Origin of the sequence: Pseudocitrobacter corydidari (assembly GCF_021172065.1) — a bacterium.
In the GTDB taxonomy this organism is placed as follows: Bacteria; Pseudomonadota; Gammaproteobacteria; order Enterobacterales; family Enterobacteriaceae; genus Pseudocitrobacter; species Pseudocitrobacter corydidari.
In genome coordinates this window covers 346,029-807,401 of the sequence record NZ_CP087880.1, presented here as the reverse complement: position 1 = coordinate 807,401, position 461,373 = coordinate 346,029, and the positions used below count along the sequence as shown (strand labels likewise).

416 protein-coding genes, 6 tRNA genes, 9 pseudogenes, 3 riboswitches and 1 other annotated feature (2 of these 435 running past the window's edge) are annotated in these 461,373 nt (G+C 54.1%); of the genes and pseudogenes, 180 read left to right on the top strand and 251 right to left on the bottom strand.

Features of this window, described 5'->3' with window-relative positions:
- A protein-coding gene (locus tag G163CM_RS03700; RefSeq protein WP_231826960.1) for a FliC/FljB family flagellin crosses the window boundary here: on the bottom strand, positions 1-73 show its start. 1,640 nt of this gene lie to the left of the window's left edge; only the first 73 of its 1,713 coding nucleotides appear in the window; the start codon lies at positions 71-73; its stop codon lies off the left edge, out of view.
- Positions 74-320: 247 nt separating this feature from the next.
- Between G163CM_RS03700 and fliD the strand changes: the two genes are divergently transcribed.
- The 4 genes from fliD to amyA all read left to right on the top strand — a co-directional run bounded on the left by fliD (position 321) and on the right by amyA (position 4,103).
- Positions 321-1,730 carry a flagellar filament capping protein FliD gene (fliD, locus tag G163CM_RS03695; protein WP_231826959.1) on the top strand — a complete coding sequence of 470 codons (1,410 nt, stop codon included), beginning with the start codon at positions 321-323 and terminating at the stop codon, positions 1,728-1,730.
- 15 nt (positions 1,731-1,745) lie between these two features.
- Entirely contained in the window at positions 1,746-2,156 is a 411-nt protein-coding gene (gene fliS / locus G163CM_RS03690) for a flagellar export chaperone FliS (RefSeq protein ID WP_015963956.1), read from the top strand.
- A complete protein-coding gene (fliT, locus tag G163CM_RS03685) occupies positions 2,156-2,530 on the top strand; it encodes a flagella biosynthesis regulatory protein FliT (protein ID WP_231826958.1) in 375 nt (124 codons plus the stop codon). The genes fliS and fliT overlap by 1 nt, the downstream gene beginning before the upstream one ends.
- A gap of 85 nt (positions 2,531-2,615) precedes the next feature.
- Positions 2,616-4,103, top strand: a complete 1,488-nt coding sequence (amyA, locus tag G163CM_RS03680) for an alpha-amylase (RefSeq protein ID WP_015963954.1) — start codon at positions 2,616-2,618, stop codon at positions 4,101-4,103.
- Between the two features lie 106 nt (positions 4,104-4,209).
- Here amyA and yedD read toward each other — a convergent pair.
- Positions 4,210-4,620 (bottom strand): annotated as a pseudogene (yedD, locus tag G163CM_RS03675) (lipoprotein YedD); the annotation flags it as partial.
- 181 nt (positions 4,621-4,801) lie between these two features.
- On the opposite strand from yedD, the gene yedE reads away from it, so the two are divergent.
- The 4 genes from yedE to glpQ all read left to right on the top strand — a co-directional run bounded on the left by yedE (position 4,802) and on the right by glpQ (position 8,504).
- On the top strand, positions 4,802-6,016 hold the full coding sequence (gene yedE / locus G163CM_RS03670) for a selenium metabolism membrane protein YedE/FdhT (RefSeq protein WP_231826957.1): 1,215 nt from the start codon (positions 4,802-4,804) through the stop codon (positions 6,014-6,016).
- Positions 6,013-6,246, top strand: coding sequence for a sulfurtransferase-like selenium metabolism protein YedF (gene yedF / locus G163CM_RS03665; protein ID WP_108475236.1), 234 nt, complete (start codon positions 6,013-6,015; stop codon positions 6,244-6,246). Before yedE ends, yedF begins: the two co-directional genes overlap by 4 nt.
- Before the next feature lie 287 nt (positions 6,247-6,533).
- Positions 6,534-7,202: an SOS response-associated peptidase gene (locus tag G163CM_RS03660; RefSeq protein ID WP_231826956.1), complete on the top strand. Its 669-nt coding sequence runs from the start codon at positions 6,534-6,536 to the stop codon at positions 7,200-7,202.
- A gap of 258 nt (positions 7,203-7,460) precedes the next feature.
- Positions 7,461-8,504: a glycerophosphodiester phosphodiesterase gene (gene glpQ / locus G163CM_RS03655; RefSeq protein WP_231826955.1), complete on the top strand. Its 1,044-nt coding sequence runs from the start codon at positions 7,461-7,463 to the stop codon at positions 8,502-8,504.
- A 21-nt stretch (positions 8,505-8,525) separates the two neighbouring features.
- On the opposite strand, the gene G163CM_RS03650 is transcribed toward glpQ, so the two are convergent.
- From G163CM_RS03650 to G163CM_RS03640, 3 genes and pseudogenes are all read right to left on the bottom strand, one after another.
- The gene (locus tag G163CM_RS03650) at positions 8,526-8,927 is read right to left on the bottom strand and encodes a HumD family translesion DNA polymerase (RefSeq protein ID WP_231826954.1); all 402 of its coding nucleotides are present in this window, start codon (positions 8,925-8,927) and stop codon (positions 8,526-8,528) included.
- A 1-nt stretch (position 8,928) separates the two neighbouring features.
- Positions 8,929-9,168 (bottom strand): DNA polymerase V, encoded by a 240-nt coding sequence (locus tag G163CM_RS03645; RefSeq protein WP_231826953.1) that lies wholly within the window; start codon positions 9,166-9,168, stop codon positions 8,929-8,931.
- 146 nt (positions 9,169-9,314) lie between these two features.
- Positions 9,315-9,898, bottom strand: a pseudogene (locus tag G163CM_RS03640) (recombinase family protein).
- Positions 9,899-10,309: 411 nt separating this feature from the next.
- Between G163CM_RS03640 and G163CM_RS03635 the strand changes: the two are divergent.
- From G163CM_RS03635 to G163CM_RS03585, 11 genes and pseudogenes are all read left to right on the top strand, one after another.
- Positions 10,310-10,792: pseudogene (locus G163CM_RS03635) on the top strand (phage tail fiber protein); the annotation flags it as partial.
- A 73-nt stretch (positions 10,793-10,865) separates the two neighbouring features.
- Positions 10,866-11,285 (top strand): annotated as a pseudogene (locus tag G163CM_RS03630) (recombinase RecT); the annotation flags it as partial.
- Positions 11,282-11,899: a lambda exonuclease family protein gene (locus tag G163CM_RS03625; RefSeq protein ID WP_231826952.1), complete on the top strand. Its 618-nt coding sequence runs from the start codon at positions 11,282-11,284 to the stop codon at positions 11,897-11,899. The pseudogene G163CM_RS03630 and the gene G163CM_RS03625, both read left to right, overlap by 4 nt.
- A complete protein-coding gene (locus G163CM_RS03620) occupies positions 11,896-12,324 on the top strand; it encodes a regulator (protein ID WP_231826951.1) in 429 nt (142 codons plus the stop codon). The genes G163CM_RS03625 and G163CM_RS03620 overlap by 4 nt, the downstream gene beginning before the upstream one ends.
- Positions 12,321-12,479: a DUF1317 family protein gene (locus G163CM_RS03615; protein ID WP_087905219.1), complete on the top strand. Its 159-nt coding sequence runs from the start codon at positions 12,321-12,323 to the stop codon at positions 12,477-12,479. The genes G163CM_RS03620 and G163CM_RS03615 overlap by 4 nt, the downstream gene beginning before the upstream one ends.
- Positions 12,476-13,024, top strand: a pseudogene (locus G163CM_RS03610) (phage N-6-adenine-methyltransferase). The gene G163CM_RS03615 and the pseudogene G163CM_RS03610 overlap by 4 nt, the downstream one beginning before the upstream one ends.
- Complete coding sequence (locus G163CM_RS03605) at positions 13,021-13,245, top strand: hypothetical protein (RefSeq protein WP_231826950.1); 225 nt, start codon at positions 13,021-13,023, stop codon at positions 13,243-13,245. Before G163CM_RS03610 ends, G163CM_RS03605 begins: the two are co-directional and overlap by 4 nt.
- Before the next feature lies 1 nt (position 13,246).
- The gene (locus tag G163CM_RS03600; protein WP_231826949.1) at positions 13,247-13,462 is read left to right on the top strand and encodes a TraR/DksA family transcriptional regulator; all 216 of its coding nucleotides are present in this window, start codon (positions 13,247-13,249) and stop codon (positions 13,460-13,462) included.
- 43 nt (positions 13,463-13,505) lie between these two features.
- A complete protein-coding gene (locus tag G163CM_RS03595) occupies positions 13,506-14,039 on the top strand; it encodes a hypothetical protein (RefSeq protein WP_231826948.1) in 534 nt (177 codons plus the stop codon).
- A 68-nt stretch (positions 14,040-14,107) separates the two neighbouring features.
- The gene (locus tag G163CM_RS03590; protein WP_174561605.1) at positions 14,108-14,353 is read left to right on the top strand and encodes an excisionase family protein; all 246 of its coding nucleotides are present in this window, start codon (positions 14,108-14,110) and stop codon (positions 14,351-14,353) included.
- Between the two features lie 45 nt (positions 14,354-14,398).
- Positions 14,399-15,702 (top strand): annotated as a pseudogene (locus tag G163CM_RS03585) (tyrosine-type recombinase/integrase).
- 17 nt (positions 15,703-15,719) lie between these two features.
- On the opposite strand, the gene fliE reads toward G163CM_RS03585, so the two are convergent.
- Positions 15,720-16,031, bottom strand: a complete 312-nt coding sequence (gene fliE / locus G163CM_RS03580) for a flagellar hook-basal body complex protein FliE (RefSeq protein ID WP_015963950.1) — start codon at positions 16,029-16,031, stop codon at positions 15,720-15,722.
- Between the two features lie 213 nt (positions 16,032-16,244).
- Here fliE and fliF point away from each other — a divergent pair, with 213 nt between their 5' ends.
- From fliF to rcsA, 14 genes are all read left to right on the top strand, one after another.
- Positions 16,245-17,906, top strand: coding sequence for a flagellar basal-body MS-ring/collar protein FliF (gene fliF, locus G163CM_RS03575; protein WP_231826947.1), 1,662 nt, complete (start codon positions 16,245-16,247; stop codon positions 17,904-17,906).
- On the top strand, positions 17,899-18,894 hold the full coding sequence (gene fliG, locus G163CM_RS03570) for a flagellar motor switch protein FliG (protein WP_231826946.1): 996 nt from the start codon (positions 17,899-17,901) through the stop codon (positions 18,892-18,894). The genes fliF and fliG overlap by 8 nt, the downstream gene beginning before the upstream one ends.
- Positions 18,887-19,582 carry a flagellar assembly protein FliH gene (gene fliH / locus G163CM_RS03565; protein WP_231826945.1) on the top strand — a complete coding sequence of 232 codons (696 nt, stop codon included), beginning with the start codon at positions 18,887-18,889 and terminating at the stop codon, positions 19,580-19,582. Before fliG ends, fliH begins: the two co-directional genes overlap by 8 nt.
- Positions 19,582-20,952: a flagellar protein export ATPase FliI gene (gene fliI, locus G163CM_RS03560; protein ID WP_231826944.1), complete on the top strand. Its 1,371-nt coding sequence runs from the start codon at positions 19,582-19,584 to the stop codon at positions 20,950-20,952. Before fliH ends, fliI begins: the two co-directional genes overlap by 1 nt.
- 21 nt (positions 20,953-20,973) lie before the next feature.
- Complete coding sequence (gene fliJ, locus G163CM_RS03555; RefSeq protein ID WP_015963945.1) at positions 20,974-21,420, top strand: flagellar export protein FliJ; 447 nt, start codon at positions 20,974-20,976, stop codon at positions 21,418-21,420.
- Positions 21,413-22,552, top strand: a complete 1,140-nt coding sequence (locus G163CM_RS03550) for a flagellar hook-length control protein FliK (protein WP_231826943.1) — start codon at positions 21,413-21,415, stop codon at positions 22,550-22,552. The genes fliJ and G163CM_RS03550 overlap by 8 nt, the downstream gene beginning before the upstream one ends.
- A gap of 106 nt (positions 22,553-22,658) precedes the next feature.
- Positions 22,659-23,126 carry a flagellar basal body-associated protein FliL gene (gene fliL / locus G163CM_RS03545; protein ID WP_015963943.1) on the top strand — a complete coding sequence of 156 codons (468 nt, stop codon included), beginning with the start codon at positions 22,659-22,661 and terminating at the stop codon, positions 23,124-23,126.
- Positions 23,127-23,130: 4 nt separating this feature from the next.
- Positions 23,131-24,135, top strand: a complete 1,005-nt coding sequence (gene fliM / locus G163CM_RS03540) for a flagellar motor switch protein FliM (RefSeq protein WP_015963942.1) — start codon at positions 23,131-23,133, stop codon at positions 24,133-24,135.
- Positions 24,132-24,545, top strand: a complete 414-nt coding sequence (gene fliN / locus G163CM_RS03535) for a flagellar motor switch protein FliN (protein WP_015963941.1) — start codon at positions 24,132-24,134, stop codon at positions 24,543-24,545. Before fliM ends, fliN begins: the two co-directional genes overlap by 4 nt.
- Before the next feature lie 2 nt (positions 24,546-24,547).
- Positions 24,548-24,931, top strand: a complete 384-nt coding sequence (fliO, locus tag G163CM_RS03530) for a flagellar biosynthetic protein FliO (protein WP_420851347.1) — start codon at positions 24,548-24,550, stop codon at positions 24,929-24,931.
- Positions 24,931-25,668 carry a flagellar type III secretion system pore protein FliP gene (gene fliP, locus G163CM_RS03525; RefSeq protein ID WP_231826942.1) on the top strand — a complete coding sequence of 246 codons (738 nt, stop codon included), beginning with the start codon at positions 24,931-24,933 and terminating at the stop codon, positions 25,666-25,668. Before fliO ends, fliP begins: the two co-directional genes overlap by 1 nt.
- 12 nt (positions 25,669-25,680) lie before the next feature.
- Entirely contained in the window at positions 25,681-25,950 is a 270-nt protein-coding gene (fliQ, locus tag G163CM_RS03520) for a flagellar biosynthesis protein FliQ (protein ID WP_015963938.1), read from the top strand.
- Between the two features lie 5 nt (positions 25,951-25,955).
- The gene (fliR, locus tag G163CM_RS03515; protein ID WP_015963937.1) at positions 25,956-26,750 is read left to right on the top strand and encodes a flagellar biosynthetic protein FliR; all 795 of its coding nucleotides are present in this window, start codon (positions 25,956-25,958) and stop codon (positions 26,748-26,750) included.
- Between the two features lie 278 nt (positions 26,751-27,028).
- A complete protein-coding gene (gene rcsA, locus G163CM_RS03510) occupies positions 27,029-27,652 on the top strand; it encodes a transcriptional regulator RcsA (protein ID WP_231826941.1) in 624 nt (207 codons plus the stop codon).
- Between the two features lie 46 nt (positions 27,653-27,698).
- Here rcsA and dsrB read toward each other — a convergent pair whose 3' ends face one another.
- Entirely contained in the window at positions 27,699-27,887 is a 189-nt protein-coding gene (dsrB, locus tag G163CM_RS03505) for a protein DsrB (protein ID WP_231826940.1), read from the bottom strand.
- 813 nt (positions 27,888-28,700) lie between these two features.
- On the opposite strand from dsrB, the gene G163CM_RS03500 reads away from it, so the two are divergent.
- Positions 28,701-28,910 carry a YodD family protein gene (locus G163CM_RS03500; protein ID WP_015963934.1) on the top strand — a complete coding sequence of 70 codons (210 nt, stop codon included), beginning with the start codon at positions 28,701-28,703 and terminating at the stop codon, positions 28,908-28,910.
- A gap of 294 nt (positions 28,911-29,204) precedes the next feature.
- Entirely contained in the window at positions 29,205-30,017 is an 813-nt protein-coding gene (locus tag G163CM_RS03495; RefSeq protein WP_231826939.1) for a mannosyl-3-phosphoglycerate phosphatase-related protein, read from the top strand.
- Here G163CM_RS03495 and dgcQ read toward each other — a convergent pair.
- From dgcQ to G163CM_RS03480, 3 genes are all read right to left on the bottom strand, one after another.
- The gene (gene dgcQ, locus G163CM_RS03490) at positions 30,014-31,702 is read right to left on the bottom strand and encodes a cellulose biosynthesis regulator diguanylate cyclase DgcQ (protein WP_231826938.1); all 1,689 of its coding nucleotides are present in this window, start codon (positions 31,700-31,702) and stop codon (positions 30,014-30,016) included. The two genes, G163CM_RS03495 and dgcQ, sit on opposite strands and share 4 nt — an antisense overlap.
- A gap of 132 nt (positions 31,703-31,834) precedes the next feature.
- Positions 31,835-32,014 carry a YodC family protein gene (locus tag G163CM_RS03485; protein WP_015963932.1) on the bottom strand — a complete coding sequence of 60 codons (180 nt, stop codon included), beginning with the start codon at positions 32,012-32,014 and terminating at the stop codon, positions 31,835-31,837.
- A 77-nt stretch (positions 32,015-32,091) separates the two neighbouring features.
- A complete protein-coding gene (locus tag G163CM_RS03480; protein WP_231826937.1) occupies positions 32,092-33,003 on the bottom strand; it encodes a DUF808 family protein in 912 nt (303 codons plus the stop codon).
- 177 nt (positions 33,004-33,180) lie between these two features.
- Between G163CM_RS03480 and yedA the strand changes: the two genes are divergently transcribed.
- A complete protein-coding gene (gene yedA, locus G163CM_RS03475; protein ID WP_015963930.1) occupies positions 33,181-34,092 on the top strand; it encodes a drug/metabolite exporter YedA in 912 nt (303 codons plus the stop codon).
- Here the strand turns inward: yedA and G163CM_RS03470 are convergent.
- Genes G163CM_RS03470 through drpB form a run of 4 tightly spaced genes read right to left on the bottom strand, consistent with a single transcriptional unit; the run spans position 34,067 to position 37,037 of the window.
- Positions 34,067-34,561: a very short patch repair endonuclease gene (locus G163CM_RS03470; RefSeq protein WP_231826936.1), complete on the bottom strand. Its 495-nt coding sequence runs from the start codon at positions 34,559-34,561 to the stop codon at positions 34,067-34,069. The genes yedA and G163CM_RS03470 overlap by 26 nt on opposite strands.
- On the bottom strand, positions 34,542-35,957 hold the full coding sequence (locus G163CM_RS03465; RefSeq protein ID WP_231826935.1) for a DNA cytosine methyltransferase: 1,416 nt from the start codon (positions 35,955-35,957) through the stop codon (positions 34,542-34,544). Before G163CM_RS03465 ends, G163CM_RS03470 begins: the two co-directional genes overlap by 20 nt.
- A gap of 57 nt (positions 35,958-36,014) precedes the next feature.
- Positions 36,015-36,710: a phosphohydrolase gene (locus G163CM_RS03460; protein ID WP_231826934.1), complete on the bottom strand. Its 696-nt coding sequence runs from the start codon at positions 36,708-36,710 to the stop codon at positions 36,015-36,017.
- 57 nt (positions 36,711-36,767) lie between these two features.
- Complete coding sequence (gene drpB / locus G163CM_RS03455; protein ID WP_015963926.1) at positions 36,768-37,037, bottom strand: cell division protein DrpB; 270 nt, start codon at positions 37,035-37,037, stop codon at positions 36,768-36,770.
- Positions 37,038-37,733: 696 nt separating this feature from the next.
- Here drpB and ompC point away from each other — a divergent pair.
- Positions 37,734-38,909, top strand: a complete 1,176-nt coding sequence (gene ompC / locus G163CM_RS03450; RefSeq protein ID WP_231826933.1) for a porin OmpC — start codon at positions 37,734-37,736, stop codon at positions 38,907-38,909.
- A 60-nt stretch (positions 38,910-38,969) separates the two neighbouring features.
- On the opposite strand, the gene G163CM_RS03445 is transcribed toward ompC, so the two are convergent.
- Complete coding sequence (locus G163CM_RS03445; protein ID WP_231826932.1) at positions 38,970-39,866, bottom strand: N-acetylmuramic acid 6-phosphate etherase; 897 nt, start codon at positions 39,864-39,866, stop codon at positions 38,970-38,972.
- 165 nt (positions 39,867-40,031) lie between these two features.
- Here G163CM_RS03445 and G163CM_RS03440 point away from each other — a divergent pair, with 165 nt between their 5' ends.
- Positions 40,032-41,651, top strand: coding sequence for a sensor histidine kinase (locus G163CM_RS03440; RefSeq protein ID WP_231826931.1), 1,620 nt, complete (start codon positions 40,032-40,034; stop codon positions 41,649-41,651).
- On the top strand, positions 41,648-42,367 hold the full coding sequence (dcuR, locus tag G163CM_RS03435) for a two-component system response regulator DcuR (RefSeq protein WP_015963922.1): 720 nt from the start codon (positions 41,648-41,650) through the stop codon (positions 42,365-42,367). Before G163CM_RS03440 ends, dcuR begins: the two co-directional genes overlap by 4 nt.
- Here dcuR and G163CM_RS03430 read toward each other — a convergent pair.
- A complete protein-coding gene (locus G163CM_RS03430) occupies positions 42,348-43,313 on the bottom strand; it encodes an FAD:protein FMN transferase (protein WP_231826930.1) in 966 nt (321 codons plus the stop codon). The genes dcuR and G163CM_RS03430 overlap by 20 nt on opposite strands.
- A 60-nt stretch (positions 43,314-43,373) precedes the next feature.
- Entirely contained in the window at positions 43,374-46,154 is a 2,781-nt protein-coding gene (locus tag G163CM_RS03425) for a flavocytochrome c (RefSeq protein ID WP_231828325.1), read from the bottom strand.
- Positions 46,155-46,785: 631 nt separating this feature from the next.
- Here G163CM_RS03425 and G163CM_RS03420 point away from each other — a divergent pair.
- Positions 46,786-48,294 (top strand): anion permease, encoded by a 1,509-nt coding sequence (locus G163CM_RS03420; RefSeq protein WP_015963919.1) that lies wholly within the window; start codon positions 46,786-46,788, stop codon positions 48,292-48,294.
- A gap of 54 nt (positions 48,295-48,348) precedes the next feature.
- The gene (gene fumA / locus G163CM_RS03415; RefSeq protein ID WP_231826929.1) at positions 48,349-49,998 is read left to right on the top strand and encodes a class I fumarate hydratase FumA; all 1,650 of its coding nucleotides are present in this window, start codon (positions 48,349-48,351) and stop codon (positions 49,996-49,998) included.
- An 82-nt stretch (positions 49,999-50,080) separates the two neighbouring features.
- On the opposite strand, the gene G163CM_RS03410 is transcribed toward fumA, so the two are convergent.
- Entirely contained in the window at positions 50,081-50,803 is a 723-nt protein-coding gene (locus G163CM_RS03410) for a YnfC family lipoprotein (RefSeq protein WP_231826928.1), read from the bottom strand.
- Positions 50,804-51,029: 226 nt separating this feature from the next.
- Positions 51,030-51,413 carry a VOC family protein gene (locus G163CM_RS03405; RefSeq protein WP_231826927.1) on the bottom strand — a complete coding sequence of 128 codons (384 nt, stop codon included), beginning with the start codon at positions 51,411-51,413 and terminating at the stop codon, positions 51,030-51,032.
- Positions 51,414-51,588: 175 nt separating this feature from the next.
- Between G163CM_RS03405 and G163CM_RS03400 the strand changes: the two genes are divergently transcribed.
- The 4 genes from G163CM_RS03400 to G163CM_RS03385 all read left to right on the top strand — a co-directional run bounded on the left by G163CM_RS03400 (position 51,589) and on the right by G163CM_RS03385 (position 54,707).
- Entirely contained in the window at positions 51,589-52,710 is a 1,122-nt protein-coding gene (locus tag G163CM_RS03400) for an alkene reductase (protein ID WP_231826926.1), read from the top strand.
- Positions 52,711-52,728: 18 nt separating this feature from the next.
- Positions 52,729-53,043 carry an ArsR/SmtB family transcription factor gene (locus G163CM_RS03395; RefSeq protein WP_231826925.1) on the top strand — a complete coding sequence of 105 codons (315 nt, stop codon included), beginning with the start codon at positions 52,729-52,731 and terminating at the stop codon, positions 53,041-53,043.
- A gap of 110 nt (positions 53,044-53,153) precedes the next feature.
- The gene (locus G163CM_RS03390) at positions 53,154-54,062 is read left to right on the top strand and encodes a LysR family transcriptional regulator (protein ID WP_231826924.1); all 909 of its coding nucleotides are present in this window, start codon (positions 53,154-53,156) and stop codon (positions 54,060-54,062) included.
- Between the two features lie 126 nt (positions 54,063-54,188).
- Positions 54,189-54,707: an SRPBCC family protein gene (locus tag G163CM_RS03385; RefSeq protein ID WP_231826923.1), complete on the top strand. Its 519-nt coding sequence runs from the start codon at positions 54,189-54,191 to the stop codon at positions 54,705-54,707.
- A gap of 39 nt (positions 54,708-54,746) precedes the next feature.
- On the opposite strand, the gene G163CM_RS03380 is transcribed toward G163CM_RS03385, so the two are convergent.
- Both G163CM_RS03380 and G163CM_RS03375 read right to left on the bottom strand, forming a co-directional pair.
- Positions 54,747-56,330, bottom strand: coding sequence for an MFS transporter (locus tag G163CM_RS03380; RefSeq protein WP_231826922.1), 1,584 nt, complete (start codon positions 56,328-56,330; stop codon positions 54,747-54,749).
- Between the two features lie 110 nt (positions 56,331-56,440).
- Complete coding sequence (locus G163CM_RS03375; protein WP_231826921.1) at positions 56,441-56,740, bottom strand: hypothetical protein; 300 nt, start codon at positions 56,738-56,740, stop codon at positions 56,441-56,443.
- 530 nt (positions 56,741-57,270) lie between these two features.
- On the opposite strand from G163CM_RS03375, the gene G163CM_RS03370 reads away from it, so the two are divergent.
- Complete coding sequence (locus G163CM_RS03370; RefSeq protein WP_420851346.1) at positions 57,271-58,542, top strand: amino acid permease; 1,272 nt, start codon at positions 57,271-57,273, stop codon at positions 58,540-58,542.
- A 59-nt stretch (positions 58,543-58,601) separates the two neighbouring features.
- Entirely contained in the window at positions 58,602-59,927 is a 1,326-nt protein-coding gene (gene brnQ, locus G163CM_RS03365; RefSeq protein ID WP_231826919.1) for a branched-chain amino acid transport system II carrier protein, read from the top strand.
- 168 nt (positions 59,928-60,095) lie between these two features.
- Here the strand turns inward: brnQ and G163CM_RS03360 are convergent.
- A tRNA-Ser gene (locus G163CM_RS03360) sits at positions 60,096-60,185 on the bottom strand.
- Between the two features lie 90 nt (positions 60,186-60,275).
- Between G163CM_RS03360 and mtfA the strand changes: the two genes are divergently transcribed.
- Together mtfA and G163CM_RS03350 are read left to right on the top strand one after the other, a co-directional pair.
- The gene (gene mtfA, locus G163CM_RS03355) at positions 60,276-61,073 is read left to right on the top strand and encodes a DgsA anti-repressor MtfA (protein ID WP_231826918.1); all 798 of its coding nucleotides are present in this window, start codon (positions 60,276-60,278) and stop codon (positions 61,071-61,073) included.
- A 100-nt stretch (positions 61,074-61,173) separates the two neighbouring features.
- Positions 61,174-61,249: transfer RNA gene (locus G163CM_RS03350), tRNA-Asn, on the top strand.
- A gap of 38 nt (positions 61,250-61,287) precedes the next feature.
- Here the strand turns inward: G163CM_RS03350 and cbl are convergent.
- Both cbl and nac read right to left on the bottom strand, forming a co-directional pair.
- Positions 61,288-62,238, bottom strand: a complete 951-nt coding sequence (gene cbl / locus G163CM_RS03345; protein WP_015963907.1) for an HTH-type transcriptional regulator Cbl — start codon at positions 62,236-62,238, stop codon at positions 61,288-61,290.
- A gap of 101 nt (positions 62,239-62,339) precedes the next feature.
- Positions 62,340-63,257, bottom strand: a complete 918-nt coding sequence (gene nac, locus G163CM_RS03340; protein ID WP_015963906.1) for a nitrogen assimilation transcriptional regulator NAC — start codon at positions 63,255-63,257, stop codon at positions 62,340-62,342.
- A 309-nt stretch (positions 63,258-63,566) separates the two neighbouring features.
- On the opposite strand from nac, the gene G163CM_RS03335 reads away from it, so the two are divergent.
- A tRNA-Asn gene (locus G163CM_RS03335) sits at positions 63,567-63,642 on the top strand.
- A gap of 61 nt (positions 63,643-63,703) precedes the next feature.
- Here G163CM_RS03335 and G163CM_RS03330 read toward each other — a convergent pair.
- Positions 63,704-64,774: a glycosyltransferase family 9 protein gene (locus G163CM_RS03330; RefSeq protein ID WP_231826917.1), complete on the bottom strand. Its 1,071-nt coding sequence runs from the start codon at positions 64,772-64,774 to the stop codon at positions 63,704-63,706.
- A gap of 291 nt (positions 64,775-65,065) precedes the next feature.
- On the opposite strand from G163CM_RS03330, the gene shiA reads away from it, so the two are divergent.
- The 3 genes from shiA (at position 65,066) to G163CM_RS03315 (ending at position 68,508) form a co-directional block, all read left to right on the top strand.
- Positions 65,066-66,379, top strand: coding sequence for a shikimate transporter (gene shiA / locus G163CM_RS03325; protein ID WP_231826916.1), 1,314 nt, complete (start codon positions 65,066-65,068; stop codon positions 66,377-66,379).
- A gap of 114 nt (positions 66,380-66,493) precedes the next feature.
- Positions 66,494-67,942 carry an AMP nucleosidase gene (locus G163CM_RS03320; RefSeq protein WP_015963903.1) on the top strand — a complete coding sequence of 483 codons (1,449 nt, stop codon included), beginning with the start codon at positions 66,494-66,496 and terminating at the stop codon, positions 67,940-67,942.
- A gap of 263 nt (positions 67,943-68,205) precedes the next feature.
- Entirely contained in the window at positions 68,206-68,508 is a 303-nt protein-coding gene (locus tag G163CM_RS03315; RefSeq protein ID WP_231826915.1) for a helix-turn-helix domain-containing protein, read from the top strand.
- A gap of 46 nt (positions 68,509-68,554) precedes the next feature.
- On the opposite strand, the gene G163CM_RS03310 is transcribed toward G163CM_RS03315, so the two are convergent.
- The 3 genes from G163CM_RS03310 to G163CM_RS23530 form a co-directional block, all read right to left on the bottom strand.
- Positions 68,555-68,630 (bottom strand) — tRNA-Asn (locus G163CM_RS03310).
- Positions 68,631-68,769: 139 nt separating this feature from the next.
- Entirely contained in the window at positions 68,770-70,194 is a 1,425-nt protein-coding gene (locus tag G163CM_RS03305; protein WP_231826914.1) for an EmmdR/YeeO family multidrug/toxin efflux MATE transporter, read from the bottom strand.
- A 94-nt stretch (positions 70,195-70,288) separates the two neighbouring features.
- Positions 70,289-70,381, bottom strand: coding sequence for a DUF5951 family protein (locus tag G163CM_RS23530; protein WP_420851345.1), 93 nt, complete (start codon positions 70,379-70,381; stop codon positions 70,289-70,291).
- Between the two features lie 6 nt (positions 70,382-70,387).
- Between G163CM_RS23530 and G163CM_RS03300 the strand changes: the two genes are divergently transcribed.
- Together G163CM_RS03300 and G163CM_RS03290 are read left to right on the top strand one after the other, a co-directional pair.
- Positions 70,388-70,463 (top strand) — tRNA-Asn (locus G163CM_RS03300).
- 405 nt (positions 70,464-70,868) lie between these two features.
- Positions 70,869-71,762 (top strand): LysR family transcriptional regulator, encoded by an 894-nt coding sequence (locus tag G163CM_RS03290; RefSeq protein ID WP_231826913.1) that lies wholly within the window; start codon positions 70,869-70,871, stop codon positions 71,760-71,762.
- Here G163CM_RS03290 and G163CM_RS03285 read toward each other — a convergent pair.
- The 7 genes from G163CM_RS03285 to dctP form a co-directional block, all read right to left on the bottom strand.
- Positions 71,728-72,621: a DUF6282 family protein gene (locus tag G163CM_RS03285; protein WP_231826912.1), complete on the bottom strand. Its 894-nt coding sequence runs from the start codon at positions 72,619-72,621 to the stop codon at positions 71,728-71,730. The genes G163CM_RS03290 and G163CM_RS03285 overlap by 35 nt on opposite strands.
- Complete coding sequence (locus tag G163CM_RS03280) at positions 72,618-73,286, bottom strand: RraA family protein (RefSeq protein ID WP_231826911.1); 669 nt, start codon at positions 73,284-73,286, stop codon at positions 72,618-72,620. The genes G163CM_RS03285 and G163CM_RS03280 overlap by 4 nt, the downstream gene beginning before the upstream one ends.
- Positions 73,287-73,293: 7 nt before the next feature.
- Positions 73,294-75,456 (bottom strand): isocitrate/isopropylmalate dehydrogenase family protein, encoded by a 2,163-nt coding sequence (locus G163CM_RS03275; protein ID WP_231826910.1) that lies wholly within the window; start codon positions 75,454-75,456, stop codon positions 73,294-73,296.
- Positions 75,453-76,169 (bottom strand): hypothetical protein, encoded by a 717-nt coding sequence (locus tag G163CM_RS03270; RefSeq protein WP_231826909.1) that lies wholly within the window; start codon positions 76,167-76,169, stop codon positions 75,453-75,455. Before G163CM_RS03270 ends, G163CM_RS03275 begins: the two co-directional genes overlap by 4 nt.
- Positions 76,166-77,107 (bottom strand): beta/alpha barrel domain-containing protein, encoded by a 942-nt coding sequence (locus tag G163CM_RS03265; protein WP_231826908.1) that lies wholly within the window; start codon positions 77,105-77,107, stop codon positions 76,166-76,168. The genes G163CM_RS03270 and G163CM_RS03265 overlap by 4 nt, the downstream gene beginning before the upstream one ends.
- On the bottom strand, positions 77,100-78,323 hold the full coding sequence (locus G163CM_RS03260) for a multidrug effflux MFS transporter (RefSeq protein ID WP_231826907.1): 1,224 nt from the start codon (positions 78,321-78,323) through the stop codon (positions 77,100-77,102). Before G163CM_RS03260 ends, G163CM_RS03265 begins: the two co-directional genes overlap by 8 nt.
- 667 nt (positions 78,324-78,990) lie before the next feature.
- Positions 78,991-80,034 carry a TRAP transporter substrate-binding protein DctP gene (gene dctP / locus G163CM_RS03255; RefSeq protein ID WP_231826906.1) on the bottom strand — a complete coding sequence of 348 codons (1,044 nt, stop codon included), beginning with the start codon at positions 80,032-80,034 and terminating at the stop codon, positions 78,991-78,993.
- Positions 80,035-80,611: 577 nt separating this feature from the next.
- Between dctP and G163CM_RS03250 the strand changes: the two genes are divergently transcribed.
- From G163CM_RS03250 to G163CM_RS03220, 7 genes and pseudogenes are all read left to right on the top strand, one after another.
- Positions 80,612-84,874 carry an RHS element core protein gene (locus G163CM_RS03250; protein WP_231826905.1) on the top strand — a complete coding sequence of 1,421 codons (4,263 nt, stop codon included), beginning with the start codon at positions 80,612-80,614 and terminating at the stop codon, positions 84,872-84,874.
- 270 nt (positions 84,875-85,144) lie between these two features.
- Positions 85,145-87,055 (top strand): annotated as a pseudogene (locus G163CM_RS03245) (DUF4329 domain-containing protein); the annotation flags it as partial.
- Complete coding sequence (locus G163CM_RS03240) at positions 87,055-87,387, top strand: NTF2 fold immunity protein (protein WP_231826904.1); 333 nt, start codon at positions 87,055-87,057, stop codon at positions 87,385-87,387. The pseudogene G163CM_RS03245 and the gene G163CM_RS03240, both read left to right, overlap by 1 nt.
- Positions 87,388-87,479: 92 nt before the next feature.
- Positions 87,480-88,764: pseudogene (locus G163CM_RS03235) on the top strand (RHS repeat-associated core domain-containing protein); the annotation flags it as partial.
- Positions 88,765-88,889: 125 nt separating this feature from the next.
- Positions 88,890-89,165: a DUF6258 family protein gene (locus G163CM_RS03230; RefSeq protein WP_231826903.1), complete on the top strand. Its 276-nt coding sequence runs from the start codon at positions 88,890-88,892 to the stop codon at positions 89,163-89,165.
- A 206-nt stretch (positions 89,166-89,371) separates the two neighbouring features.
- A pseudogene (locus G163CM_RS03225) lies at positions 89,372-90,145 on the top strand (RHS repeat-associated core domain-containing protein); the annotation flags it as partial.
- A 68-nt stretch (positions 90,146-90,213) separates the two neighbouring features.
- Entirely contained in the window at positions 90,214-90,573 is a 360-nt protein-coding gene (locus tag G163CM_RS03220; RefSeq protein WP_231826902.1) for a YbbD-related protein, read from the top strand.
- 427 nt (positions 90,574-91,000) lie between these two features.
- Here G163CM_RS03220 and ldtA read toward each other — a convergent pair whose 3' ends face one another.
- The 21 genes from ldtA to G163CM_RS03115 all read right to left on the bottom strand — a co-directional run bounded on the left by ldtA (position 91,001) and on the right by G163CM_RS03115 (position 108,558).
- A complete protein-coding gene (gene ldtA / locus G163CM_RS03215; RefSeq protein WP_231826901.1) occupies positions 91,001-91,930 on the bottom strand; it encodes a L,D-transpeptidase in 930 nt (309 codons plus the stop codon).
- Between the two features lie 141 nt (positions 91,931-92,071).
- Positions 92,072-93,127, bottom strand: a complete 1,056-nt coding sequence (cobT, locus tag G163CM_RS03210; protein WP_231826900.1) for a nicotinate-nucleotide--dimethylbenzimidazole phosphoribosyltransferase — start codon at positions 93,125-93,127, stop codon at positions 92,072-92,074.
- A gap of 30 nt (positions 93,128-93,157) precedes the next feature.
- Entirely contained in the window at positions 93,158-93,898 is a 741-nt protein-coding gene (cobS, locus tag G163CM_RS03205; protein ID WP_231828323.1) for an adenosylcobinamide-GDP ribazoletransferase, read from the bottom strand.
- Positions 93,895-94,440: a bifunctional adenosylcobinamide kinase/adenosylcobinamide-phosphate guanylyltransferase gene (gene cobU, locus G163CM_RS03200; RefSeq protein ID WP_231828322.1), complete on the bottom strand. Its 546-nt coding sequence runs from the start codon at positions 94,438-94,440 to the stop codon at positions 93,895-93,897. Before cobU ends, cobS begins: the two co-directional genes overlap by 4 nt.
- The gene (locus tag G163CM_RS03195) at positions 94,434-95,960 is read right to left on the bottom strand and encodes a cobyric acid synthase (RefSeq protein ID WP_231826899.1); all 1,527 of its coding nucleotides are present in this window, start codon (positions 95,958-95,960) and stop codon (positions 94,434-94,436) included. Before G163CM_RS03195 ends, cobU begins: the two co-directional genes overlap by 7 nt.
- The gene (locus G163CM_RS03190; protein ID WP_231826898.1) at positions 95,957-96,772 is read right to left on the bottom strand and encodes an energy-coupling factor ABC transporter ATP-binding protein; all 816 of its coding nucleotides are present in this window, start codon (positions 96,770-96,772) and stop codon (positions 95,957-95,959) included. The genes G163CM_RS03195 and G163CM_RS03190 overlap by 4 nt, the downstream gene beginning before the upstream one ends.
- A gap of 8 nt (positions 96,773-96,780) precedes the next feature.
- Positions 96,781-97,458, bottom strand: coding sequence for an energy-coupling factor ABC transporter transmembrane protein (locus G163CM_RS03185; protein WP_231828321.1), 678 nt, complete (start codon positions 97,456-97,458; stop codon positions 96,781-96,783).
- Positions 97,445-97,726, bottom strand: a complete 282-nt coding sequence (locus tag G163CM_RS03180; RefSeq protein WP_015963893.1) for an energy-coupling factor ABC transporter substrate-binding protein — start codon at positions 97,724-97,726, stop codon at positions 97,445-97,447. The genes G163CM_RS03185 and G163CM_RS03180 overlap by 14 nt, the downstream gene beginning before the upstream one ends.
- Positions 97,727-98,464: a cobalt ECF transporter S component CbiM gene (gene cbiM, locus G163CM_RS03175; RefSeq protein WP_189622863.1), complete on the bottom strand. Its 738-nt coding sequence runs from the start codon at positions 98,462-98,464 to the stop codon at positions 97,727-97,729. It abuts the gene before it with no gap.
- Positions 98,461-99,174 (bottom strand): cobalt-factor II C(20)-methyltransferase, encoded by a 714-nt coding sequence (locus G163CM_RS03170; RefSeq protein ID WP_231826897.1) that lies wholly within the window; start codon positions 99,172-99,174, stop codon positions 98,461-98,463. Before G163CM_RS03170 ends, cbiM begins: the two co-directional genes overlap by 4 nt.
- Entirely contained in the window at positions 99,171-99,965 is a 795-nt protein-coding gene (cbiK, locus tag G163CM_RS03165) for a sirohydrochlorin cobaltochelatase (RefSeq protein WP_231826896.1), read from the bottom strand. The genes G163CM_RS03170 and cbiK overlap by 4 nt, the downstream gene beginning before the upstream one ends.
- Complete coding sequence (locus G163CM_RS03160; RefSeq protein WP_231826895.1) at positions 99,962-100,762, bottom strand: cobalt-precorrin-6A reductase; 801 nt, start codon at positions 100,760-100,762, stop codon at positions 99,962-99,964. The genes cbiK and G163CM_RS03160 overlap by 4 nt, the downstream gene beginning before the upstream one ends.
- Positions 100,759-101,484: a precorrin-3B C(17)-methyltransferase gene (locus G163CM_RS03155; RefSeq protein WP_231826894.1), complete on the bottom strand. Its 726-nt coding sequence runs from the start codon at positions 101,482-101,484 to the stop codon at positions 100,759-100,761. Before G163CM_RS03155 ends, G163CM_RS03160 begins: the two co-directional genes overlap by 4 nt.
- Positions 101,484-102,539 carry a cobalt-precorrin 5A hydrolase gene (cbiG, locus tag G163CM_RS03150; protein ID WP_231826893.1) on the bottom strand — a complete coding sequence of 352 codons (1,056 nt, stop codon included), beginning with the start codon at positions 102,537-102,539 and terminating at the stop codon, positions 101,484-101,486. Before cbiG ends, G163CM_RS03155 begins: the two co-directional genes overlap by 1 nt.
- On the bottom strand, positions 102,520-103,293 hold the full coding sequence (locus G163CM_RS03145) for a cobalt-precorrin-4 methyltransferase (protein ID WP_231826892.1): 774 nt from the start codon (positions 103,291-103,293) through the stop codon (positions 102,520-102,522). The genes cbiG and G163CM_RS03145 overlap by 20 nt, the downstream gene beginning before the upstream one ends.
- Positions 103,286-103,855 carry a decarboxylating cobalt-precorrin-6B (C(15))-methyltransferase gene (locus G163CM_RS03140; protein WP_231826891.1) on the bottom strand — a complete coding sequence of 190 codons (570 nt, stop codon included), beginning with the start codon at positions 103,853-103,855 and terminating at the stop codon, positions 103,286-103,288. Before G163CM_RS03140 ends, G163CM_RS03145 begins: the two co-directional genes overlap by 8 nt.
- Complete coding sequence (locus G163CM_RS03135) at positions 103,845-104,450, bottom strand: cobalt-precorrin-7 (C(5))-methyltransferase (protein ID WP_231826890.1); 606 nt, start codon at positions 104,448-104,450, stop codon at positions 103,845-103,847. Before G163CM_RS03135 ends, G163CM_RS03140 begins: the two co-directional genes overlap by 11 nt.
- Complete coding sequence (gene cbiD / locus G163CM_RS03130) at positions 104,444-105,583, bottom strand: cobalt-precorrin-5B (C(1))-methyltransferase CbiD (protein WP_231826889.1); 1,140 nt, start codon at positions 105,581-105,583, stop codon at positions 104,444-104,446. Before cbiD ends, G163CM_RS03135 begins: the two co-directional genes overlap by 7 nt.
- A complete protein-coding gene (locus G163CM_RS03125) occupies positions 105,580-106,212 on the bottom strand; it encodes a cobalt-precorrin-8 methylmutase (RefSeq protein WP_231826888.1) in 633 nt (210 codons plus the stop codon). The genes cbiD and G163CM_RS03125 overlap by 4 nt, the downstream gene beginning before the upstream one ends.
- A 10-nt stretch (positions 106,213-106,222) precedes the next feature.
- The gene (gene cbiB, locus G163CM_RS03120) at positions 106,223-107,182 is read right to left on the bottom strand and encodes an adenosylcobinamide-phosphate synthase CbiB (protein WP_231826887.1); all 960 of its coding nucleotides are present in this window, start codon (positions 107,180-107,182) and stop codon (positions 106,223-106,225) included.
- Entirely contained in the window at positions 107,179-108,558 is a 1,380-nt protein-coding gene (locus G163CM_RS03115) for a cobyrinic acid a,c-diamide synthase CobB (protein WP_231826886.1), read from the bottom strand. The genes cbiB and G163CM_RS03115 overlap by 4 nt, the downstream gene beginning before the upstream one ends.
- Positions 108,559-108,656: 98 nt before the next feature.
- Positions 108,657-108,832: riboswitch (cobalamin riboswitch) on the bottom strand.
- Between the two features lie 115 nt (positions 108,833-108,947).
- Here G163CM_RS03115 and G163CM_RS03110 point away from each other — a divergent pair.
- A complete protein-coding gene (locus G163CM_RS03110; RefSeq protein WP_231826885.1) occupies positions 108,948-109,808 on the top strand; it encodes a GHMP family kinase ATP-binding protein in 861 nt (286 codons plus the stop codon).
- Positions 109,809-109,842: 34 nt separating this feature from the next.
- Here G163CM_RS03110 and G163CM_RS03105 read toward each other — a convergent pair whose 3' ends face one another.
- The 4 genes from G163CM_RS03105 to dacD all read right to left on the bottom strand — a co-directional run bounded on the left by G163CM_RS03105 (position 109,843) and on the right by dacD (position 113,251).
- Positions 109,843-110,178, bottom strand: a complete 336-nt coding sequence (locus G163CM_RS03105; protein ID WP_015963878.1) for a DUF496 family protein — start codon at positions 110,176-110,178, stop codon at positions 109,843-109,845.
- 166 nt (positions 110,179-110,344) lie between these two features.
- Positions 110,345-111,403 carry an FUSC family protein gene (locus G163CM_RS03100; RefSeq protein WP_231826884.1) on the bottom strand — a complete coding sequence of 353 codons (1,059 nt, stop codon included), beginning with the start codon at positions 111,401-111,403 and terminating at the stop codon, positions 110,345-110,347.
- Between the two features lie 90 nt (positions 111,404-111,493).
- Positions 111,494-111,967, bottom strand: a complete 474-nt coding sequence (sbmC, locus tag G163CM_RS03095) for a DNA gyrase inhibitor SbmC (protein ID WP_231826883.1) — start codon at positions 111,965-111,967, stop codon at positions 111,494-111,496.
- 117 nt (positions 111,968-112,084) lie between these two features.
- Complete coding sequence (gene dacD, locus G163CM_RS03090; protein ID WP_149462340.1) at positions 112,085-113,251, bottom strand: serine-type D-Ala-D-Ala carboxypeptidase DacD; 1,167 nt, start codon at positions 113,249-113,251, stop codon at positions 112,085-112,087.
- A 190-nt stretch (positions 113,252-113,441) separates the two neighbouring features.
- Between dacD and sbcB the strand changes: the two genes are divergently transcribed.
- The 7 genes from sbcB to G163CM_RS03055 all read left to right on the top strand — a co-directional run bounded on the left by sbcB (position 113,442) and on the right by G163CM_RS03055 (position 120,622).
- Entirely contained in the window at positions 113,442-114,866 is a 1,425-nt protein-coding gene (gene sbcB, locus G163CM_RS03085; RefSeq protein ID WP_231826882.1) for an exodeoxyribonuclease I, read from the top strand.
- Between the two features lie 163 nt (positions 114,867-115,029).
- Positions 115,030-115,635: a CDP-alcohol phosphatidyltransferase family protein gene (locus G163CM_RS03080; protein ID WP_231826881.1), complete on the top strand. Its 606-nt coding sequence runs from the start codon at positions 115,030-115,032 to the stop codon at positions 115,633-115,635.
- Positions 115,635-116,549, top strand: a complete 915-nt coding sequence (locus G163CM_RS03075; protein WP_231826880.1) for a phosphatidate cytidylyltransferase — start codon at positions 115,635-115,637, stop codon at positions 116,547-116,549. The genes G163CM_RS03080 and G163CM_RS03075 overlap by 1 nt, the downstream gene beginning before the upstream one ends.
- A gap of 3 nt (positions 116,550-116,552) precedes the next feature.
- Complete coding sequence (locus G163CM_RS03070; protein WP_231826879.1) at positions 116,553-117,194, top strand: lysophospholipid acyltransferase family protein; 642 nt, start codon at positions 116,553-116,555, stop codon at positions 117,192-117,194.
- Positions 117,187-118,947 (top strand): bifunctional alpha/beta hydrolase/class I SAM-dependent methyltransferase, encoded by a 1,761-nt coding sequence (locus G163CM_RS03065; RefSeq protein ID WP_231828320.1) that lies wholly within the window; start codon positions 117,187-117,189, stop codon positions 118,945-118,947. Before G163CM_RS03070 ends, G163CM_RS03065 begins: the two co-directional genes overlap by 8 nt.
- Entirely contained in the window at positions 118,944-120,230 is a 1,287-nt protein-coding gene (locus G163CM_RS03060) for a phosphatase PAP2/dual specificity phosphatase family protein (RefSeq protein ID WP_231826878.1), read from the top strand. The genes G163CM_RS03065 and G163CM_RS03060 overlap by 4 nt, the downstream gene beginning before the upstream one ends.
- Positions 120,206-120,622: a hypothetical protein gene (locus G163CM_RS03055; RefSeq protein ID WP_231826877.1), complete on the top strand. Its 417-nt coding sequence runs from the start codon at positions 120,206-120,208 to the stop codon at positions 120,620-120,622. The genes G163CM_RS03060 and G163CM_RS03055 overlap by 25 nt, the downstream gene beginning before the upstream one ends.
- 29 nt (positions 120,623-120,651) lie before the next feature.
- On the opposite strand, the gene tsuB is transcribed toward G163CM_RS03055, so the two are convergent.
- From tsuB to G163CM_RS03030, 6 genes are all read right to left on the bottom strand, one after another.
- Entirely contained in the window at positions 120,652-120,879 is a 228-nt protein-coding gene (gene tsuB / locus G163CM_RS03050; protein WP_015963873.1) for a thiosulfate utilization sulfurtransferase TsuB/YeeD, read from the bottom strand.
- Positions 120,880-120,893: 14 nt separating this feature from the next.
- Positions 120,894-121,949 (bottom strand): thiosulfate utilization transporter TsuA/YeeE, encoded by a 1,056-nt coding sequence (tsuA, locus tag G163CM_RS03045; protein WP_149462347.1) that lies wholly within the window; start codon positions 121,947-121,949, stop codon positions 120,894-120,896.
- 188 nt (positions 121,950-122,137) lie between these two features.
- Complete coding sequence (gene plaP, locus G163CM_RS03040; protein WP_015963871.1) at positions 122,138-123,496, bottom strand: putrescine/proton symporter PlaP; 1,359 nt, start codon at positions 123,494-123,496, stop codon at positions 122,138-122,140.
- Positions 123,486-123,548: a membrane protein YoeI gene (gene yoeI, locus G163CM_RS23525; RefSeq protein ID WP_108475379.1), complete on the bottom strand. Its 63-nt coding sequence runs from the start codon at positions 123,546-123,548 to the stop codon at positions 123,486-123,488. The genes plaP and yoeI overlap by 11 nt, the downstream gene beginning before the upstream one ends.
- Before the next feature lie 230 nt (positions 123,549-123,778).
- Positions 123,779-124,696 (bottom strand): LysR substrate-binding domain-containing protein, encoded by a 918-nt coding sequence (locus tag G163CM_RS03035; RefSeq protein ID WP_231826876.1) that lies wholly within the window; start codon positions 124,694-124,696, stop codon positions 123,779-123,781.
- A gap of 37 nt (positions 124,697-124,733) precedes the next feature.
- Positions 124,734-125,558 carry an SDR family oxidoreductase gene (locus G163CM_RS03030; RefSeq protein WP_231826875.1) on the bottom strand — a complete coding sequence of 275 codons (825 nt, stop codon included), beginning with the start codon at positions 125,556-125,558 and terminating at the stop codon, positions 124,734-124,736.
- Positions 125,559-125,736: 178 nt separating this feature from the next.
- Here G163CM_RS03030 and hisL point away from each other — a divergent pair, with 178 nt between their 5' ends.
- The 9 genes from hisL to hisIE all read left to right on the top strand — a co-directional run bounded on the left by hisL (position 125,737) and on the right by hisIE (position 132,923).
- Positions 125,737-125,784, top strand: coding sequence for a his operon leader peptide (hisL, locus tag G163CM_RS23520; RefSeq protein ID WP_420851436.1), 48 nt, complete (start codon positions 125,737-125,739; stop codon positions 125,782-125,784).
- Positions 125,760-125,880: a sequence feature (His leader region), on the top strand. (Overlaps the previous gene by 25 nt.)
- Positions 125,881-125,913: 33 nt before the next feature.
- The gene (gene hisG, locus G163CM_RS03025) at positions 125,914-126,813 is read left to right on the top strand and encodes an ATP phosphoribosyltransferase (protein ID WP_015963868.1); all 900 of its coding nucleotides are present in this window, start codon (positions 125,914-125,916) and stop codon (positions 126,811-126,813) included.
- Positions 126,814-126,818: 5 nt separating this feature from the next.
- Positions 126,819-128,123 carry a histidinol dehydrogenase gene (hisD, locus tag G163CM_RS03020; protein ID WP_231826874.1) on the top strand — a complete coding sequence of 435 codons (1,305 nt, stop codon included), beginning with the start codon at positions 126,819-126,821 and terminating at the stop codon, positions 128,121-128,123.
- Positions 128,120-129,181 carry a histidinol-phosphate transaminase gene (hisC, locus tag G163CM_RS03015; RefSeq protein WP_231826873.1) on the top strand — a complete coding sequence of 354 codons (1,062 nt, stop codon included), beginning with the start codon at positions 128,120-128,122 and terminating at the stop codon, positions 129,179-129,181. Before hisD ends, hisC begins: the two co-directional genes overlap by 4 nt.
- Positions 129,178-130,245 carry a bifunctional histidinol-phosphatase/imidazoleglycerol-phosphate dehydratase HisB gene (gene hisB / locus G163CM_RS03010; RefSeq protein WP_231826872.1) on the top strand — a complete coding sequence of 356 codons (1,068 nt, stop codon included), beginning with the start codon at positions 129,178-129,180 and terminating at the stop codon, positions 130,243-130,245. Before hisC ends, hisB begins: the two co-directional genes overlap by 4 nt.
- Positions 130,245-130,835 carry an imidazole glycerol phosphate synthase subunit HisH gene (hisH, locus tag G163CM_RS03005; protein ID WP_231826871.1) on the top strand — a complete coding sequence of 197 codons (591 nt, stop codon included), beginning with the start codon at positions 130,245-130,247 and terminating at the stop codon, positions 130,833-130,835. The genes hisB and hisH overlap by 1 nt, the downstream gene beginning before the upstream one ends.
- A complete protein-coding gene (gene hisA / locus G163CM_RS03000) occupies positions 130,835-131,572 on the top strand; it encodes a 1-(5-phosphoribosyl)-5-[(5-phosphoribosylamino)methylideneamino]imidazole-4-carboxamide isomerase (protein WP_231826870.1) in 738 nt (245 codons plus the stop codon). Before hisH ends, hisA begins: the two co-directional genes overlap by 1 nt.
- Complete coding sequence (gene hisF, locus G163CM_RS02995) at positions 131,554-132,330, top strand: imidazole glycerol phosphate synthase subunit HisF (RefSeq protein WP_231826869.1); 777 nt, start codon at positions 131,554-131,556, stop codon at positions 132,328-132,330. The genes hisA and hisF overlap by 19 nt, the downstream gene beginning before the upstream one ends.
- Positions 132,324-132,923 carry a bifunctional phosphoribosyl-AMP cyclohydrolase/phosphoribosyl-ATP diphosphatase HisIE gene (gene hisIE / locus G163CM_RS02990; RefSeq protein WP_231826868.1) on the top strand — a complete coding sequence of 200 codons (600 nt, stop codon included), beginning with the start codon at positions 132,324-132,326 and terminating at the stop codon, positions 132,921-132,923. Before hisF ends, hisIE begins: the two co-directional genes overlap by 7 nt.
- A gap of 60 nt (positions 132,924-132,983) precedes the next feature.
- Here the strand turns inward: hisIE and wzzB are convergent, their stop codons facing one another.
- From wzzB to G163CM_RS02840, 30 genes are all read right to left on the bottom strand, one after another.
- The gene (gene wzzB / locus G163CM_RS02985) at positions 132,984-133,958 is read right to left on the bottom strand and encodes an LPS O-antigen chain length determinant protein WzzB (RefSeq protein ID WP_420851435.1); all 975 of its coding nucleotides are present in this window, start codon (positions 133,956-133,958) and stop codon (positions 132,984-132,986) included.
- 169 nt (positions 133,959-134,127) lie between these two features.
- Positions 134,128-135,294, bottom strand: a complete 1,167-nt coding sequence (ugd, locus tag G163CM_RS02980) for a UDP-glucose 6-dehydrogenase (RefSeq protein ID WP_231826866.1) — start codon at positions 135,292-135,294, stop codon at positions 134,128-134,130.
- Positions 135,295-135,525: 231 nt separating this feature from the next.
- A complete protein-coding gene (gndA, locus tag G163CM_RS02975; protein WP_001572820.1) occupies positions 135,526-136,932 on the bottom strand; it encodes an NADP-dependent phosphogluconate dehydrogenase in 1,407 nt (468 codons plus the stop codon).
- A gap of 90 nt (positions 136,933-137,022) precedes the next feature.
- On the bottom strand, positions 137,023-137,967 hold the full coding sequence (locus G163CM_RS02970) for a glycosyltransferase family 2 protein (protein ID WP_231826865.1): 945 nt from the start codon (positions 137,965-137,967) through the stop codon (positions 137,023-137,025).
- 3 nt (positions 137,968-137,970) lie between these two features.
- Positions 137,971-138,717: a lipid II flippase family protein gene (locus G163CM_RS02965; RefSeq protein WP_231826864.1), complete on the bottom strand. Its 747-nt coding sequence runs from the start codon at positions 138,715-138,717 to the stop codon at positions 137,971-137,973.
- Positions 138,714-140,012, bottom strand: a complete 1,299-nt coding sequence (locus G163CM_RS02960) for a hypothetical protein (protein ID WP_231826863.1) — start codon at positions 140,010-140,012, stop codon at positions 138,714-138,716. The genes G163CM_RS02965 and G163CM_RS02960 overlap by 4 nt, the downstream gene beginning before the upstream one ends.
- A gap of 7 nt (positions 140,013-140,019) precedes the next feature.
- Positions 140,020-140,802 (bottom strand): glycosyltransferase family 2 protein, encoded by a 783-nt coding sequence (locus tag G163CM_RS02955; protein WP_231826862.1) that lies wholly within the window; start codon positions 140,800-140,802, stop codon positions 140,020-140,022.
- A complete protein-coding gene (locus G163CM_RS02950; protein ID WP_231826861.1) occupies positions 140,786-141,871 on the bottom strand; it encodes a CDP-glycerol glycerophosphotransferase family protein in 1,086 nt (361 codons plus the stop codon). Before G163CM_RS02950 ends, G163CM_RS02955 begins: the two co-directional genes overlap by 17 nt.
- A gap of 75 nt (positions 141,872-141,946) precedes the next feature.
- Complete coding sequence (locus G163CM_RS02945; RefSeq protein WP_231826860.1) at positions 141,947-142,342, bottom strand: FAD synthase family protein; 396 nt, start codon at positions 142,340-142,342, stop codon at positions 141,947-141,949.
- 329 nt (positions 142,343-142,671) lie between these two features.
- Positions 142,672-143,565 carry a GalU regulator GalF gene (gene galF / locus G163CM_RS02940; RefSeq protein ID WP_231826859.1) on the bottom strand — a complete coding sequence of 298 codons (894 nt, stop codon included), beginning with the start codon at positions 143,563-143,565 and terminating at the stop codon, positions 142,672-142,674.
- Positions 143,566-143,711: 146 nt separating this feature from the next.
- Positions 143,712-145,103, bottom strand: a complete 1,392-nt coding sequence (gene wcaM, locus G163CM_RS02935; protein WP_231826858.1) for a colanic acid biosynthesis protein WcaM — start codon at positions 145,101-145,103, stop codon at positions 143,712-143,714.
- 6 nt (positions 145,104-145,109) lie between these two features.
- Positions 145,110-146,336 (bottom strand): colanic acid biosynthesis glycosyltransferase WcaL, encoded by a 1,227-nt coding sequence (gene wcaL / locus G163CM_RS02930; protein ID WP_231826857.1) that lies wholly within the window; start codon positions 146,334-146,336, stop codon positions 145,110-145,112.
- The gene (gene wcaK, locus G163CM_RS02925; RefSeq protein ID WP_231826856.1) at positions 146,333-147,613 is read right to left on the bottom strand and encodes a colanic acid biosynthesis pyruvyl transferase WcaK; all 1,281 of its coding nucleotides are present in this window, start codon (positions 147,611-147,613) and stop codon (positions 146,333-146,335) included. The genes wcaL and wcaK overlap by 4 nt, the downstream gene beginning before the upstream one ends.
- Before the next feature lie 15 nt (positions 147,614-147,628).
- Positions 147,629-149,107 (bottom strand): colanic acid undecaprenyl disphosphate flippase WzxC, encoded by a 1,479-nt coding sequence (wzxC, locus tag G163CM_RS02920; protein ID WP_231826855.1) that lies wholly within the window; start codon positions 149,105-149,107, stop codon positions 147,629-147,631.
- Between the two features lie 9 nt (positions 149,108-149,116).
- On the bottom strand, positions 149,117-150,511 hold the full coding sequence (gene wcaJ / locus G163CM_RS02915) for an undecaprenyl-phosphate glucose phosphotransferase (RefSeq protein WP_040090299.1): 1,395 nt from the start codon (positions 150,509-150,511) through the stop codon (positions 149,117-149,119).
- A 209-nt stretch (positions 150,512-150,720) separates the two neighbouring features.
- Complete coding sequence (gene cpsG, locus G163CM_RS02910; protein WP_231826854.1) at positions 150,721-152,091, bottom strand: colanic acid biosynthesis phosphomannomutase CpsG; 1,371 nt, start codon at positions 152,089-152,091, stop codon at positions 150,721-150,723.
- A gap of 107 nt (positions 152,092-152,198) precedes the next feature.
- A complete protein-coding gene (gene cpsB, locus G163CM_RS02905) occupies positions 152,199-153,635 on the bottom strand; it encodes a mannose-1-phosphate guanyltransferase (RefSeq protein ID WP_231826853.1) in 1,437 nt (478 codons plus the stop codon).
- A gap of 3 nt (positions 153,636-153,638) precedes the next feature.
- Positions 153,639-154,862 (bottom strand): colanic acid biosynthesis fucosyltransferase WcaI, encoded by a 1,224-nt coding sequence (gene wcaI, locus G163CM_RS02900; RefSeq protein WP_231826852.1) that lies wholly within the window; start codon positions 154,860-154,862, stop codon positions 153,639-153,641.
- The gene (locus G163CM_RS02895; RefSeq protein WP_231826850.1) at positions 154,859-155,338 is read right to left on the bottom strand and encodes a GDP-mannose mannosyl hydrolase; all 480 of its coding nucleotides are present in this window, start codon (positions 155,336-155,338) and stop codon (positions 154,859-154,861) included. Before G163CM_RS02895 ends, wcaI begins: the two co-directional genes overlap by 4 nt.
- Positions 155,339-155,341: 3 nt before the next feature.
- The gene (fcl, locus tag G163CM_RS02890) at positions 155,342-156,307 is read right to left on the bottom strand and encodes a GDP-L-fucose synthase (protein ID WP_231826848.1); all 966 of its coding nucleotides are present in this window, start codon (positions 156,305-156,307) and stop codon (positions 155,342-155,344) included.
- A gap of 2 nt (positions 156,308-156,309) precedes the next feature.
- Positions 156,310-157,431 (bottom strand): GDP-mannose 4,6-dehydratase, encoded by a 1,122-nt coding sequence (gene gmd / locus G163CM_RS02885; protein ID WP_015963835.1) that lies wholly within the window; start codon positions 157,429-157,431, stop codon positions 156,310-156,312.
- Between the two features lie 27 nt (positions 157,432-157,458).
- Positions 157,459-158,007: a colanic acid biosynthesis acetyltransferase WcaF gene (gene wcaF, locus G163CM_RS02880; protein ID WP_231826847.1), complete on the bottom strand. Its 549-nt coding sequence runs from the start codon at positions 158,005-158,007 to the stop codon at positions 157,459-157,461.
- A gap of 15 nt (positions 158,008-158,022) precedes the next feature.
- Positions 158,023-158,769 (bottom strand): colanic acid biosynthesis glycosyltransferase WcaE, encoded by a 747-nt coding sequence (gene wcaE, locus G163CM_RS02875; RefSeq protein ID WP_231826846.1) that lies wholly within the window; start codon positions 158,767-158,769, stop codon positions 158,023-158,025.
- Between the two features lie 13 nt (positions 158,770-158,782).
- On the bottom strand, positions 158,783-160,006 hold the full coding sequence (wcaD, locus tag G163CM_RS02870; protein ID WP_015963832.1) for a colanic acid polymerase WcaD: 1,224 nt from the start codon (positions 160,004-160,006) through the stop codon (positions 158,783-158,785).
- The gene (wcaC, locus tag G163CM_RS02865) at positions 159,981-161,198 is read right to left on the bottom strand and encodes a colanic acid biosynthesis glycosyltransferase WcaC (protein ID WP_231826845.1); all 1,218 of its coding nucleotides are present in this window, start codon (positions 161,196-161,198) and stop codon (positions 159,981-159,983) included. Before wcaC ends, wcaD begins: the two co-directional genes overlap by 26 nt.
- Entirely contained in the window at positions 161,195-161,683 is a 489-nt protein-coding gene (gene wcaB / locus G163CM_RS02860; protein WP_015963830.1) for a colanic acid biosynthesis acetyltransferase WcaB, read from the bottom strand. Before wcaB ends, wcaC begins: the two co-directional genes overlap by 4 nt.
- A gap of 2 nt (positions 161,684-161,685) precedes the next feature.
- Positions 161,686-162,528: a colanic acid biosynthesis glycosyltransferase WcaA gene (wcaA, locus tag G163CM_RS02855; RefSeq protein WP_231826844.1), complete on the bottom strand. Its 843-nt coding sequence runs from the start codon at positions 162,526-162,528 to the stop codon at positions 161,686-161,688.
- A 123-nt stretch (positions 162,529-162,651) separates the two neighbouring features.
- Positions 162,652-164,814: a tyrosine-protein kinase Wzc gene (gene wzc, locus G163CM_RS02850; protein ID WP_231826843.1), complete on the bottom strand. Its 2,163-nt coding sequence runs from the start codon at positions 164,812-164,814 to the stop codon at positions 162,652-162,654.
- 2 nt (positions 164,815-164,816) lie between these two features.
- Positions 164,817-165,260 (bottom strand): low molecular weight protein-tyrosine-phosphatase Wzb, encoded by a 444-nt coding sequence (gene wzb / locus G163CM_RS02845; protein ID WP_231826835.1) that lies wholly within the window; start codon positions 165,258-165,260, stop codon positions 164,817-164,819.
- Between the two features lie 6 nt (positions 165,261-165,266).
- Positions 165,267-166,400: a polysaccharide export protein gene (locus G163CM_RS02840; protein ID WP_015963826.1), complete on the bottom strand. Its 1,134-nt coding sequence runs from the start codon at positions 166,398-166,400 to the stop codon at positions 165,267-165,269.
- Between the two features lie 673 nt (positions 166,401-167,073).
- Between G163CM_RS02840 and G163CM_RS02835 the strand changes: the two genes are divergently transcribed.
- From G163CM_RS02835 to cbpM, 3 genes are all read left to right on the top strand, one after another.
- Positions 167,074-168,660 (top strand): TerC family protein, encoded by a 1,587-nt coding sequence (locus G163CM_RS02835; RefSeq protein WP_231826833.1) that lies wholly within the window; start codon positions 167,074-167,076, stop codon positions 168,658-168,660.
- A gap of 162 nt (positions 168,661-168,822) precedes the next feature.
- Positions 168,823-169,740, top strand: coding sequence for a curved DNA-binding protein (gene cbpA / locus G163CM_RS02830; RefSeq protein ID WP_015963824.1), 918 nt, complete (start codon positions 168,823-168,825; stop codon positions 169,738-169,740).
- The gene (gene cbpM / locus G163CM_RS02825) at positions 169,740-170,033 is read left to right on the top strand and encodes a chaperone modulator CbpM (RefSeq protein ID WP_015963823.1); all 294 of its coding nucleotides are present in this window, start codon (positions 169,740-169,742) and stop codon (positions 170,031-170,033) included. Before cbpA ends, cbpM begins: the two co-directional genes overlap by 1 nt.
- Positions 170,034-170,114: 81 nt before the next feature.
- On the opposite strand, the gene G163CM_RS02820 is transcribed toward cbpM, so the two are convergent.
- The 4 genes from G163CM_RS02820 to udk form a co-directional block, all read right to left on the bottom strand.
- A complete protein-coding gene (locus tag G163CM_RS02820) occupies positions 170,115-171,257 on the bottom strand; it encodes an IS481 family transposase (protein ID WP_420851344.1) in 1,143 nt (380 codons plus the stop codon).
- A gap of 188 nt (positions 171,258-171,445) precedes the next feature.
- Positions 171,446-173,293 (bottom strand): outer membrane assembly protein AsmA, encoded by a 1,848-nt coding sequence (gene asmA / locus G163CM_RS02815; protein WP_231826832.1) that lies wholly within the window; start codon positions 173,291-173,293, stop codon positions 171,446-171,448.
- Positions 173,294-173,319: 26 nt separating this feature from the next.
- A complete protein-coding gene (gene dcd / locus G163CM_RS02810; protein WP_015963821.1) occupies positions 173,320-173,901 on the bottom strand; it encodes a dCTP deaminase in 582 nt (193 codons plus the stop codon).
- A gap of 79 nt (positions 173,902-173,980) precedes the next feature.
- Positions 173,981-174,622, bottom strand: coding sequence for a uridine kinase (udk, locus tag G163CM_RS02805; protein WP_015963820.1), 642 nt, complete (start codon positions 174,620-174,622; stop codon positions 173,981-173,983).
- A 326-nt stretch (positions 174,623-174,948) separates the two neighbouring features.
- On the opposite strand from udk, the gene G163CM_RS02800 reads away from it, so the two are divergent.
- Positions 174,949-177,534, top strand: coding sequence for a diguanylate cyclase (locus G163CM_RS02800; RefSeq protein ID WP_255689932.1), 2,586 nt, complete (start codon positions 174,949-174,951; stop codon positions 177,532-177,534).
- 3 nt (positions 177,535-177,537) lie between these two features.
- Here the strand turns inward: G163CM_RS02800 and alkA are convergent, their stop codons facing one another.
- Positions 177,538-178,377 (bottom strand): DNA-3-methyladenine glycosylase 2, encoded by an 840-nt coding sequence (gene alkA, locus G163CM_RS02795; protein WP_231826830.1) that lies wholly within the window; start codon positions 178,375-178,377, stop codon positions 177,538-177,540.
- Positions 178,378-178,510: 133 nt separating this feature from the next.
- Between alkA and yegD the strand changes: the two genes are divergently transcribed.
- Positions 178,511-179,863, top strand: a complete 1,353-nt coding sequence (yegD, locus tag G163CM_RS02790) for a molecular chaperone (RefSeq protein WP_231826829.1) — start codon at positions 178,511-178,513, stop codon at positions 179,861-179,863.
- A gap of 353 nt (positions 179,864-180,216) precedes the next feature.
- Here yegD and ibsA read toward each other — a convergent pair whose 3' ends face one another.
- The gene (gene ibsA, locus G163CM_RS02785) at positions 180,217-180,276 is read right to left on the bottom strand and encodes a type I toxin-antitoxin system Ibs family toxin (protein WP_074430376.1); all 60 of its coding nucleotides are present in this window, start codon (positions 180,274-180,276) and stop codon (positions 180,217-180,219) included.
- Positions 180,277-180,552: 276 nt separating this feature from the next.
- Here ibsA and G163CM_RS02780 point away from each other — a divergent pair, with 276 nt between their 5' ends.
- The 8 genes from G163CM_RS02780 (at position 180,553) to yegS (ending at position 194,301) form a co-directional block, all read left to right on the top strand.
- Positions 180,553-181,806: an MdtA/MuxA family multidrug efflux RND transporter periplasmic adaptor subunit gene (locus G163CM_RS02780; protein WP_041686211.1), complete on the top strand. Its 1,254-nt coding sequence runs from the start codon at positions 180,553-180,555 to the stop codon at positions 181,804-181,806.
- Positions 181,806-184,928, top strand: a complete 3,123-nt coding sequence (locus G163CM_RS02775; RefSeq protein ID WP_231826828.1) for an MdtB/MuxB family multidrug efflux RND transporter permease subunit — start codon at positions 181,806-181,808, stop codon at positions 184,926-184,928. Before G163CM_RS02780 ends, G163CM_RS02775 begins: the two co-directional genes overlap by 1 nt.
- Positions 184,929-188,006, top strand: a complete 3,078-nt coding sequence (gene mdtC / locus G163CM_RS02770) for a multidrug efflux RND transporter permease subunit MdtC (protein WP_231826827.1) — start codon at positions 184,929-184,931, stop codon at positions 188,004-188,006.
- Position 188,007: 1 nt separating this feature from the next.
- A complete protein-coding gene (gene mdtD, locus G163CM_RS02765) occupies positions 188,008-189,423 on the top strand; it encodes an MFS transporter (protein WP_231826826.1) in 1,416 nt (471 codons plus the stop codon).
- Positions 189,420-190,847, top strand: a complete 1,428-nt coding sequence (baeS, locus tag G163CM_RS02760; RefSeq protein ID WP_231826824.1) for an envelope stress sensor histidine kinase BaeS — start codon at positions 189,420-189,422, stop codon at positions 190,845-190,847. Before mdtD ends, baeS begins: the two co-directional genes overlap by 4 nt.
- The gene (gene baeR / locus G163CM_RS02755) at positions 190,844-191,566 is read left to right on the top strand and encodes an envelope stress response regulator BaeR (RefSeq protein WP_015963811.1); all 723 of its coding nucleotides are present in this window, start codon (positions 190,844-190,846) and stop codon (positions 191,564-191,566) included. Before baeS ends, baeR begins: the two co-directional genes overlap by 4 nt.
- Positions 191,567-191,774: 208 nt before the next feature.
- Positions 191,775-193,136: a prephenate-dependent tRNA uridine(34) hydroxylase TrhP gene (gene trhP, locus G163CM_RS02750; RefSeq protein WP_015963810.1), complete on the top strand. Its 1,362-nt coding sequence runs from the start codon at positions 191,775-191,777 to the stop codon at positions 193,134-193,136.
- Positions 193,137-193,401: 265 nt separating this feature from the next.
- Entirely contained in the window at positions 193,402-194,301 is a 900-nt protein-coding gene (yegS, locus tag G163CM_RS02745; protein ID WP_015963809.1) for a lipid kinase YegS, read from the top strand.
- 217 nt (positions 194,302-194,518) lie between these two features.
- Here yegS and G163CM_RS02740 read toward each other — a convergent pair whose 3' ends face one another.
- From G163CM_RS02740 to fbaB, 7 genes are all read right to left on the bottom strand, one after another.
- Entirely contained in the window at positions 194,519-195,292 is a 774-nt protein-coding gene (locus tag G163CM_RS02740) for an ABC transporter ATP-binding protein (RefSeq protein ID WP_231826823.1), read from the bottom strand.
- 10 nt (positions 195,293-195,302) lie between these two features.
- Positions 195,303-196,166, bottom strand: a complete 864-nt coding sequence (locus G163CM_RS02735; RefSeq protein ID WP_231828319.1) for an ABC transporter ATP-binding protein — start codon at positions 196,164-196,166, stop codon at positions 195,303-195,305.
- Entirely contained in the window at positions 196,138-197,043 is a 906-nt protein-coding gene (locus G163CM_RS02730; RefSeq protein WP_231826821.1) for an ABC transporter permease, read from the bottom strand. The genes G163CM_RS02735 and G163CM_RS02730 overlap by 29 nt, the downstream gene beginning before the upstream one ends.
- Entirely contained in the window at positions 197,040-198,077 is a 1,038-nt protein-coding gene (locus tag G163CM_RS02725) for an ABC transporter permease (RefSeq protein WP_189622822.1), read from the bottom strand. The genes G163CM_RS02730 and G163CM_RS02725 overlap by 4 nt, the downstream gene beginning before the upstream one ends.
- A complete protein-coding gene (locus G163CM_RS02720; RefSeq protein ID WP_231826819.1) occupies positions 198,074-199,696 on the bottom strand; it encodes an ABC transporter substrate-binding protein in 1,623 nt (540 codons plus the stop codon). Before G163CM_RS02720 ends, G163CM_RS02725 begins: the two co-directional genes overlap by 4 nt.
- Before the next feature lie 39 nt (positions 199,697-199,735).
- On the bottom strand, positions 199,736-200,890 hold the full coding sequence (locus tag G163CM_RS02715; RefSeq protein WP_231826817.1) for a mandelate racemase family protein: 1,155 nt from the start codon (positions 200,888-200,890) through the stop codon (positions 199,736-199,738).
- 283 nt (positions 200,891-201,173) lie between these two features.
- The gene (gene fbaB, locus G163CM_RS02710) at positions 201,174-202,226 is read right to left on the bottom strand and encodes a class I fructose-bisphosphate aldolase (protein ID WP_231826815.1); all 1,053 of its coding nucleotides are present in this window, start codon (positions 202,224-202,226) and stop codon (positions 201,174-201,176) included.
- A gap of 247 nt (positions 202,227-202,473) precedes the next feature.
- Between fbaB and G163CM_RS02705 the strand changes: the two genes are divergently transcribed.
- From G163CM_RS02705 to G163CM_RS02695, 3 genes are read left to right on the top strand one after another with little or no spacing between them, the layout of a single operon-like run.
- Positions 202,474-203,757: a nucleoside permease gene (locus tag G163CM_RS02705; protein ID WP_231826813.1), complete on the top strand. Its 1,284-nt coding sequence runs from the start codon at positions 202,474-202,476 to the stop codon at positions 203,755-203,757.
- Positions 203,754-204,758 carry an ADP-ribosylglycohydrolase family protein gene (locus G163CM_RS02700; protein ID WP_231826811.1) on the top strand — a complete coding sequence of 335 codons (1,005 nt, stop codon included), beginning with the start codon at positions 203,754-203,756 and terminating at the stop codon, positions 204,756-204,758. Before G163CM_RS02705 ends, G163CM_RS02700 begins: the two co-directional genes overlap by 4 nt.
- The gene (locus G163CM_RS02695; RefSeq protein ID WP_231826808.1) at positions 204,755-205,711 is read left to right on the top strand and encodes a PfkB family carbohydrate kinase; all 957 of its coding nucleotides are present in this window, start codon (positions 204,755-204,757) and stop codon (positions 205,709-205,711) included. Before G163CM_RS02700 ends, G163CM_RS02695 begins: the two co-directional genes overlap by 4 nt.
- Here G163CM_RS02695 and G163CM_RS02690 read toward each other — a convergent pair.
- Positions 205,685-206,431: a GntR family transcriptional regulator gene (locus tag G163CM_RS02690; protein ID WP_015963798.1), complete on the bottom strand. Its 747-nt coding sequence runs from the start codon at positions 206,429-206,431 to the stop codon at positions 205,685-205,687. The genes G163CM_RS02695 and G163CM_RS02690 overlap by 27 nt on opposite strands.
- Before the next feature lie 79 nt (positions 206,432-206,510).
- Positions 206,511-207,428: a LysR family transcriptional regulator gene (locus G163CM_RS02685; RefSeq protein ID WP_231826804.1), complete on the bottom strand. Its 918-nt coding sequence runs from the start codon at positions 207,426-207,428 to the stop codon at positions 206,511-206,513.
- Between the two features lie 138 nt (positions 207,429-207,566).
- On the opposite strand from G163CM_RS02685, the gene G163CM_RS02680 reads away from it, so the two are divergent.
- The 3 genes from G163CM_RS02680 to G163CM_RS02670 all read left to right on the top strand — a co-directional run bounded on the left by G163CM_RS02680 (position 207,567) and on the right by G163CM_RS02670 (position 211,066).
- On the top strand, positions 207,567-209,348 hold the full coding sequence (locus G163CM_RS02680) for an adenine deaminase (protein ID WP_231826801.1): 1,782 nt from the start codon (positions 207,567-207,569) through the stop codon (positions 209,346-209,348).
- Positions 209,349-210,692: an NCS2 family permease gene (locus G163CM_RS02675; RefSeq protein WP_231826800.1), complete on the top strand. Its 1,344-nt coding sequence runs from the start codon at positions 209,349-209,351 to the stop codon at positions 210,690-210,692.
- Between the two features lie 221 nt (positions 210,693-210,913).
- Entirely contained in the window at positions 210,914-211,066 is a 153-nt protein-coding gene (locus G163CM_RS02670; RefSeq protein WP_015963794.1) for a Hok/Gef family protein, read from the top strand.
- Between the two features lie 107 nt (positions 211,067-211,173).
- Here the strand turns inward: G163CM_RS02670 and thiD are convergent, their stop codons facing one another.
- A complete protein-coding gene (thiD, locus tag G163CM_RS02665; protein WP_231826799.1) occupies positions 211,174-211,974 on the bottom strand; it encodes a bifunctional hydroxymethylpyrimidine kinase/phosphomethylpyrimidine kinase in 801 nt (266 codons plus the stop codon).
- On the bottom strand, positions 211,971-212,756 hold the full coding sequence (gene thiM / locus G163CM_RS02660) for a hydroxyethylthiazole kinase (protein ID WP_231826798.1): 786 nt from the start codon (positions 212,754-212,756) through the stop codon (positions 211,971-211,973). Before thiM ends, thiD begins: the two co-directional genes overlap by 4 nt.
- Positions 212,757-212,790: 34 nt before the next feature.
- Positions 212,791-212,888: riboswitch (TPP riboswitch) on the bottom strand.
- Between the two features lie 96 nt (positions 212,889-212,984).
- Positions 212,985-213,052, top strand: a riboswitch (Fluoride riboswitch).
- A gap of 77 nt (positions 213,053-213,129) precedes the next feature.
- Here thiM and G163CM_RS02655 point away from each other — a divergent pair.
- Both G163CM_RS02655 and crcB read left to right on the top strand, forming a co-directional pair.
- Entirely contained in the window at positions 213,130-213,552 is a 423-nt protein-coding gene (locus G163CM_RS02655) for a universal stress protein (RefSeq protein WP_231826796.1), read from the top strand.
- 15 nt (positions 213,553-213,567) lie between these two features.
- A complete protein-coding gene (gene crcB / locus G163CM_RS02650; protein WP_149462419.1) occupies positions 213,568-213,942 on the top strand; it encodes a fluoride efflux transporter CrcB in 375 nt (124 codons plus the stop codon).
- On the opposite strand, the gene G163CM_RS02645 is transcribed toward crcB, so the two are convergent.
- Genes G163CM_RS02645 through G163CM_RS02625 form a run of 5 tightly spaced genes read right to left on the bottom strand, consistent with a single transcriptional unit; the run spans position 213,939 to position 219,193 of the window.
- A complete protein-coding gene (locus G163CM_RS02645; RefSeq protein WP_231826791.1) occupies positions 213,939-214,781 on the bottom strand; it encodes a DUF7916 family protein in 843 nt (280 codons plus the stop codon). The genes crcB and G163CM_RS02645 overlap by 4 nt on opposite strands.
- 9 nt (positions 214,782-214,790) lie before the next feature.
- On the bottom strand, positions 214,791-215,828 hold the full coding sequence (locus G163CM_RS02640) for an oxidoreductase (RefSeq protein WP_231828318.1): 1,038 nt from the start codon (positions 215,826-215,828) through the stop codon (positions 214,791-214,793).
- Between the two features lie 10 nt (positions 215,829-215,838).
- The gene (locus tag G163CM_RS02635) at positions 215,839-217,539 is read right to left on the bottom strand and encodes a PTS transporter subunit EIIC (protein WP_231826789.1); all 1,701 of its coding nucleotides are present in this window, start codon (positions 217,537-217,539) and stop codon (positions 215,839-215,841) included.
- On the bottom strand, positions 217,536-217,856 hold the full coding sequence (locus G163CM_RS02630) for a PTS sugar transporter subunit IIB (protein WP_231826787.1): 321 nt from the start codon (positions 217,854-217,856) through the stop codon (positions 217,536-217,538). Before G163CM_RS02630 ends, G163CM_RS02635 begins: the two co-directional genes overlap by 4 nt.
- 20 nt (positions 217,857-217,876) lie before the next feature.
- On the bottom strand, positions 217,877-219,193 hold the full coding sequence (locus G163CM_RS02625; RefSeq protein ID WP_231826785.1) for a PTS sugar transporter subunit IIC: 1,317 nt from the start codon (positions 219,191-219,193) through the stop codon (positions 217,877-217,879).
- Positions 219,194-219,424: 231 nt separating this feature from the next.
- On the opposite strand from G163CM_RS02625, the gene G163CM_RS02620 reads away from it, so the two are divergent.
- Entirely contained in the window at positions 219,425-220,153 is a 729-nt protein-coding gene (locus G163CM_RS02620; RefSeq protein ID WP_255689873.1) for a GntR family transcriptional regulator, read from the top strand.
- On the opposite strand, the gene G163CM_RS02615 is transcribed toward G163CM_RS02620, so the two are convergent.
- Entirely contained in the window at positions 220,150-221,058 is a 909-nt protein-coding gene (locus G163CM_RS02615; protein ID WP_231826782.1) for a LysR family transcriptional regulator, read from the bottom strand. The genes G163CM_RS02620 and G163CM_RS02615 overlap by 4 nt on opposite strands.
- A 104-nt stretch (positions 221,059-221,162) precedes the next feature.
- Here G163CM_RS02615 and G163CM_RS02610 point away from each other — a divergent pair, with 104 nt between their 5' ends.
- Complete coding sequence (locus tag G163CM_RS02610) at positions 221,163-222,170, top strand: zinc-binding alcohol dehydrogenase family protein (RefSeq protein WP_231826781.1); 1,008 nt, start codon at positions 221,163-221,165, stop codon at positions 222,168-222,170.
- 130 nt (positions 222,171-222,300) lie between these two features.
- Entirely contained in the window at positions 222,301-222,615 is a 315-nt protein-coding gene (locus tag G163CM_RS02605; RefSeq protein WP_015963781.1) for an RcnB family protein, read from the top strand.
- 42 nt (positions 222,616-222,657) lie between these two features.
- On the opposite strand, the gene apbC is transcribed toward G163CM_RS02605, so the two are convergent.
- The 5 genes from apbC to yehD form a co-directional block, all read right to left on the bottom strand.
- Positions 222,658-223,767 carry an iron-sulfur cluster carrier protein ApbC gene (gene apbC / locus G163CM_RS02600; RefSeq protein WP_113857260.1) on the bottom strand — a complete coding sequence of 370 codons (1,110 nt, stop codon included), beginning with the start codon at positions 223,765-223,767 and terminating at the stop codon, positions 222,658-222,660.
- A gap of 109 nt (positions 223,768-223,876) precedes the next feature.
- On the bottom strand, positions 223,877-224,896 hold the full coding sequence (locus G163CM_RS02595) for a fimbrial protein (protein ID WP_231826779.1): 1,020 nt from the start codon (positions 224,894-224,896) through the stop codon (positions 223,877-223,879).
- Between the two features lie 15 nt (positions 224,897-224,911).
- A complete protein-coding gene (locus G163CM_RS02590) occupies positions 224,912-227,392 on the bottom strand; it encodes a fimbrial biogenesis outer membrane usher protein (protein ID WP_231826777.1) in 2,481 nt (826 codons plus the stop codon).
- Positions 227,393-227,404: 12 nt separating this feature from the next.
- On the bottom strand, positions 227,405-228,088 hold the full coding sequence (locus tag G163CM_RS02585; RefSeq protein WP_231826776.1) for a fimbria/pilus periplasmic chaperone: 684 nt from the start codon (positions 228,086-228,088) through the stop codon (positions 227,405-227,407).
- A gap of 55 nt (positions 228,089-228,143) precedes the next feature.
- Positions 228,144-228,677 carry a fimbrial protein YehD gene (gene yehD / locus G163CM_RS02580; RefSeq protein ID WP_231826775.1) on the bottom strand — a complete coding sequence of 178 codons (534 nt, stop codon included), beginning with the start codon at positions 228,675-228,677 and terminating at the stop codon, positions 228,144-228,146.
- 531 nt (positions 228,678-229,208) lie between these two features.
- Here yehD and metG point away from each other — a divergent pair.
- The 3 genes from metG (at position 229,209) to G163CM_RS02565 (ending at position 232,407) form a co-directional block, all read left to right on the top strand.
- Positions 229,209-231,242, top strand: a complete 2,034-nt coding sequence (metG, locus tag G163CM_RS02575) for a methionine--tRNA ligase (RefSeq protein WP_231826774.1) — start codon at positions 229,209-229,211, stop codon at positions 231,240-231,242.
- A gap of 126 nt (positions 231,243-231,368) precedes the next feature.
- Complete coding sequence (locus G163CM_RS02570) at positions 231,369-231,848, top strand: DUF1307 domain-containing protein (protein WP_231826772.1); 480 nt, start codon at positions 231,369-231,371, stop codon at positions 231,846-231,848.
- 49 nt (positions 231,849-231,897) lie between these two features.
- Positions 231,898-232,407, top strand: a complete 510-nt coding sequence (locus G163CM_RS02565; RefSeq protein ID WP_231826771.1) for a YehR family lipoprotein — start codon at positions 231,898-231,900, stop codon at positions 232,405-232,407.
- Positions 232,408-232,495: 88 nt separating this feature from the next.
- On the opposite strand, the gene G163CM_RS02560 is transcribed toward G163CM_RS02565, so the two are convergent.
- The 3 genes from G163CM_RS02560 to G163CM_RS02550 are packed head-to-tail and all read right to left on the bottom strand — an operon-like array spanning position 232,496 to position 235,413.
- Entirely contained in the window at positions 232,496-232,966 is a 471-nt protein-coding gene (locus tag G163CM_RS02560) for a YehS family protein (protein ID WP_231826770.1), read from the bottom strand.
- A gap of 45 nt (positions 232,967-233,011) precedes the next feature.
- Positions 233,012-233,731, bottom strand: coding sequence for a two-component system response regulator BtsR (gene btsR / locus G163CM_RS02555; RefSeq protein ID WP_108473698.1), 720 nt, complete (start codon positions 233,729-233,731; stop codon positions 233,012-233,014).
- Entirely contained in the window at positions 233,728-235,413 is a 1,686-nt protein-coding gene (locus G163CM_RS02550) for a sensor histidine kinase (protein WP_015963775.1), read from the bottom strand. Before G163CM_RS02550 ends, btsR begins: the two co-directional genes overlap by 4 nt.
- 210 nt (positions 235,414-235,623) lie before the next feature.
- On the opposite strand from G163CM_RS02550, the gene G163CM_RS02545 reads away from it, so the two are divergent.
- Together G163CM_RS02545 and G163CM_RS02540 are read left to right on the top strand one after the other, a co-directional pair.
- A complete protein-coding gene (locus tag G163CM_RS02545; protein WP_015963774.1) occupies positions 235,624-236,355 on the top strand; it encodes a MerR family transcriptional regulator in 732 nt (243 codons plus the stop codon).
- 59 nt (positions 236,356-236,414) lie between these two features.
- Positions 236,415-236,528 (top strand): protein YohO, encoded by a 114-nt coding sequence (locus G163CM_RS02540; RefSeq protein WP_015963773.1) that lies wholly within the window; start codon positions 236,415-236,417, stop codon positions 236,526-236,528.
- On the opposite strand, the gene G163CM_RS02535 is transcribed toward G163CM_RS02540, so the two are convergent.
- Genes G163CM_RS02535 through G163CM_RS02525 form a run of 3 tightly spaced genes read right to left on the bottom strand, consistent with a single transcriptional unit; the run spans position 236,503 to position 239,324 of the window.
- Positions 236,503-237,240 carry an ABC transporter permease gene (locus G163CM_RS02535; RefSeq protein WP_231826769.1) on the bottom strand — a complete coding sequence of 246 codons (738 nt, stop codon included), beginning with the start codon at positions 237,238-237,240 and terminating at the stop codon, positions 236,503-236,505. The two genes, G163CM_RS02540 and G163CM_RS02535, sit on opposite strands and share 26 nt — an antisense overlap.
- Positions 237,224-238,171, bottom strand: a complete 948-nt coding sequence (locus tag G163CM_RS02530) for an ABC transporter ATP-binding protein (RefSeq protein WP_231826768.1) — start codon at positions 238,169-238,171, stop codon at positions 237,224-237,226. The genes G163CM_RS02535 and G163CM_RS02530 overlap by 17 nt, the downstream gene beginning before the upstream one ends.
- Entirely contained in the window at positions 238,164-239,324 is a 1,161-nt protein-coding gene (locus G163CM_RS02525) for an ABC transporter permease (protein WP_231826767.1), read from the bottom strand. Before G163CM_RS02525 ends, G163CM_RS02530 begins: the two co-directional genes overlap by 8 nt.
- A gap of 535 nt (positions 239,325-239,859) precedes the next feature.
- Between G163CM_RS02525 and G163CM_RS02520 the strand changes: the two genes are divergently transcribed.
- The 6 genes from G163CM_RS02520 (at position 239,860) to G163CM_RS02495 (ending at position 246,976) form a co-directional block, all read left to right on the top strand.
- Complete coding sequence (locus G163CM_RS02520) at positions 239,860-240,690, top strand: winged helix-turn-helix domain-containing protein (protein WP_231826766.1); 831 nt, start codon at positions 239,860-239,862, stop codon at positions 240,688-240,690.
- A gap of 385 nt (positions 240,691-241,075) precedes the next feature.
- Positions 241,076-241,612: a fimbrial protein gene (locus tag G163CM_RS02515; RefSeq protein WP_231826765.1), complete on the top strand. Its 537-nt coding sequence runs from the start codon at positions 241,076-241,078 to the stop codon at positions 241,610-241,612.
- Between the two features lie 54 nt (positions 241,613-241,666).
- The gene (locus G163CM_RS02510) at positions 241,667-242,422 is read left to right on the top strand and encodes a fimbria/pilus periplasmic chaperone (RefSeq protein ID WP_476748454.1); all 756 of its coding nucleotides are present in this window, start codon (positions 241,667-241,669) and stop codon (positions 242,420-242,422) included.
- Entirely contained in the window at positions 242,406-244,961 is a 2,556-nt protein-coding gene (locus G163CM_RS02505; RefSeq protein ID WP_231826764.1) for a fimbrial outer membrane usher protein, read from the top strand. Before G163CM_RS02510 ends, G163CM_RS02505 begins: the two co-directional genes overlap by 17 nt.
- Before the next feature lie 4 nt (positions 244,962-244,965).
- Positions 244,966-246,291 (top strand): fimbrial usher protein StbD, encoded by a 1,326-nt coding sequence (gene stbD, locus G163CM_RS02500; protein ID WP_231826762.1) that lies wholly within the window; start codon positions 244,966-244,968, stop codon positions 246,289-246,291.
- Positions 246,257-246,976, top strand: coding sequence for a fimbrial assembly chaperone (locus G163CM_RS02495; RefSeq protein WP_231826761.1), 720 nt, complete (start codon positions 246,257-246,259; stop codon positions 246,974-246,976). The genes stbD and G163CM_RS02495 overlap by 35 nt, the downstream gene beginning before the upstream one ends.
- Before the next feature lie 34 nt (positions 246,977-247,010).
- Here G163CM_RS02495 and osmF read toward each other — a convergent pair whose 3' ends face one another.
- From osmF to G163CM_RS02465, 6 genes are all read right to left on the bottom strand, one after another.
- Positions 247,011-247,928 carry a glycine betaine ABC transporter substrate-binding protein OsmF gene (gene osmF / locus G163CM_RS02490; protein WP_231826759.1) on the bottom strand — a complete coding sequence of 306 codons (918 nt, stop codon included), beginning with the start codon at positions 247,926-247,928 and terminating at the stop codon, positions 247,011-247,013.
- A gap of 93 nt (positions 247,929-248,021) precedes the next feature.
- On the bottom strand, positions 248,022-249,431 hold the full coding sequence (locus G163CM_RS02485) for a hypothetical protein (protein WP_231826757.1): 1,410 nt from the start codon (positions 249,429-249,431) through the stop codon (positions 248,022-248,024).
- A gap of 24 nt (positions 249,432-249,455) precedes the next feature.
- Positions 249,456-250,889 carry a DKNYY domain-containing protein gene (locus G163CM_RS02480; protein WP_231826755.1) on the bottom strand — a complete coding sequence of 478 codons (1,434 nt, stop codon included), beginning with the start codon at positions 250,887-250,889 and terminating at the stop codon, positions 249,456-249,458.
- A gap of 22 nt (positions 250,890-250,911) precedes the next feature.
- Positions 250,912-252,147: an MFS transporter gene (locus G163CM_RS02475; protein ID WP_231826754.1), complete on the bottom strand. Its 1,236-nt coding sequence runs from the start codon at positions 252,145-252,147 to the stop codon at positions 250,912-250,914.
- A 54-nt stretch (positions 252,148-252,201) separates the two neighbouring features.
- Positions 252,202-253,761: an MFS transporter gene (locus G163CM_RS02470; protein ID WP_231826753.1), complete on the bottom strand. Its 1,560-nt coding sequence runs from the start codon at positions 253,759-253,761 to the stop codon at positions 252,202-252,204.
- Between the two features lie 66 nt (positions 253,762-253,827).
- Positions 253,828-255,165: a glycoside hydrolase family 28 protein gene (locus G163CM_RS02465; RefSeq protein ID WP_231826751.1), complete on the bottom strand. Its 1,338-nt coding sequence runs from the start codon at positions 255,163-255,165 to the stop codon at positions 253,828-253,830.
- 462 nt (positions 255,166-255,627) lie between these two features.
- Here G163CM_RS02465 and G163CM_RS02460 point away from each other — a divergent pair, with 462 nt between their 5' ends.
- A complete protein-coding gene (locus G163CM_RS02460) occupies positions 255,628-256,746 on the top strand; it encodes an IS481 family transposase (protein WP_420851343.1) in 1,119 nt (372 codons plus the stop codon).
- A gap of 90 nt (positions 256,747-256,836) precedes the next feature.
- On the opposite strand, the gene bglX is transcribed toward G163CM_RS02460, so the two are convergent.
- Positions 256,837-259,134 (bottom strand): beta-glucosidase BglX, encoded by a 2,298-nt coding sequence (bglX, locus tag G163CM_RS02455; RefSeq protein WP_231826750.1) that lies wholly within the window; start codon positions 259,132-259,134, stop codon positions 256,837-256,839.
- Positions 259,135-259,330: 196 nt separating this feature from the next.
- Here bglX and dld point away from each other — a divergent pair, with 196 nt between their 5' ends.
- Positions 259,331-261,094 carry a D-lactate dehydrogenase gene (dld, locus tag G163CM_RS02450; RefSeq protein WP_231828316.1) on the top strand — a complete coding sequence of 588 codons (1,764 nt, stop codon included), beginning with the start codon at positions 259,331-259,333 and terminating at the stop codon, positions 261,092-261,094.
- Positions 261,095-261,192: 98 nt separating this feature from the next.
- Complete coding sequence (locus tag G163CM_RS02445) at positions 261,193-261,741, top strand: GNAT family N-acetyltransferase (RefSeq protein WP_231826749.1); 549 nt, start codon at positions 261,193-261,195, stop codon at positions 261,739-261,741.
- A 121-nt stretch (positions 261,742-261,862) separates the two neighbouring features.
- Here the strand turns inward: G163CM_RS02445 and pbpG are convergent, their stop codons facing one another.
- Together pbpG and G163CM_RS02435 are read right to left on the bottom strand one after the other, a co-directional pair.
- On the bottom strand, positions 261,863-262,807 hold the full coding sequence (gene pbpG, locus G163CM_RS02440; RefSeq protein ID WP_231826748.1) for a D-alanyl-D-alanine endopeptidase: 945 nt from the start codon (positions 262,805-262,807) through the stop codon (positions 261,863-261,865).
- A 179-nt stretch (positions 262,808-262,986) separates the two neighbouring features.
- Positions 262,987-263,574, bottom strand: coding sequence for a Yip1 family protein (locus G163CM_RS02435; RefSeq protein WP_015963755.1), 588 nt, complete (start codon positions 263,572-263,574; stop codon positions 262,987-262,989).
- A 151-nt stretch (positions 263,575-263,725) separates the two neighbouring features.
- On the opposite strand from G163CM_RS02435, the gene G163CM_RS02430 reads away from it, so the two are divergent.
- The gene (locus G163CM_RS02430) at positions 263,726-264,289 is read left to right on the top strand and encodes a DedA family protein (protein ID WP_015963754.1); all 564 of its coding nucleotides are present in this window, start codon (positions 263,726-263,728) and stop codon (positions 264,287-264,289) included.
- Here G163CM_RS02430 and mdtQ read toward each other — a convergent pair.
- Positions 264,284-265,723 carry a multidrug resistance outer membrane protein MdtQ gene (mdtQ, locus tag G163CM_RS02425; protein ID WP_231826747.1) on the bottom strand — a complete coding sequence of 480 codons (1,440 nt, stop codon included), beginning with the start codon at positions 265,721-265,723 and terminating at the stop codon, positions 264,284-264,286. The two genes, G163CM_RS02430 and mdtQ, sit on opposite strands and share 6 nt — an antisense overlap.
- 259 nt (positions 265,724-265,982) lie before the next feature.
- On the opposite strand from mdtQ, the gene G163CM_RS02420 reads away from it, so the two are divergent.
- Complete coding sequence (locus tag G163CM_RS02420) at positions 265,983-266,714, top strand: class I SAM-dependent methyltransferase (RefSeq protein WP_231826746.1); 732 nt, start codon at positions 265,983-265,985, stop codon at positions 266,712-266,714.
- Here the strand turns inward: G163CM_RS02420 and dusC are convergent.
- The 6 genes from dusC to mhbT all read right to left on the bottom strand — a co-directional run bounded on the left by dusC (position 266,711) and on the right by mhbT (position 272,693).
- The gene (dusC, locus tag G163CM_RS02415; protein ID WP_108473674.1) at positions 266,711-267,646 is read right to left on the bottom strand and encodes a tRNA dihydrouridine(16) synthase DusC; all 936 of its coding nucleotides are present in this window, start codon (positions 267,644-267,646) and stop codon (positions 266,711-266,713) included. The genes G163CM_RS02420 and dusC overlap by 4 nt on opposite strands.
- A 62-nt stretch (positions 267,647-267,708) precedes the next feature.
- Entirely contained in the window at positions 267,709-268,902 is a 1,194-nt protein-coding gene (locus G163CM_RS02410) for a 3-hydroxybenzoate 6-monooxygenase (RefSeq protein ID WP_231826745.1), read from the bottom strand.
- A gap of 14 nt (positions 268,903-268,916) precedes the next feature.
- Positions 268,917-269,561, bottom strand: a complete 645-nt coding sequence (gene maiA / locus G163CM_RS02405) for a maleylacetoacetate isomerase (RefSeq protein WP_231826743.1) — start codon at positions 269,559-269,561, stop codon at positions 268,917-268,919.
- 8 nt (positions 269,562-269,569) lie between these two features.
- On the bottom strand, positions 269,570-270,271 hold the full coding sequence (locus G163CM_RS02400; RefSeq protein ID WP_015963748.1) for a fumarylacetoacetate hydrolase family protein: 702 nt from the start codon (positions 270,269-270,271) through the stop codon (positions 269,570-269,572).
- 14 nt (positions 270,272-270,285) lie between these two features.
- Positions 270,286-271,323, bottom strand: a complete 1,038-nt coding sequence (gene gtdA / locus G163CM_RS02395) for a gentisate 1,2-dioxygenase (RefSeq protein ID WP_231826742.1) — start codon at positions 271,321-271,323, stop codon at positions 270,286-270,288.
- A gap of 11 nt (positions 271,324-271,334) precedes the next feature.
- On the bottom strand, positions 271,335-272,693 hold the full coding sequence (gene mhbT / locus G163CM_RS02390) for a 3-hydroxybenzoate transporter MhbT (protein ID WP_015963746.1): 1,359 nt from the start codon (positions 272,691-272,693) through the stop codon (positions 271,335-271,337).
- Positions 272,694-272,818: 125 nt separating this feature from the next.
- Between mhbT and G163CM_RS02385 the strand changes: the two genes are divergently transcribed.
- The 8 genes from G163CM_RS02385 to G163CM_RS02350 all read left to right on the top strand — a co-directional run bounded on the left by G163CM_RS02385 (position 272,819) and on the right by G163CM_RS02350 (position 280,112).
- Positions 272,819-273,742: a LysR substrate-binding domain-containing protein gene (locus G163CM_RS02385; RefSeq protein ID WP_015963745.1), complete on the top strand. Its 924-nt coding sequence runs from the start codon at positions 272,819-272,821 to the stop codon at positions 273,740-273,742.
- 105 nt (positions 273,743-273,847) lie between these two features.
- Positions 273,848-274,246: a CidA/LrgA family protein gene (locus G163CM_RS02380; protein ID WP_149462463.1), complete on the top strand. Its 399-nt coding sequence runs from the start codon at positions 273,848-273,850 to the stop codon at positions 274,244-274,246.
- Positions 274,243-274,938 (top strand): CidB/LrgB family autolysis modulator, encoded by a 696-nt coding sequence (locus G163CM_RS02375; RefSeq protein WP_015963743.1) that lies wholly within the window; start codon positions 274,243-274,245, stop codon positions 274,936-274,938. Before G163CM_RS02380 ends, G163CM_RS02375 begins: the two co-directional genes overlap by 4 nt.
- 126 nt (positions 274,939-275,064) lie before the next feature.
- Positions 275,065-275,949 (top strand): cytidine deaminase, encoded by an 885-nt coding sequence (gene cdd / locus G163CM_RS02370; protein ID WP_231826741.1) that lies wholly within the window; start codon positions 275,065-275,067, stop codon positions 275,947-275,949.
- A gap of 122 nt (positions 275,950-276,071) precedes the next feature.
- Complete coding sequence (gene sanA / locus G163CM_RS02365; protein ID WP_015963741.1) at positions 276,072-276,782, top strand: outer membrane permeability protein SanA; 711 nt, start codon at positions 276,072-276,074, stop codon at positions 276,780-276,782.
- A 345-nt stretch (positions 276,783-277,127) separates the two neighbouring features.
- Positions 277,128-278,369 (top strand): NAD(P)-dependent oxidoreductase, encoded by a 1,242-nt coding sequence (locus tag G163CM_RS02360; RefSeq protein WP_231826740.1) that lies wholly within the window; start codon positions 277,128-277,130, stop codon positions 278,367-278,369.
- Entirely contained in the window at positions 278,363-279,598 is a 1,236-nt protein-coding gene (gene preA / locus G163CM_RS02355) for an NAD-dependent dihydropyrimidine dehydrogenase subunit PreA (RefSeq protein WP_231826739.1), read from the top strand. The genes G163CM_RS02360 and preA overlap by 7 nt, the downstream gene beginning before the upstream one ends.
- Positions 279,599-279,644: 46 nt before the next feature.
- Complete coding sequence (locus G163CM_RS02350) at positions 279,645-280,112, top strand: DUF1097 domain-containing protein (protein WP_231826738.1); 468 nt, start codon at positions 279,645-279,647, stop codon at positions 280,110-280,112.
- Between the two features lie 100 nt (positions 280,113-280,212).
- Here G163CM_RS02350 and mglC read toward each other — a convergent pair whose 3' ends face one another.
- From mglC to G163CM_RS02315, 7 genes are all read right to left on the bottom strand, one after another.
- A complete protein-coding gene (gene mglC / locus G163CM_RS02345; protein WP_015963738.1) occupies positions 280,213-281,223 on the bottom strand; it encodes a galactose/methyl galactoside ABC transporter permease MglC in 1,011 nt (336 codons plus the stop codon).
- A gap of 15 nt (positions 281,224-281,238) precedes the next feature.
- Positions 281,239-282,759 (bottom strand): galactose/methyl galactoside ABC transporter ATP-binding protein MglA, encoded by a 1,521-nt coding sequence (gene mglA / locus G163CM_RS02340; protein WP_231826737.1) that lies wholly within the window; start codon positions 282,757-282,759, stop codon positions 281,239-281,241.
- Between the two features lie 101 nt (positions 282,760-282,860).
- The gene (gene mglB / locus G163CM_RS02335) at positions 282,861-283,859 is read right to left on the bottom strand and encodes a galactose/glucose ABC transporter substrate-binding protein MglB (RefSeq protein ID WP_231826736.1); all 999 of its coding nucleotides are present in this window, start codon (positions 283,857-283,859) and stop codon (positions 282,861-282,863) included.
- A 293-nt stretch (positions 283,860-284,152) separates the two neighbouring features.
- A complete protein-coding gene (galS, locus tag G163CM_RS02330) occupies positions 284,153-285,175 on the bottom strand; it encodes an HTH-type transcriptional regulator GalS (RefSeq protein ID WP_231828315.1) in 1,023 nt (340 codons plus the stop codon).
- Positions 285,176-285,330: 155 nt separating this feature from the next.
- On the bottom strand, positions 285,331-286,488 hold the full coding sequence (yeiB, locus tag G163CM_RS02325) for a DUF418 domain-containing protein YeiB (protein ID WP_231826734.1): 1,158 nt from the start codon (positions 286,486-286,488) through the stop codon (positions 285,331-285,333).
- Between the two features lie 14 nt (positions 286,489-286,502).
- Complete coding sequence (gene folE / locus G163CM_RS02320) at positions 286,503-287,171, bottom strand: GTP cyclohydrolase I FolE (protein ID WP_041686408.1); 669 nt, start codon at positions 287,169-287,171, stop codon at positions 286,503-286,505.
- Positions 287,172-287,273: 102 nt separating this feature from the next.
- Entirely contained in the window at positions 287,274-288,422 is a 1,149-nt protein-coding gene (locus tag G163CM_RS02315; protein ID WP_015963732.1) for a YbfB/YjiJ family MFS transporter, read from the bottom strand.
- A gap of 137 nt (positions 288,423-288,559) precedes the next feature.
- Between G163CM_RS02315 and fghA the strand changes: the two genes are divergently transcribed.
- Complete coding sequence (gene fghA, locus G163CM_RS02310; protein ID WP_231826732.1) at positions 288,560-289,396, top strand: S-formylglutathione hydrolase; 837 nt, start codon at positions 288,560-288,562, stop codon at positions 289,394-289,396.
- A gap of 431 nt (positions 289,397-289,827) precedes the next feature.
- Here fghA and cirA read toward each other — a convergent pair whose 3' ends face one another.
- The 3 genes from cirA to yieE form a co-directional block, all read right to left on the bottom strand.
- Positions 289,828-291,798 carry a catecholate siderophore receptor CirA gene (gene cirA / locus G163CM_RS02305; RefSeq protein ID WP_231826731.1) on the bottom strand — a complete coding sequence of 657 codons (1,971 nt, stop codon included), beginning with the start codon at positions 291,796-291,798 and terminating at the stop codon, positions 289,828-289,830.
- A 338-nt stretch (positions 291,799-292,136) separates the two neighbouring features.
- Positions 292,137-293,606 carry an amino acid permease gene (locus G163CM_RS02300; protein ID WP_231826730.1) on the bottom strand — a complete coding sequence of 490 codons (1,470 nt, stop codon included), beginning with the start codon at positions 293,604-293,606 and terminating at the stop codon, positions 292,137-292,139.
- Positions 293,607-293,770: 164 nt separating this feature from the next.
- Positions 293,771-294,640, bottom strand: a complete 870-nt coding sequence (gene yieE / locus G163CM_RS02295; protein ID WP_231826728.1) for a DNA-binding transcriptional regulator YeiE — start codon at positions 294,638-294,640, stop codon at positions 293,771-293,773.
- 118 nt (positions 294,641-294,758) lie between these two features.
- On the opposite strand from yieE, the gene G163CM_RS02290 reads away from it, so the two are divergent.
- Positions 294,759-295,808, top strand: coding sequence for a YeiH family protein (locus G163CM_RS02290; RefSeq protein WP_015963727.1), 1,050 nt, complete (start codon positions 294,759-294,761; stop codon positions 295,806-295,808).
- A gap of 80 nt (positions 295,809-295,888) precedes the next feature.
- Positions 295,889-296,746, top strand: coding sequence for a deoxyribonuclease IV (gene nfo / locus G163CM_RS02285; RefSeq protein ID WP_231826727.1), 858 nt, complete (start codon positions 295,889-295,891; stop codon positions 296,744-296,746).
- Positions 296,747-296,794: 48 nt separating this feature from the next.
- On the opposite strand, the gene fruA is transcribed toward nfo, so the two are convergent.
- From fruA to fruB, 3 genes are read right to left on the bottom strand one after another with little or no spacing between them, the layout of a single operon-like run.
- On the bottom strand, positions 296,795-298,480 hold the full coding sequence (gene fruA, locus G163CM_RS02280; protein ID WP_231826726.1) for a PTS fructose transporter subunit IIBC: 1,686 nt from the start codon (positions 298,478-298,480) through the stop codon (positions 296,795-296,797).
- Positions 298,481-298,496: 16 nt separating this feature from the next.
- A complete protein-coding gene (fruK, locus tag G163CM_RS02275; protein WP_015963724.1) occupies positions 298,497-299,435 on the bottom strand; it encodes a 1-phosphofructokinase in 939 nt (312 codons plus the stop codon).
- The gene (gene fruB, locus G163CM_RS02270; RefSeq protein WP_231826724.1) at positions 299,436-300,566 is read right to left on the bottom strand and encodes a fused PTS fructose transporter subunit IIA/HPr protein; all 1,131 of its coding nucleotides are present in this window, start codon (positions 300,564-300,566) and stop codon (positions 299,436-299,438) included.
- 370 nt (positions 300,567-300,936) lie between these two features.
- Between fruB and setB the strand changes: the two genes are divergently transcribed.
- Positions 300,937-302,118, top strand: coding sequence for a sugar efflux transporter SetB (gene setB, locus G163CM_RS02265; protein ID WP_231826723.1), 1,182 nt, complete (start codon positions 300,937-300,939; stop codon positions 302,116-302,118).
- Here setB and G163CM_RS02260 read toward each other — a convergent pair.
- Positions 302,115-302,369, bottom strand: coding sequence for a YkgJ family cysteine cluster protein (locus G163CM_RS02260; RefSeq protein WP_231828314.1), 255 nt, complete (start codon positions 302,367-302,369; stop codon positions 302,115-302,117). The genes setB and G163CM_RS02260 overlap by 4 nt on opposite strands.
- Before the next feature lie 150 nt (positions 302,370-302,519).
- Here G163CM_RS02260 and yeiP point away from each other — a divergent pair, with 150 nt between their 5' ends.
- Positions 302,520-303,092: an elongation factor P-like protein YeiP gene (gene yeiP, locus G163CM_RS02255; RefSeq protein ID WP_015963720.1), complete on the top strand. Its 573-nt coding sequence runs from the start codon at positions 302,520-302,522 to the stop codon at positions 303,090-303,092.
- Positions 303,093-303,267: 175 nt separating this feature from the next.
- Here yeiP and uxuA read toward each other — a convergent pair whose 3' ends face one another.
- Positions 303,268-304,458, bottom strand: coding sequence for a mannonate dehydratase (uxuA, locus tag G163CM_RS02250; protein ID WP_231826721.1), 1,191 nt, complete (start codon positions 304,456-304,458; stop codon positions 303,268-303,270).
- Between the two features lie 205 nt (positions 304,459-304,663).
- Between uxuA and G163CM_RS02245 the strand changes: the two genes are divergently transcribed.
- From G163CM_RS02245 to yejF, 9 genes are all read left to right on the top strand, one after another.
- Positions 304,664-306,133, top strand: coding sequence for a mannitol dehydrogenase family protein (locus G163CM_RS02245; RefSeq protein ID WP_231826719.1), 1,470 nt, complete (start codon positions 304,664-304,666; stop codon positions 306,131-306,133).
- Between the two features lie 122 nt (positions 306,134-306,255).
- Entirely contained in the window at positions 306,256-307,233 is a 978-nt protein-coding gene (locus G163CM_RS02240) for a CobW family GTP-binding protein (RefSeq protein WP_231826718.1), read from the top strand.
- A 44-nt stretch (positions 307,234-307,277) separates the two neighbouring features.
- Positions 307,278-307,994 carry a phosphatase PAP2 family protein gene (locus G163CM_RS02235; protein ID WP_231826717.1) on the top strand — a complete coding sequence of 239 codons (717 nt, stop codon included), beginning with the start codon at positions 307,278-307,280 and terminating at the stop codon, positions 307,992-307,994.
- A gap of 413 nt (positions 307,995-308,407) precedes the next feature.
- Positions 308,408-308,980 carry a bifunctional murein DD-endopeptidase/murein LD-carboxypeptidase gene (gene mepS / locus G163CM_RS02230; protein WP_231826716.1) on the top strand — a complete coding sequence of 191 codons (573 nt, stop codon included), beginning with the start codon at positions 308,408-308,410 and terminating at the stop codon, positions 308,978-308,980.
- A gap of 121 nt (positions 308,981-309,101) precedes the next feature.
- A complete protein-coding gene (locus G163CM_RS02225) occupies positions 309,102-310,667 on the top strand; it encodes a cyclic di-GMP phosphodiesterase (protein ID WP_231826714.1) in 1,566 nt (521 codons plus the stop codon).
- A 70-nt stretch (positions 310,668-310,737) separates the two neighbouring features.
- Positions 310,738-312,531, top strand: a complete 1,794-nt coding sequence (locus G163CM_RS02220; protein ID WP_420851434.1) for an extracellular solute-binding protein — start codon at positions 310,738-310,740, stop codon at positions 312,529-312,531.
- A gap of 9 nt (positions 312,532-312,540) precedes the next feature.
- Entirely contained in the window at positions 312,541-313,638 is a 1,098-nt protein-coding gene (locus G163CM_RS02215) for a microcin C ABC transporter permease YejB (RefSeq protein ID WP_231826713.1), read from the top strand.
- Positions 313,635-314,660 carry a microcin C ABC transporter permease gene (locus G163CM_RS02210; RefSeq protein WP_015963711.1) on the top strand — a complete coding sequence of 342 codons (1,026 nt, stop codon included), beginning with the start codon at positions 313,635-313,637 and terminating at the stop codon, positions 314,658-314,660. The genes G163CM_RS02215 and G163CM_RS02210 overlap by 4 nt, the downstream gene beginning before the upstream one ends.
- 1 nt (position 314,661) lies before the next feature.
- Positions 314,662-316,251 carry a microcin C ABC transporter ATP-binding protein YejF gene (gene yejF, locus G163CM_RS02205; RefSeq protein WP_231826712.1) on the top strand — a complete coding sequence of 530 codons (1,590 nt, stop codon included), beginning with the start codon at positions 314,662-314,664 and terminating at the stop codon, positions 316,249-316,251.
- A gap of 3 nt (positions 316,252-316,254) precedes the next feature.
- On the opposite strand, the gene G163CM_RS02200 is transcribed toward yejF, so the two are convergent.
- From G163CM_RS02200 to rsuA, 3 genes are all read right to left on the bottom strand, one after another.
- Entirely contained in the window at positions 316,255-316,599 is a 345-nt protein-coding gene (locus G163CM_RS02200) for a YejG family protein (RefSeq protein ID WP_015963709.1), read from the bottom strand.
- Positions 316,600-316,940: 341 nt separating this feature from the next.
- Positions 316,941-318,134 carry a Bcr/CflA family multidrug efflux MFS transporter gene (locus G163CM_RS02195; protein ID WP_015963708.1) on the bottom strand — a complete coding sequence of 398 codons (1,194 nt, stop codon included), beginning with the start codon at positions 318,132-318,134 and terminating at the stop codon, positions 316,941-316,943.
- Between the two features lie 14 nt (positions 318,135-318,148).
- On the bottom strand, positions 318,149-318,856 hold the full coding sequence (rsuA, locus tag G163CM_RS02190; RefSeq protein WP_231826711.1) for a 16S rRNA pseudouridine(516) synthase RsuA: 708 nt from the start codon (positions 318,854-318,856) through the stop codon (positions 318,149-318,151).
- A 273-nt stretch (positions 318,857-319,129) separates the two neighbouring features.
- On the opposite strand from rsuA, the gene radD reads away from it, so the two are divergent.
- Together radD and rplY are read left to right on the top strand one after the other, a co-directional pair.
- The gene (gene radD / locus G163CM_RS02185; protein WP_231826710.1) at positions 319,130-320,890 is read left to right on the top strand and encodes a DNA repair helicase RadD; all 1,761 of its coding nucleotides are present in this window, start codon (positions 319,130-319,132) and stop codon (positions 320,888-320,890) included.
- A 123-nt stretch (positions 320,891-321,013) separates the two neighbouring features.
- A complete protein-coding gene (gene rplY, locus G163CM_RS02180) occupies positions 321,014-321,298 on the top strand; it encodes a 50S ribosomal protein L25 (protein ID WP_231826709.1) in 285 nt (94 codons plus the stop codon).
- A gap of 56 nt (positions 321,299-321,354) precedes the next feature.
- Here rplY and yejK read toward each other — a convergent pair whose 3' ends face one another.
- A complete protein-coding gene (gene yejK / locus G163CM_RS02175) occupies positions 321,355-322,359 on the bottom strand; it encodes a nucleoid-associated protein YejK (RefSeq protein ID WP_015963704.1) in 1,005 nt (334 codons plus the stop codon).
- A 186-nt stretch (positions 322,360-322,545) separates the two neighbouring features.
- Here yejK and G163CM_RS02170 point away from each other — a divergent pair, with 186 nt between their 5' ends.
- The 4 genes from G163CM_RS02170 (at position 322,546) to benC (ending at position 327,721) form a co-directional block, all read left to right on the top strand.
- The gene (locus tag G163CM_RS02170) at positions 322,546-322,773 is read left to right on the top strand and encodes a YejL family protein (protein WP_015963703.1); all 228 of its coding nucleotides are present in this window, start codon (positions 322,546-322,548) and stop codon (positions 322,771-322,773) included.
- A 19-nt stretch (positions 322,774-322,792) separates the two neighbouring features.
- Entirely contained in the window at positions 322,793-324,553 is a 1,761-nt protein-coding gene (gene yejM, locus G163CM_RS02165) for an LPS biosynthesis-modulating metalloenzyme YejM (protein WP_231826708.1), read from the top strand.
- Positions 324,554-324,629: 76 nt separating this feature from the next.
- Positions 324,630-324,706: transfer RNA gene (locus tag G163CM_RS02160), tRNA-Pro, on the top strand.
- A 264-nt stretch (positions 324,707-324,970) separates the two neighbouring features.
- Positions 324,971-327,721 carry a benzoate 1,2-dioxygenase electron transfer component BenC gene (benC, locus tag G163CM_RS23480; RefSeq protein WP_338050272.1) on the top strand — a complete coding sequence of 917 codons (2,751 nt, stop codon included), beginning with the start codon at positions 324,971-324,973 and terminating at the stop codon, positions 327,719-327,721.
- Here the strand turns inward: benC and G163CM_RS02145 are convergent.
- Both G163CM_RS02145 and G163CM_RS02140 read right to left on the bottom strand, forming a co-directional pair.
- Positions 327,718-328,668 (bottom strand): helix-turn-helix domain-containing protein, encoded by a 951-nt coding sequence (locus tag G163CM_RS02145; protein ID WP_231826707.1) that lies wholly within the window; start codon positions 328,666-328,668, stop codon positions 327,718-327,720. The genes benC and G163CM_RS02145 overlap by 4 nt on opposite strands.
- A gap of 83 nt (positions 328,669-328,751) precedes the next feature.
- Complete coding sequence (locus tag G163CM_RS02140) at positions 328,752-329,351, bottom strand: NUDIX domain-containing protein (protein WP_231826705.1); 600 nt, start codon at positions 329,349-329,351, stop codon at positions 328,752-328,754.
- A gap of 83 nt (positions 329,352-329,434) precedes the next feature.
- On the opposite strand from G163CM_RS02140, the gene G163CM_RS02135 reads away from it, so the two are divergent.
- Both G163CM_RS02135 and eco read left to right on the top strand, forming a co-directional pair.
- Positions 329,435-330,184, top strand: coding sequence for a DeoR/GlpR family DNA-binding transcription regulator (locus G163CM_RS02135; protein ID WP_231826703.1), 750 nt, complete (start codon positions 329,435-329,437; stop codon positions 330,182-330,184).
- Between the two features lie 141 nt (positions 330,185-330,325).
- The gene (gene eco, locus G163CM_RS02130) at positions 330,326-330,811 is read left to right on the top strand and encodes a serine protease inhibitor ecotin (protein WP_015963697.1); all 486 of its coding nucleotides are present in this window, start codon (positions 330,326-330,328) and stop codon (positions 330,809-330,811) included.
- A gap of 156 nt (positions 330,812-330,967) precedes the next feature.
- Here the strand turns inward: eco and mqo are convergent, their stop codons facing one another.
- Complete coding sequence (gene mqo, locus G163CM_RS02125) at positions 330,968-332,620, bottom strand: malate dehydrogenase (quinone) (RefSeq protein ID WP_231826702.1); 1,653 nt, start codon at positions 332,618-332,620, stop codon at positions 330,968-330,970.
- 274 nt (positions 332,621-332,894) lie between these two features.
- On the opposite strand from mqo, the gene G163CM_RS02120 reads away from it, so the two are divergent.
- Positions 332,895-334,133, top strand: coding sequence for a SulP family inorganic anion transporter (locus tag G163CM_RS02120; protein WP_231826701.1), 1,239 nt, complete (start codon positions 332,895-332,897; stop codon positions 334,131-334,133).
- Here G163CM_RS02120 and mgtE read toward each other — a convergent pair.
- From mgtE to G163CM_RS02090, 6 genes are all read right to left on the bottom strand, one after another.
- Positions 334,096-335,532 carry a magnesium transporter gene (gene mgtE / locus G163CM_RS02115; protein ID WP_015963694.1) on the bottom strand — a complete coding sequence of 479 codons (1,437 nt, stop codon included), beginning with the start codon at positions 335,530-335,532 and terminating at the stop codon, positions 334,096-334,098. The two genes, G163CM_RS02120 and mgtE, sit on opposite strands and share 38 nt — an antisense overlap.
- A 139-nt stretch (positions 335,533-335,671) precedes the next feature.
- On the bottom strand, positions 335,672-337,315 hold the full coding sequence (locus G163CM_RS02110; protein ID WP_231826700.1) for a multidrug ABC transporter permease/ATP-binding protein: 1,644 nt from the start codon (positions 337,313-337,315) through the stop codon (positions 335,672-335,674).
- 76 nt (positions 337,316-337,391) lie between these two features.
- Positions 337,392-338,042 (bottom strand): DNA oxidative demethylase AlkB, encoded by a 651-nt coding sequence (gene alkB / locus G163CM_RS02105; protein ID WP_231826699.1) that lies wholly within the window; start codon positions 338,040-338,042, stop codon positions 337,392-337,394.
- Positions 338,042-339,106 (bottom strand): bifunctional DNA-binding transcriptional regulator/O6-methylguanine-DNA methyltransferase Ada, encoded by a 1,065-nt coding sequence (gene ada / locus G163CM_RS02100; protein ID WP_231826698.1) that lies wholly within the window; start codon positions 339,104-339,106, stop codon positions 338,042-338,044. The genes alkB and ada overlap by 1 nt, the downstream gene beginning before the upstream one ends.
- Before the next feature lie 72 nt (positions 339,107-339,178).
- Entirely contained in the window at positions 339,179-340,231 is a 1,053-nt protein-coding gene (apbE, locus tag G163CM_RS02095) for an FAD:protein FMN transferase ApbE (protein WP_231826697.1), read from the bottom strand.
- Positions 340,232-340,334: 103 nt separating this feature from the next.
- A complete protein-coding gene (locus tag G163CM_RS02090) occupies positions 340,335-341,465 on the bottom strand; it encodes a porin OmpC (protein WP_231826696.1) in 1,131 nt (376 codons plus the stop codon).
- Positions 341,466-342,274: 809 nt separating this feature from the next.
- Here G163CM_RS02090 and rcsD point away from each other — a divergent pair.
- Positions 342,275-344,950: a phosphotransferase RcsD gene (rcsD, locus tag G163CM_RS02085; RefSeq protein WP_015963688.1), complete on the top strand. Its 2,676-nt coding sequence runs from the start codon at positions 342,275-342,277 to the stop codon at positions 344,948-344,950.
- A 16-nt stretch (positions 344,951-344,966) separates the two neighbouring features.
- Positions 344,967-345,617 (top strand): response regulator transcription factor RcsB, encoded by a 651-nt coding sequence (rcsB, locus tag G163CM_RS02080; RefSeq protein ID WP_015963687.1) that lies wholly within the window; start codon positions 344,967-344,969, stop codon positions 345,615-345,617.
- A gap of 45 nt (positions 345,618-345,662) precedes the next feature.
- Here the strand turns inward: rcsB and rcsC are convergent, their stop codons facing one another.
- Both rcsC and gyrA read right to left on the bottom strand, forming a co-directional pair.
- Positions 345,663-348,512, bottom strand: a complete 2,850-nt coding sequence (rcsC, locus tag G163CM_RS02075) for a two-component system sensor histidine kinase RcsC (RefSeq protein WP_231826694.1) — start codon at positions 348,510-348,512, stop codon at positions 345,663-345,665.
- Positions 348,513-348,633: 121 nt separating this feature from the next.
- Positions 348,634-351,270, bottom strand: coding sequence for a DNA topoisomerase (ATP-hydrolyzing) subunit A (gene gyrA, locus G163CM_RS02070; protein WP_231826692.1), 2,637 nt, complete (start codon positions 351,268-351,270; stop codon positions 348,634-348,636).
- A 158-nt stretch (positions 351,271-351,428) separates the two neighbouring features.
- Between gyrA and ubiG the strand changes: the two genes are divergently transcribed.
- Entirely contained in the window at positions 351,429-352,151 is a 723-nt protein-coding gene (gene ubiG, locus G163CM_RS02065) for a bifunctional 2-polyprenyl-6-hydroxyphenol methylase/3-demethylubiquinol 3-O-methyltransferase UbiG (protein WP_015963684.1), read from the top strand.
- A gap of 29 nt (positions 352,152-352,180) precedes the next feature.
- Here ubiG and yfaL read toward each other — a convergent pair whose 3' ends face one another.
- On the bottom strand, positions 352,181-355,975 hold the full coding sequence (gene yfaL / locus G163CM_RS02060) for an AIDA-I family autotransporter adhesin YfaL/EhaC (protein ID WP_231826691.1): 3,795 nt from the start codon (positions 355,973-355,975) through the stop codon (positions 352,181-352,183).
- A gap of 689 nt (positions 355,976-356,664) precedes the next feature.
- On the opposite strand from yfaL, the gene nrdA reads away from it, so the two are divergent.
- From nrdA to yfaE, 3 genes are all read left to right on the top strand, one after another.
- A complete protein-coding gene (gene nrdA / locus G163CM_RS02055; protein WP_231826690.1) occupies positions 356,665-358,950 on the top strand; it encodes a class 1a ribonucleoside-diphosphate reductase subunit alpha in 2,286 nt (761 codons plus the stop codon).
- A gap of 114 nt (positions 358,951-359,064) precedes the next feature.
- A complete protein-coding gene (gene nrdB / locus G163CM_RS02050; RefSeq protein WP_231826689.1) occupies positions 359,065-360,195 on the top strand; it encodes a class Ia ribonucleoside-diphosphate reductase subunit beta in 1,131 nt (376 codons plus the stop codon).
- A complete protein-coding gene (yfaE, locus tag G163CM_RS02045) occupies positions 360,195-360,449 on the top strand; it encodes a class I ribonucleotide reductase maintenance protein YfaE (RefSeq protein WP_015963680.1) in 255 nt (84 codons plus the stop codon). Before nrdB ends, yfaE begins: the two co-directional genes overlap by 1 nt.
- Positions 360,450-360,476: 27 nt before the next feature.
- On the opposite strand, the gene inaA is transcribed toward yfaE, so the two are convergent.
- Positions 360,477-361,127 carry a lipopolysaccharide kinase InaA gene (gene inaA / locus G163CM_RS02040; RefSeq protein WP_015963679.1) on the bottom strand — a complete coding sequence of 217 codons (651 nt, stop codon included), beginning with the start codon at positions 361,125-361,127 and terminating at the stop codon, positions 360,477-360,479.
- A gap of 76 nt (positions 361,128-361,203) precedes the next feature.
- The gene (locus G163CM_RS02035) at positions 361,204-362,394 is read right to left on the bottom strand and encodes an MFS transporter (protein WP_231826688.1); all 1,191 of its coding nucleotides are present in this window, start codon (positions 362,392-362,394) and stop codon (positions 361,204-361,206) included.
- 169 nt (positions 362,395-362,563) lie between these two features.
- Between G163CM_RS02035 and G163CM_RS02030 the strand changes: the two genes are divergently transcribed.
- The 4 genes from G163CM_RS02030 to glpC all read left to right on the top strand — a co-directional run bounded on the left by G163CM_RS02030 (position 362,564) and on the right by glpC (position 367,621).
- On the top strand, positions 362,564-363,442 hold the full coding sequence (locus tag G163CM_RS02030) for a LysR family transcriptional regulator (protein WP_231826687.1): 879 nt from the start codon (positions 362,564-362,566) through the stop codon (positions 363,440-363,442).
- Between the two features lie 117 nt (positions 363,443-363,559).
- On the top strand, positions 363,560-365,182 hold the full coding sequence (glpA, locus tag G163CM_RS02025; protein WP_231826686.1) for an anaerobic glycerol-3-phosphate dehydrogenase subunit A: 1,623 nt from the start codon (positions 363,560-363,562) through the stop codon (positions 365,180-365,182).
- Positions 365,172-366,431 carry a glycerol-3-phosphate dehydrogenase subunit GlpB gene (gene glpB, locus G163CM_RS02020; protein ID WP_231826684.1) on the top strand — a complete coding sequence of 420 codons (1,260 nt, stop codon included), beginning with the start codon at positions 365,172-365,174 and terminating at the stop codon, positions 366,429-366,431. Before glpA ends, glpB begins: the two co-directional genes overlap by 11 nt.
- Positions 366,428-367,621: an anaerobic glycerol-3-phosphate dehydrogenase subunit GlpC gene (gene glpC / locus G163CM_RS02015; protein ID WP_231826683.1), complete on the top strand. Its 1,194-nt coding sequence runs from the start codon at positions 366,428-366,430 to the stop codon at positions 367,619-367,621. The genes glpB and glpC overlap by 4 nt, the downstream gene beginning before the upstream one ends.
- Here the strand turns inward: glpC and G163CM_RS02010 are convergent.
- The 11 genes from G163CM_RS02010 to G163CM_RS01960 all read right to left on the bottom strand — a co-directional run bounded on the left by G163CM_RS02010 (position 367,590) and on the right by G163CM_RS01960 (position 377,777).
- On the bottom strand, positions 367,590-367,823 hold the full coding sequence (locus G163CM_RS02010) for a hypothetical protein (protein ID WP_231826682.1): 234 nt from the start codon (positions 367,821-367,823) through the stop codon (positions 367,590-367,592). The genes glpC and G163CM_RS02010 overlap by 32 nt on opposite strands.
- Before the next feature lie 4 nt (positions 367,824-367,827).
- A complete protein-coding gene (locus G163CM_RS02005) occupies positions 367,828-369,024 on the bottom strand; it encodes a nicotinamide mononucleotide deamidase-related protein YfaY (protein WP_231826681.1) in 1,197 nt (398 codons plus the stop codon).
- A 94-nt stretch (positions 369,025-369,118) separates the two neighbouring features.
- A complete protein-coding gene (locus G163CM_RS02000) occupies positions 369,119-369,661 on the bottom strand; it encodes a YfaZ family outer membrane protein (protein ID WP_231826680.1) in 543 nt (180 codons plus the stop codon).
- Between the two features lie 209 nt (positions 369,662-369,870).
- Positions 369,871-371,244: an o-succinylbenzoate--CoA ligase gene (gene menE / locus G163CM_RS01995; protein WP_231826678.1), complete on the bottom strand. Its 1,374-nt coding sequence runs from the start codon at positions 371,242-371,244 to the stop codon at positions 369,871-369,873.
- Positions 371,241-372,206 carry an o-succinylbenzoate synthase gene (gene menC / locus G163CM_RS01990; RefSeq protein ID WP_231826677.1) on the bottom strand — a complete coding sequence of 322 codons (966 nt, stop codon included), beginning with the start codon at positions 372,204-372,206 and terminating at the stop codon, positions 371,241-371,243. The genes menE and menC overlap by 4 nt, the downstream gene beginning before the upstream one ends.
- Positions 372,206-373,063 (bottom strand): 1,4-dihydroxy-2-naphthoyl-CoA synthase, encoded by an 858-nt coding sequence (gene menB / locus G163CM_RS01985; RefSeq protein ID WP_108473603.1) that lies wholly within the window; start codon positions 373,061-373,063, stop codon positions 372,206-372,208. The genes menC and menB overlap by 1 nt, the downstream gene beginning before the upstream one ends.
- 14 nt (positions 373,064-373,077) lie before the next feature.
- Positions 373,078-373,839 carry a 2-succinyl-6-hydroxy-2,4-cyclohexadiene-1-carboxylate synthase gene (gene menH / locus G163CM_RS01980; protein WP_231826676.1) on the bottom strand — a complete coding sequence of 254 codons (762 nt, stop codon included), beginning with the start codon at positions 373,837-373,839 and terminating at the stop codon, positions 373,078-373,080.
- On the bottom strand, positions 373,836-375,506 hold the full coding sequence (gene menD, locus G163CM_RS01975) for a 2-succinyl-5-enolpyruvyl-6-hydroxy-3-cyclohexene-1-carboxylic-acid synthase (protein ID WP_231826675.1): 1,671 nt from the start codon (positions 375,504-375,506) through the stop codon (positions 373,836-373,838). Before menD ends, menH begins: the two co-directional genes overlap by 4 nt.
- Positions 375,507-375,584: 78 nt before the next feature.
- The gene (menF, locus tag G163CM_RS01970) at positions 375,585-376,877 is read right to left on the bottom strand and encodes an isochorismate synthase MenF (RefSeq protein WP_231826673.1); all 1,293 of its coding nucleotides are present in this window, start codon (positions 376,875-376,877) and stop codon (positions 375,585-375,587) included.
- Between the two features lie 86 nt (positions 376,878-376,963).
- The gene (gene elaB, locus G163CM_RS01965; RefSeq protein ID WP_015963665.1) at positions 376,964-377,260 is read right to left on the bottom strand and encodes a stress response protein ElaB; all 297 of its coding nucleotides are present in this window, start codon (positions 377,258-377,260) and stop codon (positions 376,964-376,966) included.
- Positions 377,261-377,315: 55 nt separating this feature from the next.
- Positions 377,316-377,777: a GNAT family N-acetyltransferase gene (locus G163CM_RS01960; RefSeq protein ID WP_015963664.1), complete on the bottom strand. Its 462-nt coding sequence runs from the start codon at positions 377,775-377,777 to the stop codon at positions 377,316-377,318.
- A gap of 51 nt (positions 377,778-377,828) precedes the next feature.
- On the opposite strand from G163CM_RS01960, the gene rbn reads away from it, so the two are divergent.
- Positions 377,829-378,746: a ribonuclease BN gene (rbn, locus tag G163CM_RS01955; RefSeq protein ID WP_231826672.1), complete on the top strand. Its 918-nt coding sequence runs from the start codon at positions 377,829-377,831 to the stop codon at positions 378,744-378,746.
- Between the two features lie 30 nt (positions 378,747-378,776).
- Here rbn and G163CM_RS01950 read toward each other — a convergent pair whose 3' ends face one another.
- Entirely contained in the window at positions 378,777-380,330 is a 1,554-nt protein-coding gene (locus G163CM_RS01950; protein ID WP_420851342.1) for a vWA domain-containing protein, read from the bottom strand.
- A 249-nt stretch (positions 380,331-380,579) separates the two neighbouring features.
- Complete coding sequence (locus G163CM_RS01945; protein WP_231826670.1) at positions 380,580-381,185, bottom strand: hypothetical protein; 606 nt, start codon at positions 381,183-381,185, stop codon at positions 380,580-380,582.
- Positions 381,186-381,333: 148 nt separating this feature from the next.
- Between G163CM_RS01945 and G163CM_RS01940 the strand changes: the two genes are divergently transcribed.
- Together G163CM_RS01940 and G163CM_RS01935 are read left to right on the top strand one after the other, a co-directional pair.
- The gene (locus G163CM_RS01940; protein ID WP_420851341.1) at positions 381,334-382,266 is read left to right on the top strand and encodes a M28 family peptidase; all 933 of its coding nucleotides are present in this window, start codon (positions 381,334-381,336) and stop codon (positions 382,264-382,266) included.
- A 142-nt stretch (positions 382,267-382,408) separates the two neighbouring features.
- Positions 382,409-382,831 (top strand): hypothetical protein, encoded by a 423-nt coding sequence (locus G163CM_RS01935; RefSeq protein WP_231826666.1) that lies wholly within the window; start codon positions 382,409-382,411, stop codon positions 382,829-382,831.
- Positions 382,832-382,933: 102 nt separating this feature from the next.
- On the opposite strand, the gene nuoN is transcribed toward G163CM_RS01935, so the two are convergent.
- The 14 genes from nuoN to lrhA form a co-directional block, all read right to left on the bottom strand.
- Positions 382,934-384,391 carry an NADH-quinone oxidoreductase subunit NuoN gene (nuoN, locus tag G163CM_RS01930; protein ID WP_231826665.1) on the bottom strand — a complete coding sequence of 486 codons (1,458 nt, stop codon included), beginning with the start codon at positions 384,389-384,391 and terminating at the stop codon, positions 382,934-382,936.
- Between the two features lie 6 nt (positions 384,392-384,397).
- Positions 384,398-385,927, bottom strand: coding sequence for an NADH-quinone oxidoreductase subunit M (gene nuoM / locus G163CM_RS01925; RefSeq protein WP_015963661.1), 1,530 nt, complete (start codon positions 385,925-385,927; stop codon positions 384,398-384,400).
- A 174-nt stretch (positions 385,928-386,101) separates the two neighbouring features.
- On the bottom strand, positions 386,102-387,943 hold the full coding sequence (gene nuoL, locus G163CM_RS01920; RefSeq protein ID WP_231826664.1) for an NADH-quinone oxidoreductase subunit L: 1,842 nt from the start codon (positions 387,941-387,943) through the stop codon (positions 386,102-386,104).
- On the bottom strand, positions 387,940-388,242 hold the full coding sequence (gene nuoK, locus G163CM_RS01915) for an NADH-quinone oxidoreductase subunit NuoK (RefSeq protein ID WP_003861496.1): 303 nt from the start codon (positions 388,240-388,242) through the stop codon (positions 387,940-387,942). Before nuoK ends, nuoL begins: the two co-directional genes overlap by 4 nt.
- Positions 388,239-388,793: an NADH-quinone oxidoreductase subunit J gene (gene nuoJ / locus G163CM_RS01910; RefSeq protein WP_015963659.1), complete on the bottom strand. Its 555-nt coding sequence runs from the start codon at positions 388,791-388,793 to the stop codon at positions 388,239-388,241. Before nuoJ ends, nuoK begins: the two co-directional genes overlap by 4 nt.
- Positions 388,794-388,804: 11 nt before the next feature.
- A complete protein-coding gene (gene nuoI / locus G163CM_RS01905; RefSeq protein ID WP_000172742.1) occupies positions 388,805-389,347 on the bottom strand; it encodes an NADH-quinone oxidoreductase subunit NuoI in 543 nt (180 codons plus the stop codon).
- A gap of 14 nt (positions 389,348-389,361) precedes the next feature.
- Positions 389,362-390,339 carry an NADH-quinone oxidoreductase subunit NuoH gene (nuoH, locus tag G163CM_RS01900; RefSeq protein WP_015963658.1) on the bottom strand — a complete coding sequence of 326 codons (978 nt, stop codon included), beginning with the start codon at positions 390,337-390,339 and terminating at the stop codon, positions 389,362-389,364.
- Positions 390,336-393,062 (bottom strand): NADH-quinone oxidoreductase subunit NuoG, encoded by a 2,727-nt coding sequence (gene nuoG, locus G163CM_RS01895; protein ID WP_231826663.1) that lies wholly within the window; start codon positions 393,060-393,062, stop codon positions 390,336-390,338. The genes nuoH and nuoG overlap by 4 nt, the downstream gene beginning before the upstream one ends.
- 56 nt (positions 393,063-393,118) lie before the next feature.
- On the bottom strand, positions 393,119-394,456 hold the full coding sequence (gene nuoF, locus G163CM_RS01890; protein WP_015963656.1) for an NADH-quinone oxidoreductase subunit NuoF: 1,338 nt from the start codon (positions 394,454-394,456) through the stop codon (positions 393,119-393,121).
- Positions 394,453-394,953 carry an NADH-quinone oxidoreductase subunit NuoE gene (gene nuoE, locus G163CM_RS01885; protein WP_015963655.1) on the bottom strand — a complete coding sequence of 167 codons (501 nt, stop codon included), beginning with the start codon at positions 394,951-394,953 and terminating at the stop codon, positions 394,453-394,455. The genes nuoF and nuoE overlap by 4 nt, the downstream gene beginning before the upstream one ends.
- A 2-nt stretch (positions 394,954-394,955) precedes the next feature.
- Entirely contained in the window at positions 394,956-396,761 is a 1,806-nt protein-coding gene (nuoC, locus tag G163CM_RS01880) for an NADH-quinone oxidoreductase subunit C/D (protein ID WP_231826661.1), read from the bottom strand.
- Positions 396,762-396,847: 86 nt separating this feature from the next.
- Positions 396,848-397,522, bottom strand: a complete 675-nt coding sequence (gene nuoB / locus G163CM_RS01875; protein ID WP_015963653.1) for an NADH-quinone oxidoreductase subunit NuoB — start codon at positions 397,520-397,522, stop codon at positions 396,848-396,850.
- 15 nt (positions 397,523-397,537) lie between these two features.
- Positions 397,538-397,984 carry an NADH-quinone oxidoreductase subunit NuoA gene (gene nuoA / locus G163CM_RS01870; RefSeq protein ID WP_041686206.1) on the bottom strand — a complete coding sequence of 149 codons (447 nt, stop codon included), beginning with the start codon at positions 397,982-397,984 and terminating at the stop codon, positions 397,538-397,540.
- Positions 397,985-398,613: 629 nt separating this feature from the next.
- Positions 398,614-399,555 (bottom strand): transcriptional regulator LrhA, encoded by a 942-nt coding sequence (gene lrhA / locus G163CM_RS01865; protein WP_015963651.1) that lies wholly within the window; start codon positions 399,553-399,555, stop codon positions 398,614-398,616.
- 932 nt (positions 399,556-400,487) lie between these two features.
- On the opposite strand from lrhA, the gene alaA reads away from it, so the two are divergent.
- Both alaA and yfbR read left to right on the top strand, forming a co-directional pair.
- Positions 400,488-401,705 carry an alanine transaminase AlaA gene (alaA, locus tag G163CM_RS01860; RefSeq protein ID WP_015963650.1) on the top strand — a complete coding sequence of 406 codons (1,218 nt, stop codon included), beginning with the start codon at positions 400,488-400,490 and terminating at the stop codon, positions 401,703-401,705.
- 77 nt (positions 401,706-401,782) lie between these two features.
- Entirely contained in the window at positions 401,783-402,382 is a 600-nt protein-coding gene (yfbR, locus tag G163CM_RS01855) for a 5'-deoxynucleotidase (protein ID WP_015963649.1), read from the top strand.
- 220 nt (positions 402,383-402,602) lie between these two features.
- Here the strand turns inward: yfbR and G163CM_RS01850 are convergent, their stop codons facing one another.
- The 4 genes from G163CM_RS01850 to yfbV all read right to left on the bottom strand — a co-directional run bounded on the left by G163CM_RS01850 (position 402,603) and on the right by yfbV (position 406,223).
- Entirely contained in the window at positions 402,603-404,435 is a 1,833-nt protein-coding gene (locus tag G163CM_RS01850; protein WP_231826659.1) for an SLC13 family permease, read from the bottom strand.
- Positions 404,436-404,520: 85 nt separating this feature from the next.
- Positions 404,521-405,180: a sugar phosphatase gene (locus G163CM_RS01845; protein ID WP_231826658.1), complete on the bottom strand. Its 660-nt coding sequence runs from the start codon at positions 405,178-405,180 to the stop codon at positions 404,521-404,523.
- 11 nt (positions 405,181-405,191) lie between these two features.
- Complete coding sequence (locus tag G163CM_RS01840; protein WP_149462008.1) at positions 405,192-405,686, bottom strand: YfbU family protein; 495 nt, start codon at positions 405,684-405,686, stop codon at positions 405,192-405,194.
- Positions 405,687-405,767: 81 nt separating this feature from the next.
- Positions 405,768-406,223 carry a terminus macrodomain insulation protein YfbV gene (gene yfbV / locus G163CM_RS01835; protein ID WP_108473586.1) on the bottom strand — a complete coding sequence of 152 codons (456 nt, stop codon included), beginning with the start codon at positions 406,221-406,223 and terminating at the stop codon, positions 405,768-405,770.
- Between the two features lie 337 nt (positions 406,224-406,560).
- Here yfbV and ackA point away from each other — a divergent pair, with 337 nt between their 5' ends.
- Both ackA and pta read left to right on the top strand, forming a co-directional pair.
- Entirely contained in the window at positions 406,561-407,763 is a 1,203-nt protein-coding gene (gene ackA, locus G163CM_RS01830; RefSeq protein WP_015963644.1) for an acetate kinase, read from the top strand.
- Positions 407,764-407,841: 78 nt separating this feature from the next.
- A complete protein-coding gene (pta, locus tag G163CM_RS01825) occupies positions 407,842-409,983 on the top strand; it encodes a phosphate acetyltransferase (protein WP_231826657.1) in 2,142 nt (713 codons plus the stop codon).
- A 49-nt stretch (positions 409,984-410,032) separates the two neighbouring features.
- Here the strand turns inward: pta and G163CM_RS01820 are convergent, their stop codons facing one another.
- The 4 genes from G163CM_RS01820 to yfcF all read right to left on the bottom strand — a co-directional run bounded on the left by G163CM_RS01820 (position 410,033) and on the right by yfcF (position 412,913).
- Positions 410,033-410,758, bottom strand: coding sequence for a hypothetical protein (locus tag G163CM_RS01820; RefSeq protein ID WP_231826655.1), 726 nt, complete (start codon positions 410,756-410,758; stop codon positions 410,033-410,035).
- Between the two features lie 301 nt (positions 410,759-411,059).
- Entirely contained in the window at positions 411,060-411,605 is a 546-nt protein-coding gene (gene yfcD / locus G163CM_RS01815; RefSeq protein ID WP_231826653.1) for an NUDIX hydrolase YfcD, read from the bottom strand.
- A gap of 55 nt (positions 411,606-411,660) precedes the next feature.
- A complete protein-coding gene (gene yfcE / locus G163CM_RS01810; RefSeq protein ID WP_231826652.1) occupies positions 411,661-412,212 on the bottom strand; it encodes a phosphodiesterase in 552 nt (183 codons plus the stop codon).
- A gap of 56 nt (positions 412,213-412,268) precedes the next feature.
- Positions 412,269-412,913: a glutathione transferase gene (gene yfcF, locus G163CM_RS01805; RefSeq protein WP_015963640.1), complete on the bottom strand. Its 645-nt coding sequence runs from the start codon at positions 412,911-412,913 to the stop codon at positions 412,269-412,271.
- A 150-nt stretch (positions 412,914-413,063) separates the two neighbouring features.
- Between yfcF and yfcG the strand changes: the two genes are divergently transcribed.
- The 6 genes from yfcG (at position 413,064) to G163CM_RS01775 (ending at position 416,617) form a co-directional block, all read left to right on the top strand.
- Positions 413,064-413,693: a GSH-dependent disulfide bond oxidoreductase gene (yfcG, locus tag G163CM_RS01800; RefSeq protein ID WP_231826651.1), complete on the top strand. Its 630-nt coding sequence runs from the start codon at positions 413,064-413,066 to the stop codon at positions 413,691-413,693.
- Positions 413,694-413,751: 58 nt separating this feature from the next.
- Positions 413,752-414,114, top strand: a complete 363-nt coding sequence (folX, locus tag G163CM_RS01795) for a dihydroneopterin triphosphate 2'-epimerase (RefSeq protein WP_015963638.1) — start codon at positions 413,752-413,754, stop codon at positions 414,112-414,114.
- A gap of 21 nt (positions 414,115-414,135) precedes the next feature.
- Positions 414,136-415,029: a TIGR01777 family oxidoreductase gene (locus tag G163CM_RS01790; protein WP_231826649.1), complete on the top strand. Its 894-nt coding sequence runs from the start codon at positions 414,136-414,138 to the stop codon at positions 415,027-415,029.
- 201 nt (positions 415,030-415,230) lie between these two features.
- On the top strand, positions 415,231-415,488 hold the full coding sequence (locus tag G163CM_RS01785; protein ID WP_231826648.1) for a hypothetical protein: 258 nt from the start codon (positions 415,231-415,233) through the stop codon (positions 415,486-415,488).
- Positions 415,489-415,491: 3 nt separating this feature from the next.
- Positions 415,492-416,055 carry a helix-turn-helix transcriptional regulator gene (locus G163CM_RS01780; protein ID WP_231826646.1) on the top strand — a complete coding sequence of 188 codons (564 nt, stop codon included), beginning with the start codon at positions 415,492-415,494 and terminating at the stop codon, positions 416,053-416,055.
- 55 nt (positions 416,056-416,110) lie between these two features.
- A complete protein-coding gene (locus G163CM_RS01775; protein ID WP_231826644.1) occupies positions 416,111-416,617 on the top strand; it encodes a GNAT family N-acetyltransferase in 507 nt (168 codons plus the stop codon).
- Between the two features lie 26 nt (positions 416,618-416,643).
- Here the strand turns inward: G163CM_RS01775 and hisP are convergent, their stop codons facing one another.
- The 7 genes from hisP to G163CM_RS01740 all read right to left on the bottom strand — a co-directional run bounded on the left by hisP (position 416,644) and on the right by G163CM_RS01740 (position 422,599).
- Positions 416,644-417,417, bottom strand: coding sequence for a histidine ABC transporter ATP-binding protein HisP (gene hisP / locus G163CM_RS01770; protein WP_015963634.1), 774 nt, complete (start codon positions 417,415-417,417; stop codon positions 416,644-416,646).
- A 7-nt stretch (positions 417,418-417,424) separates the two neighbouring features.
- Positions 417,425-418,141, bottom strand: coding sequence for an ABC transporter permease (locus G163CM_RS01765; protein WP_015963633.1), 717 nt, complete (start codon positions 418,139-418,141; stop codon positions 417,425-417,427).
- Positions 418,138-418,824 carry a histidine ABC transporter permease HisQ gene (locus G163CM_RS01760; protein ID WP_015963632.1) on the bottom strand — a complete coding sequence of 229 codons (687 nt, stop codon included), beginning with the start codon at positions 418,822-418,824 and terminating at the stop codon, positions 418,138-418,140. Before G163CM_RS01760 ends, G163CM_RS01765 begins: the two co-directional genes overlap by 4 nt.
- 68 nt (positions 418,825-418,892) lie before the next feature.
- A complete protein-coding gene (hisJ, locus tag G163CM_RS01755) occupies positions 418,893-419,675 on the bottom strand; it encodes a histidine ABC transporter substrate-binding protein HisJ (protein WP_015963631.1) in 783 nt (260 codons plus the stop codon).
- Positions 419,676-419,907: 232 nt separating this feature from the next.
- Entirely contained in the window at positions 419,908-420,690 is a 783-nt protein-coding gene (argT, locus tag G163CM_RS01750) for a lysine/arginine/ornithine ABC transporter substrate-binding protein ArgT (protein WP_015963630.1), read from the bottom strand.
- Positions 420,691-420,984: 294 nt separating this feature from the next.
- Positions 420,985-421,554, bottom strand: coding sequence for a UbiX family flavin prenyltransferase (locus G163CM_RS01745; RefSeq protein ID WP_231826643.1), 570 nt, complete (start codon positions 421,552-421,554; stop codon positions 420,985-420,987).
- Between the two features lie 58 nt (positions 421,555-421,612).
- Positions 421,613-422,599 (bottom strand): LacI family DNA-binding transcriptional regulator, encoded by a 987-nt coding sequence (locus tag G163CM_RS01740; RefSeq protein WP_231826641.1) that lies wholly within the window; start codon positions 422,597-422,599, stop codon positions 421,613-421,615.
- Positions 422,600-422,929: 330 nt separating this feature from the next.
- On the opposite strand from G163CM_RS01740, the gene G163CM_RS01735 reads away from it, so the two are divergent.
- Positions 422,930-424,336 (top strand): MFS transporter, encoded by a 1,407-nt coding sequence (locus G163CM_RS01735; protein WP_231826640.1) that lies wholly within the window; start codon positions 422,930-422,932, stop codon positions 424,334-424,336.
- Between the two features lie 10 nt (positions 424,337-424,346).
- Complete coding sequence (locus G163CM_RS01730; protein ID WP_231826639.1) at positions 424,347-426,308, top strand: glycoside hydrolase family 127 protein; 1,962 nt, start codon at positions 424,347-424,349, stop codon at positions 426,306-426,308.
- Positions 426,309-426,340: 32 nt separating this feature from the next.
- Here the strand turns inward: G163CM_RS01730 and hybG are convergent, their stop codons facing one another.
- From hybG to pdxB, 17 genes are all read right to left on the bottom strand, one after another.
- On the bottom strand, positions 426,341-426,589 hold the full coding sequence (gene hybG, locus G163CM_RS01725; RefSeq protein ID WP_231826638.1) for a hydrogenase maturation factor HybG: 249 nt from the start codon (positions 426,587-426,589) through the stop codon (positions 426,341-426,343).
- 12 nt (positions 426,590-426,601) lie between these two features.
- Positions 426,602-426,943 (bottom strand): hydrogenase maturation nickel metallochaperone HypA, encoded by a 342-nt coding sequence (hypA, locus tag G163CM_RS01720; protein ID WP_231826637.1) that lies wholly within the window; start codon positions 426,941-426,943, stop codon positions 426,602-426,604.
- A complete protein-coding gene (gene hybE, locus G163CM_RS01715) occupies positions 426,936-427,427 on the bottom strand; it encodes a hydrogenase-2 assembly chaperone (RefSeq protein ID WP_231826635.1) in 492 nt (163 codons plus the stop codon). The genes hypA and hybE overlap by 8 nt, the downstream gene beginning before the upstream one ends.
- Positions 427,420-427,914, bottom strand: a complete 495-nt coding sequence (locus G163CM_RS01710; RefSeq protein ID WP_231826634.1) for a HyaD/HybD family hydrogenase maturation endopeptidase — start codon at positions 427,912-427,914, stop codon at positions 427,420-427,422. Before G163CM_RS01710 ends, hybE begins: the two co-directional genes overlap by 8 nt.
- Positions 427,914-429,617 (bottom strand): hydrogenase 2 large subunit, encoded by a 1,704-nt coding sequence (gene hybC, locus G163CM_RS01705; protein ID WP_231826633.1) that lies wholly within the window; start codon positions 429,615-429,617, stop codon positions 427,914-427,916. The genes G163CM_RS01710 and hybC overlap by 1 nt, the downstream gene beginning before the upstream one ends.
- Complete coding sequence (gene hybB, locus G163CM_RS01700; RefSeq protein WP_015963623.1) at positions 429,614-430,792, bottom strand: Ni/Fe-hydrogenase cytochrome b subunit; 1,179 nt, start codon at positions 430,790-430,792, stop codon at positions 429,614-429,616. The genes hybC and hybB overlap by 4 nt, the downstream gene beginning before the upstream one ends.
- Positions 430,782-431,765 carry a hydrogenase 2 operon protein HybA gene (gene hybA / locus G163CM_RS01695; protein WP_015963622.1) on the bottom strand — a complete coding sequence of 328 codons (984 nt, stop codon included), beginning with the start codon at positions 431,763-431,765 and terminating at the stop codon, positions 430,782-430,784. Before hybA ends, hybB begins: the two co-directional genes overlap by 11 nt.
- A 2-nt stretch (positions 431,766-431,767) precedes the next feature.
- Entirely contained in the window at positions 431,768-432,886 is a 1,119-nt protein-coding gene (hybO, locus tag G163CM_RS01690; RefSeq protein WP_015963621.1) for a hydrogenase 2 small subunit, read from the bottom strand.
- Between the two features lie 388 nt (positions 432,887-433,274).
- A complete protein-coding gene (purF, locus tag G163CM_RS01685) occupies positions 433,275-434,792 on the bottom strand; it encodes an amidophosphoribosyltransferase (protein WP_108473563.1) in 1,518 nt (505 codons plus the stop codon).
- Between the two features lie 33 nt (positions 434,793-434,825).
- Positions 434,826-435,314 carry a colicin V production protein gene (cvpA, locus tag G163CM_RS01680; RefSeq protein ID WP_015963619.1) on the bottom strand — a complete coding sequence of 163 codons (489 nt, stop codon included), beginning with the start codon at positions 435,312-435,314 and terminating at the stop codon, positions 434,826-434,828.
- 154 nt (positions 435,315-435,468) lie between these two features.
- Complete coding sequence (gene dedD, locus G163CM_RS01675) at positions 435,469-436,170, bottom strand: cell division protein DedD (protein ID WP_231826632.1); 702 nt, start codon at positions 436,168-436,170, stop codon at positions 435,469-435,471.
- Positions 436,160-437,428 carry a bifunctional tetrahydrofolate synthase/dihydrofolate synthase gene (folC, locus tag G163CM_RS01670; protein WP_231826631.1) on the bottom strand — a complete coding sequence of 423 codons (1,269 nt, stop codon included), beginning with the start codon at positions 437,426-437,428 and terminating at the stop codon, positions 436,160-436,162. The genes dedD and folC overlap by 11 nt, the downstream gene beginning before the upstream one ends.
- Before the next feature lie 72 nt (positions 437,429-437,500).
- Positions 437,501-438,415: an acetyl-CoA carboxylase, carboxyltransferase subunit beta gene (accD, locus tag G163CM_RS01665; protein WP_231828311.1), complete on the bottom strand. Its 915-nt coding sequence runs from the start codon at positions 438,413-438,415 to the stop codon at positions 437,501-437,503.
- Positions 438,416-438,568: 153 nt separating this feature from the next.
- Positions 438,569-439,228: a DedA family protein gene (locus G163CM_RS01660; RefSeq protein WP_231826630.1), complete on the bottom strand. Its 660-nt coding sequence runs from the start codon at positions 439,226-439,228 to the stop codon at positions 438,569-438,571.
- Between the two features lie 28 nt (positions 439,229-439,256).
- On the bottom strand, positions 439,257-440,069 hold the full coding sequence (gene truA, locus G163CM_RS01655) for a tRNA pseudouridine(38-40) synthase TruA (RefSeq protein WP_015963614.1): 813 nt from the start codon (positions 440,067-440,069) through the stop codon (positions 439,257-439,259).
- Positions 440,069-441,082 carry an aspartate-semialdehyde dehydrogenase gene (locus tag G163CM_RS01650; RefSeq protein ID WP_231826629.1) on the bottom strand — a complete coding sequence of 338 codons (1,014 nt, stop codon included), beginning with the start codon at positions 441,080-441,082 and terminating at the stop codon, positions 440,069-440,071. Before G163CM_RS01650 ends, truA begins: the two co-directional genes overlap by 1 nt.
- 62 nt (positions 441,083-441,144) lie before the next feature.
- Positions 441,145-442,281 (bottom strand): 4-phosphoerythronate dehydrogenase PdxB, encoded by a 1,137-nt coding sequence (pdxB, locus tag G163CM_RS01645; protein ID WP_231826627.1) that lies wholly within the window; start codon positions 442,279-442,281, stop codon positions 441,145-441,147.
- A 111-nt stretch (positions 442,282-442,392) separates the two neighbouring features.
- Between pdxB and flk the strand changes: the two genes are divergently transcribed.
- Complete coding sequence (gene flk, locus G163CM_RS01640; protein WP_231826626.1) at positions 442,393-443,397, top strand: flagella biosynthesis regulator Flk; 1,005 nt, start codon at positions 442,393-442,395, stop codon at positions 443,395-443,397.
- A 102-nt stretch (positions 443,398-443,499) separates the two neighbouring features.
- Here flk and G163CM_RS01635 read toward each other — a convergent pair whose 3' ends face one another.
- Positions 443,500-444,834 (bottom strand): PTS sugar transporter subunit IIC, encoded by a 1,335-nt coding sequence (locus G163CM_RS01635; RefSeq protein ID WP_231826625.1) that lies wholly within the window; start codon positions 444,832-444,834, stop codon positions 443,500-443,502.
- Between the two features lie 235 nt (positions 444,835-445,069).
- Between G163CM_RS01635 and G163CM_RS01630 the strand changes: the two genes are divergently transcribed.
- Positions 445,070-445,792, top strand: coding sequence for a GntR family transcriptional regulator (locus tag G163CM_RS01630; RefSeq protein WP_231826624.1), 723 nt, complete (start codon positions 445,070-445,072; stop codon positions 445,790-445,792).
- A 17-nt stretch (positions 445,793-445,809) separates the two neighbouring features.
- Here G163CM_RS01630 and G163CM_RS01625 read toward each other — a convergent pair whose 3' ends face one another.
- Both G163CM_RS01625 and fabB read right to left on the bottom strand, forming a co-directional pair.
- Positions 445,810-446,988 (bottom strand): MFS transporter, encoded by a 1,179-nt coding sequence (locus G163CM_RS01625; protein ID WP_231826623.1) that lies wholly within the window; start codon positions 446,986-446,988, stop codon positions 445,810-445,812.
- Positions 446,989-447,189: 201 nt separating this feature from the next.
- Positions 447,190-448,407, bottom strand: coding sequence for a beta-ketoacyl-ACP synthase I (gene fabB / locus G163CM_RS01620; protein WP_015963606.1), 1,218 nt, complete (start codon positions 448,405-448,407; stop codon positions 447,190-447,192).
- Positions 448,408-448,567: 160 nt separating this feature from the next.
- On the opposite strand from fabB, the gene mnmC reads away from it, so the two are divergent.
- Positions 448,568-450,568, top strand: coding sequence for a bifunctional tRNA (5-methylaminomethyl-2-thiouridine)(34)-methyltransferase MnmC2/FAD-dependent 5-carboxymethylaminomethyl-2-thiouridine(34) oxidoreductase MnmC1 (gene mnmC, locus G163CM_RS01615; protein ID WP_231826622.1), 2,001 nt, complete (start codon positions 448,568-448,570; stop codon positions 450,566-450,568).
- Between the two features lie 89 nt (positions 450,569-450,657).
- On the opposite strand, the gene G163CM_RS01610 is transcribed toward mnmC, so the two are convergent.
- From G163CM_RS01610 to prmB, 6 genes are read right to left on the bottom strand one after another with little or no spacing between them, the layout of a single operon-like run.
- Complete coding sequence (locus tag G163CM_RS01610; RefSeq protein WP_015963604.1) at positions 450,658-450,933, bottom strand: YfcL family protein; 276 nt, start codon at positions 450,931-450,933, stop codon at positions 450,658-450,660.
- Positions 450,934-450,959: 26 nt separating this feature from the next.
- Positions 450,960-451,508 carry an elongation factor P hydroxylase gene (locus G163CM_RS01605; protein ID WP_015963603.1) on the bottom strand — a complete coding sequence of 183 codons (549 nt, stop codon included), beginning with the start codon at positions 451,506-451,508 and terminating at the stop codon, positions 450,960-450,962.
- 3 nt (positions 451,509-451,511) lie between these two features.
- A complete protein-coding gene (locus G163CM_RS01600) occupies positions 451,512-452,321 on the bottom strand; it encodes a sulfite exporter TauE/SafE family protein (protein WP_231826621.1) in 810 nt (269 codons plus the stop codon).
- Positions 452,321-453,145 carry a penicillin-insensitive murein endopeptidase gene (gene mepA / locus G163CM_RS01595; protein ID WP_015963601.1) on the bottom strand — a complete coding sequence of 275 codons (825 nt, stop codon included), beginning with the start codon at positions 453,143-453,145 and terminating at the stop codon, positions 452,321-452,323. Before mepA ends, G163CM_RS01600 begins: the two co-directional genes overlap by 1 nt.
- Before the next feature lie 2 nt (positions 453,146-453,147).
- Positions 453,148-454,233, bottom strand: coding sequence for a chorismate synthase (gene aroC, locus G163CM_RS01590; protein ID WP_231826620.1), 1,086 nt, complete (start codon positions 454,231-454,233; stop codon positions 453,148-453,150).
- A 39-nt stretch (positions 454,234-454,272) separates the two neighbouring features.
- A complete protein-coding gene (prmB, locus tag G163CM_RS01585; RefSeq protein ID WP_041686401.1) occupies positions 454,273-455,205 on the bottom strand; it encodes a 50S ribosomal protein L3 N(5)-glutamine methyltransferase in 933 nt (310 codons plus the stop codon).
- A gap of 164 nt (positions 455,206-455,369) precedes the next feature.
- Between prmB and smrB the strand changes: the two genes are divergently transcribed.
- Positions 455,370-455,921: an endonuclease SmrB gene (gene smrB, locus G163CM_RS01580; RefSeq protein WP_231826619.1), complete on the top strand. Its 552-nt coding sequence runs from the start codon at positions 455,370-455,372 to the stop codon at positions 455,919-455,921.
- 94 nt (positions 455,922-456,015) lie between these two features.
- On the opposite strand, the gene sixA is transcribed toward smrB, so the two are convergent.
- The 4 genes from sixA to G163CM_RS01560 all read right to left on the bottom strand — a co-directional run bounded on the left by sixA (position 456,016) and on the right by G163CM_RS01560 (position 460,618).
- Positions 456,016-456,501 carry a phosphohistidine phosphatase SixA gene (sixA, locus tag G163CM_RS01575; RefSeq protein ID WP_015963597.1) on the bottom strand — a complete coding sequence of 162 codons (486 nt, stop codon included), beginning with the start codon at positions 456,499-456,501 and terminating at the stop codon, positions 456,016-456,018.
- 209 nt (positions 456,502-456,710) lie between these two features.
- Positions 456,711-458,861: a fatty acid oxidation complex subunit alpha FadJ gene (gene fadJ / locus G163CM_RS01570; protein ID WP_231826618.1), complete on the bottom strand. Its 2,151-nt coding sequence runs from the start codon at positions 458,859-458,861 to the stop codon at positions 456,711-456,713.
- Positions 458,861-460,171, bottom strand: a complete 1,311-nt coding sequence (fadI, locus tag G163CM_RS01565; protein WP_231826617.1) for an acetyl-CoA C-acyltransferase FadI — start codon at positions 460,169-460,171, stop codon at positions 458,861-458,863. The genes fadJ and fadI overlap by 1 nt, the downstream gene beginning before the upstream one ends.
- 162 nt (positions 460,172-460,333) lie before the next feature.
- Positions 460,334-460,618 (bottom strand): YfcZ/YiiS family protein, encoded by a 285-nt coding sequence (locus G163CM_RS01560; RefSeq protein ID WP_015963594.1) that lies wholly within the window; start codon positions 460,616-460,618, stop codon positions 460,334-460,336.
- 372 nt (positions 460,619-460,990) lie between these two features.
- Between G163CM_RS01560 and fadL the strand changes: the two genes are divergently transcribed.
- On the top strand, positions 460,991-461,373 hold the start of the coding sequence (gene fadL, locus G163CM_RS01555; RefSeq protein WP_015963593.1) for a long-chain fatty acid transporter FadL. The gene runs 937 nt beyond the window's last position; the window shows 383 of its 1,320 coding nt (coding positions 1-383); the start codon lies at positions 460,991-460,993; its stop codon lies off the right edge, out of view.

Sequence of the window (461,373 nt, the reverse complement as noted above, 5' to 3'; positions counted from 1 at the left end):
GAGCAGACTGGTTTTTGTTGATGTTGTTCTGAGTGATCAGCGAGAGGCTGTTGGTGTTAATGACTTGTGCCATGATTTCTTTTCCTGTTTTCAAGTCTACGGTTTAGGTATTGGGCTTCCACCCTTCGGCTTCGTCGCCGTCAAACCTGTTATCGTCTGGTCACTCACAACCTTTAGAATTATTTTCTAGCCGTCGAAATACTCTCCTCACACCGCCCTATTCTCGCCATTAAATAAGCAAAATTAATCGTAAACTTTGTGCCAATCCCGCCGATAACCCCGGTATTCGTTCTACGTGTCACACGATTAAGGAATTCATAATGGCAAGTATTTCAACGCTGGGCGTCGGGTCGGGTTTGGATCTGAGCGGCATTCTGGACAGTCTTGAAGCGGCGCAAAAATCGACGCTGACGCCAATTTCAACGCAGCAGAGTTCATATACCGCGAAGCTAAGCGCCTACGGCACATTAAAAAGTGCGCTGGAAACCTTCCAGACCGCCAACACTGCGCTGAATAAAGCCGACCTGTTTACCGCCACCTCAACCACCAGCAGCAGCACCGCGTTCAGCGCCACCACCACCGGAAGCGCGATTGCCGGGAAATACACCATCAGCATCACACAGTTGGCGCAGGCGCAAACGCTGACCACCAAAAACAGCCAGACCGACACCAAAACCGCCATTGCCAGCAGCGACAGCGTGCTGACTATCCAGCAGGGCGGCGGAAAAGATCCGGTAACCATTGATATCAGCGCGGCCAACTCCTCGCTGACCGGTATCCGCGATGCCATCAACAATGCCAAAGCAGGCGTCAGCGCCAGTATTATCAACGTCGGCAACGGTCAGTATCGTCTGTCGGTCACCTCGAACGATACGGGCAGCGACAATGCGATGACCCTGAGCGTGAGCGGTGATAGCGCCCTGCAAAGCTTTATGGGCTATGACCCCGCCGCGTCCAGCAACGGCATGGAAGAGAGCGTCACCGCACAGAACGCCAAACTGACGGTCAACAACGTTGCGATTGAAAACAGCAGCAACACTATCAGCGATGCGCTGGAAGATATCACCCTCAACCTGAATGATGTCACCACCGGCAACCAGACGCTGACCATCACCAAAGACACCTCGAAAGCGGAAAGCGCGATTAAAGCGTGGGTGGATGCCTATAACGCGTTGCAGGACACCTTCAGCAGCCTGACCAAATATACCGCCGTGGATGCAGGCGCCGACAGTCAGGATACCAGCAACGGCGCGCTACTGGGCGACTCCACGCTGCGCACGATTCAAACGCAGCTGAAAACCCTGCTGGGTAATACCCACAGTAGTTCCGATTACAAAACGTTGTCGCAGATTGGCATCACCACCGACGCCAGCACCGGCAAGCTCGAACTGTCGACCGACAAACTGCAGGCGGCGCTGAAAAAAGATGCCTCCGGCGTGGGCGATATGTTTATCGGCGACGGCAAAAATACCGGCGTCACCACGACCATCGGCAACAACCTGACCAGTTGGCTCTCTACCACCGGGATTATCCAGGCGGCGAAAGATGGCGTCAGTAAAACCCTGAATAATCTGACGGATCAGTACAACGCCGCCAGCGATCGTATCGACACGATGATGGCGCGCTACAAAGCGCAGTTCACCCAACTGGACGTGCTGATGAACTCCCTGAACTCGACCAGCAGCTATCTGACGCAGCAGTTCGATACGTCCAGCAGCAACTCTAAATAATTAGCAGGAGACGACATGTACGGCGCAAAAGGCACGCAGGCCTACGCACAAATCGGAGTAGAGAGCGCAGTCATGAGCGCCAGTCAGTCGCAGCTGGTGACCATGCTGTTTGACGGGGCGCTCAGCGCGCTGGTTCGCGCTCGCCTGTTTATGCAGGACAATCAGCTGGAAGGAAAAGGTCTCTCGCTGTCGAAGGCCATCAACATTATCGAAAACGGCCTGAAAGTGGGGCTCGATGAGAACAGCCGTGATGAACTCACCCTGAATCTCGTGTCGCTGTACAGCTACATGGTACGACGCCTGTTGCAGGCTAATCTGCACAACGATGTTGCCGCCGTTGAGGAAGTGGAAGGCTTGCTGCGCAATATTGCAGACGCCTGGAAGGAGTCGTTACTTACGCCTAACTTGATTCAGGACGCCGTCTAATGAACCACGCACCGCACTTGTATATTGCCTGGCAGCAGTTGGTTGAGAAAAGCAAAATAATGCTCCGCCTTGCCACAGAGGGTTTGTGGGATGAATTGATCGCCAGCGAGATGGAGTACGTGCGTGCGGTGCATCAGGTCGCGGAGCTCACCCAGCAGAATCCGCCATCGAGCGCCATTCAGGACCAGCTTCGCCCGCTATTGCGCGCCGTGCTGGATAACGAGTCTGAAGTGAAACGCCGCTTACAGCTGCGGATGGATGAGCTGGCCACGCTCGTTGGGCAGTCTTCCATGCAAAAATCGGTACTGACAACGTATGGTAACCAGGGGGGACATGTTCTGGTGCCACAAAGCAGTAACGACACCAGCCATTAACCTTCGCGGCGTGAAATTGCGCAAATCTCGCGCCGCGCGCATTTCCCACTTATAGTACTTGTGTCGCCTTTCACGGAGAACAGGTATGCGCAACCCCACCCTCTTGCAGTGCTTTCATTGGTATTACCCCACGGGCGGCGAGTTATGGCCCGAAGTTGAGGCGCTTGCGCCGAATCTGAATGAAATCGGTATCAATATGATCTGGCTGCCGCCCGCCTATAAAGGCGCGTCAGGCGGCTATTCTGTGGGCTATGACAGCTACGATCTGTTCGATTTAGGCGAGTTTGATCAAAAAGGCAGCGTTGCCACTAAATATGGTGACAAGGGCCAGCTACTGGCAGCTATCGATGCCCTTAAAAAGCACGATATCGCCGTACTGCTGGACGTGGTGGTCAACCACAAAATGGGGGCGGATGAGAAAGAGCGCATTCGCGTGCAGCGGGTTAATCAGGACGATCGCACGCAGATCGATGAAGAGATTGTGGAGTGTGAAGCCTGGACGCGCTACACCTTCCCTGTTCGCGCAGGGCAATATTCAAAATTTATCTGGGATTATAAATGCTTCAGCGGGATCGATCATATTGAGGACCCGAATGAAGACGGTATTTTCAAAATCGTCAACGACTATACCGGCGAAGGCTGGAACGATCAGGTTGATGATGAGATGGGTAACTTTGACTACCTGATGGGCGAAAATATCGATTTTCGTAATCACGCAGTCACTGAAGAGATCAAATACTGGGCGCGCTGGGTGATGGATCAAACCCACTGCGACGGTTTCCGTCTCGACGCGGTAAAACATATTCCGGCCTGGTTCTATAAAGAGTGGATTGAGCACGTCCAGGAAGTGGCGCCCAAACCGCTCTTTATTGTGGCCGAGTACTGGTCGCATGAAGTGGACAAACTGCAACAGTATATCGATCAGGTCGACGGCCAGACGATGCTGTTCGATGCGCCATTGCAGATGCATTTTCATGAAGCCTCACGCATGGGCGCGGATTACGACATGAGCCAGATTTTCACCGGCACGCTGGTGGAAGCCGATCCGTTCCACGCGGTAACGCTGGTCGCCAACCACGATACCCAACCGCTTCAGGCACTGGAAGCGCCGGTTGAAGCCTGGTTTAAACCGCTGGCCTATGCGCTGATCCTGCTGCGGGAGAACGGCGTGCCTTCGGTCTTTTATCCCGATCTTTTCGGCGCGCACTACGAAGATACCGGCGGCGATGGCGAAACCTACACCATCGATATGCCGGTCATTGAACAACTGCATGAGCTAATCGACGCGCGCCAGCGTTTCGCCCACGGCGTACAAACCCTGTGGTTCGATCATCCCAACTGCATCGCCTTCAGCCGCAGCGGCACTGACGACGCGCCGGGGTGCGTGGTGGTCCTGTCTAACGGCGACGATGGCGAAAAAACCATTACGCTTGGCGAAAATTACGGCAACAAACGCTGGAAGGATTTCCTCAATAACCGGGAAGAAATTGTTGAGACCGACGAGGCGGGCAGCGCAACCTTCACCTGTAAGGGTGGAAGCGTGAGCGTATGGGTACTGGAGGATGTGCTGTAAAACAGACCCGGCGGGACGACCGCCGGGAGAATGCTTATTTGATGGGAACGATATCCGCCGGCACGCTGCTGGATTGTGTTTCCGGCTGCGTGGCTGGCAATTCTGTCGGTAACGCGCTCGCCAGCGGTTTTTTCTCCAGCGCAGCGATACACTCGATGGTTGGGCGATCGACGCGTTGTAACGTCATGCCATCATATTCCAGCGTACCGTTTTCACGATCGACGGAATAGACATCGCGTTTTTCGGTTACGTTATACAGATCATCCCCACGCAGCATCAGTTTGCCCGGCACGGCAATCGTACGCTGCCACTGACGACAATCCAGCGTATCGCCATCGCGGGTGACGATTAAACTGCCGATGGCTTCCGGGCTCACCAGCGAACGCTGCGGCCCTTTAGTTTGCCAGTAACCGACCAGCCCTTCTGGCGCGGGCGCTTTCACCACATCTTTATAGTTCTCGACCTGCACGCAGCCTGCCAGCGTCATCAGCGCGGCAACCATTGCTAATTTTTTCATGATTCATCCTGCACACGGAGAAAAAAATATTGTGACATTATAGCCTTAAGCCCGCCACCCTTTCACGCCCCTTGTCTGAAATTGATCTGTACGAGGTTTTACGCAAAAAGCATTAGCAAGATGAATATTGCAGCGTAGAATTCCCGCTCTTTCGATCCTTCTGAGTTCAGAGGCTAACACCATGACCTGGCAACACTTCAAACAGGCGTACCTGATCAAATTCTGGGCCCCTGCCCCGGCAGTTATCGCGGCCGGTATTCTCTCCACCTATTATTTTGGCATTACCGGCACCTTCTGGGCGGTGACTGGCGAATTCACCCGCTGGGGTGGGCAACTGCTGCAACTGGCAGGCGTTCACGCTGAAGAGTGGGGATACTACAAACTGATTCACCTCGACGGCACCCCGCTGACCCGCATCGATGGCATGATGATTATCGGCATGTTCGGCGGCTGCTTTGCCGCTGCGCTGTGGGCCAATAACGTCAAACTGCGCATGCCGCGCAGCCGCGTGCGTATCCTGCAGGCCATCATCGGCGGTGCGATTGCCGGTTTCGGCGCGCGACTGGCGATGGGCTGTAACCTGGCGGCATTCTTCACCGGGATCCCTCAGTTCTCGCTGCACGCCTGGTTCTTCGCCGTGGCAACCGCGATCGGTTCCTGGTTCGGCGCGCGCTTCACCCTGCTGCCGCTGTTCCGCATTCCGGTAAAAATGCAGAAAGTCTCTGCCGCATCGCCGTTAACCCAAAAACCGGACCAGGCGCGTCGCCGCTTCCGTCTGGGCATGCTGGTGTTTATCGGCATCGTTGGCTGGGGGCTGTTTACCGCCATCGATAAACCTAAACTCGGCCTGGCGATGCTCTTCGGCGTCGGCTTTGGTCTGCTGATTGAACGCGCGCAAATCTGCTTTACCTCGGCCTTCCGCGATATGTGGATCACAGGGCGCACCCATATGGCAAAAGCGATCATCTTTGGTATGGCGGCCAGCGCCATCGGTATTTTCGGTTATGTTCAGTTAGGCGCAGAAGCCAAAATCATGTGGGCGGGCCCGAATGCGGTGATCGGCGGCCTGCTTTTCGGCTTTGGTATTGTGCTCGCAGGCGGTTGCGAAACCGGCTGGATGTATCGCGCGGTGGAAGGCCAGGTGCATTTCTGGTGGGTGGGCATTGGCAACGTCATTGGTTCAACCATTCTGGCCTACTACTGGGATGATATCTCCCCGGCACTGGCAACCAACTGGGATAAAGTTAACCTGCTTAACACCTTCGGCCCGACGGGCGGCCTGCTGGTGACTTACCTTCTGTTGTTTGCCGCGCTGATGCTAATCATCGGCTGGGAAAAACACTTCTTTAAACGCAAAAATCAGTCTGCCGTTGTCACGGCGAAGGAGACAGCATGAAAGATATCGTGCCTGATTACCGCCTGGATATGGTCGGCGAGCCATGCCCGTACCCGGCAGTCGCCACGCTTGAAGCGATGCCGCAGCTGAAAAAAGGCGAAATTCTGGAAGTGGTCAGCGACTGCCCGCAGTCGATCAACAACATCCCGCTGGACGCCCGCAACTACGGCTACACCGTGCTGGATATCCAGCAGGATGGGCCAACGATTCGCTATTTGATTCAGAAGTAATTCAGACGGCGTTGCCTTATCTGGCCTGCGAATACACGTAGGCCCGGTAAGCGCAGCGCCACCGGGCAGATTCGTTACACCTGCATCCCCATCACATGAGCATGTATTTTTCATAAACGACAAAGATCGTCCAAGAGCGCATTACATAACAGTTGGTTGGCGTCGTTCAAAACCATCCCTACCCAAGTTCCCCCAAGAATCCCCCTCCATTTATGCCCCATCCATGCCCCATTCTCTTTCAGCACTCATCCTCTTCTATACTTTCAGTTCGACTACTGGAGGTATCCATGTGCGGACGTTTCTCTCAATCAATGACCCGTGAAGATTACCTGGCGTTAATCGCCGAAGAAGCCGAACGTGACATCCCGTTCGACCCGGAACCGATTGGCCGGTACAACGTGGCGCCAGGTACTAAAGTTTTGCTGCTGAGCGAACGAGACGAACAACTACACCTCGATCCAGTTTACTGGGGCTATGCTCCAGGATGGTGGGATAATCCGCCTCTGATAAACGCACGCGTCGAAACAGCGGCCACCAGTCGGATGTTCAAACCGCTCTGGCAACATGGCCGGGCGATAGTCTTCGCTGATGGCTGGTTCGAATGGAGGAAGGAAGACGACAGGAAGCAGCCGTACTTCATTCATAGGGCCGACGGTAAGCCGATATTCATGGCTGCGATAGGCAGTACACCGTTCGAGCGAGGAGATGAGGCAGAAGGTTTTCTGATAGTCACGGCGGCAGCAGACAAAGGTCTGGTCGATATCCACGATCGCAGGCCGCTGGTGCTGTCCCCGGAGGCAGCGCGCGAATGGATGAGGCAGGATGTAGGTGGAAAAGAAGCAGAGGAGATTGTTGCTGACGGTTCGGTGCCAGCAGATGCATTTATCTGGCACGCAGTGTCACGCGCTGTTGGCAATGTGAAGAATCAGGGCCCGAAGTTAATCGAGCCCGTCTGATTAAATTAATTAACAACCGAATTTATCACATTGTTATATTTAATACTATATGACAATGATAGTCATAACGAAGCTCACATAAATTATGCTTGAGCAATACACATCCAACGAAAGTGTCACAAACCTTAGCTGTTACGCTTCCCTTCATCAAACCGTACCACCTTCACAATAAATTACCAACCTGAATAAGATGCTGCTTGATTATTACATGATTTTTATTCAGTATATTGAATTACGATTGGTAACTGAGAATAATTAATGAAATTTATAGTTTTGGCGCTTCTTTTATCTATAAGTTTATCAACTTATGCAACTAGCCAGTTTGTTGTAGCTCATCGCGGTGCTAGCGGCTATCTCCCAGAGCATACATTGGAGGCAAAGGCTCTTGCTTTTGGGCAAGGCGCAGATTATCTAGAACAAGATTTAGTAATGACAAAAGATGATCAACTCTTGGTTCTTCATGGTCTTGTCTTAGATAACGTGACTGATGTAGCCACCCGCTTCCCTGAAAGAGTAAGAAAGGATGGTCATTTCTATGCTATAGATTTCACACTGGCTGAAATCAAATCTTTAAAAGTGACAAACTGGTTTCGTTATGTTGATGGAAAACCTACACCGGGATTCAAAGATAGATTCCCAATTTTTAAATCAGAATTCCATATGCATACTTTCGAAGAGGAAATTGAATTCATTCAGGGTTTAAACTTTTCAACTGGCAAGAACATTGGAATTTTCCCTGAAATTAAGGCTCCTTGGTTCCATCTTAAAGAAGGGAAAGATATTACAACTAAAGTACTCTCCGTCCTTAAAAAATACGGATATACATCGAAAAATGACAATGTATATTTGCAATGCTTTGACTTCAATGAAATAAAAAGAATAAAAACGACATTAGGCCCAAGCCTTGGTGTGAATGTTAAACTTGTTCAACTCATTGCATACACGAACTGGAATGAGACACAAGAGAAGGTTAACGGGAAATGGGTAAATTATAATTACGACTGGATGTTTGAGCCAGCAGGTATAAAAACCATTTCGCAATATGCAGATGCAATTTCTCCAGATTATCGTATGTTGTTGAATAACAGTAAAGGCAAACCAGTAACATCCACAGGACTAGCTTCTATCGCACATGCTAATCAATTACAGGTTATACCTTATTCAATTTTATCTGATCGCCTTCCTGTATACGTGCAAACAGTAGACCAACTGTATCAGTTGTTATATGAAAATGAAAAGGTCGATGGGCTATTCACAGATTTCCCGGACAAAGCAGTGAACTTCTTAAAGGGGAGTAAATAACACTTCTTTTATAAAGCCCATTCAAGTGGGCTTTATAAATGAAATAGCAGGGTTATCGTCGAATTCTCCGGTGCGCGCATCGTTTATGATATACGTCACCACGCCAAAAACATCGAGTGCACTTCCGTCGTCGAGTCCGCGCGCCTTCTCCTTCCGGCCTGTCTCCATGTTCTCCAGATGTAAGTCTGGGAACATGCGGTAATACCTCATAACGAACTGCCCATCAATGGAACAGAGAACGATCGAACCGTCACATGGATTTACTGCTGAGTCCACGACAAGCAGTGCACCTTGCTTAATGCCGGCCCGCAAAATAGCCACATCAGACCTGACATAGTAGGTTGCAGATGGATGGCTGATCAGCTCAGCATCTAGTGAGATTCCGCGCTCTACATAGACCTTGGCCGGGGATGCAAATGCCATATCAAAGGCCTCCGTTCGGGTTGTACATGAACCACGTCTTGTTCTCGCCGTGATCGGGAGTGATGACTTTGAAGCAGGTCGTATACCTTGCTATCCAAAGGTTCGCCTCTTCCATGCTTAGGTCCCAGTTGACCTTTAGTAGTTCCTGAACAAAATCAGCGGTTTTGACAATCCTGCGTCCTGAACTTTCATTCACAATAGAGGCCCTGAAGGCGATCACGATATCTGAACGACGCGGCATGTAGTCACCATACAAATACTGTTTTTATATACAGTAATTGTATCTCCGGTTAGCTGCAAGACCTGAGAAGCGCGGATTATAGCCAAACTCTCAGCACACGGTGTGTAAGTTTATAATGAGCATACGGATATGACTTTTGGAAATTTTCACTCGCCTTGCTCAACCGCACAAAACTTAATCGGTTTACAGGCAGGAAATTTTTTGTAAAGGGTACAAACCGCAACGTCATAGATAATCGCAACCTGCTTGCGGTCGACACCATTCTCAATCAAACGTCCGGCTTGTGCCCATTGTTCAGGGGTTAATTTTGGACGCCGCCCGCCGATACGCCCTTCGCTCTCGCAGCAGCCAAACCTGCCCGGGTACGCTCGACAATTAATTCACGTTCCATTTCAGCCAGCGCAGACATTATGTGGAAGATAAACCGCCCCATCGGGCTAGAAGTATCAATGCTGTCTGTTAGGCTCTTAAAGTGAATCCCGCGCTGGCGTAGTTCGTCTACCAGCAATACCAGGTTCCGCATGCTCCGCCCCAAGCGGTCAAGTTTTCACACCACCAAGGTATCACCCTCGTTGAGGGTTCGGAGTAGCTTTTTCAGTGCAGGTCGGTTAGCGACCGTTCCGCTCATTTTTTCTTCAAATATCTGCTCACATCCTGCTCGTTCTAAAGCATTTCTTTGAAGGTCTGTGTTTTGGTCATTTGTTGACACCCTCACATAGCCAATTTGCATATTTTTTCGCCACCTTTTTTCTTCCAAAAATATTGCGACGGTATCGATCATCATTCAGAACGGCAACCTATAAAATGTCGGTTTAGGAAGTAGCGCTACGAAAGATATTGGGGATTCTGGAGATAATGTCGTGATGGCCAACAACCTCCATGCCGCTTTTATGAAAGCCACACCGATGCTAGTCAGTAATCAAGTATCCGATTTCGGTAGTAATTTTAATTTGTTACCTATTGGTGACTCTGCTATTGGATTAAATGCTTCAAATGGTATGGCATTACGGGCCAGCACTGGGCTATTTTGTCTCAATATGGATGGGAGCATAAGTTTCTTATAGACTGGTTTTATTCAGGTTCTGCCGTGCATTTAGGCACTCGTTTTTATAATGCATCTGGTGAAGTTACAGGTTGGACTATTTTTTATAATAACAGAAATACAACTAAAGCCTCCGATGGAACGCTGAAAGCGGCGTCTCCGATAATACAAATATTTGCTGATGGCTCATATGAATTAAATGATGAATCAGAAGGTTGTATCGTTACACGCCTGGGAACTGGAGAATATCTGATTGAGGGATGCACTGGCCTTAATGCTGACGCCGCGTGGGGAGGCATAGACGGCGGCTTTGATATTCCTACAGACCGCAACAAGCAGCCACTAGTTTGGCTCGATTATGAAGTTAATGCCGATGGTTCAATTTTGGTAAAAACATATCACCGAACGCACCCGGCAGCGCCAACGTTCGCCCGTAACGAAATAACTGGTCTCACCGATGGTGAACCTATCGATATTCCGAAAGACCAGTTCGTTAGCGTGCGAGTTGAAATGCCTGAGAGCAGCATCTGGAGTCAGAAACAGAAAGCTATACCTGAGGAATGCGAAGTGATTTCTGATTAAAAATGGAGTCTTCAGGCATATCAAGGCGGACATCGATCCAGCTATTTGGCGGAACGTCGATGGGCTCGATTTACGCAAAGACCGTAAACACCCGACCATCTTCACCGAGTACATGGGCGAGTGTAAACGCAATACTCAACCCTGGCAGTCCCACCCTACCCGCATGCTTCGCCACAAGACGCTTATCCAGTGCGCGCGCCTGGCCTTTGGTTTCGCTGGCATCTTCGACCAGGACGAAGCCGAGCGAGCCGTTGAAGGAACAACGGCAGAAGTTCATGCGGGCCATGAATCAGATAGCCGTCGCCCGGATCTGATCGCAAAAGGTGAGTCTGCCGCGCGCCAGGGAACTATTAAGTATCAGGAGTTCTGGGTGGCGTTAAACGCCGAAGAGAAACAGGTGATCGGCGCAGTTGAGAAGCGCCGCATGTATGACATGAGTCTTGCTATCGACAACGCAGAAACTGTCAATGCCGCAGAGACGGAGGCTGAATGATGGAACAGCGTACGCCTGAATGGTTTGCCGCGCGCTGCGGCAAAGTCACAGCCAGCCGCCTGGCTGATGTCATGGCCCGAACCAAGTCGGGCTACTCCGCCAGCCGCCAGAACTACATGGCCGAGCTGATTTGCCAACGGCTGACCGGGAAGCTGGAGGAAGGGTTCTCGAATGCAGCGATGATGCGCGGCACTGAACTGGAGCCAGTGGCGCGCGAAATGTACGCACTAAATGAGTTCGATGCGGATATCACTGAAGTAGGACTCATCGATCACCCAGCCATACCCGGATTCGCAGCCAGTCCGGATGGACTTGTTAACGACGACGGGCTTATCGAAATCAAATGCCCCAACACCTGGCCCCATCTTGAAACCTTGAAAACTGGCGAGCCAAAGCGCCAGTACATGCTGCAAATGCATGCACAGATGATGTGTACCGGGCGGAAATGGTGTGATTTCGTTAGTTTCGATGATCGCCTGCCGCCTGATCTGGCCTATTTGAAGAAGCGCATTCATTTCGATGAAGCACTGGCGAGCGAAATCGAATCTGAAGTTAAGACCTTCCTTGCGGATCTGGAATCGGAAATTCAGAAAATCGCAGAGCGTGCAGCATGAAACGCACTCCCTTCTACCGCAGGCCCGGGCGCACCGGGCAATTCTCCGGCCTCCGTGAACGCGTTATCTGGATGATTCAGACGCGCGGACACCCTGTAACCGGTTCTGAGATAGCCGCCTCTTTTGGCGTAACGCTCATCGAGTTTAACCGCTCGGCAAAGAACCTTACACGTGGAACCGGCAAAGTTGCCCGTCTTGAGGCTTCTCCTACCTGGGTTACTGAATCAGGAATTGTCGATAGGCAATTCAACTTAGTAACCCCGGCCAAAGTAGTTGTCCCACAAGGAAAGACGCGTCTTTGCACTCGCGGCGCCGTTCTCCATGCATCTAAAAAGGTTCATCAGGAATGCCTGGATAAAGCCGCACGCCGCAGCAGGTTGATAAAGGCCAATCTCTACATTGACGAATTCGAGGCTGTTTTATGAAACATGCTCACGATGACATTGTTGTTTACGCTGTGCGACTGCCATTCATCGTCGGCAAGAACGGATGGCTGATGCCGTGGGGAGAAATTGTCTGTAACCCAATCAAGGCACAGCGCCTGGCTGAGGAGTATTCCAATCGTCAGGAGGTAGCATGACTGATTACACCGGCAGCAACACGCCAGCGGATCAACGTGACCTCTGGCGCACTCCGCCATCCCTCTTCGCTTCGCTTGATGCTGAGTTCTGCTTCCAATGGATGCCGCCGCAGCGCCGCATAATGCACTTTGCAGGAAGTTCATCACCGCCGAGCAGAACACGCTTGAAACGCCATGGGTTGATTACCTGACTGTGCCGGGTTACGTCTGGCTGAATCCACCATATAGCGATATCACACCATTCGTTAAAAAGGCCGCAGCCGAAAGCGCCAATCAGATCGGCACGGTCATGCTGGTTCCAGCAGACACATCGGTAGGCTGGTTCAAGGAGTCAATCCAGACCCCAGTCAGGTTCGCTTCATCACCGCCAGACGGCTGGCATTTATTAACCCGGCACCGGTAAGCCAGTCAGCGGAAACAACAAAGGGTCGATGCTCATCATCTGGAAGCCGTACCCGCGTACACACTGCCTGTTCACAACGGTTGAGCGTGACCACTTAATGGCCTTCGGCAACAAACTACTGGCTCGACGGGAGGCCGCATGATGCCAAAAACTCAGGAACAGCGTAACGCCCTTATCTTTTCCGCCCGGCGCTGTAACGAAGAACTCAAAGCCGCAATGAATCAGAAGCCAAAGCCGAAATTCGACGCGGTAAGTCGCCCACTGCTCAAGAAGCATTTCGAGAAGCTTAAAGCCCTGGGCATTCCATTCACTCTCTTCACATGGACTATCGGTGTGATGAACAAGCAATTCAAGGAGTACTGATATGGCGGACATTATTGATTCAGCAGCAGAAATCGAAGAGTTACAACGTAACTTCGCACTCAGTAAGCATCGCCGTACCGGTAATCTCGTGTCTGCTGAGTTCTGCGAAGCATGCGGAGAGGATATCCCTGCTCCGCGGCGCACAGCCGTTCCCGGCTGCCAGACGTGCGCGGAATGCCAGGAAAGAAAAGAACATGCGCTTAAACATATTCGATGATCAAGTTATGATGAGTACAGTTTTGGTGATTTAAGGATATGAAATGACCGCCATTCCTGTGCAAACAACGCTGGATTTAACGGATGTTCTATCAAAATTTGTTGTTCCATTACTTGTAGCTGCGCTAGCAGCATATTTCTCTACCAAGTTTGCTTTGAATAAGTTTTACAAAGAGAAGTGGTGGGAAAAACGATTGGAAGCGTTCACAGAAATTATCAATATTGCGTATCGGATTAAGATGAGCAATGACTACTTCCTCCGTTGCGAATATGCGCAAATGGAACCTGGTGAGTCTCGGTTCAAACCACATCCGAAAGAGATTGAAGAGAAGTTACGAACTGAGTATTGGCTTGATCTTCAAGAACTTGAAAGGATAGCTCAGTTAGCTGACTTCACATTAACAAGCAAAGTTAAAAGCTTGCTCGATGTTTATGTTAATGCGAGAAAGAAAGTGATGGATGATTGGTATGAGGATGCTTTAGAAAGTTATGAAGCGTCAGAAAAGGATCTCACTCTCTCGGAAAAGTTGCTCAGTAATTTAGTCGCAGAAGCCAAGCGCGAATTAAAAATTAACTAAGCACTCAATCAAAATATCTTAATATTAAACCCGCCACCGAGCGGGTTTCTTTTTGCCTGGAGAAAACTATGAGCGACATTATCCAACTGACGCCAAATAAATGGGTAACCGAAAAGAAACTCACCGAGATTACGGGCCTCAGATCCGGGACCATAGAGCGTGCACGAAAGAGCTCATGGTTCCTTGGCCGTGAATATTTGCATGTTTCACCTGAAGGTGAGCCCAACCCTAACAGCCAGTGCATGTATAACACAGAGGCCATAAATCACTGGATCGAACAGCAAGCGTCTAAACAGCCAGGTGCTCAATCCTGATGAACGGGTTATGCTTACCAGGCTCTTGGACGTTAGGAGGGAACAATGGCTAAGTCAGCATACCCAACAGGCGTTGAGAATCATGGCGGAACACTACGCATATGGTTCATTTATAAAGGCATCCGGGTCAGGGAAAGCCTTGGCGTGCCAGATGTACCAAAAAACAGAAGATGGCTGGCGAATTAAGCGCGGCGGTTTGTTTCGCCATCAAGACTGGCAATTTCAACTATGCAACCCAGTTTCCTGATTCCCCTAACCTCCGGCGCTTTGGTGCCGAAAGTAAAGAGATATCAGTGGCTGATCTGGCGGGGAAATGGCTGGATTTGAAACGGCTGGAGATCAGCACCAATGCGATGGGACGTTACACTTCCATCATCAGAAACATGGTGCCGAGAATTGGCGGTGACAGATTGGCCTCTGCTGTTACACAAGAAGACCTGTTGTTTATCAGGAAGGATTTGCTAACTGGTTATCATGTACTGAAGCGCGGGCAGACAAAACCGGTAAAAGGTCGTTCTGTTCCAACAGTGAACAATTACATGAAAACGACGGCAGGCATGTTTCAGTTCGCTGCGGATAGCGGGTACATCAAGGCCAATCCGTTTGCAGGTATTTCTCTGTTGAAGAAGTCACGAAGCGAACCGGATCCACTCACCCGTGATGAGTTTGTCAGATTGATAAATGCGTGCCGGCATCAGCAACTGAAAAACATGTGGTCACTGGCAGTGTATACCGGTGTTCGTCACGGCGAGCTTGTGTCACTGGCATGGGAAGATATCGACCTGAAAGCGGGAACGATTATGATCCGCCGTAACCACACTCTGACGAAGGAGTTTACCCTTCCCAAGACAGAGGCCGGAACGGACCGCATCATCAACCTGATTCAGCCAGCGATTGACGTATTGCGGAATCAGGCCGAGATGACGCGACTGGGTAAGCAATATCAGGTGGAAGTCATGCTGCGAGAGTTTGGGCGTTCAGAAATGCATCCATGCACTTTCGTCTTCAATCCACAGATAGCGACTCGTAATAGCCGTGCCGGGCATCATTACGCTGTGGGGTCGATTAATCAGTCATGGGAAGCTGCAATGCGACGCGCCGGGATTCGCTATCGCAAAGCATACCAGTCACGCCACACATATGCATGCTGGTCGTTAGCTGCCGGTGCCAACCCGAACTTCATAGCGAAGCAAATGGGCCACACCGACGCGCAGATGGTTTATCGTGTTTACGGATCCTGGATGGCGGAAAACAATCAGGACCAGGTACTCATTCTGAACCAGAAATTAAGTGAGTTTGCCCCATCCATGCCCCACGCAGTGGGATCGGATGTGATAAAACAATTATAATCATAAGGTTAGATAACCTACACCTGCATACCCATCACTTCCTGATACGCACTCACCATTTTATTCCTCACCTGAATGCCCATCTGTAACGACACGGATGATTTTTGCAGATCGGTCATAACATCATTCAGCGCCACGCCGGGTACGCCAAGGGTAAAGTTCTCCGCCTGGGTGCGTGCGGCGTTTTGCGTATCGCTGATGCGATCCAGCGCGGCGCTCAGTTGCCCGGCGAAGCTCACGGTTGACTGCGTATCCACCTGCTGATTCCGCGCCACATTGGCCGTCATTTGTAACTGTGACAGCACGCCCTCAATACCCTGAATTGCCATAACCCACCCCTGAAAATGTTAATGGAGCAGAGATTAGCATCTTGTCAATAAGATAAAGGCGTTAATTAGCGGCAAAAAAACGGGTTATTTGGACCATAGAAAATCTCAAGGCAGCAAATAATGGCAGCGCTGTCATTTTGTGTTCGTCGCCCGGGAGTCTGCTTTGTTTTTGTACACATTTAACGCCATCTTTCAGGATTTAAGAGGTGCGCAATGAGCGCGAACGCCACGACTACGCCGCAAACTAAAACGCTGGAGTGGGTCAGTCGCCTGCGCGCAAACCCGAAAATTCCCTTGATGGTGGCCAGCGCCGCCGCGGTGGCTATCGTTGTTGCGCTGGTGCTGTGGGCGAAAAGCCCGGACTACCGCAAGCTGTTTAGCAACCTGTCCGATCAGGACGGCGGCGCTATTGTCAGTCAGTTAACGCAGATGAACGTCCCCTACCGCTTCGCGGATAACGGCGGCGCAATCGAAGTTCCTGCGGATAAAGTGCATGAACTTCGCCTGCGTCTGGCGCAGGCCGGTTTGCCAAAAGGTGGCGCGGTCGGTTTTGAATTGCTCGATCAAGAGAAGTTCGGCATCAGCCAGTTCAGCGAACAGGTGAACTATCAGCGCGCGCTGGAGGGCGAGCTGTCACGCACCATCGAAACCCTGGGGCCGGTGAAGAGTGCCCGCGTCCATTTAGCGATGCCCAAACCGTCGCTGTTCGTGCGTGAACAAAAATCCCCTTCCGCCTCGGTGACCGTCAATCTTGAACCGGGTCGCGCGCTCGACGAAGGACAAATTTCCGCGGTGGTGCATCTGGTATCCAGTTCCGTCGCCGGGCTGCCGCCAGGCAACGTTACGCTGGTCGATCAAAGCGGGCATCTGCTCACGCAATCCAATACCAATGCCCGTGACCTGAACGACGCGCAGCTGAAGTACGCCGCCGACGTTGAAAGCCGCGTGCAGCGGCGCATCGAAGCCATTCTGGGGCCCATCGTGGGCAACAGTAACGTGCACGCACAGGTCACCGCGCAGATCGATTTTGATAATAAAGAGCAAACCGAAGAGCAGTATCGCCCGAACGGCGACGCCAGCCAGGCCGTGCTGCGTTCACGTCAGGTGAACGAGAGCGAGCAAATCGGCAGCCCGTATCCGGGCGGCGTGCCAGGCGCGCTGTCAAACTCCCCTGCGCCCGCGCCGTCAGCTCCGATTACAACACCGCCCGCCAATAACACTAGCCGCACCACCACCACTCAGAGCAGCGGCGGGCCGCGAAACACGCAGCGTAACGAAACCAGTAACTACGAAGTGGATCGCACCATTCGCCATACCAAACGCAACGTGGGCGACATCCAGCGCCTTTCCGTGGCGGTGGTGGTGAACTATCGCGCGCTGGCGGATGGCAAAACCCAGGCGCTCAGCGCCGAGCAAATGAAGCAAATCGACGATCTCACCCGCGAAGCAATGGGCTTTTCCAGCCAGCGTGGCGATACCCTCAACGTGGTCAACTCGCCGTTCACCCAGTCGGAAGAAACCGGCGGAGAACTGCCATTCTGGCAACAGCAGTCGTTTATCGATCAGTTGATGTCGCTGGGCCGCTGGTTACTGGTGCTATTGGTAGCCTGGCTGCTGTGGCGCAAAGCCGTGCGTCCACAGTTAATGCGCCGTCAGCAGGAGACGCAGGTCGCCGCCGAGCAGGCGCGCGTTATCCAGGAAACGCAGGACGCGGTGGAAGTGCATCTCAGCAAAGATGAGCAACTCCAGCAGCGTCGCGCCAACCAGCGAATGGGGGCGGAAGTGATGAGCCAGCGTATTCGCGATATGTCTGATAACGATCCGCGCGTTGTCGCGCTGGTCATCCGCCAGTGGATGAATAACGATCATGAGTAAATTAAGCGGTGTAGATAAAAGCGTCATTCTGCTGATGACCATTGGCGAAGATCGCGCCGCCGAGGTGTTTAAGCACCTGTCGGCCCGTGAAGTACAACAGTTGAGTACCGCGATGGCCAATGTGAAGCAGATCTCCAATAAACAGCTTACCGAAGTGCTGGCGGAGTTTGAGCAGGAAGCCGAGCAGTACGCCGCACTGAGCGTCAACGCCAACGAATATCTGCGCTCGGTGCTGGTGAAAGCGCTGGGCGAAGAGCGTGCCGCCAGCCTGCTGGAGGATATTCTCGAGACCCGCGAAACCGCCAGCGGCATCGAGACGCTCAACTTTATGGAGCCGCAGAGCGCCGCCGATATCATTCGCGACGAGCATCCGCAAATCATCGCCACCATCCTGGTCCACCTCAAGCGCGCGCAGGCCGCCGATATTCTGGCGCTGTTCGACGAGCGTCTGCGTCACGATGTGATGCTGCGTATCGCCACCTTCGGCGGGGTGCAGCCTGCGGCACTGGCGGAGCTGACCGAAGTGCTTAACGGTCTGCTTGATGGTCAGAACCTTAAGCGCAGCAAAATGGGCGGCGTAAGAACGGCGGCTGAAATTATTAACCTGATGAAAACCCAACAGGAAGAAGCGGTTATCACCGCCGTGCGCGAATTCGACGGCGAGCTGGCGCAAAAAATTATCGACGAGATGTTCCTGTTCGAAAATCTGGTCGAGGTGGACGATCGCAGCATTCAGCGCCTGTTGCAGGAAGTGGACTCCGAATCGCTACTTATCGCGCTCAAAGGTTCCGAACCGCCGTTGCGAGAGAAGTTCCTGCGCAATATGTCTCAGCGTGCCGCCGATATTCTGCGCGACGACCTCGCCAATCGTGGCCCGGTGCGGCTGTCGCAGGTGGAAAACGAGCAGAAAGCGATTCTGCTGATTGTGCGTCGTCTGGCGGAAACCGGCGAGATGGTGATTGGCAGCGGAGACGACACCTATGTCTGATACCACGCCGTGGAAAGTCTGGCAGCCGGACGATCTCGCCCCGCCCTCAGAGGAGGCGATATTCATCCCTGAGCAGGAACCCGACGCGGAAACGGTGACGCTTTCCGAAGAAGCGTTGCGACAGCAGCAACTGGCACAAATTCAGATCCAGGCCCATGAACAGGGCTATCAGGCGGGGTTGCAGGAAGGCCGCGCCGCCGGGCAGCAGCAGGGGTATCAGGACGGACTGGCGCAAGGGCTTGAACAAGGCCAGATGCAGGCGCAACAAGAGCAAGCCCCGCTCCATGCCCGCATGCAGCAACTGGTCAGCGAGTTCCAGCATACGCTGGATGCGATGGATAGCGTTATCGCCTCACGTTTAATGCAGATGGCGCTGGAAGCCGCCCGACAAATTATCGGCGAGACCACGTCCATCGACAGTTCTGCATTGATTAAACAGATTCAGGCGTTACTGCAACAGGAACCGTTGTTTAGCGGCAAGCCGCAGCTGCGCGTAAACCCTGGCGATCTTCCTCGCGTAGAAGCGGTTCTGGGTGCCACCTTAAGCCTGCACGGCTGGCGACTGCGCGGCGATCCGACGTTACATCCTGGTGGCTGTAAAGTCAGCGCCGATGAGGGTGACCTTGATGCGAGCGTCGCCACCCGCTGGCAGGAACTCTGCCGTCTTGCCGCGCCGGGAGCCTGCTGATGACCGCGCGTCTCACTCGCTGGCTGACAACGCTGGATAACGTCGAAGCGCGCATCGCCCAGCTTCCCGCCGTACGTCGCTATGGACGCCTGACCCGTGCAACCGGGCTGGTGCTGGAAGCCACCGGTCTGCAACTGCCGCTCGGTGCGACCTGCATTATCGAGCGCCAGCTTGGCGCAGAAACGCAGGAAGTGGAAAGCGAAGTGGTGGGCTTCAATGGTCATCGCCTGTTTCTGATGCCGCTGGAAGAAGTGGAAGGTATTTTGCCCGGCGCGCGCGTCTATGCGCGTAATGCCTCCGGCGACGGGTTACAAAGCGGCAAACAATTACCGCTCGGCCCGGCGCTGCTGGGGCGCGTGCTTGACGGCAGCGGCAAACCGCTCGATGGTCTGCCCGCGCCGGAGACCACCGAAACCGGCGCGCTCATTACACCACCGTTTAACCCGCTCCAGCGCACGCCGATTGAACATGTGCTGGATACCGGCGTGCGGCCCATCAACGCCCTGCTCACCGTCGGTCGCGGGCAGCGTATGGGGCTGTTTGCCGGATCCGGCGTCGGTAAAAGCGTGCTGCTGGGGATGATGGCGCGCTACACCCAGGCGGATGTGATTGTGGTTGGCCTGATTGGCGAGCGCGGACGCGAAGTGAAAGATTTTATCGAGAACATTCTCGGTAGCGAAGGCCGGGCCCGTTCGGTGGTGATCGCCGCACCGGCGGATGTGTCGCCGCTGCTGCGTATGCAGGGTGCGGCCTATGCCACCCGCGTGGCGGAAGATTTCCGCGATCGCGGCCTGCACGTACTGCTGATTATGGACTCCCTCACCCGCTACGCGATGGCGCAGCGTGAAATCGCCCTGGCGATTGGCGAGCCGCCCGCCACCAAAGGGTACCCGCCTTCCGTTTTTGCCAAACTGCCCGCACTGGTTGAACGTGCCGGGAACGGCATCAGCGGCGGCGGTTCAGTGACCGCATTTTATACGGTGCTGACCGAAGGCGACGATCAACAGGATCCCATCGCCGATTCGGCGCGCGCCATTCTCGACGGGCATATTGTGTTGTCGCGCAGGCTGGCGGAGGCCGGGCACTATCCGGCCATCGATATTGAAGCGTCCATCAGCCGCGCCATGACCGCGCTTATCAGCGAGCCGCACTACGCCCGCGTACGTCATTTCAAACAGCTGCTCTCCAGCTTCCAGCGTAACCGCGATCTGGTAAGCGTGGGCGCTTACGCCAAAGGCAGCGACCCGATGCTGGATCGCGCCATCGCCCTGTGGCCGCAGCTGGAAGCATTTTTGCAGCAGGGCATTCTGGAAAAAGCCGACTGGGAGAGTTCTCTTCAGGGGCTTGAGCGAATTTTCCCGTCAACCTGATGAAGCAGGAGGTACCGCAAGATGGCGCAACAAGGTGCATTAGCCACGCTCAAAGAGCTGGCGGAAAACGAGGTGGATACCGCCGCGCTCAGGCTCGGCGAGATGCGTCGTGGTTTTCAGAAAGTAGAAGAGCAATTGCAGATGCTGATGGATTACCAGCTCGAATATCAAAACAACCTCAACAGCGACATGAGTCAGGGGATTGCCAGCCTGCGCTGGCAAAACTATCAGCAGTTTATTCAGACGCTGGAAAGTGCGATTGAACAACATCGCCAGCAGTTGCTGCAATGGAATAACAAAGTTGAGCAAGCGCTGACCTTCTGGCGCGAGAAAAAACAGCGTCTTCAGGCGTGGGAGACGTTGCAGGAGCGCCAGGCCAGCGCCACGCTGCTGGCGGAGAACCGCCTCGACCAGAAAAAGATGGATGAATTTGCCCAGCGCGCCACGTTGAGGAATCGCAATGATTAACCTGCTCACGCTTTTAGCCCCGGACGTCGATAGCGGTACGCCGGGTATTTCCACGCAGGCGGGCGGCGAGGCGGATTTTCTCAGCCTGCTCAGCGATGCGCTGGGGAGTGAAAATAGCAAACCACTGAAAAGCCTGACCGCCGCCCTTTCTCAGGAAGAGGATGATAAAACGCCGGCAAAAACCTCCGTTACCGAATGGCTGTTACAGCAGGAGACTGCACAGACCACGGTCGAACTGCCGGATGGGGCGACAACGGATACGCAGACGCTGCTCAGCCAATTGGCCTCGCATCTGAAAAGCGATGTTCAGAACGCCAAGCCGCAGGAGGATAGCGATGACGACGAAACCGTTAGCGACGCATCGCTTACCGGGATGAGCGCGCTGATGGCCATGCTGCCAGCGGTGCAACCTGCACAACCGACAACGGTCACCGCAGGCACTGACACGCCCACCCTGAACGGTGTATCAGAACGCGGCGGTGATAAATCTTTTGCTCAGCACGCCGCCAGCAAAGATATCGCGCAGCCGCTTGCCAACAGTGAACTGCCCGCCGTCGCCCAAAGCACGCCGCAGCTGACACCAATTGCCCTGAAAGCAGAAGCCGACAGCACGCCAACCGCAGCGGCCCCAACGGCAACGTTCTCCGGGCTGGTCAGTGTCGCCGCACAAACTACGCCGCCAGCCCCTGCCCCTATCGTGCAGGCGGCATTAGGTTCGCCGGACTGGCAGCAGAGCGTAAGCCAGCACATCACCCTGTTCACACGTCAGGGGCAGCAGACAGCGGAACTGCGTCTGCACCCGGAAGATCTCGGCCAGGTGCATATCTCGCTTAAGCTCGATGATAACCAGGCGCAGATTCAAATGGTATCGCCACACAGCCACGTGCGCGCCGCGCTGGAAGCCGCGTTGCCGGTGCTTCGCGCGCAACTGGCCGATAACGGCATTCAGCTTGGACAAAGCAATATCAGCAGCGAGAGTTTTGCCGGGCAGCAGCAGCAACAACACGCTTCCGGCCAGCAGTCGGCCTGGCGCGGCGCGGCATCCGGGGATGACGAAGATGAGGCGTTGATCGCCCCTGCTGCGCTGCAATCCGCCGCACGCGGCGATGGCAGAGTCGACATTTTTGCCTAAACGCCAGAGGTAGCGTGATTATTCCCGTCTTTTCCACGCTTTGACCCGCGCGGGAGTCGGGATAATCACACGATAAGCAGTATATGCAACAGGAAGCCCGCATCAGATGACCGACACCGCTATCACCAAAAACCGCAAACGCGCCATTTGGCTGCCGCTGCTGATCCTCGTGACGCTCGCCGCCATAGCAACCGCCGGTTACAGCTACTGGCGGATGCAGCAGCACAGCACCACGGAAAGCAAAACCGAGACGCCGCCTCCCGCCGCGCCGGTCTTTTTCGCGCTGGATACCTTTACGGTGAATCTTGGCGATGCGGATCGCGTGCTTTATCTCGGCATTACGTTGCGCCTGAAAGATGAAGCGACGCGCGCACGGCTGAATGAGTATCTGCCGGAAGTGCGCAGTCGTCTGCTACTGCTGCTTTCTCGCCAGGACGCCACGCAGCTGGCGACCGATGCCGGGAAGCAAAAACTGGCCGCCGCCATTAAAGAGACGCTAAGCACGCCACTGATTGCCGGTCAGCCAAAGCAGGACGTGACCGACGTTCTCTACACCGCTTTTATTCTGCGATAACCTCATGGGCGATAGCATTCTTTCACAGGCCGAAATCGACGCCCTGCTCAACGGCGACAGCGATAACCGCGATGAGCCGCAGGCAGGCGTGACGGGCGAAAACGACATTCGTCCTTACGATCCCAACACCCAGCGTCGCGTGGTGCGCGAGCGTTTGCAGGCGCTGGAAATCATCAACGAACGCTTTGCGCGTCAGTTCCGCATGGGGCTGTTTAACCTGCTGCGCCGCAGCCCGGACATTACCGTCGGGGCGATTAAAATCCAGCCGTATCATGAGTTTGCGCGCAATCTTCCCGTGCCAACCAACCTGAACCTGATCCACCTGAAACCGCTACGCGGCACCGGGCTGTTCGTGTTCTCACCGAGCCTGGTGTTTATCGCCGTGGATAACCTGTTCGGCGGCGACGGTCGTTTCCCAACCAAGGTTGAAGGCCGCGAGTTTACCCATACGGAACAGCGCGTCATTAACCGCATGCTGAAGCTGGCGCTCGAAGGCTACCGCGACGCGTGGAAAGCGATTAACCCACTGGAAGTCGAGTACGTGCGCTCCGAGATGCAGGTTAAATTCACCAATATCACCACCTCGCCCAACGACATTGTGGTCAACACGCCCTTCCACGTTGAAATCGGCAACCTGACCGGCGAATTCAATATCTGCCTGCCGTTTAGCATGATCGAACCACTGCGTGAACTGCTGGTAAACCCGCCGCTGGAAAACTCGCGCAGTGAAGACCAAAACTGGCGCGAAAATCTGGTGCGTCAGGTGCAACACTCCGAGCTAGAGCTGGTGGCTAACTTTGCTGATATCTCACTGCGATTGTCGCAGATCCTGAAGCTAAAACCCGGCGATGTGCTGCCTATTGATAAGCCCGACCGCATTATCGCGCACGTCGATGGTGTGCCGGTGCTGACCAGCCAGTACGGTACGGTGAAAGGACAATATGCTTTGCGCGTCGAACACCTGATTAACCCGATTTTGAATTCGTTGAATGAGGAACAGCCCAAATGAGTGATATGAATAACCCGTCCGACGAGAACAGCGGCGCAATGGACGATCTGTGGGCTGAAGCGTTGAATGAACAACAATCCACCAGCGGTAAAAGCGCGGCGGATGCCGTATTCCAGCAACTGGGCGGCGGCGACGTCAGCGGTACCTTGCAGGATATCGATCTGATTATGGATATCCCGGTCAAGCTGACCGTTGAACTGGGCCGCACCCGCATGACCATCAAAGAATTGCTGCGCCTGACGCAGGGTTCCGTGGTGGCGTTGGATGGCCTGGCAGGCGAACCGCTGGATATCCTGATTAACGGCTATCTGATTGCCCAGGGCGAAGTGGTGGTGGTCGCGGACAAATATGGCGTGCGCATCACCGACATTATTACGCCGTCCGAGCGCATGCGTCGCCTGAGCCGCTAATCATGAAAAGCCCGACCCATGCCACCGTCACGCACGCGTCTGTGCCCGATGCCTCACCACTGATTCAGGTGAGCGGCGCGCTGCTCGGTATTATTTTGCTGATCCTCGCAGGGGCATGGATTGCCAAACGTTTTGGCCTCGGCGGCACACACGTGCGAGGTATGCAGGGGCTGAAAGTCAGCGCCAGCGCCTCGATCGGCCCACGCGAGCGCGTGGTGGTGGTGAACGTCGAAGATGCCCGGCTGGTGCTGGGCGTCACTGCACAGCAGGTCACCCTGCTGCACACGCTGCCGCCCGCGTCACCGGATACTCACCCTATGCAGCCTGCTGCCGCCGATTTTTCATCGCTGATGAAAAACGTACTCAAGCGTTCCGGGAGATCCTGATGCGCCCTATTTTCGCTGTCCTCATCCCTGCGCTGTTGTTGCTCTCACCCGCTGCCTTTGCGCAGCTGCCGGGGCTGGTCAGCCAGCCATTACCGGGCGGCGGTCAAAGCTGGTCGCTGCCGGTTCAGACGCTGGTGTTTATCACCTCGCTGACGTTTATTCCGGCCATTTTGCTGATGATGACCAGTTTTACGCGCATCATTATCGTCTTCGGTCTGCTGCGCAACGCGCTGGGAACGCCCTCTGCACCACCGAATCAGGTGCTGTTGGGGCTGGCGCTGTTTCTGACCTTTTTTATCATGTCGCCGGTCATCGATAAGATTTACACCGACGCCTATCAGCCTTTTAGTGAAGACAAAATTTCGTTGCAGGAAGCGATGGATAAAGGTTCGCAGCCGCTGCGCGAGTTTATGCTGCGTCAGACGCGCGAGGCCGATTTGGCGCTGTTTGCGCGTCTGGCGAACAGTGCGCCCATTGAAGGCCCGGAAGCGGTGCCGCTGCGCATTCTGCTGCCTGCTTACGTGACCAGCGAGCTGAAAACCGCCTTCCAGATTGGCTTCACCATTTTTATTCCCTTCCTGATTATCGACCTGGTGATCGCCAGCGTGTTAATGGCGCTGGGGATGATGATGGTACCGCCCGCCACGATCGCCCTGCCGTTTAAGCTGATGCTGTTCGTGCTTGTCGACGGCTGGCAACTGCTGGTCGGTTCGCTGGCGCAAAGTTTTTACAGTTAACAGGAGCCCGCCATGACACCTGAATCCGTGATGATGATGGGTACCGAAGCGATGAAAGTGGCGCTGGCGCTGGCTGCGCCGCTGCTGCTGGTGGCGCTGATTACGGGGCTGGTTATCAGTATTTTGCAGGCGGCGACGCAGATTAACGAAATGACGCTCTCATTCATTCCTAAAATCATCGCCGTGTTTATCGCTATCGTGATCGCCGGGCCGTGGATGCTTAACCTGCTGCTTGATTACGTACGCACCCTGTTCAATAACATTCCGTATATCATCGGCTAATCCTGATGCTCAATATCACCAGCGACCAGTGGATCCACTGGATAAGTCTCTATTTCTGGCCGCTGCTGCGCGTGCTGGCGCTGATTACTACAGCCCCGATATTAAGCGAACGCACCGTACCTAAGCGCGTCAAACTGGGGCTCGGGCTGGTGATAACCGTGGTTATCGCCCCCGCCATTCCGGTACCGGATGTTCCGCTTTTTTCGCCTGACGCCCTTTGGTTGGCGCTTCAGCAAATCCTGATTGGCATTGCGCTGGGGTTTACCATGCAATTTGCCTTTGCCGCCGTGCGTACCGCCGGGGAGATTATCGGCCTGCAAATGGGGTTATCGTTTGCGACCTTTGTCGATCCCGGCAGCAACCTGAATATGCCCGTACTGGCGCGAATTATGGACATGCTCGCCATGCTGCTGTTTTTGGTTTTTAACGGCCATTTATGGCTAATTTCGCTACTGGTCGATACTTTTCACACCTTGCCCATTGGCGGTGAACCTCTTAACAGCAACGCCTTTCTGGCCCTCTCTCGGGCCGGCGGGCTCATCTTCCTCAATGGCCTTATGCTGGCACTCCCGGTCATTACGCTGCTGCTCACCGTTAACCTTGCATTAGGTATGCTTAACCGCATGGCACCGCAATTGTCCGTGTTTGTGATCGGTTTTCCAGTCACATTAACTGTAGGGATATTATTAATGGCGGCGTTAATGCCACTTATTGCCCCTTTTTGCGAACATTTATTTAGCGAAATATTCGATCTTTTAGCTGATATTATCAGCGAGTTACCCCAGCTCAATTCTCCATAAATCCGCTCCCGTTATTGTAAGGAAATTCCTAAAAGGGAATTTATAAAACATCAACCAGGATATATCTGGCGCGGATTATTTGTTTTTACACTACTCACATAACATAACATTTACTTTACTTTGAGAAGATTCCTGGCAAATTATACGTAACTTTACGGGATAGTTTAGGCCGCCTGATCGTCTTCGCTTGGTTCTTAGTTTTAATAATTTGCTCAGGCAGTTATGAAGTGTTCAGGCAAGAGGGTTAATTATCGTTACGCATTGAGTGAGGGTATGCCATGTCAACGATTATTATGGATCTATGCAGTTACACCCGGCTAGGATTGATAGGGTACTTGACGAGTCGAGGGGTTAAGAAGCGCGATATTGATAACGTCAGCGACGTCGACGGACTTGCGGCATTGTGTAGCACCCGCCGTCCGTCTGTGGTGTTCATTAATGAAGACTGTTTTATCCACGATGCACAGAGCAGTCAGCACATTAAACAAATCATTAATCAACACCCCAGAACGCTGTTTATCGTTTTTATGGCGATTGCAAATATCCATTTTGATGAATATTTACTGGTTAGGAGTAATCTGTTAATTAGCTCCAAATCGATCAAGCCAGAAACCCTTGACGATATTTTAGGGAATTATCTGAAAAAAGAAAATGACAATGTAAAACAGTTCAACATGTCGACATTATCGTTAAGTCGGACGGAATCGAGCATGTTAAGGATGTGGATGTCGGGACAGGGAACGATTCAGATATCGGATCAAATGAATATTAAGGCCAAGACGGTATCGTCACATAAGGGTAATATCAAGAGGAAAATTAAAACGCATAATAAGCAAGTGATCTATCACGTTGTGCGTCTTGCTGAAAATGTCACCTCCGGCATTTACGTGAATATGCGTTAATGGCGACTTGCTGGCGGATAACACCGCCAGTCAATTTTATCCCAATTCAGTCTACTTTTTCGACGAAAATACCGTCCGGGTGGCCATATTCATTGAAAAACCAAATACCGAGCGGATAATCTTCCAGCGAGACCAAATACATTGTTCCTTCACTGAACTGTTCAATCGCCAGTACCACACCCGACCGACGCGGGCCGCCATCCGTTTTGACCGTGACACGATCGTTCACCTGCATACGCAATCTCCTCAACGTTTCTGCCCAGTGTAGAACAAAACTCCCCCGCTGACAGTAATGCTGGTCAGTTAAGCGCAAAGTTCCGTTCACTTTATGTTTTGCGCTACATGTAACATCAGCATCAGTGAACGGGCAAAGGGGGTCAACCGCGACCCCCTTCGCAATCCCCGCGGCCCCGCAGGGAAATCGGTGCTTCGCACTACGCTCTCCTCCGAACTCCAGCCTGCGGCACGGCGAAACTCGACGTCCTGTCTCGGTTCGCCTCAGTCCGCCATCCATGGCGGACTGACCTTGTCTTCCATTCTCCGGCTCGCCGATTTCCAGCGGGGACTCGTCGGTTTCAGATACCCTGGTTTTTGCTGTTAACTTAAAGACCGCACCGCTGTTGGTGGCGTCAAAATCGCCGAAGCGTTCCCTGGAGGCCGGGGCAGCCCACATGGATGTGGGCTGAGGGCGCGGCTTTACAGGGATGTTACCTCGCGCCCGACCCGAAAGCCGTAAGGGATAAGCTGAGGGAACCGCGTAGCGGCGATTTTTCCGCCAAAGCCCGGGGGTGCAGGGGGCGGTGGCGATTGGCCGCCCCCTGCGTGCTCCCTGCGCCTGCACGATTTATATGGCATGGAGCCAGGAAGGAGCGCAACGGGAAGATGCTCTGAAAAGTGAATCAGCCCTTAACTGACCAGCCTTACCCCCGCTGACAGCGCCTTACTGCATAACTGCTGTTTTCTTCACCAATCACTCACATGCTCATAAAATGAGCATATTGATAAATGCCGGGTATACTTATTATTGCACGGGCTGTAAGAGGTGGTGATGATGAATAATGCCAAAGCGACCCACGGCGTCAACGTTGATGCGCTGCTGGCAGCAATCAATGAAATCAGCGAAAGCGAAATCCATCGTGCCGCTGACGATCCCTATCATGTGAGCGTTGATGGCCGCGAATACCATACCTGGCGGGAACTGGCTGAAGCGTTTGAGCTGGATATACACGACTTTAGCGTGAACGAAGTGAATCGCTGAAGATGGGGATAAAAAAATCCCGACGCTTGAGGTGTCGGGATCAAACTTGCATCTGCAAGAAGTCATCGAAAAATTCGTTACACCAGGAAATCTGATGTGGGTGAAACATTATCTGCGTTTATATCCAATGACAAGATTTATTCACCAGACCGAACAATCCATTCACAGACAATGCATCGGTGTAATTCGCCCTGTCCAGCATTCGACGCGGGTTGCCGTAAGTTTTATCTCAATTATACCGTTTTATTATTTTGGGATTTTTCTTAATAACCCTTGTGTACATAAGGAGATCTTATGTTTGATCGGCAACAACCGCTGGTTATCTTCACCGATCTGGATGGCACGCTGCTGGATAACCACACCTATGACTGGCAGCCAGCCGCGTCATGGCTGATGCGTCTTAAACAGCGGGATGTACCGGTTGTCCTGTGTAGCAGTAAAACTGCCGCAGAAATGATGCTTATTCAGAAAGAGATTGGTCTGGAAGGCCGCGCGTTTATTGCTGAAAACGGGGCGGTTATCCAGCTTGATGCAAAATGGCAGGATGACGAGTCCTGGCCGCGCATCATTTGCGGGGCGACACATAGCGATATTGTTGGTGTCCTGCACCATCTTCGCGAACGGGATGGCTATAAGTTTACCGCGATTTCCGATGTCGACGCACAGGTGCTCAGCGAGTGGTCTGGTCTGAATGACAAACATGCGGCGCTGGCACGCCTTCAGGAGGCTTCTGAGACGCTTATCTGGCGCGATACAGATGAACGCATGGCCGCATTTTCCTCGACGCTACATCAGCTTGGGCTACGTTTTATTCAGGGGGCGCGGTTTTGGCACGTGCTGGATGAACAAAGCGGTAAGGCACAGGCGGTCAGTTTTCTGCGCCGCAGGATGTTACAGCGGGAAGGCCACAGTCGTCTTTCTCTTGGCCTGGGCGATGGCCCTAACGATGCGGACCTGCTGGATAGCACCGATTACGCCGTGGTGGTGAAAAGCCTGAGCCGGGAAGGCATTCATTTAAAAAATGACGACCCGCAGCGGGTCTATCATACACAACTGCGAGGCCCGAGTGGCTGGGACGAGGGGCTCAGCCACTTCCTGGGTGATTAATCTTCGGCACGCACCTGATTACGTCCGGCCTCTTTCGCCAGATAGAGGCGACGATCGGCCACGGATTGCAGATAGGCAAAATCATAACGTTCCTGCTCATCGTCGCTGGCAGAAACCCCAATGGACGCGCTTACACGGATGGTGTGCCCTTTCGACACCAGTATCTCACGGCGGTTGATACACTCGCGGATCCGCTCAGCTATCTCGCGGGCCTGAGCGAGCGTGGCGTTTGGCAGAACAACGCAGAACTCCTCTCCACCCACACGCCCGGCAATATCCCCTTCGCGTATTTTATTAGCAATTAAACGGGCGATATGTGTCAGCACGCGGTCGCCTGCCTGATGGCCATAGCGATCGTTAATTGATTTAAAATGATCGAGATCGAGTTGCAGAACCGCCAGCGGTTTTCCTGCCTGCCGACACTGTGCCGATGCCGTTGCCGCACGTTCGAACAATGCGCCACGGTTGTATAAACGCGTCAGTGCATCGTACCAGGCGCGCCATTGCAGGGACTCCTGCAATGTGGACATGTTACTCACCATTTGGCGAATAACCATCCACGAGAGAATCAGCATACCGGTGAACAGCACCCACAGCAGCGTAAGCGCGATGCTGATACGCCCGAAATCGCCTTTTAGCCCCTCTTCCAGGCTATGAATTCGCAGCAGAACGCCGTCAAAATTACGCAGCTTTTCCCAACTGATATAGCGCGTCATTTCGCGAAGACTACCGCGATTATTATCTTCATAGGCGCGCGCAAGCTGGGCCTGCACTTCCTGCGTGAGTGGCGTAACGCGGGGGTCGGACGAGGCGATGAGGTTCATCCGGCTATCATAAAGCTGGTACTCCCCTTCAGTTTCGCCCTCAACGGCGCGCAGTAAAAAATCGCCCATTTCTCTGACCGAAAGCTGTGCTGCCAGCACGCCAAACCAATAGTGCTGATAATTCAGCGGCACCGATGCCGTAACCATCTGCGCTTCATGCTGTTTATCGCTGGAGAATGAAGTGTACCAGCGTACACCGCGCCCCGGGTTCAAACGTTCAGACTGCTGCTGGAACCATGGGCTGGTCACCTGCTCATAAAACTGTTCGGTGATGTTGCGGGTTACCGGCTCGCTGCTCAGGAAAAATCCGGCACGCGATACATACAGCATACGCGGTGAAAAGCGCGAGAGATGGTTTTTGGTTATGGTTGACAGTCGCAACAGGTAGCCCAATTCGAGCGTAGCGGTGAATTCGTTAGTCACCAGCGGATTATCACGAGATAAGAGCTCAGACTGCTCGACAAAGGCATCTGACACACCATTAAGCGGCAGAGTACGGCGGTTTTCCAGCGCGATATGCCAGTCTGCCTCATGGCGTTTACGGGAGAATTCCGCTTCCGCATTACGCAGGACTTCAAACGCCAGCGGCGCCTGCAGCGCGGCTTGCATACCATGACGAAAAAAAAGCAGGCGATCGACGTTGAATTGCAGCTGCCCGTCCATCTCACGGGCGACGTTTTCCAGATTATTGCGCTGGCTGGAGATATAAGCCTCCTCCAGTACCACCGTTTCACGCCACGTCAGAATCGTTGAAAACAGCAGAACAACGCAAAAGCAGAGGTTTACCACTCTACCGGGTCGGGAGTGCTGGCTAAGCTTTCTCAACCAACCGGGGGATTTTTCTGGGGCTACGGGATGCACAAAGGCTCCCGGCAAAACTCCTGATGAAGAGACAACGTACTCACTCCTGAACGGAAAAACAGCTTTGAATTCATGATGTACAACAATCGAGGCACTGAGTCAAAAACGCCCGACCCATGCCGGGCGTTTTAGCTAGGCTTTCTCCTGCGCGCGATCGCCGCCGGGCATAAGCTCATCTTCACGGAAGGCTTCACGCTTGACGCCAAAACCGTCATACCAGCGGCATTCAACCATCCCACTGGCATAACCCGTCACGACCATGCGCTGACCACCATTTTTAGACCGAACTTCATCACTGACCAAAAAGACCATAGTTGCCTCCGGTATCAGGGTGAAACAGTTTCACATTAGTCGATCGCCAGCGGGTTTGCGTAATCAGTGCGCACTTTTTAGCCTTCACGCTGACGAAGGCGATTGATGCCATTCACGACCACCACCACGACAGCGCCGATAATAAAACCGAGCACCAGATTCGCAATCGTCGGTAACAGCATCGCGACAACGGCGCCCTGCTGCGCGGCGAAGCCTTCAATCGCGTGATGCAGCGGCGCAACACCGTGGACCACAATCCCGCCGCCGACCAAAAACATCGCCAGCGTACCCACCACTGACAGTATTTTCATCAACCATGGTGCAACAAAAAGTAAACCTTTCCCGACGCCTTGTGCCAGCGCGCTCTTTTTCTCCGCCAGCCAGTAGCCCATATCGTCCAGTTTAACGATGATGCCCACCAGCCCGTAAACGCCGACGGTGACCAACACGGCGATCCCTGACAGAATCAAAACCTGGTTCAGTAGCGGGGCTTCCGCCACGATACCAAGGGTAATGGCGACGATTTCTGCGGAGAGAATAAAGTCGGTACGGACAGCGCCTTTCACTTTATCGCGTTCGTAAACCATCGGGTCCTGATTGGCGATGGCATCTAATCGCTGCTGGCGCGCCGCATCATCCTCTTTGTGCTTACGCGCATGCAGCGTATGCACCACTTTCTCAACCCCTTCAAAGCACAGGAACGCCCCACCTATCATTAACAACGGGGTCACCGCCCAGGGGATAAACGCGCTGATCAACAGGGCCAACGGCACGAGGATCACTTTATTCAGCAGCGAACCCTTCGCTACGCTCCAGACCACCGGAAGTTCACGATTCGCGCGCACGCCGGAAACCTGCTGCGCATTGAGCGACAAATCATCGCCCAGCACGCCCGCCGTTTTTTTCGCCGCCAGCTTGCCCATCATCGAGATGTCATCCAGCAGCGTGGCAATATCATCCAGTAAGGTTAATAAACTACTTCCCGCCACAATCCGTTCCTTTCATTATTTTGTTTATTAATCACACAGTATGGAGCAAATGTACGGGTTACACACACCATACATTTTGCATACACAAATTCAACATTGCACTACGAATAAAAGCACTCGCAGAGAATCATTTTGCCGCTTACTATATCCCGCCTTTGTGTTTTCCCGTGAGAAATTATGCGTATTAGACAGCTGTTACCGCTTATCGGTGCATTATTTGCGCTCTACATAATCTGGGGTTCGACCTACTTCGCCATCAGCATCGGCGTTGCCAGTTGGCCACCGTTGATGATGGCTGGCGTGCGTTTCCTATCGGCGGGTATTTTGCTGCTCAGCTATCTGCTGTTAACCGGTCATCGCCTGCCCGCCTGGCGTCCGCTGCTAAACGCCGCGTTAATTGGCGTGCTGCTGCTTTCTGTGGGTAACGGCCTGGTGACCGTCGCCGAACACCAGAACGTGCCTTCCGGTATTGCTGCCGTAATGGTTGCGACGGTGCCGCTGTTTACACTCTGCTTCAGCCGCTTTTTTGGTATCGCGACGCGTAAACTCGAATGGTTGGGTATCGCCATCGGTCTTGCCGGGATTATTCTTCTCAACAGCGGCGGCAACCTCAGCGGTAACCCGTGGGGCGCGGTATTGATTTTGATTGGTTCGATGAGCTGGGCTTTCGGTTCTGTCTACGGTTCACGCATCGAATTGCCCGTCGGCATGATGGCAGGCGCGGTTGAAATGCTGGCGGCGGGTATCGTGCTGATGAGCGCTTCTCTGCTGACGGGTGAGCGTCTGACCACAATGCCGGATACCTCTGGTTTTCTGGCGGTAGCGTATCTGGCGGTGTTCGGCTCCATCATCGCCATCAATGCGTATATGTTTTTAATCCGCAACGTGTCGCCTGCGGTCGCAACCAGCTACGCCTACGTTAACCCTGTGGTGGCTGTACTGCTGGGTACCGGGTTTAACGGCGAGCGTTTATCGGGCGTCGAATGGCTGGCGCTGGTGATTATTATCGCCGCCGTGGTGCTGGTGACATTAGGAAAGTATCTGGTCGGCGCGAAAAGCAGCGTTACATCGTGTCAGGGAGAGAAGTAGTTGCCAGTTGCGACATCCCCTGAGTGCCGATCTGCGCGCTGCCCTCGCCGGCGCAGATCCACTCTTCCAGCCTTTCCTTCAGGTCGTTATCAACCAGTTTTTCTCGCCCGCGCAGGGCGCACTCCCAGATAATCAATACTCGCCAGCCTAACTGATGCAGCCGGGCAACATCGCGTCTGTCGCGCGCCACATTGCTGGCGATTTTTGCCAGCCAGAATTCCGTTCGTGTGGCGGGGACCTTAAACAGGTAGCAGTCGTGGTGATGCCAGAAACAGCCATGGGTGAAAATGACGCAGCGGTATTCGTCCAGCGCAAAATCGGGTCGCCCCGGCAGGGTTTTCTCCTGCGCCGTCCAGGCGAAGCCGCACTCGGCGAGCAACGCGGCGACGCGTTTTTCAATCGCCGTGTCGCGCGTGCCGATCGCCCGCATGTTTTTACTGCGGGTGGCTTTATCGTGAACGTCCGCCATTTTTCTCTCGCATCGCGACGGCCTGTAGAATGCGTGAACGCAGCAGACGCGCCACGGCGGCAAAAACCGGCACCACCACCGAGTTACCAAACTGGCGGTACGCCTGAGTATCAGAAACCGGAATACGGAACTGATGCCCCTGAGGTTGTTCAAAGCCCATCAGGCGCGCGCATTCCCGTGGCGTTAAGCGGCGCGGGCGACGCTGCTGGTTTTGCGGATCGTCGAAATTCTTCTCGCCCAGCGCTTTATCCCAACCACGATCGATAAGGATCTCCGCGCCGTCTTTGTAATAGCGCGCTGAAAGCGTACGCGCCACGCTGCCGGGACGCGTTGGGTCAACCATGCCGTAGCCAAAACCGTTACCTTTTGCCTGATGCTTACGCGCGTAGCGGTAGAGATATTTCCACAGTACCGGGGTCAGGATGAATTTTTCATCTACCTGCGGGTCGAGCAGTTCGCCAAATTCAGGACGCCGCGCCGGGTAGTAATCCGGAATATCGCGTAGGGTAAATCCTTTGTGCAGACCAAGATCGCGTCGGAAGCCCACCAGCACTATGCGCTCGCGGTGCTGCGGTAAAAAGTGCTGCCCGTCGATAATTTTCGGGTCATCCGCGCCCATATCCGCCGCATCCGAGACTTCGTATCCCAGTTCATCCAGGGTTTGCATAATGATGCGGAAGGTTTTGCCGCCGTCGTGACTTTTCAGGTTCTTGACGTTCTCCAGCACAAAGATAGGCGGGCGACGCGCGTCAATGATGCGCACCACGTCAAAAAACAGCGTGCCCTGCGTATCGCAGGCAAAACCGTGCGCACGGCCTAATGCATTTTTCTTGGAAACGCCTGCCAGCGAGAACGGCTGACACGGGAAGCCTGCGAGTAACACATCGTGCTGGGGAATGTGCTGACGGATATGCGCCTGGGCTTCGCTGTCGCTCACATCAGTGTGGTGGCTTAAGGTGATATCACGGATGTCGGCATTGAACTGATGCTCGTTTGGGTCACAGAACCAGTTAGCTTTATAAGTACGCACCGCATGTTTGTTCCATTCGCTGGTAAACACGCACTTCCCGCCGATGGCTTCAAACCCGTGGCGAATGCCGCCGATACCGGCAAACAGATCGACAAAACGGAATGCGTAATCAGGATGATGTGCGGGAGGTTTGGGCAATAAAGCCGTAAGCTGTGCAACTTCATTTTCACTCAACCGCGTATTGGCACGCGCCAGCGTCACCACCCGCTTAACGATCGCCGGGCTCCAGTGCTGCTCGCCGACCGCATTCAACTGCGCTACGACGGTTTTGAGATCGTAAATTTCCAGCACATGTTCGAGCAGTGCCTGGGCATCGGTTTCAACCGCCCGATGCGGGGCCGCACTCAGTGACTCACTCTGTTGCATAGATTCAACCAGACCAGACAAATAAGCGTGAGATTACCATACTTTGCCGCAGGAGATTCATTCCGACGGCGCAAATCGGCGCACCACCACTTCATCGAGTCCCTGCGGATCGCCACGCAGTTCGGCACTCAGTTTCGCCATAAACTGCACCAGATAGTCGGCGTTATGCTGTGCAAGCATGCGCCCTCTGGCCGTTTGCATGGTTTGCGGCAACCGTAACAGCTTGGTTTGAAAGTGATCCAGCGCCCAACGTTTATCGTCTAATGGGCGAGAATCAGCAAAAGGATCGTCCGCATCAAACAGCGGCGTGTTCATGGCGCCCGACACGGCAAACACGCGCGCAAGGCCGATCGCCCCCAACGCTTCAAGGCGGTCGGCATCCTGCACAATTTTCGCTTCCAGCGTCAGCGGCGTTATCTGCGCGCTGAAACTGTGGGCCTCGATGGCGTGCGCTAAAGCAGCAAAGTGCTCATTTGGGAAGTCGGGGAAATCCTCACGCAGAATAGCCAGTGTGCGTTCGGCGGATAACCGCGATGCGCGAGAACGATCGGGATGATTTTTGGGCGGGCTGATAATGTCGTGAAAATAGCAGGCCGTAAGCAGTACCAGTAAGTTGACCGGCTCGTCGGCGGCGATGTGCCTGGCGCTGTGCCAGACACGGCGGAAATGGGAAATATCGTGGGCGGCATCGCCACCGGGGTAATGTTGTGCGAACCAGCGTTCGAAACGCTGCTGCCATGCATCGATTGTCATGCTTTGCGGCCTTAATCCGTTTCCAGGCCGCGAGAATAACAAAATTTGCCTAGCGCATCATTCCTGAGTCTGACGAGGACGGGTATACCAGGCGATGCCGCCGAGGATCAACCCAACAATGCCGAGCACGATAAACCCCGCAAGCGCACCAAGCAGTTTGCCGGAGGTCGAGGCAATTTCACCATCCAGCGTCGCACCAGGGATGGTTTCAACCTCGCTAATGACCCAAAAGTAACGCACCATCGCCCAGACAAAATAGCCGCAGAACGCATAAAAAACCCATAACGCCAGCTTACCGCCAGGGCCACGCGTCATTGTTTCTTCCATATAACACTCTCATTTAGCGAGGAAAATCGTTGTTGCTGCAATTCCACTTAAGGAATAAGTGTGATTGCGGTCACATTATAACGACTCTTTGCGCGCTGAGTAGTACTGGTCGGTCCTGCCTGGGCGCAAAATGCCGATCGTTTGATCTTCGGCAATTTTGTGAAGTGGCGCCCGATCCTTTAGTCAGCGCAGAACACAGGGGTGGGTTCCTCACCATGAAAAATAATTTTCTTGAATGTGTCAGATATATGGATTTGCTTTCTTGATATTTTGCGCTCCGTTTTCAGACTTTCTTTTTTATTTCGTTCGTGCAACTATAATTACGTTATTAGCCTTTTGTTGTTTTACACTGCACTCGTTAATTTTTTCATCTATAGCAGGCCCGATAAGTTTTTTATCGGGCTTTTTTTTTGTTCCCTGCGCTTAAAAAACTCTCTCATAGAATACATAATCTTTATAAATACCCCATGAGTACGCCGTCTCTCAAATCAATAAAATCAATAGATTAAATAACCACATCAAATGCAAGTGAAATAAAATATACATCAATTAAATAATGGAAATATTTTGCAATGTTTAATATAAAATAGTTACATTTTTGGCGTAAAATAAAATGAACTCTATAGATAATATCGCCGCTGCAATGCTGACATTTTAAAAGCATTCATAAACATTATTATTTAAAGGAAATAAATAATGAAAAGAAAAGTATTGGCAATTATTGTTCCGGCATTATTGGTGGCTGGTGCAGCAAATGCGGCTGAAATCTATAATAAAGACGGAAACAAACTGGATCTCTATGGGAAAGTCGATGCACGTCATACTTTCTCTGACAATCCGGGTGACGATGGTGATGAAACCATCGTTGAACTGGGCTTCAAAGGTGAAACTCAGATCACTAACGAATTAACCGGCTTCGGTAACGCGCTGATGAAAGTTAAAGCCAGCGATACCGAAGGCAGCGACAACATGTACGCAAAACTGGCTTTTGCCGGTCTGCGTTATGCAGATGCAGGTTCATTCGACTATGGTCGTAACTACGGCGTAGTGTATGACGTAGAAGCGTGGACCGATATGCTGCCTGTATTCGGTGGCGACTCTTATACCTGGACTGATAACTTCATGACAGGCCGTGCAAACGGCGTTGCGACCTATCGTAATACCGACTTCTTCGGTTTGGTTGAAGGTTGGAACTTTGCGCTGCAATATCAGGGCAATAACGAAGGCGGCAACGCTAACGAAGATCAGGAAGGCACCAAAAACGGTCACGAAGATTATCGTTTCCAGAACGGCGACGGTTTCGGTATGTCCACCACCTATGATTTCGGTGACGTTCTGGAAGGTCTGAGCGTAGGTGCGGCATTCTCTTCTTCCGACCGTACCAATGAGCAAGTATATGCTGGTGGCATTAATAACCGTTACAGCAAAAACGCTGGTGGTGCTGAAGCTGAAGCCTGGACCGTAGGCGTCAAATATGATGCTAACGACGTTTACCTTGCGATGATGTATGCGGAAACCCGCAACATGACGCCATATGGCGATTACGGTATCGCCAACAAAACCCAGAACTTTGAAGCGGTTGCACAGTACCAGTTCGATTTCGGTCTGCGTCCGTCTTTAGCGTGGGTTTACTCTAAAGGTGAAGACCTGGGTGGTTATAACGGCCATAACGGCCAGCATCACGTCATTGAATACACTGACAAAGCGTTGGTGAACTACATTTCTGTTGCTGCTACCTACTACTTCAACAAAAACATGTCTGCTTATGTTGATTACAAAATCAACCTGCTGGACAACGACGTGAAATTCTATCAGGACAACAACATCTCTACCGATGACGTTGTGGGTATCGGCCTGACCTATCAGTTCTAAGCCCTATTTACAACAAAGCCCGCATTGCGGGCTTTTTTCGTTTAATTCACCCAACAAACCTTACGGTGCTTCCTGCAACGCCACCCGCACAAAACCATTGTTCTGCGCCAGCAGGGCATTCGCATCCTGTGCTTCCATTCCTGTAAGCACCATCAGTATTGCGGTTTTACAATGATGATCGCAGCGTTCCAGCGCGGCCTTCGCCACGGCGCGTGAACAACTTCCCGCTTCCATCACAATCGCAATCTGACGCTCGCACCACTGGGTGGTATCCCCTTGCAGATCCACGCGCAAATTGCTGTAGACCCGACCGCTGCGAATCGCAAGCCCGGTGGTCAGCATATTCAGAACCAGCTTCTGCGCGGCGTTGGCTTTCGGATTACCATAGCCTGCGACTACTTCCGCGCCTGTCTGTGGGGCAATAACGAGCGACGCCAACTGTGCGGCTTCGCTTTGTGGATTACGCGTCAGTACCGCAACCGGCGCGCCCAGCGACCAGGCGTGACGTATAGCGCCCCACACCCACGGCGTTTTGCCGCCAACGGTCAAAGCAAGCAGCATATCTTTGTCATTAAAGCCAATCGCCTGGAGATCCAGCACGCCACGATCATAATCGTACGCGGCTTCGCTTTTTTCATTGAGCATCGCCTGCGGCCCACCGGCGATAAGCCCAACAACCGGGCCGTGGCCCTGCGGGGTAAACTCACTGGCGGCCAGCATCCCGGCACGCCCAGACGCGCCTGCGCCGACTATCACTAAACGCCCACCGCGGCTGAGCGCCGCCGCAGCTTGATCCACTAAACGGGTAATTTCATCCAGACAAGGCGTGATGGCATCGGCAATACGTTTATCTTCCTGATTGATAACGTTAAGCATGTCCTCGGTGGACAATCTGTCGATATCGGCGGTAACAGTACTGCGTCGTTCCATGACTGCATCGGTAAGCTTAATGCTCATAAACTGCCTCCTTATTATGAGTTGCCTCTCAATATAAAGTGTTTCATATGGATAGCCTGCGAGTGCCGTCACAAAGAGACGTTTGTTTTGGTAAGGGTTACACTGCTTTAAGAAATCAGGCTTATCAGCGATAATGCGTGTTTATGATTGATGACAGGGATCCCGATGCACGATTTACAGCAGCCTCAACGCGCGCCAAAACGTCCGATGAAGCTCAGTACGCTGGTCACCCTGATGGTCTGCGGTGTCATCGGTGCCGTCCTGCTGGTTATCTACACCTTTTATCTTGCGCAAATCGCCAAAGCCACGCGCACGGGGTTGCAGGACACAGCCTTCGCTATCGCGCGTACCCTCGCCGATTCGCCAGAAATCAAACGCGGCCTCACCTCGCCTTCTTACAGCGATATTATTCAGCCGATTTCAACCGCCGTGGAACAACGTAATCATCTGCTTTATGCGGTGGTGACCGATATGCATGGCATTCGCTATTCGCATCCTGATCCCCGCCGCGTCGGCCAGCGTTTTATCGGAGAAGATTTGCAGCCCGCCCTGCTCGGCCAGGAAAATGTTTCGGTGAACCATGGCGTACTGGAAGAGGCGCTACGTGTTTTTACGCCGATTTATGAAGCCCAGCGCCGACAAATTGGCGTGGTGATTGTCGGCATCTCGATGAACGATGTTCAGGCACAAATCAGCGCCAGCCGCTGGAACGCCATCTGGTTCGTGCTCTTTAGCGCCATTATTGGCAGCTTCGGCACCTGGGTGCTGGTTCGGATACTGAAAAATATTCTTTTCGGGCTTGAGCCCTACGAAATTTCTACGCTGTTTGAACAGCGTCAGGCGATGCTGCAATCACTTAAAGAAGGCGTGATCGCCGTTGATAGCCTCGGGAACGTTACGCTGATTAACCATACCGCGCGGCAAATTCTGCTCTCCGCCAACAATCGCCAGCCTGGAGAGCCGCCGCACGCGCCGTTGCAGGGAAATCTGCAACAGGTTCTGTCTACCGGAGTCGCGATCCCCGATCAGGAAGTGGGCTGCAATGGGCGTCTGTTACTCACCAACACCGTGCCGGTCCGCAGCCAGAACCGCGTGATTGGCGCGATTTGCACCTTCCGCGATAAAACCGAAGTCAGCCAGCTGATGCAGCGCATGGATGGTATGGTTAACTATGTTGACGCCCTGCGCGCCCAGTCTCACGAGTTTATGAATAAACTGCATGTGATCCTCGGGCTTTTGCACATCAAGCGCTATGACAAGCTGGAAGAGTACATCCTGCAAACCGCGCAAAATTATCAGACCGATATCGGCGAAATTCAGCATAAAATTAAATCACCAATTGTGGCCGGTTTTCTGCTTGGCAAAATCAATCGCGCGAAAGAGGCCGGGTTTACGCTGACCCTTGCCGAAGAGTCTCGCGTGCCGGACAACGCCAACGAACAGCAGGTAGCGGTACTGGTCACCGTGCTGGGCAACCTGATTGAAAATGCGCTGGACGCCATGTCCGGCCAGCCGGAAGGCGAGATAAGCCTGCTGCTGCACTATCAAAATGGCTGGCTCTCCAGTGAAGTCAGTGATGATGGGCCCGGCATCGCCCCGGATAAAATAGATGCTATTTTTACCAAAGGTTTTTCGACGAAAGGCGAGAATCGCGGCGTCGGGCTATTTCTGGCCCGGCAACAAACTGAAAACCTCGGCGGCAGCATCGCCGTGGAATCAGAGCCGGGCGTCTTTACGCAATTTTTTGTACAAATCCCCTGGGACAGCGAGAGGAATGCCGAGTGATTAATGTGTTAATTGTTGATGATGATGCCATGGTGGCCGACCTGAACCGTCTCTATATCGAACGGGTGGAAGGATTTAGCTGCTGTGGTATTGCCTCAACCCTCAGCCAGGCTCGCGAATTTATTGAAGAGAGTGTGCAGCCCATCGACCTGGTGCTGCTGGATGTTTATATGCAACAGGATAATGGGCTGGATCTGCTGCCGATCATTCGCGCATCGGGCCGGGCCATCGACGTTATCATGATCTCTTCCGCTTCAGATGCGGAAACTATTCAAACGTCAATGCATTATGGTGTGGTGGATTACCTGATCAAACCGTTCCAGTTCCCGCGCTTTGAAGAGGCGTTAACCGGCTGGCGTGAGAAAAAACAGTTGATGGGTAACCATAAGTATTACGAACAGGCCGATGTCGATCGCCTGCTGCACGGCGGCGCGCCGGAACTGGCTGACAGCAAACGCCTGCCGAAGGGCTTAACGCCGCAGACGCTGCGCACTATTTGCCAGTGGATTGACGCACATCCGGAAACCGAATTCTCCACCGACGACCTGGCGAACGCGGTGAATATCTCGCGCGTATCATGCCGTAAATATCTGATTTGGCTGGCGCAGATTAATATTCTGTTTACCAGCATTCACTACGGCGCAACTGGACGCCCGGTGTATCGCTATCACCTGCTGCCGGAGCAGTACGGCCTGCTTAAGCAGTACGCACAGTAAGCCGGTAATCGTCATCAAGCAGCGTAAACCGGTAATGACTGGCCGATGAGAGAATGATCTCCCGCTGTTTGGTGACAAATATCGCTTCAATATCCGGGCGGCCACGCAGCGCTTCGACGCCCTTCTCAACGCCCATCCCGTAAATCAGCGTGGTCCAGAGATCACAGTCGAGGGATTCGCTGGCGATAATGGTGACGCTGTCGAGCTCGTTATCCAGCGGGTACCCGGTGCGCGGGTCAAGGATATGGTGATAGCGGCGTCCGTCCAGCTCGAAAAAGCGCTCGTAGACGCCAGAGGTCACCACCGACTTGTTAACCACCTCAATGGCCCCGAGCAACGCGTTATCCTGGGCAAAGGGCTTCTTCAGGCCGATAGACCAACCGCCCTCCGGCGAGCCCAGCGTTTGTACATTGCCACCAAGATTAATCAAGCCCAGCGTCACGCCCTGCTGGCGCAAATAGTCGCGCACGCGGTCGGCGATGTAACCTTTTGCAATCGCCCCCAGATCGATTTCCATTCCCGCACGCGTCAAAAACACGCTGCTTTGGGCATCATCCAGCACCACATTATGCGGGTCGGTCAGCGTTAGTAACCGCGCGATATCATCGGCGGGGGGCACGCTGTCGCCCTTAAAGCCGATTTTCCAGCGTTTCACCAGCGGGCCGATGGCCAGATTAAACGCACCGCCGGGTACAAGGCTTGCGGCTTTGGCACATTTGATAAGCGCATAAACCGAACGGCTGACGCTGACGGGGTTTAATCCTGCGGCGTGATTGATGTCCATCACCTGCGATTGCGCGCGGTTAACGGTGAGGAGATCTTCGTATTGTTTAATGAGGTGAAAAACGCGGGAGGCGAGCGGTTCGTTGTGTTCGAAGAGTTTGAGCAGAATGGGCGAGCCCATCAGGACCGCGGAATAACTGTATACGCGAGCATCGTCTGACATTCCAGCCTCCTTTCACAAAAGAGAACCCGGTAGCCAAAGCTACCGGGATTTCATGGGCTGCTAGCTGCGTTTTGCGCGCATCGCGGCCTGATGACCGGCGAGTGTACCAAAGATAATGATATCGGCGACAGCATTACCGCCGATACGGTTGCCACCGTGGATACCGCCAACCACTTCGCCTGCGGCATACGCCCCGGCGATCACCTTGTGCGCTTTATCCAGCACGCAGGTATCGGTGTTGATGGTCACGCCACCCATGGTGTGGTGCACACCCGGCGCAATCTGAATCGCGTGGAACGGGCCTTCGTTGATTGGCGCACGCAGTGCGGTCGTACGACCGAAGTCATCATCGTGCTGTTTTTCAACGAAACCGTTATAGCGTTCCAGGGTTGCCAGGAAAGCGTCTTCATTAAGCCCCAGTTTTTTCGCCAGGTCGCGCGGTGAGCTGGCGCTGGTGACAAAGCCACGGCCAATATATTCATCAGCGGCTTTGTTTTTCGCCCGAACATGCTCATCAAACACGATGTAAGCATATTTTTCCGGCAGCGCGATGATTTGCGCGGACACTTTGTCGCGGGTTTCCATTTCATTAAAGAAGCGGTTGCCCTGCTGATTAACCAGAATCGCCCCGCCGCCGCGGATAGACTCGGAAATCAGGTACGATGTTTTCTGCTCAACGGTCGGGTGAATCTGAATTTCGCCCATATCCACCGTGCCTGCGCCGATATTTTCCAGAAGCGAGATACCGCCGCCGGTTGCACCTTTATGGTTGGTGGTGACGAAGCCCGCCAGATCCGGACGGTATTTCACCACCATCGCGCTGTTGGCGCTGAAGCCACCGGTCGCCACGATAATGCTTTTGGTTGCGACGGTGAGCGTCTCTTTCTCTTCGGTCAGCAGACGAACTGCGGAAACTTCGCCGCCATCCATCACGATATCCACGACGGAAGTATCAAGCATCACATCGATATTGCGTTTGTTGACGTTACGCACCAGGCCGCTGATCAGATAGCCGCCAACCGCCGATCCGTCACGCGGACGGTGGGTACGGTCGATGCTCATCCCACCGGTGGTGGTGATGTCGTTCAGCATAATGCCGCGTGTCGCCAGCCATTCGATGGCTTCTGGTGCGTTTTCGACAAAGCGACGCAGCAGTTCCGGGTTGTTTTTGTTTTTCCCGCCTTTCAGGGTTTCCTGGTAGAACAGCTCTTTGCTGTCCTGAATCCCTTTCACACGCTGGAAGCGAGTTTCCGCCGCGTTCATCCCGGCAGACGCTTTGATGGTGTTCCCGCCGATGGTTGGCATTTTTTCGACAATCAGCACGCTTGCGCCTTCGTCATGCGCCTGAATCGCCGCGGCCAGCCCCGCGCCGCCGCTACCGACAACCACGACGTCGTAATTTTTCGCTTCCTCGACGTCGCCGCCCTCTTCGGCCACCAGCGCTTTGCTCGATTTCAGCATCGCTTTAGAGACCGCTTTTTTCACGGCTTCACTCTGGCTGGTTGCGCCAGAGATAGCATCAACGTGCGGGGTGTTAGCATCGAGAATACGGGTACGAATCTCTTCAAAACTGGTGGTGAATTCCACGCTCTGATCCGGCGCGCTCGCCAGTTCGATATCCGCGATGCGATCCGTGTCCAGGCTGACATTGATAACCAGCTCATTCGTATCGTCCATCACGGTTTCCACAAAGGTACCCGCTTTGAATTTGGACTCGCCCATGCTCATATCGCGGATCATCGCTTCCACCAGGAAGAAACGCCACAGAGGTTCTGGAATACACAAGGCTTCACGCTGAGTGCTGTCGATGAACAGTTCCGGCGCTTCGCCACGTGCGATGCGATCGGTCCAGTCCGGATACGCGATGCAGGCACGGCCTACTGCGACCAGGTCATAACCGTTATCCAGCGCGGTATCCACATCCGCTTCGTTCACGACGCCGCCCACGCCCATGACCGGAACCTGCGCCAGTGTTTCAGAACGCATGGCGACATATTTTTGAATCAGCGGCGTCGGATCGTTGGTCTCAACGATAGAAGGACGCAGCGTCGCGCCTACTGAGAAGTGCAGGTAATCCACTCCGCGCTCCGCCAGTTTTTCCAGCAGATACATGGTGTCGTCAAAGCGGATACCGGGGACTTCCATCTCTTCCGGTGAGAAGCGATAACCGATAATGAACGCGTCATCAGCATACTGGCGCACCATTTTATGGGTGATATCCAGCACCGCCAGCGGGAATTTCGCACGATTGTCGCGGCTACCGCCCCACTCATCGTCACGCTGGTTGGAGTTCGGCGAATAGAATTGTTGAATCAGATAGGTGTTGGCGCCGTGAATTTCCACGCCGTCAAAACCGGCCTGGATGGCACGACGTACCGCATCGCCGAATTTACCGACCATGCCATACACTTCTTCCGTGGTCAGGGCGACCGGAGTTGCAGCGCCGTCACGCGGTGCGGCTACGGCGCTTGGGCCAACCGGCGTACGGCCGCCGATCAGCTTCGGATCGACCATTCGGCCGCCATGGTAGATCTGCAGCAGCGCTTTGGAACCTTTAGATTTGATCGCTTCGGCAATTTTCGCCAGGCCGGCGATTTTGTCGTCGTTGTCGATACCCAGCGCGCCAGGGAAGGCGAGGCCGAGATCGTCAACAAAACAGCACTCGACGATGATGGTGCCGATGCTGCCGGAACGGGCGCGATAGTACTCAATCAGCTCGCTGCTGACAGAACCGTCGTAATACCCCGAACAGGTGGTCATCGGGGCCATGAACAAACGGTTTTTAATTTCAGTCCCGTTCGGTAAGGTGAATGACTCAAGTATGCGATGGTTTGTGTTCATCATATAAAACTCCAAACTTTAAAAATTGAAATCTGCGAATTCTGGATCGGTGTGTATTTGAGTCATTTTTTCTTGCCGATATTGATGCTACTAATATAATGGTATTTTTAGTTACGAAAGTAATTACGTTAGTTAAAAAACTAATTAAGTACCTCTATAACACCAATACCCCCATAGTGTTATTAATTAAAAAATAATTTGTTCACAATTATTTAAATTATTATTACTTTTATGCTACCTCTTAAGGTGCAAAAATCCTCGTTCTCCGCCCAGAAGAATCAAAATAGATCAATAACTTAGACAAACAAGCGCTTATGTTCTATATTTAAGATACGCGCGTTATCGCGAGTCATTATCGAGCAATACCCTTATAGTCCAACAGGGTTATTCAAAAATAATAAAAAACGCGTTAGCGTCCTGTTTTTTTGATCGAGATCAATTGCCTTATTCTTTAAAAGAGCATTAAATAAATATAAAGAATTCCTGATTTATCGCTGACAAAATAGCGCTAAATTTCCATGTCAGTAATACAAGAAGCCGCCTTTAATAATTAAATAAAGTAAAGAAACTAAAGAAAGCAAAAAGTCATTTCTGGCATAACCGAATTACTAACAACTTAAGACGCAAAACTATGAAAGAGAAAACCGCCGTAACGCCCCCCGTGGCGAGCAAGCCAAAAGACGGAAAGAAAAACCGTCTGATGATGATGGCACTGCCGATTATCGTCGCCGTGCTGCTGCTGTTTGTGCCGGTTCCTGAAGGGCTGCCGCCGTATGCCTGGCACTACTTCGCTATCTTTGTCGGCGTAATTGTCGGCCTGATTTTCGAACCCCTGCCGGGTGCGGTCATCGGTCTGACGGGCGTCGTCGCCATCGCATTATGCAGCCAGTGGGTGCTTTTCAGCCCGGAACAGCTGGCCGATCCGAAATTCAAACTGGCAGGCGCGTCCTTCAAATGGGCGGTGAGCGGCTTCGGTAACTCAACCGTTTGGCTGATTTTCGGTGCCTTTATGTTTGCCGCCGGTTATGACAAAACTCGCTTCGGTCGCCGCCTGGCGCTGATTCTGGTGAAATACCTGGGTCGTCGCAGCCTGACGCTCGGTTATGCTATTACCTTTGCAGACCTGCTGCTGGCACCGTTCACCCCGTCCAACACCGCGCGTAGCGGCGGGACAATCTACCCGATTATCGCCAACCTGCCGCCGCTGTACGGTTCTAAACCGAACGACCCGAGCGCGCGTAAAATTGGTTCTTACCTGATGTGGGTGGCAATTACCGCCGCGTGTATCACCAGTTCTATGTTCCTTTCCGCACTGGCACCTAACCTGCTGGCGCTGGCGCTGGTGAAAAGTATTCTCGGTATCACCATCTCCTGGGGCACCTGGTTCATCGCCTTCCTGCCGCTGGGCATCCTGCTGATTCTGACCATGCCGCTGCTGGCTTACTGGTTCTATCCGCCGGAAGTGAAAGTGAACGACGAAGTGCCGCTGTGGGCGAGCCGTGAACTGGAAAAACTGGGCAAACTGTCACGTAACGAAATTCTGCTGCTGGTCTTCGTATGCTGCGCACTGCTGATGTGGATCTTCGCTGCGGCGTGGATTGAACCGGCAATGGCGGCCCTGTTAATCGTCGGCCTGATGCTGTGGACCGGCGTGCTGGAGTGGAACGATATCACCGGTAACAAAGCCGCATGGAACACCTTTGTATGGTTCGCAACGTTAGTGGCGCTGGCCGACGGCCTCTCCTCTACTGGCTTTATCAGCTGGTTGGGTAAAGAAGGCGGCCTGCTGATGAGCGGCATCTCTCCGGGTGTGGCAACCGTTGTTCTGCTGCTGGCGTTCTACCTGCTGCACTACCTGTTTGCCAGCACCACCGCGCACACCACGGCGCTGCTGCCAGCGATGCTGACCATCGCCGCGACTATCCCAGGCATGAACATGGAAGTGTTCGTCCTGCTGATGGTGACATCACTGGGTATCATGGGGATCATCACCCCGTACGGTACTGGCCCAAGCCCGATTTACTACGGGAGCGGCTACCTGCCGACCAAAGACTACTGGCGGTTGGGCACCATCTTCGGTGCCATCTTCCTGGCGGCACTGCTGCTGATTGGTTACCCGTGGATGTCCATGATGTTCTGATTCTCAACCGCCGGAGGGTAACGTCCGGCGGTTTTATTTTATGGAGCAATAGCTATGTCGAATAAACCTTTTGTTTACCAGAACCCCTTCCCGCTTGGCAAAGATGACACCGAATACTACCTGCTGAGCCGCGAGCATGTTTCCGTCGCCGAATTTGAAGGCCAGGAAATTCTCAAAGTTGAACCAGAAGCGCTGACTCTGCTGGCACAGCAGGCTTTCCATGACGCCTCTTTCATGCTGCGCCCTTCCCACCAGAAACAGGTTGCCGCCATCCTGAACGACCCGCAAGCCAGCGAAAACGACAAATATGTCGCGCTGCAATTCCTGCGCAACTCAGAAATTGCCGCCAAAGGCGTGCTGCCAACCTGCCAGGATACCGGTACTGCCATCATCATGGGTAAAAAAGGCCAGCGCGTATGGACCGGCGGCGGCGATGAAGCCGCTCTGGCGCGTGGTGTTTACAACACCTACACCGAAGACAACCTGCGCTACTCGCAGAACGCCCCGCTGGATATGTACAACGAGGTGAACACCAAAACCAACCTACCTGCGCAGATTGATCTCTACAGCGTTGATGGCGACGAGTATAAGTTCCTGTGCGTCGCTAAAGGCGGCGGTTCAGCCAACAAAACCTATCTCTACCAGGAAACCAAAGCGCTGATCACTCCGGCGAAACTGAAAAACTATCTGGTTGAGAAAATGCGTACGCTGGGTACGGCGGCCTGCCCTCCTTACCACATCGCATTCGTGATTGGCGGTACATCCGCTGAGAGCACGCTGAAAACTGTTAAGCTGGCGTCAACCCGCTACTATGACAGCCTGCCAACCGAAGGCAACGAACACGGTCAGGCGTTCCGTGACGTTAAGCTGGAGCAAGAACTGTTACAGGAAGCGCAGAACCTGGGCCTCGGCGCACAGTTCGGCGGAAAATATTTCGCTCACGATATCCGCGTGATCCGCCTGCCGCGTCACGGCGCATCCTGCCCGGTCGGCATGGGCGTTTCCTGCTCGGCGGACCGTAATATCAAAGCGAAGATCAACCGCGACGGTATCTGGATCGAGAAGATGGAGCACAATCCGGGGCAGTACATCCCGGAAGCACTGCGTCAGCAGGGTGAAGGCAGTGCCATTGCTATCAATCTGAACCAGCCGATGAGTGAAATTCTGGCACAGCTTTCAGCGCATCCGGTCTCTACCCGCCTGTCGCTGAACGGGACGATTATCGTTGCCCGTGATATCGCGCACGCCAAACTGAAAGAGCTGATTGATAACGGTGAAGAGCTGCCGCAGTATGTGAAAGATCACCCGATCTACTACGCTGGCCCGGCTAAAACACCGGAAGGTTATGCTTCTGGATCTCTCGGCCCAACCACCGCAGGTCGTATGGACAGCTATGTGGATCTGTTGCAGTCGCACGGCGCAAGCATGGTGATGCTGGCAAAAGGCAACCGCAGCCAGCAGGTTACCGATGCCTGTAAACAGCACGGTGGTTTCTACCTTGGCAGCATCGGCGGCCCGGCGGCTATTCTGGCACAGGACAGCATTAAGAGTCTGGAATGCGTGGCGTATCCGGAACTGGGTATGGAAGCTATCTGGAAAATCGAAGTGGAAAACTTCCCGGCCTTTATCCTGGTGGATGATAAAGGGAATGACTTCTTCCAGCAGATCCAGAACAAACAGTGCTCAGGGTGTTCACAGCGTTAATCGCGTAAAAAAGCCTGATGCGCTACGCTTATCAGGCTTACATGACGAAGCCAGGCATCCGCCTGGCTTTTTTGTGTTTGTCTCAATAAAACGTCGCTTGCGTATACACTTTCAACCTGAGCGGCTTTTTGCCCGGCTTATCTTCCCAGGTAATGGTCAAATCACACTCTCTCGGCGTACCGCGTTCATCGTACTGACACACGCTGTTGGTGGCATAGTTTTCTGAATAGCGTGAGGAGTTGATCAGCGTGTAATCCAGCGGTTTATGCTCCGGGTCACTGTACATCACTATGTTCGAGGCCGTTACCCCGCGCGAGGAGTAGAACTTCGTCATATTGACGTTGCCGCGTTCATCATACAGATATTCAGAAACTTTATTGCCCATAAAACGTGTCGACATCAGTAGACCATTTTTTGCGGTATGGTATTCTTCCAGACCGCCACTTTCTGTTTTTGACACAATATTACATTTTTCATCTAATGACATAGTAATAATTGACCAGTCTTTAATTCCTTTGAGCGTTCGCCCATCGCGCCTGAGAATCAATTCTGATCGCTTTCGTTTATCATTAAATTGCAGAGTATTAAGACACCCACTTTGACTTAGCGTCGCTTCCAGTTCATATATCGTCTGCCCTTTTTCATTCTCAATAGAGACGCTTAATTCTTTGACTGGGCCACTGATGGGTGTAAATCCATATAACAATGAAAGATTATACAAAACAGGCACATAAGAATTACTCGCCAATACAGAGGTTGATAACACGAAAAAACCGAGTAATGGTATTTTCTTATTAAATAACATAAGACACTCCGTCATTGGCTATTATTGTTTTATCATAGTAAGCCACAATCAGCACGGGCGCTCAATATCTCAAAGAATTATTTTGATATGGAATTATCCTATCAACAGATAAATAAAGAGCGATCAATGCGTAGCCATCACACAAGATACGTAATAATTCACAGAATATTCCCTGATGGTGTGAGAAATGACATCAGGGAATCATTCTTAAATGACGAAATAACGTTTACTCAACGATCTCAATTAAATTGCCATCAGGATCTTTAATGACCGCTTCATAGTAACCATCCCCCGTGGTACGCGGGGCGGAGACTAAAATTCCCTGAGTTTGTGCTCTCTGTGCCAGGGCATCGACTTTCGTCTTCGCGCCGACGGCAATCGCCAGATGCACCCAACCGCTGGTGTTGTTATCCGGCTCACGCGCACTTAATCCTGGCTTGGTCATGAGCTCAATCGCCACATCCTCGCCAATCTTAACAAAGTAAGATTCAAAGCCGGGATTGGTTTTGCTGCAGTACTTTTCGTTGATTGATCCCTCAAAGAAATCAACCCAGAAGCGAGCCTGAGTCTCAAGCTGTCGCGTCCATAGTGCAATGTGGGCAACTTTCATCTTTCACCTCTTTCTCAGATTTTAATCCGTAACCAGTTGTCTGAACGGCTTATTTTTCATCACTATGCCAGTTATCAGCACAGAAAGCGTCACCTTAAAACTACATTTTGCATTTACACATTTAAATTTATAAATATAATACCCCACACCTTTTGTAGCAGAAGAATGCTTTATCATGAAAAACGACACTCTCTTTAGCCCACTCTCCCTGGGCGGCCTGACCTTACGCAACCGTGTGATCCTGCCGCCGCTGACTCGCTGTCGCAGCGAACAACCGGGGAATGTGCCAGGCCCGCTGATGGTTGAATATTATCGCCAACGCGCCAGCGCCGGGCTGCTGATCACCGAAGGCACACAGATTGAACCCCGTGGCCAGGGCTACGCCTGGACGCCGGGCATTCACAGCGATGCGCAGGTTGCAGGCTGGAAAAAAGTGACAGAGGCCGTCCACCAGCAAGGCGGCGTGATTTTCTGCCAGCTGTGGCACGTTGGGCGCGTATCGCATACCTCGCTTCAGCCGAATCAACAGCCGCCAGTCGCACCGTCGCCCATTGCCGCCACGAACGTGCGTGTTTTTATCGAAACCGCGCCCGGCGGAGGCATGCTGACCGCCCCGAGCCAGCCGCGTGAGCTGAGTACGGCAGAGGTCAAAGAACTGGTCGAGCTCTACCGCCAGGCCGCTATTAACGCTAAACGCGCCGGCTTCGACGGCGTGGAACTGCATGCGGCGAACGGGTATTTGATCAATCAGTTTATTTCTGAGCACACCAACCAGCGCACGGATGAATACGGCGGCAGCCTGACCAACCGTCTGCGCTTTTTAAAGGAAGTCACCGATGCGGTGAGCGATGTGTTTGGCAGCCAGCGCGTCGGCGTGCGTTTCTCACCGCTGTTCACCACCACCGACGAAGACAGGGTCTATCTCGGTCTGGTCGAATCGGACCCGCATGAAACCTGGACCACCGCTGCCCGCCTGCTGAACGATGCCGGTGTGGGTTATCTCTCCATTGCCGAAGCGGACTGGAACAACAGCCCGGACCTGCCGGAAGATTTCCGCGCCGCGCTGCGTGTCGCATTCCGCAATCCGATCATGTACGCGGGCCGCTACACGGCAGAAAAAGCGCAGCGCATGCTGGATAACCACTGGGGCGATATGTTTGGTTTTGGGCGACCGTTTATCGCCAACCCGGACCTTCCGGCGCGTCTGAAAAACGGCTTCCCGCTGAATGCCGTTGATGAATCATCCATGTATGGCGGCGGAAGTAACGGGTATACTGATTACCCGGTTTATTCATAAACAGAGTAATGAGGTCGCATGACACCTGAAAACGCCATGAAGTTACTGTCGAATCCCACGCGCGTTGCCATTCTGAAATGGCTGAAAAATCCGCACGAGTCATTCGCCGGGTACAGCCAACTTTATGACTATGATGTCTATGGTGTCTGCGCCAGTCTGATTCAGGACAAAGCCGGGCTCTCGCAGCCCGCCACCTCCTTGTGCCTGAAGGCGATGCAGGAAGCGGGCTTGCTGGAGGCCAGCAAGGTCGGGAAATGGACCTACTATCGGCGCGTTGAATCGGGCATTGATACTATGGCCCACAATGTTTCTGAGTTTCTGGAACACCTCTGATCCCTCGGGCGACACCTCGTCGCCCAATTTGCTTCGCCGCTGCATAGACACCACCCCGCCCAGACGCTAGCATTCCATAACTATTCTTATCGCATCGTGACGCTTACATTATGAATAATGATATCAGATCGCTGGATCTCAACCTGTTGAAGGCGCTCGACGCGTTGATTGACGAAGGCAGCGTCACCCGAGCCGCCCAGCGGCTTTCGCTGACGCAGCCCGCCGTCAGCGGTATGCTGACACGCTTGCGCGACTATTTTGGCGATCCGCTGTTTGTTCGCGCGCAGCGGGGCATGGTGCCGACGGCACGGGCCCGCGAGCTTGCCGCGCCGGTTAAGCAGATCCTGACCGACATCTCGATTCTGCTGAAGCCCGCCCATTTCGACCCATTGAGCGCCGAAATGACCTGCTCGATTATGGCCACCGATTACGCGTTAAAAGCGGTGATAGTGCCGCTGATGAGTGCGCTAAAAAAACGCGCGCCGGGGATCCGCGTCGCCGTGCGTCCGGTTGATGATGAACGTCTGTTTTCCCTGCTGGAGCGTGGCGACGTTGATCTGGCGCTGGTTACGCCCGCCACCACACCCGGCGATCTTCACGGACGCGCGCTTTATGAGGAGGAGTACGTCTGCATGATGCGCGCCGATCATCCCGTCGCCGCCTCGGGCACACTCAGTCTCGACCAGTTTTGCGCGCAGGACCACATTCTCGTCTCCTCAGAAGGCGGTTTCTGGGGCGTAACTGACGAGGCGCTGGCAACGCTTGGCCGCACCCGGCATGTCGGCATGTCTGTAAATAGCTTCCTGGTCTTGCCCGAGATTTTACGGATGACGGATATGATTGCCGTCGTCCCCCGCCGTCTTGCCCTGCAGCATGAACATTTGACCATTATGCCGCCACCGCTGGATGTGCCCGGCTTCACCAAAAGTATGGCGTGGCACGAACGGAACCATCGTGACCCTGCGCATCAGTGGATCCGCGCGCTTTGCGTCGAGGTAAGCCAGAACGCCTCCGCCTGATATAAGTTATCTTATGAATTATATCGTGATTGCTAATTTGTCTTATAAGTGAATCTGCCGATAATAGTTTCATACCGCTGAGACGCACGACTTTAGCGCCATTGACATGATTTGAGGAGATACACTATGAACGCAATTAACTGGCCAGAAGATTTTGTTCCGGGATTCACCGATAACTTCGTCTCAAACGAAATGATTATTGCCGGGCTTAGCGTGAGCGACGTTTGGCCGTTCCTGAACCAGCCTTTCCTGTGGCCGGACTACTACAAAAATTCCGCTGACGTTCGTTTCTACGATAATAAAGGTCCTGAACTGGAAAAAGGCGTCCGTTTTTACTTCAGCACTTTCGGTTTCCCGGTGGAATCTCAGGTCGTCGAGTATGTCCCGCCAGCTGAAGGACAACCCGCGCGCGTCGCCTGGCACGGTTGGTCTGGTGAAGAGAATGCCGCCGATCGTCTCGATGTACACCACGCGTGGCTCTTGGAAGACATGCCGGGTAACCGCGTGCGCATCTTGACCCAGGAAACACAGAACGGCCAGCCAGCAAAAGAGCTCGCCGCCACGCGCCCTAACCCGATGCTTAACGGGCACCAGGAGTGGCTGGACGGATTGGTTGCTGCGGCGATGAGTGCGAAGAAGGCGTGATGAATTCGCGTCAGGGGCCCCGCCCCTGACGCGGGTTATTTATGGCCTTGGCGTGGTAATAAAGTGCCGCACTTTTGGCGGTTCATCGCCCGTGTGATATTGCAGCAGTTCTGCCTGGATATCCGCATCAGCCTTTGACACTCTCCGGTGCTGGCGCAAATGTTCAGCCCAGGACTCCACCATAAACCACTCCAGCAAAATGCGCGGGTTGGCAGAATCTTCGGTGATCCCCCAGTTATAGGCCCCATCCCGCCGCCGCTCGTAAGCCAGGTTATAAATGGCTTTCAGGAAAGGCGCGCGATGCTGCGGATCAACGTCGTACTCAATCTGAATCAACACGGGCCCGCGATCGTGTTCAACCACCTCCGCCGTCAGCGGCTCTGGCCAATGGTTGGACGGCAGCAGATCCGATTCCCCTTTTGGCAGGCGCAGGCGATAACTGACAACACCAATAACAATGATGCCAATAGCGCCAATGAACAGGGTTTCCTGCACGCCAGCCGATTGCGCCAGCGCCCCCCAGGCGAGACTGCCCGCCGTCATCGCTCCATTAAAGACGGTCAGATAGACCGCCAGAGAGCGGCCACGAACCCAGTTCGGTAAAATCGACTGCGCTACGCCGTTGAATGTGGTCAGCGCAATAATCCAGCCGCAGCCCAGCACCACCAGCGCCACCACCGCCAACCATTGCGGCGGCGCAATCGACAGCAGCGCCATCACGGAAGCGGTAATGATCGACGCCAGTAAAAGCAGACCATCCGCACTGCATTTTTGCCGCAATGTGGGTAACAGAAACGCGCCAGCAATCGCCCCTACGCCGACTGCGCCCAGCAAAATCCCGTAGAAGCCCGCATCACCGCCCAGCACGCGGCGCGCGACCAGCGGAAGCAACGCCCAAACGGAGCTGCAAAACGCGAAGAACAGAAACGTGCGCAACAGCACCACGTGTAGCTCACGGCTGGCCATGGTGTAGCGCAGCCCGGCACGAAAAGCACCGAAGAATTTTTCCGCCAGCTCATCGCTATCGGTTTTCGCCCTCTTCCACCACAGCAGAGCCGTAATCACAAACAGATAACTGATAACATCCACGCCGTAGGTAACTGACGTACCAAAGGTGGCCAGCACAATCCCGCCCAGCGCCGGGCCAATCGCGCGAGCAATGTTAATGCCCAGCGAGTTCAGCGCGACGGCATCGCGCAGATCCTGCTTCTTCACCAGCTCAGGCACAATCGCCTGCCAGGTTGGCCCCATTAACGCCGCGCCGATCCCACCTACAAAGGTAAGCGCCACCAGCGACAGAATGGTTTGCAGACCCGTAGCGGAAAGCAGCAACAGGCAAATACTGACGCTTGCCATCAATATCTGAATACCGATTAAGAATTTACGGCGATCAAGAATATCAGAGAGCACCCCGGCGGGGATGGCGAGCAGGAACACCGGCAACGTCGCCGCCGCCTGAACCATCGCAACGGCTAACGGTGAGGAAGAGAGATCGGTCACTAACCATGAGCTGGCAATATCGCGCGCGAAAGAGCCTATATTACCAATAATTGTTGCTACCCAAAGAACTGCGAATACAGTCTGGCGTAATGGGCCAAAGCCGCTGGAGGCGGTGGTCGTCATTATTCATCCTCAACAAAAAGTCGTGGATTAAATTTAGCCTAAGGGAATGTGTATTACACGTAATAGTATTGAAAGCACCCCGAATATTTATCCGGGGCGTACAGGGGCATTTAACGGAAATCGAGAACATCAGGCTTTGAAGAGGGGTAACGATCGCTATGCTGCGGAGCAAAGCCCTTTAGCTGATCGCGATAAAAGCGCAAACGCTGTTGGAAGTGCTCAGACATCTCTAACGGCATATTACCCACGACAGCGCGTGCGCACAGGCCTCGTTGTTCATACTCCATTTTCGCAACGGTAAAGGCAATGAAATCTACGTTAGTTTTCATAGACTTTGGACAAAACTCAAACATATAAGCTCCTTTATTGTTTGTTTTCCCCACCCGACATACAGTCGGTTTTTTAAGCATAGCCTGTTTTCTGACCGTTGAGTTAAATATACCTAAAACGCATGGGGTTACTTACCCATATTTTAATTTATGCAGATATCTATACGTTGCTTTGATGCCAGTGAAATATCCGATTATTAGGCTTTATCGCCCAGCACTTCATCTATTCATATTGTTCATCGTCATCACCTTCCCTCATCGAGAAAGGCCCGAAAGTACAGTTAAAAGTAGTCGCTGTGTAATCACTTGCCAATCCTTAAGTTAACCTAATGAAACAATTATGCTACGCGCAGTTTAAATCACACTTAAAAATTAATTTTCTTGATTTTATTCTTTAAAGAACAGATTGATTGTGGTAATAAAATAATACACGGGATTATACTTAATAACTTCATCTTACAGATTTAAGTATCATCTCATGCTCACACATTGTTCACTTCGTGACCTGTGTGCAGAGTTGTACCGGGTAACAAAAGGAACTGTTATTTTATATGCAAATGGAAGAAAACATGGCATTTATATTTTGACAGTTACGAGCATTAATAATAAAAATGGTTACCAACACAATAAGCAATATTGCATCACCAACATCGACATGGAAATTTAAAGATACAATCTGGTCCATGGGAGTCTATGGCGCAACCGTCGGAGCCGGCGTTTTATTCCTGCCGGTTGAAATAGGCATGCGCGGGCCGCTGGTCTATTTATTGCTGATTATCCTTAGCCTGCCGCTCTCGATGATCCCGCATATGCTGATTTGTCGCGTATTCATGCGCGAAGAAGGCCCGAAGGATAAATCACTTCCGCTCTTCAATAGCTTCTTTGACCACAAAGGTAAAAAGGCGATAAAGGTCTTCTACTGTTTTTCTAACTTCCCGGTCACCCTGGTTTATGGTATTTCGCTGGTTAACGCCATCAATAGCTACGTGATAACCCATTTGCATTTACCGGGAATTAACCGTGCGGTACTGTCGTTTATCGTTGTGGCGATTTTGTTTCTGCTTTTGAGCCGGGGCCGCGATAAAGTCGTCGGCATGATGTCGGTACTCGTTTTACCCTTCGCCGTCACCGTCACGCTCATCGCGGCTTTTCAAATCCCGCAGTGGAACCTTGCCAACGTGATGCCGGCTATTCACGGCGTCGGACAGCAGCCCGTAGGTAATTCCCTTAAAAATATCTGGCTTACCATTCCCCTTATCACCTTTGCCTTCTGCTCCGTGCCGTTGATGTCGCCACTGGCGTCGTTTTATCGTGAAGCGGGGCACGGCGGTGAACAAAAATCCGTACGGGTTATCAAAGTCGCTTATCTCAGCATCTATGCCAGCATTCTCTTCTTTGTTACCAGTTGCCTGTTAAGTATTCCGCACGATGTCTTTGCTCTGGCTAAATCACAGAATTTGAACGTACTTTCCGTCCTGCAAAAAGATAACAGCAATATCGTTCTTTTTTACATTGCCCCATTTATTGCCATCATCGGTATGACCAAGTCGTTTTTAGGCATTTGTTTATCAGTGGCTGAAACCTTTGCCCGCATGGTCAGCGATGCGCTTGGTGAAAAAGAGGACACGCCACATAAAAAAGGCAAACTCATTGCGTGGCTTATCATGTTCGGCATCTCTTATGTCATCGTGTATATTAACCCCGATGTCATCGAACTGATTGAGAAATTCTGTGGGCCACTTCAGGCTATCTTCCTGTTTCTGATCCCCGTTTATTTAATCTACAGCCGAAGCGCACTCAAAAGCTTGCGCGGTATTCGCCCGATGGTGGTATTGACTGGCGGTATTCTAACCGTATCCGCGCTTTTCTATTGCCTGTTCTGAAAGGAAACTGACGCCGTCTGCACGCGCAATAATTGTGCATATCGGCGTCTATAATAACGATGAAAACATTATCAACACGCGACATTATCTCTCTCGGCTGTATGGCTTTTGCGCTATTTATGGGCGCGGGTAACATTATTTTTCCGCCTATTATTGGCTTGCATTCAGGCGAAAACATTCTCTATTCCGGTAGCGGTTTTCTGATTTCCGCCGTGGGTTTACCCGTGGTCACTATCATTGCGCTGGCGCGCGTGGGTGGAAAAATGAATCAGCTAAGCGAACATCTTGGGCCCGTCACGGGTCTGATTCTGGCGCTGGTTTGCTATCTTTGCCTCGGGCCGCTGTTTGTGGTTCCGCGCACAACCACCGTGTCGTTTGAAGTGGGCATTTCGCCGTTGATCGGCAACGATGGTCACCAGTTGGCTATTTATAGCCTTATCTACTTTGCGCTGGTTTACCTGTTTTCACTCTACCCCGGCAAACTCCTTGACCTGATTGGCGGCGTTCTGGCGCCCATCAAAATTGTCGCGCTGATTATTCTTGGCGCCTCGGCCTTTTTTGTCGTCTGGCACTACCACCTGGGTTCTGTCTCCGAGGCGTATCACTCGCATCCTTTTTCCAACGGCTTCGTCAGCGGCTATCTCACCATGGATACGCTGAGCGCGCTGGTCTTTGGCGGCGTTATCGTCAATGCCATCCATTCACGCGGCGTCAGCGAAAGCACCCTCATCACACGCTACACCATTATCGCCGGGTTAATTGCCGGAAGCGGATTGATTCTTGTCTATATCGCACTGTTCCGCCTGGGGCTGGTGAGCTATGAGTTTGTGCCTGATGCCACTAACGGTGCCGAGGTGCTGCATGCCTTCGTACAGCATACCTTCGGCGAAACCGGTAGCTTGTTCCTGGCGCTGCTTATTTTCATCGCCTGCCTGGTGACGGCTATCGGCCTCACCAGCGCGTGTGCCAGCTGGTTTAGCCACCTTCTCCCGCTGTCATATAAAACGATGGTGTTAGTGATTGCCGTGCTGTCGTTCGCTATTTCAAACCTGGGGCTCACGCGTTTAATAACCGTCTCTGTACCGCTACTGACAGCGGTCTATCCGCCCTGTATCGCTATTGTGCTGCTGAGTTTCACCACGTCATTCTGGAAAAACCCCGCGCGCGTTTTTGCACCGGTGGTGGCGGTTGCCTGCATATTTGGGCTGATTGATGGCGTTATCGCCAGCCCGCTCAACGAGATGCTGAATCAATTGCCTTCACAGTTGTTGAAGCCGCTGCCGCTGTTTAGTCAAAGCCTTGAATGGTTACTGCCCTGTGCGGCGGTGTTTGTTATTGCATCGATAATTGACGGTAAAAAACGACAGGAAGCGTACGAGGATTAATCCGGTTTTATGCTAATAAAGGGTGTGCGCAAGGCGTGCATCCTTTTTTTTGCGGATACTGACGTAAAGCGAAGGTGCAATTGACTGAAGATGTTAGCTGGGGATTTTCTCAGATTGCCTCAATGCGAGTTGAGTCACTGAAAATTAATGCGGTAAGTGCTTGAATAGTGGCGGAGAGAGGGGGATTTGAACCCCCGGTAGAGTTGCCCCTACTCCGGTTTTCGAGACCGGTCCATTCAGCCGCTCTGGCATCTCTCCGTTTTGATGGTTGCCATGATGCCAGGTTATTTGGCATTTTAACAGACCCAGTCTCTTCAATTGCGTTCAAGTGACGAGTTTGCGAGCAAAATGATGATTAAATGGCCCTGGAAGGCAGATGAGTCTGCTGAAAAAACCGACATCCCGTGGGAACAAGCGTTCTCTGTCCCACTTTTAGCCAATCTCAGCGCAGATGAACAAACCAAACTCCGCGTGCTTGCCGATCGTTTTTTGCAGCAAAAGCGGCTGGTTCCTCTTCAGGGATTAGTGATGGAGCCCATCACTCAGGCTCGTATTGCGTTGCTGTTTTGTCTGCCGGTAATGGAGCTGGGCCTCGAATGGCTCGATGGCTTCCATGAGGTACTCATCTACCCCGCCCCCTTCGTTGTGGATGATGAATGGGAAGATGATATTGGCCTGGTGCATAATCAACGCGTGGTGCAGTCCGGTCAAAGCTGGCAGCAAGGGCCCATCATTCTCAACTGGCTCGACATTCAGGACTCCTTCGACGCATCCGGCTTCAATCTGGTCATCCATGAAGTCGCGCATAAACTCGATACCCGTAATGGCGATCGCGCCAGCGGCATTCCGTTGATTCCGCTGCGAGAAGTTGCAGGCTGGGAGCACGATCTCCATGCGGCGATGGATAATATTCAGGATGAGATTGATTTAGTAGGTGAAAGCGCCGCCAGCATTGATGCTTACGCGGCAACCGATCCGGCAGAGTGTTTCGCCGTGCTGTCCGAGTATTTTTTCAGCGCCCCCGAACTTTTCGCTCCGCGCTTCCCGGCGCTGTGGCAGCGTTTTTGCCAGTTTTACCGTCAGGACCCGCTCGCACGTATGCGAGATAACGACACGCAGGAAGATATTTCACCTGTAGTTCACTAAAACAACAGCTTGCGCTAAATTCATGCAATTGAATCAGACAGTTAAATTTAGTATTGACACAATATTACGGGGCCAGTAGTATTCGCCCCGTTCACACGATTCCTCTGTAGTTCAGTCGGTAGAACGGCGGACTGTTAATCCGTATGTCACTGGTTCGAGTCCAGTCAGAGGAGCCAAATTTAAAAAAGCCCGCTTATAGCGGGCTTTTTGCTTTCTAGATTTGGTAATCCAGCGCCAGCTCATCTGGCTCCATCGCCTGCCGCTTAATTTCCTCCAGCGACAACCCGGCATTACACAATTCGATAAAGCGCCAGACATAGTTACGCTGCAACTGCCCGCGCTTAAGACCCAGCCACACCGTATTGGCATCAAACAGATGATGCGTATCCAGTCGTACCAGTTTCCCGGACTCCTGAACATCACCGGACTGTTCTGCCACCAGCCCAATGCCCAGCCCCAGTTCAACGTAAGTTTTGATAACGTCTGAATCCTGTGCGCTGAGTACGATATCCGGCAACAGCCCTTTGCGGTTGAAGGCTTCATCAATACGCGAGCGTCCGGTTATGCCCTGGCGATAAGTAATCAGCGGCCAGCGCGCGATAGCTTCCAGCGTCAGCGGCGTGATTTGCGTCAGAGGGTGATCCTGCGGTACCAGCACATTGTGATGCCAGCGGAACCAGGGAAAAGCCACCAGCGTGCTGTCATTGCTCAATCGCTCGCTGGCGATGCCAATATCCGCGCCACCATTGTGCAGCAGCGTCTCGATTTCCTGTGGTGTTCCTTGTACCAGCTCCAGACGCACATCCGGGAATATTTCACGAAAGGCTTTAATCACCGGCGGAAGGCTATAGCGCGCCTGGGTATGTGTGGTTGCGACCGTCAGAACGCCCGAGCCATCGTTGGTGAAAAGATCGGCAAGACGTCGAACGTTACTTGCCTCATTCAGAATACGTTCCGCTATCACCAACAACGCTTTACCCGGTTCGGTCATCCCCAGCAGTCGCTTTCCGCGGCGGATGAAGATCTCAATCCCCAGCTCCTCCTCCAGCTCACGGATATGACGGCTTACACCCGATTGCGACGTGTATAGCATATTGGCAACTTCAGTCAGGTTGTAATCCTGCCTTGCTGCTTCACGAATTATTTTTAGTTGCTGGAAGTTCACCTTCCCCTCCGGGTCAAACAGACATTGCACTATTGTTAAAGTCTGTCGCCTTCGCTAACAAATAATAAAAACCAGCAACTTATTCCTTAAAAGAATATACGTTAGCTCACCAGCTGCAATTCGCGGTTATCCAGCGCCGGTCGACTGACCAGCGAGATCAAAATTTCTTTCACCGCCTGCGCCTGTGGAGAGAGCTGTCCACGCGCTGACATATTCAGCGACAACGGCAGGCTCATTGATGGCGTGGTGATTCGGGCCATCCAGCCATTTGCTGCCTGCGATAGCGTTCGCGCAGCAGACTCAGGCAGAACGGTAACACCCATCCCGCTGGCAATCGCCGCCGTCAGCGTAGAAATAGATTCTATCTCACCAATGATTTTGGCCGTCAGACGTCGCAGTGAGAATGCCTCATCCACTCGGGCGCGAACGGCACTGTAGTCACGTGGCAGGAACAGATTCATTTCAGCTACTGCCGTTAAATCGATACTCTGCCCCGGACAATCACGCGTGCCGACCAGGTAGAGATCTTCTTTCAGCAACGGCTGGCTGTTAACGCCTGCCACAGGAGAACGGTCGTAAAGTACCGCCATATCAAGCTGACCGCTCAGCAGTTTGTCATTCAACGCCGCGCCGCTGTTCTCATGAAGATAAATCAGAACTTCCGGCAATTCGTTACGCACGGCTTGCAACAGCGGCATGGTGATAGATGATGCGGCAGTTCCCGGCGCCAGGCCAATGGAGACCGGGCCGCTTAACGTTTGCCCGACATTATTCACCGCCAGCTGCGCTTGCTCGCACTGGCGCAGTATCGTACGCGCATGGGTATAAAGCACTTTACCCGCTTCCGTTGGCGTAACGCCGCGCTTGGTGCGGATCAGTAATTGCTGATCGAGCTCCCCCTCAAGAGTGGCAACCTGCTGGCTCAGTGCGGGCTGTGCGATATGTAACACTTCAGCGGCCTGGGTCAGGCTACCGATATCGACGATTTTCACAAAGTACTTCAGTCGTCTTAAGTTCATTTTGCCTCCTGTACTGCCAACAATGGCGTTTAGATATCGAAGGAGTTGCAAGATGCTTGCCAGCTTTTTAAGAAAAGGCGTCACGGGCGCGTAACAAGGCTTTCCAATCGATAAGCGCATTTTCGCAGGCAGTCAGAAGATGTTGATCTGCCCCATTAGGGGTAAATTCGCACCAGCCCGGTGCAAAGCAGCTAAAAAATAGCCACTCACCCGCAAATTGCTGAAATTGTCAGCAAACGAACACAAAGTGGAGAGACACCCTTTGACAAGCCAGAAGCACCCCGTTAATATGCGCCCCGTTCACACGATTCCTCTGTAGTTCAGTCGGTAGAACGGCGGACTGTTAATCCGTATGTCACTGGTTCGAGTCCAGTCAGAGGAGCCAAATTTAGAAAAGCCCGCTTATCGCGGGCTTTTTGCTTTTCTGCCGTGAGTTACGTGTTAGCTTACTGCCGCTGTTGTCCGTTGATCCTCATTAAAATACGCCGTAACGTCGCTTCAAACTCATTCATATTGATGTGGTCGATATCTTTCCCCACCACAATGTTCTCTGCAATATCCTGCATCGTCGGCCAGCGTGTTTTATAATCCGCGTAAATAGCAATCGCCGGCGTATTATAAGCGCTAGCCATATGCAGTATTGATGTGTCCGGTGTGATAGCAAGGGCCGCATCGTTAATCAGGGCCGCCGAGCGCATTAATGAAGGTGACAATGAGAGTCTAAAAACATGGCTACATGATTCTGTTAATTTCACGGCACTCTCTATACCTTTCGGGCCGTGCACAACCACGATCGGCATATCACATTCACGCTGAATTATCGCAATAAGATTCTGCGCAACAGAGTATGAAAACGTTCTCGCCGCGATGCTACCTTCTAAATTGATGGCGATATAGGGCCCCAGCGCACATGTTTCTCGACGCACCTCGGTGATGGCCTCAGCACTTAGCGGGAATTCATACTTCGCAGCAACAGCAGGAAAACCCGCCTCTCTCATTAACATCGCCCAGGTCATAGGGACAGGCGCACGAAGGTGCTGATCCATTCGGGAAGCTATCTTGCACAGTGGGGAGTAGCATTTCATGGATAATCCCACCACCTGAAAATTCATTCCCGCTCTCAGCGTATGGATAAAAACCATCGTTTTGAGATTCTTTTTACGCATTGCCTCGATGCAGAGATCGGGGGTGCCATATTGCTCTTTTATTGTGTTCGCTATCTTTTTTATTTCAGCAATAGTAGCGTGGTCCTGCATCGTCATCGTCACGACAGTTAACGTTGTATTATTAAGCGTCAAAGCCTCAAATACGGGTTTATTAAGCGTGGATGACACAATTAACAGGTGTGTTATTGGCTGTTGTTCCAGCGCACGAATAAGAGGATAAATCGCCATAGCATCCCCGACCTGATCGGGAATATGAATAACGACAAATTTTATATCATTAGTATGAATATTTTTGGCGTTATAATCATAGAAATTGAATATGATATTTCTGAACATCGTTATCAATGACATTGAATCGCGACAACTCCCTGTCGAATTAAATATTTTGTTTCGCCGCAGTCTATCAGATTTATCGCCATCGACTTCATCGTTCTACTAATCGTTTTGTGACCGATTTTGAAAATTGAACAATTTTATCATGCAACTAAGTGTAATCTTATCGTTACAGAAAAATTCAGCACATAAAACCATTCCCATGTCGCGTCTGTCGCGGTAGTCTCATAAACACCAGTTATGAACTGGCGCAATGTGTACAATTTTATTTACGAATATAAGAAAAAAAACGGTACAGACAGGATAACTATGGATTCCACCCTCACCTCCACGCGTCTTCAGGAGAAAACACCTTCACTTAGCCGCGCCCGACGTGCCGCACTCGGCAGCTTTGCCGGAGCCGTCGTCGACTGGTACGATTTTCTGCTTTATGGCATTACAGCCGCGCTGGTCTTCAACCGAGAATTCTTTCCACAGGTAAGCCCGGCGATGGGCACGCTGGCCGCTTTCGCGACTTTCGGCGTGGGGTTCCTGTTTCGCCCGCTCGGCGGAGTGATCTTCGGTCACTTCGGCGATCGTCTTGGCCGTAAACGTATGCTGATGCTGACCGTCTGGATGATGGGCGGCGCGACGGCGTTGATCGGCCTGCTCCCCTCCTTTGCTTCGGCGGGATGGTGGGCGCCCGCGTTGCTGGTCACGCTGCGCGCTATTCAGGGGTTTGCCGTCGGCGGCGAATGGGGCGGCGCCGCACTGCTCTCGGTAGAGAGCGCGCCAGAGAATAAAAAAGCGTTCTACAGCAGCGGCGTGCAGGTGGGTTATGGCGTGGGCCTGCTGCTTTCCACCGGGCTGGTTTCGCTTATCAGCATGCTCACCACTGACGAACAGTTCCTGAGCTGGGGCTGGCGTATTCCCTTCCTGTTTAGTGTTGTACTGGTACTTGGCGCGTTATGGGTTCGTAACGGAATGGAAGAGTCCGAGGAGTTCGAACAGCAGCAGCAAACGCCGCCGGTCAAACAACGTCTGCCGGTAATGGAGGCGCTGGCGCGTCATCCTGGCGCTTTCCTGAAGATTATCGGTTTACGCCTGTGCGAGCTGCTGACCATGTACATCGTCACCGCCTTCGCCCTCAACTACTCGACGCAGAATCTCGGGCTTCCCCGTGAACTTTTCCTCAACATTGGCCTGCTGGTCGGTGGGGTGAGCTGTCTGACTATCCCCTTCTTTGCCTGGCTCGCCGATCGCTTTGGTCGACGCCGCGTCTACATTATTGGCGCATTAACCGGCACGATTAGCGCCTTCCCGTTCTTTATGGCGCTGGAAGCGCAATCGCTTTTCTGGATAGTGTTCTTCGCCATCATGCTGGCTAACGTCGCGCATGACATGGTGGTATGCGTTCAGCAGCCAATGTTCACCGGGATGTTTGGCGCGGGCTATCGTTACAGCGGTGCCGGTGTCGGTTATCAGGTCGCAAGCGTCGTAGGGGGCGGGTTCACGCCGTTTATTGCCGCAGCGCTGGTCACCTTCTCGGGCGGCGACTGGCACAGCGTGGCCATTTATCTGCTGGCTGGCTGCCTGATATCCGCCGCCACTGCCCTGCTGATGAAGGATAAGCCGCTGGCCTGAGCATCTTGCTTAAAGGTTAATCAGTTGTGACAAAGGCGTCTTCTGACGCTTTTGTTTCATCTGAGGCTGACATACTATCGAAAAACGCCGCAGACCTGACACAAGGAGCGAAGGATGAATACTACGAGCGCAAGCCTGACGCCTGAACAAGCCCTGGAAAAACTTCAGGCACTGTATGACCAGTCGGTCACAGCCCTGCGTAATGCCATTTCCGTGTACATTGACAATCATTCGCTGCCTGATGCCAAAGCACGCGCCGACGGGCTTTTTGTCTATCCCCAGCTTTCGGTTTCATGGAGTGGAAATGCCCACAAGGCGCAGAAAACGCGCGCCTTTGGCCGCTTCACCCACTCCGGGTGTTACACCACGACCATCACGCATCCCACACTGTTCCGCCCTTACCTGCTGGAACAGCTCACGTTGCTGCATGAAGATTATGATGCACACATTGAAGTGGGCCTGTCGCAGCATGAGATCCCTTATCCGTACGTAATCGACGGCTTAATGCTCGACCGCTCCATGAGTGCCGACCTGACGCGCTTTTTCCCTACGACTGAGCTGGCTCAGATTGGTGATGAAACGGCGGACGGCATTTTCCATCCCACCGAGTTTTATCCGCTTTCGCACTTTGACGCGCGCCGTGTGGACTTCTCGCTCGCCCGCCTGCGTCACTACACCGGCACGCCGGTAGAACATTTCCAGCCTTTTGTGTTATTCACCAACTACACCCGTTATGTGGATGAATTTGTGCGTTGGGGCTGTAGCCAGATTCTCGATCCGGAAAGCCCGTACATCGCGCTCTCCTGCGCCGGGGGGATTTGGATCACGGCGGAAACGGAAGCGCCGGAACAGGCGATTTCCGATTTGGCCTGGAAAAAACATCAGATGCCAGCGTGGCACCTCATCACTAAAGATGGCCAGGGGATAACGCTGATTAACATCGGCGTAGGCCCGTCGAACGCCAAAAACATTTGTGACCACCTGGCGGTGTTGCGCCCGGATGTCTGGCTGATGATCGGCCACTGCGGCGGTCTGCGCGAAAGCCAGACCATTGGTGATTACGTGCTGGCTCACGCCTATCTGCGCGACGACCACGTCTTGGATGCGGTGCTGCCGCCTGATATTCCCATCCCGAGCATTGCCGAGGTGCAACGCGCGCTTTATGACGCCACCAAGCAGGTCAGCGGTATGCCAGGCGAAGAGGTTAAACAACGCCTGCGCACCGGCACCGTGGTGACGACGGACGATCGTAACTGGGAACTGCGCTATTCCGCTTCCGCGCTGCGATTTAACCTCAGCCGCGCCGTAGCGATTGATATGGAAAGCGCCACCATCGCCGCCCAGGGTTATCGCTTCCGCGTACCTTACGGCACCCTGTTGTGCGTCTCTGACAAACCGCTGCATGGTGAAATTAAACTGCCGGGCCAGGCAAACCGTTTCTATGAAGGGGCGATTTCCGAGCACCTGCAGATTGGCATTCGCGCAATTGATCTGCTGCGTGCCGAAGGTGACAAGCTGCATTCGCGTAAGCTACGCACCTTTAACGAGCCGCCATTCCGGTGATTAGACGATAAACGGGCCGCCACGGCCCGTTTTTTTTGGAATCTCACTCGCATCGCCTGCACCCTCTTTCTGCAAAACATCGAACGGCCGGAACCGCTATTCCACATCTCACTTTTGAGTGTTCCCTTTCCTGTCACATCAGTGCAGAATGTCAATATAGCGTTACACCTATATAGTTTTTGACCTATACAATCTATGTTGAGATACTGCCGAACGAGAATATAAGCACCATCTGACAAAGCTTAACAATGAGGAAAATCAACATGGGCAGAACGCTGGAACAACTGCTAAAGGATGAAAAAACCGAGGTAGTTCAACAGGCGGAAGCAATGGCAGAGGAGATGTTGCTGAATATCCACCTCGCGGAATTGCGAGAAAAGGTGAAAAAGACGCAGGTGGAGATCGCTGAAACCCTGGGTGTAAAGCAGCCGACAATCGCGGGAATGGAAAAACCAGGGCGAGATCTAAAACTTTCCACGCTCAAGCGCTATGTAGAAGCCGCTGGCGGGAAATTACGCCTGGATGTTGAGCTCCCCGATGGCTCCCATTATGAGTTTGCCCTGTAAACACAGAAAAGCAAAAAGCCCGCTAAAAAGCGGGCTTTTCTAAATTTGGCTCCTCTGACTGGACTCGAACCAGTGACATACGGATTAACAGTCCGCCGTTCTACCGACTGAACTACAGAGGAATCGTGTGAACGGGGCGAATATTAACGGGGTGCCCCGGGGTTGTCAAAGCCTGTTTTCACAAAAAAATACCGTTTGCTGTTTTATTCCACACTTCGGTTAAAAATCATCGGTTTCTGACGATTTTCACAGCAATGGCGCTTACTCCATCTTCACGCGCGGGTATTTCCACAGCCAGCGACCACTGACCAGACGCCAGTAGAACAGTGCGCCACGGACCGCCCAGTCGAGGAACATCCCTAACCACACACCGACGACGCCCATACCGAGCACAATACCTAACGTATAACCCGCCACCACGCGACAGCCCCACATCCCCAGCATTGATACCCACATCGCAAAGCGTACGTCACGTGCGCCTTTAAAGCCTGAAGGCAGAACCCAGGAAGCGGCCCAGATCGGCATAAATGCCGCGTTCAGCCACAGCAGCACTTTCACCACCTCTTTTACATCCTGCTCCTGGGTATAGAACGACGCGAACAGACCCGCAAACGGCGCGGTACCCCAGGCAATTGTCGTCAGTACGATGGTCGACATCCAGAAGACATGGCGCAGCTGGCGTTCCGCCTGACCAATCTGCCCGGTACCCAATCGTTTACCCGTGATGATGGTCGAGGCCGAACCCAGCGCGTTACCTGGCAGGTTAATCAGCGCCGCAACCGAAAAGGCAATAAAGTTACCCGCGATAACGTTGGTCCCCATCCCGGCAACAAACATTTGGGTAAGTAATTTCCCGCCATTGAACAGTACTGACTCAATGCTTGCCGGAATACCGATTCCCATCACTTCCCAGATAATGGCGAAATTCAGCGGCTTCAGATAGCTTTTCAGCGGAATGCGCAGCGCAGGGTTAAAGCCTATCATCAGCACCCAGATAATCGCTGCCGCGCCGATATAGCGCGAAATGGTTAACCCCAGCCCTGCCCCTGCAAAACCCATCCCCTGCCAGGAGAACGCCCCATAAATCAGGATGCTACTGATGATAATATTGAGGATATTCATTCCACCGTTAATCATCAGGGGGATTTTTGTGTTCCCTGCGCCACGCAGCGCGCCACTACCGATCAACGCAATCGCCGCCGCCGGATAACTCAGCACCGTCAGTTCAAGGTAGGTTAAGGCCAACCCTTTCACTTCGGGTGTCGCTTCACCTGCGACAATATTAATAATTTCACTGCCGAAATAGTGGATGACCGCTGCCAGCACAATGGCAAACAAGGTCATAATCACCAGCGACTGTCGTGCAGCCGCCCTCGCCCGTTGTCGGTCACGTTTACCGAGGCTAAAGGCCACCACCACCGTTGTCCCGAGATCGATAGCGGCGAAAAAGGCCATGATCACCATGTTGAAACTGTCGGCGAGCCCGACGCCCGCCATTGCTTCTTTTCCCAGCCAGCTCACCAGGAAGGTGCTCAATACCCCCATCAGCAGGACGCAGGTATTCTCCAGAAAAATAGGTACAGCAAGGGGGGTGATTTCACGCCAGAAGAGGACTCGATAGCTTTTGCGTTTTTTGTACCAGGGCGTGCGTGCGACGGCCTGGCGGAGCGCGGTGGTGACGTTCAAAGTGGACCTTAGTGAGAAAGTTGAAACTCCATTTCAAATGATGAGGGAGAAACCCGAATCCTGCAAAACATTTTTCCTTAATATTTGTCGGTAATTACAACAAATTGTTGACGGAATCGGCAATCAGCGTGAACAGCCAGAATTGGTGTTTGACAAAATTTTTTTCGCCGCTAATATGTGCCTCCACAACGATTCCTCTGTAGTTCAGTCGGTAGAACGGCGGACTGTTAATCCGTATGTCACTGGTTCGAGTCCAGTCAGAGGAGCCAAATTCGAGAAGCCCGCTTTTTAGCGGGCTTTTTGCTTTTCTATGAGTCTAAAGATTGTTAAAAAAACAAGAAGTTATCTTTACCCGATTGTCTCGCAAGAGGTTGCTGGTTTTTTTGACATCCATAGTTTTGAGGGGGCTTAATCGAGGGCCTCACGGTTCGGTGAGCAAACGGAGCCCCCACGCTATGGCATTAACTGATACCTCGATTCGTAAGGTCAAACCCTCCGACAAACCTTTCAAAATGACAGACAGTTCCGGACTGTACCTGTTTATTAAACCCAACGGCTCAAAACTCTTAAACATGGTGGTGGGAGAGAGGTTCAGACTTGCTTACGATATCTAAACTCGCCCGATGAAAGGAATAGTGCAAGAATAGATATGTTAAGTATGTCAGGAGGACACGATGCTGGAAAATATGAAAGCATTCAGGATGGTGGTTGAATGTCAGGGATTCCGGGCCGCCGCGATTGCCATGAAACTCTCACCAGCAATGGTAAGCCGCAGAATTGAGAAGCTGGAATTTGAGGTCAATACGCAGCTTATCAAGCGTAATTCGCGTCGCATTTCCCTCACGGCCGCCGGTGAACAGTTTTATCAGCGCTGTCTGCTGATTATTGATGAGTATGAATCCTGCCTCAGGGACGTGAAAAGTCTCAGTAATGTGGTTAGCGGCAACCTCAAAGTTGGGATCCCCCATTCCATCAGTCATCTGCATATAATCCCGAGTCTGAAAGCATTCCTTGAACGCTACCCTGACCTTAAGCTGGATATTGTCACCGGAAACCACTATATGGAACTGTTCAGCCACGGTTTTGATCTGGCATTACAGTGTGGCCCATTGCCCGACAGCAATCTTTACTACTCGCTTATTGGTTACTGGCGAAAACATACCTGCCTCTCGCGCAGCTATGCGCTGCAGCACGGCATGCCGTCACATCCTGACGAGCTGCACAAGCATACCTGTCTGCTGCACTTTGATAATCACCGGCGCTCCTGGAAATTTATGATTGATAACGAATGTACAGAAATTCGGCCTCATTACATCTCCAGAGTCAGCAACAGCCTTGACCTCTGTAACATGGTCCATCAAGGGCTTGGGATTTGTTACCTCCCTGATTTCATCATCAAAGCCGGTATTGAATCAGGCGAAATTATTACCGTGTTGGATGATTTTATGCCTCCGCCGTTACCGATGTATGTGGTACATATTAATCCGCGTCCGTCCACCAAAGAGCAGGCCTTCATTGATTTTATTCGCACCCTCAATCTGGCGACGGCTCCGGATCCAGCATCCTGAGCGGGTTTAACCGGGTCACTGCATCAATCCGCTCTGCACTGAGTCCGGAGGCCTGGAACCAGCGTCGGCTGTCTTCCAGCCATTCACCGATATCCGGCTGAGCGGGTTGGCCCAGATCAGAGCTGTAAACCACATTATTCACCTGCGTCAGAACATCATACATGTCCTGCGGGGTCTGGTAGCCCAGGTACAGCGTCAGCGCGCACTGCTCGACATAGAGCCAGTCGTATTCTCCCAGCGCGCGGAGTTCTGCCGCTGAAAACCCCGTGATCGGGTTTGCCGGTTGGTTCAACATCAACCGGACGCCGTCAACACGTTCCACGGCTTCAATCAGACGCAGCGTTTGATCTTTCGAGGTATGCCCGGAAGAAAGCACAATGTCATGATGTCGTGCGAAATGGATCAGCGCCTCAACGTCAGAGCGTAATTTACCGTCTTCATCGGTTACGGATAGCGGTTGTCCGGCAAAATAGCGGGCATATTCATTACTGAAGGTTCTTGAAAGTGCGCTCTTGTGTGTGGTTGAAACCACCGTGGGCAAATGCACCAGCAACCGGGGTGCGCCCTCAAACTGATACTGGCTCAGCGCCTGCCGTACTGTATTAAGGTTCACTCCTCCCCCAGCCGCATTAAGCACCACCGAGCCAAACACAGGCAGAGACATCTCCTGCATGGCTGCCGCCAGCGCACTCACGCTCCCCAGGTGGTTCTTCAACACAACTCCACCCTGATACCGGGCATACTGCTGCCCGGCTTCAAATGCCGAGTAGCGCCGATGGTAGCTATCCGGACGCGCGTGATAATGCACGTCCAGAAACTGCAGCCGGGATGCCCAGTACGCGAAAAATTGACGGGTCATATGTTATTCTCCCAGGGAACATCATAGCCCAGTTGCTGACGGGCAACGTCCAGCGGTGTGCCAGCATCAATGGTACTGAGGATCTGCCGCTCAGTATTTTCGACATTTTCCGCACGCCGGATCACCTCTTCCAGATGTTCGCCGGGGATCACCAGCACGCCATTGTCGTCGCCAAATACCCAGTCGCCAGGGCAAACGGTCACGCCGTGGATATCAAGCGCGCACTGCACCTCTTTTACCCGCGCCCGGTTTTTTCCGGAAACCATATAGATATTGCAGGCGAACAGGGGGTAATCCATCTGGCGAATATCGGCAATATCACGGGCTGAACCATAGATGACAGACCCGGCGATCTGCTTTTGCACCGCTTTAGTGGTCAGAATATTCCCCCAGCTCGTGCAGTCCAGACGTCCACCGTTGTCCACCACAATAACGGCTCCGGCCGGAACCTGATCAATATAGTTACCGGCATTCATGAAGCAATTTTTTTCCGGCGTACAGGCTTCATATTGAACGGTAAAAGCCGGCCCCGCGATTTTCTTTCCGCTGATCTGCGGCTTAATACCCAACAGCCCACCCGCAATGTACAAACTGTCCAGCGCATCAGAGACAGCAGCCGTGTCCAGGACCAACAAGCGCTCTTTGATCGTTTTTTGGGTTGTCATGATTGTCTCATCCATTTTGCATTGTCAGGGGTTTCAGTACGCACCAGGCCGCGTACTCAGGCAGGGTTTGCGCCAGAAGGGCTTTATTCAGGGGAAAGGTCATCTGATGTTTCTTGCCATCCTGATGGCGAACCGACATCGTCATTTGCCCCATCCATGTTTCACTCTCCAGCACGTCGACCAGAGAGGGGTTAACCGCGACGTCGATGCAAAGCACTGGCTCACCTCCCGCCTTTTTTCTGGCCACTGGCAAATAAGATGACAGCTCCACATCGGCCGTCTGCCAGCGGACGTTGCAGGTGTCCTGCAATATCTCACTCGCCTTTTTGTTACGTTTACTCACCAGATACGGACGCAATGCCCGATCCAGACTTTGCCACACCGGAAGTGGTAACGGGCTGTGCTCCGGCGTATCTATTTGCACAATGACATAGGGACTTTTCCATAAAAAATGCACATCCCACGCCGTCGAAGAGACTAAGGCGCTCACAATTGAACCTACTTCGCTTTCGCTTATACCAATAAGCGTCCAGGAGGATGTAGTCTTTGCCGGTTCGCTATGCTCGCGGCCTGATAACAAGTCATCAAGCATGGGTAACGCTTGAGAAGGAGGGCCAGGCAGAACAACTACCAGGCTACTGCCTATGCTGGTGTAAAAACCGGGGGCAGTACCGGACGGGTTATCCAGAACGCTAGCGCCGTCTGGAAATCTGGCCTGTTGACGGTTAGACGGATCATTTTTCACCCCAAACGCCCTGAGCTGCGCCTGAATAGTGGCCCAGACATCCTCATCATAAATCAAAGGCCTGCCGAGAGACTGTGCCACCGCCTCGCGGGTTTTATCGTCGGAGGTGGGGCCAAGTCCGCCGCAAATGACAATGAGATCGTCCTGCCCTATACGCGAGGTGATCAGGGCGCTGATCTGGGCAATATTGTCCGCGCAGGACGCCTGAAATCTCACCTGATGCTGCGCCGCCTCAAGCCGCTGGCTGATGTGCAACTGATTGCTGTTCGGGTATTGCCCGGACAACAGTTCATCACCGATGGTGATCACGCTGGCCGTTTTCCCGAGCGTCGGGTGAAGCAGCTCCCGGATGATGGCCTGCGCCATTTCCTGTGTGGATGCCGTCCCTCCCAAATCGTAGGTAGCCACTTTCCCGTCCCGGACCACCCGGTCAACCGCGTGTTGAAGTTTTTCGGCTTGTAACTCAAAGCCCAGATACTCCAGCATCAGTGCAATGGTGTAAAACATAGCACACGGATTGGCTTTCCCCTGTCCTGCCATCCCTGGCGCGCTGCCATGTACCGGCTCAAAGTAGGCAGCATGGCTGCCAATATTGGCGCTTGGTGCAAGACCTAAACCGCCCATCACCCCTGCGGCTAAGTCGGACAAAATATCCCCAAACATATTTTCTGCGACAATCACGCCAAACTCATGGGGCTTACGCACCAGCCAGAGGGCAATGGCATCGACATTATGGATATCTGCCGCGATCTCAGGAAAACGCGCAGCCACCTCATGGAATATGCTTCCCGCAAAGTGACCACTCTCGCGCATCACATTGGGTTTATCGGCAAATGTGACTCGGGTAAAGTCGTGCTTGCGGGCATACTCAAAGGCCGTCTGAAACAGGCGCTCCAGCCCATACCGGGTTTGCAGACGAACCGTCCAGGCAGCCTCTTCCGGGCCATACTTATCCAGATTAGGGTGCTTCAGCCAGCCGGAAACCGCTGGTCTAACCCCTTTAAAATCCATCCCGGCGTACAAACCTTCGGTATTTTCCCGAATCACGCAGCAGCGAAAAGGACGTTGATCTCCTGCGACATATTTCACCGGGCGGATATTGGCAAACAGCCCCAGTTTCTGGCGGAGTTGGATCACCGGCGAAACATACTCGATACCTTTCTGCTGGAGAGGCTGAGGTAAAGCCTGCTGCGCCTGCGCTTTCCCTTTACTGGTTATTGCGCCAAGCAGCACCGCATCTGCCCCGGCGATTTTTTCCCAGGTTTGGTCCGGTACGGGGTTTCCCTCCCGCATCCAGCATGCCCAGCCTATCTCGCCAAAGGTGAGCGTAATAGGAAGATCCATAGCACTGATAACAGGTAGCGAAGCCTCGCAAACCTCCTGACCAATTCCATCGCCCGGTAAAACCAGAACATTTTTTTTCATAGTGTGTCGACCCATTCGTTAAGTAAGGCATTCATTGCTGCGGGATTGTCATTCCATGGGCGCATACCCGCTTCCGGGATGCGCCTGTAGAGGTGTGTGGGTTGGGTGCTATGGGTTTGGTTTTCCCAGGACGCCAACTGTGATTTATCTCCCACGATGGCAAGGTATTTCCCGTTATAGCGAGCAATGGCGGCACGAGCGTCCATGTTCAGTAGCAAGGCAAATCCGGTCAACATCCGCTGAATGGCAGATGCTTTCGCCGCGTCAGGCAACGTGAAACGCACCTCCGGGGCGGCTTGCCCTTCAGGGACAACGAATTGATGCAGAACATCCACCGCATGCTCAACCTCGCCTTCCTCCAGCAGCGAGACAAGCTCGCCCAGACGCCTGTTGAGTTGTTCATCCGCAAAACCCGGCGCACTGACAGACATCACACCACTGAGGCCATGCAGGTGTGGAGCCAACAACTGGACTAACGTGCCTGCCATGGCGAACCCCACCAGCAGATAGGAAGACTGGAACCGGGCATTCAGTGCCTGACTGAGTGCCTCAACCGCCCTCTCCGGCGAGCCATCCTGAATCAGGGTCAACGTATCAATAACGGTGACGTGATACCCCTTTGCCACCAGCAACGTAACCAGTGGTGCGCAAAACTGACCTTCATCCCAGACGGGCATCACCGGGGCAAGAATAACGGCCTCTCTCTTTTTCATGCTGCCGTCCCTGTAATAAGGTGATCAATGGCCGTAAAGGTGTTACTTAGATCTTCGGAAAGTTTCTCCTCAATCATTTTGCGGTAGTCCACGCTCAGGTTTTTCACCGCGAGGATCATGTCCACCACACTGCGGTGCGAAGCATTAAAACAGGCCTGAGACTGAAGCTGTTGAACCTGCCTGAAGATCACTTCAGTCTGATAAATGTCAGCGCCGCTATTAAAATTGCAAAGAGCAAGCCAAGTCTCCATGGCGAGATTGCCCGCGCCTTTTCCCATTCCAGTTAATGAGCTGTCGATAAACGTTGCCCCGGCTTTGACAGCCTCAATCGCATTTGCCATCGCCAGCCCCAAGTTGTCATGCGCGTGAAAACCCACGTCCACACGCGTGGTGCATTTAAGGACGTTGACCAATCGCGATGTCTGTTCCGGGCGTAAGCTGCCATTTGAATCGGCGATACAGATAATATCAGCCCCGGCTTTTTCGCATTGTGCAGCCACATCAATAAGCGTATTGACATTAATTTGGCTGGCACGGGTGAAATTCATACTCACACGTAACCCACTCATTTTGGCAAATTCGCATAATGCCAATGCCGGTTGTGGATTATCTGTTTTAATACAGATCCTGAGCAGACTCACGCCGTGCATTTTCATACGAATCACATCATCGTGATTAATATTATGCGGATGAGCAATCACCACTAAATTAGCATTCGGTACGGCATGATGAATCTGCTGAATATATTCATCGGGTGACATCCCCGTAATACCAATATTTGGAATCGGCTTAAAAGACCCGTTCCGATAACCTATTTCAATCCACTCAACGCCGCTTTCCACCAACGCATGAACATGTTTAATCGCGTAGTCTGTCGGAAAGTGGAAACCATTCTGATAACCACCATCCCGTAATGTGACATCGATATTATTAATCATTAATCTTACTCTCCTTGTTAGAGACAAATTGCATAAATGAAGATTGACCCAACACATAAAAGAGAAAACCGAATACACACACACATGCGATGATCAGGGCGGTCATTCCTGATGCATGGGCGGACAGTTTGCCAATTAAAAAAGTGGCGATGGCGGCACTTCCGAGTTGCAGTGCTCCCATCACACCAGATGCCGTCCCGGAGGCATGAGGATGGGCGGCAATGGCTGATGCCGTCCCCAACGGCAGCAAAAAGCCGTTGCCAAAGGTCAGAATGGAAATAGCGATAATCGTCGTCGGCAGGGGAAATGGACTCACATACATCTGCAAGGCAAAAATAATCCCCCCCAGCACAAAAATGCGGTATCCCAGACGAATCGTCTCTTCAGTACCCTCGCACCGTGAACGCCTTTTGGCAGTCAAATTCCCGGCAACATAACTGGCGGAGAGCAGAATATAGGTATAACCTACATAGGCTGAGGAAAGCCCCAGTTTCGCAAGCATAAACGGCGACTCGACGATATAGGAAAAATAAGCCGCATAGGCAAAACAGGGAATGGCGGCATAAAAGAGAAAGGTTGGGTTTCGCAAGACATCAACAGTATTTTTTGTTGCTGTCAGTACACTTAGTTTTTGTCTTTTTTCTACCGGCAATGTCTCACGGAGTGCCGTAAAGCAGAGAACCAACGTGACCAGGATAAAGAGGGTTAAAAAGATAAAACATGCCCGCCAGCCGAAATGCTGAGTCAAAATTCCACCGATCATCGGCGCAATCGCAGGTGACATCCCCACAAACGGAAATATGACAAGGTAGAGCTGCGCAGACGATTTTTTATCCATCATATCGTTAATGATCGCCCGACTGATGGTAATACCAGCACATGAGCCGATCCCCTGCAATAATCTTAAACCCAGCAATTCATTAATGTGCGTCGTGTAAATCACACCAACAGTGGAAACCAGCCATATCAGTAGCCCTCCGATTAATGTTTTTTTCCTCCCAAGGCTATCACTCAATGGGCCATAGATAAGTTGCGAAAATGCCACACCAAATAAAAATAACGCAATTGCGTCCTGTATCTGCGCTTCAGTCACTTTATAAAACAATCGCATTTCACCAAGCGCGGGTAAAAATATGTCGGTGGAAATCAACCCGCCAACAGAGAGACATGTAACTAACGCCATGAGGGGTATCGTAATTTTTTTATTCATCATCATTTCAACAATAATTCTTGAGTAACCAGAATCTAGCGAAAAGCAATCGAAATGAATATGAAAAAAAATCAAACAGACTGTTGCGTATAAGTAAACAAACGATCTTAAGCCGTATCTTTACTAAATTAATATATAAATACGTATGATATTTGATGAGTTTGAATATTTATTTGCTCTTGTTGTCGCCGATTTAAAAAAGAAACAAGAACGCACAGTATGGGGACAAACAGGTCGTTTTGGTTGAAAACAACAACGTGGGTACAACACCCTATTATCTAACTTAATTAATGAAGCCAAAACTAAAGAGGTACATTGGTAACCATTGAAAATGGTTCTTTGGAGGTGATATTGTGATATTTCCCTACAGTCTCAGATGAATATTTAATTACAATCAAAGCGTTCCCAGGTCATATAGAAACACTTTGCTTTTTATTCATCCACCTATTTATCACACACACTTAAAGTAGCTTTACACTTTAATTTTATTACATTATAGCAAAAAGAAAGGTCATTACTTGATATTATATTTTTTAATTGACATGTGCTTTTTTTTAAAAATTAATTTAAACTCAAATAAATAGATAGATATATAGAGATAAGCATCCAGTCAGAGGAGCCAAATTCGAGAAGCCCGCTTTTTAGCGGGCTTTTTGCTTTTCAACGCCACCATTTAGTCAAAAGAGTGCTTAATCTCAACCAGTTTTTCCAGCGTCTCTTTCAGATCTACCACGCCTTTCGCCTCCTGCTCCTTAACCCAGGCTGATTGAACCTGTTGGTATTGGGTCTTATCTTCCCAGGCAAGCACTTCCTGTGGCTTAAGAATACGTACGCTTGCGCCGCTGTGCTTCAGATCGGCAATTTGTTTATCGAAACTGCGGTCCATCACGCTACCCAGCTGCGCATAGGCGTCATTAGCGGCACGCTGGATTGCCGCGCGATCCTCTTCCGATAACGAAGCCCACCTGGCTTGATTAATAACCAGCAGATAGACATGCCCAAGCCAGAGATCTTTAGACACCAACACGTGAGGAGCGTAGCGTTGTGCATTAAGGTCGTAACCGCTATCGACATTAAGCATCAACCCATCAATGCTGCCGCCTTGCAATGCCTTATACGTCGCGTCACCCCATGGCATGGTCACCGCCCTGGCGCCGGTATTTTGTAAGAATGCCTGATGCCAGAAGCTCGCTGAACGCCAGGTTTGGCCTCGCATATCAGTAAGGTTATTTATGGGCTTGCTGCTGAAGAACGCGAGCGGATAACCGGTCGCAATAAAAACGGGGCTAACATTAGCCCGGCTGAGTTCGTCGGAAAAAGCGGGGATGCGCGAAAATACTTCGCGGAAAAACGCAACCTGCTGCGCGCCTGAAGGGCCGACAGGGAAACTTTTAAACAGTTGATGTTGGGGCAATGCTGTTGAAGCGTATTCAGGAACCACGACGGCTAGATCGGCTTTTTTACCCTCACCAACCATGGCTAAAGCATCGTATCCGCTGCTGAGTTCACTGCCCCAATGCGCCTCAATGTTAATGCGACCGTGAGACTCTTTTTCTATCGCAGCAAAGAAGACATCGTTTATAAAGCGAGTGCGCATGTTACCCAAAGGTTCATGGTCGCTGTAAATCAGCGTTTGTGCAGCACTAAGCGGGGTGGAAAATAAAAAAGCCGTAAAAAGAATGGTGGATAACTTCCACCGGTATTGGGCGAATGACATTTGATACACAGCTCCCTGTAGTTTTTTTTGTACGGTATCTCACGTGCGAAAAATCAGCTCGGTTCTAAAAGTGCGACGCTTGCATCAATCATTAATCTTTCACGGGTATAATCAGGTCATCCGCATTTAAGAAATAGATGTCAGAGGACCCCAAACTCCTTTAAATATTTATGATGAATTTTCATTATAAATTTAGAATGATAAGTATGCACTATCCATAACAGTGTCGGTACGTAGTTACGATGCGGGCACGCAAAGGGAAATTGCATCAGTTTTTTTGCAGAAAAGCATCAAAACTCAGTGCAGGATACTCCCCCCAAAGCACAGAATAAAGAGAATCAAAAACATTCACACAGTGAATTTCTAAAGAAAATACAACTTTAAAAAATATAATTTAAGTAATTTTAAACTCACTTTTTAATAAAAATCACAGCAAATACATCACAAACACTGATCAGTTTCAAATATAAAATAAATCATTTGGAGTATTTCATTTTATAGCATAACGGTAATTTTTCATTCAGTCTGATGGCACCAACATCGACAGATTAAACGCATTAAAATTAAGGATGATATCATGAGCGGAAAACCCGCGGCGCGTCAGGGCGATATGACCCGGTACGGCGGCCTGATTGTTCAGGGGTCGGCAGGCGTACGTATAGGCGCACCCACCGGCGTGGCCTGCTCGGTATGCCCCGGCGGAGTCACATCCGGTAACCCGGTGAATCCGCTGCTGGGCGCAAAAGTACAGCCCGGCGAAACCGATTTCGCGCTGCCCGGCCCGTTGCCTTTCATCCTCTCCCGTACCTACAGCAGCTACCAGACAAAAACACCCTCTCCCGTCGGTATCTTCGGCCCTGGCTGGAAAATGCCGGCGGATACCCGCTTACAGATACGCGATAACGAACTGATACTCAATGATAACGGCGGCAGAAGCATTCATTTTGAGCACCTGTTTCCCGGAGAAGACGGCTACAGCCGCAGTGAATCATTCTGGCTGGTACGCGGCGGTGTGCTGAAACTGGATAAAAACCACCGGCTTGCCCCGCTCTGGCAGGCACTACCGGAATATATTCGAACCAGTCCGCATATTTATCTGGCGACCAACAGCCCACTGGGGCCGTGGTGGATTCTCGGCTGGAGTGAGCGGGTGCCGGGCGTGGATGAGGTGCTGCCTGCCCCGTTGCCGCCGTACCGGGTGCTGACCGGTCTGGTGGACCGTTTCGGGCGCACGCAGACTTTCCACCGTGAGGCGGCAGGTCAGTTTGCCGGGGAAATCACCGGTGTGACTGATGGCGCAGGCCGTCAGTTCCGGCTGGTGCTGACCACCCAGGCACTGCGGGCAGAAGAGGCCCGGCAGCAGGCAATTGTTGCCGGAGCAAAACAGCCGGATATTCCGGATTCGCTGCCAGGCTACACGGAATATGGCCGGGATAACGGTATTCGCCTTTCAGCGGTGTGGCTGATACATGACCCGGAATATCCGGAGAATTTACCCGCCGCGCCGCTGGTGCGATACGACTGGACGCAACGCGGTGAACTGGCTGCCGTCTGTGACCGCAGCGGCACGCAGATTCGCAGCTTTACTTACGATGATAAATACCGGGGCCGGATGGTGGCGCACCGTTACGTGGGCAGACCGGAGATGCGCTACCGCTACGATGACATCGGGCGCGTGACGGAACAACGTAATCCGGCAGGCTTAAGCTACACCTATCAGTATGAGAAAAACCGTATCACCATCACCGACAGCCTGAACCGGCGTGAGGTACTGCATACGCAGGACGAAGCCGGGCTGAAGCGGGTGGTGAAAAAAGAGCAGGCTGACGGCAGCATTATCCAGAATCGGTTTGACGCTGTGGGTCGCCTTCAGTCACAGACGGATGCGGCAGGCCGGATAACAGAATACCACTCCAGTGTGGTGACGGGGCTCGTCACGTGCATCACCACACCGGACGGCAGGGAGTCGACATTCTGTTACGACGACCAGAACCAGTTAACCTCAGCCACCGGGCCCGACGGACTGGAAATACGCCGGAAATATGATGAGTACGGGCGGATGATGCAGGAAACCGCCCGCAACGGCGATGTCACCCGCTACAGCTATGATAATCCACACAGTGAATTACCGACCGCAACAGCGGACGCAACGGGCAGCGTCCGGCAGATGACCTGGAGCCGCTACGGGCAGTTGCTGGCGTTCACCGACTGCTCGGGCTACCAGACCCGCTATGAATATGACCGCTTCGGCCAGATGACGGCGGTTCACCGTGAGGAAGGTATCAGCCTTTACCGCAGCCACGATAACCGTGGCCGGTTAATCTCGGTGAAAGACGCACAGGGCCATGAAACCCGTTACGAATACAACACCGCAGGCGACCTGACAGCGGTCATTTCTCCGGACGGCAACCGGAGCGAGACACAGTACGATGCGTGGGGAAAGGCGGTCAGCACCACCCGGGGCGGGCTGACGCGCAGCATGGAGTACGACATTGCCGGACGCGTCACCACGCTGACCAACGAGAACGGCAGTCACAGCGACTTCAGTTACGATGCGCTGGACCGCCTGGTACGGCAGAGCGGCTTTGACGGGCGGACACAACGTTACCGTTATGACCTGACCGGAAAACTCACGCAGAGCGAGGATGAGGAACTCATCACCCTCTGGCACTACGACGAATCGGACCGTATCACGCACCGTACAGTGAACGGCGAAGCGGCAGAACAGTGGCAGTATGACAGCCACGGCTGGCTGACAGACATCAGCCATCTCAGCGAAGGCCACCGGGTTGCCGTCCACTATGGCTATGATGATAAAGGCCGCCTCACCGGCGAGCGCCAGACGGTGCATAACCCTGAGACGGGGGAACTGCTCTGGCAGCATGAGACGGGGCACGCGTACAACGAACAGGGGCTGGCAAATCGCGTCACGCCGGACAGCCTGCCGCCGGTGGAGTGGCTGACGTATGGCAGCGGTTATCTGGCGGGTATGAAGCTGGGCGGGACGCCGCTGCTGGAGTTCACGCGCGACAGGCTGCACCGCGAGACGGTGCGCAGCTTCGGCGATAACGCATACGAACTGAGCAGCACATACAACCCGGCTGGTCAGTTACAGAGCCAGCGCCTGAACAGCCTGGTGTATGACCGTGACTACAGCAGGAATGACAACGGCGACCTGGTGCGCATCAGCGGCCCGCGACAGACGCGGGAGTACGGCTACAGCGTCACGGGCAGACTGGCGAGCGTGCACACCCTCGCACCAGACCTGGATATCCGCATCCCGTATGCGACGGACCCGGCGGGCAACCGGCTGCCCGACCCGGAGCTGCACCCGGACAGCACCCTCACGGCGTGGCCGGATAACCGCATCGCGGAAGATGCGCACTATGTCTATCGCTACGATGAGTACGGCAGGCTGACCGAGAAGACGGGCCGCATCCCGGAAGGGGTTATCCGGATGTACGACGAGCGGACACACCATTACCACTACGACAGCCAGCACCGCCTGGTGTTTTATACGCGGATACAGCATGGCGAGCCACTGGTCGAGAGCCGCTACCTCTATGACCCGCTGGGCCGCCGGACGGGGAAACGGGTGTGGCGTCGCGAGCGTGACCTGACGGGGTGGATGTCGCTGTCGCGTAAACCGGAGGTGACGTGGTACGGGTGGGACGGCGACCGCCTGACGACGATACAGACCGACACCACACGTATCCAGACTGTCTACCAGCCGGGAAGCTTCACGCCACTCATCCGTATCGAAACAGAGAATGGTGAGCTGCAGAAAACGCGGCGCCGCAGCCTGGCGGAGAAGTTACAGCAGGAAGGAAGCGAGGACGGCCACGGTGTGGTGTTCCCGGCTGAACTGGTGCGGCTGCTGGACAGGCTGGAGGAGGAAATCCGGGCAGACCGCGTGAGCAGTGAAAGCCATGCGTGGCTGGCACAGTGCGGGCTGACGGCGGAGCGGCTGGCGGCACAGATAGAGCCGGTTTATTTGCCTGAGCGAAAAATTCATCTTTATCACTGCGACCACCGTGGACTGCCGCTGGCGCTCATCAGCGAAGACGGCAATACGGTGTGGAGCGCGGAATATGACGAGTGGGGAAATCAGCTTAACGAGGAGAACCCGCATCATCTGTTCCAGCCATACCGCCTGCCGGGACAGCAGCACGATGAGGAGTCAGGGCTGTACTATAACCGAAACCGGTACTATGACCCGTTACAGGGACGATATATTACCCAGGATCCGATAGGACTGAAAGGAGGATGGAATCTGTATCAGTATCCATTAAATCCAGTTAGTTCTATCGATCCTTTAGGGCTATTTGATCATGCATTTATTAATTCCCCTGGTATTCAATCACAATTATCGAAGGCTATGTTGGATAACCCATGGTATAGATCGAATTCAACATCTATCCCCGATGCACAGGGAATAAAAATTACTGGCAAGATAGACAGTGTTATACCATCTATTTCAAATGCTGAATATATGGGGTTGGATTCGATAGTCAGACAAGAGGGATTGCAAGATTATATAGCTGATATGAAATTTAATGTGTCTGGACGCTTGGATGTAGCACTCACTTGTAAAGCATCTGATAATAGTGGGCCATTAAATGAGTGGAAAACAGGTGTAACGATACCAGTGGGAAAAATGCCAGTAAAAATTCCTCTTAAGGAACCATCAATATCGATACCTGGTATGACTGTGGTTATTTGGGCTGACAGGGTTTTGAATACTGGGCAGTTTGTAGCTCAGTGGAGAAAAGAGTTATTAAGCTATGGGCATAATCTAATGGATTCTCCAGATGTGATTTGTGCTAATAGCCCGCACTAAAGAGGTGCTGTGTATATGAAATATTTGATTTTATTATTAAGTGCCATTTCTTTGTTTTTATCAATTGAATCTTTTTATTTTTCATTTTTTATAGTAAGAAGTTTTTATTTGGTGCAAGCTGGTAGTGAGTTGCATTTTATCACGAAAACAGTAATTAGATTTTGTATGGGGTGCGCATTTTTTTATATTTCGTATCGTTTATTCAGAAAATACAAAAAAGCATGATTGTTTATTTGTTAGATGTAGGCTGCATGGAGGATGCCAATGTTAGAGGGGCTGGCGAACCGTCAGGAGCCGGACAGCCTGCCACCGGTGGAGTGGCTGACGTATGGCAGCGGTTATCTTGCGGGAATGAAGCTGGGCGGGACGCCGCTGCTGGAGTACACGCGCGACAGGCTGCACCGCGAGACGGTGCGCAGCTTCGGCAATAATGCATACGAACTGAGCAGCACATACAACCCGGCTGGTCAGTTACAGAGCCAGCGCCTGAACAGCCTGGTGTATGACCGTGACTACAGCAGGAATGACAACGGCGACCTGGTGCGCATCAGCGGCCCGCGACAGACGCGGGAGTACGGCTACAGCGTCACGGGCAGACTGGCGAGCGTACGCACGACCACCTCAGACCTGGACATCTGCATCCCGTATGCCACCGACCCGGCGGGCAACCGGCTGCCGGACCCGGAGCTGCACCCGGACAGCACGCTCACGGTGTGGCCGGATAACCGCATCGCGGAAGATGCGCACTATGTCTATCGCTACGATGAGTACGGCAGGCTGACCGAGAAGACGGGCCGCATCCCGGAAGGGGTTATCCGGATGTACGACGAGCGGACACACCATTACCACTACGACAGCCAGCACCGCCTGGTGTTTTATACGCGGATACAGCATGGCGAGCCACTGGTCGAGAGCCGCTACCTCTATGACCCGCTAGGCCGCCGGACGGGGAAACGGGTGTGGCGTCGCGAGCGTGACCTGACGGGGTGGATGTCGCTGCCGCGTAAACCGGAGGTGACATGGTACGGGTGGGACGGAGACAGGCTGACGACGGTACAGACCGACACCACACGTATCCAGACGGTCTATCAGCCGGGGAGCTTCACGCCACTCATCCGTATCGAAACAGAGAATGGTGAGCTGCAGAAAACGCGGCGCCGCAGCCTGGCGGAGAAGTTACAGCAGGAAGGAAGCGAGGACGGCCACGGTGTGGTGTTCCCGGCTGAACTGGTGCGGCTGCTGGACAGGCTGGAGGAGGAAATCCGGACAGACCGCGTGAGTCACGAAAGCCGCCAGTGGCTGGCACAGTGCGGGCTGACGGCGGAGCGGCTGGCGGCACAGATAGAGCCGGTTTATTTGCCTGAGCGAAAAATTCATCTTTATCACTGCGACCACCGTGGACTGCCGCTGGCGCTCATCAGCGAAGACGGTAATACGGTGTGGCGCGGGGAGTATGATGAATGGGGCAACCAGCTGAATGAGGAGAACCCGCATCATCTGTTCCAGCCATACCGCCTGCCGGGACAGCAGCACGATGAGGAGTCAGGGCTGTACTATAACCGGAACCGTTACTATGACCCGTTGTTGGGAAGGTATATCAGTCAGGATCCCATTGGGCTGACTGGTGGATGGAATCTGTATGCGTATCCACTGAATCCTGTTATAAAAATAGATCCATTGGGATTATCGGCATGGGATGATGCAAAATCGGGGGCGTGTCATGAAGGAGTTTGCCGACTGTTTTCTGTTGTTGTTGGACCGGATAAATTCGATAGTTTAGATGAAGCCGCATTCGAAGCATTGAAAAAAATAAATGGGCATTCAATATGTCAAGGTGTCGAGCATGCAGGGTTAGTGTGTAAGGATAAAAATAATAAATATTTTTATACACCACCTAATAAAGGAGATGTAAGTGAATCCTATCCTTTCAAAAGTCCATGCCCTAAGGAAACAGAAGCAGTTTCTATATATCATACACACGGTTCAGATAGTAATGGTCACTATAAGGATGAAGAATTTTCTCCGGATGACAAAGAATTATCTAGAAGAAAAGGTATCCCTAATTACCTTGGCACGCCTAAAGGGATATTCCAAAAAGTAGATCCAAATGGTAATCAATCTATCAACAAGCCAGGCTTGCCAAGTCAGTGTCTTATACATGCGAATGGGGAGATATATTGATGGAAATCATTCTTGAATTAAAACCAATAATATTTTTATTGTTATCTTTATTCTCTCATGGAGAATCGGTGGAATGCTTTTCTAAAAGCACAGATGTTAGTAAAGATTATCTTGTTGCGAATAAAGAATTAGTGCAAAAACTAGCTGAGGTATATGTGGAAGAACGTTATGGTAAAAATAATGCTCAACGAGAAAAACCCTATCATATTAGTGATGAAGGTAAGTTTTGGCAGGTTAATGGAAATATTAAGCCTAATACAACGGGAGGCGTTTTTGTAATCAAAATAGATAAATTAGACGGGCGAGTTATATCATTTACCCATGGAAAATAATGCAACTAATTCGCAACTTTTCGGGCAAGTAATTCTGAATGAATTGACTGTCTTTTTTATAATGATCCATTAAATAAAAATTGTCCATGTTGAATTATGACAGCCAGCACCGCATGGTATTTTACACGCGGATACAGCACGGCGTGCCGCAGGTGGAGAGCCGCTACCTCTACGAGCCGCTGGGCCGCCGGACGGGGAAACGGATGTGGCGTCGCATGCGTGACCTGACGGGGTGGATGTCACTGTCGCGCAAACCGGAGGTGACATGGTACGGCTGGGACGGTGACCGGCTGACGACGATACAGACGGACCAGACCCGCATCCAGACGGTATACCAGCCGGGGAGCTTCACGCCGCTCATCCGTATCGAAACAGAGAATGGTGAGCTGCAGAAAGCGCAGCGCCGCAGCCTGGCGGAGAAGTTACAGCAGGAAGGAAGCGAGGACGGATATGGTGTGGTATTCCCGACTGAGCTGGTGCGGTTGCTGGACAGGCTGGAGGATAAAATCCGGGCAGACCGCGTGAGTAACGAAAGCCGCCAGTGGCTGGCACAGTGCGGACTGACGGTGGAGCAACTGGCAATACGGCGTGGAGCGCGGAATATGACGAGTGGGGAAACCAGCTTAACGAGGAGAACCCGCATCACCTGTTCCAGCCATACCGCCTGCCGGGACAGCAGCACGATGAGGAGTCGGGGCTGTACTATAACCGGAACCGGTACTATGACCCGTTGTTGGGAAGGTATATTACCAGGATCCGATTGGGTTGAATGGAGGATTAAATCCATACACGTATTCCCTGAATCCTATTGAATATATTGATCCTCTTGGGCTAGAACAATTACTTTTGCCCTCTCCAGGACAAAAAGCAGCAGGACAGTCATGTGTGATTGATCCCTTAACTAAACAGCCAATAGGAAGCTTTGCTGTTGATTCCAGAGGAAATGTGATGGCGGTACCTGTTGGTGGGAAAGTTATTGGATATCCGCCTAATAAGATTAATCCCACTAGTATACATACAACTTATGCCAACGGTTCAGATATGTATCGTTCAGATCCTTTAGGACATCCTCCTGCTAATACAAAACCTCCCGCGCATGCTCATTTGCCAGGAACTGGACCTCATAATACTGGCCAAGGGGGCTCCCTTGATATTAACGGAGAAATTGATCCTGCAAATAGTAAGGCCGCCCATTTTTACAACGTAAAAATGATGGGTATATTTTCATTTGTTAGTTCTATAGCTCATATGTATACATTTGGAAGCTGTAAAAATGGAACTACTGGTCAGTGCTTTTGCGCTATGACTAAAGAAATGGAATACAATGTAAGTCAGGAAGATGCCGATTCCATGTGTGGCTATATTGATCCAATTTAAGGTGAGGTAAATATGAACCGTGAAGTATACTTGGGTGATCGAGGAATATTGGCGGTTGAGATAAACAGTTGGACATCAGAGGTAAGAGTTAAGAGTTAAGAGTTAAAATAGATGTTATTTCAGTCTTGCTCTCAGAGGGTGATGCCAGCGGAGATTGGGATGAATCTGAAAACATTGAAGAGGGATATCTTGTTTTTTCTGACATTCAATATTTTGAATTATCCCCAATGGGTATGATGCCGGGAGATTATATAATAGAATATGATTTTAAAGAAGAGGACGGCATAAATATTTTTACTATCCTTTCAATAGGCAGGCCATATTGTGATAAACTAAGTACAATGATAATAAGGAGCAAAAACAGCTGGATTGAAGATAAGTTTAAGAAAAGACTTATCTGATATCAGTAGTAAATTGTGCAAGTGTTTTGTCCGCCGACAGATGCGTATGATCTGCGCAGAAAAAATCGATCAGTTCAAACTTCGGTTGAATGCAACTTAGAATATAACAAAAGGTGATGCGTGGGGAAAGGCGGTCAGTACCACCCAGGGCGGGCTGACGCGCAGCATGGAGCACGACAATGCCGGACGCGTCACCACGCAGACCAACGAGAACGCAACTGGCAACACAGGTAGAACCGGAGTACACACCGGCACGCTCACTGCATCTTTATCACTGTGACCACCGGGGGCTGCCGCTGGCGCTCATCAGCGAAGACGGCAATACGGCGTGGAGCGTGGAATATGACGAGTGGGGAAACCAGCTTAACGAGGAGAACCCGCATCACCTGTTCCAGCCATACCGCCTGCCGGGACAGCAGCACGATGAGGAGTCGGGGCTGTGCTATAACCGGAACCGGTACAACAATACGCCACAGGGCAGGCATATCACCCAAGATCCTGTGGGGTTGCAGGGAGGGTGGAATCTATATAAATATCCTTTAAATCCAGTGACAGGCATTGATCCGCTGGGATTGTATGACCAAATGGCAAGTGCATTGGGCCAATTCGTTAATCCTGATGGAATGAAATCCGCAGTAACAGATGCAATGTCTATTGAGTCTTGGTATATGAATGCAGGGGCTTATAGCATACTGAGTAAAAGTCATTATGATATGAAAAGATTAAACTTAGTTGGCAGCGATCAATTTTTTCATTGTAGTGCATTTTGCCGTGTATCTAAGTCTAGAGTTGCATCTGAATCATATGCAACTTTTCTTGGTGGACTAAAAGAAAAAAGGGATGCGTTCTTAAATAGTTTTGGCTTATATGGGAAAGGCAGTTTATCACCTTATGATATGGCAGTTTATAACGCCGCCGACCTTAAAGTTAGTATGTATGGCATCACATGTCCGCCAGAACAAACTTGTCCTGACAGATGAAAACAATTTATAGATCCAACACATAAAAATACGATCAATAAGTTAACTAAAGAAGGGTGTATTGAGTAGTGAAAAGATTATTAATGAGATATTTTACATGTGGGATTGCTGTTTTGATTTTTTGGAACATTATTGCATATTACATAAGAGATTCAATTGAGGTTAATGAGATGAAATTTAAAGATTATCCTTCTATACCTGATAATTCTGGAGTAAAAACATGGTTACCAAGTTTTTTTCCAAAAAAATCAAACAATATTTATTTTCATTCCAACCTAGATTTCAATAAATTCGGTGTAAAATTTTTTCTTGATAATGATAATAGTCATCACTTTAATAGTGATGTTGGTCAACTTTGCATCTACAGATGGCGAAGAATATATAAAAAAAGAAGATGGATTGGTGGACAAAGTTTGGTGCAAGACTGAAATAAACATGGATGGAGATGAGATATTATATCTTATAGGAAATTATAAAGACAGCAATATATATTATTTAACAAATGTTACTCGATGCCGCAATCATGAATATACCTGCAAATTAGAGTCAATAGAAGTAAAAAGAAGATTATGTAATTAATATATTCCCTATGTGTATAGAATTTGCCGCTGGTGCCGGTCAACGCGAAGAGGAAAGCAGAGTGGTCATCAAAATATGATGCGTCGGGGTTGGATGCGACACAAATTAACTATGACTATTACCTGATTAATACCGTAATGGGGTTCAATTTGCCTCTTGGTCATGGTGCGGTTGTTACTGTTCATCCTAAAACAGGGAAAACTCAGTACTATGAAAGTTCGAAAAGCCCGCTTTTGAGTCGCAGTCCATTTTAGCGGGCTTTTTGCGTTCTACAAATCAGAAACGCTCACTCCCCGCACTGATATTCACCGGCATGCCCGAACGACGCTGCATTTCACTTTGCGCCCGGTTAGCATCTACCCCTTCCCCGCGCACAAAAGCCTGCATGGCTGGCGTGACCGGGAGCGGGACTTTTTTATCCGATTCATATTCAGTACGGTTGCGCGATAACGGCTCGTGAACTTCCAGCCAGCGGCTACCGTCTGGCTCGGTGGTATATTTCACCGGGCGGTCGATAATTTGTACTCGCGCACCCACCGGCACCGTATCAAACAAATATTTGATATCGTCGTTACGCAGGCGAATACAGCCCTGGCTGACGCGCAGGCCAATACCAAAATTCGCATTGGTGCCGTGGATGGCATACAGCCTGCCAATATATATAGCGTACAGCCCCATCGGGTTTTCTGGCCCGGCAGGCACCATCGCGGGCAGGGTTTTGCCCTCTTTGGCATATTCACGGCGCGTATTGGCTGTCGGCACCCAGGTCGGCCCCTCCTGCTTACGCTCCACTTTCGTTACCCAGTTGCGCGGCGTTTCGCGTCCTGCCTGGCCGATACCAATCGGCAAAACTTCAACGCTGCTCCCGTCCGGGGGGTAGTAGTAAAGTCGCATCTCCGCGACGTTAATCACGATACCTTCGCGTGGCGTATCAGGCAGGATGAGCTGCTGCGGGATGGTCAGCGTCGTGCCGCGTGCGGGAAGATAAACATCCACGCCAGGGTTGGCCTCCAGCATATTGCTCAGCCCCTGTCCGTAGCGGGCAGCAAAGGCTTCTAGCGGGAAGTTACTGTCGAGAGGAACGATGATTTTTAACGGGCTGCCGACCAGACGGCTTCCTTCCGGGGGCAGCGGGTAGGTCACCGCCAGAACGCTCTGGCTGGCAAGCAGCAACATAGCGGAGCATAACAGTTTGACACGACACATAATTTCCCTTCCTCAGCCGTGAAAGATAATTGTTAATTATAGCTTTTTTATCCAACTTCCGCTGATAAAGGCAGTGTTTAACGAGGGGAATTCTATTTAGGCTAAGCGAAACCGCTCCAGAGCGGAGCGGTGAGGGGAAAATTACTTCTCTGGCAGAACAATATTGCTTTCGGCTAACGTCCCCATGTTGTTATAGATGGCGCAGGCGGATTCCACGATATGCATTGCCATTGCCGCCCCGCTACCTTCACCCAGACGCATCTGCATGTTGAGATATGGCTCAAGCTGCAATGCTTCCAGCGCGATACGGGCGCCCTTCTCCGCCGACAGATGTGAGGGGATCAGATAAGGTTTGACCGCTGGGGCGATTCGACATGCAGCCAGCGCTGAGGCGTAAGAGAGGAAACCGTCCAGTACCACCGGCAGGCCACAGGATGCCGCACCCAGCATCACGCCCGTCATACCGACTAAATCAAAACCGCCCACTTTTGCCAGCACATCAACGCCATCGGCAGCATTGGGCTGGTTAACGGCGATCGCGCGTCGCACCACCTCCACTTTATTCGCCAACTGGGCCTGTGGCAGGTTCGCGCCAATACCTACAGATTCCTGCGGATCGGCGCCCGTTAACACACTGACAATCGCCGCGGCGGGCGTAGTATTCGCCATGCCCAACTCGCCAACGCCGAACAGCGTCACGCCCTGCTGGGCCAGATTTTGTGTATAGCGGATGGTTTCCAGCAGCAACTCCTGCGCCTGTTGGTGGCGCATTGCCGGGCCACGTGCAATGTTGCCGCTGCCGCGCGCCACTTTCATGTTAACCACATCAGGGATAGGATCGGCGTCAATCCCGACGTCAATCACATGCACTTTCGCACCCGCCTGCGCCGCCAGCACGCAAACGCCGGTGTTGTGGCGAGTCATGTTGGCGGTCTGAATGGCGGTGACCACCTGCGGCGAAATCGCCACACCTTCATGCCAGACACCATGATCGGCGCACATCACCAGAATCGCTTTTTGCGCCACCTGCGGCTTTCCTTTTAGCCCCGGCATGCCCGCCAGCTGTATCGCCAGCGCCTCGAGACGCCCCAGGCTTCCCGGCGGCTTAAGTAATCCGTCGATATGGTGTTGCGCCTGCGCCATCGCGGCGCTATCTAACGCCGGAATGGCGGCGAGCTGCGTAGAGAGAGTTTGCATCTTTTTCCCCGATGATCCGTTAAGGCTGGCTTAAATCAACGCCAGCAGAAAGACAAGTTCGCCCAGTTCAATGCTTGCGCCCATGGTGTCACCCGTTTGGCCGCCCAGCGTTCGTTTGAGCAACTGGCCAAGAATAAACACGGCGATAAACGTCACCAGCAGCGCGCGTAGCCCATGCGCGCCCAGCAGCGTCACCACCAGCACCGCAGTGAGCACGAGGGTTATCACCGCCTGGCGGAAAGTGACTTTGCCAATAAACAGATTGCCCAGCCCCTCTTCACGCGCATAGCGATGGCGGTACATCAGCAGCACCACGCAGCCGCGACCGGCGATACAGGCGCAGGCCAGCGCCGCCAGCATCGGCGTATCCCGCAGCGCCACTTCGTTCACCGCCAGCACTTTGCCAAGCAGAACAAAAATAAGCGCTAATCCGCCGTGCGTGCCCAGGCGACTGTCGCGCATGATCTCCAGCATTTTCTCGCGCCGACGCGCAGAGAAGACGCCGTCACAGGTATCAGCCAGGCCATCAAGATGGAAACCGCCGGTCAACAGCGCCAGCGCCAGCACCGCGAAAAATGCCGCCAGCGGCAAGCCGCACCAGGGCTGTAACAGCATAAAGACCAGCCCGCTTAATACGCCAAGCAGCAAACCGACAAGGGGAAACGTGACGATGCCACGGACATATTGATCGATATCCAGACCCTGCGACCAGCGCTGAGGCACCGGCAAACGGCTCATAAAAGACAGCGTGGCAAAGAAAATCCTGCTCAGTTTATTTTGACTCCAATTCCTGACACCACCAGCCAGACGTCATCCGCCGCCTGCGCCAGTTTTTGATTCACTCGCCCGGCAATGTCGCGAAAATGGCGCGCCAGACGATTCTCCGGCACGATCCCCATTCCCACTTCATTGGTTACCAGCACCACCAATGACGGGCAGCGCTGGCAGGCTATAATAAGCTTCTCAATTTCCAGGTCCACCGCCCTTTCCAGCGCCGCGAAATCCCAGTTATCAACGTCGCCTTCCCCGCCGTTGGCAAACAGCACGTTGGTTACAAGCGTCGTCACGCACTCGAGTAAAATGGCTTCATCGGGATCGTTGGTCGGGGCGATCACCGCGTCTAAATCCTGCCAGCGTTCGGCGGTGCGCCAGTGCGCCGGACGGCTATCGCGGTGATGCTGAATGCGCGCGTCCATTTCCGCATCGGTAATGTGCGAGGTGGCGATGTAAAGCACGCGCGGGTAATCGCGCAGCAGGGATTCCGCGTGACGGCTTTTACCGCTGCGCGCGCCACCGGTGACCAGTATCATGATTGCGGCTCCTGATAGTCGTGCATAATCTGATAAACCTTCTCGATATCAATATGTTCACGCATCGCGTTGGCGAGGATATCAAACTGCTGCGCTTTGTAATCGGCATAGCTCACCGTAACGTCCAGCGCGGAAAGCCCTTTGCGCTGACGCAAAGCGTTAACGATGCCGCGCGTGAAGGCATCGCTGTCGAATAGACCGTGCAGATAGGTGCCGAATACCAGCCCATCGTCGCTGACTGCGCCGTCGGCAAGCGTAGAGCCGTCCGGGCGATGCAGCTCCAGCGCCGCACGGCAGTGCGCGTGGCGAGTGGTGGTCCCCATATGAATTTCATACCCGGAGATATCCATCCCGGAGACTCTCGCCAGCCAGCCGGGAAGCGCGGTTTGCAGGCGCGCGCGCGTTTGCTCGGTGGTTTTCTCCGGCGCAAACAGCGTGTCGGTCGCCAGCAGCCCCAGACCCGGTAGTACGCCGAGCCCGGATTCAATCTCGTCGGTAATAGTTTCGCCAAGCATCTGATAGCCGCCGCAAATGCCCATCACCGGCGTGCCTTCGCGATGCCGTGCCAGCAGCACCTGCGCAAGGCCGCTTTGCCGCAGCCAGTTAAGATCGCCAAGTGTATTTTTACTGCCGGGCAGAATGATGAGGTCGGCATCGGCCAGTTCCTCCGGCGTGCGCACATAACGCACCCGCACATCCGGCTGCGCCGCCAGCGCATTGAGATCGGTGAAGTTGGATAAGTGCGGAAGTTGCGCCACCGCGATGGTGACCGGGCGATCGCCAATATGGCGATAAAGCCCCCGTTGCATAGCGACGCTGTCTTCCTCTTCAAGGTCGACGTCCAGCCACGGCATCACGCCGAGCACCGGGACGCCGGTGAGGTCTTCAATCTGTTTAACGCCAGGCATCAGCAGCGATACATCGCCGCGAAACTTATTGATGATCACCCCTTTTACCCGCGCGCGCTCATGCTCAAGCAGCAGCGCCAGCGTGCCGTAAATAGAGGCAAAAACGCCGCCCCGGTCGATGTCAGCCACCAGAATCACCGGGCACTGCGCCAGTTCGGCCATGCCCATGTTGACGATATCGCGATCGCGCAGATTAATTTCTGCCGGGCTACCCGCGCCTTCCAGCACCAGCGCGTCGTACTCCTGCCCAAGGCTGGTATAGACCTCAAGAATTTGCTGACGCAGGCGCGGCTTATAGTCGTGATAGCTGACGGCGTCCATATCGGTCATGACTTTGCCCATCAACACCACCTGCGCCTTGCGGTCGCTGGTCGGTTTGAGCAGCACCGGGTTCATGCGCACGTCCGGGGTAATACCGGCGGCTTCCGCCTGAAAAATCTGCGCCCGCCCCATCTCTTTGCCGTCCGGCGTGATACCGGAATTAAGGGCCATATTCTGCGATTTAAACGGTGCGGTCTTCAGCCCGTCCTGATGAAAAATACGGCACAGCCCCGCCACCAGCACACTTTTGCCGACGTCGGACGCGGTACCCTGAATCATAATTGCCTGCGTCATGATGTGTGTCCCTGACTGTTGTTGCGCATACGGCTGAAAAATTCATCTTCGGTTTTACACAGCGGCAGGCCGAGTTGGGCATGCAGCTTTACCAGCCAGGGCTGCGTCAACCCGGCTTTCGCCATTACATCCGCGCGGGAAAATACGTCGCCCGGCGCGCCCTCGGCCAGCACTTCACCCCGGTGCATGACATACACCGCGTCGCTCACTTCATAAATCAGGTCAATATCGTGGCTGGAGATCACCACGTGATTTCCCTGGCCAACAATGCGCCTGATGACCTCAATCATCTGCGTGCGCCCGGACGGATCAAGCCCAGCAGTCGGTTCATCAAGCAACAGATAGCGCGCCTTCAGCACCAGCGCGCCGGCAATCGCCACGCGCTTTTTCTGCCCATGGCTGAGACACTGAATCGGTTGATGACGGAAGTGCTGTGCATCCACCAGCGTTAGCGCGTCCTCGACGCGACGGGCGATTTCCGCCTCATTCACGCCCAGGTTGCGCAGCGCGAAAGCGATATCGCTGTCGATATCGGTGTAGAAAATTTGCTGGTCCGGGTCCTGAAAGACGGTCGTAACCTGCTGGCGAAGCGCCAACAGCCCGCGTTTGCTGTATTCCAGCGGTTTACCCTGCCACAGTACTGCGCCCTGCTGCGGGCGTAATATCCCGCTTAAATTCATAAACAGCGTCGATTTTCCACAGCCGTTGGCCCCTACCAGCCCGGTAACGGCCTGCGCAGAGAAATCAAGATTCAGGCCGGTCAACACGGGAGAATCCTGATAGCGAAAACAGAGATTGTTGGTCGCGAGCATCCGGGCCCCTAAAGGTGAAAATCACCCTGATAAAGTTTGATATCCAGCGTCGTCGCCATCTGTTGATAACGCATAAGCACCCTTGTGAACAGCAAACCTACAAGCATCGCCAGCGAACGATAGCCTTTCGGCAGACTACGATACCCAAAACGCAGCGTCTGTGCGCGATGAATGGCCAGTGCTTCATCTAACAGGATAAAAATGAAGCGCCAGGTCAGCAGAATTTGTTCGGTGATTAAGCGCGGCACCCGCGCGCGCTGTAGCAAAACGATAAGCTGATCGAACGGCAGATTAAGCACCAGCCAGAACGTCGCTGACAACGCGCACAGGCTGCGCCAGAATGTGTCGTTGGCGGTGATAATCCCTGAAGGCGTGATGCCCAGCCAGTAATGGCCAATGGAAATGCCCCACCACAGGCTTTGCGGGTCGCGACCGATACTGAGCAGAATCGTCAGTACGCCCACCAGCAAAAAACCCAGCGGCAGCGCCATCCAGCGGCACCAGCGCCACAGGGAAATGCGCGCCACAAAGCAGGTCAGCGCGGCGGTAAACAGCAGCGTCATCACGCGCCCGAGAACGGGCAGCGTAAATGCCAGCACCATCAGCAACAGCCAGAGCAGAAATTTCCACTCCGGCGCGATATGTCGCCAGCGGCTCTGATAGCTGATGCGGTCAAGCCCGGTCATCACGACGCTGGCGTCCTTTGGTGTAGCCAAGAATATAGAAAATCACCGCCGCGCCAATGGAGCCTTGCAGCGTGAACAGTAAACTTTCAATCTCGCCGCTGGCCGGTTCATACAGCGGCTGGAACCACGGCTGATAGTCAGGCGCGACCACCTGAATCTGGTTTTCCGCTTCACCGTCTGACCCGCCGTATTCGCCGCCGTGATTAATGAAAAACGGCAGGATCACCAGCGCAATTACCATCGCCAATAGAATCAACGTCTTTTTCATTTAATGCCCCTGTACGGAAATCAACTGTCGTTTGGTGAGCTGATCGTAAATCAGCACCGTTAATAATCCTTCAGCAATCGCAATCGGGATCTGCGTCAGGCAGAAGATCCCCATAAATTTGACGATGGAGCCTGTCGCGCCTGTTTCTGGGTCCGGGAAGGCAACGCCCAGCTGTACTGAGGTGACGAAATAGGTCACCAGATCCGCCAGCATGGCGCACAAAAACACGCAGACATCGCGACGCAGTCCGGCGCGGCAGGCCATTTTCCACACCAGATACCCAACCACCGGGCCAATGACCGCCATCGACATGCCGTTGGCGCCCAACGTGGTTAACCCGCCGTGGGCCAGCAACAGCGCCTGGAACAGCAAAACGATTGCGCCCAAAATCGCCACCACGCCGGGGCCAAACAGAATCACCGCCAGACCAACCCCGGTGGGATGCGAACAGCTTCCGGTGACCGACGGAATTTTCAGTGCGGAGAGCACGAAGATAAACGCCCCGCACAGCGCCAGCAGCACCTTCTGATGATTATCTTCCGCCACGATGCGGCGCAGGCGCACTAAGCCGTACCACAGGCACGGCAGAAACAGCAGCCACCAGGCCAGCGCCCACATCGGCGGTAAAAAACCTTCCATAATGTGCATAGCGAATGCCTGCTCGGGCACCACCATCAGCAGCAGCGCGGCGGCGAGGCCGCTCAGGGAAAGCTGTTTGAGCTGTTTTTCCAGCATCATTGTGCGGTCCTCCACTGTTTATTGACCAGAATGGTTGAGAAGTACGGCAACGGCTGGTCATCGCTGACGTCAGCCAGGTTGTGCCAGCACTGCTCGCCGGGAAGCGTAGCTTCTGCCATCATCAACGCGCACTCCAGCAGCCCCGCCTGCGCCAGCAGCGCCTTAATGCGGGCGAAGCGGCCATACACTTTCATCAGTACCAGGCTGTCGTGCTGCGCCAGCGCCTGAGCAATCTCCGTTTCCGGCGCGGTACAGGCAATCACCGCCATCGACTGTTGCTCCATCGCCAGCGGCGTTTTACTGCGGGCGGCGATGGCAGCAAACGAGGTCACGCCCGGCACAATCTCCAGCCACTCTGGATTGCCAATACGTGCCAGCAGAAAGACCCAGGTGCTGAACAGCATCGCGTCGCCCAGCGTGATAAATCCGACCTGTTTACCGGCCTGCACTTCCTGCACCAGCGCGGCGGCAACGTCGTTCCAGACTGCTTCTTTTTCCGCACTGTCGGCGCTCATTGGGAAGTGACAGCAGCGAATTTCCGTCTGCTCGCCGAGATACTCCCGCACAATGGAGAGCGCTAAACTATCGCCGCCTTTGCGTCCGGCGGGTGCATAGAGAATATCGAGCGAGCCCAGCGTGCGGGCGGCGCGTACGGTAATCAGGTCAGATGCCCCCGGCCCGGTGCTCAACGCATATAATTTCCCCGTCATGCGGCTTCTCCCAGGGTTTCGTTAAGTGCCTGATGCAGATGTTTCACGAACATCGCCCGTACCTGCGGATTTTCGCCCAGCCCGCGCAGCCAGGGTGTCGCGGGGATCCCGGCGGCGTTAAATAAAGTTTTCCAGGAATCTTCTTCATCAGAAGCCATGTCGTTAATCGCATGATCGCCCGCGACCAGCATCAGCGGCATCAGGTGAACCGCACTCACGCCTTCGCGTTGCAGGCTGGCAATCAGACCGTCCACTTCCGGGTAACTCTCAACCGCGCCGACACGTGCAGGAAATTGCTGCGCGGTCATCATATGGTCGAGACAGGCATAGGCGGCAAAGGCATGGTGGCTGGCACCGTGGCCCATAAAGACCACTTTCTCTTTCGCGGTGAGCGCGGGCATTTGCAGGCGCAGCGCTGACATCAGGTCAACATAGTCATCATGGGTGCTCAATAAAGGCGCGCCCAGCGTCAGGCGGGAAAAGAGCGGGCGTAAAGACTGCACTTCGTTAGCAATCTTTTCGTATTCATCGCCATTGATAATATGCAGCGATTGAATCGCCACATCCTGATATCCCTGCTCCGCCAGTTTTTGCAACGCCTGTAACGGGGTATCAATCTCGATACCGTCGCGTTGTTTCAGCTTGCGGATAATCATCCCGGAAGTGAAGGCGCGAAACAGGTCGCGCTCCGGGCAACTGGCGGCAAGCTCACGCTCGCAGGCCACGATATTTTTCTCGCAGGTTTCGGGGTAGCTGGTGCCGAAGCTGACGACCAGAAGGGCTTTTTTCATCGATTCTCTCCTTCCGCCGTCGCCAGCCAGCGTGCCAAACGCTGCTGTACATCGGCGCGGTTTTCCAGTAGTTCCTCCCCCGACACCAGCGGTGCCGGGCGCGTAATCACAATGCAGGGAATGCCCGCATCCAGACAGGGCTGCACTTTTTCCTGATAACCACCCTCAGCGCCTGAGGATTTGGTAATCACCACATCGGCGTGGCACTGGCGGTAAAACGCGGCGTTAAACTCCGCACTGAACGGGCCGCAGAGAGCGAAAATCTCGCCCACACCGAAACCCAGTTCGACACACTGGTTTATCACTTCAGGCACCGGCAATACGCGGGCCAGCAGCGTTTTCTCCGGCAGGCCTGCGCGCCACAGCGCTAAATCTTTACTGCCGGTGGTGAGCAATACGCGCTCACCAAAACGCTTCGCCACGTCGCACGCCTGGCGGATATCTGGCACAAAATGGAGCAACGGATGGGTGAGATCGCGTAGCTGTTCCGGGCGCTGATAGCGGCTCAGCACTACGCCCGCCGCTTCGCAGGCGCGCAGTACGTTACGGCTCACCACTTCGGCGTAAGGATGCGACGCGTCGATCACCCAGCGCGTATTGTTTTCCTTTAACCACGTCACCATCTGCGCCAGCTCCAGCCGCCCGCAGCGCACCTGGCCGCGAATATCGCCCGCCAGCTGCTGCCCGGTTGGCGTGGCGACTGAAAGGGTGTAATGCACATTTGCAGCATCCAGTAGCTGGCAAATCATCCGCGCATCGCTGGTGCCGCCGATAACCAGCACATCACCAAAATTCACAGCACGTACCCTCGCGGCGTGATCATCAGGCCATCCTGTACATAGGTGGTTTTATTGCCAACAATCACCAGGCTTGTCATATCCACCGGCGTGAAATCCATTTCGCCGAGCGTGGTCACCCATTTTTCCTCTTTTTTACGCCCGGCTGATTTCACTACCCCTACCGGCGTGTCGGCACTTTTACTGTCCGCCAGTAGCTCAAACGCACGCGCCAGATGCCCTTCGCGGCCCCGGCTGCGCGGGTTATAGAAGCAGATAACAAAGTCTGCCTCTCCGGCGGCGATGATGCGTTTTTCAATGACCGGCCACGGTGTCAGCAGGTCGCTCAGGCTGATGTGGCAGAAGTCATGCATCAGCGGCGCGCCAAGCAATGATGCCGCGGCAATACTGGCGGTCATGCCGGGAATCAGACGCACCTCCACATCAAGCTTCTGTTTGCTGACCAGCTCCAGCACCAGCCCCGCCATGCCGTAAATACCGGCATCGCCGCTGCTGATCAGCGCCACATTGTGCCCCGCTTGCGCCAGGTCAATGGCGGTCTGGCAACGCTCAATCTCTTTGCACATCCCGGTTTTGATCACCTGCTTTTCACCGGTAAAGGCTTTCACCAGGTGGGTGTAGGTTTTGTAGCCGACGATGATTTCTGCGGCCTGTAATGCTTCCACCGCTTCCATGGTCATCATTGCCTGCGATCCAGGGCCAATTCCAATAACGGTTAACATCAGTGTGCTACTCCCAAAGTGATGGTGACGCCCTGTTCACGCAGGGTCTCTCCTGAGATATTTCCCTCGCTCAGCAACCAGGCCGACGGGCCAGAGACGCTGCCGACGCCCACCGTCTGGCGGACAAAATCAGAGGAGGTAAATCGGTGTTCATGTTCGCGCAGCGCCTCAGCGCTGAAGGTGTAAAACGGCACGCGGTATGCGGTAGCCAGCGCGTTGATCGCCGGTTCCTCTTTTTTCAGCGCAATGCTGCCAATCGCTTTTAGCGCCAGCGGGTCAAAATCATGTGCCGCCATGTGGCGAGCAAATAACGTTGCCAGCAGCGCCGAATCGGTATCGCGACGACAGCCAATGCCCGCCACAATGCGCTGCGGCACCAGCTTCCAGTGCGCTATGTCGATTGCAGGAAGCTCGCGCGCCAGCGAAATGCAGACCACCCCGTCCAGCGGCGGTAATGACTGCAACGACGCCACGGGGATAAACCCACGCACATCGCAACGGCTGAGCGCTTCGTGGAAATCCGGGTCACACCACAATCCCACGCGTTTTCCGCTAACCAGTAGCTGATTCACGCTTTTCACCGCTGCGCGGAAATTCTCCATACGCGCATTTAGCGCAACGGCCAGCGTATCGAGAGCGGCAAGCCCGTTCACATCGGTCGCGGTGGTAATGACCGGGTCAGCCCCCAGCAACCCCGCCAGCTTAATCGTCAGGGCGTTCGCCCCACCCATGTGGCCGGACAGCAGGCTGATCGCGTGTTGGCCGCGCTCATCAATGACGATCACTGCCGGATCGCTGAATTTGTCTGCGATCGCCGGGGCCAGCACGCGCACCGCAATGCCGGTCGCGCCGATAAAAATCAGTGCCGAATCACGCGCAAACGCCGTACGCGCCGCGTGGGCAAAACCGCCGTCAAAGGGCAAAAAACCCGGTTCCAGCAATTCGTCGCGGGTAAAACAGGTCATCGGCAACAGGGCCGACAGCCGTTTCGCCAGTTCAACACCGCCGGGCGTCAGGCAAAACAGCGCGATGGATTCAGGCTTTGCGGTATTCATGACTGAATTCCGCGTCATAGAGTTTTGAGTAGTGATACTCCTCGCCGAGGAACGCGCCCACGAGGATGAGCGCCGTTTTGCGAATATCCGCTTCGCGCACTTTTTCTGCGATATCCGCCAGCGTACCGCGCACGGTCTGGCTTTCCGGCCAGGTCGCTTTGTAAATCACCGCGACCGGCGTGCTGGCAGGATAGCCGCCTTCTATCAGGCGCTCGGCGACGCGATGAATACGCTGAACGGAGAGATAAATCGCCATCGAGGTCTGATGCTGAGCGAAAGATTCGAGCTGTTCGCGCGCGGGTACCGGGGTACGGCCTTCCAGGCGCGTGATGATCAAACTCTGCGAGACTTCCGGCACCGTATACTCGACGCCGAGTTCCGCCGCCGCGCCAAGAAATGCGCTGACGCCGGGAACAACCTGCCAGGCGATACCGCGACGGGTGAGTTCTTCGCCTTGTTCGCGCACCGAACCGTACAGCGAGACATCGCCCGTTTGCAGGCGCACCACGGTTTTGCCCGCTTTTATGCCCGCTTCCATCACATCGAGAATTTGCGTGAGATGCAGTTCCGCGCTGTCGTAGTACTCAGCCTCCAGCGGGCAGTACTCCAGCAGCTCGGTGTTAATTAACGACCCGGCGTAAATCACCACCTGCGCCTGCTGCAACAGACGGTAGCCTTTGAGGGTGATCAATTCCCGATCACCAGGACCTGCGCCGACGAACCAGACGCAACGGGAGTCAAATGTTTCAGACATGCGCTTCTTCCTTCTGACAGGCGATGACATAAACGGGGTTGTTGGCTTTGAAATAGTGGCCGCTGCCGAGCGGGCTCAGGGCCGAAACCTGAATCTGTTGGCAATCCAGCGGAGCAATGCCGCGATGTTGCAGATGTGCCAGCGCGCGAGTGAGGTTTTCCTGCAAAATAAAGGTCATCACCAGACGCCCCGCGGGATGCAGCTGTTCAAGCGCCCAGTCAATCAGCGACGCCAGATTCCCGCCGCTGCCGCCGATAAAAACAGCGTCGGCTTTTTCCTCCACCACCACAGGCGCATTGGCCTGAATGCGGACAATATTTTCGCAAGCAAAATGGCGGCAGTTTTGCGCCATCAGCGCCAGCGCCGCCGGGTTGCGCTCGATGGCGGTCACCTTTAACGCCGGAAAGTGCAACGCGGCTTCAATGGAGACGCTACCGGTACCCGCCCCCACATCAATAAAATGGCGGGCATGATGTAAATCCAGCTTCGACAAGGCCAGCGCACGCACGGCCTCTTTGGTCATTGGCACCTTCTCGCCGCGCAGAAACAGTTCATCTTTCATCGAGGATCACCACCGTGTTCATGCCGTAGTCGGCATTGACCTCACTGACGCGCAGCCAGTGGATCTGTTCATTTTCCATCGCCAGATTTTCCCCAATCACCATCCAGCGGTGCCCTTTTCCTCTTGCCGTAAGCTGTTGCGCGATGTCGCGCGGGCCACAGCGGCTATCGGTCACCATCGCCACTTTGCTGTGGCGAGCCAGTTCATCAAATGACACATCGCGCCCGTGGCTGCTGGTGAGCCACATCTCGTTCATATCTACTCCTGCGCGGGCGCACAGATACTGCACCGCGCTGATCCCCGGCACGACACTCACGTTTTCGCGGCCAAAGTGAGCCACCATCCGCGTGCCGATGCCGTAAAAAAGCGGGTCGCCGGAAGCCAGCACCACAATGTTTTTATGCCGATGCGCGGTTATCCACGCCAGCAATTGCGGGATATCCGCATCCAGCTGGCGCTGCTCGCCGGTAAACGCAGGAAACTGCGCCAGATGGCGTTTCGCCCCAACCAGCACCTGCGCCTGCTTGATGGCTTCGCTTGCCAGCGGCGTGATGAGCGTTAACCCGGCAGGCCCCATCCCCACGACCGTTAACATTGCAGCGCCTCCACGATCGCTTCGACCGGGCGATTGCTCCCCAGCACCTGGTTGTCAAAGGCGAACATAATGGCGTCGCACACGGGCGGCGTTTTGGTAAAGCGCAGTTTTTGCTGCACGCGCAGGCAAATACGTTCGGCGAGATGGTTGTAGATGCGCTGATAACCAAAAGCGTCGATGTGCTCCATCGCCGCCTCGGTGGTATCGCAATCGCTCACCTGCGTCAGCAGTTCCAGCGGTGCGCCAAGCAGCGCCAGATGCGCCACCAGCGTTTCCATCCGCGCATCGGCAATATGGCTGTGGGTATGGAAAATCCCGGCGGCAATTTTGATCAGTTTGCCCGGATGACCAATCAGCACGATGTGTTGGAAACCAAGGCGCACGGCCTCATCCAGCATATAGCCGACAAAGTTGCTCATGGTGACCACCACGTCGCTATCAATGCCGAGTTGCTCGCGGACAAAACGTTCACCATGATTGCCCGGCACCAGCACCACGCGGGTGAGGCCCGCGGCACGCTTGATTTCCAGCTCCAGCGACAGGGAGCGTTTCCAGCTCTCCTCTGACATGGGCGTGACGATACCGGTCGTGCCGAGAATTGAAATACCGCCCAGAATACCGAGCCGGGCGTTGTAGGTTTTCTGCGCCCGCGCTTCGCCTTCCGGGGCAAAAATCTCGACATCTGCGCCGCGCGCTGGGCCAATCGCCTCGCGAACGGCAGCTTCGATGGTCTGACGCGGCGTGCGGTTAATCGCCGCGCTGCCGGGCGGCAGTCCCACGCCTTTGCGGGTCACGGTGCCCACGCCTTCCCCGCCGCGTAAGACAATTTCGCCGCTGTCGTTGAGCGTCACGCGAGCAAAAATCAGCATGCCGTGCGTGGCATCAACATCATCGCCGCCGTCTTTACGGATTGCCGCCACCGCCTGTTGTCCTTCAATTTGCGGCAATTCAACGTTCAGGTTGAGCGTCACGCCAGAGGGCGTCACGATCGAGACCTGATGAATCACGTGCTGGCGCAGCACCATCAGCGCCGCCACTTTCGCGGCGGCGGTGGCGCAGGAACCGGTGGTGTAGCCTTTGCGCAGCGGTTTACCGTTGTGCCAGACCGGGGCGTCAAACGCGGCGTCGCTCATTTTGCATCCCGCAGGTGATAGAGAATGGCGTTCACAATCGCCGCCGCCACGTTACTGCCGCCCTTGCGCCCCAGCGCGGCAATGGCGGGCAGCGCACTATGAGTCAGCGCATCTTTGGATTCCGCAGCACCGACAAAACCAACCGGCACGCCAACCACACCGCTGACCGGCACGTTCAGCTCCAGCAGGCGGAAGAGCGCGGTCGGCGCGTTGCCGAAGACAAAGACTTTCTCACCCTCTTCGCGCACGGCGATATCCACGGCGGCCATCGAGCGCGTCATGCCCTGCGCTTTGGCTTCGCGCACCACGCGCGGGTCGCTGATGTAACAGCAACATTCACCGCCAAAGCTTGCCAGCAGCGGTTTGTTAATCCCCGATAGCGCCATGGTGGTGTCGGTGTAGAGCGTGCAGGGGCGACTCAGGGCCGCCGTCAGACGCGCCAGCGCATCCGGGGAAAACCACAGAATATCCAGCCACTCAAAATCAGCGGTGGTGTGAATCACCCGCTTGACGATGGCCTCGTGTAGCGGACTGGCAAACTGATAGTCAGGCCGCGTTTCGCGAATAATCTCGCCGATAATGTCAAAGCTTTTAGCCTCAATGGCCTGCGGCTGGCGAATGTAATCCATGTGCTACTCCTCAGGCCGCGCCCATCACCAGCCACCGGGCTGCCATAAACAGCACCAGCGCCAGCGTGGAAGCAACCCACATCAGTCGAATCGTTCGGGAAATATCGTCGACGGCAATGTCGCGTTGCTCGTCACCGATCCACGGCTTCTCAACGCGCTCACCAAAATAGTCATTTGGGCCGCCCAGACGGATACCCAGCGCCCCGGCGACGGTCGCTTCAGACCATGCGCAGTTGGGGCTGCTGTGGTTATGGCGATCGCGCCAGCCAATGCGTAACGCGGCAGCGGCGTTGTCGCGGCAAAGCAGAGCGGCGGCGCTGAGCAGCAGCCAGCTCAGGCGCGCGGGAATGAAGTTGGCGACGTCGTCCAGCCGGGCGCTCACCATGCCAATCGCGCGGTATTTTTCATGTTTGTAGCCGACCATGGAGTCCAGCGTATTCACCGCTTTATAAGCCATCGCCAGCGGCGCACCGCCGAGCAGCAGGAAGAAGAGCGGCGCGATGATCCCGTCAACGCTGTTTTCGGCGACGGTTTCAACCACCGCACGGTTGATTTGCGTAGGTTGAAGCTGCGAGGTATCCCGCCCCACAATCCACGACAGTTTTATCCGGCTTTGTGCTAAATCACCCGCGCGTAGCGGCTGCTCAACGTCGCGGGCCGCATTCGCCAGGCAGCGCCCGGCCAGTACCGTGAAAATCATCCACACTTCCACCGCCCAGCCCAGCCACGGATGTAACGCGTTGGCCAGCGCCAGCACGCCCCAGGCGACAGCCCAGCTCAGGCCAACCACCACCAGCCACATCACGCCGCCGCCAATCCGCAACGCGCGGTCACTGTGGCAATAGCGGCGCACCGTTTTTTGTACGCGGGTGATAAGGGAGCCTATCCAGCGCACCGGGTGAGGCCAGCTTTGCGGGTCACCAATGAGCAGGTCGAGTATCCAGGCGATACACCAGGCAAGCAGGGTCATTGGGCGCTCCTTGCCGCATTCAACCAATGTGCGAGCATCATCGGGCGCTGGGCGAAATGAATGTGCAGATAGCTGGCGAAGGTGTTCCCCAACTGCCAGCCACCTGACCAGGTTTGCAGGACGTTTCCGTCGCGTACTTTGCGGCAATCCAGCACTGCCGGCGTTTCCGGTGTGAAATCGGAGTAGTGAAATTCGTGTCCGCGAAGCCATTCCCCCGTCGCAGCCAGCAGCGTGTTTTCCCGTGCCTGCGCCTCGCAGTAACCAAAGCGCGTCAAGCGTTTTCCCATTTTGCTGTGACCGGGAATGATATTCGCCATGAGATGAATATCGCCCTGCGCATCTTCCAGCGAGCTGCCCAGATACATCAGGCCGCCGCATTCGGCGTAGATAGCCACTCCGCGCGCATGCGCCTGGCGCAACTGTGTGAGCATCGCCTGATTTGCCGCCAGCGCCTTAGCGTGGAGCTCCGGATACCCGCCGCCGAGCCAGATCATCTGGCATTCCGGCAGTGCGTTATCGTGGAGCGGGCTGAAGCGAACGATTTCAACGCCAGCCCGTTCAAGCAGCGCAATGTTGTCCGGGTAGTAAAAATTGAAGGCTTCATCGTCGGCCAGCGCGAGCGTCAGACGCTCACCTTCGCCCACCGAAGGTATTGGCGGCCATTCGCCCTGCGGCAAGGTTTTCATCTTGCTCAACGTCAGCAGTTTTTCGATATCGAGCGTGCGCCCCAGCGTGTCGGCAAAATCTTGCCACGGTTGCTGTTCAACAACCGATTCACGCGCCGTTATCAGGCCGAGATGCCGTTCAGGCAACGCAACGCCCGCCACGGTGGGGACATAACCAATGACCGGTATTGCGCAGTAGCGCTCAATAGCGGATTTGAGAAGCTGGAAATGGCTTGCGCTGTTGACGCGATTGACAACCACGCCTGCGATATTTAAAGAGGGATCGAAGTGCTGAAAACCCAGCACGGTTGCGGCAATCGAGGTTGAGACCGCTTTGCCGTCCACCAGCAAAATGATAGGGCAAGCAAGCTGTTTTGCCATCGCAGCGGTGCTGCATTGATTGGGGTCGATACCAAGGCCATCGTACAGCCCCATCACGCCTTCAATCACTGCGATATCGGCATGCTGCATCTGTTCACGGAACAAGGCATTCAGCACAGGCGCGGGGATCATGAAACTGTCGAGATTGCGCGACGACACGCCGGAAATCGCCCTATGCCAGCCGGTGTCGAGGTAATCGGGCCCGACTTTCCACGGCTGCACCCGCCATCCGCGCTGTTTCAGCACATTCAACAAGCCAAGCGTCACCGTGGTTTTGCCACAGCCGCTACCGGTGCCTGCCAGAATAAATGCGTGATGCTTTGCCGCCATGCCCTGATCCTGATCAGGGTGGTAGGGGTACGTCGAGATGCGCGTGTTCCCGGTCTGTTGACCGCACGCTTCTGAGCAACCCACTTCCCACCGAAGTTGTTGAGATGTACCGACAGGCAGGTCTTCTGGCTTAGCGTCGTCCTCGCCCGTCCTTCCCAATCTCACGATCAGTGGTATTTACGGGGTCGTCAGCATTACAGCAGCGGGGGCTGCGAGGGATTTACACCCTCTTCCCTGACACATAACGTGTCTGACCTGTCGGCTTAATTACGGAGTCAGTGTAGCGCTCATACTCCGTTGCAATTTTGCGCTAAAACAATCTATTGCGCCGCAGCGGTTTATTCAATTTATAATACCGGCCTGGAAAATAGGGCTAATAAGGTGGCAGCGTGGCCGTTGCACAATGCCCCGCATCCTGCGGGGAACTGATTCAGGGCTGGATCCAGGGAAGTGAGAAATTGATCTCCTGCCCGGTTGGGCTTTACAGCACCGTGGAAGTTAAAGCCGGTAAACCAGCTGGTGATGAACGTCCGCTGACGCGCGCCATGGTCAATCAGTTGCTGGCGCTGTGGGAATTTCCGGCAGAGTGGAGCCAGCAGTTGCGTATCAATCTGCACTCCCCTATTCCTGTTGCTAAAGGCATGGCGAGCAGCACCGCCGATATCGCCGCCACCGCCGTCGCCACCGCGCGCTATTTTGATAAAACACTCACTGAACAGGCGCTGGCACAGCTTTGCGTTAACCTTGAACCCACCGATAGCACGCCTTTTCGCCAGTTGACGCTGTTCGATCATAACCAGGGCCATGCGCAAACTGCTGGCTCTCAGCAGCCACAGCTCGATATTCTGGTACTGGAAAGCCCACAAACACTACAAACCGCAGACTATCACCGCCTCGACAGACAGGCGGCACTGCTTACCGGCGCACCACAGCTGGAGCAAGCCTGGCAAAAAGCTCGTCTGGCGTGTGAAACAGGCAGTGCCCGTCTGCTGGGGGAAGCCGCGACGCTTAGCGCTATCGCCAGCCAGTTAATTTTACCCAAACCGGGTTTTCAGCGCGTGCTGGACATGGTGGAACATTTTTCCCTGTATGGCGTGAGCATCGCACACAGCGGTAGCGTGATGGGATTAATGCTCGACAGGACAAAACACGATGTTGATGCCGTGATGGCAGAGCTGGAAAGGAACGAGGGTAATGTGTTGTGGCCGCAAAAATATTTGCTGCCCATGGTGGAAGGCGGCGTCAGATAGCATTCAGGCGGCACGGAGGCCGCCTGAGGAAAGATTACTCAGCTTTCGGCTCAGCAACCTTCTGTTCGCCCATCGCTTTCAGCTTTTTAGAGATGTCGCGACGTTCTTTAGAAATTTCGGCATTTTTGATGATGTAATCATCAACGCGATCTTCGTAATCGCTCTTCATGCTGGCAATGATGCCCTGAATCGCTTCAACGCTCATGCCCGGTTTGATGTAGTCGCTAAGGTTGTCCAGCAGCAGTACGCGCTTCTGGTTGTCACGGATCTTTTTCTCAACGTCCTGAATTTCACGCTGCAGTTTGTTTTTACGACGGAACAGACGAACAAACTCCAGTACATCCTGAAATGAAGGCTTAGTTGTTTCCATTTTTACACCCCTGATATTTGAGACTCGGATTCGTAAATACAACGACTATAAGACTATATATACGTATAGGCGTTGCCAATGACAATGGTTTTTACCTGTCCCTCATCATAACCCTAAACGCTGCTGAATCGAAACAACCCAAGTTCAAAGGTGTTGCATTCGTCGCTTATTTACGCAGCGCGCGGCAGATAAGCAGGGATAATAGCTCAAGCTGACGCGCCAGCTCCATGCTTAGCCAAACGTAGCCATGAATGGGCGTTTCCACCAAATGAGTGCTTTTGTGCTCCGTCAGCAACTGGCGGAGCTCATCGACGATCTCGTTGAGTTTTTCCGTATTTGCTTTAACCGGCTGCGGGTTACCCTCGTACAGCGCGTGGGCGATGGTTAACAGCGTTTGCTGCGTCATCTGCTGCGTTTCGCGCAAGGTATGGGCATTAAGCATCAGGAAGTGGCTTTCGCGAGAGGCCCAGTGTGCGTTGATTTGCAGCTCAAGCATACAGACGAGGTTGCGGCTCACGGTCTGAATGCCTTCAAATACCGATTTCTGGATATGCGTTTCTTTGCTGGCAGGCGTAATCAGCCCACGGATTTTCACCACATCGTTCAGCACCGTTTGCAGATGTTTTTCCAGATGCGGCCGCTCCACCAGGTTGGGTGAAAACCCGGCCTGATAGAGACGATTAAACTGGGTGACAAAGGTCGCCATCTGGATGCGCCAGTGGATAAACGCCCGCTGCGGCCAGACGCCGGTGAAAAGCATCGCCAGCAACGAACCGAAAATAACGTCGCCGCTTCGCCACAGCGCAGTGTGCAGGTCACCCGGCGGCGCGCCGACCACCACGCCCAGCGTAATACCAATCAACAGTGCCTGATAGGGCCGCTTCCCGAGCGTCAGCCAGCCGCACAGAAACATCGCCCCGGCGCACCACATCAGCATCAGCGGTAAGGAAATGAGTTCAAGTTTAAGCGCAATCAGGCCCAGCGCCGAGCCGAGGATGGTGCCGCCAATACGCTGGAAGGCGCGCGGCACCACGTTTCCCCAGAATGAGATGGGCCCCATGATAACTACGAGAGTAATCAGCGGCCACGACCCTTCCGGAATGTCAAAAATACGTACAATCAGAAAGGCCAGCACAAATGCCAGGGCGATACGAATGCCGTGTACCACACGATAATTGCGGTATAGCCGAATTTCAAAAGGACTGAGTGACTTATCAGGACGCAAACCGGTTCTCCGGCAGAACGAAAGAGCGCAATTGTACCTGCTTTTGCCCGGCTCGCATCATGGGGCGAAAAAAATCTTTCACCTTCATTTTCAGGCCGCGTTTCGCGCCACCGCAACGTACATCTGAATATCCCAGTAGCCGTCCTGATTGCCGTCGTTCAGATAGAGTTCAAAACAGGGTTTGCCGTCAATGTGATACGCGCTGTCTTTCAGCAATGCGTCAAAGAATTGCAGCCACGGCGTGGAAAAATCATGCTCAAGCACCCGGGCGCTGGCAACTGCATACTCTCCGCCATCAATGTGAGTGAGGATGACACCCTCGCTATTGGGCGGCAATGTGAAGTCGTCGGCCACGGTCACTACCGTATTACAGCGCAGTTTTTCAGGCGGCACTTCATCGGGGTTATCAAAATAGACCGCTATCCACTCTTTCGCCGGAATCGCCTGGCCGTCTACCCACATCATCAGTTGCTCAAAACCTTGCTTAACGGTGTCTTCCCACGGGCCAACCATATGGAAACCGGCAACGGTACGGGCGTGAACATGTTCGATACTGTAGTGCATAGATCCCCCTGAGACGGAATTTACTGTATATAGATACAGTAAAATATAGCAGTGCCTTACCTGATAGTATGTGCACTGCTTCACATTGTCGCCAGGGGAATGACGGTGATGTCAGGGTTACGCTTTGTGGTGGAAATAGTCGCTCAGGCGCGAGAACATCCCGCCCTTATTGACGCTTTCCAGCGTGACCAGCGGCCAGTGGGCGACGATCTTATCGCGGTCGTAAAGCTGGATTTCCCCCACGCGCTGATGCGCGGCGATGGGCGCTTCCAGCTCTTTACCGTCCAGCACGTATTTCGCCTTAATATTGGGAATTTCCTTCTTCGGCAGCGCCAGCCAGAAATCCTGATCGGTGCCAAGATCAATGGTCTCTTTATCGCCGTACCAGATGCGCTCGGTACCGACTTTCTTGCCGTTTTGCAGCACCTGCACGGTGTCGAAATTCTGTTGCCCCCAGTGCAGCAACGTGCGCGCCTGCTCTTCACGCCCTTTTGGGCTGTCTGCGCCCATCACCACCGCAATCAGGCGGCGTTTGCCGTCTACCGCCGAGGCGATCAGGTTAAAGCCCGCGCCGGAGGTATGCCCGGTTTTCAGGCCATCAACGTTCATGGTTTTATCCCATAGCAGGCCGTTACGATTCTGCTGCGTGATACCGTTCCACGTCAGGCTTTTCTCGCTGTACATGTGATAAAAATCAGGCTCACCGTGAATGATTGCACGTGACAATACGGCGAGATCGTAAGCAGAACTGTGCTGCCCCGGCGCATCCAGGCCATGAACCGTTTCAAAATGGGTATCACGCAGCTTCAGCGTTTCCACATAGTGATTCATCATGGCGACGAACTGCGGCTGGCCTCCGGCAATGTAATCAGCCAGCGCGACGCAGGCGTCGTTCCCGGAATCGACAATCAGGCCACGACTCAGATCGTGCACGCTGACGCGATCGCCCTCTTTCAGGAACATCAGCGACGAGCCATCAAATACCGGATTGCCTTTCGCCCACGCATCGCGGCCCACGGTGACGATGTCATCCGGCGTAATGCGGTGGCTGTCGATAGCGCGATCAACCACATAACCAGTCATCAGCTTGGTCAGGCTCGCCGGATTGCGCTGCTGGTGCTCATTGCCAGCGGTCAGAATTTGCCCGGTGGTATAATCCATTAATACCCAGGAACCGGCTTTAATCGCCGGTGGCGTGACGGGAGGAACGGCGCTGTCAGTAGCAAAGGCGCAAGAAATACTCGAAGCGAGCAAAGATACAGCAATAAACAAACGGGCTTTCAACAGCAAATCCTCAGCAATTTCAAAATCGTCGTTCTTTTTACGGAATCTCCCGCTTTCATACAGCCATTAATTGCAAGAAAATATGACATAACCTGAATCGCCCCCGAAAAACCGCCCTTCTGATGGCCCTGTAAATCGTTTACCATGGTGTTAATTCGCCCGCTCGCTTATCAGGGATTACGTTAAGACCATGCAAGAACCTGCCAATACCCCCGGATTTCTTTTCCACGATTACGAAACCTTCGGCACCAGCCCGTCGCTTGATCGCCCGGCTCAGTTTGCCGCCATTCGTACCGATAACGATTTCAATATCGTCGGGGAACCCGAGGTCTTTTACTGTAAACCCGCAGACGACTATCTGCCGCAGCCGGAAGCGGTGCTCATTACGGGCATAACCCCGCAGGAAGCGCGCGCAAAGGGCGATAACGAAGCCGCATTCGCTCGCCGCATTCACGATCTCTTCACCGTGCCAAATACCTGCGTAGTGGGCTATAACAATGTGCGTTTCGATGATGAAGTCACGCGCAATATCTTTTACCGCAACTTCTACGATCCTTATGCCTGGAGCTGGCAAAACCATAACTCGCGCTGGGATCTGCTGGACGTGATGCGCGCCTGCTACGCCCTGCGCCCGGAAGGGATCAACTGGCCTGAGAACGAAGACGGCCTGCCGAGCTTCCGCCTGGAGCATCTGACCAAAGCCAACGGTATTGAACACAGTAACGCCCACGACGCGATGGCAGACGTTTATGCCACCATTGCCATGGCGAAACTGGTGAAAACGCAGCAGCCGAAGCTGTTTGACTATTTATATGCCTATCGCAGTAAACAAAAGCTCACCACACTGATTGATGTGCCGCAAATGAAACCGCTGGTGCATGTGTCGGGAATGTTCGGCGCCTGGCGCGGCAATACAAGCTGGATTGCTCCGCTGGCGTGGCATCCGGATAACCGTAATGCGGTGATCATGGTGGATCTGGCTGGCGATATCTCTTCGCTACTGGAGCTGGACGCCGATACTCTACGTGAACGCCTCTACACGCCGAAAGCCGAGCTGGGTGATATCTCGCCAGTTCCGGTGAAACTGGTGCATCTGAATAAATGCCCGGTGCTGGCCGTCGCGAATACCCTGCGCCCGGAAGATGCTGAACGCCTGGGCATTAACCGCCAGCACTGTCTGGATAATCTTAAAGTTCTGCGCGAAAACCCACAAGTGCGCGAAAAAGTGGTGGCAATCTTCGCCGAAGCCGAGCCGTTCGTGCCCTCGCCGAATGTCGATGCGCAGCTCTATAACGGCTTCTTTAGCGATGCTGATCGGGCCGCGATGAAAATCGTGCTGGAAACCGAGCCGCGCAACCTTCCCGCGCTGGACCTTACCTTTGCCGATGCGCGAATTGAGAAACTGCTGTTTAACTACCGGGCGCGTAATTTCCCCGGTTCGCTGGATGAACAGGAGCAGATGCGCTGGTTAGAGCATCGCCGCGATGTCTTTACGCCGGAATTTTTGCAGGCCTATATGCAGCAACTGGAAGCGCTATATGCGCAGTATGAAGGGAACAGTGAGAAACTGGCGCTGCTGAAAGCGCTTTATCAGTACGCGCAGGAAATTGTTTAACGCTCATCGCCCCGCTTTTGGAGCGGTTTGTGTATTACCTCCTGAGCCCGCACTCTTGTCGGGCTCTTTTCTGATTTTGCCTCTTCCAGAATAAAATGCCTTCAGTAATTGTGATGAGTTGACTCATCATACCCAGGTCGAGAATTATTCAGGGAATAGAATAATGACCCTTTATCAGATGAAACCTGCATTTCAGCGTCTTTTGCGTCCGCTGATGTTTTGGCTGCATAAACATCACATTACGCCCAATCACATCACACTCTCTGCAATGGCGCTCTCGTTTATCGCAGGCGTGATACTGGCCGTCTTTCCTGAACCTGGTTTATTTGTTCTGCTGCCAGTCGTACTGTTCATCCGCATGGCACTTAATGCACTGGATGGCATGCTCGCCCGGGAGTGCAATCAGAAAACATCCCTCGGGGCTATTCTGAATGAAATGGGAGATGTGCTCTCCGATATAGCGCTCTATTTGCCCTTCATGCTTTTGCCCGATAGTAACGCCATTCTGGTTTTAATCATGCTGCTTTGCGCGGTGATGACGGAATTTTGTGGGATATTGGCCCAAACCCTCAATGGAGTACGCAGTTATGCCGGGCCGTTGGGTAAAAGCGACAGAGCACTGCTATTCGGTGCATGGGGAATCGCAATGGCCTACTGGCCACCCATAGTGCAGTGGAATAATGCGTTATGGGGCGTGGCGACACTATTGCTGATTTGGACGGTGGCGAACCGCTGTCGCAGTGCCATGCGTCAGGGAGAAATAAAGTAATGCTGCTGGAGAAATCGCTGGCTGCCATTTTTGTTCTTTTACTGGCCGCTACTCTCGTGAATGGGTTACTGGTTTTGTTACGCCCCGGCAAAAACTGGCGAGAACTGACGCTGCGTATACGCACCTGGTGGCTCATCATTATCCTGTTCTCGCTGGCCCTGCTCAGCCCCCACTGGCTGGCGCTCACTTTCTTCGCGTTGGTCAGTTTTGTCGCGCTTAAAGAATTTCTGACACTGGCGCCATTGCGTCAATCTGACCGCATGCCATTGCTATGGATGTTCATTGCTATTCCCATCAACTACTGGCTGATCGGGATCGGCTGGTATGGGATGTTTACGATTTTTATCCCTGTGTATGTTTTTCTATTCTTACCTACGCGTATGGTGATTGCGGGTGACACCCATAGCTTCTTGCGTACTGCATCTCAACTCCATTGGGGTCTGATGACGACGGTTTTTGCCTTCAGTCACGTCGCTTTTTTACTTATTTTACCGTCGGAGTCTCAATCCACTGGCGCATTGCTGGTGCTTTTCCTGGTCGGTCTGACTGAGCTTAACGATATCGCACAGTATCTGTGGGGAAAATCGCTGGGGCATATCAAAGTGACGCCTAAAGTAAGCCCCAACAAAACGCTGGCCGGTCTGTTGGGTGGAGTCGCGACCACGGCAGTTGTCGCGACAATATTGGGCCCCATACTGACGCCACTGTCCTCCCCTATGGCGCTGGCGGCAGGTACCATCATCGGCATAACTGGATTCTGCGGCGATGTCGTGATGTCAGCCATCAAACGTGATATCGGTGTGAAAGACAGCGGTACGCTATTACCCGGCCATGGAGGCATCCTCGATAGGCTGGATTCACTGCTCTTCACCGCACCGGTCTTCTTCCATTTCATTCGTTATTTTTATTACTAACCTATGCCGAAACGTATTCTTCGCTTGATGTTCTCGCTTTGCATTGTCTGGCCCGTAATGTGGCTATGGTTAGGCCTGCGAATCAGACACCGTGAAAAATTGCCCAAACGTGGCCCGGCGATTGTCGTGGCGAATCACAATAGCCACATGGATGTGTTTGCACTGCTCTCCCTCTTTCCACTATGTCAGCAGGCCAACGTGCACCCCGTAGCGGCCGCTGATTACTTCCTGCGTAACAAGCAAATGGCCTGGTTTTCGCTAAACATCCTCAACATTATTCCCGTTTCACGTAGAGGAGGTGATTCCAACCCGCTGGCATTATGTGAGCAAGCATTACACGAAGGAAAAACGGTCATTCTGTTTCCTGAAGGAACACGCGGCGAACCGGGCATTCTTTCGCCGCTGAAATCAGGCGTCTGGTACTTGAGCCAGGCTGTACCGGAAGTACCAATCATCCCCATCTGGCTTCATGGAACTGAGCAGTCGATGGCCAAAGGCAGCATTATCCCTCTGCCGCTGTTTATCGATGTCACTATCGGTGATGCGCTGCATTTTAACGCGGATAAAAAGGTGTCTATGAGCATGCTGAAGGAACATCTACTCGCGCTTGAGCAACAAACAACAGGGAATCATTCTCATGATTAATACACGGACAGCTGAAGAACGACAATTTCTTACCAGCGATCATGTTGAGTTGTTTTATCGCTACTGGCCCGCAACAGCCGGGGAGACGGTGCGGAAAGTGATCGTGTTATTCCATCGTGGTCACGAACATTCAGGTCGCTTGCAGCATATTGTCGATGAGCTTGCCATGCCGGACACTGCTTTTTATGCCTGGGATGCCAGGGGCCATGGTCACTCTCCCGGCCTCCGAGGCTTCAGCCCTTCACTGGCTCGCTCGGTGATGGATGTCGACGAGTTTGTCCGCTTCACAGCGCGTGATAGCCAGGTACCTTTGGAGGATATCGTTGTGGTGGCGCAAAGCGTTGGCGCAGTGCTGGCGGCAACCTGGGCGCATGATTATGCGCCCACCATCCGCGGACTGGTTCTGGCATCTCCGGCTTTTAAGGTCAAACTTTACGTGCCCTTCGCCCGTTCCGGACTGGCGTTGATGCATCGGTTACGCGGCCTCTTTTTTGTGAACTCTTACGTTAAGGGTAAGTATCTGACTCACGACCCCGATCGGGTGGCAAGTTTCAATCAGGACCCACTGATTACTCGTCCCATTGCCGTCAATATCCTGCTTGATCTCTATAAAACGGCAGAGCGCGTAGTGAGCGATGCCAGCGCAATTATCCTGCCGGTTCAGATGCTGGTCTCGGGGGAGGATTACGTCGTGCACCGCCAGCCGCAGCTTGATTTCTACCATAAGCTACGTAATCAAAATAAAGAACTGCACATTCTGTCTGGTTTTTATCACGATACGCTCGGCGAAAAAGATCGCCAGTTGGCATTCGATAAAATGCGTGGATTCATTGACACGCTTTATAGCAACCCATCGCAACCTTTTGACTACAGCGCTGAAGATAGGCGAAGCCCTGGTGCCGATAACTGGCGCATGTTAAGTGGGGGGCCAGAGCCCTATTCATTGGATGACTTTGCCTACCGTGGCTTACGTTATGGCATGAAAATACTGGGAACCCAATCCAGAGGCGTACGTCTTGGTTTTGAAACCGGGTTTGATTCCGGCAGCACGCTTGATTATGTCTATCGTAATCAACCACAAGGAAGCAGCATGCTGGGGAGGATGATTGATAAGAATTACCTCAACAGCGTGGGCTGGAAAGGTATTCGTCAGCGCAAAATTCATCTTCAGAGGCTTATAACGCAAGCGGTCGAACATCTGACTGCACAAAACAAGCCAGTGCGTGTGGTCGATATTGCTGCCGGTCATGGGCGCTATGTGCTTGATGCGCTGGAAGACAACCCTGCGGCAACTGAAATACTTTTGCGCGACTTCAGCGAATTAAACGTTTCGAAAGGTCAGGAGATGATCGCTGGTCGCGGCATGGCTGACCGTGCGCGTTTTGAAAAGGGCGACGCGTTTAATCGCCAGGAATTGGCAGCGCTCACCCCACGCCCGACCCTTGGTATTGTCTCTGGATTGTACGAACTTTTCCCTGAAAACGAGAGAGTACGTCACTCGCTTGCGGGAATGGCTGAGGCCATTGAGCCTGGCGGTATTTTGATCTATACCGGCCAGCCCTGGCATCCGCAGCTAAAAACTATTGCCTGGTCGCTCACCAGTCATAAAGATGGCAAAGCGTGGATTATGCGCGTGCGTACACAGGGCGAGATGGACGCCCTCGTCCGCGAGGCTGGTTTCGATAAATGTACACAGCTTATTGATGAATGGGGTATTTTTACAGTTTCACTGGCTGTGCGCCGCGCATCATGACCACCCGACTTACCCTCTTCAGGCAAGGAATGGGCTGGCTAATAGTGCTGGCCCCCTTTTTTTTCTTAACCTATGGACAGGTGAATCAGTTTACTGCCGGGCGAAGCGACGTTGGGAGTGTTGTCTTTCGCTGGGAACAGAATATCCCTTTCTTACCGCTGACCATCCTGCCTTACTGGAGTCTGGATCTCCTGTACGGTCTATCATTGTTTGTTTGCACGTCACGCCATGAACAACGACGGCTGGTTTGCCAGTTGCTGCTGGCTTCGCTGATAGCCTGCGCAGGTTTCCTGCTGTTTCCTTTGCAGTTTACCTTTACCCGACCAGAGATAACCGGCCTTGCAGGTTGGTTATTTGCTCAGCTTGAACACTTCGACCTGCCTTATAACCAATCACCTTCTTTGCACATTATTCTGTGTTGGTTGCTATGGCGTCATTTCTCGCGACATTTACCTGATCGATGGCAACCGCTGAATACCAGCTGGTTTTTGCTGATTGCAGTTTCGGTTCTGACAACCTGGCAACATCACGTTATTGATGTCCTCACGGGATTCGCCACGGGGTTGTTCATAGACTGGCTTATTCCCGAGAAGGGTAACTGGCATGGGAAATTAGCAACCGGGAAAGGAATGCAACTAAGCTTGCGCTATTTTAGCGCCATGTTCGCCACACTTTCCGCGACGCTCATCACGCCCTGGTTTTGGTGGCCTACACTCGCCTTGCTTATCGTAACCTTAGCTTACGGTGTAGCTGGCGTGAACGCGCTACAGAAAAATGAACAAGGACGGATTGCACCTGCGGCATGGTGGTTATTACTGCCCTGGCGCACGGGTATGTGGATATCAATGCGGCTGTACACGCGCACGTTACCCCCGATCAGCCCGGTTAGTGAAGGGGTGTCTATTTCCGTCTATCCGCGTGTATTACCCACTCAACATGCCGTGCTCGATCTTACCAGTGAATTCCCTCGCTTCCATGCAACTCACGGCAAGGCTTATTATTGCGTACCGATGCTGGATTTAGTTAATCCGGAAATCACCCAGTTGCGCCGCGCAGTAACCGAACTGGAACGACTGCGAACGGAACATGACAGCGTGCTGGTCCATTGCGCTCTGGGTTTATCACGTAGCGCGCTGGTCACGGCAGCCTGGCTGATTTACCGAAATTCACAACTCACACCTTCGGATGCCGTGGCAATGATTCAACAGGCCAGGCCGGAGGTTGTTTTTACACCTGAACACCGAGAACTCCTGCAAAGATGGAAAACAGAGATAATCAACTAAACAGCGAGGCGTTGTTGCAACGTCAGCTAGTACAATACACGCTTGAGAGTTCGCGTTTTTTCATGTTTTTTTCAATTCCGCCCGTGCTGTGGATACTGCTGTCGAGACCATGCTTTTACCCTCGCGTACTCATCGGGTTAATGGCATTTTTTTGCGGGCTGATCTGGTATGGATGTTGGCGACTTTGGCTGGATAGCCGGTATTTTCGCGCGATTGACGAAAAGAATAACCCTATAGCAGGAGACGCGCTTTTCTTTATCTGGCGGCGCAAAAAGCTTAAAACGCTGACTTTTGCACAACGTCAGTCAGGGGCCTTAAAACAATATAAATTGACGATGTTACTTACCGGTATTCTGTGGCTTATCTGGGTAGTTGTATTGGTCGCAAGGTAATACGCCCCGCACTTGCGGGGCGCACGCTATCAGGCTTTCTGTACCGTGATGCTCCAGGCAGCGTCGCCCGCCTGCTGGAAATCAGTCACGGTGTGCCCCTCTTCCGCCGCCCACTGAGGAATCGCTTCCGTCGCCTGGGTGCAGTCGAATTCAATCACCAACTGGTCGCCGCTGGCCATTTCGGCCATTGCTGCTTTTGCTTCGATCAGTGGGAACGGGCACACCTGGGTGACCACATCGAGTTTTTTTACCGTCATCTTTTTTACTCCTGTTATGCCGTAGCGGTTTTCAGCTTCGCTTTACGCTGCGGACGCACATACAACATCCACGACGCGGTCCACACGCCGAGGATCATAAATACCAGGCCAATCCAGCCCTGCCAGGTCATCATCGCGGTCATCACCAGTCCGTTACCGATCGAGCAACCGCCTGCAATGCTGGCGCCGAAGCCCATCAGCACGCCACCGGAGGCACTGCGCAATGTGGTGCTGGCATCGGCGGCACGCACGCGGAACTCGCGGCTGCCTTTGGCTGCGATAAAGGAGCCGAGGAAAATACCCAGCACCAGGAAGACGCCCCAGTTAACGTATTTACTTTCGCCAGAAACGAGGAATTGCAGAATGTTGGCGGTCGGCGAGGTGATGCCTAAACCAAACATACGCCCGGTGGCTTCGCTCAGCGGCCATGCCAGCAGCGCGATTAGGCCAATCAACACGGCGGTAACGAAGGGATGCCAGCGTTTTTCAAACAACAGATGCGCCAGCCCCGTACGGCGCGGCGGCAGTGAAGCTACTTTCAGCTTCGGTTTGCGCAGTTCTTTACTAACCAGCCAGAGAGTAGCAATCAGCAGCACGGCAATCAGCGGCCAGACGGAGATATTCAGGGTTTCCGCAATGCCGTTGTGCGCAGTGGTGTGCTGCCCCAGAAACGCGTTCAGCCCGGCTGCGTGCGGCGAGCGCATTACCGCGCTCATCACCATATAGGTAACCAGCGCAATCCAGCTGCCAATCAGCCCTTCCCCGGCGCGATACCAGGTCCCGGTCGCACAGCCGCCCGCATAGACGATACCAATACCAAAGACAAAACCGCCCACCACGGTGCCGAGCCACGGGAACGCGCCCGCATCATACTGCACCAGCCCGGTTTGAATCAGCGCGAAGACGCCAAGGCTTTGTACCGAAATAGCGATCAGTAAGGCATAAAACATGCGATTGTTTTTCGCGATATACATATCGCGGAAACCGCCGGTCAGGCAGAAGCGACCACGCTGCATCACAAACCCCAGCAACGCGCCACAAATTATTCCGCTCACGATCATCTGCAACATAAAAATTAATCAACCTGGAAAATATCAGTGCGTAAATTATTCCAGCCACACCTGCCAGGAACCAATAACCAAAACCTCTATGATATTCCGTTTGGTTATTTATCGATTATTTTTAGAAACCACGTGAAATTAAGGCATAAAAAAACCGGAGGCATTTGGCCTCCGGTTTTTTAGCGAATCTTAAAAGATTACGCGACGTCTTCGTACTGCGGAACCGGGTTGCGGAAGCTTTTGGTCACGCATGCCAGGTAGATCAGGCCGATAGCCGCCCAAATCAGACCCAGAACCATTGAGCTCTCTTCCAGGTTAACCCACAGCGCACCAACGGTCAGCGCACCACAGATTGGCAGGAACAGATACTGGAAGTGGTCTTTCAGCGTTTTGTTACGCTTCTCGCGGATCCAGAACTGTGAAATCACGGACAGGTTCACGAAGGTGAACGCCACCAGCGCACCAAAGTTAATCAGCGCCGTTGCCATGACCAGGTCAAAGTTGATTGCCAGCAGCGCAATCGCGCCCACCAGGATGATGTTCATCGCCGGAGTACGCCATTTCGGGTGTACATAACCGAAGAAGCTTTTCGGGAACACGCCGTCACGACCCATAACGTACATCAGACGCGCAACACCTGCGTGCGCCGCCATACCGGATGCCAGTACGGTAATGGTGGAGAAGATCAGCGCGCCAACCTGGAACGCTTTACCTGCTACGTACAGCATGATTTCAGGCTGTGACGCATCCGGATCTTTAAAGCGAGAGATATCCGGGAAGTAAAGCTGCAGGAAATAGGTGGAGAAGATGAAGATCAGGCCACCGATCAACGCAGTCAGGAAAATTGCACGCGGAATCACACGCTCAGCATCTTTCGTCTCTTCAGACAGGTTGCTGATGCCGTCAAAGCCGGTAAACGAGAAGCACAGGATCGTTGCCCCGGTAATCATCGGGATTACGTGCGCATCGCCAGACCAGAACGGACGCGTGCTGGTCAGCGTACCCGCGCCTTCACCATGGAACAGACCATAAATGATCATGCTCAGGATAACGGCAATCAGCACCACCTGGAACACCACGATAACGGTGTTGAAGTTGGCGACAGATTTAATGCTGCGCAGGTTGAAGGCAGTCATGAAGGCCACCAGCGCAATCACGAATACCCACGACGGGATAGACGGCACCAGGGCTTCAAAATAGATTTTAGCCAGCAGGATGTTGATCATCGGCGCGAACAGATAGTCGAGCAGCGACGACCAGCCCACCATAAAGCCTACGGTCGGGCTGATGGATTTCTGGGCGTAAGTATAGGCAGAACCCGCAGACGGGTAGCGACGTACCAGCTTGCCATAGCTCAGCGCGGTGAACAGAATCGCCACCAGTGCAAAGCCGTAGGCAGTCGGCACATGACCGTCTGTCAGACCAGATACGATACCGAACGTATCAAACAGCGTCATTGGCTGCATATAGGCAAGGCCCATCATGACAACCGGAATCAGCGTAAGGGTTTTACGTAATTCCACGCGAGAGGTGTTTGGAGTAGCGTTATGCGACATGGTTATTCTCCTTACGGGTGAAAACCGTCGCAAAAACAAAAAATTGCCCCATTTTTTTGATTTCCTCAGCGACAACAACTGTCGTTTTTTAAGTAAGTATCTATCCGGTACGAAGCCCGGCCTCTTTTATTGAATGATTTGTTTGATGCAAAAAAATAACCGACGCGTATTAAAACGTCGGTTAGTCTCATATTTTGCAAGCGGCACATTCTGCATCAAATTGACATAAAAATACAAGAGAATGTGAAGCCGATCGGCTAACTTCGCTATCTAACCGATTGATTATTCAGCAGCGGTCGAATTATAGACCGCAGCTATAGCACTATTTGCTAAAACAGCATCCCGCCACCATGCACTGGCGAGCCCGGAAGTCTGTTCATTCCAGCCAATCCAGACCGGTTCAAAGGGGATATGGGCGACCACGGATTTTTCAACCAGCGCTCCACTTTCGAGGAAGCGTTGAGCGAGATACCGGGGCACATAACCACACCCTAACCCACTGATTTGTAATTCAAGTTTCGTTTTGAAATCGAAGACCGTAATCGCTTGTTGATCATCAAGAAGTTGCTGAAATGTGGCGCATTCTGGCGAGGTGTTATCCCCGACAACAATCGCGCGAAAACGCTTGATCGTTCGACGTGATAAAGGCTCTGGCATTTGCGCCAGAGGATGATGCGCCGCTACCACAAAAATCTGCTCCAGTTGGCCAAGCGGCAGGAAACCAAAGCCACTTAGCGGAGGCGGTTCACGTAATGCGCCGACAATAATATCTGCGTTGCCCTGAATTAATGCCTGCCATGAACCACCCAGCACGCCATTAATAAATTTCAGCCGGGTAACGCTGTGATGTTGATAAAAGGTTTCAATTAATGGCGCCAGCAGTGAAAAAGGAAATGTATCATCCACGCCAATCACCAGTTCATTTTCCCACCCTTCATGCAATTTCACCGCCTGCTGCTCCAGCTCGCGCACCGTGTGCAGCACTTCCCTGCCCTTTTCCAGCAGCATCTGCCCGGTACGGGTGAATGTCGCCCGGTGGCCGCTACGGTCGAGAAGTTGAATATTGAGGTCACTTTCCAGCTTATGAACGGTGTAACTGAGGGCTGACGGGGTTTTGTAGAGCTTTGCCGACGCCGCGGCAAAGCTCCCTTCTTTATCTAATGCATCAAGAATAATCAGCACATCGAGCAAAGGCTTCATGGTCGTCCCCTTGCATCAGGCTGAACGCCGAGGCGGGTTATTCCATCGGCATTAACAGCGGATCAGGATGCTGGTATTCGAAACCCAGCTCATGGCAAATACGGTTGCCATCAATAAGTTTGCCCGTGCCGCTGCCCGCATGCTGCGAAAACACCGGCGTCTCCAGACCCAGCTCGCGCGCCATTTGCGGATAAAAAATTTCGCGGGCCGGATGAAGGGGCGCACATATATTATAGATATGTCCGCCTTTCGGAGCCTGCAATAACAGCGTAATCGCAGAAATCACATCCTCCAGATGCACCAGATTCACGCCATGCTGGCCGTCCGGCGCGGATTTCCCGGCAAAGAATCGGCCCGGATGACGCCCCGGCCCCACCAGCCCCGCCAGACGCAGAATATCAACGGACGTCCCCGGCAGGTGATGCAGCCAATCTTCCAGCTCTTTCAGGACCTTGCCGCTCGACGTTACGGGCTCGCGCGGCGAACTCTCTTTAATCGTCCCCTGCGTATTTCCATACACCGACGTGGAACTGGTAAAAATAATGCGCGGGATATGATGGGCGAGCGCGGTATCCACAATCTCCTGCACCGCCTGACGATAAAAATCTTCACCCTCGCCGCTGCGGCGCGCCGGTAAGGTAATCACCAGCGCGTCTACATTCATCAGCGCGTCTAAATCTTCCGCGTCACAAACCAGTTGTGGCTCAAGGCGTAACGGGTAGCTGTCAATCCCGCACATCCGCGCCGCTTCCACCCCATCCTGCGTCGTTTTGCTGCCGGTAACCTGCCACCCACGCGCCGTCAACGCCAGCGCCAGCGGCATGCCCAACCAACCTAATCCGACAATCGCGACCTTTTTCATGCCTGCTCTCCTGGTTTCTGGCTATCCTTCTTCTATAAGGCTACGCCAGCCTGAGGTAACTGACAATTTATAGTGTGAATATGAAATGATTTAAAGATTGAAAAAACCCCTTGCCTTCAACGGTGAAAGTGGGCTAGGTTAAAAGACATCAAGTGAATACTCATTCAACGAGAGATTAATTATGTGCGTTCAATTTAAACACCACCATCACCATCATCCTGACTAGTCTTTCAGGCGATGTGTGCTGGGAGACGTCTAGATCTTCCAGTGGTGCATGAACGCAAGAGAGCCCCCGGAAGATTTCTTCCGGGGGCTTTTTTTTGAACTAAATTCAGCAGGGTAAGAGGAAATCAGAATGTTAGATAACAGCCGTTTACGCATAGCTATGCAGAAATCAGGTCGCCTGAGCGATGATTCACGCGAATTACTCGCCCGTTGCGGCATTAAAATCAATCTCCACACCCAGCGCCTGATCGCGATGGCGGAGAACATGCCTATCGATATTCTGCGCGTGCGTGACGACGATATTCCGGGGCTGATTATGGATGGCGTGGTTGACCTCGGCATCATCGGCGAAAACGTGCTGGAAGAAGAGCTGCTGAGCCGCCGCGCGCAGGGTGAAGACCCTCGCTACTACACCCTGCGTCGTCTTGATTTCGGCGGCTGCCGCCTGTCGCTGGCCACCGCCGTGGATGAAGCCTGGGACGGCCCGGCAGGTCTGGACGGCAAACGCATCGCCACCTCTTACCCGCACCTGCTCAAACGTTACCTCGATCAGAAAGGTATCGCGTTTAAATCCTGCCTGCTGAACGGTTCCGTTGAAGTGGCCCCGCGTGCTGGCCTCGCCGATGCGATTTGTGACCTGGTCTCCACCGGCGCAACGCTTGAAGCCAACGGCCTGCGTGAAGTGGAAGTGATTTACCGCTCCAAAGCCTGCCTCATCCAGCGCGACGGCGAGATGAGCGAAGCCAAACAACAGCTGATTGACCGCCTGCTGACCCGTATTCAGGGCGTGATTCAGGCGCGTGAATCGAAATACATCATGATGCACGCCCCAACCGAACGTCTGGATGAAGTGATCGCCCTGCTGCCGGGTGCCGAACGCCCAACCATTCTGCCACTGGCAGGCGACCAACAGCGCGTGGCGATGCACATGGTAAGCAGCGAAACCCTGTTCTGGGAAACAATGGAAAAACTGAAAGCGCTGGGTGCCAGCTCGATTCTGGTGCTGCCGATTGAGAAGATGATGGAGTAACGACCATGAGCTTTAACACCCTGATCGACTGGAATGGTTGTAATAAGGAAGAGCAGCAGGCGCTGCTGATGCGCCCGGCGATTTCGGCTTCCGACAGCATTACGCGCACCGTCGCGGAGATCCTGGATAACGTTAAGCAAAACGGCGACCGCGCCCTGCGCGAATACAGCGCGAAGTTTGATAAAACCGACGTGACTGCGCTGAAAGTCACCGAAGATGAGATTGCCGAGGCCAGCCGCCGCCTGAGCGATGAACTGAAAGCCGCGATGAAGGTCGCGGTGAAAAATATCGATACCTTCCACACTGCGCAAATTCTGCCAGGTGTGGATATCGAAACCCAGCCGGGCGTGCGCTGCCAGCAGGTTACGCGCCCTATCGCCTCGGTGGGCCTCTATATTCCGGGCGGTTCTGCGCCGCTCTTCTCTACCGTATTAATGCTGGCGACACCAGCGCGCATTGCCGGTTGCCAGAAAGTGGTGCTCTGCTCGCCACCACCGATTGCCGATGAAATTCTGTATGCCGCACAACTGTGCGGTGTGAAAGAGGTGTTTAAAGTCGGCGGCGCACAGGCTATCGCCGCGCTGGCACTCGGTACCGAGTCAATTCCGAAGGTGGATAAAATTTTTGGGCCGGGCAACGCTTTTGTGACTGAAGCCAAACGCCAGGTTAGCCAGCGTCTGGACGGTGCCGCTATCGACATGCCAGCGGGCCCGTCTGAAGTGCTGGTGATTGCCGACAGCGGCGCGACGCCAGACTTTATCGCCGCCGATCTCCTTTCACAGGCGGAACACGGCCCGGATTCGCAGGTGATCCTGCTGACGCCGGACGCCGACATCGCGCGTGGCGTGGCGGAAGCCGTGGAACGTCAGCTTACGGAGCTTTCCCGTGCCGACACCGCGCGTCAGGCGCTTTCTGCCAGCCGTTTGATTATCGCTCGCGACATCGCTCAGTGCGTGGAGATTTCCAACGCCTACGGCCCGGAGCACCTGATCATTCAGACCCGCAACGCCCGTGACCTGGTGGACAATATCACCAGCGCAGGCTCCGTTTTCCTCGGCGACTGGTCGCCGGAATCGGCAGGCGATTACGCCTCCGGCACGAACCACGTGCTGCCGACGTACGGTTACACCGCAACCTGCTCCAGCCTGGGGCTGGCGGATTTCCAGAAACGCATGACCGTGCAGGAGCTCTCCCGCGACGGTTTTGCGTCTCTCGCCGCCACCATTGAAACGCTGGCCGCAGCCGAACTGCTGACCGCCCACAAAAATGCCGTCACCCTGCGCGTAAATGCCCTGAAGGAGCAAGCATGAGCATTGAAGAGTTAGCCCGCGAGAATGTGCGTAATCTGACGCCTTATCAGTCTGCTCGCCGCCTGGGCGGCAAAGGCGATGTCTGGCTTAATGCCAACGAGTTCCCGACGCCGGTCGAATTTCAGCTTACCGCGCAAACGCTGAACCGCTACCCGGAATGTCAGCCAAAAGCGGTGATTGAAAACTACGCCGCCTATGCCGGCGTAAAGCCGGAGCAGGTGCTGGTCAGCCGTGGCGCAGATGAAGGCATCGAACTGCTGGTGCGCGCGTTTTGTGAACCGGGCAAAGATGCAATTCTTTACTGCCCGCCGACTTACGGCATGTACAGCGTGAGCGCGGAAACCATCGGCGTAGAGTGCCGCACCGTACCGACGCTGGAAAACTGGCAGCTCGATCTCCCCGCCATCGCTGACAAGCTCGACGACGTGAAAGTGGTTTACGTTTGCAGCCCGAATAACCCGACCGGGCAGCTGATTAACCCGCAGGATTTCCGCACGCTGCTGGAGATGACGCGCGGTAAAGCGCTGGTGGTTGCCGACGAAGCTTACATTGAGTTTTGCCCGCAGGCGACGCTGGCAGGCTGGCTGAACGAATACCCGAATCTGGTGATTCTGCGCACGCTCTCCAAAGCCTTTGCGCTCGCCGGTCTTCGTTGTGGTTTTACCCTGGCGAATGAAGAGGTTATCGCCCTTCTGTTGAAAGTGATTGCCCCTTATCCGCTTTCTACACCGGTTGCGGATATTGCCGCGCAGGCGCTGGCGCCGCAGGGCATCACCGCGATGCGCGAGCGTGTGGCGCAAATTCTGGCAGAGCGTCAGTATCTGGTGGCGAACCTTGACGGCATACCGTGCGTGGAACAGGTCTTCGACTCTGAAACCAATTACATTCTTGTGCGAATTAAAGCGTCCAGCGCGGTGTTTAAATCTTTGTGGGATCAGGGCATTATCTTACGAGACCAAAATAAACAACCTTCTTTAAGCGGCTGTTTGCGTATCACCATCGGCACCCGCGAAGAGAGCCAGCGCGTTATTGACGCTTTGAATGCGGAGAATGTATGACCCAGAAGTTTCTCTTTATTGACCGCGACGGCACCCTGATTGCAGAGCCGCCGAGCGATTTCCAGGTTGACCGTTTCGAGAAACTGGAATTTGAGCCTGACGTTATTCCGACGCTGCTGACCCTGCAAAAAGCGGGTTACAAGCTGGTGATGGTCACCAATCAGGATGGGTTGGGCACGGATAGCTATCCGCAGGCTGACTTCGATGGCCCGCATAATCTGATGATGCAGGTTTTCAGCTCACAGGGCGTTCACTTCGAAGACGTGCTGATTTGCCCACACTTCCCGGCGGATAACTGCGACTGCCGCAAACCGAAAACAAAGCTGGTCACCGCCTGGCTGGCCGACGGCGTGATGGATAAAGCCAACAGCTATGTGATTGGCGATCGTGCCACCGATATCCAGTTGGCAGAAAACATGGATATCATCGGCCTGCGCTATAACCGCGAAACGCTGAACTGGGCGACGATTGGTGAGCAGCTCACCCGCCGCGACCGTTACGCGCACGTCGAGCGTAAAACCAAAGAAACGCAGATCGACGTCAAAGTATGGCTGGACCGTGAAGGCGGCAGCAAAATCAATACCGGCGTCGGATTCTTCGACCACATGCTGGACCAAATCGCCACCCATGGCGGCTTCCGCATGGAGATTGCCGTGCAGGGCGACCTGTATATCGACGATCACCACACGGTGGAAGATACCGGCCTGGCGCTGGGCGAAGCGTTAAAAATGGCGCTGGGCGACAAACGTGGCATCAACCGTTTCGGCTTTGTGCTGCCAATGGATGAATGCCTGGCACGCTGCGCGCTGGATATCTCCGGGCGTCCGCACCTCGAATATAAAGCCGAGTACACCTACCAGCGCGTCGGCGACCTGAGTACTGAGATGATCGAGCACTTCTTCCGCTCGCTCTCCTACACCATGGGCGTGACGCTGCACCTGAAAACCAAAGGTAAGAACGATCACCACCGCGTGGAGAGCCTGTTCAAAGTCTTTGGTCGCACCCTGCGCCAGGCGATCCGTGTAGAAGGCGATACCCTTCCCTCCTCAAAAGGAGTGCTGTGATGAACGTCGTTATCCTCGATACCGGCTGCGCCAACCTGAATTCGGTAAAGTCTGCCATCAGCCGCCACGGTTATGATCCGGTGGTGAGCCGTGACCCGGACGTGGTGCTGCGCGCCGATAAACTGTTTCTGCCGGGTGTCGGCACCGCGCAGGCGGCAATGGACCAGATTCGCGAACGTGAACTGGTCGAGCTAATTAAAGCCTGCACCCAACCGGTGCTGGGTATTTGCCTCGGGATGCAAATCCTCGGCAGCCGCAGCGCAGAAAGCAACGGCGTCGACCTGCTGGGCATTATCGACCAGGACGTGCCGAAAATGACCGATTTCGGTCTGCCGTTGCCGCACATGGGCTGGAACCGCGTCTACCCGAAAGCGGGCGACCGTCTGTTCCGGGGTATCGAAGATGGCGCGTACTTCTATTTCGTCCACAGCTACGCCATGCCGGTGAACCCCTACACCATCGCGCAATGTAACTACGGCGAACCGTTTACCGCGGCGGTGCAGAAAGATAACTTTTACGGCGTGCAGTTTCACCCGGAACGTTCGGGTGCGGCCGGGGCGCAACTGCTGAAAAACTTCCTGGAGATGTAATGATCATTCCAGCTTTAGATTTAATTAATGGCACGGTAGTACGTTTGCATCAGGGCGATTACGCCCAACAGCGCGACTACGGTAACGACCCGCTGCCACGTTTACAGGATTACGCCGCTCAGGGCGCGCAAGTGCTACACCTGGTCGATTTAACCGGCGCGAAAGACCCGGCGCTGCGCCAGATCCCGTTGCTGAAGCAACTGGTTGCGGGCGTGAACGTGCCGGTACAGGTTGGCGGCGGCGTGCGCACCGAAGACGATGTAGCCGCGTTGCTGGATGCTGGCGTTGAACGCGTGGTCGTCGGATCGACGGCGGTAAAATCCCCGGACATCGTTAAAGGCTGGTTTACCCGCTTTGGCGCGGAGCACCTGGTGCTGGCGCTTGACGTACGCATCGACGAACAAGGCGCGAAGCAAGTCGCGGTTAGCGGCTGGCAGGAGAATTCCGGCGTCACGCTGGAAGAACTGGTTGAAACCTATCTGCCGGTTGGCCTGCAACACGTACTGTGCACCGATATTTCGCGCGATGGCACGCTGGCAGGCTCTAACGTCTCGCTGTATGAAGAAGTTTGCGCCCGCTACCCGCAGGTGGCATTTCAGTCTTCCGGCGGTATAGGCTCGCTGGCGGACATCGCCGCTCTGCGCGGCACCGGCGTGCGCGGCGTGATTGTGGGCCGTGCACTGCTGGAAGATAAATTCACCGTAACGGAGGCCATCCAATGCTGGCAAAACGGATAATCCCCTGCCTGGACGTGCGTGATGGTCAGGTCGTCAAGGGCGTGCAGTTCCGTAATCACGAAATCATCGGCGACATTGTGCCGCTGGCGAAACGCTATGCCGACGAAGGCGCAGATGAATTAGTGTTTTACGATATCACCGCCTCCAGCGATGGCCGTGTCGTCGATAAAAGCTGGGTTTCCCGCGTCGCGGAAGTCATTGATATCCCCTTCTGCGTCGCCGGTGGCATTAAATCCATCGACGACGCCGCGAAGATCCTCTCATTTGGCGCGGATAAAATTTCCATCAACTCCCCGGCGCTTGCTGACCCGGAGCTGATTACCCGCCTGGCGGATCGTTTTGGCGTGCAGTGCATCGTAGTCGGGATCGACACCTGGTTTGACGCCGACAGCGGCAAATATCACGTCAATCAATACACAGGCGATGAAAGCCGCACCCGTGTCACCCAGTGGGAAACTCTCGACTGGGTGCAGGAAGTGCAAAAACGCGGCGCGGGTGAAATCGTCCTTAACATGATGAACCAGGACGGCGTGCGCAACGGCTACGACCTGGAACAACTGAAAAAAGTGCGTGAAGTCTGCCACATTCCGCTGATTGCCTCAGGCGGCGCGGGCACTATGGAACACTTCCTCGAAGCCTTCCGCGATGCGGATGTCGATGGCGCGCTGGCCGCCTCGGTATTCCACAAGCAAATTATTAATATTGGTGAATTAAAAGCGTACCTGGCCGCACAGGGCGTGGAGATACGGGTATGTTAACTGAACAACTGGACTGGGAAAAAACCGACGGACTGATGCCCGCCATCGTACAACACGCGGTTTCCGGCGAAGTATTAATGCTGGGCTACATGAATAAAGAGGCGCTGGCGCAGACAGAGTCGTCCGGCAAAGTGACGTTTTACTCCCGCACCAAAGAACGTTTGTGGACCAAAGGTGAAACCTCCGGCCATTTCCTGAATGTGGTGAGCATCACGCCCGACTGCGACAACGACACGCTGCTGGTGCTGGTCAACCCGATTGGCCCAACCTGCCACAAAGGCACCTCCAGCTGCTTCGGCGACGCCAGCCACCAGTGGTTGTTCCTGTATCAACTGGAACAACTGCTGGCCGAGCGCAAAACCGCTGACCCGGAAAGCTCCTACACCGCACGCCTGTACGCCAGCGGCACCAAACGCATCGCGCAGAAAGTGGGTGAAGAAGGTGTAGAAACCGCACTGGCGGCGACGGTGAAAGACCGCTTTGAGCTGACCAATGAAGCGTCGGATTTGATGTATCACCTGCTGGTGTTGTTGCAGGATCAGGATCTTGATTTGACGACCGTGATTGAGAACCTGCGCAAACGCCACCAGTAAGTTTTCATCAGGCATAAAAAAACCGGGCGAGCCCGGTTTTTTTGTTATCTGCCGTAAGCGTTACGCTTTGGCTTTGTAGTTACGCAGTGCGTTGCGGCCCAGCACAACACCGGCACCAATCATCCCGCCCAGCAGCACCGCCAGGACCAGCGTCAGGCCACGTTTCGGGCTGTCGCGACGGATTGGCAGCGTCGGCTTCATCACGTAACGGTAGACGTGAATGGTTTTCGGATCGACTTTCAGCTTTTCGATATCGAGCAGATTTTTCTTCAGCGCATAATAACCTGCGCCAAACGTCAGCGGACGGCTGGCTTCGTTGGCTACCATTGCGCCCAGCGCTTCAGTCCCCAACAGGAACATGGTTTCCTGTGTAACATCCTGCGTCTGCTGAAGCTGCGGTTTGGTGACGTTACTTTTCTGCGCATACTTCAGAGATTCGGTGATCTGCTTAATACGCAGGTCTTTTTGTTCCTGAGCAACGGTCTCCTGGTTTTCCAGATCGTCCTTAATGTTCATCACACGCAGTTTAATGGTGTCGTTAAGGTCAAGCTCCAGTTCGTCGGCGATTTGTTCGTCGATTTTTTGGATGTATTCGGCTACACCGCGTTGGGCGGACTGAGCGGTGTCACTTACGTAAGTCACGGTAAGTGGCAGTTGCTGTCCTTTAACAGACGGCTCAATAGTCAGCTTCTCAGGCTCTTCCTGATTATCCAGTGCTTCTGTCAAAGCAATAAATGCGGAGTTGAAACGGTTAATCACCTGGTTTTGAACGTCGGATAAGGTAATTGATGAATCCAACGTATTTATCGCGTTATGGTAGGTCGCTATCTGCGCGGCATCAGGACGCGTGATAGTCGCGGTTGAGGTCCATTTCTCTTTCGCTAGAAAAACATAGGCCAAAGCAATGGCTATAGCGACGATGACGCACACGATGATGGTCAACTTGCCTCGCCAGAGCTGCATTAACAAATCGATAAGGTCGACCTGCTCCGGCTCACGCTCATACCCGTTGCGCCCATTATTGTTATCTTGAATCATATAAACCTTAGTGACATCCGAACAGAAATACCCACGAAGGCATCAGTTTACCTGGACCATTCTGAATTTCTATAGGATTTTCACCAAAAACAGAGAAACCTGAAAAGAATAAGAAAAAAGGCTGAACGCCCGTCGCGTAAGGCATTCAGCTTGTCAATAATTTGAGTTAATCGTTGCCAAAAAGATCGCGCGTGTAGATTTTCTCTGCTACGTCCGTTAACTCTTCGGCCATACGGTTAGAAACGATAACATCCGCTTCCTGTTTAAACGCTTCCAGATCATGAACCACGCGTGAGCTGAAGAATTCATCCTCTTTCATCACCGGTTCATACACAATCACCGTTATCCCCTTCGCTTTCAGACGTTTCATGATGCCCTGTACGGAGGAGGCACGGAAGTTATCGGAGCCGCTTTTCATAATCAGGCGGTAGATACCGACAACTTTCGGTTTACGCGCCAGAATCGCGTCTGCGATAAAGTCTTTACGCGTGCGGTTAGCGTCAACAATCGCAGAGATGATGTTGTTAGGCACCGACTGGTAGTTCGCCAGCAGTTGCTTGGTATCCTTCGGCAGGCAGTAGCCACCGTAACCAAATGAAGGGTTGTTGTAATGATTGCCGATGCGAGGGTCCAGGCAGACACCTTCAATGATTTGGCGGGTGTTGAGGCCAAGGCTTTCAGCATAGCTATCTAATTCATTGAAGTAAGCTACGCGCATTGCCAGGTAGGTATTGGCAAAGAGTTTAATTGCTTCAGCTTCCGTCGAATCGGTAAACAACGTGGGGATGTCTTGCTTAATCGCCCCCTGCTGGAGCATCCGGGCAAAACGTTCTGCGCGCTCTGAACGCTCACCAATCACGATCCGTGAAGGGTGCAGGTTATCGTAAAGCGCCTTACCTTCGCGCAGAAATTCTGGCGAGAAAATAATATTATCGGTGGCATATTTTTTCTTCACCGAATCCGTAAAACCTACCGGCACCGTTGATTTAATAATCATGACGGCCTGCGGATTAATCTCAATAACATCCTGAATTACCGACTCAACGCTGGACGTATTGAAATAGTTAGTTTTAGGGTCGTAATCCGTTGGCGTCGCGATAATAACGTAATCAGCATTCTGATAGGCAAGGTATTTATCAGTGGTTGCGGTAAAACGCAGCTCCCCTGAGCGCAGATACTGCTGGATCTCCTTGTCAACAATGGGCGAGACACGCTCATTGAGCATATCCACACGTGAAGGAATGATGTCCAGCGCTACGACGTCGTGGTGTTGCGCGATCAGCAGGCCGTTCGAGAGGCCGACATAGCCTGTACCAGAGATGGTGACTTTCATTGTACTCTCTCAGAATAAACTTAATTATTTATAATGTGATATCACATCAATACGTTTAAAATTTTTTAACTCGTAAGCGCATTCACTGCAATAGAATTACAAACAATTCGGACTTTCTTCAGAGAGCATAAATCATCGATATTAAGTTAATATTAAGACGAGACTATAAAGCAATAAGAATTTGGCGCAAAAAAAACCCGGCATCGCCGGGCTTTCATTATTTATTTAGGATTAGTCCAACCATTCGGTATGGAATACACCTTCTTTATCAGTACGTTTATACGTGTGCGCACCGAAATAGTCACGCTGAGCCTGAATCAGGTTAGCCGGCAGTACCGCAGAACGGTAGCTGTCATAGTAGGCAACCGCAGCACCGAAGGTCGGCACCGGAATACCGTTCTGCACAGCGTAGGCAACCACGTCACGCAGCGCCTGCTGATACTCATCAGCGATATTTTTGAAGTACGGCGCCAACAGCAGGTTAGCAATACCGGCATTTTCAGCGTAGGCATCGGTGATCTTCTGCAGGAACTGCGCACGAATGATGCAACCAGCACGGAAGATCTTCGCGATTTCACCGTAGTTTAGATCCCAGTTGTATTCGTCAGACGCGGCACGCAGCTGAGAGAAACCCTGCGCGTAAGAAACGATTTTACCGAGATACAGCGCACGGCGTACTTTCTCAACGAACGCCGCTTTGTCGCCAGCCAGTTCCGCTTTAGGGCCGGAAAGCACTTTAGAGGCTGCAACACGCTGATCTTTCAGAGAGGAGATATAGCGCGCGAATACGGACTCGGTGATCAGGGACAGCGGCTCACCGAGATCCAGGGAGCTCTGGCTGGTCCACTTACCGGTACCTTTGTTAGCTGCTTCATCCAGAATCACATCAACCAGATAGTTACCGTCTTCATCTTTTTTGGTGAAGATATCTTTGGTGATATCGATCAGATAGCTGCTCAGTTCGCCTTCATTCCACTCGGTGAAGGTTTTTGCCAGCTCATCATTAGACAGGTTCAGGCCACCTTTCAGCAGAGAATACGCTTCTGCGATCAGCTGCATATCACCGTATTCGATACCGTTGTGCACCATTTTCACGTAGTGACCCGCGCCATCTGCTCCAATATAGGTCACACACGGTTCGCCATCTTCAGCAACCGCAGCAATTTTAGTCAGGATTGGGGCCACCAGCTCATAGGCTTCTTTCTGACCACCAGGCATGATGGATGGGCCTTTCAGTGCGCCCTCTTCACCACCGGAAACACCGGTACCGATGAAGTTGAAACCTTCAGCAGACAGCTCACGGTTACGGCGAATGGTGTCCTGGAAGAAGGTGTTACCACCATCAATGATGATGTCGCCTTTATCGAGATACGGTTTCAGGGAGTCAATCGCGGCATCGGTGCCCGCGCCTGCTTTCACCATCAACAGGATACGACGAGGGGTTTCAAGAGATTCGACGAATTCCTGTACCGTGTAATAAGGAACCAGTTTTTTGCCTGGATTTTCGGCAACAACTTCTTCAGTTTTTTCACGGGAGCGGTTAAAGATGGAGACGGTATAACCACGGCTTTCGATGTTGAGCGCCAGGTTGCGCCCCATCACTGCCATACCGACTACGCCGATCTGTTGCTTGGACATTATGTACTCCTGTATGAGGTTTCACTACAATTTATACCTTAGCACGTTATATTCGAAAGGTATTAACTAATAAAATGGAGATGACAAGCTTTAATTTTTCCTTCCTAATTTAATAAGGTACAATTTTCGGAGGAGTTTAAAAGGTAAAAACTTTAATACTAAAAAATGAATTTTATAGGAGGAGAGCATATAGCCATATGAAAACATAGGTTCTTTTTTATGCTTATAAAAATTAACCTGGTCCCCAAACTCAAGGCAATTATAAAGCAAGTGAATAATATTCTTAGCTAAGAAATGTTTTAACCAAGGAATAGTATCAACATATTTCCTTAGTTCTTCAATGATAAATCTTTCATTTGTGGGCCTGGTATTTCTGGAATTAGCCTCAGTGTTAAGATTATATTCATGTATGCATTCCCGAGAGAATACCGGTCTAAACTTCATCGCTAATAATGAGCAGAAATAAACATCCTCTGTATGAGTAACCCCATTCGGAAAAGTCAACTCACTGATTAATAGTGATTTCCTTTCAATACAGAAAGTTGAGGCATGGCATGGAAAAGATCCAGGATGATATGCGGCTATATAGAAAAAATTATCCACAACACCATATTCGAATTTTTTACCCAAAATCCTTGATACATCTATTGCTGGTGTTTTATGCCCGTCGCGAACCCTATAATAGTTAGAGCAGTAATAACCATTATCAGGAAATTTTTCAATTAAAAAAGAGAAATGCTCTAACGCATTTGGCAAATAAATGTCATCCCCGTCGAGAAAAAGTAAATAGTCGCCAACAGCATTATTAATTCCAGTATTTCTTGCACACGAAACGCCACAGTTTTTTTGTTTTATTAGTTTTATACGCGTATCATTTATGTTTTCAACAACACAAACGCTTTTATCTGTAGAACCATCATCAACCACTATTATTTCAAAATCTTGATATGTCTGATCCAAGATGGACCATATTGCACTTGCAATATATTTCTCTTTATTATAAAGAGGGATTATAACTGAAAATTTCATTGTCATTGTTTAAACAGTTGCCTTATAGAGTAATAAAAATATAGCCGGCGCAATAACTGAGAATACAAAAATTCGAGCATAAAATATTGACATAAAAGCAGAAATAAAATTATAACGCCTCTCAATGGCTACCGAAAGCGCAGGATCAATTTTAAAAGTTAATAATAAAGTTGCAAAGGCATTTATAACACCAGACATTTGCGTAATCATTATTTTATGACTAGGCGATATTAGAGCAAAATAAAAAGTCATGAAGATCCCTATAGCATGAATAGAATAAACAAAGCATGCAATAAAGAAATATTTATAATCAACTTTAAAGTTATCTATATCTGAAATATCAACTTTTATTCCTTCCACTTTACTATTGGAAATAGACCTGAAAAACGAATGAAAGATCCCTCTACCATTGACATAGTTTATAATGAATCTTATATAAAAGTTGCAAATTGGTTTACGTAAGAAATATACTCCACCACCTAAGATAGCCGCAAAGTAGAAAGATAAGAGCACACATACTATGAAGATAGAAGGTGTATAACCACTATCGACCATAAGACCAATCAGAGGCATCAGCAATACAGAGAAGAAACGTGTTAAAGTAAAAGTAGTATTCTGCAAAGAATAGGCTATTGCATTTTTATCAATAAAATATCCAGCCACTCGACTATATTGTGATATGAACTCAATGAGCAGCATCATGCCATATAAAAAGGGAATGACATATAAGTACCAATTATTTAAGATCAAATTCATCTCTTTAACCTTTTTAATGCAAATAAGCTTAAAGCCAAGGTCATCCAGGGAGCCGTAACAGTAGTGGTACTGAAAAACAATATCTGAAAAATTGACAAAGCTAATAGCGAACTAAAAAAACAATGTGTTTTAGTTGCTGTATTAATTTTCGAAAGCAAATAAATAGTAAAACTCATTACTATAACAAAACCCAGAATACCTGCATCAAGTGAAATTTGAGCTCCATATGCATTAGGCTTAAGGAACTCAACATCCTGGCTCGTCAAGAAGGAAATAGCATTAGTATTAAAACCCACTTTCTCCATAATTTGAAATATCTCATCCCCGCCATTGCCTAAACCGACCCCTAAAGGCTCGATAAATGCTCCAGCATATCCCGCTATAACAGATATTATTCTGATACTTCCAAAATATTGTAAATCATCTAAACTAAAATCCTTCCTAACTTCAAGGAATGAGTTCATGATCCCGGATAAACGTTCAGGTAGGAAATTATATCCCCCAAACAAAATAAAAACATAAACTGCAAATAATAACATTGGCGCAATAATAAAAAATGATAACAACCGATTGACATTTGCACTCAGAAAATAAAAAAACAAATAAAAAAACAAAAGTATTAAATAAGTAGCATAAAGCGATGCGCTTTTATTTAAAAAAATACATACAACAAGCATGAAAACTAGAAATATATTCTTTTTATTGTAATGAGTATTTATATCATGAAATAACTTAGGGGAAATAATCATCGTTATCAGCAGTACTGATAATAAAAATATGTACTTTGCAGCATGCGCTGGTTCAGAATATAGAACACCTACACCTCGCCCACCGCCATAAAAACCCAGACGCCCTCGTTTAATTATTTTTTCAAATATAGGATTAATAATACCATTAATAGCATCAGGAGAAATAGCCTGAATAATTGAAACAATAAAAAAAACAGTCAATATTATAACTAAATGTTTTTTTTGTAAAAATCCAAAATATTTATAAAAGTAACAAAAAACAGCCGGACCAATCAAATAGAAAAATATTGTAATCCCGTTTGAAGCTTTTGTTAAAACCCCTATAACAAATGAAGGCGCCAGAAAAAACAGGAATATTACTATACTAAAGGATGTGCTTGATAACTTTAAATTTAAAAGTATTTGAACAGTACCGTATGCTATAATGAACACACCAATTACAGGCTGCACTTCGGCACTAATAAATGGCAAAAAATTAAAAGAACAAAATATAGAAAAGAAAAAAACTATAAAAAAAGTTCTATGGATGAATTTATCATCACGCATTATCAATTTATTTACCTCTATAATTTATGTAATGTTTTTTCAATCCATAGCACGCATAACAGGATAAATAAAATAGAGACTTGAGCACTCCAATACCTTCAACCCTGCGATAAACATTATATTGCCGTACTAACTCCCTCCATTTATTAGACGAGAGTGATTCTGAAGACACTCGATAAAAAGCAATAATACTTTCACAGAGCACTACTCTGGCATGCTCAGACTTAAGTATTTTTAACCAAAGAGCATAATCTTCTTTATCAACCATAGGAAAAAAATGTTTCCCCAAGGCATATGAATCATACATTACGGTCAAGCAACCAATATCACATCCCCTAAGCAATTTGCTGTAACTTATTAGTGATTGTGGCCGAAATTCGCCAATGAGGTTGTTTACATGACCAGAAAATATAGCATAAGACCCATAACAAAAATTAGCATTATGTTCTTTCATCAATGCTATTTGCAACTGAATTTTATTAGCAGACCAATAGTCATCACAATCTAGAAATGCTATATATCGACCAGTACAATATTGAACTCCCAAATTTCTTGCTTTTGCAGCTCCACTACAAAGCATCTCTGTTTGAAATACTTTGACCCTTTCATCTTGCTCTGCATATTTTTGCGCTATTTGTAAACTTGCGTCATTTGAATGATCATCAATAATTATTAACTCCCAATTATCATAACTTTGTTTTTTAACTGATGATATAGAATCATGAATATAGGCCTCACCATTATATATAGGCATAATAATTGAAACTAATGAATTATTTAAATTTTGCATAAATGGATTCCATACACCCCTTACTACTTCCAACATACGTGGTATAATCTAACGCGAAAAATTTATCATTGTTTTTTAATTGTAATAGAGCGGCTAGTAAATCATCAACATCACGAATACCTAATTTTCTTATCATCATATTCATATGTTCATCAAACCCCCGGTTATTCATGTATCTATCTATATCAGGAGTATAGAAAATTACACTTTTAGAAACGGGTGCAAACTCAAAACAAGCACTGGAATAATCCGTAATTAAACAATCAAACTCAGAATAAAAATCCACCATGTCACAAACATCTGAATTAATAAATTTGACATTAGTGCTTTCTAACTTTTTGACGTCAATTCGTTTCAATTCATATGGATGCAACTTAATAATTAAATTAATTTCATTATCTGTTGAAAACTTATTTTCAAAAGCAGTTTTCATTTTTAACAATATATCTTTAATATCATCCGAACCATCTCGCCAAGTTGGGAGATATAGGATTTTTAGAAGATTATCTTTATTCTTTTTGATTTTTGATTCCGCAACTTCCTGTGAGGGCACACCAAAAAACAAAACTTTATTATCATTATATCTGAAGCTATTAGCTAATCGCCTTCCCATTAGTGAGTCAGATGTAACCAAATATGTGTAGCTAAAATAAATCCTTAACCTATAAAGCAGCTTATAAACTTTATTGAAACCAATAAAACTAAATTTATTTAAATCATAAGGGCTATTTAGGAGAATATTTTTGAGTGGGAAACCATGCCACAATTGGACTCTTGGTACCAGAAAACATGCTAAGGGTAATCTTCCTAAACCATGGGTCAAAAAAACAGCTCGTGTTTTTGCAAAATTAAAAACAAGCTTAATTTGCTGTTTCAATGTAATCTGACTTATATCGATAAACTCGCAACACTCACCTTTTTCCTTGTAATAATCATATAAATATTTGATATTCCCTTTGAGCCCAAGAGGAGAGTAGAAAAGATACTTATTTTTAGTTATAAATGGTCTAAGAATGAAGACAATTGGTAGAGAAAATAGTGAAATAGCAAATCTTAAAATATGATTCATATTTAACCTTCAAGAAAAAACCCAAGCTAAAAGACTGCCATTTTTTCAATCTAAAATCATGTTAATTATCAATATTTATTTTAACTGTTTTACCACTTCAATAATCTCAGTAGTTGATATTGAAGGTGTTCTTGGTAAATAAATAACTTCGCAGACGTCCTTCACCCAATCAAAACGTCCTTTCCAGTCATCCCCCATAATAAGTACATCAGCACGAAACTCTAAAATGTAATTTTTTTTAAGCTCAAGAGACTCTTCCAAAAACACTTCATCAACAAATTTTAAGGCGCTTATAATTCGACATCTTTCTTGTTGACTGTAGACGGGAAACCTCCCCTTTTTAGCATAATTCAAATTATCGGAACTCACACCTACAATCAAATGATTGCCATATTCAGCAGCTCTTTCCAGAATATTAACATGACCAACATGAAAGACGTCAAATGTACCGAAAGTAATAATTCTCTTCATAGTTATCTCACTAAAGGTATGCTACCGCCCCTGGCTCAACAGCTACCAGTGCACTGCACAAAATTCATTATGTCGCAGGCCAGCCTACCGCAAACCTTCACATTTGCGATGAATCTCACCCACCAATTCAGCTCACTATTTTGGGCGCAATCCCTGTGTAAGACAAGGAGAAATCCGGCAATTTTTGTCAAAAAACGCCGCGCAATCACCAATTTTAGTTATTGTTTTTAAAAGCAAAAACGGCAGCTGTTGTGAAATGAGATGTTCCTCAACCACAATCATCTGCCGTTCTGTTACATCACCAACTTTCCGTGTTGTGGCGTAGTGTCTTATTCTGACAGCAGTTTCTCAATCCCTTTACGGAACTTGGCCCCTTCTTTCAGGTTGCGCAGCCCGTACTGGACAAACGCCTGCATGTAACCCATTTTCTTTCCGCAGTCGTAGCTGTCGCCGCTCATCAGCATCGCGTCAACGGACTGTTTCTTCGCCAGCTCGGCAATAGCATCCGTCAGCTGAATACGTCCCCAGGCACCTGGGGCAGTTTTTTCCAGCTCGGCCCAGATGTCAGCGGAAAGCACATAGCGCCCTACTGCCATCAGGTCGGAATCCAGCGTTTGCGGTTGGTCCGGTTTTTCGATGAACTCAACGATACGGCTCACCTTACCTTCTACGGTCAGCGGCTCTTTGGTCTGAATAACCGAGTATTCAGAAAGATCGCCCGGCATACGTTTCGCCAGCACCTGGCTGCGGCCCGTTTCGTTGAAACGTGCCACCATCGCAGCAAGGTTATAACGCAGTGGGTCGGCGGATGCGCCATCGAGAATGATATCGGGCAGAACTACCACAAACGGGTTATCGCCAACGATCGGACGCGCGCAAAGAATTGAGTGGCCCAGGCCCAGCGGCTGTGCCTGACGCACGTTCATGATGGTAACGCCCGGTGGGCAAATGGACTGAACTTCCGCCAGCAGCTGACGCTTAACGCGTTGCTCCAGCAGGGCTTCCAGTTCGTAGGAGGTGTCGAAGTGGTTTTCCACGGCATTTTTGGAGGCGTGGGTGACCAGGACGATTTCTTTGATCCCTGCAGCAACAATTTCGTCGACGATGTATTGGATCATCGGCTTGTCAACGATCGGTAGCATCTCTTTAGGAATGGCCTTGGTGGCAGGGAGCATATGCATGCCCAGCCCGGCTACCGGAATGACTGCTTTCAAATTAACCATTATCGTGTCCACCTATATACGGTTGATGAATTATAGCTATTAAACATGTTTGATCCACTATGTTTTCTCATAGTATCGGGTAAATACCGCTAAATCTCTGGATACAATCCGAGAATGCGTCTGAAGAGGTGGGTTCGGCTAAAAATTCAGCGTCCAGGCAGGGTGAAATTCAGCGCATCAACATTGACAACGTGCTGATCAATACGGTCAATATCCACCGATCGCTGGCCGTTTTCATTGACCGCATGAATATTTGACATTGAGAGCAGCGTCTCCTGTTTGGCCATAAACTTCCCGCGAACATCCTTGCGTAAGTCGAAGTGGAGCTGTAGCGCCGGCCCGCGCGAAGTGGGTTGTATCACCTTGATATTACGCATAAAGATGTGCTGTGGTTTGTTGTGAATCTCCAGCGATGCGTGGTTCAAATCGAGGTTGGTCAGCGCAACAAACGAGGGCGCATTCCCCGAGGAGATCTGTATCCCCCGCAGCTTTAGCGTTAATTGGCGGTTATCCATCCGCACATTATTTACCCTGAAGTTCTGCGGTATCGACAGATATTTCCCTTTGATTACACCATAGCCAATTAGCATACCCGCGCTATTAACCATATCCACACCATCGATAACGAAATTATCACATCCATATATTGCTACCGTTGCGTTATCAATTCCGGCTTTCTTACTGAATTCCGGGGTGATATTTCGTGCCTTAATATTACGGATAATAAAGTGTTTACCGTTTTCGACGTGAACCAGTTGTCGGCAGTGGCTGCCGGTGATGTTGGCGACGACAAAGTTTTTTACCGCCTGGTGCTCCGGATAGTCGTTATCGTAGGTGCTGCCTGCGAGCCCAATACCGATGCCCCAGTTGGTCTTGCCATTGGTGCAATCGATATGGTCAATCACATGATCGGAGATGAGAATATTCTTGTCGTTAATCGCGACGTTCCATTCAATGGCATCGCCCTGAAGATGGCTAAATTTGCTGTGGGTGATTTTTACGCCATCGAGTTGATTATGGAATCCCTGACGTAAAATACCGTAGTTGGCCTGGCTGACATTAATCCGCGATATGGTGAGATTGCGCATCGTCCTTTTTTCTTTGCCCCCGATGTAAATTTGCGCCACCGGGCCAAAGCCGCTCATCGCCAGCCCTTCGATGGTGCAGTCAGAACCTCGCACGTCGAGGGTAATATTATTGAGGCTCCCCTCCCCCACCACTTTACAGCCATCCTGCAGCGCAAAACGCCCACGACCATTGCCTTTCAGGGTGCCGTTAACCTGCAGCGTTTTACCCGGCGGCATGATGATGCCGGTGTTGATATTGTCACAAATCACGCCTTTGGGGACGTCGATAATGTCGGCGTCGTCAAACGCCTGACGAAATGCCCTGATCCAGTCATTGCCGACCAGATAGTTGCGGATATCGACTGCATCATTACGCCCCAGCGCGCGTGCAGTGGGGCTGTGGAGCAGAGGTACTGCGGCAAGCGCAGCGCCTGCCGACAGGAAGCGACGTCGGGAGAGTTTTTTATCCATGCAACCTCAATAGCAAAGGGTTTGCAACAGGCTCGCCAGTTGGCGGTTAATCACCTGCTGATTGAAATCGGTTTCGACTTTTTCGCGGGCGCGTTGGAGCACCGGGCCTAGCGTCTGTTCATCAAGATGGCGCAGTTCGCTGAGTTTCCCTGCCAGTGCCGGGGCGTCGTTCTCCGCCACCAGCCAGCCGGAGGCGTTGGCGTCTATCAGTTCCGGAATACCGCTGTGCTCGGTCGAGAGCACCGGGATGCCCACCGCCATCGCTTCCATCAGCGCCACAGGAATGCCTTCCATATCGCCATCCGCGCCGGTAATTGACGGCAGCAGGAACACATCCGCGTCGTCGAGCATCGCTTTTACCTCATGGCTGGGCTTGAAACCCGGCATCTCCACGTAGCCTTCCAGTTGATACTGTTCGATCAGCGTGCGCAGGCGACGTTCCCACGGGCCAATGCCGAGGATGCGGTAATGAAACGCCACGCCGCGCTCTTTCAACTGGCGGCAGGCTTCAATCGCCACGTGCAGACCTTTTTTCTCCGTCAGGCGGGCCACAGAGATAATTTGCAGCGTCTCGCCCGGCGCTTTGGTTGGACGCAAGGCGAAGCGCTCCATGTTGACGCCCATTCGCGAGACGGCGATTTTGGCGCTCGGGCAGCCCATGCCCTGTAGCCGTTTTGCCCACAAATCACTGATGGGTAACATTAAATCGCCCCGTCGAAACAGTTGCTGATATTCCGGCGTGTAGTGGCTCAGCACATCGCGGCTGGAGATATCAATACCGTGAAAAACGGTAGCGATTTTGCCGCGGATCACGCCCAGTTCGCGCAGTTTCGCCGCCGTGACACCCGCGGGGCCGAAGTGGGCGATAAACACATCGGCGCTAAAGGGTTGGGCGTTATTGCCGCAAATGGCCGAAAGGATCAGGTTGCGCGCTTCGTGGCCGTAGCGCTTAATATTGAGCGCCTGCCACGTTGCCGGGCGATGTAACCCGCGCAACGTGCTGACTGCGCGATGACGAAACTTCGCACCCGTGCTCACCGGTTCATCCTGTAACCAGCGGGTTTTCGCCGCCAGGTCATATTGGGTGTACGCCGCATGGGTATTGGTCATATCCCCCTTTTGCAGGGCGATTATTTCTACCTCATGGCCCATTTCGATAAAGGCCACAATCTGGTTGAGCACAAACGTTTCAGACGACAACGGGAATTTCAGTAAGAAGAAACCAACCTTCATTTCCCCTCCCCGATTCGCGTTAAGACCGATTCCACCATCGACAGCCCCGCCGCGCGCTCCCGCGCCACCGCTTCGTTCAGGCGCGGCACCAGGGTGGAAAGTTGGCCTAATGTGTCTGCGGCCATCGCTTCCAGGTCGCCGTTCAACAGATGGCGAATATCCACCGCCATCTCCGGCATACCCAGCTGCTGCATAATGCCCGCTGATTTGTGCTCGTAGTTAATGGCGATGGCAGGCGTACCAAAGTTCATGGAGATAATCGCCGAGTGCAAACGCGTACCGACCGTCAGGTCACAGGCGCCCAGCAGTTTGCCCATTTCCAGATCGTTAAGCTCATCCATGACCACGTGATAGCGCGACGGGTCCTGAATATGTTTACGCAGGTTAAGGGCCACCATGCGATCGTCTTTGTTGTAGCTGTCGATACCCGTACAGGTAGAGAGCGCCATCACCTGCCAGCCGCTGGCGATAATACGGTTGACTACGCCCGCAAATGCTTTTTCGTAGGCTTCCTGTGTGGTGCCGAGCCGCTTATCGAACGGCGCCAGTTCACGCAGCGTTATCGCGACGGTTTTCTGCTGCTGCGCCACGTTCAGCCAGTGTTGAACGGCGTAGCTCGCGTCAAAGGTATCATCGTGGTGATCCACCAGCCAGGCGGTATCAACGCCCTTCTCCACTTTGGACGTGTCGATGTCGCTACGCTTCATCAGGTCGAGGCTCACCGATTCGCGCAAGAACAAGGCGTCGCAATGACCGAACACATAGTTCGCCATTTGATTGAACGCCGGTGCCTGGAATGGCCCCACGCTGTGCCCGACCATATAAATCGGTTTTTTCGCCATAAAGGTACACAGCGCGTGCTCAAACTGCGTCACGCCATACAGGTCAACGAAGAACGATCCGCCGACCTGGATAATCGCATCGTAGCCTGACAGCAGGCGCACAAAATCGGTAAAGCCCTGGGCAATGGAGATATTACGCAGCTTGCCGCTGTCGGTGACGCGCGAGAGCAGCACCTGGTGCTGATAGCGTCGGCGCAGCACTTTCTTCACTCGCCCGACCATGCCCGGCGCATTGTTGTGCGCTTTCATCTGCAAATAGAGCGGGTCGCCCATCACCGGGCGATTTAACAACCAGGAAGAACTCACCGGATAACGGCTCATCACATCCACTTCAGCCTCAGGCGACAGCGTGTTGATGGCATCTAAAAGCCCGCGCAGAATGGCGCTGTCGCCACGGTTGCCGCAGGTGTGGTTGCCAAGAATCAATAATTTCATAATGACCTCAAAAAATTAGCCTGCGCGAAGCAGTGTTTTCATCTTCTCGTTACGGCACAGCTGGCGCTTCATCTCCACCACCAGCGGGTGGCGGGAGAGCACAATCATCCCCCCAAAGGCCAGTACGCCTGCGGCAATCTGCACCGCCAGCAGCAGCGCCAGCGATAGCTGACCGTTCAGCGCCCAGCCCAGGCCGTAACTCACCGCGAGCGTGGGCAAGGAGAGATAAAACGGCAGCCACAGGCTGAGAATGTATTCACGGTAGCTGGAGCCCAGAATGGGTTTGATCAGCACGAAATAGCTCAGAATGGTGTTGATAATTTGCACCAGCAGGAAGCCCAGCGTGACGCCAATCGCGCCGCCCAACTGGCCGCCGACAATAATCGCCGGGATAAACAGGCAGGTTTTAAAGACGTTGAATTTAAAGCTGATATCGACGCGCGCTTTCGCCATCAGCAACGAACCAATCGGATTCCCCACCGAACGCAGTAGCCCCACCACGCACAGCAGTTGCAGCACCGGAATGATGCTCGCCCACTTCTCACCGAAAACCAGCGGCACAAAGTTGTTGCTCACCACCATTAGCCCAAGCAGCGCCGGGAAGTTGATAATGCCAACCACGGAAAGCAGCTTGTAGAAGTTGACGCGCAGTTTGGCCGTGTCGTCCTGGATTTTGGCGAACGCCGGGAACAGCACGCGGGTAATAATCGGGTTCAGCTTCATCGGCGGTACCACCGCCACGTTATAGGCCAGGTTGTAGCCGCCCGCGACGCTCGCCCCCAGAATACGCGCCAGCACCAGCGTTGAGAGGTTAGTATTCACGTAGTTGATGACACTATCCGCCGTCAGCCATGCGCCGAAACGCAGGTTAGACGACACGCTCGCCAGCGAGAAATGCAGCCCAGGGCGATAAATTTTGCGGCCAAAGTAGCCAAACAGCAGCGTACGCACCGCGCTGTTGACCAGATAACCGAGGATCGCAGTCATCGCCAGCGGCCAGAAATGCGCCGACACCACGGTGAAGGTGAAACCCGCCAGCACCGAACTGGTTTCAATCAGGCCAATCTTGTTGAACTCCAGCTCTTTTTGCATCAGCGCGCGGAACTGCTGCCCATGGGGGGTAACAATAAACGCCAGCGATAAGGTCTGAATCAGCGGCTGTAAATCCGGGTTATGCAACACGCTGGCAATCGCCCCGCTCAGGGCAAACACCGTCACGCACACCACCACACCCAGCCCGACGTTTAGCCAGTACAGGGTGGTCAGTTCGAGATGGCTTATCTCTTTGCGCTGAATAATCGAGTTTGCAATACCGAAATCAGACAGCGTATCGGCCAGCGCGATAATCACCAGTGAAACGGTCAGCAGACCGAACTGGTGGTTATCGATGATGCGCGCCAGCACCGTCATCTGCACCAGCCCCAGGCCGATGATGATAACGGTCGCCATGGCCGACCACTTCGCGCCGCTGATGGTTTTTTCTCTCAGGCTCATACCTGTTCCTCAATACGCCGTTTTACTGACGAAGCCTTTAAACACCGTCAGGAAAACAATTTTGATATCGAACCACAGGCTCCATTCGCGAATGTATTCCAGGTCGAACTCGACGCGTTTTTCCATCTTTTCCAGCGTGTCCGTTTCGCCGCGCCAGCCGTTGATCTGTGCCCAGCCGGTAATGCCAGGCTTCACTTTGTGGCGCAACATGTAGCCTTCAATCAACTGGCGATACTGTTCGTTATGCGCCACCGCATGAGGGCGCGGGCCGACGATCGACATGCCACCGGTGAGCACATTGATAAACTGCGGCAGTTCATCGAGCGAGGTACGACGCAGGAAGTTTCCAACCGGCGTCACGCGCGGGTCGTTCTGTGTCGCCTGAGTGACCACCGCGTCGTTTTCCATCACCTTCATGGAGCGAAATTTCCACACTTTGATAGGCTTGCCGTCCATGCCGTAGCGAGTCTGGCGGAAAATGACCGGCCCGGCGGAGGTGAGTTTCACCGCCAGGGCAATGCAGCATAGCGCAGGCGAAATCAGCAGCAGGATCATGCTGGCCAGCACAATATCTTCCAGCCGTTTGATGATGCGGTTCACGCCGGAGAGCGGCGTGTCGTACAGCGGCACCACCGGTACGCCGTTGACCTCTTCAATGCGCGAATGAAGAATGTTAAAGGTGAACACATCGGGGATGATCAGCACCGAGCAGGTGGTATCCGCCAGCTCGCGCATCAGTTTTTTGATCAGGCTTTCTTCCTGCATCGACATGGCGATATAGACGTTGTGAATTTTGCCCGCGCGCGCGTCGTCCAGCAGTTGCTGAATATTGCCCGCCCAGTCGGCGCTGACGCCGCCGGGTTTAGCGTCATGATAGGTGCCCACCACTTCATAACCGAGCCACGGTTGGTTGCGGAAGCTCTCCAGCAGCGCCTGCCCCTGCGGGAGATCGCCCGCCACCGCGACGTAGCGTTTGTTATAGCCGTGATTGCGCAACACGCCCGCGCCATAGCGAATAAACGCCCGGCTGGCCAACATGCCGCAGGTTGTCAGTAAATACCAGCTCAGCCAGACGCTGATATTGGTGCTGAAATCATCATCGAATGCCAGCAGCCCTGCGCTGAACACCAGGCTCAGGGTCCAGTTCTGTAACAGCAAGAGCAGTTCGGTGGTAATGCGCACGCCGCGCCATGAACGGTAGAAATCAGTGATCCCGCCGATCATCTGGAACACCACCAGCGTCACCAGCGCCATCAGCAGATGGAGATATAAAAACGGCAGCGCCGCGGCTTTGCACACTACCCACAGCCCGCCGAGCATAATGGTGATATCTGAAAAACGCTGCACCATTGAAATTAACGATGCATTCGTTTTGGCTCGCTCGCGCTTTTTTAGAGTCGTCATCGTTGTTCCTTTTTAACCTTTCCCCCGCACTCCCTCAGGGAGAGCGTTGACAAACGATTGTGCCTGCATCCCGTCGGGTGGCGCTTCGCTTACCCGACCTACAATCAGCAATAATTTCAACCTATTGCACATGCCTGTAGGTCTGATAAGCGAAGCGCCATCTGACATTTCCCCAGCGCGCACGTTGGGAGAAGGCCGGAGTGAGGGGTCTACTGCTTAAGCAGCGCCAGAATATCCTGCGTTCGCGCCTGCATCAGCGGGGTGTCGCCGCGCGATTCCACGTTCAGACGCACCACCGGTTCGGTGTTCGAGGAACGCAGATTGAAGCGCCAGTCGGCAAACGCAAGGCTAATGCCGTCGGTGCGGTCGATTTCCAGCGCCTCATTAGCAAAATGCTGCTCCACGCGGGCAATTGCCGTGGCAGGCTCTGCCAGTTTACTGTTGATCTCGCCGCTCGCCGGGAAAGCCGCCATGCGGTCACGCACCAGTTCACCCAGCGTTTTTCCTTTCAGGCACAGCAGTTCGCTTACCAGCAGCCACGGGATCATCCCGCTATCGCAGTAAGCAAAATCACGGAAGTAGTGATGGGCGCTCATTTCGCCGCCGTAGATGGCGTCGTCTTTACGCATGCGTTCTTTGATAAAGGCGTGCCCGGTTTTCGACATCACCGGCGTGCCGCCCGCCGCCGTCACCACATCTACCGTGTTCCAGGACAGACGCGGGTCATGAATGATTTTCGCCCCCGGATTTTTCTCAAGAAACGCTTCCGCCAGCAGGCCAACAATGTAATAGCCTTCGATAAACTGCCCGGTCTCATCAAACAGGAAGCAGCGGTCGAAATCGCCGTCAAAGGCGATGCCCATATCCGCGCCGTGTTCGATCACCGCATTGCGGGTGTCATCGCGGCACTCGGGTAACAGCGGGTTAGGAATACCGTTGGGGAAATTACCGTCAGGGGTGTTGTGCACTTTAATCAGCGTCACCGGCACGTTCAGTGCTTTAAACCGGGCTTCCAGCGCATCTATCACCGGGCCCGCCGCGCCGTTGCCGGAGTTCACCACCAGCTTGAGCGGCGTCAGATTTTTGACGTTGATGTATTGCAACAGGTGATCGATGTACGCATCGCGCAGATCAATTTTCTGATAGCTGCCGCGCTGACTTTCATCCACCGGCGGGAAGTCGTTGGCTTCCGCCAGGCGCTGCACATCGCGCAGCCCGGTATCACCGCTGATTGGGCGCGCGCCTTCGCGCACCAGTTTCATGCCGTTGTAATCCATCGGATTATGACTGGCGGTGACTTCAATGCCGCCGTCGATGCCAAGATGGAACGTGGCAAAGTAGATCTCTTCGGTGCCGGAAAGGCCAATATCAAGCACATCGACGCCCGCATCGCGCAGGCCGCGCGCCAGCGCCAGCTTCAGCGCTTCGCTGGTCAGACGCACATCGCCGCCCAGCACAATGGTTTTTGGTTTCAGAAACTCGCCATAGGCGCGGCCAATACGCCACGCAATATCTTCATTCAGCTCTTCGCCTAATTTGCCGCGAATGTCATAGGCTTTAAAACAGGTTAACGTTTTCATGTTTTTACCTTTCTTCAGGCAACAGTTGGCCCTGACCGGTGAGGGTCATTATTTTCAGTGTCGTGAATTGCCGGATGGTACTGCGCTTATCCGGCTAACAAAACGCGCTATACGCGCCCGTAGCGGTCCGCGAAGCGCACCACATCATCCTCTTCCAGATACGAACCGGAACGGACCTCAATTAAATCGAGCGGGATCTTGCCGGGATTTTCGAGGCTATGCGTCGCGCCGAGCGGGATATAGATAGATTCATTTTCACCCAGCAGCTTGACGTCATCGTTGATGGTGACTTTGGCGGTGCCCGCCACCACAATCCAGTGTTCTGCCCGGTGGTGATGCATTTGCAGCGAAAGCCCCTCGCCCGGTTTCACGGTGATCCGCTTCACCTGATAGCGATCGCCGGAATCAATAGAGTCATATTTCCCCCACGGGCGATACACTTCGCGGTGAATATGATGCTCATGGCGACCATCGGCTTTAATCTGCTCGACGACTTTTTTGACGTCCTGCACCGCGCTGCGATCGGCGATCAGAACCGCGTCTTTGGTTTGAACCACCACCAAATCCTTTACACCAACGGTCGTCACCAGGCCGGATTCGGCGTACACATAGCTGTTTTCGGTTTTGTGGCTGATCACGTCACCGTGATGCACGTTGCCTTCCGGCGTGTGGTTGCTGATTTCCCACAGCGAGGACCAGGAACCTACGTCGCTCCAGCCCGCGTCCATCGGCACCACCACCGCATCGGCGGTTTGTTCCATCACCGCATAGTCGACAGACTCTTCCGGGCAGGCAACAAACGCCGCTTCATCAACACGGATAAAATCGAGATCCGGATCGGTGACGTTCATCGCTTTTTCGCAGGCCTCAAGAATATCCGGGCGATATTTTTTCAGCTCTTCAAGGAAGCGCCCGGCGCGGAACAGGAACATGCCGCTGTTCCAGTAGTATTCGCCGCTGGAGACATACGCCTGGGCGGTATCAAGATTCGGTTTTTCGACAAACTGGGCGACATCAAAGGCCACCGCGTCTTTTTCGCCAGGGCTGACATCACCCCGGCGAATGTAGCCGTAGCCGGTTTCCGGCATATCGGGCACGATACCAAACGTGACCAGCTTTCCGCTTTCTGCGTACGGCGTCGCATTGCGCACCGCTTCACGGAACGCCTCTTCATTCTGAATCACGTGGTCGGCTGCCAGCACCAGCATCAGCGGGTCGCAGCCGGTATCACGACGTACCGCCGCCAACGCCGCCAGAGCAATCGCCGGGGCGGTATTGCGTCCGACAGGTTCGAGAATGATATTTTCGGTCAGCTTATTCATCTGGCGCAGCTGTTCGGCCACGATAAAGCGGTGCTGCTCATTGCAGATAACCACCGGGCTTTCACACTCCACGCCGTGCAGGCGGTTAATCGTCGCCTGCAACATGGTCAGTTCGCCTTTCAGGCACAGGAACTGTTTGGGATAAAGCACTCGGGACAGCGGCCACAAACGGCTGCCGGAGCCACCGGCCATCACTACCGGAAAAAGTGTTGATTGACTCATCGTTTAACCCCGAATATCAGCAATAAATTGGCTCAGCACGTTCTCTTTTTCGAGCGTGCGTTCCGCGTAGGCCAGCGCCTGCGCGTTGCGTTTCGGCATCAGTAATGCCTGTTCAATACCTTCCATTAACGCCGGAACCGATTCCGGCTCGACGCAAACGGCGATCCCCGGTTCATTGAGGCACAACTGCCCCAGCTCGGTTTCGGCTTCTGCGGTAATCACCGCATTACCGCCCACCGCCAGAATATTGGTCAATTTGGACGGCAGTACCGCATCCGCCGCGCCGCGTTTTTGAATCACCAGATGGCAGTCGGCCATCGAGAGCAGCGCAGGCAGTGCGTCGTAAGATTGCAGCGGGAAGAAGCGGACGTTATCCAGCCCACGTTCCTGCGCCTGTTTTTCCAGCCGCGCTTTTCCACCGCCCTGGCCGACAATCACAAACAGCCACGGTTTGTCACGCAGCAGGGCAGCGGCTTCAATCACACTTTCCAGCCCCTGCTTCTCTCCGATATTGCCGGAGTAAAGAATCAGTTTTCGGTCGGCTGGCAGGCCAAGCTGCTCGCGTAACACCGCGACGTGGGTGCTGTTGACTTCGCGGAAGCGTTCCACTTCCGACCAGTTCGGGAAGAAAATCACCTTCTCTTCCGGCACGCCCTTCTCGCAGGCTTTGTTCATCATTGAGCGCGAGATAGTCGAGACGTTATCCACGTTATGCAGGCCGCTGCGCTCAAAGGCGCTGGCGAGCTTCGCCACTTTGCCCGGTTTACCCTTACCTGCCATACCCAGGCCAAGCATCGCATCGACTTCGTAATCCTGAATATGCAGTAAGGTGCGCGCGCCAGAGAGTTTTGCCAGCAGACGCATACCCGGCGTGCAAAAGAGCGTGGGCACCACGCCGATGATGCGATCCGGCTTCCAGCGACGCTGGGCCAGCAGCGGGAAAAAGCTGCTGACGGCAAAACTGCCTAAATGGATTAAACGCTTCAGCGTGGAGGGCTGTTTGGGCACATACAGCGGGCAGCGCCAGACGGTGGCCGCGCCCTCTTCCCGGCGATAGCGCCAGGCGGAGTAGTGCTCGCCCACCTGCCACTGCGGGTAGTACGGCGGCGCGGTGATCACCCGGACTTCATGCCCCTGGCTTGCCATCCACTCGACCATTTCGCCGGTGTATTTGCCGATACCGGTCAGTTCCGGCGAATAATTGATGCCATAGACCAATATCCTCATAACCCTGGTACCTCGGCCCGCTTCTCCTCGAGGAAGTAGGCGCGGCTGTTGGCATGCACATTGTCCGCAGCCAGCAGCGCCGACGGCATCAGCCAGCGGTAATCGTTGTGTTGCTCATCCGGAAGCGTCAGGTCGCTTGCTTCAACGCGCAGGCGGAAGCCCAGCACAATGTAGTGGGTCGAGAAATCCGCTTCGGAGAAGTTGTCGTCATAAAAGTGCTGCCAGACGCCGTAGAACTGGCCTGCCGATATCGGCAGGCTCAGGCCCAGCTCCGCCTGCGTTAAGCGGGCGAAGGCATCGGCGAGCGTTTCATCTTTCTGCACGCGACCGCCAGGAACAAACCAGAACCCCTGCGCCGGGCGGTTGGTGCGTTTGCCAAGCAGATATTCACCCTGTGCGTTCTCCACAATCAGATCGATTGAGATAAGCGGCGTCGAACGCACTACGGTGGCAAAATCCTGCGTGCTCAGAAACATCGGTTACCCCCGAAAACGCTGCTGGTTTTGCAGAAACCACTGGTAAGTACTGGCAAGCCCTGCTTCCAGGGTGATTTCGTGATACCAGCCCAGTTGATGCAGGCGGGAGACGTCGAGCAGTTTGCGCGGCGTGCCGTCCGGTTTCGACGCATCGAAAACCACGCGCCCCTTGAAGCCCACCACTTTCGCCAGCGTCTGCGCCAGTTCGCGAATGGTGCAGTCGATACCGGTGCCAACGTTGATATGCGACAGCATCGGCTGGGTGTTCTCCTGCCAGACGTCGCGGTCCAGCTCCATCACGTGGATGCTGGCAGCCGCCATGTCGTCCACGTGGAGGAACTCGCGCATCGGCGTGCCGCTGCCCCACACCACCACATCAGATGCATTCTGCTGGGCGGCTTCATGGAAGCGGCGCAGCAGCGCGGGAATGACGTGCGAATTGCTCGGATGGAAGTTATCGTTCGGCCCGTACAGGTTGGTTGGCATCACCGAGCGATAGTCGCGACCGTACTGGCGGTTATAGGATTCGCACAGCTTGATCCCGGCAATTTTGGCAATGGCGTACGGCTCGTTGGTCTCTTCAAGCGTGCCCTGTAACAGCTCGCTTTCGCTCATTGGCTGTTTCGCCAGCTTCGGGTAGATGCAGGAGGAGCCAAGGAACAGCAGCTTATTCACGTTATGCACATGTGCGGCGTGAATAATGTTGCTTTCAATCATCATGTTTTCGTAGATGAAATCGGCGGGATAGGTATTGTTTGCCACAATACCGCCCACTTTTGCCGCCGCCAGATAGACCTGGTCGATCTGTTCGGTGGCAAAGAATTCATTCACTGCCTGGCTGTCGAGCAGGTTGAGCTCATCGCGAGTACGCAGAATCAGATCCACGTTTTCTCGCTGCTCAAGCTGGCGGACAATGGCCGAACCGACCATTCCCCGGTGGCCCGCCACAAAAATACGTTGTCTGGTCATTCTCAGGACTCCAGCGCGATCGCAACATCGTAGCCGTGGGATTTCAGCAGAGAGTGTTTCTTCGCCGCTTCGAGGTCTTTGGCAACCATTTCTGAAACCATTTCCTGCAAGGTGGTTTCCGGTTTCCAGCCCAGTACTTCATGCGCTTTGGTCGGGTCGCCCAGCAGGGTTTCCACTTCCGCAGGACGGAAATAGCGCGGGTCAACGGCAATGATGATATCGCCCGGTTTAACGCCTGGCGCATCATGGCCGGTGACAGAAACCACAATGCCCTTCTCTTCCACGCCGGTGCCTTCAAAGCGCAGTTTGATACCCAGTTGCGCTGCGGCCATTTCGACGAACTGACGCACGGAGTACTGCACGCCGGTGGCGATCACGAAATCTTCCGGTTTGTCCTGTTGCAGCATCATCCACTGCATTTTCACGTAATCCTTTGCATGGCCCCAGTCACGCAGGGAATCCATGTTGCCGAGGTACAGGCAGGACTCCAGGCCCTGAGCGATATTGGCAATCGCGCGGGTGATTTTGCGGGTTACGAAGGTTTCGCCACGGCGCGGGGATTCATGGTTGAACAGAATGCCGTTACAGGCATACATGCCGTAGGATTCACGGTAGTTGACGGTGATCCAGTAGGCATAGAGTTTGGCGACGGCATACGGAGAGCGCGGATAGAACGGCGTGGTCTCTTTCTGCGGAATTTCCTGCACCAGACCGTACAGTTCAGAAGTAGAGGCCTGATAGAAACGGGTTTTCTTTTCAAGGCCGAGGAAGCGAATGGCTTCCAGCAGGCGCAGAGTGCCCATGGCATCCACGTCGGCGGTGTATTCCGGGGATTCAAACGAAACGGCCACGTGGCTCATCGCGCCAAGGTTATAAACTTCGTCCGGCTGCACTTCCTGCAGGATACGGGTCAGGTTGGAGCTGTCGGTCAGGTCGCCGTAATGCAGGTGGAATTTCGGGTTGCTGGTGTGCGGATCCTGGTAGATATGGTCAACGCGTTCCGTGTTAAAAGAGGAAGCGCGGCGCTTAATGCCATGCACTTCGTAGCCTTTTTCCAGCAGAAGCTCTGCCAGGTAAGAACCATCCTGACCGGTTACGCCGGTGATGAGAGCGACTTTTGACATGTTTTTATCCTCTGTACTTATCAGAAATTAATCAGTTTCAACGCGTTCGCGTATCACCACTGCGGGGTTGCCACGGCAAATCACGTTTGCCGGAAGCGATTTAAAAACGCTGCTTCGCGCACCAACGATGGTGCCGTCGCCAATTTCAATGCCGGGGGCGACAAACACATCCGTCGCCAGCCAGCATTTCTCGCCAATCACAATCGGTGCGGCGGTAATATCAAAATGTTGACTCTGGAAGTCATGGCTTCCGGTACACAAATAACACTTTTGTGACACCACCGAATTTGCGCCGATGGTAATATCGCCCAGCGTATATAACACGGCGTCATCGCCTACCCAGGCATAATCACCGAGGGTTAGTTTCCACGGATAGGTAATTTTTACCGAGGGTCGGATGACTACGTTTTTTCCTATTTTTGCGCCAAACAGGCGTAACAAAAATGCGCGCCAGCGATAGAGTATTTGCGGCGACCAGGCAAACAACGTAGATTGCACCGCCCACCATAATTGCACTTTAATACCCCCCGCCCCACGAAAATTCTTCGGCACGGAGAATCCCGATAAATCTTGCATACTTTTTCCTTATATTCAGGATTTGTTATATAAGGCTTTCGTTTTTCCGGTAGTGCGCAGACGTAATAAATAAGACAATTCCGTCAGAAGTTTTGGCATACGTAATATTTCACGCTGAACATTTTTTGCATCCTGACACAACTGTAAATTATTAGTGGTTGACACGCCGCCCATCGAAAATTCAGACACCAGCCCTTTAATGCGTTTAAAGGCATAGCCTGCTTTATACATTTTGGCGGCCAGCGCATAATCAGATGAAACGCGATATTGCATATCATATGGATTTTGTTTCAACCCCACGGTGGGGAAGAAGATAGCCTGATGACTGGCGGGCAGGCTGTGGTAAATATACCAGCCACTTTTCGCCCGACGGGTTAACTGCGTGCCATCACCAAAATCGAGCATCGCATCACCCAGATACATCGCATCATCTTTTTTATTACGCAGCTGGCGCACAAATTGTGAGACATCCTGATGAAACACATCGCCGGAGTTCAGGAACAGCGCAAACTTGCCTTTCGCCATCGTGATGCCTTTATTCATCGCATCGTACAGGCCGTTATCCGGCTCGCTGACATAACGTAAGTTGTACTGTCTGTTACGTTTTTCCAGAAACTCCGCCGTGCCGTCAGCCGACCCGCCGTCGACCACAATCCACTCAAACTGGATGCTCGGATCGTTTGCCAGATGCGCCAGTGAGCGCCAGGTTTTGACGATGCCGTCATGGTTACGAAACGCGACGGTAATGACACTCAGCAGCATTGTTTTTTCCACCTTATCCGCTGTCTGCCATATTGAGTGCTTTACGCAAAATAAATGGACAGACAATTAAAAATGCATATTCCGGGCTAAATATTGAACCGGTAAAAAACAGCGATATTGGCGTAAAAAGAAACAACTGCACTCGGAAATTGCGATTATTCCCAAAAGCGTTAATTGTCATCTTTCCGACATTAATCATGTACCATGCCGTCAATATCACTGCGAACCACGAAAAATAAATAATGAGCAGATACAAACCATTGTCTATTGTTTTTCCGACATCCGCACCGTTAAAGATTCCGAATGATGCCACATATTCGTAAAGAGAACCGAAACGCACAATGCCATCAATATTGGTCAGCGAGTAACCGACCATCACCAGCGGGCCAATAATACGGTAATAGGATGACGAACCTTCCGTCCCCAAATCACCCAGGCGCTCAGATATATATGGAAAGGCAAACACTAAACCCACTAAAAATACGGCCAGTGAGATAATCGCCAACGGCAGTTTTTTCTTAATGGCATCTTTGTTCAGATACTGGAAAGCCCACTCCAGCAAATAAAACAGGATAAACGTCATTACCCCGGAAAATGATCCTGAAAGAATTATCCCTGCCAGAATCATAGCATCTGCCTTAGGGGTTTTGATACCGAACTGTTTGATACAGAGCCAAATTGAGATTAACGCCAGAGCGAAGAATGCCGGTTCGAAATAAAGTGCGGTGGTACGCTTACCGCCGAACTTGATAAAATTCAGAACATAGCTGTTACTGTATATAAGATATTTCGAAATCGTCTCCATCAGGCTACTGCCACCGGAGACAATAATTTGCAGCATCTCGACGGCCGCCAGCATGACGATGACGCCTATCACCATATAAAAACCACGCAAAATTTTGCGGTGGTTATGCGGCGAAATCACCTTGAAGCGAATACTCCACACCATGCCGACAATAATCACGATGTAGACAAACAGCATCGTCGAGGTAACGTACTTGCTGGCATCGTAAGACTGGCCGAACAGATAGTTAAACAGCGTCAGCCCTGCCCCCGCGCCGAGCGCAATCATCAACTTTTTCAGGTTAATCAGGTCAACGTAGAGTAAAAGCAGCAGCGGCAAAAAAGTAACGATGGTTATCGGGAAACTCTCGCCGAGCTGGGCAATTTTAACGTTAACCAGCAGGTAGATTAGCGGTAGCAGCAGATAGCTACAGATTCTGATAGAACGAGACATACTCCTCCAGCATCTGTTGACCACTGTAGGCCTGGCGGCTACGGGCGCTGAACTGCGCAAGCGTGGTGCCGAAAATCGCCTGTGCAATCTCCGCTTTCGGTAACTGCGCGAGACGCAGCACGTCGCTGTCATCAACCGTGTGCCCACCCGATTTATTCAACACTTCCTGCGCGGCATCGCTGTGCGTCGCAATGACCGGCACGCCAATCGACAACGCCTCGCACAGAATAAGCGGGTAGTTATCGACGCGTGAGCTGAACAGCAGCGCATCCATGCCGTTGAGTTTGCTCATCAACTGACGTTTATCGGTCAGGAAACCGTGATTCACCACGTTATCCGCGCTGAAGGGTGAGAATTTACCGAAGGTATGTACTTCCACGTTATCACCGAGGGCAATCAGCGCCTGCACCAGTTGCTGATTAGTTTTCCCGTCGTAACGCAGATCATGCGCCACCACGGCAATTTTCGGACGCTGCGCGTTTGCCGCTTTGGGCTGAAGATCGGCCAGAATGGTTTCTGTCGCCACATCAATGCCGTTATTAATCACCAGACAGCGACCCGCGCCGTACAGGCTATTAAACGCGTCGGCCACGTGATGGCTCGGGGAAATAAAGTTGCAGCCCAGCGCCAGCATCTGGCGAAACAGCGCGCGTTTTTCATCGACCTGCTGATGGGCGCGATCCACCTTCACCGGCGGGTAGTTACTGAGGGTCGGGCACTGCGCGCAGTTGCTCTTCCAGCCTTCACAGCCGTCGAGAAACGCGCAGCGACCGGTGACGCTCCAGTGATCGTGCAGCGTCCAGACGAACGTCACGTCGGGTTTATGCGCTTTCACCCGCTGGCAGAATTTCACCACCTCTGCCAGATTGAGCCAGTAGCTGTGCAGCACATGAAAATGCAACACCACCGGGCCGGTCGTGCGCGTCACCGTGCGATACAGCCCGTTCAGATTACCGAACAGATCGCGGTTAAACAGACGAAATAGCGCCAGATTGGCTATCGAGGTGGCTCGCGCCGTATGTTTAATCACATTCGGGTAGCGGTCATGGCTTTCGCTTTTTTTGCCGCCTTTGCCATAACCGTAGATAAACTGCGAGTTCATACCCTGGGCCAGCGCGCGCTGATGAAGATCCAGCGCCACGCCTGCCGCGCCGCCTTCCGCCAGGCGAACGTTAAATTGCATAATATTCATTTCAGTACCTTCACCCGCGCTTTCTCACCCACCACCAGCGCATGGTCGGGGATGTTATCCAGCACGACGCTGCCTGCGCCGATGGTGACCTGATTACCGATGGTGATATCGCCGATAATCACCACGTTGGCGCCGAGTTCAACGCCGTTGCCAATCACCGGACACGCCAGGCTGTTTGGCCCACGGTTACCAATGGTGACGCCGTGGCGAATGGTAAAATCATCGCCCGCCACCACGTTCTTATTGATGACCACGGCATAACCGTGGTGAATGGTGAAGCGTCGGCCAATCGTCGCGGCGGCCTGAATTTCGTAGCCAAACAGACACTCGGTCACGAAGCGGTAGAGCAGCAGCATCGGCGCAGCCCACAGATTGTTGAGCACATTTTTCTTGCGCCACACGGAGCAAAAATGGGCGATGCGATACGCCATTACCATGCAGCACGGGCGCAGGCTCCAGCTGTTCGCACGTAAATCTTCCAGCATGATTATTTCCCCCGCAGCCCGTCAGCGAGGCGTTTGCCGTTGCGCACCGAAAACAGAGTCAACAACGTGCGCCAGTTCATGCGTTTATTGCGGATCTGATACAGGGTGAAGAGCTGGTATTTCTTGCTCGCCCGGTCAAATTTATCTTTGTGCTTGCGGTAAAAATGGAAGTAGCCGGAAAACTTTTTCGGCGAATTGGTGATTTGCATCTCGCCGTGGTTGATGTGCAGGATCTGCGTCGCTTCTTCGATTTTCCACGGCTCGCCGTAGGCCACCACCATGCGCAGGAAGATGTCGTAATCCTGCGCCGCTTTCAGTTGCGTATCGAACAGGCACTCTTTGAAACGCCACGCCGAGCTGAACACCTGGTTGCCGACAATGTTGCGTTTATAGAACAACTTGCGGGAAAACGGCGATTTCGGATACAGCGGCAGGCTCGCCGGCTGCGAGTAGACTTCGCCCTGGCAAAGATAGTCGTTGGCATACAGAAACGCGTGAGTCACCAGTTGGTGTTTTTGTTCGAGAAACAGCGACAAACGGTTTGGCGTCCATTCATCGTCATCATCAATACCGGTAATAAACTGGCCTTTCGACTGCATAATGGCCTGGTTACGCACCGCGCACGCGCCGGAATTCACGTCGTTATGGATGTAGCACACACGGGGGTCGTTCAGGTCGGTGACAAACTGCTGAAGCTGTTCGTACGATTCGGAGCAATCATCGACGATGATCATCTCCCAGTTCGGGTAATCCTGGCGCAGCACCGATTTGATGGCGCGGATTGCCAACTGCTGGCGATTCCAGGTCGGCATATAGATAGAGATCAATGGATTTTCTGTGGTCATGAGGATCCCCCGGAGAAGCAAAGTCATGGCTGACATGCCGGATGGCGACGCATTCGCGTCTTATCCGGCCTACGGGTCGAATCGTAGGCCGGGTAAGCGCAGCGCCACCCGGCACGCTGCACGTTATTTAGAATCAGATTTATATTCGTATTCGTAGTAGCCGTAATCCTGATAGCCCGTCGCGCGACGGAAGATGGAGTTCAGGATCACCCCTTTCACTTCGATGCCGTTTTGCTCGAAGCGGCTGAGGCTGGTTTCCACTTCTTTCAGGGTGTTCACCGCGTAGCGCGCCACCATCAGGGTGGTACCGGCATGACGACCCACAATCGCCGCATCGGTGACGGCCAGGATTGGCGGCGTATCGATAAGGATCAGGTCATAATGGGCGCTGGCCCAGCTCATCAGTTCGCTGAATCGCTCGCTCATCAGCAGCTCCGACGGATTCGGCGGTACCTGACCGCGCGGTACCAGGTCAAAGTTGTTAATCGAGGTGCGTTTCGCGCAGGACGCAATATCCGCTTTCCCCACCAGCACGTCCGACAGACCGTTATCGTTGCTGGTCCCCAGCAGTTCGTGGGTATAGCCTTTACGCATATCACAGTCGATCATCAGCACGCGCTTGCCGGTCTGGCTTATCACCGCCGCGAGGTTGGCGCAGACAAAGGTTTTACCGATTGACGGGCTAACACCGGTCATCATCAGCACCTTGTTGCCCGCCTGCATCATGGCGAAGTGCAGGCTGGTACGCAGGCTGCGCACCGCCTCAATCGCCAGATCGGTCGGGTTACCGACTGCCAGCAGCTGGCTCTGTTTATAGCGCTTCACGCCTTTCACCGTTTTCACGCTGTCACGCGCTTTCTGCCACTCGGACAGCGGAATGCTGGCGTAAACATTAATGCCGTGCTCTTCCAGCACCTGCGGGCTTTCGATACCACGGTTAAACAGCGAGCGCAGCAGTACGCCAACGATAGAGAGCATCAGGCCAAGGATCAGACTGCCAAGAATAATCAGCGCTTTCTTCGGCTTCACCACGCCCGGCTGAGCGATCGCCGGGTCGACGATGCGCACATCGCCCACGGTGCTGGCCTCGGTGATTTTCAGCTCCTGCTGTTTATTCAGCAGTTGCATGTACACCTGCTGGCCGGATTCCACATCACGCGTTAAACGCACAATTTCCTGCTGCGTTTTCGGCATCGCGGTCACCCGTTTTGACAGGCGCGCTTTCTCTTCTTCCAGCGCCCGACGTTTTTCCAGCAGCGTGCGGTAAGCCGGGTGAATACGCGTGTAGAGTTTGGAGATTTCCGCTTCTTTGAAGGTCAGTTCATTAAGCTGCGCGTCAATGTTAACCATTGAATCGAGCACGGATTTCGCTTCCAGCGGCAGGTCAACGGAGTCTTTCTGCTGGCGATAGGCGTTGAGGTTGTTTTCCGCAACGTCGAGATTGTGGCGCACCACCGGCAGCTGTTTGTCGAGGAAGGCGAGGCTTTTCGCCGCCTCTTCAGATTTTCGCGCCACGTTCTGTTCAAGATAGTTACGCGCAATGCTGTCGAGGATCTTGCGGATCTGCTCTTTATCTTCCCCGGTAATACTCAGGGTCAGCACGCCGGAATCTTTACCATCTTCCGTGACGCTCAGGCTGTTTTGCAGCGAGTTAATCATGCCGAGGGTGGAGAATCGCGTCAGGGTAAACGATGCGCCTTCATGGGCGGCGATCGCCGTCACCAGGAGCGACACGCCGCCTTTCTCCAGCGGTTTGCCTACTTCGCCCTGAGCACTGAAACCGTCGTCATTGCTCAGCTGATAGCGCGTCGGGCTCAGCACTTCCAGCGTAAAGGTGCTTTCCGCCATCGACTGCGGGCGATTAAAGGTGGTGACTTTGACCGTTTCGTTTTTGCGCCCCATCAGGCGATCCCACCCTGCGCCAATCAGCGGGAAGGTGTTTTTCTCAACCGAAATATCGAGGTCAAGGTCGTCAACGGTTTTGCCCAGCACCAGACGCGAGGTGATCATTCTGATCTCCGCATCAGATGCCGGCGGCTTATTGCTCAGAGCGCTGCTGATATCCTGCACCAGCGCGCTGCCCTGATTTTGTTCAATGCGCACCAGCGCATCAGCACTGTAAATCGGCGTTGCAAAAAGGGTATAGATGATGCCCACCAGCGTAAACACACCGGTAATACCGAGCACCCACCATTTCGCTTCGATGACCGTGCCCACCAGACGACCAATATCAATTTCATCACTGCCCGTGGCCTGCGGGGCTATCTGTTTTACTTTTTCTGTCATTGTTATCCCTGCTGAGCTTTCAGTGCCTGCGCCCACTGTTGAGCAGACCGGTCGAGTAACTGATACACCGCTTCAAAGGCTTCGCGGCTTTTGCGATAGGGATCGGGAATGTCGCGTTCATCATCCCAGTGCCCAAACAGCATCACCTTGCCGCGCATTTCCGGCGCGATGTCATGCAGTTTCGAGATGTGGCGGCGTTCCATTGCCAGAATCAGGTCATACTCCCGGCACATCGCGCCGGAAATTTGGCGGGCGCAATGCCCATCCAGAGAGAGTTTATGGTCTGCTGCCACGCTCACCGCGCTGGCATCTGCCCCCTTCCCCACCAGCGCGCCCAAACCTGCGGACGCAATGGTGAGTGAAGGCAAATGGCTTTTCAGCAGACGCTCCCCCGTTGGGGAACGGCAAATGTTCCCCACACATACCACCAAAATTTTATTAAACATGGCCGCTTACCAGGTGTGAATGTCTTTTGCCGTGTCCGTCATGTAGCGAACGCCACTGATGGTCGGCAACAGTTGGTTGATGAGACGGTTCCAGCGCGTTACCGGCGCGGTCGTCACGTACACGACGTCATACGGTTGCAGCACGAAGTTGGTCGCCATCACCAGCGAGGTCGCATCGGACATATCGAGCTGATAAACATTCGCCATCTTGCCGTTGTTGCCCTCTTTGGTCGGACGGATCACGAAGATGCCGCTGGCGTTCGAGGAGGTGAGATCCAACCCTTCCGCCTGGCCCAGCGCTTCGGTCAGCGTCATGCCGCTGAAGTCCATTTTGAGGGTGCTCTGTTTCTTCACTTCACCCATCACGAACACTTTCAGGTCGTCGTTACGCGGTACGAACAGAATGTCGCCCGGATAGAGCAGTCGGTTCTGCTTCAGGTCGCCGTTTTGCATCAGCGCCTGAATCGAGATGCGCTCTTCGCGCCCGTTATGCGTCAGCACCACGTTGCGCCAGTCGGCCATATCGGTCAGGCCGCCTGCGGCGTTGATGGCATCCAGAACGGTCAGCGGCACGTTAGTAATCGCCTGCTGGCCCGACTTGTTGACCTGTCCTGACACATACGCTTTTTGCGAGCGGAAGGCGGCGACGTTCACATCGACCTGCGGGTCGGTGATGTAAGCGGCCAGACGCTGGCTGACAACTTGACGGATTTCAGAGAGGGTTTTGCCTTTCACATCGACTTTGCCGATGTAAGGATAAAAAATGGTGCCATCAGGCTGTACCCAGTTCCCGGTGTCGCTGGAGCTGCGGTATTGACCTGCCGGGGTGGTGAGTTCCGGGTGATCCCAGACGGTGACGTTCAGTACGTCGCCCGGCCCCACGCGATACTGGTAATTGCTTAACTCCTGATCCAACGATGTGTTCGGTTGCGCGACATTCGGTCGCGGGCGCAATTGTTCAATCAGTCGCGGGGTCAGCGGATAAACATTCACCATCTTGTCGATATCAAAATCAGCATCTTGCTGCTTAATGACATCTTTTCCGTAGGTAGACATATTGCTGCCAGGAAAGACGGTGCAACCACTCATAAAGGTTACCGACACCAATAATGGCATCAATTTTAGTTTGGATTTCATCATTGATTATTTATCACTTTGGCAGAGAAATTATCCTGTGCGAATTAAATAAACCCGAACATCTCAATTACCTGAGCATTCAGAATGCATTTAATCGTGCGTGAATATAAATGGCATATATCCTAAAAAAGATCGTATTCATCCGCAGGCTATTGACAGAATAATCGAGGCTGATTATCTCGCCTTCAGGCACGCTACCGCCCTTGGCTTTAAGCTACCAAATCACCTAAAATTCAGAATGTTAGAAATAAGTCTACATTTTCGGCAATGAATAAAGATTATTCCTGGCATAAAACTTTTCGGCTAATAAATATCTAGCGGATACGTTCCCATGCCCTTTATCATTCAATGCCGGAAGAATTGTTACAGCAATGCAAACAGCAGGCAAGGTAACGACGGCTTAAAAATAGTTTTTAAGAATAATATTAAGCGCCACAAAAACGATTTTTTAGGATTTTATTTATATTGACATAAAGCAATTACCCGCACTGCCGTAACACTATTTTCAACAGATATTGGTCATTGCTATAATAAACTGGAGTAACAATAAGGTTTTATTACTTCCGGTTACGCAATTTTAGTCGGACAAATCTCAGGGAAACATTGCAATTTGCCCCGGCTTTATCCATGATCGAAGTGTGACAAATGTCATATGACTTAAGGTATTAAACAACGTATGGAATGGATTGCCGATCCCTCAATCTGGGCGGGTCTTATCACGCTTGTCGTCATCGAGCTCGTTCTCGGGATTGATAACCTGGTGTTTATCGCCATCCTGGCAGAAAAACTGCCTCCGGCGCAGCGCGACCGCGCACGCGTCACCGGCCTGATTCTGGCAATGCTGATGCGTCTGGTGCTGCTGGCCTCGATTTCCTGGCTGGTTACCCTCACCAAACCGCTTTTTGTGTTCCGCGATTTAAGCTTCAGCGCGCGTGACCTCATTATGCTGTTCGGCGGCCTCTTCCTTCTCTTTAAGGCCACCGTCGAACTTAACGAACGGCTGGAAGGTAAAGACAGCGATAATCCCACCCAGCGGCGCGGCGCGCGTTTCTGGGGCGTCGTCGCACAAATTGTGGTGCTGGACGCGGTCTTCTCGCTCGACTCGGTCATTACGGCGGTCGGGATGGTGGACCATCTGGCGGTCATGATGGCAGCAGTGATTATTGCCATCAGCCTGATGCTGCTCGCCAGTAAAGCCCTCACCCGCTTCGTGAACAGCCACCCGACTATCGTTATTCTCTGTCTCAGCTTCCTGCTGATGATTGGTTTCAGCCTGGTCGCAGAAGGTTTTGGCTTCGCCATTCCGAAAGGTTATCTGTACGCGGCGATCGGCTTCTCGGTAATGATTGAAGCCCTGAACCAGCTGGCCATCTTCAACCGCCGTCGCTTCCTGACGGCGAACCTGACGATGCGTCAGCGTACGACCGAAACGGTGATGCGTCTGCTGAGCGGACGAAAAGAGGACGCCGAGCTGGATGCCGATAGCGCATCGATGATTGCCGACCATCGTGACGATCCTATCTTCGAACCGCAGGAAAGGATGATGATTGAGCGCGTGCTCAACCTCAACCAGCGTACCGTCAGCAGTATCATGACCTCGCGCCACGATATCGAGCATATCGACCTCAGCGCCCCGGAAAGCGAAATCCGCGCGCTGCTGGAGAAAAACCAGCACACGCGTCTGGTTATCACCGGCGGCGATGATGAAGAAGAGCTGTTAGGCGTGGTACACGTAATTGACCTGCTGCAACAGTCGCTACGCAATGAGCCGCTGGATCTGCGTGCGCTCATCCGCCAGCCGCTGGTGTTCCCGGAAACGCTACCCCTGCTCTCCGCACTGGAACAGTTCCGTAGCGCGCGCACCCACTTCGCGTTTGTGGTCGATGAATTTGGTTCGGTGGAAGGCATTGTGACGCTCAGTGACGTCATGGAAACCATCGCCGGTAATCTGCCAAACGAAGTGGAAGAGATTGACGCCCGCCACGATATCCAGCGCAACCCGGATGGAACCTGGACGGCGAACGGCCATATGCCGCTGGAAGATTTGGTGCAGTACATTCCGCTGCCGCTGGATGACAAACGTGAGTATCACACCATTGCCGGGCTGCTAATGGAACATTTGCAACGCGTACCGAAAGCGGGTGAAGAGGTGCAGATTGGCCCCTTCACGCTGAAAACGTTGCAGGTCGAAAGCCACCGCGTGCAAAAGGTTCAGATAATCCCACCGTCGCAGGAAGAGGATGAACTGAACTACGAGGTGTGATTTCTATAAGGGCTGATTATTAATCAGCCCTTTACTCTTCTTGTCTTCTATCAATTTTCCCGCACATTTCTTCTGCCCCACCGCACACATTTGCCCTACGCTTATAGACGAGCCCTTTTTCAGGTGGGCCATGACCACCGCATTCATTAATGAGATAACATTATGGAATTAAAGGATTATTATGCGATTCTGGGGGTTAAACCAACGGACGATCTGAAGACTATCAAGACCGCCTACCGCCGCCTGGCGCGCAAATATCACCCCGATGTCAGTAAAGAAAACGATGCCGAAGCCCGCTTTAAAGATCTCGCCGAAGCCTGGGAAGTGTTGAAAGACGAGCAGAAGCGCGCCGAATATGACGAGCTCTGGGCGCATCGCAACGATCCGCAGTTTGGCCGCCAGCAGCAGGGCCACGAGCAGAGCTACAATCAGCAGGATTTTGACGATATCTTCTCTTCGATGTTTGGTCAGCAGGCGCATCACGCCCGCCGCCAGCGCGCCTCGCGCGGCCAGGACCTGGAAATTGAAGTCGCTGTGTTCCTCGAAGAGACGCTGGCCGAGCAGCAGCGTACTATCAGCTATAAGGTGCCGGTGTATAACGTCTTCGGCATGGTTGAGCAGGAACTGCCGAAAACGCTGAATGTGAAAATCCCTGCGGGGGTCAGCGACGGGCAACGTATTCGCCTTAAAGGCCAGGGCACGCCGGGCGAAAACGGCGGGCCAAACGGCGACCTGTGGATGATTATTCACATCGCGCCGCATCCGCTGTTTGATATCGTCGGCCACAATCTGGAGATCGTACTCCCGCTAGCGCCATGGGAAGCTGCGCTGGGTACCAAAGTGGAAGTGCCTACGCTTAAAGAGAGTATTCTGCTGACCATTCCAGCGGGCAGTCAGGCTGGACAACGGCTGCGTATTAAGGGCAAAGGCCTGGTCAGTAAAACCGTCACCGGCGATCTGTTTGCGGTGATTAAAATCGTGATGCCGCCGAAACCGGATGAGAAAACGAGCGCGCTGTGGCAACAACTGGCCGAGAGTCAGGCCAGCTTCGACCCGCGTAAAACCTGGGGGAAAGCATAATGACTACCGTTACCGTAACCTTAACCGTCACTGAGTTTTGTCTGCGCACGGGCGTGTCGTCCGAGGAGCTGGATGAAATTGTCGGTCTGGGAATGATTGAACCGCGCGTCTCGCAAACGCAGGAGTGGCTGTTTGATGACCATGCGGCGGTAGTTGTGCATCGCGCCGTGCGCCTGCGTCATGAGCTGGAAATCGACTGGCCGGGGATCGCCGTGGCGTTGACGCTGCTGGATGAGAATGCGCGACTGGCGCGGGAGAATGCACTGCTGAGGCAAAGGCTGGAGCGGTGGTAGGCGAGGCCCCTCACCCTAACCCTCTCCCTGTACGGTCCGGGGACATGGTAGACAGGTGTTCGGGGACATGGTGAACACTTTTTAACATCCTTTACCCATGGAGATCGACCTTTTCTTCAGGTCGATCTCCCCCACTTTTGTACTGTACCACCACACTTCATAGCAGCCATCCTCCTGCGTCTCCTTCAGCCCGACCCGCTCTCCCCTGAACGCATTGCCTGCCTTCAGACTGATACCTTTTATGCTCAGCTTCCCGCTGATATCGACCTTCCTCACCATCACCCCTTCATCATATTCCGGTGGCGTAATGCTGTCGCTGTACTGCCTTGCAGACGGCTGATACCGCGAGGCCGGAACGGCCATACCCAGTGCTTCATGGGGCCGTTCAAGGTTATACACCGTACGCCAGTGGTCGAAAGCTCGCTGCAGCTCTCCGCTGTCTGTGAACCACTTACCCTGCAGTACTTCCGCCTTCAGGCTGCGGTGAAAACGTTCCAGCTTGCCCTGTGTCTGCGGATGATATGGCCGGGAATGCCCCACCCGGATACCCTGGCGCATCAGCCACAACTCAAGTGCCGTCCAGGTGCCGGTGGTGTCGCCCCACGGTGAGCCGTTGTCCATCGTCATCCGGTCTGGCAGCCCGTAGCGTTCAAACACGCTGACCAGCTGCTGCTGCACGGTCTCACGGCGTTCATCGGTGCAGGGTGCCAGACACAGGGAGAAACGAGAGTGGTCGTCCAGCAGGGTGAGCGGATGGCAGCGGCCCCCGCCGAAGGGGAAGTGGCCCTTAAAATCCATCTGCCAGAGTCGGTTCGGCGCGTCATGTTCGAAGCGCCCTGTGGCCGTAATGCCCGGAGCCGTGCCCGGTAGCAGACCGTGACGGGCCATCAGGTTATGGACGGTGCTGGAGGCGGGCATACGGTGCCCCTGGTCTTCGAGCCAGCGCTTTATCTTGCGGGCGCCCCAGCGCTCATGACGGGCATGGGCGATGCGCAGCAGGTCAGTGATATCATCCGGAGAACGGTTGGGAGAGTGATGAGGTACGCGGGGACGGTCCAGAAGACCGGATGCGCCTTCCTCAGCCCAGCGACGAAGCCACTTGTAACCGGTGGCGGGAGAAATGCCGTAGTGACGGCAGAGGGAACGGATGTTCGCCCCGTCTTGTGAGGCGAACAGAACAAACTCGGAACGTAATGACATGGTATCTCTCGCATCCCAGGGCATAAGCGACTCCATAAACGGGTTCTTATGCCTTAGTTGTAAGTGTCTACCATGTCCCCGAACAAGTGTTAACCATGTCCCCGGACCGTACACTCCCACAGGGAGAGGGGACAGAGTGTGCTAATCTACATGTTCTGCGCGGGTTTTCTCCCTCTCCCTGTGGGAGAGGGCGTGGTGAGGGGTAGTATGTCTTAATGACTCTCTAAAAACTGCTTCACATCCTTCCCTGACTGGCGGTCTTTATTCTTCTCCGCCCAGTCGCTCAAGCGGCGGCGTGCTTCGCTTTGCAGATGTTTGCGCAACGCCTGGTCAACCTGAAGGCTGTAATTAAGTGCCTGCCATTTGCCGTAGACGCGCAGTGGGATAGCCGTTTCTTTCAGGATTTGCACCAGCGAGCTTTGCCCCTGCCAGCCGTCAACCACGCGGACGTTAAACTGCATGTCGCCCTCTTCTTTGACCAGATCCAGCGCACCCTTGCCATCAACCGCCAGCAGCGGCGATTCGCCCTGCATATCGCTCAGGGTCAGTTTGCCATGGTCAAGGCTGAATGCGGTCGTCAGGTTATCAAGACGTGTGGCGCTGTCGTAGCTTTCCTGTGCTTTGACATCCGTACTGTGCTCGACCGCCTGCTGCACCAACTGCTGGAAGTTCAGACCTTCCGCCCGCACGTCTTTCAGAGAGATATCCGCCTTCCCTTCCCAGTTGCGACGGAAGCTCTCCGCGTCAATCGCCGTACCGGCAAACTCGCCGTCCAGCGTTAAGCGCCCGGTCAGTTCGATAGGATAGTTAAAGGCTTTCAGCAGGCTGCCAATCTGGACGTTTTCAAGCTGCGGGTGGAATTCCGCCGCCGGCGTTAATTCCCGGGCATCTAGCTGGCCAGGCAGAGAGAGTTTTCCGCCATCCAGCGTGCCCTCAAGCTGGGTAATATCCAGCAGACCACGCTTGTTGGTCGCCTGATGCACCACATTGGTGAAGTTCATTCCACGCCAGGTCACCTGTTTTGCTACCAGCGAAATAGCGCCATCAAAGCTTTTCAGGCCGCTGTACTGCGGAACGCTGTCGCTGTCGGCAATGACCGGGCGAGCCTGTTTTGGCGCGCTCTGGGCCTGCTGACCACCGTTGGCGTCGGTTAATGTTGCGCTACGCGTTAACAGATTATCGAGATTGAGCTTGTCAGACTGCAAATCGAGCGTCCATACAGGATGGTCGCTCAATACCACGCTGCCAGAGCCGCGCAGTGAGCTGTCGTTCGCCGTGAAGTTGATGTCGCTGAAGCTCAGCGTTTTCTGCTCTTCCTGCCAGCGCGCATTCACGCTACCGGCACCGCTAATGCCCTGCGAAGGCAGGTCAGCGCCCTGGAGCTGCCAGGTAATTTGCGAAAGCTGCGCGTCCAGACGGTGCGGATAATCTCCGGCCTGGATACGCGCGGTCAGCGCCAGCGCTAAATCGCGCTGATCGCGATTGATGCGGCCAGAAAAATCGAGCGTGGCCAGATGATGTTCGTCCTGCTCCATCTCCAGACGAATATCACGTACCGTAACCTGTTCATCATCGGCATGCTGGAACACCAGCACGCTATCGGCCACTTTGAGGCGAGAGATATCAAATGACCAGCCGCGATCTTCCGGTACCAGCGGTAAGGTGTTTTCTTTCGGGACTACGGGCGCATGTTCAACCGGCGCGGCTTCACTTTGCGGCGTTAACTGAATTACCCCGCCCTTAAGCATCACCTGCTTGACCTGCAACTGATGCGAAAGCAGCGGCAGCAGCGCCACGTCCAGACGCATGTTATCGGCGCGAACCAGCGGCTCCGTTGCGCCCGGCGCGGTGAGACGCATTCTGCCGGACAAAATGCTGAGCTGCGGCCAGACGTGCCAACGCAGCGGGCCATCCAGTTGAAGCTGATAGCCGCTGCGTGCTTCGACCTGCCGCACCATATAACTGCGGAAGTCGTTCGGGTTGACCAACAGAACTAACGCCGAGAGGCCGGCGATGAGCACCACCAGCAGAATCATCAGCGTCGTTAAAATACGTCTCATGGCATCCTCACCAGACCAGCTTCAACTCAGTCTTTATCGATACGACTGGCGACCGCGCCCTGCTGGTCACGGTACTTCGCGTCTTCACGACGGTTGTAGGGGCGTGCAGCCGGGCCGGAGAGCGGCTCGAAGCTCAGCGCGCCAATCAGCATCCCCGGACGCAGCGCCAGCGGCAATTTACCGGAGTTATAGAATTCAAGAACGATACAACCGGACCAGCCCGGATCGATACGGTGCGCGGTCACGTGAACCATCAGGCCAAGACGCGCAAGGGAGGAACGCCCGTCAAGCCAGCCGACTAAATCCGCAGGCAGCGTGACAGATTCCAGCGTCACCGCCAGCGCCAGTTCGCCCGGATGCAGATAAAATGCATCGCCTTCTGCGAGAACGATCTCTTCGCTCATTACGCGATCGAGCGCCGCGCTCACTTCCGCTTTCGGGCCGCTTAAATCAATATAGGCGGCGGTATGACCGCTGAAGGTACGAAATTTATTACCCAGGCGCACATCAACCGTCGCGCCATTAATACGCTCAACGGGAGGACGCGGGTTAATCGCCAGTCGGCCTTCATCCAGCCAGGCTTCAATATCTCGGTCACACAGACGCATGCCATTCTCCTTTGGTACAACCAGCCCCCATTGTGTGATGCGCGGGGGCGATTACTGCACGTTACACAATTCGCGTGAGTTATTCAAAAAACTGACTAATTTTCGCTTTAAGAATATCAATTGCAATGCGGTTTTTCCCGCCACGCGGCACGATGATATCGGCATACTGTTTGGAGGGATCGATAAACTGCAGGAACATCGGGCGAACGGTTTTCTGATACTGCGCCATCACCGAGTCCATTGAACGGCCACGCTCGTTAACGTCGCGCTTAATGCGGCGCATCAGGCAGATATCCAGCGGCGTATCGACGAAAATCGAGAAGCTCATCTCTTCACGCAGACGCGCTTCCGTCAGCAGCAAAATACCTTCAAGAATAATGACTTTTTTTGGTTCGACGTGAACCGTCTCGGCGGTGCGGGTATGTTCTACATAGCTGTAGACCGGTAATTCGATGGGTTCGCCGCGTTTGAGCATTTGCAGATGCTGCAATAAAAGGCTGTGATCCATCGCGTTCGGATGGTCATAGTTGGTCTTAACACGCTCTTCCATCGACAAATGACTTTGGTCTTTGTAGTAGCTGTCTTCGGGAATAACGCCAATGTGTTCATCACCGACCTGCTCACGTAATTCGCGATACAGCGTGCTGGCGATAAGACTTTTACCCGAAGCCGATGCGCCGGCGATGCCTATGATGACGCACTGATGAGACTTATCAGTCATAAATTTTTGCGACCTGATTAACCTGGATGATAAGGAAGGACGACGCCAGAGCGTCAAACGCGGCAATTATAGGGATTTCACGCCCGCGATACCAGTCGAATGCGCGTGATTACGCGGGGGGAAAGCGAAAAGTCCCATTACGACTATTGCCCTGGGAGGCGAAAGCGTGCGCTTTCCAGCCCCATCGGGTTGCGCAAGCCCGGTCTCGGTGCTATCAATTTATGTGCTACCACCATATTAATTATTAATGCTTTGTACTAGCATGACGTCATCTTCTATCAGATTAATCTGAAACCCGCCTGACGGCGCTCTTCGCGAAAATGGTAATGAATAAAGTATCCCGGCCAGTATTCGTTGTTCCTACTCACCCTGTGCTCCGTCTGGCCAGTCTGGGGTTGGTGACGTTCATTTTTACCCTTTTTTCGCTTGAGCTGACGCAACTTGGCGCCCTGCTTGCGCCGCTGTGGTTCCCGACGTCGGTCATGATGGTGGCGTTTTATCGCCACAGCCGCAGAATGTGGCCCGCCATTGCTATTGCCTGTACGCTGGGCAATGTGGCGGCATCGCTGGTGCTCTTCCCGCTGCACGAGCTAAACCTGATTTACTCCGGTATTAACATCGCCGAAGCCGCCGTGGGCGGCCTGCTGCTGCGTAAGCTGTTACCGTGTTATAACCCGCTGCAAAATCTGCATGACTGGATCCGCCTCGCCATCGGCAGCGCGCTGATCCCGCCGCTGGTCGGCGGATTGTTGGTCTATCTGCTGGTGCCGAGCGATAACCCGCTGCAATCATTTATTGTCTGGACGCTTTCTGAAGCCATTGGCGCGCTGGCGCTGGTGCCGCTGGGGCTGCTGTTTAAGCCGCATTATCTGCTGCGTCATCGCAACCCGCGCCTGCTGCTGGAAACGCTGCTGACGCTGGCCGTGACCCTCGCGCTTAGCGCGCTGTCGATGATTTATATGCCATGGCCTTATACCTGCATCATCGTATTACTGATGTGGAGCGCCGTGCGCTTACCGCGTATGGAAGCGTTTATGGTTTTTCTGTGCACGGTGATGCTGGTGTCGCTGATTATGTCGGACTCCACGCTCTCGCAGCACGTTTCCGTCGTCTATACCGTTACCAATGCGTCGTGGATGCCGTTTGTGATGATTCTGCTTCCGGCAAACGTCATGACCATGGTGATGTACGCCTTTCGTGCCGAAAGCAAGCATATCGTTGAAAGCGAAGAACGTTTCCGCAATGCGATGGAATACTCGGCAATCGGTATGGCGCTGGTGAGTACGGAAGGACAGTGGCTGCAGGTAAACAAAGCCCTCTGCCAGTTCCTGGGCTACAGCCCGGATGAGTTCCGCGAACTCACCTTTCAGGAACTGACCTTACCGGAAGATTTAGATTCCGATCTGCATCAGCGCGACAGTCTGGTACGTGGTGACATCAACACCTACACCATGGAGAAGCGCTATTACACGCGTCAGGGCGAAGTGGTTTGGGCACTGCTGGCCGTATCATTAGTGCGTAACCCGGACAGCACGCCGCTGTACTTTATTGCGCAGATTGAAGATATCGACGAACTGAAAAAAACCGAGCAGGTCAATCAACGTCTGATGGAACGGATTACGCTTGCCAATGAAGCGGGCGGCGTGGGAATTTGGGAGTGGGATCTTAAGCCCAACAAAATCAGCTGGGATAAACGCATGTTTGAGCTTTATGGCGTGCCTTCACATATCCAGCCCACCTGGCAGATTTGGGAAGCGTGTCTGGTCGAGGAAGATCGCGAAAAAGCGACCCGCAAGGTGCTGAACTCGCTGAAATCCACGACGCCATTGATGCTGGAATTTCGCGTAAAATTTAAGGGTAAAATTCGTCATATTCGCTCGCTTGCTAACCGCGTGCTGAATAAGCAGGGCGAAGTGGAACGCCTGCTCGGCATTAATATTGATATGACTGAAGTGAAAGAGTTGAACGACGCGCTGTTTCAGGAAAAAGAGCGTTTACACATCACGCTTGATTCCATCGGCGAAGCGGTCGTCTGTACTGATATCAATATGAATATCAATTTTATGAACCCCGTCGCGGAGAAGATGAGCGGCTGGACACAGCAGGAAGCGCTGAATAAACCGCTACTTTCTGTCCTGCATATCAGCGTGGGCGATCACGGCCCGCTGATCGGCAACTTTCGTACGGGCGATCTCTCGCGTAGCGATATTGACGACGATTTGGTCCTGCATAGCCGCCACGGCGGCAGCTTCGATATTCAGTACAGCATTACCCCGCTGAGTACCCTGAACGGCGAAAATATCGGTTCGGTACTGGTGATTCAGGATGTCACCGAATCGCGCGAGATGCTGCGTCAGCTCAGCTACAGCGCTTCGCACGATGTCCTTACCCATCTGGCGAACCGGGCAAGTTTTGAAAGCCATCTTAAGCGCCATCTGCTCAACATTGATAACGCGCAGGAACGTCATGCGCTGGTCTTTATCGATCTCGACCGCTTTAAGTCCGTCAACGATAATGCCGGTCATGCTGCCGGTGATGCCCTGCTGCGAGAGATTTCAGCGCTGATGCTCAGCCTGGTACGTAAAGGCGATATTCTTGCCCGACTGGGCGGCGATGAGTTCGGCCTGCTGCTGCCGGAGTGTAAAGAAGAGGACGCGCACGATATTGCGCAGCGGATTGTCGACGGCGTAAATACCTACCCCTTTACCTGGGAAGGCCGCACGCACCATGTCGGCGCCAGCGCGGGGATCACCTTCATCGACCGGCATAACACCAATCTAACTGACCTGCTTTCGCAGGCCGACATCGCGTGCTATGCCTCGAAAAACAATGGCCGTGGTCGCGTGACAATATACGGCGCGCACCCGGATGCCATGCCGCGCGTCCACAACCGCTTCTCACAAAAAGAGTAACCCTTACGGGGCCCAGCCTTCCGTATACCAGATATGTAGCAGCGCATAAGAGCGCCAGGGGTGCCAGCGCTCGGCATAGCGGCGGATCTGCGTGGGCGTCATACCGGGGAAACGCTGCTTAATCAGATAATCATCCGGCAGAAACACATCGCTGGCCTGCCAGCCGCGCAGGGCGAAATAGTTCGCCGTCCAGCGACCAATCCCGGGGAAACTTTGCAGTGTTTTCATTCCCTGTTCGATATCGTCGGGCGCGGTGATCGGCAGTTCCCCGGATAAGGCAGCGCTTGCCAGATAGATAAGCGATTCCGCCCGCCTGAGCGGCATGCCCAGCGCCTTGAGCTGCTGCGGATCGGCATTGATCAGTTGTTCTGGTCGCGGGAAAAGGTAAAAGCCGGGGAAATCAGGCAACGGCTCGCCAAATGCGATAGCCACTTTGCCGGTTAATTTTGCCGCCATCGACACGCTGACCAGTTGCCCGAGTATTGCCCTGACGCCCTGCTCGAACGCATCCATGGATCCCGGTAAGCGCAACCCCGGTCGCGCACTTGCCAGCGTGCCCAGCGTGTCATTAATGGCCTGCGGCGCACAGTTGAGATCCAGCAGTCGCGAAATCCGCGCCAGGCAACTGTCGGCCACGGGTAATAACCCTTCCGAAAGCGTGACCCGCAGCACCTGTCGCGATTCATCCGACGCCATGGTGATGACGCCACGATGCCCGTGGTATTCAAAACTGCGCGTGTAGCGACCCGCCTCAAAACGCTCAATACCCGCCACCGCACGCGCCTGTAAAAATCCCCACATCCACGGCCAGTCGTAGGGTGCCTGCCACGATAATTCGAACATAATTTCTCCCTGGTTTGCGCCTACAGCATAGCGGCAAACCGGCTTTTGTTCCTTGCTTTCATATTCCGACTTGTCGTCAGGAAAAAATGCAAGTAAAGTCGCCCCCCTTCTTCACCGGCATGGGGATTTAAAGGTGTTTATTGGTTTTGACTACGGTACGGCAAACTGTTCAGTGGCGGTGATGCAGGAGGGAAAACCTCGTCTGTTGACCATGGAAAACGGCAGCACGCTGCTTCCTTCGATGCTCTGTGCCCCCACCCGCGAAGCGGTCAGCGAATGGCTCTACCGCCATCATCAGGTTCCGGCTACCGGCGATGAAACCCAGGCGCTGCTGCGCCGGGCAGTCAACTACAATCGCGATGAAGATATCGACGTACTGAGCAACAGCGTGCAGTTTGGCCTCGCCTCATTGCGCCAGTACATCGACGATCCGGAAGAGGTCTACTTTGTCAAATCGCCAAAATCATTCCTCGGCGCAAGCGGGCTGAAGCCGCAGCAGGTGGCGGTATTCGAAGACCTCGTGTGCGCAATGATGCTGCATATTCGCCAGCAGGCGCAGGGTCAGTTGCCGGAAAGCATTGATCAGGCGGTCATTGGTCGACCGATTAACTTCCAGGGGCTGGGCGGCGATGACGCTAACGCACAGGCGCAGGGCATTCTGGAACGTGCGGCGAAACGCGCTGGTTTTCGCGATGTGGTATTCCAGTATGAACCCGTGGCCGCCGGGCTTGATTTCGAAGCTACGCTGGATAAAGAACAGCGCGTGCTGGTTGTCGATATCGGCGGTGGTACCACTGACTGCTCCGTATTGCTGATGGGGCCGCAGTGGCGTGAAAAGCTCGACCGCGAACAGAGTCTGCTCGGCCACAGCGGTTGCCGCGTCGGCGGGAACGATCTCGACATTGCGCTGGCCTTCAAAAGCCTGATGCCGCTACTCGGGATGGGCGGTGAAACCGAAAAAGGCATCGCACTGCCGATTTTGCCCTGGTGGAATGCGGTAGCGATTAACGACGTTCCGGCACAAACCGATTTCTACAGCAGTGCCAATGGCCGCATGCTGCGCGACCTGGCGCGCGACGCCCGCGATGCCGAAAAAGTCGCCCTGCTCTATAAGGTGTGGCAACAGCGCCTGAGCTATCGCCTTGTGCGCAGCGCGGAAGAGAGCAAAATTGCACTCTCCGATCGCCCGGAAGTGGCAACGACCTTGCCGTTTATCAGCGATGAACTCGCTACCGCCATCACCCAGCAAGGGCTGGAAATGGCCCTGGACCAACCGCTGGCGCGCATTATGGAGCAGGTGCATCTGGCACTGAACGAAAGCGCAGAGAAGCCCGATATCATCTATCTGACCGGCGGCAGCGCCCGTTCCCCGCTGATCAAAAAGGCGCTGGCGGAGCAACTGCCGGGTATCCCGATTGCCGGTGGCGATGATTTTGGCTCGGTCACCGCCGGTCTGGCCCGCTGGTCGCAGGTGGTGTTTGGTTAAGGCTTACCAGGCCATTGACTTCTTCGGGATGCAACCCTAAATTAAGGAGTGAGGGTAAGGGAGAGGTTTCCCCCTCCCCCTGGTGTCTTAGTATGCTGGGTAGCTAATCACTAAGAGAATGACCAGTCTCATCATAACCCTTTCCTTATTTAAGGCCCCTTCTTCGGGAGGGGCTTTCCCTTTTCAGCCCCCTGCTGAACACCTTTTCTGCAATGCCTCTGCACCATTTGTGACCGTATGCGGCAACTGCTATCTGCGCCGCAAAGTAAGCCGCGCACGATTGACTTCCCGTGGATGCAACCCTAAATTAAGGAGTGAGGGTTAGGGAGAGGTTTCCCCCTCCCCCTGGTGTCTTAGTAAGCCTGGAAGCTAATCACTAAGAGAATCACCAGTATGATGACCAGTTTCATCATAACCCTTTCCTTTTTAAGGCCCCTTCTTCGGGAGGGGCTTTCCCTTTTCAGCCCCCTGCTGAACACCTTTTCTGCAATGCAGCGATTCTGGATGCACTCTAACGCAGCCCACCTCTGCTGTGCTGCCTGCGTGTCAATTCCCCGAGCGGCCTCGCAAAGCGTTCATGATTCGGACGATTCGTCCCCGTGTTTCATATTTCCTCCATTTTTTCCGACCATCCGGTAACTAAACTAGTATCATTCCGCGAAATGGTTCAGGACGAGAAACTCATTAAAATGAAAGGCAGTAACAAATCCCGCTGGCTGGTTGTGCTGGCATTGCTGATTGTGGCCGGAGCAGTGACAGGCTACTGGCTGATGAATCGCACACCAGAATCCGCAGGCCCGGCAGCCGCCGCTCAGGGAGAGCGCCCGGCGAGTGGCGGACGTCATGGTGGCCGCTTCGGCGCAACGCTTGCGCCAGTTCAGGCCGCAACCGCCACCCAGGAAGCCGTACCGCGTTATTTAAGCGGATTAGGCACCATTACCGCCGCCAACACCGTAACGGTGCGCAGCCGCGTGGACGGTCAGTTGATGGCGCTGCACTTTCAGGAAGGTCAACAGGTAAAAGCAGGCGATCTGCTGGCGGAAATCGATCCGAGCCAGTTTAAAGTGGCTCTCGCTCAGGCGCAGGGGCAACTGGCGAAAGACAAAGCAACGCTGGCGAACGCCCGTCGCGATCTCGCCCGCTATCAACAACTGGTGAAAACCAATCTGGTTTCGCGCCAGGAACTGGATACCCAACAGTCGCTGGTCAGCGAAACGCAGGGTACCATCAAGGCTGATGAAGCCGCCGTTGCCAGCGCGCAGCTCCAGCTCGACTGGAGCCGTATCACCGCGCCGGTCGATGGTCGCGTGGGTCTGAAGCAGGTGGATATCGGCAACCAGATTTCCAGCGGCGATACCACCGGCATTGTGGTGCTGACCCAAACCCATCCTATCGACCTGGTGTTCACCCTGCCGGAGAATGACATTGCCACTGTGGTAAATGCGCAGAAATCCGGTAAGCCACTGACCGTTGAAGCGTGGGATCGCACCAACAAACAGAAACTGAGCGACGGCGTGCTGCTGAGCCTCGATAACCAGATTGACGCCACCACTGGCACCATCAAGCTGAAAGCGCGTTTCAACAACCAGGATGACGCCCTCTTCCCGAATCAGTTCGTGAATGCCCGGATGCTGGTGGATACCCAACAGGATGCAGTGGTGATCCCGGCTGCGGCCCTGCAAATGGGCAATGATGGACACTTCGTTTGGGTACTGAACAGCGAAAATAAAGTCAGCAAGCACACCGTGGTTCCAGGTATTCAGGACAGCCAGAAAGTGGTGATCAGCGCCGGGCTCTCCGCAGGCGATCGCGTGGTGACGGACGGTATTGACCGTCTGACTGAAGGCGCGAAAGTTGAAGTGGTGGAAGCGCACAGCGCTGCCAACGATGCAAAAGCCGCTGAACCCGCGACTGCCGCGGGTCATAAAGGAGCGCGCTCCTGATGCAAGTTTTACCGCCGAGCAACACAGGCGGCCCATCCCGCCTGTTTATCATGCGCCCGGTCGCCACCACTCTGTTGATGGTGGCGATCCTGATTGCCGGGATCATCGGCTATCGCTTCCTGCCTGTCTCCGCCTTGCCGGAAGTAGATTACCCCACCATTCAGGTGGTCACGCTCTACCCTGGTGCCAGCCCGGACGTGATGACCTCCGCCGTCACCGCCCCGCTGGAGCGCCAGTTTGGCCAGATGTCCGGCCTGAAACAGATGTCCTCCCAGAGTTCAGGCGGGGCGTCAGTGGTTACCCTTCAGTTCCAGTTAACGTTACCGCTGGATGTTGCCGAGCAGGAGGTGCAGGCCGCCATCAATGCCGCCACGAACCTGCTGCCGGATGACCTGCCTAACCCGCCGGTCTACAGCAAAGTGAACCCGGCGGATCCGCCGATTATGACGCTCGCCGTCACCTCTTCCGCCATGCCAATGACCCAGGTGGAAGACATGGTGGAAACGCGCGTGGCGCAGAAAATTTCCCAGGTTTCCGGCGTCGGGCTGGTGACGCTGGCGGGTGGGCAGCGCCCTGCCGTGCGCGTGAAGCTGAATGCACAGGCCATTGCGGCATTGGGGTTAACCAGTGAAACCGTACGCACCGCAATCACCAGCGCGAACGTCAACTCGGCCAAAGGGAGCCTCGATGGCCCGACCCGCGCGGTAACGTTATCCGCGAACGACCAGATGCAGTCAGCGGAAGAGTATCGCAAGCTGATTATCGCTTATCAGAACGGCTCCCCAGTGCGTTTGGGCGATGTCGCTACCATTGAGCAGGGTGCGGAAAACACCTGGCTTGGCGCGTGGGCTAACAATCAACACGCGATTGTGATGAACGTCCAGCGTCAGCCGGGTGCGAACATTATTGCCACCGCCGACAGCATTCGTCAGATGCTGCCGCAGCTCACCGAAAGCCTGCCGAAATCAGTAAAAGTTGAGGTGTTGTCCGATCGCACCACCAATATCCGCGCATCGGTCACCGATACTCAGTTTGAACTGATGCTCGCCATCGCACTGGTGGTGATGATCATCTACCTGTTCCTGCGTAATATTCCGGCGACCATCATTCCCGGCGTGGCGGTACCGCTGTCGTTGATTGGCACCTTTGCGGTGATGGTGTTCCTTGATTTTTCCATCAATAACCTGACGCTGATGGCGCTCACCATCGCCACCGGTTTCGTGGTCGATGACGCCATTGTGGTCATCGAAAACATCTCGCGCTATATCGAGAAAGGCGAAAAACCGCTGACGGCGGCCCTGAAAGGCGCGGGTGAAATCGGCTTCACCATTATCTCCCTCACCTTCTCGCTGATTGCGGTGCTGATCCCACTGCTGTTTATGGGCGATATTGTCGGTCGTCTGTTCCGCGAATTTGCGGTGACGCTGGCGGTGGCGATACTGATTTCCGCCGTGGTTTCACTGACCCTAACGCCGATGATGTGCGCGCGCATGCTTAGCCATGAATCACTGCGCAAACAGAACCGTTTTTCCCGCGCCAGCGAACGTTTCTTTGACCGCGTCATTGCGGGTTACGGCCATATGCTGGCCCGCGTCCTGAAGCATCCGTGGCTGACGCTTAGCGTGGCGCTGGGCACCCTCGCCTTGTCGATTATTCTGTGGGTGGTTATTCCGAAAGGCTTCTTCCCGATTCAGGACAACGGCATTATTCAGGGCACGTTACAGGCTCCGCAGTCGGCGTCTTTTGCCAGCATGGCGCAGCGCCAGCAGCAGGTTTCTGAAATCATTCTGAAGGACCCGGCGGTTGAAAGCCTGACGTCATACGTCGGTGTGGACGGCACTAACCCGGCGCTGAATAGCGCGCGTTTGCAAATCAACCTGAAGCCGCTGGATGAGCGCGACGACCGCGTGCAGAAAGTGATTAAGCGCCTGCAACAGAACGTCGATCGTGTGCCGGGTATTTCGCTTTACCTGCAACCGACACAAGATCTCACTATCGATACCACCGTGAGCCGCACGCAATACCAGTTCACGCTTCAGGCGAATTCGCTCGATGCGCTGAGCCTGTGGGTACCGCAGTTGGTTACGCAACTACAAACCCTGCCGCAGCTTTCGGACGTCAGCAGTGACTGGCAGGATCAGGGGCTGGTGGCTTACGTTAACGTCGATCGCGATAGCGCCAGCCGTTTGGGGATTTCCATGGCGGACGTGGACAACGCGCTGTATAACGCCTTCGGCCAACGCCTTATTTCCACTATTTATACCCAGGCCAACCAGTACCGCGTAGTGCTGGAGCATGACACACAAGCCACGCCTGGGCTCGCGGCGCTGGATAACGTGCGTCTGACCAGCAGCGACGGCGGTGTGGTGCCTTTAACAGCCATCGCCAAAGTCGAGCAGCGTTTTGCCCCGCTCTCCATCAACCATCTGGACCAGTTCCCGGTGACCACCATTTCGTTCAACGTGGCGGGCGACTATTCATTGGGCGATGCGGTCGATGCGATTATGAACGCTGAGAAGACGCTCAGTTTCCCGACAGATATTCGTACCGAATTCCAGGGCAGTTCACTGGCCTTCCAGTCGGCGCTCAGCAGCACCGTCTGGCTGGTCGTCGCCGCGGTCGTGGCGATGTACATCGTGCTCGGCGTACTGTATGAAAGCTTTATTCACCCGATTACCATCCTCTCTACCCTGCCGACCGCAGGCGTAGGGGCGTTACTGGCGCTGATGATTGCCGGCAGCGAACTGGATGTGATCGCCATTATCGGCATCATTTTGCTCATCGGGATCGTGAAGAAAAACGCCATCATGATGATCGACTTCGCGCTGGCGGCAGAGCGTGAACAGGGCATGCCGCCGCATGAAGCGATTTATCAGGCGTGTCTGCTGCGTTTCCGTCCGATTCTGATGACCACGCTCGCCGCACTGCTCGGCGCGCTGCCGCTGATGCTGAGTACCGGCGTCGGCGCGGAACTGCGTCGCCCGTTAGGGATTGGCATGGTGGGCGGCCTGCTGGTCAGCCAGGTGCTGACGCTGTTCACCACGCCGGTCATTTATCTGCTGTTTGACCGCCTGGCGCTGCATCTGAAAAAACGCTTCCCGCGACATGAGGAGGAGGCGTAAATGAAGTTTTTTGCTCTCTTCATTTACCGCCCGGTGGCGACGATTTTAATCTCTATCGCCATCACCCTCTGCGGCGTACTGGGCTTCCGGCTGCTGCCGGTGGCCCCGCTGCCGCAGGTTGATTTCCCGGTCATTATGGTCAGCGCCTCGCTGCCTGGCGCATCACCGGAAACCATGGCGTCGTCGGTCGCCACGCCGCTGGAGCGTTCGCTCGGGCGCATTGCTGGGGTCAGCGAAATGACCTCCAGCAGCTCGCTCGGCAGTACGCGCATCATTTTGCAGTTTAATTTTGACCGCGATATCAATGGCGCCGCGCGCGATGTGCAGGCCGCGATCAATGCCGCGCAAAGCCTGTTGCCAAGCGGCATGCCCAGCCGTCCGACCTATCGCAAAGCCAACCCGTCCGATGCGCCGATCATGATCCTGACGCTGACCTCGGATACTTACTCCCAGGGTGAGCTGTATGATTTCGCCTCGACGCAGCTGGCGCAAAGCATCGCGCAGATTGACGGCGTGGGTGATGTCGACGTCGGCGGCAGTTCACTGCCCGCCGTACGCGTGGGGCTGAACCCGCAGGCGCTGTTTAATCAGGGCGTGTCGCTGGACGATGTGCGTACCGCCATCAGCAATGCCAACGTGCGTAAGCCGCAGGGGGCGCTGGAAGATAACGCCCATCGCTGGCAGATTCAGACCAACGACGAACTGAAGACGGCAGCGGAATACCAGCCGTTAATCATCCATTACAACAACGGTGCGGCGGTGCGCCTGGGCGATGTCGCGACGGTGACAGACTCGGTGCAGGACGTGCGTAACGCCGGGATGACCAACGCCAAACCGGCGATTTTGTTGATGATCCGCAAACTGCCGGAAGCCAACATTATCGAAACGGTGGACGCCATCCGCGCCGAACTACCGGAGCTTCAGCAGACCATTCCGGCAGCGATTGATTTGCAAATCGCGCAGGATCGCTCGCCAACGATTCGCGCCTCTCTCGAGGAGGTCGAGCAGACGCTGGTGATTTCCGTCGCGCTGGTGATCCTGGTGGTATTCCTGTTCCTGCGATCCGGTCGCGCGACGCTGATCCCCGCCGTCGCCGTTCCTGTCTCGCTGATCGGCACCTTCGCCGCGATGTATTTGTGCGGCTTCAGCCTGAATAACCTGTCGTTGATGGCGCTCACTATCGCCACCGGATTCGTGGTAGATGATGCCATTGTGGTGCTGGAAAACATCTCGCGCCATATCGAAACCGGAATGAAACCGATGCAGGCCGCCCTTCAGGGGAGCCGGGAAGTCGGGTTTACGGTGCTGTCGATGAGCGTGTCGCTGGTGGCAGTATTCCTGCCGCTGTTGCTGATGGACGGGCTGCCGGGCCGCTTGCTGCGTGAATTTGCGGTAACGCTGTCGGTGGCGATTGGTATTTCGCTGGCCGTGTCGCTGACCTTAACGCCGATGATGTGTGGCTGGATGCTCAAGCGCCAGCCCGCCCATACCCCCACCCGCAAAAAAGGTCTCGGGCGTTTACTGGTTGGCCTGCAACAGGGCTACGGCAAGTCCCTGCATTGGGTGCTGAAACACTCGCGGATGGTTGGTCTGGTTTTCCTCGCCACCGTTGCGCTGAACGTCTGGCTCTATATTGCCATTCCGAAAACCTTCTTCCCGGAGCAGGATACCGGCGTGCTGATGGGCGGCATTCAGGCTGACCAGAGCATCTCTTTCCAGGCGATGCGCGGAAAATTGCAGGACTTCATGAAGATCATCCGTGAAGATCCGGCGGTAGATAACGTGACCGGCTTTACCGGCGGCTCGCGGGTGAACAGCGGGATGATGTTTATCACCCTGAAATCACGCGGTGAACGGCATGATTCAGCCCAGCAGGTGATCGACCGCCTGCGTAAGAAGCTGGCGAAAGAGCCAGGCGCTAACCTGTTTCTGATGGCGGTGCAGGATATCCGCGTCGGCGGGCGTCAGTCCAACGCCAGCTATCAGTACACGCTACTCTCTGACGACCTGAGCGCCCTGCGCGAGTGGGAACCGAAAATTCGTAAAGCGCTGGCCGCCTTACCGGAACTGGCGGACGTGAACTCGGATCAGGAAGATAACGGTGCCGAGATGGATCTGATTTATGACCGGGAAACCATGTCGCGCCTCGGTATCAGCGTTCAGACGGCCAACAGTCTGTTGAACAACGCCTTTGGTCAGCGGCAGATTTCGACCATCTATCAACCGCTTAACCAGTATAAGGTGGTGATGGAAGTGGATCCGGTCTACACCCAGGACGTTAGCGCGCTGGACAAAATGTTCGTCATTAACAACGAAGGCAAAGCGATTCCGCTTTCCTACTTCGCCAAATGGCAGCCGGCTAACGCACCGCTGTCGGTGAACCATCAGGGATTATCGGCGGCGTCGACGGTGTCATTTAACCTGCCAACCGGGAAATCGTTGTCGGAAGCGAGCGAAGCGATTGACCGCGCGATGACTCAGCTTGGCGTGCCGTCTACGGTACGCGGCTCGTTCGCCGGTACCGCACAAGTGTTCCAGGAGACGATGAACTCGCAGATAATTTTGATTATCGCCGCCATCGCCACCGTCTACATCGTGCTGGGTATGCTGTACGAGAGCTATGTTCATCCACTGACTATTCTCTCCACGTTACCGTCGGCGGGCGTCGGGGCTCTGCTGGCGCTGGAGCTGTTCAATGCCCCATTCAGCCTAATCGCGCTTATTGGGATCATGCTATTAATTGGCATCGTGAAGAAAAACGCCATTATGATGGTCGATTTTGCGCTGGAGGCGCAGCGAAACGGCAATCTGTCGCCTGAAGAAGCGATTTTCCAGGCCTGTCTGCTGCGTTTTCGCCCGATTATGATGACTACCCTGGCGGCGCTGTTTGGCGCCTTACCGCTGGTGATTTCCAGCGGTGACGGCTCGGAACTGCGTCAGCCGCTGGGGATCACCATTGTTGGTGGCCTGGTGGTCAGCCAGTTGCTGACGCTGTACACCACCCCGGTGGTTTATCTGTTCTTCGATCGTCTGCGCCTGCGTTTTTCGCGTAAATCCCGACAATCGGTAACCGAGTAAAATGACAGAACTCCCGGCCAGCGTGCGCTGGCAACTGTGGATAGTGGCGTTCGGCTTCTTTATGCAGTCGCTGGACACCACTATCGTCAACACCGCCCTCCCCTCTATGGCGGCAAGTCTTGGAGAGAGCCCGCTGCATATGCATATGGTGGTGGTCTCTTACGTGCTGACCGTCGCGGTGATGCTTCCCGCCTCCGGCTGGCTGGCGGACAGAGTGGGCGTGCGCAATATCTTCTTCACCGCCATTGTGCTGTTCACCGCCGGGTCGCTGTTTTGCTCGCTGGCGGGCACGCTCAATGAGCTGGTGATGGCGCGCGTATTACAGGGCGTAGGCGGCGCGATGATGGTGCCCGTAGGAAGGCTGACGGTGATGAAAATCGTCCCTCGCTCGCAGTATATGGCGGCGATGACTTTCGTCACTCTGCCCGGCCAGGTTGGACCGCTGCTGGGCCCGGCGCTCGGCGGCGTGCTGGTGGAATACGCCTCCTGGCACTGGATCTTCCTGATAAACATTCCGGTCGGCATTATCGGCGGCATCGCCACCCTGATGCTGATGCCCAACTACACGCTACAAACCCGCCGCTTTGACCTGAGCGGATTTATCGTGCTGGCGCTGGGCATGGCGGTGCTGACGCTGGCACTCGATGGGCAGAAAGGCCTTGGCATCTCAAGTCTGACGCTGGGGATTCTGGTCGCCGTCGGCGTCGCCTCGATTCTGTTTTATCTCTGGCACGCCAAAGGCAACGACAACGCGCTGTTTAGCCTGAAGCTTTTTCGCACGCCGACGTTTTCGCTCGGCCTGGCGGGCAGTTTCGCCGGGCGTATTGGTAGCGGCATGCTGCCCTTTATGACGCCGGTCTTTTTGCAGATTGGTCTTGGATTTTCGCCATTTCACGCCGGGCTGATGATGATCCCGATGGTGCTCGGCAGCATGGGGATGAAACGTATTGTGGTGCAGGTGGTTAACCGTTTTGGCTATCGCCATGTGCTGGTCACCACCACCATTGGCCTCGCGCTGGTCAGCCTGTTGTTTATGGCGACAGCGCTGGCGGGCTGGTATTACGCGCTGCCGCTGGTGCTGTTTATTCAGGGGATGGTCAACTCCAGCCGCTTCTCGTCGATGAACACGCTGACGCTGAAAGATTTACCCGATGAACACGCCAGCAGCGGCAATAGCCTGCTGTCGATGATCATGCAGCTCTCGATGAGTATTGGCGTTACCGTAGCGGGCTTACTGCTGGGGATGTTCGGCCAGCAGCACGTTGCCGCCGACAGCACCGCCACGCACCAGGTCTTTATGTACACCTATCTGTGCATGGCGCTGATTATCGCCCTGCCCGCCCTGATTTTTGCCCGCGTACCTGACGACGTCACCAAAAACGTGGTTATCGCCCGACGAAAAAGGAGTGAACAGTGAAACTATGGCGTCCGGGGATCACCGGAAAACTTTTCCTCGCCATCTTCGCCACCTGCATCGTGCTGTTAATCACGATGCACTGGGCGGTTCGCGTCAGTTTTGAACGCGGGTTTATTGATTACATTAAGCACGGCAACGAGCAGCGCCTTGAACTGCTGAGTGACGCGCTGGCGGAGCAGTACGCGCAGCACGGTAACTGGCGTTTTCTGCGTAATAACGATCGCTTTATCTTCCAGATTTTGCGCTCGTTCGAGCATGATAATAATGACGAGCATCGCCCACCGGGCCCGCCAGGGCCACCGGGGCCATCCATGCCACCGCACGGCTGGCGCACGCAGTTTTGGGTGGTCGATCAGCGCGAGCGCGTTCTGGTAGGCCCACGCGAGCCGGTTCCGCCGGACGGCACCCGCCGCGCGATTGTTGTCAATGGGCTGGAAGTCGGTGCGGTTATCGCCTCGCCAGTGGAGCGCCTGACGCGTAATACGGATATTAATTTCGACGAGCAGCAGCGCCGCACCAGTTGGCTGATTGTCGCGCTCTCGACGCTACTCGCCGCCCTGGCGACCTTCCCGCTGGCGCGTGGTTTACTGGCTCCGGTGAAACGGCTGGTGGAAGGCACGCATAAACTGGCGGCGGGCGATTTCTCGACGCGCGTTGACGCGCGCGGCAGCGATGAACTCGGCAGGCTGGCGCAGGACTTCAACCAGCTCGCCAGCACGCTCGACCGCAATCAGCAGATGCGCCGCGATTTTATGGCCGATATCTCTCATGAATTGCGAACCCCGCTGGCAGTGCTGCGCGGCGAGCTGGAAGCGATTCAGGATGGCGTGCGTAAGTTCACCCCGGAATCGGTCGCATCGTTGCAGGCGGAAGTCGCCACGCTGACCAAACTGGTGAACGATCTGCATCAGCTTTCGATGTCCGACGAAGGCGCGCTGGCTTATCAAAAAGCGCCGGTTGACCTCGTTTCCCTGCTGGAAATTGCCGCTGGCGCTTTCCGCGAACGTTTGGCCAGCCGCGGCTTAACGCTGCATCTTTCATTACCCGATAGCGCAATGGTCTTCGGCGATCGCGACCGCCTGATGCAGCTTTTTAATAACGTGCTGGAAAACAGCCTGCGTTACACCGACTGCGGCGGTGACGTGCATATCCGCGCCAGAAAAACGCTGCAAAACGTCGCAGTTGAGTTCGCCGACAGCGGGCCGGGCGTGAGCGATGAACAGCTTGCCATGCTGTGCGAGCGTTTTTACCGAACTGAAGGATCGCGCAACCGCGCCAGCGGCGGCTCCGGCCTGGGGCTGGCGATTTGCGTAAACATTGTTACCGCCCACGGCGGAAAGCTTGATGCCGCCCATTCGCCTTTTGGCGGGGTAAGCATTAAAGTAGAGTTACCGCTGGATCGCGACACATCGAGAGAGTTATGACTGAGTTACCGATAGACGAAAACACCCCGCGCATTTTGATTGTCGAGGACGAACCCAAGCTCGGGCAATTGCTGATTGATTATCTGCTGGCGGCCAACTACGCGCCAACGCTTATCAGCCACGGTGATCAGGTTCTGCCTTTTGTGCACGACACGCCGCCGGATCTGATCCTGCTGGATCTCATGCTACCGGGTACCGATGGCCTGACGCTGTGCCGCGAAATTCGTCGCTTCTCAGAAGTGCCTATCGTGATGGTCACCGCCAAAATCGAAGAGATTGATCGTCTGCTGGGGCTGGAAATCGGTGCGGATGATTACATCTGCAAACCTTACAGCCCGCGTGAAGTGGTGGCGCGCGTGAAAACCATCCTGCGCCGCTGCAAGCCGCGTCGCGATGTGCAGGCGCTGGACGCGCAAAGCCCGCTGATTGTCGATGAAAACCGTTTTCAGGCCTCATGGCGCGATCGCCTGCTGGACTTAACCCCCGCAGAATTCCGCCTGCTGAAAACCCTGTCGCAGGAGCCGGGAAAAGTCTTCTCGCGCGAACAGCTGCTGAACCACCTTTACGACGACTATCGCGTGGTCACCGACCGCACCATCGACAGCCATATCAAAAACCTGCGCCGCAAGCTGGAAGCGCTCGACGCTGAACAGTCTTTTATCCGCGCGGTGTATGGCGTGGGATATCGCTGGGAAGCGGATGCGTGCCGGATGGCATGATCCTCGCATAGTGCCTGATGGCGCTGTGCTTATCAGCTCTGGCGCCACTCACCTGTAGGCCGGATAAGGCATCGCCGCCATCCGGCAACAGGGGTAAGGTTTACTCCTTCTCCCCGCAGCGCTACAATGCCCGCCCTAAAAGTATGGGAACCCTCCCTGCCGCGCACACCGTGACGCGGATCTGACCTGTCATCAGAACGAGAAAATCATGTTTAAACCGGAACTCCTTTCCCCGGCGGGAACGCTGAAAAATATGCGTTACGCTTTCGCTTATGGCGCGGATGCTGTTTATGCGGGCCAACCGCGTTACTCCCTGCGCGTTCGCAACAACGAATTCAATCACGAAAATTTGCAGCTCGGCATTAACGAAGCCCATGCGCTCGGTAAAAAATTCTATGTGGTGGTGAATATCGCACCGCATAACGCCAAGCTGAAAACCTTTATTCGTGATCTGAAGCCGGTGGTGGATATGGGGCCGGATGCGCTGATTATGTCCGATCCGGGTCTTATCATGCTGGTGCGTGAGAATTTCCCGGATATGCAGATTCACCTCTCCGTGCAGGCGAACGCCGTGAACTGGGCGACGGTGAAATTCTGGCAGCAGATGGGGCTTTCCCGCGTCATTCTTTCCCGCGAACTGTCGCTGGAAGAGATCGAAGAAATTCGCACCCAGGTGCCGGAAATGGAGATTGAGATCTTCGTTCACGGTGCACTGTGCATGGCCTACTCTGGTCGTTGCCTGCTTTCCGGCTATATCAACAAGCGCGACCCGAACCAGGGCACCTGCACCAACGCCTGCCGTTGGGAATATAACGTGCAGGAAGGCAAGGAAGATGTGGTCGGCAACATCGTTCACAAATACGAGCCAATTCCGGTGCAGAACGTTGAGCCGACGCTGGGTATCGGCGAGCCAACCGATAAAGTGTTTATGATTGAAGAAGCGCAGCGTCCGGGCGAGTACATGACCGCCTTCGAAGACGAGCACGGCACTTACATCATGAATTCGAAAGATCTGCGCGCCATCGCCCACGTTGAGCGTCTGACGCAAATGGGCGTGCATTCGCTGAAAATCGAAGGCCGTACCAAATCTTATTACTACTGCGCACGTACCGCGCAGGTCTACCGTAAAGCCATCGACGATGCCGCTGCGGGTAAACCGTTCGACACCAGCCTGCTGGAAACCCTGGAAGGGCTGGCGCATCGCGGGTACACCGAAGGCTTCCTGCGTCGTCATACGCATGATGATTACCAGAATTACGAATACGGTTTCTCCGTTTCTGAACGCCAGCAGTTTGTTGGTGAATTTACCGGCCAGCGCAAAGGCGCACTGGCGGAAGTGGCGGTGAAAAATAAATTCGCCGTTGGTGATAGCCTGGAACTGATGACCCCGCAGGGTAACGTCAATTTTACGCTGGAGCAGATGGTCGATGCCAAAGGTGCCGATAAACCGGTCGCACCGGGCGATGGCCACATTGTCTGGCTGCCGGTGCCGGAAGATATCGCTCTGGAGTACGCGCTGCTGATGCGCAACTTCAACGGCGAATCGACGCGTAACCCGCACAGCAAGTAGTTCATAGTGGGTAATTTCGCAAGCGAGAAGAATCTTAGAATTGGATCACATACCTAATTGTTTATTCCGGGTATTATCGCTTCGCTGAAAAACATAACCCATAAATGCTAGCTGTACCAGGAACCACCTCCTTGGCCTGCGTAATCTCCCTTACGCAGGCTAATTTTTTATCTGCCCCCTGCCTTTTCTGAAAATCAGTTCGTTCTTATCCCGCTATACTTTTTCTGCCATATACTTTTATTACGTTGATTAACGAGGAAAAAGGATGACCAACTTTCCCGCCAGCTTATTGATCCTCAATGGCAAGAGCACGGATAATCCGCAGTTGCGTCAGGCGGTTGATACCCTGCGCAAAGAAGGCGCTGAACTTCATGTTCGCGTCACCTGGGAGAAAGGCGATGCGCCGCGCTATATCCAGGAAGCGCTGCAGCTTGGCGTCGCGACGGTGATTTCCGGCGGCGGCGACGGCACCATTAATGAAATCGCTACCGCGCTGATTGAGTTGAAAGACGCCAATGCCCCGGCGTTGGGGATTCTGCCCCTCGGCACCGCTAATGATTTCGCCACCAGCGTCGGTATTCCCATGGATCTGGAGAAAGCCCTGCGTCTGGCAATTTCCGGGCGCGATGTGCCGATTGATACTGCACGCGTGAACGATAAAACCTGCTTTATTAATATGGCGACGGGGGGGTTTGGTACGCGTATTACGACCGAAACCCCAGAAAAACTGAAAGCGGCACTGGGCGGGGTATCGTATTTGATTCACGGGTTAATGCGCATGGATACCCTTAAACCCGACCGCTGTGAAATTCGTGGTGAAAATTTCCACTGGCAGGGTGATGCGCTGGTGATTGGTATTGGCAACGGGCGTCAGGCAGGCGGCGGACAGCCACTCTGCCCTGACGCGCTGATTAATGACGGGCTGCTGGATTTACTGGTGATTACCGGGGAAGAGTTGCTGCCTGCCATTTTCACCACCATTACACAGCAGGAAGATAACCCGCACCTGGTGCGCGGGCGCTCTGGCTGGATAGAAATCACCTCGCCGCATTCGATGACCTTTAACCTTGACGGTGAGCCGCTTAGCGGGCAGACGTTTCGCATCGATATTTTATCGGATGCGCTCCGCGCGCGCCTGCCGCCAGATTGTCAGCTATTGCGCTAGCCTGCAAGAATGCCGGATGGCGGCTTCGCCTTATCCGGCCTACAACAACTCCCCCGTAGGCCGGGCAAGCGTAGCGCCCCCGGCACAAACCGCACGAATGCCGGATGGCGGCTTCGCCTTATCCGGCCTACAACAACTCCCCCGTAGGCCGGGCAAGCGCAGCGCCCCCGGCACAAACCGCACCAGCGCCGTATGGCGGCTTCGCCCCCGGCATGGCTCAATACGCCGCCACTTCCCGCGCCATCTCGCGGGTGTACTGTTGGCTGGCATTCACCAACATCCGGGTATAATCCGTTTGCGCTTTCCCGGCAACCAAATCGTCAACGGTGAGCGTTTCAAGAATTTTGCCGTACTGCATCACCGCGACTTTCTGACATAAATGGGCAATGACGCCGAGGTCATGCGTTACCATCAAATAGGTCAGCCCCGACTCCTGTTGCAGCTCCGCCAGCAGGTTCAAAATTTCCGCCTGCACCGACACATCCAGCGCCGACGTTGGTTCATCCAGCAGCAACACCTGCGGCTCCAGAATCAACGCGCGGGCAATCGCCACGCGCTGACGCTGCCCGCCAGAGAGCTGGTGCGGGTAGCGATCGCGAAAGGCGCGGTTTAACCCCACGCGATCCAGCAGCGTGTTGATTCGCCTGTCGCGATCGGCGATGCCGTGGATTTGCAGCGGCTCCTCCAGAATATCGCCAATGGTATGGCGCGGATGCAGCGAACCGTACGGATCCTGAAACACCATTTGCACCTGGCGGCAACGCGTGCGGCTGATGCTGTGATCCAGCGGCTGACCGTTAATCGCCAGCGCCCCCTGCCAGTGGGTAAACAGCCCGGCGAGACACTTCAGCACCGTGGTCTTGCCCGAACCCGACTCCCCCACCAGCCCGTAAATCTCGCCCGGCCTGACGTGGAAATTGACGTCATACAGCACCTGGTTACGCTTCTCACCTTCACCAAACACCAGATTCAGGTTATTCACTTCAATCATGACATGCTCCTTATTCCGTCAGCCAGCTGGCCTGGCGCTGCAACACCGGCAGTACCGGGCGGCGCTGATGCATGTCCGGCAGCGAATTGATCAGCCCCAGCGTGTAGGGATGCTGCGCCTTATCGAGATCTTTCGCGGCAATCGATTCCACCACCCGTCCGGCATACATCACCAGCACACGGTCGCAAAAACTGCGCACCAGATTGATGTCGTGGCTGATAAAAATCAGCCCTAACCCGCGTGATTTCACCAGATCGTCGAGCAAGCCCAGCACCTGCAAACGCACGGAGACATCCAGTGCCGAGGTTGGTTCGTCGGCAATCACCAGTTCGGGATCGGTTATCAGCATCATAGCGATCATCACACGCTGCCCTTGCCCGCCAGAAATTTCATGGGGATAGAGCGCGTAAACACGCTCCGGCTGGCGAATACGCACTACCTCCAGCATCTCCATCGCTTTGGCTTTCGCCTCGGCTTTACGCCCAGGATGGTGCGTCAGCCACGCTTCCGCAATCTGGTCGCCGACGCACACCACCGGGTTGAGCGAATATTTCGGGTCCTGCATGATCATCGAAATTCGCTTACCGCGAATGCCGCGCATCTGCGCTTCCGTGGCATGCTGCAAATCGATATCACCAAACTGCATCCGCGCGGAGGTGATGCGGGATTTTTTCGGATGCAGGTGCAACAGCGCGCGCCCGACGGTCGATTTACCGGAACCCGATTCGCCGACAATCGCCAGCTTTTCACGTCCCAGTTGGAAGGAGACACCGCGCACCGCGTGGGTCACCGCCTGGCCGTTCACAAACTCGACGTGCAGGTCGCGCACATCAAGCAACGGCGTATTACATGCTGCGAGGATCGAGGATGTCACGTAAGCCATCTCCTAAGAAATTGAATGCCAGACTGTTAATCAGAATCGCCAGCCCCGGAATGGTGACTACCCACCAGCACTCCATCATGTAGGTGCGACCGCTGGAGATCATCGCCCCCCATTCTGGTTCCGGCGGCTGCGCGCCAAGGCCGAGGAAGCCAAGCCCGGCGGCGGTCAGGATGATCCCCGCCATATTCATGGTGATCCGGATGATCACCGACGGCAGGCACAGCGGCACAATGTGTCGCCACAGCACCCGTACCGGCGATGCGCCCTGCAAACGGACTGCCGAAATAAAATCGGCCTGACGTAGCGAGAGCGTTTCGGCACGCGCCAGGCGCGCAATCGGCGGCCAGGCGGTTAAAGTAATCGCGATAACCACATGCTCCAGCCCAGGCCCTAAAGCAGCAACGAACGCCAGCGCCAGCACCAGGCTTGGGAAGGAGATAAAAATGTCGGTGACGCGCATCAGCACCATATCGACCTTGCCGCCAAAATAGCCCGCCGTAACGCCGAGCAGCAGCCCCAGCGGGCCAACAGTCACCGACACCAGCAGTACGATGTAAAGCGTGATGCGCGAGCCGTACACCAGGCGACTGAAGATATCGCGGCCAAACTCATCGGTGCCAAACCAGTGCTGCGCACTGGGTGCGGTGAGCGCGTTGTTGAGGTCCTGCACCAGCGGGTTGTACGGCGCGATAAGCGGCGCGAAAATCGCCACCACCAGCAGCAGGAAAATAATCCCGCCGCCGATAGCGGTAAGCGGATTCCGCGCCATCTTGCCGATAAAACCGCCCGTACGCTGTAACGCGCGTTTGATACGCGCAGCACCTTCGCCGCCGCCCGTGCCGACGGGCGTATCCAGAGAAACGGTCATGATTTTGTCCTCGGATCAAAGAGTTGATAAAGCATGTCGGAAAGCAGGTTGAGCATCACGAAGATAACCCCGACCACCAGCACGCAGCCCATCACCGCGTTCATATCGCCCAGCAGCAGGCTGCCGGTAAGATAGGAACCAAAACCCGGCCATGAGAAAACGGTTTCAATCAGCACTGCGCCTTCCAGCAGAGAACCGTAGGCCAGCGCCACCACCGTCAGCAGCTGTACCAGAATGTTGCGAAACGCGTGATTCCAGATGACCTGCCGCTCGGTCAGCCCTTTCACACGGGCGGTGATGATGAACTCCTGCGACAACTGCGCCAGCATAAAGCTGCGGGTCATGCGGCTTATGTAGGCCAGCGAATGGAAACCGAGCAGCGCGGCGGGCAGGATCAGGTGGTTTATCGCGTTCCAGAACACCGTGCCGTTCCCTGCCAGTAACGCATCGACGGTCATTAACCCGGTGCGACGCGGTACGAGGCCGTCCAGACCTAAATCCACACGCCCCGCGCCGCCCACCCAGCCGAGCCACGCGTAAAACACCAGCAGCCCCATCATGCCCACCCAGAAGATGGGCGTGGAGTAGCCTGCCAGGCTGATAATTCTCACCACATAGTCGGAAACGCTGTTACGACGCGCCGCCGCCAGTACGCCCAGCGGGATGCCAAGCCCGGCGCCGACAATAATCGCCATCGTCGCCAGCTCCATGGTGGCCGGGAAGACGCGGATAATATCGTCGAGCACCGGCTTCCCGGTGAGCAATGCGTTGCCTAAATCACCGTGCAGCAGGTTGCTGAAATAGATGCCAAACTGCGCTGCCAGCGATTTATCAAAGCCCAGTTGCTGATAAACCTGTTGATAGGTACTTTGGTCCGCATCCGGTCCAACGATCGCCAGCACCGGGTCGATGGGCATCACGCGCCCGATAAAAAAGGTGAGCAACAGCAGGCCGAACAGCGTAATCGCGACCTGCATCAACCGCTTAGAGAATCGCCGGGCGCGCGAGCCTGGCGCAAGTATGACCATACTCATCCTTTATCTCCTTCGCTGACTTTATAGACTTCCCGCAGAAACGTGGTGGCCGAGGGATGCGACTGGAAGTCTTTAACTTCATTACGAACCACCACCGAATCGACCATCTGCGACAGCGGTTGCAGCGCCGGAATGAGCAGATCGTAACGGGTCTGGATCGCCTGATAGTCAGCCAGCTGTTTTTGCGGATCGCGTTCAAGCAGCGCGGCGTCGATCATCTCGTTAAGCTGCTTATCGTAAAAGCCGGTGCGCCAGCCCTGGAAATTGGTCAATCGCGCTTCATCGCTGTTATCCGGGTTGTACACCAGCGCACGCAGGCTGGAGTGCGGGTGCGGCTCCATCCCACTGCCGCCGCGCCCCACCAGCAGGTCAAATTTGCGTTCGCGCATCGCGCCGTAAATCTGGTTACCGGTGCCGGTAATGATTTTGGCGTTAATGCCTGCCTGCATCAGCGTTGACTGAACGGCAATCGCAATATTGAGGAATGGCTGATCGGCCAGCACGCGCAGCGTGGTGTCAAACCCTTCAGGATATCCCGCTTCCGCCAGCAGTTTTTTTGCCCGTGGGATATCAAGCTGATAGCCAGGGTCCGGCAGCGTTGAGGGCATTCCGGCTTTGATGGGGCGCTGGTGCAGCACACCGTAGCCCGGCATCAACGCTTTGTTGATACCCTGATAATCAATCAGATAGCGCACCGCTTCGCGCACTTTCGGGTTGGCGAAATGGGCCTCTTTCATGCTCATCGCCACGTAATACACCGTGCCTTTCTGCACAGCTTCCACCGTCAGATTGGGGTCTTTACGCAGGGCGTTGATATCGGACACCGCCATATTATTCGCGACGTCCAGATCGCCCTTTTCAATCATCAGACGCAGGGTTTGCGACTCCTGAAAATGGCGCAGCACCACCCGGCTCATTTTGGCCTCTTCACGCCAGTAGTGCGGGTTGCGCTTCATACGCAGCACATCTTTCGCCTGCCAGGTTTCCAGCATAAAGGGCCCCGAACCGGCTTCATTGGTCGTCAGCCAGCGATTGCCCCAATCGTTATTGGCTTCATGCTGCTGTACGGTTTTGCTATCGAGCACGCCCAGGTTGCCAAGCGCGCCGAGGGAGTAGATAACCAGCTGCGGATCGTTCGCTTTTGGCAGCGTGATTTGCACCGTGTAGGGATCGGGCGCGCTGACCTGGTTATCGATATTTTTCTTACTGAAGCCATAGGATTTCCACACCGACGCCTGCGCGAGGTTCAGGTGCAAAATTCGGCGCATCGACCACACCACATCGTCAGCCGTAAGCGGATTGCCGGAGTGGAAGGTGACGTTATCGCGCAGATGGAAAGTCAGCACTTTGCCGTCCGGGCTGATATCCCAGGATTTCGCCAGCGCCGGTTTCACGTTGGTCAGCTGATTAGCATCCAGCTCCACCAGCGAGTCGTAAAGGTTAACGACAATACCCACCACCTCGTTCCCGGTCATCGCCGCCGGGTCGAGGGTCAGCAGGTTGTTCATATTCATACCAATGATGAGCTGATCGGGGGGCGTTTTCGCCAGCGCCGCCCCGCTCCCCATCATCAGCGACAGCGCGAGTAAACACGCGCCCGCGAGGGAAGGTTTTTTCATCTGTGTATACCGTTTGTAGGGTTGAAGTATTTTTATCTGTCAGTCGTGGCTGACGGTATTGGCTTCGATATACGCAAAATTAATGTCTTCCCCGAGACCCGGCCCCTGCGGCAGATGCACAAAGCCATCGGCGTCCATCGGGTCAACAATGGTGTTCAGGTAAGCGGCTGGCTCATCGTAATCCAGGAACGGATGCAGCAGGCCACGCTCGTACCAGCGACAGTTGCGAATCGCCCCGACCACCGCCAGGCTCGCCGCGCCGTTACCATGCACTTCGCAATCCATGCCGAAGGATTCCGCCAGCGCCGCGACTTTCATGGTTGGCGTGATGCCGCCGACGCCGTTAGCCCCCGCGCGCAAAATGTCACAGGCCCCGGCTTTCACCCAGTCGGCGCGGCTGTGGTGCTTCCCGCCAAAGCTTTCCGGGCCAATCACCGGAATAGAGAGATTTTCCGCAAGCCAGGCATAAGACGACATGCTGTCCTCTTCCATTGGCTCTTCAAACCAGGCGAAGTTGAGTTTTTCCAGCTCTTTACCGATCCACAGCGCTTCGGTGCGGCTGTACCAGTGATATCCGTCGATCATCAGGTCGATGTCCGGGCCAACCGCTTCACGCACGGCGGCGCAGGCTTTGATATCCATTTTCGGGTTCGGCGCAAAAGAGACCGGCGGCATCCAGGTGTGCAGTTTGATGGCCTTATACCCGCGCGCCACCAGCGTTTCGGCAAACGCAGCGTACTCTTCCGGCGTCGAGAGCCCGCCTTTCAGATCGTCGCCGCACATGGTGCTGCCGTAGGCCGGTACTTTATCGCGAAAGCCGCCCAGCAGTTTATACACCGGCATATTGAGTTTGCGGCCCATTAAATCCCACAGCGCCTGCTCGACAAACGACAGCGCGCGCTCGGTCAGTTGATGTGCGCTTCCGCGCTGCCAGTGCACTAAATCCTGCCAGATACGCTCGCGGTTAAACGGGTCCTGCCCGACCAGCACTTTGCGGAAAAAGGTATTCACCACAAACGGGCGCACCACTTCCGGCGGCGCAAAGGAGTAGCCTTTTGTGCCGTCGTCAGCAGTAATGGTTAGCATCGCCATTTTTGCCAGGCTTTCGGCACCGGGGTGCGAGTGGCCTGCGCTGTCGGAAACTCGACGTGTAGGGTATTGAAATACAGTGACGTTTACGGATTCAATTTTCATTATGTGTCCTTAGTACTACAAATAAGTGGGCATTGCGGATGCCACAACCCTGTGACTTACACTTCCCGGCAAGCCGGTTTTAAGTAATTGAAAAAGCGTTTCACTGGATAATCTAAGCACAAAATATGAGACCTGCCTCGGACAAATCCCGCTAACGATTGACTGTTTTTTGGGCATAAGCACGAGGGGACGTGACTGTTTTCACAAAAGAAGGGAGAAATGTGAGGGGGATCGTTACGAGAAAAGGTAAACCCGGCGAGGCAAAAACTCGCCGGGAAAGGCATTATGCGATGGTGACTTTACCGTCCAGATACACATCCTGAACCGCGTTGATCAACTGCACGCCATCGGCCATTGATTTTTTGAAGGCTTTACGCCCCAGAATCAAGCCCATACCACCCGCGCGTTTATTGATAACCGCCGTACGCACCGCGTCGGAAAGGTCGGTTTCACCGCCCGCCGCACCGCCGGAGTTAATCAACCCGGCGCGGCCCATATAGCAGTTCGCCAACTGGTAGCGCACCAGGTCAATCGGATTCTCGCTGGTGAGTTTGCTGTAGACGCGATCGTCCGTATAACCAAAGTTCACCGCTTTATAGCCGCCGTTATTCTCGGCCATTTTCTGCTTCACAATATCCGCGCCGATGGTCGCCGCCAGATGGTTCGCCTGCCCGGTCAGGTCAGCGGATACGTGGTAATCCACACCATCTTTCTTGAACGCCGGGTTACGCAGGTAGGCCCACAGAACGGTAACCATGCCCAACTCATGCGCGCGTTCAAAGGCCGCGGAGATCTCTTCAATCTGGCGACGAGACTCTTCGGAGCCGAAATAGATGGTGGCGCCCACGGCAACGGCACCCAGGTTGAATGCCTGCTCGACGCTTGCATACAGCGTCTGGTCGAAGGTGTTCGGGTAGCTCAGGGTTTCGTTGTGATTGAGCTTAACGAGGAACGGAATGCGGTGCGCGTAACGACGCGAGACGGAGGCCAGCACGCCATAGGTTGACGCCACGCAGTTACAGCCTGCTTCAATCGCCAGCTCAACGATGTTTTTCGGATCAAAATAGAGCGGGTTAGCGGCAAACGACGCACCGGCCGAGTGCTCCACGCCCTGGTCAACGGGCAGAATCGATAAGTAGCCGGTTCCGGCCAGACGTCCGGTATTATAAAGCGTCTGCATGTTTCGCAGCACGGCTGGCGGACGGTTGTTGTCCATCATCACTCGGTCAACGTAATCGTGGCCCGGCAGGTAGAGTTGATCGGCTGGAATAGTCATACAACGATGCTGTAAAAGGCTGTCGGCGTCTTTGCCAAGCAATTGCGTAATATCAGTCATAGCGATGCTCCCGTAATGCCAACGTCGTGTCGGCGTGAATTTCCTGCCCGGAATTTTTGGGCAGCAATAAGTCTGGTCGTGGAAACGGGAATTTTCCATTCCACGGGCATTTTTAAGCGCAATCTGCTGGCACGATTCATGGACGGTAAAGTGTTACAGAGGTCAAAGTTTCGCCCCAAAGGTATTTAAAAGGTATTACATGATGGTATTGTCTCTACGTACCTTACCTGTCATGAAGGATTTAAAGATGAAAACTACAGTAAAGCTGTCGTTCATGATGTTTATTGAGTGGTTTATCTGGGGCGCGTGGTTTGTTCCCCTGTGGCTATGGCTGAATAAGAGCGGATTTACAGCAGGCGAAATTGGCTGGTCTTATGCCTGTACGGCGATTGCGGCGATCCTCTCGCCGATTCTGGTCGGCTCGCTGACGGACCGTTTCTTCTCGGCACAGAAGGTTCTCGCGGTGCTGATGTTCGTTGGCGCGGTATTGATGTATTTTGCCGCACAGCAAACCACGTTTGCCGGGTTTTTCCCGCTGCTGCTCGCCTACTCACTCACCTATATGCCGACCATTGCCCTGACCAACAGCATCGCTTTTGCCAACGTGCCGGACGTCGAGCGCGACTTCCCGCGCATTCGCGTCATGGGCACCATTGGCTGGATAGCCTCCGGGCTGGTCTGCGGCTTCCTGCCGCAAATGATGGGCTATAACGATATTTCACCGACCAACGTTCCTCTGTTGATCACGGCGGGTAGTTCGCTGCTGCTGGGAATTTTCGCCTTCATGCTGCCGGACACCCCACCGAAAAGTACGGGAAAACTGGACCTCAAAGTGATGCTGGGTCTGGATGCGCTGATCCTGCTGCGCGATAAAAACTTCCTCGTCTTTTTCTTCTGCTCGTTCCTGTTCGCGATGCCGCTGGCGTTCTACTACATCTTCGCCAACGGGTATCTCACCGAAGTAGGCATGCAAAATGCCACCGGCTGGATGACGCTGGGTCAGTTCTCCGAAATCTTCTTTATGCTGGCACTGCCGTTCTTCACCAAACGCTTTGGCATTAAAAAGGTATTATTGCTTGGTCTTATTACCGCAGCAATCCGCTATGGATTCTTCGTTTACGGTGGCGCAGAGCAATACTTCACTTATGCCCTGCTGTTCCTCGGCATTTTGCTGCATGGGGTAAGTTACGATTTCTACTACGTGACGGCCTATATCTATGTGGATAAAAAAGCGCCGGTACATATGCGCACTGCGGCACAAGGGCTTATCACTCTCTGCTGCCAGGGTTTTGGTAGCCTGCTCGGCTACCGCATTGGCGGCGTGATGATGGAAAAAATGTTTGCTTATAAAGAGCCGGTGAATGGGTTGACCTTCAACTGGGCAGGCATGTGGGGCTTTGGCGCCATCATGATCGCCGTTATCGCCGTGCTGTTTATGATTTTCTTTCGCGAGTCGGACAAAGAGATCACCGCCATTAAGGTGCAAAACGACCCACGCGACACTGTACTGACACAAGGGGAAGTGAAATGAAAACAGAACGTATTCTTGGCGCGCTGTACGGCCAGGCATTGGGCGATGCGATGGGAATGCCTTCAGAGCTTTGGCCTCGCTCACGCGTGAAGGCGCATTTTGGCTGGATTGACCGTTTCCTGCCGGGGCCTGCCGAGAACAATGCGGCCTGCTACTTTAACCGCGCGGAATTCACTGACGATACCTCAATGGCGCTGTGCCTGGCCGATGCCCTTCTTGAGCGTCAGGGGAAGATCGACCCGGATCTTATTGGCCGTAATATTCTGGCCTGGGCGGAGGGCTTCGACGCGTTCAACAAAAACGTGCTGGGCCCAACCTCCAAAATTGCGCTTAACGCGATTCGTGAGGGCAAGCCCGTTAGCGAACTGGAAAACAACGGCGTCACCAACGGCGCGGCAATGCGCGTTTCGCCGCTCGGCTGCCTGCTGCCACCGGGTAATCTCGATGATTTCATTGATGACGTGGCGCTCGCCTCCAGCCCGACGCATAAGTCCGATCTTGCGGTCGCCGGTGCGGTAGTGGTGGCCTGGGCCATCTCCCGCGCCATCGACGGCGAACGCTGGCAAACCATCGTCGATTCGCTGCCTGCCGTCGCCCGCCACGCGCAAGAAAAACGCGTGACCACCTTCAGCGCATCACTCGCCGCGCGCCTGGAGCTGGCCTTAAATATTGTCCGCAATGCAAGCGGTACGGAATCCGCCAGCGAGCAGCTTTATCAGGTGGTCGGTGCGGGAACCAGTACCATCGAGTCCGTTCCGTGCGCCATCGCAATGGTCGAACTGGCGCAGGGCTGCCCCAACCGTTGTGCCATTTTATGCGCGAATCTTGGGGGTGACACGGATACGATCGGCGCAATGGCGACCGCAATTTGCGGGGCGTTAGGCGGTATATCGGCGATTGATCCGGCATTGAAGCAGCAGCTCGATGAGGTCAATCAACTCGATTTCTCCCGCTATGCAACCGCGCTGGCGCAGTATCGCGAGCAACGGGAGGCGTTATGAATGTCGCGTCGCGTTTAACCACCTTAGGTAATCGACGTCCGATAACCGTCGTCGGCGCGGCGGTGATTGACGTGATTGCCGACGCTTATGCCCTTCCCTGGCGCGGTTGCGATATCGAGCTGCAACAGCAAAGCGTCAATATTGGCGGTTGCGCACTAAATATTGCTGTAGCGCTGAAACGCCTGGGAATGCAGGCCGATAATGCGTTGCCTGTCGGCCAGGGCGTGTGGGCCGAGATCATCCGCAATAGTCTGACTCGTGAGGGGCTTATCAGTTGCATTGACGGTGTACAGGGCGATAACGGCTGGTGTCTGGCGCTGGTTGAGCCAGACGGCGAGCGTACGTTTATGTCGTTCAGCGGCGTCGAGAATCAGTGGAATGCAGACTGGCTGGGGCAGTTATCCGTCGCACCGCAAAGCCTGGTGTCGCTTTCAGGTTATCAACTTGCGTCGCCGTGCGGCGAGTTGCTTGTAAACTGGCTTGAAAGCCTGCAAGACGTCACGCCATTTATCGATTTTGGCCCGCGCATTGCCGATATTCCTGATGCATTGATGACGCGCATTTTGGCCTGCAAGCCTGTTATTTCGCTTAATCGCCAGGAAGCCGAAATCGCCGCCGCACGCTTTAACTTACCGACGGAAACGCGGCAATTCGGTAGTGCATGGCTTGCGACGTTTGGCACACCGCTTATCGTGCGACATGATAAAGAGGGAGCATGGTATTTCAGCCAGCAGGAGCAGGGGCTGGCAGCACCGTTTCCTGTGACGGTCGTTGACACCATCGGTGCGGGTGACAGCCACGCAGGCGGCACGCTGGCCGGACTGGCGTCCGGCTGGACGCTCGGCGAATCCGTGCTGCTAGGAAACGCGGTAGCGTCCTGGGTGGTCGGTCACCGGGGCGGCGACTGTAGCCCAACGCGCGAAGAACTACTCCTCGCACACAAAGACATATAAATCACTGCGGCAGTGGCTGATGCTGTACTCAATCGGCCGCTGCTGCTGGTCAAGCGCAACTTGTTTGATAACCAGCACCGGGATTTTTTCATCCATCCTGATATGCGACTGAAATTCGGCATCCGGCATCCGGGCGCTGACTCTTGAGCGCGTGCGCTGCGGAAAGATATGCTGGCTGCGGAAATAGTCATACAGGGAAACGCCAATCTCATCCACATCATGAATCAACTGGGCGGGAACCCAGGACTCTTCAATAGATACGGCCTCTTCATCCACATACCGAATACGTTTGAGCAGAAAAACGTCGCTTTCCGGCGCAACGGCCAGCTGTGAAGCCACCTCTTCCGGGCAAGGAACAATACGCTTATTCACCCACAGGGTATCCGGCTTTTTCCCCCGCAGCACAACCTGTTGCGAAAATCCCCGCGCTTCCTTCAGGGAATATTCGAAAATATTATTAATTTGCGTGCCGTAACCGCGGGCACGCGTGACCACGCCCTCATCTTCCAGCGTCTGCATCGCTTTGCGCACCGTGATACGCGACACGCCCGTTAACTGGCTCAGGTCACGTTCGCCCGGCAGGATATTGCCATGCTCGAGTATTCCGCTGCGTACGGCATTTTTCACCGTTTCAGCGAACTTCAGATAGAGCGGCGTGTTATCCGCCGCCGCGATACGCTCAGTAATTTGCGCAATTAGACGTGTATGTGATTGTTCCATTTATCTTTCCCTGCAATGGGCCCCGAGCCAGTATAGGTGGCACCACGTCGGAAAACTACACCTGATGCGCAAAGGAGATTCATTCGTGGCGTACCGCCCGCTGTAGCAGTGTGAAGGCCTGTTCTACCTGCGGTGGCAGCGGTGCTGCGTTACGCATCAACGCCACGGTACGCGTGAGTTCCGGCTGCTGAAGCTGCACCACTTTTAGCTGCGGGTCGCAGAGGTGCGCGGTATAAAGCTGCGGCAAAATCGCCGCCGCCAGCCGAGAGCGCACCAGACCGTACAGGGTTTCAATGTAATCGACGTGATAGCGAATATGCAGTTTGAGGCGCTGACTCTCGTCCAGCGCCCCCACCAGCCGCTGAATATTGCCTTTGGAAAAGACGGCCACATCGCGGCCAGCAAGCTGCTGCCACGGGAGATGTGCCGATTGAGCAAGGGGATCGTCGGCATGCAGGACAGCGACAAACGGGTCCTCCAGCACCGGAAAAACCTGTAAGGCCGGAGAGACAGAACTGTCCAGCGCGCCAATGCCGAAATCCAGCTGCCCGTTCACTATCTGTGTCACTAACGCATCGTTAGTGAGATCGTGAAACTCCACCTTCAGCCGGGGAAATGCCTGCGCCAGCCGTTCAGCCACGGTCGGGAACAGCAGCGAACTGACCGAGGGCACCAGGCCAATACGCAGGGTGCCGTCGCCCCCGGATTCAACAATTTGCCGCATATCGCTGAACGCCTGCTGGGCGACGTTCAGCACCCGTTCGGCATGAGGAAGAATGGCAACGCCCAGCTCCGTCAGCGTCACGGCGGCGGCGGTACGGTTGACCAACTTACCGCCCAGCACCGTTTCAATCTGCCGTAGCGCGCTGCTCAGTGCGGGCTGGCTTATCGCGAGCTTACTGGCGGTGTCAGTGAAGTGGCGCAACCGGGCCAGGGTAACAAAATACTGAAGCTGCTTTAAAGAGAGTGCGGGAAGCCGTTGCCAGGGTTCAGTCATGATGGGTTTCGCATTGTTCGTTTGTCGCAGAATAACCTTTTCTTATCAGGTGATAAATTTTTTCAACGGGGCAAACGTTTGCCATCACCTTTCACACTTCGTAAAGTAGCCCCCATATTGAATGACCGGACGATATCTATGCTGAATACTGACTCCCTGCGCCGCCGGGCGATAGACGCCGCAAAAGGCGACGCGCCTTTCGACCTCCTGCTTACCGATGCCCGCATTGTGGATATGGTCACCGGCGAAATTCGTGAAGCGGATGTGGGTATCGTCGGTGACATGATTGCCAGCGTGCATCCACGCGGCAGCCGCAGCGACGCCGCCGAGACGCACTCGCTGGCAGGCGCTTACCTCTCACCGGGTTTTATCGACACCCACGTACACCTGGAAAGTTCACATCTTCTCCCGGCCCGTTACGCGGAAATCGTGCTGGCGCAGGGCACAACGGCAGTATTCTGGGACCCCCACGAGCTGGCGAACGTGCTGGGCGTGGAGGGCGTGCGTTTTGCCATCGACGCCAGCCGCAACTTACCGCTGCACGTGATGATCGCCGCACCGTCCAGCGTGCCCTCCACGCCAGGGCTGGAGATGTCCGGGGCCGATTTCGCCGGCGCGGAGATGGAAACCATGCTCAACTGGCCGGAAGTGAGTGGCGTGGCGGAAGTGATGGATATGCACGGCGTGCTCAACGGCAGCACGCGGATGCAGGAGATCCTTAACTGCGGCTTACAAAGCGGTAAGCTGATTGAAGGCCACGCACGTGGGCTGAGCGGGGCCGGGTTACAGGCCTACCTCGCGGCGGGCGTGACGTCAGATCATGAACTCACCTCCGCCGAAGATGCGCTGGAAAAACTGCGCGCCGGGCTAACGCTGGAAATTCGGGGTTCGCATCCTTATCTGCTGCCGGATATCGTGGCGGCGCTAAAGACGCTCCCGCATCTCTCCTCGCAGATTACCCTCTGCACCGATGATGTGCCCCCGGATATGCTGCTGGAAAAAGGCGGTATCGTGGCGCTGCTGAATCTGTTGATTGAGCACGGTTTACCCGCCGTCGATGCGCTTCGTTTCGCGACATTCAACGGTGCTTTGCGCCTTAAGCGTGATGATTTAGGGCTGATTGCCGCCGGTCGCCGTGCGGATTTGGTGGTGCTGGATTCCCTGCAAACGATTCGACCACACCGTGTCTACGTCGGCGGAAAACTGATTGCCCGCGATGGCGCAATGATTGAACCGCTGGCGGTGAGTCACGCCGCATTGCCAAATACCATGCATCTTTCGCCGCTCGGCCCGGACGATTTCGCCCTGCGCATCGCCGACGTTGAGCATGGCGACGCGCGGCTGAAACATATTCGCGGCGCGCGTTTTACCGAATGGGGCGAAGTCGATGTGCAAATCCGCGAAGGCCGCATAGTGCTCCCTACCGGGTTCAGTCTGATTTGGGTACAACATCGCCATGGTCGCCATGAGGCCAAACCACAAATCGCCCTGCTGGAAGGCTGGGGTGAACTTCAGGGGGCGATCGCCACCAGCTACTCGCACGATTCGCATAACCTGGTGGTACTGGGGCGCTGCCCGCACGAGATGGCCCTGGCCGCCAATACCCTGATTGCCAGCGGCGGCGGGATGGCGCTGGCGCAGCATGGCGAGTTAGTCGCCCACGTGGCGATGCCGATTGCTGGTATGCTCTCTGACCTTCCAGCCCCGGAACTGGCGGTTGCATTCCGCAATCTGCGCGAGCGTAGCGGTGACATTGCCGACTGGCAGCCACCGTATCGGGTATTTAAGGCCATTGAAGGCACCTGCCTTGCCTGTAACGCCGGGCCACATCTGACGGATTTGGGGCTCACCGATGGCGCAACGCGTCAGATTGTCGACCCGGTTATTCACTATTCGCATCAGCAAAGGAGCGCCCACTAAATGGCCGACCACTCAATCAATACGCCTGCCTCTGAGAGCTGGCTGGAACGTTGTTTTGCCCTACGCGCTCGCGGAAGCTCCGCACGCACCGAATGCCTGGCGGGTATCACGGGGTTTCTCGCCGCCGCTTATCTGCTGGTGGTGATCCCCGGTCTGCTGGCCGCGGGCGGGATGGATAAAGGCGCGGCGACCACCGGCACCATTTTGGTATTTGTGGTCGGCACGCTGTTGATGGCGTTTTATGCCAATCTGCCGTTTATTGTGGGGCCGGGGATTGGCGGCTCGGTATTAGTCGGCGTGTCGTTGGCCGGAAACGCCGGAATTGGCTGGCCGATTGGACTGGGGATTGCCTGCTGGTCCGGCGTACTGTTCTTCCTGCTCACCCGTTTTGGCCTGCGTGAAGTGGTCACCCGCTCGGTGCCGCAATCCATCAAACTGGGGTTGACGGCGTCTATCGGTATTTTTGTTGCCCTGCTCGGTTTTCGTAATGCCGGGTTGGTGCTGGCAAGCGCCAAAAATAACGCTTTGATGCTGGGCGATTTCCTATCGCCGGGCGCGCTGGTGGCCCTGTGCGGGCTGTTTCTGGCGATTGCCCTGCAGGCACGTCGCATTCCTGGCGCTATCCTGTGGGCGATTCTGTGTGCGACGCTGGTGGGTATTCCGGCGGGCGTCACGCACCTGCCATCAAGCTTTATCGCCCTGCCCCACTCATTAACACCGGTGTTTGCACAGGTGGATATCCTTGGCGCACTGAACATCGCTTTCCTGCCCTATCTGTTTGTTTTTTTTGCCTCAGAGTTTTTCTCAACCATGGGCACCACGCTTGCCGTCGGCGGTGAAGCGGGCCTGCTGGATGAAGAAGGCAATATGCCGCACATCAACCGCCCGTTTATGGTCGACTCCATTGCCGCCGCGCTGGGCCCGTGGGTCGGCATTCCGGCCGCGACGGCGCTGATTGAGTCCTCCGCCTCGGCGGAAGCAGGCGGTAAAACCGGCATGACTGCGCTGGCCGCCGCCATCATGTTCCTGCTGATGCTGCTGTTTACGCCCGTTGCGCTGATGATCCCCAAAGAAGCCACCGCCCCGGCGTTGATCCTGATTGGCCTGAATATGTTTAGCGGCCTGCGTAAGGTGGATTTGGCGAATTTCACCGACGGTTTACCGGTGCTGATGATGGTGATGATTACGCTTATCGCCAACAGCTTCGGGACGGGTATCGCGGGCGGGTTGCTGTTTTATGTGATGATTAAAACCATTGCCGGGAAGTGGCGGGAAATCCCGCTCGGCTTATGGATTCTGGCAGTGCCGCTGGTGTATTACTTTGCCACGCTGGTACGCCATTAATTAGGAATTCATCAAGAGCGTTTTGGTGGTGTAGTGCAGTAGACTATCTGCGGGTGCTTGAGGCTATCTGTCTCAGGCATTTGCAGGATGGCAGATAGAGAAAAGCCCCAGATAACATTCAACGTCTTGCAGGACGTTTAACATTCATCTGAGGCCATATCTAATGCTAGACACATTAAGATTAGCCTCTTACTGGCCCACGGGTCAAGGAGTAGACGGCTATGAAGCAGTACAAGGCGATGCTTGTCGCCCTGATAATTCTGTGTGTCACCACGATTCTGGTGGTGCTGGTCACGAGAAAGGATCTCTGCGAGGTCCGTATTCGAACTGATCAAACGGAGGTTGCTGTTTTCACGGCTTACGAATCCGAGTAAGAGCACCGGCGGGGAGTTATCCCCGCCACTCTTTATGGGCTAGCTCTCTTCTTCATAGCACCCTTTTATCTCCCTAAGCCCGCCTTGGCGGGCTTTTCATTGCGCCATCACCACCAGGCGTGAAAATGGTGCACCGGGCCAATCCCGCTGCCGACTTCCAGAGTATCGGCCTGCGCCAGCGCGGCAGAGAGCCAGGTTTTCGCTTCCAGCACCGTGTCGCCCCAGCTGCTATGGCGCGGGCGCAGTGCCGCCAGCGCCGCCGACAGCGTACAACCCGTGCCGTGGGTATTTTTGGTGTTGACGCGCGGCGCGGTAAATCGCTGCTCGCCATCGCGGGTAAACAGCCAGTCGGGGCTTTCCGCGTCATCCAGATGGCCGCCTTTCATGAGGACCGCGCCGCAGCCCATCGCCAACAGCGCGCGCCCCTGTTCCAGCATTTCACGCTCATTACGCGCATGCGGCGCATCCAGCAATGCCGCCGCTTCCGGCAGATTCGGCGTAATTAACGAGACCTGCGGCAGCAGGCGTTGACGCAGGGTTTCTACCGCTGCGGGCGAGAGCAGCGCATCACCGCTTTTGGCCAGCATGACCGTATCCAGCACCACATTTTCCACCCGATGGCGCTGCAAACGTTCGGCCACGGCTTCAACGATATCGGTTTCCGCCAGCATCCCGATTTTGGTGGTATCGATGCGCACATCGTTAAACACGGAATCCAGCTGCGCGGCGACAAAATCCGGTTCAATACGATAGACCGACTGCACGCCATGGGTGTTTTGCGCCACCAGCGCGGTGATCACCGAACAGCCGTATGCGCCCAGTGCTGAGAAGGTTTTCAGATCCGCCTGAATGCCCGCGCCACCGCTTGGATCGGTACCGGCAATGGTTAATGCGTTAATCCGTTTCATGCCAGAGCCTCCCCATCAAGTACATACAGTGCATCTAGAAATGCCGGGACAAAACTGCCCGGTCCGTTATCGACCGCCGCACGACCACCGGCCAGTTTCATAAAGGCACAGGCAGAAGCGACGTTATCCAGCCTGTCGCCCGGCAGCGCACAGCTTGCCGCAACCACCGCCGACAATGCACAGCCGGTGCCCACCACGCGGGTCATCAACGGGTCGCCGCCCGTTACCGCGACAACGCGTTGTCCATCGGTGATGTAATCCACTTCGCCCGTCACCGCCACAACGGTATTGATTTGACGCGCCAGAGCCTGTGCCGCCGGAAGTGCTGCAGCGGCGGTATCAGTGGTGTCCACGCCGCGCCCGCCCGCGCTCATTCCCGCCAGCGCCATAATTTCAGAGGCATTCCCCCGAATGGCGGCGGGTTTTAAGGTCAACAGGTCGTGGCAAAACTCGGTGCGCAGCGTTAATGCGCCCACGGCGACAGGGTCGAGAGTCCAGGGCTTACCTGCGGCGTTCGCACTTAGCGCGGCGGCTTTCATCGCCTGCGCGCGCGGCTGCGTGAGCGTGCCGACGTTTATCAATAACGCATCGGCAATGCCAGAGAACTGCGCGGCTTCCTGCGCATCAATCACCATCGCGGGGGATGCGCCGAGCGCCAGCAGTACGTTGGCGGTGAAGGTCTGCACGACGTCGTTAGTCATGCAGTGAACAAGGGGGGCGTGATGACGAAAAAGATGTAACGAATGCGCGATTTGCGCGCGGCTAAGCGGCTCTGCTTGCATGGTTTGCTCCTGCCAGAACGTCCAGAAGCAATGACCTGACGGTCTCTGACTTCCCTACGCTGGCATTATCCAGATCAGGTGGTACGGGTTTTTCTCAGCCTTCACGAAGGAAGGGCACCCCGAGTCATTGATACAACGAATTCGTGTATCGCAGCAGGTTACGGCAAGTACCGGGCGGAAGCAAGCCGCACAAATCATTTGCATTCCCCCTATCATCGGTCCAAAATTATTCACAAAGGTGATGGCGTTCCACCTTTCCCAACCGCCCCGCTGGGGCTGATGACGCCTGGTATACCCTCTTAACATGGAGGTATGTCAGGCTGTCTGTCATTTGAAGACCCGCTCATACCTCGCAACCTGACGAGGTTTTTTTATGCCTGTTTACAACCATGCGCTGGTGCTGATTAACAACAGCCTTGATGGCATTCCCCTGCTTGAGCACGCCGCAAAAATGGCGCAGGAGAACGCGATGACGATAACCATCGCGCATATCAGCACCGATTATCGTGCCCTCAATGATGTCTCTGACAGCCTGATGGATGATGTGGTTTCGCAGGAAGTCATTCAGGCCAAAGCCCTGTTGAGCGAGCTGGCAGAATCCGTTTCCCTACCGGTACAAACGCTGGAGCTGGTCACCACCCGTCGCTTTGAAGATGTCGAATCCTGCATTCGCGACCGACGTATCGACCTGGTCATTGCCGGGCATCACAATCGCCTGCTGGGCGTGCTCGCCTCCCACTCCCTTGAGTACATCAACCATCTGACGGTGGATGTGCTGATCAAACATTTAGCATAAGGATTTACGCGCGTGATGTATCGTTCATTACTGGCCGTTATTATTGGCGGCTCTACCGGGTGTGTGATTCGTTGGTGGCTGTCGATGAAACTGAACAGCCTTTTCCCCAGCCTGCCACCGGGAACGCTGGTAGTTAATCTGGTCGGTGGTTTTATTATTGGCGCGGCGCTGGCGTTCTTTTTGCGCCAGCCGCAACTGGACCCGGCATGGAAGTTACTGATTACCACTGGACTTTGCGGCGGGATGACGACCTTTTCCACTTTTTCGGCGGAGATCGTCACCCTTCTGCAAAACGGCAACTATCTGTGGGCGATGATTTCGGTGATGACTCACGTGGTGGGATCGCTCCTGATGACCGCCGCCGGGTTCTTTTTAATGACGCTGGTTTAGCGCGCCAGTGACGCCGCCATTCTCACCCAGGTGTGGCGGCGACCGCGAACGGCCATCGAAAACGCATATAGCGCCTGCGGGTCAGCCATCCCGGCAACGCCCGCATCGCCGAAGTTATACATATCGGCGCCGCAGCGTTTACTGGCCAGCGCAATTTGCCGCACCGTGTCTTCGTCAGCGCCCTCCTGGCTGCTGCTGAGCGTGGTGATACCCACGCCACCGACGGCCTGAACCGCCGCCAGCGCACAGGCCACCTTCTCTTCTGAGGCGCCGCGACAGCTGGCTGGCGCGGGAATCATCACGCCATCGGCACCTTCCAGAACATAGCGGGCGTACTCCTGCGGTTCGGCAAGGCCAGACGCATAAAACTTCGCCACCAGGATCATTTTATCGGTCATCGCGCGAATCTGGCGCAGTGCGTCAATGACGCGCTCAGTGGTGACGCCCGGTTTGTCATACGCCGTCAGGCAGTAAAAATCTGCCTCCTGCAGCAGCGCAAGATTATTCAGGTTACAGGCGCGAGGATCGTCCAGCGACGGATCTGCCAGCACTTCCATGCTGACGCCAATCAGTCGCCCCGTCAGCGCCTTAAAGTGGGCAAGGTTTTCACATCCCTGAATCGCCTGAGTGCGGCAATTCATTCCTTTTACCAGCAGCAGATCGCAGCCAAACGCGCAAAGCAGCTCGCCATTGGTCACTTCGCCGTACAGCGGGCTCGCCCCTGCCGCGACTTCCGCCATAATCACGCGTCCTTCAGAAGCGACAATGGCCTGCACCAGCTCGCTTGCAGCAGCCGGTTTGGCAAAATCATGGGTGCGGCAATTTAAAATCCGTTGCATATATTCTCCTTAAGATAACGCGATCAGTGACGGCGATGGCTGCTGGAACGCGCGTTCCAGAATCTCCAGATTAGTCAGCGCTTCCAGCTCGCTGACGTAGTTTGCGCATCCAGTGGTTAATGTTTCATACAGCGCGTCATAGACCCGACCATAGTCACCTTTAACCGCCGGAATAAACGCTTGCTGGCTGTTGCCCTGCTCGTCGATATAGTCAAGTACGCCAGGATGTTCATCTGCGGCGAATAAGGGATTATCCGGCATAATGTTGGCTTTCAGGCTGGTTTCCTGCTGGTCTATTTCATCGCGAATAAAAGTTCCACGCGTACCGTGGACCAGGAATTTAGGATACGGTTTTTTCACCAGATGGCTGGTTTTAATAATGGCTTTCATATCGCCATAAATAAGCTGCGCTTCGAACGTGTCATCCGGGTTATCCGGCTGGCGCAAATGGCGCAGATGATAATAAACCTGCTGCGGGCGGCCAAATAATGCAAGCATTTGATCCAGGGTATGTACGCCAAGGCCATAAAACGCGCCGTCAAAATGCCCTCCCGGCTGGCGGTCGGCCTGCGGGCGGAAATAGTCGAAGTGGCTCTCCACCTCCACAATTTTGCCAAGCTTGCCGCTTTCAATCACCTGCTTCATGGTCAGGAAACAGCTATCAAAACGACGATTCTGGAAAGGCGTTACCAGTAGCCCTTTTTCACGCGCCAGGGCGAAGAGTATCTTCGCTTCATCAAGCGTGGTGGTAAACGGCTTTTCGACCAGCACATTTTTACCATGCTCAAGACAGAGTTTGGCATAGTAAAAATGGCTATCCGGGTGCGTACACACCGTCACCAGGGAAATGGTTGGGTCGTTTAAAATATCTTCAACCTGTGAGGTAAACTGAATACCGGCATATTCAGACTGCTGTTCGCGCGCGGGTACCCGGACGCGGTCAAATATTCTGCTGACGTTAAACTTGTCCTTGCGTACCAGCACATAGGGCAGATGATAACGGGTTGCGCTTTTTCCAAAGCCAATAAAGGCGCTATTAATCACAATTAACCTCCTGTTAATGCTGTGTTCTGTTATTCAAAATGACAACAGCGTCTTCGATGGCGGATTTACCATCCAGCTTGCTGAAGTACTCTGCATTTATCGCCACCACCGGGCAGGCGTTGTCGATGTTCTTCATAATGGATTCCTGCATATACACCACCTGCGGGCCGAGCAGAATGAGATCGGCATTCTGATACTCCTCTTCTATGCGGCCAATATTGATGGCGTACACGTTGAGCGCATAGCCACACTCTTCGGCATATTTGCGCATTTTGTTCGCCATGATTGAGGTGGACATCCCTTCATTGCAGGTCAGAATAATGGTTTTATTGCTCAGTACGCTTAATTCGCGGGCATCCTCTGCGGGTGTGGCTTGTTCAGTGGATAATGAATCGACCAGCGTTTTAACTTTGGCTTCAACAATCGTTTTTTCATAGGCCATCAGAAACGGCAGATAAATCACCACGCCCAGCGCCAGTAAAGCGACCTGTAAAATAACGTTGCGGAAATCGCCGCCGGAACCTAACCAGCCGGAGAGCAACGGCGGTACCGACCACGGCACGAAGGCCACTATTTTAGAGACCATGCCCAACTGCGTGGCGAAATACGCGATCACAAAGTTAATTTGCGGATAGATGATAAAAGGGATCATGATCAGCGGGTTATACAACACCGGAAAACCAAAAATAACCGGCTCATTAATGTTGAATAATCCCGGCGCCAGTACCGTGCGCCCCAGCTTTTGATGGCTTGAGACTTTACTGCGCAGAAATATCGCCAGCAGCAGCGCAAGCGTGGTGCCCGTGCCGCCCATATGGCCGTAGAGATCGCGAAACGGCAGCACAATAATGTGCGGCGGAATATCACCACGCGCAAACGCGGCCATATTTTCCTGCATCGCGACCAACAGAGGCGGCTCCAGAATCGGGTTAATAATGCCCGACGGGTGAATACCGAGCGAGAACAGGAAATTGGTGAGCGTCGTCAGCACCAGAAAACCCGGCAAATTGGTGGTGAGATGCACCAGCGGCGCCTGAATCAATGCCTGAATAATCTCGTGCACCTCTTTTCCCGTTCCAGCTTTAACACCCGCTGCCAGCAGCGCAAAGGCCAGCACCACCAGTATTATCGAAAACATCGACTGGAAGGACTGCGTCACCATCGGCGGCACTTCATCCCCCATACGGATTTGCAGCCAGCGGGTTTTAGCCACCCACAGAAAAAGGTCGGTGGCGACGATAGCGGTTAAAATCGCCATAAAGACGCCGCCCGCGTTGGTCAGCCCCAGCGATATCACGCCGCTGACGGCAACCGCCGTTGTGCCGTTAACCGGCGTTAACAGCACCTGTTGCGGCATCAGCACCAGAAATGCCGCCAGGGAAACCATGGCCGGAATCATCGGCGCGGCGAATTTACGCTTGCTGGCAATACTCCAGGCGATAAGCACCACCAGCATCAGCGCCAGAATACTCATCGTTCCGTTCAGAATACGGTCGCCGATACTTCTGGCCGCCAGAAGCGCCTCGCTGGAAAACCACTTTCCTATCATGCTATTAGGGTCAAGGAAAACGTAATTGACCATAATGAACAGACCCGCCAGCACCAAAAACGGCACGGTGATAATAAAGCTGTCGCGCAGGCTTCGCAGGTGAACCTCGGACGCCATCTTTTGCGACACGTCCGTGATGCGCGTTAAGAGAGTCGTATTGCTCATGACGCCGCCTGTTTGTCAGTGAGCGATAGCGCGTGATCCAGCACCGCTTTGGCGTTAATTCGCCCGAAATCCACCGGGTTAATCGCCCCAACAGGAATTTCGTTATTGACGCGCTGGCGAATGGAGTCAAGCAGATAACTAATTTGCGGACCCACCATAATCACATCCGCCGTGCGATAATGCCCTTCGAGCGCCGATTCAGGGATAGCCCAGGCTTTTGCATCAATATTGTCTGTTTGTGCCACTTCGTTCATCTTGTTGCACAAATAGCCCGTCGACATACCTTCATTACAGATAAGCAGAATACTTTTCATCATTCATCCTTGTTTTCAGTTTATTAATGCGCCGGGTTATCCTGTGCATTCAGGACTTTTTCATAAAGCATCAGGAATGGCATGTAGAGTAATACCCCCAGCATCAGAAGAATAAATTGCAAAATCACGTTACGGTAATCGCCACCGCTTGCCAGATAACCCGAAATTAAAGGTGGAACAGACCACGGTACGAAAACGACAATTTTTGATACCCAGCCCCATGCCGTCGCGTAATAGGCGATGACATATAAAACAGACGGAATAAAGGTAAAGGGAATCATCAGAATGGGGTTGAAAATAATCGGGAAGCCGAAAATAACCGGTTCATTAATATTGAACAGCGTGGTTGGCATCACCGTCCGCGAAAATGAACGCAGCTCTTTACGTTTGCTGCGAATAAACACGGCGATAATCAGACACAACGTGATCCCCGTTCCCCCCATACGGCCATACAGATCGCTGAAGGGGCGCACAATAATATTCGGTATTTCTCGCCCTGCCGCCCACGCGTCCATGTTTTGCTGCATCGCGACTAACATCGGCGCTTCCAGAATCGCACCGGTGATCCCGCCGGGGTTGATGCCAAGAGAGAAAACAAAGTTGTTGATGATATCGATAAGAATATACGCCGGCAGGCTGGTTGCCAGGCCCAGCAGCGGTTTCTGAATCACCATGTTAATCAGCTCATGGAGTTCCACACCGGCAACAACCACCATCAGGTAAGAGACAAACGCAAACAGCAGCACGGTGATCATCACCGCAAACAGTGTGTTAAAGGATTGAATGACCGCAGGCGGTACGTTGCCTTCTATTCGAATTTGCAGACGCTTATTCTTACTGATGCGGATGAATAATTCCGTTGCCAGCCCGCCGCAGACCAGCGCCACGAAGGTTCCGCTGGTGCCCAGCAGTGCGTAAGGGGCCGCGCTTTTAATCATTACGTCTGCCGTTGCGCCCTCGGGTGTAAAGGCGTTCAGCACCGGCATCAGTACGAACAAACAACTGACTGCAACCAGCGCCGCCATCAGCGGGTTAGCAAACTGCCGGTTGCGCGCCAGGTTGTAGCTGAAGACCAGTCCAATCAGCATGCCGAGGATATTCATGGTTCCATTAACCACTTTATTACCGACCGTTTGCCAGGAGGATAACGTGGTATCAGCAACGATTCCCGACAAAATCCCGCCGGGATTAATCACCACGTTATTAATCAGAATCATCATCCCGGACAGCACTAAAAAAGGTATTAACATTATGAATGCATCGCGCATGGTGCGCAGATGTATTTGAGAACCCATCCACTGAGCTAATGAAAGTGTTTTCTTCAATAAGATATCTTTCATGGCATGTTCCTGTGTAAATGATTTAATAAATCACAACAATGAATACGCGGGTTTAATTATCTATATGAATATTTTGTTTATTCATTACAACTGACAGGAGCAAGAATGTCGCCGGGTTTGGGTCAAGTCAATGTCTTTATTTTAAAAGTAGACTACTTTTAAAATAAATGAGATCTGGATAAAAATTTAGCATCTGAGATATACTGCCGCTGACATAAAAGGAGAGATGCGTTGCGCCGATATATTGAAATCTCAAATATAATCAGAGAAAGGATTAAGAATAAATTATATTTGCCGGGTGAAAAGATCCCCTACGGGCATCAGCTTTGTGAGGAGTTTAGCTGTAGTAAAATCACGCTAAGCAACGCGCTGGATATTCTGGTCAATGAAGGTTTTATTACGCGTCAGCGCGGGCTGGGAACGGTGGTGAAAACCGCCACGCCGCAGCCATTGCCGCTGGCGGGGGAAAGAAATCCCCCTATCCTCGGCGTCAGCACCATTAACGCCGCACAGGGGCATAACGTCAGCAGTCTTCTGCTGGCGTTTGAAACAGCCAACCCGCCAGCCGATATCGCTGCTCACCTGGCGATAAGCGTCGATCAATTCGCCTGGCATTTTCGTCGTGTGCGCTACATTGACGAACTTCCGCTTTCGATTGAAGAGACCTGGATCCCCCTGCGCATTCTGCCGGACTTTACCCGTCAGGACGCGCTGGGTTCGGTGTATCAATATGTGGAAAAAACGCTGAAGAAGATCCCGGCCAGCAGTCACACACAGTTTTCATCGCTGCCGAGCGATGCAGACGCACAAACCTGGCTGAAACTCACACCGAATGAACCGGTGAGCGTGACGCGCTCTGTCACCTATCTTAATGATGGTCAGCCGTTTGAATTCTGCGTGAGCCATTATCACTATCAACGCTTTAACTATAATTCCGTTGTTCAGCGTCAGGGGAATTAGCCTCTGCGCTGCACCAGCGCTTCACAACGTTCTTTCACTGCTTCATACAATAACCGCACCGCAGGCGAGAGCTGCTTGCGATGCGGGCAAATCATATTCAGCGGCACACCGTCGCCTTCGTAGTCCGGCAGCAGCAATTTCAATCGCCCCTGAAAGACATCTTCACTGACGTCGAGCCACGACTTATTGGCAATGCCTTCCCCGGCAATGGCCAGTCGGCGAATCACTTCTGCATCATCGCTGATAATTGTGCCGTTTACCTGCACCTCGTGGGTTTCCCCCCTGGCGGTAAGCGTCCAGCGATCGAACAATCGACCTCGCAGGACATAGGTCAGCGCATCACACTTTTCTAAATCGGCAGGCGTTGCCGGTTCGCCATTTTTGGCGATCCAGTCCGGCGAAGCGACCAGCACGCGGCGATTATCCGGTGCGATGGGCAGCGCGACGTATGACGCATCCTCATTGCTGCCGTAGCGAAAGGCGACATCAACCGGATCTTTAAACACATCGGTCACCTGGTCCGAGAACAGAATGCGCAACTTAAGCGCCGGGTGGCGCTGGCGGAACTGGCGAAAAATACCGAGCAGCAGATTTCGTCCCAAATCAGAAGGCACCGCAATTTGCAGCGTACCGCGAATCTCATCGTCGGGCGTTTGAATCTGCTGAAGGCCCGCCTGCATTGTTTCCAGCATCTGCGTGGCGTAAGGCAGCCAGGTTTCGCCCTCTGGCGTCAAGCGCAGGCTGCGGGTTGAGCGGGCGAACAGGCGAATATTAAGCGCCGTCTCAAGACGCTTAATGGCGGAACTCACCTGAGCAGGCGGCAGACCGGCCTCGCGCGCGGCTTCGCTGAAACTGCTTAATGCCGCCGCACGCACGAACAGGGTTAAATCTTCCAGCCTGAGCATTTTCACTCCTCAACGATAAGTCCTGTCGCCGCGAATGGATTTTTCCGGCAAATATCACCGGATAATATCATTCTTAGAGTTTACCCAACATCACAGAGGTGGTTATGAAAGCGATTGCGATTACTCAGGCGGCTGGCGCGCACGGCAACATTGAAGCATTAGAAGAAATCACCCTGCCCGTTCCCGTGGCGGCAGGCCACGATTTACTGGTGGAAGTGAAAGCCATCTCCGTTAACCCGGTCGATACCAAAGTGCGCGCCGGTTTTAGCGGGGATACGCCGCGCGTGCTGGGCTGGGACGCCGTAGGCGTGGTGAAATCCGTTGGTGAAGCCGTGACCCTGTTTAAAGCTGGCGACGAAGTCTGGTATGCGGGGGCGTTAACGCGTCCAGGCAGCAACAGCGAGTTCCAGCTGGTCGATGAGCGCATTGTCGCCCTCAAACCGCGCTCGCTGGATAACGTTTCTGCTGCCGCCCTGCCGTTGACCTCCATCACCGCATGGGAACTGTTGTTCGATCGTTTAGGCATTCAGGAAAACGGCAATGAAGGCGACGTGCTGTTGATTGTCGGTGCGGCGGGTGGAGTCGGTTCCATCCTGACTCAGCTGGCGCGTAAGCTCACTAAAATGACGGTGATCGGCACCGCCTCGCGCCCGGAAACGCAGAAATGGGTCGCGGATGCCGGGGCGCATCACGTTATCGATCACAGCAAACCGATTGCCGAAGAACTTATCCGCATCGGTATTCCGGCGGTGACGCACGTCGCCAGCCTGACGCACACGGATAAGCACTATTTGCAGCTGATTGAAGCCCTCGCCCCACAAGGCAAACTGGCGCTGATTGACGATCCTGAAACCCTGGATGCGCGTCCGTTAAAAACCAAAAGCATCTCACTGCACTGGGAATTTATGTATACCCGCTCGATGTTTGAAACGCCGGATATGATTGCTCAGCATCAGTTACTGACCCGCGTGGCCGCGCTGATTGATAACGGAACGATCAAAACTACGCTGGGCGAAAAGTTAGGGGCTATTAACGCCGAGAATATTCGCCAGGCGCATCGCCAGCTTGAGACCGGAAAAACCATGGGCAAACTGGTGCTGGAAGGCTTCTGAGGCGGCATTGTTACATTTTTTACTAAAAAACCTATTCTGTGATACAAAAGAGCGTCGTTCTGCCTGTTAATTTTAAGAGAAAAAGGCAGACTCTACACCCTTGAGCATTCTGGTTATCGTTGGAGAAAGAATGGGTAAATACAAATTATGGCTTCTGGCTGGCCTGATGGCCGCCGGATCCGCCTTCGCCGCACCAGGTACGGGCATTCAGAAGTATGAACTGAAAGAGTTTGTCGCGGATTTCACCCACTTTAACATCGGGGACGCCGTTCCTGAGATGTACCGTACTGACCAGTACAACATCAAGCAGTGGCAGCAGCGCAATCTGCCTGCGCCAGACGCGGGAACGCACTGGACCTACATGGGCGGCAACTACGTGCTGATTTCCGACACGGACGGGAAAATCAGTAAAGTTTACGACGGCGAAATCTTCTATCACCGTTAATGAAAGGGGCGCATAACCCGCCTGGGTTATGCGCCTGAACGCTTATACCGCGCGGAAGGCGATTTCGCCGGGGATCACTTCACCCTGCCAGTAGAGCTGGGCAGCGGTTAAATCCGCCAGTCGACGATAAATTTGCGTAAATTCACTGTCCGGGCGATTCACCACGGTTGGGGTGCCTTTATCCAGATCTTCACGCAGGCTGATGTGCAGCGGCATCTGACCCAGCAACTGGGTATGGTATTTCTCCGCCAGTTTCTCTGCGCCACCGGTACCGAAGATAGGTTCGTGGTGACCACACTGGCTGCAAATATGCATGCTCATGTTTTCCACGATCCCCAGCACCGGCACTTCCACTTTCTCGAACATCACGATGCCTTTTTTGGCGTCAATCAGCGCAATGTCTTGTGGCGTAGTGACCACGACCGCGCCGGTAACCGGAATGTTTTGCGCCAGCGTCAGCTGAATGTCACCGGTGCCCGGCGGCATATCCAGCACCAGATAATCGAGATCCGGCCATAAGGTTTCCTGCAACATCTGCATCAGCGCCTTGCTGGCCATTGGGCCGCGCCACACCATCGCGTTATCGTCGGTGACCAGATAACCAATGGAATTCGTTGCCAGACCGTGAGCCATAATCGGCGCCATATGGGTGCCGTCTGGGGAAGTCGGACGCTGATTTTCCGCGCCCAGCATGGTCGGAATTGACGGGCCGTAGATGTCAGCATCCAGAATACCGACTTTTGCCCCTTCCGCAGCCAGCGCCAGCGCCAGGTTGACGGCTGTAGACGATTTCCCTACCCCGCCCTTACCAGAACTCACGGCAATGATGTTTTTCACGCCATTCACGCCCGGCTGATTTTTAACGCGCTTCAGCGTGGCGATGTTATGGGTCAGTTTCCAGTCAATGGCATTCGCACCGGTGATGCGCAGCAGGTCAGCACTGCATTGCTCTTTCAGCTCTTCAAACGCGCTGTTCCAGACAAACGGCATTTGCAGCTCAATGTGCACGGTGCCATCCAGCAGCGCCACATGGTGCAGCGCCTTCAGCGTGGTGAGATTATGCTTCAATGTTGGGTGCTGAAAATTAGCCAGCGTCCCGGCAACCATCGCGCGCAGGCGCTCGGGGGATGTGGCCTGGGATTGAGAACTCATCCCGACTCCTTTGTTCTTGTGAGTAAACCTTCGTAAGCCTAGTTTACCTGAAAGGTGGTCATTCCCCCACTACAAGCGCATTTCGCGATAAAAAAGCGTGCGTCGGGTATTACTCATAGTTAACGAAGATCAGGGCCGTCGCCTTAAGCGCGCCCGGTTTCACCGCTTTGCGCTCATAAACGTAGTAGCTGGCTTCGACCGGAATCGTCATTCCCTGCGCGGAAAGCGATGTACCTTTCGCCACAGACCACAAGTTATCGGCGCTCTCTTTTACCCCTTTCGCACTCGACATCTGGATCTGATTTTTGCCGCCGCCCGCCACCACAAAGCCGACGCCGTTGTCCGTACTGCCCTGCAATATGCTTCGACTACCATCCAACAGGTCGGCGCTGTAGAGATACACCGACATGGCCTGCGTCGCCTGACGATTTACTCCTACCATATTGCTGCAATATAGCGAGATATCGCCCTTGCTGCTTTTATCCACCATGCCCGAATCAGGCAGTTCAGATAGCGATACATCCGGCAGCGTGAGCGTTAAATCGCCTGCCCGACAGGTTGTTTTTTTCGGGCGATAGATAACCGTCAGGTTTTCAACATAGGAATCACCCTGCAAACTGTTAGTGATGTAGTTTACACAGCCGGACAAACTCAGGGTTTTACAGATCCCTAATATAAAGTCTATCCAGCCATTTGAATTTCCACCGGTATTGGCCACCAACACACCGGGAACTGAAATGGATTCTCCGCCGCTTCCCGCACCTCCCGTCGTCGCGGGGGTTAGCGTAACGGTATAAAGCAGGCTCTTCTCCGTGATAGTTGTGGTGCCAACCGCCTCAGACGTTTTATCCAGAACAATATTTAGCTTTAACGATTGTCCATTACTGAACGGGCCAATAACGCTCTCTTTCACCAGCGGAATATAGCTAATTTTATCATTCGCTGAATCACACTTGATGCCTGCAAAACGCACCGTCACGGTAGAAACATGTTTCTGCGTGATCGGGAAAACCTCATCGACCACCACTTCTGTGGTGTGGTTGTTGGTCGCTCCCGATGATTTACAGGTGGCCCAGCTCGTCTCGCTCAATAAACACAATGACATTACCGCAAATAACATTAACTTCATGGCGCGCTCCCTGCTTTAGTGACAAATATAGGTTTGGTTTTCATCCAGCGGCGGTGCAATCTTCAGCGTACAGGTGCGCCCTTGTTGTGGGTCGAGCACTACAGAGACTCCATAAGGAACCTCATTGCTGCGAATAAATAAGCGGCTCCCCTGGCCCACCAGCCCAATGTTGTGCCCGTGGCTGTCCACCACGTCATAACCGAAGGTTAACGGGGAACCATCTGCCAGCCGCGCTTTAATAAACCACGGCTTGCGCGAGTCGGTTTCAAAACGCAGCAGTGTGACCGCACCTCGCACCGGCGCCACGCGCTGGCGATTACCCAGCAGCTCGGTTTGCGTTTCACTGTCAGAGACATCCAGCATTAAATGGTTCTCACGCCAGGGCGATAAACCGTCATACACCACCGTGCCGTTTCGGTTAGTGGTACGATATTTCTGACCATTGACGTAAGCGCCCTCAAGCCCTGGCGCATCCAGAATGGCGATAGTTTCTGATAACCTGTTAGCCAGATTAACGCCGCCCGACCACACCACGATGCCGCCGGAAAGCGTACCGCTGGTTTGCCGATACTGCGCAGACTGGCTATAGCTTCCGCTGACGGTCGCCACCGGGGTATTCCAGGTCAGATTCACCCCGGCAGTCGTTTCATCTGACTGACGTTGATGACTCAGGTTCGCGCTATAACTCAGCTGATCGCGGCCGCCCACCATTCCCGAGATTCCCGTGTTATTCGCAGCATAACCATGATTATCAAAGGTCGTCGATTGGGAAACCGACAGCTGACGGCGTGGCGTACTCACGCCATCTCCCCAGTCGAAGGGAATCGAAATAAACAGGTTAAAGCGTTTATCCGCCGTATGATCCTCAGACCAGGTTCTGCTGGCCGAAAAGGTGTACGAGATCCGTTGCCAGCTATTGCTGTAGCTGAGCTGATAATCCTGGCTGCTGCCGTTACGCCCCCAGTAATCACGCCACAGCAGGTTCAGTGACAGGGTTCCCGCATTTTGTGGCAGCATCTGGTTAATGTTGGCGGAGAAATTATTTTTCCGACCAAAGTCACTCTGGTAGTAATCAGCGATGTCATAGACGTCATGGCGATCGCGCGAATAAGTGTCCTTGTTATTGGCCCATACGTGATCGTTAAAGGTCCTGAAGTTATAGGAAGAGTAGCGGTATGCTGCCAGACCAAAACGCGTCGCCGTTTGATTGATATATTTGTTGTACGCTATCTGATAGCTCTGCCCATTAAACTCGCCGTTATCCTGCAAACTGCGCGACTGAATCATATCCAGAGAAATTGCCCCCAGCCGCGTATTCCAGCCGGTCCCTAATGTGAACGCCTGATATTTTTGCGCCAGCATCGTGCCGCCATACAGGGTTAACACGTTGTTCAGACCATACTGATAGTTGAGCTGGATAAAATCGCTTTGCCGACTCGCGCCCTCTATTTGGCTGCGACCGGCGACAAAATCATATTTTGTCACGCCTGGCTGCAACATATTCGGCACTGCCGCGTACGGCACCAGATAATGGCTCACGGAACCATCGGCTTCTTTTACCGTCACGTCGAGATCTGCGCCGCCCCCCGCCGTTTGCAAATCAGCAATCGCAAACGGGCCCGGCGGAACTTCTTTCTGGTAAACCACGAAACCATTCTGCTCGACCGTCACCAGCGCGTTACTCTGCGCGATACCCTGTACCAGCGGCGTGAAATTTTGTTTGGCGCTCGGCAACATTTGCATATCGCGGTAGAGCCGCACGCCGCGAAAACGCACCGTGTCGAACATGTCTGACGCGGTATACATCTCCCCGGCGCGCAAAACACCGAGCACAGAAGGCAGACTGCGTTCCAGATAGAGCGTGTTACTTTTCCACTCCCCACGAGAGTCATTTACCTGGCTGTAGCTGGCATCTGAATGTAATTGCCAGCCCAGGACATTCATGCCGCTATTAAAGCGCGCGTACAGATTTTTACTGTGACCGCCATTTTTATAATCGCTATAGTACTGGCTGACATACCAGGAACTGTAAAGCGCATTAATTCCGCGATCCCAGCTATCGGGTGAAACATAACCTTGTTCATGGGCATCAAGAAATGCCTGCGGAACGGTTAAATCCAGACGAAATGTACCGATATCAAATTTATATTCACCGCCCTGCACCGCCTGCTTTATCGTGATGCACTGTGCCGAAGGATCTTCTTTCTGGCCGGTGTATTTAATCCCCAATTGCTCAAGCTGGCTTAAGGTTAAACAGGTGTCATCGGTATTTTCTTTCACCGCGAGGGGATATTTCCCCTGCCACTGTTTATTGATATACACATCCAGTTCATAATCACCCGGCATCGGTTTATCGCTGTTTACCTGGAAATTCGTGGTTTTCACACCCTGCATACCACCCATCATAAAATGAGTGTCAAACGTTTCTTCGGCCTGAAGTCTGGCGGTGAATAACGAAGAGACGATGGCCAGGGCAAGCGGGGCCATCTTTAACATAACCGGCTCCTTTTATTTTATTGTTATTTTCTCGGTAAGATAATTACCGTAATCATCAATCATCGTCAGCGTGAGTGCGTTGCCGCTTTTTACCAGGGCTGGAAGCGCCTGCTGAGATCGCGGCGCCAGCATCAGGCTCTCTTTATTTATTTTCTGATTATTCTCTGCCACTTCCGTAATCGTTATCCAGTTGGCATTATTATTTTTAATTAAAATGCCCTGGGTCGTTCTCGATAACTGCAACTGCTGAAAACTGGCTTTATTCACCGGTGCAATACCTACGGGTCGCCAGAACATTTTGATTCTGTTTTGTGTGGCGAATTTAATGACGTTTTTCCCGGCGCTCTGCTCATCGTTTGGTGGAATATCCAGCACATTGAGGAAAAAAAGGCTCTCGACATCAGCCGGTAAATTCCCCTTCATTTTTTTGATTTTTAACTGTTGCCCTGATTTTGCCGCCACGCGCGACACCGGCGGTGTCAGTAAGAAAGGCACATCGATATGCTCAGGAGACTGCGCGGTGTCGCCATCGTCGATCCACGCCTGTACCAGCGATGTGCGGTCGCCCTGATTCATTATCTGTACCACGACTTCTTTTTTGTCTGCCGGATAAATCACGCGCGTGCCATAAATCACTACACCCGCCTGCACGGCACCGCTCATCACACATAACATCAGGATAAGTAATTTTTTCATAAAGGCTCATTTTTAGCTGGGGAATGTGCGGCGGCCTAAGCCGCCGCACATTGCATTAATCAGAGAATACCTGCATTGTGATGCTGGAATTTACCTCGCCGCTTTTTACATCACCGCTGGTACGGGCATAAAATGCAGAGAAATCCAGGGTATAAATGCCGCTACTGTCTTTCACTAAGGTCATCGATTTTTGTGGACTGATCGCCTGCGTCTCATTATTCATATGTACTTTGAAACCGACGCCGTTATCACCACTGGTATTTTTAGTGACATCGCTGCCGCTACCGTTAAAGCCATCGACGCTGAAAGAAATTCGCGGTGCGACATTCTGGTCGCATTTGAATTTAATTTGCCCGACGGCCGAACTGGAATATGCCTTCAACTCTTCCCCGGCATTCAACCCGGAAAAAGCCTCAACGCTGACGTCTGGCATGGTAATGGTAGCCTGGTTTTTCCCATCTTCAATTTTACAGGTCGATCCCAGTACTTTACCGTTGATCTGCAATACGCCTTCGTCGTCAGCGGCAAATACGGCAGAACTCATCAGTGCGGAAGTGAATACAGCTATCGTCAGAATGGAATGTTTCATCATTGCGTCCTTATTTAAAATTGTGTTTTTAGTGTTAAGAAGAGATTAACTCTTGAAACAAAATTCTCACATCAAAAAGGTTGCTGCAATGTAATATTTTTGTTTTATTGATTTAAAACAATTTACATATATCAATATAATTTCAACAAATAAATTAAACCAAAAAGTATTTGTAGCGTAAATTAGTAAAGTTTAAAAAACAGACATTCAGATCACTCATAAAAATATATTTTCAATTTTTATTCATATAAATGATCTTTATTTTTTAGACGCACAGAATTTTTAGAGAAAGATCGCGACAAATTAAAAAAACTTTTCGCGATGCCAGAAAAAATCAGGCTAAAAGGAGAAGAAATCAGCGCCCTGCACCGTGCTTCACGCAACGCGCTCACGCAGAAGCGCCGTTTTTTTAGGCAATTTTGTGCGATGCATTGATTTAGCAGGGCCTGAGGCGTGCTTTGGGCTTACCAAAGGAACGCCTTTCAGGTAACATCAAAAGCCCTTTTCACTACATAAGAAGTAATGTTCATTATGACTCAAGTCGCGAAGAAAATTCTGGTAACGTGCGCTCTGCCGTACGCCAACGGCTCAATCCACCTCGGCCACATGCTGGAGCATATCCAGGCTGATGTCTGGGTCCGTTACCAGCGAATGCGCGGCCACCAGGTAAACTTCATCTGCGCGGACGATGCACACGGCACGCCGATCATGCTGAAAGCTCAGCAGCTCGGGATCACCCCGGAGCAGATGATTGCCGAAATGAGTCAGGAACATCAGACCGATTTTGCTGGCTTCAACATTAGCTACGACAACTACCACTCGACGCACAGCGACGAAAACCGCGAGCTGTCGGAGCTTATCTATGGTCGCCTGAAAGAGAACGGTTTTATCAAAAACCGCACCATCTCCCAGCTTTACGATCCGGAAAAAGGCATGTTCCTGCCTGACCGTTTTGTGAAAGGCACCTGCCCGAAATGTAAATCACCGGATCAGTACGGCGATAACTGCGAAGTGTGCGGCGCGACCTACAGCCCAACCGAGCTTATCGAGCCGAAATCGGTCGTTTCCGGTGCGACGCCGGTGATGCGTGAATCCGAACACTTCTTCTTCGACCTGCCTTCCTTCAGCGAGATGCTGCAGGCGTGGACCCGCAGCGGCGCGTTGCAGGAGCAGGTAGCGAACAAAATGCAGGAGTGGTTTGAATCCGGCCTGCAACAGTGGGATATCTCCCGCGATGCGCCGTACTTCGGCTTCGAAATTCCGAATGCGCCGGGCAAATATTTCTACGTCTGGCTGGATGCGCCAATCGGCTACATGGGTTCTTTCAAAAACCTGTGTGATAAACGCGGTGACACCGAAAGCTTTGATGACTACTGGAAGAAAGATTCCGACGCCGAGCTGTATCACTTCATCGGTAAAGATATCGTCTACTTCCACAGCCTGTTCTGGCCTGCCATGCTGGAAGGCAGTAACTTCCGTAAGCCAACTAACCTGTTCGTGCACGGTTATGTAACGGTGAACGGCGCGAAGATGTCCAAATCTCGCGGCACCTTCATTAAAGCCAGCACCTGGCTGAACCACTTCGATGCTGACAGCCTGCGCTACTACTACACCGCCAAGCTCTCTTCACGCATCGATGATATTGACCTCAATCTGGAAGACTTCATCCAGCGCGTGAACGCCGATATCGTCAACAAAGTGGTTAACCTGGCATCGCGCAATGCCGGTTTTATCAACAAGCGTTTCGATGGCGTGCTGTCTGCTGAACTGGCTGACCCTGAGCTGTATAAAACCTTCACCGACGCGGCTGCCGCGATTGGCGAAGCGTGGGATAGCCGCGAGTTTGGTAAAGCCATCCGCGAAATCATGGCGCTGGCCGACGTGGCTAACCGCTACGTTGACGAGCAAGCACCGTGGGTGGTTGCGAAACAGGAAGGCCGCGATGCCGACCTGCAGGCTATCTGCACCATGGGTCTGAACATGTTCCGCGTACTGATGACCTGGCTGAAACCGGTGCTGCCATCGCTGACCGAGCGCGCCGAAGCGTTCCTCAATACCACGCTTGAGTGGGATGCTATCGCCCAGCCGCTGCTGTCGCACAAAGTAAACACCTTCAAAGCGCTCTACAACCGCATCGAAACCAAACAGGTTGAAGCGCTGGTTGAAGCGTCGAAAGAGGAAGTGAAAGCCGCTGCGGCACCGGTCACCGGGCCACTGGCGGACGATCCGATTCAGGAAACCATCACCTTTGACGATTTCGCCAAAGTGGATATGCGCGTGGCGCTGATTGAAAACGCGGAGTTCGTAGACGGCTCCGATAAACTGCTGCGTCTGACGCTGGATCTCGGCGGCGAGAAACGCAATGTCTTCTCCGGCATCCGTTCCGCGTACCCGGAACCTGAGGCGCTGATTGGCCGCCTGACGGTGATGGTCGCCAACCTGGCCCCACGAAAAATGCGCTTCGGCATCTCTGAAGGAATGGTGATGGCCGCAGGCCCTGGCGGGAAAGATATTTTCCTGTTAAGCCCGGATAGCGGCGCAAAACCAGGTCAGCAGGTGAAATAACCTTCCGCATAAAGCGCTGCTCCGGCAGCGCTTTTTTTATGTATTCTGAAAAGTCCCCGGCTTCCATTATTCCTGCATTTTCTCTGATAGCATTCGCGCATATCCAGCAATGTCAGAGATCGCGACATGAACACCCGCAGAACACACATTATCTTCGCCAGTATCGCCATTCTCTTCATGTTCCTGGTTGCCAGCTTCGTTATTTTCCACGATCGCACTCAAAGCAGAAGCTTTAAACGTGTTGACCGTAGCGCAGAGAGGGTACAAACCTATTATTTTGAGGATGACATTGTGCTGCGCCAGGTGGTAGTCAGTCGGCAATCCTACAGCGTGCTTCGAGTGTCGAATAAGGAACAAGCCGAGAGATACTTTCTTCCCTTAAATACGCTGTTCAATGCGATAAAGGGCGTGGACGACAAAATGGAATTTTACGATACTTATCTGATTCATACCCGCACGCTGGATTTAACGGTCATGGGCGGTAAAGAGTTGCGTGAACTTCAGCAAGCGGAAGGCGTGACAATTTCCGGGGATAGTGACACCAAAATAACCATGAGCGAATCGGAAGAACAGCTTTTAGCCAGCGGCTATCAGGAAATTAAATAGCCATCGGCGAGCGAACGATAATACATCGCTGAGTATACAAGGAACTCTTATGCGCAAACTCCGCCCCACCCTCACACTGATTACCCTCTGCCTGGCTGGCAGCCTGTTTGGCTGCGACAACAAAGATACCCCGAAAGAGCCGCAGACCTATGTCCAGAGCATTGCCGCCAGCAATACGCCAGAGGAAAAAGCCACGTTCTTTAACGCCGTAAATGGCGTTGAGGTGAAAGTGACCTATTACTACAAAGGGGATGTCGTCCTGCGCCAGGACGTCGATAACAAAATGACCTACGCAAGCGCAGGCGTAAACAACAAAGAAGAAGCGCAGCGGCGATTTGAGCAGATCAGTAATGCGTATAAGAATACGACGGGTGTGACAGAGACCATTAATTACCAGGATGATTATGTTACAGAGAACATCACCGTTGATTACACCAAAGCCAATATCAGCGAGCTGTGTAAACTCCCTGGCACATCATTGACCGATTGCAATGCGCAGTATCTTTCTATGCTGTTGTCCGAGAAGATGGTGCTAAAACAGGGATTTAAGAAGCAGTAGTAGGCAGGTAAAGGTATCCACTCTTTTATCGATTATTCGACTCAAAAAATGAGTCGAATAATCGCTGTAATCACCTCAGCAAGCGTAATCAGCTTTTCGCCGCGTGCTCACGTACCGCCAGGCCGCGCAGGAAATAACGCAGGAACTGGTCGCCGCATTCGCGGAAGTTTTTGTGGTCTGGCGCGCGCATCATGGCGGTGATTTCCGGCATCGAGACGCGGAATTTCTGTTCGGTCAGAATGGCGAGGATGTCATCCGTTTTCAGGGAAAAGGCGATGCGCAGCTTTTTGAGCATGATGTTGTTGTTTACGCGACGTTCAACCGCCAGCGCGGGCGCAGATTCATCGCGGCCGCGTTTTTCGTAAATCAGCCCGTTCAGGAAGCAGGACAGCATAATATCCGGGCAGCGTACAAACCCCTCTTCATCTTCTTTGCGCAACCAGGGTGCCAGCTGCTCGGCGGTGACCACGGTGTCGCTCAGCGCAAAAATACGCAGCAGATCTTGATTGTTCATTTTCAGGATGTAGCGCACGCTACGTAAAATATCGTTACTGACCATAGTGCCTTCGGTAATGAAAAATGCGGTCGGCTAGTTTAACACGATTTACAGGCCCAACGCCTCTTTCAGGCTTTTTAAGTAACGTCGGCTGACCGGCACGGTTTGCCCGTTGCGCAGCAGCAGTTCGGCCTGGCCATTGTCTTCCAGGCGGATCTCCTGCAGATGCGCCATGTTGACGAGGTACTGTCGATGGCAACGCAGCAGCGGCGTGCGCTGTTCAAGCGTTCTTAACGTCAGCTCGGTGAACCCTTCTTTCCCTTCGTGATTGGTGACGTAAACGCCGCTCATGCGGCTGCTGACAAACGCCACATCATCCATTTGCAACAGCCAGATGCGGCTATGCCCGGAACAGGGAATGAATTTCAGCGCTTCCTGATTCTCAGTGAGCGCGGAGATATCCTGCGCATTACGTTCCTGACGCAAACGCGTGAGGGTTTTCTCCAGCCGTTTCTCTTCAATTGGCTTAAGGAGATAATCAAACGCATGCTCTTCAAAAGCTTTAACCGCGTACTCGTCGAACGCGGTCAGGAAAACGATGTATGGACGGTGTTCCGGGTCGAGCATACCGACCATCTCCAGCCCGCTGATACGCGGCATCTGGATATCAAGGAACAGCACGTCGGGATGAAGCTTATGCACCGCGCCAATCGCTTCCACTGCGTTACCGCACTCGCCGACAATCTCGACATCCGGCTGCGCCTGCAACAGTACCCGCAAATTCTCCCGCGCCAACGGTTCATCATCGACAATCAGCACTTTAATCATGCGTTCTCCTCCAGAGGCAGCCTTAGGGTGATACGGGTGAAAATATCGGGTTCGCAGGCAACGTTGATCCCGCAGTCATCACCAAAACGCGTGCGCAGGCGCTTATCCACGAGGCTCATACCCAGCCCACTGGCCTGTGCGTCCGGTTGATACAGCCCGGCGTTGTCTTCAATCGCCAGCAAGAGGTGTTGCCCGTCACGGCTGGCGTTGATACAAATTTCGCCCACGCTCAACAGCTGCGATGTGCCGTGCTTAATGGCATTCTCAACAATGGGTTGCAGCGTGAAGGCCGGAAGCCGGACATGCGCCAGCTCTTCGGGCACATGCAGTTGAACCTGTAAATTTTCCTGAAAACGCGCCTTCTCAATTTGCAGATACGCATTCACATGCTCAATTTCATCGGCCAGCGTCACAATCTCCGACGGGCGTTTCAGATTCTTGCGGAAAAATGTCGAAAGATACTGCACAAGCTGGCTTGCCTGTTCGCTGTCGCGGCGAATCACCGCTTTCAGGGTGTTAAGTGCGTTAAACAGGAAGTGCGGGTTCACCTGCGCATGCAGCAGTTTGATTTCCGACTGGGTGAGCAGCGCTTTTTGCCGCTCATACTGCCCCGCCAGAATTTGCGCCGACAGCAGTTGGGCGATCCCCTCACCCAGGGTGCGGTTGATCGAGCTAAACAGGCGATTTTTGGCTTCATACAATTTAATGGTGCCAATAATGCGCTGGTTCTCACCGCGCAGGGGAATAACCAGCGTTGAGCCGAGCTTACACTGCGGATGAATCGAGCAGCGATACGGCACTTCGTTACCGTCCGCATACACCACCTCGCCGGTTTCAATCGCCTTTTGGGTATAACTGGAAGAGATAGGCTTGCCGGGGAGATGGTGATCTTCCCCGATCCCGGTAAAAGCCAACAGGCGTTCACGATCGGTAATCGCCACCGCGCCAATATCCAGTTCCTTGATCAGCACCTGCGCCACCTTCATGCTGTTCTCTTCGTTAAACCCCTGACGCAAAATCCCTTCCGTCGATGCCGCCACTTTCAGCGCTGTGGCGGAAAATGCCGAGGTGTATTTTTCAAACATCGCACGCTTGTCGAGCAGAATACGCATAAACAGCGCGGCCCCGACGGTGTTGGTCACCATCATCGGCGCGGCAATGCTTTGCACCAGGTGAAAGGCATCCTGGAACGGACGCGCAATCAACAGAATGATCAGCATCTGCACCAGTTCGGCGAAGAAGGTAATCGCCCCGGCGGTCCACGGGCTGAAAACTTTGTCCGGGCGGCCTCGTTTCACCAGCATACTGTGAACCAATCCGCCCAGCAGGCCTTCGACGATGGTGGAGATCATACAGCTCAGCGCGGTCATGCCGCCCATTGAGTAGCGATGCAAGCCGCCGGTTAGCCCCACTAAGCCCCCGACCACCGGCCCGCCAAGCAGGCCCCCCATCACGGCGCCAATGGCGCGCGTGTTGGCGATAGAGTCTTCGATGTGCAGGCCAAAATAGGTGCCGAGGATGCAGAAAATCGAGAAGGTCACGTAGCACAGCAGTTTATGCGGCAGGCGCACGGTCACCTGCATGAGCGGGATGAACAGGCGCGTTTTGCTCATCAGCCACGCTATGACCAGAAACACACACATCTGCTGAAGCAGCAGCAACACCAGATCAAATTCGTACATACCCGAAAACCACAAGACCTATGAAGCTGCGTAACATACACCGAGTGAACATAACTTTCTTTGAAGCTATGCAAAAAAAGCTGAAATAGCGGCCAGAATCACATTTTTAATCTCTCCGTCGGTTAAGTAATGCCTAAAAAACCATCACCACAGGGCAAGGCGGAAAACCCGACCTACAGTTAAAAGGATATATTCATCCAGGGAGTTATCATGGCGTGGTATACAATTGGCGAGGTGGCGCAGCTGTGTGATATCAACCCGGTGACGCTCCGCGCGTGGCAGCGTCGCTATGATCTGCTTAAGCCCCAGCGTACCGACGGCGGGCACCGTTTATTCACCGATTCCGATATCGAACGCATCCGCGAAATTAAACGCTGGGTGGATACGGGCGTTCAGGTCAGCAAAGTTAAAAAGCTGTTGATTGAAGGCAGTAAGGAGCAACAACAGGACTGGCGGGAGCGCCAGGAGGAAGTGCTGCGCTACCTGCAAAGCGGACGCATCGATCGGTTACGCCAGTGGCTGAAAGAGAGCACGCGTCACTATCCCGCGCGCACGCTGGTAAATCAACTCATCACCCCATTGCGCCAGCGTCTGGCCGGTTCGCAGTCAACGTTCTGCGCCATGCTGGGCATTCTGGATGGGGTACTGATCAATACTATTGCGCTTATCCTCGCTGCATCACGAAAAAAACCGGGCCATGATGCGCTGGTGGTCGGCTGGAACGTTAACGATATCACGCCATTATGGCTGGAGGGCTGGGTCGCCTGCGAACAGGGCTGGCGGGTTGATGTGCTGGCACATTCGCTGCCGCAACTGCAACCGGGCCTCTTTCCGGAACAGACATTACTGGTGTGGTGCGGCGCCGTTTCCGCTCCGCAGCAGGCCTTACAGATTCAACGCTGGCAGGAGCAGGGCTACGCGATTCGTTTGTGTACAAATTAATGGTTCATTAACAAGCATGCTTCGCAGTATAATCCTTTAATTAACATAAGGAGCACACTATGAAGCCAGCTAAACTTGCCGTCGTGGCGCTATTTCTGTTCATGGCCGTCAGCGGAATTGGCGGCGTGATGCTCGCCGGCTACTCATTTATTGTTCGCGGCGGTATCGGCTAAGCCTGCGGCTCAGACGTTCAAACGCGCGGTCAACGATGACCGCCGCCAGCGCCACCAGTACCGCGCCCTGCAACACATAGGCGGTATTAAAACCGCTTAGCCCAATGATAATCGGCGTACCCAACGTGTTTGCGCCGACGGTCGAGGCGATTGTTGCCGTGCCGATGTTAATAATGACCGACGTGCGAATACCCGCCAGCATCACCGGCGCGGCCAACGGGAGTTCAACTTTCAGCAGCCGCTGAACATTGCTCATCCCCATCCCTTGCGCAACGCTGCTTACCCCGGCGGGAACGGATGCCAGCCCGGCAAGCGTTCCCTGAAGAATCGGTAAAACCCCGTAGAGAATTAATGCAATAATCGCTGGCTGCTGGCCAAAACCCATCACCGGAACGGCAATCGCCAGTACGGCAACGGGCGGGAATGTTTGGCCCATTGCGGCGATGGTCTCGACCAGAGGGCGAAACTCTTTCCCCGCGTCACGCGTCACCACAATACCTGCGCCAGTGCCCAACACAATCGCCACCAGGCTTGAGACGCCCACCAGCCAGAAATGCGCCAACGTCAACGAGACGAAGCTTTCCTGCTGATAGAGGGGGCGTGACTGTTCCGGGAACAGCGCATGAAAAAAGGGCTCGCTGTGCGGCAAGCCGATTAAGAGCGCAAGGAAAAACAGCACAAGCCAGAGCAAAGGGTCACGCAGAAATCTCACCGTCGCCCTCCTCGCGCAGCAGATCGGCGAAGTGCAGCGCCCCGCAAATCTCACCGTTTTCATTCACCACAGGCAGTGCCAGACGCCGCTGCGCCACAAACTGTGATAACGCTTCTCGCAGCGACATGGATATCCGCAGAGGTTCACCCGGCACCCTTTCATCGCGACGCTGATAATCCCCAACCTGACGCAGCGAAAGCAGACGTACACCCAGCTCGCTTTGGCCAAAGAAGGTTCGCACAAACGCATTGGCTGGCTGCGTGAGCATCTCCAGCGGCGTACCCTGCTGTACGACTTCGCCGTTATCCATCAAAATCAGATGGTCCGCCAGGCGCAGGGCTTCATCGATATCGTGCGTCACCAGAACAATCGTGCGCCCCAGTAACTGATGGATGCGACGCATCTCCTGCTGGAGAGCGCCACGCGTCACCGGGTCCAGCGCGCCGAAGGGTTCATCCATCAGCAACACTTCTGGATCTGCCGCCAGCGCGCGCGCCACACCGACGCGTTGCTGCTGCCCACCGGAAAGCTGATGCGGATAGCGATCGCGTAGCTCGGGTTCAAGCCCCAGCAACGCCATTAGTTCATCAATACGCGCCTGGGTACGCGCTTTCGGCCACTTCAACAGCTGCGGTACGGTGGCGATATTCTGCGCCACCGTCCAGTGAGGAAACAGGCCGATAGACTGGATGGCATAGCCCATTCGCCGCCGTAGCGCCAGCAGCGGTTGTTGGCGAATATCTTCACCGGCGAAACGGATGGTGCCGCTATCGTGGGCTTCCAGGCGATTAATCATCTTCAGGGTGGTCGATTTCCCGGAGCCGGAGGTACCAATCAGCACCGTGAAGGCACCCTCTTTGAAATGCAGAGTGAGATCTTTTACCGCTGCCCGGTCGCCAAAATATTTACTGACCTGCTGAAACTCAATCACCCTGCTCTCCTTTTACTAACGCGATGCACAAACCAAACAGCGCATCGGTGATAACCGCTAACGCCACCACCGGGATCACGCCCAGTAATACGAGATCCAGCGCACTACTGAGCAGCCCCTGAAAGACCAGCGCGCCGAAGCCGCCCGCGCCAATCAACGCCGCCACAACGGCCATGCCGACCGTTTGCACCGCCACCACCCGCAGGCTGCGCAATAAAACCGGCAAGGCCAGCGGAAGCTGCACCTGCCAGAAACGCTGCCCGCGTCCCATGCCCATTGCCCGCGCGCTTTCCAGCACATCCTCTGGCACCTGCTGCATCCCCGCCACTACGCCGCGAACCAGTGGTAACAGCGCGTAGAGCACCAGCGCAATGAGTGCTGGCGTCAGGCCCGTTCCCGCCACGCCAAGACGTGCAAGCCACGGAAACTGTTGCGCGAGGCCAGCCAGGGGCGCAATCAGCAGGCCGAATAGGGCCACGGAGGGAATGGTTTGAATGACATTAAGGATGGCAAAGACCCTGGTCTGACGCGCCGGGCGGCGCCAGCACCACAGACCTAAAGGAATGCCGATCAGAAGACCGGGCAGCAGCGTGCCGAACAACAGCACCAGGTGCTGCGCAAGCGCATCATTAAAGACATCCTGGCGATTGGCGTACTCTTTTAACAAAGAGAGATGGTCGAGCTGCCCCATCCACAGTAGCAACAGCGGCAGTAGCCAAATCTGGATTTGCAGGATCCAGCGCCAGAGCGTGCTGAGTCGTAACCGGCGTAATGCATCGCTACAAATAAGTAAAGCCAGCAATATCCAAAGCCAGAGTCCGCTTCCGGGAGAGGTTCGCGCGAGGGTACTTCCCGTTGACGCAAGCGTGTTTGCTACCTCTCCCACGGCCCACACCAGCAGAGTGAATAGCGCTTGCCCCAGCACGAAGCTTGAGAGAATAGCAACACGGCCAGGAATAAAACTCAGGACCAGCAGCAGCAGCGGGAACGCCAACAGCCACAGAGGACGAAACCCGCCGGTCTGCCACAATGCAAGTGATTCCCCTGAAACAAGGCGGTTCGGTGCGTAGCTCACGAAAGGTAACCACACAGCTACTGATATCAGCAGGACAAGCAGAAACTGTACGCGATTGTGGCAAGCAGGTATCGTCATCGAAGCGGTCATGTCCTTTTATGGGTGGCAAGCGGCACCTTTTCTGGTTCTGGCAAGCGCCGCTTTCTGTAATGCTTAAATTCTCCCTTTATCGTCAAGCGAGCCTCCCGGTCCTCTACTATGATGAATTTTCAGTTTAAACGCTTTCTCAGATTTAACCTGGCAAATTTGAATATTTTCTCGTCGCCGTAGTAGTTAAAATATGCCAAATCCACTCAAATCCATGATTTATTAATTTACAAAACTTAAAAATTAAACTCTTATTGTTGATGGAAAAATCTTATTTAATCCGTAAAGCAGATTAACCTTTTCTTTTTTACCGCATAAAAATGTTAATTTTTTCATACAAACAGTAAATGACGCCATCAAATGGCGTATATGTGATATTTTTGTCTATCTATGAACTTACCAGAACTTAAGATATCAACCGAGCACTTTACAATCTAAAATATACAGCCAGACTTTCCACTGTTTTACCACCAAAAGGAGATGATTCTTCTTTGTATTAAGAAAAAACCTTTAACGAGTTCTGACTATGAGATTTTTATTTAACAAACAGGTCATCTTTGACGCAGATTCTGGAACCTTATTCCTGGCTGACACTCCCGACGATGCGGTACAAATATCCAACCCAACTAAGCGATTATTATTACTACTCACATGCCATCAAGGGGAAGTAATTAACCGCGAGATAATATTTAAAAAAGTCTGGGATGACTTTGGTATGGTTTCCAGTAATAACAACCTCAACCATTGCATCAGCAAACTGCGCCGAATTCTCCGTAACCTCGGGCTGGAAGATGAGGTCATCACTACCGTACCCAAGATGGGTTTTATGTTCCATCAGCAGGTCACGGTTGAACTGCTTCCCGAGCCTGAGACGAATGCCCCCATTGAAATTTTTAATGATATTTCAATGAGTAAAAACAATGATTCTCCCGCAGCACCGTCTGACGCGGTAAAGGCGCACCTCTCTTCGGGGAAAATTCAAACCCTATCCATCATTACACTTTTCTGCGCAATACTTGCGCTTTGCGTGACGCTCGCGTTCTGGTATCAGCATCGCCCGGAAGATCGTCGGGAAATTTATATCGGCGAAGCAGGAAACTGTAATGTCCTGGTCTCCGTCCCTTTACCGAACAACACCGATACCGAGAGTTTAAAAAAGGGCATTCTGAATTACGCACAATCGTTAAATCCGCAATGTCGCAGCGACCAGTACGTCCTGGTTATCAAAAGTAATACTTTCAGAGTATACAGTAACGATCTTTCTCGCCTGTACATGATGCTTTGTGGCTCACTTCGTGAAAATAAAGCGGAAGTGTGCTGGAGCCTTAGCGAAGCCACCTCCACTACCCGCCGTTAATTTACTCTGAGGGCAGTAACTCACTGCCCTTTCTTGTTCCACATCAAATTCCTACTTTAAATTCGACATAAAAAAAACGATCTCGCACCAATCCAGTGGTAATCACCTGAGATTTTACCTAAGTCACTTTTACTTGCCGGTAACATTACTCCTGAGAATTTCAGCGTATAACACCATGACTAAGTGCATTTACGCATGATTAACAGAATATTAATCTTAATATTCACCTGTTAATAGTTAATGATTACATAACGTAGGAAATATCTTAACCTTTTCGTACATGTTACTGCTGGCTTGCAACACCTCGTTTACCCGCGTTTAAAGCTGCCCGCAGAAGCCATGGAACAAGCAATCAGGTTTATTCAGGATTAACAGGAAACGCATCATGTTGAAAAAATGTTACTTAGCTATGCTGTCAGGTTCTCTGCTGGTATCCGCTAACGCAATGGCTATTTCAGATAACACCATCACCTTCCAGGGCGAAGTCACAGACGAAACCTGTTCTGTGGCCATTAACGGCAACCAGGCAACACCTGTTGTACTGCTGCCTACGGTAAGCAGCACCGATCTGGCCGCCAGTGGTGATACCGCCGGCCCAGTGACCTTTGATATCGGCCTTACCGGCTGCACCGGCGACACCACCAACGCCACCAAGATCTCCACCGTGTTCGTCGGCAACCAGGTGACCACTAACGGTAACCTGGGTAATACCGGCACCGCGTCCAACGTTGAAGTACAAATTCTGGATACCAAAGGTACCGAAATTAACCTGACAAACGGATTCACCGGTACCGGCGACCTGACGCTAGCGGCGGGCGATAAAGAGGTATCTGCAACCTATACCGCGCAGTACTACGCAAATGGCAAAGCGACCGCGGGTACCGTTGAAGCCACTATGCAGTACGCCGTTTCTTACCAGTAATTCTCTTCAGGGCACAGCCCGTGCTGTGCCCTTTTTTGACGGAAGGAATCCATGATTTCAATGCGCGTCTTTCATCGCAGTTTGCTGTGTTTGGTGGCCTTAGGCCTGAGCGGTCTTGTTACGGCGCACGCCAGCGTCACCATGTTGGGCAGCCGTATTATTTACAACGCGAAGTCTTCCTCCGTGGATGTTCAGCTCAAAAATAATGACACCTACCCCTACGTCGTACAGACATGGTTTGACGAAGGCAATGTCGATGCCAATCCACAGAATAGCCATGCGGTGCCGTTTTTATCGACGCCCCCGGTTTTCCGCATTCAGGCTAAGGCCGGGCAAATTGTGCGCATTGTTTACAGCGGTGCGAAACCGTTGCCGAAGGACAGAGAATCCGTCTTCTGGTTCAACTTTTTACAGGTTCCTCCGACTAACGTTGCGGGCGATCAAAAGCAAAACAAGATGCTGATCATGCTGCGTACCCGGGTGAAGCTGTTTTATCGCCCGGAAGGCCTCACCGCGCCGGGAGATATCACCAAAAGCCTGCAAGTTTCAGCCGTGCGGGATGGCCGCAAAGGCTTAGGTATTCAGGTTAAAAATACGTCGGCATGGTTTGCTTCGCTCTCCAATATGACCGTCGAAACAGGCGGCAGCAAAATCCCGGTGAACGTGGATATGGTCGCCCCTTTTTCCAGCGAAACATTTTGGCTTAACGGTAAAAGCGCGCCTCAGCAGGGCCGGGGCAAAGTCACCCTTACTGCGATTAATGACCAGGGCGCAAGGATAAGCGAGCACTACGATGTTACGTACCCCTGATTTCCCTTTAAAGCGGCTCACATCGCTGATTGCCTTAATCGTTGCTGGCGCCGCGCAGGCGGATGATTACTATTTTGATCCTGCGTTGTTCCAGGGGTCGGCGTATGGGCAAAATATTGGGCAGTTTAATCAGCAGCATATTTCTCCGGGAAATTACCTGGCGGATGTTTATGTGAACAACACGCTGGTGAAAACGGGTGTCAAAGTGACATTTGCTGACAAGGGGGCCGACAGCGCGCCGGAACCTTGCCTCACAGCGGCATTGATGAAAAGCGCGCAGCTCAAAACCGTGTCGGAAGAGGACGAAGCAGAGACCTGCAAGCCGTTTAGCGTCTGGGTGCCAGACGGTAGCTGGCAGTTCGAGTCGTCCACTTTACGGTTGCAGCTTGCCATTCCCATGACCGAACTGGTGCACAATCCGCGCGGCTATATCTCGCCAGAAGAGTGGGATAGCGGGGCTTCGGCGATTTTCCTGCGCCACAACACCAGCTATACCGTTAATGAAAATACCGACAGCCACTATCGCTATCAATATTTATGGAGCGGGATTAACGCCGGTACCAACCTTGGCCTGTGGCAAGTACGCCACCAGGGCAATTTGCGCTATGTCGATAATAACCAGACCGGCAGCGCTTATCGCTATAACAGCGTGCGAACCTGGGTTCAACGCCCGATTGAACAGCTTGAAAGCATCATGACTGTCGGCGATAGCTATACCGACAGCAGCCTGTTTGGCAGCCTGTCATTTAACGGGATTAAGCTCGCCACCGATGAAAGAATGTGGCCGCAGGGCAAACGCGGCTATGCGCCGGAAGTGCGCGGTATCGCTGGCAGCAGCGCGCGGGTCATCGTCAGTCAGTTAGGCAAAACTATCTATGAAACAAACGTTCCCCCTGGGCCGTTTGTCATTAACGACCTTTATAACACGCGTAACCAGGGCGATTTGCAGGTAGAAGTGGTGGAAGCCAACGGCAAAACGTCGACCTTCACGGTGCCCTACTCTGCCGTGCCCGACTCGGTTCGCCCCGGAAACTGGCACTATTCCCTCTCGATGGGGCGCGTACGTCAGTATTACAGCGTCAATAACAACTTCTTTGAAGGCACGCTGCAACACGGTATCAACAACAACTTTACGCTAAACGCCGGGGCGCGTATTGCCAAAGAGTATCAGGCCTGGCTGGCCGGTGGCGTGTGGGCGACCGACCTTGGCGCATTTGGCATGAATGCCACGTGGTCAAACGCGCAGGTTGAAAACGGCGATCGCCAACAGGGCTGGCGCAGCGAGTTAAGCTACAGCAAAACGTTTTCATCCGGCACGAATCTGGTGCTGGCGGCGTACCGCTATTCCACCAGCGGCTTCCGCGATCTCCAGGATGTGCTGGGCGTTCGTCGGGAAAACAAAAGTGGTGAAGATTACTATTCTGATACGTTGCATCAGCGCAACCGACTGTCGGCGACGGTAAGCCAGCCCTTATGGGGTTTTGGTACGCTCAATATGAGCGCCAGCACAGCGGATTACTACAATAACCAGTCGCGCATTACGCAGTTGCAGCTTGGCTACAGCAATCAGTGGCAGCAGATCAGCTACGGCTTTAACGTTGCCCGTCAGCGCACGTCGTGGGATTACGGACGTTTCTATAGCAGCGTGAACGATCCCGACGATGACACCAGCCGGCAAAAATACACCGAAACCACCGTCTCGATGAATATTTCCATCCCGCTCGACTGGGGACAAAGCCGTTCGTCTGTCGCCATGAACTACAACCAGACGCGCCAAAGCCGCTCCTCTACCGTCTCGATGACCGGCTCCGCAGGAGAAGGCGGTGATTTCTCCTGGTCTATGTATGGCGGATATGAACGTTATCGCGATGGCAGCACCGGCAGTTCCGCAACCTTCGGCGCGGGTGTGCAGGAAAATACCCGCATCGGCGCACTGCGGACCAATTACGACCAGGGAAATAACTACCGTCAGACCGGGCTCGGCGCTTCGGGCACGATCGTGCTGCATCCTGGCGGCGTAACTCTTGGGCCCTACACCAGCGATACCTTTGCGCTTATTCACGCAGACGGCGCGCAGGGCGCCCGCGTGCAGAACGGCCAGGGCGCGGTGGTCGACAGCTTCGGCTACGCCATTCTGCCTTCACTGGCCCCTTATCGCGTTAATAACGTCAGCCTTGATACACAACAAATGAACGCAGATGCCGAGCTAACAGGCGGCAGCCAGCGCGTGGTGCCGTACTCCGGCGCTATCGCACGGGTGAATTTCAACACGCTGAAAGGGAAAGCGGTGTTGATAAACCTTAATGCCGGTAACGGGATTCTGCCACCGATGGGCGCCGACGTACTCGATGGCGAAGGCACTCTGATAGGCATGGTCGGCCAGGGCGGGCAAATTTACGCGCGTATTCCGGCGGCGTCCGGATCGCTGCTGGTGCGCTGGGGCGAAAATGCGCAACAGCGGTGCCGCGTGCCGTATCAGCTCCCCGCCGATGACGAGAAACAGATAATCACCTTAAATCAACGCTGCGAGAAGGAATAACATCATGCGCGCCTGGCTTCAAACCCTGAGCATCCTCGTTGGCATTCTTTGCAGCACCTCGCTGTGGGCCACCTGCTACCGCGTGACCAGCACAAGCTCGCTCTCTGACGCCGCCAAAAGCGCGGGCTATACGGCAGCTGACTGGACAGGGGCCTGCGATACCTGTAGCGGCAACGTGGGCCTTCCGGCAGTCATTAGCCTGAATAGCGGCAGCAACTTTCAACCATCTGGCACACTGCTGGGTAGCGGTGTGGGGAGTTTCCTGACCGCCGCCACCAATAAGCCCTATACAGCGAATCAGATTCTGTTCCGCTGCGCCGTTGCGGATGCCGACAGTCTGTATGAGTTTTATGCCACCAACGGTGATTCTACTTATGCCGGGAAATATACCACCTCAGAGGTGGAGGGGGCTTACTACGATTATGTGAAAAACGTCGCGGTACGTATGACCAACCTCACCACCGGCGAGCCCTACAGCCGCTACTGGAAGTCGCGTAAATTCACCGCCAGCGACTGGTACAGTGACGGGACCTACATTTACATCCCGGCCAGCGCTTTCAGTAACGTGCTCTATGAGATGTTTAAAATCAACTCAACCACCTACGGCGCCGAAGGCTCTAAGCGTTATGTCGATCTCTTTACCCAACCGCGCGGTTACATCGCGTTCAAAGGGCCAGGTGTTTCAGACGCTCTGGCAAATGGCGCTGATAGCCTTTCAAATTACTCGGGCTGGCATTGGGGCTGGCCGGGCGCATGGGGCAGCTACGGCAGCGTCACTTATGTTCGCGGAGCGATTTGCCAGGTCAGCGATTATCCCGCGCGCGTGCTGCTCCCGACGATGAGCGTCGCCCAGTTACAGGCCGGCAATGCCAGCCAGGCCCCGTTCACCGTCAGCCTGCAGTGCGAGTCCGGTGCGATCTCAAGCACCAGCACCTCTACCACCAGCGCCGCGAATGTTGCCATGGGCTTTCTCGTCAATCAGCCCGCCGCCGTGGCTGCCGCACGAACGCTGAATCTGGTCACGACCGGCGGCGGCCTGACATGGCTGCTCGATACGCGGTACGGCAGCAGCGGCGTCGCCTCGGGCGTAGGCATTAAGATTTATAACAGCAACGGCACGGCGCTGAATCTGTTACCGGATCAATCCAGTATGGGCACCGGGAATACCCGAGGCTGGTATGCCTATAAGGATCTCACCACCCTGGTTTCATCGGATACCGTCGATACCTATACCGGCGATTTTACCGCCTCTCTCGAAGCTATCAGCGGTCAAACCGTTACCGCAGGAACAGTCAATGCGCAATTACAAGTGGTGGTCAGTTTTCAGTAAGGTGGCGTTACTGCTGGCATTCTCGGCTCAGGTGCACGCCGCAGTAAACGTTGACCGCACGCGGATCGTTTTCAGCGCCAGCGACGTCGCCCGCTCGTTAAATCTTTCTAACGATGGAACGACGCCGATGGTGATGCAGGTGTGGGCGGACGATGGCGATCCGGCCAGCACGCCGGATGTGAACCCTACGCCGGTGGTGGTTATTCCACCGGTCTTTAAGATGCTCCCGGGCGAGCTTCGGTCATTAAAACTGATGCTCGCCTCTCGCCAGGGACTGGCTGAGGACAGGGAAACGCTTTTTTGGCTCAACATTTATCAGATTGCCCCGGATAACGCGGCAAGCGGCCGTGAAGGGCAAAAGGTGATTTTGCCGCTGCGGTTGCGCATGAAGGTATTCATTCGCCCGGCGGGCTTGCAGCCGCCAGAAGAAAAAGATGAGCGCGGGCTGCGTTTTAGCGTTAGCGGAGATACGTTGCGGGTTGTGAATCCTTCACCCTGGTATATGAGCTTGTCGCTGCATCTTCCCGGCCAGCAGAAACCCGCCAGCGTAATGATTGCGCCGCGTAGTGAGGAAAAGATTACGCGGCCTGCGTCCTTAAATGCAGGAACTATTCTGGTTTATGACGTCATAACCGATGATGGCAACTATCGCCGTTATCAGGCAAACCTTACCACAGGCGGGTAAACGTTCAGGGCGTCATTGCAGACGCCCTGAAAAGTTATTTCACCAGCCCCTTCTCTTTCAGGTAGTCCGCCGCCACTTTCTTCGCATCGACGCCTTCCACCGCAATGCGCGCGTTAAGCTGCTGAAGAGTTTTTTCATCCAGGCTTTCGAATACTGGTTTCAACCAGTTCTCCAGCTGCGGATATTCCTTCAGCACCGCTTCGCGTACCACCGGCGCAGGTGCGTAAATCGGCTGCACACCTTTCGGATCGCTCAGGGTAACTAACCCCAGCGCCGCCACCGGCCCATCGGTGCCGTAGGCCATCGCCGCATTCACGCCGGACGTTTGTTGGGCGGCGGCTTTAATCGTTACCGCGGTATCGCCGCCCGCCAGTGACAGCAGCTGCGGCTGGTTAAGTTTGAAATCGTAGGCTTTCTCAAAGGCCGGAAGCGCATCCGGGCGTTCGATAAACTCAGCGGACGCCGCAAGCTTAAAGCTTCCGCCCGTTTTCAGATAGCGGCTGAGGTCATCCAGTGAGGTGAGCTTGTTTTTATCTGCGAGATCCTGACGCACGGCAATGGTCCAGGTATTGTTGGCGGGCGCAGGCGTCAGCCAGATAAGATGGTTTTTCTCACCATCGAGCTTTTTGACTTTCTCATAGCCCTGCCTGGCGTTTTTCCATGCCGCATCGTTTTCATCTTTAAAGAAAAATGCGCCATTGCCGGTATATTCCGGGTAGATATCCAGCTCGCCGGAGGTGATCGCGCCGCGCACAACCGGCGTGGTGCCAAGCTGCACTTTGTTCACCGTTTTAACGTCGTGGCTTTCCAGCACCTGCAAAATGATATTTCCGAGCAGCGCCCCTTCGGTATCAATTTTCGAGCCGACTTTTACCGGAGACGCCGCCTGAAGCGGCAGGCTCACGGCTGCCAGAAATGCCAGTGAACCTGCCCAGAGCTTGACGTGAGACATGATACTTTCCTCATTCTTTTACTGTTGTTTTCAGAGAATTAAGGAAAAAGCATAGTTGATAAAAATCATCTTTACCGAAAGATTCAGAAACGGCTACTCACTGCTCGAGTCTTCCCCGTCAAGCTCACTGACCGGCGTAAAGTGATTATTCAGCCAATCATAATTACCTTCGACGGTGACTAAATCATGATTACCTTTACTGAGGTAGGCCGCATCCAGGTCACGCGTTTCCATACGCGCCATCCTCCCCATAGAATCGGAGATAAAATAGAGATAGCGCTCATCACGGGCGAAAGTATCGGAAGGTGTTCCATCGGGGTTTTTAAGCCAAACCAGTGCGCCCACGGTATCAAAAGTCTGCACTTCATCGAGTCCGACGAAATAGACACGTCGGCCATATTGATTTAACCCCCTCTCCAGCTGCAGCTCGGGGTCGATAATTTTTGTCACAACCAGGGTTTTATCCAGCGGAGAGCGATACTTAAATTGATAGAGTGAATCCTTGTATTGCGCCGAGTTACCGTTCAGACGTGTAAAATGTTCAGGATCCACTCCCTCTAACGTTTCAATACGGCAGTCATCGCCGCTGGTTGACGCGTCGCGCGTTATCCAGGTCACTTTATCTTTCTGGATATCAAAGGTGTCGAGGCAATTTTTGCCGAAGGCATACCGGTGGGTGCCGTTTTTATCGCGATAAATAAGCAGCGTGCCCGGCATCCAGCGCACGATAGCGAAAGAATCAGGGTCGGTCGGCAGCGCTTTACCGTTAAGAAAAACTTGCGTTGGGGTGCGGAAAAGCGTATCCCACGGGCCGGGGTTATATCGCGTATCACAGGTGGTACGTGGCCGTATCGGCCCGTTTTGATTCCAGCTTTTTACGCCCAGGATGACGTAGCCCTTGGCTGAGCTTATCCAGCGGCCTCGATAGTACAGATTATGACTATCTTTCAGCACATCGGCGTCATCCTGGGCATCAGGGATCCCGCCAACGGACTGAAGTGAAGCAAAGTCCACCTGTTTCTCGCCATGATTATCATCCGTGCGCTCACCATCAAAATAGAGGCTGTCTTTGTCTGCGGCAAAACGACCATAGGCGCGAAACGTGGCAACATCCACCTTCGGCGCACCTGGCGGGTTTTGCACAATTTTACCCGCCCATAAAATATGCTGCCCATCAGTCAACCAGTCAAAACGCCAACCGCCGTTCTTCAGCTCACCTGAATAGACCGAAGCCATAATAAAATCGTGATTAATCTCTTTAGGTGAATCATATCTATGAATGATTGCATCAGGCACCCGTCGCAACTGGCTGAATGTTACCTGCGGTAAGAGGATATCCGGGAAATGAATATTGTAATCATCCCGACTTTCTCCCACGACATATTTCGCTCCATTACCCGACTTTTGATAGAGGAAAGCTGAATATGAAACACCGGAACAGGCCTGCGCCAGGCCCGGAATTAGCATCATCAGTGAGGTAAGGTAAAGGCACTTTCTTAACATGACATCATCCTGATTTTACGGGTGTTAATGAGAGCTTTTAATAAGTAACTCAATCTCTTCATTGGTAATATTCCGCAGCGGTATCCAATGACCTGATGCGGGAATGTATTGTTCCAAAGGTGCCTTATTCTCGCCGTCTTCATCATCTCCATATCTATAGCGTGTTCGGATTGGTTTCCGAAATAACTGTCCATCCGCATTCAGAAAAATATTAAGCTCCAAACGTTCACCCGGCGATATGTACTCATCAATAAGCTCAGCAAACTCTTTCGGGCTAACAATGCTCAGCTCAGCATCCGGTTCCAGTGGACTAAATTTCACCAGATAGACACGATCTTTATAAATCCCCACGCGCTCAGTCAGCCGATAAAAATATTCCGGGTCGACACCCTCCAGCGTCTCAACCACGCAGTCATGGCGAGTACGAACGGTTGAGGGGCGTTTAAGCCAGGTCACGCTATCCGAGCGAATATCAAATACCCGACAGTTCTTCTCTTCATCGCCGATGGTATATTCATGCTCGCCGTTTTTATCGCGATAAATCAGCAAAGAACCGGGCATCCAGCGCACCACCTCGAAAGTATCCGCATCCGTGTTGATAGGGGCACCATTAACAAATACCTGGGTTGCCGTGCGGGCAAGAGAATCGTTGACGTCGCGATGCCGTGCCGGATCGTACAGTAGAGAACCCTGTTCGGCGTCATCGCTCCACGCCAGAACTTCAAACCCCGTTGCGTCGGCGAGCCAGCGCCCCATAAAGTAGAGATTATTTTTGTCTTTCAGTAGCCCGTAAATCTCCGTGGCCTCCAGCGTCGCCATATCGACACGCTTATCACCGAGATTACTGTCGGTGCGCTCGCCGTTAAAGTAGAGCGACTTTTTATCCGCCGCAAACTCACCAAAGGCCTGAAACGTAGCGGCGTCCACTCGAGGCGTATTTTCCGGGTTACGGATTATCTTTCCGGCCCACAACACATAGCGGCCATCGCTGACATACGCGTGCTCGCAGCTCTCTTCGCAATACCAGTAATCCGGGTTAATTTTTACCAGAGGAGCTTTGTTTTCCGGGCGGGATAAATCGGCAATACGGCTTAGCCGAACATAATTGACGTCGGGCAAATGAGAGAGCACATCACCGTCATAAAGATAAACGGTTTCCCCATCCTTTAACTGATACTCATAGCTTGCGGCACTGGCGGAGGTTGCCAGTAAGAACACGCCCGCGAATAACCATCCTTGTCTGAACATAGCTGCCCTTATCCTGTCGTTCCTGATGCGGATATATAGGCGCAACGTTTTATAAAAATCCAGCGCGCTGAGAATTTTTAGGAATTCATCAAACGCACCGGATAAGTGCTGCAAGATTGCCTGATGCGCTACGCTTATCAGGCCTACGCGATTTATATTTTGTAGGCCGGATAAGACATTTACGCCGCATCCGGCAAGGGCAAAGCGCACTGTGTCAGCAAGGCGAGTGACCTTACTTTTCCTGAGGCACCTTTAGCGGAATCGCCAGCACGCTGGCGGCGAAATAAAGCACCGCAATCACCCACAGCGTACCTTCCACGCCAAGGGGATCGACGCAGAGCGTGACGATCAGCGGCCCGGCAAAGTTGCTTAGGCCAGATCCTAAATTAAGGCAGGAAATTGCCGCGCCTTTGTTTTCCGGCAGCAGCGCGGGGATCAGCGCGCTCAGCGGGCCGAATGCGCCCAGGCCGATGGCGTAAATGGCCAGTGCGGCAAACAACGCCACCTCACTGTTACCGAACAGTACCGGGGCGTAGCACACCGCCAGCGACGCTGCGCCGCACAGCGTGCCGGAGAAAAAGACCACGGTTTTACGCCAGCCGATGGTATCGCCCAGCCAACCGAAGAAGTATCCGGCAAAGATATTCAGCACATTGACCAGCCCCCAGATAGTCAGCCACTCCTGAATGCTGAAACCGAAGCGCGGCAGGTAAACCGGCATCAAAATTACCAACGAGAATTTGCCGATATCGTTGATGGTTTTTACCAGCACCGCCAGGCGCATTTTCGGCTCGCGCGCCAGCACCATCAGCCCTTCGCCCAGCGCCGGTAAGATTTTGCTATCTGACTCACGCTCGGGCTGCGCCCGGTTAAGCACCAGCGCGCAGCCGCTGCCCGCCAGCACAAAAACAAAGCCAATCAGCAAAGTGGTGGTTTCCCCGCTACGCGGGATCATAAAGCCCGAAAACCACGGCGCGACGATGGTCATGCCGACGCCAAAGGCAATCCAGAACCAGGACACCGCCCGCCCCAGAATGCGCGTTTCACAGCACTGGTTAATCCACACCAGAAATGAGTAGGCAAAAAGCGGATAGGCCACCCCGCGCAGGGCATAGCTGGCGACCATCAACGGATAGTTTCCGTGCGGCAGCGCCCAGAAGATAAACGGCACCGAGCCGATAAAATAGACCAGCGTCGCCGCCCACATCAGGCGACGAATGCCCAGCACGCCTGCGCCAATCCCGGAGAACCAGGAGACCAGCGCCACGCAAAGGCCGAAGACCGACGACATCATGCTGATATCGCGCGCGTCAAAGCCGCGCTGTTGCAGCAGCGACGCCAGCCAGCTCTGCTCGATAGTCGCGCCGGTAATAAACAGAAAGACGCCAATAAAGCCCCACAGCAGCTGGCGAGGAAGGCCAATTCGCGCCCAGATGCCTTGTTGAATGTACACGCTATGTTCAGTCATAAATGCCAGTCAAAAAAGTAAGCCCGGCGTAGAGTGCACCGGGCGGGTCAATGATTACGCGTTCTTTAGTTGCACCGCGTTTTCTTTCGCTTTCATCAGGCTGCGGTTCACACAGCCGACGGTGTTATCTCCCCAGCACTGCTCGTAAGGCAGGCCGGTCAGCGATTCGATAACCTCTTTGGTTTCGGCGGTGACCGTCGCTTTGCTGCCGCCCTGTTTCAGGCGCGCCACTTCATCGTTAAGAATCGCATGGGTGCGACCATTCACTTTGAACTGGAAGGCAGACCAGATACCCCACGCGGTGAGGATCACCGGCAGGATTATCATGATGGCGAGGATCATGTTGATAGCCGACTGGGGCTGGCTCGCCTGACCGGTAACAAAACCGGACATCTGCAATGCCACGCCCACCAGGAAGATAGAGAGCGCCTGAGAGGCTTTACGCAGCAGGCTCATAAAGCCCGCAAAAATCCCTTCACGGCGGTTACAGGTGAGAATTTCATCCACATCCGCCACGAAGGTGTAGTTGTTCCATGGAATGGAGTAGATACCGCCGCGCGCCAGACCCGCAATTCCCGCCGCCAGATAGAGCAGCGCCATGCTGGTTGAGCCGCTCAGGTAGGTGAAGGTGAACAAACCAAAAGCAATCAGCGCCATGCTGGCCTGAGTAGCAAATGCGCGGGACGGCGAGTAGCGCAGGGTCAGCCAGGTGGCGACACCGACGCCGAAGAATTGCAGACCGTTAATCGCGCTCAGCAGGTTAGAGGCCACAATCGACGAGGTAGAGAGCGCAAACACCACAAAGTAGGTGAAGACGGAGTTAAAGATATCCTGCCCCACGGAACCGCCCAGATACATGCCCAGGTGAGAGCGGAACGTTTTGATTTTTAAGGTGGAAACGAAATCGTAGTAGATATTGAAAATCCGCGTGGAAAGCGGCAGTTTCTCGGCGGTTTCGATAGTGCGCTCGCTCTGTTCAATCTCTTCGATAGAGCGTTCCCAGGTGCCAAAATAGACAAAGAACAGCACTACCATGAACGACACGGTGAAAATCGCCCCGGCGTAGAAGAAGGAATCCGCCGAATCTGAACCAAAATAGTTAATCAGGCGGCCCGGAAGAAACGCAGCGGTAAAGCCGGCAAACTGCGCGATATACATACGGGCGCTGGTCAGTTTCGACCGTTTGGTGAAATCGGAGGTCATTTCCGCCGACAGGGTGTCGTACGGAATCAAAATCATCGAATAGACAATTTCAAACAGGATATAGACCAGCAGATACATCCAGTAGTTGAAGCCTTCCACCCACAGCAGGCTGTACACCGATACCAGCGGAATGCTGAGCAGCAGGAAGAAGCGGCGACGACCAAAGCGGCGGCCCAGCCAGGTTTTGTGGAAGTTGTCGGAAATGTAGCCCATCAGCGGGCACATAATCACATCGACAATACGCGCGACCGCAAACAGCGACCCGGCCTCAATTGGCGTCAGGCCGCAGAAGGTGGTTAAGAAGAACAGCAACCAGGCGCTGACCAGCGTGAAGGCCCCTGAACCAATCACATCCGCCAGGCCGTAACAGACATAGTTATGGAGTTTTATCTCCCTGACTTTTTTTATCATTTTTCCATCCCCTTAAACTGACATCCGGCGATAGCGACCCCAGAGCCGCGCCGCCGCTCTGAATGCTTATTTCCCGTTCACTATCACCACGTCCTGCGAATGCCAGCCCGCCGGCAACGGCGTCGGGCGCACAGCGTTGAATTCACGCAGCACCAGCCCGGTAACGCCGTCGGCATACAGCGCCGGAAGCCCGCCAGGGTATGGCTCGACGCCCCACGCGCGCCCGGTTTCCGGGTTCACCAGGTAGGCGTTATCCAGACCCATCCCGATCGGTTTCGCCGGATTGCACGGTGGGCGAACATCAAAGCAGCCCTGCTCCTGCGCATCGCCCTGCACCTGCTGAAGCTGAACGCCGTTGAAAGTGATGTCGTGAATATCGCCTGCGGTTTCACTGTGCAGGTTGATTGCCCCTTCGCTGATACCGGAGAGGTTGCTGAAGGTAATGTGCTGAATCTGCCCGGCGGCAACCTGCGGGTCGCGACGACGCGCGGAGAGATACACCGGATCGGCTTTTCCCCAATGGCACGGATGACCGTGACGGCAATCAAACAGAATGTTGCTAAAGCTCATCTGGCTGAACGTGCCGCCATCGCGCGACACCAGACCGATGCCGCGATTAGACTCAAAAATGGTGCAGTTGCTGACGATGATGTGGCTGATATCCGCCGCCGTTTCAGTGCCCACTTTAATGGCGCAGCTTTTCGAACGAATGATGCAGTTGTTCACCACCACATGGCAGGTAGGCTGTTGCAGCGCAGGCGCTTTACGGGTGGTTTTCAGGCAAATGCCGTCATCGGCGGCGCTGAAGTAGCTGTCGCTGATGTGCACAAACTGGCAGCTATCGAGATCCAGCGCGTCGGTATTGGAGAGCGCCAGATCGTTGTCGATGGTTAAGCGATGAATGAAAATATGTTTGCAGCTCACCAGATGCGCGGTCCACATCGGTGAATCCGCCAGGGTGATATCGCACAGGCGCACCTGCTCACACCCTTCCAGCACCAGCAGACGTGGGCGCTGCACGGCAGGCTGACGATAGCCCTGCGCATCTGCCTGCGGCGCGAACCAGGCCGCCGCATTGCCTTCCACGCGCCCTTCCCCGCTAAGGGTTACCTGGCGCTGATTACGCGCGTACAGCAGCGCCATATGCGACAACTCAGCCATGGACTGCGTCAGGTCTTTCGGGTAATCCGCCACGTTGGGGCTGGCGCGCAGGCAGGCCCCGGCTTCCAGGTGCAACGTGAAATGGGAAGGTAGCACCAGCGTGCCGGTCAGCCAGACACCAGGTGAGATAGTTAACGTACCGCCGCCTGCCGCAGCAATGGTATCAATCATCTGCTGCAACTGTGCCGTAACCGGACGCGTGCCGGTGTTATCGAGCCCGGCCTGTTCGAGGGAGAGTTTCATTGCGCTACCTGTTTGATTTTCGATAGCCGCATTTAACGAAGTTTTCGCCCTTTGCTCGCGCTCCGTTTCCAGGCTTTTTTACGTAATAGTGAAAATCATCACGTCCGCCAAACGGGGGAGAAATAGCTTTTGATAGCGCGCACAAAATCAACGACGCAGAGGAAAGAGAAATGCGTTGGAGGTCACATTTTCATGTGCAGTGAGGAATAAAAGAGCGAGCAAAACGGGGGTGATAGCGAAATGTTATTGCAGAAGGTGACGATGTTCACGGAAGTGGGAAATGGATGGGGGATGGGGATTGATTTTTGGTAGGTGCGGTGAGTGCCCCCTCACCCCGGCCCTCTCCCCATGTACGGTCCGGGGACATAGTTAACACTTGTTCGGGGACATGGTAGACACTTACAACTAAGGCATAAGAATCCGTTTATGGAGTCGCTTATGCCCTAGGATGCGAGAGATACCATGTCATTACGTTCCGAGTTTGTTCTGTTCGCCTCACAAGACGGGGCGAACATCCGTTCCCTCTGCCGTCACTACGGCATTTCTCCCGCCACCGGTTACAAGTGGCTTCGTCGCTGGGCTGAGGAAGGCGCATCCGGTCTTCTGGACCGTCCCCGCGTACCTCATCACTCTCCCAACCGTTCTCCGGATGATATCACTGACCTGCTGCGCATCGCCCATGCCCGTCATGAGCGCTGGGGTGCCCGCAAGATAAAGCGCTGGCTCGAAGACCAGGGACACCGTATGCCCGCCTTCAGCACCGTCCATAACCTGATGGCCCGTCATGGTCTGCTACCGGGCACGGCTCCGGGCATTCCGGCCACAGGGCGCTTCGAACATGACGCGCCGAACCGACTCTGGCAGATGGATTTTAAGGGCCACTTCCCCTTCGGTGGGGGCCGCTGCCATCCGCTCACCCTGCTGGACGACCACTCTCGTTTCTCCCTGTGTCTGGCACCCTGCACCGATGAACGCCGTGAGACCGTGCAGCAGCAGCTGGTCAGCGTGTTTGAACGCTACGGGCTGCCAGACCGGATGACGATGGACAACGGCTCACCGTGGGGCGACACCACCGGCACCTGGACGGCACTTGAGTTGTGGCTGATGCGCCAGGGTATCCGGGTGGGGCATTCCCGGCCATATCATCCGCAGACACAGGGCAAGCTGGAACGTTTTCACCGCAGCCTGAAGGCGGAAGTACTGCAGGGTAAGTGGTTCACAGACAGCGGAGAGCTGCAGCGTGCTTTCGACCACTGGCGTACGGTGTATAACCTTGAACGGCCCCATGAAGCCCTGGGTATGGCCGTTCCGGCCTCGCGGTATCAGCCGTCTGCAAGGCAGTACAGCGACAGCATTACGCCACCGGAATATGATGAAGGGGTGATGGTGAGGAAGGTCGATATCAGCGGGAAGCTGAGCATAAAAGGTATCAGTCTGAAGGCAGGCAATGCGTTCAGGGGAGAGCGGGTCGGGCTGAAGGAGACGCAGGAGGATGGCTGCTATGAAGTGTGGTGGTACAGTACGAAAGTGGGGGTGATCGACCTGAAGAAAAGGTCGATCTCCATGGGTAAAGGATGTTAAAAAGTGTTCACCATGTCCCCGAACACCTGTCTACCATGTCCCCGGACTGTACAGGGGAGAGGGTTAGGGTGAGGGGTGAGGGGCGAAGGCCTACTTCAGCTCAAACTCCCCCTGCTTCACGCGCGCCGAATCCACGCCGATGAAAACGTTGAATTTGCCCGGTTCGGCATCGTATTTCATGCTCTGATTCCAGAACTTCAGCGCATCTACGTCAATCGGGAAGCTCACGGTTTGCGTTTCGCCGGGTTTCAGCGTCACTTTCTCAAAGCCTTTCAACTGTTTCACCGGGCGACTCATTGACGCTGTCACATCCTGCAAATACATCTGAATCACCGTCGCGCCTTCACGCTTACCGCTGTTGGTAACGTCTACGCTGGCGGTGACCTTGCCGTCGCGCGTCATTGACGGTGCTGACATTTTCACGTCAGAAACGGTGAAGGTGGTGTAGCTCAGGCCATAACCAAATGGATAAAGCGGGCCGTTGGCTTCATCGAAGTAGCGCGAGGTGTATTTGTTCGGTTTATCCGCGTTATACGGACGACCGGTGTTGAGATGGCTGTAGTAAACCGGGATCTGCCCCACTGAACGCGGGAAGGACATCGGCAATTTACCGGACGGGTTGTAGTCGCCAAACAGCACGTCGGCGATGGCGTTGCCGCCTTCGGTACCGGCGAACCAGGTTTCCAGAATGGCATCTGCCTGCTGATCCTCTTTCACCAGCGCCAGTGGACGCCCGTTCATCAGCACCAGCACCAGCGGTTTGCCGGTGGCTTTCAGCGCGGCAATCAGGTCGCGCTGACTTTGTGGGATCTCAATATTGGTGCGGCTGGAGGCTTCATGCGCCATCCCCTGCGCTTCGCCCACCACGGCCACCACGACGTCGGATTGCTTCGCCGCCGCCACCGCTTCATCAATCACCGCCTGCGGGGAACGCGGGTCAACTTTGACCGCTTCTTCATACAGATTCAGGAAGTCGACAATGCCTTTATCGTTGGTAACGTTCGCCCCTTTGGCGTAAACCACTTTGCCCTTATCACCCAGCGCGTTTTTAATCCCGGTGAGCACGGTCACCGATTGGTCTGCTACGCCTGCTGCCGACCAGCTACCCATCACATCGCGCTTACTGTCGGCCAGCGGGCCAACCACCGCCACGGTGCCCGATTTCTTCAGCGGCAGCGTCTCGAGACGGTTTTTCAGCAGCACCAGGCTTTCGCGCGCGACATCACGCGCATCTTTGCGATGCAGACGGCTTTCGGCGTTGGTGTCCTGCGGGTCTGAATCTTTCGGCCCAAGGTGGCTGTACGGGTCGTTAAACAGCCCCATATCATATTTGACGTTCAGCACGTGACGCGTGGCATCGTCCAGTTCCGCCATCGTCACCTTGCCGGATTTCACCAGCCCCGGCAGGTATTTGCTGTAATATTCATCGCTCATACTCATGTTAATGCCGGACTTCAGCGCCACGCGTACCGCATCTTCCGGGTCAGAAGCCGTACCGTGTTTAATCAGTTCTTTAATCGCCCCATGGTCGGAAACGGTAATGCCTTTGAAGCCCCACTTATCGCGCAGGATCTCTTTGAGCAGCCAGGCATCCGAGGTTGCAGGCGTGCCGTTCAGCGAGTTCAGCGCGACCATCACCGCACCGCTGCCCGCATCCAGCCCCGCCTTGTACGGCGGCATATAGTCGTTAAACAGACGCTGCGAGCTCATATCAACGGTGTTGTACTCTTTCCCGCCCTCAACCGCGCCGTAGGCGGCGAAGTGTTTCACGCTGGTCATCACCGAATAGCGATCCGCCGGGCTTTTGCCCTGCATCGCTTCCACCATGGTTTTGCCCATGATGGAGGTCAAATAGGTATCTTCGCCAAAGCCTTCCGAAGCACGACCCCAGCGCGGGTCGCGCGAGACGTCAACCATCGGCGCCCAGGTCATGTTCAGGCCATCGTCCGCCGCTTCATAAGCAGACACGCGCCCCACGGTGCGCACCGCATCAAGGTTAAAGCTGGACGCCAGTCCGAGGCTTATCGGGAAGACGGTACGCTGGCCATGCAGCACATCGTAGGCGAAGAAGAGAGGAATTTTCAGGCGGCTCAGTTCCATCACCTGATCCTGCATTTTGCGGATATCCTGGCGGGTGACGGTGTTAAAGATAGCCCCAACCTGGCCCTCTTTAATCATGTCGCGGATCGCCTCTTTCGGGTTATCCGGGCCGACACTTATCAGACGAAGCTGACCGATTTTTTCATCAACCGTCATCTTTTTGAGCAATTCGGTAACAAAGGCATCCCGCGCCTCGGGCGTCAAAGGATGATTGCCGAACAGATCTTCCGCCAGCGCGGGTTGCAGCGCCAGGCTCACGGCGACGCCTACAGAACATAACCATTTCATGTTGTTAGTCTCTTTATTCCATGCCAGTCAATCGGCGAAAGTTGATGAAAAACCGCAGTTTGCCATAAGCCTAAACGGCTGAGGAGTAGAAAGCGAAAGTTATTCTCTGAATTTTCGAAACATTCGTACTCCCAATAAATCTGCAAAGCGCTATTCTTAGGGACGACAAATTAGTCTCACCACAAGGAGTGGAATGATGTCTGCACAAGCCACCACTGATAATAAAGCGCTAATTAACGAACTCACCCGCCTGGTCGGTCACGCTCACCTGCTGACCGATCCGGCGAAAACCGCCCGCTATCGCAAGGGCTTCCGCTCCGGTCACGGTGACGCACTGGCCGTTGTCTTCCCCGGTTCACTGCTTGAACTGTGGCGCGTCCTCAACGCCTGCGTGAACGCGGATAAAATCATTCTGATGCAGGCGGCAAACACCGGCCTGACCGAAGGTTCAACGCCAAGCGGCAACGATTACGATCGCGAAATTGTCATCATCAGTACCCTGCGTCTTGATAAGCTGCATCTGCTTGATAAAGGCGAACAGGTGCTGGCCTGGCCGGGTACCACGCTCTATTCTCTGGAAAAAGCGCTTAAGCCGCTGGGACGCGAACCACACTCTGTGATTGGTTCTTCCTGCATTGGCGCCTCGGTTATCGGTGGGATCTGCAACAACTCCGGCGGATCGCTGGTGCAGCGCGGCCCGGCGTATACCGAAATGTCGCTGTTTGCGCGTATTGATGAGAACGGCAAGCTGACGCTGGTTAACCACCTGGGCATTGATCTGGGTGAAACGCCGGAGCAGATCCTCAGCAAACTCGATGATGAACGCGTGAAAGACAGCGACGTGCGCCACGATGGCCGCCACGCGCACGATCACGATTACGTCACTCGCGTACGCGATGTTGAAGCCGACACCCCAGCCCGCTACAACGCAGACCCGGCACGCCTGTTCGAATCCTCCGGCTGCGCCGGAAAACTGGCCGTTTTCGCCGTGCGACTGGACACCTTCCCGGCGGAAAAACGTCAGCAGGTGTTTTACATCGGCACCAATCAGCCGGACGTGCTGACGGAAATCCGTCGCCACATTCTGGCGGAATTCAAAAACCTGCCGGTGGCGGGCGAATATATGCATCGCGATATTTACGATATCGCCGAGCAGTACGGCAAAGATACCTTCCTGATGATCGACAAACTCGGCACCGACAAAATGCCGTTCTTCTTTACGCTGAAGGGGCGCACCGACGCGATGCTGGACAAAGTGTCGCTGTTTAAGCCGCACTTTACCGACCGTTTTATGCAGAAAGTCGGCCACGTCTTCCCGGCGCACCTTCCGGCGCGTATGAAACAGTGGCGCGATAAATATGAGCATCACCTGCTGCTGAAAATGGCGGGCGACGGTATTGAAGAAGCGCAGGCCTGGCTGGCGGAGTACTTCAAACAGGCGGAAGGCGGCTATTTTGTCTGTACTGCCGAAGAGGGCAGCAAAGCCTTCCTGCACCGTTTTGCGGCAGCGGGCGCGGCCATTCGCTATCAGGCAGTGCACGCCGATGAAGTGGAAGACATTTTGGCGCTGGATATCGCCCTGCGTCGTAATGATACCGAGTGGTTCGAGCATCTACCGCCGGAAATCGACAGCCAACTGGTGCATAAGCTCTACTACGGCCACTTTATGTGCCACGTGTTCCATCAGGATTACATCGTCAAAAAAGGCGTGGACGCCCACGAGTTGAAAGAAAAAATGCTGGTGCTGCTTCGCGAACGTGGCGCGCAATATCCGGCGGAACATAACGTTGGACATCTGTACGAAGCCGCCGACACGTTAAAACGTTTTTATCGTGAAAACGATCCGACGAACAGCATGAACCCCGGCATCGGTAAAACCAGTAAACAGAAATACTGGGGTGAAGGAAAGCCGCAGAATAATCGCGTTTCTGCCGCAAGCGACGAGCCCTCTGTGAAATAAGAGAGACGGATTGTTATTCAGGTTCGCGCCGTATTAGAGTGAGTGAATGACGCCGGGGGAACGCTTCTCCGGCGATTTTTTTCACAAGGAATCTGAGTATGTCCGCGCGCGAAGCCGCTACTGATGTTGAAATTCGTTTAGCCCAGCCTGATGACGTCCACGCCATTTCCGCTATTTACGCCTGGCACGTGCTGAACGGGCGAGCCTCCTTTGAAGAAACCCCGCCATCCATTGATGAAATGCGCGAACGCATGAAGAAGGTCAATGACCACGGTCTGCCGTGGCTGGTTGCGCTGTATCGCGGCGTGGTGGTCGGGTATTGCTATGCGTCGCCCTACCGCCCTCGCCCCGCCTATCGTTATACGGTGGAGGAGTCGATTTATCTGGATACGACCATGACCGGACACGGCATTGGCAGCGCGCTGCTGGGCAGGTTAATTGAGATTTGCGAGCAGGGGCCCTGGCGACAGATGCTGGCGGTGGTCGGCGATGGGCACAACAACCCGGGATCGCTGAACCTGCATAAAAAAATGGGATTTGAGATTGCCGGGCAGTTGCGCAGCGTAGGTTATAAGCTCGGTGACTGGCGGGATACGTTGATCATGCAGCGCCCGCTTAATGATGGGGATTGGACGCTGCCGGAGTAGTAAATTGCCGCACTTTGCCGGATGGCGGCTACGCCTTATCCGGCCTACAAAACCCCACACCGCCCCGTAGGCCGGATAAGCGCAGCGCCATCCGGCGTTACCGCGCCGAAGCCGAATAAACTTAATCTTCCTGGGTCGTCACTTTACCGTGCGCCAGGTTGCCCGCTATCTGCGACTCTTTCTGCTTTTTATAGCTCAACGCGGCCGCAGGAACCGGCATCACTTTACCGGTTTCTACCCAGGTACGCAGACGGCTGGCGTCAGCGAAGTGGGTATATTTACCAAACGCATCCATCACCACCATCGCCACCGGACGTTTGTTCATCACCGTACGCATCACCAGACAGTGACCCGCCGCATTAGTAAAGCCGGTTTTGGTCAGCTGGATATTCCAGTTATCGCGGTACACCAGATGGTTGGTGTTGCGGAACGGCAGCGTATACGCCGGGTTAGCAAAGGTCGCCATATCCTCACGCGTGGTGCTCAACTGACCAATCAGCGGATACTGTTTGGTGGCAATCAGCATTTTGGTCAGGTCGCGCGCCGTTGACACGTTGTGAATCGACAACCCGGTCGGTTCCACATAGCGGGTGTGCGTCATTCCCAACGATTTAGCTTTGGCGTTCATGGCGCGAATAAAGGCATCGTAACCGCCAGGGTAGTGATGCGCCAGGCTTGCCGCCGCGCGGTTCTCCGACGACATCAGCGCCAGCAACAGCATATTTTTACGGCTGATTTTACTGTTCAGACGCACGCGGGAGTAGATCCCTTTCATCTCCGGCGTGTGGCTGATATCGACGCTCAGCATCTCATCAAGCGGCAGGCGCGCATCCAGCACCACCATTGCGGTCATCACTTTGGTGATGGACGCAATCGGGCGCACCAGATCCGGTTGGCTGGCGTAGATCACTTTATTGGTTTCAAGATCGACAATCATCGCGCTCCCGGAAGCAATTTCCGGGCGCGAGGCTGCGGCAGTCGCCGCCGTTTTAGCACTCGCCTGAGGCGCAAAAGGCACAGCCAGCATTAACGCCAGGCTGAGCAGGGAAACGCGAAATTTCTGCATGATGTGTTTTCTGGTGGTTATTTATGCACTGTATGGAATATGGTCGCCACGCGCGTTAAGGCAACGCAGCGAGGCCGTCATCATAGCGCGGAGCGCAAGGCACCTACCAGAAAAGAATAGTGAATAAATGCTGCATTGCTGGCGTGAAATAATTCACACCAGCAATGCATTAGAACGGATCAGAACAATCGGTAACCATAGCCCCACAGAATGACGGTGATCGCCAGCAGCACTTCCAGTACCAGTACGCCAATCGCCAGGGTTGAACTGGCGAAGCTCAGCCCCTCTTCCCGGTCAATATTGAGGAACGTTGGGATACCGACATAAAGCAGATAACCGGTGTAGAACAGCGCAACAGTACCGATCAGCGCACAGAGCCAGACCAACGGATAGAGCGCCACGATACCGCTCAGGAACATCGGCGTCGCGACATAACCGGCAAACACCATACAGCGCTTGAGCGACGGACGCTCAGGATAGTTACGCGCCATCCACCAGATGACGCGCCCCATCACCGCGACGCCCCCGAGCATTACCCCATAGAAAAGTACGGCCAGGATTAAACCGGTCACGGGTGACAGTTTAACCACATTGCCATCGCCGAAATTCCAGCCAAGCTGTGTTGTTCCTATAAATGCACAGATAACAGGAATCGCAGCCATCAACAGAACATGGTGCGTGTAATGGTGTGAAACAGTTTCGTTTTCACTCCGAATGACATGCATTTCTCGATCGGGATGGGAAAACAGACCCCAGACATGGTTCATAACGCCTCCTCGACACGGCTTCGTACCACGTAGCGTAAGTATAATTCACACTAATAGATTATTTATTGAGCAGACAAAAAATAACGCCACCCCCGGCTTTCGCTCAGGGGTGTATGCTTATAGAAGATGTTTAAAGGAAACGAAGATAACGATGGATATACCGGCTCTGATTTCACAATATGGTTATGCCGTGCTGGTGCTGGGCAGCATGGCGGAAGGCGAAACGGTGACGCTGCTGGGCGGCGTGGCGGCGCATCAGGGGTTACTGCGTTTCCCGCTGGTGGTGGTTTCCGTCGCGCTCGGCGGGATGATTGGCGATCAGGTGCTCTATTTGCTGGGCCGTCATTTTGGCGGGCGCATGCTGAAGCGCTACTCGCGTCAGCACACTAAAATCCGCAAAGCGCAACGGCTGATCCAGCGTCATCCTTACCTCTTCGTGATTGGCAGCCGCTTTATGTACGGCTTTCGTATTATCGGCCCGCTGTTGATCGGTGCCAGCCGCATACCGCCGAAACTCTTTCTGCCGCTCAATATTTTTGGCGCGCTGCTGTGGGCGCTGATCTTCACCACCCTCGGCTATGTGGGCGGTGAAGTGATTGCGCCATGGCTGCACAACCTCGACACCCATTTGAAACATTGGATCTGGGTAATTCTGGCCGTCGCCATCGTGTTTGCATTGCGCTGGTGGTTCAAACGCCGCGCGGATAAATCATAACGCCTGATACCCGCCGCCGAGCGCAGAAGTCAGCTGGATGGAGGCATCCAGCCATTCGCCCTGTAATTTCAGGGCGTTAATCTGCTCATGCAGCGCCGGCAGCTTCGCGTGGCTGTACTGCGCGTTGGAAATGATCCCCACCTTCAGCCGCGCCTGCGCCAGCGCCGCCACGCGTCCGGCATCACGTTGCACATTAGTTTGCTGCTGTTTTTTCGCGGTCAGCGTTTCCATCTGGCTGGCGCACTTCGCCACCTGGTTAACGGCATCAACCACCGCTTTGTTGTAACGGGCAATGGAGTAATTATTCTCCGCGCTGGCGATATCCAGATTCGCGTTTAATCTGCCGCTGTCAAAGATGGGCAGCGTTAACCCTGCGGTGACGCCCATCTGCTGTGCGGAGTGGCGGAACAGGTCGCTCAGGTGCAGAGCGTCCTGTTGCAGGAACGCCATGATATTGATGTCCGGGTAAAACGCCGCTTTCGCCGCATCGATATCGCTGAGGGTGGATTCCACCAGCCAGCGCGCTTCCTGGAGGTCCGGGCGACGCGCAAGCAGCTCAAAGCCCAGTTGTGCGGGCAATTGTGCCGCCACGGTTGGTAACGCCACCGTTTTCAACTGCAACGACGTTGACTGCGCGTTGGTGAGCGCCATCAACCGCGCTTCAATCTCTTTCAGATTGCCATCGATATCCGCCAGTTGCTGCCCGGTTTTGCCGACGTTGATATCGTTTTCAACGCCTTCCACCGAGTCGGTAATGCCCGCCTGATAGAGTTTTTTATCCACCGACACAATCAGATTTTGTTCTTTCTGAATCTGTTCAAGCTGCTGACGAATGGCCGATTCCGTTTGCCACTGCCAGTACAGCCGCGCCACGCTGCTCGCCAGCAGTTGACGAGTTTGCGCCATCTCGGCGATATCGGCTTTCACTTTGCCAATTCGCGCGCTCACCTGCGCGGCATCTTTCCCCCACAGGTCGACATTCCAGCCCGCCGTTAAGCCGAAGGTGCCATTGGTGTACCACGGGCCCGTGGTGCCTGCTGCCGGATCATCGAAAGCAAACGGCCCCATCAGCCCTTCCGCCGACATTTTTTGGCGTTCCAGGTCAGCGGAGAAATTCACCTGCGGCCCGCCGTTTGCTTCGGCCTGTTTGGCCTGCGCTTCCGCAAGTTTGATACGCTGCTGCGCGACAGCCATATCCGGCGCGTCGCGCAGCGCACGTTCAATCAGCGCGTTAAGCTGCGGATCGTGATAGTCGTGCCACCACGTGGATGTCGGCCAGCCATTTTTCAGCGCCTCGGGCAGCGAGGAGTCAATATGCGAAACGGGCACCTTTTTCGCCAGACGTGCATCGGTTTCATGCGATGGCGCACAGGCGCAAAGCGTAAATATAATCGGTAAACTAAATACCGCGAGCGTTCTAACAGAATGTTTCATGGAATTTGCGAGCGTCTGAAAAGAGGCGCAAATAATAGAGAAAATCAGGCGTTTTGCTTTAGTAACCCGTGTGCAAGCGTCATCCGTGAAAAATCATTACATCGCGTTATTTATGCGCCTTATAAATACGTTAACGACATTCTGGAAAACTTCTGCGCTTATTTTTTGATTCAGATCGGATTAAACCGTGCGACTTAATATAATTTAGCCTTTAATGTTGGCATAATTATTTATTATATGAATATTTCAGAGGTTATTGATGACACAAAATATTTATGACGATCCGCACTTTTTTGCCGGTTACGCTACGTTGGATCGCTCAGTAAAAGGGTTAGACGGCGCGCCGGAGTGGCCGCGTATTCAAACAATGCTGCCTGAAATTCAGGGCAAGAAGGTTGTTGATTTAGGCTGCGGCTACGGCTGGTTTTGCCGCTGGGCGCGCGATAACGGCGCAGCGAATGTGCTGGGGCTGGATGTTTCGCAGAAAATGCTCGCGAAGGCGCAGGAAATGACGTCCGGTCAACACATTACCTATCAGCGGGCTGACCTGGAAACGCTTGTTCTGCCAGCCAGCACCTTCGACCTGGCCTACAGTTCGCTGGCGCTGCACTATCTCACAGACATCGACCGTTTATTCCGCGCCCTGCATCAGGCGTTGAAGCCTGGCGGCAAACTGGTTTTCTCCGCCGAGCATCCTGTTTATACCGCACCGGCAAATCAACAATGGGTGGTGGATAATCAGGGAAATAAACACTGGCCGGTCAGCCAGTATCAGCAGGAAGGCGAGCGCATCAGCAACTGGTTTGCCGATGGCGTGAAGAAGCAGCACCGGAAACTCGCCACCTGGATCAATGCGTTAATTACCGCCGGTTTTATCATTGAGGCGCTGGATGAATGGGGGCCGACGGCTGAGCAAATCGCCGTTAACCCGGCGCTGGATGAAGAGAAAGAGCGCCCGATGATTTTTATTCTGAGCGCCCGAAAAGCTTAACGCCAGCGCAGGATTTCGCGCGCCACCGAGGCGGAGTCCTGCAACGCCCGCACTGCCATAAACAGTTCTGTGGCTTCCTCGTACTCTTTGCGCAGGTAGCCCAGCCACTGTTTGATGCGCGCCAGATGATACAGCCCGGTGTCATCCTGTTTTTCCAGCAAACAATATTTTTGCAGCAGACGCACCACGTCCGGCCACGGCATTCGCGGTTCGTTGTACTTGATAACCCGGCTCAGGTTCGGCACGTTCAGCGCGCCGCGGCCAATCATCACCGCGTCGCATCCGGTCACCGCCATGCATTGTTGCGCGCTCTCCCAGTCCCAGATTTCGCCGTTGGCGATAACCGGAATAGTCAGGCGCTGGCGAATGTCAGCAATGGCCTGCCAGTTAATACGCTCGGCCTTGTAGCCATCCTCTTTGGTACGACCGTGCACAACCAGCTCGGTTGCGCCTGCCTGCTGCACCGCATCGGCAATTTCAAACTGACGCGCGCCGCTGTCCCAGCCCAGACGCACTTTAACGGTCACGGGAAGCGCCGCTGGTACCGCTTCACGCATCGCTTTCGCGCCGCGATAGATGAGCTCGGGATCTTTTAGCAATGTCGCCCCACCGCCGCTGCCGTTCACCATTTTGGACGGACAGCCGCAGTTAAGATCGACGCCCCATGAACCGAGCTCTACCGCCCGGGCGGCGTTTTCGGCCAGCCATTCGGGATACTGACCGAGAAGCTGAATGCGCACCAGCGTACCGCTCGGTGTGCGGCTGTGGTTGTTCAGTTCCGGGCACAGTTTATGGAACGATTTTACCGGCAGCAGTTTATCCACCACGCGCAGAAATTCGGTGACGCAGAGATCGTAATCATTCACTTCGGTCAGCAGCTCGCGCACCAGCGAATCGAGCACGCCTTCCATCGGCGCCAGTAAAACACGCATATTGATACCCGGTAAAAAAAGAGGCGCTATGTTAGCGCCTCTTTTCATCGGTTAAAAGCCTGTTAGCGGGGTTCGAGGCAGTTATCTTCTTTCCAGCCGTAGAGCCACTCCATCGCGCGATAGAACTCGGCCTGGGTTTTGCCTTTCCACAACAGGTTTCGCACGTGACGTTCAACACCTGCGGCGTGATAAATGCGCCCCATTTCGCGGGTCGACCAGACAATACGCGCGGTGCGTGGAATACGCACGGACTCATACAGCGCGAAGGCTTCCGCCGCATCGCCGTCACATTGCGCCAGCGCTTTGCCGATAGTGACCGCATCCTCCAGCGCCATGCACGCGCCCTGCGCCATATACTGCGCTACCGGGTGCGCCGCGTCGCCCACTAAGGTAATGCGATCGTTGCCCCATTTTTCCACCGGCTCACGATCGGCGGTAGACCAGCGACGCCAGGAGGTCGGCTTGTCGAGCATCTGGCGCGGACGCGGGTGAATACCTTTAAAGTAAGAGAGTACCTCTTCTTTACTGCCGTCCTTCACGCCCCACTCTTCCGTCTCGCGGCTGTGGAACGTCACCACCAGGTTATATTGTTTGCCGCCACGCAGCGGATAATGCACCAGGTGACAGTGCGGGCCTGCCCACAGCACCGGGGCGTTGATGCGCAGATCGTCCGGCATATCGTCGCAGTCAATCACTGCACGATACACCACGTGTCCGGTAACGCGCGGGGTATCGCCCAGCAGGCTTTGACGCACCACGGATTTCACGCCGTCGCAGCCAATCAGAATATCTGCCGTCCAGCTATTGCCTTTGTCATCGAATACGGTGACATCGTGGTCGGTCTGCCGGATATCCACCACATGCGTTGAGGTGCGATATTCCACGCACGGATGCACCATCGCCGCTTCCCATACCGTCGCATGAATATCTACACGGTGAATAACCGCATACGGGCCGCCAAAGTGGTCGCGGAACGCCTGCCCGGTTTCGATATGCACCACTTCTTCGCCGTTCACCGCGTCCATCATGGTGATATGGTCGGTAAATACCGCGCGCTGGCGGGCAACGTCGCCTACGCCCAGGCTGTCCAGCGCCGAAAACGCGTTCGGGCCAAGCTGAATGCCCGCGCCGATTTCACCAATTTCATGCGCCCTTTCCAGCAACATCACCTTGATGCCCTGACGCGCCAGAGACAACGCGGTCGCCGCGCCGCCAATCCCGCCACCGACAATAATTGCACTCGTCACTTTTGCCATGATAACTCTCCTTATTATGCCGGGATTTTGTCCTGTTGGTTCTCGGGTGCGGCAGCGACGAACGCTGGCAGCGCGGAACAGGCTTCATACACGGCTTTACAGCGGGGATACCCGCTAAGACTGCAACCCATACGTAACGCATTGGCCCACTGCGGCACTAAGCAGCAATCGGCCAGCGTCGGCGTATCGCCCACGCAGAATTGCCCCGACTGGCTGTGGCGCAGCAGTTGCTCCACCGCACTCAGCCCCTGCTGGACCCAGTGCGCATACCAGCGTTTTTTATCCTCTTCGCTGACCTTCAGCTCATCGCTCAGGTAGCGCAGGACGCGCATGTTGTTAATGGGGTGGATATCGCAACAAATGGCATAGACGATTTCCAGAATCCGCATCCGCGCCGGATCGTTACCCGGCAGCAGCGGGGTTTGCGGAAAATGGCGGTCCAGCCAGTCAATAATCGCCAGCGACTGCCCCAGTGATTCGCCATCGTCCGTCACCAGCGCAGGCACCAGCCCAACCGGGTTCAGCCTGCGGTACTCCAGCGCGTTTTGCTGGCCGATACGAATATTGACGCCGACGGTGTCATAATCGATTCCCTTGAGTGCCATCGCGATGCGCACCCGATAGGAGGCCGAGCTATTGAAAAAACTGTACAGCTTCATCCGTCACCTCAAACAATCTTCACGGCGATAGGCGTTAAACCATCCACGTTGCCGGTAATCGTATCGCCCTTCACTACTGCCCCAACGCCTTCCGGTGTGCCGGTGAAAATCAGGTCGCCCGGTTGCAGTTCAAAGAAACGAGACAGATAGCTGATGGTTTCATTCACTGACCAAATCAGATGTTTAATGTCGCTGCGCTGGTGATCTTCCCCGTTCACCTGTAACCAGATGGGCGCGTTATCGACGCCGGAAACGTCAGCGGCTTTATGCAGCGGCGAAATGGGCGCGGAGTTATCGAACGCTTTACCGATTTCCCACGGGCGGCCCATCTGGCGCATCTCCATCTGACGATCGCGGCGCGTCATATCCAGGCCGGTCGCATAGCCCCAGACATATTCATGGGCATTTTCCAGCGGAATATCACTGCCTTTTTTGCCAATCGCCACTACCAGCTCAATTTCATAGTGATAGTTGTCAGTCTGTGCCGGGTACGCCAGATTGAGCGTTTCGCCTGCGGCAACAGGTACAACCGCATCAGCAGGTTTACAGAAGAAGAATGGCGGTTCGCGATCCGGATCAAAGCCCATTTCGCGGGCATGGGCGGCATAGTTACGCCCTACGCAATAAACACGGCGGACCGGGAACTGTTCATCGCTACCCACAACCGGGATCGCAACGGGGGCCTGGGGTTCAAATACATACTTGCTCATTATTCTTCTCCTGATTAGTAGCGTGCTTCGCGGAACAGGCCCAGCGCTTCCTGAACGGGGCGGTCCGAGAAACTGAATAACACGGTCTCGTCCTGCGCATCGAACGACACGCTGTGCCAGGTCGGCACGACAAAGACATCTTTCTCTTTAAAGCTGAACACCTGGTCGCCGACGGTGACCTGGCCACTGCCTTCCACCACGTGATAAATCGTGCTGTCAGTGGTGCGCGCCTGGCGGGAGCGGAAGCCCTTCGGCAGCAGTTGCAGGAATGCGCCCATGGATGGCATCGGGTAGCCGCCCGTTACCGGGTTGACATAGCGCATTTTGTAGCCGTCCCATTCGTCGGCATCGCCCAGGCGAGTGAGGTCGTGCAGCGCTTCGCGACTGCGGTCATAGCGATAGTTGAAAATCGGTGATGAGTTACCGGTTTGATGGCGCAACGGCAGCATATTGGCGGCGTAGCGCGGCAGATAATCGCCTTCTTTGCGGGTGACCGGCTGCTGATCTTCCGGGTAATCCTCGGCAAAACCGCAACCCAGATAGTTCACCAGCGGCAAGTCGAGTCCATCCAGCCAAATCACCGGCTCGTCGCCTGGGTTGCCATGGTCGTGCCAGCGCCATTGCGGGGTGAGAATAAAGTCGCCCGGATGCATCTGGGTGCGCTCGCCATCGACGGCGGTAAATGCGCCTTTGCCTTCCACAATAAAGCGCAGTGCCGACTGGTTATGACGATGGCTCGGGGCCACTTCACCCGGCATAATCAGCTGTAAACCGGCGTACAGCGATGAGGTAATGGAAGACTGTCCGCGCAGGGCCGGGTTTTCCAGCACCAGCACGCGGCGTACAGCCTCTTTCGCACCAATCAGGCTGCCACTTTCCAGCAGCAGCGGGCGAATTTCCTGATAGCTCCAGTGGGCAGGCGCGCAGGTCGGGTTCGGCGTTTGCGGCACCAGGTGGTGCAGCGATTCCCACAGCGGGGTCAGGTTCTGCCCGGAAATGTGCTGATAGTATTGTTGCCGTTCATTTTTGACGTCCGGATTCATCTGGCTCATTGTTATTCTCCTTATTTATTCACCACACCTGTAGCAGGCAGCGGGTTGGGTACTCTTGTCGTCCGGCGAACAGCCAGGGTAAGCAGCGTCAACATGATGGCGCTGATGGCTGCCGGGACGGCAATCACGTAAAACAGAGTGTCGAAAGAGAAATTCAGCGCCATCATTACCCCGCCGGAAACCGAGCCGACAATCGCGCCGCAGCGACCAATCGCGTTTGCCCAGCTCACGCCCGTCGCGCGGCTTTGGGTTGGGTAGAGCATGGCGGTTAAGGCGTTCAGCCCAACCTGCGAGCCGCTGATACCAATCCCCGTGCCGAAAATCGCCAGCGCCATCAGCCAGAGGCCGTTTTCACTCAGGCCAATCATCACGATGCACACCGCGCCCAGCGCGTAGCTCACCGCCAGCACCCGGAAGGGGTTGAATTTGTCCATTAATACGCCGAGCAGAATCGCGCCCATTGTGCCGCCAATCTGGAACGCCGCCGTCACCCATGACGCGTGTTGCAGGTCGATGCCACGATGATTAAGCAGCGTCGGCATCCAGCTTGAGAGCAGATAGATAATCAGCAGGCTCATAAAGAACACCACCCACAGCATCAGCGTGATAGCGAGCTGGCGTCCGGCGAAAAGCTGGCCAATGCTGCCTTTGTGTACCGACGTAGGTTCATCGAGCCAGAAGATGGTGTCGTCATGGCGCTCCTGGGTCATCTCACTGACCAGCCTTGCGATGTGCGCCTGAGGCCGCTGACGACGCACCATCCAGCGGGGAGATTCCGGCAGTGCAACCAGTAAGTAGAAGAACAGGATCATCGGCAGGACGCCGCCAAGTACCAGAATACCCGCCCAGCCGATCATGCCCACTAACTGCGCACTGACAATCCCGCCAAAGGCGGAGCCGAGCGTGAAGCCGCAGAACATCAGGGTCACCAGCGCGCCGCGACGACGAGCTGGCAGGTATTCGGAGGTCATGGTGATGGTATTGGGCATTGCGCCGCCTAAGCCCAGCCCGGTTAAGAAGCGCAGGATCACCAGCGTTTGCAGGTCTGGCGAAAAAGCGGAGAGCAGGCTGAGGATGCCGAAAAACGCCACGCACCATTCAATGACGCGTTTACGGCCAAAGCGATCGGAAAGTGGCCCGCAAAGCAGCGCCCCGGCGGTGAGACCGAGCAGGCCAGCGCCAAATAGTGGGGCCAGTTCTGCTGCCGTCAGTTGCCAGTGTGCGCGGATATCGGGAGCAATAAACCCGATCGCCGCCGTGTCGAATCCATCCATCATCACCACCAGAAAACAGCAGATAATGACACGCCACTGGAGCGCGCCGATGGGGGCTGCATCAATCAGAGCTTGTAGTTCACGTCGTTGAGTCATAAGCCATGCCTCAGGTGTGTAGGGTAGATGTTGTATTTGTTGTTTGTATGTAGCAATTTTGTGGTAATTGAAATGAGTTGTACAATGGCTTTCCGTGCAGCGTCATAACCTGGAGGTTATTGCTGATGGCAAACTGGACGCAAAAACTGAAGCTTCATCACCTGCAAATGCTGGTCGCGCTGGGCGAGCAGTGCAATCTGACCCAGGTGGCGAAAAAGATGCACATCACGCAACCGGCCCTTTCCAAGTGGCTGACACAGTTCGAAGAAGAGGTCGGGATCACACTTTTCGAGCGTCACAGCAAAGGCTTACGCCCTTCTGAAGGGGGAAAGCTATTGCTTGCGCACGCGCAACGCTTAATTAACGATCTCGAACGTTCGCAGTTTGAGATGGAACGTTTCAAACAGGGCGGCCTGGTCGGCAGCCTGAAAATCGGCTGCTCGCCAGTGGCGACCGATTGCGTCTCGCAGGCGATTTTTCCGCTACTCAAAGAGATGCCTTCTCTGCATCTGAACATCGAAGAAAAGGTAATGACGCCGCTGCTGCATGATTTGCAGTCAGGCGTGGTGGATGTGGTGGTCGGACGTATCGGCGGGCGCGCGCTGGAGCTGCCGTTGAATTATCAGGTGCTGTATACGGAACCCGTTTGCTTTGTTGCCCGCACCGATCACCCTCTCGCGGCTTACGACCGATTGAGCTGGAAGGATCTGGAACCCTGGCGCTGGATAGTCTGGCCCACCGGCACGCCGATCCGCCAGAGTATTGATAACGCCCTTGTTGATAACGGCGTGATGCTGCCGGAAAACACCATTGAATCCGCCTCAATGAACGTCAGCGTGAACCTGCTGCAAAGCAGCGATATGATTTCTATTCTTTCTTTGCGGCTGGCAGAACGCTACGCCCAACAAGGGCAGCTCACGATTCTGGCGTTGCCGAAGATTGAGCAGAAAGGCAGCGTCGGCGTATTCTGGAGAAAAAACGATCAGCCCTCGCAGGCGCTGAGTCGCTTTCTTTATCATTTATCGCATCCGCTTCAGTCAGATGCCTGATGTTCCGCTTGTCTATGTCAGGTATGCTCACAATTCATGATGTGATCAGTAGCACATTTCTGGCTTTAATTGTATGATGAATGCGTTCCATCAAGGGTAACCAACATGAGCAAATCGCTGAATATTATCTGGCAATACCTGCGTGCTTTCGTCCTGATATATGCCTGTTTGTATGCGGGAATTTTTATCGCCTCGCTGCTACCGATCACCATCCCCGGCAGTATTATCGGGATGCTGATTATGTTCGTTTTACTGGCGCTGCAAATCCTGCCGTCGAAGTGGGTTTTGCCGGGCTGCTACATTCTCATCCGCTATATGGCGCTGCTGTTCGTGCCTATCGGCGTTGGCGTGATGCAATATTACGACCTGCTCAGCGCCCAGTTCGGCCCTATCGTCGTCTCCTGCGCGGTCAGTACGCTCGTCGTCTTCCTGGTGGTGAGCTGGAGTTCGCACATTATCCATGGTGAACGCAAAGTAGTTGGTCAAAAAGGAACTGACGAATGATGCACTATATCTGGTGGTCGTTGCCGCTGACGCTGGCGGTCTTTTTTGCCGCACGCTGGCTGGCCGCACGGGTCAAATTCCCGCTTCTCAATCCGCTGTTAGTGGCGATGGTGGTGATTATTCCCATCCTGCTGCTGACCGGCATTCCTTACGATCACTATTTCCAGGGCAGCAAAGTCCTGAACGATCTGCTGCAACCGGCGGTCGTGGCCCTCGCCTTTCCGCTGTATGAACAGCTGCACCAAATCCGCGCGCGCTGGAAATCGATTATCACTATCTGCTTTTTCGGCAGCGTAGTGGCGATGGTTACCGGTACTTCGGTGGCGCTGATGATGGGCGCATCCCCCGAAATTGCCGCGTCTATTTTACCGAAATCGGTCACGACGCCGATCGCGATGGCCGTCGGCGGCAGCATTGGCGGTATTCCAGCCATTAGCGCCGTCTGCGTGATTTTCGTTGGGATTCTGGGCGCGGTATTTGGCCATACTCTGCTGAACCTGATGCGCATTAATACCAAAGCCGCGCGTGGCCTGGCGATGGGGACGGCTTCTCACGCCCTCGGTACCGCTCGCTGCGCGGAAGTCGATTATCAGGAAGGCGCATTCAGTTCGCTGGCGCTGGTGCTGTGCGGGATCATTACCTCGCTGGTCGCCCCGTTCCTGTTCCCGATAATTCTCTCTGTTGTCGGCTAAAATGCGACAGGTCACACATTTTGCATAACGTTTGCATACGTTGCATAAATAATGAGATTTAGATCACTAATAAAAGCGTAACCGGCACGTACACTGTTTACCCTTACACTGTTACGAGGCAACGCCATGCATCCACGTTTTCAATCTGCTTTTTCGCAACTGCCTGCGGACCTGCAAACAGCCATCGCCCCCGTGCTGGCTGATGCGCACTTCTCCGCGATGCTGAGCGCCGGGCAGGTCTCATCGCTGCGTAGCGCGACAGGACTGGACGAAGACGCGCTGGCTTTCGCGCTTCTGCCGCTGGCTGCCGCCTGCGCGCGCGCCGACCTTTCCCACTTCAACGTTGGCGCCATTGCGCGCGGCGTAAGCGGAACCTGGTACTTCGGCGGCAATATGGAATTTTTGGGCGCGACCATGCAGCAAACCGTCCATGCCGAACAAAGCGCTATCAGCCACGCCTGGCTGCGCGGTGAAAAAGCCCTTGCGGCGATCACCGTCAACTACACCCCTTGCGGCCACTGCCGTCAGTTTATGAATGAACTGAACAGCGGGCTGGCGCTGCGCATCAACCTGCCGGGCCGTGCGCCCCATACGCTGAAAGATTATTTGCCGGATGCGTTCGGGCCGAAAGATCTCGACATCAAAACGCTGCTGATGGATGAGCAGGACCACGGTTACCCGCTGCAAGGCGATGCGTTAACTCAGGCGGCCATTAAAGCGGCGAACAGAAGTCATACGCCCTACAGCAAGTCGCCCTCCGGCGTGGCGCTGGAACTGGCCGACGGCACGATTTTTAGCGGCAGCTACGCTGAAAATGCTGCCTTCAACCCAACTCTACCGCCATTACAGGGCGCGCTGAATCTGTTAAGCCTGCATGGCTATGATTATCCCGCCATTACCCGCGCGATGCTTGCCGAACGCGCCGATGCGCCGCTCATCCAGTGGGATGCGACGGTAGCGACGCTGAAAGCGTTAGGCTGCCAGAACATCGACCGCGTCCTTCTCGGTTAATCTTTCAGTGCGGGCGAAAGCCCGCAACTGGCGAATTTCCCTGCAATTAACGCGCAGATTCTTGCTCTTAAGCGACGGGTAAAGTAGCCTGAAGACTCCTTTTCACCATCATTGAGCCTTTTATGTTGAAGCGCGTGTTTTACAGCCTGTTAGTCCTGCTCGGCCTGCTGCTGTTGACCGTGTTAGGTCTCGATCGCTGGATGAGCTGGAAAACCGCGCCGTATATCTACGACGATCTGCAGGATCTCCCTTACCGCCAGGTCGGCGTAGTGTTAGGCACCGCCAAGTATTACCGCAAAGGCGTGATTAACCAGTATTACCGTTATCGCATTCAGGGCGCGCTTAATGCTTATAACAGCGGCAAGGTGAACTATCTGCTGCTAAGCGGCGATAACGCGCTGCAAAGCTATAACGAGCCGATGACCATGCGCAAAGATTTCATTGCCGCTGGCGTCGACCCGGCGGATATCGTGCTCGACTACGCCGGTTTCCGTACGCTTGATTCCATCGTCCGCACGCGTAAAGTCTTTGATACCAACGATTTTATTATCATCACCCAACGCTTCCACTGCGAACGCGCGCTGTTTATCGCGCTGCATATGGGCATTCAGGCTCAGTGCTACGCTGTGCCATCGCCAAAAGATATGTGGAACGTTCGCCTGCGCGAATTTGGCGCGCGGTTTGGCGCGCTGGCTGACCTGTATGTCTTTAAACGTGAACCGCGCTTTTTAGGTCCGCTCATTCCGATTCCGACACAGCATGAAGTGCCGGAAGATGCGCAGGGGTATCCGGCAGTCACGCCGGAGCAATTGTTGAAATTGCAAAAGCCGTAATGTGTAGAATGTTACGCATTAAAAGCGTATACGCGATTTAATGTCACTTAAATTACGCATTAACCAGTCGATATATTTCATCTGGATGAATTACTTCATAAACGGTTTAGATAAAATAAGCACGGTAATAAATAAAAAATAAGACATTATCATTTTGATAATTATTTCTATTCGCATAGTAGTAATTGCTGCTAATTTTACCCGTGTACGTATTATTTCCTGCCATCTGTGAATAGATTCACAGAATACGCTCATCCCCAGGCATAGCCTTGCTAACAGGTTATTTCTATCTTTATTACGTTCTTTGCGTTCGCTTTAATTTACCTAATCATTAAGGAAGATTATATGTCGCAACAAGATTATCTGGATGAGCTAATTCCGGCCTTTACGCCATTGCTGGCGATAAAGGAGGCTTCGCGTTGTTTGTTATGCCACGATGCGCCTTGCAGCCAGGGGTGTCCAGCCCAAACGGACCCGGGTAAATTTATCCGCTCCATCTATTTCCGTAATTTTAAAGGCGCAGCCGAAACTATTCGCGAAAATAATGCGCTGGGTGCCGTATGCGCACGCGTTTGCCCAACGGAGAAATTATGCCAGGCGGAATGTTCGCGCTCGGGGATCGATAAACCAATCGACATCGCCCGCCTGCAACGCTTCGTAACCGACTTTGAGCAGCAAACGGGTATGCAGGTTTATCAACCGGGCAGCAAAACGCTCGGTAAAGTGGCGATTGTCGGGGCAGGCCCGGCGGGCTTACAGGCGAGCGTCACGCTCACTAACCTGGGCTACGACGTCACGCTCTTCGAAAAAGAGCCGCAGGCCGGCGGCTGGTTGCGCCACGGTATTCCTGAATTCCGTTTATCGCAGGCCGTACTGGATAACGAAATTCAACGCATCGCAGAGATGGGCGTAACCATCCAATGCAACAGCGAAGTGGGTAAAACGCTGACGCTGGAACAACTGAAAGCCCAGCACCGCGCGGTTCTGCTGACCGTTGGCTTGTCTCAGGGGGCCTCACTCTCCCTCTTTGATGATGCCGAAGATGTCGAAATCGCCGTCGACTTTTTACAACGCGCCAGCCGCGCGAACGGTGAAATTGCTATTCCTCAAAGCGCGTTGATTATCGGTGGCGGTGACGTCGCCATGGACGTTGCCACCACGCTGAAAATGCTGGGCTGCCCTTCTGTCACCTGCGTCGCGCGTGAAACGCTGGACGAATTCCCGGCAAGCGTAAAAGAGTTTACCAGCGCTCAGGCACTGGGTGTTTCCATTATCGATGGGTTCACACCGATTAGCGTTGCAGGTCATTCGGTCACCTTCCAGCACGTTAGCTTACCGGGCGAAATGAAACTGCACGCCGAGAAAATCATTCTCGCCGTCGGCCAGCATGCGCAGTTTACCGCCTTTAATCATCTGAACGTGCAGCGCAATACGGTGGAAACTACAGATTATCAGACATCGGACCCGACGCTTTTTGCTGCGGGCGATATTGTTCAGGGAGACAAAACGGTGGTTTATGCGGTGAAAACCGGGAAGGAAGCCGCGCAGTCCATTCACCACTATTTAGAGGGAGCGTGCTCATGTTAACGAAAGATCTTTCTGTTACCTTTTGCGGCGTTAAATTTCCTAACCCGTTCTGCCTCTCCTCTTCACCGGTCGGCAACTGCTATGAGATGTGCGCCAAGGCGTATGATACCGGCTGGGGTGGGGTGGTGTTCAAAACCATCGGCTTCTTCATCGCCAATGAAGTTTCGCCACGTTTCGATCATCTGATCAAAGAGGATACCGGCTTTATCGGCTTCAAAAATATGGAGCAGATTGCCGAACATCCGCTGGCGGAAAACCTCGAAGCGATTCGTCGGCTGAAAGAAGATTACCCCGATAAAGTGCTGATCGCCTCGATCATGGGGGAAAACGAACAGCAGTGGCAAGAGCTTGCGCATCTGGTTGAGAAAGCCGGTGCCGATATGATCGAGTGTAACTTCTCCTGCCCACAGATGACCTCTCATGCGATGGGAAGCGATGTCGGTCAAAGCCCGGAGCTGGTCGAGAAATATTGCCGTGCGGTGAAACGCGGTTCTTCCCTGCCGATGCTGGCAAAAATGACGCCGAATATTGGTGATATGTGCGACGTGGCGCTGGCGGCAAAACGCGGCGGTGCGGACGGTATCGCGGCAATCAACACCGTGAAGTCGATCACTAACATCGACCTGAATCGCAAAATCGGGATGCCGGTGGTCAACGGCAAATCGAGCATTTCCGGTTATTCCGGCAAAGCGGTGAAACCGATCGCCCTGCGCTTTATACAGCAAATGCGCATGCATCCTGAACTGCGCGATTTCCCGATCAGCGGTATCGGCGGGATAGAAACCTGGGAAGACGCAGCCGAATTCTTGCTGCTCGGCGCGGCGACGCTGCAGGTCACAACCGGCATCATGCAGTACGGCTATCGCATCGTGGAAGATATGATCAGCGGTCTTTCCCACTATCTGGCCGATCAGGGCTTTGATTCGATCGATGAGATGTTAGGCCTGGCGAACACCAACATTGTTCCGGCGGAAGAACTGGATCGCAGCTATATCGTTTATCCGCATATCGCGGAAGATAAATGTGTTGGCTGCGGGCGCTGTTATATTTCCTGCTACGATGGCGGCCACCAGGCGATGGAATGGAACGAAGAGACTCGCACGCCGCACTGTAACACCGACAAATGCGTCGGCTGCCTGCTCTGCGGGCATGTTTGCCCGGTAGCGTGTATCAGCCTTGGGCGCGTGGAGTTCAAGCCTGGCGAGAAAGAGCACGCCGTTTCACTTTAACCTCTAAGGATGAGGACCGGCCTGTTCATGCAGGCCGGGATTAACCATGAGTACACTTGTCGCTATTGCCCTCACTACCGGTATCTTATCGGGAATCTGGGGCTGGGTCGCCGTGACATGGAGCCTGCTCAGTTGGGCAGGATTTCTGGGTTGTACCGCCTATTTTGCCTGCCCACAGGGCGGCGTGAAGGGTCTGGGAATATCTCTGTGTACTGTAATGAGTGGTGTGCTTTGGGCAGAAGTGATTATCTACGGCAGCCAGCTAGCCCCTGAATGGCTGATGCTGGGGTATTTACTCACAGGTGTCGTGGCTTTCGTGATGTGTATTCAGGCGAAAAGTCAGTGGCTCTCTTTTGTTCCAGGCACGTTTATTGGCGCATGTTCTACCTTTGCCGGTCAGGGAGACTGGCAGGCGGTAGCCCCGTCTCTTTTAGTAGGCCTGCTGTTTGGTTACGCGATGAAAAATAGCGGTTTATTACTCGCCGAACGTTGGCCGCAGGCGAAAAAATCATAACAACCGCCAGATGGTGCGTTGCTTATCTGGCCTACAAAATCAATGCATTACCAGGATAATGTAGGCCGGGTAAGCACAGCGCCACCCGGCAATCACAGCGTTATTTCTTACGCGCGTATTTCAATGAATCCAGCGCCACGGCGAAGATGATAATCGCCCCTTTAATAATGTACTGCCAGTACGGGTTAACGCCGATATAGGTCAGACCGTAGTTGATAACCGTAAAGATAATCACACCGGTCACCACGCCAAGTACGGTACCCACACCGCCGCTGAAGGAAACGCCGCCTACCACACAGGCTGCAATCGCATCCAGCTCATACATAAAGCCGAGGTTGTTGGTCGCCGAACCGATACGCCCCGCTTCCAGCAGGCCGCCGAAGGCATAGAACACGCCGGACAGCGCATAAATCACCAGCAGGTTCACCGCCACGTTTACGCCGGATACTTTCGCCGCTTCCGGGTTACCACCGATGGCGAAGATGTTTTTCCCGAAGCGGGTTTTGTTCCACAGCACCCAGACAAACGCCACGGCAATCAACGCGTAGAAGGTGATATACGACAGACGGAAACTGCCGAGCGCAATAAAGCCCTGCGCAAAGGTTGAGAAGCCACTATCAAAGCCAGAGATCGGCGATGCGCCCACAAAGTCGTAATACAGGGAGTTAATCCCGTAAACGATAATCATCGTGCCGAGCGTGGTAATAAACGGCGTCACGTTCAGATAAGCAATGATAATGCCGTTGATCAGGCCGATAATCGCGCCAATCGCGCAAACAATCAGGATAACCAGCGCAATCGGCATGGTCGCCATTTCCGGGAAGACCTTGTTGGCGTTATCGACGGATTGCAGCAGCGTCGCAGCAATAACCGCCGCCAGCCCCACCTGGCGACCAGCGGAAAGGTCAGTACCCTGGGTGACAATCAACCCCGCCACGCCGAGCGCGATGATGATACGCACAGAAGACTGGGTCAGGATGTTACTTAAGTTCAGCAGGCTTAAGAAGGTGGGATCCTGGAAAATAATAATCGCCAGCAGAACCAAAAGAACGACGTAAATACCGCCCTCTTTCAGATAAGTGAGAAAGCTTTTTTTATTTAACGCACTCATGTCGAGCCCCTGATCTTAAAGGTGCAATGACGCAAGACGGAGAATTTCGTTTTGCGTTGTTGTTTTTGTTTCAACAATTCCGGCAACCAGACCGTTGCTCATTACCAGAATACGGTCGGTAATGCCCAGCAGCTCCGGCATTTCGGATGAAATAATAATGATCCCTTTATCTTTCTTCGCCAGCTCGGCAATCAGCTGATAAATTTCAAATTTCGCGCCGACATCAATCCCACGTGTCGGTTCATCGAGCATTAAAATCTCAGGCTGCGTTAACAGCCAACGGCCAATAATCACCTTTTGCTGGTTACCGCCCGAGAGCGAACCAATTTGCGTATGGTGGCCCGGCGTTTTCACACGCATGGAATCGATAACCCATTGGGTATCGCTCTTCATGCGTGAATTATCGAGAAGCCCGACTTTATTTTTATAATTTTTGATATTGGAGATCAGCGAGTTAAAGCCGATATCCAGATAAGCATAAATACCGGTTGAGCGACGCTCTTCGGTCACCAGCGCAAAGCCGTTATTGATGGCTTCATTAGCGTTGTGGTTATTAATTTTTTTGCCGTGCAGCATGATGGTACCGGACGATTTTTCGCGCACGCCAAACAGCGTTTCAACGATGTCGGTACGTTTTGCCCCCACCAGCCCGGCAATACCCAGAATTTCACCCTTACGCAGCTGGAACGACACATCACGGATTGACGGCTGACGCAGCGAGGTCAGGTTCTGCACGTCCAGAATAACTTCACCCGGCGTATTAGAACGATCCGGGAAGCGCTGGTTCAACGAGCGGCCCACCATCATGGCGATGATTTTGTCCATATCCAGCCCTTCCAGCGGCTGGGTGGCGATCCACTGGCCATCGCGCAGAACGGTGATCTCATCACACAGCTGGAAGATCTCTTCCATTTTGTGAGAGATATAGACAATGCCGCAGCCGCGATCCTTCAGCTTGCGAATAATCGTAAACAGGTGATTAACTTCTTTCTCGGTCAGAGACGAAGTCGGCTCATCCATGATCACGATTTTGGCGTTATAGGAAAAGGCTTTGGCGATTTCAATCATCTGCATTTGCGAAACGGACAGCGTGCCGACGCGCGCGCGCGGGTCAATATCGATATCCAGTTCATCAAAAATCGCTTTGGTATCGCGATACATTTTTTCCTGATCGACAAACATGCCTTTGGCCGGATAACGACCCAGCCACATGTTGTCCATTACGGAGCGTTGCAGTACCAGGTTCAGTTCCTGGTGCACCATTGATATACCATTTTCCAGCGCTTCTTTTGCCGAATGGAAATCAATCTCTTTGCCCTGAAAAATAATGCTACCGGAATCTTTTTGATAGATCCCAAACAGGCATTTTAATAACGTCGACTTCCCGGCGCCGTTTTCCCCCATAAGCGCATGGATAGAATGCGGGCGGACCTTTAAATTGACATTATCGAGTGCCTTAACGCCTGGAAACGACTTGTTGATATGACTCATTTCCAACAAGAATTCGCCCGACGACGCTCTATTATCGCTGACCATAGTTTTACCTGGCTGCTGGTTTTTAATGGCTATTTACGCGAAATAGCCATGGTCTGAATCGGTAATAAAGGGCGCACTCGCGTACGCCCGAAGAAAAATAATTATTTATTGGTGAATTCGCTAAGGTTGTCTTTATCTACACCCACGTAAGGCACGCGAACCACTTTATTTTCGATTTTCCAGTTCGTGCCTTCCGCCGCTGCTTTACCATCGGCCAGGTTTTTCGCCAGGTCGAAAGTGGCTTTCGCCTGGTTGTTAGCATCGTTTAACACGGTACCGGCCATCGCGCCAGATTTCACCAGCGCCAGCGCTTCTGGCAGAGCATCAACGCCGAATACCGGAATGCTGCTCTTATTGTGCGCTTTCAGCGCTTCAACCGCGCCCATTGCCATCGCATCGTTGTTGGCGATAACTACTTCAATTTTGTTGGCGTTCGGGCCAGAGAGCCATGCGTCCATTTTGTCTTTCGCCTGCGCGGTATCCCACATGGCAGTATCTAACTGCAGTTGCTGGGTTTTCAGGCCTTTGTTATTCAACTCTTTGATAACGTAGGTGGTACGCGCTTCCGCATCCGGGTGGCCCGGTTCGCCTTTCAGCAGAACAAACTGCACCTGACCGTCTTTGTTCAGATCCCAGTTCGGGTTAGCCGCCCAGTGTTTGGCAATCAGATCGCCCTGGATAATGCCGGACTCTTTAGAGTCGGTACCGACGTAAAACGCTTTGTCGTAGCTGTCCAGCGCCTTACGGGAAGGTTCTTTGTTGAAGAAAACGATAGGCACATTCTGGCCACGCGCTTTCTCAATCACGGTGCCTGCCGCAGCCGGGTCAACCAGGTTGATCGCCAGCGCTTTTACGCCCTTCGCCAGCAGGACGTCAATCTGGTCGTTCTGCTTGGACTGGTCGTTCTGTGAGTCGTTCATCAGCAGCTGTACGTCCGGCGCTGCTTTGGCGTCTTTCTCGATAGCTTTGCGGACCACGGACATAAAGTTATCGTCATACTTATAAATCGTCACACCAATGCGGGTATCAGCAGCGTGCGCTGCGGCACCGAATAACATGCTTGCCATCACAGCAGACAGGGTTAACACCTTCTTATTCATGGTATCTCCGGTTTTATTATGCAGGGTAGTTCGTATGAAATAAGTCGGCGGGCAGTGTTAATAAAACGTTACTGCACGACGAAATTCATTCTTAAGTAAAATTATTCTTCCGTGGTCGGTAACGCTCCAGAGTGCGCTTTATTGCTTGTTTGAGACTTAACTGCTATAGAAAAAGTGATTAATCACCGTAATATACGGCTAAATCGTTACAAACAGCGACATCATAGTCAGCACAATGTTAATATACTGTGAAATTACTCACAGATTGAAAACGGTTACATCCACTATTTAAATCAGTTAGTGACGGGCAGCACAGATTGCCGTTGAGCCACCGAATGACGGCGCACCAGCGTAGGCATAAAACAATGCGTTGCTGATGCATCGAGTTTCCCTGCCGCGCCCAGTAAGGCCAGTTCAGTTGCCAATTTTGCCATGGAAACAATCGGATAGCGGATAGTGGTAAGTTGCGGGTCGGTGTAACGCGCCAGCGGAATATCATCAAAGCCAATAATAGAAACCTGCTGCGGCACGGCAATGCCGTTATCTTTTAGCGCAGTGAGCGCGCCAGCGGCCATATTATCGTTATAGGAAAACACCGCCGTCAGGCCCGGATTGCGCCCCAGCAGTTCAACCATTGCGGCTTCCCCGCCCTGCATATCCGGCGACCCGGTGCCTATCCAGCTATCGGGTGCCGTAATGCCCTGCTCGCGTAATGCGCGTTGCCAGCCTTCACGGCGCAGGTCTTCATCTTCAATATGATGGCTGGAAGCAAGATAACCAATGCGCTGGTGACCGTGATTCAACAACGTGCGCGTTGCCATCACCGCCCCACTGACGTTGTCCAGCCCCACGCAGCGGTGCGCGTATCCCGGCACGATGCGGTTGATCAGTACCATTCCCGGAATGTGATCCATAAAATCACCCAGCTCGCGATCGCTAAGGGCTTTTGAGTGCACAATAAGCGCGCTGCACCGCTGGCGGATCAATACCTCAATGGCATTACGCTCTTTTTCCGCTTCATGGTAGCTGTTGCCGATAAGCACATATTTTTGCTGCAACTGGGCAATGGTATCGACGGCTTTTACCAGCGCGCCAAAAAAGGGATCGGAGACGTCCATCACCACCACCCCGATGGTATCGCTCACCTGCGTCGCCAGCGCCTGCGCATTGGCGTTAGGCCGATAGCCCAGCGCCGCAACCGCTTTCATTACCGTCTCGCGTGTTTCCGGGCTGACCAGCGCGCTGTTATTCAGAACGCGAGAAACCGTTGCCACCGATACGCCCGCCTGACGCGCCACGTCACGAATGGTGATCATCGCCACCGCCCTGCTGTGCATTGCTGCCATTCATAGCCAAACCCTCTGTCTGGGAAGAGCGCTATTCTGGCAATGAATGCACCAGCACTACGTGAAGGAGGTCACACGGCTGGAAACGGTTACATCCGTTTTGTTAATGATTGTGATCCAGATCGTTATCTGAATGTTTTACGTAAGGAAACACCGGAAGCGCGTGCGGTGAGCTGTCGCCAGAGCCATTCGAGCGGCCCCTGACGAAAATAACGCAGCCACAGCAGCGAGAAGACTATGTTAACCAGCCAGACCGGCACGACAAATGCCAGAAGCGTCAGGCGGTCAAATTTCATAAACAGATCAAACCGATAGAACAGCGTAGTGCAGATAAGCGTTTGTAGAATGTAGTTTGAGAGCGCCATCCGCCCGACGCAGGCGATAGCGATAACCAGACGTGAATGGCAGATTTGCGGCCAGAATCCCCACGCCAGCGCCGCATAGCCCAGCGTTTGCAGCGGCGCGCCCAGTTCGCGTGGTGCCTGTAACAGAAAAGCGCACCAGCGATAATCCCATCCCAACTGCCACTGGGCGATAATCGCCGGCAGGTTGATCAACATGCCGATAGCAATCAGCGATGCGCCGGTGCGTCGGTAATGTCGCAGGCTAAACTGCCCTTTCAGCCAGCCGCTGCGCATCAGCGCCGCGCCCATCAGCATCATCCCCGCCAGCTGCCAGCCATACTGTGCGCCAAGCGCCAGCAGATTCGCGGACAACATATCCACCCGATTGCTGATGGCTTCCCTGCCGCCGTTGACCTTCCAGAAGTGTTCGTAAAGCAGCGTGGAAGCATCCGGCACCCAGGAACGGCTCTGGCCCGAATCGGCAATCAGCCCCAGCAGCACCAGCAGGCCGACGCCCACCAGGTACAGCATCGCCCCGGTATTAAATAGCGATTTCACATCGCGCGCTTCACGGATTAAACGCCAGCTGATTAATCCCACCAGCGCGTAGGCCAGCAGAATATCGCCATCCCAAAGGAGCAAGCCGTGAATAAAACCGAGTAAAGCGAGCAGCGTTAACCGCGACTGGATCCAGCGTTTCCCGCGAGGCAGAAGCAGTTGCAGCCCTGCGCCAAAAAGCAACGCAAACAGCGTGAGGAATTTGACCTGCGCAAAGAGGTCGAGCACCGCCCAGGTCCAGGCATCGCTTGAGGTGATATCGCCATACCAGGCGGGATTAAGATAGGCGGCTTTGGGCAAGCCAAAGCCGTTAATATTCAGCAGCAGGATACCGAGGATAGCCACGCCCCGCACAAAATCCAGGGTGACATTTCGTTCCATGTATCCTGCCCCGCTTAGTTGTGGTGGCGTACGGCGCGCAAGAATTCCTGACGGGTATTCTGGCTGGATTTAAACAGGCCGCCAAGCGACGTGGTGGTGGTGGCGCTGGTAGCATCGCGAATGCCGCGCGCTTTCACGCAATAATGCACCGCATCAATCGAAACCGCCACGTTGTTGGTCCCGAGCAGGGTTTGCAGCGCGGTGAGAATTTGCTGCGTCAGACGCTCCTGCACCTGCGGGCGCTGGGCGAAGAACTGCACGATACGGTTGATTTTGGACAAGCCAATCACCGACTCTTTCGGGATGTACGCCACCGTCGCTTTACCATCGATGGTCACAAAATGGTGTTCACAAGTGCTGGTGAGGGTGATATCGCGCACGGTCACCATCTCATCAACCTTCATCTTGTTTTCAATGACGGTGATTTTCGGGAAATTGGCGTAATCGAGGCCAGAGAAAATCTCATCCACATACATTTTGGCGATGCGATGCGGAGTTTCCATCAAACTGTCATCACTCAGATCGAGATTCAGTAACTGCATAATCTCAGTCATATGCCCTGAAATCAGACGCTTACGGGTTTCATTATCCATTTCGCGCACCGGCGGGCGCAGCGGCGTTTCCAGTCCACGGGCCACGAGGGCTTCATGAACCAGTGCAGCTTCTTTACTCAGTGATGACATCTTTTCTTTCTCCAGCAGGTGGGGCACTTCGCCCTTCATGGGGCAAAGTTTGCACTTATTGTGCGTGAGGCCGCGCACATAATCCAGTATTCGTAACGATAATTATTGCAATTGCTGCTGCCTTGCATGCTCCGGTCGCCATACCAGCACGCCACCGATCAATAGCGCCAGCGCCGCGACGCCAAGCGCAGGGTCCAGGCGATGCGTAAGCCAGGTCGACAGCGCCGAGGTCATCGGGCCAACCAATTGACCGACTGCATAGCCGGTAGTCAGCAATCCGGCCATATAGCGTGAGTGACGCGGGGCCAGCTCGCGCCCATATAACAACGAAAGCTGCACCGCGCAAAGGAAGCCGCCGCCCACCAGCGCAGCGCCCAGGGCTAAGCCCGGTAAGCCAGGTACCAGCCATGCGAACAGCACGCCAATCCCCTGCAACCACAGTACCACCGCCAGACGGTGGTGGCTCTGCCCCACATGACGCATCGCAATACTCAGGGCGATACCGATAACCGACGCGAGGCCAAATATCGGCCAGACAAACTGGGCGAACAGGCTACCGGGAAAGCGCTGCGCGGCCATTTGTGAGAGAAAGGTCGCGGGCAAGATATAGCCGAATCCTGCCAGACTGTAGCTCCAGACCAGACGTTTAAGGTCGGCGGTGAGATGCAGCGGCTCGGGCTTTGTGCCCGACGGATGCAGCGCGCCAGGACGCGGCAACCAGCGCACGACCAATATAATCAGCACTAACGCCAGCAGACCGTAAAGCAGCCAGCCCTGCGATGCGGCAAGCGACTGAGAGTGGATCCACACCGCCAGCAGGCCGCTCAGGGCAATCCCCGCGCCCGGCCCGGCGAACACTGCGGCGCTCAGCCCGGCATGGCCCAGTTGCGCAAGACGCTCGTTGGTCCAGGCGGCGGTCAGCACCAGCGCCCAGCCGCTCATGCATCCCAGAATCAGGCGCAGCACACCGTGCAGCCAGGCATTATCGGCCCATGCGGAAAGCAGCGTGAACACTACCGCCCCGGTAATGCCCAGATACAGGCGCGTCTCGACGTGACGCTGCGCGCGCATGGCATCCCACGCGCCAATCAGGTAGCCCAGATAGTTCATCGCCGCGACCAGCCCGGCGCTGGTCAGCGTGAGCTGGTTGTCGGCAATCATTAATGGCACCTGGGGCGTAAAGGCAAACCGCCCTATCCCCATGATAACCACCAACACCGTAAAGCCGCTGAATGCGATTCGTAAGGCCATACTGCCTCAATTGTTAACAATAAGTTATATGTATGATGCGACATATCAAGACGATGCGGAAGTGAAAGTTACTCAACGGCGATGAATTATCTGTATGATGATCCCAGTATTTCTGATTTGAATATAAGGAGCCTTGCATGGAATTGCTTGAAGAACATCGTTGTTTTGAAGGCTGGCAACAACGCTGGCGGCACGACTCCACTACGTTGAACTGCGCCATGACGTTCAGCATCTTTTTACCGCCAACGAATGGAACAACGCCGCCGCCGGTACTTTACTGGCTGTCGGGTTTGACCTGTACGGATGAGAACTTCACCACCAAAGCCAATGCACAACGCGTCGCCTCTGAATTGGGTATGGTGCTGGTGATGCCCGATACCAGCCCGCGCGGCGCGGATGTCGCCAACGATGACGGTTATGATCTGGGCCAGGGCGCGGGTTTTTATCTCAACGCCACGCAGCAGCCGTGGGCTACGCATTTTCGGATGTATGACTATATTCGCGATGAACTGCCAGCACTAATTCAGGATAAATTTAATGTCAGCGATCGCTGTGCTATCAGCGGACACTCAATGGGCGGGCACGGCGCACTGCTGCTGGCACTGAAGAATCCAGGCAAATATGTCAGCGCATCGGCGTTTGCACCCATTGTTAACCCCGGCAATGTGCCGTGGGGTAAGAAAGCGTTTACAGCGTATTTAGGCGAGGATCAATCCGCCTGGGCGCAGTGGGACAGCTGTGCGTTGTTACATGCCAGCCAGGCTGACGCGGCAACGCCGATGCTTATCGATCAGGGCGACAACGATCAGTTCCTGGCCGATCAATTGCAGCCTGCGGTATTCGCGGAGATCGCTCGACAAAAAGACTGGCCGCTAACCCTGCGCATTCAGCCGGGTTACGATCACAGCTACTTCTTTATTGCGTCGTTTATTGAGGATCATCTGCGCTTCCATGCGCAGTATTTGTTGAAGTAAGCGTGGATTGCCGGATGGCGCTGGCGCTTATCCGGCCTACGAGTGCGTGCGGTCAGCGGATTTACCCGTATTCACATCAACACGTAGGTCGGATAAGGCGTAGCCGCCATCCGACATTCCCGCACGATCGGAGCGGTTGATGAGATTGCCGGATGGCGCTGGCGCTTATCCGGCCTACGAGTGCGTGCGGACAGCTGATTTTCCCGAATACACATCACACGTAGGTCGGATAAGGCGTAGCCGCCATCCGACATTCCCGCACGATCGGAGCGACCGGCGGATTTACCCGGATGCACATCAACACGTAGGTCGGATAAGGCGTAGCCGCCATCCGACATTCCCGCACGATCGGAGCGACCGGCGGATTTACCCGTATTCACACCAACACGTAGGTCGGATAAGGCGTAGCCGCATCCGACATTACTACCCGATCAGAAGCGGTAATCCACTGCCATAAAGTAGCGACGACCGTCTTCGTTATAGCTGTAGTCATCACGACTCAGGTCTTTATCCCCCAGGTTCAGCACACCGGCACGCAGCTTAACGTTTTGCGTAGCCTGCCATGCGCCGCCCAGATCCCAGGTCGTGTAGCCGCCCGGCGTTTTCGAGGTTGCGCTCACCGCGCGCTGTTCGCCGTTGTAACGCGCCGCCAGATAGAACGACCAGTCCTGTACCGGCGTCCAGTCTACACGACCGTTGGCGGTATGGAACGGCAGCTCCTTCAACGGCTTATTCCCGCCGTTGCTGAGATCGCGACCATCGTTATAGGTGTAGTTCAGCGTCACTTTCCACTGCTCGCCAAACGGGACTTTCAGCTCGGTTTCCACACCCTGAATTCGTGCTTTATTCACGTTGTAATAGGCGAAAATTGGCTTGCCGCTGGAATCAAAGCCGACAAAGTTGGAATAGCCTGGCGCCGCGCTGACATCAGAAGTACGCGCGATGTTGATCATATCTTCCACATCGTTGCGGAAGGTGGTCACGCTACCCTGCACGCCTTCCAGCCAGCCCTCTTCCCCTTGATAGTAGAGGCCGATTTCCCAGCTTTCGCTGGTTTCAGGTTTCAGGTCAGGGCTGCCGACGATACGGCAGCCGCCACGGCAGGAGTTGGTCGTCCAGTCCGGGCTCAATTGCAGCAGCGATGGCGCTTTAAAGGCCGTTGCCCAGCCGCCTTTCACCGTGACGGTATCCGTCGCGCTATAAACGAGGTACGCACGCGGGCTCCAGTGGTCGCCATAGGTTTCGTGATCGTCCATACGAATACCGGTGGTCAGCGCCAGCGGTTCAAAAATACGCCACTCATCTTCAATAAACAGCGCGTACTGACTGGCAGAGGTCTCGCTGCTGGTGCCGCCGGTCAGGTTAACCGGATCTTTCAGCTTGTCGTGTCGCCATTCGCCGCCGAACGTGATCAACTGGTTGATAGCCCCCACCGGCAGCACATATTTACCGTCAATGGTGTTGCTTTCTGAGGTGATCGGGCTGCTGTTGCCGGGGTTCTTGTTATCGACTTTTTCACCGTAGAACTTCAGCTCGCTGTTACCGACATCCCAACGACCGTTATGACTCAGGGAATAGTTTTGACGCTCAAGACGGTTCTTATCCAGCGAATCTGAATTTCTGTCCTGACGGTCAAAACCGTAACCGGCGGTGATGTCCTGATTATCCGTGGGGGTCCAGGCAAATTCGACGTTCGCGTCGCGGCTGGTAAAGCCTTCGATGCGCGGCGTTTCGCCGGTGGCGCTGGTGGTGGACGATTCCTGCTTATCTTTCTCACGTTTGGAGAGGCTACCAAAGGCTTTCACCCCCAGTACGCCATCCACCAATGGGCCGCTGGTAAAGAACTGGCCGTTGTAGGTATCGCCGCGATCGCGGTTTTCCTGAATGGTGGTATCAGCCGTGATGCTGCCCGTCCACTTCTGACCAATCTTTTTGGTGATGATGTTGACCACGCCGCCCAGCGCATCGGAACCGTAAAGTGAGGACATCGGCCCGCGCACCACTTCGATACGCTCGATGGAATCTGCCGGGATCCAGTTCAGGTCAAAGTCGTTATGGCGGAAAACGGCATTGCGCGAATTCACGCGTTTGCCATCGATAAGAATCAGGGTGTAGCTGCTGTCGAGGCCGCGAATACTCACGCCCTGGCGATTATCGCCTTCGTTGGTGAGCTGTACGCCCGGCACTTCTTTGAGGATATCTTTCAGGTTTTGCACCGGCTTGCGCTGCAGATCTTCCTGAGTGATCACGCTGATACTGGCGGGGGCATCTTTGACGCTCTGCTCGGTTGCAGCAGCGGTGACGACCATTTGTTCGCCTTCAGTGGCGGCGGTAACCGGCAGCGCCAGTGACAAAGCGGACACGCAGAGCCCGCCCCGTACGAAGGGGTTTAACCTGAACATTCCAAATCTCCATGAGGTGAATACGTAATTATTTCAAAAGGGTATTGCTCACACTGACTGCTTCGCGCTGCTGACCTTCAGCGCTTATTTTTTTATGCAGATGTGGCTGTCGCCTCTTGTCGGTCACGATTTACCGTAAGAGAGGGAGTGGCTTCATCCAGTATTAACGCGGGTGATGATAAAGAGAATGATAACAATTATCAATTAAGTTATTTAAAGTTATGTCAATATGTAATCGTTTAATTCTATCAATACGGGAATAATCTTAGGCAGGGTGTAATTTTGAGTAAAAAAAAGCCCTCTTTGCGTGAAGAGGGCTTCTCAGACGGAGGCGCTAATTATTTCTTAAAGCGCTCCGGGAAGTGCATTTCGCTGTAGCGAACGAAGCGTGTTCCACGGCTCAGCTTATAGCCGAACCAGATAATCAGGAACAGCGGGATGCCGATATAGGTAGCAGCAACGCCGCCCCAGTCGATGGTATCAGCCAGGAACGCTTCATAGTTCTGACCCAGGGTGATAATCAGGCACAGAACGAAAGCGAAGATCGGCCCCAGCGGGAAGAACCCGGAACGGTACGGCAAATCGTTAATATCGTGCCCCTGCATCACATAACCGCGACGGAAGCGATAGTGACTGATGGCAATCCCCAGCCAGGCGATGAAGCCCGTCATCCCGGAAGTGTTGAGCAGCCACAGGTAAACGGTCTGGTTACCGAACATAGAGGTCAGGAAGCACAGCCCCGCAATCACCGTGGTCGCGTACAGCGCATTACGCGGCACGCCACCTTTCGACAGTTTAGAGAAGATGCGCGGCGCTTTACCGTCGCACGCCAGGGTGTAAAGCATACGCGTTGATGCGTACATCCCGGAGTTACCCGCCGACAGTACCGCCGTCAGGATAACCGCGTTCATCACCGCGGCCGCAGAGAGCAGACCCGCATGCTGGAATACCAGCGTGAACGGGCTAACGCTGATGTCTTTAACATCGTTACGCAGCAGGCTCGGATCGGTGTAAGGAATAATCAGGCTGATAATCAGGATCGCGAATACATAGAACAGCAGGATTCGCCAGAATACCTGACGCACAGCACGTGGAATGTTTTTCTCCGGGTTTTCAGATTCCCCCGCCGCAATACCAATCAGTTCGGTGCCCTGGAAAGAGAAGCCGACAATCATTGCCACGCCAATCATCGCCGACAAGCCACCAGCAAATGGCGCATCGCCGGTTGTCCAGTTGCTCCAGCCCACCGGCTGCGCGCCTTTGAAAATGCCGATAATCATCATCACACCCACAATGATGAAGATGATTACGGTGGCAACTTTAATCAGCGAGAACCAGTATTCCGCTTCACCGAAGCCTTTTACTGAGATGTAATTGAGCAGGAAAATGACGCACAGGAACACGGCGCTCCAGATCCAGCCCGGCGTATCCGGGAACCACCAGCTCATCACCAACTGAGCGGCCACCAGGTCAACGGCGATAGTCACCGCCCAGTTGTACCAGTAGTTCCAGCCCAGCGCGAAGCCGAAGCCTTCTTCGACATAGTTCTGGCCGTAGGTAGCAAACGAACCGGAAACCGGCATATATGCCGCCAGTTCGCCCAGACTGGTCATCAGGAAGTACACCATCAGGCCAATCAGAATGTATGAGAATAATGCCCCGCCGGGGCCTGCTGCGGAAATGGTTGCGCCTGATGCGACAAAAAGACCTGTACCGATTGAACCGCCAATGGCGATCATGGTCAGGTGACGCGCCTTGAGTTCGCGACGGAGCGCGGGCGCTTGTGTGGTTTTAGTTTCGGAAACCATTTGAAAATACTGTCCATCCAAAAATTGAGGCGCGATTGTAGCAGACGAAAAGCCTGTCTTCTGGCAGAAATGCGCAGTTATAAGAGACCTTCATGATTAGCAGTCAATTATAAGTAAAGCAGTACATGCGGTTACTGGCGAGTTTCTCGCCAGCTTGCGGCAGTCTATGAGATGGTGCAGTACGAGAGAAAACGCAGTAACGCATTTGAAAGATGCTTCTGCCGATGATGAATGCGCCACAGCGTGCGATTCAGCCCCGGCAACGGCACCGTCACTTCGACCAGCTTTCCACTTTCCAGTTGTTCGGCAATCACCCGGCGTGACAAACAGCTGATGCCCAGCCCGTGGCGCACCGCATGTTTAATGGCTTCGGAGTTGCCAAGCTCCATCCCGAGGCGGAACTGCGGCAAATGCGAGAGCAGAAGATAATCGACAATTTCGCGGGTACCGGAGCCTTTCTCGCGCAAAATCCACGGCTGCGCCGACAGACGCGAGAGAGTCACCTCCCCTTCCAGCAACGGTGAATCGGGTGCGGCAAACACCACCAGCTCATCTTCCAGCCAGGGCTCCGCCACGATATCCGCCGAATGACACGGCCCCTCGATAAAACCGATATCGACGCGAAAATCCGCCACGGCATTAATGGCATCCTGACTGTTGCCGACGCTAAGCTCAATGGGCAAATCAGGGAAATCCCGGCGATAGCGGCCGATCATTTCCGGCAAAAGATAGTTACCGATGGTGCTACTGGCGTAGACGCGGATGGCGCCGTTATCTTCGCGGAACAGTTGCTCAATTTCGGTTGCCTGCTCCAGCAATGCCAGCGCGCGCGGGTACAGCAGACGCCCGTGCTCATTCACCACCAACCGTTTACCGACGCGGTCGAAAAGCTGCACGCCGAGTTGCCCTTCGAGATCGGTCAACGCCGCGCTGACCGCAGATTGGGACAACGCCAGCATCTGCGAGGCCTGGGTGGTGGAACCGCTTTTGAGTACTTCCGCGAACACTTCAAGCTGTCGCAGCGTGATATGCATATCTTTCCTGCCCGTTGAATCGGTGCTTACCAGTTATTACGATTAATTATAAATATATAATCAATTTTATCTTTAAACCAGCACGGCGTAATCTTTTGCCCAGACAAAGGAGAAGGTTATGGCAGAAATCACATTACGCGAACCTCATCGTACTGTAAGACATTATCTCCCCGGGCTGGCGCTTAGCGCGGTCATCACCGGGGCAGCACTGTGGGCCGGGAGCATTCCCGCTATTTCAGGCGCAGGCTTCAGTGCCTTAACGCTGGCTATCCTGCTGGGGATGGTCATCGGTAACACGGTTTACCCTAAAATCTGGCAGTCGTGCGACGGCGGTGTCCTGTTCGCCAAACAGCACCTGCTGCGGCTCGGTATTATTCTTTATGGCTTCCGTCTGACCTTTTCGCAAATTGCTGAAGTGGGTGTCAGCGGAATTGCCACCGACGCCTTAACGTTAACCAGTACCTTTTTACTGGCCTGCTGGTTGGGGCAAAAGGTGTTTGGCCTGGATAAACAAACCAGCTGGCTGATTGGTGCGGGTAGCAGTATCTGCGGTGCGGCGGCCGTACTGGCGACGGAACCGGTAGTAAAAGCAGAAGCGAGTAAAGTGACCGTGGCGGTGGCGACCGTCGTTATCTTCGGTACGCTGGCTATCTTCCTTTACCCGGCGATGTACCCGCTGCTGGCACACTGGTTCAGCCCGGAAACGTACGGTATCTATATTGGTTCAACCATGCACGAAGTGGCGCAGGTGGTTGCTGCGGGTCATGCGATTAACCCGGAAGCTGAAAACGCGGCGGTGATTTCGAAAATGCTGCGCGTAATGATGCTGGCTCCGTTCCTGCTTATCCTGGCAGCACGCGTAAAACAGCTGGCGCCGGCGGGCAGCGGTCAGAAAAGCAAAATCACTATTCCCTGGTTTGCGGTGCTGTTCATTGTGGTCGCGATTTTCAACTCCTTCCACCTGTTGCCGAAAGCCGTGGTTGATGTGCTGGTGACGCTGGATACGGTTCTGCTGGCGATGGCGATGGCGGCGCTGGGCTTAACCACCCACGTGAGCGCACTGAAAAAAGCGGGCGCAAAACCGATGCTGATGGCGCTGGTGTTGTTCATCTGGTTAATCGTCGGCGGTGGTGCGATTAACCTTGCGGTCCACGCCCTGATGGCATAATCCATCACGACTTCTCCCTGTTAACCCGCTATGATTACGGTTTGCTTTCCCCTCCTCTGGCGGGTTTAACAGGAGTCGTTATGAAATACATTGGAGCGCACGTGAGCGCCTCCGGCGGCGTAGCCAACGCCGCCATTCGTGCAGCAGAATTAGAAGCGACCGCTTTCGCCCTGTTCACCAAAAATCAGCGCCAGTGGCGCGCCGCCCCCCTCACCACAGAAGTGATTGATGATTTCAAAGCGGCCTGCGAAAAATATCACTACACCGCCGCGCAGATCCTCCCCCACGACAGCTATCTGATTAACCTCGGTCACCCCGTGGAAGAGGCGCTGGAAAAATCTCGCGAAGCCTTTATTGATGAGCTCAGCCGTTGCCAGCAACTTGGCCTGACGCTGCTGAACTTCCACCCGGGCAGCCACCTGATGCAAATAGATGAAGATAAGTGTCTGGCGCGTATCGCTGAATCCATCAACATCGCGCTGGCGCAAACCGAAGGCGTGACCGCCGTGATTGAAAACACCGCCGGTCAGGGCAGTAATCTCGGTTTTAAATTCGAACATCTCGCGGCCATCATCGACGGCGTAGAAGATAAAACCCGCGTCGGCGTCTGCATTGATACCTGCCACGCCTTTGCCGCCGGTTACGATCTGCGTACCACTGATGAATGTGCAAAAACCTTTGCCGAATTTGAGCGTATCGTGGGCTTTAACTACCTGCGTGGGATGCACCTCAACGATGCGAAAAGCGCCTTCGGCAGCCGCGTCGACCGCCATAACAGCCTCGGTGAAGGCAATATCGGCCACGACGCCTTCCGCTGGATTATGCAGGACAACCGTTTTGACGGTATTCCGTTGATTCTGGAAACCACAAACCCGGATATCTGGGCGGAAGAGATTGCGTGGCTGAAAGCGCAGCAGACTGAAACGGCAGAAGCCTGATATACAAAAGGGCCGAAAAATCGGCCCTTTTTATCTTTAAGAACGTGCTTACGCCGCTTTCACTACCCCTTCCGCGTCAGCGCGTTTCAGCACCGCGTAGGACAAGCCCGCCACCAGCGTACCCGCCACAATCGCCAGCAGATAACCCAGAACCGGCGTGATTGCGCCAGGGATAAGCAGAACAAACAGACCGCCGTGCGGCGCCATCAGTTTTGCGCCTACCGCCATGGAGATAGCGCCGGTGATTGCCCCACCAACGATACAGCATGGCAGAACACGCATCGGGTCACGCGCGGCGAAAGGAATTGCCCCTTCGGAGATGAAGCACAGACCCAGCACCAGCGCCGCTTTACCACCTTCGCGCTGACCTTTATCGAACTTGTTACGCGCAACCAGCGTGGCAACGCCCATCGCCAGCGGTGGCACCATGCCTGCGGCCATAATTGCCGCCATCGGCGCGTAGGTTTGCGTACTGAGCAGACCAACGCCGAACGCATAAGCCGCTTTGTTCACCGGGCCGCCCATGTCGGTACACATCATACCGCCGAGGATTGCGCCCAGCAGGACAGCATTCGCCGTACCCATGGTTTGCAGCCAGTGTGTCAGGCCCGCCAGAATGCCGGCAACCGGTTTACCGATCAGGTAGATCATCGCCAGACCAACGATCAGGCTGGATACCAATGGAATGATCAGAATCGGTTTCAGCGCTTCCATGCTCGGCGGCAGTTTCAGCTTCGTACTGATGGCTTTCGCAACGTAACCGGCCAGGAAACCCGCGATAATACCGCCGATAAAGCCAGAACCGGTGCTCACGGCTAACATACCGCCAATCAGACCCGGCGTCAGGCCAGGACGGTCAGCAATTGAGAAGGCAATGAAGCCCGCCAGAACAGGAACCATCAGGGCAAAGGCTGAACCACCGCCGATTTGCATCAGCGCAGCCGCCAGCGTATCCGGCACTTCAAACGCTTTGATACCAAAGGCAAAGGAGAGCGCGATACACAGGCCGCCCGCCACCACCATCGGCAGCATGTAAGAAACGCCGGTCAGCAGGTGGCGATAAGCGCCGCCGCCCTCTTTCTTCGCGCTGGCCGCAGCCTGAGTTTGACCGGTCGGTTGATACGGCTTCGCTTCGGCAACAGCTTTATCAAACTCCTGCGCCGTTTTCTTCAGCGCCAGACCGGTCGAGGTGCGATACATCGGTTTACCGGCGAACTTCGCCAGGTCCACTTCGATATCCGCCGCCACGATAACTAAATCGGCCTGCTCAACTTCTTCCGGGGTGATGGCATTGCCTGCACCCACGGAACCACGGGTTTCAACCTTCACCCACATGCCGCGTTTTTTGGCTTCAGTTTCAATCGCTTCCGCCGCCATAAAGGTGTGCGCGACACCGGTCGGGCACGCCGTTACCGCCACGATGCGTTTTACCGCGCCGGAGGTTGTCGGAGCCGCAATGGCAGGCGCTTCGTAAGGCAGCGCATGGCCTTTCGCTTCGCCAAGGAACAGTTCCGGGTGCGCAACTGCGCGATTGATATCGCCCAGATACACTTTCTTCCCGGCCAGCGCGTTGTCCGCCGGAAGAGCAGAACCCAGCACAATCACCAGTTCCGCATCGTTCGGGTTATCAATCAGTTCGAGCTTTGCTTTTTGCGCCGCCGCGCCCAGCAGGGTTTTCGCCATATAGGCGCGAGCCTGTCCGAGTCCGGCATCAATAATCAGCAGCGTTCTCATGATTTCTCTCCTGCTGTTAATTAAACGGTTGTAAGTCAACGCGCGCCATCATGGCCGCCAGTTGGGTACGGTCGGTAATGCCGACGTTGCTCTGGCTGACTGCCAGTGCCGCCACCGCCGTCGCCAGACGCAGTGTGTGCTCGCTGGATTCACGCATCAGCAGGCCGTAAATCAGGCCACCGACCATGGAATCGCCTGCACCAACGGTACTGACCACTTCCACTGACGGCGGCTTAGCGATCCACTCACCAGACGCATTCACCCACAGCGCGCCTTCTGCGCCGAGGGAGATCACCACATGGGCGATACCCTGTTCACGCAGGGCGTGAGCCGCGTCGATCACGTCTTTCATTTCCGGCAGCTTGCGACCCGCCCAGATTTCCAGTTCGCGACGGTTCGGTTTAACCAGCCACGGCGCGGCTTTCAGGCCCGCTACCAGCGCTTCACGGCTGCTGTCGAAGATAATGCACGGGCACTGGCTGCGCAGGCGCGTCATCCAATCAGTAAAGGCTTCCGGGCTGACGCCCGCGGGCAGGCTGCCGCTTACGCAAACCATGTCGAACTGGCCCAGCCAGCTCAGGGAGTCGTTAACAAAACGTTCCCAGTCTGCGGCGGTCACGTCGAAACCGGAGAAGTTGAAGTCGGTGACTTCGCCATCTTTTTCCGTCAGCTTAACGTTAATGCGGGTACGGCCCTGCACCACCTGAAAGCGGTTGGCAATACCGAGTTCGCTGAACAGTTGCTGAAAACCGTCCTGATTGTCTTTGCCGAGGAAACCGCCGACGGTGACATCAATGCCCAGGTCCTTCAGAACTTTTGCAACGTTAATCCCTTTACCTGCGGCGTGCAGGCCGGTAGTGCGTACCAGGTTAACTTCGCCACGTTCAATTTCTGGCGTGAAGCCAACCAGATCGTAGGCCGGATTCAGTGTGATTGTTGCAACGCGTCTGCTCATTTATGCGCCCTCCCCGAGGCCAGAGGCGATCGCCTCTCCAATTGCGTCCAGTGCCTGACGAGCATCGTCCCCCTGAGCGGTGAAGCGCAGGCGATGGCCTTTCTTCACGCCGAGTGCGACGACTTTCATCAAACTACGACCGTTCGCCGGTTTACCGCTGCCATCAAGGTTGGTGACGGTGATATCACTGCTGAACTGTTTGATTGTATTGACTAACATAGTGCCCGGACGTGCATGTAAACCATGCTCGTTGCGCACCACAAATTCTTCGCTTAATACGTCTTCCGCTGCCGCATCGTCGCTGGTCAGCAGCGCCAGCACGGTGGCGGCATCGGCTTTCAGCAGACGTTCAGCTTTATTTTCCAGCAGCAGATTGCTCAGTCGGCTAAGCACGGCTGTCGGTTGATCGTCAGCCATTGCCACGGTAATCAACATCGCGGCCTGAGATTCGCCAACGCTGACCGGGTTCGCCGCACGGCTAACCGCCACGGCGCTACGCAGGTTGCCGTTTACACCATCGCTCAGCCAGATACCCTGACCGAGATTCAGCGGCTGCTCGTTAATGGCGTGCGCGACAAAAGCGCTATCCACCGCACCGGCCTCTTTCAGACGCGCGGCGTTCAGCGCCTGCAACGTCACCAGGTCGTTTGCCGCAACATCCAGCGACAGGGTGTCGTTATCAAGCTTCAGCGATTCGCTCTGCTTTTCGCCCATCAGCAACGCACGCAGCTCTTCAGCGGTGGTCGCGCTTTTCAGCTGTTCAGCAACCGAGTCATCGCTCAGCACGTGCGTCAGCTGACGCAGCAAACCCAGGTGTTCATCTGAGCTCGCGGCGATACCGATAGCGACATACGCCGTTTGCCCTTCGCCCCAGGTCACGCCCTGCGGAAACTGATAAACCTGGACGCCGGTTTTCAGCACCTGGTCGCGCGTGTCGGTGGTGCCGTGCGGAATGGCGATGCCATTGCCTAAGAAAGTGGACGTTTGTTGCTCGCGCGCCAGCATCCCGGCGACGTAGCCTTCCGCCACGTTGCCCGCACTGACCAGCGCTGAAGCAACCTGCCGAATAGCCTCTTCTTTATCCGCGGCCTGCTGACCGGGATGAATATCCTGAACAGATAACTGGAACATGGTTCTCCTCTCCTGCTGAATTGAATCGTTTCAGCTAACATGAGAAAAAAGGCGTCACCTTATGCCGAAAGAAAGGTCAGATGACGCTGAAACGTTTCAATGGAGTCTGTCCCTTTCTTAACCAGCCTGCAAGATAAGTTGAATTTCTGATGTTTAAAGTTAGATCTACAGCACATTTTATTAGCATTAATACCACAACTGCTGACACCTTAATCGGCTGAATTTCAGGCGTCAGCAAACGTCAGCTTGAGTGAGAATTATTTTGAAATGGCTTTTTAATTTTTATGTGCGGAATTTGATGTAGATGACTGTTCATTTTCTGAGTGGCGACGTAAACTCCCGCCTCCTGTCACGCTAGCGATTAAGAGATATGCAAAACAGTTCTGCCGCCGCTCCCCGACGTTCGTTTGATCTCACCTCATCGTCGTTTCTGATTGTCGCGTTTTTAACCGGTATCGCCGGGGCGTTGCAAACGCCGACCCTGAGCCTGTTTCTGACTAATGAAGTCCACGCGCGTCCGGCGATGGTTGGCTTCTTCTTTACCGGTAGCGCGGTCATTGGCATCCTGGTGAGCCAGTTTCTGGCCGGGCGTTCCGATCGCAAAGGCGATCGCAAAAGCCTGATCGTGTTTTGCTGCCTGCTGGGCGTGCTCGCCTGCGTGCTGTTCGCCTGGAATCGTAACTACTTTATTTTGCTGTTTGTCGGCGTTTTTCTGAGCAGTTTTGGCTCTACCGCCAACCCGCAAATGTTCGCCCTTGCGCGCGAGCATGCGGATAAAACAGGGCGTGAAGCGGTCATGTTCAGCTCTATTCTGCGAGCACAGGTGTCACTCGCCTGGGTTATTGGCCCGCCGCTGGCCTATGCGCTGGCGATGGGCTTTGGCTTTACGGTGATGTATCTCAGCGCGGCGATGGCCTTTATTATCTGTGGTATCATCGTCTGGTTTTTACTGCCCAGCATGCATAAAGGTAAAGGCGCTACTGCCGGACACATAGAAGCGCCGCGCACTAACCGCCGCGATGCCCTGCTGTTGTTTACCATCTGCACGCTGATGTGGGGCACCAACAGTCTGTACATCATTAATATGCCGCTGTTTATTATTGAAGAGTTACATCTGCCGGAAAAACTGGCGGGCGTGATGATGGGTACGGCAGCAGGCCTCGAAATCCCAACCATGTTGATTGCCGGATACTACGCTAAACGCTTTGGTAAGCGCTTTTTAATGCGTATCGCCGCCGTAAGTGGGTTGCTGTTCTACGCCGGAATGCTGACGGTACATACCCCGTTTTTACTGTTGGGTTTACAGCTTCTTAACGCCATCTACATTGGTATTCTCGCCGGTATTGGCATGCTCTATTTTCAGGATCTGATGCCGGGCCAGGCCGGTTCAGCGACCACGCTGTACACCAATACCACCCGCGTCGGCTGGATCATCGCCGGGTCGCTGGCCGGCGTCGTCGCGGAAATCTGGAGTTATCATGCGGTGTTCTGGATAGCGCTGGTGATGTGTGTCATCACCAGCGGCTGTCTGATGCGCGTGAAGGACGTTTAAGGTGCCGTTAGCGCTTCAAGGGTCAGAAGCCATGTGGTTGCCTCTGTGCGGTTCGCACCGCACATCTCCGCGGACGGTTGAAGTCCGGCACAGACGTTAGGCCGCAGCGGAGAGGTGAAAATCTTACAACGCTGACGCTCGTCAAGCTGTACGCAGGGAGTGTTAGCCGGCTTGCCATTTGGCATGCCAGGGATAGGGCTGGAGATAGACGGCGCGATGCAGCAGGCCCCACAATCCGGGCGACATTCCATAATGTAGACTCTTATCAGGGGCGCAATGGCGCGCACAGTATCACCTTTTAGCGGAAGATAGCAAAACCCTTCAATTCCTCTTGCCTGAAAGCCCCGTCGCGAGTACTTTTACGCGATATTTTTGACACCCTTGTACACAGGATAATTGCAATGCCAAGAGCGAACGAAATTAAGAAAGGTATGGTGCTGAATTACAACGGCAAATTGCTGATTGTAAAAGATATTGATATTCAGTCACCGAGCGCCCGTGGCGCTGCAACGCTGTATAAAATGCGTTTCTCCGATGTGCGCACCGGCCTGAAAGTCGAAGAGCGTTTTAAAGGCGACGATCTGCTTGATACCGTAACCCTGAACCGCCGCTTTGTTGACTTCTCTTATGTTGATGGCAACGAATACGTCTTTATGGATAAAGAAGACTATACCCCGTACACCTTCACCAAAGATCAGATTGAAGAAGAGCTGCTGTTCATTCCTGAAGGCGGCATGCCGGATATGCAGGTTCTGCTGTGGGACGGCCAGTTGCTGGCGCTGGAACTGCCGCAGACCGTTGATCTGGAAATCGTTGAAACGGCACCGGGCATTAAAGGCGCGTCAGCAAGCGCACGAAACAAACCGGCTACGCTGACCACCGGCCTCGTTATTCAGGTTCCTGAATACCTGAGCGCGGGCGAAAAAATCCGTATTCATATTGAAGAAAAACGCTATATGGGTCGCGCGGACTAATCGCGATGCCTTCGCCTGATGCGCTTCGCTTATCAGGCCTACAAGGTCGGTGCAATTTATCAAATTGTTGTCACTTGTAGGCCGGGCAAGCGCAGCGCCCCCGGCAAAATGCAGAACCCGCATTAACGTAAAAAAGCCAGCTCAATGAGCTGGCTTTTTATATTCTGAAACCAAATTACAGCAGATCGCGGAACTTAGTCGCTTTCAGCGCCATCTCAACGCCGCGCACTTCTGCCAGCCCTTTCAGGCGGCCAATCGCCGAGTAACCTGGGTTGGTTTTCTTTTTCAGATCGTCAAGCATCTGATGGCCGTGGTCCGGACGCATCGGAATCGGACGCAAATCGCCGGCTTTCTTACGACGCTGTTCTTCAGTCAGAATCGCATCAACCACCGCAACCATGTTCACATCGCCCTGCAAATGCGCAGCTTCGTGGAAGGTTTTCGGGTTATCTTCACGGCAAGTAGAACGCAGGTGCGTGAAGTGAATACGGTCACCGAAGGTTTCAATCATTTTCACCAGGTCGTTATCGGCGCGTACGCCATAAGAGCCGGTGCACATGGTGAAGCCGTTATTGATGCTGTCGACGGTCTCTTTCAGCCACTGCATATCTTCGATGGTCGAAACGATACGCGGCAGGCCCAGGATCGGGCGCGGCGGATCGTCCGGGTGAACCGCAAGGCGCACGCCCACTTCTTCTGCAACCGGCACAATCGCACGCAGGAAGACAGCCATGTTTTCACGCAGTTGATCTTTGCTGATGTGATCGTACTCAGCCAGACGCGCACGGAACTGATCCAGGGTATAGCCCTCTTCTGCGCCCGGCAGGCCAGCAATGATATTGCGGGTCAGTTTTTCAATGTCCGCCGCGGTCATGGCGTCGAAATAGGCTTTCGCCTGCTGCTGCTCTTCGGCGGTGTAATCGGCTTGTGCGCCTTCACGCTTCAGGATGTGCAGCTCAAACGCAGCAAACGCGATTTGATCGAAACGCAGCGCTTTGGAACCATCTTCCAGCGTGTATTCGAGGTCCGTACGCGTCCAGTCAAGGATCGGCATAAAGTTGTAGCACACGGTATCAATGCCGCAGGTCGCCAGGTTACGAATGCTCTGCTGGTAGTTAGCAATCCAGGTTTTGTACTCGCCGGAATGCGTTTTGATATCTTCATGAACCGGTATACTTTCAACAACAGACCAGGTCAGCCCTTTTTCCGCCAGCATCGCCTGACGTTTTTGAATTTCTTCGACTGGCCAGACCTGACCATTCGGGATGTGGTGCAGCGCCGTCACGACGCCTGTTGCGCCAGCCTGACGCACATCATCAAGGGAAACCGGATCATTTGGGCCATACCAACGCCATGTTTGTTCCATCGCCTCAACCTCTCAACTTGTTATACCAATAAAATGTTCGTTAATGACGACTACCATACATGTTTATTCGTAGTGGTCAAATACGGCCCCCGCAATGATTGATCTGGCTCACATTACCCGGATAAATTCGGCACACCAATTCAATTTGTTGTCATATAACTTTACACTGGCATTGTTAATTACTGGTTAATCGGACGTGTAAACAATGAAAACAATCGCCAACAGTACGCTCCCTGAGAATGTGCAACTGCCTCATTATGATAGAAAAGCACTGCGCTCGCGGATTGTGCATTTTGGTTTCGGTGCCTTCCATCGCGCGCATCAGGCACTGCTGACTGACCGGGTGCTTAATGCCGAAGGCGGCGATTGGGGGATCTGCGAGATCAGCCTGTTTAGCGGCGACCTGTTGATGAGCCAGCTTCGCGCGCAGGATCATCTGTTCACGGTGCTGGAAAAAAGCGGCGACGGTAATCAACCGATCGTGATTGGTGCAGTGCATGAATGTCTGAACGCCAAACTCGATTCGCTGGCGGCGATTATTGAGAAATTCTGCGAGCCGCAGGTGGCAATTGTTTCGCTGACGATCACCGAGAAAGGCTACTGCATTGACCCGGCGACCGGGCAACTGGATGTGAATCAGCCACGCATCGCGCACGATCTCGACCATCCGCAGGAGCCCCACTCTGCGCCGGGTATCCTGGTCGAAGCCCTGCACCGCCGTCGCGAACGCGGGCTTTCCGCTTTTACGGTTCTCTCCTGCGACAATATTCCGGACAACGGTCACGTGGTGAAAAACGCCGTGCTGGGCATGGCAAAACAGCGCGATCCGGCCCTGGCAGAGTGGATAGCTACGCATGTCACCTTCCCCGGCACCATGGTTGATCGCATCGTTCCGGCGGCCACCGACGCGTCGCTTGCAGAAATCACCAATGAGCTGGGCGGCGTGAATGATCCCTGTGCGATCAGTTGTGAGCCGTTTATCCAGTGGGTTATTGAAGATAACTTTGTGGCGGGCCGCCCGGCATGGGAAATCGCCGGGGCGCAGCTGGTTGATGATGTGTTGCCGTGGGAAGAGATGAAGTTGCGCATGCTTAATGGCAGCCACTCGTTCCTGGCATATCTGGGCTATCTGGCGGGCTATCAGCATATCAGCGACTGCATGCAGGACGCCGATTTCCGCCTCGCGGCGCATCGCTTAATGATGACGGAGCAAGCCCCCACGCTGAAGATTACCGATGTAGACTTAGGCGCTTATGCCGACAGCCTGATTACCCGGTTTAGCAACCCGGCGCTGAAGCATCGCACCTGGCAAATCGCGATGGACGGTAGCCAGAAGCTGCCGCAGCGCCTGCTGGATGGCATTCGCGTACACCTGGCGCAGGGCACCGCGTGGCCGCTGCTGGCATTAGGCGTCGCGGGCTGGATGCGCTACGTCAGCGGCATCGACGATGCGGGTGAAAAAATTGATATCCGCGATCCGCTGTCGGAGAAGATCGCCCGGATTGTTGCCAACAGCCGTGACGACGAACGCGTTGTCGCCCTGCTAACGCTCAGTGAAATCTTTGGTACTGACCTGCCGCATAACGCGACGTTTGTCGAAAACGTCCAGCAGGCGTGGCAGCGGCTGGTACAAACCGGCGCGCGTCAGGCAATCATCACCACCCTGAATAGTTAACAATTTCTGCTTTTATGCGAAGAGAAATCATTTCTCTTCGCGAATTACTTCTCTTTTCATCACCTTTTCGCCAGGATGAATGCAATCGTAGCAACGTTGCAGATTTTTATTCTGGAGTTTTCGTGACAAAGACCAACCTGATAACCGGTTTTCTCGGTAGCGGTAAAACCACCTCCATCCTCCATCTGCTGGCCAATAAGCCCGCCGATGAGAAGTGGGCGGTGCTGGTAAATGAGTTCGGCGAAGTGGGCATTGATGGCGCGCTGCTGGCCGATAGCGGTGCGCTGCTCAAAGAGATCCCCGGCGGTTGTATGTGTTGTGTGAATGGTTTGCCGATGCAGGTGGGCCTGAATACGCTGCTGCGTCAGGGAAAGCCCGACCGTCTGCTCATTGAGCCCACCGGGCTGGGTCACCCCAAACAGATCCTCGATATTCTCACCGCCGCGGTCTACGAGCCGTGGATCGACCTGCGCGCGACGCTCTGTGTGCTTGACCCGCGTCAGCTGCTGGATGAAAAAGTGGTTCTGAACGAGAACTTCCGCGACCAGCTCGCCGCCGCCGATATTATCATCGCCAATAAAGGCGATCGCGCAACAGCGGAAAGCGAGCAGGCACTGGAACGCTGGTGGCAGCAGTACGGCGGCGCGCGCCAGCAAGTGAATGCCACACAGGGTAATATTGATATCGCCCTGCTCGACCAGCCGCGCAGCAACCTCGCCGAACTTCCCACAAGCGCCGCACACTCACACGCGCATCCGGAGAAAAAAGGGCTCGCGGCGCTCAGCCTGCCGGAGCATCAACGCTGGCGTCGCAGCCTGAACAGCGGCCAGGGCTATCAATCCTGCGGCTGGATATTCGACGCCGACACCACCTTCGACACGGTGGGCATCCTCGAGTGGGCGCGTCTGGCTCCCGTGCAACGCGTCAAAGCGGTCATGCGTATTCCTGAGGGGCTGGTGCGAATCAACCGCCAGGGCGCTGATCTGCACATTGAAACGCAGAGCGTCGCGCCGCCGGACAGTCGCATTGAGCTGATTAATGATGCAGATGCCGACTGGAATGCGCTGCAAACAACTCTGTTGAAGCTCCGTTTAGCGTGAAAGGGCTAAGGTTGCGGTCGTTGTTGAATTAAGGTGATGAAAAAATGAAAACGCGATATCCGTTAATCCTGCTGCTGAATGCTGCGGGCATAGCGCTCTTTTTATGCTGGTTCCTGCCGCCCAACCATGGCGTCTGGTTTAATGTTGATTCCGCGATTTTCCACTTCTTTAATCACGGCCTCGATGAGAGCCGCGTCTATCAGTGGTTCCTCGCTATTACCAACAACCGCGCCTTTGATGGCTGCTCGCTGCTGGCGATGGGCTGCCTGATGCTGAGCTTCTGGCTAAAAGAGGATGCCGCAGGTCGTCGGCGGATTATTATCATTGGCCTGGTGATGCTGCTTGCCGCGGTGATTATTAACCAGCTGGCGCAGAATTTAATGCCGGTTAAGCGCGCCAGCCCAACGCTATTTTTCCCGGATACCCATCGGGTGAGCGATTATTTGCACATCTCAACCAAGGATGCCTCGCGAGATAGTTTCCCTGGCGACCATGGCATGATGCTGCTCATTTTCTCGACATTCATGTGGCGTTATTTCGGCAGAAAAGCGTTTGCCATTGCGCTGGCTATTTTCGTGATTTTTGCCTTCCCGCGCGTAATGATTGGCGCACACTGGTTTACCGATATTGCCGTCGGGTCACTGACCGCGGTGTTGATTGGCATCCCGTGGGTATTGATGACGCCGCTCAGTGATAAAGCAATAGCGCTTTTTGAACGCTATCTTCCGCGGTTCAATATGACGCAATCCGAAAATAAATAACGTTCGTTATAAATTTGTCATCGGGGATCGTTTTAGATCCCCGATTTGTTTTGACCGATGAATCATTCTCCTGACCATTTTCGACACAAAATATTCGCCTTATGAATGAGTGAGTTGCCTATTTTTCAGGCTAAATTGACACTATTTTACGCATTCACAAATTTTAACTTTCTGTATCACATTTTCTTATAAGAAATCCTATAAAACCGCTCGCAATGCCTTTGTCAATCGGGTAATCTCAATCGCGTTTGCCAATAATGAGCAATTATTCTCATAGTGAATAAATTTGTGCGCTAGTCCACAGATCTGACTTTAAAGAATTGTCTCATTGTTAGCGTGTATTTAGTCTCAGACGCGTTTGGCATTTTTTATAACGACATTGTCGTTAAGGACTTCAAGGGAAAACACATAAAATGGTCAAATCTCAACCAATTTTGAGATATATCTTGCGAGCGATTCCAGCAGTAGCAGTTGCGGTTCTGCTTTCTGCCTGTAGCACAACAAAAGACACCGCCAGGAATATGCATTCTGAGACGCATGCTGTGGGCACCAACGATGCCTCGTCACTGCAAGCCTCTCAGGATGAATTTGAATCAATGGTCCGCAACCTCGACGTGAAATCACGTTTGATGGATCAGTATGCAGGCTGGAAAGGCGTTCGTTATCGTTTAGGCGGTGACACCAAACGCGGCGTTGATTGCTCCAGCTTTGTACAGCGCACCTTCCGCGAACAATTTGGTTTAGAGCTGCCGCGTTCTACGTGGGAACAGCAGGAAACCGGTAAATCCGTTTCTCGCAGCCAGCTTCGCACCGGCGATTTAGTCCTGTTCCGTGCAGGTTCTACCGGTCGTCATGTCGGCATCTATATCGGTAATAATCAGTTCGTTCACGCGTCTACCAGCAGCGGTGTAACGATCTCCAGCATGAATGAGCCATACTGGAATAAACGCTATAATGAAGCGCGCCGAGTATTAAGCCGCTCTTAATTTCACTTGCCGTCAGTATCCCTTGATTGACCGCAAGCATAAGAAAGCACTGCTCTGGCAGTGCTTTTTTTTTCCAATGATTTGGCGAAACCGATTTAAATAACCGAGACACGCATCCTTTATGCTAAGCCGTAAAACGCTGTTAAGCCGCCGAATAGCCATCACCAGCCTGCTGGTTGGCGTGTTTTTTGCCCTGTTGGCAGGCGGAACTCAGTTTCTTGTCTCTTACCACAAACGCACTGAGCAGTTTGACAATACCATCACCGAGCTGAAGACCTATCTCAATAGCTACTTTGGCGAAGTACTTAATACTATCGACACCCTGCAACCGTTAACCATGAGCTCGTGCGAGAATGTCTCCTCCGAGCTCACCTCGCGCGCCGCCTTCAGCCTCAATATTCGCGCCTTTCTGCTGGTGAAAGAGGGCCATGCGTTTTGTTCATCGGCCACGGGTCCGCTGGATATTGCGATTAAAGATCTCGTGCCTTCTCTCGACCTTTCACAAAACCAGGCGATGGCGATTTTACCCGGCACGCCCATGATGCCCCACCGCCCGGCGTTTATTCTCTGGGACCGAAGCCCACTGTTGGCCGACCGGGGTGTGTTTACCTCTATCAACGCGAATCTGATGCCCTGGATTCTGAATTCATCCAGACAGAGCCAGTACAGCGGTGTTGCCCTGGTCATTAATAATCAGACGGCAATTTCGACGTTTAACCACCAGCCTGTGGCGCTGACGAGTATCGAAAACACGCCCATCCGGCGGGCTAAAATCAACGGCGTTCCGCTGGAGATTTATCTTTATGGCAACGAAGTCGCCACGGACAATCTGCTTTATGCTCTGCTGCTTGGGGCAATGTGCGGCCTGCTGACTGGCATCCTGTGCGCCTATGTCATGACCATAAGGATGCGCCCTGGCCGCGAAATTCTTTCCGCAATCAATCGGGAACAGTTCTACGTTGTTTACCAGCCAGTGGTGCACGCCAGCGATTTACATATTGGCGGCGTAGAGGTGCTGATGCGCTGGACGCATCCGGTGGCGGGCAACATTCCGCCAGACGCCTTCATCAGCTTTGCTGAAGGGCAAAACCTGATTGTTCCCCTGACCCGCCACCTTTTCGCGTTAATCGCCAAAGATGCGCCTGCGCTGCAAAAAATCCTGCCACCCGGGACGAAGCTTGGGATCAACATCTCGCCCAATCATCTGCACGCAGAGAGCTTCAAACAGGATATTCGCGAACTGCTTGCCAGCCTGCCTGAGAATTATTTCTCGGTGGTGCTTGAGGTGACCGAGCGCGACATGCTCAACGAGAAACAGGCGATCAAGCTGTTTGAGTGGCTGCATGGCGAAGGCATCGAGATTGCCATTGACGATTTCGGTACCGGTCATAGCGCGTTGATTTATCTTGAGCGCTTTACGCTGGATTACCTGAAAATCGACCGCGGCTTTGTTAACGCCATTGGGATGGAAACGGTCACCTCACCGGTGCTGGATACGGTACTGACGCTCACCCACCGTCTGAATCTGGTGACCGTCGCAGAAGGCGTAGAGACGCAGGAGCAGGCTGCCTGGCTGCGCGATCACGGTGTGGATTTCCTGCAAGGCTACTGGATAAGCCGCCCGCTCACGCTCACTCAGCTTGTTGAGGCACATAATGAGCCTGCGAAATATTTCACAAGCCGCTAAGGGTCAATTATGATTCAAGGACATCAGGAACGGATCATAAAGGGAAGGTAACCCGGTGATATTTGTGCGCATGTGTCTCGTGCTGTTGGCGCTGAGCAGTTTTTCCCTCGGCGCACAGACGATTAAAGAGAGTTACGCATTTGCCGTAATCGGCGAGCCGAAGTATGCCATTAACTTTAATCACTTCGATTACGTCAACCCGGCTGCCCCAAAAGGCGGCACGATCACGCTCTCATCCATTGGTACTTTTGATAACTTCAACCGTTATGCACTACGCGGCAATCCTGGCGTGCGTACAGAATCGCTCTACGATGCCCTTTTCACCACCTCCGATGATGAACCGGGAAGCTACTATCCGCTGATTGCCGAAAGCGCCCGCTATGCCGATGATTACTCGTGGGTTGAAGTCAGCATGAACCCGCAGGCCCGCTTTCATGATGGAACGCCCATCACCGCCCGCGACGTCGAATTTACCTTTCACAAGTTTATGACCGAAGGGGTGCCGCAATTCCGTTTGGTCTACAAAGGCACGACGGTCAAAGCCATTGCGCCGCTTACGGTACGTTTCGAGCTGGCAAAACCGGGCAAAGAGGATATGTTAAGCCTCTTCTCCTTACCGGTGATGCCAGAGAAATTCTGGCGCGACCATAAGCTAAGCGATCCGCTCTCTACCCCACCGCTCGCCAGCGGCCCCTATCGCATTACCGACTGGCGATTGGGGCAATATATTGTCTATTCGCGTGAGAAAAATTACTGGGGTGCGAATTTGCCCGTCAACCGTGGCCGCTGGAATTTCGATACGCTGCGCTACGACTATTACCTCGATGACAATGTCGCCTTTGAGGCGTTTAAAGCGGGCGCGTTCGATCTGCGTAACGAAAGCAGCGCCAAAAACTGGGCCACGCGCTACATCGGCAAGAATTTCGCCAGTGGCTATATCGTTAAAGAAGCACAAAAAAATGAGGCCGCCCAGGACACACGCTGGCTGGCATTTAATATCCAGCGCCCCGTCTTTGCCGATCGTCAGGTACGCGAAGCCATCAGCATGGCCTTTGATTTTGAATGGATGAACAAAGCGCTGTTTTATAACGCCTACAGCCGCCCTGCCAGCTATTTCCAGAATACAGAGTACGCGGCACGCCATTATCCGAATGCCGAAGAACTCACGCTACTGGCGCCGATGAAAAAGGACCTTCCACCTGAAGTCTTCACCACCATTTATCAGCCACCGGTCTCAAACGGTGATGGTGCAAACCGCCAAAACCTGCTGAAGGCGGGCGATCTGCTTACCCACGCCGGTTGGGTGTTGAAAGACCAACAGCGGGTGAATGAAAAAACCGGCCAGCCGCTGCGCTTCGAACTGCTGGTCGCCTCTGGCGGTAATAACCAGTGGGTGCTGCCGTTCCAGCGCAATCTGAAACGCCTCGGCGTCGATATGTCTATTCGCCAGGTGGATAACTCTCAGTTGCTCAGCCGCTTGCGTAAACGCGATTACGACATGATGCCAAGCCTGTGGCGCGCGACGCCGTGGCCCAGCTCCGATTTGCAAATTTCCTGGTCATCCGAGTACATCAACTCAACCTATAACGCGCCCGGCGTCGCCAGCCCGGTCGTTGACTCGCTGATCAACCAGATAATTCAGGTGAAAGGTGACGAGAAAAAATTGCTGCCGCTGGGCCGCGCGCTGGATCGCGTCTTAACCTGGAATTTTTACATGCTGCCGATGTGGTATATGGCGGAAGATCACGTCGCATACTGGGATAAATTCTCGCATCCGCCGATTCGCCCACTCTATGCCAGCGGCTTTGATAACTGGTGGTATGACGTCAATAAAGCGGCGAAACTGCCGGACGCCCGGCGTTAAGGAGAAAATATGAGTGCCTATTTGCTCCGCCGCTTATTGCTGATTATCCCAACGCTGTGGGCAATCATCACGCTTAACTTTTTTATTGTGCAGATTGCACCCGGTGGCCCGGTCGACCAGGCCATTGCCGCCGTTGAATTCGGCAACCCCGGTGGTTTGCCCGGTACGGGCGGCGGTGGCTCCGGCGGCGGTCATGCACGCGCGGGCGTGGGTAATATCGCCGACAGCCAGTATCGCGGCGGGCGAGGCCTTGACCCGGAAGTGATTGCTGAAATTACACAGCGCTACGGTTTTGATAAACCGCTGCACGAACGCTACTTCAAAATGCTGTGGGATTACATCCGCTTTGATTTCGGCAATAGCCTGTTTCGTAATGCTTCCGTTTTACAGTTGATGAAGGACAGCCTGCCCGTTTCGATTACGCTCGGCCTGTGGAGCACGCTGATTATTTACCCGGTGTCGATACCGCTCGGTATTCGCAAAGCGGTACAAAACGGCAGCCGTTTCGACACCTGGAGCAGCGCGTTGATTATTATCGGCTATGCCATTCCGGCATTTCTGTTCGCTATCTTGTTGATTGTGTTCTTCGCTGGCGGCAGTTACTACGATCTGTTCCCGCTGCGCGGTCTGGTATCGGCCAATTTTGACACCCTGCCCTGGTATCAAAAAATCACAGACTATCTTTGGCACATCACTCTACCGGTGCTGGCGACGGTGATTGGCGGCTTTGCGGCGCTCACCATGCTGACTAAAAACTCATTTCTTGATGAAATCCGCAAGCAATACGTTGTCACCGCCCGCGCCAAGGGCGTCAGCGAGCACAACATTCTGTGGAAGCATATTTTTCGCAACGCCATGCTGCTGGTCATTGCCGGTTTTCCGGCCACCTTTATCAGCATGTTCTTTACCGGTTCGCTGCTGATTGAAGTGATGTTTTCCCTGAACGGGCTGGGGCTTCTGGGTTATGAGGCGACCGTCTCGCGCGACTACCCGGTGATGTTCGGCACGCTCTACATTTTCACGCTGATTGGCCTGCTGCTGAATATCGTCAGTGATATCACCTATACACTGGTCGATCCGCGCATCGATTTTGAGGGGCGGGGATGATGGCGTTAAACCCAATTAATCAGGCCCGCTGGGCGCGCTTTCGCCATAACCGTCGTGGCTACTGGTCGTTATGGATCTTTTTGATCGTCTTCGTATGCAGCATGTGTTCCGAACTCATCGCCAACGATCGCCCTTTACTGGTGCAGTACAAAGGCAGCCTCTATGTGCCGCTGGTGAAAGAGTACAGCGAACAAACTTTCGGCGGCCAGTTCGCCACCGCCGCCGATTATCAGGACCCGTGGCTACGTAAGCAGTTGAGCGAAAACGGCTGGGTGCTGTGGGCGCCGGTTCGCTACGGCGCAACAACCATCGACTTTAATACGGATCTCCCCTTCCCTTCTCCGCCCTCATCGCAAAACTGGCTGGGCACCGACGCAAACGGCGGCGATGTGCTGGCGCGTATTCTCTACGGCACACGCATCTCGATTCTGTTTGGCCTGATGCTGACGATTTGCTCAAGCGTAATGGGCGTCGCGGCCGGTGCAATTCAGGGTTATTACGGCGGTAAGGTTGACCTGTGGGGGCAACGTTTTATTGAGGTATGGTCCGGCATGCCGACGCTGTTCTTAATAATTTTGCTCTCAAGCGTCGTGCAACCCGGGTTCTGGTGGCTGCTGGCAATCACCGTTTTGTTTGGCTGGATGTCGCTGGTCGGCGTGGTGCGCGCGGAATTTTTACGCACGCGAAACTATGACTATATTCGCGCGGCGCAGGCGCTGGGGGTGAGCGATCGCAGTATTATTTTCCGCCATATGCTGCCCAATGCGATGGTCGCCACCCTCACCTTCCTGCCGTTTATTTTATGCAGCTCGATTACCACCCTAACCTCGCTGGATTTCCTCGGCTTCGGCCTGCCGCTGGGGTCGCCGTCGTTAGGTGAATTGCTGTTGCAGGGCAAGAATAACCTTCAGGCCCCGTGGCTCGGCATCACGGCGTTTCTTTCCGTTGCCGTACTGTTGTCGCTGCTGATTTTCATCGGCGAAGCGGTGCGCGATGCTTTCGATCCGAATAAGGCGGTTTAAGATGAGTCATCCTCTGCTTGAAATAGACAATCTTTCCATCGCCTTTCGCAATCAGGGCGTCACGCGTACGGTGGTCAGCGATCTCTCTTTACAGATAGACGCAGGCGAAACGCTGGCGCTGGTTGGGGAATCGGGCTCGGGAAAAAGCGTCAGCGCGCTCTCCGTTTTGCGCCTGCTGCCGCAGCCGCCGGTGAGCTATCCTGGCGGCGATATCCGTTTTCAGGGCCAATCCCTGCTGCACGCCAGTGAACAGACACTTCGTGGTGTGCGCGGCAATCGCATTGCGATGATTTTTCAGGAGCCGATGGTTTCACTGAACCCGTTGCACACGCTGGAAAAACAGCTTTACGAAGTGCTCTCCCTGCACCGGGGGATGCGCAAAGAGCCCGCGCGGGCAGAAATGTTAGATTGTCTGGACAGGGTTGGCATCCGTAACGCCGCTAAACGGCTGGCGGATTATCCGCATCAGCTCTCCGGAGGCGAGCGTCAACGCGTGATGATTGCGATGGCATTACTGACGCGCCCTGACCTGTTGATTGCCGATGAACCGACCACCGCACTGGATGTGTCGGTTCAGGCGCAAATTCTCGCCCTGTTGCGCGAGCTAAAACGCGAGTTAAATATGGGGCTGCTGTTTATCACCCATAACCTTAGCATTGTGCGCAAGCTGGCTGACCGGGTGGCGGTCATGCAGCAGGGCCGCTGCGTGGAGCAGAATAGCGCTCAGGCGCTGTTTGCCGCGCCCGTTCATCCGTATACCCGCAAGCTGCTCGACAGCGAGCCGTCGGGCTCTCCGGTGCCTTTACCGGCGGATGCCGCCACGTTGCTGAAGGTAAACGATCTCAGCGTCGAATTTCCGATTCGTAAAGGCGTCCTGCGCCGCATCGTTGATAACAATCGCGTGGTGAACAATGTAAGCTTTACCCTGCGCGCGGGCGAAACGCTGGGGCTGGTTGGGGAATCGGGTTCCGGTAAAAGCACCACCGGGTTGGCGCTGCTGCGGCTTATTGCCTCCAAAGGCGAGATTCAGTTTGCCGGAGAAATGCTACAGGGCCGTAGCCGTAAGCAGCTCCTGCCGCTGCGCCATCGTATTCAGGTGGTCTTTCAGGACCCGAACTCGTCGCTTAATCCGCGTTTGAACGCACTGCAAATCATTGAAGAAGGTTTACGCGTGCACCATCCGGCACTGTCGGCAATCGATCGCGAACAACGCGTGGTTCTGGCCATGCAGGAAGTGGGGTTAGATCCCGACACGCGTCAGCGCTATCCGGCGGAATTTTCCGGCGGTCAACGTCAGCGTATCGCCATCGCGCGGGCGCTGATCCTGAAACCCGAATTGATCATCCTTGATGAACCCACGTCATCGCTCGATCGCACCGTTCAGGCGCAGATACTGGCATTATTGAAGGAATTGCAGAAGAAGTACCGGCTGGCTTATATCTTTATCAGCCACGACCTGCACGTGGTACGTTCGCTGTGCCATCAGGTGATTGTGCTGCAACAGGGAAAAGTTGTCGAACAGGGTGAGTGCCAGCGCGTTTTCGCTGCACCAGAGCAGGATTACACCCGCCAGCTCATAACGCTGAGCTGACAGTCAGAACGGATTATTGCCGGAAAACGTTTCGGCAATCGCCACGCCAAAATTTTTCAGACGACAGGTCGCGGCACACTCGTCCTGACGTTTAACAAACAGACACGGCTCCCCTTCACACTCCAGTACGGAGCTTTCCAGCGAGATATCCGACAACGCCTGGCTTAAGGTATGCATCACCGGCCAGGCATTATCACCGTCCGGGCTCAGCAGCTTAAGGGCCACCAGCGCATTTTCGTTGCTATCGCCACTTTGCGGAATCGGTTCAACTCTTGAACCTGCGAACCCCGCCGCCCAGCGATAGTCCTGCGGCAGTCGATGTACTATTGAAAGCTGTAATGTGGTCACGTTCTTTTCCCCGGAAGCAATTTACTTCACAATTATTTTACATCCATATTAACACATTGTTGACAAATCGTCCTGCATCCAGAAAAAACGCCTGCAACTCACGGCTTATTCATTGACTGAGTGATTATTTTTGTCGCGACAAGCGAATTGGGTGATGCTTTTCGGCGCTATATGTACCCGTTTCTGTGATCTAACACAACCTTTTTATCTACAACAATGTGACTTTTTACATTATTAGATTTTACATAAAAGAAACATACATAAGTACCACGAATAGTACTTCGGTTGATATGCATCAAAAAAAAGGGGCGAAAAATCGCCCCTTTATCAAAATGTTTGTACTACGCGCACTTTCGCCGACGGCTGGCGTAGAGCAGGAAAAAGAGTGAGCAGCTTGCACACAGCCCAATGGAGAGGATCATCGGCCAGGCGGAATTGAACGTTGCCAGCGACAGCAGCGCGCCAATGATCGCGCCAATCCCGAAACGGAAGGTTCCGGCAAGCGACGACGCCGTGCCAGCCATATGCGGGAACTCGTCGAGAATAACCGCCATCGCATTTGAGGAGACCATCGACACGCAGCCCACGAACACCGCAATGCCCAACACCAGCGACCAGAATCCGACGTCCAGCAGTGCACACGCCACCATCCACACCGCCATGGCAAACTGAACAAACAACCCAGCGCGAAACATGTTTAACGCCCCGACCCGACGCACAATGCGGCTGTTGATGGTGGTCATGATGAACAGGAAAACGATATTCAGCGCGAAGTAATAGCCAAAATGCTGGGGCGAAACATGGTTAAGCTCAATATAAACAAACGGCCCGGCGCTCAAAAACGAGAACATTGCGGCAAAGCTAAAACCGCTCGCCAACATATACGACAGTACGCGTTTGTGGCGGAACAGCGAGGCGAAGTTACCCAGCACCGTGCGTAAATGAAACTTCTGCCGCTTTTCAACGGGTAGCGTTTCCGCGATAAAGAACCAGATAGCCAGCGATGCCAGAATCGCCGCCGCGGCCAGGATCCAGAAAATCGACCGCCAGCTAAACCAGACCAACACCGCGCCACCCGCCATCGGAGCCACCAGCGGCGCAATGGTGGTCACCAGCATGACAAACGACATCATCCTTGAGAACTCTTCTTTCGGATAGATATCGCGCATCAGGGCGTTAATCACCACGCTTGCCGCCGCAGCCGCCAGGCCGTGGAAGAAGCGCATCACAATGAGCTGATCGATGCTTTTTGACAGCGCGCAGGCAATGGCGGCAACCGCAAAAATCAGCGTGCCGCCAAGGATAACCGGCTTGCGCCCAAGGCTATCGGCCATCGGACCGTACAGCAACTGGCCGACAGCAAACCCCAGAATGTAGGTGCTGAGGGTCATCTGCGCGCTACCGGCCGGTACGCCAAACTGTTGTGAAATAACCGGCAGCGCCGGAAGATACATATCAATAGAAAGCGGCATCAGCATGGCCAGCAGGCCAAGGATAAACACGATATTGAATGACGAAGGCTGCCTGGATGTCACAAGTTACCTCAATGTTAGCGCGGCGACAGGCCGACGCTGGCGATTTCTTCTTCGGTTAACGGACGGTATTCGCCCGGCTCAAGGTCGTCGTCGAGCGCAATCTCACCAATACGTTCACGATGCAGCCCCACCACGTGGTTGCCCACAGCGGCGAACATACGTTTCACCTGGTGATAGCGGCCTTCGCTGATGGTCAGCCGGACCTGCGTCGGGGTAATCACTTCCAGCACCGCCGGTTTAGTGAGATCTTTCTCGTTGTGCAGTTGAACACCTTTGGCGAACTGCGCTGCGGTATCGTCGCTGACCGGGTTTTCCAGGCTTACGAGATAGGTTTTTTCGCAGTGGTGACGCGGTGAAGTGATGCGATGCGACCACTGGCCGTCATCAGTCATCAGCACCAGACCGGTGGTGTCGATATCCAGACGACCGGCGGCATGGAGTTTGTGCGCCACAGGTTCATCAAGGAAATAGAGCACGGTAGGATGATCCGGGTCGTCGGTTGAGCAGACATACCCTTCCGGTTTGTTGAGCATAAAGTAGCGCGGGCCGTGCTGCTGGGCCAGAGGGTTCCCCTCGTAAGCCACCTCATGTTCAGGAAGCAGTTTAAACGCCGTATCTCGCACAATTTCGCCATCCACGGTGATGTGGTTGCCGCGGATTTGACGCCCGGCAATAGCACGGCTGACGCCGAGTTGCTGAGCGATAAACTTATCAAGTCGCATGAAAATTTTTAGCCTGTATGGTGCCGGGTGTCGGGCAACGCGCCCGAAAAATGGAGTAACAACAATCGAGTATAGACTCAAAATCATTCGAGTTGCTTCAAGGCGGCAAGGGAGTGAATCCCCAGGAGCGTACAGAAGTACGTGACTGGGGTGAACGAGTGCAGCCAACGCAGAAGCAGCTTGAAGGATGAAGAGTATAACGGGGTTGTTATACCACTCAAGAGAAAAGATTCGTGGCATACTAATCGCGAGCAAAACTAATAAACGAGCCCCATGACTTTTACACTTCGCCCCTATCAGCAGGAAGCCGTCGACGCCACCCTTAACCACTTTCGCCGCCATCAGCACCCTGCCGTGATTGTGCTGCCTACCGGCGCAGGCAAAAGCCTGGTGATTGCTGAACTGGCAAGACTGGCGCGCGGGCGTGTGTTAGTACTTGCACATGTTAAGGAACTGGTCGCACAGAACCACGCCAAATATTGCGCGCTGGGCCTGGAGGCCGATATCTACGCGGCGGGTCTGAAGAAAAAAGAGAGCCACGGCAAAGTGGTGTTTGGTAGCGTGCAGTCCGTCGCACGCAATCTGGACCATTTCAAGAGTGAATTTTCGCTGTTGATCGTCGATGAGTGCCACCGCATCAGCGATGACGACGATAGCCAGTATCAGCAAATCCTTGCCCACCTGAAGAGCGTAAACCCAACGGTACGCCTGCTAGGGCTGACGGCCACGCCCTTCCGCCTGGGAAAAGGCTGGATTTATCAGTTCCACTATCACGGTATGGTACGCGGCGACGAAAAAGCGCTTTTCCGCGACTGTATTTATGAACTGCCGCTGCGCTATATGATCAAACACGGCTATCTGACGCCACCCGAGCAGCTTGATATGCCGGTGGTACAGTACGATTTCAGCCGCCTGCAGGCCAACAGCAACGGGCTGTTCAGCGAAGCGGATCTCAATCGTGAACTGAAACAGCAAAAACGTATTACGCCGCACATCATCAGCCAGATTGAAGAGTTTGCTCAGGATCGCAAAGGGGTGATGATTTTCGCCGCCACCGTTGAGCATGCGCGCGAAATCACCGGGCTGCTGCCCGCCAACGATGCGGCGCTGATTACCGGCGAAACGCCCGGCCCGATGCGTGATGAACTCATCGACGCCTTCAAAGCGCAGAAATTTCGCTATCTGGTCAACGTGTCGGTATTAACCACCGGCTTTGACGCCCCGCATGTCGATCTCATCGCGATTCTGCGCCCAACCGAATCAGTGAGTCTTTACCAACAAATTGTAGGTCGCGGCCTGCGCCTGTCGCCGGGAAAAACGGACTGTCTGATTCTGGACTACGCCGGAAACCCTCACGATCTCTACGCCCCGGAAGTCGGTGCGCCAAAAGGCAAAAGTGACAACGTGCCGGTCCAGGTTTTCTGCCCCGGCTGCGGCTTTGCCAATACCTTCTGGGGTAAAACTACCGCTGACGGCACGCTGATTGAACACTTTGGCCGCCGCTGTCAGGGTTGGCTGGAAGATGACGAAGGGCACCGGGAACAGTGCGACTACCGCTTCCGCTTCAAAAACTGCCCACAGTGTAATGCGGAAAACGATATCGCCGCCCGCCGCTGCCGGGAGTGCGACACGGTGCTGGTCGACCCGGACGATATGCTTAAAGCGGCGCTGAAGCTCAAAGATGCGCTGGTGCTGCGCTGTAGCGGCATGGTGCTTCAGGACGGCGCGGATGACAAAGGCGCGTGGCTGAAAATCACCTACTACGATGAAGACGGTGCCGATGTGAGTGAGCGCTTCCGTCTGCATACACCGGCGCAGCGTACCGCCTTTGAACAGCTCTTTATACGCCCGCATACCCGCACGCCCGGCGTGCCGCTGCGCTGGATAACGCCCGCCGATATTCTTGCCCAGCAGGCGCTGTTGCGCCATCCCGATTTTGTGGTGGCCCGTAAGAAAGGGCAGTTCTGGCAGGTGCGCGAGAAGGTTTTCGACTACGAAGGCCGCTTCCGTCGCGCCAATGAATTACGCGGATAAACGTCCTTTTGATTGATACGACGCGCATTTAAGTATAAAATGCCGCCCGCTTTCACATCCGTGAAGCAGATCATTTGCCTGCTGCTGGGTCGCCTGTAGCAGGAATAATTAAGAGAGATTTAAATGTTTACTATCAATGCAGAAGCACGTAAAGAGCAGGGTAAGGGTGCGAGCCGCCGCCTGCGCGCAGCTAACAAGTTCCCGGCTATCATCTATGGTGGCGAAGCTGCTCCGGTTGCAATCGAACTGGATCACGACAAACTGTGGAACATGCAGGACAAAGCTGAGTTTTACGCAGAAGTTGTTACCATCGTAATCGATGGCAAAGAAGAAAAAGTGAAAGTTCAGGCTGTTCAGCGTCACGCTTACAAACCGAAACTGTCTCACATCGACTTCGTTCGCGCGTAATCGCTGACAAGTTGTGAAGAAGCCCCGCATTGCGGGGCTTTTTTTGTGGGCGGTGCTTATTTGCCACCCACGCGACGCTGAAGCTGATCGCGCAGGTTCGGCGGCGTGCCTTTAATGGTCAGCGTGTCCGTTGCCGGATCCCAGAAAATACGCTCACCCAGCAGCAGAGAATCGAAGTTAATCGTCAACCCGCCACCGCTACCGGCAAACTTCGTCAACTGACGCAAAGTACTGCGGTCCGCCGGGAAGCTCTCTTCCAGTTCATAGCCTTTTTCAGCCGTAAACTCGCTAAAGCTCACTTCGCTCACGCCGGAAATCTCTTTGGAAAGTGATTCCAGTTCAATCTCTTCGCCCGCCTGCAACTGCTCGTTGCAGTAGTCGTAAACCTGCTTACGCACGGTCTGACGCTCGTTTTTATCGAGCTGCGCTTCGGCGGAGAAATCATCCAGCGCCTGCAACAGGCCGCGGTTTTGCACTTTGGCATTCAACCCTTCGCTGGCGCCGAGGAAATCCATAAAGAAATCCGCGACTTTACGCCCTACTCGCCCTTTCAGGAACGTCAGGTAACGTGTCGATTCCGGGTTGGTTTCCCACTCGGTTAAATCAATACGCGCCACGATATCCGCATGATTGATATCGAGATAGTGGGTAGAGCTGATATCCAACTGCTCGTTGACACGCATGCTGCTGAGATTATTCAGCACCGCCACCAGCAGGTATTCCACCGCCAGATAGCGATAATGGCAAAACAGCACGATGCCGCCGTCCGCAAACGGATATTTTGCCAGCTCATCGCGCAGACGACCGGTCGCCGCCCGGCTGAACGCCAGGAAATCCTCTTCGCCCTGACGCTGCAGGCGCAACGCCTGCGCCAGCTCGCTTTCTTCGTTAAACAGCCCGTAGGCCTTATTTTTAGCGCTGTAGACCCGATGCAGTTCCGCCATCATCTCTTCGACGGGCGCAGTGGGCTCCAGCAGCGAATCACGCAGTACCAGTTCAAGCGTCTGCTCATCGCGTTTGATAAGCTGGTGCAGCGCAATCTGGTCGATATCCAGACTCATGTTAAACTCTCCTTTTAGATCGGGTGTATTCAACCACCCCTTAGGCTGCTGTGCAACTTGCTCTTTCTTCCAACGCCTAATCCTTTCGCCCATGAGGAAAGGATGACGTTTAAGGCGAAAAAATGCGGAAAAAATGCTGGTGCTACGGTAATATATTGCCCTTCCATATATAGACAGATTTGATTTATGCCACAACATTCCCGCTACAGTGATGAACACGTTGAACGACTGCTCAGTGAACTGGTCAACGTACTGGAACAACACAAGACTCCAACAGACCTCTCTTTGATGGTTCTGGGGAACATGGTGACGAACCTGATTAACAGCAGCGTCGCCCCGGCTCAGCGCCAGGCTATCGCCCGCTCGTTTGCTCAGGCGTTACAGTCTTCGATTAACGACGACCCGGCGCACTAAGGGATACACACAACAGTTTATGGTGACTCATCGTCAGCCCTACCGAGAAAAAGTCTCCCAGATGGTTAGCTGGGGGCACTGGTTTGCTATGTTCAACATGTTGTTGGCCATGGTGCTCGGCAGCCGCTATCTTTTTGTTGCCGACTGGCCGACAACGCTTACCGGTCGCGTCTACTCGTACCTGAGCCTTGTCGGGCATTTCAGTTTTCTGGTGTTCGCCGCCTATCTGCTGATTCTCTTTCCGCTGACGTTTATCGTCGGCTCGCAGCGCTTAATGCGGTTCCTGTCCGCGATTCTGGCAACCGCTGGCATGACGCTGCTGCTTATCGATACCGAAGTTTTCACCCGCTTCCACTTGCACCTTAACCCGGTGGTGTGGGAGCTGGTTATCAACCCGGACCAAAACGAAATGGCCCGCGACTGGCAGCTGATGTTTATCAGCGTGCCGGTGATATTGCTTATCGAAATGCTGTTCGCTACCTGGAGCTGGCAAAAGTTGCGCAGCCTGATGCGCCGACGCCGCTACTTCCGCCCCGTCGCCTGGCTCTTTTTTGTATCGTTTATCAGCTCGCACGTGATGTACATCTGGGCCGATGCCAACTTCTATCGCCCGATTACCATGCAGAAAGCAAACCTGCCGCTCTCTTATCCAATGACCGCGCGCCGCTTCCTGGAAAAACACGGCCTGCTGGATGCGCAGGATTACCAGCGTCGTCTGGTTGAGCAAGGCGATCCGGAAGCCGTATCGGTGCAATACCCGCTGAGCGAACTGCGCTATCGCGATATGGGCGCAGGGCAAAACGTCCTGCTGATCACCGTCGATGGCCTGAACTATTCGCGCTTCGAAAAACAGATGCCTTCTCTGGCCCAGTTCGCCGGTGAAAACGTCAACTTTACCCAGCATATGAGTTCGGGTAATACCACAGACAACGGCACCTTCGGCCTGTTCTATGGTATTTCACCGGCCTATATGGATGGCGTGCTCTCGGCGCGTATTCCGGCGGCGCTGATTACCGCGCTGAACCAGCAGGGTTATCAGCTGGGCCTGTTCTCTTCCGATGGCTTCAATAGCCCGGTTTATCGTCAGGCGCTGCTTTCGGACTTCTCGCTGCCGCCAAGCAAATCGCAAAACGACGCGCAGACGGCAAATCAGTGGATTAACTGGCTGGGCCGCTACGCGCAGGAAGAAAACCGTTGGTTCTCGTGGGTATCCTTTAACGGCACCAACCTCGACGACAGCCAGCAGCAAGGCTTCACCCGCCGCTATGCCGCCGCTGCCGCCGATGTCGATACACAGATTAACCGCGTGCTGAGCGCGCTGCGTGATTCCGGCAAACTGGATAGCACGGTAGTGATTATTACCGCAGGTCACGGCGTGCCGCTGGGCGATGAACGCGAGCAGTTCGACTGGTCACGCGCACGTCTACAGGTACCGTTGGTCGTCCACTGGCCGGGCACCCCGGCGCAGCGTATCGACGCCCTGACCGAGCATAAAGACGTGATGACCACCCTGATGCAGCGTCTGTTGCACGTCAGCACGCCAGCAAATGAATACTCGCAGGGGCAGGATCTCTTCAGCGCCACGCGTCGCCACGTTTGGGTAACCGCTGCGGATAACAACACGCTGGCGATTACGACCCCGCGCTTTACCGTTGTGCTTGACCACAATGGTCATTACCAGACGTGGAACAGCGACGGCGAGAAAGAACGCGAGCAAAAACCACAGCTGAGCCTGCTGCTGCAGGTACTGACTGAGGAAAAACGATTCATCGCTAACTGATTGATTACTTATGCATCAATCGCGCGATCGCTGGCTTGCAATCAGCAACGAAAAGGGTACTATTGCCTCCACGTGTCGGCACGTAGCGCAGCCTGGTAGCGCACCGTCATGGGGTGTCGGGGGTCGGAGGTTCAAATCCTCTCGTGCCGACCAAAAAGATTTTCTGATACGTTTTAAACGTTCAGTACCCCTTAAGAGCCCGCATTCTCTCTGAGTCTGCGGGTTTTTTAATGCCTGCTTTTCGCCTCTCTTCCCAAAATGTGCCCCCGCTCACCAACTCCGCCTAATGCACGGTTTGTCCTGTTTTACGTCATTTCTGTCCGTTGACTGAAAAGGGCTTACGGCATGATATGGAGTCTCGAGTTTCGTACCAGTCCGTCAGAGGCTGGAATCACCTGCTACCCGAGGATAAGAACAATGAGCCATCAGGTCACCCTACGCTTTGAAGACGGCGCGACGCATTTTATTCAATGTCTTACCGGTGAGTCCGTCGCCGATGCGGCGCTGCGTGCAAAAATTGCTATTCCACTCGACTGTCGCGACGGCGTGTGCGGCACCTGCAAAGCCACCTGTGAATCAGGCCAGTTTGCGCTCGGTGATTATGTGCCAGACGCGCTTTCCGATGATGAAGCGAATGCCGGGCACGTACTCACCTGCCAGATGCGGCCATCCAGCGACTGCGTGGTGCAGATTGCAGCCACGTCCGATGCGGCGGGCATCAGCAGCACGGCATTCACCGGGCGTATCACCGTCTGCGAAGCGCTATCGCCCACGGCAATCACATTTTCGGCGGAACTGGAAAACCGCAGCGCTCTGCGCTTCCTGCCGGGCCAGTACGTCAATATACAGGTGCCTGGCAGCACGCAGACGCGCTCCTACTCATTTAGCTCGGGCCCCTCGGCAAACGAAGTCTCCTTCCTGATCCGCAATGTTCCGCAGGGCTTAATGTCCAGCTATCTTCGCGAGCAGGCCAAGCCCGGCGACACCATCACCTTTCGCGGGCCGATGGGCAGTTTCTACCTGCGCCCCATCGAACGCCCGCTTTTATTCCTCGCGGGCGGTACGGGACTTGCGCCGTTTTTGTCCATGCTGGATAAGATCGCCGAAGAAGGTGAAGTCACGCAGCCTGTCCATCTGATCTTCGGTGTCACCCACGATGAAGATCGGGTTGAGCTGGCACGGCTTGAGGGATACGCCCGGCGCCTGCCGAATTTTAGCTATCTCTGCACGGTCGCCAGCCCTGAAAGTTCGTCGCCGCACAAAGGCTACGTGACTCAACATATTACCGCGTCGCAGCTTAACGGCGGCGATGTCGATATTTATCTCTGCGGGCCGCCGCCAATGGTAGAGGCCGTGCGCGACTGGCTGGCAGCGGAAGGCGTGAAGCCGCGTAACTTCTATTATGAGAAGTTTGCCGGGGCCGGGCAGGTGGTGCAGACGGGGGAAGAACATATTGCCCCGGAGGACGTCGATGACACGTTTGATCTGCGTCTGGCGCTGGAGCTGGGGGCGGTGCAGCTCACCATGGGGCGCTTGTCAGGCGCACAGTTGCTTGCGTTCCGCCAGCTCGCCGAGGCGACCGCGCCGTTTGTTGTCGGGAAGCGCTTTAGCGATGTCACGCGCTACGCGCAGGCAAACCATGCGTTCCACCTGTTCCTGATTGAGGCATCAGGAAACGCGCCGCTGATTACTCTCTATAAGCAACTCGCGGTGCAGGATTACATTGGTCGGGCGCTACGGGATGACATTGAAATCGTTGGCGATATCGTGCAACAACATCGCGATCTGGTCAGCGCGTTTGAGTATGGTGATATCAACGCCGCGCGTGAAGTGATAGCTCAACACGCCCTTCATTCCAAAGCGACCATGAGCCGTGCGCTGGGCAAGAAATCCGCATCGACCGCCGTCGCGCCCGCGCCGCAGCCAGAGCCCGCACGCTGCCCGTTCGCGGCATTGGCTGAACAGCCGCCCTACTCTCATGAGCTGAGCTGGCCGCAAGAACTGCAACCGTTCAAAGTGGTGGACGACGGTTCGCAGGGCGATCCGTACGAACATTATCGCTGGATGCGCGAGCACGCGCCGGTATTGCGCTGCCAGTCGGCCACCTCGGACGTCTGGTTTCTGTCGCGCTACGATGATGTCTGGCAGGCCATTCGCAACCCAAAACTCTTCTCATCAGAAGTGGTCAGTCCGCCGCCGCTCACTTTTCTGACGCTGTATGATGCACCCGATCACACGCGCCTGCGCAAGATTGCTCAGCCCTCTTTTATGCCGCTGGCCATCGAACCGTTTGCCGCCGAGATCGAGCGCCGCGCGGAGGTATTAATTGATGCGTTGATCGCCAAAGGCGGCGGCGATGTGGTGGAAGAGTTCGCCATTCCACTCAGCATCGCCACCATCTCAGCGATGATCGATGTGCCGAATGAAGACGAAGAAAAGATGAAGTTCTGGTCGGACGAAACCTTCAGCTACTTCGGGCGCCTGGCGCGTAACGCCCCTGGCACAGGCACCGATGAACAAAGCGCCATGGCCTTCTTTGCCTATCTGAAAGAGGCCATGGAACGACTTTACCTCAGCAATAGCCAGTCGATTGGGGGACACATCGCCCGCATGTGGAAGGAGGGTTTGCTCAGTGAAAAAGAGGCCAAAGAGCTGTGCGCCTTCGTCTTTATCGCCGGGCACGACACCACCACCATTCTGGTTGCGAATGCGTTTCGCATGTTCGCGGAACATCCGCATCTGGTGCAGCGTATTCGCGAAAACGAAGCGGATGCGGATAAATTTGTCGAGGAGGTGGCGCGCTATCGCGGGACGGTGCAACGCGTCAGCCGCATGACCACCGAAGCCACCACCGTGGCAGGCGTTGAGTTGCCCAAAGGCGCGGTGGTGCGGTTGTTGCTCTCGTCCGCCAATCGCGACAGCCGTAAATTTGCGGACGGCGATACGTTTAACATCGACCGTGATACCACCGGTCATTTAGGTTTTGGCAACGGGATGCATAAATGTCTCGGCCAGCCGCTGGCGAAACTTGAAACGCTGATCGCCACACGCCTGGTGGCGCGTAAAGTCTCCGATATTGCGCTCGATCCCGCGCAGCCTATCGAGTACGTTCGCGGCAATAATCTGACCAACTCCGGGCCCGCGCATTTGTTTGTGAAGCTGCGTTAATCAGCCAGACCGGCTTTCTTAATGGAAGCCGGTTTTCTCTGCGATAACCGCCCCTGCTCTCGCAGGCGATACTCCGTGGGCCGCAGGCCGGTTTGCTTGCGGAAGAAGCGGCCAAAATAGGCTTCATCGCGAAATCCTAATTCCGCCGAGATTTGCTTAACGCTAAATGAGGAGTAGACCAGCAGACGCCGCGCTTCGTGCACCGCACGCCGATCGATGGCTTCAATCGCCGAAATACCAAAGGCTTCGCGACAGATTCGCGTCAGTTGCCCGGAGGAAATCCCCATTGCCGCCGCATAATGAGCCACGGGTTGTCGCTGCCGACAGCGTTCATCCAGTAAAGCACGAAAACGTTCAATTCTGGCGACCAGCGCCGCCCTTGCAGGGTTGCCCGCCAGCTCCGCTTTTTCACTCAAACGCGCGATCTGCACAAACAGCGCAATGGTCAGCGCCAGCCCGGCGGTGTATTGCCAGCGCTCGCTGTTCTCGGCTTCCCGGCCAATCGCGTCAAAGAGCGTTTCAAGACGCACCCCGCGTCGATGAGCGACGTCGACGGTTAGCATCGCGGGTGTACGCACAAAGTCCAGTAAATCTGGCGCGGCAGTCAGCGCGACCGATTCGATTGCCGACTGTGCCGTGGTGATGACATGACCATCCACATCGTCGCGAAAACGAAATCCGTGTACCGCGCGAGCGGGAACGACGACCAGGCACGGGGCGTTAAAGGCCCAGACCTCGCCGTCAATGGTGGCTTCGCCGCTGCCGTGCGTAACATACAGTGCCTGAATCAAAACATCGTGGAAATGGGGCTCGATAGCAAAACCAAAGCGGCTGGCGCGCGAGGGAATGCGCTCATAGTGCACCATATCCAGCGACGACTGCCCGGCCTCTGCGCCATAGAGCGCGTAGTTAGGCAGCCCACGACGACGCGGCCAGTCAACTAACATTGGTCACCCGGAAATCTGAATGAAAGACTCTTTTATAGGCAGGATTTTCGTATCCCGCCTGTCAGAGTGTCTAAAACCTCGATTCAGCCCCGTAATTCATTAAAGACGCCCTTCAGCGCCAGATGCTGCAACAACATGATGGTTTTCCCGTCGACGATTTCACCGCGCGAAATCGCCGCCAGCGCCTGTTCAAAGGGCCACTCCAGCACCTCAATGTCCTCGCCCTCTTCCACCAGCCCGCCGCCGTCACCGGTACGGTCGCGCTCGGTATATTCCGCGATGAAAAAATAGAGTTTCTCTGTGACCGAGCCGGGGCTCATATAGGCTTCAAAGACCTTTTCCAGGTGGCTCACTTTAAAGCCGGTTTCTTCTTCAGCCTCCGCCAGAATCCGCGCTTCCGGTGACGCTTTATCCAGCAGACCGGCTGCCGCCTCGATCAGCAAGCCAGAATGGCCGTTGACCGAAACCGGGAAGCGAAACTGACGAGTCAGCACCACGCTTTTTTTCTCGCGGTTATAGAGCAGGATGGTTGCGCCGTTGCCCCGGTCATAGACCTCGCGATTCTGCGTCTGCCAGCTACCGTCGCGGCGCTGTATATCAAAGGTGTATTTTTTCAGTACGTACCAGTTATCGGAAAGAAGCTGTTCCTGAACGTTGCGAAGGTATGGCGTGTTATTGTGCATTTTTATTCCTCAGGTGAATGACAAAAACGATAATGTCATGCACAATCGTGCAACATCAAGAAAAAACGTGAAGAGAAATATTCATGCTCGCCAGCCAACGTAAAAAAGCAATTCTCGAACTGCTAGCGCAAGACAAGCAGGTTTTATCCAGCGAACTGAGCCAAAAGTTCTTGATTTCAGAGGACTCTATCCGGCGTGATTTACGTGAACTGGCGGCAGAAGGTCTGCTGCAACGCGTTCACGGTGGCGCACTGCCCGCATCAGCTGCAATAGCCCCTATCGAAACACGCAAAAACGTGCAAAGCCGTTCAAAGCAAACCGTCGCGGCAAAAGCGGTAAAGATGATTCAACCGGGCCAGGTGGTGATGATCGATGGCGGAACCACCGCACACGAACTGGTGGCGCGCATACCGCAGGATATCGCGTTTACCGTCGTCACTCACAGCCCAGGAATTGCCGTCAGTCTGGTCGATCACCCACTGGTTGAGGTGATCGTCATCGGCGGGAGATTGTTTAAACACTCGGTCGTGACGGTAGGATCGGCAATGATCGATGTCATAAGTCATATCAATGCCGACCTGTTTTTTATGGGGGTGACGGGTATTCATGCCAGTGCCGGTTTTACCACGGGTGATTATGAAGAAGCCTGTGTAAAACGCGCCCTGTCGCAACGTGCGGCAGAAACGGTGGTCATGGCCTCGGCTGAAAAGATGAACGCCGCTTCTGCTTTTGCCATCGGCCCGCTATCCCTTGCCAGCACAATTATCATCGACGGCGAGCCGGATACCGCGTTACGCGAAGCCTGTGCAAAACAGCAGATTGAACTGCTTTGATAATGACAGAGATAAACTTCGTTTTCGGATTAATACGCAAAACAGTTCACTACTCTTAATGCAAAAATCAGTAAATGGCACTTAACATTCACGACAATGATGATAATCTTGCCGATGAACTACTGATAAAAAGGATTCACAGTGAAAAACACATTTACGCTCGCTGCTTTACTACTGACCGCTGTTTCGCTTTCTGCCACGGCGGCAGAGCAACCGCTGGAAAAAGTTGCGCCTTATCCGCAAGCGGAAAAAGGCATGAAGCGCCAGGTGATTCAGTTACCTGCGCAGCAGGATGAATCAGCGCTGAAAGTTGAGCTGATGATTGGTAAAACGCTGGAAGTCGACTGTAACCGTCACCGCCTGGGCGGCAAGCTGGAAAGCAAAACGCTGGAAGGCTGGGGTTATGACTACTACGTCTTTGATAAAGTTGGCGAGCCGGTCTCCACCATGATGGCCTGCCCGGACAAAACGAAGACCAAACAGTTCGTTGCGGCGTATCTCGGTGACGACGGCATGCTGCGTTACAACAGCAAACTGCCGATCGTGGTGTATACCCCGGATAACGTGGAAGTGAAATACCGCGTCTGGAAAGCTGAAGAAGAAGTGCATAACGCTGTAGAGCGTTAATAAAGTGCCCATGTTTATGCCGGATGCGGCGTGAACGCCTTATCCGGCCTACAAACTCATGCAAATTCAATACATTGCAGTTTTTATGTAGGCCTGATAAGCCTGGCGCATCAGGCATTGGCAATCTCAAGCCCCGCATTCGGGGCTTTTTAGCATTTACAGCGCAATATCCGCCATCTCATTCACCACCACCGGCTGCGATTTAGTCTGCGGTTGCGGGGTAGGATCGGCATCACGAACCGGCACGTAGCTCAGTTCCAGCACTTCACTGGTATGCGCCAGGGTCTCTTCAATCGCCTGCGGATGTTCGTTCAGGCGCGAGCCGTAAGTCGGCACCACGGCTTTGATTTTCGCCTGCCAGGCCGCAGTCTGCATTTTCTCATGGAACACTTTTTCCAGCAGTTGCAGCATGATTGGCGCAGCGGTAGACGCACCCGGTGACGCACCGAGCAGTGCCGCTACGGTACCTTCATCGTCGCTCACCACTTCTGTGCCCAAACGCAGAACCCCGCCTTTCTGTGCATCACGTTTGATAATCTGCACGCGCTGCCCCGCCTGCCACAAACGCCAGTCGCCTTTCTGCGCCATCGGATAATATTCACGCAGCGCGGCGTGACGATCTTTGTCCTTTTGCAGCACCTGGCTGACCAGATATTTCACCAGATCGAAGTTGTCCATCCCGACGTTGATCATCGGCATGATGTTCGATTTGTTGATCGACGCCAGCAGATCCCACAGGGAACCGTTTTTCAGGAAACGCGTTGAGAAGGTCGCGAATGGCCCGAACAGAATGACGCGTTTGCCGTCAATCACGCGGGTATCAATATGCGGCACCGACATCGGCGGCGCGCCAACATCGGCCTGACCATACACTTTCGCCAGATGATGATTCACCACGTCCGGGTTTTCGCACACCAGGAACTGGCCGCCAACCGGGAAGCCGGCATACTCTTTCGCCTGCGGAATTTTGGTCTGTTGCAGCAGTTTCAACGCCGCACCGCCCGCGCCGATAAAGATAAATTTGGCTTTAATGGTGCGTTTCGCGTGGCTGTTATTGGCATCAGATACGGTGATGGTCCAGCTCTTGTCTGCATTCTGGCGGAAACGACGCACTACCGTATTAAGCTGCAGATTGAAGTTCTTATGCATCTGCAACGAGGAAATCAGCTGGCGGGTGATCTCGCCGTAGTTCACATCGGTACCGGCTTCAGTGCGCGTCGCGGCAATTTTCTGCTGCGGGTCGCGCCCTTCCATCACCAGCGGCGCCCACTCTTTAATCTGTTGATGATCTTCGGAGTAGCGCATTCCGCGGAACAGCGGGTTCTGCTGAAGCGCACGGTAGCGCGCGCGCAGGAAGTTGACGTTCGCATCGCCCCAGACAAAGCTCATGTGCGGGACGGTGTTAATAAAGGATTTCGGCTGCGTGAGGACGCCGCGTTTCACCTGGTGCGCCCAGAACTGGCGAGAAACCTGGAACGCTTCGTTGATGTCGATAGCTTTTTCAATGCTGACGGAACCATCCGCTTTCTGCGGCGTATAGTTGAGCTCCATCAGCGCGGAGTGGCCGGTGCCTGCGTTGTTCCAGCCGTTGGAACTCTCTTCCGCGACGCTTTCCATTTGCTCGACCATGGTGATCGACCAGTTCGGTTCCAGCTCTTGCAGCCAGGTACCCAGCGTAGCGCTCATAATACCACCACCGATCAACAAAACATCCGTCTCGTGTATAACGCGGGAGTTGGTTTTGGCCACAACAGAAGCAGTATCGGAACCCGCTTTCTGTGCATTGGGTACAGCTGTCTTTTTCTTCATTGTAGGGAGGCCTTACTTGAGATGCGATTTGTTACACGCAGGTAAAAACAATTCGTGGGTATACGGTATCACCAGCAACTTAAAATTTAAATATTGTTTAAATTTTAAGTTGTGTTTTGAGACCTGTTATCAAAATGTTTAATAAATGTATACGTCAATTAAATTTTTGTATTGGCATTCTGTGACATAGAGCGGTAAACTGCTCCGTTTTGTGATAAATAGCACGAAAGTACGGCTTATAGAAAACCGGCTATCGATAACCAATGAAGATCCCATGTCAGACACCCCTTTTACTCCCCAGGATGGCCGCATCCTTTACGTAATGCGCTCGCCCAAACTGCTGCTGCGCGAAACGCTGGCTGGCGTCATTACCGCACTGGCACTGATCCCCGAAGTCATCTCCTTTTCCGTGATTGCTGGCGTCGACCCTAAAGTCAGTTTGATTGCCTCGGTGGTACTGTGTCTGGCGATGTCATTTCTCGGCGGGCGTCCGGCGATGGTGACTGCCGCTGCCGGTTCTGTGGCGCTGGTCATCGGGCCGATGGTGCATCAACACGGCGTCGGTTACATTCTGCCCGCCGTGGTGATGGCTGGCGTGATTCAAATTCTGTTCGGCCTGTGCGGTATGGCACGGTTGATGCGGTTTATTCCGCAGCCGGTGATGACCGGTTTTGTCAACGCGCTAGGCGTGCTGATCTTCTTCGCCCAGGTGCCGCATTTCTGGAGCCGTAATCCGCTGATTATCGCGCTCTTCGTCGCGACCCTGCTGATTGTGCTGTGGGCACCGCGAGTAATTAAAAGCGTGCCGTCACCGCTGATTGCCATCGTGCTGTTAACCGTATTCACCGTCACCAGCGGTCAGCTGCTGCCGACCGTTGGCGATGAAGGTTCGATGAGCGGCGGCCTGCCCGGCCTGACGCAGTTGCTAGTGCCGCTGAATCTCGACACTCTGAACATTATCTGGCCCTGCGCGCTGAGCATTGCGTTTGTCGGGCTAATGGAGTCGTTGCTGACGGCAAAGCTGGTCGATGATTTGACCGCGACGCCGTCAAACAAAGCGCGCGAAAGCGCCGGGCTTGGTATCGCCAACATTCTGGCCGGTTTTTATGGAGGCATCGCGGGTTGCGCGATGATTGGTCAGACGATTGTCAACGTTGAGATGGGCAAAGGCCGCAGTCGCGTTTCAACGATCATGGCAGGCCTGGTGCTGCTGCTATTGGTGACGGCGTTAAGCAAGGTGATGGCGGACATTCCGATGTCGGTGCTGGCCGGTATTATGGTGATTGTGGCGTTCAAAACCTTTAGCTGGCACAGCGTCCAGCCCGCAACGCTGAGACGCGCCCCGTGGCCAGAAACTGTGGTGATGCTGCTAACTGTCGCGGCAACCGTCAGCACCGACAACCTGGCGATTGGCGTGCTGGCGGGCGTGGTTTGCATGGTGCTGATCCCTGCCCGCCTGAAAGAAAAGCTTGCGGTTAAAGCAGAAAAATCGTCGCCAGCCCAAGGAAAATGAAGAAGCCGCCGGTGTCGGTGATGGCGGTGATCATCACGCTGGAGCCTACCGCCGGGTCGCGGCCAAACTTCACCATGATCATCGGGATCAGTACGCCCATTAGCGCCGCGACCAGCAGGTTCAATACCATCGCCAGCGTCATCACCGCACCCAGGTGCGGGTCGCTGTAAAGCAGCCAGGTGACGCAGCCCATGATCCCGCCCCACACCAGGCCGTTAATCAACGCCACGCCCATTTCACGCAGGATCAGAAACGAGAAGTTGCCCGGCTGGATCTGCTGTAGCGCCAGCGCACGAACGATCATGGTAATAGTCTGGTTCCCGGTGTTACCGCCAATTCCTGCGACGATCGGCATTAACGACGCCAGCGCCACCAGCTGCGAAATGGTATGTTCAAAGCCATCGATCACGCGCGAAGCAATAAATGCGGTGCACAGGTTGATCGCCAGCCACGCCCAACGGGTTTTCACCGCTTTGGTCACTGGCGCAAACACGTCCTCTTCGGCACTCAGGCCACCCATGCGACGCAGATCGCTGTCCGTCTCTTCGTACACCACGTCAACGATCTCATCGATGGTCAAACGTCCCATCAGTTTGCCCTGCTGATCGATAACCGCGGCGCTGACCAGGTTGTCACGTTCGAAGGTACGCGCCACCTTTTCCGACTCCTCTTCCGGGTGGAAAGCCACCGGCTCGGATCCCATCACCGCTTCAACAGTGCTTTGTGCCGGGCTGAGCAAAATGGTGGTCAATTCCAGCTCGCCAACCAGCGTCATATCCCGCCGCGTGACGAACAGTTTATCGGTGTTTTCCGGCATTTTTCCCAGCCGACGCAGGTAGCGCTGCACGGTCGCCAGCGTCACTTCCGGGCGCACGGTAATAACCTCGAACTCCATGATCGAGCCGACGCGATCGTGAGCATAGTTCATCACCTGACGCACGCGGGCGCGCTCGGACGGCGGGAGCGTTGCCAGCAGGCGTCCGGTTAAATCGCGCGGCAGGTGCTGAACCAGGTAAATCTGTTCGTCGATGTCCAGCGTTTGCAGTGCATCGAGCAACGCCCGGTCGCTCATATCGTCAATGAGGTCGTCCCAGACGTTCTCCGATGCTTCAAGCAACACTTTGCCGCGCTTGTCATCTTCCACCACGTTCCATAACGCGTGACGTTCATCGGAGGGCAATGCCTCCAGAACGTCCGCCAGGTCCGGGCCAGGAAGATGCGCCACCAGCGCACTCACTTCCGCGAGGTCGTCAATCAGGGTGCTCTCATCATACTGCTCGGCGAGCGTCAGTTTGCCCAGCAGAACGGAGGTAATGGCTTTATCGGTGGTTAAGAGCCAGATAAGACGCGCGCGCTCTTCATCACGTAGCTTCGCGCTGTTTTTCATTATTGCGGACATTGCCGGTCATCCTTTCGGTCATATGAATGCCCGGCAGGTAGGCCGGGAGCATTAAGCATAGCGTGGAGTAATGTAAATAATAATAAACAGCATTTTAATACTCATAAAAAAAGCGGCGAATGCCGCTTTTTTCATCAGGTTAGGCCGTTCGGGCGACCGCATCGCGCGAGGCGGCGTCGCGTTCCTCACCGGTAAGCTCACTCAATTGACCATTGCGCATCTCCAGCAGACGATCGGCATGGATGAAGTAGTGGTCGTCGTGGCTGATAGCAAAGACCGTTTTACCCATCTGTTGCATCAGCGGAAGCAATATCTGGTAGAACTCACGGCGGAAGTGCGGATCCTGATCGGCGGCCCACTCATCCAGCATAATGATGTCTCGTTCTTCCGCTAACGCCAGCAGCAGCGCCACGCGCTTCTTCTGCCCTTTAGAGAGTTTAAGGTCAAGGATTTTGCCGTTTTCCAGCTTCACCTTATGCCCCATTTTCAGCTGTTCCAGCCACTTATCCACCAGCGCCGGGTCGGCCTGTTTTCCTTCCGGCCCCAGCAACTGGTCAAACAGCCAGACGTCAGTGAAGACCGCTGAGAACAGCTTACGGTAATCTTCCGGTTTGTCCGCCGCCAGCGGTTTGCCATCCAGCAGAATCTGCCCTTTAACCGGTTGATAGAGCCCGGTAAGCAGCATCGCGAGCGTCGATTTACCGCTGCCGTTGCCGCCAATCAGGAACACCAGTTCGCCGCGATGGAGCGTCAGATTAATCGGGCCCACGGCGAAAGTGTTGTCTTCATAGTGAAACTCTACATCGCGCAGTTCGAGCGTTTGCCAGTTCGGATACGCTTTTGGCACCGGGAATTCCGCCTGGTAAGGGGCAAGCGAGAAGGTGTTGAGCTTTTTGAACGCCACCTGCGCGCTGAGCAACGTCGGCAGCGCGCCAACGGCCGATAACAGCGGCGTGCGCAGGAACAGCAGCGTCAGCGAGTATGTCGCCGCCACGGCGGTATCCGCCCAACCCAGACTGTTTGCCATCCAGAAGACCAGGCCGATGGCGCCCAGCATCATAATATTCGACCAGTTCACCGCGCTCAGGTGGAAAGTATCCGCACGCACAATATGGTGACGGTAGCTTTTCGCGTCAGGAATATAGAGCTGCTTAAAGACATACTCAGCGCGTTCCCGGTTGAGGGTGAGCTCTTTGCGCCCTTCCAGCACGGTCTGGTAATCCTGATACAGCGCATCTTCCGTCTCACGCAGAATCGCCATATGTTTATAGACCCGCGCCACCAGCACAAAGCCGCCCCAGATGGTCAGCGCCATCCACAGCGCGGTCACCAGCAGCATTTTGGTCGACAGAAATGCCAGGTAAGCGGCGGATCCAAAGGTCAGAATAATTCCCTGCACCAGTTCCGGCAGACGGACGAAAGCGATGGTGATCGCCCGCACATCGCTGGTCAGGCCCGCCAGCAGCGCCGCGCTGCCGAGTTTTTCGATGCGTTCAACCTGGGTGTCCAGAATACGTTTAATGAATTCGCTGCGCAGACGATAAACAAAGTGATGTCCGAGCGTGGTCAGCGCCAGCTGCGAACCCAGCGTAACCGCCATCAGCAATAGCAGCAGCCCGAGAAACTCTGGCAGCACTGTCAGTGACATATCTACCGTCGTGATTAAACGCAGATTAATGAAGGCAATCAGCCCAATCCCCAACGCCGCGCTCAACAAACTCAGCGCCATAACGGCAATAAATGGCCAGCGGTACTGGCGCCAGACAAGCAGGAGAAGTTCCATAAAACAGCAACCCGGAAAATAAAAACAGCGTGCAGTGTAAACTGCCGTACGAGTACATCAAGAATAATTCTTATTTTTATTCTTGATTACCTGCATGACGAAACGTGAGGTTATAGCGCAGTGAGCCAACCTGTGGATGGTGACCCGGTTTGAGCGGCTGAATACCGTGATAAAAGAGGCGCGATTCGCCGCCCCATACCACCACATCGCCATGTTCCAGCAGCACGCGCTGGAGCGGATCGTTACGTTTCAGGCCGCCAAACTGGAACACGGCGGGCAAGCCCAGCGAAACCGATACAATCGGTGCGCTCAGCGTGGCTTCGTCTTTATCCTGATGCAGCGACAGTTTCGCGCCCGGAAGGTAGCGGTTAATCAGGCAGGCGTCCGGCGAAAAATCGGCATAGCCCGCCAGCGTCGCCGCTTCCAGCGCCAGCCTGCGGAACACATCAGGCATGGACGGCCAGGATTTGCCCGTCAGCGGATCGCGCGCCGTATAGCAGTAACCGTGCCGATCGGTACTCCAGCCAAGCGGGCCGCAGTTGGTCATCGACACCGACATGGTATAGCCGCCGGGCGTCACCATCTGGCGAAACGGTGACAGCGCGGCGACCTGTTCAATCGCCGCCAGCAGTTCGCTGGACTGGCTTAGCGCCTGGCGACGAAGGATGACGGCGCCCGCCGCCAGCGGTTCCTGCCAGGGTGCTTCATCGGCAAAGAGATCGAGCATTATTTCCCTCCGGCATTTTTCTCATCCGCCAGCAGCGCCGCTTTGCGCCCCACGCCCCAGCGGTATCCCGACAGGCTGCCATCTTCACGTACCACGCGATGGCACGGAATAACGATCGCCAGTTTGTTTGCCGCACAGGCACCGGCCACCGCGCGCACGGCTTTCGGATTACCAATAGCCGTGGCGATTTGTTGATAGCTGCGCGTTTCACCCAGCGGAATCGCACACAGTGCCTGCCAGACCTGCTGCTGAAAGGCGGTGCCGCGAATATCCAGCGGTAAATTCAGCGGCAACTGTTGATCATCCAGCCGCCTCACCACCTCATGAATTTGCTGGTGAAAAGCCGGGCTACCCTGCTGCGATTGCGCCGAGGGGAAAAGTTGCTGAAGCTCTGTCGTCAGCTGGGCATCACTATCGCCCAACAGCACGGCGCAGATGCCACGCGTGCTCAGCGCCACCAGGCAACGTCCGAATCGGCAATCTTCCAGCGCATATTGGATAACCGCCTCTTCACCGCCGCGTCGATACTGTTTTGCCGTCATACCAAGCAGCCGATCGGCATGGCGATAGTAGCTGCTGCTATCCGGGAAACCAGCGTTGAGTACGGCATGGGTCACCGCCTCGCCTTCCGCCAGCGCGTCACGCAGGCGCCGGGCGCGCCACGCTTGCTGCCACGCTTTTGGCGTGACGCCGGTGACCGACTTAAACAAACGGTGGAAATGGTAGGGACTGACAGCCACCGCCTCGGCCAGCGCGTCCAGGGTAACGGGCGCATCCTGTTCGAGCATTCGACAGGCTATCGCCACTTTGTTCACTTTTTGCAACTGGGGATCGAGCGTATCCGGCTGGCAGCGTTTACAGGGGCGAAAACCGGCCTGCAGCGCCGCATCAGCATCAGGATAAAATTGCACATTCTGGCGCAACGCATGGCGCGCTTTGCAGGAGGGGCGACAAAAAATACCGGTGGTGCGGACCGCAAAGACAAACTGCCCGTCGGCTCCGGCATCGCGCTCAAGCACCGCCTGCCAGCGGCGCTCATCAGTATGGAAAGTGTGAGATGTCATATCAGGCTCCTCCAGTAAGTGTATGACGACTTTGCCCTGGAGGAGACAGCAAAAAACCGGCAATCTTGCTTTTTAATTTTTACCGTTCACCAGAAACGCTTTGAACTGCGGTGACATCCAGGTAGTGAAGTTATCACCCTCTTTCATGATCATGTACACCGCCAGCCCCTGTTCGCGCACCACTTCTTTGGCTTTTTCCGGGCCGAGAACCATCAGGCCGGTATCCCAGGCATCGGCTTCCAGCGCCGTCGGCGCAATCACCGTCACGGAAACCAGTTTGTGGGTAATGGGTCGGCCGGTTTGCGGGTCGATAACGTGAGAGATTCGCTGACCGTCAAGCTCGTAGTAGTTGCGATAGCTGCCGGACGTGCTGATCCCGTGACCGTTGATATCGACAATCGCCTGTACCGCGTTCTCTTTATCGGTCGGTTTTTGAATCGCCACGCGCCACGGGCGACCTTCCGCATTCATGCCCCGACTTGAGAGTGCGCCGCCAACGGAGACCAGGTAACGTGAGATCCCCTCCTGGCCCATCAGGCGCGCAAGATGATCCGCCGCATAGCCTTCGCCAACGGTTGAAAGATCAACATAGAGTTCCGGGAGATCTTTTTGCAGATACTGGCGGCCTGCGGTGTTAATCACCGTCAGATGCTGCAAGCCGGTTTTCGCTTTTGCCGCATCGATTTGTTCCTGCGTCGGCGTACTGACCGGCTGTTTATCCGGACCAAAGCCCCACAGATTCACCAGCGGGCCGATGGTAACGTCCATCGCGCCCTGGGTTTTTTGCCCGATACGCAGGGATTCGGTGACGATATCCGCCATCGCTTCGGTAACCGGCCACGGCGCAGTGCTGGAAGAGAGGTTAAAGCGCATCAGCGCAGAGTCGTTTTTCCACGTTGAGAGCAACTGGTCGTCGCCATTAAGCTGCGTCTGGATTTTTTCGCGTAGTTCATCGGCACGTTTTTTATCGATATCTACCACGCTCACGCGCCAGAAGGTGCCCATTGTCTTGCCTTCAAGCACCGTTGCGGTTTCTTTTGACGGCACGGCGGTACTGGCGTTATCGCATCCAGCAAGCAGTAACGCGGCGCTGACCAGAGCCGCACGTAAGATATTCATTTCCATCCGGTATTATTTCTCCTGCAATGCGCGCAAGAGTACACCAATTCGCTTAAACAGGGCATAAAAAAGGAGCCTTTCGGCTCCTTTTTTGCAGGTTCGCAGTCGATTAGAACTGGTAAACCAGACCCAGTGCTACGACGTCATCGGTAGAGATGCCAGCAGCGCGGGTGAAGGTGTTGTCATCCAGCAGGTTGATTTTGTAATCAACATAGGTAGACATGTTTTTGTTGAAGTAGTAGGTCGCGCCAACATCAACGTATTTAACCAGATCCTGGTCGCCGAAGTCACGGCCACCAGCAGCTACGAGGTCTTTGCCTTTAGACTGCAGGTAAGCAACGGACGGACGCAGACCGAAGTCGAACTGATACTGTGCAACAACTTCAAAGTTCTGCGCTTTATCAGCATATCCACCGAAGGACGTAGTATCGGTAACTTTACCAAAGCGAGTCGCATTATAAGACTGGGTGTACTGCGCAGCCAAATAGATGTTATTCGCATCATATTTCAGACCACCGGTATAGGTAGTCGCTTTATCGCCACGACCAAAGTCCGGGTTGGTGTTCTGAGCATCAGTACGTTTAGAGCTGGCAATCGCACCACCCACGCTGAAGCCTTCACCGATGTCATAAGACAGGGAGCCGCCGAAGCCGTCACCGTTCTGTTTCAGATCGCCACGACCATTGTTAGTCGTACCTTCGCCGCTCACGCTGCCGTTTTTACCCTGGTATTGCAGAGCAAAGTTCAGGCCATCAACCAGACCGAAGAAGTCAGTGTTACGGTAGGTTGCAACGCCGTTAGCACGAGACTGCAGGAAGTTGTCAGAACCGTAGGTGTCGCCGCCGAATTCCGGCAGAACGTCGGTCCAGGAAGTGATGTCGTAAACAACGCCGTAGTTACGACCGTAGTCGAAGGAACCTGCATCACCGAAGCGCAGACCGGCGAATGCCAGACGAGTCCACGCCTGATCGCTGGAATCTTCAGTATTGTTCGCCTGAACGTTGTATTCCCACTGGCCGTAACCGGTCAGTTGGTCCTGAATCTGAGTCTCGCCTTTAACGCCGATACGCATGTAGGTCTGGTCGCCGTCTACGCCATTGTCATCGGAGAAGTAGTGCAGACCGTCGATTTTACCGTACAGATCTAATTTGTTGCCGTCTTTGTTATAAATTTCAGCCGCATTTGCTGCGCCCGCTACCAGCAGTGCTGGTACCAGGAGGGACAGTACTTTAACTTTCATGTTAATAACCCTCTGTTATATGCCTTTTTATATGCCACTGCTTACTGGTCAACCCTCATTAACCAGTCGGCGAACCCATTGTGCTGCAAAATGCAGAATAATCCAACACCAAAATGATACTAAAACCTTAAAGGTGTTTCATTTATCCATATAGATGTTTCAAGATGTAAATTCTTCGGAACTTTTTTTCGCACAAATGGGTAAGAAAAATAGCACGGATAAACAAAGAGTTTTGAAATAATCCTTCATTATCAATCAATTAAAATTGGTTACAGGTATAGCACTGAATGGTAAAACAAAAGTTTCACCCGCAACTAAAATAGATATCGCTATCATCATTAACTTTATTTATTACCGTCATTCAGTTCTGAATGTCTGTTTACCCCTAATTCCACCGGATGCATCGCATCCGGTTTTTTTTACCTTTCTTTACGTAACTTTAATCGTTGTATGCTAACCCTCCTGAATTATAACGGTCATTAATTAATCATACGCAGAACTCATAACAAATTGCTAACATAATTTTCATACAATATTCTGCGTTAATTCGTGCCAGTTTTACTTAACCCAAACACCCCAATTCCCCTCTCTCCCCTCTTTATTAGCCGCATTTTTTCTCCATTTCAGAGGCTGAAACCCGCTGAAGTATGGCAATTGGCACAGTTCCCTTTATACTGCCTGCTGTACTCTCGCCTGTTACACAGAATTTGACGTGGGTTCGCCGCGCAAAACAGGTTAAGACGTTTCACGCTCACCTATGTCTGAGCATATTCTCATTCAGATGCCGTTATGATGGGTTACACACGCCAATGAGTCAGTCTGACAAGAAAACGTCCGGTAAATTTTCCCTGCTGCCGGGCAGCATCACCCGCTTCTTCCTGTTAATGATCATCGTATTGCTGGTAACGATGGGCGTGATGATTCAGAGCGCAGTAAACGCGTGGCTGAAGGACAAAAGCTATCAGATAGTCGACATGACCCATGCCGTGCATAAGCGCATTGATACCTGGCGTTATGCGACCTGGCAGATTTACGACAACATTGCTGCCGCCCCCTCTACGGCGACCTCCAGCGAAGGGTTGCAGGAAACGCGCCTTAAGCAGGACGTCTACTACCTGGAAAAACCGCGACGCAAAACCGAGGCGCTGATTTTCGGCTCCCACGACAGCTCGACGCTGGAAATTACCCAGCGCATGTCCACCTATCTCGATACGCTGTGGGGCGCGGAAACCATCCCTTGGTCGATGTATTACCTGAACGGCCAGGACAACAGCCTGATCCTGATTTCTACGCTGCCGCTAAAAGATCTCTCTTCCGGGTTTAAAGAATCCACGGTGGGAAACATCGTCGATTCGCGCCGCGCCGAGATGCTTCAGCAGGCGAATACGCTGGACGAACGTGAAACCTTCTCTTCCCTGCGCCGTCTGGCGTGGCAAAACGGCCACTACTTCACTTTGCGCACCACCTTTAACCAGCCGGGACATCTTGCGACGGTGGTGGCGTTTGACCTGCCGATTAACGATCTGGTGCCGCCAGCGATGTCGCTCGACAGTTTCCGCCTCGAGCAGGACCCGTCGCAGAACGCCCTGCGCAGCCAGGATAAAGAGCCCAGTGATAGCGTCGCGATTAACTTCAACAGCTCGCGTATTGAGATCTCTTCATCGCTGAATTCGACCGGCATGCGTCTGGTGTGGCAGGTCCCGTTTGGCACGCTGTTGCTGGATACCTTCCAGAACATCATGCTACCGCTGCTGCTGAATATCGGCCTGCTGGCGCTGGCGCTGTTCGGTTACTCCACGTTCCGTCATCAGACGGGCCGCAAAAGCGCAGCTACCGCGCCGGTGTCGGGTGCCAATAATGAACTACGTTTACTGCGCGCGATTAATGAAGAGATTGTCTCGCTGCTGCCACTGGGGCTGCTGGTACACGATCAAGAATCGAACCGTACGTTAATCAGCAATAAAATCGCCGATCACCTGTTGCCGCACCTCAACCTGCAAAATATCACCAGCATGGCGGATCAGCATCAGGGGGTGATTCAGGCCACTATTAATAATGAGCTGTACGAAATTCGCCAGTTCCGCAGTCAGGTCTCGCCACGGATGCAGATCTTTATTATTCGCGATCAAGACCGCGAAGTGCTGGTGAATAAGAAGCTCAAGCAGGCGCAGCGTCTGTATGAGAAAAACCAGCAGGGCCGCGCGGCCTTTATGCAGAATATCAGCGACACCTTAAAGCAACCTATCAAAACGCTGGCCGCCGAGGCCGCCGCGATAGATACCACGGAAAGCCAGAAGCTAGCGAACAACGCCGATCTGCTGGTCCGCCTGGTGGATGAAATTCAGCTCGCCAATATGCTGGAAAATGATAGCTGGAAAGGCGCATCCACGCTCTTCTCGCTACAGGATTTGATTGATGAAGTGGTGCCTGAAGTCCTGCCCGCGATCAAACGTAAAGGCCTGCAACTGCTAATCAACAACCAGCTTCCGGCCAAAGAGCAGCGTCACGGCGATCGCGATGCCTTGCGCCGTATTCTGTTGCTGCTTATTCAGTACGCGGTAACCACGACCCAGATTGGCAAAATTACGCTGGAAGTAAACGCCGATGAGTCTGCGGGCGAGCGCCTGACCTTCCGCATTCTGGATACCGGCAACGGCGTCTCGCACGGTGAAATTGATAACCTGCATTTCCCGTATCTGAACGACACCCAGTCCGACCGTTACGGTAAAGCGAACGCCCTCACCTTCTGGCTGTGTGACCAACTGGCACGCAAGCTGGGCGGGCATCTGAATATTAAAGCGCGCGAATCGTTGGGCACCCGCTACTCGCTGCACGTCAAGATGGCGCCGCGCGAAGAAGAAGGCGAGCAGGAAGAGCGCCTGCTGGACGACGTGGTTGCGATGGTGGATATCACCTCTAACGAGATTCGCACCATCGTGACGCGTCAGCTGGAAAGCTGGGGTGCGACCTGCATCACGCCGGACGAAAGGGCAACGAGTCAAGAATTTGATATCTTTTTAACAGATAATCCGTCTAATCTTACTGCTTCGGGCTTGCTTTTAAGCGATGATGAAGCTGGGATACGCAAAATTGGCCCTGGCCAACTGCGTGTTAACTTTAATATCAGTAATGCTATGCAGGACGCAGTCCTTCAGCTTATTGAAGAGCAACTGGCACAGGAAGAGGTCACGGAATCACCTCTTGGCGGCGATGAAAACGCCGAGCTTCAGGCCAGCGGCTATTATGCGCTGTTTGTTGATACGGTACCGGAAGATGTTAGCAGGCTGTATACTGAATGCGACGCGCGTGATTTTGCCGCGTTGGCACAGACAGCCCACCGCCTGAAGGGGGTGTTTGCTATGCTTAACCTGGTTCCTGGCAAGCAGTTGTGTGAAACGCTTGAGCATTTAATTCGCGAGAAAGATGCTCCGGCCATAGAAAAATATGTCAGCGACATTGACGCCTACGTCAAGAGCTTGCTGTAGCAAGGTAGCCTTTATTATGAATAATATGAACGTAATTATTGCCGATGATCATCCGATAGTTCTGTTTGGTATTCGCAAATCACTGGAACAAATCGAGTGGGTCAACGTTGTCGGCGAATTTGAAGACTCCACCGCGCTGATTAACAATTTACCGAAACTGGATGCACACGTCCTGATCACCGACCTTTCCATGCCGGGCGATAAATATGGCGATGGGATCACGCTTATCAAATACATTAAGCGTCATTTCCCGGGTATTTCCATTATCGTTCTGACCATGAATAACAACCCGGCTATTCTGAGCGCCGTGCTGGATCTGGATATCGAAGGGATTGTCCTGAAACAGGGTGCGCCGACCGACCTGCCTAAAGCGCTGGCCGCGTTGCAAAAAGGGAAGAAATTCACCCCGGAAAGCGTCTCTCGCCTGCTGGAGAAAATCAGCGCGGGCGGTTATGGCGACAAACGTTTGTCACCAAAAGAGAGCGAAGTGTTGCGCCTGTTCGCGGAAGGTTTCCTGGTGACAGAGATTGCCAAGAAACTGAATCGCAGTATCAAGACCATCAGTAGCCAGAAAAAATCAGCGATGATGAAACTGGGCGTGGAAAACGATATTGCGCTGTTGAACTATCTCTCTTCTGTCACGCTTTCCCCGACAGATAAAGAGTAATGCTCTAAGAATGAATCCCCCGGCCAGCCGGGGGATTTTTTTATCTTATGATTCCCGCGTTTTTCTCACCCGCGCCGCATAGACCGCCAGCGTTTGCTTCAGCACATCCAGCGTCACCGGTTTTGACAGGCAGCTATCCATTCCTGATTCCAGACAGCGCTGTTTCTCTTCCGCCAGTGCGTTAGCGGTCACACCGACAACCGGCAGCGTCAGGCCAAGCTGACGGATACGCTGCGTTAAACGATAGCCATCCATGTTCGGCATGTTCACGTCGCTGAGCACAATATCAATATGATTTTTGCTCAGTACATTGAGCGCATCAACGCCGTCATTCGCCGTCATGCACTGATAGCCAAGCGTACCTAACTGATCCGCCAACAGGCGACGGTTGATAGGATGATCGTCCACCACGAGGATCATCATATCGTCATTGCTGTCGGCGGCCACATCGTGCGCCGATGAAGACTCGGCGTGATCCGCGTTGCCGACTTTGATGCGGTAAATGCGTCCCAGCAGAGTCATTAACTCGTGCGGCGAAACAATACTGTGTACCCATTCGCCCGGCGCGCGTTCAAGAGGGATACCGATATGGCGACGACAGAAGATCACCGCTGCCCTGCCCGTCCACGGTTTTTCCAGGTCATCGTCGGTTATCAGCAGATCATCCTGCGCCGGTTCTTCACCTTCGTAGCGCTGAACGTCCACGCCGTGCCAGGTCAGCAGCGTTTCAATAAACTGATACAGAGACTCGTTGCGAATCGCCAGCCAGCAGCGTTTTTGCGCCAGCGCGTCAATCACCAGCGGCGTGGCAGCCTGCGCGCCATAGAGCGGAATACGCACCGTAAACTGACTGCCCATGCCCGGTTCTGTATCGACGGCAATATCACCGTCCATCATGTTGATAAGCTTCTCACAAATCGCCAGCCCCAGCCCGGTGCCCTGGAAGTTGCGCTGCACGCCGGTTCCAACCTGGAAGAACGGGTCAAACAGGCGTACCACCTCTTTCGCCGGTATGCCCACGCCGGTATCACGGATGCTGATACTCAGGTAATCGCCTTCACGTTTAAGATGCAAAATGATGCAGCCAATATCGGTAAACTTGATGGCATTACTCAGAATATTGGAGATAACCTGCTGCAAACGCATCGGGTCACCGAGCATCTGCGGCGGTACATTGGGCTCGATAAAGCAGTACATTCCAACCCGCTTACGCACCACCAGCGGCAAATAGTTGGCGGTAATGTGGTTCATCACCTCTTTCGGTGAGAACTCGCGCGGTTCGATTTTCAGCTGTTCAGATTCAATTTTCGAGAAATCGAGGATATCGCTGATAATTTTCAAAAGCAGGCTCGAGGAATTGTTCATCGCCGTCACCAGACGCCCGACGCCTTTCGGTAACTCTTTGGTTTGCAACAAATCAAGGTTACCGATGATGCCATACAGCGGCGTACGCAGTTCGTGGCTGACGGTGGCGAGGAACATCGATTTCGACTGGCTGGCCTGCTCCGCAGCCTGCGCCATCTCCTGCAACGACTCTTCCATTTTGACGCGCGAGCTGACGTCTACCAGCACACAAATTGCCACGTTTTCATTGCGATAGCGCGAATGCACAAAGCTGATTTGCAGGTTGGTATTGTTACTGGTCAGCACATCGACAAAGTTAACCTGCTGGCCACAGATAATCTGCGTTAAGCGCTGCCGGTCTTCGTGCGTCAGCATATTCAGATAGTTATGCGCCAGTTCGTTACTCAGAATATTGGTACCGTCCTGAGTGCGCAGAATACAGATGCCAACCGGCGCGGAGGCGACGATTTTACGGTTGAACTGCTCATGCTCTTCCAGACGCTGGGCGTCAGACTCGGCAGGAATAAATATCCGCCGCTCGTACATTCTCGCCATGGTGAACAGCGCGATCCCGGTCAGGATATTGAGCAGCACGGCGTTGAGGATCAGCATGCGGATGCGCTCGAGCACTAAGTCCACCGGTACGGAGTAGACAATGCTCAGCGACGATGGCGGCAGATTCTTTTTCAGCACCAGTTCGCGGAAGCCGCTGCTGTAGCCAAACCACGCGCGCTCCTGCATCCAGCGTTGATCGATGCGCAGTTTGCTATCCGGCCCGGTGAGGGAGATCAGCGAATCACCGTTTTCATCAAGAATGGTCACACCAATTGGCAAGCTACCCGGCGTGAAGAAGTTTTCCATGCGGATGGTTTGCTCAACGCCCAGCAGCGCCTGCAAACGGTTTGCCAGATAGACCGGCGTTAAGGCATAGAAATAGCCGACGCCCGGGCGCGGCCCCTGGCTAATCCAGAACAGGTTGCTGCCGCTCTCATCCTGCGGCGCACTGCGATACTTCACGATGCGGTCATGCAGGGTTTTCAGCGCCTGGTTGCGTTCAATCGGCATATCCCGCAGGCCAAAGTTCGCCATGCACAGGTTTTCGCTGCCAATTAAAAAGACGCGGTTGAGATCGTAGGCGGCGGAGAAATTGTCGCGCCAGTAGCGCAGGAACCAGGAAAGCGACTCCAGCGAGCCGCGCCACGCATCGTCCAGCGCAGAGCAATCAGAATCGGCAAACAGAGGCTCGAAGTCCGGGACTTCAGTATTATCTTTTATCGACGCGGGAGGCAGCACGCCGTTCGTTGCCGTAAGACGGTTCTCTGCAATGTACTTCAGTTCTTTGATCACATCCGACGTACGCTGGATATAGCGCTGCGCCTGATCGGAACTCAGGTTAAATTCCTGACGTATCTCTGACTCTTTCTGATGCAAGGCATTCACGATATAGAAAACCGACGCGAGGGCAATCAGCAACCAGAGTAGCAGCGCCAGCGCCCGGAAAAGGTAGCGTGAGACTTTAAGCGTCGTACGAAAGGAGACAAGATATTTCAAAGGGGCGAAACTCCGCCATCAAAGGCTAACAGGATGTGGTTAAGGTAACGGTAAAACCCATTTGTCGCAACGCAGAAAAAAGGCCGGTTTATAACCGGCCTTTATCGTTACGTCTTACGATTTACTCGTCAGCGTCGTCCGCTACGTCGTCATCGGTGTCCGTTTCCGGTGCGATTTCATCGTCACCTTCGGCGGCGCTGCCGTCGATGGCGTCGAGTTCTTCGTCATCAACCGGTTCAGCCACACGTTGCAGACCCACTACGTTTTCATCTTCCGCAGTACGGATGAGGATAACGCCCTGGGTGTTACGACCGACGATGCTCACTTCGGAAACACGCGTACGTACCAGCGTACCGGCATCGGTGATCATCATGATCTGATCGCAATCGTCAACCTGCACCGCGCCCACAACGGAACCATTACGCTCGGTCACTTTGATCGAGATAACACCCTGTGTCGCGCGCGACTTGGTTGGATACTCTTCCGCCGCAGTACGTTTACCGTAACCGTTCTGGGTGACGGTCAGGATTGCGCCTTCGCCACGTGGAATGATCAGGGACACGACTTTGTCCTCACCTGCCAGTTTAATGCCGCGTACACCGGTCGCCGTACGACCCATGGCGCGGACGGCGTCTTCTTTGAAGCGCACCACTTTACCGGCTGCAGAGAACAGCATGACTTCATCGGAACCGGACGTCAGGTCAACGCCAATCAGTTCGTCGCCTTCGTTCAGGTTCACGGCGATGATACCGGCAGAACGCGGACGGCTGAACTCGGTCAGCGCCGTTTTCTTCACGGTACCGCTGGCGGTCGCCATAAAGACGTTCACGCCCTCTTCATACTCGCGTACCGGCAGAATGGCGGTGATACGTTCGTCGGCTTCCAGCGGCAGCAGGTTGACGATCGGACGGCCACGCGCGCCTCGGCTGGCTTCCGGCAGCTGATAAACCTTCATCCAGTACAGGCGACCACGGCTGGAGAAGCAGAGGATCGTGTCATGGGTGTTAGCCACCAGCAGGCGGTCGATAAAGTCTTCTTCTTTAATACGTGCTGCTGATTTGCCTTTACCGCCACGACGCTGCGCTTCGTAATCGGTAAGCGGCTGATATTTGACGTAACCCTGGTGAGACAAGGTGACGACAACATCTTCCTGGCTGATCAGATCTTCGATGTTGATGTCTGCGGTGTTCGCGGTGATTTCAGTACGACGGTTGTCGCCAAACTGCTCACGCACCAGCTCCAGCTCTTCGCGGATCACTTCCATCAGACGATCGGCGCTGCCCAGAATGTGCAGCAGTTCGGCGATCTGTTCCAGCAGCTCTTTGTATTCGTCGAGCAGTTTTTCATGCTCCAGGCCGGTCAGTTTCTGCAGACGCAGATCCAGAATTGCTTGTGCCTGCTGTTCGGTCAGGTAGTATTTACCATCACGAACGCCGAATTCCGGCTCCAGCCACTCAGGACGCGCCGCGTCATCACCCGCACGTTCCAGCATGGCGGCAACATTGCCCAGATCCCAGGGCTGAGCGACCAGGCCTGCTTTTGCTTCCGCAGGGGTCGGCGCACGACGGATCAGTTCAATGATCGGGTCGATGTTCGCCAGCGCAACGGCCAGCGCTTCAAGGATGTGCGCACGGTCGCGCGCTTTACGCAGTTCGAAAATGGTACGGCGCGTCACGACTTCGCGACGGTGACGTACAAACGCGGAAAGAATATCTTTCAGGTTCATGATCTTCGGCTGGCCATGGTGCAGCGCAACCATGTTGATACCGAAGGAAACCTGTAGCTGGGTCTGGGAGTAGAGGTTGTTGAGAACCACTTCACCCACCGCATCGCGTTTCACTTCAATCACGATGCGCATACCGTCTTTATCAGACTCGTCACGCAGCGCGCTGATGCCTTCCACGCGTTTGTCTTTTACCAGTTCGGCGATTTTCTCGATCAGGCGTGCTTTGTTCACCTGATACGGAATTTCGTGCACGATAATGGTTTCACGACCAGACTTCGCGTCCGTTTCCACTTCCGCGCGGGCGCGAATATAAATTTTGCCACGACCGGTACGGTAAGCTTCTTCAATACCGCGACGACCGTTAATGATAGCGGCAGTCGGGAAGTCCGGGCCCGGAATGTGTTCCATCAGGCCTTCGATGGTGATGTCTTCATCATCGATATACGCCAGACAGCCGTTAATCACTTCCGTCAGGTTATGCGGCGGAATGTTGGTGGCCATACCAACGGCGATACCGGAAGAACCGTTCACCAGCAGGTTAGGAATTTTGGTCGGCATGACGTCCGGAATTTTTTCCGTGCCGTCATAGTTATCAACGAAGTCCACCGTCTCTTTTTCGAGATCGGCCATCAGCTCATGGGCAATTTTCGCCAGACGGATTTCCGTATAACGCATTGCCGCCGCGGAGTCGCCGTCGATAGAACCGAAGTTACCCTGACCGTCAACCAGCATGTAACGCAATGAAAATGGCTGCGCCATACGGACGATGGTGTCATACACCGCGGAATCACCATGGGGATGGTATTTACCGATTACGTCACCAACGACACGGGCAGATTTTTTGTAGGCTTTGTTCCAGTCATTGCCCAATACGTTCATGGCGTAAAGTACGCGACGGTGTACCGGCTTCAGGCCATCTCGGACATCCGGCAGCGCACGGCCAACAATGACCGACATCGCGTAATCCAGATAGGAGCTCTTCAGCTCTTCCTCAATGTTGACCGGTGTAATTTCTCTCGCAAGGTCGCTCATCTAACCGCTATCCCTCTACTGTATCCCGGATTCAAAGGTCGCAAATTATAACACAACCGCGTAAAGACAGGTAAACCTATAGCGTTCTGCCAGAGCTTTATTCGCGTCGTTGTGCTGATATACTCGCGGTAATAATGAAATAAGGACCAGGAGTGCCCATGAATGCCGAAAAAAACACGTTAGCGCCCAACGTTGACCACGACGAGATCGCCAAATTTGAAGCCGTCGCTTCGCGCTGGTGGGATCTCGAAGGCGAGTTTAAACCGCTGCATCGGATCAACCCGCTGCGTCTGGGCTATATCGCCGAACGCGCTGACGGCCTTTTCGGCAAGAAAGTGCTGGATGTCGGCTGCGGCGGCGGCATCCTTGCCGAGAGCATGGCGCGCGAAGGCGCGGAAGTCACCGGCCTGGATATGGGCTTCGAGCCGTTGCAGGTGGCGCGTTTGCACTCACTGGAATCGGGCATTCACGTCGATTACGTGCAGGAAACGGTGGAAGAACACGCGGCGAAACATGCGCAGCAGTATGACGTCGTGACCTGCATGGAAATGCTGGAACACGTGCCGGACCCACAATCAGTGGTCAAAGCCTGCGCGCAACTGGTGAAACCGGGTGGCCACGTTTTCTTCTCCACCCTGAACCGCAATGGCAAATCCTGGCTGATGGCGGTGATCGGTGCGGAATACATTCTGAAAATGGTGCCGAAAGGCACGCATGACATTAAGAAGTTTATCAAGCCTGCCGAACTGCTGAGCTGGGTCGATGAGACCGACCTGCGCGAGCAGCATATGATTGGCCTGCACTATAACCCGCTGACCAACACCTTTAAGCTGGCCCCGGGCGTCGATGTGAATTACATGGTGCATACCAAAAATAAATAGTTGTCTGCCCGCGCCTGCGCGCGGGCCTTTTACCACTTCGCCGTAAACGAAAGATACCCCGCCGTCTGTGAGAAATCCTGCGTTCCCTTTTGCCACGCCACATTAGCGCGTAGCGACATGCGCGGGCTGAGCGCCGCCTGAATCCCCATTTTAACTTCACCGCGCGTATCGCCTGCCTCATCGGTTATCGTACTGCCATCTTCATCCAGCGCTGCGGCGTGCGGTTCGCGGAGATAATTGACATCCAGCGTCGGGGTTATGTGCAGTGCGTTCGCCGAAGGAACATGCCATTCGCTGTGCAGACCCAGCCGCATTTGAATATCATCGCCCTGATGCTGTTCTACCCGTGAGTGGTTGGCGGCGGTGAAATCCGCCTGCTTCACCCCCTGATAAATCACCTGTGCCTGCGGCTCAAGCAGAAAACCGTTGCCCAGCGGCCATTGATAACCGCCTTCCAGCGAAGCCAGCACGCCGTTGCTGTGATAGCGGTCTTCCCCGGCCTGCGATTGTGAAACCTGATTATCAAACCACGCGTACTGCAACCAGCTATCAAGCCACGCGCCCTGTTGTTCAAAACCGTGCTGCAACCAGGTTGCAGTGATGCCAAGGCCATAACCGTGGTTGCTGTTATCGGCGTGGGTTTGGGTGATTGTTGAGCGACTTTCGCCCTGGTTATCGCTATAACCGCCGACTACGCCCAGCATCCACAGGCCGTCATCAACCGTTTTTCGCGTCATGATATTGCCACTGAGCTGCACCGTAGAGAAATCTTCATGCTGCGCCAACTGGTCAGCGAGCGTGCTATCACGACGTCCTCCGACGACCCGCAGATGCAGCGGCTGCCCATCCGCGCCCGCATGGTCGCGACGCTCCATCACAAACGCCTGATTCGCCGCGCGCAGGTTATTCAGATATCCTCCCGTTTTGGCATTGAGCACGGGTTCGAATGCGGGTGCGGGGACCGGCGTTGGGTCGGGATCCGGATCCGGGGGCAACGGCGGTGCCGGTGGTGCAGGAGGGTCCGGCGGCGCTGGTGGTTCTGGCGGCGTGGGTGGTTCTGGTGGCGTGGGCGGGGCAATCTGCTGGGAGCGCAGATACCAGTCATTGTTATCTTCCACGAGGGAATAGTCGTACGCGCCCATATTGATATAGCCATTACCCGCCAGGCTAAATTGCGCCGCATTCTGATAGCTGCCAGGATCGGCTGTAAAATCAACCACTTTAATTCCCGTTGCAGTGGGCTGCCCGATGCCGGAAATCGGATCAATCACCACCGTCGTGGTGCCGGAGGTATTGCCGTTTAGCACCAGCATATCGCTTGCTGAGTTATCACCATCCAGTTCGCTGTCCATCTCCAGCGTACCGCCGCCAACATAGTCGCCATTAACCGTCAGCGTATCGCCCGCCTCACCATTTGCCATGCTGATGGTGCCAGAGGTATTGGTCAGATTGCCATCCACCGTCACACCGGCCAGGTTGGTGACGCTGTCGGTTTGAAGATTCGTGTCTAACGTGCCGCTCAGCGTGACGCCGTCAGTAGCATTCACCAGCGTCCCCGTACCGTTAAACAGGGAGGCATCCAGCACGCTGGCGGTATCCTGGTGAGTGAGACGAAGCACGGTGCCATCGGTAATGTCGACGGTTCCGGAGGAACTCGCGTCAATGGATTGCACATTCTGATCCATTCCGGTTTCAAAGGTTGCGCCCTCACCGACCCACAGCGATGACGCATAGGGAATGATGTCTACCGCATCGCCTTTCAGCGTGCCCTCCTCCACCCGCACTGCCGATGTTGCTGTGCCGCTGGCGGTCAGCTCCAGCGTCCCCGCCCCCGTTTTGCTGAATGTGCTGGTGCTGTCCTGCTGCGCCCCCGTACTGTCGGCCATCAGCCCGCCCCACTGGGTATCCACGCCATCTTCCACGCGCACTTCACCATCGGCGCGCATTTCGATATTGCGCGCGTGACCGGCGGATTGTGAACGGGTATCGACATTGGCGGTCACATCCAGTTCGCTATGCTGTTGCGTATCGGTAAAAATCAGTGAACGGTTGTAATCGATATCGCCCAGCTGCGTGTTATCGCTGACCGCCAACACGCCGGAAGCAATTTGCGTATCGCCCAAATAGGTGTTGTCATTCGCCAGGCTCACGCTTTGGTCACCGGCATTAATCACAACATAAACGCCATCGCCAGCAATATGTGTGTCCTCACCACCGTTGATATCCACCACATCATTTTGGCCGATGACTGTGCCACCGCTGCCGCTTATTGCCAGACCATCATTGGCGGTATTGTCGCCGTCGTACGACGCGTAATCAGAGAGATCCAGCACGCCGCCGTTTAAGACAATCGACTGGGGTTCGGCCTGCATCACCTGCAAATCATTTTGATCGCCCACCAGAGAAAGCACGCCGTTATCTTCCACCACGACATCGCCGGTTAAGGCCATTGACGCTGCGCCTGCCAGGGTATAACTACCGTTTTGCGCAACGGTAAATTGACCCGCCCCCTCTATCGTGCCGCTAAATGCGCCGCTGTTGACGGTGACATTTCCGCCTTCATCAATATGCAGCACGCCATTTTCAAACCCAGTCAACGAGTGGACAAACGTCTGCTGCGTATTCCCCACATTCAACTCGGCCTGATTGTCGGCGCTAAGCGGAGCGCCTATTTGCAACCCAAAGCAATTCTGCGGATCGCTTTGGCAATGGGTATCGCCGACATTCATGAGCGAATTATCGCGGCCTAACGTGACTTCTCCATTCTGGATGGTCATTTCACCGGTAAAATCGTTATTGTCGGCATTGAGCACCAGGTCGCCCTCGCCTGTTTTGCTAATACTTCCCGTGCCCGCAATGGAATCTATCGCGCCGTCGTTGGCGAGATCGCCAATCACCATGGTTTTGTTGGCGGCAATATCAAAATCCACGTTGCTATTACCGACATACATAAATCCCCCCGCCGCCGCAGAGGCACTGCCGCTATAGCCCTGCGCGCTGTTATTGTCATTAATCAGCACACCGTCATTTTCCTGATAACTGTCATCCACGGAGATATTAATAATGTAGGGGTCGCTCACACTGTTGGTATAAATTGCCCCACCTTCTCCTTCTGCGACATTATTGGTAAAGCGGGTATTATTAATAACCGTCACGCCAGAAAGATGCGATGTATCATTTTCATTATCCGTAACATCCAGCGCACCGCCGTCACCATCGCTATAAGTGGTTGATGTATAGGCCTGATTATTATCAAATACATCATTGCTAAAATAGTTACTGTTATTAATAGAATAAACTGCTCCACCTTTACCATCGTTGGCAATATTCCCAATGAAGAGCGTATTTGTGGCAATCAAATCCGCATCGCCGCTGTCATTCGTGCCCCCTGAATAGATAGCTCCGCCATAGCCTCCGGCAATGTTATTACTGAAGATCACATGGTCGAGATTAATCGTCGCGTTTTCTTTCGCGAAGATCGCTCCGCCATTATTATATTCTCCGCTCACATGGTTGTTGGTGAAGAGCGTCATTCCGTTATTATTTTCAGGAGAGACGCTGAAACGGGCACCACCAGCGAGAAAAACTGCGCCGCCGCTGGTGTTTTCATTCGCATTCTGGAAGATGAGCCATTGGTCATCGGCTACGTGCCAGTTCGCATTGCCCCCCGAGAGGCTCTGGCGACTGGCCTGACAGCTGGTGATGACCTGGTCTCCCTGGCATGCCTGCATCGCCTGCGCCTGTATCGCTGGCCAGGCCAGCACAGGGGGTAATATCAGCAGGTATCCTTTCCTTTTAAAGATACGCCATTTTTTATTTCGCATAATCAAAAACCGATGGGTCAATACAGATCACTATTTAAAATCCGGCTCTGAATTTAGCGAAACACATATTTGTAAAAATATTAACAACAATAATAAGAATTGCCGCATTGGAGTTAATTATATTAAAAAAGTGATTAAGCAAATCTTCACCAGAAAGGTCTAAAGTCGAAAATAATATATGTAATTTTAATTTTCAGATTTCTTTTCTGGCGACAATCAAACAAAATAAACATTTCATTAACATCTGCTGCTTTAGTAAACCAGTGGTGAAAAATAACACACGCTTACATACGTTCATATTATGAACAACCGCTATCAGCATCACTTTTTCGCATCAAAAACAGGTTAAAAATCAATTTTACTGATGCATAATGAATGGGCAGTAAATCGACTGGATCAATAAGCTGTGTTATTCAGGCGTTCAAGAAATCAGCGAACAGATATTTTTAACAAATTTTTCTCTTCCCATTGACTTTCCTGAACACCTTGTGTGACCTAAGTTGCGCCGGAGCCCGTTTTCTCCCCCTGACTTATCCACAATGTTATGCACTTGCAAGACACCCATTTTCACACTATCTTGCAGTAAATCGTAAACATACCCCCTATATATAGTGTTCACCGTGACTTACCTCACTACAGGTTGATCAGGCGGAACTATTGCGGAGATAACTCAAACAGGTACTACATACATGAATCAGAGTCTGCTGGTGACTAAGCGTGATGGCCGTACTGAGCGCATCAACCTGGACAAGCTCCATCGCGTGCTCGACTGGGCGGCTGAAGGTCTGGAAAACGTCTCTATCTCTCAGGTTGAACTGCGTTCGCACATTCAGTTCTATGATGGGATTAAAACCTCCGATATCCATGAAACCATCATTAAAGCCGCAGCCGATCTGATCTCCCGCGACGCCCCGGATTACCAGTACCTGGCCGCGCGCCTGGCGATTTTCCACCTGCGTAAAAAAGCCTACGGCCAGTTTGAGCCGCCGAAGCTGTTCGACCACGTACTGAAAATGGTTGAGCTGGGTAAATACGACAATCATCTGCTGGAAGACTATACGGAAGAAGAGTTCAAGCAGATGGACTCGTTCATTGTTCACGACCGTGACATGACCTTCTCTTACGCTGCTGTCAAACAGCTGGAAGGCAAATACCTGGTACAGAACCGCGTTACCGGCGAAATCTACGAGAGCGCGCAGTTCCTTTATATTCTGGTTGCCGCGTGCCTGTTCTCGAATTACCCGCGCGACACCCGCCTGAGCTACGTGAAACGCTTCTATGATGCGGTCTCGACGTTCAAAATCTCGCTGCCGACGCCGATTATGTCCGGCGTGCGTACCCCGACTCGCCAGTTCAGCTCTTGCGTGCTGATCGAGTGCGGCGACAGCCTGGACTCCATCAACGCCACCTCCAGCGCGATTGTGAAATACGTTTCCCAGCGTGCCGGTATCGGTATCAACGCCGGTCGCATCCGTGCGCTGGGTAGCCCGATTCGCGGCGGTGAAGCCTTCCACACCGGCTGTATCCCGTTCTACAAACACTTCCAGACGGCCGTAAAATCCTGCTCGCAGGGCGGTGTGCGCGGCGGTGCGGCAACGCTGTTCTACCCGATGTGGCATCTGGAAGTAGAAAGCCTTCTGGTACTGAAAAACAACCGTGGCGTCGAAGGCAACCGCGTGCGCCACATGGACTACGGCGTACAGATCAACAAACTGATGTACACCCGTCTGCTGAAAGGCGGCGACATCACCCTGTTCAGCCCGTCTGACGTTCCAGGCCTGTACGATGCGTTCTTCGCCGATCAGGACGAGTTCGAGCGTCTGTACGTGCAGTATGAAAACGACGACAGCATCCGCAAACAGCGCGTGAAAGCCGTTGAACTGTTCTCGCTGATGATGCAGGAACGCGCTTCCACCGGTCGTATCTATATTCAGAACGTCGACCACTGCAACACCCACAGCCCGTTTGACCCGGCGATTGCACCGGTACGCCAGTCTAACCTGTGCCTGGAAATCGCGCTGCCGACCAAACCGCTGAACGACGTTAACGACGAAAACGGCGAAATCGCCCTCTGTACGCTCTCTGCGTTCAACCTGGGTGCGATTAAGGATCTCAGCGAGCTGGAAGAACTGGCGGTGCTGGCAGTGCGTGCGCTGGATGCGCTGCTCGACTATCAGGATTACCCGATTCTGGCGGCCAAACGCGGCGCGATGGGTCGTCGTACGCTGGGTATTGGCGTCATCAACTTTGCGTACTGGCTGGCGAAGAACGGTAAACGTTACTCCGACGGCAGCGCTAACAATCTGACGCACGAAACCTTCGAAGCGATTCAGTACTACCTGCTGAAGGCCTCTAACGAGCTGGCTATCGAACAGGGCGCGTGCCCGTGGTTCAACGAAACCACCTACGCCAAAGGTATTCTGCCAATCGATACCTATAAGAAAGACCTGGATGCGATCACCAGCGAACCGCTGCACCTTGACTGGGAAGCCCTGCGCGAATCCATAAAGACGCACGGCCTGCGTAACTCCACGCTCTCTGCCCTGATGCCATCCGAGACATCGTCGCAAATTTCCAACGCCACCAACGGCATTGAACCGCCGCGCGGCTACGTCAGCATCAAAGCGTCGAAAGACGGTATCCTGCGTCAGGTTGTGCCGGACTACGAACACCTGCACGACGCATATGAACTGCTGTGGGATATGCCGAACAACGACGGCTACCTGCAACTGGTGGGCATCATGCAGAAATTTATCGATCAGTCGATTTCTGCTAACACCAACTATGACCCGTCACGCTTCCCGTCCGGGAAAGTGCCGATGCAGCAGTTGCTGAAAGACCTGCTCACCGCCTATAAATTTGGCGTGAAAACCCTGTACTATCAGAACACCCGCGACGGGGCTGAAGATGCACAGGATGACCTGGTGCCGTCTATTCAGGACGATGGCTGCGAAAGCGGCGCGTGTAAGATCTGATATTGTGATGCCGGATGGCGGCGTAAACGCCTTAACCGGCCTACAAATGCATCGGTGTTGTAGGCCGGATAAGCGCAGCGCCATCCGGCATTAAACTCCAAACAGGACACATTCATGGCATATACCACCTTTTCACAGACGAAAAATGACCAGCTCAAAGAGCCGATGTTCTTCGGCCAACCGGTCAACGTGGCCCGCTACGATCAGCAAAAATACGACATCTTTGAAAAGCTGATTGAAAAGCAGCTCTCCTTCTTCTGGCGTCCGGAGGAGGTTGACGTCTCCCGCGACCGTATCGATTATCAGGCGCTGCCGGAGCACGAAAAACACATTTTCATCAGCAACCTGAAATATCAGACGCTGCTCGACTCCATTCAGGGTCGTAGCCCGAACGTCGCGCTGCTGCCGCTGATTTCTATTCCGGAACTGGAAACCTGGGTAGAAACCTGGGCGTTTTCTGAAACCATCCACTCCCGCTCTTACACCCATATCATCCGCAATATCGTCAACGATCCGGCAATTGTGTTTGATGATATTGTGACTAACGAGCAGATTCAGAAACGTGCGAAAGGCATCTCCAGCTACTACGATGAACTGATCGAGATGACCAGCTACTGGCATCTGCTGGGCGAAGGCACGCATTCCGTGAACGGTAAAACCGTCACCGTCAGCCTGCGCGAACTGAAGAAAAAACTCTACCTGTGCCTGATGAGCGTTAACGCGCTGGAAGCGATTCGCTTTTACGTCAGCTTCGCCTGCTCCTTCGCCTTTGCGGAACGTGAACTGATGGAAGGCAACGCCAAAATCATTCGCCTCATCGCCCGTGACGAAGCGCTGCACCTGACCGGTACTCAGCACATGTTGAACCTGCTGCGCAGCGGCGTCGATGACCCGGAAATGGCAGAAATCGCCGAAGAGTGCAAACAGGAGTGCTATGACCTGTTCGTGCAGGCAGCCCTTCAGGAGAAAGAGTGGGCAGATTATCTGTTCCGCGACGGTTCGATGATCGGCCTGAACAAAGACATTCTTTGCCAGTATGTGGAATACATCACCAACATCCGCATGCAGGCGGTAGGGTTGGATCTGCCATTCCAGACGCGCTCTAACCCGATCCCGTGGATCAACACCTGGCTGGTGTCCGATAACGTGCAGGTAGCCCCGCAGGAAGTGGAAGTGAGTTCTTACCTGGTCGGCCAGATAGACTCTGAAGTCAATACCGACGACCTGAGCGATTTCCAGCTCTAATGAGCCGCGTTATCCTCCGCATCTCTGGCACACAACTGCTGTGCCAGGATGAACACCCTTCCCTGCTGGCCGCACTGGAATCCCACAATGTTGAGGTTGAGTATCAGTGCCGCGAAGGCTACTGCGGTTCATGCCGCACGCGTCTGGTAGCAGGCCAGGTCGACTGGCTGACGGAACCGCTGGCGTTCATTCAGCCAGGCGAGATTTTGCCCTGCTGCTGCCGGGCAAAGGGTGATATTGAGATAGAAATGTAAATGGCCGCCCGTTGGGCGGCCATTTTATTACAGCGCGTAATAGTACGCCTTCACCTTCTCCCAATCCGCTTTTGGAATCGGATCGAGATATTTCTCCAGCTGTGCAAAATCATGACGAATCGCTTTTTCGCGGCTCAGACGACGACGGCTTTTCTCCAGATCGAGGAAGCCCGCTTCCACCGTTCCTTCCGTTTTCACATAGATATGACGCACATAGCAGCAACCGTGCTGGCGATTCACGCTGTGCATCTTTTTGAAGGCCACAGCAACGGCTTTCAGCATGGCTTCACGCACATCGTCCGGGAAGGGCGTGACCGCATGCTGGTGATACCAGTCACCAATGCAGATAAAACCTTTCATATCTTCAGTGACCAGCAGCGCGCGCCACTCGCCATCAATTTTCATCGCTTTGCCGTAAACGATCTTCGGCACGATCACGCCCGCTTTTTCCAGATCTTTAATCACCGCGATTTCGCGCACAATGGTCGGGCGACCAAACGGATAGCGAACCGAGCGGAACAGATGCTGCGTCATGCGCTTCACGTACAGTTTTTTACCGTCACGCTCAACGCACTGGACGCCGCTCATCCCGTTGCGGCGGTAGTTTGGCTCCTCAACCCAGTCGCCCTCTGTCGCCCACCACTGATTAAATTCATCCAGTCCATTTGATACTGCCATGACTTGCCTCGCCCGTTAACGCTTAAGAATATGCAAAGGAATAATCATATATTACCTTCAGCAAAGTTTTTAGCGTTTATCCGGCATTGCTGTGCAAATCAATCTGGCGTTTAACGTTTGTTTTCATCTGCGCACCATAGATGCCACCGGCAATAACCACCAGCACTGCGCCACAGAAATAAATCGCGCGATAGCCGCAGCCTTCCGCCATCATGCCCATAACGAAAGCCCCCAACGCCAGCCCGGCATCCATTGCATTGAAAAACAAGGAGTTGGCAACGCCAATTTTATGCGGTTCGACGGAACTGATAATTTGCGTCTGAAATACCGGCGTGACGGAACCATAGCCAATCCCAATAAGCGCGCCGGAAAAAATCATCATCGCGCTGCCATGAACGTAGCCCAGCACCACTAAACCGACGGCGAAAAAGGCAAGGCACGGATAAACCACGCACTTAGGCCCTTTCTTATCACAGATATTTCCGGTGAAAGTTCGGCAAATCATCAGGAAAATAGCGTAGCACAGCAGGAAATTACTGGCAGCAGACATCAGGTCGAGTTCACGTGCGTAGAGCGCCAGAAAAGCCGACACGCCCGCATACGAGAAGGTCATGAAGAAGGTCACCAGCGCGAACGGCAGTGCGGCGCGATCGAACATCGCCGCAAAGCCCATTTTCGGTTTGCTGCCATCGGCATGATGAAGCACCGGCGGTACGCGCATGATGAACGACAAGATAATGCCCACTGCCGCCACGCCTGCGCACAGGCCAAACGCCGCGTTATACAGCTGATGCTGCGCCAGGTTCAGCCCCACCCACGGGCCGACGACCATCGCCAGCCCCATTGCTAATGAGAAAAAGCTAATGCCCTCGCCACGTCGGGAGGCCGGTATCAGCCGTGCGGAAATGGTCCCTTTTACCGTCGTGATCACCCCAAAGGTGATGCCATGAAGCACGCGTATAAAAAGCAGCGCTTCAATCGACTGGCAAAAAGGATACAACGCACAGACGATAAAAAAGGCCAGAGAGGAGAGCACCAGAATTTTTTTGTTCGAAAATTTGCCGACCCACTGCCCGGAAAATGGGCGAATGACAATCGCAGCAGCTAAAAAGAAGGTGACCAGCAGGCCCGCTTTGCTCGCGGAAGCATGTAGTTGATCGGCGATATAAAGCGGTAATAGCGTAAGCAGCACATAGAAGACAAAAAAGATAATAAAGCTAATTATTGTTATCGCCCAAAAATCCTTCGTCCATAATTTTTCTTTCATATCCTGACAACCAAATAAATAGCATTTATGAATCATAAAAAGACATTCACAAAACAAATATATGAAGCATTAAGGCCGTTTTGTGACACCGTGAAGAGAACCTATTTTAGGCGCGCTATATTCTATTAGTAAAATTCATTGCTTTAATAATCAACAGTAGTAAAAACTAATGACAATAACCCAAATGACCGCGCTCCTCGCGGTGCTGGATTACGGCGGTTTTACCGAAGCGGGAAAACGCCTCTTTATGACCCAATCGGCGGTAAGCCAGGCTATCTCAGCTATCGAGGATGAGTTGCAGGTGAAAATCTTTATTCGCCAACGCGCGCGCGCCATTCGCCTGACGCCCGTGGGCGAGCGTATCGTCAGCCACTTTCGCAACGTGATGCAGGAAGTCAGCGCCATCAAAGAAATTGCCGCGCTGGAAAAAACTCAGCCCGTAAGCTGGTTGCATATTGGCTGCTTTCCCAGCGCCTGCGCCTGTATTCTTCCGCCAATTGTTCGTTATTTCACGAAGCATCATCCACATATTCATATTATTCCTCACGAAGCAAACGGGCCGGAAATTATTGATGCGGTTCGCACCGGGGAATTTAGCGCCGGGCTGGTGCATTTTCCGGTCACCTCGCTTTACTCTCACGCTGTTTACAAAGATAAATTCACCGTCGTCGTACCTGCCGATCACCCTTTTGCCGCGCGGGCCTCGCTTACCCTGGAAGACCTGGTGAATCAGCCGCTGATTATCAGTAAAGGACGCTATGAATTAACTATTATGTCGTTATTTCAGGCACGGAATATCACCCCACAAATTCGCTACGAATTTAATCATCCCGGTACGGCAATCAGTTTTATTCGCCAGGGCTTAGGGATTGCCTTATTACCGGAATTGACCTTAAAAGCGGTAGAACACACGCTCTGTTCCGTGCCGCTGGAACCGGATTTTTATCGCCATATTTCGCTTATCGCCCAAACCGCCCCCACCGAAGGAAGCCCGGTACTGCTGTTGAGCGATTGTCTGCAAAACCTGGTCGAGAGCCGCGCATTCTGACCCCCACAAATGCGCGAAAACGAAAATATAAAAGTTCGAATGTGCGCAATATCAAACAAATTCGCCGTAAATTATGGCTTACTGAGGATAAGGATATTGTCATGTAAGGACTGAACAATGCATCCATCAGCGGAATACGATGCCATTATTATCGGCGGCGGCGCGACCGGCGCGGGAATCGCCCGCGACTGCGCCCTGCGCGGCCTCAGGGTGATGCTGGTCGAACGACACGACATCGCCACCGGGGCGACCGGGCGTAACCATGGCCTGCTGCACAGCGGCGCACGCTACGCCGTCACCGACAGCGAATCGGCGCGCGAATGCATCAGCGAAAACCGCATCCTGAAACATATCGCCCGCCACTGTATCGAACCTACCGGAGGGCTGTTTATCACCCTGCCGGAAGACAGCCTCGACTTTCAGGCCACCTTTTTACAGGCCTGCGCCAGCGCAGGCATTGACGCACAGGCGATTGATCCGCAGGAAGCGCGACGCATTGAGCCGGGCGTTAACCCGGCACTGACGGGCGCGGTAAAAGTCCCGGATGGCACGGTTGATCCCTTCCGGCTTACCGCAGCCAATATGCTGGATGCGCGTGAACACGGTGCGGATATTCTCACCGGGCATGAAGTCACCGGGCTTATTCGCGACGGCGCGAACGTGCGCGGCGTGCGGTTGCACGATCGTCAAACGCAGGAAACGCGTGAACTCCGTGCGCAGGTGGTGGTGAACGCCGCCGGGATCTGGGGGCAGCGCATCGCCGAATATGCCGACCTGAGCATCCGTATGTTCCCGGCCAAAGGCTCGCTGCTCATTCTCGATCACCGCATCAACCAGCATGTAATTAACCGCTGCCGCAAGCCTGCGGATGCCGATATTCTGGTGCCAGGCGATACCATTTCGCTGATTGGCACCACCTCCATGCATATCGATTACGACGAAATTGACGACAACCGCGTTACCGCGCAGGAAGTCGATACGCTGATCCGCGAAGGCGAAAAACTGGCGCCGCGCATGGGCAGCACGCGTATTCTGCGCGCTTACTCAGGCGTGCGCCCGTTAGTTGCCTGCGATGATGACCCAACCGGGCGCAACGTCAGCCGAGGCATAGTCTTGTTCGATCACGCGCAGCGCGACGGAATGGAAGGTTTCATAACCATTACCGGCGGCAAACTGATGACCTATCGCCTGATGGCCGAATGGGCCACCGACGCGGTGTGTCGCAAAGTGGGCAACACGACATCATGTACCACCGCCACTACCCCGCTCCCCGGCTCGCGTGAGAGTCAGGAGAAAACGCTTCAGCGCATTATCTCTCTGCCCGCGCCGCTGCGCGGTTCGGTGATTTATCGCCATGGAGATCGTACGCCGGGCTGGATTGGGGATAACCGTCTGCATCGCAGCCTGGTGTGTGAATGCGAAGCCGTTACGGCGGGCGAAGTACAATATGCCGTTGAAAACCTGAATGTGCGCAATTTGCTCGATCTGCGTCGCCGCACCCGCGTCGGTATGGGTACCTGTCAGGGCGAACTGTGCGCCTGCCGCGCGGCGGGGCTGCTGCCGCGTTTTCACGCCACCGATGCCAGCCAGTCGTTGAAACAACTGTCCGATTTCCTCAATGAGCGCTGGAAAGGCGTGCAGCCAATTGCCTGGGGTGATGCGCTGCGCGAAAGCGAACTGACACGCTGGGTCTATCAGGGATTGTGCGGGCTGCAAAAGGAGCATCAGGATGAAATTTGATACGGTTATCATCGGCGGCGGCCTCGCCGGGTTGCTGTGCGGGTTAAAGCTTCAGTCACAAGGCTTGCGCTGCGCCATTGTCAGCCGTGGGCAAAGCGCGCTGAACTTCGCATCGGGATCGCTGGATCTCCTTAGCATGTTGCCCGACGGGCAACCGGTCGAGGATATTCATCTCGGTCTGGAGGCGTTAAGGCGGCAAGCTCCGGAACATCCTTACAACAAAGTGGGCTGCGAAAACGTCCTGTCGTACGCCCGTCAGGCGCAAGCCCTGTTTAGCGAATGCGGCATCGATTTTCAGGGCGAGGCGGAGCAGTCGCATCAGCGCGTTACCCCACTGGGCCTGTTGCGCAGCGCCTGGCTCAGCCCTCGAGAAACGCCGCTCTTCCCGCCAGCGGCCAGTAAAGTCCGGGTTGTGGGGATAACCGGTTTTCTCGATTTTCAGGCACCACTTGCCGCCGAATCATTACGTAAACAGGGTCTTGACGTCGATACGGTTGAAATCGACCTGCCACAGCTGGATGTGCTGCGCGAAAACGCCAGCGAATTCCGCGCGGCAAACATCGCTCGACTACTCGACAAGCCGGAACAGTGGCAGCCGTTGTACGATGCGCTCGCTCCGCTGGCGCAGGGTTGCGATGCCCTGTGGCTTCCGGCCTGTTTCGGCGCAAGCGATAGCCAACTCTACGACTGGCTCTGCGGGAAACTCAGCTGCTCGCTGCATCTGTTGCCAACACTGCCGCCATCCGTACCCGGCATGCGGTTGCAGGCGCAGCTTCAGCGGCAATTTATCCGCGCGGGTGGCGTCTGGATGCCGGGCGATGAGGTACAAAAGGTAACGCTGGAAAATCAACTTGCCACCGCCGTCTGGACGCGTAATCACGCCGACATTTCTCTGCGCGCACGTTATGTCGTGCTGGCGAGCGGCAGTTTCTTCAGTAATGGGTTAATCGCCAACCGTGAAACGATTCGCGAACCGGTGCTTAATCTTGACGTGATGCAGGCAGCTACCCGCGCATTATGGTATCGCCCGGATGTCTTTGACCCTCAGCCATGGCAGCAGTTTGGTGTCGCGACCGATGCGATGCTGCGCCCGGCCATTGCCGGCCAGCGGCTGGAAAATGTGTTTGTGATTGGTTCGGTTCTGGGCGGCTGCGATGCCATCGCTCAGGGCTGTGGCGGTGGCGTTTGTGCGGTGACGGCGCTCCATGCCGCGCAGCAAATTGCCCTGCTGATGGGAGGTGAAGCATGAGTAGCGGCCAGTTCGAGAATTGCATCAAGTGTACCGCCTGCACCACGGCCTGCCCGGTAAGCCGGGTAAATCCGCGCTATCCGGGGCCGAAACAGGCGGGCCCTGACGGCGAGAGGCTGCGCCTGAAAGACGGCGCGCTGTACGATGAGGCGCTGAAATATTGTATCAACTGCAAACGCTGCGAAGTCGCGTGCCCGTCCGATGTTAAAATTGGCGATATCATCCAGCGCGCCCGCGCGCGCTATGACGTCACTCCACCGTCGCTGCGCAATCGCATACTCAGCCATACGGATCTGATGGGGCAGATGTCGACGCCGTTAGCGCCGCTGGTGAATGCGGCAACGGGTCTGAAGCCCGTGCGTCATCTGCTTGATGTTGCTCTAAAAATTGATCATCGCCGCACGCTGCCAAAATACTCCTTCGGCACCTTCCGCCGCTGGTATCGCAGCGTGGCAAAACAGCAGGCGCAGTTTGCCGATCAGGTGGCATTTTTCCACGGCTGCTACGTCAACTACAACCATCCGCAATTGGGCAAAGATTTAATTAAGGTGCTGAATGCGCTGGGAACAGGCGTCCAGCTATTGAGTAAAGAGAAATGTTGCGGAGTGCCGTTGATTGCTAACGGTTTCACCGATAAGGCGCGCAAGCAGGCGCAAAGCAACGTTGCGTCACTGCGCGAGGCCATTGAGGATAAATCGCTGCCCGTTATCGCGACCTCCTCTACCTGCACATTTACGCTGCGCGATGAATATCCGCATCTGCTGAATGTCGATAACGACGGCTTGCGCGAGCATATTGACCTCGCCACGCGCTGGCTGTGGCGAAAACTTGATGAAGGAAAAACGCTGCCGCTGAAACCGTTGCCGCTGAAGGTGGTGTATCACACGCCGTGTCATATGGAGAAAATGGGCTGGACGCTCTACACCCTGGAGCTGCTGCGGCAAATCCCAGGACTGGAGCTAACGGTGCTCGATTCCCAATGCTGCGGTATTGCGGGCACCTATGGCTTTAAGTCGGAGAATTACCCCACCTCGCAAGCCGTAGGGGCGCCGCTGTTCAGCCAGATTGAGGAAAGCGGTGCGGATATCGTGGTGACCGATTGCGAAACCTGTAAGTGGCAAATCGAGATGTCGACCAGCAAGCGCTGCGAACATCCGATTACGCTGCTGGCGCAGGCGCTATCGGCATAAGCAAAGCCGCCTGCACAATGCCTGATGGCGCTTCGCTTATCAGGCCTACCAGATCAGGTGAAGTCTGTAGGCCGGATAAGGCGTCGCCGCCATCCAACAATGCCGCCTGCGCAATGCCTGATGGCGCTTCGCTTATCAGGCCTACCACGTCAGGCGAAATCTGTAGGCCGGATAAGGCGTAGCCGCCATCCGGCAATGCCACACCGCTACACCTTCAGCGTTTCCACCACTTCAATCCAGCCGTGCTCGCTGGCAACATCCATCCCGTTAAGCCAGCGTCGTAGCATGTTCATCGCCATCATGGCGCAAACCTGCTGGCGAACAACCAGGCTGTGACGCGTGGTGTTGAACTTCACGCGCAGCGCCCAGGTCCCTTCTGCGGTGGAGAGCGCGAAGTTCAGATACTCGTTTTCAAGCCCGGTCACCGAAAGCGCTACGCCAGCAAAATGGTTTTCGCGGCGCTCTTCCGCCCACCGTGCCGTTTGCGCCAGCGTCTCTTCCTGCGATGGAATCACCTCACTGGCCAGCAGCGGCGCACCTGCGCGTTGTAGCTCCAGCGCCAGCAGCCCGCCGGTGAACTGTTCGCTCAGCGTCAGGCTCAGCTGCTTATCCTGCAATGCACGAGCAAGCTGCTTTGGAAGGCCTTCGGTGCCTTCAAAAATCAGGCTATCGCCCGCCACCTTTTTCACTTCCGGCCACAGGGCTTCCATTGCCTGACGTTCACTCGCCGGGCCGGTCAGCTTGAGCTCTATAATCGGCATCGATGAACGATAACCCATCGATACGCCCGCAGGCAGCGCAAGGTGATCGAGACTTTGCGCGAGATCGCTTTCCGAACGCCCGAACGTGGTGAGTCGCAGACACAGCGGCGGCTCAGGGATATCAAAACGTGCGCGCAGGCGTGGCAAAATTTCCTGTTGAACCATCACCTTAAATTCAGACGGCACGCCAGGGGTGAAGAAAATCAGGCAACGGTTGAGCTTAATGGCAAAGCCGCAGGCGGTACCCACCGGGTTATCAATAAACTCGGCGCTGGCAGGAATTTCCGCCTGCTTGCGATTGCTCGGCGCCATCACGCGGCCACGTTCTTTGAAGAATTTCTCCATCTGCGCCAGCCATGGTTCATGCAGCACCAGCGATTCGCCTTTCGCCGTCGCGGCGGCAAGCGCGCTTAAATCATCACTGGTCGGCCCTAAACCGCCGTTAACAATCAGCACGTCAGCCTGGGTGCTGCGCTCGCGCAGAATCGACACCAGGTCATCGAGTTTGTCGCCCACCGTGTTACGCCGGGAAAGCGGTAAACCTTGTTCAAATAAGAAATCAGCAAGCCAGGCCGCATTGGTATCAACAATTTGCCCGTATAAGACTTCGTCGCCCGTAGACAGCATCTCTACGTTTATCATCGCTTTCTCCAGTAAAAGAGGACGATTTACTATAGCGCAAGGCGAGGAATAAAAACGAGAAAACTGGCGCGACTGAGTGCCGCGCCGGGGAGAATCAGAAGTTAGCGCTGACGCCAACGTACGGGCCATCTGCGACGGCGCTGTCGCGATTGCCATCTTTGCCGGCGAGGTTGATGTAGCGGTATCCCGCTTCCACGCTCAACGGACGCATAATCATAAAGCGACCGCCCGCGTTGGCTTCTTCGTAGTCTTTTACGCCGCTGGAGAGCGAATCCGGCGAGTAGTAATACTCACCAAACAGATGGAAGCGTTCGCCGATTTGCCACTGTAACCCGCCGCCAACCGCCGCCGCGTAACCATCATCACCGTAGTTCGGGCTCAGATAAACACCTTTGCCGCCCGCTGTTGCCATAAACGGCCCTAATGGAATGTTCACTCCCAACGCCGCACCCACGATATCGCCGTGATCGTCGTTATGCGCCCAGTTACCGCTCAGCGCAAGGCCCGTCGATTCGGTGCCAAAGCCGACGCCAAGGTTGGTATATTCTTCGCCAGCCTGGCCGCTAACGCTGATTGCATTTGCCGCAACCGGGAGCAACAGCATCCCCATCAGGCCAAATAGTATGCTCTTTTTCATTTTATTCCTTTCCCGCAAGCACAGTGTGAATCGCCAAAAAAAACGGGCGAATTGTACTGCTCAATTTTGCCAACCGCATGAACTAAAAGGGCGATCATACTTTTAAATGTAACTAATTACGTCACAAAAGTATTTCAAGAAATACGCAGAAAGCTGGAGAAAGAAGAATCGGGAAACAGAGGCTTATCCCGATTCGTTACAGAGGAGAGCTAGCGGGGAGATGCACCCAGAATCTGTGAGACCCATGTCCTCAGTTGATGACGTGAGACTTTGATTCCGCTATTTTTCATCATTTCCGGTAACCGCAGCCAGTGGCACGGTTGCTGGAAGCCCGCCAGTTGATCTTTCGACCAACCCGCCAGTACAGAAAGATCGATATCGCTTTCGCTATCGACTACCGCGACCGGGCGCTGCCCAAACTCAGGATCATCCAGCGGAACGATAAACACCTGCGAAACCGCAGGATGCGCCACAATAACCCGCTCTACTTCTTCAGGCTGAATACCTTCTCCGCCGCTAAAGAAGAGGTTATCCATGCGCCCAACAATATAGAGTTTACCGTCGCGAATTTCGCCGCGATCGCGCGTGGCAAACCAACCTTCGGCGTTGACCAGCGGCACAAGCGCGCCATCGCGCCAGTAGCCCGAGGCCATACTTTGTGCGCGCAGCCAGACTTCACCGTTCACCAGTTTGAGCTCTCGCCCGGCAAGCGGCGTACCCACATCATCGCCGCCGTTAGCTTCACGCGCGCAAACGGTAGAGGCAAATTCGGTCAGCCCGTAGCCACAGAAGGTACGAATCCCCATCGAGCTCGCCTGCTCGGTAAGGTCGGCGGGAATGGCCGCGCCGCCCAGCAGCACGGCTTTGAGCGACAGCGGCTGTTCATCATTCAACAAGCGCCAAAGCTGAGTCGGCACCAGTGAAGCATGTGTACATCCTTGCAGCGCCTCGGCGAGTGGACGCTCGCTCACCGCCATCTGGGCGCCCGAACAGAGCCAGCGCCAGAAAATCCCTTGCCCGGAGACATGGAACAGCGGCAACGACAAAAGCCAGCACTCACCCGCCGCAAACGGAATCAAACTTAACACGCCCTGCGCGCTGGCAAGGTGCGCCGCGCAGGTGTGCACCGCCGCTTTTGGTAGCCCCGTGGAGCCCGAGGTGAGGGTCATCGAGGCCAGGCGTTCAGGCCGCCAGCCAACATCGTGATAACCCGTGGATTCTCGCAGCATGAGGCGTGGCAGCGAATCGGCAATCTCACTGTTTTCCAGGTTGAGCACGTGACGCAGCGTTAACCCCGGCAGTAAGGCGTTTACCAGCGTAGTGGGCAGACGCGGGTTAAGCGGTAAAACACGGGCCCCGCACTGTAACAATGCCAGCCAGGCCAGCACCGTTTCACCCCGGTTGCGCGCGCAAAGCGCGACACCGTCGCCGTCGCGTACGCCCTGCGCCTGAAACCCGGCTGCCAGCGCGTCGATTCGCTCACACAGCTGCGTCCAGTGAAGCGTCTCGTTGTCGAGGCGCAGCGCGGGTGCATCGCCCCGCTGCGCTCGCCAGTAACGCCAGGGCCAGGTTGAAAAACTCACAGCAACGGCTCCAGCGATAGCATATCCAGGCACGGCAGCGGGTTATCCGGCCAGCGGCGGATTAACTGGGCCTGCATCAGGTTCAGCGTATCAAGACCCGGAATGGTGTCCGGCGTCAGCCAGGCCGCAATACGCGCCAGCTGCGTCAGTCCAAGGCTCGACTCAATGGAAGAGCTGATGACCGCCGTCAAACCCAACGCGTGCGCCGCGGCGACCTGCGCCTGCACTTTTTGCAGGCTACCGGTGAGAGTCGGTTTAATCACCACCGCGCGCACGCCAGGTTCGGCTTCGAAGCGAAAATCGTCATCGCGCAGGCTTTCATCCCACGCGATAGCAATGCCCGTTTCCACGGCAAACGCGCGCGAATCATCGCGTGTTTTACACGGTTCTTCGAGAAACGCGATGCGATCGCGGAATGCCGGGTTGACGTATTTGGCGAACTGCTGCGCTTTTAGCGGCGTCCAGGCGCGATTGGCGTCCAGCCGCAAATGTAAATCGGGGATCGCTTCCAGAAGCAGATTCACCACCATGCCGTCGCGCACCGCCTCGTAAAGGCCGACTTTCACCTTCGCCACTTTTTCGCCGGGCATGTCGGCCAGCGCCAGCACCAGTTCATCCGGGTCGCCAGTGCACAGCGGCGCGGCACGATAATCCGCCGTCACCGGCAGCGTATCGTCCAGTTCCGCCAGCGCACAGCTAATACCAAACGCCGCCGAGGGCAGTTCCGGCAACGGGGTATCAGCACCCTGTCGCCAGTTTTGCACCCAGACCAGTAAAGCGGATTGCGCTTCATCCAGCGTTTCACGGCTGAAGCCCGGCAGGGGGGAGATTTCTCCCCAGCCTTCGCGCTCGCCGTCACGCAGCCAGACAAACAATCCGTCGCGGGTTTTTAGCCGCCGTTCGCGCAGTACCACGCCCGCGTCCATTGGTACCTGCCAGCGGTAAACCTGCGCGTGTCGCATTACGGGTTCCGTTTAAATTTGCTGAAATCAGGCTGGCGTTTCTGGTTAAACGCGTTGCGCCCTTCCTGACCTTCTTCAGTCATATAGAACAGCATCGTGGCGTTACCCGCCAGTTCCTGCAGACCCGCCTGACCATCACAGTCGGCGTTCAGTGCGGCTTTCAGGCAGCGCAGCGCCATCGGGCTGTTTTGCAGCATTTCGCGACACCAGCGAATGGTCTCTTTTTCGAGGTCAGCCAGCGGCACAACGGTGTTAACCAGGCCCATATCCAGCGCTTCCTGAGCATTGTACTGACGGCACAGGAACCAGATTTCACGCGCTTTTTTCTGCCCAACGATACGCGCCATGTAGGATGCGCCCCAGCCGCCGTCGAAGGAGCCCACTTTCGGGCCCGTCTGGCCGAAGATGGCGTTTTCCGCCGCGATCGTCAGGTCACACATCATATGCAGTACGTGACCGCCGCCGATGGAATAGCCTGCCACCATCGCGACTACCGGTTTCGGGCAGGTGCGGATCTGGCGCTGGAAATCGAGCACGTTCAGGTGGTGCGTGCCTGCATCATCCTGGTATCCGCCGTAGTCGCCGCGCACTTTCTGATCGCCGCCGGAGCAGAACGCTTTGTCGCCTTCGCCAGTCAGGACAATCACCCCGATGTTATCGTCATAACGCGCATCCGCCAGCGCCTGAATCATCTCTTTGACGGTCAGAGGACGGAAAGCGTTACGTACCTGCGGACGGTTGATGGTGATTTTGGCAATGCCGTCAGCGGATTTCTGATAACGAATGTCGGTGTAGCCTTCAGAACAGTCTTGCCATTCAATCGGCGCGTAAAGCATAGCTTCATCAGGATAGATCATAGTGTGTCCTATAGTCAGAGATGCACAATCTGCGCCAGACATGCCACCACGCCCTCGGGGTTTTCCCGATGCGCGTTGTGTCCGGCGTTATGAATTACATGGCAAGGCGCGGCAAGCTCATCGGCTATGGCCCTGAATTTGCTGTCGCGCTCGCCGCAGAGATACCAGAATGGGAAGGCACGGTCGCGCAGGGCTTCGCGCAGATCGTCCTGCACGCTTAACGACGTTGCTAATAGCATAGCCGCCAGCGCGCTGCCGTCATTGTTTTGGCGTAGCGCCACCAGCGCATCGCGCTGCGCAGGCGTCAGGCTGGCAAAAACCGGCTGCCGATACCAGGCATCAAACACCTGGTTCAGCGGTTCACGGGCAAAACGCTGCGCCCAGAGATTGTCCGATTGCCAGCGCTGCGCGCGTTGTTCTGCGCTTTGCAGCCCCGGATGACCGCCCTCAACCACCACCCCCAGCAGCCCTTGCGGCTGATGCTGGCAGGCAAAGGTCATCGCAATGCGTCCGCCCAGCGAGTAACCCACCAGCCAGTAGTTGAGGATGTTGTAACTAAGTAGCGTCGCCTGGAGCGCCGCGCAGACGTCGGCAAAATGGGTTACCCGGCAATCGGCAGAACCGCCATGACCGGGCAAATCAATATAAAGCCGCGAGGCGCGTGGGAACGCCTCGCCTACCGGTTGCCACTCACGGCAATCACCGGAGAAACCGTGCAGGAAAACCAGCCACGGTTGCCCGGCATCACCTTCGCGCGCAACGGCGTTTAACATCATAGATGGCTGACCTGTGCCAGCAGCTGTTGCAGGGTTTGCGCGCCATCGGTGTCGTTCACCACCAGTTCAATCACCGTGGTGGCGGGTGTACGCCAGGCTTTATCGAGCGCAGCTTCAAGCGCGGCCCAGTCCTGCGGCTGATGATAATTCAGGCCAAACATTTTCGCCGCATGTTCAAAATGCACATTCTGCGGCATGGCGTAGAAGCGTTCACGCTCCTCCACCGGGGTGGGCAGCAGCGAGAAAATTTGCCCGCCGTTGTTGTTCACCACGATGAGTACGAAAGGCGCGGAAACCTGACGCAGCAGCGCCAGCGCGTTGAGGTCATATAACGCAGAGAGATCGCCCACAATCGCCAGCGTTGATTTGGCGCTGGCGCGCTGGACGCCCGCCGCCGTTGAAATCAAACCGTCAATGCCGCTGGCACCGCGATTGCTGTAAACCGGGTATCCGGCAGGCAGCTGGCTTAGGGCGTCAATCAAACGGACCACCAGGCTATTTCCGACAAAAAGCTGCCCCTGCTGCGGCAAATAATGGCGGATGCGATGCGCCAGCTGCGCTTCGCCGAAGGTTTCGCTGATGGCACGAACATTCTTCCATGCCTGCTCAGCAAGACGGGGGATCGCCGTACACCATGGCGTGCGTTTTTCTGCCGGATGCAGTTCCAGCCAACGGTCAATTTCACAAACTAGTCGGCGACCACGATGATGTGCCGGATCTAAACGCCCGGTGAGATTATCCACCAGCCAGTACTCTTCCGGATCGCAGGTTAGCTGCCACTGCAACAGACGTTTGCCCGTCAGGCTGCTGCCAAGCTGCACCACAATTTGTGCCTGCGCCAGTTCGCTTACCGCCGCCGCATTGCCCAGCCATAGATCGGCGCAGGGTAACGGTTGGCCGGTTTGCGAAAGAACATCGCCAATCAGCGGCCAGCCAAGCGTTTTCGCCCATTCGGCAACCTTTTTGCCCTCTTCCGCGCTCATGCGCCCGGCAACCACAACGCCGCGTTTTTGCCGCCAGAAGAACCAGTCGCGCTGCTTATTGCTTTCAAGATGCAGCGATTCGCGCAGCCAGGGGTTATCTTCCTGCCACCACGTGCCCAGCGCCTGCTGCCACTCAAGGCCCGTGTCGTCCATTTCGCCATACAGCGGCTCAGCGAACGGGCAGTTAATGTGTACGCCGCCCGCATGTAGCGAGCCCAACGCATGATCAATCGAAGAGACCAGCCAGCGAGCCGGAATATCCTGACTCGGACGCGGCAGAGAGAGCGTTTCAGAGGGATGTGAGGCAAACATGCCCGGCTGACGAATCGCCTGATTCGCCCCACAGTCAATCAGCTCCGGCGGCCTGTCGGCGGTCAGAAGTATGATCTTTTCCCCGGTGAGCCCGGCTTCAATCAGCGCCGGATAAAGATTCGCCACCGCCGTGCCCGACGTGACGATAACCGCCACCGGTTGGCGACTGACCTTCGCCAGCCCTAACGCCAGATGGCCCAGCCCACGCTCATCAAAATGCGTGTGATGAATAAATGTACGGTTTTCAGCTGCCGCCAGGGTGAGCGGTGTGGAACGTGACCCCGGAGCGATGCAGATATGGCGCACGCCGTGACGGGTTAAAGCTTCAAGGATCACCGCCGCCCAGCGTCGGTTGAAAGCGCTTACTGACATATGTTTGTCCGGTATCAATATTGCGACTCAGTATAAATAATACGAAACAATGAGATTTTGATATGAGTCGTTAATGTTCTACTCAGAGAACAATAAAGAACGCAGCCCCGCTGCTTTATTTTCTATTTCCTGCCATTCCGAATCGGCCTGCGAACCGGCAACAATCCCTGCGCCCGCATACAGACGCACCGTGTTGCCGCTCACTTTTGCCGAACGCAGCGTGACGCAAAATTCGCTCTGATGGCGGCTAATATAACCTGCCGATCCCGCATACCATTCGCGCGAGAACGGCTCGAAGCAATCAATAAAATCGAAGGCCTGCGCGCGCGGTAAGCCAGACACGGCGGCGGTCGGTTGCAGCTGCATTAAACAGCGATTATCGTTCGCTTCTTTCAGCGTAGCCTGGATAACACGGCGTATATGCTGAACTTTTCTCAGGCGAACAATTTCAGCGGGTAGAATATCGAGCGCATCGACATGGCCCTGCAAACGCGCGCAAATATCGTCCACCACCAGCATGTTCTCGCGCTGATTTTTATCATCATTCATCAGCCAGTCGGCCAGATGCTGTGCCTGAATGGGATCCGCATGGCTGGCGACGGTTCCCGCCAGCGCTTCCGTTGCCAGCTCAAGGCCGCGCCTGCGCCACAGCCGTTCCGGGGATGAGCCCAAAAAAGCCTGCTGGGCGTCAAACGCCATAAAGAAGTGATAGCAGCGGAGGTTTACGCGGCGGCTGGCGGCCATTAACGCTCCGGCATCGGGCGGCGTGGTGAACGTCAGGTCAGTGGCGCGCGCCAGCACCACCTTTTCGAATTCGCCGTCGGCAATAGCAAGCGTGGCTTCTTCAATCAGCCCGCGCCATCCGGCTTCACCAGGGCGGTGTACTTCGCTTTCGAGCGTCAGCGCAGAGGTATGACAAACGCTTTGTGATGACAACTGCGCAATAAACGCTTTCGCCGCGACGGCGTCGGCCTGTAGCGACGTGTCGCTTGCCAGGTTCACTCTTAACGACGCGTGTCCGCCCTCACGGCGCCACTCCAGACGCGGTAAAAAAAGCGCTATCTGCCGGTAGTCAAAGCTATTCAGGCCACAAATACGAATGTCACCAGCATCATAACGAGCTAAATATTCTTCGGCTTGCGCCAGCGAGGAAAACGAAACGGTCGCGCCAAGGGCAGCAATTTCATCAGCGCCGCTGCGCTGCTGCCACCAGAATTGTGGCCAGATGGCCTGCGCATTCAACCAGCAAAGCGGGTCGAATGCGTCAGTTAACGGGAAAGGGATCTCGATAATTCGCGTGCCGGGTGAAGCGGGAAAATCGTCCGACAGAGAGTCAGCCAGACTCTTTAGCGCAGCAGAAACGGATAGCACGCGAACCTCCCTATTCTAAAAACCGTACATTATACGGGGTACTGGTTATAAAAAGCAGTACCCATGATTAGGGAGTGTGATTTTGCTCAGCGACGGGTCAATAAAAGACCTAACACCAGCCCGACCGCTGCACCAACACCGATACCCTGCCACGGTTTTTCGTGCACATAGTCGTCGGCGCGGTACACCGCTTTTTTCGCCCGGTAATAGTAAGTGTCTGAAGCATGGCTCACGCGGGATTTAACATCATGCAGTGCATTTTCCGCACGGGCTTTCAGCTCGACGTATTTCTGATCGGCGGGATCGCCGGAAGAACGAAGCACCTCTTCCAGGGTATCGCTCAGCAGAGTCAGGTCGTCGTCAATATGTGTTTCATTAACCATAGTTTATCTCCATGTTTGCTAAACCTGTGGAATAACTATAGTCAACGCTTGCCGGTTACGCCTGCCCGACCTCGCGCGCCATCCCGACGTGCGGAATGCCATCTTCGTCGTACACATCAGTTACCGGAATAAAACCAAAGTGGCGATAAAAATTCTGCAGATGCGCCTGTGCACCCAGATACAGCGCGTGTTCCGGCCAGTGTTGCGCGCAGCTTGCCAGCGCGCGTTCCATCAGTTGATAACCCAATTTTTCTCCGCGAACGGCCGGGCTGACAATCACCCGACCAATAGAAACGGGGGAAAAATCATCTTCACTTTTCAGAAGTCTCGCATACGCCACCAGCGTATCGCCCTGCCAGCCGAGAAGATGACGGTTCTCGCCTACCAGATCATCGCCATCGATATCCTGATAGACACAAGCCTGCTCAACCACAAAAACTTCACAGCGTAATTGCAGCAGCGCGTACAGCTGCGGGACGGTTAAATCAGAATGGTGCAAATCTTGCCACTGAATCATGATAGGCTCCTTAATCGTTATTGTTTTTATTACCGCCATGGGAGCGGCGTTATGCAACTGACTTTTTTGGGAACATCCGCTGGCGTACCGACCCGGACGCGCAACGTCACCGCCATTCTGCTGCATCATCAGCATCCAACGCAACCGGCAGTCTGGCTGTTTGACTGCGGCGAGGGCACGCAGCATCAGCTGCTGGAAACCACGCTGCATCCGGGAAAAATCGACCGCATCTTCATCACCCATTTGCATGGCGATCATCTGTTTGGCCTGCCTGGGCTACTGTGCAGCCGTTCGATGGCGGGCAATATGAACCCGGTAACGCTTTATGGACCAAAAGGCTTGCGCGAGTTTGTTGAAACCACGCTGCGCCTAAGCGGTTCATGGACCGATTATCCAATGGAAATCGTCGAGGTGAGCGCCGGTTTTGTGATGGACGATGGTCTGCGCAAGGTTACGGCTTATCCGCTTAATCACCCGGTTGAGTGCTATGGCTATCGGGTTGAAGAACATGACAAGCCGGGCGCACTGGATGCAAAAGCCTTGATTAACGCCGGCGTGAAGCCGGGGCCGCTGTTCCAGCAGCTTAAAGACGGGTTGTGCGTCACGCTGGAAGATGGGCGCGTGATCGATGGCCGCGACTATCTCTCTCCCAACACGCCGGGTAAAACGCTGGCGATTTTTGGCGACACGGCACCGTGCGAAGGCGCATCCGCCATGGCTCACGGCGTGGATATGATGGTGCATGAAACGACGCTGGAAACGGCGATGGAAGAGAAAGCCAACAGTCGCGGGCACTCGTCAACGCGTCAGGCCGCCGAACTGGCGCGCGATGCGGGCGTAGGGCGTTTGGTTATTACGCACGTCAGCTCGCGCTATGACGCCGAAGGTTGCAGGCGAATGTTGGCCGAGTGCAGGGAGATTTTCCCGGCCAGCGAAATGGCGGAGGATTTTACCGTCATTACGCTGTAATCGTGACGGGGGCGAAACCGCCCCCTTCGTTCAGAGCGACAGCCCTGCGGTGAGATCCACCAACCGGACAAACTCCGCCCGGTAACCTTTTTCATCCGTGCCTTTAGCTCGCTCCGCCCAGCCTGCAATCTGCTGCCAGGACGTTTTTGCCAGCTCATCAGAACCGCGCAGTTTTTGCCCGAAAGCGGCTACCGCTGAGAGAAAACGCATATCCGTGGTAGCCATTTCAAAGCTGTTTTGTAACGATGTCGCCATCACCGGCTGGCTCATCAAGCGGCTGGTTTCACCCTGCGGCGCTTTGTAACGCAGCTTCACCCACAGCAGTTCGTTCTCTTTGCCGCTCTCCGCTTTCGGCGATGCTTTCGCATAACGCAGCGCATCGACCGAGCCTTTTTGCCCGGCGAGGGTCAGCTCAAACAGCACCGTGACATGTTTCCCCGCGCCGATATCTCCGGCATCAACGGCGTCATTATTGAAATCTTCATCGCGCAACTGGCGTTTTTCGTAACCGATTTGGCGATATTCAATCACCTGCGCCGGGTTAAACTCGATTTGTGCTTTGACGTCTTTGGCGACCGTCACCAGCGTCTGGCGCATCTCGTTATTCAGCACCTTCTGCGCTTCCGATAACGAATCGAGATAGCTGTAATTGCCGTTGCCCACATCGGCGATCCTCACCATCATCGCGTCGTTGAAGTTGTCATCACCGACGCCGAGCGTGGAGAGCGTAATGCCCGTGTCGCGCTCTTTTTTCACCAGCGTTTCAATGGCTTTCGGGTCGTCAATACCGACGTTAAAATCGCCATCCGTCGCCAGCAAAATGCGGTTAACGCCGCCTTTGATGAAACCTTTTTGCGCCTGTTCGTAGGCCATTTGCAACCCGGCGCCGCCGTTAGTGCTGCCGTCAGCGCTAAGATCGCTAATTGCATGAATAATGGTTTGCTTCTCTGCCCCGGAGGTCGCTGAAAGCAAGACTTCGGCAGAGCCGGCATAAGTGACAATAGAGACGTGGTCCTGCGGGCGCAGGTCATTGACCATCATTTTCAGCGCCGATTGAATGAGCGGCAGACGGCCATCTCCTTCCATCGAACCAGAAGTATCAATCAAGAAAACCAGGTTAGCGGCTGGACGCTCACTGCTGGCTAACTCTTTCGCGGCAATATCCAGGCGTAATAAGGTGTGTTGTTCGTTCCACGGCGCGGGAGTGAGTTCGTACCGGACGGAGAAAGGATGAGAGAAAGGTTCGCAGCCGGAGGTAATTTCAATATGAACGCAGCGCTCTCCGGAATTCTGCACCTCCTGACACCCAAAAGCAGTTTTATCATCCGGGCGTTTGCTCAATGGAAAATAATTCAGCATCTCTTCAACCCGTACCGCATCCGGGTTGGGCAACTGCCCCTGATTCAAAAAACGCCGCACGTTGGCATAGCTGCCGGTATCCACATCCAGGCTGAACGTCGCCAGCGGCGACTGGGCAACCTGTTTTACCGGGTTGTCGTCGTAGTGGGTGTAGCGGGAGGTATCTGGTTGCGCGGAAGGCGCAGAAGCAAGCGCGCCAGTGCCCATAACGGCATAGCCTGACATGGATGCCGGGGCGACAGGTGAGTGAGATGAACAACCATTTAGCAGCAGACCGCATATGGAAATTATTAATATTTTATCTTTGCACATATAAAATCCTTTTTTATTTAAATGACCTCATGTCAAAAGAATAAATCCACCACTCTCACTTGCCCATTTAATTAACGCCAGATACGCATTTAGCAGACTATTCCTGGATAGCAATAAATACCACAAATAATAAAACAAATAACATTCATAATTTGAATGTTATTATTTCAACGCTGATGCCCTCAACACAGGATCCGCCTGATGGAAACGCCATTGAGATAACATGTCCGATTCGGTAACAGAAAATATCCCTGCCACTCTTCTGACCGCTTTCATATAGATTGTCACCCGCAAATTATCCCCTTCAGGGCGCAACACCAGCGTACCGTATGCGGAATAGACGTTCTCACGGTATTTCGATTTTAACACCATTCGGCCATTCTCGCAGTGCACTGGCAACAGCCTCTCCTGCCGCCATCCGCCCTCTTTCAGGTGAAGAAAGAGATAACCTTCCGTGCCATTGATAGACAGGCGGACCTCCGGGGTCAGACTCTGCGGGTAGGTTATGAAGGACTCATCACCATACCGGGCGTCGTAACGACGGAGATAATCTTTGAACAAAGAGGATAAGTATTCTGGTACTCCTTTGATCAATGTTTTATCTATCTGCTCGCCTTTATTAGTAAAAAAATGATCATACACCGGACACGTCTCTGGCTGGGGAGCCTTTAACGCTGCAGGGTTAACACCATCAGCGTCAATATTATCAGCACAACCTGATAGCGTAACAATAGCGAATAATAATAGTGCTTTATATTTAACAAACATTCTCTATCGTTCCCTTTGAAATTTTCTCACTGAAGATGAGTTTTCACCGTATAATACCTGACACCACAGCAAACAACATCTCGTTTATAAAACAATTATGGGTAAAAAAGTTTTCCGCAACATATCAGTACTCATCATTTTTATATTGATGAGTTTTATGTTTATTTTATACCAGCCGTGGGTCACTCCGTTGCCTTCCGCGCCACACCATGCCAGCCCGGCAAAACTGGAAGAAACCGTGCGTTATCTTTCGCAAACCGTGCATCCACGAAGCGCGGACAATATGGCGAATCTCAATGCGGCTGCCAGCTACATCAGACACGCCTTCGAGGCCAGCGGCGCAAGCGTGAGTGAGCAACCAGTTCCCATCGCGAGCGGCCCTTACAAAAACATCATCGCCGACTTTGGCCCGAAAGATGGCCCACTGATAGTTATTGGCGCGCATTATGACTCTGCGACCGGCGATGAAAATGGCCAGATAACCTACACGCCCGGTGCGGACGATAACGCCAGCGGCGTTGCCGGGTTACTGGAACTGGCGCGCCTGCTGCAACAGCAAGCGCCGGATGTCGGCGTGCAACTGGTCGCTTACGCCTCGGAAGAACCGCCGTTTTTCCGCAGCGATGAAATGGGCAGCGTGGTGCATGCCGCTTCACTCACGCGCCCGGTGAAGCTGATGGTGGCGCTGGAGATGATCGGTTATTACAACGACGCGCCCGACAGCCAACGCTATCCCATCGCCGGGCTGAACTGGCTGTACCCTACTCGCGGCAATTTCATCGCCGTGGTCGGGAGAATGCAGGATATTAGCGCCGTGCGTCAGGTAAAGGCCGGTTTATTATCAGTCAAAAAATTACCCGTATATTCCATCAACGCACCGTCGTTTGTTCCCGGAATCGACTTTTCGGATCATCTTAATTACTGGCAGCGAGATATTCCGGCAGTGATGATTACCGACACGGCATTTTTTCGAAATACCGAGTACCATTTAAAGGGCGATACCGCGGATAGGTTGGATTATGAGCGGATGGCGCAGGTGGTGGATGGGGTTTTGATTTTATTACGTGACATTAAAAATTAAAATATCTGGAACCCTTCCCTGCTTAACATCCATGTTATGATGACACTAAAAATAATAAGAGGTATGGTATTGGTTATATTCATTCACTATGAATTCAATCAATACCATTCATTTTGTGAGTACATCATCTCAAGGAATGATTATGACACCTTTAGAACGCATTACCCAACTTGTTAATATCAACGGTGATGTTAATGATCCTGACACCCTCCGACCATTGTTATCTCTTGAGGATTTTTTTATCGGAAATAATATCCTCGGTTCAATATGTTGCAATGTGACTCCAGAACCATCTCCGCAAGCTATTTATCACCATTTGCAGAAAATTCGTGAGCGTAATGATGTCAGTGATGTTTTGATAGAGATTACGATGTTCGATGACCCAGACTGGCCCTTTAGCGATAGTATTTTAGTTATCACTTCTGCTTCACCTGAAGAAGTTCAGAGTTGGTTTGCAGAAGAAATTGCCCCTGATGAGTGTTGGGAAGGATGGTCCGAAGATACGGATCATGGATGGATTGAAGTCCCTGAGGGTATGCATCCGGTTATTTGTTGGTGGGATTAAATACATTGTTCATTACGAATGATTATAAAAAAAGTTCTTTCAAGCCAGGATGCCATAAAAAAACCGCCGAAATCGGCGGTTTTTTCACATCAACACTCAACCTTACATCAGCGGCATCGCCATCTGCACCAGTTCGATCAGCGGCTGCGGCCAGACGCCAAGTACCAGTACCAGCAGTGCAGACACCAGCACCACAATACCGCCTGCGCTGTACTGCCAGTTCGACGGCGCATCACGGTTGAGCTGTTCCGGCGCATGCAGGTACAGGCTTACCGCCACACGCAGGTAGTAGTAGAGGCCAATTGCCGAACCGACGACAACCGCGCCAACCAGCCACCACAGGTGAGTTTGCACACCGACGGCCAGTACGTAGAACTTGCCGATAAAGCCCAGCGTCATCGGGATACCAGCCAGCGACAGCATCATCACCGTCATTACCGCAGAGAGGATCGGGCGATGCCAGAACAGACCACGGTAGGAGAACAGTGATTCTGCATCCGGGCCGCGATACGGGCTGGACATCAGGCTCACTACGCCGAACGCGCCGAGGCTGCTGAACAGGTAACCGGCCAGATACACGCCTACCGCTTCCATCGACATTTCGCCGCTTTGCAGCGCAATCAGCGCCACCAGCAGATAACCGAGGTGAGAGATCGAGGAGTAGCCGAGCAGACGTTTGATGTTGGTCTGGCTCAGGGCCATCAGGTTACCGAAGATGATGGAGGCAAAGGCAATCAGGCCCAGCACAATACGTACCGCTTCGCTATCGCCTACCGGCGCGTAGAGGAACAGACGCATCACTACGCCGAAGATAGCGATTTTGCTCGCCGTCGCCAGGAAGGTGGAAACCGGAGCAGGCGCGCCCTGGTAGACATCTGGCGTCCACAGGTGGAACGGCACCAGCGAGAGTTTAAAGCCAAGGCCGACAATCATCATGCCCAGACCCGCCAACAGCAGCGGTTCATGCAGCATGTTGTCTGCCAGGCTCTTACCGAGCGCGACGAACGACAGGTTGCCAGAGTTGGCGTAAACCAGCGCCATACCGAACAGCAGGAAAGACGATGCCGCAGCAGACAGAATGGTGTACTTGATACTCGCTTCCAGCGAACGTTTCTGACGGAAAGCGTAACCAATCAACCCGAACAGCGGCAGCGAGATCAGCTCAATCCCCAGGAACAGCGCCGCCAGGTGATTGGCGTTCGCCAGCAGAATGCCACCCAGTGCGGCAATCAGCACCAGCAGGTAGAACTCTTCTTTGTTATCCGGGTAGCCTTCCAGCCACGGGTAAGCAAACGTACAGGTCGCGAGGCTCGCCAGCAGCACCATGCCGGTGTAGAGCATGGCGTAGCCGTCGACGCGCATCAGCGGCGTCACGTCCATTGCGCCCGCCTGGCCAACAAACCAGAGCGAAACCAGCGCCGCGTTAAGCCCGATAACCGCAAGCGTAGCGTTGAGGAAGTGATTGCGTCGCCACGCAATGGAGAGCATCACAACCACCACCGTCAAGCCGACGATCAGCAGCGGTAACAGCGCGATCAGTTGTTGTGGAGTTATTGTCATGGCGAATTACGGCCTTGTAGTTGAAACAGAATTAACAAACCACTGCTGAATGTTGCCCATCGCAGAGTGTGACGTGTCCAGAATCGGCTGAGGATAGAAGCCCAGCAGAACCAGCAGCACGACCAGCAGAAGAATGATGAACAGTTCACGCAGCGACATCCCTGGCAGCTCTTTGGCCGCGATTTCACTCTTCGCTTTACCAAAGTAAGCGCGGTGCAGCATCGCCAGCGAGTAAACGGAAGCGAAAACCAGACCGAAAGTGGAGATGACGGTGATCAGCGGCACCACATGGAAGCTACCGAACAGAATCATGAATTCACCGACGAAGTTACCGGTGCCCGGCATCCCCAGCGTCGCCACGGCGAAGAACAGGGAACAGGCTGGCAACCACTTAATTTTGCTCCACAGGCCGCCCATCATACGCATGTCGCGGGTATGCAGACGCTCGTAAAGCTGGCCACACAGGATGAAGAGACCCGCCGCCGACAGACCGTGAGCAATCATCTGAATCACCGCGCCCTGATAGGCCAGTTGGCTGCCGGTATAGATAGCAATCAGCACGAAGCCCATGTGGGAAACGGAGGTGTATGCAATCAGACGCTTGATATCGTACTGGGTGAAAGCCATCCACGCGCCGTAGAAGATACCAATTACGCCCAGCCACATGGCAATGGGTGCGAACTCGGCAGAGGCATTCGGGAACAGCGGCAGAGAGAAACGCAGCAGACCGTAGGCCGCGGTTTTCAGCAAGATGCCCGCCAGGTCAACGGAACCGGCAGTCGGTGCCTGGGAGTGCGCATCCGGCAACCAGCCGTGCAGCGGAACCACCGGCATTTTCACCGCGAAAGCGATGAAGAAGCCCAGCATCAGCAGGTATTCCACGCCGTGGGACATCGGGGTTTTCAGCAGGTCTTCGTAATTGAAGGTCCAGACGCCGGTCGCATTATGGTGCACAAACACCAGCGCCAGAATCGCAATCAGCATCACCAGACCACTCGCCTGGGTATAGATGAAGAATTTGGTCGCCGCCGTGATACGCGTTTTACCGTCGGACGCCTTATGGCCCCACAACGCGATCAGGAAGTACATCGGTACCAGCATCATCTCCCAGAAGAAGAAGAACAGGAACATGTCGATGGCGAGGAACACGCCGATAACGCCGCCCAGGATCCACATCAGGTTGAGGTGGAAAAAGCCCTGATATTTCTGGATTTCATTCCACGAGCAGAGTACCGCCAGCACGCCCAGCAGGCCGGTCAGCACCACCATCAGCAGCGACAGTCCGTCGATAGCCAGATGGATAGAGATACCGAAGCGTGGGATCCACGGCAGGATAAACTCAGACTGCCACTGCGGCAGGCCGGTGGATTGCGTCAGTGAGTAACCGCCTTGCAGCCACAGTTGCAGGCCAAGTGCGAGCGTCAATCCCATGGTAATCAGCGCAATCCAGCGCGGCATCTTCACGCCAAAGCGTTCAGTCTGCCAGCACAGGAAGCCGCCGATAAAGGGAATCAGTATTAGCCAGGGTAATAACATGGCGATCTTTATTCCTTGTTAAAGTCCTATCAAGGACCGATTTTCAACGAATTCGACAAATTTCACGGTTGAGTGCGGTTTGTGGTGTCGGGTGGCGCTAACGCTTACCCGACCTACGGAACCCTGTAGGCCCGGTAAGCGCAGCGCCACCGGGCAAAACCGCATTCGTCAAACTCAACGCAATACCATCAGCAGCGCCAATACAACCACGGCACCAATGCTCATGGAAGCCACATACAAACGCAGATAACCGTTCTCACTCAACACCAGCCCTTTGCCCGCAACGCGAGAAAGAATGGCCGGGATGTTCATCAGCGCGTTCAGCGGGTCGCGCTTCAGCAGCCACGCAATACCGAGGAACGGTTTAACGAACACTTTGTCGTAGAGCCAGTCGAAGCCCCAGGCGTTATACCACCAGGTTCCCAGCAGACGGCCAGGGCCGCTGTTGGCAATCGACGTCACCAGAGTCCGTTTGCCCAGCCACAGCCATGCGGCAATCAGGATGCCCGCAATTGCCACCACACCGGAGGTAATTTCCAGCGTCAGTACGCGGCCATGTTCAAGCTCGGCAGTATCCGGCAGTACACCCTGCAGCGGCGGAACAATCAGCGCGCCAACAAAGGTGGAGAGGATCATCAGCACAATCAGCGGCAGGTGGTGGGTGATCCCCTTCCCTGCGTGAGCGTGAATTTGTTCTTTTCCGTGGAAGACGATGAAAATCATACGGAAGGTGTAGAGCGAGGTCATAAACGCGCCGACCAGGCCCGCCACCATCAGGTTGATATGACCGTTCGCCATCGCACCTGCCAGAATCTCATCCTTACTGAAGAAGCCGGCGGTAATCAGCGGCAGCGCGGAGAGCGCAGCACCACCAATCAGGAAGCAGGCATACACCAGCGGAATGGATTTACGCAGGCCGCCCATCTTAAAGATGTTCTGTTCGTGGTGGCAGGCCAGGATAACCGAGCCGGACGCCAGGAACAGCAACGCTTTAAAGAAGGCGTGCGTCATCAGGTGGAAAATCGCCGCATCCCACGCCTGAACGCCCAGCGCCAGGAACATGTAGCCAATCTGACTCATGGTGGAATAGGCAAGTACGCGTTTGATGTCGGTTTGCACCAGCGCGGCAAAGCCTGCCAGCACCAGCGTGACCGCACCAACGATACCGACCAGATGCAGAATTTCCGGGGTCATCAGGAACAGACCGTGCGTACGCGCAATCAGGTAGACACCGGCGGTGACCATCGTTGCGGCGTGGATCAGCGCGGAGACAGGCGTCGGGCCCGCCATCGCATCGGCAAGCCATGTCTGCAACGGCAGCTGCGCCGATTTACCGACCGCACCACCCAGCAGCATCAGCGTCGCCCAGGTGAGCATGTTGTTGCCCGCCTCGAAGTGCGCCGGTGCCAGTTCCACCATTTCGCGGAAGTTCAGGGTACCCAGTTCGTTGTAGAGAATAAACAGCGCGAAGGCGAGGAAGACGTCACCCACGCGGGTCACGACAAACGCTTTCATTGCCGCTGCGCCATTCTTCGGATCGGTGTAGTAGAAACCGATCAGCAGATAGGAGCAGAGGCCCACGCCTTCCCAGCCGAGGTACATCAAGAGCAGGTTATCGGCCAGCACCAGAACCACCATGCTGGCGATAAACAGGTTGGTGTAGGCGAAGAAGCGGGAGTACCCCTCTTCACCGCGCATATACCAGGAGGCGAACATGTGGATCAGGAAGCCAACGCCCGTCACCACCGAGAGCATGGTCAGCGACAGGCCGTCCAGCACGAGGTTGAAACCGATGTTGAAATCGCCCACTGACATCCAGGTCCACAGCGGAACGCTGAGCACCTGTTTGCCGTTATTAAAGAAATCGACGCCGACAATCGCAGTCACCAGCGCCGCCAGGCCAATTGAACCCACGCCTACGGTGGCGGAAAGATTTTCCGACCAACGACCACGGGAGAAGGCCAGCAGAACAAAGCCAATCAATGGCAGAATAATGGTTAAGGCAAGCATATTCATCCGCGCAACTCACTTACTGAATCGATGTTCAGGTTCTGGCGGCGACGATGGAGCTGCAGCAGCAGCGCCAGGCCAATACTCGCTTCCGCAGCCGCAAGGCTGATAGCGAGGATATACATCACCTGACCATCGGTCTGGCCCCAGTAGCTTCCGGCGACCACAAAGGCCAGCGCGGAGGCGTTAATCATGATTTCCAGCCCAATCAGCATAAACAGCAGGTTGCGGCGAATAACCAGACCAGTTAAGCCCAGAACGAAGAGGATCGCGGCGAGGATCAGTCCATGTGTTAAGGGGATCATGCGTGCTCCTCCGGTTTTCTTTTCGCGCTGTCGTTCGGACGGTTGCTGATAAGCTCACCCGGACGGTCTTCACGGCCAATGTGGAAGGCGACAACCAGTCCCGCCAGCAGCAGCATGGACGCCAGTTCAACCGCCAGAACGTACGGGCCAAACAGGGCGATACCGACTTCTTTCGCGCTGATTGGGTTGCCGTCGATGCCCTGGTCATTAAGGCCCAGAATGGCATACACCATCACCGCCAGCAGAACGGCGGAGAGAATCGCCGGGCCAATCCAGATTTGCGGCTTCAGCCACTCGCGTTCCTGGGCAATTTCTGCCCCACCGAGGTTCAGCATCATCACCACAAACACGAACAGCACCATAATGGCCCCGGCGTAAACGATGATCTCCAGCGCCCCGGCGAAGTACGCGCCCAGCGAGAAGAAGACGCCTGCGATAGCCAGCAGCGAAATAATCAGGTACAGCAAGGCGTGTACCGGATTAGTGTGCGTAATAACCCGCAACGTCGCGAGGATGGCGATAAGGCCACAGATATAAAAAGCGAATTCCATTGCCCCTCTCCTTAAGGTAACAGGCTCTTGACGTCGATAGGCTTGGCTTCGTTCTCTGCTTCGCCTTTATCTTTGCCGTCGATTGCCATACCCGCCATCCGGTAGAAGTTATATTCCGGGTATTTGCCCGGGCCGGAAATCAGCAGATCCTCTTTCTCGTACACCAGATCCTGACGTTTGTATTCGCCCAGTTCGAAGTCCGGGGTTAACTGAATCGCCGTGGTCGGGCACGCTTCTTCGCACAGGCCACAGAAAATGCAGCGTGAGAAGTTGATGCGGAAAAACTCCGGATACCAGCGGCCATCTTTGGTTTCTGCTTTCTGCAGCGAGATGCAGCCCACCGGGCAGGCTACCGCACACAGGTTACAGGCCACGCAGCGCTCTTCGCCGTCCGGGTCGCGCGTCAGCACGATACGGCCACGATAGCGCGGCGGCAGATAAACCGGCTCTTCCGGGTACATTTGCGTTTCGCGTTTGGCGAACGCATGCAGGCCGATCATCCAGATACTGCGTACCTGGGTGCCGAAACCTACCAATAATTCTTTTAAGGTCATGGTCTATTCGCCCCTTATGGCTGCTGCCAGAGAATGACAGCCGCCGTTACCAGCAAGTTGATTAGCGTCAGCGGCAGGCAAATTTTCCAGCCGAAGGACATTACCTGGTCATAACGCGGACGCGGTAATGAGGCGCGAATCAAAATGAACATCATCATGAAGAACGCGGTTTTGATCGCGAACCAGATGAACGGCGGTAAGAACGGGCCTTGCCAGCCACCGAAGAACAGAGTCACCATCATGGCCGAAATGGTCACGATACCGATGTATTCCCCCACGAAGAACAGACCGAATTTCATGCCGGAATATTCAATGTGGTAACCATCGGCCAGTTCCTGCTCGGCTTCGGGTTGGTCAAACGGGTGACGGTGACACACCGCCACGCCCGCGATTGCGAAGGTCACAAAACCAAAGAACTGCGGAATAACGTTCCAGATGTCGGCCTGGTTGTTGACGATGTCGGTCATGTTGAATGAACCGGCCTGCGCCACCACGCCCATCAGGGAGAGCCCGAGGAACACTTCATAGCTCAGCGTCTGGGCAGAGGCACGCATCGCACCCAGCAGCGAGTATTTGTTGTTGCTCGACCAGCCTGCGAACAGCACGGCGTAAACCGCCAGCCCTGCCATCATCAGGAAGAACAGAATACCGATGTTCAGGTCAGCCACCACCCACGTCGGGCTCACTGGCACAATTGCAAACGCCAGCAGCAGCGAGGTGAAGGCGATCATTGGCGCCAGGGTAAAGATGACGCGGTCCGAGAATTTCGGGATCCAGTCCTCTTTAAAGAACATCTTGATCATGTCCGCCACGAGCTGGAGCGAGCCACCCCAGCCTACGCGGTTCGGCCCGTAACGGTTCTGGAACAGACCGAGCAGACGACGTTCGCCGAAGCTCATGAACGCGCCGCAGGTGACAACCACCAGCAGGATGACCACCGCCTTGAGAATAGTGAGCAGGATCTCAATCAGATCCGGTGTTAACCAACTCATTGCTGTGCCTCCTGCAGATTTTCAAGACGTCCACCTGCCAGCACCGGAGCGATGCCAGGCATACCCATCGGTAAACCGACCTGCCCTGCCGTCAGACCTGCCGAAATCACCAGCGGCAGCGTGACGGTTTGGCCGTCATAGCTGAAGGCGATTTTCGCACCGGCGTTAACGCCAAGCTTCGCAGCATCCGCCGGGTTAAGGGCGATATACGGTTGCGGCATACGCGTCTGGAAGACCGGTGAACGTTGTGACATCTCGTCGCTACCGAACAGATGGTAGTACGGCGCGATACGCCATTTACCCTCTTCCGCCTGGAAGCTTGCCGGTACGGTAGTGAAGTAATCGAGACCGTTTTCAGACGCTTCAATCAGACGCACGCCCGGATCGCCGTGACGCAGATGACCACCCACCTCGGCCTGGAACTTGTTCCATGCCTGCGGGGAGTTCCAGCCCGGTGCCCATGCAAACGGAATTTGCGAGCGCGGCGCGCCTGGCTGGTTGTTCCCTTCCATTGAGAAGGCGAACATGGTGTCTTTATCCTGCGGCTGACGCGGTTCGTGAACGCTGATGTTCGCGCGCATCGCGGTACGGCCACTGTAACGGTGTGGTTCACGCGCCAGTTTCTGGCCGCGAATACGGAAGGTCGCGTCCGGCGCAGCATCTTTGATGCCCGCCAGTTGCGGCAGTTTTTCGACAACGGCGTCAATAACGTGGTCAAGCTGCGTCCAGTCCACTTCACGGCTCTGCACCGTGCTGTGCAGGGAGTGCAGCCAGCGCCAGCTTTCCAGCATCACGGTGTTGCTGTCGTAATACGCCGGGTCATAAACCTGGAAGAAGCGCTGTGCGCGGCCTTCGTTGTTGATGACCGTACCGTCGCTTTCAGCAAAACTTGCCGCAGGCAGTACCAGGTGCGCTTTTTCCATAATCGCCGTGCGTTGATGGTCAATTACCATCACCAGCGGCGCTTTGGAGAGCGCGGCATCCACACGGCTGGCGGAAGCGTGACGGTGCAGGTCGTTTTCCAGCACGATAACCGCATCTGCCGCGCCGCTTTCCAGCTCGTTCAGTGCGTCATCAAGAGAGCCGCCGCCAATCATGCCGAGGCCCATGCTGTTCACCGCGCGGGCAACCATGGTGATGCCCACGTCAGAACCACGGGTTTTCAGTGCTTTTGCGACGTTTGCTGCCGCCTGAATGACGTCCGCGCTTCCGGCGTTGGTACCGGAAATAATCAGCGGTTTCTTCGCGCCAGCCAGTGCCTGAACCACAACATCAATTTTGTTTTGCAGGTCACGGTCGATGCCCTCTACCGCCGGCGCGCTGTTATCCAGGGCATGGGCGATAGCGAAACCGAAGCGCGCCTGATCTTCAACCGGTGCGCGATAGGTCCACGCGGCAATGTCATCCAGACGGGTGTTATCGACGTTGGTAACAAACAGCGGGTGCTTCGCGCGCTGGCCGATGTTGAGGATTGCCGCAATCTGCCAGTCGGCCACTTTCTGCGCCGCCGCCATTTCGCGTGCTTTACCTTTCACCGCCTGACGAACAGAGAGCGCCACGCGAGCGCCGGTCTGGGTAATATCTTCGCCCAGAATCAGCACCGCATCGTAGGACTCAATTTCACGCAGCGCAGGCGTGTGAACACCGCCGTCTCGCAGCACGGTCAGTGCCAGTTGCAGACGTTCCTGCTCCGCTTTCGCGATGCCGGTATAGAAGTTTTCCGCACCGACCAGTTCACGCAGCGCGAAGTTGCTTTCCACGCTGGCGCGCGGGGAGCCGATACCGATCACTTTCTTCGACTGACGCAGAATATCCGCCGCGCCCTGCATCGCCTGCTCGGCGTTGAGGGTGATGACGTCGTTACCGCGAAGTTGTTCTGGCTGGCGAGGACGATCTTTCAGGTTCACGTAGCCATAGCCGAAACGACCACGGTCGCAGAGGAAGTAGTGGTTAACAGTACCGTTGTAACGGTTCTCAATACGACGCAGTTCACCGTAGCGCTCGCCCGGGCTGGTGTTACAGCCAATCGAACACTGCTGGCAGATGCTCGGCGCAAACTGCATGTCCCATTTACGGTTGTAACGCTCGGAGTGCGTTTTGTCGGTGAAGACGCCGGTTGGGCAAATTTCGACCAGGTTGCCGGAGAATTCGCTCTCCAGAGTGCCGTCTTCCGGGCGACCAAAGTAGACGTTATCGTGTGCGCCATACACGCCCAGGTCGGTACCGTCCGCATAATCTTTGTAGTAACGCACGCAACGGTAGCAGGCGATGCAGCGGTTCATTTCGTGAGAGATGAACGGCCCCAGGTCCTGATTGCGGTGGGTACGTTTGGTGAAACGGTAGCGACGGAAGCTGTGGCCGGTCATCACGGTCATATCCTGAAGATGGCAGTTACCGCCCTCTTCACAGACCGGACAGTCGTGCGGGTGGTTGGTCATCAACCACTCGACCACGCTTTCACGGAACTGCTTCGCTTCGTCGTCATCAATTGAGATAAAGGTGCCATCGGTGGCCGGTGTCATACAGGACATCACCAGGCGGCCACGCGTGTCTTCCGCGTTTTGGTATTGCTTCACCGCACACTGGCGGCAAGCGCCGACGCTGCCCAGCGCCGGATGCCAGCAAAAGTACGGAATATCAAGGCCGAGGGAGAGACACGCCTGTAGCAGGTTGTCCGCCCCGTTGACCTCATATTCTTTGCCGTCTACATGAATTGTAGCCATTAGCATGCTTCCAGTTGGCCCAGTCAGAGACTGAGCGTTAATCGAAATTCTCTGTTTTACCAGCGCGTCTTCAACAGGTTCGGCTGAATCCCATGGATCGCATGGGTATTGCTGAACTGCTGCTTGATGCCCGCTTCAAATTCTTCGCGGAAATATTTAATCGCGCTCTGTAACGGTTCAACCGCGCCAGGTGCGTGCGCACAGAATGTTTTACCTGGGCCCAGGAATCGACACAGTTGCTCAAGTGTCTCGATATCGCCCGGTTGGCCTTCGCCTTTCTCCAGCGCGCGCAGAATTTTCACGCTCCACGGCAGGCCGTCACGGCATGGCGTACACCAGCCGCAGGACTCGCGGGCGAAGAACTCTTCCAGGTTACGCACCAGGCCAACCATGCCAATTTCATGGTCGACGGCCATCGCCAGCGCCGTACCCAGACGGCTGCCCGCTTTACCGATGCTTTCGAATTCCATCGGCAGGTCGAGGTGTGCTTCGGTGAGGAAGTCAGTTCCCGCGCCGCCTGGCTGCCAGGCTTTGAATTTCAGGCCATCGCGCATACCGCCCGCGTAATCTTCAAGGATTTCACGCGCGGTAGTGCCGAACGGCAGTTCCCACAGGCCCGGATTTTTCACCCGACCGGAGAAGCCCATCAGCTTGGTGCCTGCATCTTTACTTTTCGAGATGTTCTGGTACCACTCCACGCCGTTGGCGAGGATGGCCGGGACGTTGCACAGGGTTTCGACGTTGTTAACACAGGTCGGTTTGCCCCACGCGCCAGAGGTCGCCGGGAACGGCGGCTTGGAACGCGGGTTGGCACGACGCCCTTCCAGCGAGTTGATCAGTGCGGTTTCTTCACCGCAGATGTAGCGCCCTGCCCCGGTGTGCACGAACAGTTCAAAATCGAACCCGGTGCCCATGATGTTTTTGCCAAGCAGACCGGCTTCGGTTGCTTCGGCAATCGCGCGGCGCAGATGCACCGCCGCTTCAACATATTCACCGCGCAGGAAGATGTAGCCGCGATACGCTTTCAGCGCAAACGCGGAAATCAGCATGCCTTCCACCAGAAGGTGCGGCAGTTGCTCCATCAGCAGACGGTCTTTATAGGTGCCCGGCTCCATTTCATCGGCGTTACACAGCAGGTAACGGATGTTCATGGATTCGTCTTTTGGCATCAGGCTCCATTTCAGGCCAGTGGAAAAGCCTGCGCCGCCGCGCCCTTTCAGGCCCGCGTCTTTCACCTGGTTGACGATTTCATCCGGAGAAAGTCCGGTCAGCGCCTTACGCGCGCCTTCATAACCGTTTTTGCTACGGTATTCGTCCAGCCAGACCGGCTGTTTGTCATCACGCAGACGCCAGGTCAGCGGATGCGTTTCGGGAGTACGGATAACGTTTTTCATTTATACCGCTCCAGTAGTTCAGGAATGGCTTCCGGCGTCAGATGGCTGTGAGTATCCTCATCAATCATCATGTTCGGCCCTTTGTCGCAGTTCCCCAGGCAGCAGGTCGGCAGCAGTGTAAAGCGGCCGTCAAAGGTCGTCTGCCCCGGTTTGATATTGAGCTTTTGCTCCAGCGCCGCCTGGATCCCCTGATAACCCGTGATGTGGCATACCACGCTGTCGCAGTAGCGGATCACGTGACGGCCCACCGGCTGACGGAAGATCTGGCTGTAGAACGTTGCCACGCCTTCGACGTCGCTTGCCGGAATACCCAGCACATCGGCGATCGCGTGGATCGCGCCGTCCGGCACCCAGCCACGCTGTTTCTGAACGATTTTCAGCGCTTCGATGGACGCCGCACGCGGGTCTTCGTAGTGGTGCTTCTCGTGCTCAATCGCTTCACGCTCTGCCGCACTCAGCTCAAAAGCCTCGGTTTGTGGTTGTTGATTCTCGTGCATAATTAGCGGTCCACGTCTGACATAACAAAATCGATACTACCCAGATAGACGATAAGGTCTGATACCAGGCTGCCACGGATAGCCGACGGGATCTGCTGCAGGTGCGCATAGCTCGGCGTACGGATACGGGTACGGTAGCTCATGGTGCTGCCGTCGCTGGTCAGGTAGTAACTGTTAATACCCTTGGTCGCTTCCACCATCTGGAACGATTCCTGCGCCGGCATGACCGGGCCCCAGGAAACCTGCAGGAAGTGGGTGATCAGGGTTTCGATATGTTGCAGCGTGCGCTCTTTCGGCGGCGGCGTGGTCAGCGGGTGATCCGCTTTGAACGGGCCTTCCGGCATGTTGTCGAGGCACTGCTGAAGAATACGCAGGCTCTGGCGCAGCTCTTCCACTTTCAGCATCACGCGGGTGTAGCAGTCAGAAACGCCACCGCCGGTCGGGATTTCAAAGTCGAAGTTTTCATAGCCAGAATATGGACGCCACTTACGCACGTCGAAGCCGATACCGGTCGCGCGCAGGCCAGCCCCGGTGGTGCCCCACTCCAGCGCTTCTTTCGCGGTATAGGCAGCAACACCTTTAGAGCGGCCAATCAGGATGGTGTTACGCAGCGCGGCTTTCTCGTAAGAGTCGAGACGCTTCGGCATCCACTCCAGGAATTCACGCAGCAGGCGATCCCAGCCTTTCGGCAGGTCGTGCGCTACGCCGCCGATGCGGAACCATGCCGGGTGCATACGGAAACCGGTAATCGCTTCCACCAGATCATAGATTTTCTGACGGTCGGTAAAGGCGAAGAAGACCGGCGTCATCGCGCCGACGTCCTGAATAAACGTAGAGATATACAGCAGATGGCTGTTGATGCGGAACAGCTCGGAGAGCATCACGCGAATAACGTTCACGCGATCCGGCACGGTGATCCCGGCCAGTTTTTCCACCGCCAGCACGTACGGCATTTCATTGACGCAGCCGCCGAGATATTCGATACGGTCGGTATACGGAATGTAGCTGTGCCAGGACTGGCGCTCGCCCATTTTCTCTGCGCCGCGGTGGTGATAACCCACGTCAGGCACGCAGTCGACGATCTCTTCGCCATCAAGCTGCAAGATAATACGGAATGCACCGTGCGCAGACGGGTGGTTCGGGCCGAGGTTGAGGAACATAAAGTCCTCGTTTTCGGTACCGCGCTTCATGCCCCACTCTTCCGGTTTGAAGGTCAGCGCTTCCATTTCGAGGTCCTGCTTGGCTTTAGTCAGCTCAAACGGATCGAATTCGGTGGCGCGCGCCGGATAATCTTTACGCAGCGGGTGGCCTTCCCAGGTGTTCGGCATCATGATGCGACGCAGATTCGGGTGGCCGTTAAAGGTAATGCCAAACATCTCCCAGGTTTCACGCTCATACCAGTTGGCGTTCGGGAAGAGTTTGGTAAAGGTCGGCACGTTCAGATCGTTTTCAGACAGTGCCACCTTGAGCATGATATCGCTGTTGCGATCGATAGAAATCAGGTGGTAGAAAACGGAAAAATCCGCCGCGGGTAAGCCCTGGCGGTGCGTGCGAAGACGTTCGTCCATGCCGTGTAAATCAAACAGCATGACGTAAGGCTTAGGCAGTTTCTTCAGGAAGTTGCCGACTTCCAGCAGCTGTTCGCGCTTGACCCAAACGACGGGAACCCCGGTGCGGGTCGCCTGAACGGTAAAAGCATCCGGCCCAAAACGGTTGCGCAGTTCGCCGATGACCGGATCATCAAGGTGATCGCGGGTTTGCCAAACGGCTGCGTCATGCGCGGTTAAATCGGTCATATTGTTCACCATTGCAAAAGGTCCGTGGTGACTGCTGACGAGGCTTCGCGCTGTAGTAGATTGATTTGCGAAGTTTTTATCCCGCCCGCAGGCGCAAATTAAATCTCGTCAGGCGTGCGCAGATTCGTCACTGCAATTCGTTCGCCGCGTTTACGCTCGCGTTCCGACTGCATGTTGGCGCGGTAAACGCCCTGATCGCCCACCACCCACGACAGCGGGCGGCGTTCTTTGCCGATAGACTCTTGCAGCAGCATCAGTGCCTGCATATAGGCTTCCGGACGCGGCGGGCAGCCCGGGATGTAAACATCAACCGGAATAAACTTATCCACGCCCTGCACGACGGAGTAAATGTCGTACATACCGCCAGAGTTCGCGCAGGCCCCCATCGAGATAACCCACTTCGGTTCCAGCATCTGTTCATACAGGCGCTGAATAACCGGAGCCATCTTGGTGAAGCAGGTTCCCGCCACCACCATCAGGTCAGCCTGACGCGGGGAAGCACGCAGAACTTCCGCACCGAAACGCGCCACGTCATGCACCGCAGTGAAAGACGTCACCATCTCAACGTAGCAGCAAGAAAGACCAAAGTTGTAAGGCCAGATTGAGTTTTTGCGACCCCAGTTGACCATGTCGTGCATCGCGTGTTCGAGCTTGCCCATGTACACGCTTTTGTTAACTTCCTGCTCCAGGGGATCGGTAACAATCTCCTGTTTTTGCAGGGGATAACGGTCGTTCTCACCGTTAGGATCTATGCGGGTGAGCGTATAATCCATCTTATTGCCTCGCTTTTACTGCGTATTACGGTTAGTGACGCTGTCAGTATCGGAGTTAACCAGGGTGCGGCGAGAACGCGCAGGCGTCCAGTCAAGTGCGCCAACACGAACGAGGTAAACCAGACCAGCCAGTAGCACCAAAATGAAAATTGCGGCTTCGATAAACCCTACCCAGCCACTTTCGCGGATAGAGGTTGACCAGGCGAAAAGGTAGAGCGCTTCCACGTCGAAGATGACGAAGAACATGGCGACCAGATAGAACTTCGCGGACATGCGCAGGCGGGCGGTACCCACAGAATCGATACCCGATTCAAACGGCGTGTTTTTACTTCTTGCGCGTGCGCGACCGCCAAGATACCAACCGCCAACCAGCATGAGGCAGCACAGGCCAACGGCGATGAGCAGAAAGATAGCAAATGCCCAGTGATGAGCGATGATTTCAGTGGATGTTGACATACTCAAAGCTTTACCAAATAGGTAGCATAACCACTTCTGCTCTTACCGGCAGATGGACGCTACATCGATTCATGGGGAGGATTAAAAAACCAGCAAAACGGCCAGAATCAAAGCATAGACCGAAAAAATTTGAGGTTTTTTACTCCTTTCGATAACCTTTTGTCAACTTTAACAAAGGTTTCATCACATTAATTTACATCAATTCCATTTCATTAACATTACGTGCCCTTTGCGGGGTATCGACTCATGTCACCCTCCGAATTGAGTGCTGGTGAATCGTGTCCGTTTTCGGACAATAACAATTAGTACCCTTCTATTTTGACAGGAATTTCACACGATTCCTCCCCCTCAGGAGGAGTATTTTCTTGATCTAAGACACGGTTCTGTTAATTCGCCCTGAAAAACAGCAACAAAACACCTGGTTTTTTAACATTAGCAGGATATGTTAAAAGTGGATCACAATTGCCCGAATTTACGGCAAGCAATCACTTAATTAACTGATTGTATTACGAATAGTAAAAAGCATTTATTGCAAAAAGCATTAGCGCAGGCGAAAAAAAAGCCACTGGCTCACTTTTGCGGGCCAGTGACTCTTTTTTACACTTACATTTTGTTACCAGTTTTCTGCGAGGTTGTTACTCAATGACCTCATCATCAGCATGGGAATTATCTCCCCCTTCCAGGGTATAGACAGTGCTCTGTGTCCATGGCTTGATGCTCGTCTCAACCGACTGGAAGATCATCTGCATTAATTCATTTGGATTCTGCACGTTACAGCTTAGTAAATATTCGGTATCTGGCAACACCGGCATTTTGTCAGCTCGCCCCAGCACGCGCAGTTCCGGGCTCATCATCTCGACTGGCCTTGCGGTAACGCCAAGCCCCGCCTTCACCGCAGCACGTACCGCAGACGGTGTGGAGGCAACATACGCCAGACGCCACGGCACATTTGCCGCATCCAGGGTGGAGATTATCATATCGCGGAACGGACTCGGGTCATCGAGCAACACCAGCGGTACGGGCTCTCCGGGGCGCAGAGCGAACTCTGCGGCGCAGTACCAGTGCGTTGGCGAGGTACGCAACACCGTCGAGTGGAACGCATCAATGCGGTGTGTAGTCAGTACCAGATCGACCTCGTTCTTGTGGAGCATGTCCGCCATATCCGCGTGTCGCTTCACCCGCACATCCAGCCCAAGCTTTGGCCAGGCGGAGCTAATGCGGTTGAGCAGGAACGGCAGGATGGTATCCGCTGACTCATCGGACGAACCAATCGTCAGTTGCCCCTGAAGCGTACTGAACATCAGCGATGTACAGGCTTCATCATTAAAGCGCAGGATTTTACGTGCATAGCCCAATAGCTGGATACCGTGCTCGGTCAGCAGTTTATTACGGCCATGACGGGCAAAAAGTTCTTTGCCAACAAGTTGTTCAAGCCGCTGCATTTGCTGGCTAACGGCGGACTGTGTGCGACAAACGGCTGCTGCTGCTGCGGCAAAAGTGCTCAAATCGGCGACCGCAACAAATGTTCTCAGCAGATCGAGGTCGAGGTTAAGTATCGGACGATTTGCATTTATCATATTTATTCACTTACAGGTCGCTAAGGCTAACCTGCCTTGTTGATGCCGCGCTCTGAAATCAGGCTCATCCTTTTAAAAGCCCATCCTTCGGCACGATGCAACCGAATGACTGCCTGACGGAGCGGTATTACATTAAAATTGTCTGCCTCCCATCGGGTGACAGTCCCCTCTGCGATAAAGTGTTTAACTTCAGGTGTGAGACTATTTTTCTCAGTACCTTTGTGTGAGCTCTTTCAAAAAACCGGTTGTCTGACCAGCCAATATAATAGTGACTACCCAATAATACCGGAGGGAAACAAATGGTTAAAAACTGTTAAATAACAAAATGTTGTCGACTTCCTGAGATAATCACTCACAAGTTTGATGAATGAAACCCCGCGATAACATCATTATCCTAACCTAAAACCATTATATTTATAAGTATTAATAAGTAAGATCTTAAGACAAAAACTCCATTAAAATCAAAATGCTTTAATAAAACTAACAATTCTTAATGAATACTTTGCAATTTAAAATAAAACATTAATGACCTTCAGAGCGGTTCATTAACAATGATTAACATTGAATTCACAGAGAAATGTATTAGTCGTGATGTGTATGTTTCATGAATTCATCCACAATTAATATTACTAAAGCGTTGCTAAAGTATATCGCCGTATTTTTTTCACCTGAATCAACTGCTTTGTTTTTAATCAGTTAAAACAACTAGCAATCAACAGACAACCAACACAAGAAACCATAAAACAACAAATTAACAATATATACAATCAGGATTTTCACTCTATTTTAGCGAAAAAGAATGTACTGTGTCTTTAAGACTGACAAAATCTTCTCCTGTTGACCCTTCAAAACACCGGTGATGCGGAGTACATTATTCCAAGCTGACTTCCATGGCTGGGAGTGGCGATAACAGCTAAAAAGGTTAAAGGTTCATGTCCCCCATCGAAAAATCCAGCAAGTTAGACAACGTCTGTTACGACATCCGTGGCCCGGTTCTGAAAGAGGCCAAACGCCTTGAAGAAGAAGGCAACAAAGTTCTTAAACTCAACATCGGCAACCCGGCCCCCTTCGGGTTTGACGCGCCGGATGAAATTCTGGTCGATGTGATCCGCAACCTGCCAACAGCGCAAGGTTATTGCGACTCCAAAGGGCTCTACTCCGCCCGTAAAGCTATCATGCAGCACTACCAGGCGCGCGGTATGCGCGACGTGACGGTAGAAGATATCTATATCGGCAATGGCGTATCTGAACTGATTGTGCAGGCCATGCAGGCATTGCTGAACAGCGGCGATGAAATGCTGGTTCCCGCGCCGGATTACCCGTTGTGGACGGCAGCCGTTTCGCTTTCCGGCGGCAATGCGGTGCACTATCTGTGTGATGAATCCGCTGGCTGGTTCCCGGATCTCGACGATATTCGCGCCAAAATCACCCCGCGAACTCGCGGCATTGTGATCATCAACCCGAACAACCCAACCGGGGCGGTCTATTCCAAAGAGCTGCTGCTGGAGATCGTCGAGCTCGCCCGCGAACACAACCTGATCATCTTCGCTGACGAAATCTACGATAAGATCCTCTACGATCACGCCCAGCACCACTCTATCGCAGCACTGGCCCCAGACTTACTGACCGTAACCTTTAACGGCCTGTCAAAAACCTATCGCGTGGCGGGCTTCCGTCAGGGCTGGATGGTACTGAACGGGCCGAAAAAACATGCGAAAGGGTATATTGAAGGGCTGGAAATGCTGGCCTCGATGCGCCTGTGCGCTAACGTTCCGGCGCAGCACGCCATCCAGACGGCGCTTGGCGGGTATCAGAGCATTAGCGAATTCATTGTACCGGGTGGTCGCTTGTACGAGCAGCGCAACCGTGCATGGGAGCTGATTAACGAGATCCCTGGCGTCTCCTGCGTGAAGCCTAATGGCGCGCTGTACATGTTCCCGAAAATTGATGCGAAACGCTTTAACATTCACGATGACCAGAAAATGGTGCTCGATTTCCTGTTGCAGGAAAAAGTGCTGCTGGTTCAGGGAACAGCATTTAACTGGCCGTGGCCGGACCATGTGCGTATCGTCACGCTGCCGCGCATCGACGATCTGGAAATGTCGATCACTCGCTTTGGCCGCTTCCTGTCGGGCTACCGTCAGGCATAAGACGTCGGCCGGATTTGCATCCGGCCCGCATCTCAGCGCACAATGACCCTTACTGATGTAATCGAGTAAGGGTCGCTATGAATCAGAGTCATTTTTTTGCCCACCTCTCCCGCCTCAAATTAATTAACCGCTGGCCATTGATGCGCAACGTGCGCACAGAAAACGTCTCTGAACACAGTTTGCAAGTGGCGATGGTTGCCCACGCGCTGGCCGCGATTAAAAACCGTAAATTCGGCGGTCAGGTCAACGCCGAGCGTATCGCGCTGCTGGCGATGTACCACGACGCATCAGAAGTGCTCACCGGCGATTTACCGACACCGGTGAAATACTTCAACTCGCAAATCGCCCAGGAATATAAAGCTATCGAGAAGATTGCCCAGCAGAAGCTGGTCGAGATGGTTCCGGAAGAGTTACAGGATATCTTTGCGCCGCTGATTGATGAACATCAGTATAGCGACGAAGAGAAGTCTATCGTTAAACAGGCCGATGCGTTGTGTGCATATTTGAAATGTCTGGAAGAGTTATCGGCCGGGAACAACGAGTTCTTGCTGGCGAAAGGTCGCCTGGAGAAAACGTTATCTGAGCGACGTAGTGAAGAGATGGACTACTTTATGGACGTGTTTGTGCCGAGCTTCCATTTGTCGCTGGACGAGATCAGTACCGATTCACCGCTGTAGTGCGGCCTGTTGCTGCCGGATGGCGCTGGCGCTTATCCGGCCTACAGGTTTCATCCGACATTATCATTTCGTGTTGGCTGGATAAGGCGAAGCCGCCATCCGGCGTGACAGGTTCGCAGACACCTTCACACATTTACCCGGCCTCGTAGGCCGGATAAGCGCAAGCGCCATTCGGCATGATGGGCTCGCAGCCCACATTTTCATCCGGCTTTACCGTCACTCAAAACGGGAACAATACCGGTATCAGCAGCACGCTGACAATCATCACCAGGATGGTGAACGGAACCCCAATCTTCACGAAGTCACTAAAGCTGTATTTCCCCGGCCCCAGCACCAGCGTGTTCACCGGTGATGAGACCGGCGTCATAAAGGCCGCCGAGGCCGCCATCGCCACTACCATGGCAAACGGATAAGGTGAAACGCCCATCGATTTCGCGGTCGCCAGCGCAATCGGCGCCATCAGCACCGCCGTTGCCGTGTTGGAAATAAACAGCCCGATAGTGGCGCACATGACAAACAGACAGCCCAGCATCAGATAAGGCCCCTGCCCGCCGCCAATATCCATCAGCCCTTTCACCACCAAATCAACGCCGCCGGTTTTTTGTAGCGCCAGCGCGAACGGCATCATCCCCACAATCAAAATAATGCTCGGCCAGTGAATGGATTTATACGCGCTTTGCGCATCAATACAGCGGAATTTACCCATCAGCAGGCAGGCAATAATCGCCGCAATCGGGTTCGGAATTTCATCGGTCAGCATTAAAGCGACCATCAGCACCAGACAGAAAATCGCATGCGGAGCCTGACTATGCGCTGGCGAGGCATCGCTCACTTCAACCGGCAGGTTAAGCACCACGAAGTCGCGCCCTTTCTGCGCCAGCTGATTGATAAGCTTCCAGTTACCGACCACCAGTACGATATCGCCAAGTTCCAGCGGGATGTCCACCACCGACCCGTCCAGCGCTTCGCCGTTACGTTTCATCCCCACGACGTTCAGACCATAGCGGGTACGAAACGCAATCTCGCGCACCGTTTTCCCCAGCAGTTCCGATTCCGGGATCAGCGACACTTCTGCCATCCCCACATCGAGCGCCTGATCGGCAAAGTATTCACCGCGCAGCACCATTGGCTCAAGCATCTGTTCGGCGCAAAACTCACGCAGGTCTACGTCTGCCGCTGACATATCAATCAGCAGCACATCGCGGGCGCGAAATTCGGATACCCCGTTAACGTTCACAATCACCCGGCGAAAACGACGCCAGCGTTCCACGCCGATAACGTTCGCACCGTAGCGTTCACGCAGCTTCAGGTCATCGAGTCGCTGGCCAATCATTGGCGAGCCGGGGCGAATCGCCAGACGACGCGCGCGTCCGGTCAGGCGGTAGGCTTTGATGAGATCGCGAAACGAGCTACGTTTACCGCCATCGCGGGACGATGACGGGTCTTCGCCTTTGAACATAAAGCGCATCAGCAGCATATACACGATGCCCAGCAGCAGCACGACCAGGCCAATCGGCGTGACGCTGAAGAAACCAAAACCGTGCAACCCTTCGCGGAGAAGTTCACTGTTGACCACCAGGTTCGGCGGCGTCGCCACCAGCGTCATCATGCCGCTGATAAGCCCGGCAAAACTGAGCGGCATCATCAGGCGCGACGGCGAGATATTCATGCGCATCGACACGCTGAGGACGACGGGAATAAAGATAGCCACCACGCCGGTTGAGCTCATAAACGCGCCGAGACCGGCGACGGTGAGCATCAGATAGACCAGCATCTTGGTTTCGCTGCTGCCGGCAACCTGCACCAGCCATGCGCCCATATTGGTGGCGACGCCAGTACGCACCAGGCCATCGCCGATGATAAACAGGGCGGCAATCAGAATAACGTTGGGATCGCTAAAGCCCGAAAAGGCTTCGCTGAGGGTTAAGGTTCCGCTTAATACGAAAGCGACAATCACTAACAGTGCGATAGCATCCATGCGCACTTTGCCCATCGCAAACAACACAACGGCGATAGCCAGTAGAGAGAGCACCCAAATCAATTCACCGTTCAAAACACATCCTTGTCAGAAAGATAAGTGATAAGTGGTTATATCATGGCAGAAAAAAGCCCCGTGTATGCGGGGCCAAATCATAAGTTTATGCTTTTAACGTCACATCAACGGTGCCGTCGGGCTGTTTAGCAATATTGAGCACATCAAGCGTCGTCAGGACAAAATCCGCTTCGTTAAGACGTGGCGCATCTGCCGGCACGTTAACCGCTATCACATGACACCCTGCCGCCAGACCAGAGAGCACGCCCGCCGCCGCATCTTCCACAACGGTGCAATCCTGCGGGGCGAGCCCTAACAGCTCGGCGCCCAGCAGATAGGCATCCGGCTCTGGTTTGCCGCGCTTCACGCGCTCGGCGGTGACGAAGACTTCCGGCATCGGCAGCCCCGCCGCTTTATGGCGGGCATGTGCGACCGGAATGGAACCCGAAGTGACAATCGCCCACGGAATATGGTTCGCGTTCAGCGTTTCAAGCAACTCAAGCGCGCCTGGCAGTGCAATCACGCCGTCCGTGTCGCTGGCTTCAATATGTTCGAGGCGGGTAAACTCGGCCTGAATCGCCTCTTCCGATTGCCCCGGCATAAAGTGGCGCAGCGAGGTGATCGCTTGTTTACCGTGGATAAAACCGAGGATCTCATCGTGCGGGATCCCGAAACGATCGCCCCAACTGCACCATGAGCGTTCCACGACCGGCAGAGAATCTACCAGCGTACCGTCCAGATCAAACAGAAAACCTTTACACTGCACAGGCGCCTCCATCAGGCGTTGATGATTTGATTAATTTCGTTGCTGCTCAGGTGATACTGGCGCGGGCAGGAGTGCCAGACGTTCAGCATGCGCTGATACTTTTCCCACATTGGGGTCTGGGCGTTAAAGCCGTGCGTGCCCGCGTCGAAATGGGTATAGCGGCCTTCCACATTGACCATGAAACGAACATAGCTCAGGAAGCGGGCTTCGGTTGCCGCGTCAAAACCGAGGAAGGTGACACGACGTTCATCGATAGTGTCGGCGTCTTTCAGATTGGTCCACGAAACGTGCAGCGCGTGATACATCTCCATGATGTCGATGACGATGCGGCAGGTTTCTTCTTTTAACTCACCGAAGTCGCGATCCAGTTCGCGCATTTGCAGGCCAAAACCGCGCTCGATGATGGTTTGCAGACGGCGATAGCGTTCAGCGTTATCGGGATCAAGCATAGTCATCATTTTGTACTGGTTAGACAAAATCAGACGTTGAGCATGGGTCATTTCCATTTTTACGACTCCTGTTGCGCTTTGCAGCATAAAAAAGACACAAACGTTGTGCCTTCTTTTATATGCGTTTTTGATGGTTAATTACAAATCATCAAGGAAAGTTTTATCCAGTTGTTTGAAGGCGCGCTTAAGCGTGTCAGCCAGCGCCTGATAATCGGGCTTTCCTTCTACCGGGGCGAGCGCTTGCCCGGCCTCCTGTAATTTTCCACGCACTTCATAGAACCACTGCAAGGTAGACGGCGGCAGCGGCGTCACGGAGCGCTTCCCTAACCACCATAGCCCCTGCATCGGCAGGCTCAGGGCAAACAGTGCGGTGGCGACGGCCGGGCCAAGTTGCCCACCCAGGGCAATTTGCCAGCACAGGGTAAAGACCGCTACCGGCGGCATAAAGCGGATAGCGTGGCGAGTGATACGGATCGCGCGGTTTTCGATAAACACCGGCGCAAGGCGTTTTTCCAGCGGCCACGTCTTAGAGTAGTGCTGCCCCCGGCGGAACAAACTAAAAAAACTGACCGAGCGATTTTCGGGCGTCGACATGGCTTACCTCAACTTCACATATAAAAATTAAAAAATTCGTGCAAAACCACAACTGGGTATGACAACGTTCAAAACATTTTGGCATAAACCCTGCAATCGGGTATCCTGTGCCAGCCTGAGATGAGGGCTAGTCTATCTCGTCCAGTCCGTCAAATTATCGCATATTCTGCCATTGGCTGAAAAATATGCAAAATGACTTAGAATCAATATGTATTTCTTCCATCCTGCCTCAAAATCGATTCAGGCATGATGTTAATCATAAATGTCAGCTTCATCCTGCGCTACGCTTTGTGACTCCTGACGTTTTTTTAGCCACGTATCATAAATAGGTACTTCCATGTCGAGTAAGTTAGTACTGGTTCTGAACTGCGGTAGCTCCTCACTGAAATTTGCCATCATCGATGCACTGAACGGTGACGAGTACCTCTCTGGTTTGGCCGAATGTTTCCATCTTCCTGAAGCACGTATCAAATGGAAAATGGACGGCAGCAAACAAGAAGCGGCTTTAGGTGCAGGCGCCGCTCACAGTGAAGCGCTGAACTTTATCGTTAACACTATTCTGGCACAAAAACCAGAACTGTCTGCACAGCTGACTGCGATTGGTCACCGTATCGTACACGGCGGCGAGAAGTACACCAGCTCCGTTGTTATCGACGAATCCGTCATTCAGGGCATCAAAGACTCTGCCTCTTTTGCTCCGCTGCACAACCCGGCTCACCTGATCGGTATCGCCGAAGCGCTGAAATCCTTCCCGAATCTGAAAGACAAAAACGTGGCTGTATTCGATACCGCGTTCCATCAGACCATGCCGGAAGAATCTTACCTTTATGCTCTGCCGTACAGCCTGTACAAAGAGCACGGCGTTCGTCGCTACGGCGCACACGGCACCAGCCACTTCTTCGTAACTCAAGAAGCGGCCAAAATGCTGAACAAACCGGTTGAAGAACTGAACATCATCACCTGCCACCTGGGCAACGGTGGTTCTGTTTCTGCAATCCGTAACGGCAAATGTGTTGACACCTCTATGGGTCTGACTCCGCTGGAAGGTCTGGTTATGGGTACGCGCTCTGGCGACATCGACCCGGCTATCATCTTCCACCTGCACGACACCCTGGGCATGAGCGTTGACGCTATCAACAAAATGCTGACCAAAGAGTCTGGCCTGCTGGGTCTGACCGAAGTCACCAGCGACTGCCGTTATGTTGAAGACAACTACAAAGAGAAAGCTGACGCTAAACGTGCAATGGACGTTTACTGCCACCGTCTGGCGAAATACATCGGTTCTTACACTGCACTGATGGACGGTCGTCTGGACGCCGTTGTCTTCACCGGTGGTATCGGTGAGAACGCTGCAATGGTTCGCGAACTCTCCCTGGGTAAACTGGGCGTTCTGGGCTTCGAAGTTGACCACGAACGTAACCTGGCTGCACGTTTCGGTAAATCTGGCTTCATCAACAAAGAAGGCACCCGCCCTGCTGTTGTGATCCCGACCAACGAAGAGCTGGTTATCGCGCAAGACGCCTGCCGTCTGACCGCCTGATTCCACACCGCCAGCAATGCTGGCGGTGCTGTTTTGTGCCCGCCAAAATCGGCGGCAACGAGCAAAAGAGGATAAACCGTGTCCCGTACTATCATGCTTATTCCTACCGGAACCAGCGTCGGCCTGACCAGCGTCAGCCTGGGCGTCATCCGTGCTATGGAACGTAAAGGCGTTCGTCTGAGCGTCTTCAAACCTATCGCCCAACCGCGTACCGGTGGCGATACGCCAGACCAGACCACCACTATCGTGCGTGCGAACTCTGCTATCCCGGCGGCTGAACCGCTGAAGATGAGCCACGTTGAGTCTCTGCTGTCCAGCAATCAGAAAGATGTGCTGATGGAAGAGATCATCGCTAACTACCACGCGAACACCAAAGACGCGGAAGTGGTTCTGGTTGAAGGTCTGGTTCCGACGCGCAAACATCAGTTTGCCCAGTCTCTGAACTATGAAATTGCTAAAACGCTGAATGCCGAAATCGTCTTTGTCATGTCCCAGGGTACTGATACCCAGGAACAGATCAACGAACGCATTGAGCTGACCCGCAGCAGCTTCGGCGGCGCGAAAAACTCCAACATCACCGGCGTTATCGTTAACAAACTGAATGCCCCGGTTGATGAGCAGGGCCGTACTCGCCCGGATCTGTCCGAGATCTTCGACGATTCCACCACTGCAAAAGTGATTAAAGTCGATCCTGCTAAACTGAGCGCTGCCAGCTCCCTGCCGGTTCTGGGCGCGATTCCGTGGAGTTTCGATCTGATCGCGACGCGCGCAATCGACATGGCGCGTCACCTGAATGCGACCATCATCAACGAAGGCGACATCAACACTCGCCGCGTGAAATCCGTGACCTTCTGTGCGCGTAGCATTCCGCACATGCTGGAACACTTCCGTCCGGGTTCACTGCTGGTGACCTCCGCTGACCGTCCTGACGTTCTGGTTGCCGCGTGCCTCGCTGCAATGAACGGCGTAGAGATTGGCGCACTGGTTCTGACCGGCGGCTATGAAATGGACGCGCGTATCAGCAAACTGTGTGAACGTGCCTTCGCAACCGGCCTGCCGGTATTCATGGTGAACACCAACACCTGGCAGACCTCTCTGAGCCTGCAGAGCTTCAATCTGGAAGTTCCGGTTGACGATCACGAGCGCATCGAGAAAGTTCAGGAATACGTTGCTAACTACATCAACGCTGACTGGATCGAGTCTCTGACCGCGACCTCCGAGCGCAGCCGTCGTCTGTCTCCGCCAGCGTTCCGTTATCAGCTGACCGAGCTGGCGCGTAAAGCAGGCAAACGTGTTGTTCTGCCGGAAGGCGACGAACCGCGTACCGTTAAAGCAGCCGCTATCTGTGCTGAACGTGGTATCGCAACCTGCGTGCTGCTGGGTAACCCGGATGACATCAACCGCGTTGCTGCTGCACAGGGCGTTGAACTGGGCGCTGGCGTAGAAATCGTTGACCCGGATGTGGTTCGCGAAAGCTATGTTGCTCGTCTGGTTGAACTGCGTAAAAACAAAGGCATGACCGAAACCGTTGCCCGCGAACAGCTGGAAGACAACGTGGTTCTCGGCACCCTGATGCTGGAACAGGACGACGTTGACGGTCTGGTTTCCGGTGCGGTTCACACCACTGCGAACACCATCCGTCCGCCGCTGCAGCTGATCAAAACTGCACCGGGCAGCTCTCTGGTTTCTTCTGTGTTCTTCATGCTGCTGCCGGAACAGGTTTATGTTTACGGTGACTGCGCGATCAACCCGGATCCGACCGCTGAACAGCTGGCAGAAATCGCGATTCAGTCCGCTGATTCCGCTACTGCTTTCGGTATCGAACCGCGCGTTGCGATGCTCTCCTACTCCACTGGTACCTCTGGTGCAGGTAGCGATGTAGAGAAAGTTCGCGAAGCGACTCGTCTGGCGCAGGAAAAACGTCCTGACCTGATGATCGACGGCCCGCTGCAGTATGACGCCGCTGTGATGGCTGATGTTGCGAAATCTAAAGCGCCGAACTCTCCGGTTGCAGGTCGCGCTACCGTGTTCATCTTCCCGGATCTGAACACCGGTAACACCACCTACAAAGCGGTACAGCGTTCTGCTGACCTGATCTCCATCGGGCCGATGCTGCAAGGCATGCGCAAGCCGGTTAACGACCTGTCCCGTGGCGCGCTGGTTGACGATATCGTCTACACCATCGCGCTGACCGCGATTCAGTCGTCTCAGCAGCAGTAATAGCTGAATAAGAAATAGCCCCACTCATGAGTGGGGCTTTTTTTATGAATTAAATGTCATCAACTTCAATAACACCACTGGCATAAAGATCCTTTTCGGTTCCTTCATAGACGACATAACTTTTCCCTGTTTTATCATCAACGGCGCAAAGGGTAAAGACACTGTTAATTCCCATTTTTTCCGTATCATAAATAGCATCTGGATTAACCACTGCATAATCCTGAATCAACTCCCCATCACGATACAGTTTATAATGCTGAGTATTAACATTGGCACGAGACTGAAACTCAAAAATTTCTGTGCCATCCACCTGGTCAACTAAATCTACCCACTGTGGCGCATGATATTCAAAATCAGTCTCCAGCAATTTGACATTATCAACATCAACAGGTGCATTATCTGCATTCCATGCAACCTGAATATGCAGTCGAACATTTCCGCCCGTTGCTGGTGTGGTAAATGAGAAGTTTTCGGTGTGCCATTCAGCATTTTTTGCACCATTAATCTTCCATTCACCTAACGTTACCGGATACAGATCGTAAGTAATCAGCGAAAGCGTGCCTGAAGCCTTGCCACAGCAATCCAGTTGGACACGATAGAACGTATCCGCTTTAAGCACCACTGACTGCATGATTGATGCCGTTGGCGCAACCTCACAATAGTGGTTTTGCGCGTCACCTTCATACTTAATCTGTGATGCACCTGAAAGCACCCATGCTTTATCAGTAGTATTTTCAAAGCCGCCATTCACAATTAAATCAGTGCTAATAAACATATTATTTTCTCCATTAAGGGTTGTGCGTTATCGCCAAAAAATAATACCCAGAAGAACGACTGAAAATCACATCAATAAAAATAAAAAACATATTTTATGTATTCTAAAAAAATCACAACAATAATGACATTCACTCAAAATGAATTGATATTGATAAAATTATGAATTGATACATTGTGATATCATTCAGAATGATTTTCACAATACAAAGAATATGATATTTTTAAGATGCATAAAAAAACCACCGACAATGGCGGTGGTTTTTTTACGAATAAATAAGAACAGACTACGCCGTTTATTCTTACTCTTCCTTTTCCGCTGCGACGGTTTCATTCTTCGCATTGCGACTCATCCACAGCGCCAGCGCTTTTAGCGAGTCTGCGGTAAATTCGTCGCAGCGCGCTGTTATCTCTTCCGGCGTCAGCCAGCACACTTCGCTGACTTCTTCTTCCTGCAACGCAAACGGCCCGTGCGACACGCAACTGAACAAGCTTCCCCAGACGCGGCAGTGCTTATCTTCAAAGTAGAACTGCCCATGGTCGGCAAACGGCACACCAGCAATGCCCAGCTCCTCTTCTGCTTCGCGACGCGCTGAGTCGAGCATCTGCTCATCAGACTGCACCACACCGCCTGCCGTCGCATCCAGCAAGCCAGGTTGGTAATCTTTGGTCTCGGTGCGACGCTGCACCAGTATTTTCCCCATACCGTCATGAACAACAATGTAGGTAGCGCGATGACGCAGACATTGAGCCCGCATCTGTTCACGGCTGGCCTGCGCGATAACCTCATTGTCTTCGTTGACGATATCTACCCATTCCGTGCTTGCCAAATGATTCTGCTCGACCATCAGAAAAGTTTCTCCAGGAGCGCTCTTGCGGCGCATTTTACGTTTGTCGGCTAAATTACGGGTTAATCACAACCTCTGCAATAACCTGTTGATCATTGAGTGCGAAAACTTGCAGTTTATCGCCGTCCAGCATGCCGTAACTGGCGACATTGCCGCCTTTCGGAATACTGACCGAGCCGGGGTTAAACAGGAAAATCTCGCCGCGCTTCTCGGCAACCGGGAGATGCGTATGCCCGGAGACCAGCACATCACCTGCCGCCAGCGGCGGAAGGTTATCGGGGCCATAGAGATGACCATGCGTCAGAAACAGGCGCTGATTTTCAGTCAGGATCTGCTGCCAGGGCGCGGTGATGGGAAAGTGCAACAGCATCTGGTCCACTTCGCTGTCGCAGTTGCCGCGTACGGCAATAATCTGGCTCGCCAGCGGGTTGAGTCGTTCGGCTACCTGCGCCGGTGCGTAGCCTTCAGGCAATGCATTACGCGGCCCGTGGTAGAGGATATCGCCAAGGATAACCAACCAGCGGGCGTCGCTTTGTGCAAAGAGTGACAATACGCGTTCAGTCGCGGGCAGAGAACCATGAATATCCGATGCAAACATCAGCTTCATTTATCAAATCTCCACACATGAAAACCGTACTATCATAATGGATTCCGTGCGCGTTTTCAGCCTGCGCGTTTCGCTGAAAGCGCAACGTAGCGCAGAACAGATGAACGCTGCCACTGGAACTCGGCGTAGTCGGCAAGCGCCTGCGGAACATCATCTCCATTCAGCACCAGGCGATTAAGCATCAGCGCCAGGTCCGTATCTGCAATACACCATTCACCAAACAAATTTTGCTGCCCGTGAGCCAGTAACGCGCTAGCCGTGTCAAACAGTTTAGCGGCGCTTGCTTCTCCTGCGCGGGTTAACGGCGGTTTTTTTACGCCAGCGAAGACCACATCCGTCGATCGCTCTTCACGAATCGGCATCAGGTCACTGCGCAACCATGCCTGAATCTGCCGCGCTCTGGCACGTTTTTGCATATCATGCGGATAAAGTCTCTCCCACTGCGGCGGGGCAAAACGCTCATCAAGATATTCGGTGATTGCCGATGACTCGCTCAGCTGGAAGTCGTCGATTTCCAGCAACGGCACGCGGCGTGTCTGGCCATAGCCTTTCCAGGTTGACTGAAGATGTTCGCCGTTATCAAGCGACACGGTTTTAAGCGTGAACGGCAGGCTTTTTTCCTGCAACGCTACGTAGACGGATAAAACATAAGGCGAGAAAAAATCGGAATCGGACCAAAGGGTAATTGCAGGGGTGCTCATAATATGCTCACTGTCTGATGGCGATAAATCAACATATCCTGTCTTTTCATGCTTGTCACTTATCGCCACCATGAGGATTTTGCATGTCAGCCCCGGGTCGTTACTTGAGCCTATACTGTAGAAATCAACCCGCCAAAAATCGGAGAGACGATGATAGACCTTTACTATGCGCCCACCCCGAACGGCCACAAAATTACCCTTTTCCTTGAAGAGGCAGAGCTGCCCTACCGTTTGATTCGCGTCGATATCAATAAAGGCGAGCAGTTTAAGCCGCAATTTCTCGATATTTCACCGAATAACAAAATCCCGGCCATTGTGGATCATCAACCGGAGGATGGCGGTGCGCCGTTCAGCCTGTTTGAATCCGGGGCCATCCTCCTCTATCTGGCAGAAAAATCCGGCAAGTTGCTGAGCGGCGAACTGCGCGAGCGCCACACGACATTACAGTGGTTGTTCTGGCAGGTCGGCGGTCTTGGCCCGATGCTGGGGCAAAACCACCATTTTAATCACTTCGCCCCGCAGCCCGTTCCCTACGCCATTGAGCGATACCAGGTGGAAACCCAGCGCCTGTATAGCGTGCTGAATCAACGCCTTGCCAGTCACCCGTGGATTGCGGGCGATCATTACAGCATTGCCGATATCGCCTGCTGGCCGTGGGTAAATTCCCACCAGCGGCAACGTATCGATCTTGCCACCTATCCGGCGGTGCAAAACTGGTTTGAGCGCATCCGCCAGCGCCCGGCAACCGCGCGTGCCATGCAGCAGGCGCAGCCCCATTAAGTGGCCGATGGCTTTCGTGTATGATGGCTGAGACAACTATAATAGGGAGTAATCTGCAATGTCTCAGCCAGACGCTATTATCCGCATCAAAAATCTTCGCCTGCGCACCTTTATCGGGATTAAAGACGAAGAGATAGCCAACCGTCAGGATGTGGTTATCAATATCGAAATCCGCTATCCGGCGGACCGCGCGCGCAACAGTGAAGACATTAACGATGCGCTGAACTACCGCACTATCACCAAAAATATCATTAGCCACATTGAGGGTAACCGCTTCTCACTGTTGGAAAAATTAACTCAGGATGTGCTCGATATCGCACGTGAACATCACTGGGTCACCTATGCTGAAGTTGAGGTCGATAAACTTCACGCGCTGCGTTACGCCGACTCCGTTTCCATTGCTATGAGCTGGCAACGTTAAGCGCTTCCTGACGGAGGTGGCATGAAGATTCTGATTACCGGCGGTACCGGGCTGATTGGCGGCCATTTAATTCCGCGCCTGCTGGAGCTCGGCCATGAGGTGACCGTGGTTACCCGCAGCCCTGATAAAGCCCGGCAGCGTTTTGGCTCGCGCATTGAGGTCTGGAAAGGGCTTGACGACAAGCGCACGCTCGATGGCATTGATGCCGTCATCAATCTGGCGGGCGAGCCGATCGCCGATAAGCGCTGGACCGATACGCAAAAACAGCGGCTGTGCGAAAGCCGCTGGCATATTACGGAAAAGATTAGCGCCCTCATTCAGGCCAGTGAAACGCCGCCTGAAGTGCTGATATCAGGCTCTGCGGCGGGGTATTATGGCGATCTCGGTGAAGTTGTAGTGACCGAAGAAGAACCGCCGCACAACGAATTTACCCACAAACTCTGTGCGAAGTGGGAACAGATCGCCTGCACCGCGCAAAGCGATCGCACCCGCGTTTGCCTGCTTCGCACCGGCGTCGTGCTGGCCGCGAAAGGCGGTATTCTCGGCAAAATGCTGCCTCCTTTCAAACTTGGGCTCGGCGGGCCAATCGGTAGCGGCCGACAGTATCTGGCATGGATCCACATCGATGATATGGTCAACGGCATTTTGTGGCTGCTCGATAATCCGCTGCGCGGGCCGTTCAATATGGTCTCCCCCTACCCGGTCCACAATGAACAATTCGCCCATTCCCTTGGGCACGCGCTACATCGCCCCGCCATTCTTCGCGTGCCGGCCACGGCCATTCGTCTGCTGATGGGTGAATCGTCGGTGCTGGTACTGGGCGGGCAACGCGCCCTGCCAAAACGGCTGGAAGAGAGCGGTTTTGTCTTCCGCTGGCACGACCTCGATGAAGCATTTGAGGATCTTTTAGCCTGAAACAGAGCACTCCTTTAAACGGGAGTGCTTTCCTGAAGGCGCCTCGCATAACGTCATTTTGCCTGGTTAACGACTTTCATCAACGTGAGGTCGCTTCCAACATCGTCAAAAAAGCTCTGTCATAACCCTCCCGTGATTATTTTTTATCACAATCATGTTGACGAACGTCAACACCCTCTTCATACTCACGGGACCACGCTGATGAAGGAACATCCGGATAAAAATATCAGAGCAGCAATCCACTACGCGGTGGAACAAGGTTGGATATTTGTCGCTGGCGGTAAAAGCGCCCACTGTTTTGGCAGATTGAAATGCGGCATTCCCAAACATCAGGAACATATGATGAGCATCTGGTCTACACCTGCCGTACCCGTACACCACGCACACCAAATTATCCGTATGGTGGAAAGGTGTAAGCCTGGCGTGATACTCATCCGAAACACCACAAAGGAGCAGTGAACAATGCCACTCTTTAATTTCACGTTAACACTCTCTGGCGTCAACGCTAGCACACCCGGCCTTGAGGATGCGTTATATGCAGCAGGCTGCCAGGATGCGCTAGTCTGTTTTTATGGCACTTCCGTCTACCTTGAATTTGACCGCGAAAGCCCCTCGCTGGATGCTGCCATTTTATCCGCCATTCGTGACATCGAATCCTCCACCTCGTTACATGCTCGTGTCGAGTCCGTCGATTCTGCGCTGGTTGGCTTAAGTGATATCGCCGGGTTAACCGGGCTGACGCGCCAGGCAGTTGCACTTTTAAAGGAAGGCGCGCGTGGTAGCGGTAATTTCCCTGGGCCTGTACAACGCGTGAAAGGCAACTCCCCGCTCTGGCGCTGGAGCAGCATCGTTGACTGGCTGGTCTCTGAAGCACGCATTTCCGCAGATTCTCCGTTGGTCACTCAGGCACACATCATGGATAGCCTGAACCTTGCGCTACAGCTTCGAGCCTCACTGGAAAGCCAGACGGTGCTCAACTATTACCATGGTCTTAGCAATCACCACGCCGCGCTTAAGAATCTGTAATCCCACACGTTGAGGTGTTAAGGTAATCGCTTCTTTACCCGTTATGGCATTGAATATGATTACCCTCACCACGCCGCGTCTGTTGCTCTCATCCTTCAACGAATCTGACTGGCCTTTTTTCCTGCGACTACGCCAGGATCCTCAGGTGATGCGTTATATGGGTGATGTGTTGAGTGACGCGGCGCTGCGAACGGTTTTCGATGCACGCTGTGCTGATAGCGGCGTTTTCGTTCTGCGTGAGGTCAGCGGTGCGCCAATCGGTGATATTGGCTTACGTATCAGCAGTAAAAACCCACACGAAGCCGACGTAGGCTATGCGCTGCTGCCGTGCGCGCAGGGAAAAGGCTATGCCAGCGAAGCCCTGAGCGCCATCTGCCAGTACGGGTTTTCTGAGCTGGGCGTGAATGCCATTAATGCCTGGGTGCTGGGTGAAAACCGTAGCTCTTCGCGCCTGCTGGAAAAACAGGGGTTTGTGCGCATCCAGGTGCTGGAAAATGCCTATCATCTGAACGGTATTGATTACGACGACTGGGTCTATCGGCTGGAACGTCCACATGAATAGCCCGGCGGAGAGCCGGGCTGAAAAGATTACTTCAGCGAACCTTTGAGGAACTGCTGCAAACGCGGGCTTTGCGGGTTATCGAACAGTTGTTCAGGGTTACCCTCTTCTTCGATTTTGCCCTGGTGCAGGAAGATGACATGTGACGAAACGTGACGAGCAAAGCCCATTTCGTGCGTCACCACCACCATGGTTTTGCCCTCTTCCGCCAGTTGCTGCATGATGCGCAGCACCTCGCCCACCAGCTCCGGGTCCAGCGCGGAGGTCGGCTCATCAAACAGCAGCACTTCCGGCTCCATCGCCAATGCGCGAGCAATCGAAACTCGCTGCTGCTGGCCGCCGGAAAGATGCACCGGATATTTCGCCTGCTGACGCGCATCGATGCCCACCTTCGCGAGATATTTTTCCGCTCGCTCGCGCGCTTCCTGCTTGCTCAGGCCCAGCACCTGAATCGGCGCTTCCATCACGTTCTCCAGCACCGTCATGTGGCTCCAGAGATTAAAGTGCTGGAAGACCATGGTCAGACGGGTACGCAGCAGGCGCAGCTGATTTTTGTCAGCGACTTTCAGCTGACCGTCTTTATCACGCACCAGTCCGATATTCTGACCGCTCACCACAATCGTGCCTTCGCTTGGTTTTTCGAGGAAGTTAATACAGCGCAGAAAAGTACTTTTCCCCGACCCGGACGAGCCAATAATACTGATCACATCCCCGGCGTCCGCCTTCAGTGATACCCCTTTCAGCACCTCGTGTTCGCCGTAGTGCTTATGCAGATCGATTACGTTTAATTTATTCTCAGGCATCGTGTTCTCAGTGCGAAGAAGAAGGTTTTACATGCTGCAACCAGCGTTTTTCCGCTTTGCGGAACAGAGAGATCAGCACATACGAGATAATCAAATAAAGCACCGCCGCGATCCCAAATGCCGTAAACGGCTGATAGGTAGCAGAGTTAATATCCCGGGCAATCTTCAGTAAATCCGGCACGGTGGCGGTAAACGCCAGCGCCGTTGAGTGCAGCATCAGAATCACTTCATTGCTGTAAGCCGGCAGCGCAATACGCAGCGCCGACGGTAAAATAATGCAGCGGTAAAGCTTAAAAGAGGAGAAACCGTAGGCGCGCGCCGCTTCAATTTCCCCCGCAGGTACCGCGCGAATCGCGCCCGCGAAAATCTCGGTGGTATAGGCGCAGGTATTCAGCGTCAGGGCCAGCACCGTACAGTTCAGGCCGCTGCGGAAAAAGGCGTTCAGCAGCTCGGTGCCTTTCACGATTTCGAGCGTATACATGCCGGAGTAAAACACCAGCAACTGTACGTACAGCGGCGTGCCGCGAAAAATATAGGTAAACAGCCACACCGGGAATTTGATGTATTTATTGCTGGAGACGCGGGCAATGGCCAGAAACAGCGCCAGAATACCGCCCATCACCACTGAAGAAATCAGCAGCCACAGCGTAATAGCGACACCGGTAAAGCGATAACCATCCGTCCACAGCAGGGACTGCCAGTATTCCTGAATAATCTCGATCACAGGTCAGCCCTCTTCACGCCCACGGAGTAACGGCGTTCGAGCAACAGCAGCACACCATTGGAAACGGTTGTAAACACAAGATAAATCAGACCACAGACGATGGCGAAATAGAAAGGTTCCCAGGTACTTTTCCCGGCCAGTTGCGTGGCCTTCACCACGTCTTCCAGCCCCAGCAGCGACACCAGCGCTGTCGATTTGAGAATAACCTGCCAGTTGTTGCCAATCCCCGGTAGCGCGTAACGCATCATCGCCGGGAACAGAATGCGACGAAACGTCTGCCCACCGGTAAAGCCAAAGGCCGTCGCCGCCTCGATGTGCCCTTTCGGCACCGCCATAAACGCGCCGCGGAAGGTCTCGGTAAAATAGGCGCCGTAGATAAACCCAAGCGTAATAATACCGGCGATCATTGGGTCGATGTCGAACTGGCTCAAACCGAGTGAATCGGTGACCACGTTCAGCGCCATCTGCAACCCATAGAAAATCAATAACATCAGCACGAGATCTGGCACGCCGCGAATCAGCGTCGTATAGCCCTCAAATATCAGCGCCATCACGCGATTATTGGAAAGCTTTGCGCCAGCCCCAACCAGGCCGATAAGCACCGCCAATACCACCGAACTGATTGCCAGCTCAAGGGTCACCAGCGCGCCCTGAAAAATGACTTGTGAAAACCCGTAAAGCATTCAGCCTGTCCTGTATTATTATCACCGTCGCCCCATTCTGAGGCGGGGCGACGGGTGGTCAGCGAAGGTTATTCGCCGTATACGTTAAAATCGAAGTACTTTTTCGCCAGCTTGTCATACGTGCCGTCAGCACGCATTTCAGCAAACGCTTTATTCAGCGCTTCACGCAGTTCGTTATCTTCTTTACGCAGGCCCATACCGGTGCCCACGCCAAACAGTTTTTCATCTTTGATAGACGGGCCACCAAACGCATAATCTTTACCAATCGGCTGTTTCAGGAAACCTTCGCTTGCCGCGACTTCATCCTGGAAAGCAGCGTCAATGCGGCCTGCGGTCAGGTCGGAGTAGATGTTATCCTGGCCCTGATAAGAGACAATCTCTACGCCTTTTGCCGCCCAGTGTTCATTCCCGTAGGTTTCCTGGGTAGTGCCCTGCAGTACGCCGACACGTTTGCCTTTCAGGGTGGCGAGATCCGGCGTCACCGGAGAACCTTTTTTCACGACCAGGCGAGAGTCTGCTGCATAAAGTTTGTCGGTAAACGCGATTTCCTGCTGACGTTTTTCAGTGATCGACAGCGAAGACATAATGGCATCGATTTTCTTCGCTTTCAGAGACGGGATCAGCGCGTCCAGCGGGTTCTCAACGAAGGTACATTGTGTCTGGATACGCTTACACAGCTCTTTTGCCAGATCGATATCAAAACCAATCAATTCACCCTTCGCATTCTTTGATTCAAACGGTGCATAGGTTGGGTCGGTGCCAATTCGTACTTTTTGTGGGATTGCTGCGAAAACACTCGAAGCGCTTGAAAGCGCCAATACCAGAGAAAAAGATAACGCCAGCTTTTTCATAATTATCCTCGACTGCCTTTGATTTCTGCGGGTTTGTCCAAAAAATCCTGAGCAGTTATCGTGCCACTTTTCAGCCCAGAATGGCAAAGCATTCTGCCCTGTCTGTTGGCTTTTTTCTCACTAAAAATGCGTATTTATGCAGAAATGCACCACTTTTGTGCACAGGGTGCACAGCTTCGACACATTGGCAGCATCAATGCACCATTTAAGTGCATTGATGCTGCCGGGAAAATTAATCCCCGTAGACGTTGAAGTTAAAGTACTTCTTCGCCATTTTGTCGTAGGTGCCATCGGCGCGGAGTTCAGAAAGCGCTTTATCAAACGCCTGCTTCAGCTCAACATCATCTTTGCGCAATCCAACGCCCGTGCCATCGCCAAAGAATTTTTTATCCTTCACGGAAGGCCCGGCAAAGGCAAAATCCTTCCCGGCAGGCTGTTTGAGGAAACCTTCGCTGGCGGCCACTTCATCCTGCAAAGCGGCATCCAGACGACCCGCGGCCAGGTCGGAGTAAATCAGGTCCTGGTTCTGGTACGCCACAACATCAACGCCTTTGCTGCGCCAGTTTTGGTTAGCGTACGCTTCCTGAGTCGAGCCCTGCAATACGCCGACATGCTTACCTTTCAGCGAATCCAGCGTTGGCTGGATAGGCGAACCTTTTGCGGCAATCAGACGTGAATCTGCCGCGTAGAGCTTGTCGGAGAAGGCAATCTCCTGCTGACGTTTTTCGGTGATAGAGAGAGAAGAGATAATCGCGTCGATTTTCTTCGCTTTCATAGAGGGGATCAGGGCATCAAAATCACTGCCGACCCAGGAGCACTTCACCTGCATGCGTTTACACATTTCATTGCCCAGATCGATATCAAAGCCGATGAAATCGCCTTTGGCATCTTTCGAGGAGAACGGCGCATAGGTGGTGTCAGTGCCGATGCGGATACTTTGCGGCAGCGCGGCGAACGCGCTGGATACGCTGCCAAGACCGAGCAGTAAAGAGAGAGCCAGAACCGTCTTCTTCATACATACCCCTTTAAAAATCGTGATGCAGTGAGCTGCTATCTAATAGGTTGTGTTGTGTGTTGCAGACCAACAGTGCAGCTTTTATGCCATCTTTATCGTCAGCGCTGGCTTTGACGTTAAATTTGTTAATAAAAGGATGCAATATGGTAACAAGATAGGAAGATAGCAGTTCGGACACATAATCCGCAGCAGTAAAACGCAAAATGCGTGATTAAATATCGAGGATTTGATCGGCGTTACAAAATCGCCCTGCAACAGGGCGAAAAGCACAGATGAGCACCAGATTGGTGCAGCTCAGGCACCTTGCCAGCGGGTAAAGAGATCCTGCGGCAGGTCGATATTAAAGAGGTCGAGAACGCGGTTAACTGTTTGATTTATAATATCATCAATGGTCTGCGGCCGATGATAAAACGCCGGAACAGGCGGCATAATCACCGCGCCAATCTCGGCGGCCTGAGTCATTAAACGCAGATGGCCCAAATGCAGCGGCGTTTCCCGCACGCAGAGCACCAGTGGGCGACGCTCTTTGAGCACCACGTCCGCCGCGCGGGTCAGCAGCCCGTCGGTATAACTGTTCACAATGCCGGAAAGGGTTTTCATCGAACACGGCAGAATCACCATGCCCATGGTTTTGAAAGAGCCTGATGAAATGCTGGCCGCGATATCGCGGGCATCGTGAACGACATCCGCCAGCGCCTGCACGTCGCGCAACGAAAGATCTGTTTCCAGCGAAAGGGTTTGCCGCGCGGCCTGGCTCATCACCAGATGCGTTTCAATATCAGGCACTTCGCGTAAAACCTGAAGCAGACGAACGCCGTAAATTGCGCCGCTGGCACCGGATATTCCAATAATAAGTCGTTTCACTGTGACTGCCCTTTTTGCGTAATGCTGCAACTTTGCCGAATTATTGTCTGCCGTGCAACTATGCGCGATTAACCGAACTTTCACGCACCACCAGTTTTACCGGCAGGAGCATGTTTCTGTCGCTCTCGTCATTAAGCAGTAAGCGGAAAGCATCGCGACCCAGTTCACGCTTGTCGATAGCCACCGTGGTTAGCGGCGGGTAAGCCCAGGCGGCAGCATCAATATCATCAAAACCGACAATCGCGATATCCTGCGGCACCCGTACGCCCCGACGCGCGCATTCCCGCATCGCGACCAGCGCCGCCACATCGTTGTAGGCAAAGATGGCATCGGGCGGTTCGGGCAATGCCAACAGCTTTTCCATCCCTTTCACCAGCGCATCTTCGATATCTTTAACCGGCGGAACTTCAATTTTGTAGTCAGATGAAACGGTTAAACCCGCATCAAAAATCGCCTGCTGGTAGCCTTCTACACGCTGGCGAATACTGTAATGCCCCTGCGAATTACCTAAAAACGCAACACGGTGTCGGCCTTGCTCGATCAGGTGGCGCGTAGCGATAAACCCACCGTAAAAATTATCAGGGTTTACGCAGGGAAAATCTGCCGCCCACAGATCAACCAACACCGTCGGTAAAGTGATTTTGCTAAGCTCTGCCAGAATTTCAGGCTCCAGATACCCGGCGCCCATCACCGCATCCGGCTGATGTAACTGAACCACTTCGGCAAGCGTATCGTCCGGCCCAACGGGCTGAAAACTCATGGCAATGTCATTTTCGCGGCAGGCATCGGCAACGCCGAGCATGACGTGCGAATAAAACGGCAGCGCGCTGGCGATGTTATGTTGACGATGGAGCAGAAACAACAGTCGCTTAATTCGCCCCCCGCGTAATCGGGTGAAGTCGTATCCCTGCGCTTCGGCAATCGCCAGAATGCGCTGACGAGTTTCTTCAGCAAGGCCAGATTGCCCTTTCAGTGCGCGGGATACCGCGGCAATAGAGACACCGCTGGCTGCCGCGATATCCTTGATTCGTGTTTTTTTTACCATCCCTCTCTTTTGCCGCCTTTCGCCATCCGTTGTTCATTTAGCGTTTCAGTATAAATGTTTTTACTAAAAAAAAGCGTTAATTCTTCAAAAGACTAGCGATTCGCTGGCCCGCCGCCTGCCCATCCGGACATAAAAGTGATTTAAGTCACATTTAAATATCTATTTATAGTAAAAACAGATCAAATTCACATTGAAAACATCTCATCATTTACGTTTAAACCCCATCAGACCTACTCTAAAAATCGCACGATTTTTACTAAAAAAACTGTCAGAGATGCGCCGTAATGACTGTTTAGCCCTTAGAACTGCTAACACTTATGGAGATTGATTATGGCTACTGCCGATAATCTGGATGGTGATGTACTCAGAGAAGAGGATGCCGGAGAAACGCTCTCAACCCGCGAAAAAATCGGCTACGGATTAGGTGATGCGGGCGGACACTGCATCTCTGATTTAATTAGCGGTTTCCTGCTCTTTTTTTATACGGATATTTTTGGCCTGAGCCCGGCAATCGTTGGGGCAATGTTCCTGATTTTACGCATTTTTGATGCCATCTCTGACCCGGTGATGGGCGTCATCGCGGACCGCACGCGTAGCCGCTGGGGCCGCTTCCGTCCCTGGCAGTTATGGATTGCGGTGCCACTGGGCGTTATTGGCATTCTTACCTTCACCGTTCCCGAGATGGGCCCGAATATGAAAATCGCCTGGGCATTCGGTACCTACTTCCTGCTTTCTGTCGGCTACACCGCGATCAACGTCCCGTACTGCGCGTTGATTAATGCAATGACTAATCGCCACGACCAGGTGATGTCCTGCCAGTCCTGGCGCTTTGTATTAAGCGGCATCGCCGGTTTTCTTGTCGCCGTTGGCTTGCCGTGGATGGTGGAATTTTTCGGCAAGGGGAATCTGGCAAAAGGCTATCAATACGGCGTCACTGTTATCTGTACGGTCGGCGTGGTGATGTTTCTTCTGTGCTTTTTCTGGGTGAAGGAACGCGTACCGCTTTCACTTGCCGGAAAATTTACGTTGCGTCAGCACCTGCAAGGCTTATGGAAAAACGACCAGTTACTGCTGATGCTGGTGATGTCTTTCCTGCTGGTGAATATTCTGTGTATTCGCGGCGGCGGTTATATGTACTTTATCTCTTACGCGCTGGAAGGCAGCGCCGGGTTTATGTCGCTGTTTTTCGCCGTGGTGACCATTGCGGCTATCATTGGCGCTATTGTGGTTAACCCGCTCTCCCGCCGCATCGACATGGTTAAGCTCTATTTTTACACCAACCTGGTGCTGGTCATCTTTGGCGTAATAATGTGGTTTCTGCCGACCGGAGCACAGTATCAAACGTTGTGGTTAGGCTGCATTTTAATCAACAACATCGTTCTGGGATTCACCCTGCCCCTGCACTTTTCCATTATGGCTTTCGCCGACGACTACGGCGAATGGAAAAATGGCGTCCGTTCTTCGGGTATGAACTTCGCCTTCAACCTCTTTTTTATCAAGCTTTCATGGGCCTCTTCCGGCGGCATTATCAGCCTGATTCTGATTCTGGTCGCTTATCAACCCGGACTCGAAAACCAAACGGCTGCATCCATTCAGGGGATCACCGCCCTGCAAAGCCTGGCCCCCGCTATTTTCCATCTTGTACTGGCGCTATGCCTGCTCAAATGCCGTTTGAACGGCCCCATGATGCAGCGCATTTCCACCGACCTTCATCAACGTCATTCACAGTTATCCTGAGGTAGAGAAAATGCATTCTGAAGTGATTGAAGCCCCACTGAATCACATCACCATCACCGACCCGTTTCTTGGTGAGTATCAACGACTGATCCGCGATGTCGTCATCCCTTATCAATGGCAGGCGCTCAACGATGCCATTCCTGAGGCGGAACCCAGCCACGCGCTGGCGAACTACCGCATTGCCGCAGGAATGCAGCAAGGCGAATTCTACGGCATGGTTTTTCAGGATAGCGACGTCACAAAATGGCTTGAGGCGGTTGCCTGGTCCCTGTCGCAGAAAGGGGACCCTGCGCTTGAACAAACGGCAGATGACGTTATTGAGTTACTGGCCAGGGCCCAGTGTGAAGACGGTTATCTTAATACCTGGTACAGCGTGAAGGAGCCCGGCCTGCGCTGGACAAACGTTGCCGAGTGCCACGAGCTTTATTGTGCCGGTCATCTGTTTGAGGCCGCAGTCGCCTTTTATCAGGCAACCGGAAAGCGTCGTTTACTGGAAATTGCCTGTCGCTTTGCCGACCATATTGACACGGTTTTTGGCCCTAACGAGGGTCAGTTACGCGGATATCCCGGCCACCCGGAAATTGAACTGGCGTTGATGCGACTGTATGAAGTCACGCTCGAGAAGCGCTACAAAGATCTGGCGCGTTTTTTTCTTGAGGAGCGGGGAAAGCAGCCTTACTACTATGATATTGAATTTGAAAAGCGCGGTGGAACCTGGCACTGGAATGACTGGGGCGATGCGTGGATGGTGAAAGACAAAGCTTACACTCATGCGCATAAACCGCTCAATGAGCAGGATCAGGCCGTCGGTCATGCCGTTCGCTCGGTCTACCTGATGACCGGGCTTGCCCATATCGCCCGCATGACGCAGGACGAAGAAAAACGCCAGACCTGCCTGCGCATCTGGAACAATATGGTGCACAAGCGCATGTATATCACCGGAGGCGTTGGTTCACAGGCCGTGGGTGAAGCGTTCACCAGTGATTACGACCTGCCTTCAGATACCGCCTATGCCGAAAGCTGCGCCTCCATCGGCCTGATGATGTTCGCCCGTCGCATGCTGGAGATGGAAGGCGACGCCCAGTATGCCGACGTCATGGAGCGCGCGTTCTACAACACCGTGCTCGGCGGTATGGCGCTGGATGGTAAACACTTCTTCTATGTTAACCCGCTGGAAACACAGCCCAAAACTATTGCCTGCAACCATGTGTACGATCATATCAAACCGGTCCGTCAGCGCTGGTTCGGTTGCGCCTGCTGCCCGCCCAATATCGCCCGCACGCTGGTCGCTATCGGGCATTATCTTTTCACTCCGCGTAAAGATGCGCTGTTTATCAACATCTATGCGGGGAGCAAAGCGCGGTTTGAAATTGAGGGGAAATCGCTGCAACTGCGTATCGACGGTAACTATCCGTGGGATGAACAGGTGACCATAACCTTTGATAATGCGACGCCTGTTGCGCATACGCTCGCCCTGCGGCTTCCGGAATGGTGCGAAAACCCAACCGTTCAGGTTAACGGTGAACGGGCGCAGGGTGGGGTCATTAAAGGGTATCTTCACCTGCATCGTCACTGGCAGCAGGGAGACTGCATTTCGCTCACTTTACCAATGAAAATCATGCGTGTTTACGCCAATCCTCGAGTCCGCCACACTGCGGGCAAAGTCGCGATACAGCGCGGGCCGCTGGTCTACTGCCTGGAAGAGGCGGATAACGGGGCGGACTTGCACAACCTGTATTTGCCGCAAGAGGCGGATTTTCGTCTTGAGCAAGGCAACGGAGTGTTGAAGGGAAAAGTACTGATTCAGACTGAAGGCGCCCGGCTTGCGACGCCATCAGAGGGTGAAGCATTGTATCACTTTAACCCTCGACGCACTGCCCTTCAGCCGCAAACGCTCACCTTTATACCGTGGTTCAGTTGGGCAAATCGCGGCGAAGGTGAAATGCGTATCTGGATAAACGAACAAGCGTAATGGCTTAACAGGCGTTCCCATACGGGAGCGCCTCACGCTACCGTTTCATCGAGTTCCATCTGCCGCAGCGCTGCCAGCGTCGCCTGCGCTTCGGCTTCATCAATAATGCTCATGGCAAACCCCACGTGCACCAGCACCCACTGCCCAACGAGGTCGGCGGTGTCGCCTTCGCAGATAAGCGCAATATTCACATCGCGCTTTACGCCACAGACTTCTACCTGCGCGAGCTGGTGAATATCTTCACCCACGGCCAGCACCTGGCCCGGTACGCCAATACACATAATTAACTCCGGTTATTCCACTTCAATACTTTTTACCCGCAGCGAGTCGCCCGTATCGACGCGTAAATTCGCACCATCACACTGCGGGCAGCGCGCATCATGCTGGGTAATTTCAACCGCGCGGCTGCAATCCCAGCACCAGGCCTGCGCGGGTCGATACTCAATATGCAATTCACAGCCTTGCGCGACAGTGTGCTGGCAGACGATATCAAAGCTGAAACGCACGGCGCTCTCTTCCACGCAGGAGAGCGCGCCGATCTCCAGCCATACGCCCGTCACGCGCTTAACACCGTGCTGCTCGGCCTGCTGCTGGATAATTTCCACCGCGCTCTGGCACAGCGACAGCTCATGCATCCGCCACGCTCCGACGGCCAAACAGCAGTGAGCGACGGCTTGCCATACTTGGCGCATCCGGGTTGCTAAGCGGAAGGGAAAGCAGCATCCGCGCACAATCCGCTACCAGCCGCATCCCCTCTTCCACCGAAAGGGCTTTAGGCAGCGGCGACATCAACGAACATGAAAGATATTGCGAAACGCCTTCCAGCTCGCTCACGGTAAAGGTCATGGTGCCGTAAGGCAGTTGCAGCCCCAGCTTTTCACTGACGGTACGACGCGGCCAGCGCTGATCCGGGCCGGGGAAAATAACCGCGCTCAGCATCCACGGGGTGATGACGCAGCCGGTCCATTGCCCTTCAAACAGCGTGAAATCTGACACGGAGACCGGCATGGTTGGGTGCAGAAACGCCAGGTCATGCATTGAACGGCGAGCCACCTCTTCAAATGCCGCCTGCACCAATAGCTGCGGCGACGTGGAGAAACCGCTGATTTCTTCAGGCATGCGTTTCCTCCCGAGCAACGACTTCAACGCCCGATTCGCGCAGCGCCAGCAGCACCTGCTCAAGCGCAGGCGTTATCATCGCCTCTACGGTTGACGTTAAACCGATATGGGGCTCCAGCGATTCAGGGATAACGCCCACCAGGGTGAGTTTTTTCGGAAACTCCCCCGTGAAGCGCAGGGCCGACAGAACGTCGGCCAGCCCAAGCTGATGCGGGGAGATTTTATTGGTAAACAGCGCCGGAACTTCATCGTCGCGCAGCACCATAATCGTACCCGGCGCATTTTTGCGTGAGACAATAGCATCGGCGATAATCAGATGATCGCGGTCGGCCATATCGCCCAGCAGCTCCATCCCTGCCGTACCGCCGTCGAGTACCTCGACGTAATCCGGCAGGATGTAGCGCTGCTCCAGCGCTTCCACTATGCGTACGCCGATGGCTTCATCGGTAAGCAAAATGTTGCCGACGCCTAAGACTAAAATCCGCATCACAGCACCTTCACCGCGACAACATCATTGCCGTCGGCGTCCACTACGTGCACCGCGCAGGACATGCACGGGTCGAAGGAGTGAATCGTGCGCACTACTTCCAGCGGTTTTTCCGGATCGGCGACCGGCGTACCCACCAGCGAACGTTCATACGGGCCGACTTCATCGTTGAAATTACGCGGGCCGGAGTTCCAGGTGGAAGGTACAACCGCCTGATAGTTGCTGATAATGCCGTCTTTTATCACCATCCAGTGTGAGAGCATACCGCGCGGCGCTTCGAGGAAGCCGACGCCTTTAAACTCACCGGTGGCCGGGATATTCGGCTTCACAAAGGTGGTATGGTCGCCCTTGCCGATGTTGGTCACCAACGCGCTGTACTGATGCTGAAGAATATGTTGCAGTTCGCAGCAATGAACGGTACGCCCGATGATACGACCAAGCGTAGAGTGCAGTTGATCAACACCCAGCGTTTTACCCGTCAGCTTAGTGTAGATGGCGATGATTTCGTTGAGCTTCGCCTGGGTTGATTCGCGTTTTGCCGCCAGTTTACACAGCATATTCGCCAGCGGCCCCACTTCGACGGTTTTACCGTAGAAGGTCGGGGCTTTCACCCAGGAGTATTTCCCGTCGTCTGACCAGCCGGTATAGTTCGGCACGGTGGTGCCCTCCCACGGCGCCTGCGGTGATTCGTCTTTATACCAGGCGTGCTTCGCGCTCTCCTGAATCCCTTTAATCAGGAACTCATCAGATTGAGAACTGATAGGGTGATAAGTCGACAGGTCGCTGTTAGTGATATAGCCGCCCGGGAAGAGGAAGCTGCCATTTTTCCCGTCGGTTGGGAATTCCGGCGTTGCCAGATAGTTCACCGCGCCGCGACCGCGCTCCAGCCATTCCGGATAAAACGCCGCAATGACCGCAGTATCGACTTTATAAACCTGCTCAACGAAATCGCTCAGCTTATCGATAAAGGATTTGATGTACATCAGGCGTTCAAGGTTCAGCACACCCAGGCCGTCAAGGTTGATAGGGTTCGCTACCCCGCCGACGGCGAGGTTCTGAATATGCGGTGATTTACCGCCCAGCAGCGCCACTACGCGGTTCGCGTCGCGCTGGCACTCCAGCGCCTGTAAATAGTGTGCCACCGCAATCAGGTTCACTTCCGGCGGCAGTTTCATCGCCGGGTGCCCCCAGTAGCCGTTAGCGAAAATCCCTAACTGACCGCTAGCCACCAGATCCTTGATTTTGTTCTGAACTTTGGTGAACTCTTCCGCGCTGTTCAGGTGCCAGCTCGATACGCCGGTCAGCATCGCTGAGGCTTTCGCCGGGTCGGCTTTCAGGGCTGAGGTGATATCCACCCAGTCGAGCGCCGAGAGCTGATAAAAGTGCACGATGTGATCATGCGTGGTGTGCGCCGCCAGAATGATATTGCGGATATGCTGGGCATTCACCGGCACATCAATTTTTAGCGCGCTTTCTGCTGCTCGCACGGAGGCAATGGCGTGCGTGGTGGTACACACGCCGCAGATACGCTGCACAATCATCCAGGCATCGCGCGGGTCGCGATTTTTGACAATCTCTTCCATGCCGCGCCACATGGTGCCGGACGCCCAGGCCTTAGACACCACCCCATTTTCAATTTCGCAGTCGATGCGCAGGTGCCCTTCAATACGGGTTACCGGGTCAATCGTAATTCTCTGGCTCATGCTTTGCTCGCCTCATGACGCTTGTTGTCGTTTTGTTTTAAAGGGGGAAGTATCGGCAACAGACGAATGAGCAGGATGTATGCACAAATCTCAATTGCCACAAAACCCATAGAAATCAGCAGTTCTTCCCAGGTTGGGAAGTAGTGGTAGCCGCCACCGGGGTTGAACGCCACCAGCGAATAGGAGATACGCCAGGTCGCACAGCCCAACAGCGCGCTCAGTGCCGACAGGTAAAGCATGCGCGAATCATTGCGCAGCTTCCCAACGCGCAGTACCACCAGCGGGAAGAGCATCAGCAGCGCTTCCAGCCAGAACAGGAAGGAGTAGAAATCACCCGCAAAGGCATACGACAGCTTGTGGCGATAAACCAGCTCTCCGACGCGCAACACCAGGAACAGCGCAAGCAACACGCTGGCGGTATTCATCAACTTCACAAACAGCGATTTCTCATCCGGCCCTCTTCCCCGTAGCCCGGTCTGCACCAGCGAACCTTCAAACACCACAATGGCGAAGCCCATGATGAAAGCGGTCAGCACCGAGAAGAGCGGCAGCATTTCGTAGCTTTGCCACAGCGGATGCACTTTATAGCCCGCCGAGATCATCAATGACCCCATGGAAGACTGGTGCATCGTCGGCAGCAATGCGCCGAGCGCAATGATGAAGAACATCAGTTTATTGAGGAACTTCAGCGGCACCTTCCAGCCCATCCGTTCCAGCAGCGCGGGCGCAAACTCCAGCGCCATGACGCCGATATAGATGGTCATACAGACGGCGGTTTCGAACAGCACCGAGTTAACGTTAAAGTGCCCCGGAATGTAAAAGTACGGCAGGTTCCAGTAACGCCCAACGTCGATAGTGATCGACAGACCACCGAGCGAATAGCCAAACAGGCTCGCCAGCAGCGCCGGACGCACCAGCGGATGATAACGTCCTTTGTTGAAGACATACACTGCCCAGGCCAGCGCCCAGCCGCCGCAGGCAAAGCCGGTGCCGATCAACAAATCGAAGGCGATCCAGATCCCCCACGGGTATCCACCGTTAAGATCGGAAACGGAACCCAATCCCCAGATCAGACGTTTGACGATCATGATCAGGCACAGCACAGCCAGCGGAGCGAAAATAATGATCGGCTTGCTGATAATTTTCCCGCCCAGCGGTTTTGGATCATGACTCATGATCGTCTCCTCCATCGTGAGGGCCGCTTTTGGTATTGCGACGCACCAGCACGGTTAACCCCGCCAGCAAAGCAAGCGGCAGCATCATGCCTTTATAAACGGTGTGTTGGACGTGTTCAGAACGCGCCCCGGTAGAGAGTTCATCCAGCTTCGGCAAGCCCAGATTCTCATAAGGCACACCGGTCAACACCAGCACCTGCGTTCCGCCGCCCTCTTTCTCACCGTAAAGGTGTGGATGGTAGTGCGGTACCGTATGCAGGTAGGTATCTCCCGTTTTTAAAGTCTGACGCGGGTAGTGGTATTCGCTTCCCGGCTTCAGGGCCAGACGTTTTTTCGCCTCCGCCATCAGCTCTTCGCGTGTACCAAAAATTACCGCGCCCGCCGGACAAACTGAGACGCAGCCGGGCAATCCGCCTTTATCTAACCGTTCAACGCCCTTCTGATTACACAGTTCACATTTGTGAATCGCACCAAACGGGTTGTTGTAATCGTATTTCGGCACGTTATAGGGGCAGGCGACCATGCAGTAACGGCAGCCGGTACAGACATCTTTGTTGTAATGCACAATGCCGGTTTTTGGATCTTTACGCAGCGCCTGAACCGGGCAAACGGAGACACAGTTCGGGTCTACACAGTGCATGCACTGCTTTTTGATGTAGGCGTAACCGTTCTCTTCCTTGTCTTTGTTAACCCCCGTTCCGCTACGCCACACCTGAATGATGTTATTGGTATAGGGCGAAAGTTTGTCGTTGTTGGACCAGGTTTGTTCGCCCTGCGGGTTGCGTGCCGGGAAGTTGATATTCTGGCACTCGGTCACGCAGGCCTGGCAGCCGACGCAAAGCGTTGAGTCGTATAGCATCCCCAACGAACCAGGAATGGGCGGACGGTTTTCCGCCGCCTGAGCTACGGAAGGCGCAGCCCCCAGCAGCAAGGCGCCGCCGGAGGCAGCTTTAATAAAGTTTCTTCTGTTCACGGTTATTCTCCCCGTGAGTCAGTGTTATCTTTCTTCTGCTGACGCCCCAGCTCGCGAACCGCCATCACGCTGACGCCCGCCACCAGGCCGACCACGCCGCCCAGTAACCCCACGGCTCCCGCTGAAATCTCACCGCCCTCTTTCAGGTCTACATCGGGTTTTTCCGCGCGCGGCGTTTGATTTTCAACCGTTGCCAGTTGATGGATGCCTTTGTGGAAACCGACACCCTCTTCGTTACAGCCATAACACGGATGACCAATCGCCACCGGCCAGACGCCGCCGACATCGCAGAATTGCAGCGTTGAACAGTTACCGTACGTTTCCGGCCCTTTGCAGCCCAGGTGGTACAGACACCAGCCCTGACGGTGGCCTTCATCGCCAAACTCTTTCGCAAAGCGCCCGGCATCAAAGTGCGGACGGCGTTCGCAGTGTTCGTGGATCAAACGGCCATAGGCGAAGGTTGGGCGATTTTTGGCATCCAGCTTCGGCGGTTTACCAAAAGTGATGATATGCGCGACGGTCGCGAGGAAGTTGTGCGGGTTGGGCGGGCAGCCAGGAATGTTGATTATCGTTTTACCCGGCAAGGCTTCCTGAAGCCCTACCGCGCCGGTCGGGTTAACGCCCGCCGCCGCCACGCCGCCCCAGGCAGCGCAGGAACCGATGGCAATAATTGCCGCCGCCCCTTCTGCCGCTTTGCGGATATGGTCGATAATCGGCTCACCGGCGACCATGCAATAAATACCGTTATCTTTTAACGGGATCGAGCCATCGACCACCAGCACATACTGACCTTTGTATTTCTCCAGGGCGTTGTGCTTGTTCTCTTCAACCTGATGGCCGAAAGCGGCGGAAAGCACTTCGTGGTATTCCAGAGAGATAGTCTCCAGCACGAGGTTTTCGACGGTTGGGTGGGTCGCGCGGAGCAGAGATTCCGTGCATCCGGTACACTCCTGCGCGCCAATCCAGATAACCGGCGGACGCTGCGGGCGGGTGATTGATTCGGCCATCTCGGCGGCCGCTTTACTACTGAGCCCCATCGTGGCGGCCAGCGCTGCACAAAGCTTCATAAAATCACGGCGGTTAACGCCATGAGAAGTGCTGAGGGTGTTATCTCCAGTCATCTTGTTGTTATTCCGTAACGAAGACTTGGGTTTCTCCTGCACCTCTCGCAGGTTGCAAAAGGCGCACCATTGACCACATTTATTTTATGGTTATTGACAGCATACTACTCCGCCATATAGACAAAACGAAGGGTCGAGAGGGTTTTGTAACCAATGAAAGCAGTTTTTCTTACCACCCCATTAACCCCTAATTGGCATTATCCACATATTAAAAATGGTTAATGGGCGGTACTATAAAATTTATGGCGGTGATGTTTATCCGGTTTGTTCACACTATTGAAAAACGGATTCTGAAAAATGTGAGGAAGACGAAATTACAGCGAAAAGAGAGGGATAGAATTGGGGGACAGAAAAGAAAACGCCAGGGGTTTCCCTGGCGTTAGACACGTTAACCTTCGTTATGCATCTCTAAGTTTTCCACTTCGTTCTGCAACTGCACCGCTTTGGCGTCGTCGTTACGCAGGGAATCGAGATAATCGAGGTACTGCTGATCGACATCTTTGGTGACGTATACACCGTTAAACACCGAACATTCAAACTGCTGGATATCCGGGTTTTCCGCGCGTACCGCGTCGATCAGATCGTCCAGATCCTGGAAGATAAGACCATCTGCGCCGATTATCTGACGGATTTCGTCAACTTCACGACCGTGAGCAATCAGTTCGGTGGCGGTTGGCATGTCGATTCCATAAACGTTCGGGAAGCGAATTTCCGGTGCCGCTGACGCCAGATATACCTTCTTCGCCCCTGCTTCACGCGCCATCTCGATAATCTGCTCTGAGGTGGTGCCGCGCACAATGGAGTCATCAACCAGCAGGACGTTTTTATCGCGGAACTCGGCACGGTTAGCGTTCAGCTTACGGCGAACGGATTTACGACGCAGTTGCTGGCCCGGCATGATAAAGGTACGGCCAACGTAGCGGTTTTTCACGAAGCCCTGACGGTACGGTTTACCCAGAATACGCGCGATTTCCAGCGCGATATCGCAGGAGGTTTCCGGAATCGGGATCACCACATCGATGTCCAGATCTTCCCACTCGCGGGCAATCTTTTCACCGAGTTTGGTGCCCATATTCACACGCGCGCTGTAAACGGAGATCTTGTCGATAAAGGAGTCCGGACGCGCGAAATAGACGTACTCGAACAGACACGGGTTGCTGACCGGGTTGTCCGCGCACTGGCGGGTGAAGAGCTGACCCTTCTCGGTGATGTACACCGCTTCGCCCGGCGCGACATCGCGCAGGAACTCAAAGCCCAGGGTATCGAGCGCCACGCTTTCGGAAGCAACCATATACTCGGTGCGGCCATCGCCAATATCGCGTTTGCCCAGCACCAGCGGACGGATACCGTTCGGATCGCGGAAGGCGACCATACCGTGACCGATAATCATCGCCACGCAGGCGTAAGCGCCACGGATTTGGCGATTAGTCGCGGCAATCGCGGCGAAGATGTTATCGGCTTCCAGCGGATAATGGCGGAAGTTGTCGAGTTCGCTGGCGAAGATATTCAGCAGGATCTCGGAATCAGAGGTGGTGTTGATGTGGCGGCGCTTCTCTTCGAACAATTTTTGACGCAGTTCGTGCGCGTTGGTCAGGTTGCCGTTATGGGCAAGCGTAATGCCATACGGGGAGTTGACGTAGAAAGGCTGCGCCTCAGACGCGCTGGAGCTGCCAGCGGTTGGGTAGCGCACGTGGCCAATCCCCATGTTGCCCTGCATACGCTGCATATGGCGAGCTTCAAAGACATCGCTGACCAGCCCGTTTGCCTTGCGTAAACGGAAGCAGTTGTTCGCATCAATGGTGATGATGCCCGCGGCATCCTGTCCACGATGCTGCAGCACCGTTAACGCATCATAAATCGACTGGTTGACCGGCATAACACCGGCGATACCGACAATACCGCACATACGTCTTTTCCTCGTTAAGCCACATCTCAGGACTTATGTCCTGGGCAAGAAACTTGACGAGCTTTGCAGATAGTCAAAGAACCATCTGATGATGAAACTGAACTGCGGGATAAGCTGCGATTTATGCCAGTCTTCGCTTTTCGCCACGCCGGTAAAGGTATCGAGGAAGAACAGAATGGCGGCGACGATTAATACCCCGCGCAGCGCACCAAAGCAGATGCCCAACACTCTGTCCGTTCCCGACAAACCGGTTTTTTCCACCAGTTGACCGATAACGTAGTTAACGATAGCGCCGACGATAAGCGTCGCGATAAACAGTACCGCGATAGCAATCCCGTTGCGAACCAGTTCATCATCAAAGCCCGTGAACCAGACGGACAGGTAAGTGTAGTAATGACTCGCGACAAAGAAGGCACAGCCCCATGTCACCAGCGATAACGCTTCACGAACAAAGCCACGGATAAGGCTAACCAGACAGGAAAAACCTATTACCGCGATAATGGCGTAATCAATCCAGACCATATGTGTCCCACGATGCTACGCCCTGTCATCCGGTTCGGGGCGCATTCTAACAGAAAAAGAAAACGTTTGCGTAGGGATTTCCTTTCCCTGCGAAAATAAAAAAGGCGCTGAAAAAATGTTCAACGCCATCGCTTATGGAGGGGTCAGGTCGCCTTTAATTCGGCGAATACCCCATCACCACCCCGCTCAGCCCGGAGATCTGCTTAAGCTCGCCAAGCGAGCCTTTCAGTTTATCTTTCGACGCATCAGGCCCCACCAGGATGCGGGTAATTTTACCCTGAACCGGCGTGGAAGGCGACGTGTATACGCGATAGCCAGCACCGCGAAGCGACGCGACAATCTCGTTAACTTTATCGGCGTTTTTCAGTGCGCCAAGCTGAACAACGTACGCCTTCCCTTCCGGGGCCGGTTTTTCAGCTGGCGTCGGTTTGGCTGGCGGCGTTTCGGTCGCGGCGGCGATCTGCTCGCTGGCAACATCACGCGTTGGCTGCGGCTTCGGTTTCGGCGGCTCAACCGGCTTGGGTTTTGGCTTCGGTTGTTCCACCTGCACCGGCGCAGGATCGATGCCGTTATTGTTTGCCGCAGCAAAACGCCCCGGATCGAGCGACGGTGCTGCCGCATCGCCCGCCCTCACCTCTTCCGCCGCGCCTTCCGGCGGCTGAGCTGGCAGCGCCTGCGTCGCCGTCGGCAGCATATCGGGCTCATCCCGGTCGCCCGGTTTTGGCACCAATGGGATCGCGGCAAACTCATCCTGGTAGTGTTTTTTCTGCCCGTCGAGCAGCCCTGGCAGCACGATGACGCCCAGCGCTACCAGCACAATTGTCCCGACTAAGCGGTTCTGAAACTTACTTGCCACCGGTTCTCCCCGCGTCTAACTCTTCCATTACATGCGCTACCGTGTGGAATGAACCACACACCAGCACCGTATCTTCTGGCCCGGCATCGGCCATCGCCGCGTGCCACGCCTGCGCCACACTGGCGTAGACGGTTCCTGCGCGTAAGTGTTTCACCAGCTCTTCAGCGGTGGCCCCGCGCGGCCCTTCTAAAGGCGCACAATACCAGCTATCGACAATACCTTCCAGACACGCCAGCGTACCGGCGATATCCTTATCATGCAGCATACCAATAACCGCCAGAACGCGCCCGGTCAGCGGCTCAGATTTGAGACGCCCGGCGAGATACGCGGCGGCATGCGGGTTATGCGCGACGTCCAGAATCACGCGCGGCGAGGTCTGGATTGTCTGGAAGCGTCCCGGCAGAATCGCACTGGCGATGCCTTCGCGAATCGCCTGCTCAGTGACGTTAAGACCGCTGGCGCGCAGTGCCGCCAGCGCAGTGGCGGCGTTCGGCTGCGGCACCTGCGGCAGGGGCAGCGCATTCAGGCGGCCTGTCGCATCGCTAAACCACCAGCTTTCTGCGTCCACGCCATACTGCCAGGCAATATCGCGTTGTAACAACTGTGCGCCTTTTTCACGCGCCACATCAGCGATCGTTGTTGGCATATCCGGCTCACCCACAACGGCCGGACGCCCGGCGCGGAAGATACCGGCTTTTTCACGGCCAATACTTTCGCGATCCGGCCCCAGCCAGTCGGTGTGATCCAGCGCGATGCTGGTAATGACCGCCACGTCCGGATCAACCAGATTCGTCGCATCCAGTCGTCCGCCCAGCCCAACTTCCAGAATCACCACATCCAGCGCGGCCTGTTTAAATAACCACAGCGCCGACAGCGTACCGTATTCGAAATAGCTCAACGAGATATCGCCACGCGCCTGCTCGATGGCGGCAAACGACGCCGTATGCGCGCTTTCTGCGAGTTCCGCGCCCTGCACGCGTACGCGTTCGGTATAACGCACCAGGTGCGGAGAACTGTAAACACCCACCTTGTAGCCCGCCGCAGTCAGCATCGCTTCCAGCGTCCGACAGGTGGTCCCTTTGCCGTTAGTTCCGGCAACGGTAAAGACAAATGGCGCTGGCTTCTGCACGTTCAGCCGGGCAGCCACCTCGCCCACGCGTTCCAGACCGAGGTCGATGGTTTTGCTGTGGAGGTGTTCCAGATAAGAAAGCCACGTAGCCAGGGGCGACGTGGCCTGAGGAATAAGTTTGTTGTCCATGGTGCCCGCGATTTCTTTAACGGTGATGAGAAGCAAAAAGGGCAGCGCCGTCTGGCCCTGCCCTTTGCATTATCAGGCCTCTGGTTCCTGATCCGGTACCGGCGGTACCACCACACTTTCGTGGGCTTCATCCGGATGTGGCGCCGGAAGATTCATGAGCTTCGCCAGGATGCTCGCCAGTTTCAGGCGCATTTCAGGGCGACGAACAATCATATCGATTGCACCTTTCTCAATCAGGAACTCACTGCGCTGGAATCCCGGCGGCAGTTTTTCACGAACGGTTTGTTCGATTACGCGCGGGCCGGCAAAGCCGATCAGCGCTTTCGGTTCTGCGATGTTCAGGTCGCCCAGCATCGCGAAGCTCGCCGATACGCCGCCCATGGTCGGGTCGGTCAGAACGGAGATATACGGCAGACCACGTTCCTGCATTTTCGCCAGCGCCGCAGAGGTTTTCGCCATCTGCATCAGCGACATCAGCGCTTCCTGCATACGCGCGCCGCCGGATGCGGAGAAGCAAATCAGCGGGCAGTTATCTTCCAGTGCCTGCTCAACCGCACGGACAAAACGCGCGCCGACCACGGAGCCCATCGAACCGCCCATAAAGGCGAATTCGAATGCCGCAGCCACTACTGGCATTTCGTGCAGCGTGCCTTTCATGACCACCAGCGCATCTTTCTCGCCCGTTTCTTTCTGAGCAGACGCCAGACGGTCTTTGTATTTTTTGGAGTCACGGAACTTCAGCACGTCTTTGGGCTCAAGCTCGCTTCCCAGTTCCACCAGCGATCCTTCATCCAGCAGGCTATGCAGGCGATTACGCGCTGACATACGCATGTGGTGGTCACACTTAGGGCAAACCTCCAGGTTACGCTCCAGCTCGGCGCGGTACAGAACCTGCCCGCAGCTGTCGCACTTGGTCCATACACCCTCAGGAATGCTCGCTTTGCGTGTAGGGGTGATGTTGCTTTTAATTCGTTCAATCCAGCTCATTGATAACCTTTCTGCCTGAACCTGGTCGATGCCAGTTTTGTCATAAGGGGCGCATAATGCCATTTTTGCCCCTTACAGACCATGAATGTTGCACATTAAAACATAACAGCCCGAAACTTTGGACAAAAAAGTGGTCGAACCGCGAATTCGCGCTTACTTCGCTTGTTTTGCCGCCGCGCGACGATGGCGCACAATCTCGATAATTCCCGGCAAAATTGAGACCACAATAATGCCGACAATCAATAACTTAAGATTATCCTGAATCATCGGAATCGTGCCAAAGAAGTAGCCTGCATAGGTGAACAGCAGTACCCACAGCACCGCGCCAATCACGTTATAGGCTGCGAAATGACGGTAGGACATGTGCCCCATCCCGGCGACAAACGGTGCGAAGGTGCGCACAATCGGTACGAATCGCGCCAGAATAATCGTTTTTCCGCCGTGTTTTTCGTAAAACTGGTGCGTTTTATCCAGGTAGCTGCGGCGGAAAATTTTCGAGTTCGGGTTACTGAATAGTTTCTCGCCAAACAGTCGTCCAATGGTGTAGTTCACCGCATCGCCCGCTATCGCCGCGATCAACATCAACACAACCATCAGATGCACGTTGATGTCGTTGGTGCCCAGCGAAGCCAGTGCCCCGGCGACGAACAGCAGGGAATCCCCCGGTAAAAACGGCGTAACAACCAGGCCTGTTTCACAAAAGAGAATTAAAAACAGAATGGCATAAACCCACACGCCGTATTGCGCGACGAGCTCTGCCAGATGCACATCAATATGTAGAATAAAATCAATGAGAAAGTGAATCAGATCCATAATTGTCTTCAGCCTTTGTGAACTGCTCTCAGTCCGCTAAAAATAGCGGCCCCATGGGTACGCGCGGCAGGTCAAAACGTTCCGGGTAATCAACAGAAACCAGATACAGACCTTCCGCTTTCGCCGTTGCTGCCGCCAGCGTTCTGTCTTTTGCGGCTAACAACTCAGCAATCCAGCTCTCTGGCTGGTTTTGGGCGCCGACTTCCATCAAGCTGCCGACGATATTCCTTACCATATGATGCACAAAGGCATTCGCTTTGATATCCACCACCACATACGCGCCATAGCGAGCAACATTAATATGCATAATGTTGCGCCACGGCGTGCGTGACTGGCACTGCACCGCGCGGAACGAAGTGAAATCGTTCTCGCCCAGCAAACACTGGGCGGCACGGTGCATCCGTGCTTCATCCAGCGGTTGATGATAGTGGGTCACCCCCTGGCTCATCACCGCCGGACGCAACCGATGATTGTAGATGATGTAGCGATAACGGCGAGCCGTGGCGCTAAAACGTGCATGAAAATCTTCCGGCACATGTTTCACCCAACGCACGGCAATGTCACCAGGTAAATTCGCATTTACACCCAATGTCCACGCCGCGTCTTTGCGATCGGCGGTGGTTTCAAAATGCACTACCTGCCCGGTACCGTGTACGCCGGAATCGGTGCGGCCAGCGCAAAACACGGTAATCGGTTCATTAGCCACCTGCGTGAGCGCCTTTTCCAGCTTCTCCTGCACGCTGCGTACTTCATTCTGACGCTGCCAGCCATAATATTTGCTGCCGTCATACTCAATGCCCAGCGCAATTTTATAGACGGGCTGTTGCTGCACTTCCGACATTAGTACATATACTCCTGCACTAATTTTTCAGCGATTTTCACCGCCATCAGCGCGCCGCCAAAGCGTACGTTATCGGCGACCGACCAGAACTGTACCTGTTCCGGCATACCGTAGTCATTGCGCACACAACCGATAGAAAGATGCGCGCTGCCGGAAGCATCGCTGACCTGCGTCGGGAATTCATTCTCTTCAGAGAGCACGACATCTTCGCCACGAGCGAAAGCATCCCGGGCTTCGTCGGCTGCCAACGGACGCATCGCTTCGAATCCGACCATCTGCGCATGACCATAGAAGACCGGCGACTGAACGCAGTTAGCGGAGATAATCAGGCCCTCGTCCTGCAAAATTTTGCGCGTCTGATCGACGATGCGCTGCTCTTCACGCACGATACCTTCACGATTTGGCAGCAGCGGCAGCATGTTGAACGCCAGCTGGCGACCAAAGAAATCGTCATCATCAATCGGAATACCGTTGAGCAGTTTTGCACTCTGCCCTGCCAGCGCATCCACTGCTTTCTTGCCGTGCGATGAGGCAGAAAGCAGGCAGGTCACGTTGATGCGCGCCAGGCCGCCCTGGTCGATTAGCGGTTTCAGCGCGGCCAGCAGCTGGCTGGTCTGGCTGTCCGGCACGGCTACCAGGTTACGGTTACGATAATCGGCCAACACAAACGGGTTCACTTCCGGCACCACCAGCGGCACATCTGGTTCGAGCGCGAACATCCCGCTCAAATCAATAACCAGGCAGCCTGAGTTGGTAGCTTCTTCCACGTAAGTGGACGTGGCTTCCACGCCCGCCGCAAAGAACGCGAGTTGAACCTGCGTCCAGTCGAATTGTGCCGCATCCTGAACGCGCACGGTTTTCCCGCCAAAGCGCAGAGATTCCCCGTCACTTTCGCTGCGCGCCAGCGCATAGAGCTCACCTACCGGGAACTCTCGCTCCGCCAGTGTTTCAAGCAGGGCTTCCCCAACGGCACCCGTTGCGCCCAGTACGGCAATATTCCAGCCTTCAGACATGGTGATTTACTCCAGAAATAGCGACGTGCCTCGCCGACGGGCAAGGCACAAAAGAAATAATCTTAACGAATTGGGTGATGCACAGCGTTAAACCCGAGCTTTTTCAAAAGCGTAGCCGCATCTGCGTCATCGCACTGGACATACAGCGACGACCACTCGCGGCGCTCAAGGTAATTCTTACGCAGCTTGTCAAACTCACCCGGAATGCCCGCCACTTTTCGCAGCGGCGCATCATCGCGGCGCACATCATACACCAAATGCACCAGCCTTTTCAGCGTTGGCTGGCAGAGCTTACCGTGCAAGGTGATGCGGCCGAATTCCGGCGGCGGCAGCAGCGTATCCAGCGCCACCTGCTGCGCCTGACCGATAAACTTGCTATAAGCTTCAAACACCTGGGTGGTGCCGCGCGCTTTGCCTTCCAGCGTATAGCCTGCAATGTGTGACGTGCCGATATCCACTTTATCGAGCAGCGCCAGGTTGAGATCCGGTTCCGGCTCCCAGACGTCGAGTACGACGCTCAGGTCCTGACCGGCTTCAAGGCATTTTAACAAGGCGGCGTTATCCACCACCGGGCCACGGCAGGCGTTAATTAAAATCGCCCCCGGTTTCAGGCGGCGGATCAGCGCCTCATCCGCCAGGTGCAGCGACTTATACGGGCCATCTTTAAACAGTGGCGTATGGAAGGTCAGAATATCGGCTTCCTGCACCAGTTCATCCAAAGTGCGGAAATCGCCTTCGTCGCCATTATCGGCACGCGGCGGATCGCACAGCAGCGTACGTACACCTAACGCTTCCAGGCGTTTTTGCAGGCGTCCGCCCACATTACCGACACCTACAATCCCGACCGTACGGTCAGTGAGCGTGAAACCGTCACGCTCAGCGAGATACAGCAGCGAGGAGAAAACATATTCCACGACCGCAATGGCGTTACAGCCAGGAGCTGCGGAAAAACCAATGCCCGCCTGCGCAAGCCACGCCTGATCGACATGGTCCGTACCCGCAGTCGCCGTGCCAACAAATTTAATCGACTGATTCGCCAGCAGGGACTCGTTCACCTTCGTGACGGATCGCACCATCAGCGCGTCGGCGCCCGCCAGTTCCGCAACCGGAATGGGGCGCCCAGGAACAGCCTTCACCTCACCCAAACGGCTGAAGAGCTCACGGGCGTAGGGCATATTTTCATCAACAAGGATTTTCACGTTACGGTACCTGTCTGAGAACGAGAGTTAACCGGGGAAGTGTGCCATAATCTGGCCGCCAGGCATACTCGACTTCCTGGTTAAGTAAAGCAATAAGGTTAAGGATAAATCATGACGCAACCCATTTCAGGTATGCCCTCGCGCCCTCCGGGGGAAGGTTCAACCACTACTTCCGTCGCCGGAGAACAACCGCTCTCCACGCAGCAGCGCACGGTACTTGAACGCCTCATCACGCGTCTTATGGCGTTAACCTCACAAACGAATGCGCAGGTGTGGGCTGGCGTGCGTCACGATTTGGGGTTGAAGAACGACGCCCCGCTGGTGTCGCGTAATTTTCCTGCCGCCGAGCAGAACCTGAATCAGCGCCTCGAAACGGCGCAGCAGAATCTCAGCACCCGGCAAACCCTGTCACAGCTGACGGAACTGTTGAATCACGGTAATAATCGCCAGGCGGTGAGCGATTTCATCCGCCAACAGTACGGGCAAACAGCGCTGAGCCAGTTGACGCCCGACCAACTGAAAAATGTGTTGCAGCTGCTGCAAAACGGTCAACTGTCGATTCCGCAACCGCAGCAGCGTCCGGCGACCGATCGCCCATTGCAGCCAGCCGAACACAATACGCTGAATCAGCTTGTGACCAAACTTGCCGCCGCCACGGGCGAGTCGAGCAAGATTATCTGGCAGTCGATGCTGGAGCTTTCCGGCGTGAAAACCGGCGAGTTGATTCCGGCCAAGCATTTTACAGCGCTGGCGACCTGGTTACAGGCGCGTCAAACGCTAAGCACCCAGCCCGCGCCGACGCTCAATGCCTTGCAGGCCGCGCTCAAACAGCCGATGGAGCCGCACGAATGGCAGGCCCTGAAGGATTACGGCCAGCAAAACTGGAACATTACGCCACAGACGGTGCTGACGATGACGCAGGTGCAAACGCTGCTGAATCAGCTGTTCCTTAAGCGCGTCGAGCGTTCGCAGGACACGCTGGATGTGCGTTATGTTCAGCCCATCACCAGCCCGTTCGCACCGCTTATTGAGGCGTATAAATCTGCCTCTGCGCGCCCTGGCCTGATGCTGATTGTGGTCATCGTGGTGATGGCGCTGTTATGGATGGTGTTTTAAGCCTGCAATGACAACAGGCGAATGATGGTGGTCATCACCGCGTCATCATCATTCGTTCCGTAATAAGTTCGCCCTCCGTTTGAGATTACACAACGTGCGCTGCTATTCATTTTCAGATTGCGTGGCTGCCGACATATTCACTTTATTCGCGGCAATCACGAACGGCAGATATACCAGCGTAGAGACGCCTAAACACAATACCCCGACAAATAAAGCCAGCCAGTTTCCACCCGACGCAAAGAAAGCAATCAGCGGGCCGGGCGTGGTCCACGGCACGGCGTAGGCCATCGGCGGAATAAACTCCATCACAATAAAGAAATAACCAATCAGGGAATTAATAAACGGAACCAGTACAAACGGAATAATAAGAATGGGGTTAAGCACAACGGGCAAACCGAACATAACCGGTTCGTTGATATTAAACAGGCCAGGCACAAAGGCCATTTTTGCCATATCGCGATAATCCTGACGGCGTGAGGCAATAAATATCGCCAGCAACAGACCGAGCGTCATGCCCGAGCCGCCGCAGTTGGCGAACGCATCGTTAATTCCCACCCAGGTGATAGGATATGGCGCACCCCAGGTTGAGCCGTGCGATGCAGCATAAGAGAGGTTTTCCAGATTCGCTTCCGAGAAAATCGTTTCGCGAATTGCCGCCACCGTATTCGGCCCGTGAATGCCGATCACCCACAGGAAGTTAGAGACCAGGCCGAGAATTAAGACGGTGACAATATTGGTTCCCATATCTTTCAGAGGAGCCTGAATCAACGTGTAAATAAGATCGTTAAGCCCGTTGGGGGAGATTTTGGTCAGCAGATAGTTCATGACCGAAAAAAGGATCATCACGAAGAATATCGGCAGCAAGACTTTAAACGATCTCGCCACCGCAGGCGGCACGGCGTCGGGCATCGCGATGGTGACTTTCGGGTTACGCGCCAGACGGCAAAAAACTTCGCTGGCAATCAACGCGACAATCACCGCCACAAAAAGCCCCTGTGGCCCGAGAAATTTTGTTGTCAGATAGGTCTGCCCATCAATCACTTTATAGGGCGTATAAACGACAAAGAATGCGCCAATCGCGGTAAGACCACACAGCAGATCGTCCTGGCGATACTGTATCGCGATATTACGCGCCACCAGGAAAGTGATCAGGATCGACATAATACTCACCGAACCATTCATGACCGGTGTAAATATTTGCTGCGCATCGGCAAGATTGGGAAACAGCGTGCCCAGATGCAGCAGGCTGGCAATAAAACCATCGGGCGACAGAATGGCAAAGTTGATTAGAATGATGAGCGAACTGGCCATCACTATCGGGAACGACAATATAAACGCATCCCGAATCGCGGAAACGTGGATCTGCGAATTTAACTTGATCGCAATCGGAACCAGTACCTTTTCCATCCCGCGCTCAAAGCTGTCCATTAGACTCATACTGAATCCTTATTTTATTGATGAGTGATCGGTTATTTCCTTGCCCCCGTCACCTTCCCGGCGAGAGCAATTGACGAGAACTGTAATCAGTATTAATTTCCTCAACCACTCATCGGATCACAGTTAGCGGGCAGAAAGATGTTCAAAAACAAGGATAAAATTGAACGTCACGAGGTAAATTGAATTAAAAATTTCGCTAACCCTATGTTTTTAAATCAAACACAGAGGTTCAAAAGTGGTTCATAAAGAGATTACCCGGCAGCTTAAGGCCAAAATCAACAGCCCGCTCTACAGCGTGGGCGACCTTCTTCCGGCGGAAAAAACCTTAGCCGTGCAGTACGGCGTCTCGCGCAATACACTGCGTAAGGCGCTGAAGGAACTGGAAGATCAAGGGCTCATTGAGCGTCGGCACGGCGCTGGAACCTGGATCCGCAATAAACATTTTCAGGCGTCGGTCACCCACCTCGACAGCTTTACCGAAATTGCGCGCAATGAAGGGAAAACGCCGTCCAGTCAGATTTTACGCTTCGAGCTGCAAACTCCTTCGGCGGAGATTGCCAAAAGTCTGCAACTGGAGGACGGCGAGCAGGTTTACTACGCTAAACGACTGCGCTTTATTGATAACGTGGCGATGCAGATGGAAGAAACGTGGCTTTCCGCCAGTCGTTTTCCTGACCTGACGCTGGCGCACATGAAAACATCGAAATTTGCCTATATCGAGAATGAGTGTGGCGTCCGTATACACGGCTGCTATGAGTCAATCGTCCCGGCACTGCCCTCCCCTGAGCTGGCGCAGTTACTGCAAATCAGCCAGCAGGACCCCATCATCAAAATGCATACGCAGGCTGTCGACGAGCAGCACAACCCTATCGATTATTCGATTCTGTACACCAATATGTTTGAGTTTCAGGTGAAGTATTTTTTGCCGAGAAAAACGGAGTTCAGCCCTCAGGAATAGAGGGCTGAGGAACACCATTACTTTTTACGAAACGCGACGAGCGTCACCACAATGCCCAGCAGCGCCGAAATCGCCCCGGCGAGGAAGACGGAAGGATATCCCGCCATTGTCGCCAGCGTCCCCGCCAGCGGGCCGGAGACACCGAGCGCGATATCCTGAAACGCCGCATAGCCGCCTAACGCCGTGCCGCGTACCTGCGGCGGTACCCGCTTGACCACTTCGACGCCCAGCGCCGGGAAAATCAGCGAACAACCTGCGCCGGTCAGCGCCGCACCGGCAAGCGCAATCCATGCATCCGGAGCCTGCCACAGCAGCGCCAGACCCACCGTTTCAACCAGCAGCGAGCCTACCGCTACCTTTACGCCACCAAAACGGTCAGGCATCCAGCCAAACAGAATACGCACCAGCACAAACGCGCCGCCGAAGGCCGTTAAGGTGAAGCCCGCCATCGCCCAGCCGTTGCTGGCAAAATAGAGCGACACAAAGGTACCGATTACCGCAAAGCCCACGCCCTGCAATGCCAGGCCCAGACCTGGCTGCCAGATAAGCCCAATGACGCTCCACAGCGAAGGCCGCTCCCCTGCGTTAGCGGGCACTTTACGTACGCTGCCGTTAAAGGCCCACGCCGCCACGGGCAACAGCATCGTCACCACGGCAAGCGTGGCAAAACTGTAATGGCTGTTGAGGAAAAGCCCCAGCGGCGCACCGACCGCCAGCGCGCCAAAAATCGCCATTCCGTTCCACGACATCACCTTTCCGGAGCGTTTTGGGCCAACCAGCCCCATGCCCCAGGTGAGTGTTCCGGTCAGCAACTGGCTTTCACCAAAGCCAAGAATCAGACGGCCCACAATCAACAGGCCAAACTTCACCATCGCATCGACGGGCAACAGTGCCGCCGCAAGCCAGGCCGCCCCGGCCAGCGCACAGGCGGCCATCCCCTGAAGCGCCGAACGCTTCGCACCGTACTGATCGGCCAGACGCCCGGCATAGCCGCGCGTTAACACGGTAGCAAGAAACTGAATACCCACGGCGATACCAACCATGGTATTGCCATACCCCAGCTCCTGATGCACAAACAGCGGGATGACGGGCAGCGGAATACCTACAGTCAGGTAAGTGAGAAAAACGGCAAAGGCAATACGGAACAGCGATCCGTTACCGGAAGATGCAGGAACAGATTGAGAAACTTCAGACATGCTTTACTCCAGAATGCAGAGTAAGGCGGGGAATAGACCACGCCTCCTCCACCTGATAATCAGGGTGTCGGCGCGTTGATTGACGTTAAACGCTTACGCACTCATATTTGAGTGTTGAGGGCAGATTTTGCCTTTTTTAACAGCAAGATGTCAACGCACAAAAAAGGAGCCTTTCGGCTCCTTTTTTATCACATTCAGCAATTACGCCTTCAGCTTGCGCATAACCAGCGTTGCGTTAGTGCCGCCGAAGCCGAAGCTGTTGGACATAACAGTCGTCAGCTCACGCTCGGTCGGTTCGGTAACGATGTTCAGGCCAGCAGCCTGCTCGTCCAGCTCTTCGATGTTGATGCTTGGCGCGATAAAACCATGTTCCAGCATCAGCAGAGAGTAGATAGCTTCCTGCACGCCCGCCGCACCCAGAGAGTGACCGGTCATGGCTTTGGTTGCGGAGATAGCCGGGCTGTTATTGCCAAACACTTCCTGGATAGCGCCCAGTTCTTTCACGTCGCCAACCGGCGTAGAAGTACCGTGGGAGTTCAGGTAGTCGATTGGCGTATCAACGCCGTTCATCGCCATCTTCATGCAACGCACTGCGCCTTCGCCAGACGGAGCAACCATGTCAGCGCCATCAGACGTTGCACCGTAGCCCACGATCTCTGCATAGATATGCGCTCCGCGCGCCAGAGCGTGTTCCAGCTCTTCGACAACAACCATACCGCCGCCGCCCGCGATGATGAAGCCGTCACGGTGTGCGTCATACGTACGGGACGCTTTTTCCGGGGTGTCGTTGAATTTGGTAGACAGTGCGCCCATTGCGTCGAATTCGCAGGCCATTTCCCAGCCCAGCTCTTCGCCGCCGCCGGCAAACACGATATCCTGCTTGCCCAGCTGAATTTGTTCTACCGCATTACCAATACAGTGCGCGGAAGTGGCACACGCAGAGCTGATAGAGTAGTTCACACCGTGAATTTTAAACGGTGTTGCCAGGCACGCGGAAACCGCAGAGCCCATGGCTTTGGTCACCACATAAGGGCCGACCGCTTTCAGGCCACGCGGGCTACGCATTGCGTCAGCACCAAATACCTGCGCTTTAGAGGAGCCACCGGAACCTGCAATCAGGCCCACGCGCGGGTTGTTCTGATAATCTTCAGCTTTCAGGCCAGAGTCTTCAACGGCTTGCTGCATAGAGAGGTAAGCGTAGATAGAGGCATCGTTCATGAAACGGACCACTTTGCGGTCGATAAGGCCGGTGGTGTCCAGTTTGACGTTACCCCATACGTGGCTACGCATACCAGAGTCTTTGAACTCTTGAGAGAAAGTGATCCCCGAGCGTCCTTCACGCAGAGATGCCAGGACTTCCTGCTGGTTGCTACCGATGCTGGAAACGATGCCCAGGCCAGTAATCACTGCACGTTTCATTCATAACCTCTGTAAGTCATCACTATTTTAAAGTTTCGAGAGGCAAGATAGCGTACACTTGTACGCCGAACAAGTCCGATCAGCCAATTTATGCATAAATTTGCGCCTTCCGGCACGCATCGCTAAGATCGGCAGACTCCTTGCCGCACGAGTAACTTACGTGAAACAAAACGCCATACAATCTGCCAACCTCGAATTCAACAGTGAGGGTACACCTGTTTCCCGAGATTTCGACGACGTCTATTTCTCCAATGACAATGGTCTGGAAGAAACGCGCTACGTCTTTCTGGGAGGTAACCAGTTAGAGGCACGCTTCCCCACCCATCCGCATCCTCTGTTTGTGGTAGCGGAAAGCGGGTTCGGAACCGGGCTCAACTTTCTGACGCTTTGGCAGGCTTTCGATGCCTTCCGCCTCGCCAATCCTGAGGCGACGCTGCAACGGCTGCATTTTGTCAGCTTTGAAAAATTCCCGCTCACCGCAGGTGACCTGCGCTTAGCACATCAGCACTGGCCGGAACTGGCGCCGTGGGCGGAACAGCTTCAGGCCCAGTGGCCGCAGCCGCTGGCGGGCTGCCACCGTTTATTGCTCGACGGCGGGCGGGTGACGCTCGATTTATGGTTCGGCGATATCAACGAACTGACTGACCAGTTGGATGATTCGTTCAACCAGCAGGTAGATGCCTGGTTCCTTGACGGTTTCGCCCCGGCGAAAAACCCGGATATGTGGACGCCGCAGCTCTTTTCCGCGATGGCGCGCCTGGCCCGGCCCGGCGGCACGCTGGCCACGTTCACCTCGGCGGGTTTTGTCCGTCGCGGGTTGCAGGACGCCGGTTTTACGATGCATAAAACCAAAGGCTTTGGCCGCAAGCGTGAGATGCTGGTCGGTGAAATGACGCAGTCGAACGCACTTCCCGCGCGTGCGCCGTGGTTTGCCCGCACCGGCGCCAGCACGCGCGAAACCGCGATTATCGGCGGCGGCATTGCCAGCGCCCTGCTCTCACTGGCCCTACTGAGACGCGGTTGGCAGGTGACGCTTTACTGCGCCGACGATGCCCCGGCTCAGGGCGCGTCCGGTAATCGTCAGGGGGCGCTTTATCCATTGTTGAGCGCGCACGATCCCGCGCTGGAGACGTTCTTCCCGGCAGCGTTCACCTTCGCACGTCGGCTTTATGATTCGCTCCCGGTGGCATTTGATCATCAGTGGTGCGGCGTTACCCAGCTTGGCTGGGATGAAAAAAGTCAGCAGAAAATCGAGCAGATGCTGTTGCTGGGGCTGCCTGAAGCATTGGCACACGCGGTGAGCGCGCAGGACGTTGCCGCCAGTATCGGCGTAGAAACAGGCTGCGGTGGCATTCAGTATCCGGCGGGCGGCTGGCTCTCTCCGGCACAGCTCACGGCAGGCGTATTGGCGCTGGCCCAGCAGCAAGGGCTGGTCGTGCACTGGAACAGATCCCTCACCTCGCTGGAACAACAGGGTGACGCGTGGCAGTTGCATTTCGCTGATGGTGAAAGCGCCTGCGCCGCAAGCGTGGTGCTGGCAACCGGGCATAATATTAATCAGCTTCCACAAACCGCTATGCTACCGGTGTACGCCGTTGGTGGTCAGGTGAGCCATATTCCCACCGGGCCTGCGCTGGCACAGCTTCGCCAGGTGCTGTGCTATGACGGTTACCTGACGCCGCAAAACCCGGCCAATCAGCATCACTGCATTGGCGCAAGCTACCATCGTGGCGAACGGGAGATGGCCTTTAACGAGGAAGACCAGCAGCATAATCGCCAGCGGTTGATCGACTGTTTCCCCGATGCCGACTGGGCGAAAGAGGTGGACGTCAGCGCCAACGAGGCGCGTGTTGGCGTGCGTTGCGCCACGCGCGATCATCTGCCTATGCTCGGCAATGTACCGGACTATGACGCCACGCTGGCGCAATATGCCCAACTGCATGAGGAGCAGGAAATCGCAGCCACCGCCCCGGTCTACCCGAATCTGTTTATGCTCGGCGGGTTGGGCTCACGCGGATTATGTACCGCCCCGCTGGCGGCGGAAGTGCTGGCATCGCAGATGAGCAATGAACCGCTGCCGCTGGATGCACGCACGTTATCGGCGTTGAATCCGAACCGGTTGTGGGTGAGGAAGTTATTGAAGGGGAAGCAGGTTAAGTAAGTGCGGCGTGTGTTGCCCGGTGGCGCTGCGCTTACCGGGCCTACATCGCGGAGCGTAGGCCGGATAAGCGTAGCGCCATCCGGCGATAATTACTGCTGCGCCTTCTGGAACAGCGTCTCCCACATCCCCAGCACCAGCGCCTGGTCGCGTGGCGACAGTTCGCCCGCCTGAATCGCTTTCTCCAGGCTGCGGGTCACATTGTGCGACACCGCATCAGCCGAGTGATCGTCGCCCTCTTCCAGCTCGGCAACGGCCAGCGTCAGGTGACCACGCAGATAACCGCTGGCAAACAGTTCATCGTCGCTGGCGTGCTCCACCATGTCATCAATTAACGCCAGAATGCGTGATTCAAACTCGGCGATCATCTTCTTTCCTCTTTTTGAACGTGGCGTTAGTTAAGATCTTCCGGCCACGGAAATTGTTCTGCCGCGAGCGGCGGCGTCTGATAATAGTTTTGTAATGCGTTGATAAATCTGGCCGGGCGAGCAGGTATGCCCTTCTCCAGATATTCCATCACCTGCGCATGCACGCGGCGCTGAAAAACGATGCGGTCCGGCTCGAAGTCACCTTCAAGGTTGTCGCAGCTCACGTTAAACGGATAGCCTGCCGCTACGCAGAACAGCCAGTCAAAAGCCTGTGGTTTCACTTCCACATCTTCAAACTGCCCCTGCGTTTTGGCATCGCGCCCGTCTGGGCAGTACCAGTAACCAAAATCGACCTGTTCACGGCGCGCCTTTCCGGCGATACACCAGTGCGAAATCTCGTGCAGCGCGCTGGCGTAAAAGCCGTGAGCGAAGACAATGCGGTTATAGGGCGCATCGGCATCAGCAGGAAGATAGATCGGTTCGTCGTCGCCTTTAATCAGACGGGTATTAAAATCATCGGCAAAGCAGCTATCGAAAATATCGATCAGCTGCTGCGCGTTATGCGTTGCGTTCATTACTTAATTCATCCCTAACCACTGAAGGATTTCCTGTCCATGGCTGTCATACAGAAGTTTGGCGCTCATCACCGCCGAGACGATGACAATCATCGGGCGAATAAGCGATTGCCCTTTGCTGAGAACCAGCCGTGACCCCATTCGGGCACCGAAGAACTGGCCGACCATCATCACGAAGCCGGTTGCCCAGATAACTTTGCCGCCCAGAATAAACAGTAGCAGCCCGCCGACGTTTGACGTGGCGTTCAGTACTTTTGCATGAGCGGTTGATTTGGCGAGGTTGAAGCCTGCCAGGGTGACAAACGCCAGTGCGTAGAATGACCCCGCGCCGGGGCCAAAGAAACCATCATAAAAACCGACGCAACCACCCGCCACCAGCGCAAATGGCAGGCCATGCAGACGACGCGCGCGGTCGCCTTCACCGATTTTCGGCATCAACAGGAAGTACAGACCAATACCGATAACCAGCAGCGGTAAAATCTGGCGCAGCACATCCGCTTTCACATACTGAACCAGCAGCGCGCCAGCCATTGAGCCAATAAAGGTCATCAGAATATTGAGTTTCTGGTCGGCCAGACTCACCACCTTCTGGCGAATAAAATAGAGAGACGCAGAAAGCGAGCCGCCGCAGGCCTGCAATTTATTTGTCGCCAGCGCCTGTGCAGGCGACATACCCGCCGCCATCAGCGCGGGAACGGTGAGTAAACCGCCGCCGCCCGCTAAAGAATCGATAAACCCGGCCAGCGCGGCGATAAAAAACAGCGCCGCCAGCATGAGGGGGGACACCATGAATATCTCAACAAAACTGTCCATCAGAGTACGTGCTCATCCAGTAACGCCTGGCAGGAAGGCGGTAATGGCGGCGGCGTCTTCTTCACAGGTTTGGTGGCGCCCGGTTTGGGCGGTTCGAACCAGCTTTGTAACTCCGCACCGCAACCGTCACCTGCCGGCGGCAAAGCTTGATCTTCACATTCAAGGCTGTTCGCCGGGCAGCGCAGACGCACGTGCATATGCGCACGATGCTGGAACCACGGGCGAACTTTACGTAACCAGTCGCGATCGCTTCCCGCTTCCAGGCAAAGCTGTTGCTTGATAGCCGGGTTCACAAAGATACGCGTCACTTCGCTGTCCTGCGCGGCGAGCTTAATCAGGTTACCGATTTCCGGCTGCCAGACGCGCGAATTGATGCTTTTGCCATCCGCCGCGACCAGATCCAGCGCCTGCGGTTTCAGCAGCTGCGCCGACGTCCAGCGGGTTTTCGGCAGTTGCAGGAAGATATCGACATCCAGACCGCTCTGGTGGCTGGCGTGACCGCCGTTAAAACGCCCACCGGCAGGCATGCCCATATCGCCAATCAGCACCGTTCCCATGCCGTTGTTGTGCACCTGCTGACTGAGGCGCTGAATAAAACGCACCAGGTCCGGGTGGCCGAAATAGCGACGCTGATCGGTGCGCATCACCTGATACGTACTGGATTGCAGCGGCAACCCTTCGGCGCCAACGATACAACCATTGGCAAACGCGCCGATTGACTGCGCGCTCCCGGGGATCGGCTGAACAACTTTTTGCCACGGCGTTGCCGCCAGGCTGGCGGTGCTGGCCATCAGGGCCAGCAGAGCGAGAACGGTTTTTTTCATGATTACCAGCGTGGAAGTGTGGTCGTCACATCGGCGTTTTGCGCGCGTTGACGCATAAAGTGATCCATCAGAACAATGGCCAGCATCGCTTCCGCGATAGGCACCGCACGAATGCCGACGCAGGGGTCGTGACGGCCTTTAGTTATCATCTCAACTTCTTCACCAAAGCGGTTGAGCGTTTTACCCGGCACGGTAATGCTGGAGGTCGGTTTCAGGGCGATGTTCGCGACGATCTGCTGACCGCTGCTGATCCCGCCCAGAATGCCGCCCGCATGGTTGCTCTGGAAACCCTCTTTGGTGATTTCGTCGCGATTTTCACTGCCGCGCAGTTTTACCACCTCAAAACCGTCGCCGATTTCCACGCCTTTCACCGCGTTGATGCTCATCAGTGCGTGCGCGATATCGGCATCCAGGCGGTCAAAGACCGGCTCGCCAAAGCCCGCAGGCACACCGTCAGCAACTACGGTCACTTTCGCCCCGATGGAGTCGCCCTCTTTTTTCAGGCCACGCATCAGTTCATCCAGCGCGTCGATTTTGTCCGGATCCGGGCAGAAAAACGGGTTCTGCTCAACCTGTTCCCAGTCTTTAATCGCCAAAGGAATCTCGCCCATTTGCGTCAGGCACGCACGGATTTGAATACCGAATTTTGTCGCGAGGTATTTTTTGGCAATGGCGCCAGCCGCCACGCGCATCGCGGTTTCACGGGCAGAAGAACGGCCACCGCCGCGATAGTCGCGCAGGCCATATTTCTGTTCATAGGTGTAATCAGCATGCCCTGGGCGGAACACATCTTTGATAGCGCCGTAATCCTGCGAGCGCTGATCGGTATTTTCAATCAGCAGGCCAATGCTGGTACCGGTGGTCACGCCTTCAAACACGCCAGAGAGAATTTTCACCTGGTCCGGCTCGCGGCGCTGGGTGGTATAGCGCGAGGTGCCAGGGCGACGACGGTCGAGGTCGTGCTGCAAATCCGCTTCCGTTAACGGGATACCTGGCGGCACACCATCGACGATACAGCCAAGTGCCAGACCATGCGACTCACCGAAGGTGGTTACGCGAAAGAGTTGTCCAATTGTATTTCCTGCCATCACGGCTCCGCTGTCGTTGTTGTGTTGTTGCGTGCTGGATTAATCTTTGTAAATCGCGAAATGATCGCGGGCAGCCACCAGCTGCGCTTTGGTCAGCATGAAGACGCCATCACCGCCGTTATCAAACTCCAGCCAGGTGAACGGTACGTCCGGGTACTGGTCCATGAGATGCACCATGCTGTTGCCGACTTCACAAATCAGCACGCCATCGTCCGCAAGGTAATCCGGCGCACAGGCCAGAATGCGGCGCGTCAACTTCAGCCCATCCGTACCCGAGGCGAGGCCCAGCTCTGGCTCGAAGCGGTATTCGCTCGGCAGATCGGACATGTCTTCAGCATCGACGTACGGCGGGTTAGTGACGATTAAATCGTACTGCAACTGCGGCAGGTCACGGAAGAGGTCTGAGCGAATCGGCGTGACGTTGTGGATCATGCCGTGTTCTTCAATATTTTGTTCGGCGACGGCCAGGGCATCCAGCGAAATATCCACGGCATCCACTTCCGCTTCCGGGAAGGCATAGGCGCTGGCAATCGCGATGCAGCCGCTACCGGTGCACATATCGAGGATGTGCTGCGGCTGATGGTTGATAAGCCCGGCGAACTTATTGTTGATTAATTCGCCAATCGGCGAGCGCGGCACCAGCACGCGCTCATCGACGTAAAATTCATGACCGCAGAACCAGGCTTTGTTGGTCAGATACGCGACCGGAATGCGCTCGTTGACGCGGCGAATCACGCGCTCAACGATACGATGCTTTTCACTGGAGGTCAGGCGCGCGCTGCGCATGTCTTCGGGGATATCCAGCGGCAGATAGAGTGAAGGCAGAACCAGCTGTACGGCTTCATCCCACGGGTTATCGGTGCCGTGGCCGTACCAGATGTTGGCCGCGCTAAAACGGCTTACCGCCCAGCGCAGCATGTCCTGAATGGTTTGCAGCTCATTGACCGCTTCATCGACAAAAATCTTATCCACATTATTCTCCAGGGCATGCGTCGGGGTAAATTCGGCGGCTAGTTTGCCACGAAGACGCCGATAAATCAGCATTCTTGCGCAGGCGACAAGGGAAAAAACCGTTTTCACTGCCAACCGCCGCATTCAGAAGGTAAACTAACGGAAATGCCAGATGAGAAGAATCCATGAAAAAGAAAGCATCGCTTAGCGAGGAGGATCAGGCGCTGTTTCAGCAACTGATGACGGGGACGCGCAAAATTAAGCAGGACACCATTGTCCATCGCCCGTTACGTAAGAAAGTGAGTGAAGTGCCGGTGAAACGGCTGATTCAGGAACAGGTAGACAACAGCCACTATTTTTCCGACGAGTTCCAACCGCTGCTGAACAGCGAAGGGCCGGTAAAGTACGTGCGCGAAGGCGTCAGCCATTTCGAGCTGAAAAAACTGCGCCGTGGCGATTACTCCCCGGAGCTGTTTCTGGATTTGCACGGGTTGACGCAACAGCAGGCCAAACAAGAACTCGGCGCGCTGATTGCCGCCTGTCGCCGCGAACATGTGTTTTGCGCCTGCGTAATGCACGGGCACGGAAAGCATATTCTTAAACAGCAAACGCCGCTGTGGCTGGCGCAGCATCCGCACGTCATGGCATTTCATCAGGCATCGAAAGAGTATGGCGGGGACGCCGCGCTGCTGGTGCTGATTGAAGTGGAAGAGTGGCTGCCGCCGGAGTTGCCGTAGGCGCGGAATTGTCGGATGGCGGCCTATGCGCGATCGGATATACCTGTAGGCCGGATAAGCGCAAGCGCCATCCGGCACAACAGCAGGCAGGATCTTAAATCGCTTTCGCCATTTTCAGATTGCAGGGGCTCATTTGCCATTTGAAAACGCCCATCCCGTCAGCTTCCAGCGTGACACAGGCGATTGCAGAGGTGGTGAACATTGGCGGCGTTTCGCCAGGGCAGAGTTCAGAGACCAGGTAGCCAACCAGTGGCAGGTGGGATATCACCAGCACGGACGCGACACCTTCGTTCGCCAGCGCTTGCAGATACGCGCCGACGAGACCGATATCGCCGCATGGCGTCAGTTCAGGCAGCACTTCGACATCTTCGGGCAGGTGCATGCACTCCCCTACCACATCAAGAGTCTGCTCCGCACGCAGGAACGGGCTAACCAGAACACGTTCAATATCCACTTTTTGGCCTTTCAGCCAGGTTGCCATCTGACGGGATTCATCACAACCACATCCCGTAAGAGGACGAACCGAGTCACTGGCTGCTTCAAGAGCAGCGTCGCCGTGACGCATAATAAAAACTTGCATATTGCACCGCTTTTGTTAAACAGAAGCACCGATCATTATCGCAGGCAACGAGACCTGCGATGTTTCGGTAGCCGGGCATTGTGCCTGATCCATCCAATGAATGAAACGCTGTCTTTTACCTTAATGGCGTAAGTATAGTCAATCTTTGTTTACAAAATAACCAGGACTGACCGGGACAACGTCACTCGCCGAAAGATATACCTTTGACCTCAAGCCTGTAAGCCAGTTTCCACGGGAGACCAAAAAGTTTCTCCCCGCTCTGCCATAGCGACTAACGCCTCGCACGGCGTAAAGCGTGGACCGTACTGCGTCGTCAGTCGTTGCAATCTGGCAACCACTTCACCCGCACCCAGTGAATCCATATAACGGAACGGGCCACCTAAGAACGGTGGAAAACCAATGCCAAACACCGCGCCAATGTCGCCATCGCGCGCGCTGCGAATCACGCGTTCATCAAAGCAACGCGCCGCTTCGTTGAGCATCAACATTACGCAGCGTTCGGCTATCTGCTGCGGCGAAAGCTGGCTGTTACGCGACGCCATTCCCGGCAGCGAATAAATTGCGCTATCCGGCTGTTTCTTGCTTGTACGCCCTTTTGCACCATAAAGATAGAATCCACGACCGTTTTTTCTGCCTTTGCGATCGTCGTTCAAAATCGCTGAAATAAGCGTTGCAGGGGCGCTGAAACGATCCCCATACGCCGCTTCCAGCACCGGCATAATTTTGGTGCCTGTATCAATTCCCACCTCATCCAAAAGCTGGATAGGCCCAACGGGAAAACCGAATTTAACCAGAGCATTATCAATATCTTCGATACGTTCGCCGTCGGTCAGCATGCGTATCGCCTCGTTAATGTACGGCGCTAAAATACGGTTTACATAGAACCCAGCGCGATCGGCCACCACAATCGGCATTTTTCCCTGTTTCTTCGCAAGCTTCACCGTGGTGGCGATAGTCTGTTCAGAGGTTGCCGCGTGGGGGATAACCTCCACCAGCGGCATTTTTTCAACCGGGCTGAAAAAGTGCAGGCCGATGACCTGTTCAGGCCGTTGCGCCTGGGCGGCAATATCGCCAATCGGCAGCGACGACGTATTCGACGCAAAGATGGTGTGCGGCGCGCACTGCTGCTCGACTTCACTCACCATTTTCTGTTTCAGCGCCAGATCTTCAAACACCGCCTCAATGACCAGATCCCGATGCGCAAACCCGCGATAATCGGTCGATCCGGAAATCAACGCCAGCTGGCTATCACGCTCATTAGCCTTGATATGGCGGCGACGCACCTTGTTATCAAGCAGCTCCCAGCTGTACTTCAGCGCATGGTTGATGCCCTTAGCATTGATGTCTTTGATACGTACCGGCAGCTTGCCTTTGGTCGCGGTCACGAAGGCGATCCCCCCGCCCATCAGACCGCCGCCCAAGATCCCCACCGCACGCAATGGCCCGGCCTCGACGCTGGCGCCCGGATCTTTTTTGATCTCCGTACTGGCGAAGAAAATATGCCGCAGTGCTTTAGACTGGGAAGTCATCGCCAGCTCGCCAAACGCGCGCGCTTCCGCGTCATAGCCGCTGCTGGTGCCCTGCGCCAGCCCGGTTTCAATCACCTCCAGAATCTTTTTGGTCGCCGGATAGTTGCCGTGCGTTTTCTGCTCAGTTTTCTTTCCGGCAAGCGTAAAGAGAATATTGCGCCCCAGGGGGCCCGCGAGAATGCGCTCTTTTACCGGCAGATGGCGTGAGCGTGATGGCGCTTGCTTTGCCAGCTCAACCGCGGCTTCCAGCAAGATGGTCTGCGGCACCACGTCATCCACCAGCCCGACCTTCAGCGCCTGTCGCGCGCGCAGTTGCTTGCCCGTCAGGATCATATCCAGCGCCGTACTCACGCCAATCAGGCGCGGCAATCGCTGGGTGCCGCCCGAGCCCGGCAGCAGGCCAAGCTGCACTTCCGGTAACCCAAGCACCGTTTTGGGGTCGTCAGAACAGACGCGCCCATGACAGGCCAACGCCAGCTCCAGCCCGCCGCCAAGACACGCCCCGTGAATGGCGGCGATCACCGGGATCGACAAACCGTTCAGCTCCGCCATGATCTGCTGCCCCTGCCGTGCCAGCCCTTCGGCTTCCTGCGCACTGGCGCAATTGCCAATCATATTGATGTCGGCGCCAGCAATAAAGTTGTCAGGTTTGGCAGAGGTGATCACCACGCCCTGAAGCGCTTTGTTGTCGCGGATTTGCTTGAGGATCGCCCGCACCTGCGTGCCAAACTCAGCCTTCAGGGTATTCATTTTCTCGTCCGGCACATCGATGGTAATTATGGCGACGTTATCCGGGCGAACGGTGAGAGAAAATGCGGATATTGTCGTCATTATTCAACCTCCAGTACCATTGCCGCGCCCAAACCACCCGCCGCGCAGGCGGTGACAAGGCCAAAACCGCCTCCCCGGCGGCGTAACTCATTAAGCGTTTGCGTGATCATTCGCGCGCCAGTGGCGGCAAAGGGGTGCCCATAGGCTATCGATCCGCCCAGCACGTTGAACTTGCTTTCGTCAACTTCACCGGTAGCCTGAGCACGGCCCAGCACGTCGCGGGCAAACCTATCGCTTGCAAGGCACTGAATATTCGCCAGCGTTTGTGCGGCAAACGCTTCGTGCATATCAAACAGGGTTAAATCCGCAAGAGTGAGCCCCGCGCGATCGAGCGCCAGCGGCGTGGCCCACGCCGGGCCGAGCAGCATGTCCTGCTGAACCTCAATGGCGGTAAACGCGTAGCTGCGCAGATAACCCAACGGCGTTAAGCCCAGCTCGCGGGCGCGCGATTCAGTCATTAATATCACCGCCGCCGCACCATCGGTTAGCGGCGTACTGTTGGCGGCCGTGACCGAACCATGTTTACGGTCGAAGGCCGGACGCAGTTTGGCGTAATCCGCCAGCGTCGAGGTGCCGCGTATGTTGTTGTCCTGCTCCAGCGGATCGCGGAACGGCGGCGCGTAGGCCGTCATCACTTCATCCGCCAGTTTGCCTTCCGCCCACGCCTGTGCTGCCAGCTGATGCGAGCGATGTGCCAGCGCATCCTGCTGTTCACGCGTGATGTGGTACGTTTTCGCCATCTGTTCAGCCGTATCGCCCATCCGCAGGCCGGTAGAATACTCGGCAACCGCCGGGGGAACCGGCATCAGGTCGCGCAGCTTCAGGCGGGAAAAGAGTTTCAGACGCTGCCCGAGCGTACGCGCTTTATTGGCATCCACCAGCGTCCGCGCCAGCTTTTTGCTGACGCCAATCGGCAGCACGGAGGAGGAATCCGCCCCGCCTGCAATACCCGCGCGAATAGTCCCCGCCATTAGACTTTCAGCCACGTTTGCCACTGCCTGAAAACTGGTGGCACAGGCGCGGCTGACGCTGTAGGCATCCGTATGCACGTTCATCCCCGTCCCGAGGACAATTTCACGGGCAATGTTGGGCGCTTCTGGCATCTGAACCACCTGGCCAAAAACCAGCTGTTCGATAATTTCAGGGGGAATTTCGCTACGCGCCAGCATTTCGCCCACCACCATTTTACCGAGATCAATCGCCGGTACACCGTGAAACGCGGTGGCCTGACGGGCAAATGGGGTACGTAAACCACTGACAATGGCAATGCGATCGCCCTGACGGGTGATAAGCGGTAATGCCTGACTCATAAAACTCCCCTGTTAAAAGATAAAACCAAAGTGGTCGGACCTGATAACAGTCTTAACTAATTTTTTACATTAAGCCAATAAGGGAGAGGGAAAAATGGGAGCTAAAACACACTGGAGGGAGAAAAGAAAACGCCCCTGCGATGCAGAGGCGTTTGGTATGGATTAACGCAGACCCAGCTGGAAGATCAGCGTTTCTGCTTCGCAGGCAAAAACAAAATCGATATCCATCTGTACGCCGCCCTCAACGTCTTTGAAGACTGGGGTGATGACGCACGGATCGGATTCAACACCACGCGCGCGTTCAGTCAGCGCAGCGAGGGTTTCTTCAGCTTCAGCGCGAGTTGCAAAAACGCGGCTATAGGAGGCTGTGCAATCGGAGTTGTCCATGATGGTGCCAACATCCATACAGCAGCAAACCGGGGTTTCATCAGCACTGCATTTACTCATTGTAGATTTCCTCTGTATATGCACGCGAAGGTGCCAGATAAACGATGCCGTTATTTTACGCTCCCCGGAAAGCTCCCTCCAGTCGTTAATTATCCCAATTGGGATAAGTGACCGAAATCACACTTAAAAATGATCTAAAACAAAAATCACCCAAACAGATGAAGCTCAACCTCACCAAATTTGCTAACCAGATCCCGTTTCGGTGATCATATACGTAAAATCTGAGAAACAATATTGCAACATCATATCTGGTCAGACCTATACTCTCGTCACTGGTCTGATTTCTCTGACGTAGTCCAGCCCCTACACTTCGCGCTTCTGTTACTACATGTAACATTTTTTGTATAAAAATAACTCAATGAGGTTATGGTCATGAGCCAGAAAACCCGGTTTACAAAGTCTGCTCTCGCAGTCGCAGTGGCACTCGTTTCTACCCACGCCTGGTCTGCAGGCTTCCAGCTTAATGAGTTTTCTTCCTCTGGTCTGGGCCGCGCCTATTCCGGTGAAGGTGCCATCGCTGACGATGCAGGCAACGCCAGCCGTAACCCCGCGCTGATTATGATGTTTGATCGCCCGACGTTTTCTGCCGGTGCGGTTTATATTGACCCGGATGTAAACGTTTCAGGCCGCTCGCCAACCGGCAACAGCCTGAAAGCGGATAACATTGCGCCTACCGCATGGGTACCAAACGTTCACTTCGTGATGCCGATTAACGATCAGTTCGGTTGGGGGGCATCTGTTACCTCTAACTATGG

Excerpts from the sequence above, each read along its gene's own strand:
- mglA (WP_231826737.1), bottom strand. The coding sequence starts at position 282,759 with ATGGTCAGCGATAATAGAGCGTCGTCGGGCGAATTCTTGTTGGAAATG.
- fumA (WP_231826929.1), top strand. The coding sequence starts at position 48,349 with ATGTCGAATAAACCTTTTGTTTACCAGAACCCCTTCCCGCTTGGCAAA.
- G163CM_RS03265 (WP_231826908.1), bottom strand. The coding sequence starts at position 77,107 with ATGATTAATAATATCGATGTCACATTACGGGATGGTGGTTATCAGAAT.
- sbcB (WP_231826882.1), top strand. The coding sequence starts at position 113,442 with ATGCAAGAACCTGCCAATACCCCCGGATTTCTTTTCCACGATTACGAA.
- smrB (WP_231826619.1), top strand. The coding sequence starts at position 455,370 with ATGAAAAAGAAAGCATCGCTTAGCGAGGAGGATCAGGCGCTGTTTCAG.
- preA (WP_231826739.1), top strand. The coding sequence starts at position 278,363 with ATGTTAACGAAAGATCTTTCTGTTACCTTTTGCGGCGTTAAATTTCCT.
- pbpG (WP_231826748.1), bottom strand. The coding sequence starts at position 262,807 with ATGCAGAAATTTCGCGTTTCCCTGCTCAGCCTGGCGTTAATGCTGGCT.
- fliP (WP_231826942.1), top strand. The coding sequence starts at position 24,931 with ATGCGCCCTATTTTCGCTGTCCTCATCCCTGCGCTGTTGTTGCTCTCA.
- yfbV (WP_108473586.1), bottom strand. The coding sequence starts at position 406,223 with ATGTCGACGCCCGAAAATCGCTCGGTCAGTTTTTTTAGTTTGTTCCGC.
- G163CM_RS02350 (WP_231826738.1), top strand. The coding sequence starts at position 279,645 with ATGAGTACACTTGTCGCTATTGCCCTCACTACCGGTATCTTATCGGGA.
- G163CM_RS03595 (WP_231826948.1), top strand. The coding sequence starts at position 13,506 with ATGACCGCCATTCCTGTGCAAACAACGCTGGATTTAACGGATGTTCTA.
- fruK (WP_015963724.1), bottom strand. The coding sequence starts at position 299,435 with ATGAGCAGACGCGTTGCAACAATCACACTGAATCCGGCCTACGATCTG.
- yfaL (WP_231826691.1), bottom strand. The coding sequence starts at position 355,975 with ATGCGAAATAAAAAATGGCGTATCTTTAAAAGGAAAGGATACCTGCTG.
- menH (WP_231826676.1), bottom strand. The coding sequence starts at position 373,839 with ATGATGTTAAACGCCGTTGCGCGCGAAGGTGATGCCGGGCAACCGTGG.
- wcaB (WP_015963830.1), bottom strand. The coding sequence starts at position 161,683 with ATGCTGGAAGATTTACGTGCGAACAGCTGGAGCCTGCGCCCGTGCTGC.
- hybC (WP_231826633.1), bottom strand. The coding sequence starts at position 429,617 with ATGAGCCAGAGAATTACGATTGACCCGGTAACCCGTATTGAAGGGCAC.
- glpB (WP_231826684.1), top strand. The coding sequence starts at position 365,172 with ATGAAATTTGATACGGTTATCATCGGCGGCGGCCTCGCCGGGTTGCTG.
- cirA (WP_231826731.1), bottom strand. The coding sequence starts at position 291,798 with ATGTTCAGGTTAAACCCCTTCGTACGGGGCGGGCTCTGCGTGTCCGCT.
- G163CM_RS03605 (WP_231826950.1), top strand. The coding sequence starts at position 13,021 with ATGATGCCAAAAACTCAGGAACAGCGTAACGCCCTTATCTTTTCCGCC.
- yfcE (WP_231826652.1), bottom strand. The coding sequence starts at position 412,212 with ATGAAGCTGATGTTTGCATCGGATATTCATGGTTCTCTGCCCGCGACT.
- G163CM_RS02635 (WP_231826789.1), bottom strand. The coding sequence starts at position 217,539 with ATGAGCAATACGACTCTCTTAACGCGCATCACGGACGTGTCGCAAAAG.
- G163CM_RS02475 (WP_231826754.1), bottom strand. The coding sequence starts at position 252,147 with ATGACTGAACATAGCGTGTACATTCAACAAGGCATCTGGGCGCGAATT.
- cbiM (WP_189622863.1), bottom strand. The coding sequence starts at position 98,464 with ATGATGCTGGAAAAACAGCTCAAACAGCTTTCCCTGAGCGGCCTCGCC.
- yegS (WP_015963809.1), top strand. The coding sequence starts at position 193,402 with ATGACCAACTTTCCCGCCAGCTTATTGATCCTCAATGGCAAGAGCACG.
- G163CM_RS03385 (WP_231826923.1), top strand. The coding sequence starts at position 54,189 with ATGAACGCAATTAACTGGCCAGAAGATTTTGTTCCGGGATTCACCGAT.
- G163CM_RS03170 (WP_231826897.1), bottom strand. The coding sequence starts at position 99,174 with ATGACGGGGAAATTATATGCGTTGAGCACCGGGCCGGGGGCATCTGAC.
- G163CM_RS03140 (WP_231826891.1), bottom strand. The coding sequence starts at position 103,855 with ATGAAAGATGAACTGTTTCTGCGCGGCGAGAAGGTGCCAATGACCAAA.
- G163CM_RS02840 (WP_015963826.1), bottom strand. The coding sequence starts at position 166,400 with ATGATGAAATCCAAACTAAAATTGATGCCATTATTGGTGTCGGTAACC.
- rcsA (WP_231826941.1), top strand. The coding sequence starts at position 27,029 with ATGTCAACGATTATTATGGATCTATGCAGTTACACCCGGCTAGGATTG.
- yehD (WP_231826775.1), bottom strand. The coding sequence starts at position 228,677 with ATGAAACATTCCATTCTGACGATAGCTGTATTCACTTCCGCACTGATG.
- G163CM_RS02955 (WP_231826862.1), bottom strand. The coding sequence starts at position 140,802 with ATGCAAAATTTAAATAATTCATTAGTTTCAATTATTATGCCTATATAT.
- fadJ (WP_231826618.1), bottom strand. The coding sequence starts at position 458,861 with ATGACGACAATATCCGCATTTTCTCTCACCGTTCGCCCGGATAACGTC.
- asmA (WP_231826832.1), bottom strand. The coding sequence starts at position 173,293 with ATGAGACGTATTTTAACGACGCTGATGATTCTGCTGGTGGTGCTCATC.
- G163CM_RS02950 (WP_231826861.1), bottom strand. The coding sequence starts at position 141,871 with ATGAATCATATTTTAAGATTTGCTATTTCACTATTTTCTCTACCAATT.
- hisC (WP_231826873.1), top strand. The coding sequence starts at position 128,120 with ATGAGCATTGAAGAGTTAGCCCGCGAGAATGTGCGTAATCTGACGCCT.
- nuoC (WP_231826661.1), bottom strand. The coding sequence starts at position 396,761 with ATGGTGAACAATATGACCGATTTAACCGCGCATGACGCAGCCGTTTGG.
- fliS (WP_015963956.1), top strand. The coding sequence starts at position 1,746 with ATGTACGGCGCAAAAGGCACGCAGGCCTACGCACAAATCGGAGTAGAG.
- nrdB (WP_231826689.1), top strand. The coding sequence starts at position 359,065 with ATGGCATATACCACCTTTTCACAGACGAAAAATGACCAGCTCAAAGAG.
- cpsB (WP_231826853.1), bottom strand. The coding sequence starts at position 153,635 with ATGAGTCAATCAACACTTTTTCCGGTAGTGATGGCCGGTGGCTCCGGC.
- wcaE (WP_231826846.1), bottom strand. The coding sequence starts at position 158,769 with ATGCTGCTGAGTGTCATTACCGTCGCGTTTCGTAACCATGACGGCATC.
- G163CM_RS02505 (WP_231826764.1), top strand. The coding sequence starts at position 242,406 with ATGTTACGTACCCCTGATTTCCCTTTAAAGCGGCTCACATCGCTGATT.
- nac (WP_015963906.1), bottom strand. The coding sequence starts at position 63,257 with ATGAACTTAAGACGACTGAAGTACTTTGTGAAAATCGTCGATATCGGT.
- fliF (WP_231826947.1), top strand. The coding sequence starts at position 16,245 with ATGAGCGCGAACGCCACGACTACGCCGCAAACTAAAACGCTGGAGTGG.
- G163CM_RS02135 (WP_231826703.1), top strand. The coding sequence starts at position 329,435 with ATGCTCGCCAGCCAACGTAAAAAAGCAATTCTCGAACTGCTAGCGCAA.
- G163CM_RS03465 (WP_231826935.1), bottom strand. The coding sequence starts at position 35,957 with ATGCAACAGAGTGAGTCACTGAGTGCGGCCCCGCATCGGGCGGTTGAA.
- mgtE (WP_015963694.1), bottom strand. The coding sequence starts at position 335,532 with ATGTCCGCAATAATGAAAAACAGCGCGAAGCTACGTGATGAAGAGCGC.
- G163CM_RS02820 (WP_420851344.1), bottom strand. The coding sequence starts at position 171,257 with ATGCCCTGGGATGCGAGAGATACCATGTCATTACGTTCCGAGTTTGTT.
- yfcG (WP_231826651.1), top strand. The coding sequence starts at position 413,064 with ATGATAGACCTTTACTATGCGCCCACCCCGAACGGCCACAAAATTACC.
- hisP (WP_015963634.1), bottom strand. The coding sequence starts at position 417,417 with ATGCCTGAGAATAAATTAAACGTAATCGATCTGCATAAGCACTACGGC.
- G163CM_RS03625 (WP_231826952.1), top strand. The coding sequence starts at position 11,282 with ATGATGGAACAGCGTACGCCTGAATGGTTTGCCGCGCGCTGCGGCAAA.
- G163CM_RS02690 (WP_015963798.1), bottom strand. The coding sequence starts at position 206,431 with ATGGAACAATCACATACACGTCTAATTGCGCAAATTACTGAGCGTATC.
- G163CM_RS03370 (WP_420851346.1), top strand. The coding sequence starts at position 57,271 with ATGGTTACCAACACAATAAGCAATATTGCATCACCAACATCGACATGG.
- bglX (WP_231826750.1), bottom strand. The coding sequence starts at position 259,134 with ATGAAATGGTTATGTTCTGTAGGCGTCGCCGTGAGCCTGGCGCTGCAA.
- setB (WP_231826723.1), top strand. The coding sequence starts at position 300,937 with ATGCAAAACAGTTCTGCCGCCGCTCCCCGACGTTCGTTTGATCTCACC.
- cbiB (WP_231826887.1), bottom strand. The coding sequence starts at position 107,182 with ATGACCCTGCTTGCCTGGTGTATCGCCTGGATACTCGACCTGCTCATT.
- G163CM_RS02445 (WP_231826749.1), top strand. The coding sequence starts at position 261,193 with ATGTCCGCGCGCGAAGCCGCTACTGATGTTGAAATTCGTTTAGCCCAG.
- alaA (WP_015963650.1), top strand. The coding sequence starts at position 400,488 with ATGTCCCCCATCGAAAAATCCAGCAAGTTAGACAACGTCTGTTACGAC.
- G163CM_RS02385 (WP_015963745.1), top strand. The coding sequence starts at position 272,819 with ATGGCAAACTGGACGCAAAAACTGAAGCTTCATCACCTGCAAATGCTG.
- G163CM_RS03250 (WP_231826905.1), top strand. The coding sequence starts at position 80,612 with ATGAGCGGAAAACCCGCGGCGCGTCAGGGCGATATGACCCGGTACGGC.
- G163CM_RS01710 (WP_231826634.1), bottom strand. The coding sequence starts at position 427,914 with ATGCGGATTTTAGTCTTAGGCGTCGGCAACATTTTGCTTACCGATGAA.
- mdtQ (WP_231826747.1), bottom strand. The coding sequence starts at position 265,723 with ATGAAACATTCTGTTAGAACGCTCGCGGTATTTAGTTTACCGATTATA.
- G163CM_RS02610 (WP_231826781.1), top strand. The coding sequence starts at position 221,163 with ATGAAAGCGATTGCGATTACTCAGGCGGCTGGCGCGCACGGCAACATT.
- fliQ (WP_015963938.1), top strand. The coding sequence starts at position 25,681 with ATGACACCTGAATCCGTGATGATGATGGGTACCGAAGCGATGAAAGTG.
- G163CM_RS02430 (WP_015963754.1), top strand. The coding sequence starts at position 263,726 with ATGGATATACCGGCTCTGATTTCACAATATGGTTATGCCGTGCTGGTG.
- menD (WP_231826675.1), bottom strand. The coding sequence starts at position 375,506 with ATGTCAGTAAGCGCTTTCAACCGACGCTGGGCGGCGGTGATCCTTGAA.
- G163CM_RS02520 (WP_231826766.1), top strand. The coding sequence starts at position 239,860 with ATGAGATTTTTATTTAACAAACAGGTCATCTTTGACGCAGATTCTGGA.
- fliG (WP_231826946.1), top strand. The coding sequence starts at position 17,899 with ATGAGTAAATTAAGCGGTGTAGATAAAAGCGTCATTCTGCTGATGACC.
- G163CM_RS01940 (WP_420851341.1), top strand. The coding sequence starts at position 381,334 with ATGAGTTTTATGTTTATTTTATACCAGCCGTGGGTCACTCCGTTGCCT.
- gndA (WP_001572820.1), bottom strand. The coding sequence starts at position 136,932 with ATGTCCAAGCAACAGATCGGCGTAGTCGGTATGGCAGTGATGGGGCGC.
- G163CM_RS02895 (WP_231826850.1), bottom strand. The coding sequence starts at position 155,338 with ATGTTTCTGAGCACGCAGGATTTTGCCACCGTAGTGCGTTCGACGCCG.
- G163CM_RS02615 (WP_231826782.1), bottom strand. The coding sequence starts at position 221,058 with ATGCTCAGGCTGGAAGATTTAACCCTGTTCGTGCGTGCGGCGGCATTA.
- fcl (WP_231826848.1), bottom strand. The coding sequence starts at position 156,307 with ATGACCAGACAACGTATTTTTGTGGCGGGCCACCGGGGAATGGTCGGT.
- G163CM_RS03425 (WP_231828325.1), bottom strand. The coding sequence starts at position 46,154 with ATGAACACAAACCATCGCATACTTGAGTCATTCACCTTACCGAACGGG.
- G163CM_RS02470 (WP_231826753.1), bottom strand. The coding sequence starts at position 253,761 with ATGATAAAAAAAGTCAGGGAGATAAAACTCCATAACTATGTCTGTTAC.
- mdtD (WP_231826826.1), top strand. The coding sequence starts at position 188,008 with ATGACAGAACTCCCGGCCAGCGTGCGCTGGCAACTGTGGATAGTGGCG.
- sixA (WP_015963597.1), bottom strand. The coding sequence starts at position 456,501 with ATGCAAGTTTTTATTATGCGTCACGGCGACGCTGCTCTTGAAGCAGCC.
- G163CM_RS03135 (WP_231826890.1), bottom strand. The coding sequence starts at position 104,450 with ATGTTAACGGTCGTGGGGATGGGGCCTGCCGGGTTAACGCTCATCACG.
- yfaE (WP_015963680.1), top strand. The coding sequence starts at position 360,195 with ATGAGCCGCGTTATCCTCCGCATCTCTGGCACACAACTGCTGTGCCAG.
- fliN (WP_015963941.1), top strand. The coding sequence starts at position 24,132 with ATGAGTGATATGAATAACCCGTCCGACGAGAACAGCGGCGCAATGGAC.
- drpB (WP_015963926.1), bottom strand. The coding sequence starts at position 37,037 with ATGGAAGAAACAATGACGCGTGGCCCTGGCGGTAAGCTGGCGTTATGG.
- G163CM_RS02720 (WP_231826819.1), bottom strand. The coding sequence starts at position 199,696 with ATGAAAAAACCTTCCCTCGCGGGCGCGTGTTTACTCGCGCTGTCGCTG.
- nfo (WP_231826727.1), top strand. The coding sequence starts at position 295,889 with ATGAAATACATTGGAGCGCACGTGAGCGCCTCCGGCGGCGTAGCCAAC.
- G163CM_RS02595 (WP_231826779.1), bottom strand. The coding sequence starts at position 224,896 with ATGAAGTTAATGTTATTTGCGGTAATGTCATTGTGTTTATTGAGCGAG.
- G163CM_RS01730 (WP_231826639.1), top strand. The coding sequence starts at position 424,347 with ATGCATTCTGAAGTGATTGAAGCCCCACTGAATCACATCACCATCACC.
- G163CM_RS02315 (WP_015963732.1), bottom strand. The coding sequence starts at position 288,422 with ATGGCCTTACGAATCGCATTCAGCGGCTTTACGGTGTTGGTGGTTATC.
- G163CM_RS01790 (WP_231826649.1), top strand. The coding sequence starts at position 414,136 with ATGAAGATTCTGATTACCGGCGGTACCGGGCTGATTGGCGGCCATTTA.
- G163CM_RS02775 (WP_231826828.1), top strand. The coding sequence starts at position 181,806 with ATGCAAGTTTTACCGCCGAGCAACACAGGCGGCCCATCCCGCCTGTTT.
- G163CM_RS01650 (WP_231826629.1), bottom strand. The coding sequence starts at position 441,082 with ATGTCTGAAGGCTGGAATATTGCCGTACTGGGCGCAACGGGTGCCGTT.
- tsuA (WP_149462347.1), bottom strand. The coding sequence starts at position 121,949 with ATGTTGCAGATGATCGTGAGCGGAATAATTTGTGGCGCGTTGCTGGGG.
- G163CM_RS02000 (WP_231826680.1), bottom strand. The coding sequence starts at position 369,661 with ATGAAAAAGAGCATACTATTTGGCCTGATGGGGATGCTGTTGCTCCCG.
- fruA (WP_231826726.1), bottom strand. The coding sequence starts at position 298,480 with ATGAGAACGCTGCTGATTATTGATGCCGGACTCGGACAGGCTCGCGCC.
- cobT (WP_231826900.1), bottom strand. The coding sequence starts at position 93,127 with ATGCAAACTCTCTCTACGCAGCTCGCCGCCATTCCGGCGTTAGATAGC.
- fliD (WP_231826959.1), top strand. The coding sequence starts at position 321 with ATGGCAAGTATTTCAACGCTGGGCGTCGGGTCGGGTTTGGATCTGAGC.
- wcaK (WP_231826856.1), bottom strand. The coding sequence starts at position 147,613 with ATGAAATTATTGATTCTTGGCAACCACACCTGCGGCAACCGTGGCGAC.
- dctP (WP_231826906.1), bottom strand. The coding sequence starts at position 80,034 with ATGTCATTCGCCCAATACCGGTGGAAGTTATCCACCATTCTTTTTACG.
- yeiB (WP_231826734.1), bottom strand. The coding sequence starts at position 286,488 with ATGGAACGAAATGTCACCCTGGATTTTGTGCGGGGCGTGGCTATCCTC.
- G163CM_RS02485 (WP_231826757.1), bottom strand. The coding sequence starts at position 249,431 with ATGTTAAGAAAGTGCCTTTACCTTACCTCACTGATGATGCTAATTCCG.
- G163CM_RS02970 (WP_231826865.1), bottom strand. The coding sequence starts at position 137,967 with ATGACAATGAAATTTTCAGTTATAATCCCTCTTTATAATAAAGAGAAA.
- G163CM_RS02645 (WP_231826791.1), bottom strand. The coding sequence starts at position 214,781 with ATGCAACGGATTTTAAATTGCCGCACCCATGATTTTGCCAAACCGGCT.
- gmd (WP_015963835.1), bottom strand. The coding sequence starts at position 157,431 with ATGTCAAAAGTCGCTCTCATCACCGGCGTAACCGGTCAGGATGGTTCT.
- G163CM_RS02590 (WP_231826777.1), bottom strand. The coding sequence starts at position 227,392 with ATGTTAAAGATGGCCCCGCTTGCCCTGGCCATCGTCTCTTCGTTATTC.
- G163CM_RS02740 (WP_231826823.1), bottom strand. The coding sequence starts at position 195,292 with ATGATTGAAGTGAATAACCTGAATCTGGTGTTTGGTGAAGGTGAGAAG.
- wcaC (WP_231826845.1), bottom strand. The coding sequence starts at position 161,198 with ATGAATATTATGCAATTTAACGTTCGCCTGGCGGAAGGCGGCGCGGCA.
- hybB (WP_015963623.1), bottom strand. The coding sequence starts at position 430,792 with ATGAGTCATGATCCAAAACCGCTGGGCGGGAAAATTATCAGCAAGCCG.
- G163CM_RS03600 (WP_231826949.1), top strand. The coding sequence starts at position 13,247 with ATGGCGGACATTATTGATTCAGCAGCAGAAATCGAAGAGTTACAACGT.
- ompC (WP_231826933.1), top strand. The coding sequence starts at position 37,734 with ATGAAAAGAAAAGTATTGGCAATTATTGTTCCGGCATTATTGGTGGCT.
- G163CM_RS03550 (WP_231826943.1), top strand. The coding sequence starts at position 21,413 with ATGATTAACCTGCTCACGCTTTTAGCCCCGGACGTCGATAGCGGTACG.
- G163CM_RS01785 (WP_231826648.1), top strand. The coding sequence starts at position 415,231 with ATGAAGGAACATCCGGATAAAAATATCAGAGCAGCAATCCACTACGCG.
- nuoJ (WP_015963659.1), bottom strand. The coding sequence starts at position 388,793 with ATGGAATTCGCTTTTTATATCTGTGGCCTTATCGCCATCCTCGCGACG.
- rsuA (WP_231826711.1), bottom strand. The coding sequence starts at position 318,856 with ATGCGACTTGATAAGTTTATCGCTCAGCAACTCGGCGTCAGCCGTGCT.
- rcsB (WP_015963687.1), top strand. The coding sequence starts at position 344,967 with ATGAATAATATGAACGTAATTATTGCCGATGATCATCCGATAGTTCTG.
- yejF (WP_231826712.1), top strand. The coding sequence starts at position 314,662 with ATGAGTCATCCTCTGCTTGAAATAGACAATCTTTCCATCGCCTTTCGC.
- G163CM_RS01960 (WP_015963664.1), bottom strand. The coding sequence starts at position 377,777 with ATGATTCAGTGGCAAGATTTGCACCATTCTGATTTAACCGTCCCGCAG.
- gyrA (WP_231826692.1), bottom strand. The coding sequence starts at position 351,270 with ATGAGCGACCTTGCGAGAGAAATTACACCGGTCAACATTGAGGAAGAG.
- fliR (WP_015963937.1), top strand. The coding sequence starts at position 25,956 with ATGCTCAATATCACCAGCGACCAGTGGATCCACTGGATAAGTCTCTAT.
- inaA (WP_015963679.1), bottom strand. The coding sequence starts at position 361,127 with ATGGCAGTATCAAATGGACTGGATGAATTTAATCAGTGGTGGGCGACA.
- purF (WP_108473563.1), bottom strand. The coding sequence starts at position 434,792 with ATGTGCGGTATTGTCGGTATCGCCGGTGTTATGCCGGTCAACCAGTCG.
- G163CM_RS03460 (WP_231826934.1), bottom strand. The coding sequence starts at position 36,710 with ATGACAATCGATGCATGGCAGCAGCGTTTCGAACGCTGGTTCGCACAA.
- thiM (WP_231826798.1), bottom strand. The coding sequence starts at position 212,756 with ATGCAAGCAGAGCCGCTTAGCCGCGCGCAAATCGCGCATTCGTTACAT.
- G163CM_RS02170 (WP_015963703.1), top strand. The coding sequence starts at position 322,546 with ATGCCACAACATTCCCGCTACAGTGATGAACACGTTGAACGACTGCTC.
- wzb (WP_231826835.1), bottom strand. The coding sequence starts at position 165,260 with ATGTTTAATAAAATTTTGGTGGTATGTGTGGGGAACATTTGCCGTTCC.
- dld (WP_231828316.1), top strand. The coding sequence starts at position 259,331 with ATGTCTGCACAAGCCACCACTGATAATAAAGCGCTAATTAACGAACTC.
- G163CM_RS02465 (WP_231826751.1), bottom strand. The coding sequence starts at position 255,165 with ATGAAACTCTCCCTCGAACAGGCCGGGCTCGATAACACCGGCACGCGT.
- G163CM_RS02435 (WP_015963755.1), bottom strand. The coding sequence starts at position 263,574 with ATGAACCATGTCTGGGGTCTGTTTTCCCATCCCGATCGAGAAATGCAT.
- nuoN (WP_231826665.1), bottom strand. The coding sequence starts at position 384,391 with ATGACAATAACTCCACAACAACTGATCGCGCTGTTACCGCTGCTGATC.
- G163CM_RS03380 (WP_231826922.1), bottom strand. The coding sequence starts at position 56,330 with ATGACGACCACCGCCTCCAGCGGCTTTGGCCCATTACGCCAGACTGTA.
- fruB (WP_231826724.1), bottom strand. The coding sequence starts at position 300,566 with ATGTTCCAGTTATCTGTTCAGGATATTCATCCCGGTCAGCAGGCCGCG.
- G163CM_RS02030 (WP_231826687.1), top strand. The coding sequence starts at position 362,564 with ATGACAATAACCCAAATGACCGCGCTCCTCGCGGTGCTGGATTACGGC.
- G163CM_RS03410 (WP_231826928.1), bottom strand. The coding sequence starts at position 50,803 with ATGTTATTTAATAAGAAAATACCATTACTCGGTTTTTTCGTGTTATCA.
- G163CM_RS03420 (WP_015963919.1), top strand. The coding sequence starts at position 46,786 with ATGAAAGAGAAAACCGCCGTAACGCCCCCCGTGGCGAGCAAGCCAAAA.
- thiD (WP_231826799.1), bottom strand. The coding sequence starts at position 211,974 with ATGAAACGGATTAACGCATTAACCATTGCCGGTACCGATCCAAGCGGT.
- nuoM (WP_015963661.1), bottom strand. The coding sequence starts at position 385,927 with ATGTTATTACCCTGGCTAATACTGATTCCCTTTATCGGCGGCTTCCTG.
- metG (WP_231826774.1), top strand. The coding sequence starts at position 229,209 with ATGACTCAAGTCGCGAAGAAAATTCTGGTAACGTGCGCTCTGCCGTAC.
- G163CM_RS03290 (WP_231826913.1), top strand. The coding sequence starts at position 70,869 with ATGCTGGAAAATATGAAAGCATTCAGGATGGTGGTTGAATGTCAGGGA.
- uxuA (WP_231826721.1), bottom strand. The coding sequence starts at position 304,458 with ATGGAACAAACATGGCGTTGGTATGGCCCAAATGATCCGGTTTCCCTT.
- wcaL (WP_231826857.1), bottom strand. The coding sequence starts at position 146,336 with ATGAAGGTTGGTTTCTTCTTACTGAAATTCCCGTTGTCGTCTGAAACG.
- G163CM_RS03315 (WP_231826915.1), top strand. The coding sequence starts at position 68,206 with ATGGGCAGAACGCTGGAACAACTGCTAAAGGATGAAAAAACCGAGGTA.
- G163CM_RS03405 (WP_231826927.1), bottom strand. The coding sequence starts at position 51,413 with ATGAAAGTTGCCCACATTGCACTATGGACGCGACAGCTTGAGACTCAG.
- elaB (WP_015963665.1), bottom strand. The coding sequence starts at position 377,260 with ATGGTTAATGAAACACATATTGACGACGACCTGACTCTGCTGAGCGAT.
- wcaM (WP_231826858.1), bottom strand. The coding sequence starts at position 145,103 with ATGGATAAAAAACTCTCCCGACGTCGCTTCCTGTCGGCAGGCGCTGCG.
- G163CM_RS02120 (WP_231826701.1), top strand. The coding sequence starts at position 332,895 with ATGTCAGACACCCCTTTTACTCCCCAGGATGGCCGCATCCTTTACGTA.
- fliT (WP_231826958.1), top strand. The coding sequence starts at position 2,156 with ATGAACCACGCACCGCACTTGTATATTGCCTGGCAGCAGTTGGTTGAG.
- G163CM_RS03155 (WP_231826894.1), bottom strand. The coding sequence starts at position 101,484 with ATGTTAACCGTTATTGGAATTGGCCCTGGATCGCAGGCAATGATGACC.
- hisA (WP_231826870.1), top strand. The coding sequence starts at position 130,835 with ATGATCATTCCAGCTTTAGATTTAATTAATGGCACGGTAGTACGTTTG.
- G163CM_RS03375 (WP_231826921.1), bottom strand. The coding sequence starts at position 56,740 with ATGCTTAAAAAACCGACTGTATGTCGGGTGGGGAAAACAAACAATAAA.
- fghA (WP_231826732.1), top strand. The coding sequence starts at position 288,560 with ATGGAATTGCTTGAAGAACATCGTTGTTTTGAAGGCTGGCAACAACGC.
- G163CM_RS01775 (WP_231826644.1), top strand. The coding sequence starts at position 416,111 with ATGATTACCCTCACCACGCCGCGTCTGTTGCTCTCATCCTTCAACGAA.
- menB (WP_108473603.1), bottom strand. The coding sequence starts at position 373,063 with ATGATCTATCCTGATGAAGCTATGCTTTACGCGCCGATTGAATGGCAA.
- hisD (WP_231826874.1), top strand. The coding sequence starts at position 126,819 with ATGAGCTTTAACACCCTGATCGACTGGAATGGTTGTAATAAGGAAGAG.
- crcB (WP_149462419.1), top strand. The coding sequence starts at position 213,568 with ATGTATCGTTCATTACTGGCCGTTATTATTGGCGGCTCTACCGGGTGT.
- G163CM_RS02400 (WP_015963748.1), bottom strand. The coding sequence starts at position 270,271 with ATGAGCAAGTATGTATTTGAACCCCAGGCCCCCGTTGCGATCCCGGTT.
- G163CM_RS03125 (WP_231826888.1), bottom strand. The coding sequence starts at position 106,212 with ATGGATTACATTCGCCAGCCGCAGGCCATTGAGGCTAAAAGCTTTGAC.
- G163CM_RS03395 (WP_231826925.1), top strand. The coding sequence starts at position 52,729 with ATGACACCTGAAAACGCCATGAAGTTACTGTCGAATCCCACGCGCGTT.
- G163CM_RS03070 (WP_231826879.1), top strand. The coding sequence starts at position 116,553 with ATGCCGAAACGTATTCTTCGCTTGATGTTCTCGCTTTGCATTGTCTGG.
- yedF (WP_108475236.1), top strand. The coding sequence starts at position 6,013 with ATGAAAGATATCGTGCCTGATTACCGCCTGGATATGGTCGGCGAGCCA.
- G163CM_RS01610 (WP_015963604.1), bottom strand. The coding sequence starts at position 450,933 with ATGATCGCCGAGTTTGAATCACGCATTCTGGCGTTAATTGATGACATG.
- G163CM_RS02570 (WP_231826772.1), top strand. The coding sequence starts at position 231,369 with ATGAACACCCGCAGAACACACATTATCTTCGCCAGTATCGCCATTCTC.
- G163CM_RS03330 (WP_231826917.1), bottom strand. The coding sequence starts at position 64,774 with ATGTCATTGATAACGATGTTCAGAAATATCATATTCAATTTCTATGAT.
- cbiD (WP_231826889.1), bottom strand. The coding sequence starts at position 105,583 with ATGAGCGACGCCGCGTTTGACGCCCCGGTCTGGCACAACGGTAAACCG.
- G163CM_RS02670 (WP_015963794.1), top strand. The coding sequence starts at position 210,914 with ATGAAGCAGTACAAGGCGATGCTTGTCGCCCTGATAATTCTGTGTGTC.
- nrdA (WP_231826690.1), top strand. The coding sequence starts at position 356,665 with ATGAATCAGAGTCTGCTGGTGACTAAGCGTGATGGCCGTACTGAGCGC.
- dsrB (WP_231826940.1), bottom strand. The coding sequence starts at position 27,887 with ATGCAGGTGAACGATCGTGTCACGGTCAAAACGGATGGCGGCCCGCGT.
- G163CM_RS02725 (WP_189622822.1), bottom strand. The coding sequence starts at position 198,077 with ATGAGTATGGTCATACTTGCGCCAGGCTCGCGCGCCCGGCGATTCTCT.
- G163CM_RS02715 (WP_231826817.1), bottom strand. The coding sequence starts at position 200,890 with ATGAAAATTGAATCCGTAAACGTCACTGTATTTCAATACCCTACACGT.
- G163CM_RS01950 (WP_420851342.1), bottom strand. The coding sequence starts at position 380,330 with ATGTCAGGCTATGCCGTTATGGGCACTGGCGCGCTTGCTTCTGCGCCT.
- cbpM (WP_015963823.1), top strand. The coding sequence starts at position 169,740 with ATGACTACCGTTACCGTAACCTTAACCGTCACTGAGTTTTGTCTGCGC.
- hisB (WP_231826872.1), top strand. The coding sequence starts at position 129,178 with ATGACCCAGAAGTTTCTCTTTATTGACCGCGACGGCACCCTGATTGCA.
- G163CM_RS02420 (WP_231826746.1), top strand. The coding sequence starts at position 265,983 with ATGACACAAAATATTTATGACGATCCGCACTTTTTTGCCGGTTACGCT.
- btsR (WP_108473698.1), bottom strand. The coding sequence starts at position 233,731 with ATGATTAAAGTGCTGATTGTCGATGATGAACCGTTGGCGCGGGAGAAT.
- G163CM_RS03615 (WP_087905219.1), top strand. The coding sequence starts at position 12,321 with ATGAAACATGCTCACGATGACATTGTTGTTTACGCTGTGCGACTGCCA.
- G163CM_RS03030 (WP_231826875.1), bottom strand. The coding sequence starts at position 125,558 with ATGAAAAAGGTCGCGATTGTCGGATTAGGTTGGTTGGGCATGCCGCTG.
- fliH (WP_231826945.1), top strand. The coding sequence starts at position 18,887 with ATGTCTGATACCACGCCGTGGAAAGTCTGGCAGCCGGACGATCTCGCC.
- mepS (WP_231826716.1), top strand. The coding sequence starts at position 308,408 with ATGGTCAAATCTCAACCAATTTTGAGATATATCTTGCGAGCGATTCCA.
- accD (WP_231828311.1), bottom strand. The coding sequence starts at position 438,415 with ATGAGCTGGATTGAACGAATTAAAAGCAACATCACCCCTACACGCAAA.
- G163CM_RS02605 (WP_015963781.1), top strand. The coding sequence starts at position 222,301 with ATGGGTAAATACAAATTATGGCTTCTGGCTGGCCTGATGGCCGCCGGA.
- nuoH (WP_015963658.1), bottom strand. The coding sequence starts at position 390,339 with ATGAGTTGGTTAACACCGGATCTGATTGAGATCCTGCTCACTATTCTC.
- hisIE (WP_231826868.1), top strand. The coding sequence starts at position 132,324 with ATGTTAACTGAACAACTGGACTGGGAAAAAACCGACGGACTGATGCCC.
- G163CM_RS02290 (WP_015963727.1), top strand. The coding sequence starts at position 294,759 with ATGGCAGAAATCACATTACGCGAACCTCATCGTACTGTAAGACATTAT.
- glpA (WP_231826686.1), top strand. The coding sequence starts at position 363,560 with ATGCATCCATCAGCGGAATACGATGCCATTATTATCGGCGGCGGCGCG.
- hypA (WP_231826637.1), bottom strand. The coding sequence starts at position 426,943 with ATGCATGAGCTGTCGCTGTGCCAGAGCGCGGTGGAAATTATCCAGCAG.
- G163CM_RS02460 (WP_420851343.1), top strand. The coding sequence starts at position 255,628 with ATGTCATTACGTTCCGAGTTTGTTCTGTTCGCCTCACAAGACGGGGCG.
- G163CM_RS02695 (WP_231826808.1), top strand. The coding sequence starts at position 204,755 with ATGAATGTCGCGTCGCGTTTAACCACCTTAGGTAATCGACGTCCGATA.
- hisF (WP_231826869.1), top strand. The coding sequence starts at position 131,554 with ATGCTGGCAAAACGGATAATCCCCTGCCTGGACGTGCGTGATGGTCAG.
- ubiG (WP_015963684.1), top strand. The coding sequence starts at position 351,429 with ATGAATGCCGAAAAAAACACGTTAGCGCCCAACGTTGACCACGACGAG.
- G163CM_RS01635 (WP_231826625.1), bottom strand. The coding sequence starts at position 444,834 with ATGAGTCTAATGGACAGCTTTGAGCGCGGGATGGAAAAGGTACTGGTT.
- G163CM_RS03240 (WP_231826904.1), top strand. The coding sequence starts at position 87,055 with ATGGAAATCATTCTTGAATTAAAACCAATAATATTTTTATTGTTATCT.
- G163CM_RS03145 (WP_231826892.1), bottom strand. The coding sequence starts at position 103,293 with ATGTCTGAAACATTTGACTCCCGTTGCGTCTGGTTCGTCGGCGCAGGT.
- mglC (WP_015963738.1), bottom strand. The coding sequence starts at position 281,223 with ATGAGTGCGTTAAATAAAAAAAGCTTTCTCACTTATCTGAAAGAGGGC.
- G163CM_RS03645 (WP_231826953.1), bottom strand. The coding sequence starts at position 9,168 with ATGCCGCGTCGTTCAGATATCGTGATCGCCTTCAGGGCCTCTATTGTG.
- G163CM_RS02300 (WP_231826730.1), bottom strand. The coding sequence starts at position 293,606 with ATGGTTTCCGAAACTAAAACCACACAAGCGCCCGCGCTCCGTCGCGAA.
- tsuB (WP_015963873.1), bottom strand. The coding sequence starts at position 120,879 with ATGACGGTAAAAAAACTCGATGTGGTCACCCAGGTGTGCCCGTTCCCA.
- fbaB (WP_231826815.1), bottom strand. The coding sequence starts at position 202,226 with ATGACTGATATTACGCAATTGCTTGGCAAAGACGCCGACAGCCTTTTA.
- maiA (WP_231826743.1), bottom strand. The coding sequence starts at position 269,561 with ATGAAGCTGTACAGTTTTTTCAATAGCTCGGCCTCCTATCGGGTGCGC.
- G163CM_RS02780 (WP_041686211.1), top strand. The coding sequence starts at position 180,553 with ATGAAAGGCAGTAACAAATCCCGCTGGCTGGTTGTGCTGGCATTGCTG.
- G163CM_RS02675 (WP_231826800.1), top strand. The coding sequence starts at position 209,349 with ATGGCCGACCACTCAATCAATACGCCTGCCTCTGAGAGCTGGCTGGAA.
- gtdA (WP_231826742.1), bottom strand. The coding sequence starts at position 271,323 with ATGAGCCAGATGAATCCGGACGTCAAAAATGAACGGCAACAATACTAT.
- folE (WP_041686408.1), bottom strand. The coding sequence starts at position 287,171 with ATGTCATCACTGAGTAAAGAAGCTGCACTGGTTCATGAAGCCCTCGTG.
- fliL (WP_015963943.1), top strand. The coding sequence starts at position 22,659 with ATGACCGACACCGCTATCACCAAAAACCGCAAACGCGCCATTTGGCTG.
- G163CM_RS02565 (WP_231826771.1), top strand. The coding sequence starts at position 231,898 with ATGCGCAAACTCCGCCCCACCCTCACACTGATTACCCTCTGCCTGGCT.
- ldtA (WP_231826901.1), bottom strand. The coding sequence starts at position 91,930 with ATGTGTCGTGTCAAACTGTTATGCTCCGCTATGTTGCTGCTTGCCAGC.
- nuoL (WP_231826664.1), bottom strand. The coding sequence starts at position 387,943 with ATGAATATGCTTGCCTTAACCATTATTCTGCCATTGATTGGCTTTGTT.
- G163CM_RS03400 (WP_231826926.1), top strand. The coding sequence starts at position 51,589 with ATGAAAAACGACACTCTCTTTAGCCCACTCTCCCTGGGCGGCCTGACC.
- G163CM_RS02945 (WP_231826860.1), bottom strand. The coding sequence starts at position 142,342 with ATGAAGAGAATTATTACTTTCGGTACATTTGACGTCTTTCATGTTGGT.
- cdd (WP_231826741.1), top strand. The coding sequence starts at position 275,065 with ATGCATCCACGTTTTCAATCTGCTTTTTCGCAACTGCCTGCGGACCTG.
- G163CM_RS03035 (WP_231826876.1), bottom strand. The coding sequence starts at position 124,696 with ATGAAGCCTTTGCTCGATGTGCTGATTATTCTTGATGCATTAGATAAA.
- G163CM_RS02515 (WP_231826765.1), top strand. The coding sequence starts at position 241,076 with ATGTTGAAAAAATGTTACTTAGCTATGCTGTCAGGTTCTCTGCTGGTA.
- G163CM_RS02005 (WP_231826681.1), bottom strand. The coding sequence starts at position 369,024 with ATGATAAACGTAGAGATGCTGTCTACGGGCGACGAAGTCTTATACGGG.
- trhP (WP_015963810.1), top strand. The coding sequence starts at position 191,775 with ATGTTTAAACCGGAACTCCTTTCCCCGGCGGGAACGCTGAAAAATATG.
- G163CM_RS03660 (WP_231826956.1), top strand. The coding sequence starts at position 6,534 with ATGTGCGGACGTTTCTCTCAATCAATGACCCGTGAAGATTACCTGGCG.
- folC (WP_231826631.1), bottom strand. The coding sequence starts at position 437,428 with ATGGACAACAAACTTATTCCTCAGGCCACGTCGCCCCTGGCTACGTGG.
- G163CM_RS03445 (WP_231826932.1), bottom strand. The coding sequence starts at position 39,866 with ATGAGCATTAAGCTTACCGATGCAGTCATGGAACGACGCAGTACTGTT.
- ugd (WP_231826866.1), bottom strand. The coding sequence starts at position 135,294 with ATGAAAGTCACCATCTCTGGTACAGGCTATGTCGGCCTCTCGAACGGC.
- nuoB (WP_015963653.1), bottom strand. The coding sequence starts at position 397,522 with ATGGATTATACGCTCACCCGCATAGATCCTAACGGTGAGAACGACCGT.
- rbn (WP_231826672.1), top strand. The coding sequence starts at position 377,829 with ATGCAACTGACTTTTTTGGGAACATCCGCTGGCGTACCGACCCGGACG.
- G163CM_RS02140 (WP_231826705.1), bottom strand. The coding sequence starts at position 329,351 with ATGCACAATAACACGCCATACCTTCGCAACGTTCAGGAACAGCTTCTT.
- G163CM_RS02540 (WP_015963773.1), top strand. The coding sequence starts at position 236,415 with ATGAAGCCAGCTAAACTTGCCGTCGTGGCGCTATTTCTGTTCATGGCC.
- mhbT (WP_015963746.1), bottom strand. The coding sequence starts at position 272,693 with ATGACTCAACGACGTGAACTACAAGCTCTGATTGATGCAGCCCCCATC.
- yedE (WP_231826957.1), top strand. The coding sequence starts at position 4,802 with ATGACCTGGCAACACTTCAAACAGGCGTACCTGATCAAATTCTGGGCC.
- G163CM_RS02145 (WP_231826707.1), bottom strand. The coding sequence starts at position 328,668 with ATGTTAGTTGACTGGCCGCGTCGTCGTGGGCTGCCTAACTACGCGCTC.
- dcd (WP_015963821.1), bottom strand. The coding sequence starts at position 173,901 with ATGCGTCTGTGTGACCGAGATATTGAAGCCTGGCTGGATGAAGGCCGA.
- G163CM_RS02525 (WP_231826767.1), bottom strand. The coding sequence starts at position 239,324 with ATGACGATACCTGCTTGCCACAATCGCGTACAGTTTCTGCTTGTCCTG.
- G163CM_RS02220 (WP_420851434.1), top strand. The coding sequence starts at position 310,738 with ATGTGTCTCGTGCTGTTGGCGCTGAGCAGTTTTTCCCTCGGCGCACAG.
- G163CM_RS03115 (WP_231826886.1), bottom strand. The coding sequence starts at position 108,558 with ATGGCGGCAAAGCATCACGCATTTATTCTGGCAGGCACCGGTAGCGGC.
- G163CM_RS02360 (WP_231826740.1), top strand. The coding sequence starts at position 277,128 with ATGTCGCAACAAGATTATCTGGATGAGCTAATTCCGGCCTTTACGCCA.
- G163CM_RS01945 (WP_231826670.1), bottom strand. The coding sequence starts at position 381,185 with ATGTTTGTTAAATATAAAGCACTATTATTATTCGCTATTGTTACGCTA.
- G163CM_RS01760 (WP_015963632.1), bottom strand. The coding sequence starts at position 418,824 with ATGCTTTACGGGTTTTCACAAGTCATTTTTCAGGGCGCGCTGGTGACC.
- G163CM_RS02375 (WP_015963743.1), top strand. The coding sequence starts at position 274,243 with ATGATGCACTATATCTGGTGGTCGTTGCCGCTGACGCTGGCGGTCTTT.
- G163CM_RS02035 (WP_231826688.1), bottom strand. The coding sequence starts at position 362,394 with ATGAAAGAAAAATTATGGACGAAGGATTTTTGGGCGATAACAATAATT.
- alkA (WP_231826830.1), bottom strand. The coding sequence starts at position 178,377 with ATGTTCGAATTATCGTGGCAGGCACCCTACGACTGGCCGTGGATGTGG.
- alkB (WP_231826699.1), bottom strand. The coding sequence starts at position 338,042 with ATGCTCGATCTCTTTGCCGATGAAGCACCCTGGCAGGAACCGCTGGCG.
- glpC (WP_231826683.1), top strand. The coding sequence starts at position 366,428 with ATGAGTAGCGGCCAGTTCGAGAATTGCATCAAGTGTACCGCCTGCACC.
- yeiP (WP_015963720.1), top strand. The coding sequence starts at position 302,520 with ATGCCAAGAGCGAACGAAATTAAGAAAGGTATGGTGCTGAATTACAAC.
- G163CM_RS01625 (WP_231826623.1), bottom strand. The coding sequence starts at position 446,988 with ATGTCTGAAGTTTCTCAATCTGTTCCTGCATCTTCCGGTAACGGATCG.
- G163CM_RS03485 (WP_015963932.1), bottom strand. The coding sequence starts at position 32,014 with ATGGTCTTTTTGGTCAGTGATGAAGTTCGGTCTAAAAATGGTGGTCAG.
- dusC (WP_108473674.1), bottom strand. The coding sequence starts at position 267,646 with ATGCGTGTTTTACTGGCGCCGATGGAAGGCGTGCTCGATTCGCTGGTG.
- G163CM_RS02495 (WP_231826761.1), top strand. The coding sequence starts at position 246,257 with ATGCGCAATTACAAGTGGTGGTCAGTTTTCAGTAAGGTGGCGTTACTG.
- G163CM_RS02380 (WP_149462463.1), top strand. The coding sequence starts at position 273,848 with ATGAGCAAATCGCTGAATATTATCTGGCAATACCTGCGTGCTTTCGTC.
- G163CM_RS01740 (WP_231826641.1), bottom strand. The coding sequence starts at position 422,599 with ATGGTAAAAAAAACACGAATCAAGGATATCGCGGCAGCCAGCGGTGTC.
- G163CM_RS03275 (WP_231826910.1), bottom strand. The coding sequence starts at position 75,456 with ATGAAAAAAAATGTTCTGGTTTTACCGGGCGATGGAATTGGTCAGGAG.
- lrhA (WP_015963651.1), bottom strand. The coding sequence starts at position 399,555 with ATGATAAATGCAAATCGTCCGATACTTAACCTCGACCTCGATCTGCTG.
- galF (WP_231826859.1), bottom strand. The coding sequence starts at position 143,565 with ATGGTTAATTTGAAAGCAGTCATTCCGGTAGCCGGGCTGGGCATGCAT.
- galS (WP_231828315.1), bottom strand. The coding sequence starts at position 285,175 with ATGATCACCATTCGTGACGTGGCGCGTCAGGCGGGCGTATCGGTGGCA.
- G163CM_RS01660 (WP_231826630.1), bottom strand. The coding sequence starts at position 439,228 with ATGGATCTGATTCACTTTCTCATTGATTTTATTCTACATATTGATGTG.
- nuoK (WP_003861496.1), bottom strand. The coding sequence starts at position 388,242 with ATGATCCCCTTAACACATGGACTGATCCTCGCCGCGATCCTCTTCGTT.
- ackA (WP_015963644.1), top strand. The coding sequence starts at position 406,561 with ATGTCGAGTAAGTTAGTACTGGTTCTGAACTGCGGTAGCTCCTCACTG.
- argT (WP_015963630.1), bottom strand. The coding sequence starts at position 420,690 with ATGAAGAAGACGGTTCTGGCTCTCTCTTTACTGCTCGGTCTTGGCAGC.
- truA (WP_015963614.1), bottom strand. The coding sequence starts at position 440,069 with ATGTCGGAAGTGCAGCAACAGCCCGTCTATAAAATTGCGCTGGGCATT.
- plaP (WP_015963871.1), bottom strand. The coding sequence starts at position 123,496 with ATGTCGCATAACGCTACTCCAAACACCTCTCGCGTGGAATTACGTAAA.
- G163CM_RS03495 (WP_231826939.1), top strand. The coding sequence starts at position 29,205 with ATGTTTGATCGGCAACAACCGCTGGTTATCTTCACCGATCTGGATGGC.
- sbmC (WP_231826883.1), bottom strand. The coding sequence starts at position 111,967 with ATGCACTACAGTATCGAACATGTTCACGCCCGTACCGTTGCCGGTTTC.
- hisG (WP_015963868.1), top strand. The coding sequence starts at position 125,914 with ATGTTAGATAACAGCCGTTTACGCATAGCTATGCAGAAATCAGGTCGC.
- G163CM_RS02560 (WP_231826770.1), bottom strand. The coding sequence starts at position 232,966 with ATGGTCAGTAACGATATTTTACGTAGCGTGCGCTACATCCTGAAAATG.
- G163CM_RS03280 (WP_231826911.1), bottom strand. The coding sequence starts at position 73,286 with ATGACAACCCAAAAAACGATCAAAGAGCGCTTGTTGGTCCTGGACACG.
- cvpA (WP_015963619.1), bottom strand. The coding sequence starts at position 435,314 with ATGGTCTGGATTGATTACGCCATTATCGCGGTAATAGGTTTTTCCTGT.
- sanA (WP_015963741.1), top strand. The coding sequence starts at position 276,072 with ATGTTGAAGCGCGTGTTTTACAGCCTGTTAGTCCTGCTCGGCCTGCTG.
- G163CM_RS03080 (WP_231826881.1), top strand. The coding sequence starts at position 115,030 with ATGACCCTTTATCAGATGAAACCTGCATTTCAGCGTCTTTTGCGTCCG.
- G163CM_RS01935 (WP_231826666.1), top strand. The coding sequence starts at position 382,409 with ATGACACCTTTAGAACGCATTACCCAACTTGTTAATATCAACGGTGAT.
- hisH (WP_231826871.1), top strand. The coding sequence starts at position 130,245 with ATGAACGTCGTTATCCTCGATACCGGCTGCGCCAACCTGAATTCGGTA.
- G163CM_RS03620 (WP_231826951.1), top strand. The coding sequence starts at position 11,896 with ATGAAACGCACTCCCTTCTACCGCAGGCCCGGGCGCACCGGGCAATTC.
- G163CM_RS02585 (WP_231826776.1), bottom strand. The coding sequence starts at position 228,088 with ATGAAAAAATTACTTATCCTGATGTTATGTGTGATGAGCGGTGCCGTG.
- G163CM_RS03390 (WP_231826924.1), top strand. The coding sequence starts at position 53,154 with ATGAATAATGATATCAGATCGCTGGATCTCAACCTGTTGAAGGCGCTC.
- yedA (WP_015963930.1), top strand. The coding sequence starts at position 33,181 with ATGCGTATTAGACAGCTGTTACCGCTTATCGGTGCATTATTTGCGCTC.
- G163CM_RS01605 (WP_015963603.1), bottom strand. The coding sequence starts at position 451,508 with ATGAACGCAACGCATAACGCGCAGCAGCTGATCGATATTTTCGATAGC.
- rplY (WP_231826709.1), top strand. The coding sequence starts at position 321,014 with ATGTTTACTATCAATGCAGAAGCACGTAAAGAGCAGGGTAAGGGTGCG.
- G163CM_RS03060 (WP_231826878.1), top strand. The coding sequence starts at position 118,944 with ATGACCACCCGACTTACCCTCTTCAGGCAAGGAATGGGCTGGCTAATA.
- wcaI (WP_231826852.1), bottom strand. The coding sequence starts at position 154,862 with ATGAGGATATTGGTCTATGGCATCAATTATTCGCCGGAACTGACCGGT.
- G163CM_RS01560 (WP_015963594.1), bottom strand. The coding sequence starts at position 460,618 with ATGAGTAAATGCAGTGCTGATGAAACCCCGGTTTGCTGCTGTATGGAT.
- G163CM_RS02210 (WP_015963711.1), top strand. The coding sequence starts at position 313,635 with ATGATGGCGTTAAACCCAATTAATCAGGCCCGCTGGGCGCGCTTTCGC.
- G163CM_RS02545 (WP_015963774.1), top strand. The coding sequence starts at position 235,624 with ATGGCGTGGTATACAATTGGCGAGGTGGCGCAGCTGTGTGATATCAAC.
- G163CM_RS02800 (WP_255689932.1), top strand. The coding sequence starts at position 174,949 with ATGAATAAAGTATCCCGGCCAGTATTCGTTGTTCCTACTCACCCTGTG.
- G163CM_RS02225 (WP_231826714.1), top strand. The coding sequence starts at position 309,102 with ATGCTAAGCCGTAAAACGCTGTTAAGCCGCCGAATAGCCATCACCAGC.
- wzc (WP_231826843.1), bottom strand. The coding sequence starts at position 164,814 with ATGACAGAAAAAGTAAAACAGATAGCCCCGCAGGCCACGGGCAGTGAT.
- wcaF (WP_231826847.1), bottom strand. The coding sequence starts at position 158,007 with ATGCAAGATTTATCGGGATTCTCCGTGCCGAAGAATTTTCGTGGGGCG.
- G163CM_RS02960 (WP_231826863.1), bottom strand. The coding sequence starts at position 140,012 with ATGCGTGATGATAAATTCATCCATAGAACTTTTTTTATAGTTTTTTTC.
- G163CM_RS03470 (WP_231826936.1), bottom strand. The coding sequence starts at position 34,561 with ATGGCGGACGTTCACGATAAAGCCACCCGCAGTAAAAACATGCGGGCG.
- G163CM_RS03440 (WP_231826931.1), top strand. The coding sequence starts at position 40,032 with ATGCACGATTTACAGCAGCCTCAACGCGCGCCAAAACGTCCGATGAAG.
- yejK (WP_015963704.1), bottom strand. The coding sequence starts at position 322,359 with ATGAGTCTGGATATCGACCAGATTGCGCTGCACCAGCTTATCAAACGC.
- brnQ (WP_231826919.1), top strand. The coding sequence starts at position 58,602 with ATGAAAACATTATCAACACGCGACATTATCTCTCTCGGCTGTATGGCT.
- G163CM_RS03285 (WP_231826912.1), bottom strand. The coding sequence starts at position 72,621 with ATGACCCGTCAATTTTTCGCGTACTGGGCATCCCGGCTGCAGTTTCTG.
- G163CM_RS02110 (WP_231826700.1), bottom strand. The coding sequence starts at position 337,315 with ATGGAACTTCTCCTGCTTGTCTGGCGCCAGTACCGCTGGCCATTTATT.
- cbiK (WP_231826896.1), bottom strand. The coding sequence starts at position 99,965 with ATGAAAAAAGCCCTTCTGGTCGTCAGCTTCGGCACCAGCTACCCCGAA.
- G163CM_RS03075 (WP_231826880.1), top strand. The coding sequence starts at position 115,635 with ATGCTGCTGGAGAAATCGCTGGCTGCCATTTTTGTTCTTTTACTGGCC.
- amyA (WP_015963954.1), top strand. The coding sequence starts at position 2,616 with ATGCGCAACCCCACCCTCTTGCAGTGCTTTCATTGGTATTACCCCACG.
- cpsG (WP_231826854.1), bottom strand. The coding sequence starts at position 152,091 with ATGAAAACGTTAACCTGTTTTAAAGCCTATGACATTCGCGGCAAATTA.
- fabB (WP_015963606.1), bottom strand. The coding sequence starts at position 448,407 with ATGAAACGTGCAGTGATTACTGGCCTGGGCATCGTTTCCAGCATCGGT.
- rcsD (WP_015963688.1), top strand. The coding sequence starts at position 342,275 with ATGAGTCAGTCTGACAAGAAAACGTCCGGTAAATTTTCCCTGCTGCCG.
- radD (WP_231826710.1), top strand. The coding sequence starts at position 319,130 with ATGACTTTTACACTTCGCCCCTATCAGCAGGAAGCCGTCGACGCCACC.
- fadI (WP_231826617.1), bottom strand. The coding sequence starts at position 460,171 with ATGAGTCAGGCATTACCGCTTATCACCCGTCAGGGCGATCGCATTGCC.
- G163CM_RS02245 (WP_231826719.1), top strand. The coding sequence starts at position 304,664 with ATGAAAACAATCGCCAACAGTACGCTCCCTGAGAATGTGCAACTGCCT.
- G163CM_RS02235 (WP_231826717.1), top strand. The coding sequence starts at position 307,278 with ATGAAAACGCGATATCCGTTAATCCTGCTGCTGAATGCTGCGGGCATA.
- stbD (WP_231826762.1), top strand. The coding sequence starts at position 244,966 with ATGCGCGCCTGGCTTCAAACCCTGAGCATCCTCGTTGGCATTCTTTGC.
- G163CM_RS02685 (WP_231826804.1), bottom strand. The coding sequence starts at position 207,428 with ATGACTGAACCCTGGCAACGGCTTCCCGCACTCTCTTTAAAGCAGCTT.
- mepA (WP_015963601.1), bottom strand. The coding sequence starts at position 453,145 with ATGAAAAAAACCGTTCTCGCTCTGCTGGCCCTGATGGCCAGCACCGCC.
- flk (WP_231826626.1), top strand. The coding sequence starts at position 442,393 with ATGACGCAACCCATTTCAGGTATGCCCTCGCGCCCTCCGGGGGAAGGT.
- G163CM_RS03055 (WP_231826877.1), top strand. The coding sequence starts at position 120,206 with ATGGAAAACAGAGATAATCAACTAAACAGCGAGGCGTTGTTGCAACGT.
- hybO (WP_015963621.1), bottom strand. The coding sequence starts at position 432,886 with ATGACTGGAGATAACACCCTCAGCACTTCTCATGGCGTTAACCGCCGT.
- yejM (WP_231826708.1), top strand. The coding sequence starts at position 322,793 with ATGGTGACTCATCGTCAGCCCTACCGAGAAAAAGTCTCCCAGATGGTT.
- G163CM_RS02655 (WP_231826796.1), top strand. The coding sequence starts at position 213,130 with ATGCCTGTTTACAACCATGCGCTGGTGCTGATTAACAACAGCCTTGAT.
- G163CM_RS03185 (WP_231828321.1), bottom strand. The coding sequence starts at position 97,458 with ATGACCGGGCTTGACCGCATCAGCTATCAGAGCCGCTGGCGACATATC.
- osmF (WP_231826759.1), bottom strand. The coding sequence starts at position 247,928 with ATGTCTCACGTCAAGCTCTGGGCAGGTTCACTGGCATTTCTGGCAGCC.
- yfcD (WP_231826653.1), bottom strand. The coding sequence starts at position 411,605 with ATGGTCGAGCAGAATCATTTGGCAAGCACGGAATGGGTAGATATCGTC.
- benC (WP_338050272.1), top strand. The coding sequence starts at position 324,971 with ATGAGCCATCAGGTCACCCTACGCTTTGAAGACGGCGCGACGCATTTT.
- G163CM_RS03190 (WP_231826898.1), bottom strand. The coding sequence starts at position 96,772 with ATGCTCGCGACCAACAATCTCTGTTTTCGCTATCAGGATTCTCCCGTG.
- menC (WP_231826677.1), bottom strand. The coding sequence starts at position 372,206 with ATGCGACACGCGCAGGTTTACCGCTGGCAGGTACCAATGGACGCGGGC.
- baeR (WP_015963811.1), top strand. The coding sequence starts at position 190,844 with ATGACTGAGTTACCGATAGACGAAAACACCCCGCGCATTTTGATTGTC.
- mqo (WP_231826702.1), bottom strand. The coding sequence starts at position 332,620 with ATGAAGAAAAAGACAGCTGTACCCAATGCACAGAAAGCGGGTTCCGAT.
- G163CM_RS02410 (WP_231826745.1), bottom strand. The coding sequence starts at position 268,902 with ATGGCAAAAGTGACGAGTGCAATTATTGTCGGTGGCGGGATTGGCGGC.
- nuoI (WP_000172742.1), bottom strand. The coding sequence starts at position 389,347 with ATGACCTTAAAAGAATTATTGGTAGGTTTCGGCACCCAGGTACGCAGT.
- fliM (WP_015963942.1), top strand. The coding sequence starts at position 23,131 with ATGGGCGATAGCATTCTTTCACAGGCCGAAATCGACGCCCTGCTCAAC.
- cbiG (WP_231826893.1), bottom strand. The coding sequence starts at position 102,539 with ATGAATACCGCAAAGCCTGAATCCATCGCGCTGTTTTGCCTGACGCCC.
- hybG (WP_231826638.1), bottom strand. The coding sequence starts at position 426,589 with ATGTGTATTGGCGTACCGGGCCAGGTGCTGGCCGTGGGTGAAGATATT.
- G163CM_RS02705 (WP_231826813.1), top strand. The coding sequence starts at position 202,474 with ATGAAAACTACAGTAAAGCTGTCGTTCATGATGTTTATTGAGTGGTTT.
- G163CM_RS03195 (WP_231826899.1), bottom strand. The coding sequence starts at position 95,960 with ATGACGCAGGCAATTATGATTCAGGGTACCGCGTCCGACGTCGGCAAA.
- wzxC (WP_231826855.1), bottom strand. The coding sequence starts at position 149,107 with ATGAGCCTGAGAGAAAAAACCATCAGCGGCGCGAAGTGGTCGGCCATG.
- nuoF (WP_015963656.1), bottom strand. The coding sequence starts at position 394,456 with ATGAAAAACGTTATCCGTACTCCCGAAACGCATCCGCTGACCTGGCGT.
- fliO (WP_420851347.1), top strand. The coding sequence starts at position 24,548 with ATGAAAAGCCCGACCCATGCCACCGTCACGCACGCGTCTGTGCCCGAT.
- G163CM_RS02680 (WP_231826801.1), top strand. The coding sequence starts at position 207,567 with ATGCTGAATACTGACTCCCTGCGCCGCCGGGCGATAGACGCCGCAAAA.
- G163CM_RS03430 (WP_231826930.1), bottom strand. The coding sequence starts at position 43,313 with ATGTCAGACGATGCTCGCGTATACAGTTATTCCGCGGTCCTGATGGGC.
- G163CM_RS03650 (WP_231826954.1), bottom strand. The coding sequence starts at position 8,927 with ATGGCATTTGCATCCCCGGCCAAGGTCTATGTAGAGCGCGGAATCTCA.
- shiA (WP_231826916.1), top strand. The coding sequence starts at position 65,066 with ATGGATTCCACCCTCACCTCCACGCGTCTTCAGGAGAAAACACCTTCA.
- glpQ (WP_231826955.1), top strand. The coding sequence starts at position 7,461 with ATGAAATTTATAGTTTTGGCGCTTCTTTTATCTATAAGTTTATCAACT.
- G163CM_RS03105 (WP_015963878.1), bottom strand. The coding sequence starts at position 110,178 with ATGGAAACAACTAAGCCTTCATTTCAGGATGTACTGGAGTTTGTTCGT.
- G163CM_RS01600 (WP_231826621.1), bottom strand. The coding sequence starts at position 452,321 with ATGGACAGTTTTGTTGAGATATTCATGGTGTCCCCCCTCATGCTGGCG.
- fliE (WP_015963950.1), bottom strand. The coding sequence starts at position 16,031 with ATGGCAATTCAGGGTATTGAGGGCGTGCTGTCACAGTTACAAATGACG.
- G163CM_RS02835 (WP_231826833.1), top strand. The coding sequence starts at position 167,074 with ATGGAATGGATTGCCGATCCCTCAATCTGGGCGGGTCTTATCACGCTT.
- G163CM_RS03500 (WP_015963934.1), top strand. The coding sequence starts at position 28,701 with ATGATGAATAATGCCAAAGCGACCCACGGCGTCAACGTTGATGCGCTG.
- G163CM_RS01735 (WP_231826640.1), top strand. The coding sequence starts at position 422,930 with ATGGCTACTGCCGATAATCTGGATGGTGATGTACTCAGAGAAGAGGAT.
- wcaJ (WP_040090299.1), bottom strand. The coding sequence starts at position 150,511 with ATGACGACTCTAAAAAAGCGCGAGCGAGCCAAAACGAATGCATCGTTA.
- G163CM_RS03590 (WP_174561605.1), top strand. The coding sequence starts at position 14,108 with ATGAGCGACATTATCCAACTGACGCCAAATAAATGGGTAACCGAAAAG.
- G163CM_RS02215 (WP_231826713.1), top strand. The coding sequence starts at position 312,541 with ATGAGTGCCTATTTGCTCCGCCGCTTATTGCTGATTATCCCAACGCTG.
- G163CM_RS01780 (WP_231826646.1), top strand. The coding sequence starts at position 415,492 with ATGCCACTCTTTAATTTCACGTTAACACTCTCTGGCGTCAACGCTAGC.
- fliJ (WP_015963945.1), top strand. The coding sequence starts at position 20,974 with ATGGCGCAACAAGGTGCATTAGCCACGCTCAAAGAGCTGGCGGAAAAC.
- G163CM_RS02625 (WP_231826785.1), bottom strand. The coding sequence starts at position 219,193 with ATGAAAGATATCTTATTGAAGAAAACACTTTCATTAGCTCAGTGGATG.
- G163CM_RS03320 (WP_015963903.1), top strand. The coding sequence starts at position 66,494 with ATGAATACTACGAGCGCAAGCCTGACGCCTGAACAAGCCCTGGAAAAA.
- fliI (WP_231826944.1), top strand. The coding sequence starts at position 19,582 with ATGACCGCGCGTCTCACTCGCTGGCTGACAACGCTGGATAACGTCGAA.
- mtfA (WP_231826918.1), top strand. The coding sequence starts at position 60,276 with ATGATGATTAAATGGCCCTGGAAGGCAGATGAGTCTGCTGAAAAAACC.
- G163CM_RS03180 (WP_015963893.1), bottom strand. The coding sequence starts at position 97,726 with ATGAAAAAGACGTTGATTCTATTGGCGATGGTAATTGCGCTGGTGATC.
- G163CM_RS02090 (WP_231826696.1), bottom strand. The coding sequence starts at position 341,465 with ATGAAAGTTAAAGTACTGTCCCTCCTGGTACCAGCACTGCTGGTAGCG.
- G163CM_RS03270 (WP_231826909.1), bottom strand. The coding sequence starts at position 76,169 with ATGAAAAAGAGAGAGGCCGTTATTCTTGCCCCGGTGATGCCCGTCTGG.
- nuoG (WP_231826663.1), bottom strand. The coding sequence starts at position 393,062 with ATGGCTACAATTCATGTAGACGGCAAAGAATATGAGGTCAACGGGGCG.
- udk (WP_015963820.1), bottom strand. The coding sequence starts at position 174,622 with ATGACTGATAAGTCTCATCAGTGCGTCATCATAGGCATCGCCGGCGCA.
- aroC (WP_231826620.1), bottom strand. The coding sequence starts at position 454,233 with ATGGCAGGAAATACAATTGGACAACTCTTTCGCGTAACCACCTTCGGT.
- G163CM_RS02700 (WP_231826811.1), top strand. The coding sequence starts at position 203,754 with ATGAAAACAGAACGTATTCTTGGCGCGCTGTACGGCCAGGCATTGGGC.
- G163CM_RS02630 (WP_231826787.1), bottom strand. The coding sequence starts at position 217,856 with ATGATGAAAAGTATTCTGCTTATCTGTAATGAAGGTATGTCGACGGGC.
- wcaD (WP_015963832.1), bottom strand. The coding sequence starts at position 160,006 with ATGTCTCGTTCTATCAGAATCTGTAGCTATCTGCTGCTACCGCTAATC.
- G163CM_RS02965 (WP_231826864.1), bottom strand. The coding sequence starts at position 138,717 with ATGAATTTGATCTTAAATAATTGGTACTTATATGTCATTCCCTTTTTA.
- apbC (WP_113857260.1), bottom strand. The coding sequence starts at position 223,767 with ATGAGTTCTCAATCCCAGGCCACATCCCCCGAGCGCCTGCGCGCGATG.
- wcaA (WP_231826844.1), bottom strand. The coding sequence starts at position 162,528 with ATGACCACAGAAAATCCATTGATCTCTATCTATATGCCGACCTGGAAT.
- folX (WP_015963638.1), top strand. The coding sequence starts at position 413,752 with ATGTCTCAGCCAGACGCTATTATCCGCATCAAAAATCTTCGCCTGCGC.
- G163CM_RS03065 (WP_231828320.1), top strand. The coding sequence starts at position 117,187 with ATGATTAATACACGGACAGCTGAAGAACGACAATTTCTTACCAGCGAT.
- hybE (WP_231826635.1), bottom strand. The coding sequence starts at position 427,427 with ATGCCTGAAGAAATCAGCGGTTTCTCCACGTCGCCGCAGCTATTGGTG.
- mdtC (WP_231826827.1), top strand. The coding sequence starts at position 184,929 with ATGAAGTTTTTTGCTCTCTTCATTTACCGCCCGGTGGCGACGATTTTA.
- G163CM_RS03260 (WP_231826907.1), bottom strand. The coding sequence starts at position 78,323 with ATGATGATGAATAAAAAAATTACGATACCCCTCATGGCGTTAGTTACA.
- G163CM_RS02730 (WP_231826821.1), bottom strand. The coding sequence starts at position 197,043 with ATGACCGTTTCTCTGGATACGCCCGTCGGCACGGGCGGCGGCGAAGGT.
- yieE (WP_231826728.1), bottom strand. The coding sequence starts at position 294,640 with ATGCATATCACGCTGCGACAGCTTGAAGTGTTCGCGGAAGTACTCAAA.
- ada (WP_231826698.1), bottom strand. The coding sequence starts at position 339,106 with ATGACATCTCACACTTTCCATACTGATGAGCGCCGCTGGCAGGCGGTG.
- G163CM_RS01840 (WP_149462008.1), bottom strand. The coding sequence starts at position 405,686 with ATGGAAATGACCCATGCTCAACGTCTGATTTTGTCTAACCAGTACAAA.
- cbpA (WP_015963824.1), top strand. The coding sequence starts at position 168,823 with ATGGAATTAAAGGATTATTATGCGATTCTGGGGGTTAAACCAACGGAC.
- hisJ (WP_015963631.1), bottom strand. The coding sequence starts at position 419,675 with ATGAAAAAGCTGGCGTTATCTTTTTCTCTGGTATTGGCGCTTTCAAGC.
- G163CM_RS02260 (WP_231828314.1), bottom strand. The coding sequence starts at position 302,369 with ATGGAATGTCGCCCGGATTGTGGGGCCTGCTGCATCGCGCCGTCTATC.
- G163CM_RS02550 (WP_015963775.1), bottom strand. The coding sequence starts at position 235,413 with ATGTACGAATTTGATCTGGTGTTGCTGCTGCTTCAGCAGATGTGTGTG.
- apbE (WP_231826697.1), bottom strand. The coding sequence starts at position 340,231 with ATGGAAATGAATATCTTACGTGCGGCTCTGGTCAGCGCCGCGTTACTG.
- mglB (WP_231826736.1), bottom strand. The coding sequence starts at position 283,859 with ATGAATAAGAAGGTGTTAACCCTGTCTGCTGTGATGGCAAGCATGTTA.
- yfcF (WP_015963640.1), bottom strand. The coding sequence starts at position 412,913 with ATGAGCACCCCTGCAATTACCCTTTGGTCCGATTCCGATTTTTTCTCG.
- G163CM_RS01820 (WP_231826655.1), bottom strand. The coding sequence starts at position 410,758 with ATGTTTATTAGCACTGATTTAATTGTGAATGGCGGCTTTGAAAATACT.
- nuoE (WP_015963655.1), bottom strand. The coding sequence starts at position 394,953 with ATGCACGAGAATCAACAACCACAAACCGAGGCTTTTGAGCTGAGTGCG.
- yfbR (WP_015963649.1), top strand. The coding sequence starts at position 401,783 with ATGAATCAGAGTCATTTTTTTGCCCACCTCTCCCGCCTCAAATTAATT.